The following is a 457,434-nucleotide window of genomic DNA, read 5'->3' on the forward strand; positions in this document are numbered from 1 at the left end:
CAGATCACCCAGGGCGCCGGCAACTCCGGCTGGTACGCCCCGACCCCGTACTGCGGCCCGTGGCCGGACCCGCAGTGGGGCGGCGGACCCACCTCGCCGCCACCCACCTCGCCGCCTCCGACCACCCCACCACCCACCACCCCGCCCCCGACCACTCCGCCACCCACCAGCGGAAACCTGGCATTGAACCGGTCGACGACGGCGACCAGCACCAACCAGAGCTACACGGCGGCGAACGCGGTGGACGGCAACGCGGCCAGCTACTGGGAGAGCGCCAACAACGCCTTCCCGCAGTCGGTCACCATCGACCTGGGCGCGGCCCGGTCGGTCGACCGGGTGGTGCTCAAGCTGCCCGCCGGCTGGGGGAGCCGTACCCAGACACTGTCGGTGCTCGGCTCCACCGACGGATCGTCGTACGCCACGTTGGCGGCGTCCGCCGGTCGGGTCTTCGACCCCGGCACGGGCAACGCCGTGTCGATCGGGCTGCCCTCCGGTGACCGCCGCTACATCCGGGTGACCGTGTCCGGCAACACCGGGTGGCCGGCCGCCCAACTGTCCGAGGTCGAGGTGTACGGCGGCACGCCCACCACGCCACCGCCCACCACGCCACCTCCGACCACCCCACCTCCGACCACCCCACCGCCGACCACGCCGCCCCCCAGCGGCAACCTGGCGGCCGGTCGGTCGGTCACCGAGAGCAGCCACTCCGACGTGTACGCCGCCGCCAACACGGTGGACGGCAACCCGAACACCTACTGGGAGAGCGCCAACAACGCGTTCCCGCAGTCGCTGACTGTGGACCTGGGTGCCAACCGGTCGGTGTCCCGGGTCGTCCTGAAACTCCCACCGTCATCGGCCTGGCAGACACGCACGCAGACGCTGTCGGTGCTCGGCTCCACCAACGGCTCGACGTTCGCCACCCTGAAGGCGTCCGCCGGCTACACCTTCAACCCGGCCAGCGGCAACACGGTCACCGTGACCTTCACGGAGACCAGCGAGCGGTACCTGCGGCTGACCATCACCGGCAACAGCGGCTGGCCAGCCGGTCAGCTCAGCGAGTTCGAGGTCTATTCCAGCTAGGCCGGGGTGCCCCCACCCGCCCAGGGCGGGGGCACCCTCCGGACGGTTCGGCGCAACGCAGCCCCGGTCGTCCGACCCGTCCCCAACCCGCACCGTCCCCCACCTGTCGCGGAACGACGGGCGTACCCCTGCACCCGTCGCCGGGCAACGCACCCACACCCACCCCCGAAAGAGGTGTAGCGACCCCATGTCCAGAAACGGCACCAGACGAGGCACGCCGCCGACCGGCGCGCCCAATTCCGTCCCCCGCACGGGCCACCGACGGCTGCTCGCCAGCGTGCTCGCCGGGGTGCTCCTCGTCACCGCCCCGGTCGTCACCCCCACGGCCAGCGCCGCACCGGCGGTCGACGCGTCCAAGGCCGCAGCCCGCGCGGCCCTGCTCGCCGGGCTCTCCGCCACCATGACCGCCAGCAGCTACAACCAGAACTACGTGGCGAGCAACGCCAACGACGGCAACGCCGACACCTACTGGGAGAGCGCCAACAACGCGTTCCCGCAGTGGATCCAGGCCGACCTGGGCGCCACGGTCAACGCCGACCGGGTGGTGCTCAAACTGCCGCCGGCATCGGCGTGGCAGACCCGTACCCAGACTCTGTCGGTGCTCGGCTCGACCAACGGCTCGTCCTTCACCACCCTGAGCGCGTCCGCCGGCTACACCTTCAACCCGGCCACCGGTAACACCGCGACCGTCAGCTTCACCGCCGCGAGCACCCGCTACGTACGGGTGCAGGTCACCGGCAACAGCGGCTGGCCGGCCGCGCAGTTCTCCGAGGTCGAGGTCTACGGCGCCGCCGGCAGCCCCGACACCCAGGCTCCCAGCGTCCCCGGCAACCTGGCGTACACCCAGCCGGCCAGTGGGCAGATCCGGCTCACCTGGTCGGCGTCCACGGACAACGTCGGGGTGACCGGGTACGACGTCTACGCGGGCGGCGCGTTGCGCGGCAGCGTCAACGGCTCGACGCTCACGTACACCGACAGCCAGCCCGACAGCGCCACGGTCTCCTACTACGTCCGGGCCAAGGACGCGGCCGGCAACCAGTCGGCCAACAGCAACACCGTGACCCGGACCGGCACCGGCAACCCGCCGGTGGGCACCAACCTGGCGATCGGCAAGCCGATCACCGCCTCCGGGTACGTGCACACGTTCGTGGCCACCAACGCCAACGACAACAACGTGGCCACCTACTGGGAGGGCAACGGGAACCCGAGCACGCTGACCGTTCAGCTCGGTGCGAACGCCAGCCTCAGCCAGATCGTGGTGAAGCTGAACCCGGACTCAGCCTGGGGTGCGCGTACGCAGAACATCACAGTGCTCGGCCGGGACCAGGGTTCCTCGACCTTCACGACCCTGGTTGGCGCCGCCAACTACAGCTTCAACCCGGGCAGCGGCAACACGGTGACCATTCCGGTCTCCGGTGCGGCGGCCGACGTGCGGCTCTCGATCGCCTCGAACACCGGCGCTCCGGCTGGGCAGGTGGCCGAGTTCCAGGTCATCGGCACCCCGGCGCCGAACCCGGACCTGACCGTCACCGGCATGTCGTTCAGCCCGTCCGCGCCGGTGGAGACCAGCACCATCACGCTCTCGGCCACCGTGCGCAACGCGGGCTCGGCGGCGTCCGGTGCCACAAACGTCAACTTCTACCTGGGCTCCACCCGGGTCGGCACCGCGTCGGTCGGCGGCCTCGCGGCCGGCGCCTCGACCACGGTCAGCGCCAGCATCGGCACGCGTGACTCGGGCAGCTACCCGCTCAGCGCGAAGGTCGACGAGTCGAACACCGTCGTCGAGCAGGACGACACCAACAACAGCTACACCAACCCCAGCCCGCTGGTGGTCAGTGCGGTCGCCAGCTCCGACCTGGTCGCCTCGGCGGTCGCCTGGTCACCGGGCAATCCGTCGGCCGGCAACACGGTCACCTTCTCGGTGTCGGTCCGCAACGCCGGCAACCAGGCGTCCGCGTCCGGCTCGCACGGCATCACCCTGACCGTGCTCAACGAGTCCGGCAGCGTGGTCCGTACGTTGACCGGCTCGTACTCCGGCGTGATCAACGCCGGCGCGACGGTCGGCCCGATCAGCCTGGGCACCTGGACCGCCGCGAACGGCAAGTACACCGTCCGGGTGGTGCTCGCCGTCGACGGCAACGAGTTGCCGGTCAAGCAGGCCAACAACACCAGTGACCGTCCGCTCTTCGTGGGGCGCGGCGCCAACCTCGGCTACGACATGTACGAGGCCGAGGACGGCACCACCGGCGGTGGCGCGGGGCAGGTCGGGCCGAACCGGGACATCGGTAACCTCGGTGGTGAGGCGTCCGGTCGTCGGGCGGTGACCCTGAACAGCACCGGCTCGTACGTCGAGTGGACCACCCGGGCGGCGACCAACACCCTGGTCACCCGCTTCTCCATCCCCGACGCGCCGGGCGGCGGAGGCATCGACTCGACGTTGAACATCTACGTCAACGGCACCCTGCACAAGCCGATCAACCTGACCTCCAAGCACATCTGGCTCTACGGTGCCGAGGCCGGCCCGAGTGACTCGCCGAGTGCCGGCCCGCCTCGCCACCTGTACGACGAGGCGAACGTGATGCTGAACTCGACCATCCCGGCGGGCAGCACGATCCGTCTGCAGAAGGACCCGGCCAACACCACCACGTACGCGATCGACTTCGTCAACCTGGAGTTGGTCGCACCACGGGCCAACCCGGACCCGGCCCGGTACCGGGTGCCGACCGGCTTCAGCCACCAGGACGTCCAGAACGCGCTGGACGCGGTTCGGATGGACACCACCGGCAACCTGATCGGTGTCTACCTGCCGGCCGGCACGTACGAGACCGCGCAGAAGCTCCAGGTGTACGGCAAGCCGATCACGGTCGTCGGCGCGGGCATGTGGTACACCCGCTTCCAGACGCCGACCAACCAGCAGAACACCGACGCGGGCTTCCGGGTGGAGTCCTCGGCCAGCGGGTCGACCTTCTCGCACCTCGCCTTCTTCGGCAACTACACCAACCGCATCGACGGGCCGGGCAAGGTCTGGGGTGAGCTGAAGGACGTCGACAACATGACCCTGGACAGCGTCTGGGTCGAGCACACCGTCTGCGCGTACTGGGGGGTGAGCGTCAGCGGGCTGACCATCCGCAACAGCCGCTTCCGGAACACCTTCGCTGATGGCGTGAACCTGACCAACGGCAGCACCAACAACCTGGTCACCAACACCGAGGGGCGGTCGAACGGCGATGACGCGTTCGCCCTCTTCTCGGCCACCGACCAGGGTGCGTCGACCGGCAACAACGGCAACGTGTTCGAGAACCTCTCGGCCACGCTGACCTGGCGGGCGGCAGGGCTGGCGGTTTACGGCGGTTACAACAACATCTTCCGCAACCTGTACATCGCGGACATGTTGACGTACTCGGGTATCACCATCAGCTCGCTGGACTTCGGCTATCCGTTCATCGGGTTCGGCGCCAGCCCACCGACCCAGTTCCAGAACATCTCGCTGATCCGGGCGGGTGGGCATTTCTGGGGCTCCCAGACATTCCCCGCGATCTGGGTCTTCTCCGCCTCGAAGGAGTTCCGCGGCATCCGGGTGTCCGACGTGGACATCGTCGACCCGACGTACACCGGAATCATGTTCCAGACCAAGTACAACGGGTCGCAGCCGGAGAACCCGATCACCGACACGGTCTTCACCAACGTCTCGATCAGCGGCGTCCGTAAGAGCGGTGACGCGTTCGACGCGAAGTCCGGGTACGCGGTCTGGGCCAACGAGATGCCGGAACCCGGTCAGGGCCCGGCGGTCGGCTCAGTAACTTTCAACAACCTGCAGCTGACCAACAACTACCAGGACATCCGCAACACCACGACGACCTTCACCATCAACCGCAACTGATCTAGCTGGCACCGGGTGCCGCCGGGAGGGTCCCCCCTCCCGGCGGCATCGTGCCGTGGCGGCCCTCGCCCGCCGCGAACCGGGCCGCGCCGGCCACCGCGTCCGTGGCCAACGAGTTCATCCCGTACGCCAACTCGGTCGCCAACGCCTCCGGCTCGGGCCGCCCGCCGCCGGCCAGCATCGCCGCCCGGTCGTTGCGAAGGCAGGTCTGCGGGTGCCGGGCGATCGCCGCCGCCAGCTCCTCGGCCGCGGCCCGCGCCTGACCGGGTGGGACCAACCGATTGACCAACCCCATCGCGTACGCCTCAGCCGCCGGCACCGGGCGACCGGTGAGGATCAGATCCATGGCCCGGCTCTCGCCGATCAACCGGGGCAGCCGGACCGTGCCGCCGTCGATCAGCGGCACTCCCCAGCGGCGGCAGAACACTCCGAGTGTCGCGTCGGACTCGGCGACCCGCAGGTCGCACCAGAGCGCCAACTCGAGCCCGCCGGCCACCGCGTACCCGGAGATCGCGGCGATCACCGGTTTGCTGAGCGCCATCCGGGTCGGACCCATCGGGCCGTCCCCCTCCGGCTCGACCCGGTTGCCGCTCGGAGTGCCGATCGCCTTGAGGTCGGCGCCGGAACAGAACGTGCCACCGGCGCCCCAGAGCACGGCTACCGCCGCGTCCCGGTCGGCCTCGAAGGCTCGGAAGGCGTCCGCCAGCGCCCGAGCCGTCGGCCCGTCAACGGCGTTCCGAGCCGCCCCCCGATCCAACACGACGGTGGTAACCGCCCCGGCACGCTCCACCCGCACACCCATCAACTCAGCATGCCCGCCCCGCACCACACCCACAATCCCCGTCGATCTTGCGCTTCTGGTCGCCGTTACGCCGGTCTTGCCCGAATCGTCAGGGCAGTAACTGCAAGATCGCGGTCGGTGAGAGTTTGTCGCTCCCGACCGGTTTGCGACCCCGATCACCGGGAAGTCGGTACTCGTGCGAGCGCTTCTGACGAAAATTGAGCAGGCATCCGGGCTGGACCGGGCAGGTGACCGGTTGCAGCGGGTCGTCCTTGGCACGCTGCGTCCGCGGCGGCTGCGAGACCTGCTGCACGGGGTGACCATCGGGCATCCTCTGCATCCGGCGATGGTGCAGGTGCCGGTCGGCGCGTGGATCAGCGCCGCGGTGCTGGACCTGATGCCCGGGCAACGCCGGCCCGCCACCATGCTGGTCGGCCTGGGCACCGTCAGCGCGCTGCCGGCGGCGGTCGCCGGGCTGAACGACTGGGCGGCACTCGCCCGGGACCAGCGCCGGGTCGGCCTGGTGCACGCCGCGGCCAACACCGTCGGCGTGACGCTCTACGCCGGCTCGTTGGCCGCGCGGCTGTCCGGCCGACACGGCGTCGGTCGCGCCCTCGGCTTTCTCGGGCTCTCCACCGTGAGCCTCGGGGCGTACATCGGGGGTCACCTCGCGTACAAGCAGGGGGCGCAGGTCAACCAGAGCATCTCCGAGTTGCATCGGATGACCGACGGCTGGCACTCGCTCATCGACATGGCGACGTTGCCGCAGCGCACCCTGATCACCCGAGAGGTGGACGACGACATCTCGGTGATCCTCTACCGGCACGGTGACGAGGTGACCGTGATGTTGGAGCGCTGCCCACACCAGAGCGGGCCGCTCGGCGAGGGCGAAGTGCAGGAGATCGACGGCCACGCCTGCGTGGTCTGCCCTTGGCACGGCAGCGCGTTCCGGCTCAACGGCGGCGAGGTCGTGCAGGGGCCGTCCGGCAACGACCAACAGATCCTGCCGACCCGGATCCAGAACGGCGTGCTCCAGACCCGCCTGCCCTGACCGCCTGCCCTGCGCGTCTGCCCGACGCCGATGCTCCGCGCCCCCGAGCCGTCGTCGACGGCGGCTTCCCGCTCGCCTGACCCCCGCTCGCGCCGGGCGTTCAGATCAGCTGCGTCGGTGGCGGCCGACCGGCGGTCCGTCCGGTACGGAGTCCAGGCCGTGCCCGCCGGCGAACAGCCCGCCGCCGGGAGGTGTCATCCCACTGCCGTTCGGTGCGGTACCGCCGTCGCGGGGTGTCATCCCACTGCCGTTCGGTGCCGCGCCGTCGTTGCGCGTTGCTGGCGCTTCGATGGCGGCGGCCGCCCGGCTGGCGGCCCACGCGGCACCGCTTCCAGCCGTCCCACCACTGGTCCGCCGTGTGGCACTGCTGGTTCGGCCCGTGCCGTCAGCACCCCGGCTCGTACTCCCGCCGGTGTTCCGGCCCGCGCCGCCCCGGGGCGCGCGGGAGGACGTGGCCAACCGGGGAGCCGCCCCGGCGGTGGCGGGACGGCGGCGCAGCCCCAGTACTGCACCGATCTGGGCGCCGACGATGCTCGCCACGGCCAGTACGGCGGAGACCGCCAGCGGTCGGTTCACCCGGTCGGTCGTGCCGGCTCGGGCTGCGCCGACGGTCATCGCGGGTGGTTGGCCTGCTGACTCCGTACCGCTGGTTGGTGCCGGAGCCACCCGCTCCGGTGCGATCCGCTCGGGCTCCGGCCGGGGCGCAGGCGGTTTTGGCGCTGCGGGCCGGTCGACCAGCCGGCCGGTGGCGTGCTGCCGGGAACCCTGGTCGGCGGCCTCCGTGGGCAGCCGGAGCAGTTGGCCGGGGCGGATCCGGTCCGGGTCGTCGAGCTTGTTCAGCTTGGCGAGCTCTCGGTAGTCGCCGAACTCGTCCAGGTAACGTTCGGCCACCTCACCGAGGTAGTCGCCCCGTGCTACCCGGTATACCGGCGCAGCTTCGCCGTCCGCTGCGGAGCCGCCGGGAGCGGCGAGCCCGGTCCCGGCCAGGCCGAGTAACCCGGTCCGGGTCAGCGGGGCCGCCGTGTCGGGTGTCGCGCCCGCGCGGGTCGACGCGGCCAGGGTGGCGACGGCCGGTGCGTCCGGACTCGCGTACGCCGGGGCGCCGTAGACCGCCGCGGCGCTGGCGGCGGCCGGGCTGGCGGCGAGGATCAGCGCGACCGAGCCGACCAACGCGGCGGCGGCCTTCTGCTGGCGGCCCATCCCGGGCAGCTTCGGCGCGGGTCGGCGCAGGGTCTGTGCCCCCAACTCGACGAGGACGGAGAAGGCGAACGTGGCCCAGCCGAACCAGCCGGCGACAGCCAGTGCCCGCAGGAAGAGCTGACCGTCGTCCCGGCTGGTCAGCGCGGTGCTCACCTCGCTGATCGTGGGCAGGTGATCAGGCAGGGGGTTGCCAGCGAAGGCGAGCAGCGCGATCGGTGCGCCGGCCAGCAGCGCACACAGCACGGCCAGCGCGCCAATGCCGGTGAAGATCCGTCCGGTCCGCCGTACGACGGACCCACCCGATGCGGGCATGGCTGCCTTCCTTCCTACGGTCCTGCGGTGATGGCTCGCGCGGTCGCCTCGCCGGTGACGGTGACCGTGTCCTTGAAGCCGAACAGCCCGAGCATCGAGCGGCGGTAGGTGATCGTGACGGTTACCCGGATCAGGGCCTCCCCGCCGACCTGCGGGAAGCTCACGGTGTGGCCGGCGGTGCCGGCCGCGGTCAGGTAGTTGGCCACCGCCACGATGGCTTCCGGCTGGTCGATCCGCTTCGGCCCGCCCTCGATCGCGGTGGCCCGGTCGATGGCCTGACCGCCGGCACGGGCTGCCTCGGCGGCCAGGTTCTCGGCACGTTGCAGGCTGCGTAGCTGCCCGGCGCCATCGAAGGAGAGGCCCACGATGGCGAGTACGCCGACCATCGTCACGGCCAGGAAGATGCTCACCCGGCCGTGCTCGCCGTGTGGGTCCGCCCGGCCCCACTTTCCTGACCCGCCGAGAAGCCCGGTCATCGGAGACCACGCATTAGTGTTCGACAATGGACTGTTTCACCTGCCGCAACAACGAGCGGATCGGCTCGCTGCCGCCACGTGAGCTCGTCGCAGCCGACGACCACTGGCGGATCGCCCACGCCTTCGACTCGGCCCTGCCCGGTTGGCTGATCCTCGTCCCGCGCCGGCATGTGACCGCGATCGCCGACCTGACCGACGCCGAAGCGGCGAGCCTCGGCACCTGGCAGGTCCGGCTCTCCCGGGCGCTGGGTGCCGTGACCGGATGTTCGAAGACCTACCTGGTGCAGTTCGCCGAGAAGGAGGGCTTCGCCCACGTGCACTTCCACGTGGTGCCACGAATGCCCGAGCTCCCCGAGGACCGCCGCGGCCCTCGCGTCTTCGCCTATCTGGGCGTTCCGCAGGACGAGCGTGTCGATGAGCAGCAGCGGGACGACATTGCGGTGGCGCTGCGCGGACAGCTTGACCACGTCGTCGGATAGGGCCGGGTTTTCGCCGTGATCACCGCGCCTGGTGCGGCACGAGAGCCTGGTCCGTACGCGCATCACGCGCCACCCGCGCTCGTGTCCGCCGCGGAACCGGTGCCCGCCGTCCCGGACCTGAGCGCTCTGCTCCGGTAGCGGTCCAGCGGCGACGTGAACTCCGCCGTGATCCGCTTGTCGGTCGGCATTCCGGGCAGGACGTCGAGCGAGATGTCCTTGAAGGACACCAGGCAACTGATCCCCACGGTCACCGTGGCATCCACGCCGACCGCGCTGTTGAAGGCGGCGTCGAAGCTGGTGGGCTTGCCGGCCACCGAGCCGGTGAACGTCGGGCTCAGGTCGTTGGTGCAGGCCAAGCCGTGCCAGTCCAGTTGCTTCTGGGCGGCCTGCAACGCCTCGGCGCGGGCGGTGCCGGAGTTCCGCGAAATCGAGGCGGCGCGGGCGGCGTCGTGCGCGGCCGCGTCGATCGCCTCCGCCGCGACCGCGCTGCGCCCGACCACGCCGGCCAGCACCATCAGCGCGATGAACGCGGGCGCGAGCACCGCCACCTCGATGGAGACCGAGCCCCGCTCGGCGGTGCGGGTCATGGCTGGGTCACCCTTTCCACCGTCCCGTGGGCGGTTTGTTGCACCGCGAAGTCCACGCCCGGCACCACCGACAGGGACCGGCCGCTCACCGTGCAGGTCACGTCGGTTGCGGTGGTCACGCAGGTCGGGCCGGTCTTCTCCCAGCCGACCAGCCAGCCGCCGGCGGCCCGGAGGAAGCGGGTGGCGCTGTCCACCCCGGCACCGCCTCCGGCCTGGTACGGCCGCTGGGCGTTGACGCCGCTCTGCGCGGCGTTCAACGCCGTGGAGCGGGCGAGGAAGACGGCCGCGACCTGGATCGACGCGAAGAGCAGCACCAGGATCAGCGGCATCATCACGGCCAGCTCCACCGGGTTGGCACCCCGCTCCCGGTTGCCGGCCGCGAGGTGGCGCCGGGCGGCGGTGACCGCCCGGTGCCACCTCGGGAACGCGGCTCGGCGCATGCCGGTTACTGCGGGTTCTTGTTGTTCGGGATGGCGTTCATCCAGTTGTTGGCCTTGGCCAGGGCCAGGCCGGTGACGACCGTCGCAATGAACACCAGACCGAAGATGATCACCGCAGTGGGTACCGGGCTGTCACCGCGCTCACCGTCGCGGCGCAGCTCGGCCAGGCGCGTCGTCAGCGCGACGTGCAGATAGCTGAGGATGGACATGGCGTTCTCCTTCAGGGGATGGGGTCAGACACGGGCGATGAACGGATAGACGACGAAGCCGAGCAGCACGAAGACGAGCAGTGCGCCCGGAATGTCGAGTTTGCTGGTCACTCCCTCGGCGCGAGCGAGGTTGTCGGTGCGGATCTGGTCGCGTAGCGAGTCGGCCCGGCTGCGCAGGGTCTCGTGCACCTGCGCCCCCTCGCTGCCGGAGGAACGCATGATCGCGCCGACGTCGCCCAGCTCCGGAATGCCGATCTTGTCCGCCAGGTCGCGCAGCTCGTCCCAGGGCGCGTGCATCTGCATCTGGGCGATCCGCAGCGACTCCTGGAGCCGGTCGAAAACCCAGCCGTCGCAGACCGCCGCGGCGCGCTCCAGCGACTGCACCGGCCCGTGCGCGGCGGAGAGCTGCAACGCCACCAGGTCGAGGTAGGTGCAGACGGCCTGGCGGAACTCGTCCCGGGCGGAGGCGGCCTTGGTCAGCACGGCCCGGTGTGCCAGCAACCCGCCCAGCAGTGCCAGGCCGAGGCTGCCGAGCACCGGTACGGCGAGCGGGAACGAGACGCCGAGCACCAACAGCGCCACCCCGAGCATGGTCGGAGTGGCGAGCCCGATCAGCGCCGAGAGAAGCACCGACAGCGCGTACTGCTCGGGGGTCTGGCCGATCAGGGCGAGCTGCCGGTGCGGCGGACGCAGCCAGCGGGACATCCCGGTCAGCCAGTCCAGCCGTCGGGAAGTCGGTGCGGCGACCCGGCCGGTGCCCGCCGGCTGGTGCAGCCGGCGCAGCGCCGGCCCGAGCGCGGGAGTCGCCGGCACCAGCTCCCGGATCACCAGGAACACGCCGAACCCGATCCCGGCACCACCACAGACCGCGATGGCCAACTGCCAGTTCACGATCAAGCTCACGCGATCACCTCGCTGGGGTCGGGCGCCGGCAGGAACCGGGCCGGCCTCTGCGGCTGGCTCATCGACCGCACCCAGGCCAACAGGCCGATGAAGGCGGCGCCGAGGGCGGCCATCACCGCCTGACCCACCGGCGTGCCGTACGGCTTGATGTACTCGGTGTTGATCAGCCCGTACGCCAGGGTCGCCAGGGTCATCCCGGTGAGGAAGCGGACCGCGAACCGGGGTTGGGTGCGCTTGGCCTCGATCTCCCGGCGGGTGGCCACCTCCGCGGACGCCGCGCCGGCGATCGAGCCGAGCACGTCACCCAGCCGTTCACCCCGGTCCGAGAGGTGCAGGATCAGCGCCGCGACCACCTGGTCGCAGACCGGGTCACCGATCTCGTCGGCGAAGGCCAACAGCGCCGAGCGGGCCATCCAGCCGGCCTGCAGACGGGCGGCGAGCAGCCGCACCTCGTCCTCGATGCCGGGTGGCACGCTGCCGAGCGTGCCAATGATCGACTGTTGGAGGCCCTGCCCGGTGCCAGAGACGTCCTTGAGCCGACGGGTCCACTCGCCGACCGCCTCGATCCGGGCGATCGCCCGCTGCTCGGCCTTGCCCACCCCGAACAACCACGGGGTGCCGGGCACCGCCACCGCCACCAGCAGGCCCACCACCGGCAGCCCCGTCAGCAGGAATGCCAACGCGCCAGCGACCAGCGCGGCGACCAGCAGCACCTGGTGGGCCCGCTGCTCGGCAGGGGTGCCGGATCCGCTCCACAGTCGACCAAGGCCCGGCCCGCCACCCGGGCGTGGCCCGGGCGGCCGGCGGGTGCCGACCAGAGCGACCACGGCCAGCAGCAGCCCGGCCACACAGGCTGCCCCGGAGACCACCGCGATCAACTCCAGGCTGCCCGGCATCAGGTCACCCGCCGAGCCAGTCGGGTTTGCCGGGGACGTCGCCAGGCACCGGCACCGGCCTCGATCCAGCGGGTCAGTAGCCGCGCGTCGTAACCCACCCGCAGCAGCTGGTCGCGGACCCGCTCCGGCAGGTGCCGGGGAACCGCACGACCGTCCGGGCCGGGCCCGAAGACCGTGGTGGTGGTGATCCGACCAGCTTCGCCGGCCCCGATCACCTCTTCCACATGCGAGACGAAACGGTGTTTACGCCCGCCGATCGCGGTCTCGTCCTCGACGGTGACGTAGACGATCAGGTCGAGGGCGTTGCCGGCCATCCGGCGGGCCTGGTCGACGGTCATCTCGCGGCCGTGTGCCAGCGCCAACTCGACGATCCGTTCACCCACCCCGGCAGATGTGCGGGCGTGGATGGTGCACATCGAGCCTCGGCTGGTGGTCATCGCCTGGAGCATCGGCACGATCTCCCGGGACCGCACCTCTCCCACGATGATCCGCAGTACGCCCATCCGCAGCGACAGCGGGATCAGGTCGGCGATGGTCACCTCGCCCGCCGGTCGGCCGTCGAAGCCGCGCTCGCCGTGCCCCTCCCGTGCCTCGAAGCTCATCACCGCCCGGTGCCGCTCCCGGCGGCGGGCCGGTAGCAGCTCCCGGCTCTCCTCCAGCAACACGTACGGCTCGTCCGGCGGGATCTCGTTCATCAGCGCGCGGATGATCGTGGTCTTTCCGGCACCGGCCAGCCCGGCGACCATGATGTTCAGGCCGGCGCGCATCGCCGCGCGAAGGAAGTCGCGCAGCAGTGGGTCGATCATCTCGTCCAGGTCGCCCCGGCTGCCCGCAACGTCGTCGAGGCTCACGTCCAGGGTGTTGTGCTTGCGGATCACCGCGTACGGGCGGTGGCTGACCAGGAACACCGCGGCCAGCCGGCTGCCGTCGGGCAGTTGCAGGTCGAGGGTGGGCTTCACGGTGGACAGGGACCGCTCGGTCGCCCCGGCCCGGCGGGCCGCCGCCTGGAGGATCTCCACCAACTCGGCGTCGCTGTCGGCGATCGGCTCGGCCCAGTCCACCCCACCGCCGTGCCGGGTGATGCGTACCTGGTCGCAGCCGAGGATGTGCACCTCCTCGATGGTGTCGTCGACCAGCAGGGTTTGTAGCCGGCCGAGCCCGACCAGCTCGGCGGTCACCTGGTCGAGCAGCAGGCGTTCGTCACCGGCGGCCATCGGCGTGCCGGCCCGGCGAACCGCGTCCGCGTACTCGGCGACCACCGTGACGGCGAGCCGGGCCCGCTCGGTGTCCTCCTCGTCGACGGTGAACTCCCGGCCGCGCTGCCACAGGGTGAGCCGCTCGGTGAGTTCCCGGCGTAGCTCCCGGACCACCTGGAAGTCCATCCGGGGCCGGGGTGCCGACTCCGGCGGCGGTGTGGCCGCGGGCAACGACTGTGGCATCGGCACCGACTGGTGGTGTCGGCCGTTCGGCACGGCCAGTGGCGGCGCGGTGGAGGTGACACCCGGCGGCTGTTGGCGCGGGTCGGCGGAGACCGGCTCAAACCGCATCGGGCACCCCCTGCTGCACGGGCCACGCCAGCCGGGCCTTCCGCCGCTCCAGGAGCGCGCCGACCGGCACCTCCAGCGAGGCCGCCGCGCGCATCAGCGGCCGTCCAGCCCGCACGGTCCCGCCCAGGGCGAGCACCCCGGCGGTACGCGGGTCGTGCGGCAGCCGCGCGATCACCGGCAGTTTCAGGGCCCGGCTGATCTCGGCTCGTCCGTGCCCGTCGCCGACCAGCAGCAGCCGCAGAGTGCCCGGGGGCACCCGGTGCTCGGCGAAGTCCCGTTCGATCGCGGTGACCACCGCACGGGTGCCGGAGAGGTCTGGCAGCTGCGCCCGGGTCACCAGCAGCACCACCGAAGCGGCCCGCAGCACCGGCCACGGTGGCCCGGTCACGTGCAACCGACCACAGTCGACCAGGACGTCGTAACCGGGGGTGCCCCGGTCCAGGGCGTTGAAGTAGTCGGCGAAGCGCTGCCAGAGCGGGGTGACGCTGCCACCCTGGGTCGGGTCGACGAGCCCGGGCAGCAACAGTCGTTCCCGGTGGGGTGCGTCCAGGTCGACCAGCTGCGACCAGAACGCGGTTTCCAGGTTGCCGTCGCGCAGCTCTCCGACGGCCAGTTCCCCGATGCCGCGCGGGCCGTCGAGTTGGCCGCCGAGGTAGCCGGCGAGGATCGAGCCGCCGGCCGGGTCGCACTCGGCGAGCACCAGCCGTCGGTGCCAGGCCAGCGCGCAGGCCAGCGCCGAGGTCGTGACGCCGGGCGAACCCTTCGCGGACACCAGCGCGATGATCGCCATACTCAGGCCGCCTCGGTCAGCACGACGGCGATCCGCTCCTGCGCGGCGAGCGCCACCACCGCGGGCACGTCCCGGGTGGGTAGCGCCAGGTACAGCACCTTGTCGTCGTTGGCCGGGCTGACCATGTCGATCACGATGGCCGAGAACCGGGTGCCGGCTGCGGCCGCTGCGTCGGGGGCGTTGTCGTCCGGGGTGCTGACCAGCAGGACCTTGTCCCCGGGGTGCAGTTCGCGGGCCGGCACCTGGGCGGTCTTCAGGCCGAGCGCGATCTGCTGCTGACCGGGGCCGAGCAGCGGATCGTCGGTGACCTGCCCCAGGGTGAGCAGGGTGCCCGGGACCAGCGCCACGGCGGCCCGCTTGCCGATCACCTCGTCCAGCCGGCCGGCGGGCACCGGGCGCAGCCCCTGGCCACCGGCGACCTGCACGGTGACAAGGTCGGCGGAGCTGATCTCCCGGCCCACCTCGACCGGCCGGGCCACCGCGAGGTAGCTGCCGGTGGCCCGGACCGAGGTGACCGCGAATGCCGCGCCCAGCCCACCCAGGGCGATCAGGAGTACGGCGAGACCGAGCAGCCCCGGGCGGACCCGGCGTTGTCGGACCACCTTGGGCGGGCTGACCGGCGCGTCCACCGACCCGGTCCCGTTGCGCGTAGCGAGGCTCATCGGGTCACCACCTGGAGTTCGTTGATCTGGATCTGCACCGTGCCGCTGTTCCGGGTCACCGGAATCACTCCGCTCTCGCCGCCGCCGCGCCAGCTCACCGTCCAGTGCGTGGTGGCGCTGACCCGGTAGGTGTCGGCCTTCGGGTAGCCGTTGTCGTAGCCACAGTCCGGCGACGCGCGGCCGGCAAGGTCCTTGTTCTTCGAGTCGTACGGGGTGCCGGGTCCGTCGCAGGTGACCTGGTCCTTGTTGCCCATGTCCCAGACGATCCGGTCGACCTTCGCCTCGATGGTGACGGTCACGCCCCGGTCGGAGGCGGACGCGGTCAGCGGGCCGAAGTAGCTCTTGCTCGGTGCTGCCCACATCCAGACGGGCAGGCCGACCAGGCCGGGACCGACGCTCTTACGGGGTGCGACCTTCAGCGGTGCCGGCAGCAACTTGATCGACGCCAGGGCGCGACGGGCCAACTCCTCCGGGTCGGGCGGCGCGCCGTAACCGGGCGGCGGCCCGTCCAGCAGCACCACGTCCTGATTGCCCACGTCGGCGCCGCCGTTGCAGGTCTTCACGTACCACTGCTGACCCTCGGGTGCCTCGCCCTGCGGCTCGGCCAACTTGTAGTAGCAGCCGTCGCTGCGGCTGAACCAGCCCAGCACGTCGTCGTAGCAGGGGATGGTCCGCCCGTTCCACTGGCAGACGCCGCCACCGCCACCGCCGCCGTTGTCCCCGCCGCCGTTGTCGCCACCGCCGCCGGGATCGCCTGGGTTGCCGGGTTCGTCGTCCCAGACGCTGCAGTCGGGCTGGTCGGGCGGGCAGCCGGCTCCCGGGTCGGCGCGTCGAGCGGCGGCGGCCGGCAGGGTCACGCCGACCACCAGCAGGAGCGTGAGGCCGATCCCGGCGAGCGCCCGCCGGGATGCTCCGGCCCGGGAGGTACGGGCGGGAGCGCCCCTGCCGCCCCAGGTCAGCACGGCTGGTCCCGGTGCGTCGCGCCGAAGTTGATCAGCCAGCGGCCGTCGGGATAGCGGGTCGCGGTGGCGGTGGAGAGGTGTCTGCCACCGCCGCTGCCCGGGACCACGCGCTTGTCCTTGGCGAAGACCAGCCGGTAGCCGGTCGTGTCCAGGCAGTCCTGGATGTCCACGGTGGCCGGCGTCGCGTCCAGGCTGACGGCGGTCACGGTCGGGTCGGACTTCAACGTCCCGGTACGCATAGCGCCGTGCTCCTTAGCGTCGCGAATGGACAATCGGACCCGAGTCAGAAGTGGATCAGCGATAAACCGGGACAGTTCCGGCGCGCGCGGATCACTGCGCCCGCTCGCCGTACGCGAGGCCGCGAGATAGCCGGAGTACGCGTCAAGCGCCGCCTTTTCGGCAGCTCGTCGTTCGGCGTCGGGATCGGTCCGTTGTCCGTCGTCACGGGCTCCCGTCGGCCGTTCGACCGCCTCCCGTCCGCTGGCGCAGGCGGTGACCGGCACTGCCGCCACGACCGCCAGCAGGCAGATTGCCGCTCGTCTGAGCTGCCGTCCGCGCACCGTCGAGCCTCCTCGTGGTCGCCCGACGCGGTGACGGGTCACCGCCGTCGGGCATGCGGAAGCGCGCCCGGATCAGCACATCCGGAGCCCTTTCATACGCTTCTGCATTCACCGTTACGAATCTTTTACAAATGCAAGGTCCTGTGTCGCTCGTTGTTGAGGTGAGGCTTGCGCCATACCCAAGGGGCGAGCATAGGCTGACGTTCGCCGATGCAACAGAGGCAATTCAAGTGAACACTCTGCGTGATGACAGGTGGTGGTGGCGGGTGTCCGCACTACGCCCCCGGCAATGGCCGAGCGAGGGGTCGTCAATGATTGGGCGTCGCCGGGGCGGCGGGGGACGCACCGGCCTCGTCGGCGGTCCCGAGAGTGGGACATCGCGGCCTCATCCCGGCATCCGAGCGGAGTTGTCAACCGATCGACGAAGTGCCTCCCCCGGCGGGGTGCGGGGCCTGGATGTGGCCGAGAAGGCCCTCCGGCGGCCGAGCGGGCAGGTCGCTTTCTGCGCCATCCGCTACACCGTAGCGATCGTTCAGTCACGATCCGTGTTCACCTTTGTGGGGAACCGCTGGGGCACGATGGAGGCGACATGGCGCTGACCGGGCCCCCGGCAGCCGTTCCGGGTCGGGAAGACCCACCCGATCGGGGCCCGGCGCCCCTGCCGCCAGGTGGCACGGCGGAACCCGCCCGCCAGGCCCCGCCTCCTGGGCGTCCCGCCCGAGGGGCGCTCCTCTCGGCTGTGGCTCGCACCCGGCTCTCGACCGTGTTCGCGATCCTCGCGGTCAGCCCGCTGATGCGGGTGGCTGCGCTGCGCTACGCCGTACCCCCGGGTATGCCGAGCCGGACCGGCTGCGACGCCTGCGGCGCGCCGGTCGGCCTGACCCGGCCCTGGCCGGCGCTGGGCCCGGCGGCCCGGTGCGGTCGCTGCCGGGCACGGGTCGGCCCACCGCCGGGCACGGTCGAGCTGGCCGTGTTCGCGACGGTGGTGCTGCTGGCGCTGGCCGGTCCGTCGGGCGGGGCGCTGCCGGCGCTGGCCTGGTGGCTCGGCTGGACGATCCCGGCGGTCTTCGTCGACCTGGCCGCGCACCGGTTGCCGGATCGGCTCACCCTGCCCGCGGCGGCCGGGACCTGGCTGCTGCTCGGCGTGGCCGCGCTCGATGCCGACCCGGGGCACTGGCTGCGGGCCGTCATCGGCGGCACGGGGCTGGCGCTCTTCTTCGCCAGCACCGCGGTGTTGCTCGGCCGCCGCGGCTTCGGGCTGGGCGACGCCAAGCTGGCGCTCAGCGTCGGGGCGCTGCTCGGCTGGTACGGCTGGTCGGTGCTGCTGTTCGGGCTCCTGCTCGCCTTCGGGCTCTCCGCCCTGGTCAGCCTGGGCCTACTGGCCGCGCGGCGAGCCAACTGGAGCACCCACCTGCCGTTCGGCCCGTTCCTGCTGCTCGGCACGGCGGGCGCGCTCCCCTGGACACTCTGACCTCCCGCCCCACACCCCTCCCGCCGCCTGCCACCCCTCAAGATCGCGCTCGACCATGGATTCAACGCCGTTGTTCGTCAACCCGTCAGCCTCGCCGATCATGGAGTTGTGGTGGGTGACAAAGGCCCTGTCGAACCCCAAACCAGGCACCTCAACTCCTTGATCGACGGGGCTGGCCTGCCCCTGCTCCGCGATCTTGCACTTGCTGTCCCGACACAAGGGGCATCCCACTCATGTCGACGACCACAAGTGCAAGATCGGCGCGGCGGGGCGCACGCTCCCAGTCCAGGGTTCGGCGTGACCTTGGCGGCGAGCAGCGCGGGGAGGCGCGCGCGGGGGCGGAGGTGCGTCGCTGGTCAGGGGCGGGAGCGGCTCGCCAGTTTGGGGACCGGGCTGTTGGCGCGGTCGGCCCGGCGGCGCAGCACCTCCGTCGCGGGGCGGGCCAGCAGGGGGGTTGCCACCACGGCGACCAGAGCGCCGAACAGCACACCCGCGATCACGTCGTGGGGGTAGTGCAACCCTACGAAGACTCGGGAGAAGGCGGCGAGCGCGGCCAGTGGCAGCGCGATCAGGCCGAGTCGGCGGGAGAGCAGCAGCGTGGTGACCGCCAGCGCGCCGGCCACGGTGGCGTGGTTGCTGGGGAACGACCAGTCACCCGGGGGTGGGCAGGCGCCCGCGATGATCGCCCGGCCGACTGTCCGGCAGGGGCGATCCTCGTCCACCACGGTCTTGAACCACTCGCTGCCCGCGTACGCCAGGAGGGCCGGCACCGGGGCGATCAGGGCGAGTGCCCGGTCGTGCGGGCCGCCGGACCGGCGGCTCAGCGCGGCCATCAGCAGCAGCGCGCCGAGCAGCAGGATCACCCCCTCGGTGGCGTGTCCGACGAACCACTGCACTGGCGCAGGGCTGCTGGCGGCGGCGTCGACGACGTCGCTGTACCACTCAGCGCTGATCTCCGGAACGTCCACGCTGCCGGTGTCGACCATGCATCACCTCACCTCACGTTCATACCCTGTTCACCTCGTGGCCACCCTAGGAACGCGGCAGAGGCACCGCAGCTGTCGAAGGTCGAGCAGCCTTCGTCCAGGGTCCGTACAGCCGACTCTGCTTGGCTGGTCGGGGACGTCGGCATCCACAGGAGGCTTCGTGCACACCAGTTCGACCACCGACCAACCGCCGCCCGCTGCCGGGACGGTGCAGGACGAAACCTGGCAAATTCGGCGTACGGCGGCGGACCTGGACCGGCTCGGCGAGACCGAGTCGATCTTCGCGCTGGGTAACGGGTGGGTCGGCTGGCGTGGTGTCCTCGACGAAGGCGCGCCGTGCGGGATGCCAGGCAGTTACGTCAACGGCCTCCACGAGCGGCGCGAGCTGAGCTACCCCGAGGAGGGGTACGCGTTTCCGCAGGCCAGCGACACCGTCATCAGCGCGCCGAACGCCGCGCTGATCCGACTCTGGGTCGACGACGAGCCGCTGGACCTCCGGACGGGGACGCTGCGCAGCCACGAACGGGTGCTCGACCTACGCGCTGGGGTGCTGCGTCGGGAGAGCGAATGGATCTCACCGGCCGGACGGGGAGTGCGCATCCGCAGCACCCGGTTGGTGTCCCTGCCGCGCCGCCCGGTGGCCGCCGTGCGGTACGAGGTCGAGCCGCTGGGAGCCCCCGTCGAGCTGCGGGTCTGTTCGGATCTGCTGGCCAACGAGAAGGTGCCGGAGCGCTCGGACGACCCGCGGGCCGCCTCGGTGCCCACCGACCCGCTGACCGCCGAGACGTACAGTGCGGCCGGCCTCGACGGGGTGCTGGTGCACCGTACCGAGCACAGCGGCCAGCGCGTCGCGGTCGCGGTGAGCCACCTGGTGGACGGGCCGAAAACGGTCGCCACCACCGCCGACTGCACCCCGGATCGCGTACGGCTGACCGTGACGGGCCGGCTGTACCCGGGGGAGCGGCTGCGGCTGACGAAGTTCGCCGCGTACGAGTGGTCGGCGGTCGACGAGACACCCGCCGACGAGTTGGCCGCCCTGGTCACGGCCGAGACGGACGCGGCCCGCGCGGACGGCTTCGACGCCCTCCTCACCGACCAGCGTGCCGCCCTCGACGCGGCCTGGCAGGTCGCCGACGTGCAGCTCGACGGCGACCGGGAGCTCCAACAGGCGGTCCGGTTCGCGATGTTCCACCTGATCCAGGCCGGCCGCCCCGACTCCGACCGGACCATCTCGGCCAAGGGGTTGACCGGCAACGGGTACGACGGGCACGTCCTCTGGGACACCGAGAGCTACGTCCTGCCGGTGCTCACCTACCTGGCCCCGGCGGTGGCCCGTTCGGCGCTGCGCTGGCGGCACGCCCACCTGCCCGAGGCCCGGGAGCGGGCCGCCGAGCTGCGGCTGACCGGCGCGACCTTCCCGTGGCGCACCATCGGTGGCCGGGAGTCCTCCGGCTACTGGCCGGCCGGCACCGCGGCGCTGCACGTCAACGCCGACATCGCCGACGCGGTGCTGCGCTACGTGGCGGCCACCGACGACGAGCCGTTCCTCGCCGAGGTGGGGCTGGAGTTGCTGGTGGAGACCGCCCGGCTCTGGCACGGCTTCGGCCACTGGTCGGACGGGGGCGACTTCCACCTGCACGGCGTCACCGGCCCGGACGAGTACGCGGCGCTTGTCGACGACAACGTCTTCACGAACCTCATGGCCAGGCGCAACCTGCGCGGCGCGGCGGACGCCGCCGAGCGTCACCCCGACCTGGCCGGCCGGCTCGGCGTGGACCGCGACGAGGTGGCCGGTTGGCGAGCTGCCGCCGACGCGGTGTTCATCCCGTACGACCGCGATCGCGGGGTGCACCAGCAGGCCGCCGGGTTCACCGAGCAGCCCGAGTGGGACTTCGCGAACACCGGCGAGGACGACTACCCGCTGCTGCTGCACTTCCCGTACCTGGAGCTGTACCGCAAGCAGGTCGTCAAGCAGGCCGATCTGGTGCTGGCCATGCAGCTGTGCCCGGGTGAGTTCACCGCCGACGAGAAGGCCCGCAACCTGGCCTACTACGAGGCCCGCACCGTCCGCGACTCGTCGCTGTCGGCCGCCCCGCAGGCGGTGCTGGCCGCCGAGGTCGGGCACCTGGATCTGGCGTACGACCTGTTCGCCGAGTCGGTCCTCCAGGACCTGGCGGACCTGGGGGACAAGACCGCCGACGGGCTGCACCTGGCCTCACTGGCCGGAGCGTGGCTGGCGCTGGTGCAGGGCTTCGGCGGGCTGCGCGACGACCGAGGAGTGCTCTCCTTCGAACCCCGGCTGCCGCGACGGATCGACCGGCTGGCGTTCAGCCTGCGCTGGCGCGACCATCGGCTACGGGTCACGTTGACTCCGGCCGAGGCCCGCTACGAGCTGCCCGACGCCGCCCCCGACGCCGGGATCGAGCTGTGGCATCACGGCGAGTCGCTGCGGGTCACCGGTGCCGAGCCGGTCACCCGGCCGATGCCGCCGGTGCCCGACCCCGGACCGGAGCCGCCCTCCCCGCCCGGTCGCCGCCCCACCCGCCGCGCGGCCGGCTGATCCACCGCAGTCGGCGCGGGACCTCCGGCCAGCTCAGGTCGGCGCGGGACCTCCGGCCATTCGTTCGCGGACGGCCTCCAGCGCCTCGAAGGCGTACGCCCAGTTGTGGCACTTGAAGCTGCGCAGGCCGTCGATCGCGGTGTGGCAGTCGGCGCAGCGCACGCCGGCGATGGCGTCCGGGATTTCGGTGTTGACGTACTTGCGCTCGCCGAGGATGACGGTGGCGATCATGGCCTTGTCATGCAGGCCGGAGAGCGCCGACGAGACGATGTCGTACCAGGTGACCCGGCGGCCGCACTTCGGGCAGTCCGGTTCGTCGCCGCTGACCCAGAGCGGAGCGCCGATGGTGCGCGCCGGCATGCCGAGCAGCTTCTCCAGCCGTCGGACGTCCGACTCCGGGGTCGTCCAGCGGTGTCGACCGGGCAGTGATGCGGGCGAGTCGTACACGGCGCGGAACAGGTCGTGATCGACCTGCACGGTTTCCCGCTGAGTGGTCATCGGCGTACCTCCTCGTTGAGTCGGTGCCCCCACCGTGGTCAGCGATGACCATGGGCGCAGCCGGATCAACGACACGAGGGGTCAGCGGGTCGTCGCCCCCGGGTGTTAGACATCGAGCCGGAGGCTGTGGATTCGCACGGCTACGCGGGTCGGCGTCCGCCGCTGACCCGCTTTCGCCTCCGACGGCCTCCCCGGGTGGTACGACGGACGCAGGGCGTGCGTGCCACCGGGAGGAGCGCTGATGGCGAGCAGGCCCCAACGGCTGCTGCGGGGAGACGACTCGTCGCTCAACGCCTCGTTCCTGGAGCTCTTCTTCGACCTGGCGTTCGTCCTCGCCCTCAGCCAGTTGGCCGGGCACCTGCTCCACGACCTCACGCTGGTCGGCGCGCTGCGTACCGCCCTGCTGTTGACCGGGGTCTGGTGGATCTGGGTGACCACCACCTGGTTCGCCGACTGGTACGACCCGGCGAGCCCGTCGGTCCGATGGCTGCTGATCGGCGCCGCGCTGGGCAGCCTGCTGGCCGGGGTGGCGATCCCGCACGCGCTGGATGGGCGGGGCCTGCTCTTCGCTGGCGCGTACGTCGCGGTCCACATCGCCCGGGGCGTGGTCACCGTTTTTGCGCTGCGCGGTCACCCCCGGCAGAGGCGGGCGCTGCGGATCCTCTGCTGGTTCAGCGTCTCCGCCGTACCGTGGCTGGCCGGCGGGTTTCTGCCGGCGTGGCGGGTGCCGCTCTGGCTGGCCGCTCTCGCCATCGACCTCACCGGCCCACGGCTCGGCTGGCCCACTCCGCGGATGGGCCGGACCGGGCGACAGGAGCTGCACCTCGCCGGCGAGCACTTCGCTGAGCGGTACCAACAAATCATGATCATTGCGCTCGGCGAACTCGTCCTGGTCGCCGGCCTCTCGTACGCCGGCACCCAGCTCGACCCCCCGCAGACCGCCGCGTTCCTGCTGGTCTTCGCCACCGCCGTGCTGATCGGTCTGCTCTACGTCACGCCCGCCGGCCAGCGCCTCGGCCCGGCCATCGAGCACGCCGACCCGACCCGGCTCGGCGTCATCACCGGATACCTGCACCTGGTGATGATCGCCGGGCTGGTGGTCACCGCCGTCGGTGCCGAACTGAGCATCGCCCACCCCACGAAGACCGGCGACACGACCGCGGTCGTCGTCGTCCTGGGCGGTCCGATGCTGTTCCTCGCCGGGCGGATCCTCTTCTCGCTGGCGATCCACCGACGGCTCTCCTGGGCGCGGGTCGTCGCCCTGCTCGTGCTGGCGGGCGCCGCGGCCGTCGTGCGGCTGCCACTGCTGGCGGTCACCGGGGTCGCCACCGGGGTGGTGCTCTTGGTGGTCGTCCTGGACCACGCCGGCGTCCTCTCCTACCGTCGCGGATCTGGCGCGTAGCCGGTAAGCCTGACTAAAGTCAGGTATATGGACTCGGCCCTCATTGCCGCCGTGCGGCGGTTCAACCGAACGGTCACCCAACGGGTGGGCGCGCTCGACGACGAGTACATGGCCCAGGGGCGCCCCCTGGGACAGGCCCGACTGCTCTGGGAGATCGGCCCCGCCGGTGCCGAGGTCGCCGCGCTACGGGCCCGGCTCGGCCTGGACTCCGGACACCTCAGCCGGCTCCTGCGCACCCTGGAAAACGACGGCCTGGTCACCGTGGGGCCGGCCGATCAGGCCGGCGGCGACGGCCGGGTACGCACCGCCACGCTCACCGACGCTGGTCGGACGGAGTGGGCCGACCTCGACGAACGGTCCGACGACCTCGCCACCTCGATACTCGAACCGCTCACCGAGCACCGCCGCGAACGACTCGTCGCCGCCATGGCCGAGGTCGAACGGCTCCTCATCGGGTCGATGGTGGTCATCGAGCCGTGCCCGCCGAGCGACCCGCGAGCCCGTGCGTGCATGCGGGCCTACGCCCGGGACATCGCACGACGATTCGACGACGGGTTCGACCCCGCGCTGAGCAACCCGGTCCACGACGAGGCACTCGTCCCGCCCGCCGGCGTGCTCCTGCTCGCCACCCTCAACACCGAACCGATCGGTTGCGGGGCGGTCAAACTCCACCCCGACGCGCCCGCCGAGATCAAACGCGTGTGGGTGGCGGACATCGTACGCGGGCTCGGCATCGGGCGACGCCTGCTGGGCGAGCTGGAACGGTACGCCGCCGAGCGGGGCGCGACCGCCATCCGATTGGACACCAACCGCAACCTCACCGAGGCGATCGCCCTGTACCGCGCGGCCGGTTACCGGGAGATCGAGCCGTACAACACCGAGCACTACGCCCACCACTGGTTCGAGAAGCGCGAGTTGCTCGCCACCCTGCCCCGCTGACCGCAGGCGGCGACCAGCTGGGTGCCTCCGGCTATCCGGGTGGTGCCGGCGACTCAGGTAAGCGTCCTCTCGTGCGGGCGGCGTCCGAGGCGGCGACCCCGGCGAGGACCGCGGCGGCGGCGAGGGCGGCCACGAGCGGCGGTACGAGGAGCATCAACGGCGTCAGGGCGGCCAGCGCGAGCAGCCCGATCGGTCGATCCCGGGATACCCGGCTGAAGACCACGTACTCGAAGCGTGCACGCCCGGCCAGGAACAGCGCGGGTCCGCCGAGGATGACCGCGATCCAGGCGATTTGGGCGTGCCCGGACGGGTGGGCGATGACGAGTTCCGCGCCGACCGCGCTGACGACGACGCCGGCCACCATGACCAGGTGGGCGTAGAACGCCGACAGGCCAAGGCGGGCCGGATCGGGGGAGCCCGCGATGGCTGCTGCCGACAACTCGCCAGCACGATAGATGTAGATACGCCAGAGCAGCACCGTGGTGGCGATCGACACCACGAACGCCGCGGTCCGGTCGGTCGCGAAACCGCTGCCACCGAGCGTCGAGGCGGAGACCAGGATCAATTCGCCCAGCGCGATGATGAAGAACTGCCGGTGGCGCTCCGCCAGGTGCTCGGCCGCGCTCGGCAACTCCGAGGGCGGCGAGCGGCCCAGACCCGGTGTCAGGTAGCGGAGTTTCCCCGCCAGATAGTCGATGGCCACCGCCAGCGCCCACAGTGCCTCCCGGGCGGTGCCGTGCACCAGTGCCCCCGCGATCCACGGCACAGCAGATACGCAGAACCAGATGACCACCCGTAGGGCGCCGCGCTGCAACTCGTGGCCCCGCAGGGCGATGAGAAGGCCGATGCTGCGACCGACCTGGACGGCGACGTACGCGCCCGCGAAGACGAGGCCCTGCGCGCCGAACGCCGCCGGTAGCGCGACAGCCATCACCAGACTGCCGACCAGGGTCGTGATGACCAGCAGCTGAATCGTCGGCCGCTGCGGGTCGAACCTGTCCGGGACCGTTGCCGTGCTGCACCAGACCCACCACACCGCCAGCAGCAACACCAGCGTGTGGAAGGTGCCACGCCACGTGAGGTCCAGGCTGAGCACCTGCGAGAGCTGGATGAGCACGTAGACGAACGCCAGGTCGAAGAAGAGCTCCAGGAAGGTGGCGCGCTGCGGATCCTCGGGCTTCCGCAGCAGCTTGCCCGCCCTGCTCGTCGTCATCTGCTTGCCCGTCCTGTGGCTTTCTGCTCGCGTTGAGGCATTCGTACCACGCGGCAGCGCTGATCAACCCGGTCTACGGCCGTGGTGGGCCTGTCGCTCAGGTCCCTGCTTGCATCTCAGGGCAGCCGGCAGGCTGTTCGACGGAGTTGAGGTGGTGCGCGGTGCCGGCGAACGATCGGATGAGTTCGGTCTCGTTGCCGGTGCGCCAGATCAGGCCCCACCGGGCCGGCGGCGCGTCGTGGATCGGCACGTAGGCGATGTCTGGCCGGGCGTAGTAACGGGCGGCTTGCGCGTGCACGGGCGAGACGGCTTCGCCCGTGGCGAGGATCGGGATCATCTCCTGGAAGTTGGAGACGGACGGGCCGATGCGGATCAGACGTCCGCTGGGCGTGCGTAGGGGAACCAGGATCTCGCGCCAGTAATCGGGCCGGGCCCCGCCCATGACGGTCTCGTCCGCCAGGTCCTCGTAGGAGACCGACTCACGACCGGCGAGCGGGTGGGTTGCCCCGACGGCCAGCACGATGGGTTCGGTGTAGATGACCGGGCCGACGGTGAGGTCCGGCTCCCTGACGGGGAGCCAGACGATCTGGATGTCGATGTCCCCGGCGCGCAGCCGCCCGAAGGGGTCGCCGAAGTCGACATGCCGCAGCTGCACCTCGCACTCGGGGTGACCTTGAGCGAACGCGTCGAACAGTTGGCGGAAGTCGGCGAGGTTGACGGCAATGGACCCGATCCTCAGCACGCCGGTCCTACCGCGGGCGGCGAGCCTGGCCCGATCCATACCCTCGGACAGGCCTCGGTACATGGGCTGAATGTCGTCGAAGAGTCGTTGGCCGATCGGCGTCAGCGCCACGTGCCGATTGTCACGCTCGAACAGGGCCGCACCGATCCTGCGTTCCTGCTTCTTGATCGCCTGACTGACCCGGGCCTGGGTCACGTGCAGCCGCTCAGCGGTGCGGGTGAAATGCAGTTCCTCCGCCAGGGTGAGGAAGATTTCGATGTCTCTCAGTTCCATCACTGTCCCAGTGCGTTCATTAGCGGAGGGTTATGGCACGTTATCAGACGTGATCTTGTAGCTCGGGACCTCGCAGGGCACGCTGATGAACGTCGGAGCGAGGAACAGCATCCGGCATCCGAGCAAGGAGATGTTCGTGCGCAAGCTCGTGTATTACATCGCCACCACCCTGGACGGCTTCATCGCCGGTCCCGACGGCGCCGATCCCACCGGCCCTGGCGGATTCTGGCCTCTTCCGGAGGACTACCTGCACCACCTCGTCGCCGAGTACCCGGAAACCCTGCCGGGGCCGGCCAGGCAGGCGTTCGGTATCACCGACCAGGGCAGCCGGTTCGACACCGTTCTGGAAGGGCGCCACTCCTACGAGGTGGGGCTCAAGGCCGGCGTGACCGACGCGTACCCGCACCTGCGCCACCTGGTGTTCTCGCGCACGCTGGATCGGAGTCCGGACCCAGCCGTCGAGGTCATGTCCGCGGACCCGATTGCCACGGTGCGTGAGCTCAAGCGGCACGACGGCAAGGACGTCTGGGTGATCGGCGGCGGTGCCCTGGCCGGGGCCCTCTACGCCGAGATCGATCAGCTGATCGTCAAGCTCGCGCCGTTGACCATCGGCACCGGCATTCCGCTGTTCGGCCGCGACGCCGTCTTCGCACCGCGCACCTGGCGCCTGACCGACCACACCGTCCTGGGCAGTGGCTCCCTCTTCCTGACCTACGCCCGCACACAGGCCGGAAACGAGTCCGCATGACCAGCAGCAGCACCTCCCTCGACAACGTCACGATCCGTCCCATCACCGGGCCGGACGAGATCGCCCTGTTCAACCGCCTGCCGTACACCATCAATCACGAACTCGCCGATGACCTCGCCGCGCAACGCCGCCGACCGGAGTGGATGTGGGTGGCCCTGCACGGCGACCGCCTGCTCGCCAGGGTCGCCTGGTGGGGCCGCGGCGGCGACAGCACCCCGCTCCTGCTGGACATCCTCGACGTCGACGACAGCGCCGAGGACCTGGCCGAGGTGGCGCAGGCGTTGTACGAGACGGCCGCGAAACAGGTCCTGCCATACGGCACCGTCCCTCCCGAGTACGGTCGCTTCCTCCCGGCAAACTGGCGCGAGGACCCGGACGCGTACCGGGCGGTGCGACTGAGGATGGGTGTCCTTGAGGACACCGGCGCGCAGTTGACGGTCGAGCGGCTGCGCCTGGAATGGCGCCCCGCAGCCGGCCTGCCCGCGCCCGACCAGCGACTGTCCTTCCGCCCGGCCCGCGACACCGACGAACTGATCACGCTGATGACGCGCGCACTGGACGGGACCCTGGACGCGCACAGCCGTGCCGACCTGGCGCAGATGTCCCCCCATGAGGCCGCACTCAAGCACTACGAGCAGGAACTCGCCACGTACTCCAGCCCTCGTCAGTGGTGGCGTATCGGCACCTTGGGCGAGGGCGGCGATCCGGTCGGCTTCGTCGTACCGGCGCGCAATGCCTACCACCCGGTGATCGCCTATCTTGGCGTCGTGCCGGAACACCGGGGCCACGGATATGTCGACGGTTTCCTCGCCGAAGGCACCCGAATCCTGGCCGCCGAGAACGTCCCACGCATCCGCGCCGCCACCGACCTGGGTAACGCCCCCATGGCAAACGCCTTCGTCCGCGCCGGCTACGTCAACTTCGAGCGCGCCATCAACATGTCCTGGCAGTGAGTGGCGGCCACCGCCCCCACGCTCGTTCGCCGAGGTCAGGACCGGCTCGCGGCGTGGTTACAGCCGTTCGAAGCTCTCCATGCCGGCGAGTTTCAGCACCTCGGTCCGGGTCGCCGGGCATTCCTGCCGGGTCTGGTCGTCGATCTGACGGCCGGTCGGTACGGGGCCCTGCTTCTCGTACCAGGAATAGAGGTTCACGGTGAGGTTGGCCATCACGCCCGTCTCGGACCCGATCCCCTTGAGCGTCGGCAACTGGCCGTCCAGGTAGGCACACACCTTCTTCGCGGATACCGGCGCGGAGCCGCCGGCCGGAGCGGTTCCGGCCGCGCTGGTCGCTGTCGGGGTGTCCGGCGCTGCGGCGCCGGTTGCCTCGGGCGCGTCGGTGTCGGCACAGGCCGTCAGGGCGAGGCCCAGGCAGAGGGCTGGCGCGAGCAGTCGGATGTTCCTCATCGGTTCTCGTCCTGACGTGGTTGTGGGTGGTGGTGGGTCGGGGCTGCGGCCGGTGCGTTGTCAGCCCCGGCGGCGTTCGCGGTGACGAGCCAGAGCCCGGCGGGCAGTCGGTAGCCGACGCCAGGTTCACGAAACCGGTCGAGTAGCCGGACCGCCCCCGCCCGAGCCGAAGCCTGCGCAGCCAGAGGGGCCGTCCGGTAAGCGGCGCCGGCGGGGCCGACCTCGATGAGCCATTCGGCCACCGCGTCGGCGTCCTCTGAAGCGTCCAGGGAGACGTCACACGGCGTGATCGTGACGGCGGTGAAGCCGGCGACGGTGAGGACCCGCATGAGCCTCGCCGGGTCGGCGAAGGAGAACGGACCGGGCTCGTCACCTACCGGTAGCGGTGGTAACGGCCCGAGGTGCGGTGCTGCCCCGAGCATCGCCGCGGACAGCCACGGGTTGACGCTGCCGTCGCGGAAGACGGTCGCGGCGAGGCGCCCTCCCGGACGCAGTGATCGCCGGATCGTGGTGCAGCCGGCAACGGGATCCGCCAACAGCATCAGGGTCATTCGCGAGAATGCCGCGTCGAATGGGGCCCCCGGCACGACATCGAGGGTCTCGATGTCGGCCAGGCGGAACTGGATGCCCGGGTACCGGTCCGTGGGGAACCGTTGCCGAGCAGCGGTCACCATCGCCTCGGCGATGTCGACACCGACCGCCGCGCCGGTCTCGCCAACTGCGGCCGCGAGTTCGGCCGTGGTGCCGCCGCAGCCGCAGCCCACATCAAGGATCCGTTCGGCCGGCCGCGCGGCCAATCGCTCCATGGCCGGTGCGCCCAGCGGGCGACCGACCTCGTCCTGCCGATCCGCGTGTCGAATCCAGCCAGCTGCTGCTCCCGCCCAGAAGGTGGCGTTGCGTTCCCGCAAGCTGGCGGTGTCGGCCATCAGAACGGCATCTCGGCGCCGTCGACGCTCATCGACCGGAAGTGAGCCGCCTTCGTCGGGTCGAAGCCGTCCTCCTGCGCCGCCAGGCCCGCAGCCCGGACCAGCCGTTCGGACTGGAACCGACGGAATGCCGCTTCGTCCTGCCAGATGTTGATGATCCGCCAGCCGTCCTCGGTCGGCCCGGCGACATGCGCCAGGAGGCCCGGCGGCCGGTCCGGTCCAAGGTGTTGCTCCACCTGCCGGTATTCCGCCTCACTGACTCCGGGCATCTCTTGCAACACACCGAACGGCATAGCCACCGCCTCTCGATCTCGATAGAGTGAGCCTCTATCCAATAGAGCACTACACTGGGCAGGTGGTTGTCAAGAGACGTTATGACTCTTCCCGCCGACAGGAGCAGGCCCGACAGACCCGGCGAGCAATCCTCGAAGCGGCTGGCCGGCTGTTCGTCGACCCTGGCTACGCGGCCACACCGCTGACCGCCGTCGCCGTTGAAGCCGGCGTCGCCGTCCAGACCCTGTACGCGGTGTTCGGCAGCAAGCGGCAACTGCTCTCCCAGTTGGTGGACGTCACCCTGGCTGGCGACGACGAACCGGTGGCCCTGCCGGACCGGCCCTTCGTCGCCGAGATCCGCGCACTCACCGACCCCCGCGCCAAGCTCGCCCGCTACGCTCGCCATCTGTTCGAGGTCAACGCCCGGCAGGCCCAGGTGATGCTCGCGCTGGCCGGCGCGGCCACAGCCGACCCGGACGCTGCCGAGATCTGGCGCAAGAACATCGATGACCGTCGCCGTGGCATGGCCATGTTCGCCGCGGAACTGGTCGGGACGGGAGCGCTGCGCCCTGACCTGGACGTCGAACAGGTGGCCGACATCCTCTGGTTGGCCCAGGACGTCCGCAACTTCGACTGGCTCGTCCAGCAACGCGGATGGCCGCCCGAGCAGTACCAGCGGTGGTATGTGGACACCGTCAGCGGCGCCATCATCGCCCGTACCGATTAGTCCTTCGCCGCAGGTGGTTGCACCGGGCTACTCCTTCGAGTAGCCGGTGACGGGGTCGATCTCGGCGAGGAAGGTGCGAATGGTCTCCCTCATCTCGGGCAACGTCGTGGCGGGGCCGTCGGCTCTGCTGATGCCGAAGCCGTAGTCGTGCGGCCCACTGAGCCAGTCGAAGTCGTACGTCCCGGGCTGTTCGTCACGCCGGCGGATGCGAAAGCGCTCCCCGTCGACGGTCAGCAGGATCGGATCGCTCCTGGTGTAACGGGGTCTCGTGTCCTGAGGCGCGGGGCCCGGCTCCGGCTCGGTTGACATGCCTCTCCTCACCTCGGCCGTGGCGGACGCGGCAGAATGACGGGTGACCAGGAGACGACAGATGCCATGAGGCCGCGAGCACAGGGAGTTCGCCCATGCCACCCACCCCTGCGTACGGCAAGATCTGCTACCTCGAGATCCCCGCGACCGACATCGCCGCCTCGGCCGCTTTCTACCAGCAGGTGTTCGACTGGAACATCCGCAAGCGCAGCGGTGACGAAACCCGGGTGTCCTTCGACGACGGGCTCGGCGAGGTCAGCGGCGCGTGGGTGCTGGACCGGCCACCGTCGCGCGAGCCGGGGCTGCTGGTCTACCTCCAGGTCGACGACGTGGACGCGGCCGTGCAGAAGGTGGAAGCGGCCGGCGGAGTGATCGTGCAGCCGGTCGGCGCAGACGAGGGCGAACTGACCGCACGGTTCAGCGACCCGGCGGGCAACGTGTTCGGCCTCTACCAGGAGCCGCCGGAGGAGAACTGATCCAGTCAGCGGCGGCCATCCCCCTCGACGTCTTCCGCTGGCGGACCCGGGCTCGACCTCCCATCGAGCCGCCCACGCGAGGCAACGAGGCGGTGCCCAGATCACGGGTTCGAACGGCGTCTCGTGACTCCGACCCGAGCAGCCGAACCGCTGGCGCAGGGAGCCAAGCAGGCTAGACTAAGCCCCTAGCTAACCGAGGAGGTTGCGCCATGTCGGCTGAGGCCGTGCACTACAACATGCACGATGCCAAGACCCATCTGTCGCGCATCATCGAACGGGTGGAACACGGCGAGGAGATCATTATCGACCGGGCCGGTACGCCGGTGGCGAAGGTCGTGCCGCTGGTCCGGCGGGCCAACCGCACCGCGGTCGGCTCCCTCGCCGGGCAACTGGACCTCTCCGGGGAGTGGGACTCACCAAAGACCAACGCCGAGATCGCCGCCGACTTCGGCATCGGCGCGTGACCCTACTGCTGGACACCCACGTCGCGCTCTGGGCCATCACTGGCGACGCGACCCTCGGCACTGAGTTCCTCGACCGGCTACGCCACGAGCCGGACATCTTCCTCTCCCCGGTCACCCTGTGGGAGATCACCATCAAACAGAGTGCGGGGAAACTCGCCGGACCCCCTGACCTCGCCGAACGGGTAAGAGACATGGGCTTCCGCGAACTCCCGGTGACCCACGCCCACACCATCGCCGCCGGCCGCCTGCCACCGCATCACCGCGATCCGTTCGATCGCATGCTGGTGGCCCAGGCGATCACCGAGAGTCTGACCCTGGCCTCCCGCGACGCGTCGATCGCGCTGTACGACGTGGACGTCCTCAAGGTGTGATCGGACGGGCCCATCAACGCCTGATGCCGACGAGAGGCCCAGCCCCACACCGCACACGCGCCGGCCGGCCGGTGCCATTCCGAACAACGCCGGTTGTTCGAGCTCCGACATGCCGGCCGTGGCCTGCAACTTCGCAGGTCTCGAACCCTCCGTTTGGGTATCCGTTTCGGTGGGCCGCCAGGGACTCGAACCCTGAACCTATGGATTGCGGGCGAGCCGGCCGGATCGGGAGCGATGCGAGGTCATCCGGCTTGCTGACGCGTTTCTCGGCCTGGTTCGGCTGGCACGGTTGCTGTACTTCGCTGCTGTACTGCTGGCATCAAACGAGGCGCTGGATGCGGACCTTCGGACGCTCGTTTCTCAGGTGGCCGTGCTTGTGCTGGCGGACCTGCTCGTCCCAAACCTCCTGGTCGTAGTCGGGATCCGGCGGGATCCACTTGTGGGAGCCGTCGCTGTAGTGGAACTTCTCGTCCCCGGGGCGCAGGATGCTCAACGGGTCCAGCCGAGGAACCGATAGTGCAGGTGGCCGGCGGGGACGTGGGTCAGGTCCTGGGCGGCGTCGACGAGTTGCGCCGCCAGGTAGAGGGCCAGCCACACGGGGGCGCGGTCGTACTCGGCTCGCAGCTCCCGACAGCGGGTCTGGCATGGCCAGTCGGCACCGCAGCCGCCGCAGGTCCAGGCCGGCGTGATCGGGAGGTGGGTCGTCACTTCGGCGTCCCCCGCTCGGCCGGCGGTTCGGATGACGGAGCGGATAGCCGGCCGTCCTCTGACGGCCAGTGGCCTCGGTTGATCGGGATTCGATGCCTCGTATGGCAGGGCAACTCGCCCCCGCACCGGCAGACCTTCCGCCATCGCTGCCATGACCAGACCGGCCGGTGCCGCCTGGCCAGGGTCAGCGCGACGGCCACCAAATACTCCTCGTACGACACGCGAGTCATGGGCCTCCCTTCGGATGTTTGCCGATGTCGCGGGCGGACCGGAGCCGATCGCGGCTGTTGTCCCAGCTCCTGTCACCGTAACGACGTAGGACTGTAGATACAATAAGATGTAGAACTGTTGGACACGTAGCGTCACATTTGTGATCGACCCCAGCGCGGATCGGGCCGTGTTCCGGCAGCTCGCAGACCTCCTGCGAGACCGGATCACGTCTGGCGACCTCGCGCCCGGCGCATCGCTACCGAGCGAGTTGCGACTGGCTCAGGAGTACGGGCTGAGTCGTACGAGCGTCCGACAAGCGGTAGCGCTACTCCGGTCGGAAGGGCTCGTGATCGTGGAACCACCGCGCGGCACGTTCGTCCGCGCCGACGAGCCGGCCGAAACGGTGACCCTCCTCAAGGGCGACACCGCGACCGCGCGTATGCCCACTCCCGTCGAGCGGCGCGAGCTGGAGATGGGTGAGGGCATCCCCGTCATCGTGATCTTCCGCGCTGACGGCTCACGCGAGGTGTACGCCGCCGACCGCATCCGCATCGGCCGCTGACCCTGTCGCAACCGTCGACGAACCCCGTCGGGGGAGCCGGCCACATCTCGTCGGCTCGTGCGGATCCTCGTCGAGCAGTGCGGTCAAACAGCTGACAATGGCCGTCCTCTGCTGTCTCGCACCTACCTGGATCAAACGGCTTGCTGCCTCATCGCTGCCTACGGCCGGCGCGGCCCTCGCTGACGGCCCGCTCGCCGGTACCAGCGAGGTCCAGCAGCAGCCCCCGCATCGATGAGACCCGGGTATGGGCAGGCGGTGTGAGGGCTATTTGCCTGGTGTCCGTTGTCTTTTGCGCTCAAGCGCGCGCGTAGCCTTGCGGTATGGCCGCCCCTAAGCAGCACATCGAGCGCGAAATCGTGCGTATCCTCCGTGCTGCGCGACAAACCACGGGTGAGCGCCGCACGATCCTGCTGCGTGACCTCGCCGAGCAGATGGTGGACCTGCGCGAGCACTACCCGACCCCGTCCGGCGACCCTGACTGGACCGGCCGCACCGGAATGTACCGGTACGCCGTACGCGAGCTGTATGCCCACGCCAGCTACAGCCCCGAGGAGCGGAAGCTCACCCAGACCTCCACCCGGTACCACGTCGGCAATCTAGTGCGCGCGCGTCTGCCCCAGGAGACCGCCGACGCTCTCGGCCTGGTACGCACCTCCCCGCAGGACCGCAGCCGCATGCGCACTCGACGCGACCGCGACGAGCTGCGCGAGCTGCTGGCCGAGGCCCGCGAGCTGCTGGCCGCGCAAAAGAAGATCACCGGAGGCTAACAGCGTAGCTGCACCTTGGGGCAATAGTTCGTGCTCTACTCGCTCGCGGCGGGCCCGGGACTCTCGCTGGTACAGCACCGAACCTGAGAACTCGCTTACAAGCTCTGTTCATCTCGTCCGGTGGTGTCCGTCTGCGTCTGTGACCTCGGGCGACTGCCCGCGCCCGGTCGCTGCCGGCTGTCCTCGTCCGGGCTGGTTGCTGTCGCCGTTGCTGTCGACAGCACCAGGACGACCACCCAGGAGCAGAGGAGTCAGGGAAGGCTCTTTTCCTGCCCGGCCTCCAATCGGTCTGCCCGACTGTGAAGCTCCGCAGCTATGGCATCCCAGTCGGGACCGAAGGCATGTAGGTCGCTGGCCGCCACACGCAACAGTTCGACATCCTCTGGCCGCTGGAGGCAGGCCAGCCGGAACGCGAGGTTTCGCGCCCAGACCGGAAGACTTAGCCAGTCCTCCTCCAGCATCACCTCCAGCATCGCCACGATCTCGTCAGCCGATGCGAAGGTCACCACCTCGACATACGCACTGGCAACTCGCTCGCTGTACCCCCGACCAGCGAGCAACCGGGCCAACTCAAGCAGCGACATGCACTCCGGTGCGAAGGGCTCGGCGTCAGAAAACTCCTCGGGACGATCCCTAGTACCCCTATCCAGCAACGCCCGCAGCCAACCCGTCCTATTCACGACCTAGAAGCCAACCGCTCCCCACCTGGCGAACCCAGCAGGCACAGACGCCCGGCGGCGGTTCGGCGCAGGTGAGTTGAAGCGGAACTAAGAGCCGCGATCCCGCAACCAGCGGCGACACCGTCCGGTATCTGCTCACCCGACGTCTCGGGCTCTCATGTTTGTTCGCTGGTTGACGACGTTTCACGGTGTCTTGTGCCCCCTGTGTGCCCCACAGGACGCTCCGCGCTACCACTTCCGACGCCATTCAAGGCGACCTCGATGCGCCACAGCCGGGACATCCCCTCGCTGGACGTACAGCACCTCGTCCTCAACCCACCAGACGTCGCCGCCACGAAGGAAGACTGGATCCTCCAACGCCAAGGCAAGAAGACGGCCGCCGGAACTGCCGGGCAGCCCTTCCAGGTCATCCACCAACTCCATCCGACCTGCGGTGACGGGCTCGGTCCTCACGCCACCATTCTCTGCCGGTGTCGGTGCGGCCCCGACGACTCCTTGACCCCCAGGCAACCAACACAGAGCCGTGACCTGCCGCTCCCTGGCTCGTGAGCTGCTATGACGATCCCCCAGAGTCCATGCTCGTCCACCCATGTGTGTGCCGGTCGTCACCCAGCTAGTCACTCATCCACGTCAGCACTCTTCACGGAGGCCTCGAAGTCATCGGGCCTCGTCCGCCGTAGAAGCTCGCACCGCTCGGCGAAGACGTCAAACGCTCGTTGAAGGCTGCATACCTCGGCCTGGCGGATCGCCTTTATCGCCAGGATGTGCCGCCCTTGCACGATGAGGTCGTCGATCGACTGCCAAGCGTCCACGCGGCCATCATGCAAGACGACTGTCAGCTTGGGAATCGGGTTGATCTGGACCGTCGGTTGACGTCCGGCCAGGGGAACAAGCACGCACCGTTCATCCGGCGGTTGTCGGAGTTGGGGCTCACCTGGGCGGACATCTACCTCGACGCGGCGGAACTGACCATCGACCGGCAGCTCCAGCGGGTCGGTGCCGAGTTGCTGCACCGGGAGACGAAGACGGCGGCCTCGGACGCCACCCGGCCGCTGCCGGACATCTGTGCCGTGGCGCTCGACCGCCGCCGCGCCGCGCAGACCGCCGGTCGGGACGCCGCCGGCCCCGCCTGGCAGCCCTCCGACCTGATCTTCACCACCCGCTACGGCCGGCCGGTCGAGCCGCGCAACTTCAACCGGTTCTGGGATCGGCGCTGCGACGCTGCCGGGGTTCGACGCATCACCGTCCGGGACGCCCGGCGGACCTGCGCCTCGCTCCTGGCCGACCTGGACGTCCACCCCCGGGTGGCGATGCAGATCCTTCGACACGCCCAGTTCGCCATCACCATGGAGATCTACACGGTGGTGTCCTCGGCGGCGACCCGCGACGCCCTCAAGCGGCTCGGCAGCACGCTCGACCGGTAAGTCGTGATTCGTTTACGTCATCAGGTCGGTAGGGGCCTACTGCTGTACTTCGCTGCTGTACCGGCCCCGATCGCGGCAACAGCCACCCCCCAGAGGGTCGCTGACCTGCGGTGGAGTGGGCCGCCAGGGACTCGAACCCTGAACCTATGGATTAAAAGTGCCCAGGATCGGACAAATTAGTGCTAAGCGTCGCGCGGTGTCGACGGTCCGGACTCCGCGTGTGTCGTCCGCCCGTATTCGCGCTAGTCCACGCCCAACCTGCGTGTCGTGATGTTGCGGTGGGGTGTCTGACGAGGGCTCGTATCCGTGGATGGCGCGGTGAATCCGCCTGGTGGGGCGTCGTCCGAGCGCCCGTAGAGCACCCACGAGCCGATGGGGTCCGGCATCGGTGGTCCCTGATGGCAGGCCGCAAGCGCCTGTGTCAGCTCCCTAGTCTGCCTGGTCTGGCTCATCATGCCCAGCACCCCGACGCCCTGGACGCGCAGCCGCGGGCGGGTGCGCGTTACATGACAGTCAGTTGTCGGCTTCGGCGCGGCGATGTCAGCGCCGCACCCCGCATGGACGGGAGGGAAGCGCGCATCGTCCTGTGCGGTCACCCTGCCGGGTTGACACCCTTTCATCCCGGCCGTTTGACCGAATATCCACGACCGCGTACCTAAGTCAGGTCGTGCCCTTACTTATCCCTGCTACGCAATTTCCGCCTTGATGCTGGATTGTGGTGTGGATGCATGTTCGAATCAGGTGGTTCTGCGTTGATGCTGAGGCCGGCGATCTTCGGCTGTACTCAATTTCGTAACACCTTCGACACATTGCAAGCATTAGTGGCGGGCCCGCGCAGTCGGGAGGTATCCGCAGGCTGTGTCATTCGGCGGTGATCGCCCGACGGAGTTGCCTGCGGCAGAGCGGATGGCTGGCCGGAGTTTTGAGCCTCCCCGAGCGCCTAGCACACGGCCACCCTTGATCGCCATTCTTCTAATCGAAGTCACTCGATGCTACCGTCGCCGGCAGCCGTATTCATCGGGGACGTGGCTGTCCAAAACGGGGGACACTACATGCAGCACTCAATGCGATTCCGCCTGTCCGCTTTCATCAGCGCGACCCTACTCGCAGCACAGATCGCCGCAGTTCCACCGGCCCAGGCGATGCCACATCGGGAGCGAGCAACACCAAGTGCGTCGGTTCGGCAGGTCTCGCCGCCGCCCAGTCCGATGACCTTGGCCGAGCGGCGGGCGCAGGTGAACGAACTGCGGGCAAAGGATCGCCAACTCAACGCTGACAGGGCGCAAGGGAACCCCTCCACCGGGAGCCGCTCCGCCAATCTACGCAAGGTGTCCGGACAGCGGCAGAAGGTGCGCGGTGGTTACATCACGTTCGACGCCCCGCCCGCCGACGCGCCACCACCAGGGCAGCGGCGCTCCACCCCGCCAGCCTCACTGGCCGCGACACCCACAGCACCCGCCAACTTCACCTGGCAGGGCACCTATCCAATAATCCCCTACGGAGTCTGGTGGGGCGTCGCGTGGGACAACGAGCCCGACATCGCCGCTGTCCACCTGACTCTGTATCGGGCTGCGGATGGCTTCGTCATGCACGAGAGTTGCATGAGCGGGCCGGACGTCTACGCCCATCGGAGTTGGCGGTTCGACGGCGAAGCCGGCGTCACCGATCCCGACTGGGCGCCTCAGGCCGGCGAGCGCTACTACGCGAAGATCGCAGTCTCCCGGAGCACGAGCCCAGAGAACGTCTGGACCGACGACTGGACCTGCGGCACCGGCTGGAGCGCCGAGGCCACGACGCCCACCTGGGCGGCTCGGGGCGAGGGCCCGCTGCTGGCCGGTGCCGAGACGAAGGGATGTTGGTGCGACGGCACCAGCGGTCGACCGGCCTTCCAGAATTTCCGCGGAGATCCGGTCAACACGGCCACCGGGGCCCTGACCGAGGTTTTCACCGATGCGGTGGTACCGGGGCCCGGGGTCGACCTTCGGATAACCCGAACGTACGCGTCGAGCAACACCATCCAGTACCTCATCGGGCCACGGTGGACTCTGTCGTATCCAGGTTGGTTGTCCTTCTCCACCGGCTGGGCGACCTACAAGTCCGAGGATGGCTCGGTCGTCTACTTCGAGGACGAGGGGAACGGAGTGTGGTCGACCTACTCGATGGGCGCCCGCGTCACCCTGTCCGGCACGCCCACGACCGGCTACACGATGACCACTGCCGACCAGCAGAAGCTGACCTTCGACGGAGCGGGCTGGCTCACGTCCTGGAAGGATCGGTCCGGTAAGGGGCTGACCTTCACGTATGTCAACAGCAAGCTGGTCACCATCACCGACGGGGCCGGTCGCAACACGTCCTTCACCCATGACACCACCACGAACCTGCTCACGAAGATCACGCTGCCGGACGGGCGGTGGATCGGCTACACCTACACTGCGGGCAAGCTGACCGGCGTCCGCGACGTGAATGGCGGCACCACGGCATACACCTACGACTCCTCCTCCCGGATGACCAGCATCACCGATCCCAGGGGCAAGTTGGTGATGCAGAGCAAGTACGACTCGTCCGGCCGGGTCATCGAGCAGACCGACGCCAGCGGCACCGCCATCAAACCGGTTTGGGACGCCTCGGAGTCACACTTCCCGGACGCCAACGGAGGCATCTGGACCGACGTCTATGCCGGCAGCGTTCGGATCAAGCAGATCGATCCGTACGGCAAGGTCACCAGCTACCGGTACGACTTCGACAGCCCGATCCTGCGGCCGCTGGCCATCACCGACCCCAACGGCAAAGTCACCACGATGACCTACGACGCACGGGGCAACATGTTGACCCGAGCCGCACCGGCGTCTGTCGGAATCACCGAGACGTGGACCTACGACTCCGCCAACAACGTCACCTCGTACACCGACGGCCGGGGCAAGCAGAGCAGCTTCACCTACGACGCTCAGCAGCGACTGGACACCGAAACCGATCCGCTCGCCGGTAAGACCAGCTACACCTACACGGCGGCCGGCGACGTGGCCACGGTCACCAGTCCGGCCGGCCGGATCACCCGCTACGGCTACGACACGGCAGGCAACCAGACGTCCGTGACCAGTCCCGGGAGCGGCAAGACCACCTACACCTACGACTCCACTGGTCGGATGCTCACCCGCACCGATCCGAGGGGCAACGTGCCGGGGGCGGACCCCGCCAAGTACACCACCCGGTACACCTACGACGCGGCCGGCAACGTGACGACCATCACCGACCCATCCGGTCGGGTGGTCATCTACGGCTACGACGCCAACGGCAACCGGACCAGCGTGACCGACCCGGCCACCGCCGTCACCCGTTACACCTATGACGCGGCCAACCGGTTGACCGCGGTAACCGACCCCGCAGGGCACACCAGGACCACCGGCTACGACCCGGCTGGAAACGTCACCTCGGTCACCAACGCCGTTGGCGGCAAGACCACCTACGGCTACGACGCCGCAGGTCGGCTGACCTCGACGGTCGGCCCGCGGGGCAACGCCTCCGGTGGTAATCCCGCGACGGACACCATCAGCTACGGCTACGACGCGGCCGGAAACCAGACCTCGGTCACCGACCAGACCGGAGCGCTGACGAAGACGGCCTTCGACGCGATCAACCGGCCGACCACGATAACCGATCCGTTGGGCCGCATCACGCGGTATAGCTACGACAAGGCCAGTAACCGGACTACGGTCACCGACCCGACCGGCGCTGTCACCACCCGGCAGTTCGACGCCCGCGGCTGGCTGACCGGCATCATTGACCCGCTGACCCACACCACCACCTACGGCTACGACGCCGACGGCCTGCGCACCCAGCTGACCACCCCATTCAGCGACAAGACGACCTGGGGGTACGACGCCGACGGCCGGCTTACCTCAACCGTTGAGCCCAGAGGGAACGCCAATGGCGCGACGCCCGCCGACTTCACCACGAAGATGGAGTACGACGCGGCGGGCAATCGCACCAAACTCACCGACCCGCTAGGCCGGTCGTTGGCCTCCGAGTACGACGCGAACAACCGGCTCACCAAAAGCGTCGACCCGAACGGCCGGGCCACCAGCTACGCCTACGACACGAGCGGCCGGATCACCTCGGTCGTGGCTCCCACCGGTGCCACGACCCAGTTCGCCTACGACACGGCCGGCAACCTGAAGACCGTCACCACGCCGCTCGGCAAGATCTACGGCTACAGCTACGACGCGGCCGATCGGATCGCCACCACCACCACCCCGACCGGCCGGGCCACTGGCTACACCTATCGGCCTGACAGCCGAGTCGCCACGGTCACGCTGCCCACCGGATCCATCGGCTATGCGTATGACGACGCGGGTCGCACCACCGGGGTGGACTACAGCGACAGCACACCTGACCTCGCCTACACGTATGACAAGGCCGGCCAGACCACGACGGCGAGCAACGGCACCAGCACCGCCTCCTACGGCTACGACACCGCTGGTCGGGTCACGACCGTCACCCGGGGCGGGCGGACGTTCGGCTATGCCTGGAACAAGGACGGGCAGCTCACTGGGCGGACTCTGCCCGACGGGCGCGTGCAGAATTTCGCTTGGCAGGCCGACTCCCGGCTCGCTAGCACCACGCTGACCAGCGGCTCCAGCAACTGGCAGGTCGGCTACGGCTACGACGCCGCCGGCAACCGCACCAGCGTCACCCGACAGGGTGGCCCGAGCAGCAGCTACACGTACGACCGGGCCGGATCGCTAACACGGGTGGCGCACACCAGCGGCAGCACCACCCTGGTCGCCCAGGACGTCATCCGTACCGCCACCGGCGCCCCGGGCTCGGTCACCACGACGCGGGGCACGACCACGACCCGGGCCGTCTATTCGTACGACGCCGCCGACCAGGTGACGGGGGTGTGTCGCCCGGCGAGCGGGACCAACTGCGCCGCCACCGACCCGAAGATCACCTACGGGTACGACCTGAACGGCAACCGGACCAGCAAGGTCACCGCCAACACCGGCGGCGCCGGCACCAGCACTTACACCTACGACGCCGACGACCGGCCGACCGGACGGACGGTGAACGGGGCCGCCACCACGGTGGCGTACACCGCCAACGGCACCCTAGGCAGCGAGACCGGACCAGCCGGCGCCACCAGCTACACCTATGGACTCGACGCGAACCTGCGTCAGGCCCGGCTTCCCAGCGGGGCCCTTGTCGATTACGAATACGACGAGGACGGCAACCGCATCCGACGCACGGTCAACTCCGCCACCGACGCCACCTGGACATGGGACACCCTCGGCCTGCCCACACGGGTGGAGGAGAAGAACGGCGCCGGCACGGTGACCCACCGGTGGTGGGATGAGCCGCAGGGCCAACTCGGCACCGCGCTGGCTGACACCGTGGGGGCCAACCCGAGCTGGCTGCTGGACGACTACCAGGGTTCGCTGACGGATCTCGCCAACGCCACCACGCTCACCGGCAGCGCCTCTTTCGACCCATTCGGTGAAATGGTGACCAGCACCGGCGGCTACGCGGCTAGCCCGTTGCGGTTCCACGGGCAGTACCTGGATGACAAGATCGGCCTGTACGACGTGCGGGCCCGCGACTACGACGCCGCGAGTGGCCGGTTCACCGCTCCGGATCCGGTGCCAGCGGCGGACGGGTCGCCGTTCGCCCAGACCTACCACTACGGCAACAACCGGCCGACGGTGCTGACCGATCCAACCGGGCAATGCGCCATCGTCTGCACCGCCATCATCGGCGCCGTCGTCGGCGGGGCGGCTGGCGGAGTGGACTGCTGGCTCAGCGGCGACGACCGAAACACCTGCATCAAGAAGGTCGTCGTCGGCGCGGCCGCCGGCGCGCTCACCGGCGCCACCATGGGTATGGCCGGCGGAGCAGGTGCTGGCCTATACGGCGGTGTGACCGCCGGCGAGGTCGGCACCACCGCCCTCGTCGGCGGCACCGGCAGTGCACTGTACGGCTCAGGCGTGGCGGCCTGGACCGGTCAGCCCTACGGGTACGGCGATGCCGCGCAGGACTTCATGTGGGGCGCGGCCTTCGCCGGGGCGGGCGGCACCGCCAGCGCCCTCGCCGGGCGGTCGGGCGCCCAGGCGTTCCCCTGCCCGCCACCGGGCGGGACTGCCGGCACGCCGAACTTGCCCTGGACTAGCTGGAACAACTACACCAAGATGACGGCCGCCAACGGGCAGGAGTACGCCCTGATCGGTGGTCGGCTGTACAGCCGGCACGCGGTGGACCGGATGCAACCGAGCTGGCTGCGGTTCAACGCCCGGCCGGGTCCGGACGAGGGTGGAAGCGTCGGAGGTATGCCGCAGCTGCGGCAGACAGGCGGAAGCTACGACTATGGCCGCGGTGTCTCGCCGAACTGGGTCGAGTACGTCATCCGTAACTCGCCGGGTGTGCCCCAGGACAACGGGAACCTGTCCCACGTGCTCGGTACGCTGCAAGTCATCGTCAGTCCGGAGGGTCGAGTGGTGACCGTGATTACGCATTGAAAGACGAGCGGACCGTGCGCCGGCTGGTTGAGCTGCGGGACTCGCTCCGCGGCGGAGAGTTGGACCTCGACGGGTTCTACCTGGCCTTCGAGATCGCCATACACGCAGCGCCGTACGAGGGCAGGCAGCTGCCACGCGAGTTCAACGAGTTGATTAACCAAGTGGAACTCGTCCGGTTCACAAAGCGGCCGGAGAACCAGGTCGATGCCGCGGCTCAGGTAGCGGACGCCGCCATCCGCCTATTGTCCGGGTAGCGGCATCAACGGTTTTTGCGGCCCGTCCACGCGAGGGTGGACGGGCCGCACGTCCTGCCTTCCTTACCGACCGCCCCACCCCTACTGGACCGCTGCCGGCGTTCCCGCTCGACTGCCTCACGCAGGCCAGGACTACACCCAGCTGGCGTCCCAGCTGCACCAATTGCTGCTGGAGCCGATTGCAACGCGAACCGGGGATTCCGCGATACCTGCCATTGCGAGCTGCGGTGCGGCTCTGGCCTACCCGCCGTTTTGCGGCTGCTGTTGCCTGCTCAGGTCGCTGAACAACTCTGCCGCCACCTGCTCCGACTCAGCCAGGCAGCGCCAAGCGGGCACCCGGTGGACAGGCGTTGCACCACCGATGATGTCGAGTTGGGCGAGCACCTTACGCAGCTCCCGGCCGGCCGGGTCACCCGCTGGATCGTCGACGGCGACAGCCAGCTCGACATCGTCGCGTCGCACCACCAGATCGACAGCGCGCCCGGCGACGGCGACGTCGCGCCGCACGGTACAGCCAGCACCGCGAAGGGCACAATGCAATCGGTCCGCTGCCCCGGTCGCGGAGTTCAGCGGAGCGTCGGTGACGTCACGGATCGACGCCAGGGCGGTCAGCAGTCCGCGTTGACCCGACCACCACGAGCGGTCACCGATCACGACGAGCTGGGACCGTGCCCTGGTGATGGCGACGTTCCACAGGTTGGTCTGGTGCACCAGCCAGCCGCGGGTTCGGTCCGGAATGCCATGCGCCCCCACCGGCGAGACGACCATGATGTCTCGTTCGCTGCCCTGAAACTTGTGGATCGTCGCGCAGAGCAGGTTGTCGATGAGGCCGGCGCCGCGAAGGGCTGACGCCAGACGACGTTGATGCGCCGCCAGCGGCGTGACCACCCCGATCGAGACATCGGGGTACGCCTTCGCAAGTCCGTCACCTCGGCGACGACTGCGCCGATCTCGATCTGGTTGAGCCCGGATCCGGTGACCCCGAGGCTGAACGCTCCTGGCACGTCGCGCCAGCGCACGGCAGGATCGACCGCAGCGGCTAGTTGGGCCGGATCGGTCAGTACGGTGAGCCGACCCTGGTAGACCTCCTGGTTGGGCACCTCGATGATGTCCGGGTGGCACCGGTAGTTGCTCATCAAGGAAAAGCGCGGTGCCCGACGCGGCGGCGAAAGCGTCGTACGCGGAATGGGCGGTGTAGGTCAGCCGGCGGCTGGTCAGCCAGCCGGTGCTCAGACCGGCGCGAGTCCCGCGGCGCCGTGTCAGCGCCTTTCACGCTCTGCGAGTCGATGATCCCCGCCGTCGGCTCCGGGTCACGGCCGTGAGCCACCCGGATCTGCTCACGTAGCTCGGTCAGGATCCGCTCGGTCACACCCCGCCTGTTCAGCCGGGTGAAGTGCGCGTACACGGTCTGCCACGGCGGGAAATCGACCGGCAGGTACCGCCACGCGCAACCGGTGCGCACCACGTACAAGATGGCGTCGATGATCGCCCTACGGGGATGCTTCTCCGGTCTGCCCATCCACTGCGGAGACGGCAGCATCGGCTCGATGATCTCCCACTCGCCGTCGGTCAAGTCAGAGGGGTACCGCCGCACTCGATCCATGCCTGTCTACCGACCGAGCTACACCCATCGACCGGACCCACTGTGCGACACACCCGACCGACCCACAAACCAAACGCGCTCTCAGGACATCCAGCTAACGAGAGTAAAATGAGCGACGAAGCTTCAAGCGGGGTTGCGCCGCGCGACTTACTCGCCTACCGCGTGTCGACAGCGAATAGCACGCCGCCCGCATCCGATATTCCGGTAAGGATCACCTTGTCGCTGGCATGCCGGATCGGCTCGCCGATCGCTGCATGATTTTCGAGATCCCAGAACCGCACGGTGCCGGTTTCATCAGCCGTCGCCACCATGGTTCGACCGTCAGGCGTCAAGCCAGCGGCGACCGCCTTGACGGCTCCTCGCTGTCCGGTGTCCAAAGTCGCCAAAAGGTGACCGCTCTCAAGGTCTCGCACGACGAGCCTGCCCGTTGAGTGGCCGATGATTACCGATGCTCGCTCCTTTGGCGTGAACACTACTGCCATCGAGCTAACGTGGTCGTCTAACTGCAGCCGGCCTGGACGCTGGCTCGCTCCTTCATCCATTGCCCAGCTAAGAATGGTCTTACTGTCGCTGATCGCGCAAAGGACGGCGCGTCTGTCCGGTAGCACGGCTGCGGCGATCGCTGTAACCGGCGAGGTGTTGGCTGAAGGCATCGCGGCAATCCGGTTGCCCGGACCCCATCTCCACCATTCGAGTGTGCCATCGCTGCCGGTTGTGAGCATCACAATTCGACCGTCGGCGACTGCAGCCAGCGTTAGGGCTTCTACACGGCGGGTCGGCACTCCCGCGGCGGCGCCTGAGTCAGACGTGGAGCTATCGTCGCGCTGGTTCCACAAACGGATGGTTCGGTAAGCACCTTCGCTGGCTACGAAAATCCCCTGGCCGGTTCGATTGACTACAGCTAGATCGTTAACCGATGCAGCAACCGGTGGAGCAGCCGTATGGGTCAACTTCAGCCGGTCATCGACATGCCAGACTGAATGCCGGGCCGGTCCTCGGTCGCGCAGCAGACCGTCCAGTCGAATCTGGTCGCCGTCGTTGAGGTGAGCCCTTCGTAGCGCGTGCCAATGCTGCGCCTCGGCTCGTGCCGCCAGCTGGGCATGGAGGAATGCCATGGTCTTGCCGCTGCCAGTTGCCGCCAAAACCTGTACCAGCCCCGACGAGAACGCGGAGAGATTCGGGCCCGCTTCGGCACTGTTCGCCAAGACAAAAGTCCTGCGCTGCGAAGAATCCGAGCGGACGTTGTAGGGCTCCTCCGGGAATGGCCGAGTCGGCAGCACAGTCGTCCGTCGTTCCGAACTGTTGTCGAAGCACACGTCGACGATCAAGACAAGTTGCTTAACTGGACTTAATGCCAGTAGGTACCGGAAATCTCGCACGCTGATGGCGTCGACCGTGAACCCGTCAGCGGTGGTGGTGGTGTCAGCGGCGGTCAGGTACACCTCGGACGTTCGGGCATCGCGTATCCCGTGACCGGTGTAGTAAATGACCAGTGTCTCCCGCGTCTGGGACGCCGCCTCGACGAACGATGACCAGAGGCGCGCCCGAGTGGGATTCAACAGAAGCTCGTTGGTTGCCGAGGAAGGTCCGTCCCCGGAATCGTGGAAGATGTCGGCGAGCTGCCTGGCTGGTGTCAAGTCGCGATGGACGACTTGTGTTGCGTCGGTCGTCAGATAGCTGTCGACGCCGACAAAAAGTGCTCGCCACTCGTCTTGAGGCGCGTCCGGAATAGAGTCGTGCACGGCACCGTCGTCGGAGAACGATGCTGCCGGCTCGCCGGCGGTGGGAGGTGTGCTCACTCCTCCGCCAGTTGGCCCGACTGGGCCGGGCGGGCTGGGCCGGGCACCAGCCGCAGGGGGTCCGAAGCCGTCGTCGTCATCACTGTCAGTGATCGATGGCGGGAAGAGGTCCGGCACCTGCTCCGCCATGGCAGCTTGCCACAGCGAGTCGAAATGGTCGCACTGCGCGTCCGGATCGGCCTTGCGGTCGAGCTTGGCAAGGAACTCGACGATTTTGAGCAGCCGCGGCAAGTTGGGGATCTGGGGCGCCGAGAAGACTTTCTTGACGAGGTTCGGACCGCAGTCGCAGGCGCGTGCCATGTCGCGGACCGATGGATATCCGGCGCGGGCATGGAGGCGGTGCAGCTCATGGTTGAGCTGCTTCAATCCTCCGGTCACGTCGGGAGCGCGACTCAGCGCCGCCATGCCACCCCTGAAGGTCAAGGCTCACCCGCCGGGTGGCAGGCGCGATCAAGCGTAGTGACCTTCGATGTGGTGGTCGAATTGAACGCTTCCTCAGGCTTTCGGTGTACCGGAATGTACCGGGACTCCCCGGGCCGTAACCCGCCGGTGGCCGAACGCACCCGTGCGGTCCGGGACAGTCCATGTTGTCGTCTCCCGTAACGCAGCGTGTCTGCGGGCCTGATCCGGCCGCGAGAATTTTCGTCAGGTCCGGAAGGGTAGAAGGAGGACACGCCGATGATCAACGAGCTTTTCGCTGCGGCGCTGGACGGCATCGTCGAGAACCTGCCGACAGCGCTGATCATGGCCGGGCTGGCGGCGGCAACCATGGTTGCTCGCCGTCGTAGCCGCAGGCGCAACGCGAAACATAGTGGCGAAGACGCCTGATCCCGGCGAGCGCTCAAGGTCGTCAGCGATCCACCGACGGCCTTGAGCGCTCCACCGGTGAAGTTGCCGTGTATGCCCACGCCGACCGAGTGCGGGGCGATGGTCGACAACACAGTGAAGCACAAGCGGTGGCATCCGAAGCCCGCCGAGAGGTGTGCTGAATCGGCAGCCAGGGCGGGGAGTGTTCTAAGCCTCGGGGTACCGAACGGCCCGCCAGGATCGATCCTGGCGGGCCGTTCGGTACCCTCGAAGCGCCAGCCCGATAAGCCCGAATTAGCCGATCCGCTGGCGGTTCTGGTGCTTGCACGGCTCGGCCGTGTAAACCAGCTCGTCAACGTCACGGTAGAGGTGGACCGGTCCACCGTAACGAGGCTTCACCGACTGGAGCTCTGGTCCGGAGACGTCGGTGACGATCTGCTTGCATCCGTCCTCCGGGCACTGCTGCCCCGGAACCGGCATTTCGTTCACGTGTATCCCTTCGGCCATGGGTGGGCCGCACCGAGCTTATCTCGGGGTCACCGCGGCGGCGGCCGGGTGCAAACGGCGTAGGGCGCTAGCTCGGCCGGGACGCTGGCGCGCAGACGACCGGCTACGGTCTGCACCCATGCAGTACGCATCGCTTGTCGTCGCGATCTGCGGCTTGGTGCTCGCCGGCCTGTCGCTCGGCTGGCAGGCCGCGAACTTCGTGCTCACCGGTGGGCGGGTGAAGGTCGAATTCCGGGTCGGGGCCCGGGCGGCCGGGCGATGCTCACCGCAGAGCCAAACCTCGGTGCGTACGAGGACAGACAACTAACGGGGCGTCGGCGGGCAGAAGCGTTTCTCAGTCCGCGAGGGTGGCTCGCCACGCGGTGACCAGGCGCGCTACCTCGGGGTGTCGATCTCCGGGTGCCGCGCGGGTGGCGTGGGTCGCAAGCCGAGCCTGGGACGGGGTGCCTCGCCAGCCGTGGGGGGAGTCGAGCAGGTGCCAAATGGTGCGGCCGAGGGTGTACACAGTGGTCCGCTGGTCGATGACGGCACCGCGGACGAACTCTTCCGGGGCCATGTAGCGGCGCGATCCGGGCAGGCGCTCGGCGTCGAGAACGAAGGGGCCGGGCCGATACTCGTCCAAGTCGATCAGCCACATCTGTCGAGCGTCGAAGTCGTAGAGGAAACAGCCGTCGTACAGGTCGACCGCGACGTAGCCAGCCGCTGCCACGGCCTCGTGCGCGTCGAGGATCGTGGTGATCGCCGCCTCGACGTCGTGGAGAGGCAGCTGTTGGAACCGGGTAAGTGCGGCTCGGTCCGAGCCGTGCGTGGTGGCGTGGTTGAGTACTGCGCCGTCGTGCCACGGGTAGACCAGCACTGGCCCGTCAGGGCTGTTGAGGATCTGCTCGGGGCGGACGATCGCTGGGTGCTGGACTGCGGCGTGGAATCGTGTGGCTCGGATCAGTGAGAGGCAGGCCGGCTCGGTGGTGGCCTTCTTGACAAACCAGCGGCGCCCGGCATTCTCGACGCCGTAGGACAGGCATCCCGAGTCTTGCTCGCTGAAGACCGTGAACGCGGACGCGAGCGGCAGTTCGGACATGTTGGCGAACCTACGCCCCCACGTGGCCGTCAGGTCCCTCGCTTGTGCCGGTCCGCCGGCAGACGCCCGTCTGCTCCGCGGACCAGGCGGGGTTCGCGGTGGTTGCCGGCGGCTTCGATGAGTGCTGCCGGTACACGTGCGGCGAGTTGTTCCGCCTGGTTGAGGGTGAGCGTCCCGGTCCGGCGGAATCCGTCGTAGTCGCACAGCAGATTCGTGAGCTGCTTGCCCGGCCAGTGACGTAGAGCTTCCGCCACCTCGGGGAGCCGCAGGGGTGCCTTCGGCTGCCGCTCAACGACTAGAAGCCGGGCTGCGCATGCGAGCACGGACAGAACGTGGCGGGCGGCGTCCTCGCGCTGGGTACTGCTGTCGTGTCTGCCGCTGAGGCCGCTCACGGCGATGTGGTGAAGCGCAGCGATGTCCTCAACAAGATTGGTTGCTGCTGTAGTTGTGGTGTGCGTCGGGCCCGCGCCTGCGATCACGGCGGTGTCGAGGCCGACGCGGTCCCGCACCACCCGCATCGTCATGTCGTGCAGAGCACCGAGGCTGCGGACGGTGCCAGCGTGTACGCCGGCGAGATGCAGCGAGGCTCGTATGCCGTGAGGCTTGGAGGCTTCGGCCACGATATCGTTAATCTTGGTTGCTGTTCGCGAGGTCGCGGGGAGATTCCAGGCGACGAAGTCGACGTCGCTCCAGCCGTCGATGAAATCGCCGCGGGCGGCCGATCCGCATAGGCCTACGCCCGCTTCAGGATGCTCGGCGATGGCGGCCTGAGCCTCCGTTGCCACCTGTGTAACGAGTTGGCTGAGGCTGCGACTGAATGGGAGTGGCCCTGCCGAACGCCAGGCGATGATGGCGAGGGCGCGGTCCAGGATCCGCTGAAATTCAACATGAGTGGCCGCTCGTCGGGCGGCGGGGGCGTCGAGCCAACGAGCTTCGACGAAGCCCTCGTCTCTGGCAGGCGTTGCGGCGGTGGTCGTGGTGGTGAAGAGGAACCAGTCAACGGTCTTCGCCGCAGGCGAGCCGTCATTGTCGGTGAAGACGTACTTCTCCTGTCCGAGGTACGCGCCGTACTGAGTACGGGTCAGGCCGGTCTCCTCGGCTACTTCCCGCACGGCTGCCTGCAACGGTGCCTCGTTCGGCTCAAGGCGACCCTTCGGGGCTACGGTCTGTCGTTCGCCGTTACCCCGGACCTGATCGAGAAGCAGGATCGAAGGAGCGCTCAGGTCGTTGGTCGTGACGACGGCGCCGGCGGAGGAGTATCGACGAATCACGGCTGGGTTCCTCCGGAGCGCTGCCTGGATGGATTCAAGCGTGTCGCGGAGACGAGCTATGCGGTCCTGCGGGGCAGGCACGTTCATCGGTGCGTGGCATCCCACTACGCCCTGGGGCGGGCATCCCAACTCGGGGGCTTCTACTCAGGCGGGACGATGGTCGAGGCCATAGTTGTTCCACCACGACGGTCGGTGCCTTCGAAGGGCTCCTGCGACTCGGGTCAGTAGCAGCCAGTTACCGTTCAGTGTCAGTGCCGCGTCCTCCGGCCTGCTGGCGAGCAGCCGGTCGACGGCCGCGACCATGTCGGGGACAGCCCTGCCGGACGTGTCGTCCTTGAGCATGTGGAAGACGATGTTGACGTACGTGTCGGGTTCCCATTCCCATTGGGAGCCGTCGTCGTCCTCGGCGTCGTAATAACCGTTCCTACCCGCATAGACGCTGACGGTGTAGCCGGACTCCTCACCGAGGTCAGCGCCGAGTAGTCGGGGGTATCCGGGCAGAGTTGACTCCTCGACGTTCCCAGGAGCCGCGATCTCGGCCACATGTTCCAGCGGGATGTCACCCGCCAGCGTCAGTCGGTACTCGATACCCACGTGCTGCCTGCCTTCTCAGTCTCGTCGGACGATCTGAATGATCTCACCGCTGCGGGTCAGCGCCGTGAGTTCTTTGAGGTGGTGGATGGGCCAATCGTCGAACTGCTTCTGCAGGGCGCCGAGGTCGCCACGCCAGTCCTGCAGGTTGAGCATGATCCGTTGGGTCTGCTGGCTGGCCACCTTCCCCGACACTTCCGTCCACACGCCGCGCGTGGCTTTCGCGGGAGTTGGCGAGTAGCAGTCGAAGACATGGCCTTCGATCAGGTAGTCCGGTTCCTTGTCCGGCTTCCCGCCGTCGCCCGTGTTCCGCCGCGCCTCGGCGATCTCCTGCCTGGTCGGGTTCTGGTGCAAGCGGTAACCCTTGCCAGCGACCGTGTCGGCACACGCGTTCTCCAACTCCAACGCACGCTGCACCCTGTGATCCGCCCGTGGCGGGATTTTGGTTCGGGGCCCGGTGGGCGATCCGCCGAGGACGCCGGTTGGGTGCCGGCTCCACGGCGTGGGGTTGCGGTCACCGGAGGCGTCGCCGCCGGAGGCGGGAGGCGGCGGGTTCGGATTGGTGGTGGCAAGAGGGGACGGGCTGGCCGGTCTGGGACTGCCAGCCCTGATCAGTTTCCCGAGGACCCGATCTGCCGTGCTTCGGTGATCGCGGCTTCGATGAGTTGCCGAGTGGTGCTGGTGCGCTGGACTACGAGTACCAGGACCTGCTTGATGCTTTCCAGCGCCTGTAGCAGGGGTCCGGGCTGCCCGCCCTGCAGGATCATGGTGACGAGCCGCTGTGCCTCACCAACCTGAGCGATAGTCGCTGCCGTCGCGTCTCGGGTGCTGTCTACCCCCGCGTGGACGGGTGTCAGTCCGGCGATCGTTTCTTGTGGGGTTGCCCGGTGGGGAACGGCCGCGGTTGCCTTCGTTGCCTCGCCGATCGAACCGCCGAGGCTGCCCAGGCCGCCTTGAATATCGGTGATCGCACTCCGCACTCGCGTTACGCCCACCGCCACCGCGGCGAAGCCAGCGCCTGCGGCTCGCAGGGCCACCTCCTGTGCCTGGCCGTCGGCCGCGGCTGCCAACCCATGCGCGCGCTCGACGCCTGCCGCCAGGGCCCGGAGTTCAGCGGTGACCTTCTCAACGTGCGACACGTAGCCGACTCCCCAATCGAAGACCGTGATGATGCCCGGCAGCCGAAACTACCGGGGTATCCGGGAGGCCCACCAGACATCGGCAGTCGAAGAACTCGGCCCCAGTCATGACGTGGATCGGCGGTGGAACCTCGACATAGCTGGCGGTGAAAGTGGATCTCGTTTCGAGGCTCTCGCGCAACAAGCGGTCGACCCTCGCTCCGTAGCCTCGGGCTACCCCTGGGTCCTGGTGCCGATGATGACCTCGGTGCGGACGAGTTCATCGAACAAGCCGGTGGGGCTGTACTTGATGAGGGCGTCTCGAAGGTCGGCTTCGAATGCCGCCTTATCTGGTCCTAGTTGGGCTGGGCTGCTGTAGGAGTAGGAGAACTGAAGCCCAATGACCTCGTCGAGGGTCCGCGTAACGGTGCGATCCCAGGTGTGGATCTCGAGATGCCGGAACGTTGACCGGGCGAGGACATCTTGGTGGCGTTCTGTGGGGTGCTGGTAAGTACCGCTACCGGCACGCCGGCCGGGACCGAGGTAGCGGGTCCGTACCTCGGTGATGACATCGGTCCAGGGGGCCGGTTCGATGTCGCCCGGTGCGCCACCGGAGGCGAGGACGACGGCGCCGGCGGGCTCGATGATCTTCTCGAGGTCGCGCAGGGTCTGGTGCCGGTCGGTCCAGTGAAATGACGCGCCCATGACGGAGAGCAGGACTGGGCCGATGTTCATCGCGGGCAGGGTTGTGGAGTCGCCGAGCAGCCAGGTGACGTTGTCAATGCGCTGCGCTTCGGCGAGTGCACGGCCCTCCTCCAGCATGCCGGCTTCCGGGTCGACGGCAATGACCTCGCCGACAAGCGCCGCGAGCGGCAGCGCGATCGTGCCCGTGCCGGTCCCCAGGTCCAAGACGCGCTGAGTGCCGTCAAGGCTGAAGCGCAGGCGAAGATGCTCGTACATCGCGGGGTCGTAGCCGGGCCGATATTTGGCGTAGTAAGGCGCAGTGGAGATGAACAGTTGGTCGGGCTGCTTCGGCATTGGTCACGTTCTCCTTTTTGGCCGCAGGTTGTGTGGACGTTCAGCGAATAGCGGGTCTGTTGCTTAGGTCTTGCCACCAGGCGCGAACTGCGGCAGCGCCGCTGCCTTTGGCGAGTGACCCGTCCGCAGCACGGTCGGGCTCGCCGAGGAGTTGCCGTTCGATGGCCGTGAGATCGGTGCGCTCCAAGAGGTCGGCGGGAGGGTCATCGACTGACGCGAGCCAGCGATATCCGTACTGCATCATGACGGCTAGGCGTGGCTTACCGGAGGTGTTGAGGCCGGCCGCGTGCCAGGTGCGGTTCTCGAAGAGAACAACGTCGTGTTGAGAGATCCGTGGCGTCGTCGCGCCGGGCGGATCGATGTGGCCGGCTGGGATGGTGACGGGCTGCGTGGCGAGGTGGCTGCCGGGCAGGAACATTGTGGTGCCGGTGTCGCTGGCGATGTCGGTCAGAAAATAGGCGCACTTGATCGCCATCAATGGTGTGTTGTTGTCACCGAGGTCGCCGGTGACACCGTACATGTCGCGGTGCCAACCCGGCCGCTCTGGCGTGCGGATGCTTCGTGGGCCGCTGGCCGGCATGGATGGTAGTGCGATGAGGTGGCTGGACAGCAGCCGGATGTTCGGGCTCAGGAGTGCTACGACTGTTGGCAGTACAACCGAGTTGGTGACCAGGGGAAGGAAGACTGGGGCTAGGTTGACGATGCCCCGAAAGCCGTCCTTGCCGTCGGCGCCACGGTCACGGCCTGTGGTGACCGGAGAGGCAAGCAGGTCTTTCGCTGCGCCGAGTAGCTGCAGCCTTTCGGCCTCGGTAAATGCGTCACGGATGATCGCATAGCCGCTCCGGTGGAAAGCCTGGATGGCGTCGGGATCAGGCGGAGCGCCGGCTCGGTTAGAAGTCATGGGTGGCCTCCCTTGACCAGGGCGAGAGCATGTCGGGTGAGGTCTTCGGCGGCCATGCCAGTGTGGCGAAGCAGGGCCGCGGGGGACGTCGGCCGTCCCGGGTCCCGGTAACCGACCACGTTGAATCGGTCGTTGTTGTTGTCGGTGCGCTCGCCCAGCAGCGCGTGAATGCTGCTTGCCAGGCCGGTGGTGGCGATGAGTACAGGCACGCCGGGGCTGAACAGTCCGGTGAAGGTGGCGCGGTCGAGGCCAGCACTCCGTACGACGGGCGATCCGAGCACGGTGAGGTCGTGAACGTGCAGATACCTGACCCGAAGTTGCTGGTGGGTACGGCGGAGACTTTTCACGGCCACGCTGAGCTGTTCGGCCGCGATGTCTCCGGCAGAGGCGAGGATTATGTGAGGGCGACCGGCGTGTGATAGGTGTGGCCATACGGCGAGGCCGTTCGCCAGTTCGGCGTTGATGGTAGAGGTGGGGTGTTCAATGCCCGAATGCTTGTCGGCAACAAGAACGTTGGTTTGGTTTTTACTCCTGAGCATCCCGGCTAGTGTGGTGCCGGCTCTTACCCGGTCTGCCGGGCAGTAGATGTGCACAGTGGGGTCGGACATATCTAGGAGTGCGCCGGTGAGACCGGGATACTGGTGGGTGTAGGTGTTGCGCCAGCCGAGCGATGTGACGAGGTAGTTGATGCTCGGCATGGGTGTTCTCAACGCGCGTTGTAGGCGACGATGCTTGAGCTGCTGGGCCAACAGACTGATGTTGATTGGCGCAAACGCCTCGTAGGTGGCGAGCAGGGCGTCTCGCCCGGATTCTGTGTAGCCCTGCGACCAGGCGTGACACAGTTCCTCGTTGAGAATTTCCACGACCCATGGCGGAATGAAGCCGTCTTGGGCGAGGATCAAGCGATTCGATGTCAATTCGTCTGGACTGAACAGTCTGAAACCGCCCGCTGCCGCCCGGCCTCGGATAGCCGCACTTACGTCGGTGGCTCGCGTGGCCCGTCGCACTGATGGGGAGCTAGCCGCAGCGGCCGAGGGTTCCGGATGTGTGGGCAACGCCTGGCAGACGAGAGTGGTTGGTGCACCCGCAGACGTGAAAAGTTCGAGCGGTCGGTAGCTGCCGAGCCAGCTCTTCAGTTCAGCGAATTCTTCCGAGTCGCGGTACGGGTCGGAGAGCGGAGTCTTGTGAACCCGCGGTGTTCCCATGATCATGCGTCCACCGATGGAAGTTGGACCCGTGGCGCCCTTAGGCATGGTGAGAACGATCATTGGCTGGGTGCCATCGGCGTCTAGCGGTTGCAGAGAGTGCAGTGCTGCCCTGGTTGTCTGGCGTAGTGCGGCAGGGTCTGACCCGTCGCTGATGAACGGCTGATAGCCGAGACCGACGAGGTATGCCTCTAGGTCTGATGGGTGCATTCCGGCGAGGAGAGACGGACCGCCCATCCGCAGCCCGTTGAGTAGGACGACTGGGAGGACGGCGCCGTGCTCGCCGGTTCCTACCAGGGCTCGCCGGGCGAGCCACGCGGCTGCCGTGGCACCGGTCTCACACTCGCCGTCGCCTATCAGCGGAACAACGAGACGGGTGGGCGCGTCGAGGGCCATGCCCTGGGCGACGGCCAGCGCTGGCCCAAGCTGACCACCGGTATAGCGGACTCCCGGGATCAATGGAGTGATTTCACTGCCGAACGTTTCAGGGTTAGGAAACTCGGTCACAAGTCTGGTCAGTGCCCGCCATGACCAAGCCCTGGCTGATCCGTCAATCCGGAGCGCGCCGGAGAGGTAGGCGTAAGCAAGCGCGGATGGGCCTGCATGCCCTGCTCCATGGAGGACCACCAGGTCGGTCCCGGGCAGCCGGTTTGCCACGAGGGGTGCGAGCTGGGCGAGCATCGCGTTGACAGGTGGGCAGACGCCCCAATGGCCTCGTGGCTGTTGCTTGACGTGGGCGAGCTGCAGGGGATGGTCCAGTCGTACATTGGCAGCAAGGTACAGCTGGCCTGCTGACAGATAGTTCAGGGCCCGCCACAGTGCTTCGACAGCACTATCCGGCACTGCAGCCTGTGCCCTGTCGGCCGTCTCACCCCAGAGCTTTGACAGTGCGGCTAGGCGGGTCATGGCGACGTCCGAGTGCGGACGGTGACAGCGGCCACGGCGGCGGTGATCCGTTGAGCCCGGACCGCGGGAGTGGCCGATTCACGGATGAGGTGCAGAAGCTGGCCCCGCTCATGCATGGGGAGTGCATGCCACGTGCCGCCTGCGGCGGTGAGCGCAGCGGCGAGATCATCCGGTACCTGGGCAGGAGTCGAGGGGTGGATCACTTGAAGGGTGACGGCTACTTCGTTGCTGTCGTCGTCGGGGCTTGCGGCGAGGGCTGCTTGACCATGCACAGAGAGGACCACCTGCGTGGTCGGCTTACCGCCGTTGATTGCAACCCGGTAGAGGCTTCCGCGCAGCCCCTGCGGACCGGCGTACGGCAAGAGCAACACCGCACGACCGGAAACCTCGGTAAGTCGTGCGACCGCACAGGCGGGAGAGCCTTGGGCTGCGGGCAACGCTGGCAGCGTACTCAGGTCCGCCGGGCGGCGGGCGTTATCTGGCTCGGGCGGTTGAGTGATGGCCACGATGGCACCGCCGGCGGATCTCGCTCGCCGCATCGCCTTGTGCGCGAACAAGCAGCGGTCGACGGTGGCGAGAAGGGTATCCGTGAACGGATGTGGCCATGTCTCTCCGGACTGTCCGGCCGGCAGGTGTCTGGCACCAACCATCATCAGGCCGAACGACACGGGTACCGGCAGCGTCGCGGCGAGCCGGTCACGAAGCTCAGTAATCGCCAGAACGAAGTCCTGTGGTGCGTCGATGGCTGCGGCGATGATGACCTCGTCGCCACCGAAGGTGGCCACGCAACCCTCGCTCCAGCTTAAGCGGTGGAACCAGGTACGGGCTTCAAGACCAAGCCTCGCCATGACACGGTTACCAGCGAGATGCCCGAATGACGCGGGGTCGCTGGTGTTGGCGGCCTCAACGTGCTGCTTCAGTCCGTCCACATCGCCAATTGCTAAGCCGACGATGCCACCGCGAGCCAGCGTTGACACGAGGCGGTGCGGTAGATAGTGATGGAAGTCGGGGAATGCGATAAGGCCAGTCAGCGGATCTTCCCTTGAGCCGGCGCACCACTCGCGCAGCGGCAGCTGCGTGGGGTCAAATAGTGGTACTGACGGGAGGAGCGCCTCGTGGGCCGCAGCGATTTGGTCCACCGGTTGTGCCTCCTATCAGCGAGTCAGGGGATAGCGGGCAGGAGGGGCAGCAGCATTGGGAGGCTGCGCAGTTGTGGCACCCCGAGGGGAAGCTCGGAGGCACTCCGAGGAGCACCGGGTCGTCTCAGCAGAGCCGCACGCCAGCCAGCGGCCAATGCGCCGTTCACGTCCGCGCGGAGTGAATCACCGACGTGCAGAAACTGGTGTGGTTCCAGATTCGTCCGGGATCTGACACTGTTGAAAGCTTCCAGCTCGGGTTTGCACCAACCCGTGTCGTAGGAGGTCACGACAGCGTCGAACAGTCTGTGGAAAACCGGCGGCTCGGGCGGAGCTGACGACCCCAAGGCGTTAGATAGGGCATATACCTGGTATCCGCGTCGCCGCAGGGCGTGAAGGGTCGTGACGACATCTGGGTATAAGGGGGGCCGCTGGCTACTTCGCTGTGCGGTAGTGAGCAGCTGCTCGATGACGCTGAACAGTTTGGGGCGTCCGAAGTCGTCCACTAGCGTGCGAGCTAAGTCGGCAGGATTGTGTCGCTGGCGTTTGGCCTTGCGCTCGACTCGGCAGCGCGCCTCGTCAAGGCTGATGCCGAGCCTCGCGGCGATCAGACCGGTGGTGGGGTTCGATCGAATCTTAACCAGCGTTCCGCCTAGGTCGAAGCAGACCGCGCGCACGTCTACGAGCAGGTCCCCGATAACCTGCGTCCTCTGCGAGTCAGGGACCGAGGGTCCGATGGCCGTCACTGCACTGCTCCGAGGGAAATCGGGAGTGCCCCGGCAGGCATTGCGTACTCGGCCAGACCCGGGATGCTTCGGACGAGCAACTCTCCATTGATTGGTCGTAGTGCGTCTACTACGACACACTGCCGCAAGGGCTCAATGGTCAGGTGGTACTCGACCGCCGGCACTGCTCGTGCAGTACAGACCCCTGCCAACGCCACCGCTGCCGCGAGACTGCCTCCGTGAGGGAAAGTCGCCACGCCGAGATCGGCCGCGACCTGAGCGGTGTGGAGAGCCCTGCTTATCCCTCCGCACCAAGCGACATCGGGCTGCCAAATATCCACGAGCCCATCCGTCAGCAGGCGGCTTTGCTCGCCCGGGTCATAGGCATGCTCTCCCGCTGCCATGGGGACGCCGCCCGCAGCTCGGCTGCGTAGCGACAACCATGCTGCGCTCCCCGCCTCGACCAGTTCCTCAGCCCAGGTAAGCCGAAGGGCGACCAGTACTGGGAGTACAGCCAACGCCTGATCCAGGCGACATTGTCCGAGCCCGTCCACCATGATCCTTGCATCGGGCACGGCGGCGCGGATGCGGCTCAGGCAGGTATCGACGGCCATCGGCCCAAGGTCGATCAAGGTCGCAGGCAAGGCCCACTTCTGACCCCAGAAACCAGCACCGTCGATCCATTCGGCCGCTTCCGGCGTCCCAGGATGGAGCACGTCCAGACCGAGCGCCGACGCGTAGACCGGCACTGCCATCCGGGCGGCACCACCCAAAAGTGCACCGACAGGAGTGCCAGTGGCCCGTGACGCGAGATCCCAGCAGGCAAGCTCCAGCACCGACTGGGCTTGCCGGGCGTGGGCGCCGGAACAATGCCTTCCGACTATTGACCTGCGCGGGAAATTTCTGTGTTCGAGGACGTCGTGCCCAATTAGTCCGGCGGCATGGTTGTCCCGGATGAGAGTGAGCACGACTTCGCTGACGGGTCCGAACCAACCGGAAACACCATTGGCCACCAACTCCAAGGCATAGCGCCGCTGGTGCTCTGGCCAGCCGGTACCCTTGGGCTCAACCATGACCGATGACAGCGGCTCCGCCAACTCGCGGAGCCTGCGTGTGTCCTGGCCTGCAAGTTGGTGAGCGCGAATTTCCCGCACGACGGTATTCACGTCAGATCCTCGGCCCGGCAAGCTCTTCCCCGGCAAAGGTGAAGCACCATGGGCTGCGGTAATTTTGCCACCACTGTGGCCGCATTGGCGTGTCCACGAAGAGCCGCTCGACGCGACGCCGCATGTCCAGATGCCATTCAATAGTGTCCGAGCCGGGGGCTCGGTATACATCCATAAATGGGTTGTGCGCCTGGAACGTCTGGAAGCGCGGGAAGGTGCTGGTTGCCGGAATGAACTTCGCCAGTTCCTCGGCGGCCTCGGCCGGGGTGTCCAACCCGACGATGTAGGTGAAGTCGGTTGTGATTCCTCGATTCATAGCTGCGGCGAGTATTGCAACCATTGCGTCCGGAGCAAGTCGGGCCTTGGATTCCTTCAACACGGATGGTCGGTTGGTGAAGCATTCCGCAGTCATCGTCAGGTGGAACGGTCCGAGTTCCGCAGCTTGGTCGAGGCCGCCGTCGGTGGTCAGCACACTAGAAAGGAAGTGCAGCGTTCCGGTGCAGCCGTAATCCGTCATCGCGGCGCGAACGTCAGCTAGGTGCTCAACCGCAAGGTGCTCATACAGAAAGCAGCCGGTGCAGACCGTGACGGTGTCGACGGCCGAGAGATCCTGCATCCCAAAATCTGTAGTGAGTGCGGCGAAGTAGGCGTTCAGGTCAGGTGTCCGCAGCCTTGGGTCCGACGCATCCTCTAGTGTGTTGGGACAGAATACGCAGCCGGTACATTGCGACCGAGCATTGGAGTTGAGGGTCAGCATCTTCCTCCCATTGCGCCAGTAGCCGAGCACCGCGTCGTCATCCTCGATGCCCTCTACCTGGCCGACCCGTTGGCCACCAAGTCGCAACTCGTGCTCGTCCAACTCAAACGGAGAATTATCGCGACCGAGGGATAGGATCAGAAAAAGCGGGTCGCTTGGCCGTGAGTCGAGGCGCAGTTTGAACCGCATTCGCGGTCTTGTCAACGACGACCTCGCCCCACTGCTGTTCAGTGCGATCAGCAGGACGTCTTCGGCATTAACTTTCCACGCCGATGCGACCTCCTCAAGATGCGATAAATCTCGCAGCATCCCCATCCCCTTTGCAGAGTGCGGTGGGCTTCGTGGGCAGCTTCAATCTGTATCCCGGGAAGCCGCTTGAGCAAGAAAACGCACGCCTCTCGTCAAGCCGCTCCTTGCTGCCTATCAACTGGAGCTTCGTAGGTTGCCAAGCTCTTGGCTTGGCGTCGACACCAGGGTGGGGGGTCATGGTGGGGTTGAAACGGCCGCCTCCCGTGAGGACACTGGCGGGCGATGAGTTCTTGTTGACGAAACCCCACGATCCACTATTCGCCGACGGCGTCGATCCGTATCATATTGTCCAAGCTCGTTGTCGTATGGCTGGAGGCGCTCGTGCGCGGGCAGGTCGATCCGTCATGGTGGGTGTCGGGAGTCTGGGAGGGGCGTCCGATCCGCGAGTTCCTGGAACGCCGGGACATCGCTGCCACTTTTCGGTTTCTTCATGCTCGTGGGATTTCCTACGGTGCCATCGCGGGTCTGGTCGGCGTATCCGCGAACCGTGCAGCCGAGATTGCCAAGGGCGTGCGCCAGGTGACGGCGTACGACGTGCTCGAGCGGATCGCTGTCGGACTGCGGATCCCCCGCGCGGTGATGGGTCTGGGTCAAGACCGGGAGACAAGTGCGCGGGCAAGCCGACTAGCCGACCGACGCACCGGAACGGTAGCCAGCTCTCCCCGGCGCAGAGAGTCACCCGGCGACGAGGCAAGTGCACCTATCAGTGCGCTCACCCGACTTCGCATCGAGTTGGATGATGCCCTCGCGTCGTCGAGCGTGGCGCCGCTGCAGCTGGATCTCATCGAGGAGTCGGCCAGCGAACACATGCGGGTCTATCCATCCGTGCCGCCTACCGTGATGCTTTCACGGCTAGTCGGCGAGTGCACCGAGATCCGAATCCTCTCCCGGCGCAGACAACCCGCCGCGGTTCAGGCGCGGCTCTCCGGCATCGCAGCCCTGCTGGCCACGATGTGCGCCGACGCGCTCATGCGACTCGGGGACGTTGTTGAAGCGCGCATGTGGTACCGGACAGCCATCCATGCGGCGGACGACAGCTCGGAGACGCGGTTACGGGTTCTGGTCCGCGCCCAGTCGGCCATGTTGCCCTACTACTTCGGCGACCCGCAGCAGACGGTCTCACTGACGGAGGCCGCACTGGCCGTATCCGCAGCGCCATCGTCCTCCAGTGCGCTCGCGGCGGCTGGACGAGCGCGAGCGCTGGCCCGTCTCGGTGCGGCCGATGAGGCGCGAGCAGCGATCGCAGAGGCATGCAAGCTGTTCGATCACGTCGGTGATGACGACAGTGACACGGCATTCCGCTTCCCGCGGAAGCGGCTGTTGTTCTATCTCTCTGGGGCGAGTACATGGCTCGGCGATACCAGCCAAGCCATCCAAGTCCAAGATGAGGCGCTGAGGTTGTACGGGGCTTCGCCCTCGGTGCCGATCGATCCCGCTCTCATCGCGCTGGACCGGTCGATGTGCCTGGTCCGAGACCACCGGTCAGCAGAGGCAGCGGTGTCGGCACTCGACGCTGTCGCGGCGTTGCCCGAGGCGCAGCGTGCCGAGATTGTCCTTACAAGGGTTACCGACGTGATCTCCGCCATCCCGGCAAGGCACCGCGGCAGCGAGGTTGCCGCGCTAACTGACTACGTGCGGGCTTGCCGCGAGCGCGGCCGTACGCTTGCTAGCGGAACCCCCGTGCTCGATCCGTAGGAGCCACATGTTCGTCGAAGCACGAACACGTCCGGTGCTCGCCGAGGTGTGTCGTCGCCTGGACATGTCTGACGCTGGTGCCAGCCTCCTGCGACACCACACAAACGCCGTGTACGCGGTTGGTGACGTGGTGGTCAAGATCGCCCCCGTGGACATCGGCCTGGAACGGACCCGAACCGTGGTGGCCGTCGTACGGTGGCTGGATGATCGCGGCTTCCCGACTGTTGGCTTGAGCCCCTGCCTGCCTCAGCCCTTGCTTGTTGGCGAGCATGCCGTGACCATTTGGCAACGGCTCAATCCGGCACACGACTCACCTGTGACCGCTGCTGAGCTCGGTGAACTGCTCAGCAAGTTGCATGCCCTTCCTCCTCCGCCGGTGAACCTGCCCAAGCTCCAGCCGATCGAAAGTATCCGCCGATCGCTGGAACGGTCGACGATCATCAGTGTCGAGGAACGCGACCTACTGCTGAACCGCCTGGAGTTACTGGCGGCCCGCTGGTCGGAGATGGACTTCCCCCGCGGCATGAGCCTGATTCAGTCCGACCCCCAGACTCGCAACGCCCTGCGCCGCTTCGATGGCACGCCGGTGCTCGCGGACTGGGACGGCGCCGCCATCGGCCCCCGGGAGTGGGACCTGGCCACCGTTGCCGTTCACTGTCGCCGGTTTGCCCAACCGGGCCCTGCGGCATTCGTCGACTTCACGGCGGCCTACGGCTGGGATGTCAGCTCGTGGCAGGGCTTCGAGCAGTTGTGTCAGCTCCGGGAGCTGCAGATGATCGCCACCAACGCTCGAAAGTCCCGGCCGGGCACCGAAGCGGCAGCCGAGGTGCACCGCCGCGTCGCTGGCCTCCGGAAGGGCCCTCAAGAGCTCGGTCATTGGCAGATCATTTAACCGAAGAGCTCGGCGATGATTCGAGCCGTTCCGCGGATACTTCCGTTCCTACCGCTCGCCGATGATCGTCGCTGGAGGCGCGCCACCCTTCTGACCGGCTCTTGCCGCTGTGGAATCAAGTCTAGCCAGTTTGCGCATTGCAACGGGCATCCGTCATTGGTTAAGTAGAAGCCTTGGGCCGCTACCTCCCAGCCTGTCCCTATTAGTTGGCAGCGTCGACCCTCCGTTGCGGGCGGCAGGAGTGCGTCTTGCGCCCTGCTTCTAAGTTGCCGGCAAGCTGCAGGTCTACGAGAACGCACCGTGGGTTCTCACGGTGACCCTCCAAGGTGGGCTGTGCTGGAGGACAACTCTGCGCGACTCTCGACACGCATTCGCCCATCGTCTGGCGTCATCCAGATAGGTCGGCTCGCCCCGACGAGGCCTCCACGGCATCAGTCGTGTGCAAGCTCGTCGGTGCGAGGGAAGAGTGCCCCGCTACATGCCCCTTCTCGGCGGCTAAGGGAGAGGACGTAACCGAACCGCCAATCTCTTGGCGGCACCGCGTGGCATATGGCGAGTCTTTCAATTCGATGTCGCGATCCGGGAGAACTCTCGTTCGCACCCTGCGGAGGTGTTGATGTACGGGCAAGATGAATTGGCGCGCTATGGCTACCGGCAGGAGTTGGCCCGGAGGCTGCGCTTCCGCGACTTGATCGCCTACGGGCTGGTGTACATGGTGCCGATCGCGCCGATGGCGATCTTCGGCAGTGTCTACGCCGGCTCCGGCGGGATGGTGGCCCTCGCGTACGCGGTCGGTGTGGTGGCGTTGGTGTTCACGGCGTTCTCGTACGCGCAGATGGTGAAGGCGTTCCCGATGTCGGGCAGCGTCTACAACTACGCAGGGCGCGGCATCAGCCCGCCGGTCGGGTTCCTCGCCGGCTGGGTGATCCTCCTCGACTACGTCCTCGTGCCGGGGCTGTTGTACCTGGTGGCGTCGGTGGCGATGCACGCCACGGTCCCGGCGGTGCCGGTGTGGCTGTGGCTGCTCGGGTTCGTCGCGGTCAACACGGTCGTCAACTCGGTAGGGATCCGGATGACCGCGTTGGTTACCCGGGTGATGCTGGTCGGCGAGTTGATCGTCTTGGCGGTCTTCCTGGCCGTCGCGGGCTGGGCTCTCGCGACCGGGAAGGGCCGGTTCAGTTGGGAGGCGTTCTACAACTCCGACACGTTCACCTGGTCTCTGGTGGCGGGGGCGGTGTCGCTCGCGGTCTTGTCCTTTCTTGGCTTCGACGGGATCAGCATGCTGGCCGAGGAGACCAAGGGTGGTTCCCGTCAGATCGGCCGCGCGATGGCGGCCGTCTTGATCCTGGCCGGGGTGCTGTTCATCGCGCAGACGTGGCTGGCCGCGATGCTCGTCCCCGCCCCCGGCAGCCTTCTTGCGGAGGGCGATCCAAACGGCACTGCCTTCTACGACGCCGCCGCGGTGGCCGGTGGGGGTTGGTTGGCGACGGTGTGCGCGGTGGCGACGGCGATTGCGTGGGGGTTGCCGAACTCGATGGTCGCGCAGGTCGCGACGTCTCGGTTGTTGTACGCGATGGCCCGTGACCGGCAGTTGCCGGCGTTCCTGGCGAAGGTGTCGATCCGGCGCAACGTGCCGATCAACGCGACGCTGCTCACCGGCGCGGTGTCCCTGGCGCTGGGCCTGTACATGGCGACCCGTTCGGATGGGATCACCCTGCTGTCGTCGCTGATCAACTTTGGGGCGATGGTGGCGTTCCTGGTCCTGCACGTCTCGGTCGTGGTGCATCACCTCATCCGGGAGCGCAGCGGGAACTGGTGGGCGCACCTGGTCATGCCCGCCGTCGGCTTCGCCATCTTGGTGTGGGTGGTGGTCAACGCCAACATCGCCGCCCAGCGTCTCGGCCTGGCGTGGCTCGCCATCGGGATGGTCGTTCTGGCTGGCTTGTACCTGTCTGGCCGCCGACCTGCCCTTTCGGGGTTGGCACCGGCGGAGCCGCAGGCGCGTCACGTGGAGCGGGTGTGACCGGCATGATCCCGTTCACCTACCGGCCCGCCCGAGACGAGCTGGCCTACACCTTCGGCGGTCGGATGCCGGTGGCGCATGTGCGCGGCGGTGACGTGTTCACTGTCGTGACGGAGGACTGCTTCGGTGGTCGCGTTCGGGGGCCGGCGGACCTGCCGTCGCAGGTGTGCCGCATGCCGTACCTCAATCCGGTGTCCGGGCCGTTCTTCGTCGAGGACGCCGAGCCCGGCGACACCCTCGCCGTCCACCTCGCCGCCATCATCCCGGCCCGGGACTGGGGTGTGTCCTCGACGTTCCCGCACTTCGGGGCACTGACGTCCACCTCCCACACCGCCACCCTGCAGCCTCCGCTGGAGGAGCGGGTGTGGGTGTACGGCATCGACCGGCAGGCCGGAACCGTACGGTTCGAGGCCGCGCGCAGCGACCACAGCGCTGACTTGCCGCTGGACCCGATGATCGGCACGATCGGTGTCGCCCCCGGCGGGTTCGAAGCCCGCTCCACACTCGTGCCCGACACACACGGCGGGAACCTCGACACCCCGCACCTGCGCGCCGGAACCACCCTCTACCTCGGGGTGAATGTCCACGGGGCGATGCTGGCCCTCGGCGACGGGCACGCCCGCCAGGGCGAGGGAGAGGCCTGCGGCGTCGGCGTGGAGATCGCCACGACCACCACCCTCGCCATCGACGTCATCAAAGGCGTGACCACACGGTGGCCGCGGTTGGAGACCGACCGGGACATCCTGTCCATCGGGTGCGCCCGCCCTTTGGAGGACGCCTACCGCATCGCCCAGCACGACCTCGTCGGATGGGCCAGCGCCCTGACCGGCCTGGAAACCCTGGACGCCTACCAACTCGTGTCCCAGGCGGGGCGGGCGCCGATCGGCAACGTGTGCGACCCCAACTACACCGTCCTCGCCGCCATCGACAAAACCCTGCTCCCCGCCCCCGGACCCGCATACGACGGGGCGCACGAGCGGCTGCGGCGGCTCACCGCCGGGCTGCGGTAGGAGCCCCGCCGATGACCGCGTCGATCCCGCGCCTGCCGCTGCGCGATGACCTGTTCCTCCTCGGCCACGACGACGACACCGGACACCCCCACGTGCACCGGCAGACCCTCGCCCTGGGACTCGCGGGCGCGGTCCTGATCGACCTGTACCTGGCCGGGCGGGTGACCCTCGACCCGAACGACGACATCCGCCCGGCCAGCCACCCACGGATACACCCGCACATCGACCGGCCAGTCGGGGATCTGATCGCCGACGCCGCGACCGCGACCATCCGCCACGCCCACCCACCGCTGCGGGGGTGGCTGCGGATGTTCTCCGACGACCTGTATGACCGCACCCGCGCCGGACTCGTCGCCGGCGGGATCCTGCGTCACCACACCCGACGGCGCCTCGGCGGCCTCGTGCGCGCCGACACCTACCTGCCCACCGACAGCAAATGGGCGGTCATCGCCCGCTCCCGCCTGCGCTACCTCGCCGCCGGCCGCGAAGAACCCGACAACCACACCGCTGCCCTCGGCGGCCTCGTCGCAGACCTCGGCCTCACCAGGCACCTCTACCTCGACGACGACATCACCACCCTGACGACTCGCTTGAAGGCCATCGCCGGGCAGCACTACCAGCCGGTACGCGACATCACCGCCGCCGTAGACGCCGCCGTGGGGGACCTCGCCACCGCCGCCTACCGCTAGCCCCAATCCACCTCACCTCGAGAAAGCTGACCGTGAACAACCTGCCCCACGTGCGACCCGCGACCGAGACGCCCCACCCTGTGGGCCGGCGAGCCGTAAAGGTCACTGCCGCCGCCTGCGCGCTCGGCCTCCTCGCCACCGCCACCGCTATCCCGAACTGGACGGGCGCCGCCGGGCCAGCCCAATCCCCACCCTCGCCTTCCACCACTGCTGCGTCCCGGCCGGCCGTGCCGCCGTGTCTCTCACCCGCCGCCCTGAGCGCGGCACAGCTCAAGGCACGCGCACAGCAGAAACTCGACCCGTCGCCGACGCATCTGCCGGAGTCGACCTCGGCGCGGCAGGCTCTGGAAGCGGTGACGGTTGGGCCGTCCGGCTGCGATGCCATCCCGGGCCGGTTCGCCTACGTCCACCTGCTGCAATGGGCCTCGGACACCACGGTCGCGGGCAACAACGCCACCACGCGGATCGTGCTGTTCGAAGAGCAGCGCTGGCATGCCGACGATGCCTCCGGACGCGTCATCCGCAGCCGCTACCCCAGGGGTCAGCAGCCCACCGACGACAGCACCTACAAGCCCGGCGAGCTGGACGGACCCATCGGACCGATCGCCACCGACCCGGTAGCGCTCAGCGCGCACATCGACGCCACCCAGCCCCGGTTCCTCGGACCCACCGCCGTCATTCGCGGCCTCGTCAGCCTGCTCGGCTGGCGTACTCCCAACCAAGCCGCCCGCACCGCGGTCCTCACCGTCCTGAGCGACACCCCCGGAATCGCGTACCACGGCTCGGTGACCGACCGCGCAGGCCGAACCGGCATCGGCGTCAGCGCCACCTCCAACGCCATCCGCTTCCTGCTGATCCTCAACCCCACCACCGGCGACTACTCGCCTACGAAAGAACCGCACTCACACCACCACCGGGCAGCGACCGAACCGGCCCCCTGGTTGACGACTACCACCTGTTCCTCGTCCACGCCCATGCCACCAGCAGCGGCAACTCCTGACCTGTGCGACCGGCAATCTCGAAGGGAAATCTCGCCATGGACGCTGTAACGCGCATCCGCGCCGCCCGTTGGGCGGACAAAGACCACGTCGCCGCGCTCATCGCCGACGCACTGCATCCCAGCCCTCTCGCAAAATGGCTGATTCCCGACGCAGGACCACGCCGCCAGATCCTCACCGACGTCCTCGGCATCTGGATCGAACACGCCATGTTCTACGGCGACATCCACCTCACTGACGACGCCGCCGCCACTGTCGGCTTCCACCGATACCGCAGCATCCCACCACCGGCGAACTATCAGATGCGGCTGGCTGACGGGGCGGGCGCGCACACCGACCGCTTCGACATCCTCGATCGGCTGCTCGCCAAGGCTCGGCCCACCGAGCCTCACTACGAGCTGGCGTTTCTCGCGGTACGGCCCAGCAACACAGGTGCCGGCTATGGCACCGCCATGCTCGCCCACCACCGCAGTCGCCTCGACCACGTAGGCCTGCCGTCCTGGACGAGCACCACCTCGGCCATTGGCCTCTACAGCCGGCACGGCTACACCGCCCGCCCACCGATCGTCCTGCCGGGCGGTCCAACCCTGCACCCGATGCGCCGCAACTCCGAGTCAGCCGGCGAGCGGCTGCCTGTCATCACCGCTCGGGAGTCGCGGCTGGCGTAGATCAGCATCGCTCGTCTGGACCGGGGGGCGGACATCAACCTGGGCGCAGGTGGTCGGGTAGCCTGAAGCGGAGAGGGCTGTTAGCTCAATGGTAGAGCTGAGGACTTTTAATCCTTAGGTTCTGGGTTCGAGTCCCAGGCGGCCCACAACCTGCTGACCTGTGAATCCGTGCAGGTCGGATGGAGCGATGCGCGAACCAACTGCTTGTTGTTCAGCACGAGCCCCGCGCTGCGGCGACGCCAGCGGGTACATGCTCAAGTAGGTCGCCCCGGCTGACCTGCTGCGCGCCGTCATTGTCGTCGTCCACGGCGAGGCGCTGCTGTCCCGGGTGGTCATCCATACGTTGATCAGCGAGTTCGTCACCGCGTGCCGCCCGACCTGGCGGTCGACGGGACCTTCTGAACGTCCGCGAGTAGGAGATCGTCGAGCTGATGGCCCGAGGGCTGAGCAACGACGCGATCGCCGCGAGCATGTGAGCGGCTCGCTCACCGCCATGACTCACGGCAAAACCGCGCGATGACCAAGCTGCACTGCCGCGACCGTGCCCAGCTGATGGTGTGGGCCTACGAGCCGGCCTGATCACGCCCCCGCCGACAGCTTTCAGATCCAGCCGTTTCCGCGTGCGTGGACGATTGCCTCGGTGCGGTTGGCGACATCCCATCGTCCATAGATGGCGCGCAGGACGCGAAACATCATTCTCTCGGAGTAACCCGCGTGCGCGGCCAGCCGCGCGACCGTGAAGCCCTGGGCGAGCAGGCGTATCCACGAGATCTCGATCTCCGTAGGGACATGTCCGGCTTGCGCTGATCGGGGGGGTGACGTCAGAGCCCGGACCACGTCGGCCGGAAGGAGGCTGTGGCCCGAGGCGGCTGCCGACAGGACGCTGCGCACCGTACCGGCGTCGGCCTCCCGCGCCATCACGCCGACGGCGCCGGAGGTCAGCGCTCGCACGCATAGGTCCACATCGCCGTTCTCGATGACAGCAACCACCGCGGTTCGCGGCCGGCTGTCCCGAAGCGTCGCAAGCAGTGTCCAATCTGACGGGCCGAGCAGGGTCAGCGAAATGAGATGTTGTCCTGCATACCCGCTCCAGGTAAATAGATCGCCGGGAAATTCGACATCGTGGTCGGTGTCGCCCATTACTTGGGCGATTCCCCGGCCGAACATGGGAAGCGGATCGGAAACGGCGATCCGAAGACGACTCGACAAGCTGCTCCTACCGTTATTCGTCGGTGCGCGAGCGGAGGCCGGAAGGCGGTGCCGACGCGGCATGGCCGCGACAGGATACCGCCATGGATGGCACTTCCCCGCCATCGAGGACGTCATAGACGCGCAGAGTGCTAGCACCGTAACTTCAGGTGTACGTATCTTGGCGACGCCATTCTTCTGACCGTGCCGGACATCCTACTCGCTGGCGGACAAGCAGTTCCGCGTAGCGGTCTTTCTGCGCCTTTGGATGCAACCGAGGAGCGACGACAGTGGTCAATGAAAATTACCGATCCATTGGCCCGGGCGACGCTCCCTCGAATCGTAAGGGATGGCGGCGCGGTGACTGGGTCCGGCGGCGACAGCCCCGGCCGGGTCAGGAGCCTACGGGCGAGGTCGTGCACGTCAACCGGGCCGGCCTGCGCCGACTCCAGGTCCACTGGGCCGACGGGACCGTAAGCAACGTGTCGGTACGGTCGGTGGTCAAGATCTAGTAAGAGAAGGGGGACGCGGACCCCGGGCCACCGCTGTCATTGCGGCGACCAAATCGTCATCGGCCCGCTCGCCGAAGGCGCCGAGCAGGACAGCGCTGCGATTGACGGCGCCCAGCGCCGAGGTGATCTGCCGGGCCTGCTCGAAGGCTTCCCCAGCCTCGGCGAGGCGCCCGCGCCGCTGTGACTCCTCCATCAAAGCGAGGCCGAAGGAGGCCAGTCCTTTGGCCTCCCACGCGAGATAGTCGCGGGGTTCCCGGCCGATGCGCTGGTTGGCCCCGTCCCGCGAGGTGAGGAATGCCAGCCGCGCCCGGTCTCGCATCCGCTGGCGGAACGCGGCAATCCCGAGCAGGCCGTTTGCCCCAACCGCACGATCCCCGCTGTCCAGCCTCGCGCTGACCTCGGCGGCGGCGAGCGACTCGTCGTCCCGGCCACCGAGACGCAGGTACGCCAGGCCCAGGTTGAGGTTGGCCTGTCGGATCAGACGCGGATCCCGGGTACGCACTCCCAGTTCGGCGGCACGCCGGGCCGGCTCGACGGCCTCGCCGGCCGCATCCGAGTCGATGTAGACGGCAGCCTCGCCGTTGAAGCACAGCCCTAGGGCGACCTCGTCCTCGGTAGCCGCTCCGGAGGCGACGGCGGCACCTTCCTGCAACAGGGCCAACGCCGATCGCGGCTCACCGATCTGCCCGAGGGCCCAGGCATAGTCGATGAGAAGCAACGGGAGGATCCGTTCGCGCTCCACGGTGTCCAGCAGCGCGCGAGCATTCGCGAGCGCCGTGCTGAAGGCGCGCAGCGCTTGGGCGTGGTGGCCAGCCCGAGCCAGGCAGAGTGCCAGGTCGGCGCGGACGATCACCAGCTCGCGTCTTCTATCGAGAATGCGGCATTGCCAAACCTGCCGGCGAAAGAGTCGCGCGGCGTGGCTGAACTCGCCGGCTTCGAAGCGCACGGTCGCCAGCTGGATGTCGAGCATGAGCCGGGCCTTGGGCGCGCCGAACCATGAGCATTTCCGGCGGGCCTCCGCAAGTTCGACAATTGCGTCTTCGATGCGTTCCTGCTGTTGCAGCGCCGCGACGATGCGGCGGTGGTTGTTCGCTTCCTCGGTGTCGTCCCCGATCCGGCCCCGGACCGCACGCCGCCATTCAAGCAGTGCGTTGCTCTGCCCCCAGCGGCGCAGGTGGTAGTCCTCGATGGTGTTCATGACCTCGTACGCGCGACGGCAGTCCCAGGCCCGGATGCGAAGGTCGATCTCGCTGAATGCGGGCCGCAGATCGAGCAGGCTTCGGACCGGAGCCACTCGGCGTTCCTCGAAGTACCTTGCGGCGTGATGCCACATCGCAAAGCGGGTGAAGGGCAGAGGTACCCGGCGGTGGTCGTCGAGATCGCCACGTTCCAAGCCGCGGACGACTCGGTCGCTCTCCGCAGGCGGCAGGAAGTAGTGCCCGTGGTCGTGGTGGGCAACGCGCCGTTCGTGCAGCCCCCGGAGGATAGGGGCGCTGTCGACCCCTGGCACCAGGGCTGCCAGCAGAAAGTCGACCGCCTCCGGTGGGACCGGCCGCCCGTAGACCGCGAGGGCCTGCACGACCCGCTGCTGCGTGCGGTCGAGGTTGCTGAAGGTTGCCTCGAGGAGCGTCGCCTCGACATCCGGCAGTGGCACCTGCTCCAGTTCGTCGAGAAGGCGGGGCACCGGTGTGCCCGGCTCCTGCCGCAGCACGCCGACCAGCAACTCGAGGATGCGCGGATTTCCCTGACTCAGCGTGTACGCACGCTGCCGGTCCACCGGCTCCATCCGGTACAGGGCCAGCGCCGCCCCGCGGTCGAGCGCGATCAGCAGGGCGATGGCGTCGTCGAACGGCAGCGGGTTCATCGGGACGAATCGAACATTGGCTGGTAGGTCGCGGCGGAGCTGCTGCGGCGGTCCGCCCGCGACCGTCAGGACCAGCGTCGTCGGGTGCCCAGGGCGACCGGCCAGCTCCATGACCAACGCGCCCAGCTCACGGTCTCGGAAGGCACCGTCATCGAGCAGGTGTTCCGCGGCATCGAGGATCACCACGACCGTGGTGTTCCGAAGTGCTGCCAGCACATCGGTCAGCTTCTGGCGCCACTCGACCGGGTCGTTCAGACGCTCCTCGAGCCGTGCCCGGCCCGAACTCTCCGGGAGTGCCCGGGCCAGGTCGGCGAGCACGACGGCCACGTTGATGGGACGGTATCCGTCGGCCGAGAGGTAGACGACGGCATCCGCCTCGGCCTCCGCCTCCCGCGCGGCGAGCCGGCGCCGGAGCTCCGCCGCGAACGCGGTCTTGCCCACGCCCGCGGCCCCGTGGACCACGACCACCCGGGTTGAGGCGTCGGCTATGGCCTCCTCTACCCGGTGCTTCTCGGACACCCGATCGTGGAACTCGGCCGCCGGGACGATGGGCGCCTGGTTGACCAGCCGGACGCGGCCGTCCGAGACGTTCTCCTCGGTGAGGTCTGCGGGCCCGGCCGCGTCACGACGGCGGCCGGCGGCGCTCCGGCGGCGAAGTTCGTCCTCCAGCCGCACCCGCTGCTCACGGTTGTGAATCGCGAGCCTTCGCCGCTGCGCGCCGTCCGCCCGTTGCTCCTCCGCCTCGGTCCGGGACAGCTTCTCCTCGAGCATCCGGCCCACTCGTCCCTGCATAGAGATCTCGGTGATCCGGCCAACGAGATCGGCAAAACCCTCGTCTCCGCAGTCGAGCACCGGCGCCCCGCGCAGGTCTTCGTGCGGCACCTCGATCCCACCGGTCCGGAAACCGATCAGATCGATGGCGCCGGTCAAGGCTGCCCTGATCTCGCGCTTGCAGCCGGGGTCTATGGCGCTGCGCTCGGAGAGCAGGACCACCACAACGTCCGGACGGCGCAGACTGCGGGGCGACTCGCCGGCCTCATCCCGGTGCCACAGGACGTGAATCGTCCAGTTCGGCGCCCCTTTGACGACGTCAACCAGCCGGCGCTGCAGGTCGTAGGCGGCGGTTCGATCAGCCGCAGCCGACACCAGGGACACGATCACCTGCTCCGGCTTCTCGTCCGTCTCCGGCTCTGCCGGGATCATGTCCCTTTCTTCCGCGAACCGTAGGAACTCCGCCCCGGCCCTGGTCGCGACATGGAAGAACCAGCGCTGCACGGCATCGCTGTGGTTCCGGTAGGTGGTTTGCGCCAAGGCGCCGGCGAGCAACGAAAGCAGATACTGCGCCCGCCATTCGACCCGGAAGGGCGCGGGTTGTTCGGCCGCCCGTAGGACGGCCCTGAGGATCTTGCCCGTCTTCTCCTGTCCAGATGGTTCGCCGGTGCCAGCCAGGAGCAGACGGACCAGATCCTCCGACGCCGACGCCTCAGGGGCGACGCCGAGCTCGGCCGCGGCAGCCGAGAGGCATAGCGCAACAAGATCGCGGGTCAGCGAAGCGGCCGGGTCGAACGCTGCCAGGTCGACGACCCTGATCCGCTTAGGCTCCAGCGGCAAGGCATCAGGGACGAGGATGTTCCCGCGGTGCAGGTCGCCGTGGCTCAGGCCATACATGTACTGGATCACGACATGCCGCACGGATAGGCCGGATCGGACCATCGCGACGGGATTGGGCAGCCGGTCAACGCCGACATGCTCGTCCCCGGGCCGCACCAGGCCGCGCTCGTCCGCCCAGCGCTCAATCCGCTCGATTGGCTCTCGTAGCTCGTGACGCAGATAGTTGTCGACGGCGTCCCGGTCGAGCGTCACTCGGTCCGGCCATCGGTCGCCGTTCCACTCGGTCAGGACTAGCCGCGCTACGGCCGCGCAGCCTGCCTCCTGTATCTCGGGAGACAGCTTGTCGATCGGGCGATAGTCCAACAGGTCGCCCGCGATGTCCTGGAACATGATGTGGCGCCCGTCGCCCACCTCGCAGGGGCGGCCCAACTGACGAACCAGATAACGCGTGGCGAACTCGGTGTTCTGCTTCCAGGCCAGCTCGTGCAGGCCCGTCTCCCACTCCTTGCCTGCCGGAATCACCTTGATGATCTGCTTACGCGAGCGCCACCTACCATCGGGGTGCCGATCCTTCAAGAGAATTGCGGTCACCACGGCACCGGTGAAACCCGACGCGCTCCACTTGTGGTCCGGCAGCTCCACGATGCCCCCACCGGCCCTAGCCCAGTGCCGCAAGGCCAACGCCACCTCCGCACCCAGGAACTCGGCGAGCGGATCGACCGTCGGCGTCATCCGGTGCCGCCTCCTTCCATGATGTCGGCCGCAGGGTCAGCGCAGAGCGGGCAGGTCTTCATGGATTCGGCGTGTGCTCAGGAGGAACGCCGACTGCGGACTGATCAGGAACTGCTCGCGGCGACCGTCCTCGATATCGGCGACCCGGGCGAGCACGATCTCGGTCTCCGCCGCGTCGTGCGCCAACTCCAGCATGCGGCGCCGCAGCTCGACGGCTTCGGGCGAGTCGAGGATCGGGTCGTACACCTCGAAGGACCGCATCGTGCGGTGCTGCTTGCCCGGCGTGGGCCGCGGCCCGTCGACGACCGACCTGATCAGCTCGAATCGAAGCTTGCCGGCCAGCGGCGCGAGTTCCGGGTGCCCGGCCTCGGACAGCTCCTCGCGCAGCTCCCGCCGCAGGCATTCGGGACCGGACTCGCGGCCGGCGCAGCGGTCGTACCAGCGCAGGAATCCGATGCCATGCCGGGCTGGGACAAATCCACGCAAGTCGCGTCTCATTGTCAGCTCGCGGCCGGCCGGGCGCTGCTCGACGAACCCCACTGCGTCCAGGGCTCCGCGCGCCTCGTCGGTGTACTTGACCACGCCGCCCGGTGGCCCGTACACGCCCGGCCGGAACGGATGGTGGATCAGGACATAACCGTCGTCGTCCTTGATGCGCAGCAGCGCCGCAACCGACACGCGCAGCCGCCCGGACGTCAGAGTGGTCCGCAGCAGTCCGAGGTGCGTGCGGTGGCGCAGGACCAAGCCGCCGGCTGCGAGCAAGGCGGCCGTGATCAGGCCGGCCATGATGTTGATGAGCATGAAGCCCTCCCGCTCGCGACTACACAGTGACGCGACCTTGATGCTGCGGGTGATGCCGGCTCCCGTCAACCTCCGCCACTTGCCCATTCGCGCTCGCTCAGCCACGCCGGCCGGCGGCGATCAGTACGGCTGGAGAAACCGCGGGGTCGATCGGCACCGGATCGATCCGGTGGTCGACGCGGTCGATGCCTTCCTTCCCCACCTTCAGTCAGGCGTTCGACGATGGAGCGGCGGGCTATCGCATAGCGGATCGCGGCGGATTTGGCGGACGTGGCGTTGATCTTCGACAAAAGAGGGCCTCGTTGAGGTAGTCCTCACTCTGTGCGCGGAGGTCTCTCAGGAGGAGGAGGTGTCCCGAGCCGGGCAAGACTCGTGCTCGACGACGTTCTCGACGGCCGATAGCCCCCTCATCCGGCTTCCCGAAACATACGAGGACTACACGAACGTGATGGCAACGGGTCACCGGAGATGGTCGCCGGTTGGTTCGCATGGTGGTACCTCCGGCCCACCAGCACTGGCACCCGATCGTCGATCTTCACGTGGTGGACCGCCTTGGGTGGCCTCATGACGACGGCGACGTGGAGACGTCGACACGGCAGGAGTACGTCAAGAAGCTGAACAAGCACGTGCGGCCGTTGCTCGGCAAGCTGCTGGCGGGCCGGCTGGACACCGAGACGCTCAGGTCGTTCTATGCGGCGTTGCGAAATTCCGGTACCACCCTTGAGGAGCGCTTGGAAGGCAGTCGAGGAGCTTGGAAGGCAATCGAAGCCAAAGTCGATCGCCCTGCCCTGTATGCCCGGCGCCACCCCGGCCTGCATGAAGATGCGCTGCGATCCAGCGGCAATCCGCAGCCACCGGCAAGAATCGCCGTCGATCTTCGCTCCTCTGGCGGACCCGATTGGGCGAACAGAGGGCGCAAATCGGGGGCAGCCGATGGCCAGACTGACCACTATGGTGTTTGGTTGGACTGGGCTGGATGCCCTGGACAATGCCGAGATGTGGGAAGGCCCCAGCGATGGAGGCGTCAGAGTTGGCGCGGGTAGACCTGACTCTCAGGCGACTGTGTGCCGATCATGGATTGACCTGGGTGGTGGAGGCGGTGGATGCCGCCGTTGCTGAGGGCGCCGCCGATTCGGTGACGGAAGGCAGCAGCAGCCACGGTCAGCGGCGCGGCGGCCGTCTTTTCGGGTATGGCATACGGCCGGACGAACGCAGCCGGATTGAGCCCGAAATTCGGTGGCGGCCGTACACGGATACAGAGCGGGTTCTGCTCTTGCTGGATGCAATGCTCGCGATCTACCGCGATCTGCCGAGCCTCCGCACGGAGACGGTGCGCGTGCTCACCGACGGCTTCCAGGGTCGAGTCGCGGTGCCTGAGCAGATCATCACGGCACTCGACGAGGACAACGAAGAAGCGGTCATCCTCTGGCAGCCCGACCTGGAAGCCGATACGCAGGGCCGGCAGCGTGTTGTCGGCACCCTGATCGCCCTCCGGGCGGCGGTGGTCCCGGGATGACGGATCCCATCGGCGACTTGCTCACTGAGCTGGCTGACGCGATGCAGGGTGTGACGACACCGTTCACCCGATCCGATGAGGCGGATCGCATCTACGAGGGTTACCTGTTCGCCCAGGTGATCGCTACGGCGGCCGAGTGCGGTGCCCGGGTCACCTACGAAGACTGCTACGAGAAGGAAGTGTCGGAGCTCGTCTTCCGAGGCGCCCCCGGCTTCATTCACGCCCGGCGACGACCGTTCACCCACGCGGTGCTGTACTTCGGAGACGCTCGCCCGATCGAGGTCCATCTCCGGGTGAGGGTGCAGGTGCAGGCCAAGAAATTCGACGCAGAATCGGACATTTTGCTCGTCGATACGAAAGCGGCGCGCGTATGCCGGGATAAGACGCAACTGCCAAAGGCGTCCGGCTGTGTGCTGACGATCGAGGGCAAGTACTACCCGCTCGGCGTTCCACGAGACGAGGCACTGAAGTATGTCGGTGTGCGGGCCTACTTCCCGCGGACGATGGCGAGCCTGTTCGCGACCAACTCGTTCTCCCCGTCCGCCAACAAGTGCCTGAGCCAGACGGCTGGCCATCTACCGTTCGAGTTCGGCGCGATGCCGGGAACCCGGTTCCAGACGTACGTCCGCACGCATATCCGTGATGCTCTCAAGAAGTGGGTGGCCGGCTTCGATTTCGAGCACCGCACCTGATCGCCGACCGCATGCTCACAGCAGCCGGTCGGCCTGTGCGGCCTCCTCCGGGGTTCTGCCTGAAAGGCCCCTCTCCGTGGGGCGGCGGCTATCCGCAGCGGACCATCTGGGCTAGGCCTGACGCGCCGTGGCCGCTGGAGTGGCGGACGGCTTGAGCTCCGTCCGCTACTCGCGGAGACGGCGGGCAGCGTCGCAGCGGACGGCGTCGGGCTCGGCTGCGGAGGCGGCAGCTTGGGCTGCCGTCCCCGCCTGGCGGGTGCCTTGTCTGTCTATGCGGCGCGCTTGCGTCGGCGGGGGAGCAGTTCGGCGGCGGCTTCGGCTTTGGCGCGTTCGACGTCGAGTTCGGCGATGACGGAGGTGTAGACGTCGGTCATGGCGGCGGAGGAGTGGCCAAGGAGTTCCTGGATGTCTTTGAGGTCGGCGCCGGCGGCTTTGAGGTAGGTGGCGGCGCAGTGCCGTAGGTCGTGTAGCCGGATCGGGGGTAGGTCGGCGTCGCGGACGAGGACCTCGAAGCGGTCGGTAACGGCGTAGGGGTGCCAGGGCTGCCCGTCGGGTTGGACGAAGAACAGCCCGGTGTCGGGCCAGGTGTGACCGGCCGCGAGTTTCCACTGGGCGCGGCGGGCGCGGTGGGCGCGCAGGACGACGCGGGTGATGCTGGCCATGGCCATGATCCGGTTGCCGGACTCGGACTTGACCTTCTTGATCACGGGCGTGTAGCCGTGAGTGGCGATCTGTTGGGTGACGCTGATCAGGGAGTTGTCGAGGTCGACGGCGGCGTCGGTGAGTCCGACGGCCTCGCCGCGGCGCAGTCCGCGGTGCAGGATGAGCGCGAACAGTGGGTAGAGGGCGATGTCGTGCTCTTCGGCGTGGTCGAGAAACGCGCCGGCCTGCTGCGGAGTCCAGACCATGACCGGGCTGGGCCGCTCACCGGTGTCGCGCCACCGCTGTACGGCTTTGGTGGTCCATACCCGGGCTTTGGGGCGTACCCCGGAGGGCAGTTCGATGTGGGCGGCGGGGTTGAAGTCGATGAGCCGGTTGTTGCCGCGGCGGATGGCGTCGTTGAGTGCCTTGCGCAGGGTGGCGCGGATGCGGTGCATGCTGGCCGGTTTGGTGGTGCGCAGGCCGCGGACGCTGGCGCGGATGGTGGGGTCGTCGCTCTGGCGGGCGATCTCGATGGCGGTGCTGCGGTCGGCGATGGCGGTGAACATGGCCTCGATGTGCTCCACCCGCAGTTTGACCAGGGGGATGGCACCGAGGTGGGGGACCAGGTGGGTGCGGATGTGCGACTCGTACGCGAGCATCGTGTTGGGTTGGACGCTGCGCAGGTTGTGGCGCGACGCCAGCCACGACTGCAGGTATTCGCCGACGGTGGTGGTGACGGTGGCCGGTAGTCCGGCGCGGACCCGGCGGGCGATGGTGTCGCGGTCCGGTAGCGGGGCACCGGAGGCGACGGTGAGGAGCAGGTCGGCGATCTCGGCGGCGACGGCGGGGTCGTCGCTGGCGAGGGCGAGCAGGGCCTTGGCGTGGTCGCGGTCGGCGGTGGCGGCGTCGCGGGTGTCGAAGGTGCTGCGGCGTAGTTGCCGGCGCGGCTTGCCGCGGTGGGTGGGTAGTTCGAGTTGGTAGGCCCACCGGCCGTGGGTGGGGCTCCACGCCCCGCTGGGCCGGCGCAGCTGCGGGCAGCGGTTGCCGAGTTTGCGGCCGTCGCTGTCGCGGCAGGAGCAGCGTTTGAAGACGGATCCTTCCGCCATGGTCAGGTGTTCCCTTCGATCGGGGTGTGCGGCAGCTGGGGGCTGCGGATTCGGTACGGGGTGATCGACGCGTGACTTCCGCCGGTGGTCAAGTCGTCGCCGGGCGGTCCGGTCGAGGACCCCGGGTCGTCGGCGGCGGGTAGGTGCAGGGCGGTGAGGATGCCCGCGACCGGTACGCGGTAGCGGGTGCCGAACCGCAGCACCGGAACGGGGAACCGGTCGCGTTTGGCCAGGTCGTAGGCGGCGGACCGGGACAACCCGAAGATTCGGGCGGCCGTGCTCAGGTCGGTGACCGCGCCCAGGGCGCGGATCCGCTGCGTGGTCCAGGTGTCGTGGGCGCCGTCGCCGGCTGGGCGGGTAGGAGCTGCGGGGGTGGGGCGGTGCTGGTCGGGGGTGCTCATCGTGCGGTGGTCCTTCCGGTGATCAAGACAGGAGCGTTAACGGTGTCTCCGGGCACGGGCGGCTGGTCGATCCGGCAGTAGCGATCGGCGCGGAGATGCCGGCGGCGTCCGCGCCGTGGCCCGGGCGTCGGTGGATCGTTGAGCAAGCCGAGTGGTCGCGACACGGACGAAGGTGGTACGGGTTAGCGGGCTGGACAGGTGGCGTGTGGTCCGAGGTGGTGCTCGTTCACGGTGATGTCGACTGCGCCGGGCGAGTCGGGCCTGACACTTGTAAACCCGCATTTGTGTGCTCTGGCGAACGCCTGCCTCACTCACAGCCGCTCACAGCGACTCACAGAGCCGCCGTTCAACCGCTGACTTCTGGTCCGCGCCACGCACCGTGCCTGGTGCCAACGCGCCCGCCCGAGGCGCACGGACAGCGATAGCTGCCGATTGTGTAGCGGGCGCCTCGCGGTTGGAAGTGACCCCTGATGTCCCGCCCGATGACGTGCCGTTGGCCGCGTGAACGTGTTACACGACTGTGGCCGCGGCGGGCGCACCCACTCATGTTTGTCGATATCAAGGGTTGCTGGCGGACACGTGGCACTGCGAGGTGCGCGCCACTGGCGGCGGGCCTTCGGTCGTTCTGCCCGCGCCGGCGCAGCGGCGTCACGCCGGTGCCGATGGCGCTGGCGCTGGTGCGCCCCGTGGCCAACCGGAAGTCAACGGAGACCCGTGTTGCGCGCACATCCCGACTGTCAATGCCCTGCTCAGCGACCGCGTCGGACACAATGTCAACGACTGGCGTCGATGACATATGCCACCGCTCGGACATCCTCTTGCGGCACGCGTTGACACGATCCACCAGTTTCGGACAACGCCTACGTACGCGATGTCAATCGCCGAGTGTGGATGGACGGCGCCTGCGGTCGGCGTGCGTGTCTGGACACGCGTCGCGGTGTCACTGTCGGCGGCTCTGCCATCTTGGCTGTGGCCGCGCCACGCCGCGGCGGACAACATGTCAATCGAAGGACGTCGTTGACATCGGACGGTGGCGCGGCACCCGGGTCGGGCGCGAGAGTTGGCCTCCCGCATCTCCCAAGGTGCGACTGCGCCTGGCGTGGGATGAGGCGCTGAGCGATGTCCCCGGGTGAACAGGCGGCGTCACCGTGGTCGAGACCCCGGGTCACTCCCACGCGGCTCATGCGCGCAAAGCTCCAGCGGGTACGTCCCACCTGTCCGTTGACAGCGAAGTTGAACCGTTGATTCCCGCGACCAGGGACGGCTCATCTTCGGCGGCACGGGAGGCGGTCGCTGTGAGCCGCTGTGAGTCTTTGTGAGTGGCTGTGAGTCGCTGTGGGTAGGGCTCCGGATAGCCCCTCGTCTCGTGCTCTCGCGCCGTGGCCGCACGCACTCACAGCCCTGGTCAGGGACCCCGTAGGAACGTGGGCCGGCTGTCGGTCGACGCGGAGCGGCACAGCGCTGTGAGTGGGTGTGAGTCGGACAGGCGTTCGCCAGCGCACACAAACGGCGGTTATATAAGTGCAAGCGCAGTGCGGCCCCCGATCGGGTATACGTCGTGCCGGCTGCCCCGGACCACGTGGGGCCGTCTATCCGGCCGCGCCGACCGGTGGCCATACCGCCCAAGCGGTCGTCCGGGCGCGGTATCGGCTCGTAGATCCGCTTTCCCACCGGGCCGCGACCGTCGACTGGCCGCCTCGCGGGCCGGGCAGGACGTGACCTGCGGACCTGGTGTCATCGCGTCATTCGCTGCCCCGTCGGGCGGCACCGGCTATCACCGGCCAGATGACGCATCGCCGGGGGATGGCGTGATTCGGGGTCCGCGGGTGGCGGGAGTTTGCCACCGACGGCGGGACTGTCCCGCTGTCGCCAGCCTGGCCGAGTCGCGGCCCTCGTTGACGGAACCCGGTACCCGCTGGACTCATGGGACCAAGCGGCATCTCGTCTCACACGCCTCCGGCGGTTGCCGTTTCTCGGCCGCCCTCGCAGTAATCAACGGGCCGGTGAACCGTGCCGAGGTCAGTTGCGGCGTCAGTGCCCGCCTCCGTTGCGGGGTCGTCCTTGAACCTGACCCGGCAACGGACCCCCGGTTCCGCTCACACCGCAGCACACACCGCCAGTGATCAGATCCGTCCCAGCTCAGAGAGACCTTCCGGTCTCTCCCTCACCCCCGCAGGAGCCACCAACCATGTCCGATCAGATTCTTCGTGCCCAGTCCATGCTGACCGCCCGCGACCACGTCCTGCTCGGCTGGCTGGCCGACCACGGCGTGCTGACCACGCCGCAGGTCGCCTACGCCCTGTTCCCGTCGCTGGACTTCGCCCAACGCCGGCTGCGCCGGCTCCACGATGTCGGCGTCATCGACCGGTTCCGGCCGCTGAAGACCGACGGCGGCTCCTACCCGTACCACTGGGTCCTGGACCAACTCGGCGCGGAACTCGTCGCCGTGGACCGTGACCAGCCACCGCCACGGCCCAGCCAGACCAAGGCCCGACGCCGCCGCTGGACCGTCGCCCGCATCCTGGACCACCGGCTCGGCGTCAACCAGTTCTTCACGGACCTCGCCGGTCACGCCCGCACTCACCCCGACCATCAACTGCGGCGGTGGTGGCCGGAGGCGCGGTGCGCCGACCTCGGTGTCTTCGCCAACGCCGACTCTCACGTCGCACTCCAGGTCAGTCCCGCCCCGGTCCATCCCGACGGCCACGGCATCTGGACGGCCGGCAACCGGCAGGTGCCGTTCTTCCTCGAGTACGACACCGGCACCGAACCTCTGACCGAGCTCGTCCGCAAACTCGACGACTACCACCAGATGGCCCGCTGGGGAGGGCCGCAGTGGCCGGTGCTGCTGTGGCTGCACTCCGCCGAGCGCGCCCACCACCTGCACCAGCGACTGGCAGAGCAGACGCTGTTCGCGCCCGTGGTCACCGCCAGCCGCGACCATGCCGCCCGGGCCGCCATCGGCCCCGCCGGACCGCTGTGGCAACTGCACGGCCATCACGGCCTGCTCACTCTGGCCGACCTCGCCGACGCGCTGCCCTTCCTGCAACACCCCGACCACGGGCCCGACGCGTTCGGCCATCCCTTCGCCCCGCGCCGAAAGGCCGGGCCGCCGCAAGGCTGAACAGCAGACCGCCGCGCCCGCACGTCGGTCGACGGCAGGACCTGCGACGTACGCCGCGTCGAGCCCTGTCTCCGACGTCGCCACACCTTGCGACTCCGCCGGTGTTCACGCCTGTGCCGCGATCCGCACACGGAGCGTTGACCCCTACCGCGACCACCTGCGCCGCCGTCGGCAGCAAGATCCCGCCGTCGGCGCTACCCAACTCCTCGCCGAGATCAGGGAACTGGGCTACACCGACAGCCTCAACCTGCTCTACCGCTACATCACCCAGGGCCGGGTCGAAGCTGACCCCCCCCGAGGTGATGATCCCGTACCGCAGACCCAATGACGGCAGCGAGCTACCCGATCGGAAGAAGGACCTGAACAAGCAACACCGCACGGTCCGCGCCCAGGTCGAACACGCTCTGGCTCGCATGAAGAGCTTCAGGATCCTGCGGGACTACCGGCGTGCTACCAGCACATTGACCGATACCGCTTCCGCCATCGCCCACCCGCACAACATCATCCTGCTCGGGTGACACCAGCGCCGGTGCCGGGCAACGCCTTCACCGAGTTACGAGACGTCCTTTAGCGAGACGACAACGTAGGACGTGCCGCATTTGCAGACGAAGGCGGGACCGTCGCGCGGCGGTGGGTTCGGGTGACTCGAGTCCGGGCGTTCTCCACATGCTGCACGATTGCTTCACCGACTGCTTGGGCGAGCTTCGGCGGCACGGCATTACCGATGAGCCGCCCAAGGGGAGCGAACTGCACCGGATCCTCGGGCGCGACGAACTCATAACCGCGCGGGAAACTCTGAAGGATCGCAGCTTCTCGCAGAGAGATTGCGCGGTCCTGTTCGGGGTGACCGAAACGGCCGGCGCCATAGTTGTAGGACAACGTCGTGATGGTCGGCGATGGTTCATCCCAGGTCATGCGGGCGTACACGTTGCGAAAGGTGGAGCCCGATGACTTACGGTGGCACGGGGCGCGAAGGTCCTCGCGCCAGTCCTCCCAGGTGCCGCCTGGCTTCGAGCTTCTGATCCTCTCCAGGTTGACCGGCGTCAGCGTGCGGCTCTTGTGGAGACGATCCGTTGGGTCTACTTTCCCGTGGGCGAGCGGGGGAAGTCCCCGAATGGCGCGTTCGACGGTGACATAGTCGGTCGACACGAGTGCGCCCTTGGGTACGCGAATATCACCAAGTAATGAAGCGACGAGAACCATTCGGCGGCGATGTTGGGGAACTCCGTATGCGGGGCAATAGCACGACTCGAAGTGGACCGAGTAGCCGAGCTCTCTCAGCTTGAGGACGAATTCCTTGAACACCGCGGTGCTTCCAATGCGGGGAACGTTCTCCATGGTGACGACTTCGGGCCTTGTGCCCTCCACCAGGCGGCGAACTTCGTTCACGAGCGGCCACTGGGCTTCTTGGGAGGTGTCGGCACCCCGCCGGTACGAAGAGAACGGCTGGCAAGGGGCGCAACCAGCCAATACACGGACGGATCCCTTCGGCCACATGGCGGCTAACTCGCTGGCCTTCAACTCCCGCACGTCCTTCTTGTGAAAAGGTGCGCGGACGTTGGCGCGGTAGGGATAGTCGCAGGTGGCGTCGATGTCGACTCCCGCGACGACGTCAATGCCCGCGTCCTGTAGGCCGTACGACAGGCCGCCCACCCCGCAGAATAGGTCAACTGCGGCGATCTTGAGGGGTCGTGGGGCCATGCTCGGATCTTAGTTGGTTGACGACCTTCAACGCTGGCTGGCGTCCTCGCCAGGCTCCAGGCCCGAGCGGAAGTTGCAGTGGGCTGCCTAACTGTCCACTGTGCGACACATGTGCCCGTCGCTCGACGGGTGTGGGAGCGCTAGCGTTTCCACATGACTCATGATCGACGCTGGAGCGGCGCTGGCTGCGACGTGAGGCGCCGCTGCCCACTGGGCGAATGGAACACTTGTTCCATTCGTCCGGTTCTGTCGTAGCCCAGCCCTACGCTCGGTTCACACGACGAGGAGGGCACATGACGGCGGCCATGAGGGCTTCAGCGCCACCTTCCGCGCGTGTGTCCGCAGCTCTCGCTGAAGAGCTGCGGGGGATTCTCGATCGACACGAGGGTCCTCGAGCGCAGTCGCTCGTGGCGGACTTCGCCGTCCGCCATCGCCTCACCCACAACGATGTCGACGCCTTGTTGGTGATGCTGACCCGGCAGCGAGCCGCGAGCCACACGGCGTCGCCATCCTGCCCGTCGGCAACTGGGCCGTCCTCGCCGGCCCACCTCGTCGGTCCGGCGAAGGCTGAGGACCCCAGCCTGCAGGGCTGCTCGCCCCTCGTCTCGGCCGTCGGCGAGCAAGACGAGGAGCAAGACGAGGACAGCCTTGCCTGGATGTTCGAAGACGTCCCTGAGCCGTCCGCATTTCCGGCGTCCGACGACGCGGTGGGCAAGGCGTTCGAGGACCTGTTCGGTGACTGGAGCCGTACGGGCGGCAAGCTGACGCGGGCCGAGATCGCTCTGCTCGCGACACGACGTGGCCTCTCCGCCGATCAACACGGTGAGCTGCTGGGCCTGTTGGAGGGCGCTGGCGTTGAACTGCCCGCGCCCGTAGAGGTGCGCCCGGTGAGATCCGCGGCCAAGGGCTACGAGCTGCAAGGGGACAGTGTCCGCCAATACCTGCGGGCCATTGGCCGATATCCCCTGATCAACGCCGTACGCGAGGTCGAGCTCTGGTCCCTGATTCGGCAGGGGGAGGCGGCGCGATGCACACTTGATGCCGGCTGGAGCGAACTCTCACGAAAAGACCGACGATCGCTGCGTGACCGTGTCGACGACGGGCGGGCGGCGCACGCCGAGTTGGTGTCTGCAAACTTGCGGCTCGTGGTGTCGATCGCCAAGGCCAACCAGTACCACCACAGCGGCGTCGAGTTCGCCGACCGGATTCAAGATGGCAACCTCGGCCTGATGCACGCGGCAGACCTCTTCGATGGCTCCAAGGGTTGCAAGTTCTCCACCTACGCGACCTGGTGGATCAAGCAGTCCATCGATCGAGGCATCGCCAATCACGGACGAACCATCCGCATTCCCGTCCATGTCCACCAGCAACTGCGGAAGGTCGCGAAGGCGGCCCGGAAGCTGACTGCCCGGCTGGATCGGGAGCCCAGCCTTGCCGAGCTCGCCGACGCGACCGAGATGGAAGCTGGGAAGGTGCAAGCGATGCTGGACTACCTGCGCCCGAATCTCAGTCTCGACATGCTCTACGGCGACGAAGGCGACCTTAGGCTGTCGGACATTCTCGTTCACGAGCAGGAACGCGACGGACGCACCGACCCGGCGGAGATTGTCGGTCACGCGATGCTTAATTCGGACATCGAACGCACCCTCCGGAAGTTGCTGTCCGAGAGGGAAGCGAGTGTGATCCGACGTCGGTTCGGCCTTGGCACCGGCGAGGAGGAGACTCTGGACGAGATCGGCGCCGACTACGGCGTCACCCGTGAACGAATCCGGCAAATTCAGATGAAGGCGATGAAGACGCTCCGAGAGCACAAAGGTGCCGCAGCCCTGCGTTCCTACGTGACCGACGGTCCCGCGGCCGACCTGTCCACTGGATCTGTCAAGGGAGAGCGTGATGAGTGACAGCAAGGGGCAGACGCTCGAAGAGGCGTGCGACAGGTTCGTCGCCTGGCTGGACCGTCGGGTGGTGGCGGCGGGTCGCGGCGATGGCCTGGACCGACTGGAAGTGGATCCGTCGGGGACCTTCTGGCTGGGGCGGCTCGCCTGCGAGGACGAGGTGCGAAAGGGCACCAGCGACGACCGAGCGGAGCGGCTCGACCCGTGCGCGATCGGCATCCGGTTCCGTCCGGCCGAGGCCCCGCCGTGGTCGATGACGGTGACGGTGCGGGCCCGCGCCTGGGTCAAGGACCCCAAGGATGGTCCGGACCCGGACCGGCGCTGGTGGCGTACCGGTCTCGTCGAGGAGGATATCTCCGTCGTGGTCGGCGCCGGTGGCGGGATCTTCGGCGCGAAGCAGCTACGAGATGCCTTCGCCGCGGTCGGTGCGCCGGGCCTGACCGCTGAAGTTCGGGTCGACGTGGAGGATTGGCACCGGGACACCGAGCTTGTCGTGCAGCTGGTAAACACCAGCCCGGAGAAGTCGCGCGGCGGCCTGACCGACTCGCACCTCTACGAGACGCAGCTGGAGGTTTCAGGGCTCGCCACCACCCCGTTCCAGTTGGAGGCCCTGCCCGACAGCTTCCGTTACGACCGCGACGTGCCGGCGTACGGCATCAACGTCGGTGTCGAGGTGCCAGCGCCTGGGGTGTTCCGCAGCTCCGACACCATCACGGTACAGACCGTCCGCCCCGGATATTGGAACAGCAGCCGGCCGGAGCCGACGCTGTCGTTCGAGCGGCTCGCTGCCGATCCGATTCCGGAACTCACCGCCCTGGTCGAGGCGCTCGAAGAGTACGACCACACCCACTGGTCGGAGCCGGCGTTGGCGGCCAGGGAGGTGGCCGAGGGCTGGACACCGGGAATGCGTGCCGAGGCGAACAAGGCGGCAGCCGAGGTGTTCGCCGAACTCGACCGGCTGCGGACCGGGCTGGAGCTTCTGCAGACCAATCGGGACATCCGCCTGTCGTTCCAGCTGATGAACAGGGCGATCGGGCTGAGCGCGAAGGGACGCGGCTACGACTCCTGGCGGCCGTTCCAGGTTGGGTTCCTGCTGTCCGCAATCCGCTTCCTCGCCGAACCCGCCAAGGACGCGAAGGTCGTCGACACCGTCTGGTTCGCCACCGGTGGCGGCAAGACCGAAACCTACCTAGGGCTGTTGTTGACGACGGCCTTCCTCGATCGGCTGACCGGCAAGCGTACCGGCGTGACGGCCTGGTCCCGGTTCCCTCTCCGGCTGCTGAGCTTGCAGCAGACGCAGCGTTTCGCCGATGCGCTCGCCGGCGCCGAGCTGGTCCGCCAGGAGGCGGTGTCACTCCAGGAGGCGAACGTCAAGGGTGCTCCGTTCAGCCTCGGGTTCCTCGTCGGCAAGGCTGGTACGCCCAACAAGATCGTGCCCAAGCCGGAGGAGAACGAGATCGACCCGGACAGCCCGGGCATGCCTGACAAGTACCGGGTGCTGCTGCACTGTCCGTTCTGCCGGAACGAGAACCTGCGGATGAGGTTCGACCGTCAGCGTTGGAAGCTGGAGCATCACTGCACCAACACGCAGTGTCCCTGGAAGCGGGGTGCCCTGCCGGTGTACATCGTCGACCAGGAGATTTTCCGCTTCCTCCCGACCGTGGTGGTGGGGACGCTCGACAAGGCCGCGTCGATCGGCCTGCAGCAGGCGATGCGCGGCCTCGTCGGGCCGCCGCAGAAGCTCTGCTCGGTCGACTGGCACGGCTTCACCTACGCGACCAGGTCGAAGACGCCCAACGGCTGTCTGGTACCCGACTGCCAGGGAACCCTCAACCCGCTGCCGATGCCGGCGGAGCGGTTCGCGCCGTCGCTACGGTTGCAGGACGAGTTGCACCTGCTCCGCGACAGTCTGGGTGCCGTTGACTCGCACTACGAAAGCCTGCTCGACTATCTGCAGAACGAGCTGACCGGTAGCCACGCCAAGATCGTCGCCAGCAGCGCGACCCTCACCGGCTACTCCCACCAGGTCAAGGTCCTCTACCAACGCGAAGGCCGGGTTTTCCCACAGCAAGGCCCCCGCTCCGGCGAGTCGTTCTGGACGGTGCGCAAGGAAGAGAAACTGCGACGCTTCGTCGCGGTCGCACCGCGCGGGGTGACGCTGGAGCACGTCAGCGACCGGACCCTGGATGCCTTGCAGCGCTGCGTCCGCAGGCTGATCGACGAGCCGTCGGCCGTCTGCGCGGAAGCCGGTATCGATCCGAAGCATGTCGACGAGCTGCTCAGCCTCTATGGCACGAACGTGGTGTACGGCTCCACCCTCTACGACGTCGAGGCCGCCGGTCGAAGCCTGGGCAGCAACAACACCGTCGACGGCATCAACGTCGAGCAGCTCACCGGACAGACCGACTTCGACGAGGTGCGCGACATCCTGGAGCGGTTGGAGAAGCCCGAGGAGAAGTTCGAGGATCGCATCCACGTGATCGCGGCCAGCTCGATGTTGTCGCACGGGGTGGACATCGACCGGCTCAACACGATGGTCATGCTGGGTCTGCCGTTGACGACGGCCGAGTTCATCCAGACCACCGCCCGCGTCGGCCGCCGGCACCCGGGACTGGTGTACGTCCTGCACAAGATTGGTCGGGAACGCGACGCCCAGACGTTTCGGCATTTCGACAAGTACGTGAGCCAGGGTGATCGGTTCGTCGACGCCATTCCGATCACGCGCCGCAGCCGGCGGGTGCTGGCTCTCACGCTTCCCGGGATGGTCGCGGCTCGCACCCTGATGGTGCACGAACCGGCCAGCAAGCAGCGATTGAGCACACCGGCGAAGCTGCGCCAGTACGTCCGCGACGCGAAACTGACGCCCGATGACGAGGCGGCGGCCGTGGCTGAGATTCTCGGCCTCGTCGGTCCGGAGGACATTCTGCACCGGCAGCAGATCGTCGAGTGGGTCCGCGACTGGTTCGCCGATCTTGAGGACCCAGCCACCAAGGCCCAGTTCATCAGCCAGATCGGCCACCCCTCCCCCATGAGAAGCCTCCGCGACGTCGAGGCCCAAGCTCCGATTCACGACTGAAGGCGGACGAGATGACGAAGTTGGGTTCTCGCAGCGGCAGCCAGATCCTGCGGACCTTCCTGCCGGAGCAGACGGTCGACCTGCGTGGTGACATCTACCGGGTCGACGAGTGGTCGGCCCCGAGCCCGATCGAGATCGACTCCGATGTGGTGCGGTGGAGTCTGTTGACCGAGATCGGCCCGTGGACCGCCAACGACAAGGACGGCGGCATGGCCGGGGATCTGCTGCGCAGGGTGCCGGTGGAGGTCGTCGAACTCGACGATCGTCGTGGCGTGACGGTGGAGCGATACCCCCGAGTCTGGTTGTGCCGGGTCTGCAAACGCATCGGTAAGTCCGAGGATGCCCGCTGCAAGTGTGGCAAGCGTGCCTGGGGTCAGCTTCATTTCGTCGGCGTACATGAATGCGGTGCGATCACCGAGCCCTGGATCCGGCGCTGCCCGCAGCACGACGACGTACGGGTGGTCGTGCCGAAGAGCGCCAAGGCCGCGGACATCCGTTTCGTGTGCCCCGTTTGTGACACGCCGACCATGCCGGCGGGGCTGGGTTTCAACAAGAAGTGCGTGTGCGGTGACGGCCTCGTGCGGTGGAACGTTCACAAGGCCCGCATGGTCTACGTGCCGCGCGGCATGGTGCTGATCAACCCACCGCGGCCGGAACACCGGGAGAACTTGAAACTTGCCGGCGGTTCGCGTAAGGCGTTGATCTGGGTGGTCGAGGGGTTGACGGTGGCCAGGCCCGCCGACGTGACGGCAAAGCAGACCCGTAAGGAACTGGTCGACCAACTGATCGGCAGCAAGATGCCGCCGGAAATCGCGGAGCAGATGGCAACGGTCGCCGAGCAGGCCGGCCAATTGGCCAAGGCCGGCGATCACCCGACCGACCGGCTCCCTCCGGCCCGGCGTGAGGTGGCCGAACGGGAGGCCGTCGACATCGCGATGGCGTTGGCGGAGAGCCGGACGCCGACGACGGCACTGCGCCTGCCGGATCCCGACGATCCGCTCGAGAAGCGCTACCGGGAGAAGTACCCGCCGGCCCTGCGTCGGGCCGGCATCGACGGGCTCGACCTGGTCGACAGATTTCCGATCCTCAACGCCATGTACGGCTACACACGGGGTGAAGACGATCCGTCGAAGTGCCGGCTGGTGCCGTTCCGGCGCAAGCGGGGCGGCTACCGGCTCTACGGCAACCTCGCCGAGACTGAGGCGTTCCTGATCCGGCTCGACCCAATCCGCGTCGCGACGTGGCTGGCCGGACGTGGACATCGGCTAGCGGGGTGGACGCCGGAGTGCGCCGACCCGGTCGTGGCCCGAGTCGCCATCCTGGAGGCGGCCCAGGTTCCCAACAAACGCGACGATCCGCAGATGGAGTCGGTTGGCGCCGACGTGCTCAAGCTGATTCACACCTACGCGCACCGGCTCATCCGGCAGACCGCCGTCTTCTCCGGCATCGAACGCGACGCGCTCAGCGAGTACCTCGTACCCCACCATCTCGGCTTCTTCCTGTACGCGGCCGCTCGGGGTGACTTCGTGCTCGGCGGCATGCAGGCGGTGTTCGAGTCTAACCTCGACGATCTGTTGACCGCGTTCGTCGATGCGGAACACCGCTGTCCGTTGGATCCCGGTTGTGGGATCGGCAGTGGGGCTTGTGCGGCCTGCGTTCACCTGGGTGAGCCGTCGTGTCGATTCTTCAATCGGTTCCTGGACCGCGGCGTGTTGTTCGGGCGGAACGGCTACCTGCGAATCTCGACATGATCCGCTCCCGCCAGATCGTTTCCACCCGATCGGCCGCCTCGGTCACCGTCTCGTGTTCCCACACATGGACCGCGATCCATCCCAGTTCGGCCAGCGCGGCGTCCTTGGCTCGGTCCCGGACGACGTTGCGGTCGAGCTTGGCGACCCACCAGTCTCGGTTGTTGCGGGGCGTCGTGCCGTGCTCAGGGCAGCGGTGCCAGAAGCAGCCATCTACGAACACCGCCACCTTCGCCCTGGTCAGCGCGATGTCCGGACGTCCGGGTAACCCGGGGTGGTTGATCCGATACCGTAGCCGGCGCCGATGCAACTCCCGGCGCAACGCCAGCTCCGGTTTGGTCGAGGCGCGGGCCTGCCGGCTCAGGCGGGCCGAGGTGGCGGTGTCCAGGGGTGTTGGCATGGTCGACTTTCGGCCCATCTCTCCAACCTATCTGGGGAGATCGGCGACGCGGTCCAGAGGTTAGGCTGCCCGGACAGAACAACCGACTTATGGGTTGGTGTTCCTTTTGTCAATATATTGGAGATCAGGTCTGTGACGGCATCCAAGCCTGACGTCCGGCGTTGGCTCGCCCCTGGTGCAATGGTGGTAGCCCGCGACGAGGAGTGGCTGGTCCGAGCGACCGAGGACACCGCCGATGGTGTCGCGGTGCATGTGCAAGGTCTCGGCGAGCTGGTACGTGACACGACAGCGACGTTCTACGACACCCTCGACGTCATCACTCCACTGGACCCGGCCGAGGCCCGGGTCGTCGCGGACGGCAGTCCCCGATATCGCACCGCCCGGCTCTGGCTGGAGTCCACCCTCCGCAAGACGGCCGTTCCGCTCGCCGATCAGTCGCTGTCGGTGGCCACTCGCGGCCTCGCCGATGCGCTCGGCTACCAGCAGTCGGCGGTCCGGAAGGCCCTGGATCCGGCGAGCCTGCGACCGCGCATTCTGCTCGCCGACGCGGTCGGTCTCGGCAAGACCCTGGAAATCGGCATGATTCTGTCCGAGCTGGTGCGCCGTGGGCGAGGCGACCGCATTCTCGTGGTAACCCCACGCCACGTACTGGAACAGACGCAGCAGGAGCTGTGGACGCGCTTCGCCCTGCCGTTCGTGCGCCTGGACACCTCCGGTATCCAACGGGTCCGGCAGAAACTGCCCGCCACCCGCAACCCGTTCACCTATTACCGCCGCGCAATCATCTCGATCGACACCCTGAAGTCGGATCGCTACGTGGCCAGCCTGCGCAAGCAACGCTGGGACGCGGTCGTCATCGACGAGTCGCACAACCTGTCGAACGCCGAGACGCTCAACAACCGGCTCGCCCGGCTGCTGGCCCGGACCACGGAAGCGCTGATCCTGGCCTCCGCCACCCCGCACAACGGCAAGGCCGACTCCTTCGCCGAGCTGATCCGCATGCTCGACCCGGTCGCCGTCCCGCCGAGCGGTGAACTGGACCGGGACGAAATCCGGCGGCTCGTCGTGCGGCGCCACCGGCACAGCCCGGAGGTCGCGAGCGAGGTCGGCGCCGACTGGGCCGAGCGACGCGAACCGAACAACATCCTGATACCGGCCACGTCAGCTGAGAACGCGGTCGCCAGCGAACTGGAACACACCTGGCTGTGGCCGGGCGCCGGCGGCAGCCCGTACTCGGGTGCACGCGGCACGTTCTTCCCGTGGACCCTGGCGAAGGCGTTTTTGTCGTCACCGGCGGCGTTGCAGGAGACGATCGACGGACGCATCGAGCGCGTCACCAAGGACACCAAGCTGCCCTCCGACCGGGCTGAGGTCGAGCTGCGGGCGCTTCGCCACCTCGCCGACCTCAACGAGCGCACTATGCGTACTGCGTCAGCCAAGTACACCCGACTGGTGACGTACCTGAAGGAGATCGGCGTCGGGGCGGGCTCCACCACCCGGGCGGTGGTCTTTGCCGAACGGCTGGAGACGCTGTACTGGCTGCACCGCAGTCTGCCGGGCGACCTCGGCCTGCCGGACGGGGCGGTCGAGTTGATGCACGGCGGTCTCACCGACTCCGAACAGCAGGAGCTCGTCGAGCGCTTCAAGCAGGAACAGTCGGCGGTACGCGTGCTGGTCACCGGTGACGTGGCCTCCGAGGGCGTCAACCTGCACGCCCAGTGCCACGAGCTGATCCACTACGACATCCCGTGGAGCCTGATCCGCATCGAACAACGCAACGGCCGCATCGACCGCTACGGCCAGAAACACCCGCCGCAGATCACCGCCCTGCTGCTCGACCCGGCCAGCGAGCGATTCGCCGGCGACGTCAGGGTGCTGGCCAAGCTGATCGAGAAAGAGGACGAGGCCCACGCCGCCCTCGGCGACGTCGCGTCGCTGATGGGCCGCTACGACATCAAGGGCGAAGAGGAGGAGATTCGGGCAGTGCTCGCCGGCACCAAACAGCTCGACGACGTCCTGCGGCCGGTCACCGAGGTCGCCGCCGGCAACGACGTCGCCGCGATCTTCGCCCAACTCTTCGACACGCCAGGGCAGGTCGACGAGCCGGCTGCGGCATCGGAGGTCGTACCGGACAACGGAGCCGGCCTTTACGACGACGAAGTCTCCTACCTCGAGGAGGCGCTGCGGGAAGCGTTCATCGACCCGACGGCGACACCGGCTCGCGGCGGAGTCGGGTGGCGCCGCGACGAGGCATTCGGCACCGTGGAGCTGACTCCACCGCCCGATCTGGTGCAACGGCTGGAGGTGCTGCCGCAGAGCTATCTCGTCGACCGCAAGGTGACCGAGCGTCTGGTGCTCGCCACCACCGCCGCCCGGGGCAAGGACAGGTTGGCCGCCGCGCTGCGCGACGACAAGGACACGAGCTGGCCGGACGCGCACTACCTGAGCCCGCTGCATCCGGTGCTCGACTGGGCCGCCGACCGAGCGTTGGCGGCGCTCGGCCGCAACGAGGTGTTCGCGGTCCGTGGCGAGGTGGACGCGCCGACGGTGCTGTTGCTCGGCACCTTGACCAACAAGCGCGGGCAAGTGGTCTCCACCGCGTGGCTGACCGCTCAGTTCCCCATTCCCGACGACCCGTCGTTCGCACTGGTGACCCCACACGACTCCATCCGCGACGCGCTGCAGGTGCTCGGCTGGACCAGTCCCCGGGCCAATCCGGGCGCCATCGCCACGATCGATCACCTTCAGCCCCTGATCCGGCCCGCGGTCTATGAGGCTGCCGCCTACCTGGAGAAGACCGTCTTCGAGGCGGCCAGCCGGGACGCCCAGCAACGCGTTGACGCGTGGCGCCGCAAGCTCGACGCATGGGACGGAGAGACGGCGGTCTTGATCCGGCGTAGCGATGCCGCGGCAAGCCGGGAACGCATCGCCGAGGAACGGAAACTGACCGAGTCGATGGCACCGGCTCGACAACTGGTACGCCCGCTGCTGGTGGTCGTGCCCGACACCGAGAGGGAACTCCAGTGAGCAGGTCGGACGCGATCCTCGTCGGCGAAGGCTGGATCTCCGAGCACTACTTCACTACCGACGCCACCAAGGAGTCGTTCCGGGCGAAGATCCTGGAACGCCGCGCCGGATGGGACACCGAGGAAAACGCCGGACGGTCAACACCGCGATCCCGATTCCTGGCGGCCCGCCGGAAGTTGGAGATCGATCTGGCCACCCTCTCCGAACTGTTCGACCCGGCAGCCGCCAGCGAGCAGTCCGGAAGCCGAACCGCAAACGAGGTGCCGGGACAGGTCTTCCGCGCGGTACGCGACATCCTCGGTCTCGACGCGCCGGGCCTGGTCGTCTCCGAATCCGGGCCGCTCAGCCGAGTTTCCTCGGCCGGCGCTCCGGGCCTGGCACCGCTGGTCGTGCTCGCCGCCCTTCCGGTGGCCGCGATCGAGGAACTGCTCGCCCGGGACGCGGTCACGCTTGGGGAGGCGGTTCAGCTCACCGAAGACGGCGAGGAAATCAAGAGCGCGGCCCGGCTGCTCTCCGCGCTCTTCGTCGCCGACGACGCACCCGAAGTGGCGCTGGTGCTGGCCGGCCGGTGGGCGCTGCTCGCCGAACGTGAACGCTGGGCCGAGGGCCGCTACCTCGCCGTCGATCTGCAATCGGTCTGCGAACGCAACGACACCACGAAGGGCGGCGAGATCGACCGGGCGCTGACCTGCCTCTGCGCCGAGTCGATCGCCCCAGACGCGGACGGCAAGCTGTGGTGGCACAGCGTCCTGGAGGCGTCGGTCAAGCACACCGTCGGCGTCTCCCAGGACCTGCGTGACGGCGTACGCCTCTCCATCGAGATCGTCGCCGACGAGGTCGTCGCGCGCCGCCGCGCCAAAGGCCTGCCGCCGCTGCCGAAACCCGAGGCGCAACCGTTGGCCCGGCAGTCGCTGCGCTTCCTCTACCGGATCCTGTTCCTGCTCTACGCCGAGGCGTCGCCGGAGTTGGGCGTCCTCCCGGTCGGCGCACCCGAGTACGACCAGGGATACAGCCTCGACCGGCTGCGTGAGCTGGTGCAGGTCGAGCTGGCCACACCCCGGGCCCGCGCCGGCACCCACCTTTACGAGTCGCTCGGCGTACTGTTCCGCCTGGTCGACAAGGGCCACACCCCGGCCGTCGCCGAGGAGAGCGACACGTCCGCCGCCGGGCTGATCTTCAACCCGCTGCGCGCCGACCTTTTCCGACCCGAGGCCACCGCCCACATCGACGAGGTGGGCCTAGGCAACGTCGCCGTTCAGCAGGTGCTGGCGCACCTGCTGCTTAGCAAGGAACAACGTGGAAGGGACCGGGGCTTCATCTCGTACGCCGAACTGGGCATCAACCAGCTCGGCGCGGTCTACGAGGGCCTGATGTCCTACACCGGCTTCTTCGCCGACACCGACCTCTATGAGGTCGCGAAGAACGGCGACGGGTCGAAGGGCTCCTGGGTGGTGCCGGTCGATCGCGCCGACGGCATCGCCGCCACCGACTTCGTGACGTCCATCGACCCGGCGACCAGCGAGCGGCGGCCGGTGCTGCACCGCCAGGGAACGTTCGTGTTCCGCCTGGCCGGCCGAGAGCGCCAACAGTCGGCCTCCTACTACACCCCCGAGGTGCTGACCCGCTTCACCGTCGGACAAGCCCTGGAGGAGCTGCTCACCGACGACACACCGGCCGAGCAGATTCTCACGATGACAATCTGCGAGCCGGCACTCGGCTCGGGAGCATTCGCCATCGAAGCGGTCCGACAACTCGCCGACGAATACCTCAAGCGCCGCCAGAAGGAGCTCGACCGGCGCATCGACCCAGACGAGTACCCGAAGCGGCTGCAGGAGGTCAAGGCATACCTGGCACTGCACAACGTCTACGGCGTCGACCTCAACGAAACCGCAGTCGAACTCGCCGAGATCTCCCTCTGGCTGGACACCATGGTCGAGGGCCTCTCCGCGCCGTGGTTCGGCCTGCACCTGCGCCGTGGCAACTCACTGATCGGCGCCCGCCGCGCCGTCTACAGCCGCAGCCAGGTCGCTGACAAGTCTTGGCTGGGCGAGGTGCCGCAGGAGGTGCCGCTGACCCGGCTGGTCGAGGACATCGACGCCGGCAAGGTCGCCGCCGACGGCGTCCACCACTTCCTGCTGCCAGCCGACGGCTGGGGTTCGGCCGCCGACGCGAGAGAGGCCGCCGCCCTGGCTCCGGACGCCGCGACCCGCCTCAAGAAATGGCGCGGCAGCACCAAGACCAAACCCACCAAAACCCAGGTCGATGCGTACGCAGAGCTGGCACACCGGGTCGAGACGCTGTGGCAGATCGCCTACCGCCGGCTGAGCATCGCCGAGCAGGAGATCCGCCGGTTGATCCCGGTCTGGGGCGTCAACGAGCTACCGGCCGGCGGGAGCGTCCAACGGGAACAGATTGAACGAGCCCTCGCCGACGAAGAAGGCGCCTACCCCCGGCTGCGCCGAGCGATGGACGCCTGGACCGCGCTCTGGTTCTGGCCCCTCACCGACACCCTCGCCACCGTGAACGGCGAAGTGATCAAACCGCCAACGGTCACCGAGTGGATCGCCGGTTTGCAGGCGCTGCTGGGACGCAACCCGGACGTGCACAAGCGCAAGCCGGTCGAGCTGCGATTCGGCGCCGGCATGAGCTGGGCCGAGCTAGGCGAGGCCGAACGCCTGGACCTGGGCTTCGCCAGCGCGGAATCCATTGACGAGGTGCTGCAGAAACACCCCTGGCTGGTGGTCTGCGAGCGAATCGCCCAACGACAGGGCTTCTTCCACTGGAACCTCGACTTCGCCACGGTCTTCGCCCGCGGCGGCTTCGACCTGCAAGTCGGTAACCCACCCTGGGTGCGGCCCCGCTCCGACATCGACGCCCTGCTCGCCGAGGGTGACCCGTGGTGGCAGCTTGCGCTCAAGCCGACTCAGGCTCAGGTCGCCGCGAAGCGGGCCGCAACGCTCGCCCTGCCCGGCATGACGGAATTCGTCGTTAATGGTACGGCGGACGTTTTGTCAACAGCTGCGTTCGTGAGCGCCTCCGCGCAGTACCCACACCTCGTGGGCCTGCAACCCGACCTCTATCGCTGTTTCATGGAGGTGATGTGGCGGCACGGGTCGACCCGCGGCACGATTGGCATGATCCACTCGAACTCGCACTTCACCGATGAGGGAGCAGGACCGCTCCGTTCCGAGCTATACCTGCGGCTCCGCCGCCATTGGCACTTCGTGAACGAACTGGCCCTCTTCGAGATTCTTAATAAAATTCACTTCGGGGTGACGGTGCACGGATCTCGTCAAGAGGAGCCCGCCTTTACTCAGGCAGGCTGGCTCTACCACCCGGACACGGTCATGCGCTCGCTCGCCCACGACGGCTCAGGGCCGGAGCCTGGGCTCAAGGACGACGACGGAAAGTGGGACGTCCGCCCGCATGCTTCACGGATCACTCGCGTCACCGATGAGACGCTACGTGCATGGCACGCCACGATGGAGACCGGCGACGTGCCGCTCTGGCAGACCCGGATGGTGTACGCCGTGAACCGATCCAGCGCGGCCGTACTAGAGAAGCTTGCCAAAGCGCCCCGCATCGCCGACCTAGGGCTACGGTTCTCCGCCGGATGGCACGAGAAGAACGATCGAACGAAAGGCTACTTCGAGTCGGAGTGGGCGGTGCCAGCCTCGTGGGACGACGTGATCCTGCAGGGGCCGCATCTGCACGTATCAACCCCGCTATACAAGTCACCGAATCCCACGTTGATCAGCAACAAGGACTGGTCGGCGACCGACTTCGAGCAGTTGCCGGCCGATGCCATCCCAGCCACCGCCTACCAGCCCATCGGTGACCGCTATGACTACGACTGCGCATACACCGATTGGGGCGACGAAGACCACCCCGATCCCGCCCGCGACCATTACCGAATCGCCTGGCGCGATATGGCGGCAAATCAGGGTGAGCGCACATTCATTCCGGCGCTTATCCCGCCGGGTCCGGCACACGTTCATACCGTTAGGTCAGCGGCTCTTTCTTCGACGCCGCAACGCTTGGCTCAGGTGCTTGGTTTCTTCTCATCGCTGAGTCACGACTTCTCCGTGCGTGTTGCCCCGAAGTCGACCATCTCGCCGGGAACCGTGAATCGCCTCGCCTTCACAGACTCACCTCTAAGTCCTGATCTCACTATTCGCACACTTCGCCTTAATTGCGTCACAACTGCCGACGCTGATTTTTGGCAGTTGTGTTACCTGGACGAGTTCGTCAGAGACACCTGGGCGGGCGGGTTTGAACATCGGCGGCGCGTGCCGCTCGGGAGCATCGGGCAGGAATGGACGCCGGAGACACCGTTGCGGATCGCGGCCGATCGGCGGCAGGCGCTGGTCGAGATTGACGCGCTGGTCGCGTTGATGCTCGGGTTGACCGCCGACGAGCTGTGCTCGATCTACCGCACACAGTTTGCGGTGCTGCGCGGTTACGACCGCAACGTCTACTATTACGACGCCAACGGTCGTTTTGTGCCGAACTTAGTGCTCACGGTATGGCGGAAGAAGGGTGATCGGATCACTGCGGAGGAGCGGACCGCGACGAACCAGGCCGGCCACACCTACACCTATGAGCTGCCGTTCGTCATCCTGAACCGGGAGGCGGACATGCGGCAGGCGTACGCGGTCTTCGAGCAGCGGCTGCGGGAGCGGTAGTGAGCGAGCTACTACCCACCTTCCAGACGGCCCGAATCCAGCATGCGCTGGTCGACTATCTGACGACGACGTTCGGGCTGACCGACGGGGATGCGCGGGACGGGCTGGACAGGTTCCTATCCGACCCGGACACCGGGATGTTCAAGGGCCCCTACGTGCGGTTGCGGTTGCCGTTCCGCCCGGCCGACGAGGGTTGGCGGAGCAGCCTGGAGTGGTACGAGGGGTTCCCGCCGTACGGCCATCAGGCGGCGGCATTCGCCCGGCTGGCGTCGGCGGTAGACGGTCAGCCGCGTCGGCCGTTGCCGACGCTGGTCACCACGGGCACCGGTTCCGGTAAAACCGAGGCGTTCCTACATCCGATCCTCGACCATGTGCTGCGGGCCCGGCGTGCCGGGGTGGCCGGCACCAAGGCGCTGATCCTGTACCCGATGAACGCGCTCGCCAACGACCAGGCGGCGCGGCTGACCAAGCTGCTCACCACCGAGCCGGCGTTGGCCGGGGTGACGGCGGCGCTCTACACCGGGCAGGCGACCGCCACCCGCATGGCGGTCACTCCCGACGGTCTGATCAACGATCGTGCGGTCATCCGGGAAACTGCTCCGGACCTGATGCTCACCAACTACAAGATGCTCGACCAGTTGCTGTTGCGGGCCGAGGATCAGGAGCTTTGGCGGCAGTCCGCGACCAGTCTGCGTTACCTGGTGCTGGACGAGTTCCACACCTACGACGGTGCACAGGGCACCGACGTGGCGATGCTGCTGCGCCGGCTCGGCCTGGCCCTGCAGAGTCACTGGCGCGACGACGACCCGTTGATCGACGAGGCGGCCCGTAGTCGTCCGCTGGGTCTGATGACGCCGGTCGCCACGTCCGCGACGCTCGGCGACAAAGGCGACCCGTCGGTGATGCGTGGGTTCGCCGCCACCGTCTTCGGGGAACGGTTCGACTCCACGTCGGTGGTCACCGAGACCCGACTCAGCCTGACGGAGTGGACCGAAGGCGCAGCCCAGGCGGTGGCGGCAGCCGGGTTCGCCCCGGTCGCCGTGGGTGAACTACGCGCGGCCGGACTCCGCCCGCTGCCGGAGGTGAGCCCGGACTCCTCCGGCGAGGAGGCCGCGTACGCCGTACTCGATCTGCTCTATGGGGTGACGGCCGACAAGCTGGCCGGTGCGACTCCAGAGCTGTTGTCGGCGATGTGTCGCGCGCATCCGCTCGTGGTCGAGCTGGCCCGTACGGCCGGTCAGGCTGTCGCCCTCAGCGACCTCGCCCTGCGGGTGCTCGGCCCGCAGGACGAGCCGGAGTCCGCCGAGGCGCTGCTGTCGCAGGTGTTGGCGATGCTGGGGCACGTACGCAAGGTTCTCGGCCGGGGTGCGCTCTCGGTCGAGGCGCACCTGTGGGTGCGGGAGCTGACCCGCATCGACCGTTCCGCGGCCGCGACGGCTACGTTCCGGTGGAGCGACGACGGTCCGCCTGTCGCTGCGGACGAGGCCGAGGAGGCCCGGCCGTCCTTCCCCGCGATCTACTGTCGGCATTGCGGGCGCTCCGGCTGGGGGGTCGGTCTCGCACCGGTGGGCGACAGCCTCGCTCCGGACGACGAGGGCATTCGCCGCCAGCACGCCACCCGGGAGGGACGGTTCCGGCCCCTGCTGTACGCGCCTGCTGAGGCGATCGTCCCGTCCGACGGCGAAGAACCGTCAGACGGACTGGTGTGGTTCGCGATCCGCACCCGGGAGCTGTTGCAGCGAGTCGCCGAGGACGACCCTGATCTTCGCGACGGCTGGATCCTGCCGGTGCTCACCAACGTGGGTGCCGCCGCCGACGAACTCAGCCGCAAGGACACCTGCCCGTCGTGCGGGCAGGAAGACGGCATCCGGTTCCTCGGCAGCGCCATCGCCACGCTGCTGTCGGTGTCGCTGTCGACCCTGTTCGGGGCGCCGAAGCTGGCGCCCGAGGAGAAGAAGGCCCTGGTCTTCACCGACTCGGTGCAGGACGCGGCGCATCGGGCTGGGTTCGTACAGGCCCGATCGCACATCTTGACGCTGCGTTCGGTGCTGCGCGAAGCGGTCGTGGACGGCGCGCTGACTCTCGACCGGCTGGTCGAGGAGGTGCTGGCGCAAGCCGGCGACGATCCGGTCCGACGGTACCGGCTGCTGGCCCCGGAGTGCGCCGACCGGGAATCCTTCACACCGTTCTGGCAGGAGCCTAGGCAGCGGGCGGTCAAGCCATCGGTGCAGTCGCGGGTGCGGAAACGGTTGGCCCTCGACGCGGCCCTCGAGTTCGGCTTGAACTCGCGTACCGGCCGCACCCTGGAACTGACCGGATCCGTCACCGTCGAGGTCGAGGCCGGGCTGCCGGCGCGCGTCGCCGGCCTGGCCCGAGCTGCGCTGAGCGGCACCTCGTGGCAGGAGCGTCTGGGCGAGGTGGGTGTCGGCGACCCCACCCTGGTGCAGTGGGTACGCGGTGTCCTGGACCGGATGCGGGTCCAGGGTGCGATCGACCATCCATGGTTCGACCGCTATCGGGCGGAGGACGGCCGCCGCTGGTCGATCTGGGGTGGTCGGCCCCGGAGCGACGGCATGCCTGCTTTCCCCCGCGACCGCCCCGCCCCCGCCTACCCGAAGGTCGGCGGCTCCGCCGATACCGGTGGCCTTGACCCGGTAACCTCGCCCCAGTCCTGGTATGCCCGCTGGACCTCGCGGGTGCTCGACGTCTCCCCGCTCGACGGTGGTCGGCTCGCCCGGATGTTGTTCGACCGGCTCGCCCGCGACGGCGTGCTCACCACGACGGCCAGCCAGTCCGGCGCGACCGTCTATGCCTTGCCCGTTTCCGGGGTTGTGGTGGCCCCCACCCAGGAGAGCGACCTCGCCGCCGGGTGGCACCTGCTGGTCTGCGACACCTGCCGGGCCGGCACCCCGGGCAGCCTCGTCACCGTCACCCAGATGACTGACGCGCCCTGCCTGAACGTGCGCTGTCGCGGACGGCTGCGCCAGCAACCGCTGTCGCCGAACAACTTCTACCGGCGTCTGTACGCTTCGCCGGACATGCGCCGTGTCGTCGCCCGGGAACACACCAGCCTGCTCGACGACGCGACCCGGCTGGCGTACGAGGACGGTTTCCGGGACGCGGCGACCAGCCCTCAGTCGCCGAACGTCCTGGTCGCTACGCCCACCCTGGAGATGGGCATCGACATCGGTGACCTGTCGGCGGTCATCCTCGCCTCGTTGCCCCGTACCGTCGCTTCCTACCTGCAACGGGTCGGGCGGGCGGGCCGGCTCACCGGCAACGCCTTCGATCTGGCCTTCGTCACCGGCCGTGGCGAACACCTGCCGAAGATCGGCGACCCGCTGTCGGTGATCGACGGGGATGTGCGACCGCCGGCTACGTACCTTGCCGCGGAGGAGATCCTGCGCCGGCAGTACACGGCGTACCTGATCGACGCGTTCGCGCGGGAACCCGGGCGCCGTCGTCCGCGCAAGGCCACCGGGGCCATCGGTTCGTACGCGCCGGGAACCTTCCTCGGCGACCTGGTGTTGCACGCCGAGCAGTCGTGGGAGACGGATCTGGACCGGTTCGCCGCGACGTTCGACGAGCTTCCCGGCGAAGTAGTGGAGCGGCTTCGCGATTGGCTGAAACCGGTCGCCGGTCCGCGCAGCAGCGGCTTCGCCCACCGCGTTCGCGACGCGAGTGACCGCTGGCGGCAGACCGTGACACTGCTCGAAGATCGGCAAGCGACGATTACCAAGCTGTTGCCCGAGCTGGAAGCCCGGGTGCAGTCGCCGGCGGCGACCGACGACGACAAGCAGGCGCTGCGTTCGGCACAGGCGACCGGACAGTTGACCAGAGGACAGCTCGCTCATCTGCGGAGCAGCTACTGGATCGGTGTCCTGGAAGAGTACGGGCTGCTGCCCAACTACACCCTGCTCGACGACAGCGTCACCTTGGACGTCGGCCTGTCCTGGATCGACCCCGACGACGGCAAGTACCGCTACGACAGCGCCCAGTTCCAACGAGGTTCGGCCCAGGCCCTGCGGGAGTTCGCACCCGGGGCCACCTTCTACGCCCGGGGTTGGGAAATCGAGATCGATGCGGTGGATCTCGGCCTGGATGGTGCGTCGATCCGTACCTGGGCGCTTTGCCCCGCCTGTGGTCACGCGTGCGACATCGCCGCGACCGGCCGCGAATATGTTCCCGCTGCCTGCCCGCGCTGTGGCAGCCGGGGCATTCACGACACCGGGCAGCGTCTCGACGTCGTCGAACTCACCCGGGTCTCGGCCGAAGTACGCCGGGACGAGGTCGCCATCTCGGACCGGCACGACGAACGCGGTCGCGTCGCGTTCCAGATCGTGACCGCCGCGGATGTCTCCCCGCAACACATGGACGACCGGCGGTTTGTCGAAGGAACCGGGCTGGGCTGGGTCCATCTACGTTCGGTCGATATCCGCTGGCTGAACCTCGGGCCGGCCGGACACGGCACGACCCGCACCATCGCCGGTGCCGACCGGCAGGGGACCTTGTTCCGGGTCTGCTCCGGCTGCGGAAAGCGCGACACCGAGACCGGCCGCAATCGCGCCCACGAACACCGTCCATGGTGTCCGCACCGGACCGCCTCGAACGAGGTGACCAGCACCGTCGCGTTGTCCCGGACCCTGCATACCCAAGGGTTGTTGATCCGGCTGCCGCACACGGTCAGCCTCGGCGACGATTTCGCGGTGCCGAGCCTGTCCGCGGCGCTGCTGCTCGGACTGCGGGAGCAGATGGGCGGTCATCCCGACCACATCCGGGTCGAGCAGGTCGTCGACCCGACACTGTCCGACGGCAACGACAACCACGACGCGATCCTGTTGCACGACACCGTGCCCGGTGGCACCGGTTACCTGGCTGGCATCGCCGAGCCGGACCACCTGCGCGAGTTGCTGGTCCTTGCCTGGGACCGGGTGCGGGACTGCCCCTGCCGCCACGAGGAGCGTCTCGCCTGCCATCGCTGCCTGCTACCGTTCACCGCACCGGGAGTGACCCGGCGAGTTTCGCGGGCATCGGCCGAGCGTCACCTCCGTACCCTGCTCGGGTTGCCTGCCGACGTTCAGACGGCCGAGGACACGACCTGGACGGTGACCAAGCTGGCTCCACGCGAAGAACCCGAGTCACATCTGGAACGCTCCTTCCACCGCGTGTTCCTCGGTCGGCTACGACGCATTGGCGCCGCCGTCACCGAGACCCCGTCGCCGGTCGGCAACACAGCCCGGTTCACCCTGCCCGGCACGCACCGCCAATGGACCCTCAGCCCGCAGGTCAACGTCGCGGACTCCCGGCCGGACTACCTGTTGAAGACCGGCGACATGAACGTGCCCGACATCGCGATCTTCACGGACGGGCGGGCCTACCACGCGACCGCCGCGGTCAACCGCCTCGCCGACGACGCCGTCAAGCGGGCCCATCTGCGCGAGCTGGGCATCCTGGTCATCGCACTGACCAGCGCCGACGTCGCCGCCGCCGAGACCGCCACGAACATCGCACCGCCATGGTGGAATCCGGCCCTGGCCGGCAGCCTGATGAACGTCCCCGGCTTCCAGGCCCCGCCGGAAACCTACAAGGCCCTGGGACAGGGCATGGTCGACTGGCTCGTCGGCTGGGTTCGCGATCCCAACCCGGCTGCGGTTCAGGCCGCCGCCCGAGCCGTGCCGATGTTCCTGTCGGCCGGAGCCCAGCCGATCCAGACCTCCACCACGGTCGCCCTTCCCCAGATTGGTCGAGCAGCGCTGCTCGGGGAGGACCTACCCGCCGGTGAACGCCGGGTCCACCTGCGCCGCTTCGGATCCCTCGCGGCGGTCATCGAGATGACGGACGGCGGTGTCGAGGTCGCCGTGGTGCTCGACGATCGCAGCGAGGTGCTCGGCGACAACCACGCCGATTCCTGGCGGGCCTGGCTGCGGCTCGCCAACGCGCTCGGTCTGCGCGACTGGCCGACGACTGTGACGACGACCAATCTGGTCGAGCCAGTGACCGCGAAGCCCGAACAGGCCGGACCAGGCCGACCGGTCGGAGCCTGGGCCGACGCCTACGACGCGGCGTTGACCGAGAACGAGAAGGAACTGATCAGCGCGCTGGCCGGCGAGAACGTCGCACCGCCCACAGTCGGCGCGGAAGGGCCCGACGGCATTCCGCTCGACGTCTGCTGGCCCGCTCTCCAGGTGGCTGTCGCCTTCGCCCACATGTCGCAACAGGACCGAAGCGACCTGGCCCAGCACGGATGGCACCTGGTGGAACCCGACCCCGCCAAGGTCGTCACCGCCCTGACTCGCGCCGCCACCGAGATGGACGAAGGAGACTGATGCCGACCATCATCATGGGAAAACTCGCCAGCAAGATCGATGGATCGGTCCGCGGCAAGGCGATGAGTTTCCTGCAGAAACTCGGGGCCGACGACACCACCCCCGGCCTGCACATCGAACCCATCCAGCACAGCGCCGACCCGCGGGTTCGCACCGGACGGGTCGACGAGTTCTGGCGGGCGGTCATGTTTCGCCTCGACGGCGGCGGCGAAACCCACTACGTCATCCACGGCATCTGGCCGCACGACGATGCCAATTCCATTGCGCAACGCGTACGCCTGAGGGTCAACCCGATCAATGGCCTGCCGCAGATCGAAGAAATTGATCCGGCGCCGACCCCGACGCGGGCTTCGCCCGCGGCCAAGACGATAGCGAGAACCGAGGAGCCGCTGTTCGCCCGGCTCGGCCACGAACGCATCGACCTCATCGAGCGCCTCGGTCTCCCCGACAGCATCGTCTCCCAAGCCGTGGTCGCCTCGAACGAGGATGAAGTTCTCGACCTTGCGCAACGTCATGACGGCTGGATCGGCACCATTCTGGTCGACTTGGCCGCCGGGGACGACATCGAGGCGATCGTCCAGCGCATGGAACTCGAAAAGACCCCCTCGTCAGGGAACGACGATGCCGACATGCTGCAGTCTCTCAAACGGCCGGCCGCCGCGCTGCAGTACGCATTCATCGACGACCAAGAGGAACTGCGTCGCGTCATCGAGGGCGGGGACTTTGGTGCCTGGCGCATCTTCCTGCATCCCGAACAGCGCCGCTACGTCGACCGTTCGTACAGCGGCCCGTTCCGGCTCGCCGGCGGAGCCGGCACCGGCAAGACTGTCGTCCTTGTCCATCGGGCCCGTGCACTCGTCCGGCGTCGCCCCGGCGCCCGGATCATCTTCACCACCTTCACCACCAACCTCGCCGACGCCTTGGGCGACAGCCTCACTCAGCTCGACCCGCGCGTGCCCCGGGCTCAGGCACTCGGTGAGTCCGGCGTCTATGTGACCGGCGTGGACGCGCTTGCCGCCGCAGTGTTGCGGACTGCCGGTCGCGGCCTCGCTCCTGCCATGCAAGAGGTCCTTGGTCAGGAGCGGGTAATGCCGCTGGCCCGCACCGCACCGACTCGCTGGCGGGAAGTCGTCGAATCGACAGGCACCCTGCTGCCACACGAAATCGCCAACGAGACGTTCCTTGCCTCGGAGTACGCGCATGTCGTCCTGCCGAACAAGGTGCATGACGAGGTCGGGTACCTCCGGGTACGCCGACCAGGCCGAGGCGTCGCCCTGGACCGTGCCAAGCGCCGAGCCGTCTGGGCACTCATCGAGGCGTACCGGGCAACCTCCCGCGCCGACGGCAGCCTCGACTTCGCCGAGGCCGCCGCAGTCGCCGCGGCGCATCTGAGAGCAAGCGACGCGCACCCCGCTGATCACGTGCTCGTCGACGAGGGTCAAGATCTTTCACCCACCCACTGGCTCCTGCTCCGAGCCATTGTCGGCGAGGGCTCCGACGATCTCTTCATCGCGGAAGATTCGCACCAGCGCATCTACGGCACCCGCGTGGTACTCGGGCGGTATGGCGTGGCCATCGTCGGCCGCTCCCAGCGGTTGACTCTGAACTACCGGACCACGGCGCAGAACCTGCACTACGCCATGACGATCCTCGCGGGCGGCGAATACATCGACCTGCAGAACGTGCCGGAAAGCACCGGCTACCGGTCGGCCCGCACCGGCCCGGTCCCGGTAATCGAGCTCGTCGACTCCCTCGCCGAAGAAACGGCGGTGATCGTCCGACATGTGCGCGCCTGGCTCGACGCCGGCGACTCGCTGGAGAACATCGCCGTTCTGGTGCCCGACCGATACCACCGGGACCGTGTCGTCACGGCACTCACCGACGCCGGCATCGACGCCCGCGCGGTGGACCGCGACCGCCCGCAGCCAGGCCGGGTGCCGGTGCTGACGATGCACCGCGCCAAGGGTACCGAGTTCCCCAAGGTCGTGCTCGCCGCAGGAAAACCGTCGCCAGCGGAGACGGAGCGCCTCGCCATACTCGACCCGTCCGAGCGAACGGACGCGGAACTCCGGAGCCGATCGTTGACCTACGTCGCGGCGACCCGGGCACGTGACCAACTGGTGGTGGTGCGCCGCAGCTGAAGCCTCGTACCGACTCGGCGGTCGCCTCTTGCCGAACGTCGGGAACGAGCGACGTGTGTACGGCGATCGCCCGTGGCCCCGGGGGATTGACAGGGGTTCGCGGGTGCTCCGGCGCGATGGACGAGTCAGCACTCAAAGGACTGGGCGGGACGTTATCTCCGTAAAGTCAAGGCTCGACCGCGGCCAGATGGACCCCACCCGACCGGACTGGATGCAATGACTAGGCCAAGATCAGGTTCTTGGTCCGCTGGTCCGCTGGTCCGCTGGTCCGCTGGTCCGCTGGTCCGCTGGTCCGCTGGTCCGCTTCAGGGACTGCTGGCGTCCAATTCCACCACGAACAGGCGAGCAGCCCACGAGGCGCCCGGGTCCACATAGGAACATGACCGTCATGTCAACGGGCGCAAGACCGCAGGTAAGCCCGGATCTTTGATCGACGACTGCCACTGCAGCCCGGCGACGCCTATGGATTAAAAGTCCACAGCTCTGCCATTGAGCTAGCGGCCCGCGCGCTCAGGTTACCTGACCATCTGCGCCCCGGCTGATGTCCGCCCCCGGTCTAGAGGAGCGATGTTGATCTACGTCCGCGACGAGGTGTAGGCGTTGGATGACCGCCGTTGACGTTGCAGGGTTGAATTGTCTGCCGAGACGACCAACTAACGAAGCGCAGGCCTTGCCGGGTGCCGCTGACGCCGATGCCGGTTCGGTGACCGACGGCCCACAGGTCGACAGCTAAGAGGCTCGGCTTGGGTCGCGTCTGCGGCTGCCTTCATCGACGTCTGCGGCAAACTCTCTCACCGCTTCGCAACCGGTATAGCTTTATCACCGATATATTGAGGCCATGGCCACACCCACGCCGCTTCGGGAACCCACGTTCCTGATCCTCACCGCGCTCGCGCGGGAGCCCATGCACGGCTACGGCATCATCAGCGACGTCGCGGCCCTCTCCGGTGGGCGGCTGGCGCTGCGGCCCGGGACCCTCTACGGCGCACTCGACCGCCTTACCGACGAGGGGCTGGTCGAGCGAGACCACGAGGAGATCGTCGAGGGACGGCTTCGCCGCTACTACCGGCTCACCGAAGCGGGCCGATCCGTGCTTACCGCCGAGACCGAACGGCTACGCCGCAACGTAGAGGCCGCCAGCCAGCGACTGCGGGCCTGGCCCGCCGGCATCCCTGCCGTCGGCGGCACCTCACGCGCCCCTGTCAACCTCCCGGGGGCGGTCGCCCGCCCCGCCCTTCGACCGACCGGAGGCCTGACGTGAACCAGCCCAACCCCGCGCGGGAGAAGGCCGGGTCACCGCTGGAGTCCCGCTACCGGCGACTTCTGCGGGCCTACCCGGGTGACTACCAGGCCGAGCGGGGCGACGAGATTGTCGGAACGTACCTCGACACGGTCGAACCGGGGCGACGCTGGCCCTCCCCACACGACGCCCTCGACCTGCTCGGTGCCGGAATCCGGGAGCGACTGCGCGGGTACGGCGCCCTCGGGCTGGCCGCGGCCTTCCCATTGTCCGCGACCGCCGCGCTGAACACCCTCGTTACGGTGGCCGTATTCCTGCTGTTGCAGATTGAGCTGAACGACCCAGGTGTAACCGGCCTGGACCCGGCGGGCCCGTTCCAGACGTTTGGTGCTGTCATTTGGCTGGGCTGGCTAGTCGTCGGCCTGACCGCCACGGCACTGCCCGGATCCTGGACCCGAACCGCCGCCGTCGGCGCTCTCCTGCTGACCATCGCCGTGCCACCCGTGGCCGTCCTCACCGGACAACCCCGACCACCGCTTTTCGTGCTGCTCCCCGCCGTCGTGCTCGGCCTGGCCACCCTCGCGCTGCCTTCCCATCCCGGCTGGATCGCACGTAGCCTGCCGGCGGTCGCGGCCGGTTTCGGAGCAGCCGTTTCCGCGGCTTTCAGCCTCGCGGAGAACGGCGGGAACTGGTTCACCTCGTACAGGTCAACTCCCGAGCTGCTGGCGATGGCCGGTGGGCTGATGTTTGCACTAGTCCTGCTCGTCGGGCTCGGCCTCGCTTTGCGGGCCGACGACGCAGGACTCTGGATGGCCCTGCTGCTTGCTGCTCCGGCCGGCTTGCTCGGAGCCGACCAACTCAGCCAGGCGATCTGGGGTACCAGCGGCGGCGAACCTACTCCGGCGGCTTTCGCCGTCACGACCGGGTCGATCCTGCTGGCTGGCGCGGCGCTGCTGGCCGCAGCCCTCGCCGGTCGAGCCTCCCGACACCGGACCATACGTCGACGAGTTCGCGGCGACGCCTGCCCGACCTGCGGACACCGGCCGGAGGCGACAGCAGAGGCGTGACCCTCCCGCAGACCTCAGCTACCTCTGGTGCCCAGGCGGCGGGCCCGGGCGTGGTTATTTGGTCGTCTCGCCGGTGCCGGGCCAGAGCTGGACGGCCCGCGCGGCGGCGTCGAGGATCACCTGGCCGTCGACCTCCAGCTGCGGCTCGGGGATGTAGGGCGAGCCCCTCACCGGCGTCTTCACGGAGCCCGCGACCTGCTTTCGGAGCCTGGGCGACGGCAACATCCATCGCCTGAACGTCGCGTGTGCGAGCACGTGTGCGCCCTCGCCGTCTTTTCGGCAGGTGGGGGCGCGCACTGCTGATCAGCCTTCGGTGACGGTGAAGACCAGCGGGCCGCCGGGCACCGGCTCGCTGGAGCTGTCGCCGAGCACGCCGTAGCTGGTGGTGCGCTCGGCCGCGTCGGTCAGGGTGAAGCCGATCGTGTATTCGCCGACCGCGAGGCCGTACCAGCCTAGGTAGAGGTGGTCGGTGAGGGTGCCGTCCTCGGCCTGGTCTCCGCTGCCCCACGACTGGTAGACGACATTGCCGTCGACGTCGTAGACGTAGGTGGTGGCGATACGGGCCGGTGCGATCTTCAGCGCGGCGGAGATGGTGAGCTCAACAGGTGGCAGGTTGCTCAGTTCGCTGGCTGGCGACGTCGTCGGGCTGAGGGCCGCTCCCAGGGCCGTTGGGGGTTCGGTGGTCACGACGCGGGTGATTCTGATCTGTGGGTCGGGAGCGCCGAACATCGATCCGTACAGCGCCGCCTTGCCGGCTCCGTCGACGATCGCGACACCAGTCAGTGAGCATGCCTCGGTGCCGGTGCTGACCCGCACCTCGACGGCGATGCGACCGTCCGGCTTGGTGACCGGCTGGGCCGACTGCCCGCAGCCGGCCTCGAACCACAAGCGGAGGGATGCCACGCCGCGAAGTGCGCCAGTGACCGCCATGGAGAGCTCGACGACCGCATCCTCGCGCCAGTTGTTGACCTGAGCGGGGGAGACGACGAATTCGCTTGCCTGCACCGTCGAGTTGGACGTCACCGTGACCGACGGCGTCGTCGGGTTCTGGTAGGTCGTGCGGACGCCGGCGTTGTTGAACAACACGAGTTGCGTGAGCCGCCAGTTGCCGGGGTTGGCACCGGCCGGAAGCGTCACCAGGACTGTGCACGCCACGTAGTTGGCTTCCTCGCCACCGCCGGCGTAGGACCCACCGCAGGTGATGGCCCCCGAGCTGGTGGGGTCCCGCTCCCAGGTGAACGGTGTCGTCACGCTCTGGCCGCCTGGACCGGCGACCTTGAGCGTGCCCTTCCAGAAACCGGCGCCATTGTCCTGGACGGTGAACTCGTAGGCGTAGGGGACCGGCTTGTCGCTGACGTAGAGGAAGGGCTCGCTGTTGGCCAAGCGGATCGGTTCGACCGTAGGGCCGGACGCGTCGACCAGGGTCTGGGCGGCGAACCGGGAGCCGGGGAGCGCTTGCAGCCTGTCGCCGGAGACGGTCGCCTCCCGCTCGCCGGCCTTGATCGTGACTCTGGTGACCTCCCAGGTCGTGGTCGCCGCGTCGGAGAAGCGCGGCACCCGGAAGTCGTAGGCGTAGGTCGACTGTTGAGGCGTGCCGGAGACGAAGTCGGCGTCCTCCCACGTCGAGCCGAAGACGTAGTTCGCGATGCGCTCGTGACCGACCAACTCGCCGGTTACCGTGCTGCGCGTGCGAAGCGTCACCGCACCCCGGACCGTCTCGGCGTCGGGATCGGTGTTGGTGACGGTGAACGTGAGCCGATTGACGGCTGTGGTCGTCGGCGTGGCGTCGACGGTGGATTGTGCGAAGGAGAGCGCGGATAGCGCCAGTCGTGGGGTGGCGGCGTGTGCCACCGTGCTGCCGAGGACCGTCGTTGAGGTGGCCAGGGCGAGCGTCAACGTCCCGTGGAGGAATCCGCGGGCGAGAGTTCGGGACATGGGGGATTGATATCACTCGTGGGCGCTTCTGGTTGGCCCGGGTGGGCAAGCTCGGACAGAGCGGAACAGGCGGGGCGAGCCGCGCGGAAACCGGCGACCCGCCCTACCCCGGGATCAGCCCTCGGTGATCGTGAGGACCACCGGACCGCCCGGCAGCGTCAAGCTGCTCGAGACGTCCGGCATGTTCCAGTAGCTGCGGAGGCCGGAGGCGTCGGACAGCATGAAACCGACCGTGTACCCGCCAGCTTCCAGACCCCAGTAGCTGAGCGAGATGTCGTACGTGAGCGAGCCGTCGGGCGCCTGGCCACCGTTTCCGGACGTCTGGAAGACGACGTCTCCGTCGGCGTCGTACACGTAGACGGGCATGCTGGTGACGGGCGCGACCTTCACCTCGGCCTGCACAGTGAGCCTGATGTTCTGGTTGGGAAGCTGGCTCAACGGGATCGACGCCGGGTCGAGCGCGGCGCTCAGCGCTGTCGGCGCCTCGGTGCTCGCCACCTGGTCGATCGAGATCTGCGGGTCCGGTGCCGACACGTTGGAACCATAGAGCGCGAGGTTGCCGGCACCGTCCCGGACGGACAGCTGGGTCACCTCGCAGCCACGTGCGCGGCTGGACACGTACACCCGGACGGCGAGCCTACCGTCGGCCTTGGTGTAGGGCTGCCCGGTCGTCGAGCACTGGTCCTCGAAGGTGACGTCGAGTTGGGAGATGCCGCGGGTGGCGCCGGTGACCGCCATCGAGAGCTCGGTGGTCACGTCGGCGCGCCAGTTGTCGACCGGGTTCGGCGACACGACGAAGTCGGTGGCCTGCAGGGTCGAGTTGGACGTCACCACCATCGACGGGCCGGCGGGGTTCTTGTAGGTGGCCCGCCCGCCCGCGTTGTTGATCAGGATGACCTGGGCGACCCGCCAGCTTCCCGGCGCCGTGCCCGGCGGGAATTTCATCTCCATCGAGCACGGTACATAATTGCCGTCGGCGTCGCCGCTGCCCGACAGGCCGCACCGGAAACCGGTGCTGTATTCGTCGCGCGCCCAGCTGATCTGCGTGCTGATGCTCTGACCGCCGGGGCCGACCAGTTTGATCGAACCCTTCCAGAGCCCGGACTGGTAGTCGTTGATCGTCAGGCTGAGCGCGAAGTAGGCCGGGTCGTCCTTGACATAGAAGTACGGGCCGCGCCCGTTGTAGAGCGCGAGAGAGTCGAACGTCGGCGCGGACGAGTCGATGAGCGTGTTCGCCGTGAAGCGGTAGCCCGGGAAGGTGCTCAGCTTGGCGGCACCCACCGTCGCAGAAATGTCGTCGCCGTGGAGGGTGACCTTGGTGACCTCCCAGGTCGCCGTGGCCGCGTCGGAGTAAGCCCGCACCGGCATGGCGTAGGCGAACGTTGCTTCCTGGGGTGTGCCCGACACGAGCTCCATGTCGCCATAGTGGTAGTTGTAGTCGAAGCGCGCGACACGGTCGTGACCCAGCAATTCGCCCGTCACCGAACTGCGCATGCGCAGCGTCACGGTGCCCGTGAGGTTCTGCGCGTCCGGTTCGGTGTTGGTGACGGAGAACGTGAGCTGGTTGGACACGAAGCCCTGGGTCGCGTCGACGGTGGATTGTGCGAAGGAGAGCGCGGATAGCGCCAGTCGTGGGGTGGCGGCGTGTGCCACCGTGCTGCCGAGGACCGTCGTTGAGGTGGCCAGGGCGAGCGTCAACGTCCCGTGGAGGAATCCGCGGGCGAGAGTTCGGGACATGGGGGATTGATATCACTCGTGGGCGCTTCTGGTTGGCCCGGGTGGGCAAGCTCGGACAGAGCGGAACAGGCGGGGCGAGCCGCGCGGAAACCGGCGCTGCCTCCGCACCCGGCGAGAATTCCCGTGCCCGGGATGTGGAGTGCATCAAGTGGCATCGCTTGACGGTGCATGGGTGCGGGCGGGTGGGGAACCGGGACGGGCATGAGATCGAACAGCACCCCGGCCGTGGCGGCGTCCGGGGAGGAAGTCGGGTCGGACGGCGTACGCCAGCCGGGTGGGGAGGTGCACGCCTGGCTGCCCGGTCAGAACCAGACGGTCTGCGGCCTGGCACTGAGCCGGACCCGTTTGCGGCGCTTTCCGCACGTGCGCTTCGACTACTCCGGCACCGACGTGCTCACGGAGGCTGACGCGGTGGGCTGGATCTGCCCTCGTTGCCTGGCCGCTACCACCGGTCGGCGGGGTAAGGAGAAGCACGGCTGGGTCCGGGACTCGCCGCGCCCTTGATCGACTCGCGATACCGGAAGTCGGGCTGTCCTGCCGGTCGGATACCCCGATTTTCAGGAAGTCGTGTGGATCAAGCACGCGCGGGCCGTGCCATAGCGCGCGGTTGAGCGGGCGCTGGGCGGGTACGGGGTCGGGCATGCGGATCGTGGTGGTGGGGGCGAGCGGCAACGTCGGTACGGCGGTGCTGCGGCGGCTGCGCCGGGAGCGGGGCGTGGAGCTGGCCGGGGTGGTCCGGAGGTTGCCTGGTCCCGACGCTGGCGAGCCGTACGACCAGGTGGAGTGGCACTCCTGCGACATCGGCGCGCCGGGCGCGGCGGGGCAGCTCGCCGAGGTGTTCGCGGGCGCGGACGCGGTGGTGCACCTGGCCTGGCAGATCCAGCCCAGCCACGACCAGCGGGTGCTCCGTCGGACCAACGTCGAGGGCAGTCGGGCGGTGATCGACGCGGTGGTCCGGGCCGGGGTGCCGGCACTGGTGTACGCCTCGTCGGTCGGCACCTACGCGCCCGGCCCGAAGGACCACCCGATCAGCGAGCGGTGGCCGGCCACCGGTGTGCCCGGCTCGTCGTACAGCGAGCACAAGGCCGAGGTGGAGGCGCTGCTGGACGGGGTCGAGCGGGATCACCCGACGCTACGGGTGGTGCGGATGCGACCCGGCTTGATCTTCCAGCGGGCCGCCGGTGTGGAGATCACCCGCTACTTTCTCGGCCCGCTGGCGCCGGTCCGGCTGCTGCGCTTCGGCCGGATCCCGCTGGTGCCGACGAACCGCCGGTTGCGGATGCAGGCGGTGCACGCCGATGACGTGGCCGACGCGTACGCCAGGGCGGTGCTGGGTGATGCGCGCGGCGCCTTCAACGTCGCCGCGGACCCGGTGCTCACCCCGGAGTTGGTGGCCCGGCACTTCCACGGTTGGACGGTGCCGGTCGCCGCGCCGGTGCTGCGGGTGGCGGCGGCGCTGACCTGGCGGGCGCGGCTGCAACCGGTCGACGCGGGTTGGGTGGAGTTGGGTCTGAACGCCCCGCTGATGTCCAGCGAGCGCGCGGAGACCGAGCTGGGCTGGCAGCCCAAGATCGACGCACTCACCGCGCTCAAGGAACTCTTCGTCGGAATGGCCGACGGCGACCACACGGCGAGCCCGCCGCTGTCCGGCGCACCCAACCTGCCCGGCCGTCCAGCAGCGCTCCTCCAAGCCCGCCCCCCAGGCCAAGGCAACCCCTACTGAGGTACGCCTGCATCAGCTCAGTTTGGAATTGGTTACCGTGGGGTTGCGGGCGCCCAGGAAGAAGATGCCGGGGAAGCCACGGGTCTCGAACTTGCCGCTGGGGTTGCGGCGCAGGGTCGAGTTCTCGATCTTCATGGTGCCGGTGCGGTTGTTGCTCACGAAGAAGACCGCGCCGCCACCCTCGTTGGCCTTGTTGTTCTCGATGATGGTGCCGGCGATCCGCACGGTGAACTCGTTGCCGTCGCAGTAGATCGCGCCGCCGCTGCCGCCGCCGGGCGTGCCGGACTTGGCCGGGTTGGCGCCGCTGCCGATCGCCTCGTTGTGGCTGAGCATGCTGTTCAGCACCACCCACGAGACGCCGATGCTGCTCAGCGCGCCCCCGTTGGAGCAGGAGCCGCCCTGGCCGGTGGCGCCACCGAAGGTGCTGCCCACCACGTACACCGGCTTGTTGTCGTACTGGCTCAGCACTCGGATGGCCGCGCCACCCAGGTCGGGGCCGGTGCGGTCGCAGCGGTTGCGGACGAAGCGCGAGTTGACCACCTTGAACCGCCCGCCGCGTACGAAGATCGCCCCACCGCCGCCGCCCTCGACCTTGTCGCCGGTGGAGTTGCCGTCGGCGAAGGTCAGGTTCTGCACGGTGAGCTGCGGGTGGTCCTGGTTCTGGCAGTGCGAGGTGGTGAAGCCCTGGGCCTCGTCGCAGGTGTTCATGTAGAGGATGCGGCGCCGCCCCTGGCCGCTCAGCGTGACCCTGCCGCCGCCGTCCAGCACGACCTTCGGCCCGTTGGCGTTGCGGACCTTCGCGGTGGCGGTCATCTTGATCGTCGTCGGGGCCGGTCCACAGTTGAACGTGATGACCCCGCCGGCCGCGACGGCCTTCACGACCGCCGCGGAGGTGCAACTCGCCGGGGTGCCCGTGCCGATGGTCCGGGTCGGCTTCGAGGTGTCCACCGCCCGTGCCTCGGCCGGCACGGTCGCCTTGCCGTTCGGGTTGCCGGCCGCGAGCACCTTGTCGGCGGGCTTCGGGCTCGCACTGGCCCCGGGGCCACCGAGACCGTCCCGGCCAGCCGGCGCGTCACCCTGGTCGCCGGTCGACAGCGCCTCCGGCTCGGCGGACGAGCCGGGCTGGAAGGTGGGAGCCGGGTCGTTGGGCGCGCAGGCGGGCAGGGTCGCGGTGGCGACACCGAGGACGAGCAGGGCAGCAAGCGACGTCATGCGCACCCCGTGATGCTAGGAGCCCCGACGGCGTCGCGACGAATCCGCCATGCCGGTTTAATGCGCTGCTAAGACGCGGTGACCGGTGGTCAGCTGTGGGAGAGGGCGAAGGCGGTCAGGAAGCCGGCGACCGTGATCAGACCAACCAGTAGGTGCGCGTTCTCGAACGCCTCGGGGACCATGGTGTCGGTGATCATCGCGAGGATCGCGCCGGCGGCCAGCGCCGTGATCCCGGCCATCACCTCCGGCGGGGCACCGCCCAGCAACGTGTTACCGAGCAGCGCCGCCGCCCCGCTGATCAGTGCGATCCCCGTCCAGAGCAGGAAGACGTACCGCCGGGTCCGGCCGGCCTGGCGCATGCCGGCCGCACTGGACAGGCCCTCCGGAACGTTGCTGAGAAAGACCGCCGCCACCGTGACCAGACTGACCGTGCCGCCGCCGAGCAGGCTCGCGCCGATCACCACCGATTCCGGTACGCCGTCGAGCAGCGCGCCGACCGCGAGCGCCGACCCGGAGCCGGGCTGCTCGTCCTCGGAGGGCTGCTGGTCGCCGGACCGCTTCCGGTGCCGCGCGCCGTGCCGGGCGAGAGCCAGGTTGGCCAGGGTGTAGACGGCCGCACCAACGGCAGCGCCGAGTGCGGTGGGCAGCAGCCCGCCCTGCGCGTGCGCCTCGGCGATCAACTCGAACGACACGGCGGAGAGCAGCACACCCGCCCCGAACGCCATGATCGACGCGATGACGCGCTGAGGCACCCGGGCGAACCAGCCGACCGCCGCCCCGACCAGCAGAGCCGACCCGGCCAGCAGCCCCCACCCACCCGCCTGTAACCACTCCGGCATTCGCGGGACCCTACCCACGGTTGCCGGGGCGACAAACCCGGTTGTGAGGAAGGCTCAGAAGTCGGCGAAGAGGTACGGCACCCGGCGGGGAAAGATGCCGCGCAGCTCGACGGCCGCATCCGCTGGCACGTCGCCCAACCCCCGCAACGGCAGTTCGGCGGGGTCCAGCACCCCGTACGCCAGGGCGGAGAGCCCGGCCGCAGTGAGCGTGGCGGTCGGCGCGCGGCCGGCGGTGTCGGCGACCAACTCCAGCGCGCCGGTCGTGCCATCCACCAGGTGGGTGCCGGCCAGCCAACGGTCACCGGTCAGTTCGAGCCGTACCCGGCCGGGGCCGGCGGGTAGTCCGCTCAACGCGTCCAGCGACAACAGGCGAGCCATCGGGGCGGACGAACCCGGTACGGCCGTTCGTGCCTCGATGTGTACGTCCAGGTCGGTCAGCCACAGCTCCGGAAACTCGTCGGGCGGGACCTGGACGGTGATCCGCTCGATCTGGTCGACGTGCCGGGCGAAGAACTGCAACAGCAACGCCCGCGCGAGCGGGTCGGCGACCAGCAGTTCGTTGCCGTGCAGCGTGCCGCCGTGCTCGTCGATCCGGTACGTAACCGCGCCGGTCACCTCTCCAGCCATCCGGGCGGTGAGCAGCCAGTACTCGTCCCGGTCGCGCATCCCGATCGCTCGATAGTCCGGGAAGATCGAGAAGCCGTGCCGTTCCTGGAGGCAGCGCTCGGTGAACGCGCGCCACGTCGGATAGCCGGCGGCGACACGTTCCCAGCCCACCTCGCCGGGGAGGTCCGCGCCGAGCAGCGACCCCAGGTTGGCCGGGGTGAAGGTGACCCTGCGCGGCTTGGGCAGCCCGACGTAGCCGAACCGGGCATAGAAGCTGGGCCGGAACGGGTAGAGCGCGCTGAGCGTATGCCCCTCGTCGCGCATCTCGTCGAGGAGTTGGTGCAGCAGCGCCCGGACGTGCCCCTGCCGACGGGCCAGCGGATGGGTGGCCACCCCGGCGACGCCCGCCATCGGCAGCACCACCCCGCGCAGGTTCTGCCGCATCGGGATGGCTGACACGGCGGCCAGCGTGGTGCCGTCCTCCTCGGCGATCAGCGTCCGGTTGCCCTGGTTGTAGGGCAGGTAGTCGCGGAACTCCTCGGCCCGGGCAGCACTGAGCGGCGACGACTCGAAGGCGTACGCGGCCAGCGGGAAGCTGGTGGTGAGACGGTCGTCGGCGGTCACCCGGCGGATGGTCATTCGCCCATCTCAACCTGCCCGGATGACCTGAGCAACCGGATTGGCCCGATCAGCGCGACGCCGAGCGGGCCGTGCGGGTCAGCGGGCGACGACGTCGGAGACCACGACCGTCACGTTGTCCGGTGCGCCGGCGTGGTGGGCGAGCTTCACCAACTGCTCCCCACACTGCTGGCGGTCGGCGTACATGCCCAGAGCCGCCGCGATGGCCTCGTTCTCGACGTAGTCGGAGAGGCCGTCGCTGCACAGCAGCAGCCGGTCGCCGGGGACAACGGTGAGCACACCGACCGCCGGTGGGGTGTCGGCGCCCTGCACAGCCCGGGTCACCAGGGACCGCTGCGGGTGGTGGCGGGCCTGCTCGGGGGTGAGCGTGCCCTGATCGACCAGCGCCTGCACGAACGTGTCGTCCCGGGTGAGCTGGGTCAGCTCCCCGTCGCGCAGCAGGTAGCAGCGGGAGTCGCCGACCTGGGCCAGCACCAGCGTCTCCCCGGCCAGCAGCGCCGCGGTGAGCGTGGTGCCCATCCCGTCACGGCTCGGGTCGACGGTGATGGCGGCGTGGATGCGCTGGTTGGCAGTGCTGACCACGGCACGCAGGGCGTCGGCGGCGCCATCGGGGTCGGTGGGCGGAGCCAGTTCGTCCAGGATTCGGATCACGATCTCGCTCGCCACCTCGCCCGCGGGCAGCCCGCCCATGCCGTCGGCGACGGCGATCAGGCGGTCACCGGCGAGGGCGGAGTCCTCGTTGTTGGTGCGTACCAGGCCGATGTCGTTGAGGATGACCGAGCGGAGGATCAGCGTCATGGGGTCAAGCTTGCCAAGAACACCCCGCATTCGTCTCTACGCCTACTGCGTAGGTCGAGAAAATGATTGCGATATGGGCCGTTCGGCGGGCCTCAGCGGCGTGGATACCGCAGCAGCAGGCTGGCGGCGACCTCCTCGTCACCCACCGCGGTGTAGCTGTGTGGCACGTCCGACACCCAGCGGAGGTGACTGCCGGCCGGGGCGGTCAGCGGCGCGTCGGCCGGGCCGGCGCGCAACACCCCGGCGAAGACGGTGACGTGCTCGGTGACCCCCGACTGGTGGGCGGGGGAGAGCTGCCCGGGGCCGGGCGCGACCCGCATCCGGTACAGCTCGTAGGTCGCGTCGGTGTCGGTGAACACCTCCAGCAGGGTGGCGCTGACCGCGGTGCCGTGCACGGTGGGCTCGGCGGCGGGCTCGGCCAGCACGGCGGTCAGCGGTACGCCGAGCCGCGCGGTGACCGCCCAGAGCGTCTCCAGGGTCGGGTTGCGGGTGCCGTTCTCCAGGCCGGAGATGGTGGCCTTTCCGACGCCGGCGAGCCGGGCCAGTGTGGACAGCGAGATCCCCCGCTCCTCGCGCAGGGCACGGACCCGGCGGCCGACGACGGCGGGATCCACGTCGAGGCCCGGACGGCGGGCTGGTGGTGGGTGCGGCACCCGACTATCGTGCTACACGCTGTTGTTCCGTAAACGGAACAGTCGGGAGGGTGGGATGACCGGACGCGTACAACCGGTGCTGGCGGGGGCGGTGACCGCGCTGGTCGGTTTCGCCAGCTCGTTCACCGTCGTGCTGGCCGGGCTCCGGGCGGTCGGCGCGTCGGACGCGCAGGCCGCCTCCGGCCTGCTTGCCCTCTGCGTGGCGTGCGGGCTCGCCGCCGCCTGGTTGGGCTGGCGGCACCGCATTCCGATGAGCGTGGCCTGGTCCACGCCGGGCGCGGCGCTGCTGGTGGCGACCGGGCCGCCGCCGGGCGGGTGGCCGGTCGCGGTGGGCGCGTTCCTCGTCTCCGGTGTGTTGATCGTCGCGGCTGGGCTGTTCCCGCCACTCGGCCGTGCGGTGGCCGCGATCCCCAAGCCGGTGGCCGGTGCGATGCTCGCCGGGGTGCTGCTGCCGCTGTGCACCGCCCCCGTCCGCGCGCTGGTCGAGCTGCCCCTGGTGGCCGGTCCGGTGGTGGTCGGCTGGCTGCTGCTGCACCGGTTCGCCCGCCGCTGGGCGGTGCCCGGCGCGCTGGTGGTGGCGGTGGCGGCGATCGCGTTGACCACGCCGTCAGCCGGTCTGGGCGGTGCCACGCTGACGCCGTCGATCACGCTGACCGCGCCGGCCTGGAACGCGTCCGCGCTGGTCGGCCTCGCCCTGCCGCTGTTCCTGGTCACCATGGCCGCGCAGAACGTACCCGGCATGGCGGTGCTGGTCGGCTACGGATACCGGCCGCCGTTCGGCGCCGCGCTGCGGGCCACCGGCCTGGCCAGCCTGCTCGCCGCCCCGGCCGGTGGGCACGCGGTGAACCTCGCGGCGATCACCGCCGCGTTGGCCGCCGGCCCCGACGCGCACCCGGACCCGGAGCGCCGGTGGGTCGCCTCTGTCACCGCCGGCGTCGGACTGGCCCTGCTCGGCCTGGGTGCCGGCGTAGCCACCGCACTGGTCGCCGTTGCCCCGCCGATCCTCATCGAGGCGGTCGCCGGGCTGGCCCTCCTGGGCGCTCTCGCCACCGCGCTCGCCTCGGCGGTGACCGACCCGACGACCCGCGAGGCCGCCGTGGTCACCTTCGTGGTGACCGCCTCCGGGGTGACGCTGATCGGCGTGGGCGGCGCGTTCTGGGGCCTGGTCGCGGGCTGCCTGATGCTGCTGCTCTTCCACCACCGCCGTCCACCCGCCGCGCCGGCAGACCCCGCGCGCACCGCCGACGCACTACCCGACGCGCCGCAAAGATCAACACCGGATCAAGGAAATCGCGCTGTCCACGACGACCGGACACCGCTACATCACTGATCCCGTGTCGATCTCCGCGGTTTGCTTCCGGCGATCCGGGCCAGCACCACGGCGTCCGCCCGGCGATCCGGGAAGGCGAGGAAGCTCCGCAACACACCCTCCTCGACGAACTCGGCCGCCGCGAGCACCCGTCGGGAGGCCAGGTTGTCCGGCTCGACCCACGCCTCGACCCGGGCCAGACCGGCGGTCTCCAGCGCCCACGCCGTGAGCAGCCGCGCCGCCCGGTGGGCCAAGCCCTGCCCCCGTCCGGCCGGGATCAGCCAGTAGCCAAGACCGGCCACGCCCGGCTGAGGCCGCAGCAGCAACGTGACCGAACCGACCGCGACGTCGGTGTCCGCGTCGGCGACCGCCAGCGAGAGGCCGGCGCCGTCGGTGGTCCGACTCCATTGCCGGCGTACGAAGGCACGGCCGGCATCCTCGGTGAACCGGACCGGGACGGTGGTGGCCTCGGTGATCCGCCGATCCGTCGCAGCCTGCCGAACGCAGTCCAGGTCATCCATCGTCCACGATCGGAGGCGAACGTGGCCGTCGGTCAGTTCGGGTTCCGGTGGTGCCAGCGACATCCGGCGACGGTACGCGCTCGTTGTCCGAGGTGCACCCACTCCTTGATCCACTCGGGATCAATGATGTCGGGGTATCCGGGTCGCCCGGACGCCCCGACATCATTGATTTGGTGGGGATCTCCGTGCTGAGGTCACTCCTCGGGCGGCAGGTCGGCCACGCCCACGGCCAGGAGGACCCGGCCGTCGGCCACCGACCCGATCCGGTCGGCCGGTACGTAGACCGCGCCGGTCCGGGTCAACTCGGTGGAGACCTTCAGGTAGCCGCTGTGCAGCAGCCGCGCCGCCAGATCGGCCGGAACATCCGGCTCCTCGACCGCGGTCGCCTCGATCAGCTCGTTCAGGCTGCTGCCCGGGTCGGCGGCCGGCGCCTGCACGGTCACCGCGTTCGGGTCGCCTCGCTGGACGAGGTCCACGGTCCCGACCTCGGTGCCGGCGGAGTCGATCACCGGCATCCCGGTGGTGATCCGCGAGATGGTCGACTGCTGCGCGTCCTGCTGGTCCATCCCACCGCGGTTCCCGGGGCGGCACGCCGCTAAACGCCGTCGCCGGCCTGCCCGACGCTCTGCCTGCCCGACAGCGGCACACCACACCGGCGGCCGCCCAGACCGTCCGGCAGCCCAGGCCGCTTGGCTATCTAGCTGGTCAGCTGTTTGGGAGGGTCCAGCTGCCTGGCGGGCGTGGGGACAACTCCCGCCAGGTGTCCGGGCCGTCGAGCAGCGCCCGGACGGTGTCCTCGGCCTCGTCCGCACTGCCGTACTCGTAGAACCGGGAGATGCCCTCGGCGCCGCCGGCTCGCTGCTCGACGTGCCACCGGTCGGCGTCCACCCGCAGGAAGACGTCCCGCCGGGCCAGCCGCCCCCACTTCCCGTTCCACCAGTGCTTTCGCTGCTCCATGGCGGGACTCTATCGAACACACGTACGAGAAGATGCGGCCCCTGCGGGAATCCCGCAGGGGCCGATGTGCATCCGCTGGGGTCAGCGCGGCGCCGGCGGTTCGGTGCGGCGGCCCAGCACGTCGTCCAGTGCCCCGCGCTGCTGGCCCGGGGTGGTGTGACCGGCAGAGACCAGGGCGTCCCGGATCTCGGTGAGCAGCTTGACCTCCTCGCTCGGCGCCGCCGGCGGCGGCTCCTCGCCCCGCTGCCGCCGCTCGGCCAGCTTGTTCATGGGGTAGACCACGAAGAAGTAGAGCACCGCCGCGGTGAGCACGAAGGTGATCAGGGCGTTGATGAACGCTGCCCAGTCGAAGACCTGGCCGCCGAGATTCCACGTCCCGGCCGAGAGGCCACTGCCCCCGCCGATTGCCTTGATCAGTGGTTCGAGGAACGACTTGGTGAGTTGGGTGACCACGCCCGTGAACGCAGCGCCGATGACGATGCCGACCGCCAGGTCGACGACGTTGCCGCGCATGATGAAGTCTTTGAAGCCCTTGAGCATTCGTACTCCTGAGGTGTCCGGTTTTCCGACCGGCACAACCTATGCCCGTTCGGCGGGTTCCAGAAAAGCGCCGGCTTCGATCGCCGCCCGGCCCGGGTCGCCGGCCCGGATCGCCTCGACCAGCCGGGTGTGGTCGACGTAGCGCTCGGGTGTGAGCGCCCCACCCATGGCCTGGGCGACGGTGCTGCGCAGGGCGGTGCCGACCGAGGCGTACAGCTCGGCGAGCATGGCGTTGTGCGCGGCGGCGACCACCACCGTGTGCAGCGCCGCGTCGGCCTCGACGAACGCGTCGACCCGGCCGCCGTGCCAGGCGGCCTCGCGTTCGGCGAGCGCGCCGTCGAGCGCCGCCAGGTCCTTCGGCGTACGCCGCAGCGCGGCGAGCCGGGCGGCCTCCACCTCGAAGGCGCGCCGCACCTCGATGACCTCGGCCATCCGGTCGTCGCCGAGTTGGCGGGCCACCACCGGCGCCAGTTCGTCGGTGGACACCACGTACGTGCCGGAGCCCTGCCGGCACTCGAGCACCCCGGCGTGCACCAGGGCTCGGACCGCCTCGCGGACGGTGTTGCGCCCCACGCCCAGCGCGGCGACCAGTTGCGGCTCGGTGGGGATGCGCCCGCCGACGGGCCATTCGCCGCCGAGGATCCGGGCGCGGAGCTGCTCGGTGGTCTGCCGGACCCGGTGGCGCGGGGCGGCACGGCGGGCTGGCCGCGGGGCGGCACCGGCGGCGCGGAGGGGAAATTAACCGACGGTGGCACTGGTTACATCACCGGTCCCAAATTCATCCCATGATTGTAGGTTAGAGGTCATGACCCCGCCACCAACCGCCGCTTCGGCGCCGCCCGCGCCCGTCGCCGTCGACCCTCGCCCGACGAGCGACCCCGGTACGGGCCGTCGCACCCACCCGGCGACCGGTGGCGCGCTCGTGCTGGTCGGGATGCTGCTGGTCGCGCTCAACCTGCGCGCCGTGGTGACGAGCCTCGGTGCCCTGCTCGACGAGGTCCGCGACGGGCTGGGTCTCTCCGGCACCATGGCCGGTCTGGTCACCACCCTGCCGACCATCGCGTTCGCCGGCCTCGGCGCGCTCACCCCGTGGCTGGTCCGCCGGGTGGCACCGGCCCGGGTGCTGGTGGTCGCCATGCTCGCCCTCGCCGTCGGCCAGGTGCTCCGGGTTGTCACCGACTCGGCCTTGATCTTCGTGCTGACCAGCGCGCTGGCGCTGTCCGGCATCGCGGTCGCCAACATCCTGCTGCCGATGCTCGTCAAGCAGCACTTCCCGCATCGCACCGGCCTGGTCACCGGGGCGTACACGATGGCGTTGACCGTGGGCACGACGGTGGCCGCCGCCTCCGCGGTGCCGATCGCGCACGCCTTCGGCTCGTGGCGGGCCGGGCTCGGCATCTGGGCCGCGATGGCCGCGGTGGCCGTACTCCCGTGGGTGCCGCTGGCGCTGCGGGCTCGCGCCGCCGCGCGGCGAGTGACCCCGACGGCGGTCGAGGTCGCACCGTCGCGGGTCCGGCCGGCGCGGACCCGGCTCGGCTGGGCGATGGCGGTCTACTTCGGGGCGCAGTCGCTCAGCGGGTACGCGATCATGGGCTGGCTGGCCCAGTTGTTCCGCGACGCCGGCTACCAGCCGGAGTCGGCCGGGCTGCTGCTCGCCGGGGTGACCGCGCTCGGTGTGCCGATCGCGCTGGTGATGCCCACAGTGGCGGGCCGGCTGGGCAGCCTGCGTCCGTTGGTGCTCGGGCTGACCACCGCGTCGACGCTGGCCTACCTGGGGCTGGCGCTCGCCCCGCACGGTGCCGCGCTGCTCTGGGTCGCCCTGATGGCGATCGGCCAGGGTGCGTTTCCGCTGATCCTCACCGCCATCGGTCTGCGCGCCCGCACCGCCGAGGGGACCGTCGCGCTCTCCGCGTTCGCGCAGAGCACCGGGTACGTGATCGCCGCCCTCGGCCCGCTGATGGTCGGCATCCTCTACGAGGCAACCGGCGGCTGGAAAGTGCCGATCGGTTTCCTGTTGGGCGCGCTCGCCGTGCAGACGGTGGCGGGCCTGGCGATCGCTCGTCCCCGCTACATCGAGGACGAGTGACGAACGACAGCGGTCAGGAGGATGCCGGCGTCGGTTCGCCGGCGACTGCCTCATCCACCGTCGGGTAGGTGTGCAGCACCTCGACCAGCCCGCTCACCTCGAGGATGCGCAACACACCCCGCTGCGGGGCGGCCAGCCGGACCACGCCGCCGGCCTCGTCGCAGCTGTTCTTGGCGCGGACGAAGACCGACAGACCGGTCGAGTCGCAGAACGAGACGTCCGCCAGGTTGAACACCAGCCGGTTGCGACCCTTGTCGAGCAGGTCGGTGATCTGGTCCTGCAGTTGCGGTGCGGTAGCCATGTCCAGCTCGCCCGCTACCGACACGACGACCACGTCGTCGCGTTGTTCCGTGTGCACCGTCAGCGACATTCGCCGGACCTCCTGCTGTTATCGGGGGAACGGTATCCCACGACCGGGCTTCCACACAGAACGGGAGCCGTGATCTGGTGGCCATCATCATTCCGTTGCTACGGGGCAAGTAGTTGGTCAGGCCCCGGTGATAGAGTCCGCCCGGTCCAGGTCAAGGGGGTTCGAAATGGCGTTGAGCACCGAAGAAAGTGGTCGGCTCGTCGCGCTGCTCAGCGGGCAGGCCGAACGGGTGATGTCTCGGTGGACCGAGATCGTCACCAGTTCGTTGCGGGGCCGGCTGAGCCAGGCTGAGCTGCGCCGGCAGGTCCAGGATCTGCACAGCGCCATCGTCACCACCGGCGAGCAGGGTGACATCGACCTGTCCGCCGACAACGCCGCCGAGCTGCGCGCCGCGCTCTCCGAGCTGTCCCGTGGTCGGGCCCGCCAGGGTTTCTCCGCCACCGAGACCACGATCAGCATCTTCGCGCTGAAGGACGTGCTGGCCGAGCTGGTGCAGGAGGCCGGCGGCGCCAACGCGCTGCACGACTACGTCGCCTTCTCCAAGCTGGTCGACGAAATGGGTCTGTTCACCTTCGAGAGCTTCGTACGCACCCGGGAGAGCCTGATCGCCGACCAGGCCGAGCAGCTGCTCGAGCTCTCCACGCCGGTGGTCAAGCTCTGGGAGGGCGTGGTCGCCGTTCCGCTGGTCGGCACCCTGGACTCGGCCCGCGCCCAGGTCGTGATGGAGCGGCTGCTGCAGACCCTGGTCGACACCGGCTCGCCGTACGCGATCATCGACATCACCGGCGTCCCGGCGGTGGACACCCAGGTCGCCCAGCACATCCTGAAGACCGTGGTGGCCGCCCGGCTGATGGGCGCCGACTGCATCATCTCCGGCATCCGCCCGCAGATCGCGCAGACCATCGTGGCGCTCGGCATCGAGTTCGGCGACATCGCCACCAAGGCGAGCCTCGCGGACGCGCTGCGCCACGTGCTGCGGCTCAACGGGGTGGAGACCGTGCGCCGGCAGCCGCGCCGGGGCGTCTGATGGAACGCGTACCGATCCTCAAGATCGGCGACATCCTGCTCGTCTCCATCCAGCTGGACATGTCCGATCAGACCGCGGTCCAGCTCCAGGATGATCTCGCGGAGCGGATCGTGGACACCGGCTGCCACGGCGTCATCATCGACATCACCGCGCTGGACATCGTCGACTCCTTCGTCGGGCGGATGCTCTCCACCATCGCGTCGATCTCCAAGGTGCTCGACGCGGAGACGGTGGTGGTCGGGATGCGCCCCGCCGTCGCCATCACCCTTGTCGAACTGGGGCTGTCGCTCAACGGCATCCGTACCGCGCTGAACGTCGAGCGCGGCATGGAGCTGATCGCGGCTGCCCACGCCGACGAGCTCGATTACCAGCTCGACGACGATCCGGACGCCGAGACGGCCACGCCGTGACCACGGGCCTCGGCCTGGGCCAGCCACAGGCACAGGCGATCCAGAGCGACGAGGACGTGGTGCGCGTCCGGCAGTTGGTCCGTGCCGTCGCGGTGGCCGTCAAGCTGTCCCTGGTCGATCAGACCAAGGTGGTCACCGCGGCGAGCGAGTTGGCCCGCAACACCCTGGTGTACGGCGGCGGCGGCTCGGCCGAGGTGGCGACCGTGGACAACGGCCGCCGAAAGGGCCTCCAGATCGTCTTCGCCGACTCCGGGCCGGGCATCGCCGACCTCAATCTGGCCCTGACCGACGGCTACACCACCGGCGGCGGCCTCGGCCTCGGACTCAGCGGGTCCCGCCGGCTGGTCGACGAATTCGAGATCGAGACCTCCCAGGAAACCGGCACGCGGATCACGGTCACCAAGTGGTCCCGGTGAACGGCGACGCGGTCACCGACAGTGGCATCTGGTTCCGGGTGGAGGCCAGTAGCGCGGCGAGCGCTGTCCGGCGTGCCGCCGAGCGCCTCGGTGCGCAGTTGGAGATGGGTGCGGCGCGTATCGCCGACCTGGCCATCGTCGCAGCCGAGCTGACCAGCAACCTGGTCAAGCACGCCGACGAGGGCGTCCTGCTGCTCCGGCCGGTGCGTCGCGCCGGGGAGGCCGGCGTGGAGCTGGTGGCCATCGACTCCGGACCCGGCATGGCCGACCTGACCGTCTCGTCCCAGGACGGGCACTCCACCACCGGCACGCTCGGCATCGGTCTGGGTGCCATCGTCCGGCAGGCCAGCTGGTTCGACGGCTACTCCCTGCCCGGCCGGGGCACGGTCTTCGCCGTTCAGGTCTGGCCGGCGGAGCCGGCGCGGCCGTCCTGGGCCGGCGCCCTCTCCCGGCCGCTCACCGGCGAGACGGTCAGCGGTGACGGGTATGCCGTCCGGGTCGCCGACGGGCGGCACCAGGTGCTGGTCAGCGACGGGCTGGGGCACGGCCCGCTGGCCGCCGCCGCGACTGAGGCGGCGCTGGCCGCATTCCGTGACGCCCCGGCCGGCCCACCGGCGGTGGTGGTCGGTCACCTGCACCGGAGCATGTCGCACACCCGTGGCAGCGCGCTCGCGGTCGCCGAGTTGGTGCCGGCGGCCGGTGTGCTGCACTACGCCGGCCTGGGCAACATCTCCGGCTCGGTCGTCGAGGGTGACGGACACCGCCGAGGGCTGGTGTCGCTGCCCGGCATCGCCGGTCACCAGCGGCCGACAATCCGGGAGTACGACTACCCGTTCGGTCCGGGGGCCCGACTGGTGATGCACAGCGACGGGGTGGTCGACCGTTGGCGGTCGACCGACTACCCGGGCCTGGCGGAGCGATCCCCGCTCGTCATGGCGGCGACCCTCCTGCGCGACGCAGGTGTGCGACGCGACGACGCCTGCGTACTGGTCGCGAGGTCCTGGGCATGACCCGCGAGCCGGCCGCGCTGCCGCTGCTGCAGATGGCGCTGCGGGTCGAGCAGGACATCTTCGTGATCCGCCAGCGGGGCCGCGAGGTGGCCGCGGTGGTCGGCCTGGAACACCAGGACCAGGTTCGGATCGCCACCGCGCTCAGCGAGGTCGCCCGGGACCTGCTGCAGACGACCGGCGGTGCGGACGTCTCCTTCCACATCGATGCGGGCGCCGACAGTCGGTTCCACCTGCGCGCAGACCTGGCCCCGGTGACCCCGCTCCCGGACGGCCGCTACCAGCCGCAGTCCGGCGCGGTGTCCCGACTGGTCGACACGTTGAGCGTGTCGACCGTCGAGGGGGTTACCGTCGTGAGGATGTCCCGACGAGTCCCGGCCAACGCGCCGACGCTGACCCCGGAGCGGCTCGCCGAGTTCCGTACCGAACTCGGCCGTACCGCTCCGTCCAGCGCGCTGGACGAGTTGACTGCGCAGAACGGGCAGCTCATCGCCGCACTCGACGAGGTGCGCAGTCAGCGCGACGAGCTGGCCGTGCTGAACGACGAGCTGGCCGAGACCAACCGCGGTGTGCTGGCGCTCTACAACGAGCTCACCGAGGAGTTGGAGGAGACCAACCGGGGCGTCGTCGCCCTCTACGCCGAGCTGGACGAGAAGTCGGCCCAGCTCCGCGCGGCGAGCGAGTCGAAGAGCCGGTTCCTGGCCAACGTGAGCCACGAGTTGCGCGCCCCGGTCACCGCGATCATCGGGTTGGGGCGGTTACTCACCGACTCCGCCTCCGACCCGCTCACCGACGAGCAGAGCCGCAATGTCGACCTGATCCGCTCCTCGGCGGCAGATCTGCTCGGTCTGGTCAACGAACTGCTGGACCTCGCCAAGGCGGAGTCCGGCCGGATCGAGCCGGAACTGACGGACGTCGACCTGCGCTCGGTCTTCGGCCAACTGCGCGGCACGATGCGCGCGCTGGCCACCCGCCCGGAGATGGAGCTGGTGGTGGAGGAGCCGAGTACGCCGGCCCTGCTACGCACCGACGAGGTGCTGCTCGGCCAGGTGCTGCGCAACCTGCTGCACAACGGGTTGAAGTTCACCGAGCGCGGCGAGGTGCGGCTGCGGGCCCGCCAGCACGGCGACCGGTGGAACTTCGAGGTCAGCGACACCGGGCCCGGCATCGCTCCCGAGCTGCACGACCGGATCTTCGAGGAGTTCTACCAGGTGCCGGGTGCCACCCGGGTCGGCGGCACCGGCCTCGGCCTGCCGTACGCCCGGCGGTTGGTGACGCTGCTCGGTGGGACGCTGGAGCTGAGCAGCGAGCCGGGCAGGGGCAGCACGTTCACAGTCTCCCTGCCCACCGGCGGGGCGTGACGGGATGGACGGCATGCCGGCGACCGTCCTGGTGGTCGATGACAGCCGTACCAAGCGTTACCTGCTGGTGAGTTGGCTGACTCGGGCCGGGTTCACCGTGCTCGAGGCCGAGAACGGCGCCGAGGCGTTGGACCGGGTCGAGGTGGACCGGATCGACCTGGTGGTCCTCGACGTCCGGTTGCCCGACCTGAGCGGCTACGAGGTCTGCGAACAGATCAAGGCGCGGCATCCGGCGATGCCGGTGATCCACGTGTCGGCGCACGCCGTGGACGTGGCCGACCGTGCCCAGGGGTTGACCCGGGGTGCTGACGCGTACCTGACCGAGCCGATCGAGCCGGAAGAGCTGATCGCCACCACACGGGCGGTGCTGCGCTACTACCAGGCCCGGCAGCGCGCCGAACTGCTCGCCGAGCGGCTGCTCGGGCTGGCCGACACGACCGTGGCGGTACACGCCGCGCCCACCTTCGTACGCCTGCTGGAGGCAGCCGCCGAGGGTGCGGCACAGATCTTCAAGAGCCCGGCGGCGGTGATCGCCGAGACGTTCGACGGTGACTGTCTCGCGGGGATCTGCGCCGGTCCGGGCGCGGTGGCCGCCGTGGTGCCGTGGGTCGTCGACGACACCGGTGTGCCGACCGGTGCCACGGTCCGGGTGGAGACCCCGGCGAACTGGGCGCTGGTGGACTGGCCGGCGGACGACTCGGTGACGGTCGCCGCCGCCAAGCTGCGGGAGGACCGGGCCCCGCTGTACGTGGTGGTCCCGACCGCCACCCAGACCGCTCGGACCCCGGTGCTCAAGCAGCTGGCTCAAGCGGTGGCGGCGGCGGTGGAGGCGCAGCGCTCGTTCGACGAGGAGCACCGGATCGCGGTCACCCTTCAACGCAGCCTGCTCCCGCGCGGTCTGCCCACGGTGGCCGGACTGGATCTCGCCGTACGCTACGAGCCGGCCAGCGCACAGACCGAGGTGGGCGGCGACTTCTACGAACTGGTGATGCTCGACGGGCACCTCCTGCTGGCGATCGGGGACGTGGCCGGCCACTCGCTGCACGCGGCGACCGTGATGGCCGAGCTGCGGCACGCGGTGCGGGCGTACGCGGTCGAGGGCCACCAGCCCGGCGAGATCCTGCACCGGGTCAACGAGTTGATGCGGACACTGCTGCCGAACGAGATCGCCACGCTCTGCGTACTGCTGCTGCACCCGCCGACCGGGCGGGTCCGGCTGGCCAGCGCCGGGCATCTTCCACCGGTGCTCAGCATGGACGGGAAGGTCGAGTTCGTGCAGCACTCCGCGCCGCTGCTCGGCGTCCGCGCGCCTCGCCCGGCCGACCTGGAGTTCGTCCTGCCGGCCGGGGCCACGCTGGTGTTCTACACCGACGGGCTGATCGAGCGACGGGACGCCCCCATCGACGAGGGGCTGGCCGCGCTCGCCGCGATCTCCGCCACGGTCGACGAGGACCTGGACCGCTTCTGCGCCCGACTGCTGGTGGAACTGGCGCCACCGGAGATCCAGGACGACGTCGCCGTGGTCGTCCTGCGCCGCCGCTGAGCCCGGTGCCGTTGGTAGTTCGGTGCGTTGCTGGCCCCTCGGTGCGTTGCTGGCCCCTCGGTGCGTTGCTGGCCCTCAGTGCGTTGCTGGCCTCAGTGCACCGAGCGGGCGTAGGCGGCGGGTGACACTCCCGCCACGGCGGTGAAGTCGCGGACCAGGTGGGCCTGATCGCTGTAACCGAGGTCCGCGGCAAGGTCTGCCCAGCTCAGCGGGCCACCGGCGGCCTGTTCGACGGCCTCCTGGAGCCGGTAGCGGCGGATCACCCACTTCGGCCCGACCCCCACGTACTCCGTGAAGAGCCGTTGCAACCGGCGGACCGGAAGATCATGCCGCGCGGCGAAGTCGTCGACCCGCAGCACCATCCGGTCGGTACGGATCGCCTCGGCCAGCCGGACAGCCTCTTCGGCCAACGGGTCCGGCTCGGGTTCCCAGGCGGTGAGCAGGGTGTCCAACGCGCGGCAGCGCTCGACGTCGGTGGCCGCGCAGACCGGGAAGTCGGGGCGTGTCAGTCGCCCGGCTGGCAGCGGCACCCGGCGGCCGGTCAGTTCGGTGACCGGCCGACGCCAGAAGGCGTGGAAGCCACCGGGGCGGAACTGCACCCCGCCCACCCGGCCGGTGCCGGTGAGCGTGATCCGGAACAGGTCGCGGCGCACCCCGGCCACCTCGCCGGACTCGGGCCCGTCGCCGTCACGCCGGAACACCACGTTCACCGCCGGGTGCGGCACGACCCGCTGCTCGAACGGTGTGCTCAACGCCCAGTCGATCAACCAGTAGTGCTCGACCCACGGGCGTAGCGACTCCACCGGCAGGTGCCGACGGAAGCGCACCTCGCGCAGCATGCGGCCGGGATCGAGGATCCCCCGACTGTCGCTACGCGGTTGCTGTCGCATTTATTCAAGACCACCCTCATACGCTGGCCCTATGACCACTCAGACTAGCGATCTGCTGGCGGCTGCCGCGCCACGAACTGTCGATGTGGTGCGTGGCATCGCCGACGACCAGCTCGACCTGCCCACGCCGTGCCACGACTACGTGGTCCGTGATCTGCTCAACCACCTGTTCGAGGTGGTGGTCAACTTCCAGGAGTTGGCCGCGAAGCAGCCGGTGGAGTGGGCCGAGAAGCCCGACCACCTGAGCGACGGCTGGCGGGACCGGTTCGAGGCGGAGACCGACCGTCTGGTCGCCGCCTGGTCGGACCCGTCCACCCTGGAGGGTGTGTCACCGGGCATGGGCATGCCGCAGACCGTCATCGGCGGTATGGCTCTGCTGGACCTGACCGTGCACGGCTGGGATCTCGCCGTCGCCACCGGCCAGCCGTACAGCCCGGCGCCGGAGGCGTTGGTCGAGCTGCACGAGCTGGTCGAGCAGTTGGGTCCCACCGCCCGCAAGATGGGCGTCTTCGCCGACCCGATCCCAACCCCCACCACGGCGGCTCCCGCCCCCGACCTGGCCCACCTCCTGTCCCAAACCGGCCGCACCCCCACCTGGCCCACCCCCTAACCCGTCCCCACCTCCCACCTCCCACCCCCACCCGCCGTCTTCGGTGATCAAGAGGTTTGCGTCAGATTTCGGCGCGCTGGTGACGCAAACCTCTTGATCAACCAGGTGGGGCCGGGGGTGGAGCTGGGTGGGGGTGGGTGGGGGTTGGGTGGGTTGTTGACTTGGGTAGTCGCTCGGTGAATAGTTCGGGGCGTGTCTACGCCGCATGTTCTGCTCGGGTTGCTTGCTGGGGGCAGCCGGCACGGGTATGAGCTGAAGCGTGCGCACGACGAGCGGCTGCCGCGGGCTCGGCCGCTGGCCTTCGGGCAGGTCTACGCCACTCTCGGCCGCCTCGAACGGGACGGGCTGGTGGCTGCCGCCGGGCAGGACAGGGTGGGCGGGCCAGATCGCACCGCGTACGCGCTGACTGACCAGGGGCGGGTCGCGCTGGACCAGTGGTTGTCCACAGTGGAAGCACCCATGCCGTACGTGGCCAGCACGCTCTTCGCCAAGGTCGTGGTGGCGCTGCTGGTCGCCGATGTTGATCGGGCCCAGTCCTACCTGATCTCCCAGCGCGTCGCGCACACCGCACGGCTGCGTGAGCTGACCGCGGTCAAGGCCGATCCGGCCGCCACCCTGAGCGACGTGGTCGCTGCCGATTTCGCTATCGCCCACCTCGACGCGGATCTGCGGTGGCTGCACGCCACTCTGAGCCGCGTCGCCGACTGGCACCGGGAGGTGCATCCGTGACGCAACTCCAGGCTCGCGGCGTGGTTCGGGCGTACGGCCCGACGCCCGCGCTGCGCGGCGTGACGCTCGAGGTGGCCGAGGGCGAGATCGTCGCCGTCACCGGTCCGAGTGGCTGCGGCAAGTCGACCCTGCTGCACTGCCTGGCCGGGATCCTTCGGCCGGACGCCGGCGAGGTCACCTGGCGCGGGCACCGCATCGACACCTGGTCGGAGGCGGCCCGGTCGCGGCTGCGGCGCACCGAGTTCGGGGTGCTGTTCCAGTTTGGTCAGCTGGTGGCCGAGTTGACAGCGGCCGAGAACGTCGCACTGCCCCTGCTCCTCGCCGGCACGGGGCGGCGAGAGGCACGGACGGCGGCGCTCACCTGGCTGGAGCGGTTCGGCGTGGCGGAGTTGGCCGACCTCCGGCCGGGTGAGATGTCCGGTGGTCAGCAGCAGCGATGCGCCACGGCGCGGGCGCTGGTGACCGAGCCCCGGGTGCTCTTCGCCGATGAGCCGACCGGCGCACTGGACACGCTCACCGGCGAGCAGGTGCTCACCCAACTGGTCCGGCTCGCCCGTGAGCAGCGCACCGCCGTCGTGCTGGTCACCCACGAGCCGCGGATCGCCGCGTACGCCGATCGGGAGATCGTGCTGCGCGACGGCCTGGTGGATCACACCGGCCTGGGGCTCGACGTGCCGTTGGTCGGCGGCACGCGGTGAGACCGGCGACGCTGGTCCGCCTCGCGCTCGCCGGCACCCGCACCGACACCGCCCGGGTGGTGCTCACCGCGCTCAGCGCGCTGCTGGCGACCCTGGCCGGGCTCGCGGCGCTCACCGTGCTGGCCATCGAGAAGCCCGCAGGCGACGCCTGGGCGCAGTCCGAGCAGTACCACAACGCGTTGCTGCGCGAGCCCGGGCTGCGCGGCGGTACGGCGTTCGCGCTGCTGATGCTGATGATCCCGGTGCTGGCGCTGGCCGGTCAGTGCGCCCGGCTCGGCGCGCCGGCACGGGACCGCAGGTTGGCCGCGCTCCGATTGGCCGGTGCCACTCCCGGGCAGGTCACCCGGCTGGTGGTGCTGGAGACCGGCGTGGCCGCTCTGCTCGGCACGCTCGTCGGGCTGGGTGTCTACCTGGTTGGCCGCGATCTGCTGCACCGCCCGGACGCGCGAGGTCAACTGATTCTGCCCACCGACGTGCTGCCGTCGCCCGGCGCGCTGGCCGGCGTGGTGCTCGGTCTGCCGGTCGTCGCGGCGCTGGCCACCGCTCTGATGCTGCGTACGGTCACCATGAGCCCGCTCGGGGTGAGCCGCAAGGCCGCCCGCGAGCGCGGTCCAGGCCCGTGGGCCGGGCTCCTGATCGGGTTCGGCGTGGCATCGTTCGCGCTGATCCGCCCGGCGGTATATCGGTTCGACGACAGCGAAGAGCTGGCCTGGCTGGTGCCGCTGTTGTTCGCGGTGGGTGCGTTCGCGGCGATGATCGGGGTGGTGATCGGCACCGGCTGGATCTCGTATAACTGTGGGCGGTTGTTGCGTCGGCACGCCCGCCGTCCAGCGGCTCTGCTCGCGGCGGGCCGGCTGATGGCCGACCCGTGGGCGGGCAGTCGCACGTTCGCGGCACTGCTCGCCGCACTGATCTTCGGTGGGGGTGCGGCAGCCCAGCGCGCCTACTTTGCCACCAAGGACCAGCTCGACCGGGAGCAGAGCCGACTCGCCGGGGTGGACGGTGGTGGCGCCAACCCCTTCTATCTGTCGACGATGGATCTTGTCGATGGTGCGATCGCCGTGGCCATCCTGATCGCGACGGGCGGGCTGATCGTCGCGCTGGTCGAGGGGATCGTTGCCCGTCGACGCGCCTACGCCGCGTTGGTCGCCACCGGGGTGCCCCGCGCCACGCTGAGCCGTTCGGTGGCCTGGCAGGCGTTGGTGCCGGCCGTGCCGGCGATCCTGCTCGCGCTCACCGTGGGCACGCTGCTCGGGCGAGGGCTCGTGACGGAGGTGTCAGCGGGCGGCGGGTCGACGTCGATCTGCGAGGCCACGGCGGCGCTCTGTGACGACCCTGCGACCCGAGAGCAGTACACCCGGATCGTGCACATACCCGAGGTGCAGCGAGTCGTTCCCGTACCCCTGGAGCACCTGGTGTGGCTCGGCGCTGGCGCGTTGGCGGCTGTGCTGGTGACGGTCGGTGTCGGCCTGCTCTTCCTGCGCGTCAGCACCGCCCTGGACGAGCTGCGGACGACCTGAACCGAGGTGTCCCCACCGGCCGGCATGATCTGCTCGGCCAGGTCAGGCGCTGAGCAGACCGGCGGAGAGTGCGATCAGCGCGCCGACCACGGCCGAGCAACAACAGACCAGGAGGCCGGCGACCACGGCGAGGATCAGCCAGACGCGACGATCCCGCGCCACCGCCGCCACGCTCGGTCGGCGGGCATCCTCGGCGGCCCTGTCGTCACCATCCGTAGCCCCGGTCACCCCGGAAGTCTAGGTCCCGACATCCGCCGCGACCCCGGAAAGGCCAGGCCGTGCGGCGCGGAACGCCCGCGCACACACGACCTGGCCCGACGGGTCAGGCGTGGCCGATGCGGTCCAGGATCCAGGCGTTGATGAACGCCTCCTCGCGCCAGGCGTCGTAACGACCGCTCGGACCGCCGTGCCCGGCACCCATCTCGGTCTTGAGCAGGTAGTCGCCGCCCGGGGCGACCGCCCGCAGCCGAGCGATCCACTTCGCCGGCTCCGAGTAGAGCACCCGCGTGTCGTTGAGGCTGGTCACCGCGAGGATCGCGGGGTATTCCACCGAGGCCACGTTCTCGTACGGCGTGTAGGACTTCATGTACGCGTACACCTCGGGGTCCTCCAGTGGGTTGCCCCACTCCTCCCACTCGGTGACGGTCAGCGGCAGCGACGGGTCGAGGATCGACGTGAGGGCGTCCACGAACGGCACCTGCGCCACGATCCCGGTGAACGCATCCGGGGCGAGGTTGGCGACCGCGCCCATCAGCAGGCCGCCGGCCGAGGCGCCCCGGGCGACAAGTCGGTCGCTGGCCGTCCAGCCGGCCTTGACCAGGTGCCGGGCGCAGGCGACGAAGTCGGTGAAGGTGTTCTTCTTGGCCAGCAGCTTGCCCTGGTCGTACCAACGTCGACCCAGCTCACCGCCGCCCCGGGTGTGCGCCACCGCGAAGACCACGCCCCGGTCCAGCAGGGACAGTCGGGCCACCGAGAACCACGGGTCCATGCTGGCCTCGTACGAGCCGTAGCCGTACAGCTCGCAGGGGGCCGAGCCGTCCCGGGGCGTGCCGACGCGGCAGACCAGTGAGATCGGCACCCGCGTGCCGTCGTCGGCGAGCGCCCAGTCACGGTGCTGCTCGTACTCGGCCGGGTCGTACGGCCGCCCGTCCGGCCCGGGCAGCACGGGCTTCTGCTTGCGCAGCACCATCTGCCGGGTGACCAGGTCGAAGTCGTACACCGAGTCGGGGGTGATCAGCGAGGAGTAGCGCAAGCGGACCTGTCCGGTGCGGTACTCCGGGTTGGCGTCCAGCCCGACGCTGTACAGCGGCTCGGGGAAGTCGATGTCGTACGCGTCGTCGCTGCCCACCGGCAGCACCCGCAGCCCGGTGAGCCCGTCGGTGCGCAACGACACCACCAGGTGGTTGGCGAAGGCGTCGACGGCCTCCAGCCGGGTGCCGGGGGTGTGCTCGATCAGCGGCACCCAATCGCCCGGCGCGTCCGCCGAGGTGAAGGCCAGCGCGAAGTCCTCCGCGCCGTCGTTGTGCAGGATCAGGAAACGGTGGCCGTGGTGCTCCACCGCGTATTCGATGCCCTGCCGGCGGGGCGCGATCACGGCGGGCTCGCCGGTCGGGTTGCCGGCGGGGATGACCAGCACCTCGCTGGTGACCTTGCTGTGGACGTCGATCAGGATGAACTTTTCCGACCGGGTCAGCTCCACGCCCACCCAGAACCGCTCGTCGTCCTCCTGGTGGACCACCACATCGTCGGCGGCGGCCGAGCCGACGGTGTGCCGCCAGACCCGGTTCGGCCGCCAGGCGTCGTCCACCGTCACGTAGAACAGCACCGATGCGTCGGTCGACCAGGCGGTGCCGTAGAACGTGTCCGGTACCTCGTCCGGCAGCAACTCGCCGGTGGTCAGGTCCTTCACGCGCAGGGTGAACCGCTCGTCGCCGGAGAAGTCGGTGGAGTAGGCCAGCCAGCGACCGTCCGGGCTGACGTCGAACGCGCCCAGCGAGAAGAAGTCGTGCCCCTCGGCCAGCAGGTTGCCGTCGAGCAGCACTTCCTCGCCGTCGAGCGGGGCGCCATCCGCGCTGACCGGCGGGTCGATCTCACCGTCGCGGACCGCGCGCCGGCACTGCACCCCGTACTGCTGCCCCTCGACCGTCCGGGTGTAATACCAGTGCCCGCCCTTGCGGGTCGGCACGGACAGGTCGGTCTCCCGGGTGCGCCGACGGGTCTCCTCGAACAGTTCGCCGCGCAGCTCGGCCAGGTGCGCCGTGCGCACGTCGGTGTACTCGTTCTCGGCGGTCAGGTAGGCGATCGTCTCCGGGTCGTCCTTGGCGGCGAGCCAGGCGTACTCGTCGATGACGGTGTCGCCGTGGTGGGTGCGCTCGCTGGGCACCCGTTTCGCCGCGGGCGGGGCAGTCTCGGTGGTCACGGCGGCCACGTTACCGGCCGGCGCCCGTGATCCGCCGGACCAGTGGCATCCCGATAGTCGTCACCACGCCATTCGAACACATGTACGATGAGCGCCATGGCGGCAGCAGCAAGTTCCCTCGGCCGGTCCGGAGCCCTCGAGATCACCCGGCGGTTGGCGGCGATCTGCGGTCCGCCGTTCTCCCGGATGGGCGGTCCGGCGGACGAGGTGGCGGGGCGGCCGGCGCGCTGGGTGGCGGTGCCGGGCGGCCCGCACGCCGCCGCCGAGGTGCTGCGGCTGGCCGCCGCGCACGACCTGGCGGTGGTGCCTCGGGGCGCCGGCACGAAGATCGACTGGGGCGCCACGCCGGTGCAGGTCGACATCATGCTCGACACCGGCCGGCTGGCCGGCATCGGCCACGAGCCGGTCGGCGCGCTGGTGGCCGAGGTGGGCGCCGGCACCCCGCTGCGGGCGGTGCAGGCCACGCTGGAGCGCACCGGGCAGCGGCTCGCGATGGACGCCCCGTCACCTGGCGCGACCCTGGGTGGTGTGCTCGCCGCCGGCGAGGCCGGCCCGCTGCAACACCGCCACGGCAGCCCCTGCGACCAACTGCTCGGTGTCCGCTATCTCGGTGCCGATGGTGAGCTGGTCAGCGCCGGGGGTGGCGCGCCCGGCCTCGACCTGGCCCGGCTGCTCTGTGGCTCCCAGGGCGCGCTCGGCGTGCTGGTCTCGGCGAGCCTGCGGGTGCAACCGGTGCCGGCGAGCCGGCTCTGGGTGTCCCGACCGGTGTGGACACCGCTGGAGGTGCACGACCTGGTCCGGATGATCCTCGCCGCCCGCCTCGACCCGGCAGCCATCGAGTTGGACCTCCCCGGAGGCACGCCCCGGCCACGTACGCCGTACCCGCCGGGCCACCCGGCGGCCACCGCCCGGGAACGCCACCCGTCGATGTCCGGCCGGTCCAGCGCCCCGACCCGGGCGGGCAGCCTCGTCGTGCTGTTGGAGGGCGGCCCTGCCGACGTGACCGAACGCGCCGAGCGTCTGGTCGGCCTGCTGCACGGGGAGGCGACGGTCGCCCACTCCGCGCCGACCTGGTGGCGCCGCTACCCGTTCGCGCCCGGCGACACCGCGCTGCGCCTGGAGGTGCCGATCGGCGACCTGCACGCCGCCGTCTACGCGCTACGCGACGCGGCCGGCGCCCCGGTGCCGGTGCGGGGGTCCGCCGGGCTGGGCGTGGTGCACGCGGCACTGCCCGGCGCGCTGGCACCCGACCGGGTGGCGTCCATCCTGGCCGCCGTCCGAGGGGTGTTGCTGGCTCGGCAGGGCCGCTGCGTGGTGGTCTCCGCTCCTGCGGCGGTCCGCCAGGCCGTCGACCTCTGGGGCGAGCTGGCCGGCCTGGCCCAGTTGCGGGCGGCCAAGGAGCACCTCGATCCGGAGCACCGGCTCGCCCCCGGGCGCCTCCCCGGCGGCCTCTGACACCGCCGCCGGCTGCCCGGGTCGATCAGTCCAGCCACCATCTGTGCATGTCCAGCAGCGGTGGGGTAAACCGGACCACCAGCACCAGCAGGGTGCCGGCAGCGCCGGCCAGCAGCAGCGCACGGGTCGCCCGGGGGAGAGCTGCACGCTCCCGGGCGGCCAGTGCCACCGCGACGAGCGCCAGCGGCGGCCCGAGCACCGCACCCACCAGGTAGAGCACCGACACCACGGCGTAGAGCCAGTAGAACGGGTTCGCCCCGTGCATCCCGAACGGGACCACGTCCTTGGGGTCGTACGCGCCGGTCAGCATCTCGGCCGGGCCAACGTCGGCGGCCGCCATCCGACCCAGGTAGAGCAGCAGCACGGCGAGGAACCCGCCGATGGTCGCCAGTTGGGCGGCGATCAGGGCGCGAACCGCTGGCCGAGAGTACGACGTGGCCTGCGCGACACTCGACATGACCGTCAATCTACCGAGCAGGCCCGAAATTCGAGGGCCGCCGACGACGGTCAGGTGGCGTCGTTGCGGAGCACCAGGATGGCGATGTCGTCCCGGGGCGGCTCGACCGAGAAGTTGATCGCGGCGGAGCGCAGCCTGGCGGCGACCACGTCGGCCGAATATCCGGCCAGGGGCGCGGCCGCGTCCCGCAGTCGGTCGGTGCCGAACAGCTCCCGGCCACGCCGCCGCTCGGTGACGCCATCGGTGTAGAAGATCAACGAATCGCCCGGTGCGAGCGCGATCTTCGCCGTCGGTGAGGTGATCTTGTCGAGCAGACCGAGTGCGGTGCCGCCGGTGCCGACGAACCCGGCGCCACCCGCACCGGCCAGCAGCACCGGCCGGTCGTGCCCGGCCAGATGCAGCGACACGTCCAGTTGGTCGCCCTCGCCCGGCCCGACCGCCGCCAGCGCCAACGTGCAGTAACGCCCGCCACCCCGCTCGACAAGCGTCTCGTTGAGCCGCGCCAACGCCTCCGGCAACGGTTTGCCGTCGCCGACCAGCACCCGGATCACGTCCCGGACCAGCCCGGTCACCGCGGCGGCCTGGACGCCCTTGCCCGAGACGTCACCGATCACCACCAGCCAACGACCGTCGGGCAGCGGCACCACGTCGTAGAAGTCGCCCCCCACCTCCGCGTCGTCACCGGTCGGGACGTACTCGGCGGCGAAGCCGATCCCCTCCACCAGTGGCAGCACCGGCGGTAGCAGGGACTGCTGGAGCGTCTGCGCCACACGGCGGCGCTCGGCGTGGATCCGGGCGTTCTCGATGGCCAGCGCGGCCCGCCGGGCCACGTCCTCCAACACGGCCATCTCGTCCGGGTCGTGTCGGTGCCGTTGGTGCCGCCCCACGGCCAGGGTGCCGAGCCGCTGCCCGCGCGCGATCAGCGGGACCGCGAAACCCTCCATCGGCCCGCCCAGGGGGATCTGCGCCGCGCTGCGGGACGCCTCGCGGAGGCGGGCCTGGATCGAATCCTGCCCGGTCTCCGCCAGCACCTTGTGCAGCTGCGGAAGCATCGACTCGTCGGCGTGGCTCGCCGCCGCCAGCCGGAGCCGGCCCCACTCGTCGGCGGTGTGCACCGCGCACCACTGGCCGAGTCTCGGCACCACCAACTGCGGCACCAGCGCCATGGTCAGGTCGACGTCCAACGACTGGGCGAGTAGTTCGCTCGCCTCGGCCAGGAACGTCAGCCACACCTGCCGCCGGAGGTCGGCCCTGCGCAACCGGTCGTTCTCCAGGTGCAGCGACAGCCGCTCGGCGGTGAGCACCGCCAACGGCCGGGCGTACGCCGACGGCGCGGCGTCCAACTCCAGCTCCCCGGCGTACGGGCGGTGCACCGTCAGCGGCACCCGCAGCAGCTCACTGCCGGGGCGGGGCGGCCGACCGAAGCGGGCCAACACCTGGTGGCCCTGCCCGTCGCCCCGGTCCAGGTGGATCGTGCCGCCAGCGGCGCCCACCATCTCGGCGACCCGGCTGAGCAGGTTGGTGGCGAAGTCGGGCAGCGGGTCGTCCGCGTACAGGTCGGGGGCGGTCTGCATGAGCTCGCTCATCGCGCTGGCGCTCGGCGTGGAGCTGTCGGTGCTCGCCCGCGGGTCGGCGCTGGCCGGCGTCGACTCGCCACCGGCGGTGCCCTCGGCCGGCAGGTCGGCGCCGGGGCGGTCAAGCCGGAACCAGACGCCCTTCCCGGTGGGCAGGTATGTCGTGCCCCAACGGCTGGCGAAGTGGTCGACGAGCAGCAGGCCCCGGCCCCGCTCGGACACCTCGTTGATCTCGGTGGAGTCGTTGCGGGTGCCGACGGTCAGCTCGTCGCCCGAGCCGGGCGCGAAATCGGAGACGGTGACCGTCAGCCCGATCTCGTCGGCGACGACCTCGATGTCCAACTCGGTGCGGGCGTGTTCGACGGCGTTGGTGGTCAGCTCGGTGGTGAGCAGCAGGGCCTCGTTGGCCAGCTCGTCCAGGTGTGCCTCGGTCAGCGCCGAGCGCACCACGGCGCGGGCGGCGGCCGGCGTACGGCGGTCTGCGGGCAGCCGGACACGCCGGTTCGCCCCGTCCCGGGCCCCGGCCGTCGCGGGCCCCGTCTCGGCTGACACCCCCGTATCCTCCACCGTCGCCCCACCGGGTGCCAAGCCGATCACCAATAGCGGGCTGACGTATCGGTCACGGGCACCCGTGGCGAATCGGCCTGGTGCGTCGCAACGACGGGTGCCGGATCCGGAGCGAGGTTTGCGACCGGCGTGCCAGCTCGGTGCCGATCGGGCGGATCGGACGGCGATCAGGGCCACCTGGCGGGTCGCACACCCTGGCACCACGGCGCGCGCGGGCACAATATGGGGTGTCGGTGTGTCCGCACGGACCGGCGCCCCCGAGTTGAGCGAGGAATGATGACCACGGCGAAGCAGTCGGTGGCGGACCCGTCCGCGCCCGACCACGAGGCGCTCCTCGGTGAGTTGACCGAGGCACTGCGACGGGTCCGTCGCGGCGACCTGAAGGTCCGGCTCCCCCGTCGCGCCGGCACGGCCGGTGAGGTGGCGGACGCCTTCAACGAGGTGGTCTCGCTCCAGGAGCGGCAGTACCTGGACCTGCGGCGGATCAGCCGGATCGTCGGTCGCGACGGCCGGCTCACCGAGCGACTGGACGACGAGGGGCTGGACGGCTCCTGGGCGGAGGGGCAGCGGGCGATCAACTCGCTGATCGACGACCTGGGCCGACCGACCACCGAGATCGCCCGGGTCATCGTGGCCGTCGCGGACGGCGACCTGTCCCAGCACATGGCGTTGGAGATCGACGGCCGGCCGCTGCGTGGTGAGTACCTGCGCATCGGGCGCACCGTGAACACGATGGTCGACCAGCTCTCGTCGTTCTCGAACGAGGTGACCCGGGTGGCCCGTGAGGTGGGCACCGAGGGCAAGCTGGGCGGCCAGGCCGATGTCCGGGGCGTCGCCGGCACCTGGAAGGACCTCACCGACTCGGTGAACACCATGGCGTCGAACCTGACCGGCCAGGTGCGGTCGATCTCGCAGGTGGCGACGGCGGTGGCGAAGGGCGACCTGTCGCAGAAGATCACGGTCGGCGCGCGCGGTGAGGTGGCCGAGTTGGCCGCCACGATGAACTACCTCACCGACACGCTGCGGCTCTTCGCCGAGCAGGTGACCCGGGTGGCGCGCGAGGTGGGCACCGAGGGCAAGCTGGGCGGCCAGGCCGAGGTGCCGAACGTGGCCGGGACCTGGAAGGACCTGACCGACAGCGTCAACTCGATGGCGTCGAACCTGACCGCCCAGGTGCGCAACATCGCCCAGGTCTCCACGGCGGTGGCGCGGGGTGACCTGTCGCAGAAGATCACGGTGGCGGCGCAGGGCGAGATCCTGGAGCTGAAGGACACCGTCAACACGATGGTGGACCAGCTGTCGTCGTTCGCCGACGAGGTGACGCGGGTGGCCCGTGAGGTGGGCATCGAGGGCAAGCTGGGCGGTCAGGCCCAGGTACGCGGCGTCTCCGGCACCTGGCGTGACCTCACGGAGAACGTCAACCAGTTGGCCGGCAACCTGACCAGCCAGGTCCGCAACATCTCCCAGGTCTCCACCGCGGTGGCGAAGGGTGACCTGTCGCAGAAGATCACGGTGGACGCCCAGGGCGAGATCCTGGAGCTGAAGAACACCGTCAACACGATGGTGGACCAGCTGTCGTCGTTCGCCGACGAGGTGACCCGGGTCGCGCGTGAGGTGGGCACCGAGGGCAACCTGGGCGGTCAGGCGCAGGTCAAGGGCGTCAGTGGCACGTGGCGGGACCTGACCGACAACGTGAACTCGATGGCGTCGAACCTGACCAGTCAGGTCCGCAACATCGCCTCGGTGACCACGGCGGTGGCGAAGGGTGACCTGTCGCAGAAGATCACTGTGGATGCGCGGGGCGAGATCCTGGAGCTGAAGTCGACGGTCAACACGATGGTGGACCAGCTGTCGTCGTTCGCCGACGAGGTGACGCGGGTGGCCCGTGAGGTGGGCACCGAGGGCAAGCTGGGCGGTCAGGCCCAGGTGCGCGGGGTTGCCGGCACCTGGCGGGACCTGACCGACAACGTGAACTCGATGGCCTCCAACCTGACTGCCCAGGTACGCAACATCGCCCAGGTCTCCACGGCGGTGGCGAAGGGTGACCTGTCGCAGAAGATCACTGTGGATGCGCGGGGCGAGATCCTGGAGCTGAAGTCGACGGTCAACACGATGGTGGACCAGCTGTCGTCGTTCGCCGACGAGGTGACGCGGGTGGCCCGTGAGGTGGGCACCGAGGGCAAGCTCGGCGGTCAGGCGCAGGTCAAGGGCGTCAGTGGCACGTGGCGGGACCTGACCGACAACGTGAACTCGATGGCGTCGAACCTGACCAGTCAGGTCCGCAACATCGCCTCGGTGACCACCGCCGTGGCGAAGGGTGACCTGTCGCAGAAGATCACGGTCGACGCCCAGGGCGAGATCCTGGAGCTGAAGTCCACGGTCAACACGATGGTCGACCAGCTGTCGTCGTTCGCCGACGAGGTGACCCGGGTGGCCCGCGAGGTCGGTATCGAGGGCAAGCTCGGAGGTCAGGCGCAGGTCAAGGGCGTCTCCGGCACCTGGCGAGACCTCACCGAGAACGTCAACCAGCTCGCCTCGACGCTGACCACGCAGCTGCGTGCCATCGCCCAGGTGTCCACCTCGGTGACCCGGGGCGACCTGACCCAGCGGATCGCGGTCAAGGCGCAGGGCGAGGTCGCCGAGCTGAAGGACAACATCAACCAGATGATCGTCACCCTGCGGGAGACGACAAAGAAGAACGCCGAGCAGGGCTGGCTGGACTCCAACCTGGCCCGGATCGGTGGCCTGTTGCAGGGCCAGCGCGACCTCGGCGAGGTCTGCCGCATGATCATGACGGAGGTGACCCCGCTGGTCGACGCCCAGCTCGGCGCCTTCTTCCTGGCCGACGACGCCGACGGCAGCATGCGGCTGCGGCTGACCTCCTCGTACGGGTACGTGGCGCGGGGGACCGACGTCACCTTCGGCCCGGGTGAGGGGCTGGTCGGGCAGACCGCGCTCTCCCGTCGCACGATCCGGGTCAGCGCCTCCCCGAACAGCCGGCTCACCCTGCGTTCGGGCCTGGCCGAGACACCCCCGTCCGACCTGGTGGTGCTTCCCGTCCTGTTCGAGGGTGAGTTGCTCGGGGTGATCGAGTTCGCCAGCGTGTCGGCCTTCTCCGAGCTGCACCTGTCGTTCCTGGAACGGCTGGTGCTCACCATCGGCATCGCGGTCAACACCATCCAGGCCAACCGGCGTACGGAGCAACTGCTGGCCCAGTCGCAGCGGCTGGCGCACGAGATGCAGGAGCAGTCGGCGGAGTTGCAGCGCACCAACGCCGAGTTGGAGGAGAAGGCCACTCTGCTCTCCGAGCAGAAGGGCAACATCGAGACGAAGAACCGGGAGATCGAGCTGGCTCGGCTGGGCCTGGAGGAGAAGGCGCAGCAGCTGACCCGGGCCTCGGCCTACAAGTCGGAGTTCCTGGCCAACATGAGCCACGAGCTGCGTACGCCGCTGAACTCGCTGCTGCTGCTGGCCCGCCTGCTGGCGGAGAACTCGGAGCAGAACCTCAGCCCGAAGCAGATCGAGTTCGCTCGGACCATCCACGGGTCCGGCTCCGACCTGCTGCGCCTGATCGACGACATCCTCGACCTGTCCAAGATCGAGGCGGGCCGGATGGACGTCGAGCCGACCGAGATCCGCTTCGCCGAGCTGCGCGGCTACGTCGAGCAGGCGTTCGCGCCGCAGGCCGAGGAGAAAAACCTGGACTTCCAGGTACGGGTGAGCAAGGATCTGCCGCCGGCGCTGGTGACCGACGCGCAGCGGTTGCAGCAGATCCTGCGCAACCTGCTCTCCAACGCGGTGAAGTTCACCGACAACGGTGCGGTGACGCTGCGGATCGCCCCGGCGGCGGAGAACGCGGTCTTCGACGTGCCGGCGCTGACCAACGCCCAGCAGGTCATCGCGTTCACCGTGATCGACACCGGCATCGGCATCTCCGACGACAAGTTGTCGATCATCTTCGAGGCGTTCCAGCAGGCGGACGGCACGACCAGTCGCCGCTACGGCGGCACCGGCCTGGGCCTGTCGATCAGCCGCGACCTGGCCCGGCTGATCGGGGGCACCATCACCGTGTCGTCCGCGCCGGGTCAGGGTTCGACCTTCACCCTGTTCGTGCCGCAGGTGCTGGCCCCGGACGCCGTGGTCGCGCCCCAGCTTCCGTCTCCGCAGCGCGCCGGCCTGCCGTCGTCGCTGCTGATGCCGCCGCTGGAGCTGATGTCGGAACGACCGGAGGCACCGGTAACCCGCCAACTGGACGGCGCCACCGTGTTGATCGTGGATGACGACGTCCGCAACGTCTTCGCCCTGACCAGCGCGTTGGAGCTGCACGGGATGACCGTGCTGTACTCGGACAACGGGGCGGACGGTGTCCGCCTGCTGGCCGAGCACCCGGAGGTGGACATCGTGCTGATGGACGCCATGATGCCCGACCAGGACGGTTACGAGACCACCCGCCAGATTCGCCGCAACCACCGGTTCGCCGACCTGCCGGTGGTCTTCCTGACCGCGAAGGCGATGCCGGGCGACCGCGAGTCGGCGCTCGCTGCCGGGGGCAGCGACTACATCACCAAGCCGGTCGACCTGGACGACCTGATCGAGTTGATGTCGTCCTGGATCAACGGCAGCCGGACCGAGGAGACTTCGTGACCCAGATTGCCAAGGCGCTGCTCGTGGACGACCGGCGGCAGAATCTGACGGCCCTGGAGGCGATTCTCCAGGGCCTGCCGGTCCAGTCCGTGGCGGTGGAGAGCGGCGAGGCGGCGCTCAAGCAGCTCCTGGTGGACGACTTCGCGGTGATCCTGCTGGACGCGCAGATGCCGGACATGGACGGCTTCGAGACGGCGAGCCACATCAAGCGCCGGGAGCGGACCCGGCACGTGCCGATCATCTTCCTCACCGCCGCTGACCGGGACGCACAGCTCGCCCTTCGGGGATACCAGGTGGGCGCGGTGGATTACCTGACCAAGCCGTTCGACCCGTGGGTGCTGCGGGCGAAGGTGTCGGTCTTCGTCGAGCTGTGGGTGAAGACCCGGCAGTTGGCAGCCCAGTCGGACCTGGTCCGGGAGCGTGACACGCAGTGGCGGCGGCTCACCGACGCGGTCGACGAGGCGACCACCCTGCTCCGCTCGGACGATCCGGAGGCCCGTGACCGGGCGGTACGCATCCTCGAACAGGCCCGCTGGGGCAACACCGCCTGAGGCTCAGACCTCGCCGGGCCGGACGTGGCCGGTGGCGGCCCGTCGGTCCCGCCAGCGCTGACCCAGCGAGTCGATCTCCTCTTGCACGAAGATGAAGAAGTCGCGCATCTCGGTTACCCGCTCGCCGGCCGGCGTGTCGGGGCCGTCGAGGGCGATCACGCCGCCTTCGGCCACGTCGATGAAGGTCTTGTAGAGCCCGGTCTTGGTGATGGTGGCCTCGTACCAGGGGTTGTCCGGCATTCGGTAGCGGTCCCGGCGGGACCGGGGGACCGGCTCACGGATGAGCATCCCGAACTGGGTGAGGTAGCGGACGGCGCCGCTGACCGCCGCCGCGCTCACCCCGAGCCGCTCGCCGATCTCGCCGGCGGTCAGTGGGTCGTCCGCGCTCATCACGGTGAACAGCACCCGGGCGGCCATTCGCGGGAAGCCGACCTCCGCGAAGGTCAACGCCATCCGTTCGACGAACAGATGCACCGGGTCATGGCCGTCAGCTGCTGGCATGGCGGTCCTTCCTGACGTGCTCACGTGGGCCCCGATGGTGCCCGGCTCGCACTGTCTTCACAACTTTGTGAAACGAGTGTAACTTCCGATACATGGAAACTCCCATTGAGGTGTCCGGACTGGTCAAGACCTTCGGCCGGACACGGGCACTCGACGGTCTGGACCTGACCGTCCGCACCGGCGAGGTGCACGGCTTCCTCGGCCCGAACGGCGCCGGCAAGTCGACTGCCATCCGGGCACTGCTCGGCCTGCTGCGGACGGACGCGGGGGTCGTCCGCCTGCTCGGTGGTGACCCGTGGCGCGACGCGGTGGCCCTGCACCGTCGGCTGGCATACGTGCCGGGCGACGTGACGCTCTGGCCCAACCTCTCCGGCGGCGAGGTCATCGATCTGCTCGGCCGGATGCGCGGCGGCCTCGACCCGGCCCGCCGAGCCGAGCTGCTCGACTCCTTCGAATTGGACCCGCGCAAGAAGGGACGGGCCTACTCCAAGGGCAACCGGCAGAAGGTCGGCCTGGTGGCCGCCCTCGCCTCCGACGCCGAACTGCTCATCCTGGACGAGCCGACCTCCGGCCTGGACCCGCTGATGGAGGAGGTCTTCCAGAGCTGGGTCCGCCGGGCCAAAGCCGACGGCCGCACCGTGCTGCTCTCCAGCCACATCCTGGCCGAGGTGGAGGCGCTCTGCGACCGAGTGACGATCATCCGCAACGGGCGGGACGTGGAGACCGGCACCCTGACCGACCTGCGCCACCTGCGCCGGACCTCGATCGAGGCGGAGCTGACCGGCCCGGTGGACGGTCTGGGCCAGCTCACCGGGGTGCACGACCTGCGGGTGGACGGCCACCGGGTGCGCTTCGACGTGGAGAACGCCGCGCTGGACGCCGCGCTGCGCAGGCTCACCGACATCGGCGTACGGAGTCTGGTCAGCCAGCCCCCGACGCTGGAGGAACTGTTCCTGCGGCACTACCAGGCCGAGCAGGTGCGGTCATGACCGCCTTCACCGGCACCGGGCATCTGGCGCGGCTGATCCTGCGCCGGGACCGGGTCGTGTTGCCGATCTGGGTTCTTCTCCTGGCGGTGCTGCCCGCCGGCTACGCCAGCACGTACGCCGAGCTGTACCCAACCGCCGCCGAACGGGCCGCGTACCTGGCCGGCACGGCGAGCAACCCGTCGATCGTCGCCCTGCTCGGCCCGGTGTACGGGGACAGCATCGGTGCCCTGACCGTCCAGCGAGCCGGTCTGCTGGCCCTGATCGCCGGGCTGGCCAGCGTGCTCACCGTGGTCCGGCACACCCGCACCGAGGAGGAGGCCGGTCGCCGGGAGTTGCTCGGCGCCACCGTGCTGGGCCGGTACGCCGGGCTGACCGCCGCGCTGCTGGTGACGTACGCCGCGAATGTGCTGCTCGGCCTGCTCAGTGCCGCCGGCCTGGTCGCCGCCGGCATGCCCGGCGCTGGTTCGGTGCTCTTCGGTGCCAGCGTGGCGCTCACCGGCATCGTCTTCGCCACGGTCGGCGGGCTGACCGCGCAGCTCACCGAGAGCGCAGCCGGGGCACGTGGGATCGGCCTGGGTGTGCTCGGGCTGGCCTTCGTGCTGCGGCTCGGCGGCGACGCCGGGGCCTCCGGCGGCACCGGTGGGAGCGCCGAGTGGCTGAGCTGGCTCTCGCCGCTGGGGTGGGCGGCCCGTGGCCGGGCCTACGCCGACGAGCGGTGGTGGGTGCTGCTGCTGCCGGTGCTGTTCAGCGTGGTGGTCGCGCTCGTCGCGTACCCCGTCTCGGTCCGCCGTGACCTCGGCGCGGGGGTGTTCCCGTCCCGGCTCGGTCCGGCCACCGCCGGTGCGGGCCTGGCCGGCCCGTTCGGCCTGGCCTGGCGGCTGCACCGTGGCCAACTGCTCGGTTGGACCGTCGGCTTCGGATTGCTCGGCCTGGTGCTCGGCGGCGCGGCGGACGCCGCTGGCGACGCCGTTGGGGGCAACCAACAGCTCGCCGAGATCCTGTCCCGACTCGGTGGCAGTTCCGCGCTCGCCGAGGCGTACCTCGGTGGGACGTTGAGCCTGACCGGCCTGGCCGCCGCCGGGTACGGCATCCAGGCCGCCCTGCGGGCGCGGGCGGAGGAGACCGCCGGACGGGCCGAACCGCTGCTCGCGACGGCGGTGAGCCGGACCCGCTGGCTGGCGTCGCATCTGATCTTCGCGCTGCTCGGCCCGGCGGTGGTGTTGGCGGTCGCCGGGCTTGCCACCGGGCTCGCCTACGGTCTCAGCGTCGGTGATGTCGGCGGCGAACTGCCGCGGCTGCTCGGTGCCGGGCTGGCCCAGGTGCCGGCGGCCTGGGTGCTGGCCGGGCTGGCGGCGCTGCTGGTCGGCTGGCTGCCCCGTTTCTCCGGGGGCGCCTGGGCGGTGCTCGCCGGCTGCCTGCTGCTCGGTCAGCTAGGCGCGGTGCTGGAGCTAAACCAGTGGGCGCTAGACCTCTCCCCGTTCACCCACACCCCACAGGTCCTAGGCCACAACTGGTCCGTCACCCCGCTAGCAACCCTGACAGCACTGACAGCAGCCCTGATCGCGACAGCCCTCCAAGCCTTCCAAACCCGAGACATCCCAACCCCTAACCCCCCACCCCTCCGCCCCCGCCGCCCCCTCCCCACCCCACCCCCCGTCGATCTAGGGCAAGTTGTTGCCCGAGGAGATCAACTCACGACGGTTTCCCCTAGATCGACGCGACCGAGGGGTGGGGGAGGGGGAGGGGAGCGGGAGGGCGGGGTTAGCCGGTGGGTTGGTCGTTGCGGATCATCAGGGCGCTGCGGAGGCCTGTGATGTCGAGGACGCGGATCAGGAACTCGCCCACGTGGGTCAGCATCAGCAGGCTCTGCGCGTGGCTGGCCTTGCGGCTGAGCACGACCAGGGTGCCCAGGCCCTGCGAGTCGCAGAAGGTGACGCCGCCGAGGTCGAGCACGATCCGCGGGGGCGGGTCGGCCAGCACCTCGTTGACGACGGTGGAGAGCTGAGCCGCCGTGAGCATGTCGATCTCACCGGCCAGGCGCAAAACTGCTTCGTCGCCCGTCCGGTGCAGCGTGATGGACAGTTCGGCACGATCCACCCGGTCAGCCTAGCGCGATCCGACCGGCCCGGCCTGTCGAGGCCGCGAGCCGTCACCCGTCGAGGCCGCGAGCCCACCACGTCACCGCTGCTGACGGGCACCGGCCATGGGTGAGCCCGGTAACCCCACTGCTGGTTGACCGTCCGGCGCTGACACAATGGCGGCATCGTGACCGACATTCTTTCAGCCGGTACCGGCCGCTACCCGGCCGAAGCGCCGGCCTCCGAGGCCCTGTTCGCCCGCGCCCGCGCCATCGTGCCGGGCGGGGTGAACTCCCCCGTGCGCGCCTTTCAGGCGGTCGGCGGCACCCCGCGTTTCATGGTCCGTGGCGAGGGCCCGTGGCTGTTCGACGCCGACGGCCGCCGCTACGTCGACCTGGTCTGCTCCTGGGGTCCGCTGATCCTCGGGCACGCGCACCCGGAGGTGGTGGACGCCGTTCAGGCCGCCGCCGCACTGGGCACCAGCTTCGGTACTCCCACGCCGGGTGAGGTGGAGTTGGCCGCCGAGCTTGTCGCCCGGACCCCGATGGAGCAGGTCCGCCTGGTCAACTCGGGCACCGAGGCGACCATGTCGGCGATCCGGCTGGCTCGCGGCTTCACCGGCCGCTCCAAGATCGTCAAGTTCGCCGGTTGCTACCACGGCCACGTCGACGCGCTGCTCGCCGCCGCCGGGTCCGGCGTGGCCACCCTGGGCCTACCCGACTCGCCCGGCGTGACCGGCGCGGCGGCCAGCGAGACGATCGTGCTGCCGTACAACGACATCAGGGCGGTGGAGGAGGTCTTCGCCGCCGAGGGCCCGCACATCGCGGCGGTGATCACCGAGGCGGCCGCCGGCAACATGGGCGTGGTCGCACCCCGCGACGGCTTCAACCAGCAACTCGCCCGGATCGCGCACGCGCACGGCGCCCTGTTCGTGGTGGACGAGGTGATGACCGGTTTCCGGGTCTCCCGCGCCGGTTGGCACGGCCTCGACGCCTCCGACGCCGACCTGTGGACGTACGGCAAGGTCATGGGTGGTGGCCTGCCCGCCGCCGCGTTCGGCGGGCGTGCGGACATCATGGCGCGGCTCGCCCCGGCCGGCCCGGTCTACCAGGCCGGCACGCTCTCCGGTAACCCGCTCGCCTGCGCCGCCGGTCTGGCCACGCTGCGGCTCGCCGACGACGCGCTGTACCACCGCCTCGACGAGACGGCCGCCGTCGTGGGCAAGCTGGCCTCCGACGCGTTGGCCGCCGCCGGGGTCCCGCACCGACTGTCGTACGCGGGCAGCATGTTCTCGATCTTCTTCACGGACGCCGACGTGGTCGACTACGACAGCGCCCGCACCCAGCAGGTGCCGGCGTTCAAGGCGTTCTTCCACGCGATGCTCGCCGCTGGCGTCTACCTGCCGCCGAGCGCGTTCGAGTCGTGGTTCGTGTCGGCGGCGATCGACGACGCCGCGCTGGAGCACATCGCCGACGCGCTGCCCACGGCGGCCAACGCGGCGGCAGCGGCTGGTCACGGGGGGTAACGAGCGGTGAGCAAGACGGTGGTCCACGTGCTCAGGCACGGCGAGGTGTACAACCCCGACCAGATTCTCTACGGTCGGCTGCCCGGTTTCCGCCTCTCCGAGCTGGGCGTGCAGATGGCCAAGGCCGCCGCGCAGGGCCTGGCCGAGCGGGAGATCGTGCACGTGGTGGCCAGTCCCCTGGAACGCGCGCAGCAGACCGCAGAGCCGATCGCCGCCCAGTTCGGGCTGCCGGTCGGGGCGGACGAGCGGCTGATCGAGAGCGCCAACTGGTTCGAGGGCAAGAAGGTGTCCCCGGGTGACGGGTCGTTCCGCGACCCGCGCAACTGGTGGGTGCTGCGCGACCCGGTGACCCCGTCCTGGGGCGAGGCGTACCGGGTCATCGCCGAGCGGATGTTCGCCGCTGTGCAGGCCGCCCGGGTCGCCGCCGAGGGGCGTGAGGCGGTTCTGGTGTCGCACCAGCTCCCGATCTGGACGCTGCGCCGCTTCGTCGAGCGCAAGCGGCTCTGGCACGACCCGCGTAAGCGGCAGTGCGGGCTGGCGAGCCTCACCTCGTTCCACTTCGACGGCTCGAAGGTGGAGGGCATCGGCTACAGCGAGCCCGCCGCGCACCTGATCGCTCTCTCCGCGACCGCTCGGACGGCCAAGGGGGCCTGATGAACGCCCGGAGGTGGACCGCCGGTCTGCTCGCCACCGTCGCCGCGGTGGCGCTGGCCGGCTGCACGTCGAAGGGGCAGGAGAAGACCTGCACGACCACCACCGACGGGATCTTCGAGTGCGCGCCGGACCAACGCTCGGCACCCCCGAAGCTCGCCGGTGAGCTGCTCACCGGCGGCACCTACGACGTCAGCCAGGCACGTGGGCAGGTAGTGGTGGTCAACTTCTGGGGCTCCTGGTGCGCGCCGTGCCGCGCCGAGGCGGACGACCTGGAAGCCACCTACCAGGCCACGAAGGCCTCCGGGGTGGCCTTCCTCGGCATCAACGTCCAGGATCAGCGGGACAAGGCCAAGGCGTTCGAGGAGGGCCGGGTCACCTTCCCGAGCCTGTTCGATCCGCCGAGCAAGCTGGCGCTCAACCTGGACATCCCGCCGAACACCGTTCCGGCGACGGTGGTGCTCGACCGGGAGGGCCGCATCGCGGCGGTGATCCGGGCCGCCGTCAAGCAGGAGGGCCTGCAACCGATCGTCGAGCGGATCGCGGCCGAGAAACCGGCGCCGAACTGATGGGCGAGGCCTTCAAGCAGTTGGCCGTGAGCGGGCCGCTGCTGCTCGCCATGGGCGCGGCGGTGCTCGCCGGCCTGGTCAGCTTCCTCTCCCCGTGCGTGCTCCCACTCGTGCCCGGCTACCTCTCGTACGTCACCGGCCTCGCCGGCGCCGACCTGGAGGGCCGCCGACCGGAGACCGACCCCGCGCCTGCCCAGGGCACCGGGGGTGTCGCCGTCCGGGAGCGGGCTGCGGCAGTGGCCGTCAAGGGCCGAGTGCTCGCGGGGACGCTGCTCTTCATCGCCGGCTTCACCGTCGTCTTCGTCGCCACCGCGATCCTGTTCGCCAGCATCGGCCGGGTCTTCTTCGACTACAAGCGAGAGCTGCAGATCGGCGTCGGCGTGCTGATCATCGTGGCCGGGCTGAGCTACCTCGGGATGATCCCCGCGCTGCAACGCGAGTTCCGGATCTCCCGGCTGCCGTCGGCCGGCCTGCTCGGCGCCCCGGTCTTCGGGGCGGTCTTCGCGCTCAGCTGGGTGCCCTGCACCGGCCCCACGCTCGGCGCGGTGATGGGCATGGCGGCCACGTCCGGTCAGAGTGACCGTGCCGTGGTGCTGGCCGTGGCGTACTGCCTCGGGCTGGGGATACCGTTCATCGTCTTCGGGCTGGGCTTCGAACGCCTGCTCGGGGTCTTCCGCGCCGTCCGGCGCAACAGCCGCTGGGTCACCCGGGTCGGCGGCGCCCTGCTCATCCTGATCGGCCTGGCGCTGGTCACCGGCGGATGGCAGAGCTTCGTGATCTGGTTGCAGACCACCGTCGGGGTGGGCGAGGTGAGTATCTGATGACGGTCGTCGACGACCGGCCCGAGACCGTGGCCCCGGCGCCCCGGCGCCGGCCGAACCGGGTGCTGGCGCTGCTGCGCAACTCGTGGCGGCAGCTCACCAGCATGCGTACCGCGCTGATCCTGCTCTTCCTGCTCGCGATCGCCGCCATCCCCGGCTCGGTGCTGCCGCAGCGTGGGATCAGCCCGGAGAAGGTCAACCAGTACTTCACCGACCACCCGGACTGGGCCCCTCGGCTGGACCGGATCGGCGCGTTCGAGGTCTTCGGCTCGGTCTGGTTCTCCGCGATCTACCTGCTGCTGTTCACGTCCCTGATCGGCTGCATCCTGCCCCGGCTGCGCGATCACCTCCGGGCGCTGCGGTCCCGGCCGCCGGTCGCGCCGAAGCGGATGGCACGGCTGCCCCAGCACACCGTGCTGCCCGCCCCGCCCGGTGGCGCGGCGGCCATCGCCGAGGTGCTGCGCAAGCGCCGCTGGCGGGTGGAGGTGCGCGGCGACGAGGTCTCCGCCGAGAAGGGCTACCTCAAGGAGACCGGCAACCTGCTGTTCCACACCTCGCTGATCGCCGTGCTGATCGGCGTCGCGCTCGGCTCGTGGTACGGCTGGAGCGGCAACCGCCTGCTGGTGGCCGGCGCGGACAACGCTTTCTGCAACACCCGCCAGCAGTACGCCGAGGCCAAGCTCGGCCCCCAGGTCGACAGCGCCGACCTGCCCCGCTTCTGCCTGCGGCTGGACGACTTCCAGGCCCGGTTCCTCGACAGCGGTCAGCCGGAGTTCTTCAACGCCACGGTCACCGTCGACGGCCCCGACGAGCCGACCCGCAGCGCGGACTTCTCGGTGAACTCGCCGCTGCGGTTGAACGACGCGAGCGTCTACCTGCTCGGCCACGGGTACGCCCCGGTGATCCGCTACACCGACCGGTTCGGTCGCAGCCAGACGAGCACCACGCCCTTCCTGACCACCGGCGACATGGGGCTGACCAGCGAGGGTCTGGCCGCCTTCCCGGACGCGAACGTCGACCCGGCCACCGGCAGGCGCGCGCCGGACGAGCAGATGGCGTTCACCGGCATCTACCTGCCCACGGCACCCGAGCAGGCACCGTTCGTCCGCTCGCAGTATCCGACCGAGCGCAACCCGGTGCTCAACCTGGTCGCCTATCAGGGCAACCTCGGCCTGGACGCCGGCATCCCCGGCTCGGTCTACCAACTGGACCAGCGGCAGGTGCGGACCGGCAAGGTCAAGGAGGTCGGCACCAAGCTGCTGCGCAAGGGTGAAACCTGGGCCCTGGACGACGGCACAACTGTCGAGTTCCTGGGCACCGAGCGGTACGTCACTCTCTCCATCCGGCACGACCCCGGCGCGACGCCGCTGCTGATCAGCTGCGGGGTCCTGCTGGTCGGGCTGATGGGCTCGCTGTTCGGACGGCGCCGCCGGGTGTGGTTCCGGGTGACCCCGGCCGACCCCGCGGAAGGATCTCCGACGGGCGGTAGTAGCTTGATGGAGGCCGGTGGGTTGCCGCGCACCGACTATCCAGGGTTCGCAGAAGAGTTCGCCCAGCTCGTCGCCGCGATCAGCGGGAACGAACGGGCGGCCGAGCGGGCTGGCGCGGGTACTGACTCCAGTGACCGGGCCGGCGTGCGAGAAGGAGCCGAGTGATGTCCGCACTCTCCGACAATCTGGTGACCTTCGCGATCCTGGTGTACCTGATCGCGATGATCGGCCACGCCGTCGAGTACGCGCTGGGTAATGCGCGTACCCGGGTTGCCGTGGCGGCTCCGGTGCGCGAGCTGGTCGGTGCCGGCGGCGGTGTTGTTCCGACGCCACCGCCCGCGCCCGTTCCGTCGTCGGCTGCGGCCGACCGCTCGGCGCGGCGTGCCCGACTCGCGGGCCTGATCGGGGTGGGCGCCACCGCGGTCGCCGCACTGCTCCACCTGGCGGCGCTGGTCACCCGTGGGCTCGCGGCCGACCGGATGCCCTGGGGCAACATGTACGAGTTCGTGCTCACGGTGACGTTCATCGGGGTCGCCGCCTGGCTGGTGGTGCTGTGGAAGCGACCGTCGCTGCGCAAGCTCGGGCTGTTTCTCACCCTGGTGATGGTGCTGCTGGTCGCCACCGCCGAGCTGGTGCTGTACGTGCCGATCGTGCCGCTGGTGCCAGCTCTGAACTCGTACTGGTTCATCATCCACGTCTCGACCATCGTCTTCGCATCCGGCATCTTCCTGCTCGGTGTGGTGCCGGCCGTGGGCTTCCTGATGCGCAACGGGTACGAGCAGGGCAAGCGGAGCTTCCCGTACACCCTGGCCAAGCGGCTGCCCGGCGCGGCCGGCCTGGAGCGGCTGACCTTCGCGCTGCACGCCTTCGCCTTCCCGATCTTCACCTTCGCGGTGATCGCCGGAGCCATCTGGGCCGAGGCGGCGTGGGGTCGGCCGTGGGGCTGGGACCCGAAGGAGACCTGGGCGTTCATCTCCTGGGTCGTGTACGCCGGCTACCTGCACGCCCGCGCCACGCCCAGCGTCAAGCGCAACGTGGCCACCTGGATCGCGGTGCTCGGCTTCCTCACCATGCTGATGAACCTGTTCGGCGTGAACATCTTCTTCACCGGCCTGCACTCGTACGGCGGGCTGGACTGACCCTGGCAACGCGATGCGGGCCGGTCACGGATTCGTCCGTGACCGGCCCGCGTCGTTCTGCCGGCCTCGGTCAGCTCACCGTGACCGGGGCGATGTCGTTGGCCGGGTTGTCATCCACCCGCGGGTAGCGGTTGGCTGGCTGGACCTCCCCCGCGGACCCGTCGAGGCTGTGAATCCGTAGATCGAAGGTCACCGTCTTGCTGGTCCCGGCGGGGAACACGCCTCCCGGGCCGTTGCAGCGCCAGGTCGTCGGGGCCGCTCCGCCGTCCTCCTCCTCGCCGCCGAGCGACGCGCAGCCCGGCGGGTTGGCCAGCACGGTCACCCCGGTGGGTGGGGTGAAGAGGAATGCGCCGACCGTGTCGCCGGAGTTCGTGCCATCCGGCACGCCCGGCCCCTCATTACGGATGCCCACGGTGGCCTGGACAGTGTCGCCGACGGCGCCGGTGACGGCCGCGCCCTGGGCGACGATGTCGAAGGCGCCAGGGACCTCCCACAGGTAGGTTTGACCGCCAGCGCCGTTCACCTCGACCGGGATCACGCTGAGCGGCGTACCGACCGCCCGCAGTCGCAGGGCCTGGTCGGCGTCGCGGCTCTTGAGCTTCACCCCGCTCGGGAGCGGCCCGGCACTGGCCAGCGGCTCCACGACCTGGGTGATCCGCTTGCTGCCGAGCGTCGCCGGGCCGACCGTGGTGGCGAACCCGCCCCGCAGCTCGTGCCGTTGGCCGGGCGCGAAGGTGCCCCGCACGGTGCAGACGACCACGGTGGCGAGCACCTGGTCGGTGCCGTACCGGCAGTTGCGGTAGTTGGCCGGCACGAGGCCCACCGAGAAGCGCATGGTGAGCCGCAGGTCCACGGCCGGTTGGTCACCGGCGTTGACCATGGCCACCGGAACGGGGAGCGTGTCGCCCACCTCGACACCGGTCACGTACTCGTTGACCATGTCGAGCAGGTCGGGCCCGGACCGCACGCTGACGGTCGCCTGCTGGGTGTACGCCTCGGTCTGCTCGCCGAGCGCCGTGTAGTCGAGGGTGCCGGTCGCGCCGTCGACCGCGCCGGGCGCGGGCCGGAACACCACCGGCACGGTGCCGGTGAGCGAGCCGCCCTCGTCGATGGCCGTCGGTGGCATCGGGCAGGTCACCGCGGTGCCCTGGGTGACACAGAAGTCAGGGAAGCTGGCGGTGGCCACGCCCGCCAGGCCGGTCAGGTCGATGGTCACCCGGGGCTGGCTGGCTCCGGTGCTGGTCAGGGTCAGCGGCACCGTGCGGCCGAGAGCGCCGGGGCCGCCAACCGTGACGTCACCCAGCGAGCCGTTGACCCAGCCGGGGTCGTCCTCGGCCGCAGCCGGGCCAGCCGCCACACCGATTCCGGCGGTGCCCACGACCAGCGCGGTCAGGCCGCGCAAGAGCCTGCCACGCGCAACGTGCACAGATCTCATCGATCTCCTTGCTGAGGGGTGGGCCGATCGGAAGAAGCCGGGCCTGCAGCACCCGACCCGACCGGCATCCATGATCTTAGAGATCGCCTGTGACATCTTTCGATCGGTTCACCGAGTTGCGATCTCCGTCGAAACAGGACTCGTCCGGTGACTGTCGCGCCGGTCGCCAGACCCGTAACGTCTGCTCGACCTGGATCGTGACCTGGTAGGACACCTCCGGCAGGTCGGCCAGCTCGATCCGCTCGCCGCGCAACGCCAGTTGGGCGTGCAGCTCCCGGGCGACGGCGTCACGAAGCTCGACCAGCAGGGGCGACAATCCGTCCGGGTCGCCGACGACGTACGCATCCGTCATGGATCCACCCTGCTCCCGCGGCCCGCTGTTCCACCACCCACGGTGAGATGTGCCCGCCGGGCTTGACCTGGTTCCGGTCGGCGATGTTGTGGCCGCCGGACCAGCCGGTAGGGCCGAGCCGTAGCTCGCGTTACCCCGATATGCCTGTCATGGGATGACACGCTGTCAGGTGCTCGCTACCGTGCGCAGATGGGGTCGGATGACCCGACGATCGCGGCGGAAGGTGGGGCGCAGTGACCACAGTGGTGTCGCCGGCGGCGCTGATCCGGGAGCAGCTCCGGCGGTCCCGGCTCGCGGCCGGGCTGACTCAGGAGGAGTACGGCAAACGGGCGCACTACTCGCCGTCGATGGTGTCGGCCGTCGAGCTGGGGCACACGGCGCCCAATGAGGCGTACCTGACCCGGGCCGACGAGGTGCTCGACACCGGCGGCCTGCTGGTCTCGCTGCGCGAGCTGGGCCGGCGCGACGGCGAGCCGGTCTGGTTCCGCCCCTGGCTGGAGGTCGAACGGGTCGCCACCCAGCTGCGCTGCTTCGGCGCGACGATGATTCCCGGGCTGTTGCAGACCGCCGACTACGCCCGGGCGGTGTTCCGGCTCGACCTGGGGCTCACCGCCGACCGGGTCGAGGAGTTGGTGGCGGCCCGGCTGGAGCGGCAGACGATCCTCGACCGAGAGCATCCGCCGCAGCTCACCGCCGTGATCGACGAGGCCGCGTTGCAGCGCTTCGCGGAGGGCTGTGCCGGGGTGCTGGCCGGTCAGCTGCGGCACCTGGTGGTGTGCGCCCGCCGCCCGTACATCCGCGTGCACGTGCTGCCGCAGGGCGTGGGCCTGCACGCCGGCCTCTTCGGGCCGTTCATCCTCGGCCGCACCGCCGACGGCAGCTGGCTCGGCTTCCTCGACAACCAGACCGGCGGCACCGCCGTGGACGACATCTTCGAGGTGGCGACCCTGCTCGGAAGGTGGGAGAGTCTGCGCAGTGACGCGCTGCCCCGGCAGCAGTCGATCGACCTGCTCGAGGAGATCGTGAAGCCATGGATCTGACCGGAGCCCGCTGGCACAAGTCCACCCGGAGCGGCAACGACGCTGGCGCGTGCGTCGAGGTCGCCGACAACCTGCCCGGCCGGGTGCACGTTCGCGATTCCAAGGACCGCGACGGCGGCCTGCTGACCTTCACCCCGGCCGCATGGCGGGCCTTCGTCGAGCTGACCCGCACCCGCTGACCGTCCACCGCATCAGTCGGCCGGCAGTCGCGATCAGCCGCCGAACCAGCCGGGCACGTCGAGCCGGAACCAGTTGGCCGAGGCCACCGTGCCGAGGTCGTCCTCCATCGCGGTGACCCGTTCGTGGCCGAGCGTGTCGGCCCACTGTGCCCGCAGCCGGTCGAAGATCTCGGCCGAGCGGTGTAGCCCGTCGGCACCGCGCGGGGTCACCCGGACCAGCCGCCGTCGGGCGTCGGAGGGGTCGTCGACCCGCTCCAGGTAGCCGACGGCCACCAATCGGTCGACGGTCTTGCCGGCGGCCTGCTTGGAGATGCCCAGCCGCTGACCCAGCTCGGTGGCGGTGGTGCCGTCCGCGCCGACGGCCTGGAGCACGAATCCGTGCAGCGGTCGCAGCTCCGGATGACCCTCCCGGGCCAGCTCGGCGTGCAGGTCGTCGATCAGCGTTCGGAAGCCGGCCAACAGCAGCAGCGGTAGCGCGAAGCCGGGGCGCGCGGGATCAGCGGTTGCCATGTTCGACAACCACGTTTACTATTTCGTCAACCACGTTGACTATCTTACGTCCCCCGATCCACGTTCTGGAAAGTAGGTAGCCATGCCCGTCTTCACCGCTCACACCGCCGAAACCGCGCCCGCCACTGCCCGACGAGCCATCGACGGCGTACGCGGCCGGTTCGGCTGGCTGCCCACCCCGGTCGCGCTGATGGCCGATTCGCCGCAGTTGCTCACCGGCTTCCTCACCGCCAGCACGGGCTTCGAGCAGACCGACCTCGCCCCGCTGGAGCGGGAGGTGGTCATCCTGACGGTCTCCACCACCAACGAGTGCCACGTCTGCGTCGCCCTGCACACCGGCAAGCTCACCCAACTCGGAGCGACCGCCGAGCTGATCACCGCGCTGCGTGCCGGCTCGGCGCTCCCCGATCCGCGACTGGAAGCGCTGCGCCGGTTCACCCTGGCCGTGCTCGACCACCGAGGCGCAGTGCCCGACGACGAGTTGGACGACTTCCTGACCGCCGGCTACCAGTCCCGGCACGCGCTGGACGTGGTGCTCGGCGTCGGCGCGTACACCATGTCCACCTTCGCCAACCGACTCACCCAGGCACCACTCGACCCGCCGCTGGCCGCCCACGCCTGGACGCCCGCGGCCTGACCGGGGACGCGTGCCGGCCGCTGCTCAGGACGCCCCGAGGAAGTCGCGCAGCAGGGCGAGCATCTCGTCCGGGCGCTCCTCGTACAACCAGTGCCCGCAGTCCTCGATCACCTCGCCGCGGACGGTGTCGGCGTACCGGCGAACCTGCTCTGCGACCTGCCCACCGAGGCTGGCCGCCGCGCCGACGGCCAGCACCGGCATCGTCAGCTTCGTGTCCCGGTACGCCACGTTGTCGGCGATGTCCTGCTCGAACGCCCGGAAGTAGGCGAAGCTGGCCCGCAGATGCGCCGGGTCACGCAGATGGTTTGCGAACTCCTCGATGTCGGGCGCGGCGATGCTGCCCTTGTGCACCATCAGGGCATCGGTGAACCGGTCCACCCAGAGCGACTCCCGCCCGTTGACCAGTTCCTCCGGAAGCCCGTTGCCGATGGAGAAGTAGCCGAAGTTCCACACCCCGGGCCCGGCCGAGGTGAGCGCGGGGAACGTGTAGATGCTCTCGTCGGGGATCGGCGCTTCGCTGAGCACCAGCCGACTCACCCGCTGCGGATGGGCGGCGGCGTACGCGTACGCCACCATCGTCCCCAGGTCGTGCCCGACCAGCCGAAGGTCACCGTCCAGGCCGAGCTGGTCGAGTAGTCCGTGCAGGTCGGCGGCGACCGTCTTCTTGTCGTACCCGCCGTCCGGGGCGTCGCTTCCCCCGAAGCCGCGCAGGTCGGGCGCGACCACGTCGAAGGAGCGCCCCAACTCGGGCAGCAGGTGCCGCCACATGTACCAACACTGCGGATACCCGTGTAGCAGCACCAGGGGCGGGCCGGCGCCACCACGGACGTAGTTCATGGTGATCTGGCCGACCCGTGCCCGTTGCTCGGTGAACCCCGCCGGGACCCGCTCCCCGCCCATCGCCGCCTCCGTCCTGCCGTGTGCCCGCGCGTGCCCGTCCTGCCGTGTGCCCGCGCGCGCCGTCTGCCCACCGCCTGGCCGCCTACCCGCTCAACCGCCCGCCATGCCCGCGAGATGCGGGCCCTGCCCGTTGATCCACTCGGCTTCCATGAAGTCGCGGTGTCCCAGGCCGCAGGACACCGCAGTTTCGTGAAACCCGAGTGGATCTAGGGCAATCGCGAGCGTCACAGCACCCGGCTTGGGTCGCGCGGCACCCGGTGCGGGAGACTGGCGGGTATGGCGGCTCGTGGCTTCCCGTACACCGATCTCAAGGACTTCCTCGCGGCGCTGGAGCGCGCGGGGGAGTTGCGCCGGGTCGACGTCCCGGTCGACCCCACCCTGGAGATCAGCGAGGTGGTCACCCGCACGGTGCGGGCCGGCGGCCCGGCGCTGCTCTTCGAGCGCCCGACCCGGGGCGAGATGCCGGTGGCGATCAACCTGTTCGGCACCGAGAAGCGCATGGCGATGGCCCTCGGGGTGGAGAATCTCGACGAGATCGGCGCGCGCATCGGCGAGCTGCTCAAGCCGGAGCTGCCGCAGGGCTTCTCGGGCATGATGGGCGGGCTCGGCAAGGTCATGCAGCTCAAGTCGATGCCGCCGAAGAAGGTCAAGACGGCCCCCTGCCAGCAGGTGGTCTACCGCGGCGACGACGTCGACCTCAACCGGTTGCCGGGGCTGCAGATCTGGCCGGGTGACGGCGGGATCTTCCACAACTTCGGGCTGACCCACACCAAGCACCCGGAGACCGGTAAGCGCAACCTTGGGCTCTACCGGCTCCAGCAGCACTCGCGCAACACCATCGGCATGCACTGGCAGATCCACAAGAACTCCACGGCGCACCACGCGGTCGCTGAGCGGCTCGGGCAGCGCCTGCCGGTGGCAATCGCCATCGGTGCCGACCCCGCCGTCGCCTACTCGGCCAGCGCGCCACTGCCGGCCGACATCGACGAATACCTGTTCGCCGGTTTCTTGAGCGGTGAGCGCGTCGAGATGGTCGACTGCCTGACCGTGCCGCTGCAGGTGCCGGCGCACGCACAGATCGTCCTCGAGGGTTACATCGAGCCGGGCGAGCGGCTGCCGGAGGGCCCGTTCGGCGACCACACCGGCTTCTACACCCCGGTGGAGCCGTTCCCGGTGATGCACATCGAGTGCATGACCATGCAGCGCGACCCGGTCTACCACTCGATCGTCACGTCGCAGCCGCCCCAGGAGGACCACGGTCTCGGCAAGGCCACCGAGCGGATCTTCGCGCCGCTGCTGCGCTTCCTGATCCCGGACATCGTCGACTACGACCTGCCCGCCGCCGGGGTGTTCCACAACTGCGCGATCGTGTCGATCCGCAAGCGGTACCCGAAGCACGCCCAGAAGGTCATGAACGCGATCTGGGGCGCGCACATGATGTCGCTGACCAAGCTGATCGTGATCGTCGACGAGGACTGCGACGTGCACGACTACAACGAGGTCGCCTTCCGCGCCTTCGGCAACGTCGACTACGGCCGCGACCTGCTGCTCACCGAAGGGCCCGTCGACCACCTCGACCACGCTTCGTACCAGCAGTTCTGGGGCGGCAAGGCCGGCGTCGACGCGACCCGCAAGCTGCCCACCGAGGGCTACACCCGCGGTTGGCCGGAGGAGATGCGCATGAGCCCGGAAGTCACCGCCCTGGTCGACAAGCGCTGGAAGGAATACGGGCTCTGATGGCCGTCCTCGACGCACCGGCCGAGAAGCCGGGCCGGGTCAAGTCCTTCCTCAAGCTCGTCGCGATCGAGCACTCGGTGTTCGCGCTGCCGTTCGCGTTCCTTTCGGCGCTGACGGCTATGCAGGTCAACGGCGGGCGGGTGCGGTGGTGGGACCTGCTGCTGATCACCGTGGCGATGGTTGGGGCACGGACGTTCGCGATGGCTGCCAACCGGATCCTCGACCGGCGGATCGACGCGCGGAACCCGCGTACCGCAGGCCGGGAACTGGTCACCGGGGCGGTGAGTGTGCGGACGGCCTGGACCGGCGCGGCCGTCGCACTGGTGGTCTTCCTCGCCGCCGCTGCCCTGCTCAACCCGCTCTGCCTGGTGCTCGCGCCGCTCGCCGTGGTGCCGCTGGTCGTCTACCCCTACGCCAAGCGGTTCACCAACTGGCCGCACGCCATCCTCGGGGTCGCCCAGGCGGTCGGCCCGGTCGGCGCCTGGCTGGCCGTCACCGGCACCCTGAACGGCTCCGGGCCGGCCTGGCTCCTCGGGGCGGCCGTCGGGCTGTGGATCGGCGGCTTCGACCTGATCTACGCCTGCCAGGACTCCGAGATCGACCAGGAGATCGGCGTGCACAGCGTGCCCGCCCGGTACGGTCGGCGCTTCGCGCTGCACGCCTCGACGGTCGCGCACGTGGTGACCTTCGGGCTCTTCGTCTGGTTCGGGGCGCTGATCGGGTTCGGCTGGCTCTGGTGGGTCGGCCTGGCGTTGACCGCGGTCGCGTTCGCCTACCAGCACCTGGTGGTCAGCCCGACCGACCTGAGCAAGGTCAACCGGGCGTTCTTCACGGCCAACGGGTTCGTCGGCATCGCGCTGTTCGTGTTCGCCCTGCTCGACCTGGTGATCCGGCTCGACCTACGGGCCTGAGGCTGGCTGCGCGGTGCCGGCGGGGTAGCGGGCGCTCTCCAGAGTCCAGTCGATGGTGCCGCGCACGGCGTGCGCGAGCCCGTCGAGATGGTCGGTGACCGCCTCGTCCAACGCTGGGCCGAACGACGGCACCGCGGCCCGCAGCGCGACGAAGCGCCGCATCGACGCCCGCCAGCGCTCGGCCACCCGCTCGATCGCCTCCGCCGACGGCACGGCCAGCTCGGCCTCCATGGCCAGGACCAGGTTGTGCCCGCCCGCGGTGGCCCGGTCCCGCTCCAGCGAGGCCAGGTCGTTGTACCAGGAGAGCAGGTCGTTGCCGAGGCTGCCGATCTGGCGCAGCAGCGGGTGATGGTAGACCGGGCCGGGCAACGGTCGGCCGCTGGTGAATTCCACCAGCGGGTACGACACCTCCGCCGCCGACGTCGCCCGACGCAGCTCGACGTACTCGTTGACGCTGGGTCGGCGGCCAGCCTCCTTGTTGACCGCCTCCTGCCAGGTGCCGTCGAGGTGCCGGGCCACCGCGTCGGCGAAGCGCAGCCGCCACACGGCCGGCATCCGGCGGCGTGGCTCCCGCCAGGCCAGCACCAGCAGCCGCCGGAGCGGGCCGGACAGCCCCGACTGACGCAGCCGGGGGCCGTCGTGCAGCAGCGCCAGCGTGCCGTTGCGCAGTGCCCGGATCTGCTCCGGGGTGAGCCGGTCCGGCCCGTCGCAGGCGTCGTCGACCAGGAAGAACCAGGTGAACAGCGCAGTCAGCACCCGCAGGTCGGCTTCGGACGCGCCCGGGTAGAGCCGCCCGGCGTACCGGGCGAACGCTCCCCGGGAGAGCCGGTGCAGCGCGGCGTCGTCTAGTGGGAGGCCAAGCTCGGGCAGCAGACCGAGCAGCCACTCCTGCGCGCGGTCGGCGTGCGGTGAGAGCCGGGACGGGATCGGACATTCGGCACGCAGCGCCCAGAGGATCTCGCCGGTCGTCACCGATGCCTCCTGTGCGAGATGGTTCCGGTGCGAATCGCCACCGGCAGCATGTCAGGTCGACGGGATGTGCAGGTACCCGCCGGACATGTCGGACGGACCAGCCCGGGGGTGCTCACCAACGGACCAGCCGGACCAGGCAGGCTGGGGGCATGCGGGAACCATGGGTGGTCGGGGTCTCCGGTGCCTCCGGCACGCCGTACGCGGCGGCTGTCATCGGAGGGCTGCTCGACGCGGGCGAAGCGGTGGACCTGATCGTGTCCCGGGCGGCACGACTCACCGTGCTCGACGAGACCGGCCGACCATTTCGCGACGGGCACTGGGCCGAGGACCTCGCCGCCTGGCTCGACCGGGACCTGACCGGGGCGGATCTACGGCACTGGCCGGCTGGCGACCTCGCCGCCGGGCCGAGCAGCGGCTCCTACCGGGTACGCGGGATGGCCGTGGTCCCCGCCAGCACGGCAGCCTGCGCGGGTATCGCGATCGGGCTCTCCAAGGACCTGTTGCAGCGCGCCGCCGAGGTCAACCTCAAGGAACGGCGGCCCGTGGTGGTGGTCCCCCGGGAGACACCGGTGACCCGCAGCCACCTGGAGCACCTGATCGCGCTGCACGACGCTGGCGCGGTGGTGCTGCCTGCCAGCCCCGGCTTCTACGGGGCTGGCGCGGCGGCCAGCGCCCAGCAGTTGGTCGACTTCGTGGCCGGCAAGGTGCTGGACGCGCTCGGCGTCCCCCACACGCTGTTCCGGCGCTGGTCCGGCCAGCTCGGGGCCGCGCGCAGCTGACCGTCCGGCCAGCTCAGCGCGCCGCGCTGCCGCCTGGCCATCGGCCGAAGCGGGACGCGGACCGGACTTCTGTCCGGTCCGCGTACGTTGTCCGCACCAGTTCAGTACATGCCGGCGTTGGCCGGACCCGGCCCCGTGGATGCGGCCGGACCCACATTGCGTGGCTTTCCGACCTCGTCCACCTCGTCCAGCATGCCCTCCCCCTCAAGCAGGGCTCGCACCTCGGATTCCCGAAACCGGCGATGCCCGCCTGGAGTCCGGATGCTTCCTATCCGGCCGGCCGCCGCCCATCTCGTCACAGTTTTCGGGTCCACCCGAAACAGCGCGGCGACCTCACCCGGTGTCAGCAGGCGATCTCCAGTGTCCACAGCCCCCTCCTCGCGTCGACGAAGCCCCTGGCTGAACACACTGCCCCCGGCTGGTGCGTAGCCCAGAGCCGTCATGAGGGACGTATGGCAATTACAGCACCAGGGACATGGCCTGTCCGCCCAAACGCGAAAAATGCACTGAGTGGGGAGTTAGTAATGGTACTGGTGCTACCTCTGCCATGACCGGCGGTTTGTGAACAGTGACTCGCCACTCAGCCCAACGGATGCCGAAGACGTCGCGTTACGCGTAAGCGGATAAGGTCACTCTCTGTGGACGCCATCGACCTGAGCCTCGTCGACCTGCTTCGCGGCAACGCCCGCCTCTCGTACGCCGAGCTGGCCCGACAGGTGGGCCTTTCGGCCCCGGCCGTACACGAGCGGGTCGGCAAGCTGGAGAGCAGTGGCGTGGTCCGCGGCTACCGCGCGGACGTGGCCCCGGAGGCGATCGGGCTGGGGGTCACCGCGCTGATCGGCATCGTCGAGGACTCCGGCGCCGACTCCGACGACATGCTCGAATCACTGCGGGTGCTGCCCGAGATCGAGTCCTGCTACTTCATGGCCGGCGTGGAGTCGTTCCTGCTCAAGGCGCGGGTTGGCACGATCGCCGAGTTGGAGCAGCTGATCGTGCGGCTGAACCGGACCCCCGGGGTCGCCTCCACCCGTACCGCCATCGCACTCTCCACGAAATGGGAGAACCGCCCCCAGCCGGTCGGCCCGCCCGTGGCCTGACCGCCGCGTACCCCTGGTGCCACCCGGTCGGCAGGCGGTAGCGTGCGCCGATGACGCCGCCGGGACGCCGAGTGGCCGTGGTGACCGGCGCCGCCGGAGGCCTGGGCCACGCCATCGCCACCGCGCTGCACGCCGACGGCTGGTCGGTGCTGCTCACCGACCTTGACCCGGCGGCGGTGCACACCGCCGCGGCACCGCTCGGCGGTTGGTCGGCCGCCTTGGACGTCCGGGACGAGGACGCCTGCGCCGACATCGCCGCGATTGCGGCAAGCCGGGGCGACCTCGCCCTCTGGGTCAACAACGCCGGCATCCTGATCACCGGGCCGTCGTGGGAGCACGACGGCCCGACCCGCCGCCGGGTGTTCGACGTGAATGCCCTCGGCGCCATGAACGGCACCCTCGCCGCGCTGGCCGTGATGCGCGGGCAAGGCCACGGCCACGTGCTCAACGTCGTTTCGCTGGCCGGGCTGATCGCCGCGCCCGGCGAGACGGTGTACGCGGCCAGCAAGCACGCCCTGCTGGCATTCAGCCTGGGTACTCTGTCCGACCTGCGGATGGCCGGGTACCGGCGGGTCCACGTCTCCTGCCTCTGCCCGGACGGAATCTGGACCCCGATGCTGCACGACCGGCTGGACGACCCGGGGGCACTGGCCTCGTTCACCGGGTCGCTGCTGACCCCGCAGCGGGTGGCGGCCCGGGCAGTTCGGCTGGCCCGCCGGCCACGCCCGGTGGTCAGCCTGCCCCGCTGGCGGGGAGCACAGGTACGCCTGCTGGACGCCCTGCCCCGGCTGGCCGTCGCACTGACTCCGCTCGTCCAGGCCGCCGGCCGGGCCGGTCAGCGCCGACAACGCCGCCGGACCGCGTCATCGGACCGGCGCTGACCGCCTCCGACCTGCTTGCTACGTTTCCGGCGTGACTCATCACGACCGGTTCGACAACGCCAGCCGCACCTGGGTGACGGAGGCGATCGCCGCCGTCGAGGCGGACGCGAACCGCTCGGCCGACACTCACCTGCTGCCGTTCCCGCTGCCCCGGGCCTGGGGGGTCGACCTCTACCTCAAGGACGAGTCGTCACACCCCACCGGCTCGCTGAAGCACCGGCTGGCCCGCTCGCTGTTCCTCTACGGGCTCTGCAACGGCTGGATCGGGCCTCGCACCACGATCGTCGAAGCGTCGTCGGGCTCCACGGCGGTCTCCGAGGCGTACTTCGCCCGGATGCTCGGCCTGCCGTTCATCGCGGTGATGCCCTCCTCCACCTCGCCCGAGAAGATCACGCAGATCGAGTTCCAGGGCGGCCGCTGCCACCTGGTGGACGACCCCGCGACCGTGGTGGTCGAGGCCCGCTGGCTCGCCGAGGACTCCGGCGGGCACTTCATGGACCAGTTCACCTACGCCGAGCGGGCGACCGACTGGCGGGGCAACAACAACATCGCCGAGTCGATCTACGCCCAGCTGGAGCTGGAGCGGCACCCGATCCCGGCCTGGGTCGTGGTGGGCGCCGGCACCGGAGGGACCAGCGCGACGATCGGCCGGTACGCCCGGTACCGCAGGCTCGCCACCAGGCTCTGCGTGGTCGACCCGGAGAACTCGGCGTTCTACCCGGCCTGGCTGGCCGCCGACTGGTCTCTGCGTACCGGGAGGGGCTCCCGGATCGAAGGGATCGGCCGTCCCACCGTGGAGGCCTCGTTCCTGCCCTCCGTGGTGGACCGGATGGTCCAGGTGCCGGACGCGGCGTCACTGGCCGCCATGCGCGCCGGATCGGCGCTGCTCGGCCGCCGGGTGGGCGGCTCCACCGGCACCAACCTGTGGGGTGCGTTCGGCCTGATCGCCGCGATGCTCGCCGAGGGCCGGACCGGCTCGGTGGTCACTCTGATCTGCGACCCGGGCGACCGGTACGCCGACACGTACTACGCCGACGACTGGGTGGCCGCCCAGGGCCTCGACCTGACGCCGCACCTGGCCACGATCGAACGCTTTCTGACCAGCGGCGCGTGGCCCGCCTGAGCCCTGGCCGCGCCGTTCAGCGCGGGTCGATCCGTTCGGCCAGCCCGGGGTAGCGCACCACGTAGCCGCTGTCGTCCAGATCGATGTCGGCCGTGAAGGTGCCGCTGGCGAACCGCACCCGGCCCGGCCCGAGCCCGGTGTAGATCTGCTCGGCCGACACCACCTCCAGACCGGGCAGCAGCACCCAGGCGACGGTGATCCGGTGTGCCAGGTCGGCCGGCTCAGCCGCCAGCCCGAGCCGGTGGACCGGCAGGGTGTTGAACAGCGGCGAACCGCTCAGGTCGACGTCGAGCGCGTCGGCCAGCCGGTCCGGGTCGTCGGTGCCCGGCAGACCGGCCCGGGGGTGACCGGCCGCGACCAGCGCCGCGTCCAGGTCGCCCTGCTCGGCGGTGGTCACCCGCCACCGGTTCGCGGCCCGCTCCAGCGTCACTCTGCGCAACCAGCCCAGCCCTTCGGCCTCGACCTCGACGCGGGCGGTGGTCCAGTCCGGCGTGGTGGTCAGCTGGTAGCGGGCGGTCCAGGGGATCGGGTCCACGGCGAGCAGGGTGCCCCGCGCCGCCAACCCGTTGCCGTCGTCGAGCAGGACCTGCTCGCTGCCGGCGGTGTCCGTCCGGGACCAGAAGATTGACTTCGGCATGGTCGGCATGAGCCGGACGTTACGCGACCGGGCCGGCATCGGCAGGGCATGCGCGAACGCCGCCGCGAAGCCTGGGCTTCGCGGCGGCGCTCGGTGGATCAGTGGATCGACAGATCAGTGGGTACGCGCCGGCGGTCGCCCGCCGAAACCGCGCCGGTCGTCGCGCGGCCGGTCATCACGGGGCCGGTCGTCACGCGGCCGGTCATCGCGAGGCCGTTCATCACGGGGCCGGTCGTCGCGGGGCCGGTCATCGCGAGGCCGGTCGTCCCGAACACGGCTGTCCGGGCGGAAGCCACCCCGAGTGTCGCGGTCGCCGAAGCGCCCCTCGCCGGCCGGTCGGTCGGCCCGACCATCGCGGTCGCCGAAGCGACGCTCGCCCTGCGGCCGGTCACTGAAGCGCCGCTCGCCGGTGGGGCGGTCGGCCCGGCCGTCCCGGTCGCCGAACTGCGGCCGGTCGCCGAACCGGCGCTCGCCCTGCGGCCGGTCGCCGTAACCCCGGGTGTCCCGATCGGCGTAACGCCGCTCACCGGCCGGCCGGTCGCCGTAGCCCCGTTCCCCGGTGGGGCGGTCGCCGTAACGCCGCTCGCCCTGCGGGCGGTCGCCGTACTGGCGGTCGCCCTGCGGTCGGTCACCGTACTGGCGGTCACCCTGCGGTCGGTCACCGTACTGGCGGTCACCCTGCGGTCGGTCACCGTACTGGCGGTCACCCTGCGGTCGGTCGCCGAAGCGCCGCTCGCCGGTCGGGCGGTCGCCGTAGCGCCGGTCGCCGGTCGGCCGGTCGCCGTAGCGGCGCTCGCCGCCCGTGCGGTCGCCGAACCGACGCGGACCGCCGGAGCGGTCGTCGAATCGACGCGAGCCGCCGGAGCGGTCGCCGTAGCCCGCGGCTCCGCCTCGACGCGAACCGCGACCCCGCTGGGCTCGCGGGCGCCGACCAGCTCGGCCAACGCCGGGTCGCCGACCCGGACCCGGGCCTCGGCCGGCGCGACGCCGGCCTTCTCCATCATCGCCAGGGTGGTGCGGCGCTGCTTGGGCAGCACCAGGGTGGCGACCGCGCCCGACTCGCCCGCCCGGGCGGTGCGCCCTGCGCGGTGCAGGTAGTCCTTGGGGTCCTTCGGCGGGTCGACGTGGAGCACCAGGGTGACCCCGTCGACGTGGATGCCCCGAGCCGCCACGTCCGTGGCGACCAGCACGTTCATCCGACCCTCGCGGAACTCGGCCAACGTCTTGGTCCGCATCCGCTGGGTCTTGCCGCCGTGCAGTCCACCGGCGCGTACGCCGACCGCCGCGAGCTGCTCGACCAGCCGATCCACCCCGAGCTGGGTACGGGCGAAGACCATGGTCCGGCCGTCACGGGCGGCGATGGACGCCGTGACCGGGAACTTCTCGTGCGGCGGGATCAACAGCACGTGGTGGTCCATGGTGGACACCGAGGCGGTCGACGGCGCAGTGGAGTGGGTCACCGGGTCGGTCATGAACCGCCTGACCAAAGCGTCGACGTCACCGTCCAGGGTGGCCGAGAAGAGCAGCCGCTGGCCGCCTGCGGGCGTCTTCGCCAGCAGGTCGGTCACCTCGGGCAGGAAGCCCATGTCGGCCATCTGGTCGGCCTCGTCGAGCACCGTGACCTCGACGTCGTCGAGCTGGCAGATGCCCCGCTCGATCAGGTCGCCGAGCCGGCCAGGGGTGGCCACGATGATCTCCACGCCGCGTCGCAGCGCGTCGATCTGACGGTCGTACGGAACACCGCCGACGGCGGTCTTGAGGAAGATGCCGACGGACTTGCCCAGCGGCACCAGGGCGTCGTTGACCTGCATGGCCAGCTCGCGGGTGGGAACCAGGACCAGGGCGCGTGGACGCATCGGCCGGGCCCGGTTGCGGGTGGCCAGCCGGGCGATCATCGGCAGACCGAAGGCGAGCGTCTTACCCGAACCGGTCTGCCCACGGCCCAGCACGTCGCGGCCGGCGAGCGCGTCCGGAACGGTGGCCCGCTGAATCTCGAACGGGCTGGTGATGCCCTGCTGTGCCAGCGCGCGGACCAGCGGCTCGGGCAGGCCCAGAGAGGCGAAGCTGATCGGATCGGCGGTCTCCGTCGGGGCGGGCTCGGCCGGCTGGCCGGCGGTCCCTACCGGCGCGGTGCCGGCCCCGCTCGGAGAGGAGTCGAGCGGTCCCCGGGCGGTGTCGGCCGCCGGGGCTGGGTTGATTACGGACGTAACGGTGCTGTGGTCAGCAGAGGTGGTCAACAAAAGCCTTTCGAGCGGGGCGCATCTTCGCGATGGCCGCCGCGGCTGTGCCGCCGGATCGCCCGCAAGATCGCCCAGGGGCGCGCACCACGCGCGCCGGGTCAGTGATCTCAGCCAGTGTACGGCGGTCCGCCAAAGTCGCCAGCCGGTTGACCGACGGTAGTGGGCGGACTCACCATCGTTGCCACTCGACCGCTCACCCGTTCAGCACGCTACCCACCAGACCGTCCAGAGCGTCACCGGCGAGCACGACGACCAGGACACTGATCGCCACCAGCACCGCCAGAGCGGCGGCCAGGACGATCATCACCCGGGCGTTCCCGGACCGCTCGGCCGGCGTGTCCGCCCAGCCCTGAGCCAGGATGTGCCCGGTCAGCGAGCCGGAATTCTCCACCGCGTTCGCAGACATCGCGATCGTGGTGAAACCCGGCCCCTCACCGCTGCCGTAGACGGTGCCGGCCAGGTCCGAACCGCCGTCGTGCCGCCCGGCACGGGCGCTCGCGCCCCGTCCGGCGGAGTTGCCCGAAGGGCTGCCCGTCGGCGCGGACATTCGGGTGTTGACGGTGCCATTCCCGGCCGATTGGGGAGCGCTGACGGTGGACGGCGGCCAACTCGGCAGCGCTGGCGCGGGCACCACCGGCGGCGCGGAGACGGGTGTCTCGGCCCATCCGCCGCTGGACGTCGGGCGTGCCGCCCCGGCGGTGGACGGCCACCCGGCCGGCGCTGCGGAGACCGACGCGGTGGCCCGTACGCCGGGCGTGTCGATCATCGCGGGCGGCGGCGGAAACGGCGGTGCCGGCATCGGGCCGGGCGGGCCTGGCGGCGCGGGCACCGGTGGACCGGGTGGCGGTAGCGGTGGGCTCGGGATGGGCGGTGCCGGCGGACCCGGAATGGGCGGAACCGGCGAAGGGGGCGGAATGGGTGGACCCGGGACGGGCGGGACCGGACCGGGCGGCGGCGTGGGTCGCGGCCCCGGCGTCGGCATCGGGCCGGGAGGATACGGACCAGGGGCCGGCGCGGGCTCCGGCTCGGGTGGCGACGGCTGGGTCGGCCCGGGGCCGGGTGGCGCGGGCTCCGGAGTCGATGGCTGGGCTGGCTCCGGCTCGGGACCCACCGGCCCGGATCGGTAGACGGCGGGCGTGCTCCCGCGAGGCTCCGGGGTGCCCATGGCGCCGGACGCGACCCGGCTGCTGCCGGGAACCGTGGCACTGGCCCGGGCCGGCGCGGTCGAGTCGTTCCGCTGCCCGGGCAACGAAACATCGGCCGGGCTGGCTGAGCCGGTCGCACGGTACGTGGTCGCGGTGACCGGAGCGCTGGCCGGCAGGTCACTGCGAAGAGCCCCGGCGGTGGCGACGCTGGCGCGGGCCCGTACCGGCACGGCGGCTTGATCCGGACGAGCGTCGGCGGGCTGCCCAGCGCCCGCCTCGGGAACGTCCGAAGCGGCGCCGGTGCCGGCGGGAGCGGCGCTGGGCAAGACGTCCTCGGCTCCGGCGGGAGCGTCCTCGGCTCCGACGGAGGAGTCGTCGGCCCGGGCGGGACCATCGTCGGCCCCAGCGGAGGCGTCGTCGGCCCCAGCGGAGGCGTCGTCGGCCCCGGCGGGGACGTCGTCGGCCCCGGCGGGAGCGTCATCGGCGCTCGCGGAGACGTCCTCGGCGCTGGTGACCGCGGAGGGGTCGCTGCCGTCAGTGGTGGCCGTGGCTGCGCTGCTGGTGGCCGGGGCGGCGTCAGAGGTAGCCGGGCCAGCCTGGGTGGTACCTGGGACGGCGTCGGAGGGGGGCGCCGGCTCGGCGATGGCCGGCCCTGGCGGGGCGGCTCGGTCGATTCCGGGGTCGACAATCTCCGCCGGAACTCTCTGCTCGGCCATCTCCGCCCTCCGCGCCATGCTCGCACCCGGACCCGTGACGTCGAGTCGGATGTGCCTGGTTGTCACCGTGCCACAGATCTCCCCGAGCGGACAGCCGGAGCGGATCGTGGCGGGTCAGTTCGCGGTGCTGGGGCTGCCCGTCGGGATGCCGCTGCCCGTCGCGCTCGTGCTGGCCTTCGGCGTGGTCGACGGGGACGTGCTGCCCGGCGCGCTGGTCGGTGCCGAGGGCAGGGTCGTCGGCGTGTTGCTCGGGCTGGTCGACGAACTCGGCGCGGTGCTGCCAGTTGGCGTGGGCGTCGGCGTGGGCTTCGTCGGCGTCGGCGTCGGCGTTGTGGTCGGCGTTGGCTTGGTGGTGGGCGTCGGCGTCGTGGTGGGCGTCGGCTTGGTGGTCGGCGTCGGCTTGGTGGTCGGCTTGGTGGTTTGCGTCGGCTTCGGGGTGGGCGTCGTGCTGGGCGTCGGAACCGGCGGGGTCGGGATGGTCACGATCGGTGCCGGCACCGCGCCGATCACCCGGGTGGCGGCGTACAGCCCGGACCAGCGGACGACCGAGATCTTGACGACGTCGCCGGTGGTGGGCGCCTGCACCATCTTGCCGTTGCCGATGTACATGCCGACGTGGTGGATCGTCGTCCAACTGCTGCCGGAGGCGAAGAAGAGCAGGTCGCCGGGGAGCAGCGCGGTCTGCGGGACGGTGCGGCTCCGGGTGGCGGCGTACTGGTCGCGGGAGACCCGGGGCAGGTCGAAGTAGTCGGCGCCCTGGGACCGGTACGCGGCCCACATCAGACCGGAGCAGTCGAACTGGTCCGGCCCCTCCTCGGACCACTTGTACGGGTCGCCGAGCTGGGCGAGCGCGTACCGGACCGCGGCCAGTGCCCGCGGGTGCGCGGCCATGCCGCTGATGTTCTGACCAGCGACGTAGCCGGCGCCGATCTGCTGCTCGGCGGCTTCCTGCTGCCGTTCGATCTCGATCAGCAGGGCGGCGTTGTCCCGGCGCAGCTTGAGCAGGCTCGCCTCGGCCGTGCGGAGCGCCGTCTCGCCCGCGGTGAACTCCGCCTCGGCGGCGGCGAGCAGATCCTTGGCCTGGGAGTGCTTCTGGTAGGCGTCCTGCTCCCCGGCGCGGGCACGGGACAGCTCACCGGCCACTCCGGTGGTGCCGCCGTCGACCTTTTCGCCCCGGGTGATCTGCTGTAGGCGGTTCAGCCCTCGGATGTCCCGGGCGAGGTCACCAGGCGGCAGCGCGGCGGCGGCCTTGACGGCGTCCGAGGCGGCGACGTCGGCCGCCTGTTGGGCCCGGAGCAGGGCGTCCTGCGTGGTCGCGAGCACCTTGCCGGCCGCTTCGAGCTGCGCCTGCGCGTCGGTGCGTTTCTGCTGGGTCACCAGCAACGCTTCGCCGAGCGCGCCGACCTGGATCTCGCCAGCGGAGATGGCGGCGGCCAGCGGGCCGGTGCCGACGTTGACGACCGGCGGGACGGGCACGCCGGCGGTGGGAGCGCCACCGGGCAGTTGGAGTGTGCCGATGGCCGGTGGGCGCGCACCGGTGTCCGGCACGGTGGTCGGCACTCCGGGCTCGGCGTACACGGGGGTGGCCAGCACGGCGGCGGCGATCGCGCCGAGCAGGGCGGCCCAGAGCTTCGGGCGCAGCACCGGCGAGATCACCGGGCTCCGTCGTCGCTGCCGTCGCCCGCGCCCGCTGTCGACCATGCTGCTCCCCGTCTCACCGCTCGTCGCCGCGCTCGGTGGGCGCGGCCGGCGGGACGGTACCAGTGTGTGTGTTCCGCCCCACCTTGTTACTACCGCACACCGCCAGCGATGTCGATGCGTTGCCGGGTTACGGGAGGCTGAGAGTCTGGTGAGTGGGTCGCTGTCGGCGACCGTGCTGCCGGGGGTGTCGGCCCTCCGACGTACGCTCGACCGGGACCGCAGGTGGAAGGGACGTGCCATGGACGCCGGACTCAAGCGTGAGCTCGAAGCGAAGGTGTACGCCGGTGAGCGGCTGACCCGGGAGGACGGGGTCGCGCTCTACGAGAGCGATGACCTGACCTGGTTGGGGCGGTTGGCTCATCACAAGCGCACCGAGCTGAACGGCGAGCGGGTGATGTTCAACGTCAACCGGCACCTCAACCTGACAAACGTCTGCTCGGCGTCCTGTGCGTACTGCTCGTTCCAGCGCAAGCCGGGCGAGAAGGACGCGTACACGATGCGCATCGACGAGGCGGTCCGCAAGGCCAAGGAGATGGAGGATGAGCAGCTCACCGAGCTGCACATCGTCAACGGTCTGCACCCCACGCTGCCCTGGCGTTACTACCCGAAGGTGCTGCGCGAGCTGAAGGCGGCGCTGCCGAACGTCAAGCTCAAGTGCTTCACCGCGACCGAGGTGCAGTGGTTCGAGAAGATCAGCGGTCTGAGCGCCGACGAGATCCTCGACGAGCTGATGGATGCCGGCCTGGAGTCGCTGACCGGCGGTGGCGCGGAGATCTTCGACTGGGAGGTCCGGCAGCACATCGTCGACCACGCCTGCCACTGGGAGGACTGGTCGCGGATCCACGCCCTGGCGCACAGCAAGGGCATGAAGACCCCGGCAACCATGCTGTACGGCCACATCGAGGAGCCCCGGCACCGGGTCGACCACGTGCTGCGGCTGCGTGAGTTGCAGGACGAGACCGGTGGCTTCGCGGTCTTCATCCCACTGCGCTACCAGCACGACTTCGTGGACTCGGCGGACGGCAAGGTCCGTAACCGGATCCAGGCGCGCACCACGATGGCCTCGCCGGCCGAGTCGCTGAAGACGTTCGCCGTGTCCCGGCTGCTCTTCGACAACGTGCCGCACGTGAAGAACTTCTGGGTGATGCACGGGCTGTCGGTGGCCCAGCTCTCGCTGAACTTCGGCGTGGACGACCTGGACGGCTCGGTCGTCGAATACAAGATCACGCATGACGCCGACTCGTACGGCACCCCGAACACCATGCACCGCGACGACCTGCTGCACCTGATCTGGGACGCCGGCTTCCAGCCGGTCGAGCGGGACACCCGCTACAACGTGGTCCGGGAGTACGACAAGGCCCCGTCGCTGGCCGAGCGGCGCGCCGAGCCGCAGCAGGTCTGGGCCTGAGCCACCACGTACCCTCGCAGTCGATGACCGAGCAACGCGATTCTGAGCAGCAGGGCGGGTTTCCCCGCCGGGACGCCGAGGGGCGCATCCGTACCCTGGGCGATCTGCTCGGGGTGTGCCTGGCCGGCCTGGTCATCGGTGCGCTGGCGTTGGTGTTGTTCGACTGGGCGTTCGCCTCGATCGGCGCCGGCGATTTCGGGCACACCAACGGCTGGTTGGCGGTGATCCTGCCGGCCTGGCTGTTCTGGGACGATTTCCGCGCCTGGGAGTTCGGCGCGGCCCGGGTGCTGGCGGCGGTGGTCGCCGCTGCGGTCGGGGTGTTCGTCGGGCTGCTGATCGCCGGTCTGGGTTCCGGGTTGCCGCCGCTGCTGTCCGGCGCGTTGGCGGCCGGGGCGTTCACGGTGGCGTACGCGACGGTCTGGTTCCCGGGCGTCCGCTGGCTGGCCCGCCGGACCGGCTGACCGCGACCGCCCGCCGGGCGGATCGACCCTCCCGCCGGCACCGGCGGGCGACGGAGAGAACGGAGTGGTGCAGGTGAGCGCCGCGCTCAAGTACACGCTGGGCCGGATCGGGCTGTTCGTCGCCGTGTTGGCGGCCCTCTGGCTGGTCGACATGAACGTGTTCCTGAAGCTGATGTTGGCACTGGCCTTCTCCGCCGCGCTCTCCTTCTTCCTGCTGCGTGGCTGGCGGGACGAGATGGCCGAGGAGATGGCCAGCGCCGCCGAGCGCCGCCGCACCGAGAAGGAGCGCCTCCGCTCCGCCCTGGCCGGCGAAGACGACCAGCCCCCCACCACCCCCGACCAACCCTCGCGGTGATCATGAAGTTATTGCTCCGACACGCCGGGTGATCGGGCAATAACTTCATGATCGACCACGCTCTACCAGTTGGTGGAACCCGGGACCTTGGGCCAGGGCTTTGCGGTTGGCTTGATCAGGTACGCGATGCCGCCGGGGCCGCCGGAGACGCCGCCGCTGGCGTTGGTCCGCTTGGTCCGCAGCCAGATCTGCTCGAACTGCGCGCGCTTGTAGACGTTGCGCACGACGTCATTGCTGGACGAGGCGGGGTCGTTGACGATCACGTCGCCGTCGGCGGTGAAGCCGACCACCACGAAGAGGTGCCCCGAGGTGCCGTAGTTCGCCCCGTCCAGCTCACTGGCGAGGAAGGACTGGCTGGTCACGACGGGGATGCCGGCGGCGATGAACCGTTCCAGCTCGTCCAGGGAGTGCAGTCGGGTCACCCGCCCCTCCAGGCCGGGGAAGCTGGCCGCGTACGCGGTGTTGAACGGCCAGTTGCCGGCACCGTCGTACGCGTAGTCGTAGGTCATCCGGGCCGCGTGGTTGACGGTCGGGTCGGGGTAGGTCGGGTCCACCCAGGAGGTGTCGGCCGGGGAAGGCTTGCGACCCCAGTACTCGACCACCATCTCGGTGGAGGTGGGCGAGCACCACGCCTCGCCGCCGCCGTCGTACTCGGGGTAGTGACCGGAGTGCACGTTCTGCGAGTAGCGCGGCACCGGCAGCTCGACGCCCCAGGCGATGTGCCCGGCGCTCGGCGTGACGGTGAACCGGTCCGGCACGGTGGAGCTCATCGCGCCGAGCATCCGGACCACCGGGGCGGCGGTCTGCCCGGGTGCCCGGTAGAGGGTCAGCCGCAGCTGGTACGACCGCAGCAGTACCCCGGCGGCGGCGTCGTCGATGCTGAAGGTGTCGGTCCAGATCGTCGACCAGGGATCGCCCTGCCGGTTGACGGTGGTCCGCTTGATGTCGCTGTCGCCGGACGCCCAGCGACCCATGACGTACCACGGGGTTTCATCACCGCTGGTGTAGCTGCCCTGCATCTCCACCTGGATCCAGGTGCCGGCCGGTGTCTCCGCGTTCCACGAGGCGATCAGCTCGGTGGCGTCGAACCCGATCCGGGTCACCGGTGAGGTCCAGGTGCCGTACTCCCAGGTGCGGGTGGCACCGGTGTGCGGGTCGGCGTACTCGGTGGTGCCGGCCGGTCGGGCCAGGGTGAGGCCCGCTCGGGCGCCGGGCACCACGCGGGTGCCGGCGCGGCTGCCCCGGTGCCAGTCGGCGGGCCCGGACCAGTCCTGGAAGGTGATCTGCTCGTCGTGAGTGACGGCGGGTGGGCGGGCCGCCGTCGCGGGTGCGGTGGTGGCGAGCAGGGTGAGCGCGGTGACGCCGGCGAGGGCGGCCGCGTGCAGGCGGGATCTGGCCATGAGTGCTCCGCGGTGTCGAGAGGGGCATCGTCGCTGGTCAGTTTTCCGCTTGGCGGGAAGTTTCGCCATAGGTTGTCGCGTGGAAAAAACTTGCCGCCGGGATGATCAGCTCGGGATGCATTGGGCAACGATCAATATTGATATGACCATGTGACAGGTGGTGAAGTGTCCTTCACCGAGCGGGATCTCCCGCCCATCGAGGAGGTAGTCCATGGCCCTCCGCACGCCCATCCCTCTCCGCCGCGTCCTGGTGCTCGCCGTTGTCACCGGGCTGGGAATCGTCACCGTCGCCGCCGGTCCGGTCGCCGCCCGACCGGCACCGGACCGCACCGCAGAGCCGGCCGCCGCCAGCTACCGGGTGCTCGGGCCCCGGACCCTCGCCGACCGCAACGCGGTGGCCCGCACCGGAGCCGCCATCGACTACTCCGAACACGGAGTCCTGCACATCTCGGCCACCGCGGGTGAGGCCGCCGCGATCGGCAAGCTCGGCTTCCGACTCGAACCGCTCGCCCCACCGCCCAACGCCGAGCGCGGCGCCGGCGAGATGGGCACGTTGGCCTTCCCGCCCGCCGACTCCAACTACCACGACTACGCGGAACTGACCGCCGTCGTGAACCAGGTCGTCGCCGACCATCCGGCGATCGCCCGCAAGATCAGCATCGGTTCGTCGTACGAGGGCCGCGACCTGATGGCGGTGAAGATCTCCGACAACGTCGGCACCGACGAGAACGAGCCGGAGATCCTGTTCAACTCCCAACAGCACGCCCGTGAGCACCTGACCGTCGAGATGGCGATCTACCTGCTCAACCTGTTCACCGACAGCTACGGCTCCGACTCCCGGATCACCAACATCGTCAACGGCCGGGAGATCTGGATCGTGCCGACGGTCAACCCGGACGGCAGCGAGTACGACATCGCCACCGGGTCGTACCGGTCGTGGCGCAAGAACCGGCAGCCCAACAGCGGCTCGTCCAACGTCGGCACCGACCTGAACCGCAACTGGTCCTACAACTGGGGTTGCTGCGGCGGCTCGTCGGGCACCACCTCGTCGGAGACCTACCGTGGCCCGTCGGCGTTCTCCGCACCCGAGACGCAGGCACTGCGCAACTTCGTCAACGGCCGGGTGGTCGGTGGCGTCCAGCAGATCAAGGCCAACATCGACTTCCACACGTACTCGCAGCTGGTGCTCTGGCCGTACGGCTACACCACCGCGAACACCGCGACGGGGATGAACGCGGACCAGTACAACACCTTCGCCACCATCGGTCAGCAGATGGCGGCCACCAACAGCTACACACCGGAACAGTCCAGCGACCTCTACATCACCGACGGGGACAGCCTCGACTGGATGTGGGCCACCCACAACATCTGGGCGTACACCTTCGAGATGTATCCCGGCTCGTCCGGCGGTGGCGGCTTCTACCCGCCCGACGAGGTGATCCCCGCGCAGACCTCCCGCAACCGGGAGGCGGTGCTGCTGCTCAGCGAGTACGCCGACTGCCCGTACCGGGCCATCGGCAAGCAGGCGCAGTACTGCGGCGGCGGTGGTGGCGGCACCACGGTCTGGTCGGACACCTTCGAGACCGCCACCGGCTGGACCATCAACCCGTCCGGCACCGACACCGCCACGGCCGGGGCGTTCGAGCGGGGTGCCGCCCAGGCGACCACGTCCTCCGGCGCCAAGCAGCTCACCCCGTACGCCGGCGCCAACGACCTGGTCACCGGCCGGCTCGCCGGTTCGGCGGCGGGTGACTACGACGTCGATGGCGGCGTGACCAGCGCCCGGTCCCCGGCGGTGACCCTGCCGTCGTCCGGCACGCTGAGCCTCTCGCTGGCCTGGTACCTGGCGCACGGCTCGAACGCCTCGTCGGCGGACTACCTGCGGGTGAGCGTGGTGCACAACGGCGGCACCACGGCGCTGCTCACCCAGGCCGGTGCGGCCACCAACCGCAACGGAAGCTGGGCGGTGGCGAACCTCAACCTCACCCCGTACGCCGGCCAGTCGGTACGCATCCTCGTCGAGTCGGCCGACGCCTCCGGCGCGAGCCTGGTCGAGGCGGCTGTGGACAACGTCACCATCACCTCCTCCTGATCGGGTGGGGCCCCGTCCGCCCCCCAACGGGGCCCCACCACCCCCCTTTCGACGTTGATCTAGGGCATATCGTCGTGATCTGAGATCAACTCACGACGATATGCCCTAGATCAACAGGGGTGGTCTCGGCGGTGCGCTACCGTCTTAGCGACCAGTCCGCAGCGAAGCCGGTGCGAAACCCGGCGCTGTCCCGCAACTGTGATGCCCCACCAGACGGTGGGGACGAGCCAGGTCGCCTGCGGATCGGTCGCGATTCGCGCTCTCGAGGAAGGGCGCCTCGTGGGCGGGCGTACGAAAGTCCCTGTCGGCGAAGCACCACACTCCTCGACCGACAGGAGGCCCCGCATGTTCAGACGTACACCTCGGCTCTTCGCCGCGACCCTCGCGGTCGCCGCGCTCGCCCTCGGCGCCTGCGCCGAGAAGGCCGACGACCAGCCGAGCGCGGGCACCGCAGCCGCCGCCTACCCGGTGACGGTCGGTGCGCTCACCCTCGACAAGCGTCCCGAGAAGATCGTCGTGCTGTCGCCCACCGCCACCGAGATGCTCTTCGCGATCGGTGCTGGCCCGCAGGTGACCGCCGTCGACGACCAGTCGAACTACCCGGCCGACGTGCCCAAGTCCGACCTCTCCGCCTTCCAGCCGAACGCCGAGGCGATCGCCGGTAAGAACCCCGATCTCGTGGTGCTCTCCGACGACCGCAACAAGATCGTCGAACAGCTCGGCAAGCTGAAGATTCCGGTGTACCAGACCCCGGCGGCGACCACGCTGGAGGACTCGTACCGGCAGATCACCGAGCTGGGCACGCTGACCGGGCACGCGGACCAGGGCACCGACGTCGCCACCCGGATGAAGGACGACATCGCCAAGCTGGTCAAGGACCTGCCGCAGCGCACCGAGAAGCTCACGTACTTCCACGAGCTGGGCCCGGAGCTGTACAGCGCCACCAGCAAGACCTTCATCGGCTCGCTCTACGGCCAGATCGGCCTGACCAACATCGCCGACCCGGCCGACGCGGACGGCAAGAGCGCCGGCTACCCGCAGCTCTCCCAGGAGTTCATCGTCAAGGCCAACCCGGACTTCGTCTTCCTGGCCGACTCCAAGTGCTGCCAGCAGAACGGCGACTCGGTCAAGGCGCGCAGCGGCTGGGCCGGGCTCACCGCGGTGAAGAACAACCAGGTCGTCGCGCTGGACGACGACGTCGCCTCCCGCTGGGGTCCGCGGGTCGTGGACCTGCTCCGGGTCATCATCGACGCGGTCGCCAAGGTGCCCGCGTGACCGTCGTCCGTCGGTGACCGGGCCGCTGTCCGTGGCCCGGTCCGCCGGGCCACAGTCGGTGGCCCGGCCTGCCGGGGTACGCCTGCGCTGGCTGGTCGCCGGGCTGTTCGCGGTGCTCGTCGCGCTCGTCGCCGGGGTGTCGCTCGGCCCGGTGAGCCTGCCCCCGGGCAGCGTCGCCGCCGAGCTGCTCAACCTGATTCCGTGGGTGCACCTCGACAGCGGGCTGTCCGAGCGGGAAATCGCGATCGTCACCGAGCTGCGCCTGCCCCGGGTGGTGCTGGGCCTGCTCGTCGGCGGCCTGCTCGCCCTCGCCGGCGGCTGCTACCAGGGTGTGTTCCGCAACCCGCTGGCCGACCCGTACCTGCTCGGTGTGGCCGCCGGCGCCGGCCTCGCGGTCACCGCGGTGATCGCCCTCGGCGGCGCCGGCCGGCAGGGCTCGATCTCCGGGCTGCCGATGACCATCCCGCTGGCCGCGTTCGCCGGTTCGCTGCTCGCCGTGACGATGACCTATGTGCTCGGCGCGGCTGGCGGGCGGAACGGCTCACCGGCGATGCTGATCCTGGCCGGGGTGGCAGTCTCCGCGTTCCTCTCCGCCGGGCAGACGTACCTGCTGCAACGACACTCCGACAGCATCCAGCCGGTCTACTCCTGGCTGCTCGGCCGGCTGGCCACCGCCGGCTGGCACGACGTGCTGCTGGTGCTGCCGTACGCCGCGCTGACCACCGTGGTGGTGCTGCTGCACCGCCGCGAGCTGGACGTCCTCGCGGTCGGCGACGACGAGGCCAGGAGCCTGGGCCTGCACCCGCAGCGCACCCGGTACCTGCTGATCGCCGCCGCCTCCCTGGGCACCGCGGCGGCGGTCTCCGCGACCGGCCTGATCGGCTTCGTCGGCATCATCGTGCCGCACACCGTCCGCCTGCTCGCGGGGTCGAGTTACCGGGTGATCCTGCCGTTGTCGCTGCTGTTCGGTGGTGCGTTCCTGGCGCTGACCGACGTGGTGGCCCGCACCGCCGCCGCCCCGGCCGAGGTGCCGATCGGAGTGGTGACCGCCCTGCTGGGCGGCCCGTTCTTCGTCCTCGTGCTGCGGACCGCCCGGCGGGTGCTCACGTGAGCCCCGAGCCCGCCGCTGGTCCGTCCGATGCCGGCCGGTCAGCCGACGGCGGCGTGCCGGCGGTCGAGGTGCGGGGGCTGCACGTCAGCCTGGACGGCACACCGATCCTCACCGGCGTCGACCTCACCGTCGCGGCCGGCGAATGGGTCACCGTGATCGGCCCGAACGGCGCCGGCAAGTCGACCCTGTTGCGCGCCGTCGGCGGCCTGCTGCCCGCGCCGGGGGCGATCACCCTGTTCGGTACGCCGAGCGCCGCGCTGCGCCGCCGGGACCGCGCCCGGGTGGTGGCCACGGTGACACAGTCCCCGGTGGTGCCGCCCGGCATGTCGGTGCTGGACTACGTGCTGCTCGGCCGCACCCCGTACATCCCGACGTTGGGCCGGGAGTCGACCGCCGACGTCGACGCCGTGCACGAGGTGCTCGACCTGTTGGACCTGAGCGGCTTCCACCGCCGCGAGCTGGCCACCCTCTCCGGCGGCGAACGGCAGCGGGTGTTCCTCGCCCGGGCACTCGCCCAGGGGGCGACGCTGCTGCTGCTCGACGAGCCCACCAGCGCACTCGACATCGGTCACCAGCAGGAGGTGCTGGAGCTCGTCGACCAGTTGCGCCGCGAGCACGGCCTGACCGTCCTCGCCACGATGCACGACCTCTCCCTGGCCGGCGAGTACGCCGACCGGATGGTGATGCTCGCCGACGGTCAGGTGGTGGCCGCCGGAACTCCACACGAGGTGCTGACCGAACACCTGCTCGCCACCCACTACCGGGCCAGTGTCCGGGTCGTCCCCGGCACCCACGGCCCCCTGGTGGTCCCCGTCCGCCCCCACCCCCGTCGCTGACGTCCGAGGTGCCGGGCAGGTCAGGGGCCCAGGTCGATGACGGAGAAGAGGGCGCCCTGGGGGTCGCGTAGGGCGGCGAACCGGCCCGCCGGAATGTCACGGGGCGGGACCAGGATCGTCCCGCCCAGCTCTGCGGCGCGGGCCGCTGCGGCGTCCGCGTCGGCCACCGCGAAGTACACCGTCCAGTACGCGGGCAGGTCGGCCGGGAAGTCGTCGGCCAGCGGCGGCATCATTCCGGCGACGATCTGCGTCCCGAGCCGCCAACCGGTGTACGTCATCCCGCCGACCGGCTGGTCGTCCGGCTGCCAGCCGAACACCAGCTCGTAGAAGACCTTGGCGCCCTCGGGGTCGGGGGTGACCAGCTCGTTCCAGCTCATCGCGCCCGGCACGTTGAACACTTCGGCGCCGGTCATCGTCAGCGGCTGCCAGACGCTGAACGTGGCGCCGGCCGGGTCGGCGAAGACCGCCATCCAGCCTCGGTCGAACACCTCGAACGGCGGCACGACGACCTGCCCGCCGGCCCGTTCGACCCGGCCTGCGACAAGTTGCGCGTCGTCGGTGGCGAGGTAGGTCGACCAGATCGGCACCTGGTCGGGGATGGCTGGCGGCCCGGCCCCGGCCACCGGCTTGCCGTCGAGCAGGAAGACCGTGTAACCGCCCGCCTCGGGCTCGGGTGTCACCCGGCCGGTCCAACCGAACAGCTCCGGGTAGAAGCGCCGCGCGTCGGTCAGGTCCGGGGTGGCCAGGTCGGCCCAGCAGGGCGTACCCGGCGGGACGGTGCTCACGTCAAGACCCCTCTCGGACCGGGTGGCCACGGCGGCCCCCCTGCCGGAATCCTGGCACCGTCCCGCTGCGGCTCGGGGCGGAAACGGACGAATCGTCAGCTGAACCGGCGACCCTCGTCCCGTCGGTACGCCCAGCCGGCGAGCGTGGCGAGCAGCACCACCCAGACGCCGAGCATGATCACCGCCAGCGGCTGGACGGCGTAGTCGCCGGCCGCTGACCACATCAGCTCCGCCGCGCCCCGGGTGGGCAGGAATGGCGCGATCGTCTCGATGAACCCGGGTGCCTCACCGGGCGCGGAGAGCAGGCCGCCGCCGAACGCGAGCGGCAGGAAGACCACCTGTGCGATCACGATCGCCGCCTTGCTCGGCAGGGAGTAGCCGATGGCGAGCCCCATCAGTGTGAACGGCACCGAGATGACGGCCACGGTGCCGGCGGTCAGCAGAAAAGCCGCCGGGGTGATCCGGGCCGCGGTCAGGGTCGCGCCGATCACCACGACCGGGATCAGCGAGAGGTACGTCAGCGCCAGGCCGGCCAGCACGCGGCCCGCGAACCGGGGTGCCGGCCCGGCCGGCAAGGTCCGGGTGTACGGGTTCCACGGCTGGTCGCGGTCCTCGGCGACCCCGATGCCGTACTGGAAGATGTTGGCGCTCATCACCGAGAAGGTGACCATCGACGCGGTGGCCAAGGTGGCACCGGCCGGATCGTCACCGGCGAACGGCACCACGAAGAAGATCATTGCGGCGGCCGGGAAGAAGGCGCTGCCGAAGACGGCCACGGGGATCCGGATGATCTCCAGGAGTTGATAGCGGGCGTGGACCAGGGTGAGCTGCACGGTGGCCTCCTCAGACGGTGGTGGGTCGGCCGCCGGTGCCGGCGGTGGCGGGCTGGTCCTCGGTGGCGGGCTGGCCCCCGACGGGGTGGTCCCCGCTGGTGATGGCGAGGAACGCCTCCTCCAGCGAGGTCGGCCGTACCTCCAGGTCGGTGAAGGCGGTCCCGGCAATGACCAGCGCCCGGACCAGTTCGTCGGCGTCGGCGGTGAGCAGGTGCAGCCGGCCGTCGACCCGTTCGCTGCGAACGACCCCGGGCAGGTCGGGAAGTTGGTCGGCGACGAGGCTGACCCGGCGTACGCCGACGATGCCGCGCACCGCGTCCACCGTGTCGTCGGCGAGCACCCGGCCCTGCCCGATCACCACCACCCGGTGGGCCAGCGCCTCCACCTCCTCCAGGTAGTGGCTGCTCAACAGCACGGTGCCGCCGTCGTTGTGGAACGCGCGGATCGCCTCCCACAGGGTGTGCCGGGCGGCCACGTCCAGGCCGGTGGTCGGCTCGTCGAGCAGCACCAACCGGGGTCGGCCGACGAACGCCAGCGCCACCGCCAGCCGTCGGCGCTGCCCACCGGAGAGGCCGCCGGTCTGCCGTCGGGCGAGGTCGCCCAGGCCGAACTGGTCGAGTAGTTCACCGCGGGGCACCGGGTCCGGGTAGTGCGCGGAGACGAAGTCGACGACCTCCCCGACGCGCAGCGTCCCCGGTAGGCCGGTCTCCTGCGGGGTGACCCCGATCTGCCGTCGGGTCGCCGGGTCGCGGGGGTCGCCGCCGAACAGCTCGACCCGCCCCGAGCTGGGCCGGCGCAGGCCGACCAGCAGATTCATCAGCGTGCTCTTGCCGGCGCCGTTCGGCCCGAGCAGGCCGACCAGCTCACCAGCCCGGACTTCGAGGTCGACGCGGTCGAGGGCGAGAACGTCGCCGTACCGGCGGCTGGCCTGGTCGGCGCGGGCGAGGGTCATGGCTGCTCCTTCGACGGGGTGGGGTCGAGCAGGGTGCGGATCGCTTCGGTGTATTCCTCGAACGCCAGCCGGCCCCGCCGGCTGAGCCGGACCAGGGTTGCCGGGGTGCGTCCACGGTGGGTCTTGCTGATCTCCACGTAACCGGCGTCCTCGAGCTTGCGCAGGTGCACGGAGAGGTTGCCGGCGGTCATCGCGAGCAGTTCCTGCAACCGGGGGAACGCGATCTTGTCGCCGTCACCGAGCGCGGAGAGGCTGGCGACCACCCGCAGCCGTGCCTGCGCGTGGATGACCGGGTCCAGCTCGGTCACGACCGGAGTCGCTGTCGCCGTCGGGCGAGGGCGCCGGCGACCAGGATCCCGCCGCCGCCGGCCACCGACACGACCAGCGCGTGCCAGCCCGGCCCGGCGAGCGCGCCGGCCAGGTTGATCACGCTGATCCAGACGCCGAGCCGGAACAGGTCCCGATCCAGCCAGATCGCTCCGCCGGCCATGTGCAGCGCGCCGGTCAGCCCGACGGCGGTCGCCGACCAGAGCAGCCCGGCCAGGTTGGGCGGCAGGTGCTCGGTGATCTGGCCGAGCCCCGCGTAGACGCTCACGGAACCCAGGCCCCAGGCGCACCCGTACCAGCGCCCACGCCGGGCGGAGTCACCGGTCACCTGGCCGTAGGCCCGCGCGCTGGCCACCGCCTGGACCGCTGCGGCGGCCAGCAGCAGCGCGAAGAGAACGGTCAGCGGCAGCCAGTCCGGCAGTGGGAGCAGCTCCCCTCCACCGGGAGGGAACCGTAGGAAGAATAGCCCGAAGCCGACCAGCCAGGCGACTCCCCATGGCCAGTAGAGCAGGCGGGAATCAGGATCGAGCCGGCGTGCCGTCGCCGATCGCTGGTCCTGGATGAGGCGGAGCGCCGCTGCGGCGTCGGTGGGTGGGAGATCGTCGTCGGGGTCCACGCAAACTACTTTACGGCACAAAGTCGAGGCTGGGTGACCCCGACGTCGCTGGCGGGGTCACCGATTGCGGCGGGCTGTGCCTATGGTGTGGAGTCGTAGCGGCTGATCCGTCGCACAGGACACAGGGGAGGGTCCGTGTCGAGCCCGAGCGGTGAGCTGGAGGTCCAACCGGAGGCCCTGACGGTGTTCGCCAAGGCGTCCACCGACCGGGGGGCTCGCTTTCGCGAGCTGCACCGTTCATTCGGTGACGGGCACGTGCCCCGGCACGCGTTCGGCGTGATGCCGGCGTCGTTCGGCCTCGCGGCGGCGTACGCCGAACAGTTCGAGGCGTGCCTGCAGGGGCTCGCCGACGGCGCCGAGGTGATGGCGGACATCGCCGAGGGGCTCAACGACACCGCCGGCGCCTACACCGGCACCGACGTGGCCAACACCGACCTGTTCGTGCCAGGCCGCCCGGCCGCTCCCGACGTCATCGCACCCGGCCCCTGGTCGTCGGGCGGCGCCAGCCCGAGTGGGCAGGTGCAGGCGTGAGCACCGAGGCGTTGCAGCGCAACAAGACCTACTTCGAGCAGATCGTGTCGGGCACTCCCGAACCCTTCAAGCCGCTCTCCAACGCGGTGCTGTGGCCATTCGAGCAACTGCTGGAGCTGGTCGCTGGAGAACCGGACGACCTGATGCGGGCGGCGCAGCTCTGCCTGGACACCGGCGCGGCGGTCCGGGAGATCGCCGGCGACCAGATCGCCGACCGGGCCCGGTTGCGCGGCGCCTGGACGGGCGACGCCGCAGAGAGCTTCCATGCCTCGATGGAGTCGATGGAGGAGGCGATCGAGGAGCTGGCCCAGGGGCTCGACGGCACCAAGGACGTGCTGGTCGAGGCGGCGAACGCCGCGGTAGACGCGTTCAACCTGCTGGTCGAGCTGATCCTCGAGTTCCTGCTCTGGTTCCTCACCGAGGTGATCATCGCGGCGGTGGCGGCGGCGCTGAGCGCTGGCGTCTCGCTGGCCGCAACGGTGGTCCGGGTGCTGGCCCGGCTGGCCACCACCGTGGGCCGGATGGTCAAGATCGTCGCACGGTTCGCCGAGGTGCTCACCCGCCTCGCCGCCCGGTTGGGCAAGGTCGCCGGGCAGCTCCGCAAGTACGCGGACACCGTCATGGAGCTCAAGAAGCGAAAGAAGCAGTACAAGGTGCTCAGCAAGGGTGGCTGGACGGCCGAGGGGCGTGCCTTCCAGGTCGAGAAGTTCAAGACCCTCTTTCCCGGCAGGTTCGTCATCAACCAGGTCTCGCCGGTCAATATCCCCGGTTTCGGCGGCGCACTACTGGACACCGGCGTGGGTCTGCACGACATCTCCGACGGGCAGAAGGACCGCAACTACCTGGTGGACGGCACGTACCGCGAGGACCTGGGCCCGTACACCGTGGGTGTGCAGAATGTCTTCGACTCCATCGTGAACTGAGAGGCAGCCATGACCTTCCCCGCCCTGGACCGAATCGAGGCGCTGGCCCGCAACCTGGACGGGTGGCAGCGGCAGCTCGCCGACCGGATGGCGGAGCTGGAGCAGACCAGCGCCGAGGGGATGAGCGACTCCGGCCTGGTGCGGGTCACCGCCGCCGCAGACGGGAAAATCGTTTCTACGGAGCTGAACGCGCGGGCGATGCGACTGGACTCCTACAGCCTGGCCGAGGAGTTCACCACAGCCGCCAACCGGGCGCAGGAGGCCGCCGCGGCCCTGGTCCGCGAACTGGTCGGTGAGGTCATTGGTGAGCAGGGTGACAGCCCGCGCCGGCCCGGGGGCCACGAGGGGCACCGGTGACGCTCGACGAGAGTCAGGCGCGGTACGTCGAGGGGATCACCCGGCTGCTATCGGCCGGAGAGCGGGTGCGTGCGGTGGCCCGGGTCCGAGCGGGCGGAGGTCTGACCCCGGCGGCGCCCCCGCAGCCGGCGGCGCCACCTGCCCCGGGTGGGCCGGGCTTACTGGGTGCCCTGCTCAACGTGCTGTCGCCGAACATCACCTTTGGTCGGGCGGACGGGGCCGTCGACTGGCTCTTCTTCGGTGTCGGAGGTCGAGGCGAACCAGGTTCACAGGCGTCCCTGCTGCACCACGCCCTGACCGTTGCGGCGAAGGGTTCCGGCGTCCGGGACCTCGTGCTGGGGGTCACCGATCAGCGGTTGCTGCTCGGCGCGACAGCACCGGTCGGGCTGCTCTCCAGCTCAGCGGCGGATGAACGGGCGCAGACCGACGTCGAACTGCTCGGGTCGGTGCCGCGCACGACCGTAGCCGCCCGGGTCGGACGGTACCGGTTGAACTGGAAGCGGCTGCGGATCGACTTCGCCGACGGTTCGTGGCTGTCGTTCCACGTGCCGCTGGCTGACTCCGGCCGCCCCCTGCGGGAGGTCGCGGCGGCCCTGTCAGCCGGCTGAGCCGCCGACGAGCGGGGCGGGCAGCGGCTCGTGGTGCAGCACCGCCAGCCGGGACACCGCGCGAGTGAGCACCACGTACAGCCGGTGCAGCCCGCGCGGCTCGGCCGCGACGATCGCGGCCGGCTCGACCACCACCACATGGTCGTACTCCAAGCCCTTGACCAGCGTCGCGGGCACCACGGTGACCCGCTCCGCGGTCGCCACGTCGTCGGCGGTCGCGGTCGCGACACCGGCGGCGGCCAGCGCCGCACGCAGCCCGTCGACCGCGTCGTCCGCGGCGATCACACCGACCGAGCCGTCGTGCGCGAGCGCCGCGCGCACCTCGGCGACCGTCGCCGAGGTCAGGTCGGTCACCGTACGCACGTCCAGGCCGCCGTCGTGACGCAGCGACTCGGCCGGCGGTACGTCCACCGCCAGCGCCGGCAGCAGCAGGTTCGCGAACGCGACCACCGCGGCGGGCACCCGGAAACCGATCGTCAACGGGACCACCACGGCGTCCGGCTTGCCCAGATGAGCAAGGGACTCGCGCCAGTCCGTCGCCGCCCACGGCGCGGTGCCCTGGGCGAGGTCACCGAGGAGGGTGACCGAGCCGTGCTCGCTGCGCCGGGCGATGGCCCGACACTGCATCGGGGAGAGGTCCTGCGCCTCGTCCACCACCACGTGCCCGAACCCGGAAGGCCGTTCCAGCAGCCCGGTCGCCTCGTCGATCAGCACGGCGTCAGCGGTGGTCCAGCGGGCCGCCTTCGGGGTGCGAGCAGGCTTCGCCCAGGTCAGCAGCGCCTGCTCGGTGTCGCTGAGCAGCCCGTCCGCCGCGGCGGCGAGCCGGCCCGGATCGGAGAGCAGGCCGTGTACCAGCCCTTCGGGGGTGAGCGCCGGCCATACCGCGTCCAGGAAGTCCATCACCGGCTGGCAGCGGCCCATCCGACGCAGCCAGGCATCGCTGGGCGACTCCGCCCGCCGCGCCTCGGCCTGCCGTTGCAGCAGGCTCACCACCCGTGCCCGAACCCGTTCCCGGCCTGTGCCGTACGGCAACCCTTCCCGGCGGGTCTCATCGACGATCCGATGCAACGGCTCCAACCCGATCCGCCACCGGAACGACCCGTCCGACACCGTGATCGAGTCGGTCGGCGTACCGATCTGTGCCTGCACCGCGCGCCGCAGCACGCTCGCCATCCGTACGTCGTGCTTGAGCGCGGCGACCGCCGACGCCTCGACCGCCCGGACCGACACCCGAGAGATCAACTCCTCCACCGTGGCCTGCTCGACCTCAACCTCACCGAGCGCCGGCAGCACCGCCGCGATGTACGACAGGAACGCCCTGTTCGGCCCCACGATCAGCACGCCCGCCCGCCGCAATCGCTCCCGGTGCAGATAGAGCAGGTACGCGGCCCGGTGCAGGCCGACCGCCGTCTTCCCGGTACCCGGAGCTCCCTGCACACAGATCGAGTCGGCGAGATCAGCCCGGACCAGTTCGTCCTGCTCCGGCTGGATGGTGGCCACGATGTCCCGCATCGGCCCGACGCGCGGTCGTTCGATCTCGGCGGTGAGAATTCGACTGGTCGTGCCCAGTTCCTCGCCCCGATCCAGACGCTCATCCTCGAAGCTGGTCAGCACCCCGTTGCTGAACCCGAACCGGCGCCGGACCGCCACGCCCTGCGGATCCCGCGCGCTGGCCCGGTAGAACGATCGGGAGACCGGCGCCCGCCAGTCCAACACCAGCGGCTCGCCGCGCTCGTCGGAGACGTGCCGCCGCCCCACGTGATACCGCCGACCGTCATGATCCGTGCTGCTCGCGCCCGGGCCCTCGCCGCTGGTCGCGCCCGCCGTGGCGTCGCGCTCCGGGGTGTCGCGGTCTCGGGTGTTGCGCTCCGGGGTGTCGCGGTCTTTGCTGGCGTGGTCCGTGGTGGTGCGGTCAGTGGTGGTGCGGTCTGTGGTGGTGCGGTCAGTGGTGGTGCGGTCAGTGGTGGTGCGGTCCGTGGTGGTGCGGGCCGGGGTGTTTTGGTCCGTGCTGTCGTGTTCTGCAGTCTCGGCGAAGTCGAGGCGGCCGAAGAAGAGCGGCGTGGTCGGATCGTCAGCCAGCTCAGCCACCCGACGGGCCAGGGTGCGGCCCAGCGTCTCCGCGGCGTAAGCGTCGCCGGCCACCTGGTCACCAGTGGAGAAGAGGGCTTCGGCTCGCTCCCGCATCCGCCGTAGCGCCGCCCGGGAGGTGGCCAGGTGCGCGCGCTCGGCGGCCAGATCCGTGTCGAGGTGGGTGTCGAGGTCAAGTGCGGGCATGCTGACGTCCCATCGTTCACATCTGCTGCGCGCTCGCGTGTCCGGGGGCGGATGGCCGGCACCGGCGCGAAGACGTCCGTTCCGGTGCAGCTCACCTCGGCCGTCAAGCGGGCTACAACCTTACGCTCCCAGGCCCACGCCTTCCACCGAATTACCCATGCAACCACCCGTCCGAGATGGCGTGTTGCCGGGTGGGGCGGCGCCGAGATGGCGTGTTGCCAGTGGGACGGCACCGAGAGCGGCGCCTGTGCCGGGTAGGGCGGCGCCGAGGTCGGTGTCGGGTGGGACGGCGTCGGGTGGGACGGCGTCGGGTGGGACGGCGTCGAGGTCCGCGTGGTGCGCCGAGGTGGGCGTGGCGCGGGGTGGGACGGGGTCGAGATGAGGGCCGTGCACCGAGGTGGGCGTGTTGTCGCGTGGTGCGTCGCCGAGGTGGGCGTGGCGCCGGGTGGGGTGCCCCGGATGGGGGCGGCCCCGGGTGGTGCGGTGGGCCCAGGGTGGTGCGGTGGCTCCTGGTGGGGGGTGGGGGTGTCGGATGGTGGTGGCTCCTGGTGGGGCGGTGTCGGGGTGATGCGGTAGTCGTGGTGGGCGTGGTTCGCGTAGTGCGTCGCCGAGTTCGGCGCGGTGTCAGGTGAGGCAGCGCCGAGGTGGGCGCCGTGCCGAGTGGAACCGCACCGATGGGACGTGCCGAGGTGGCACGGTGCCGGCGGGTCGGACCGTCTCATTGGGCGGCCGCTGGGCACGGCCCGGGGGGCTGGTGCGCGTCAGGTGCGGCCCTGTGTGTCTGGTCCCGGTCTTGGGTGGCGAAGGTGCTTGCCAGTCATCAGCAGCGCCGGTGGTAGAGGTTGCGTTGTGCCGTGCGCAGCGGATCGAGCCAGCGGGGCGGGAGGAAGTCGGGCCGGCCATCCGGAGCGATGCGGACCGTCCAGTCACCGCGGTGGACGAGCCGGTGGTGGTAGCCGCAGAGCAGCACGGCGTTGCCCAGCGCCGTCGCTCCACCCTCGGCCCAGTGTCGGATGTGGTGACCGTCGCACCACCGGGACGGCCGATCACAGCCAGGAAAGGCGCAGCCACCGTCACGCAGCACCAGCGCGCGGCGCAGCGGGCCCGTGAAGAGCCGGCGCTGGCGCCCGACGTCCAAGACCTGACTGTTGCCGCCCAGCACGGCAGGCAGCACGCCCGCGTCGCAGGCGAGACGGCGGATCGCGCCCGGTGTGAGGGGCGCTCCGGTCTCCAGAGTGCCGGCACGTGCGCCGCTGACCAGGTCATCCAGCGAGACGGTCACCACGAGCTGCGGCCGGTCCCCGCCATTGTCGGGCAACTGACCGGTGCGCAGCGCCAATCGACAGACCTCGCCCAGCGCGTCGGCGCGGCGCTGACCGGGGCTGCGGTCGTCGTGCTCACCGGCCGGTGCGCAGAGCGGATCGATTGCCTCGCGCAGCAGACTCGCGGTCTCGGTGTCGAGGTTTCCGCTGAGGCGTACCTGCCCGTTCTGCTGATCGGAGAGCGTGACGTGCCGACGAGCCTTGGCTCGCTCGGTGGCCCGTTCGAGGGCCGCCAGCTCGGCTTGATCGGCCAAGTCCGGTGCGACGTGCGTGAGGATGCGCTCCCCGAGCCGGCCCAGGATGGTCGGATCGAAACGGTCGGCCCAGGCGATCAGCAGTGCGGTGGCCTTGTCTGCCACCTCCGGACCAGCCTCGGCCGGAAGGGCCGCGATTGTCTCTGCCACCACCCGACTCTGCTCGATGGTGATGGCGCCGCTGAGCAGCGCGTCGCGCACTGCCGGTGGAGCGGCATCGACGGTGGCGGCGAGCTGGACCAGTTGGCGCGCGGAGCGACCGGAGACCCGGAGCCGCTCCCGCAGCCAGACGGCCGTGGACGAGGCACCCTGGGCGACCGCCGGGCCGCGGGCATCCAACTCGCGCACCAGACCGAGCTGGACGGCGGCCAGCCGCTGCGCCACCACGTGCGTCGCATCGAGGGACGCGAGTAACTCGTCGTCAGAGAGTGCCCACAGCGAGGCCTGAGCGCAGTCGCCGACGGCACCACCCGCCTGCGCCAACGCTCTCAACATGGAGACAGAATAGAACGTACGTACGACACTTTCTGTCCATGTTGATCAATGCCTCAGTTGCGCATTGGCCGATCGTCCTAATCCGCCGACGCCCGCTCGCGCTGCTGCCCGGCAACCGGCACCCAGCTCGCTGAGCCCCCCGCGCCCCTCGCCGGTCGCGCCCGTCGCCCGCTGGTCGCGCCCGAGCCTGCCGCCCGTCCGTCTCGCCCGTCGCCCGTATCGCCCGTCGCCCGCCAGCCGTCGCCCGCCAGCCGTCGCCCGTCGCCCGCCAGCCGTCGCCCGTCGCCCGCCAGCCGTCGCCCGTCGCCCGCCAGCCGTCGCCCGTCGCCCGCCAGCCGTCGCCCGTCGCCCGCTGGTCGCGCCCGAGCCTGCCGCCCGTTCGTCGCGCCCGTTCGTCGCGCCTGCCCAGGTCTCTGTCGGAAATTGAGTCGGTTGCCGAAGCGGCAAGGTTGCCTGGAACGCGGGGGTGATGGCGGGTCGGGGGACCGGCCGGGATCATGGACTCATGACCGAGGCCCGCCCCGATTCGCGTCGGATGACGATCAGCGACCCGCAGGTGATGCGGGCGATGGCCCATCCGGCCCGGATCGCGATCATGGAGTACCTGAGTAGCCGCGAGAGCGGTGGGACCGCCACCGAGTGCGCCGAGATCGTCGGGCTGTCGCCGAGCGCGACCAGTTATCACCTGCGTGCGCTGGCGAAGTTCGGCCTGGTCGAGCATGCGCCGAGCCGGGGGGACGCGCGCGAGCGGCTGTGGCGCGTGCCGAGTGCGAGTGTGATGGTCGAGGCGGGTCGCGATGCCGGGCCTGAGGCGCGCGCGGCCGAGCAGGCGCTGGTGGAGGCGCATGCGGTTCGGGCCATGGAGCGGACCCGGGACTGGCTGCGGCGCGCTGGGGACGAGCCTGCCGAGTGGTACGACACGGCGCTGTTCCACGACACGCTGCTGCTGCTGACCGCCGAGGAATTGGCCGAGGTGAACGAGGCGGTCGTGGCGTTACTCGGGCGGTACCGCTTGCGCCGGCGCCAGGCCGATCCGCCGCCGGGGGCGCGCACTGTCGCCGTGCAGTACCGGACGGTGCCGCTGGCATAGCTGGGGGTTGCGTCGATCAGTTGTGAAGGATTATTTTCGAAGTATGTCCTTCACAACTGTCGAGTCGCGCTGGCCGGACGTCTGGCTCGCCGCCACTGCGCGTGGCACCACGATCTGCGGCGACTTTCTTGCTGCCACCGCGCTCGCGCTGGCACTGCAGGGTGCCGGTGCCGGAGGGCTCGCCGTCTCGGGGCTGCTGCTCGCGGCCACCCTGCCTCTGGTGGTGCTCGCCCCGCTCACCGGCCGCCTCGCCGACCGGGTGGACAGCCGCACCCTGCTGGTGACCGTCGGGCTGGCGCAGGCGTTGATCTGTACGCTGCTCGCCGTCGCCGACCACCCCGCCCTGGTAGTGGGCCTCGTCGCGCTGCTCGCCTGCGGACTCGCGGTGACCCAGCCCTGTCTGGCGGCGCTGTTGCCGGCGATGGTCCGCCCGGCCGATCTGCCACGGGCCAGTGCGATCAGTCAGAACGCGGTGTCCCTCGGTGCGCTCGGCGGCCCGGTGCTGGCCGGCCTGCTGGTGGGGCAGTTCGGCACCCGCGTACCCCTGCTTCTGGATGCCGCGACCTACCTGGCGCTGGTGGTCGCGGGCCTGCTGCTGCGGACCCGGCGTGGCGGCCGGCAGCCCGCCACCGTCTCGGCAGGACAGGCAGGACAGGCAGGACCGGCGGGACCGGCCGGACCAGAGGGCCCCAACAGCCAGGCCAACCCGAGCGGTACGGACGCCGGCTGGCGGTTGCGCCGTGACCCGCTGATGCTGGTCATGGTGGCGAGCACCGCGGTGGTGATCGCGGCGGTCGGCGGCATCAACGTGATCGAGGTCTTCTTCATCAGGGAGACGCTGCATGCTTCGGCGACCACGTACGGCCTGGTGGGCGCCGCATGGATGGCCGGCATGCTGCCCGGTAGTTGGCTCGCCGCACGGCTTGCCCGCCGGCTCGACGACGACGCGGCGTTCATCCGTGGGGTGCTGGCCACACTGGCTGTGTGCAGCCTGCTGGTGATGTTCGCCGCGGCGGTGCCGACGGCGGCTCTGCTGGTGCCGCTCTGGTTGGTGGCCGGCGCGGCGAACGGCGGCGAGAACGTCTTCGCCAACCTGCTCACTGCTCGCCGGGTGCCGGATGCGATGCGCGGCCGGGCGTACGCCAGCTACGGAGCGGCGGTGCAGGGTGGCTCGATGGCCGGTTATCTGATGGGCGGCGCGCTGCTCACGGCCGTTCCGCCCCGGCCACTGATCGCCGGAGCGGGCGCGGCCGGGCTCCTGGTGGTGCTGGCCTTCGTGCCGGTGGTGGCCCGGGTGGTGAGGCGGCCGTCGTCGGGCGACGCCGACGGACGACAGCGCCGGGCGGCAGGGCCGGATGCGGGGTTGGCCACTCCGGGCCGGCCCGCCGAGCCGGAGCCGGAGGCCGGGGATACGGTCGGGTCATGGCTGAGCGCATCGCACGCCCGCGGGTCGGGCACATCCAGTTCCTGAACTGCCTGCCGATCTACTGGGGTCTGATGCGCTCTGGCGCCCTGCTCGACGTCGACCTGCACAAGGATTCGCCCGACCAACTGAACGCCGCGCTGGTCGCCGGTGACCTGGACATCGGGCCGATCTCGCTGCTGGAGTACCTGCGGCACGCCGACGAGCTGCTGCTCCTGCCGGACCTGGCCGTGGGCAGCGACGGGCCGGTGCTCTCGGTCAACATGGTCTCCACGCGACCGCTCACCGAGCTGGACGGCGCCCGGGTGGCGCTCGGTTCGACCTCGCGGACCGGGGTGATGCTGGCCCAACTGCTGCTCGCCGAGCGTTACAACGTGCGGCCGGACTACTACCGCTGCCCGCCGGACCTGACCCAGATGCTGCTGGAGGCCGACGCCGGGGTGCTGATCGGGGACGTGGCGCTGCGGGCGCTCCACGAGGCGCCGCAGCGGGGCCTCACGGTCACCGACCTCGGGCAGGCGTGGCGGGAGTGGACCGGTCTGCCGATGGTCTTCGCCGTCTGGGCGGTTCGTCGTGACTTCGCCGCCGCCCATCCGGGCCTGGTCAAGGAGGTGCACGAGGCATTCCTGCGCTCTCGGGACCTCTGCCTTGCCGAGCTGGACCAGGTGGCCGAGGCGGCCGCCCGCTGGGAGACGTTCGACGCGGCGACGCTGGCCACGTACTTCCGAACCCTGGACTTCTCCCTGGGGGACCGGCAGGTCGCGGGTCTGCGCGAGTGGGCCCGGCGGGCCGCCGCGATGGGCGAGGCCCCGGAGCTGCCGGACGGCGGCCCGGAGTTCTTCGCCGGCTGACCAGCGAGAGCCGGCCGACCGAGCAGCCGGCCGACCGAGCAGCCGGCCGACCGAGCAGCCGGAGCGGGTCAGGTGCCGGGGCGCAGGAGCGCCTCGGTGATCTTCTCGCAGTTCTTCATGCCGTAGTCGTAGCCCATGTTGATCGGGTACTTGACCATCACGCCCATCGTCCAGGTGTCACCGATGGCCAGGCAGTTGATGTGCATCTCCTGCTCTCTGGTCCGGTCGATCCACCCGTTCTTGATGGCGATCTGCTTCTGCTCGGCAGCCGGGAAGGCCTTGCGGATGCCGAAGTCGCCCGCGCCGCGAACGAGCTTCATCTCGTTGAGCAGCCACTTGGTCCATTTCGGCCCGGCGGCGGTGCCGGTGGCGATGCAGTTGCCCAGGCGGGCGGTGTCCCGGGGGGAGAGAGCCGTGCGGCTCCAACCGCGGTCGGGAGCAACGCTGCTGTCGGTCAGCTTGCACATGGAGATCAGCCGCTTGATCGAGGCGTCCCGGCCGACCAGGTTGTAGAACTGTTCGGCTCGGGTGTTGTCGCTGTCCCGGATGATCCGCGTGGCGTCGGCGAGCTTCGCGTCGCTCGGCGTCTGGCCGGCGTCGGCCGAGCGACGCAGGTAGTCGGCGACGATCCAGGACTTGATCATTGAGGCGGTCGTGCTGGTCTCGCCCATGTTCTTGGAGCCGATGATCTTCCCGGTTCGACGGTCCAGCACGCTCCAGGAGTACCAGCCCTCAATGTCCAGGGTGAGGTCCTTGGCCACGAACGGCAGTGGCTCCAGCGACGGGCTGGGGCTCGGCGACGGCGAGGACGGCTGGCGGGCGCTGCGATCGGTGCCCGCGCCGGTGGGGCGGTCGCTCGTGGTGGTGCCGGCGTTGCCCCACTTGGCGGCGGCGGTCGACTCGAACGGCGACCCGGGCAGCAGTCGCAGTGACACCAGCACCATGCCGATCAGGATGACCGCGATGGCGATCAGCCGAAGCGGGGATGCCTCACCGCCGCCGCGCCGGTCGGCCCGACGATTGCCGGCCATCAGAGCTTCCCGACCGGTTGCTGCGGCACCTTGAGCGCGGCACCCGGCTGCGGGGTGACCAACTGGGTGGCGACGCTGGCGCAGACCTGCGCGCCGTAGTCCAGCCCGTTCTTGATCGAGTAACGCAGCATGACCGCGAGGCTCCACTTGTCGGTGACGGCAAGGCAGTTCACGTGCCAGTTGCCGTCGTAGTAGAGCGGCGTCCAGCCGTTTTTGATGCTGACCGGGCCCTGGGTGGTGATCGACTTCGGCAGGCCGTTGATGATCCCCCATCGGCCACCACCGGACTTGAGCTTCTGGTCCTTGGCCGCGGTGGTGCCCTGCACCTTGCTCATCTCGCTGAGCACCCACTTTGTCCACTTCGGGCCGGCGGCCTTGCCGTCGGCGATGCACTCGCCGAGCCGGACGGCGTCCCGGGGGGACATGCGGGTGAAGCTCCAGTAGCCCTCGTACTTCGGCACGTTGCCGCGCTTGGTGTCGGTCAGCCCGCAGATCTTGATCGCCCGCTGGATCACCGGCCCCGGCTGGCCGCCCGCCGGCACCTTGTACGAGCCACCCGCGGCGGCGTAGACAAGGTTGGCCGCGTCGTCGTTGCTCTCCCGGATGGCGAGGCTGGCGGCCTTCTTCAGCGCCGCCGTCGGCTCCTTGTCCTTGAGCTGCCGCAGATAGTCCGAGACGATCCACGCCTTGATCATCGACTCGGTGGAGCTGGTCGCGGCCATGTTCGGCGACCCGGAGATCTTGCCGGTCTGCCGATCCAGCAGCGCCCACGAGAAGAAGTCGCCCTTGAAGCTCACCGACACCGGGCCGGCCGCCAGCGTGGGCGGTGGCGGTGGAGTGGGCGAGGGCGCGGCGACGGTCGAGGCGGCACCGCCGCCTCCGCCTCCGCTGCTGTCGCCGTCGGAGAGCCGGGCGTACGCGGTGGGGACCAGTAGGACGCCGCCGAGGAGGACTGCTGTGATGGCGAGCACCATGGTCACGCGGGATCGCATGAGTGGGCGAACTCCAGGTGTGTCAGGGCCGGGGGACCGTCGTGTTGTCCGGAACAGATCGGCTGATCGCCGAGGCCGGGGGAAGTGGCCTCTGTCTGGCGGCGATCGTCTCCAACCGATCGGTGTGACGGCGGAAAGTCTACGTCCGGTTGCGTGACTCGCCAGGGCTCGACACTAGGCAACCTGCGATAAAGGCGGGATATGGACCTGGTATGCGGCTCTTGCGGTGATTCACCTTTGTTTCGTGGCCTAAGTCACGGAGGAATTGGGGTGCCCAGGTAACGCAAAGCACCCATTCCATCACGGATGGGATCCTCGGAATCCTGTTACACGCTCTGGTTTCTTGGGTCGCAAGCTGTAACACTTGTCCCCATGTATGGCAACGACTTCTCCACCCCGGCCGACGCCGCGGGTGACGCCGCGGCCAACGCCGCCGGTGACGGGCCGGGCGGCGGTTTGCTGGGCGAGGTCGAGGCCGCCGAGGCCGAACTGCGGGCGGCGGCAGCGCGCGGGCGGCGAGGCGGACCCGCGCCGGACGAGGACCTGGCGGCGTACTTCGCCGAGGTGGTCGACGCCGAGCAGAAGATCGAGCCACGGGACTGGATGCCCGACGCGTACCGCCGGACGCTGATCCGGCAGATCGCCCAGCACGCCCACTCCGAGATCATCGGCATGCAGCCGGAGGGCAACTGGATCAGCCGTGCGCCGTCACTCAAGCGCAAGGCGATCCTGCTGGCCAAGGTGCAGGACGAGGCCGGCCACGGCCTCTACCTCTACGCCGCCGCCGAGACTCTCGGCATCAGCCGAGACGAGCTGGTCCGGCTGCTGCTCGACGGGCGGCAGAAGTACAGCTCGATCTTCAACTATCCGACGCTGAGCTGGGCCGACATGGGCGCGATCGGGTGGCTGGTGGACGGCGCGGCGATCGTCAACCAGGTGCCGCTGTGCCGCTGCTCGTACGGCCCGTACGCCCGCGCGATGATCCGGGTCTGCAAGGAGGAGTCGTTCCACCAGCGTCAGGGCTACGAGATCCTGCACACACTGGCGCACGGCACCCCGGCGCAGCAGGCGATGGCCCAGGACGCGGTGGACCGCTGGTGGTACCCGTCACTGGCCATGTTCGGCCCTCCGGACGGCGACTCCACGCACTCGGCACAGTCGATGGCGTGGAAGATCAAGCGCTTCTCCAATGACGATCTGCGGCAGCGTTTCGTCGACATGTGCGTCCAGCAGGCCGAGATCCTCGGGCTGCGCATCCCCGACGCGGACCTGCGCTGGAACGAGGAGCGGCAGGCGTACGACTACACCCAGCCGGACTACGACGAGCTGATGCGGGTGATCTCCGGCGACGGACCCTGCAACCGGGAGCGGATGACCCACCGCCGGGCCGCGCACACCGACGGCGCATGGGTACGCGAGGCCGCTGCGGCATACGCCGCGAAGCGGGCCGAGAACAGGGAAAAGGTGGCAGCCGCGTGAGTACCGAACATTCGCCTCTGTGGGAGGTCTTCGTGCGGGCCCGGCGCGGGTTGTCGCACACCCACGTCGGTAGCCTGCACGCCCCCGACGCCGAGCTGGCCCTGCGTAACGCCCGGGACCTCTACACCCGCCGCCAGGAGGGCGTGTCGATCTGGGTGGTGCCGGCCGGCGCGATCACCGCGTCCAGCCCGGACGAGAAGGATGCCTTCTTCGACCCGGCCGCCGACAAGGTCTACCGCCACCCCACCTTCTACGAGGTGCCGGACGGGGTGGCCCACCTGTGAACGGGCCCTTCGACTTCACTCTCGCCCTCGGCGACGACGCGCTGATCGCCGCTCAGCGACTGGCCGAGTGGACAACCCGCGCACCGGAGATGGAAGAGGACATCGCGCTGGCCAACATAGCCCTCGACCAGCTCGGCGCGGCTCGCCTGCTGCTGTCGTACGCGGGTGAGCTGGAGAGCGCCGGCCGTGACGAGGACGCGTTGGCGTACCTGCGCGACGACCGCGAGTTCCGCAACGCCCTCCTGGTCGAGCTGCCCAACGGCGACTTCGCGGTGACGATGGCGAAGCTGTTCTTCCTTGCGGCGTACCAGCTGCCGCTGTACACGGCGCTGGCCGATTGCTCGGACGAGCGGCTGGCCGCGATCGGCGCGAAGGCACGCAAGGAATCGGCGTACCACCTGGACCATGGCGCGTTGTGGGTCAAGCGGCTCGGTGACGGCACCGAGGAGTCGCACCGTCGGATGCAGGCGGCCGTCGATCAGGTGTGGCCGTACACCCACGAGCTGTTCGCCGCGGACCCGGCGGCGCCGGTCGACCCGGCCACCCTGCGGCCGGCGTTCGACGAGACCGTCGGCCCGGTGCTGGCCGAGGCGACGCTCACCCGGCCGGAGAGCCGCTGGTCCCCGGCCGGCGGGCGGGCCGGCGTGCACACCGAGCACCTGGCCTACCTGCTCGCCGAGATGCAGGTGCTGCACCGCGCCCACCCGGGAGCGCACTGGTGACTGACGCGAGGACGGCTGCGGCCAGCGTGGTGGACCCGGAGATCCGGGTCATCACCATCGACGAGTTGGGCATCCTGCGGGCGGTCGAGGAAGATTCGACAAGTGGGCGGGTCACCGTCACCATCACCCCGACCTACACCGGCTGCCCGGCGATGGACGTGATCCGGGCCGACATCCGCCGCGCGCTCGCGGTCGCGGGTCACCCCGATGCCGAGGTCCGCACGGTCTTCAGCCCACCGTGGAGCACCGACTGGATCTCCGCGGGTGGGCGGGCCAAGCTTGCCGCCGCCGGGATCGCCCCGCCGGCCCCGGTGCCCGCCGCCGGTGTCGTGTCGTTGACCCTCGCGGTCCGTTGCCCGCAGTGCGGCTCGCCGGAGACCGAGCAGGTCAGCCGGTTCGGCTCCACCGCGTGCAAGGCGTTGTGGCGTTGCCGCTCCTGCTCCGAACCCTTCGACCACCTGAAGGCGCTGTGACTGTCACCATCACCCGCCCGGTCCGCCGCCGGCCGGTCTTCCACCCGTTGTCGGTCGCGGCCGTCGACCGGCTCACCGACGACGCCGTCGCGGTGACCTTCGCCGTGCCGGAGGACCTGCGGGAGACCTTCGCGTTCCAGGCGGGCCAACACCTGACGGTACGGCGAGTGGCCGAGGACGGTACGGACGTGCGCCGGTCGTACTCGATCTGCTCCACCCCCGACGACCTGACCCGGCACGGCCGGTTGCGGATCGGGGTGCGGGAGATCCCGGGCGGCGCGTTCTCGGCGTTCGCGTGCGGGGCGCTGCGCGGTGGCGACACGGTCGAGGTGCTGCCGCCGCTGGGCACCTTCACCACGGCGTTCGCGCCGGACCGGGTGCGGCACTACGGCGCGGTCGTCGCCGGCTCCGGCATCACCCCGGTGCTCGGGCTTGTCGCGACCGCCCTGGCCGTCGAGCCGGCCAGCACCTTCACCCTGGTGTACGGCAACCGCACGGCTAACACGGTGATGTTCGCCGAGGAGTTGGCCGACCTGAAGGACCGCTATCCCACCCGGCTGCACCTGGTGCACGTGCTCTCCCGGGAGCAGGGCGAGTCGCCGCTGCTCTCCGGACGGATCGACGCCGAGAGGCTGGGCCGGTTGCTGGGCACCATTGTGCCGGGCGACCTCATCGAGGAGTGGTTCCTCTGCGGCCCGTACGCCATGGTGGTCGACGTCCGGGAGGTGTTGACCGCGCGTGGGCTGCCCGAGTCGGCGGTTCGCACCGAGCTGTTCCACGTCGACGCGCCGCCGGAGCCGGTGCGTCGCCCCGTCGACCAGGCGGGTGCCGGTGCCGAGGTCACCATCGTGCTGGACGGCCGATCGTCGAGCTTCACGATGGGTCGCGAGGAGCGGGTGCTGGACGCCGCGCTGAAGGTGCGGGGCGAGCTGCCGTACGCGTGCAAGGGCGGTGTCTGCTCGACCTGTAAGGCGAAGGTCGTCGATGGGGCGGTCACGATGGCCCGCAACTACGCCCTGGAGCCCGACGAGTTGGCCGCCGGCTATGTCCTGACCTGCCAGTCCAGCCCGACGACCGACAAGCTCACGGTGGACTACGACGCGTGAACCGCCGCCGACGCGCCCCTGTGCCCGCCGCATGTGATTCGAATTACCCGCCCGCCCGGTGCGGGGACTTCGACGCCAAGGTCATGCTCGATCCACGTTCCAGTGGCCTCGTCAACCCGGCGATCCCACTCGATCCTGGTTGCAGCGCGATCAGCGAGCACCCCTCAGGGAGGGGGCGCGTGGCGGGCGTAGGCTCGGTGGCGTGACGGTGAGCCGGGAGATCGACGACATCCTGCAGCGTGGCGCGGACGGCGGGCGGATCACGCCCGAGGAGGCGCTGCTGCTCTACACCGAGGCGCCCTTCCACGCGTTGGGCGAGGCGGCGGACGCGGTGCGCCGGCGGCGCTACCCGGACAACGTCGTCACCTACCTGATCGATCGCAACATCAACTACACGAACGTCTGCGTGACGGCGTGCAAGTTCTGCGCGTTCTATCGGGCACCCAAGCACAAGGAAGGGTGGACCCACCCGACCGAGGAGATCCTGCGGCGGTGCGCCGAGGCGATCGAGCTGGGCGCCACCCAGGTGATGCTCCAGGGCGGGCACCACCCCGACTACGGCGTCGAGTACTACGAGGAGCTGTTCTCCTCGGTCAAGCAGGCGTACCCGCAACTGGTCATCCACTCGATCGGCCCCAGCGAGATCCTGCACATGGCCAAGGTCTCCGGTGTGAGCCTGGACGAGGCCATCGCCCGGATCAAGACCGCCGGCCTGGACTCGATCGCCGGCGCCGGCGCCGAGATGCTGCCGGAGCGACCGCGTAAGGCCATCGCGCCCCTCAAGGAGTCGGGCGAGCGCTGGCTGGAGGTCATGGAGCTGGCCCACCGGCAGGGCATCGAGTCGACCGCCACCATGATGATGGGCACCGGCGAGACGCACGCCGAGCGGATCGAGCACCTGCGCATGATCCGTGACGTGCAGGACCGCACCCGCGGCTTCCGGTCCTTCATCCCGTGGACGTACCAGCCGGAGAACAACCACCTCAAGGGCCGCACCCAGGCGACCACGCTCGAATACCTGCGGTTGGTCGCGGTGGCCCGCCTCTTCTTCGAGACCGTGCCGCACCTGCAGGCCTCCTGGCTGACCACCGGCAAGGACGTCGGGCAGCTCGCGCTGCACATGGGCGTGGACGACCTCGGCTCGATCATGCTGGAGGAGAACGTGATCTCCTCCGCCGGTGCGCGGCACCGCTCCAACCTGCACGAGCTGATCGGCATGATCCGCTCGGCAGACCGGATCCCCGCGCAGCGGGACACCCTCTACAACCGGCTCGCCGTGCACCACACGCCGGCCGACGACCCGACCGACGAGCGGGTGGTCTCGCACTTCTCCTCGATCGCGCTGCCCGGCGGTGGCGCGGGCCGATCCCTGCCACTGGTCGACGTCAACTGACGCGGGTCGCCGTTCGGCCGTTCGGCTGATCGAGGCTCATGCACCCGCCCGGTCGCCCCGGCGGTACGGGTGGTCCCCGCCGCCGCAGCGTCAGGCTGCCCGCTGCGGGGGTGGTGGAGATGATCGTCGGCGGCTAGCGTCCCGGCTCACATCCGTCGCCATCGTCGATCGCCGGAATCGGCGCGACCGTGCTGGTGGCGGGTGGTCTGATGGTCCTGGTCGTGGGCTGTCCTCCATCGGCCCGCTGAGGGTCGTTCATATAACGCACGGCGGTACGGGCGGGATGGGTGACCATCCCGCCCGTACCGTTTCCCACCTCGGGCCGGACGGATGAAAACGGGTCTGCCCGCTGGCGTGGAAGATCGGCCTCCGATAGCGTCCGCTCGTTCCGCAACCATTCTTTCTTCCCTACCCCCGGGGGACTGATGACAGCGTTCCACCGCTCGACCGTGATCCGCGCCAGCGTCGTGGCGCTGCTCGCGGCCGGTGGCCTGGCCGCCGTGGCGGCCCCGGTACTGGCGGCCGAACAGGCCGATCTGGCCCTGGTGCCGCTCAGCTACAACCTGGCCAAGGGTGTGACCGAGGCCAAGAGCAAGCCGTTCAAGTTCCTGGTCGACAACACCCGGAGCGAGGAAGACGCCAAGGGTGTCAGCTACACCGTGGACACCAGCAAGCTGAAGGCGGGCAAGGTACGGGTCGTGGTGCCCGACGGCTGCCGGGTGAACGGCACGAAGTTCACCTGCCGCCTGGGCGACCTGCCCGCCGGCACCAGCGAGGACTTCGGCATCCCCATCTTCTCCACGGGCGGTCGGGGCGCGGCTGGCACGCTGGTGGTCACGATCCGCTCGTCCACCGACGACCCCAACAAGGAAGACAACAAGGTCCAGCACGACATCACCGTCACCGAGCCCGGCTATGACCTGACCAGCTGGGTGCAGGACGTCAACGCGAACGTCGTGTTGAACGGCGTCACCGGCGACGACCCCGACCTTCGGCCGGTGCGTCCGGGCGAGACGGTGCCGGTCGACTGGGCGGTCTACAACGACGGCAGCCGCAAGGCCACCGGCCTCTCCTACGTGCTCACGCTCCCGGCCGGCGTCACCTTCGACACCCTGCCCGACACCTGCACCTCGCAGACCTTCGGCGTTGCTCAAGCGCTCTGCCAGGACGACGGCGCGGTGATCCGGCCCGGTGAGTACTACACGGCGGACATCAAGGTGACGGTCGGCAAGGACGTCACCGAGCCGGTGCTGCGGGTCGGTGAGCTGGTGGCACATGGTCTGGACGCCGCCACCGGCCAGCCCGAGGAAAAGGCTGAGCGGGCCACCAAGGCGCAGCAGAAGATTTTCACCGAGGTTGACGAGGGTGACAACCAGGCGATCTTCGACGTCTTCGTCGACCTGACCGTGCAGCCGACGCCCACGGCCACACCGACCTCGACGCCCACGGCCACCCCGACGCCGACGGTCTCTCCGACGCCCACGGCCACCCCGACGCCGACCGAAACGCCGACGCCCACGGCCACCCCGACGCCGACCGAGACGCCCACGCCGACGGCCACCCCGACGCCGACCGAGACGCCCACGCCGACGGCCACCCCGACGCCGACGCCGACGGAGACGCCCACGCCGACGGAGACGCCCACGCCGACGGAGACGCCCACGCCGACGCCGACGCCGACCGCGACGCCCACGCCGACGGAGACGCCGACCCCGACGCCGACCGGCACGCCGACGCCGACCGCGACGGCCACCCCGACGGCGACTGCAACGCCGACGGTGACTGCAACGCCGACGGCGACGGCCACCCCGACCGCGACTGCCACGCCGACGGTCACCGCAACGCCGTCGGTCACCCCGACCGCGACGGCTACTCCGACGCCGGGTGGCACGCCGAGCCCGAGCGGTACGCCGGTGCCGGGCGTGACCACGTCGCCGGCTGCCGGTGGCGGCGGCTCCATCGGTGGCGGTCTGCCGGTGACCGGTGTGCAGGTCGGCCTGATCGGCGGCATTGGCGCGATCATCCTGCTCGTGGGTGGGGCGCTGCTGGTGCTCTCTCGCCGGCGCAAGGTCGTCCTGGTCGCCCCGAGCGACGAGAAGTCGACCGACTGACAAGTCCCACCTCGTAGATCCACTCGACATCCCTGATAGCGCGGTATCAACCGCGACTCGATAGCGCGCTATCAGGGATCGGGAGTGGATCAACCCCCGGACTGGACCGCCTTTCGCGTACCGCTCGGGTGCCGCACCACCCACCGAGGGTCGGCTGGAGGGCGGCTGGCAGAGTGGAGGGGTGAGCCGTACCCCGCAGGGCCAGCGCGCCAGCCTGGACAAGCAGCCGCACGAGGTCGCCGCGATGTTCGACGGCGTGGCGGAGCGCTACGACCTGACCAACACGGTGCTCTCCTTCGGCCAGGACCGCTCCTGGCGACGCGCCACTCGCGCGGCGCTCGGGCTGCGGCCGGGTGAGCGGGTGCTCGACGTGGGCGCGGGCACCGGCGTCTCGACGCGGGAGTTGGCGCAGTCCGGGGCGTACGCGGTCGGGGCCGACCTGTCGCTGGGCATGCTGTACGCCGGCAAGCGGGTCCGTCCCGAGGTGCCGCTGTTGGCGGGAGACGCGCTGCGCCTGCCGTTCGCCGACGCGAGCTTCGACGCGGTGACCATCTCCTTCGCGTTGCGCAACGTCAACGACACCGACGCGGCCCTGCGGGAGTTGGCCCGGGTGACCCGGCCAGGAGGGCGGCTGGTGGTCTGCGAGTTCAGCACCCCGGTCAACCCGGCGTTCCGGACGGTCTACCTGTCGTACCTGATGCGGTCGCTGCCGGCGGTCGCCCGCACGGTGTCGAGCAACCCCGATGCGTACGTCTATCTCGCCGAGTCGATCCGGGCGTGGCCGGCGCAGGCCGCGCTGGCCGGCCGGGTCGCCGCAGCCGGGTGGGGACGAGTGGCGTGGCGGAACCTGACCGGTGGTGTGGTCGCGCTGCACCGGGGAATCCGCGAGTAGCAGCGGACGGCGTTGCGCGGGGACGGCACGGACATTATTCAGGTTTCGTGAATATCGGTCTTTAGTCTACTCTGCCCCGTACGCTCGTTCGCATGACCGGACCAGACCCGGCGGACCCGGTGGCCGCCACCGACGACGACGCGGCCGAACTCGTCGCGCAGTTGCGCGCGTTGGCCGGAGCTGATCCGGTGGAGGTCCGGCAGGTGGTCGCCGAGGTGTTGGCGGCGCTGGATCGGGCGGCGGGTGGTGCGCTCCGCGAGCATCTGCCGGAGGCCATCCGGGTCGATGCGGGTCTGGACGCCCCCAGCCCGGCCTGACACCTGACTGCTGTAGACGGTCCCTCGCTGTCACATCGGCGAGTTAGGCACCCCTGATCCTGCGCAGGTATGACACCGGTCATACACTCGTCCCGTCTGGCTTGTGAAGCATTTCACGAGCGTGCGGGAGGAGGCGCGAATGACCGCGGTTGAACATGACGCCGACGTCATTGTCGTGGGCGCCGGCCCCGGTGGATCAGCGACTGCGTACCACCTGGCCCGGCACGGCGTACGGGTGCTGATGTTGGAGAAGACCGAGTTCCCACGGGAGAAGGTCTGCGGCGACGGGTTGACCCCGCGCGCTGTTCGCCAGCTCATCCGGATGGGTGTGGACACCTCGCCCGAGGCGGGCTGGCTGCACAACCGCGGCCTGCGGGTCATCGGCGGCGGCGTACGCCTCGAACTGGACTGGCCGGAGCTCGCCAGCTTCCCCAACTACGGCCTGGTGCGAACGCGACTGGACTTCGACGACCTGCTCGCCCAGCGAGCGGTGGCCGCCGGTGCCAAGCTTCGGACCAGCGTCAACGTGCTGGGTCCGGTGCTCGACGGTGACGGCCGGGTCACCGGTGTCGAGGCGGAGGTCGGCCCGGGTAAGGAGCCCACCACCTTCCACGCCCCGCTGGTCGTTGCGGCGGACGGGGTTTCCGGCCGGTTCCCGCTCGCGCTGGGGCTGGCCAAGCGGGAGGACCGGCCGATCGGTGTGGCCGTCCGCCGCTACTACCGCTCGCCAGCCAAGCACGAGGACAACTACCTGGAGTCCTGGCTGGAGCTGCGCAGCAAGGACAGAGGCGACAACCTGCTGCCCGGGTACGGCTGGATCTTCGGCCTCGGTGACGGGCGGGTCAACGTCGGCCTCGGCGTGCTCAACTCGTCGTCCGCGTTCGGTAAGACCAACTACCGCCGGCTGCTCACCGACTGGCTCGCCAACACTCCCGAGGACTGGGGGATGACCGACGAGACCAACGCCGACGGTCCGATCCTGGGTGCCGCGCTGCCGATGGGCTTCAACCGGGTGCCCCACTACACCCGTGGCGTCATGCTGGTCGGTGACTCGGGCGGCATGGTCAACCCGTTCAACGGCGAGGGCATCGCGTACGCGATGGAGTCCGGCGAACTGGCCGCGGAGGTCGCGCTCCAGGCTCTCGCCCGGCCGGCCGGTCCGGAGCGCGAGCGGGCGCTGATGGCGTACCCGAACGAGCTGAAGGCGCGGCTCGGCGGCTACTACCGGCTGGGTGGCATCTTCGTGAAGCTGATCGGCCGTCCGGAGATCATGCGGATTGCCACCAAGCACGGCATGCCGCACCCGACGCTGATGCGTTTCGTGCTCAAGCTGTTGGCAAACCTGACTGATCCGCGCGGCGGAGACGCGATGGACCGGGTCATCAATGCGATGACGAAGGCAGCACCAGCGGTATAGACAAACGGCGTCATGGCTGGTCACAGCCCTGCGCCGACAAAGATCGACCCCCGCCGGCTGCCACTGCGAGGGACGTGAATAGTGTGATTTTCGTCAAGCACCGAGGGCAGGGAAGGACGAGCAGGAGAAAACGATGTCGCTCTCGCCTTACGTACCGATCATCGGGCTGTTCGCCCTCGCCGCGGCGTTCTCGCTGTTTTCCGTTGGCGCCGCCCGCTTCGCCGGTCCCCGTCGCTACAACAGGGCCAAACTCGAGGCTTACGAGTGCGGCATCGAGCCCAGCCCGCAGCCGGTCGGCGGCGGCCGGTTCCCGATCAAGTTCTACCTGACGGCGATGCTCTTCATCGTCTTCGACATCGAGATCATCTTCCTCTACCCCTGGGCGGTCTCGTTCGACGCCCTGCCGATCTTCGGCTTCGTGGAGATGGTCCTGTTCATCGTCGCGGTCTTCGTTGCGTACGCCTACGTCTGGCGGCGCGGCGGCCTGGACTGGGACTGAGGAAGGAACGTCAGATGGGCATCGAGGAGAAGCTTCCCGCCGGCGTCCTGCTCACCTCGGTGGAGAAGCTGGTCAACTGGTCTCGGAAGTCGTCCGTGTGGGGCGCTACCTTCGGCCTGGCCTGCTGCGCCATCGAGATGATGGCCGCCGGTGGTCCGCACTACGACATGGGCCGCTGGGGCATGGAGGTCTTCCGGGCGTCTCCCCGGCAGGCTGACCTGATGATCGTGGCCGGCCGGGTGAGTCAGAAGATGGCGCCGGTGCTACGCCAGATCTACGACCAGATGGCCGAGCCCCGCTGGGTGCTCTCGATGGGCGTCTGCGCCAGCAGCGGCGGCATGTTCAACAACTACGCGATCGTGCAGGGCGTCGACCACGTGGTGCCGGTCGACATGTACCTGCCCGGCTGCCCGCCCCGGCCGGAGATGCTCATCGACGCGATCCTCAAGCTCCGCGAGAAGATCATGTACGAGCCGCTGGGCCCGAACGGCCGCAAGATGCTGGCGGCCCGCCAGGAGCGCGGCGAGGTGCCGATCGTGCCCTACGGCTCCATGCCCTCCTCGTACCGCAGCGACAAGGCCCGTCGTGCCGAGTGGACCCAGGCGGTCCGCGACGGCCGCGAGGAGCAGCTGCGGATCGAGAACTGGATGAACGCTCAGAACCACCTCCACCCGCAGGCAGGCCCCAAATGAGCGACAAGCCCAACGACGGCGGCGTACCGGTGCCGGTGGTGCCGGCCGGCGCCTCCAGTGGTGCCCCCGCCGAGTTGCCACCGGCCAGCCCGGCTGGGCGCGGGATGTTCGGCAACCACGGCACCGGCGACGTGTCCGGCTACGGCGGCCTGGTCCGCCAGCGCCAGCCCATCGAGGAGGCGCCCCGGCCGTACGGGGGCTACTTCGACGAGGTCCGCGACGCGTTGGAGGAGGCGTACCCGGCCTTCGGTGACGCGATCGAGAAGGTCGTGGTCGACCGGGGTGAGCTGACCCTGCACGTCCGCCCGGAGCGGATCGCCGAGGTCTGCCAGGTGATGCGGGACGACCTGGCGCTGCGGTTCGAGCTGTGCTCCTCGGTGTCCGGTGCGGACTACCTGGGCGCCGACGAGCGCCGGCTGCACGTGATCTACCTGCTCACCTCGATGACGTACCGGCGGCGGGTCCGGCTGGAGGCCGCGGTCTCCGTCGAGGCCCCGCACCTGCCCAGCGTGACCGCGATCTACCCGACCGCGGACTGGCAGGAGCGCGAGGCGTACGACATGTTCGGCATCGTCTTCGACGGCCACCCCAACCTGACCCGGATCCTCATGCCGGACGACTGGGAGGGCCACCCGCAGCGCAAGGACTACCCGCTCGGCGGCGTCCCCGTCGAGTACAAGGGCGCGGAGATCCAGCCGCCGGACCGTAGGAGGTCCTACCAGTGACGACGTCGAACTACGCCAGCGAGCGCGAGACCACCGAGGGTCGGGTCTTCACCGTCACCGGTGGGGACTGGGACACGATCGTCTCGGGCACCGACCCGATCAACGACGAGCGGATCGTGGTCAACATGGGTCCGCAGCACCCGTCCACGCACGGGGTGCTGCGGCTGATCCTGGAGCTGGAGGGCGAGACGGTCCGCGAGGCCCGCGCCGTCGTCGGCTACCTGCACACCGGCATCGAGAAGAGCCTCGAATACCGCAACTGGGTCCAGGGCTCGACGTTCGTGACCCGGATGGACTACCTCGCCCCGATCTTCAACGAGACGGCGTACGCGCTGGCGGTCGAGAAGCTGCTCGGCATCACCGACGACATCACCGAGCGGGCCACCACCATCCGCGTGCTGATGATGGAACTCAACCGGATCTCGTCGCACCTGGTCTGGCTGGCCACCACCGGCATGGAGCTGGGCGCGATCTCGATCATGCTGTACGGCTTCCGCGAGCGGGAGTACATCCTCGACATCTTCGAGACCATCACCGGTCTGCGGATGAACCACGCGTACGTCCGGCCGGGCGGTGTGGCGCAGGACGTGCCCGACGACGCGGTCCGCAAGATCCGCGAGTTCCTCAAGATGATGCCGAAGAAGCTCAAGGAGTACGAGGACCTCCTCTCCGGCCAGCCGATCTGGACCGAGCGGACGAAGAACGTCGCGGTGCTGGACGTCACCGGCTGCGTGGCGCTCGGCATCACCGGCCCGGTGCTGCGCTCCGCCGGCCTGGCCTGGGACCTGCGCAAGACCATGCCGTACTGCGGCTACGAGACGTACGAGTTCGACGTGCCGACCCACCCCGACGGTGACGTGTGGGGTCGCTACCAGGTCCGGCTCGCCGAGATCCGGGAGTCGATGAAGCTGGTCGAGCAGGCCCTGGACCGGCTCCGTCCGGGCCCGGTGATGGTCGCCGACCGCAAGATCGCCTGGCCGGCGCAGCTGGCCATCGGCGTGGACGGCATGGGCAACTCGCTGGAGCACGTCGCGAAGATCATGGGTCAGTCGATGGAGTCGCTGATCCACCACTTCAAGCTGGTGACCGAGGGCTTCCGGGTTCCGCCCGGCCAGGTGTACGTCGGCATCGAGGCGCCCCGCGGCGAGTTGGGCGTGCACGCGGTCTCCGACGGTGGCACCCGGCCGTACCGGGTGCACTACCGGGAGCCGAGCTTCGTCAACCTCCAGGCTCTCCCGGCGATGGCCGAGGGTGGCCTGATCGCCGACGTGATCGCCGGCGGTGCCTCGTTGGACCCCGTGATGGGTGGTTGTGACCGATGACGACTTTCACTGAAGAGACCCGGGAGCGGGCGCGCGAGATCATCGCCCGTTACCCGGCGGACCGGTCCCGCTCGGCGTTGCTGCCGCTGCTGCACCTGGTGCAGGCCGAAGAGGGGTACGTCTCCCCGGCCGGGGTCACGTTCTGCGCCGAGGTGCTGGGGCTGAACAAGGCCCAGGTCGGTGCGGTGGCCACCTTCTACACGATGTACAAGCGCAAGCCGACCGGTGACTTCCTGGTCAGCGTCTGCACCAACACGATGTGCAATGTGCTCGGTGGCCAGGAGGTCTACGACACCCTCTCCGAGCACCTGGGCGTCGGACACGACGAGACGACCGCCGACGGCACGATCACGCTGGAGCACGCCGAGTGCCTGGCGGCGTGCGACTACGGCCCGGTGATGACGGTCAACTACGACTTCTTCGACGGCGTGGACCCGTCCACCGCGGTCGGCGTGGTCGACGAGCTGCGGGCGGGCTCGCGGCCGATGCCGACCCGGGGCGCTCGGCTCTGCACCCTCAAGGAAATGGCCGTGCAGCTCGCCGGTTTCGCCGACGAACGCGACGGCGCGGTCGCCGACGGTGGGCCGGGTGAGCCCACCCTGCGCGGGCTGAGGCTGGCGCAGCAGCACGGCGTCTCGGTGCCGGGCTTCGACCCGAACACCCCGATCCGCAGCAAGGCGGAGGCGGACAAGGCAGCCGCGAAGGCGAAGGCCGCCGAGGCCCCCGCGAAGCCTGCCGCCGAGCCCGCGAAGCCGGCCAGCCCGGTGAAGGGTGGCGACGGCGCCTCCGCCGAGGTTCCGGCGGAGACCTCGCCGCCGGCCCCGCGTGACGCGCAGAAGGCCGAGGCCGCCGGCGTGGCGGCCAACGAGCCAGCCAGCGACGGCAAGCCCGCCGGTGACTCCACCGGCCCGCAGGAGCGCAACCTCAACGAAGCGTCGGCGAGCGCCAGTGGCGCTAACTCCGCCGCCGCGAGCGAAACGGGGGCCCAGAAGTGACCACTCCCCGCCCGGAGACGCTGGCCAAGCTGACGCCGGTGCTGACCAAGCGCTGGCTGTCGCCGGACGCCTGGCAGATCGGCACGTACGAGCAGTTGGACGGCTACGCCGCGCTGCGCAAGGCGCTCAAGGCCCACCCGGACGACCTGATCCAGCTGATCAAGGACTCTGGGCTGCGTGGCCGGGGCGGCGCCGGCTTCCCCACCGGCCTCAAGTGGGGCTTCATCCCGCAGGGCGATGGGAAGCCGCACTACCTGGTGGTCAACGCCGACGAGGGCGAGCCGGGCACCTGCAAGGACCTGCCGCTGATGACCCACGACCCGCACGCGTTGGTCGAGGGCGTGATCATCGCGTCGTACGCGATCCGCGCCAACCGCGCCTACATCTACATCCGGGGCGAGGCGGTGCACGCCGCGCGCCGGCTGCGCAACGCCGTCCAGGAGGCGTACGACAAGGGTTACCTCGGCCGGAACATCCTGCGCAGCGGCTACGACCTGGAGTTGGTGGTGCACTCCGGCGCCGGGGCGTACATCTGCGGCGAGGAGACGGCGCTGCTGGACTCGCTGGAGGGGTTCCGAGGTCAGCCCCGGCTGCGCCCGCCGTTCCCGGCCACCCACGGCCTGTACGCGAGCCCGACCGTGGTGAACAACGTCGGCACCATCGCCAGCGTGCCGCCGATCGTGCTCGGTGGGGCCGACTGGTGGAAGACCATGGGCACCGAGAAGTCCTCCGGGCCGATGATCTACTCGCTGTCCGGCCGGATCGTCAACCCGGGCCAGTTCGAGTGCTCGATGGGCGTCACGCTGCGCGAGCTGCTCGAGCTGGCCGGTGGGATGCAGCCCGGGCACAACCTGCGGTTCTGGACCCCGGGCGGCTCGTCCACGCCGTTGCTCGCCGCCGAGCACCTCGACGTGCCACTGGACTTCGAGGGGGTGGCGGCGGCCGGCTCGATCCTCGGCACCACGGCCACGCAGATCTTCTCGGACCAGGACTGCCCGGTCTACGCGACGTACCGGTGGCTGGAGTTCTACCACCACGAGTCGTGCGGCAAGTGCACCCCGTGCCGCGAGGGCAACTACTGGATGGTCCGGGTCTACCGGCGGATCCTCGCCGGTCAGGGCACCCACGAGGACCTGGACACCCTGCTGGACACCTGCGACAACATCCTCGGCCGCTCGTTCTGTGGCCTGGGTGACGGCGCGACCAGCTCGGTGACCTCGTCGCTGAAGTACTTCAAGCAGGACTACCTCGACTACATCGAGGGACGTACCGCGCCGAAGCTGTCGGACAAGCAGCTAGTTGGAGCTCACTGATGCGAGCGCGAGGAGTGAGCGAAGCGAGCACCGCAGTCGCGAGCGAAAGGCAAGCACTGTGACGGACGTAGCCAAGCAGACCGAGACTGTCACGCTCACCATCGACGGTGTCGAGGTCACCGCCCCCAAGGGGACGCTGCTGATCCGGGCCGCCGAGCAGATGGGCACCGAGATCCCCCGGTTCTGCGACCACCCGCTACTGGCCCCGGCCGGAGCGTGCCGGCAGTGCCTGGTCGAGGTGGAGGGCCAGCGTAAGCCGGTCGCCTCCTGCACCCAGACCGTCGCCGACGGCATGGTCGTGCGTACCCAGATCACCTCCCCGGTGGCCAAGAAGGCGCAGGAGGGGGTGATGGAGCTGCTGCTGCTCAACCACCCGCTGGACTGCCCGATGTGTGACAAGGGCGGTGAGTGCCCGCTCCAGAACCAGGCGATGTCCACCGGCCGCACCGACTCGCGCTTCCACGAGCACAAGCGGGAGTACGAGAAGCCGATGGCGATCAGCAGCCAGGTGCTGCTGGACCGCGAGCGCTGCGTGCTCTGCCAGCGGTGCACCCGGTTCTCCGATGAGATCGCCGGCGACAAGTTCATCGACCTGATGGGCCGGTCGTCCGCCGAGGAAATCAACATCTACCGGGACGACGCGTACGGCGAAGAGGGCGACGCCGGGGACGTCCCGTTCAACTCCTACTTCTCCGGCAACACCGTGCAGATCTGCCCGGTGGGTGCGCTGACCGGTGCGCAGTACCGCTTCCGGGCCCGCCCGTTCGACCTGGTCTCCAGCCCGAGTGTCTGCGAGCACTGCTCGGCCGGCTGCAGCCAGCGGACCGACTGGCGGCGCGGCAAGGTGCTGCGCCGGCTGGCCGGCGACGAGCCGGCGGTGAACGAGGAGTGGAACTGCGACAAGGGCCGGTGGGGCTTCCAGTACACCCGGGCCACCGACCGGCTGACCACCCCGCTGGTCCGCGACGAGCACACCGGTGAGCTGCGGGAGGCGTCCTGGAGCGAGGCGCTCACCGTGGCCGCCGAGGGGCTGCACGCGGCTCGGGAGAGCGGGCAGGGCACGGCGGTGCTCACCGGCGGTCGGCTGACCGTCGAGGACGCGTACGCGTACGCCAAGTTCGCCCGGGTCGCGTTGAACACCAACGACATCGACTTCCGGGCCCGGCCGGTCTCCCGCGAGGAGGCCGACTTCCTGGCCAGCTCGGTCGCCGGGGTCACCGACGTCACCTACACCGACGTGGAGAACGCGCCGGCGGTCGTGCTGGTCGGCCTGGAGCCGGAGGAAGAGTGCCCGATCCTCTTCCTGCGGCTGCGCAAGGCGTACCTGAAGAAGACCCTGACGGTGTACGCGCTGGCACCGTTCGCCACCCGTGGCCTGGAGAAGCTCGGGGCCAAGCTGGCCCGGGTGGTGCCGGGCGAGGAGGCCAGCGTGCTCGCCGAGCACGCCACGGTCACCGAGGCGCTGAGCGCACCGGGCGCGATCCTGATCGTCGGCGAGCGGCTGGCCAGCGTGCCGGGCGGGCTCTCCGCCGCGGCGGACGTGGCTCGGCGTACCGGCGCGAAGCTGGCCTGGGTGCCGCGGCGCGCGGGTGACCGCGGTGCGGTCGACGCGGGCTGCCTGCCCAACCTGCTCCCCGGTGGACGGCTGGTCACCGAGCCGGCCGCACGGGCCGAGCTGGGTGAGGCGTGGGACATTCCGGCCGGGGTGATCCCGAGCCAGGCCGGTCGGGACACCGACGGCATCCTCGCCGCCGCGGCCAACGGCCAGCTGGGCGCGCTGGTCGTCGGCGGTGTCGACCCGTCCGACCTGGCCGACCCGCGACTGGCCGAGTCCGCCCTGGACGCGGTGCCGTTCCTGGTCAGCCTGGAGCTGCGCAGCAGCGCGGTGACCCGGCGGGCGAACGTGGTGCTGCCGATCGCCCCGGTGGCCGAGAAGGCCGGCAGCTTCCTGGACTGGGAGGGCCGGCTGCGCCCGTTCGAGGCGGTGCTGAACACCGCCGCGATGACCGACGGTCGGGTGCTCGACGCGCTGGCCGCGCTGCTCGACGTGCGGCTCGGCACCGCGGACGTGCCGAGCGTGCGTCGCGAGCTGGGCACGCTGCCGGCGACGCGTCTGTCTCGCCCGGCCGCGCCGTCGGTGGCGCCGGGCCGGGTGCCGCACCCGGGTGACGGGGAGGCCGTGCTGGCCACCTGGCACCAGCTGGTCGACCTCGGCACCCTGACCGACGGCGACGAGGATCTCGCCGGCACCGCCCGTCCGCCGGTGGTCCGGCTGGGCAAGGGCACCGCCGAGGCACTCGGTGTCGCCGATGGCGACGCGGTCACGGTCGGCACCGACCGGGGGGCACTGACCCTGCCGGCGGAGCTCACCGAGATGCCGGACGGTGTGGTCTGGCTGCCGACCAACTCACCCGGTTCGACCGTGCGACGCAGCCTCGGGGCGACGTCCGGCACGGTCGTCCGGATCTCCGTCCCCGCAGCGAGTACGGCCATCCCGGCCGGGCGCGTGGCGGCCGACGAGACCGGTCTCCCGGGTCCGCTCCTCAACACCGGGGGTAACCAGTGAGTCCGATCTACCTGGCGCAGGATCCGACGCTGGCCGACTTCGGCCGGGATCCGTGGTGGCTGGTTCTCGGCAAGATTGTCTTCGCGTTCGCCTTCGGTCTGCTGGCCACCCTGCTGGGTGTCTGGTTCGAGCGGCGGGTGGTCGGCTACATGCAGGTGCGGCCCGGCCCCAACCAGGTCGGCCCGTTCGGCCTGCTGCAGACCCTCGCCGACGGTCTGAAGATGGCCTTCAAGGAGGACATCCTGCCGAAGGCGGCCGACAAGGTCGTCTACTTCTTCGCGCCGACCATCTCGGTGATCTGCGCGGTCACCGCCCTGTCGGTGGTGCCGTTCGGCCCGATGGTGAGCATCTTCGGCCACCACACGCCGTTGCAGGTCACCGACGTGCCGGTGGCGGTGCTGCTGCTGCTCGCCTGCTCCTCGATGGGCGTCTACGGCATCGTGCTGGGCGGCTGGGCCTCCGGCTCGACGTACCCGCTGCTCGGTGGTCTGCGGTCGAGTGCCCAGATGATCTCCTACGAGGTCGCGATGGGGCTCTCCATCGTGGCGGTCTTCATGACCGCCGGCACGATGAGCACCAGCGGGATCGTCGCCGCGCAGGGTGACGCCACCCAGCTGACCATCTTCGGCCAGTCGATCCCGGCGCCGGGCTGGTACGCGATCCTGCTGCTGCCGAGCTTCATCATCTTCTTCATCGCCACCGTGGGCGAGACCAACCGGGCGCCGTTCGACCTGCCCGAGGCCGAGTCCGAGCTGGTCGCCGGCTTCATGACCGAGTACAGCTCGCTCAAGTTCGCGCTCTTCATGCTCAGCGAGTACGTCGCGATGGTGACCATGTCCGCGGTCACCACCACGCTGTTCCTCGGTGGCTGGCGGGCGCCGTGGCCGATCACGATCTGGGAGGGCGCCAACTCCGGTTGGTGGCCGATGCTCTGGTTCTTCGGCAAGGTGATCGCGCTGGTCTTCGTCTTCGTGTGGCTGCGCGGCACGCTGCCCCGGCTGCGCTACGACCAGTTCATGCGACTCGGTTGGAAGGTGCTGCTGCCGATCAACCTGGTCTGGATCCTGGTCCTGTCGGGCCTGCGTTCCATCGAGGACTGGGACACGACCGGCAAGGTGGTCGCGGTCGGTATCCCGGCCGGCATCCTGCTGCTCGTCACGCTGTTCTGGCCCAGCCGCCGCCCGCAGCCCAAGCCGACGGCGCAGGAACAGGTCGACAGCCGGCCGTACGGGAGCTTCCCGCTGCCGCCGATGGATCTACAGGTACCACCGAGCCCGCGCATCACGCGCGTGGTCGCCGAGCGGGAGCCGGCCAACATCGTCGCCGGCTCGGACTCCAGGGAGGTGTGACGTGGGCGCGATCACCGGAACGTTCAAGGGATTCGGTGTCACCTTCTCGCACATGTTCAGGAAGGTCGTCACCACCGACTACCCGTTCAAGCCGCCGGTGTCGGCGCCGCGCTACCACGGGCGGCACATCCTCAACCGGCACCCGGACGGCCTGGAGAAGTGCATCGGTTGTGAGCTGTGCGCCTGGGCCTGCCCGGCGGACGCGATCTACGTCGAGGGTGGCGACAACACCGACGAGCAACGCTTCTCGCCGGGTGAGCGGTACGCCAGCATCTACCAGATCAACTACGCCCGGTGCATCTTCTGCGGGTTGTGCATCGAGGCCTGCCCGACCCGATCGCTCACCATGAGCAACGAGTACGAGTTGGCCCGGGACAACCGGCAGGACCTGATCTTCACCAAGGAGCAGTTGCTCGCGCCGTTGCTCGAGGGCATGGAGCAGCCGCCGCACCCGATGCGGCTTGGCGACAGCGAGAAGGACTACTACGTCGGCGCGCTGGACAACCCGGGCACGTCCGCCGGTGCGGAGAAGTCCCCGATGGGTCCCGGCCGCTATCAGGTCGAGGAGCACCCCGGCGTGACGTTCCCGGGCGCCGAGCAGGCCGCCCAGCGCGTGGCGGCCGGCAAGGGAGAGGGAGCATGACCACGTCTACGGTGCTCGCCGCGGCGGGTTCGGTATCCGGCGGCGAGGCGGTCACCTTCTGGATCCTCGCCCCGCTCGCGCTGGTCGGCGGGATCGGGATGGTGGCCGCGCGCAACGCCGTGCACTCGGCGCTGTGGCTGGTGCTGACCATGCTCTGTCTGGGCGTGTTCTACGTGCTCCAGGCCGGTCCGTTCATCGGCATGGTGCAGATCATCGTCTACACCGGCGCGATCATGATGCTCTTCCTCTTCGTGCTGATGCTGGTCGGTCGGGACTCCACGGACTCGCTGATCGAGACGCTGCGCGGCCAGCGGGTCGCCGCGATCGTGCTCGGCCTGGGCTTCGCCGGTCTGGTCGGCAGTGGCGTCTACCGGGCACTCGACAACAGCGTCACGGTCGGCCTGGAGCAGGCCAACGCGGAGGGGAACGTGCAGGGCATCGCCCGGTTGCTGTTCACCAAGTACGTCTTCGCGTTCGAGCTGACCTCGGCGCTGCTGATCACCGCGGCGGTCGGTGCCATGGTGCTGGCCCACGTCGAGCGGCGTAAGCAGGACAAGGTCGACCAGCCGTCGACCATGCGGGCTCGCTTCGCCCCGGGCAACTACCCCGGCCCGAAGCCGGGTCCGGGCGTCTTCGCGACGTCCTCCTCGGTGGCCACCCCGGCACGGTTGCCCGACGGGCGCCTGACCGACCGCAGCACCCCGGCGATCCTTCCGCAGCGCGAGCTGACCGCCGAGGAGACCTCGCTGAAGGGGACGGACCGGTGAGCGCGAGGAGTGCAGCGAAGCGGAGCCCCGCAGTCGCGAACGGAAGGCGAACCAAGTAATGGAAACGTTCTTCTCGGTCGAGCCGAACTACTACCTGGTCCTCGCGGCGGTGCTGTTCACCATCGGCGCCACCGGGGTGTTGGTCCGGCGCAACGCGCTCGTCCTGTTCATGTGCGTGGAGCTGATGCTCAACGCGGCCAACCTGACGCTGGTCACCTTCAGCCGGATCAACGGTGACCTCAACGGTCAGATCATGGCGTTCTTCGTGATGGTGGTGGCGGCGGCCGAGGTCGTGGTCGGGCTCGCGATCATCATGTCCATCTTCCGCACGCGACGCTCGGCGAGTGTCGACGACGCCAACCTGCTCAAGTACTAGAGGGGTCCACCGGTGGAAGAGACTGTGGAATACGCCCAGGCCACGGGGCTGCTCGGGGGCGTCTGGCTGCTGGTGGCGATCCCGCTGCTCAGCGCGGCCATCCTGCTGCTACTCGGCCGGCGAGCCGACCGGTGGGGGCACTGGTTGGGCGTCGCCGCCATCGGTGCTGCGTTCGTGCTCGGCCTGACCTACTTCTTCCAGCTGCGTGGCCTGGAGAACAAGTCGGTCGAGCTGAGCCTCTGGGACTTCATCGCGGTCGGTGACCTGCGCGTCGACTTCGGCCTGCTGTTCGATCCGCTGGCCGCGGTCTTCGTGCTGCTGATCACCGGGGTGGGTTTCCTCATCCACCTGTACGCGGTGGAGTACATGGCACATGACGCGGGCCGTCGCCGGTTCTTCGCGTACTTCAACCTGTTCGTCGCGGCCATGCTGCTGCTGGTGCTCGGCAACAACTACGTGATGCTCTACGTCGGCTGGGAGGGCGTCGGTCTGGCGTCGTACCTGCTGATCTCCTTCTGGTACGAGCGGCCGAGCGCCGCCACGGCCGGCAAGAAGGCGTTCCTGATGAACCGGGTCGGCGACGCCGGCCTGGCCATCGCGATCTTCATCATGTTCGCGACCCTGGGCACCACCCAGTACGACGAGGTGTTCAACGGTGTCGGTGCGCTGACCGGCGCCACCGTGCTGGTCCTCGGCCTGTTGCTGCTGCTCGGCGCTGCCGGTAAGTCCGGCCAGTTCCCGCTGCAGGCCTGGCTGCCGGACGCGATGGAGGGCCCCACTCCGGTGTCGGCGCTCATCCACGCGGCCACCATGGTCACCGCGGGCGTCTACCTGATCGCCCGCTCCAACCCGATCTTCTCCGCCAACTCGACGCTCCAGCTCGTGGTGGTCAGTGTCGGCGCGCTCACCCTGCTGATGGGCTGCATCATCGGTGCGGCCAAGGACGACATCAAGCGGGTGCTCGCCTGGTCGACGGTGAGCCAGATCGGTTACATGTTCCTCGGCGTCGGCCTCGGTGGTGGGGCGTACGCGCTGGCCATCGTGCACCTGCTGGCGCACGGCTTCTTCAAGGCCAACATGTTCCTGGGCGCCGGCTCGGTGATGCACGGGATGAAGGACCAGGTCGACATCCGCCGCTTCGGTGGCCTCTCGAAGTACATGAAGATCACTTGGCTGACCTTCATGATGGGTTGGCTGGCCATCATCGGCATGTTCCCGTTCTCCGGCTTCTTCTCCAAGGAGCCCATCATCGTGGCCGCCTTCGAGCGGGAGGACTGGACCGCCTGGCTCTTCGGCGGGGCGGCGCTGCTCGGCGCCGGGCTGACCGCGTTCTACATGACCCGGCTCTTCGTGCTCACGTTCCATGGCGCGAAGCGGTGGACCGAGGACATCGAGCACCCGCACGAGTCGCCGAAGCTGATGACCATTCCGCTGATCCTGCTGGCGGTCGGCTCGGTCGGTGCCGGCTTCCTGCTGGCCACGTCTGTGCCGGACTGGCTGACGGCGACCGCTGGGCTGGGCGGCGAGCACGCGGAGCACGAGGCGGTCCTCTCGCACACCGTGATCACCACGCTGTCGCTGTTGGTCACCGTGCTCGGGGCCGGGCTGGCCTGGTTCCTGTTCCGGGCCGGCACGGCCACCGCGCCGCAGCCCGCCGGGGTGCTGGTCACCGCCGCCCGACGCAACCTCTACGCCGACGCGGTCAACGAGGCGGTCTTCGAGAAGCCGGGCATCTTCCTCACCCGGGCGCTGGTGTACCTCGACAACCGGGGCATCGACGGGCTGGTCAACGGGCTCGCCGCCGCTGTCGGCGGTGGCTCGGGTCGGCTCCGGCGGATGCAGACCGGTTTCGTCCGCTCGTACGCCACCTCGATCCTGGCCGGTGCGCTGCTGGTGATGGCGGCGTTCCTGGCGGTGCAGGCGGGGTGGTTGGCGTGATCGACCTCTTTCCGGCCGCCCCCGCCGGCGGACCACGCAGTGACGACGGAGGTAAGGCCGCATAATGTCCAACTTCCCGTTCCTCTCGGTGCTCACCGTGGCGCCACTGGTGGGCGCCCTGGTGGTGGCCTTCCTGCCGCGCCACCGGCCGGAGCTGGCCAAGCAGGTGGCGTTCGCCTGGTCGCTGCTCGTGCTGGTGCTCTCGGTGGTGATGTGGGTCAGCTTCAACGCTGGCGGTGACCGGTTCCAGTTCCGCGAGTCGTACTCGTGGATCCCGAACTGGGGTGTGAGCTTCACCTTCGCCGCCGACGGCATCGCGCTGGTGATGCTGATGCTGATCGCGGTGCTGGTGCCGCTGGTGATCCTGGCGTCCTGGCACGACGCCGAGTCGTCGAAGCGGTCGGTGCCCGTCTACTTCGCGCTGCTGCTGGTCCTCGAATGCACGATGATCGGCGTCTTCGCGGCCGCCGACGTCTTCCTGTTCTACGTGTTCTTCGAGGTCATGCTGGTCCCGATGTACTTCCTCATCGGCAGCTACGGCGGCCACCAGCGGCAGTACGCGGCGGTGAAGTTCTTCCTCTACTCGCTCGTCGGTGGTCTGTTCATGCTGGCCGCGGTGATCGGCCTGTGGGTGGTCGGCGGAAAGACCTTCGACTGGCAGGCGCTGTCGCAGGTCGACATCAGCACCGGCACCGAGCGATGGCTGTTCCTCGGCTTCTTCCTCGCGTTCGCCATCAAGGCGCCGTTCTTCCCGTTCCACACCTGGCTGCCCGACGCTGGTGGTGCGGCCCCGGCAGGCGCCGCGGCGCTGCTCGTCGGTGTGTTGGACAAGGTCGGCACGTTCGGCATCCTGCGCTACTGCCTGCCGCTGTTCCCCGAGGCGTCGAAGTGGTTCGCGCCGTGGGCGCTGGCGCTGGGCGTGATCGGCATCGTCTACGCCGCGCTGCTCGCGGTCGGCCAGAACGACCTCAAGCGGCTGGTGTCGTACACCTCGATCGCGCACTTCGGTTTCATCGGGGTGGGTATCTTCGCCTTCACCACCCAGGCCGGCACCGGCGCGGTCCTCTACATGCTCAACCACGGGCTGGCCACCGGTCTGCTCTTCCTGGTGGTGGGCATGCTGATCTCCCGGCGCGGTTCGTCGCTGATCAGTGACTTCGGTGGTGCCGGCAAGCTGGTCCCGGTCCTCGCCGGGGTGCTCTTCTTCGCCGGTCTCGCCTCGCTCGCGCTGCCCGGTACGGCACCCTTCATCTCCGAGTTCCTGGTGCTGATCGGCACCTTCACGGTGAACAAGCCGGTCGCGATCATCGCCACGCTCGGCATCATCCTGGCCGCCGCGTACGTGCTGTGGATGGTGCAGCGCACCACCCAGGGCACGCTCAACCCGGCGCTCACCGAGGTCGACGGCATGCGCCGGGACCTCAACCTGCGCGAGAAGTTCGTGGTCGCCCCACTGATCGCGCTGATCGTGCTGCTCGGCTTCTATCCCAAGCCGGTCACTGACGTGATCAACCCGGCCGTGCAGGCGACCATGGACGACATCGGCAGGACCGACCCGGCCCCCTCGGTGGGCACCGTCCAGGAGGCAGCAAAGTGACCGAGTTGAAACTGCCGTCGATCGACTACGCGGCGCTCTCTCCGATCCTGATCATGCTGAGCACCGCCTTGCTCGGTGTGCTGGTCGAGGCCCTCGTGCCCCGGCGCTCGCGCCATCTGGTGCAGCTGACGCTGGCGCTGCTGGCGGTGCTCGCTGCGCTGACCATGGTGGTCCTCCACTCCGACGAGCGGCTCATCACCGCCGGCGGGGCACTCGCGGTGGACGGACCGACGCTGTTCCTCCAGGGCGCGATCCTGGTGCTGGCGGCGATGGCGCTGCTGCTGATCGGTGACCGCTCGGTCGAACGGGGTGGGGCGTTCGTCGCCCAGGCCGCCGTGACCCCCGAGTCGGCCGACGACCGGCGGCAGGCCGAGGGGCGCAACGGCCTCACCGAGGTCTACCCGCTCACCACGTTCGCGATCGGCGGCATGCTGATCTTCGTGGCGGCGAACGACCTGCTGACCATGTTCATCGCCCTGGAAGTCTTCTCCCTGCCGCTCTACCTGCTCTGCGCGCTGGCCCGTCGCCGCCGTCTGCTGAGCCAGGAGGCGGCGATGAAGTACTTCCTGCTCGGCGCGTACGCCTCGGCGTTCTTCCTGTTCGGCGTGGCCCTGATCTACGGCTTCACCGCCGGCATCCCGGGCCGTCCGGCCGGCGTCGACTTCGCCACCATCAACGCGGCGGTGAGCGAGTCTCCGGCCAGCCAGGTGCTGCTCTTCGCCGGCATGGCGCTGCTCTCCATCGGGCTGCTCTTCAAGGCCGCGGCGGCACCGTTCCACGTCTGGACCCCGGACGTCTACCAGGGAGCGCCGACCCCGGTCACCGGCTTCATGGCCGCCTGCACCAAGGTCGCCGCGTTCGGTGCTCTGCTGCGCGTCTTCCACGTCGCGTTCGCCGACGCCAGCTGGGACTTCACTCCGATCCTCGGCGTGGTGGCGGTGCTGACCATGCTGGTCGGTGCGGTGCTCGCGGTCACCCAGACCGACATCAAGCGGCTGCTCGCGTACTCCTCGATCGCCAACGCCGGCTACCTGCTGGTCGGTGTGCTGGCGCCGAGCCGCGAAGGGCTCTCCGGCACGATGTTCTACCTGGTCGCGTACGGCTTCTCGGTGCTGGCCGCGTTCGCGGTGGTGACCCTGGTGCGGGACGCCGACGGGGAAGCCACCCACCTGTCCCGCTGGGCCGGGCTGGGCCGGCGGTCGCCGTTCTTCGCCGCGCTGTTCACCTTCATCCTGCTGGCCTTCGCCGGTATCCCGCTGACCAGCGGCTTCACCAGCAAGTTCGCCATCTTCGGGCCGGCGCTGGAGGGTGGTCAGGCCTGGTTGGTGATCGCCGGTGTGCTGACCAGCATGGTGCTGGCGTTCCCGTACCTGCGGGTCGTGGTGATGATGTGGCTCTCCGAGCCGGGCGAGTCCACCCCGACGGTCACCGTGCCCGGTGGGCTCACCTCCGCCGCGCTGATGATCGGTGTGCTGGCCACCCTGGTGCTGGGCATCGCCCCGGCGCCGCTGCTCGATCTGGCTACCGGAGCTGCTGAATTCGTTCGATGACCGAAGGATCGATCACTGGGGGCCGGCGCGTGTTCACGTGCCGGCCCTCGGTGCGTATCCCCGGCCCGGAGCAGGTCGAACGGGTGTGGCATGGTTGATAGCGTGGTGAATCCGGCGGGCGAGCGTTCAGGTTCCTCCGGCTCCGGCGGTCGGCGGGGTCGGGCGAGCACGAGTCAGTTCGGCGCGCTTGGCCTCAACCTCGCCGATCCCCGCGTCGAGGCGTCCGTGCTGGGTCTGCTGGACACGGTCGAGGTCGAGTTGCGGGCCAGTGTGTCCAGCGCCGACCCGTTCGTCACCGAGGCTGCCCGACACCTCGTCGAGGCCGGGGGGAAGCGTTTCCGGCCGCTGCTGGTGGCGCTCGGCGCCCAGTTCGGTGACCCCACCTGCGCGCAGGTGGTCCCGGCCGCCGTGGTGATGGAGCTCACTCACCTCGCCACGCTCTACCACGATGACGTGATGGACGAGGCCGCCGTCCGCCGGGGTGCCCCGAGCGCGAACTCCCGCTGGACCAACTCGGTCGCGATCCTGGTGGGCGACTACCTCTTCGCCCGCGCGGCGGACATCGCCGCCGACCTGGGCCCCGAGGCGGTCCGGTTGCAGGCGCGTACCTTCGCCCGGCTGGTGCACGGCCAGATCGCGGAGACCGTCGGGCCGCGTGCCGGCGACGACCCGGTGGCCCACTACCTGCACGTGATCGCCGAGAAGACCGGCTCCCTGATCGCCACGTCGGCCCGGTTCGGCGGCATGTTCGGTGGCGCCTCCGCGGAGCACGTGGAGGCCCTCGCCGGGTACGGCGAGACGATCGGCGTCGCGTTCCAACTCTCCGACGATCTGCTGGACATCGCCTCCGAGTCGGTGCAGTCGGGCAAGACCCCCGGCACGGACCTGCGCGAGGGCGTCCCGACGCTGCCGGTCCTCTACGCCCGCGCGGCCGACGACTCCGACGCGGCCTCGGTGCGTCTGCGGGAGATCCTGGCGATCGGCCCGCTGACCGACGACGCGCTGCACGCCGAGGCGTTGGTGCTGCTCCGGGAGAGCCCGGCGCTCAAGCGGGCCCGGGAGACCGTCCGCAGCTACGCCGAGGATGCCCGCGCGCAGCTGGCCCCGCTTCCGCAGGGCCCGTCCCGCCACGCTCTCGAATCGCTCTGCGACTACATCGCCGACCGCACCAGCTGATCCACGTGCCGGCTCGCCCCGGCGGCGGCGCGGGTCAACAGGCGGCTACCGACGAGCATGAGGGCGGCGGCGAGCAGCATGGCCACCGCCGCGGTGGTCCACATGGCCGGGTAACCGAGGTGGGCGGCGAGTGGGCCGAGGCTCAGCGGGCCGAGACAGCCGCCCGCGTACACCCCGGTCTGGGTGATCGAGGTGGCGGCGGCCGGTGACTGTGGGTGGAGCCGGACCACCGCGAAGTTCATCAGGCCGGGCCAGGCCCAACCCAGGCCGAAGCCGAGCACCACGCCGGCCACCAGCGGCACCGGGCCGGTCAACGCGAGCATCCCCAGCCCGGCCGCGCCGACGACGAGCATCGCTGCGATGAGAGCGACGTGACCGGTGTCGCGACGATCGGCCAGCCAGCCGGCGCCCACCCGGGCCGTCACGCACACCGCGCTGCCCAGGGTCAGGGTGAGGCCGGCGAGGCCCGGCGACAGGCCCCGGGCCGCGGCCGAGTCCACCAGGAAGGTGCCCAGCGCGTTGGCTGCGGCTGCGGCCAACGTCGCCGCCGCGCCGATCACCACAAGCGCCGCCGTCGCCCGGCCAGCGCGGGTGGCGCCGGCCCGCCGCGCCAGGCCGGGCAATGGCCGGGGTACGGCGGGCAGTGTGGTCAACGCGGCCACGGCGGCGGCCACGAACGCCCAGCGCCAGCCGACGGTGAGCGCGATGGTGGGCACCGCCGCCCCGGCCAGCAGGGTGGAGATCGGGATGGCGGCCTGCTTGACGCCGAACGACAGCCCCTGCCGTCGGGCCGGCACGTGCTGGGCCAGCGCGGCGTTGCTCGCCAACTGGCCGAGGGCGTTCGCCGCGGCGCTGAGCGCCAGCAAGCCGACCAGCACCGGGTACGACCGGGCGAGAGCGGCCACGGCCAGCATCGACCCGGCGGCCAGCACGATGCCGCAGCGGGCCACCAGGGCCGGTCCGTACCGCTCGACCAGACGGCCGGAGGGCACCGAGGCGAGCGCGCTGACCCCGAAGTAGACGGCCACGGCCACGCCCAGGCCGGCCGGGGAGAAGCCGAGGTCCCTGCCCATCTGCACGGCGAGACCACCGAGCAGGAAGACGGGGAGTACGCAGGCCACGGTGGTGGCGACTGCGCCGGCACTCGCCCTGACCGGTTGGGGTCGGGCGATGGTCGGGTCGGGGGTGGTGGCGGTGTTGGTCATCGTCCGGCAAACCTACGCGAGACCCCCTCAGACCACTCCTGGTGACCGGCGGGGCACAAGCTGTGGATGGTGATCTGGCATCCTCGACCCGAACAGGCATTTCGCACCGGGCCTGTTTTTCATATGGTGTAAGTCCCCGGCGGCGGAGGTGGTTGTGCGCGACCCCTTGGCAGAACCTTCGGACCTGATCCGCAGCGTGTCCCGAGCGCTGCGGGTGCTGGAGTCGGTCGGTCGCGCCCCGAAAGGCCTGACCGTCAAGCAGATCGCCCGGCGGTGTGAGCTGACCGTGGCCACCACCTACCATCTGGTCCGCACGCTCGCCTACGAGGGCTACGTGATCCGTCGCGAGGACGGCACGTACATCGTGGGCCTTGAGGTGGCCGACCGGTACCGGGAGCTGGTGACCGCGTTCCGCGGGCCGCCAGCGGTCGGTGAGACGCTGCGGCGGGCCGCCCTGGACACCGGCTACAGCCACTACCTGGGTCGCTTCGTCGGCGGTCAGGTGGCCCTCACGGCGGTCGCCGAGGGGCACCGATCGCCCTACCTGGAAGACCTGGTTCCCGGCTTCGACGAGGGCGCCCACGCGACGGCCCTCGGCAAGTCCCTGCTCGCCACCCTCACCGCAGACCAGCGCTACCGCTATCTGCGGGAGTACGGCATGCGCCCGTTCACCACCGCCACGCTGACCACGACCGAGACGTTCGAGGCCGACCTGGCCGCCGGCGACCGGCGCGGCATGCAGTTGGAGATGGGGCAGTTCCGCCAGGGGGTGGCCTGCGCTGCGATGCTGGTCGCGCCGGACAAGGACATGGAACGCCGCGTCGTGCTGGCCTGCGCGTTGCCGGCCAGCGAGATGATGACCTCCGCCCGGATGGTACGAGCCAAGCTGCTCACCGTGGCCCGCAGCGTCGCTGACGGCATCGCCTCCGACAACTGACCGCAACGACGCCGAGAGGCCCTCTCCCAGGCTGGGAGAGGGCCTCTCGTGGCGGTCCAGCGCCGAACCGCCTGAGCAATGTCAGCGGCCCACCGGCCGAGGGGCAACGTCAGCGGCCCACCGGCCGCGGGGGCAACGTCAGCTGCCCACCGGGCCGCCGTCGAGGCGCCAGGTGACCACCACGCCCGGCTTGGCGTAGTCACCGTCGGGCCAGTTCGAGGCCGGGTTCTCCACCGAGGCGCCGGTGATCTCACCCGGGTGCTGCACCGCCACGAAGACCGAGCGGTTGTCGCCGGTGATGAACGGGCCGCAGGTCTCCGCGCCGAGCGGCACGGTCAGGAACTGCTTGAGGTGACCCCGCTCCGGACCCTCCACGGCGGTGGCGAACAGGCCGTCGTTGCTGCCCAGCGCGTTGCCGTCGGTGGAGATCCACAGGTTGCCGGTGGCGTCGAAGGCGACGTTGTCCGGGCAGGAGATCGGGGAGACCTTGGTCTTGTCGTACCCGGCGAAGAAGGTCGACGCGTCGGTCGGGTCGCCGCAGACGATCGGCAGCGACCAGGCGAAGGTCTCCGAGGCGTTGTCGTTGCGGTCCTCGACCAGCTCCAGGATCTGCCCGTGCTTGTTGGCGTTGCGCGGGTTCGCCTCGTCCGGCTTTGGGTTGCTGCCGACGCCTCGGTTGGTGTTGTTGGTCAGCGCCACGTACACCTTGCCGGTGAGCAGGCTCGGCTCGACGTCCTCCGGGCGGTCCATCTTGGTTGCGCCGACCTTGTCACCGGCGAGCCGGGTGAAGGTGAGCACGTCCGCGGCGGTCATCCCGTCGACGAACGAGCGGTTGCCGCTGACCAGCTTGATCCAGCGACCCCGGCCGTTGAACGCGCCGTCGGTGGGGAGCTTGCCCGACCCGTCGATCTCGGCGGCGCTGGTCTGGTCGAGCTTCGCCACGTAGAGCGTGCCGGACTCCAACAGGGTCAGGTTGTGCTTGCGGGCAGCCCAGGAGTTGCCCTTCATGAACTTCTTGTCCGAGACGAACTTGTAGAGGTAGTCGAACCGCTCGTCGTCGCCCATGTACGCGACCACGTGGCCGTCCTTGGCCACGATCACGTTCGCGCCCTCGTGCTTGAACCGGCCCATCGCGGTGTGCTTGCGCGGGCGGCTCTCCGGGTCGAACGGGTCGATCTCGACGACCCAACCGAACCGGTGCGCCTCGTTGGGGTGCTTGGCCAGATCGAAGCGCTCGTCCGCGCGCTCCCACTTGCGGCTGCCGCTGGGGTAGCGGCTGGCGGTGCTGATGCCGTAGCGGTCCAGCTTCGGCTTCAGGTCGGCCGGGGCGGCGTCGGCGCCCACGAAGTACTGGTTGAAGTTCTCCTCGCCGGAGAGCACCGTGCCCCACGGGGTCACGCCACCGGCGCAGTTGTTCAGCGTGCCGACGACCGTACGGCCCTTGGGGTCCGCGGCGGTCTTCAGCCAGGCCGAGCCGGCGGCCGGACCGGTCAGGTCGAACTTGGTGCTGAGCGCGGTGACCCGCCGGTTGTACGCCCGAGGGCCCTTCTCGACCGGCTTCCACTGCCCGGTGCCCGCGACCCGCTCCAGCTCCACCACGGACATGCCGTGCGCGGCCATGGCGGTGCGGAGCTGCTCCACCGAGAGCCCGTCCAGGCCGGGGAAGCCCGGGAACATGAGGTCCTCGTTGGTGTACTCGTGGTTGACCACGAGCAGCGCCCGCTTGCCCTGCTTGTCCAGCGGCAGCACGCCCACGAAGTCGTTGTTGTAACCGAACTGCTTGGACTGCGCGGCGGCGGTCTGGTGGTGCAGGTTGAACTCCGGTGCGCCCGGCAGGACCGGGTCACCCCACTTGATCACCACAGCGTGGTCGTAGCCATTCGGCACGACCAGGGTGTCCAGCTTGTTCGGTGGGATCGGCTTGAAGGTCAGCGCGCCGCTGCCGACGCCGGTGCTCGGACGGCCGAAACCGAAGGCCTCCGGGACATCCGGGGTCGTGGGGGCCGCCATGGCCGGGGCCGCACCGGCGAGCGCACCGGCGGCCGCGCCGCCGAAACCGAGGACCAGCGCGCCGACCGCGCCGGCCCGGACCACGCCACGCCGCGAGACCTCCGCGTTCACCACGTCTCCGAAGTACGCGTTGTCGGAGGTGTTCGGTACCGGGTGGTCACAGGCGTTTCCGCAGCGGTACAGGCAGGTCATGGCGTCTCGGGTGCCATGGCGGGTGCCGTTCAACAGTGGGAGCAGCCGGGGACGGTCGCTCATGGGAGAAGCCTCCAGGGAGTCGGTGGCACGACAGGCGGCGTACCAGCCGGACGCTAGGAGGACGTGGTGAGCGCTCGTCGGCCACGGTGTGAACCGGGCATGAACACATTTGTGGGCGGCAACCGGCACGCAGCCGGTCTGACCTCGGGCTGAACCGATCGGCGTGACCGCACGTATTCACGAGCGGACGCACCGCCGGACGCGCGCCGGAAGCGAGGAGACCGCCATCAGCGACCATGACGCCCAACTGCTGCGCGCGCTGCACGACGAGCACGCGGAGGCGCTGTACGCCCATGCCCTGCGGCTGGTCAACGGGGACCGGCAGCGGGCCGAGGACCTGGTGCAGGAGACGCTGCTGCGGGCCTGGCGACATCCGGAGTCACTGGACCCGCGGCGCGGTTCGGTGCGGTCCTGGCTGTTCACCACCGCCCGCAATCTGGCCATCGACGCGTGGCGGCGGCGGTCCACCCGGGTTGGCGAGGTGTTCACCGACGACCTGCCCGAACCGGCCGAGGCTATCGACGAGGCCGAGCGGGCGGTCGAGGCGTGGACCGTCGCCGAGGCACTGAACAGGCTCAGCCCGACCCACCGGGAAGTGCTGGTCGAGTGCTTCTACCAGGGGCGGTCGGTGGCCGAGGCGGCATCCCGCCTGGGCGTACCGCCGGGGACCGTGAAGTCCCGCACCCACTACGCGCTGCGGTCTCTACGGTTGGTCCTGGCTGAGATGGGGGTGACGGGATGACCCGGTGCGAGTTCGCGTACGACGACGGCGCGTACGTGCTGGGTGCCCTGGCCCCCGCCGAACGGGCGGCCTACGAGCGGCACCTCGGCGGCTGCGCCTCCTGCCGGGAGGCGGTCGCCGAGATCGCCGTCCTGCCCGGGTTGCTCGGGCGGCTCGACCCGGCGGGGTTGGAGCAGATCCTGCCGCCGCCGGCCCCGCCCCGGGTGCCCGCACTGCTGGAGGAGGCCCGCCGTCGGCGGCGTCAGGAACGCTCCGCGGACCGGCGACGGTACGCGCTGACCACACTGGCCGCCGCCGGGCTGGCCCTGCTGGTCGGTGTGGGCACAGCCGTGGTGCTGCCCCGCCAGGCCGGCCCGACCGGCCCACCCGGGGCGCAGGGCACCGCACCTGCCCCGCAGATGTCGATGGTCGCCATGCGGCCGGTGGCTGCCGCCGGGCCGGTGCACGCCGACCTCGGGCTCACCGGCACCGAGTGGGGTACCGAGGTGACCATGCGCTGCGGGTACGACGCGCGGACGAGCTATGGCAAGGCGTACCCGTTTCGGCTGGTGGCGCGCGGCCCCAACGGCGCCACCGAGCAGATCGGCTCCTGGCTGGCGGCCCCCGGCGACGACCTCAGGTTCACCGGTGCCACGAGATTCACCGACGCCGAGTTGGTCAGCGTAGAACTCCAAAAAGCCGACGGCACCCCCATCCTCACCTACGCCGTCCCCTGACCCGCCGCGATCTTGCACTTTCTGTCCCACCACAAGGGACATAGCGCCCATAGTGGCGACCGGAACTGCAAGATCGCGGCGGGTCAGGGGGTGGGGGTGGAGCGGGTTAGGGGGTGGGGACTGGGACTGCGGGGGTGTGGGTGCGGGTTCGGCGGGTCTGGCGGGAGGTGCGGACGGCGTCGGCGGTGAAGACGACGAGGGCGAGCCAGACCAGCGCGAAGCCGGCCAGGCGGGCCGGAGGCATCGGCTCGTGGAAGATCAGCACACCGCAGCCGAGCTGAATGATCGGCGCCAGATACTGGACCATGCCGAGGCTGCTCAGCGGCAGCCGGTTGGCCGCCCCGGCGAACAGGAGCAGCGGGATCGCCGTGGCCACACCGGCCAGCACCAGCAGCGCGGTGTGCCCGGCCGAGACGTGCCCGAAGGTCGAGTCGGCTCTCCTCATCAGCCAGGCGAGATAACCCAGCGCCGGCAGCGCCAGCACCGCCGACTCGACGAAGAGCCCCTCCGCCGGGGGCAGCCCCAACCGCTTCTTGACCAGGCCGTAGCCAGCGAAGCTGAACGCCAGGGTCAACGCCAGCCAGGGCAGCCGGCCGTAGTCCACCGTGAGCACCGCGACCGCCGACGCGCCGATCCCCAGCGCCACCCACTGCGCCGGACGTAGCCGCTCCCGCAGCACCGTCACCCCGAGCAGCACCACGACCAGCGGGTTGATGAAGTAGCCGAGCGCGGTCTCCACCACCCGGTCAGAGTTGACCCCGTAGATGTAGGTGCCCCAGTTGACCGCGATCAGCGCGGCGGCGGCGACGATCCCGGCCACCGCCCAGGGGCGACGCAGCAGCGCCCGTAGGAAGCCGACGTTGCGCAGCGCCGCCAGCAGCAGGGCTACGAAGATCACCGACCAGACGATCCGGTGGGCCAGGATCTCCAGCGGGCCAGCCGGTCGCAACAGCTTGAGATAGAGCGGAAAGAAGCCCCAGAGCAGGTACGCGCCGAGGCCGTAGAGGTATCCCTGGCGGAGTGACGTCACGCCTCCACCGTAAGGGGCGTACCGCCGCTTTGTTCCTTTCCGGTGACCCGGGTCACCGGCGGACGCCGGTCGAGCTGCATCCACCGCTCCGGCACGTCCAGCGGAGTGAAGCCCACACCCGCGTAGACCTGGTGTGCGTCGTTCGTGGCCAGCAGGATTCTGCGTACGCCGAGCTCGGCCAGGTGGTCGCTGACCGCGCCGGCCAGCCACCCGCCCAGACCGCGACCCCGGGCGGCGCGGTCGACGTACACGTCGCACAGCCAGGCGAAGGTGGCGCCGTCGGTGACCGCCCGTGCCACCGCCACCTGGCTGCCGTCCTCGGGCCGGTAGACGCCGAACGGCAGTGAGCCGGCGAACGCGCGGGCGGTGGTCTCCCAATCCCGTCCGAGCGCCCAGTACGCGTCGGTGGACAACCAGTGGTGCACCAGGTCCAGATCGAGCCGGGCGGGGTCGGTGCTGAGCAGGTGGCCGTCGGTGCGGGTCAGCGAGAACACGCTGCGACGCTAACTGCCGAGGTGGGCACCCACGCCGGCCAATTCCCGAACTCTGGTCAGTGGCCCGCCCGGACCCCGACCGTGGTCGGAGCCCCGGGCGGGCCGGGTCGGGGTGCTGGCCGGTGACCGGTCAGTCGCGGTCGAGGACGGCGCCGAGGATCCAGGTCACGATGCTCACGAAGAGAGCACCGAGCACGGCGGCCGGCCAGAAACCGTCCACGGAGAACGGCAGGTCGACCTGGTCGGCGATCCAGCTGGTGAGCAGGAACAGCAGCCCGTTCACCACCAGCGCGATGAGACCCAGGGTCAGCAGGTAGAAGCCACAGCCGACGGTCTTGATGACCGGCTGGAGAACCGCGTTGACCACACCGAAGATCACCGCCACCAGGAGCAGCGTGGTCACCGTCTCGACGGCGGAGTTCGACTCCAGAGAGATGCCCGGAATGAGGAGTGTGGCCAGCCAGAAAGCCAGCGCTGTGCTGGCCAGCCGAATCAGCAGACCTTTCAGAAAACCCATGGCGGGGATCGTGCCACGGACGACGCACCGGCGTAACCCGGCAGTTGACCACCCGGGTGGATCAGCCGCGCGCCGGCCGCCCGATCAGTTGCGACTCGATCGGAGTGGGGGAGAGCAGTGCCCAGCGCAGCGCCCGCCGGTTGACCACCGCCACCATGTCGTCCCGGATCCGGGTCAGCCACTCGGCCGAGCCGCCCAGCCCCAACGCGGCGCCGGCCAGCGCGGCCTCGGCGGCGTTCAGCGGCTGCAGCAACGCCAGGTCGGCCCGGCTCAACGCGTCCACGTCCGCTGGAGTCAGCTCGTCCCGTACGACCAGGGTGGCCCGCCACGGCGGGCCCGGCTCGGCCTCGGCCGCCACCGGCCCGGCGTCGACGACCAGCAGCAACGGATGCAGCGCCGTGCCCACCCCGTCGGCGACCGGCCGACCGGGTGGGATCAACGGGATCGTGCCGCCCGGCGCGCCCACCCCTCGGACGAACGGCTCCCAGGCGCGTGGCCGTGCGGTCTGCACCACCACCAGGGCGCCGAGTGCCAAGGCGCGCAGGGCCACCAACTGGGCGGCGCGCACCCCGCCGACCAACAGCACCCGGGTGCTCTCCGGCCGGAACAGCCGCACGGTGATGGCTCCGCCGTGCCGGTTCGTGCCGACCATCATCCCCGCGTCGCCCAGGGTCAGCTCCCAGTCGTCCATCGCGGGCTGGGGCTGCGCCCCGGGTGCGGTCAGCGCCAACGGCAGCGTGGCGGCCAGCCCGGTCAGGTGTGCGCCGTCGAGCCGTCGCAACTCCCCACCCAGGTCGGTCACCAGCCGGTTCAGCGCCTCGCTGGCCGTTGCCAACTCGGTCGCCGTCCCGGCGGCCAGGCGTACGGTCAGCTCGGTTGGCACGCCGACCGCGCCGGTGCTCGGCGACGGACCCGCGGAGATCGACACCGTCGTCGCGGTCGCCGGCAGCGCGAGCAGCCGGGGCACCAGCCGCCGACCACCCGGACCGTCCGCGTCCGGCCACTGGGCCAGCCGGAAGGTGGCCTGGACCAGGTTGCCGGACCGGAGCGCCGGCCAGGACTCCCGCACCCCATGGCCGTCGTGGTGGGCCAGCTCGCCCAGGACGCGCAGCGCCGCCGGTACGCCGAGCGGTCGCGCGGTCAGCGGCCCGAGCCGGCGGACGATCCGGCGTACCGTGCCGGCGAGTACGCGGCGCAGGTCTTCCTCAGACCAACCGTCCACCCGCAGCACCCGGACCGCCACCACGGCCCGCTCCCGCCCGGCGAGCCGTCCGTCGGTGAGCTGCCGGTACGACGTGCCGACCGTGCCACCCGCGGCCGGCACCGGCGCCGGTGCCCCGGCGAGCAGCAGTTGGATCCGCAGCGGGGGCACGGTCGGCACGGCCGGGGGCAGCAACGCGGACGGCGCGGGGATCGCCCGGGACACGTCGCCGAGCAGGTCGCCGGGGTCGCCGAGCTCCAGCAGTGCCACCATGCCGGCGGTGTCCTCCAGCACCGCCGCCGGCCCGCCGGTCAGCTCCGTCGACCGGACGACGGTGCCGGGAGCGACCAGATCGAGCAGTTCGGCCGATCCGGCCGGCCCGGTCAAGGCCCGACGGCGGGTCAGGTGCCCGACGGTGGTGCCCAACCACTCGAAGAGCCACCGGCCCCGGACCCGGACCCAGGCGGCCCCCACCAGCAGCACCGCCACCAGCACGGCCGCCACGATGACCGGTGCGCCCCGGCCGAGGGCGGTGAGGACGAGCGCCGCCGCGACCTGTGCGGTGACAAGTTGGCCGGCCCGTACTCCTGCGCCCGCGCGCCGCGCCACCGAGGCCCAGCGGTCGACGGGCGACCGACGACGAGGTGTGCGTTGATCGACTGAGCCAGGTCTGCGGTCGGCGGGCGTGCCCGGACCGATTGCCCGCGAGACGGCGCTTGGCCCGGGCCCGACCGGGGGCGCCGGGTGCGGTCCTCCGGTGGTGATCGCCGGCACCGTGCCTCCTCGACCAGTGCGGACCATGTCAGGCGGCCGGCCGCCCTCCGACGGCCCGTCACGCGCCGCGACGTGGCTGCGGCACATCGTAAGCGACCGATGGCCGACGTGGTTGTCCACAGGGGAGGTGCGCGGGGTAGCAGAACCGCTACGAGGCCGCTACCGTCAGCCACGAAGCTCATCGCTGACCCGTGTCTCAGTGCTCGACGGCCGGGCCAAGCGAACGACGCGTTCCCCAGAGCGGGCGCGTTGACGGCCAGGTGCGATCAGAGAGACGAGGTGACGTCGGGGTGTCCCAGACCCAGGCAGAAGCCGCGGTGATGCAGCAGACCGCCGCGAAGTTCGAGCAGGTCGACCAGTCGTTGCAGTCCATGCTGACCGGCCTGCTGGCCGAGCTGGAGGTGTTGCAGCAGGCCTGGCGTGGCGCCGGTGGCCGGTCGTTCGAGCAGGTCAAGCGCCAGTGGTCACAGGACCAGGCGGCGCTGCACCGGGTCCTGCGGGAGACCGCCGGGGCGATCCGCACCGCCGGCCGGCACTACGACGCCTCCGACGACGACGTCGCCAGCCGCGTGGCCGGCACCAACCGCGGCGGCATCCAGCTGCCGCTCTGATCCCGCTCGGGAGGGAAATCCGATGGACCATGGTGTGCTGGTCGTCAACTTCGCCGCGCTTCAGCAGGCCGGCGCGGACATCCAGAAGGCGTTGAACACCCTCGACTCGCAGCTCGGCCAACTCGAACGCGATGCGGCCCCGCTGGTGTCGAGCTGGACGGGCGAGGCCCGACAGGCGTACGAGCAGCGGCAGGCGCGGTGGCGGTCCGCTTCACAGGACCTCCAGGCGATGCTGCGTGACATCAAGTTCGCGGTGGACGACTCCGCCACCGACTACCTGGACACCGAAAAGAAGAACACCGGGCTGTTCCAGTGACCGCGGTGGGCCGGGAGCGCTGACCGTGTCCGGGTCGGCGCCCTGGCCGCTGCGGGTCAGAGGTCAGGGCGGTGCGCCGGCGGGGTCAGGCCTGGCCGGCGGGGCGCCAGCGTCGGCGTGCGCCACGGGGCAACACCAGGGCGAGCAGTGCCACGGTGGCCGCCGTCGTGCCGACCACCGCACCGACCAGCAGGGCCCGATCCCGGGCGGTCGCCCGGCGGGCCTGGCGGGCGAGCAGTGCCGGGTCGACACGGTCGTCGGCGAGCACGGCCACCGGCCGAGGGTCGGCCGCGCGGCCGCCGCTGGTCTCGGTGACCGCACGGTACGGGTTCAGCACGCCGGCGCCGTACCCGCCGCCGTGGCCGGCGCCAGGAGCTGGATCGGCGGTGGCGACGATCCGCTCCGCGACCTGGGCGGCGGTCAGATCCGGCCGGTATTCGCGCAGCAACGCAGCGGTGGCGGCCACGAAGGGCGCCGCGTAACTGGTGCCCTCGACCCGATGGTGGCCCGCGCCGGGTGCGGCGGTCAGCACCGCACTGCCCGGTGCGACCAGGTCGACGTACGACCCGGTCTGGGAGAAGGTCGCCCGCTCGCCGTCCGCCCCGATCGCCCCCACGCCGAGCACCCCGTCGTAACCGGCGGGGAACGGCCGGGGGTCCCCGCCGTCGTGCAGGTTGCCGGCGGCGGCCACCAGCACCACGTCCCGGTCGACCGCGTACCGCACGGCAGAGCGGACTTCCGGGTCATCCGCGTACAGCACCACGGACAGGTTCACCACGTCGGCGTCGTGGTCGACGGCCCAGCGGATGGCCTGGGCGAACTCGTCGGCGCTGACCGTGCGCCCCGACTCCCGCCCCTGCACCACCTGCTGCTCACTCACCCGTACCGGCAGGATCCGGGCACCCGGCGCCAGGCCGCGAAACGCGACTCCGTCGCGGGGTGCCGCCGCGATGATGCTCGCCACGCCGGTGCCGTGCCCGGCGCAGTCCCGACTGCCGTCGCCGCCGGGGTCGAGCAGGTCGGTGCCGGCCAGCACCCGTCCGGCCAGTTGAGGGTGTACCCGGTCCACGCCGGAGTCGACCACCGCGACGGTCACCCCGGCGCCAGTGGCCAGCGGCGCGAGCCGGGCGGGGTCGTACCGTTGCTGTGGCCAGGGTGTGGCCGTGACCGGCCGGACGGGGGCGAGTGGGGTCGCGCAGGCCGGTGCCGCCCGGAGGCTGGCGGCGGTGGCGGCGACGATCGGGAGGGCCGGTACGGTCAGCAGGCTGGCGGCCAGACCTGCGAGGACCGGCCGCGTGATCGATCGGGACATCGACAGCCTCCGTATCGTGTCGGCTCCGGGACGGGATGTTATCGCCTTGTCCGCGCCCTGGCAGACCGCCGACGGCCAGCAATTGTGATCTTGATGCCACCTTGTAGGTTGTACGCGATACCTGTGGCCTGTTCTCGGAAGGAGAGGTGGCCGTGACCGAATGGGAGCCGGCCACGGAGGCCGAGGTGGCGATGCGCGACGCGCTGCGCGCCAACGATCAGGAGCTCTACTTCCGGCTCCTGTCCCGCACCGATCTGTTGTTGCCGGTCGCCGCGCCAGCGCAGCCCGGCCAGGCACCCGCTGGCTGGGGCACCTGGACCACCGGCGGCCGGACCCACGTGCTGGCCTTCACCTCCGCCGCCGCACTGCGGACCTGCCTCGGCGAGCACTCCGGCAGCAACCGGCGCATCCCCTTCGCCGACCTCGCGGTCAGCTGGCCCAACCAGGAGTGGTGGCTCGCCGTCAACCCGGGGCTGCCGGTCGAGGGCTACCTGCCGGCCTGGTTCGTGTCCCAACTCTCCCGGGGCGACGTGCGACTGCCCGGCCGTGCCATGGGCGCCCGCGCTCGGCTGGAGCGGGCGGAGACCCTGGCCCGCACCCGGACCGGCGTGCCCGGCCGGGACGGCGCGCCAGCCGCTGGATCGCCTCCCGCGATGGGTGCGGCGTCGTCCGGGCCCGCCCCGATTCCGCCCGCCCCGACCTCGCTTGCCCCGATCCCGTCCGCCCCGATTCCGCCCTCCCCGATCCAACCGCGGAGGCCCGCTCGGGGCGCGGTGCCCCGTGTGGGCGCCCCGTCGGTGCCGGGTCCGGCGCTCCGGACACCCGGCCCCGCTGAGCCGTCGCGCCGATCCGGCGAGGAGGACATGCCCGCTGCCGGTCAGCGGCATCCGACCGACCCGCCTCGAACCGACCCGCCTCGAACCGACCCGCCTCGAACCGACCCGCCTCGAACCGGCCCGTCGGGCACCGGCGCCCTGCCCCGCACGGGCCGGCCGTCCCGGTTCGCACCGTTGACGCCCCCGAGCGCCCCGGTGTCGGTCCGGCCGATGGCCCGGCCCCGGGCTGGCCGGCGGCGAATCGGCCGGGCGACGTCGACGGCCTGGCGGCGGGTAACGGCAACGGCGGTCCCCAGGCCCCTCGGCGCTCCTTCTTCGAACCCACTTCCGCCCGGGATCGGGTGCCCGACCCGACCCCGAGCGGCGGCCGGTCCGGTGACCGTGCGGCCCCACCGACCCGCTTCGGCCGAGGCAGCCAGCCCTTCCCACGCCGCCGTCCGCCCGAAGCGCTGGCCGACGAGACCGCGACACGGGCCTTCCCCATGACGGATCCGGACGCCACCCGGCCGCTGCGGCAGCCGGCGGGCGACCTCGGCGCGTCCCGAGGGGTACGCGCACCGGCATCCGGCGAGGAGATCACCCAGCCCCTGCCTCCGCGCTGGCCCGATCCGGTGGCCGAGGAGCCCACCCGCGCGTTCCGGATGACCGGTGAGCCTCCGCTGACCAGGGCGTCGGAGCGGCCCAGCCCTTCGGCGGACGAGACCCAGGCGATCCCGCGTGACCGGCCGAGCCGGTTCGGGCCGGTGGACGGGTTGTCGGCGTCCGTCGCAGAACCGGTCTCCGGCCCGCCCGCGCCGCGCCGCGGCTTCACGCCCATCGTCATCGAGGGCACCATCATCGAGTCCCGCGACCTCACCGACCCGGTCGAGAGCAGCGGCCCGGTCGATGCGACCCGCCGGCCCGCCCCCGCCGAGGCCGCCCCGCCGCCGTTCGGCTCGGTGCCCCCCGGTCCGGGCCTGTTCGGTCCGTCGTCGTTCAGCCCCAGCCCTCCCGGTCCCGCGTCGTTCAGTCCCAGCCCTCCCGGTCCGTCGTCGTTCAGTCCCAGCCAGTCCGGTCCGGGCCCGTACGCCCCACGCCCCACGGCTCCGGCGCAGGCCGACCTTGCTGGCGCCGAGGTGGGCAGTGTGCGCACCGATGACCGCCCCGGCGTCCCGGCCAGCGGCGATCGCGCCGACCTCGGCGGTTCGTCGGTCGGCGTGACCGGCTCGGATCGGGTCGGCAGCGACGAGAGCACGATCACGGACGGCGACGGGCAGCGCCCGCCGGCCGACGAACCGGCGCCGGTCGAGTTCGAGCCGGCCAACACGGTCGAGGAGGACCTGCTCGGCGCCGCCGGTGTCGGCAGCACGGACACGTTCCTGTCCACCCTGCTGCTGGCCCGGGTGCTGCTGCCGGCGGCACCCGAGTCGGTGCGGGGGAGCCGCCCCGGGGATCCGGGCTTCGTCTGGCGTACCGGGCAGCTCGACGGCGAGACGTACGTGGTGGTCTACACCTCGCCCGAGCGCCTCGCCGACCACACCGAGGGTGACGTCGACACGGTCCGGGTGAAGTTCGCCCAACTGATCCGGCGCTGGCCCGAGGAGGACTGGTCGTTCGCCGTCAACCCGGGCACCCCGGTCGGTGCGAAGTTGCCCGGAGAGCAGATCGTCGCGTTGGCCAACTGGGCCGCCGAGGTGGGGCTCGGTGACGACCTGGAGGTGGACCCGGAGGAAGCGCCGGCCGTGGCCGAGCCCACCGCCCGCCCCCGGTACGCCCCGGCGGCGGTCGACCCGACCCGACCGACGGTCATGCAGAAGGCGATCGCGCCCAGTCAGCTCGCGTACTACCTGGATCGGGGGTATGACCGGGTCTCCGGCTTCGTGCACCGGGCCGGTGAGCTGGCCCACCTGACCACGCCGGCTCAGGTGCACGACGCGCTCGGCCTCAGCTACCCCGGGTCGCCGTTCACCCGGGAAGCCGAGGAGATCTACGTGCTGCGGTGGCCGGCGCACCGGCCGAGCCTCTACCGGATCCCGTACGGCGGTCAGAACGAGCCGGCGATGCGCGCCATGGAGGGCTGGGTCATCGAGCGTCCACCGTTCCGGGGCAACGGGTTCGCCCCGGGCGAGAGCAGCGACGTGGTGGCGGAGTTCAAGGTGGACAGCGCGCGCCTCCCGCACGGCACACAGCTGTGGCGGATCGGCGCGGACGGCACCGAGCGGGTGGTCGCGGAGCTCGACACCGACACGGTGGTCTGGCGACGGGTCGGTGAGGCGTGATGCGCGACGGATACGTGGCCCGTTGGCAGGGCCGGGAATACCAGGCCAGCCCGGACGGCGACGACATCCGCCTCTACCAGCCCGAGCCGGGCGAGGGCTTCAAGGAGGTCCGCGCGGGCAGGTACGTCCGGGTGCTGCCGGCCAGCGACATCGAGGACCTGGCGTACGTGCGGACCACCTGCACCTGGCAGGGGCAGCCGTTCATCGTGCTCGGGGAGCACGACGCCTGGCTGCGGGTGGAATACACCGGTGGCCGCTGGCCGGTGGCTGAGGCGATGCGGCTGGAGGTCTTCGACTTCGGCGTCTACCAGGGTTGGGCACCGGCCGCCGAGGTCACCGACCTGCGGGAGCAGCGGGTCTGACCGGTCAGGTCTTGGCCCAGCGCAGGATTTCGCCGAGCACCAGTTCTGGTGCCTCCAGGTGCGGAAAGTGCCCGACCCCGTCGAGCAGTCGCCACTCGTACGGGGCGACGACGTAGCGGCCGGAGCCCAGGGCGGTCCGGGGCAGGGAGGCGACGTCCAGAGCGCCGTGCAGTTGCAGGGTCGGAGTGATCAGCGGCTTCTGCATCAGGCGGACGAACCGGTAGCCGTGCAGCCGTAGCAGCGAGCGGAACGCCCAGCGGTAACCCTCCATGGCGCAGAACGCTGCCTGCGGGATGCACATCGCCTCTCGGCACCGCGCGGCGTACGCCTCGAAGCCCGACCCGGCCACCCAGCGCGGCCCGCCCCAGCGGTGCAGGATCTCCGCGACAGCCGCCGCGCCGTCCCGGGTCAGCACGTGCTCGTAGCGGGGTAGCTGGAACTTCAGCGCCAGGGTGGAGGCGGCGAACTGCCCGCGCGGATCGGCGAAGGTGGCGGTGCGCAGCCGCAGCGGGTGCGGCGCCCCCAGCACCACGAGCCGGCGGACCAGGGACGGGTGGAACGAGGCCACCGTCCAGCCCACCATGCCACCGATGCCGCTGCCGACGATCGTCGCCGACCGCTCGCCGAGTGCGCGGATCAACCCGGCGATGTCGGCGGCGAGGGTGTACCCGTCGTACCCCCGGGGTGGTTTGTCGCTGGCGCCGTAGCCGCGCAGGTCGACGGCGACCGCCCGGAAGCCGGCGTCGGCGACCGCCGGCAGCATCTGGTGCCATGCCCACCAGTGCTCGGGGAAGCCGTGCAGGAAGAGCACCATCGGCCCGGTGCCGGCCTCGACCACATGGAATTGGGTGCCATTGGCGCCGACGAAGCGGTGCGTCCACGGCCCCTCGGTGAGGACACAGGACTCATCGACGACTTCGCCGCGCTGGTCGGTCATGCGCCCAGCCTAGGGCCCCTGCGCAGGGCGCGGTCCGGGCCGGTCCGCAGTGGCGCTGCTCGGCCGGGCATCGTACGGCGGCTCACTGCGACACGATGCTCCTCGCAAGGCCCGGGCCGCAACTGATGCGGGCCCGCGCCGGGGCGATCCGCAGCGTTACAAAGCTCCCGGTCCGCAGTTCGCCGGTGTCCGGACCGTGCAGCGCGTACTCGGTTCCGTCCTCGCTGACCAGCCCGTAGCAGGGGCCCGCGCCGCCCCGGGTGATGGTGCCGCTGACCAGGTCGGTCTGCCGCAGGTCGCTGGGTGGGCTCGGTTTGGCGACGGGTGGGCGCATTGTCGGTGGCTCGGTGGCGGACAGCGGAGGCCGGGCTGACGATGCGGTGGCGGCCGGTGCTGGCGGGCTGGTCGGGTCGAGGAACGGCGTCGGGGTTGCGTTCGGCGTGGGCGGGGCGCTGGACGGGACGGGTCGGTCCTCGGATGGTGTACCGACGTCCCCGGGGCTGGCACACGCGACCGTGGTTAGCAGCGGGATGAGCAGGAGCAGGGCGCGGGGGATGGTGGGCACGCCCTTTCGACGCTGCTCGGGGTGCCCCGGTTCCGACGCAAGCGGAGCTCAGGTCTGGTCGGCCCGCTGTGAGGGCCGCCCGTCACGACGGCACCGGAAACGAACAGCGGCGCCCGGGGAGTCCCGAGCGCCGCTGCCGTGTATTGCTGAAGAAACTAGGAGATACGGATCTTCATCTGGGTGCCGTCCTGCTCCAGAACCTTGATCTTGACACCGGTTGCGGGGAGCTTGACGCCGTGGTTCGGCAGCTCCTCGTAGAAGTACTTCTTGGTGTCGTCGAACAGCGGCGCAGCATCCTGACCGCGGATGTACTGCGGCTGGCTGTTGAGGTGCAGGGTGAACGAGTCGGCCTTCTTCAGGCTGAACGGTGCGTCGTACACCTGGATACGGGCACGCCACGGAGCTCCGGTCAGGTTGTAGATCGGGCGCGGGTGCGCGTCGATGTACAGGTTCCGACCCTCACCCGGGTGGGCGACCGTGTTGTTGTCCGTCCAGCGGGTGTTCCAGTACGAGATGAGCAGACCCTCCTGGTACGCGTAGTGGTCCACCCAGTCCGGGCGGGTGTTCGCGTAGCCGAAGAAGTACGGGCCGGTCTTCAGGTACTTGTCGTACGAGACGTACGACCGGTTGCCAGCGATGTAGTAGTTGTCGAACAGCCGGGTGTAGGTCGCCCCAACCACCTGGAAGTTCTCCAGTGCCCAGCCAGCGGCGGTCTCGGCGCCGTCGCTGAACACGGTCTGACCGTCGGCGGTCACGGTGATCGCGTCACCGAAGAAGCCACCCTCGGAGACACCGCCGTCGGTGACGTAGTGCAGACGGATCTGCGCCACCTTGCCGGCGAGCGAGGTCAGCGGGATGTTGATGTCGGCCCATGCACCGTTGCTGGTGCCGTCGAGGGCCGGGCGGCCAGCGCCGTCCACGCCGATCGGCGCGCCGTTGACCGTGCCGTCCAGGTCGGCCCAGGTCTGACCGCCGTCCGTCGACGCCTCGAAGTAGAGGAAGTCGTAGTTCTCCTCGATGCTGTACTTGCCCTTGAGCGACAGTGCCGCCGCGGACTTACCGGTGAGGTCGAACGTCCTCGTCATCTTGCTGTCGAGGTCGTCGTCGTTACCGGAGAAGTACTGCTTGGCGCCCTCGAACGGCGCGCCGTAGTTGAACGTGTATTCCTTCTGGGGAAGCACGACCACGGCGGCCTGTGCTTCCTTCGAGTTGTATTCCTGCGGGCCGAGCTTCAGCGTGCGCTTGTCCCCGGCAACGATGACCTCGTAGTCGAGCCAGCCGAGCTGGAGCTTGTTCCACGCGCCGAGGTCGCCGCCACGGTCGCCGATGCCCACGTCGTTCTTAGCACCGAGCCGGCTCTGGGCCATCAGGGTCCAGTGCTCGTTGTTGTTGTCGGCCGGTCCGTAGTCGTCCGGCAGGCCCAGGTCGTGGCCGTACTCGTGGTAGAAGACGCTGCGGCCGCCGTTTTCCGGCTGGATCGTGTAGTCGCGGATCCAGACGCCAGTGTTGCCGATCTGGGTGCCACCGATCGGGAAGTTCGGCGGGCCAACGGGCGAGCTGTTGAAGGCCGACCAACGGTGGCTCCAGATGGCGTCCTCACCCTGCTGCGGGTCACCGTCGGCCTGGTCGCCGCCGGAGTGGACGATCTGGAAGTGGTCGATGTAGCCGTCCGACTCGTTGAAGTCGCCGTCACCGTCGAAGTCGAACCGGTCCCACTGGTCGAAGGACTTCATCTCCGTGGCGATCTGTGCGTCCGTCCGGCCCTTGGCCTTCTGGTCGACGACCCACTGGTTCGCGGCGTCGCGGATCAGAGCCCAGGTGTTCGAGCAGACGTTGTCGCCGCAGACAGCGGGGTCGCCGGTCGGGTCGTCGTCGGCCTTCGGGTCGTCGGAGCGACCGTAGCGGGCCTCGTTGTAACGAACCTTGACCCAGTCGGTCACCTCACCCTCGACGGTGTAGCGACCCGAGGACTGTGCCTCGTAGTACTGCTTGAGCGACTCGTCGCCCGGGTTGGTGCCGAAGTAGACCTGGCGGAAGTGCTCCGGGCTGAAGTCCGGCTGCCAGATCGTGGAGTTGTCCACGGCCCGGTTGGGCTGCGGGATCTTGTTGTGCAGCGGCCCCTCGAAGGTGGCCGGGCCCGCGATGTTCGGGTCCGTGTCCTTGTCCGGGTAGGACGGGTGCCGCTCGTCGCCGAACTCGGCCAGGATCACGAAGATCTTGTCGGTCCGCTCACGCTCGAGCTCGACGTACTGGTCCTTGCTCTGCTGAGCGCCAGCGGCGGAGCGGGCGTTGGCGCCTGGCGCGCCCGTCTTGCCGACCTCGCCGACCTTGACGACCGTGCTTCCGTTGCGCTCGATCGGCTTGCTGCGACCGCTCAGCACGTCGCTGAGACCCTGCTGCCGCAGCGCGCGGCGCTTTTCCTCGAGCTTGTCGGGGAGTTCGTCCTTCAGCGCCTGCGGTTCGGCAGTGGCAGGTGCTGCTGCCGGCAGTTTGGGCTGAGGCGCCGCCGAGGCGGACGGGCCGTAAACCAGCCCCGTCGCCGTCAGCGAGAGCCCGAGCAGACCCACTGCGACTTTGCGCACGTGGTACCTCCGGTGTGAGGGAACCGGCCCAACGGGGGTACGGGCCGGTGGGAGAACGATCCCACTAGTGGGACCAATGGTGAACTTAGACACTGGCGGGACGGGTGGGAAGATGCACGCGTCGATTTGTTGCAAGATTTTGTTGGGAATGCTTTTCACCGTCACATACCCGCGCTTCATCAGCCACGCTGACCAGCGGGGACCGAGCGTCGAGGTATACAACGACTATTATCGATTGATTTGATCGACCTAAGACAGTGGGGCCGGTGGCGTCTCCGCCACCGGCCCCACCGACACTGCTGTTGTCAGTTACTGCTGAGCAGAAACTGTCACTTCTTCGCCGGGGTCACGTAGATCGTGGCCGACGAGTTGTCCCCTGCCGCCTTCTTGACGGTGAGCGAGACGCCGTAGTTCACGCCCTGGTCGCCGGGGTTACCGGTGCCCAGCACGATCGCGCCGCCGCCCAGGGTGACGCCGTAGAACTCCGGCGCCGGGCTGCCGTCCGGGTGGGTGACCCGGGTGGTGTACGGCGCGTTGTTGCGCGACGGCAGGACCACCGACGCGTCGTTGTCCCGGGCGTACGCAGCACCATCGCGCATCTCGATGCCCGGGTACCAGCCCTTCGCGTCGGTGAACGACTTGACCGGCGGTAGCCCCTTGAACTTGGTGCAGTACGCGCTGTACGGCTCGTCCGCGGCCTCCAGGCACTCCGTGAAGGGGTACGTCCGCTGCAACGTGAAGGCCGCGTTCGACGACTGCGGGCGGCTGGGCAGGTTGTCCGTCACTGACGGGTCCTTCTCGGCCGCCGTGCCCGTGCGGCGGTACGGGTCGAAGTGCGAGTCGACGATGAGCAACCCGCCCTTCGCGCCGTAGCTGGGCAGGGCGGTCATCTGCCCGGTGACGTGGTTGACGTCGCCGAGGGCGGTGTCCCGGTACCAGACCAGCATGCCGGGCGCGTTGTAGGAGATCCGGTCGACCTTCCACGCCTCGTGCGAGTAGATCGTGTCGTAGGCGTACTTCAGGCCCTTGTCGAAGCCGTCGAAGTTGCGCCACTCCGCCAGGTAGTACTGGGCGTGGATCTCGGTGCCGCTGGAGACCTTCCAGCCCGCGCCGGTGGTGTCGACGAAGGTGCCGCCGGTGGCGGTCCAGCCGTTGGCGCCGCCCTCGACGTCGTCACTCCAGGTGGTGGTGCCGCCGCCGGTGACCGAGAAGTCGTCGGCGAACCAGTTGCGCTCCTCGAACGCCTCGTCGGTGGCGAGACGCAGCCGCACCTGCACGGTCGTCCCGGCGTACGCCGACAGGTCGACGTAGTCGTGACGCCAGCCGTTGGTGCTGCCGGTCAGGCCGTACTTCTTGCCGCCGAAGTCGTTCATCCGGCCGTTCGGGTCCGGGTAGCCGTCCGGCGTGGTGACCACGGTGCCGGCCTCGTTGTACACCTTCTGCTCGGTCCAGGACGTGCCGCCGTCGGTCGAGAGCTCGACGAAGCCGTAGTCCCAGTCCGCCTCGATGATGTAGTTGTTCCACATCCAGAACTTCGAGTCCGCTGCCGCCGGCACGTCGACCGAGCGGCTCAGCTTGACGTCGGCCCACTCCTGGTCATTGTTGCTGTGCCACATCTTCGTGCCGCTGTGCGGGGTGGCCAGCGTCGTCACCTTGTCCGGCAGGTCGACCTTGATGCCGTCCTCGGAGTCGATCGGGGTACGCGACGTCTGGCCGAGCTTCACCTCGCGGGGGTTCGACCCGGGGCGGATCGTCAGCGGGTCGGCCCAGCCGAGCACCCACTTGTCCCAGATGCCCATGTGCGTCGGCAGCGCCTGGAAGATCTCACCCGAGTGTGAGCCCGAGGCCATCAGGTCCCAGAAGTCGATGTCGGAGTCGGCGTTGCCGGACGTGTCGTAGAGGTCCGGCAGGCCCAGGTCGTGGCCGAACTCGTGGGCGAAGACGCCGACACCGGCGTCCTCCGGCTGCACGATGTAGTTCGACGCCTTGAGGTTGGTGCCGGGGATGGTGTAGCCACCGGCGACCGTGGAGGAGTGCGCCCAGACGGCGTACACACCCTCGGCGCCGCCACCGCGGGACTTGCCCTGACCGGCGTGCACCAGCACGAGGTGGTCGATCACGCCGTCCGGCTCGTAGACGTTGCCGTCACCGTCCCGGTCGGCCTGGTCCTCGATGTCGTAGTCGGCCCAGGGGAAGGTCGGGTCCTTTGCGACGAGCGCGTCGATCGCGTCGGTCGCCAGTCGGCCCGCGCCGGCCGGGTTGTCCGGGTGGCCGTTCATCGACTGCTCACGGCCGGCGACCCAGGCGCCCGTCTCGTCCTGGAAGCAGCGGTTGGCGGCGTACCAGCCCTCCGAGTGCGGCACGGTGATCCATGGGCTGGCCTGCCCGTCCACCGTGTACGCGTTCTTGGACATCTCCAGGTACATGTTGTGCATGGTGCGGCCGGACAGGTCGATGCCCTTCTTGCCGTCCGGGCCCTTCAGGTCCGTGCGGACCCGCTCGGTGATGCCCTTCTTGGTGTAGAGCATCTTGTTGTAGTGCGTCGGCGAGAAGTTCGGCACCCACATCGAGTTGTTGTCCTCGTTGGGCAGGGTCGCCGGGTTCGGGATCTTGTTGTGCTTCGGGCCGTTCTGGACGGTGCCGGGGACACAGGTCCGGTCCTCGAAGACCGTCTTGGGGACCATCACGCCGGTGAAGTCGTCGTTCGCCTTGTCGTTGAACTCGACCAGCAGCGTGAGCAGCTTCGCCGTCTGCGTGGTCGGCGCCTTCTTGAACTTCCGGGGGTTCTGGCCCGTCTTCAGCGACTTGGCCTCGTCCTTGGCCAGCTGCCGCGCGGTCACCGGGTTGCCCCGGGCGTGCTTCTGGTCGAACTCGCGCGCGGACTCCGCGGCCGGGGTGTAGACGCCGCCCTTGCCCTTGACCTCACGGCCGGTGGTGTCCGGCTGCACCTCGGGCTCGGCGTAGTTGATGTAGTACTCGTCGGCCCCGATCACCGCCCGGGGGGTGCCGGACGACTGAGCGGCCGCGCTGCCAGTCACGGTCAGTGACGTGGCCGCGAGGGCGATGACGGGCAACGCGACGAGTAGTCGTCGGCGCGACCCCGGATGGGATTTTCTGTTCATGCCACTCCGTTTCTCGGCAGAGGACGTCGGCCGGTCGCGGTGTGCGGTGAGGCGCATCGAGACCGCCCGGCCAGCGTGAAACTAAATGACAAACATCCCGTGCGGCGGGATCGTGATCGATGCGTTATCCGTCGATTACCGCGCTGCGGACGTACCTCCACCAAAGACAACGGTGGGTGACGGTCCGTCCGGACCGCCACCCACCGCTGGGGTACGCCTACCGTCAGTCCTCGTCGGACTTGGCGCCGCTCATCCCCGAGGAGATCAGGTCCATCACCGACGAGTCCTGCAACGTGGTCACGTCGCCCAGTGACCGGTTCTCCGCGACGTCCCGCAGCAGCCGGCGCATGATCTTGCCGGAGCGGGTCTTCGGCAGCTCCGCCACCAGCATGATCTGCCGCGGCTTGGCGATCGGGCCGAGCGTCTTCGACACGTGGTTGCGCAGGTCGGCGATGAGCTGCTCACCCGCCTCGCCGACGATGTCCGTGCTGCCGCGCGGAATGGCGAACGCGACGATCGCCTGACCGGTGGTCGGGTCGGTCGCACCGACGACCGCCGCCTCGGCGACCGACGGGTGCGACACCAACGCCGACTCCACCTCGGTCGTCGAGATGTTGTGCCCGGACACCAACATCACGTCGTCCACCCGGCCGAGCAGCCAGATGTGCCCGTCGTCGTCCTTCTTGGCCCCGTCACCAGCAAAGTACATGCCCTGGAACCGCGACCAGTACGTGTCGATGAACCGGTCGTCGTCACCCCAGATGGTGCGCAGCATCGACGGCCACGGCTCGCGCAACACCAGGTAACCGCCACCACCGTTCGGCACCGACTGGCCCTGGTCGTCCACCACGTCGGCCACGATGCCCGGCAGCGGAGTCATCGCCGAACCCGGCTTCGCCGCGGTCACCCCCGGCAGCGGGGAGATCATGATGGCGCCCGTCTCGGTCTGCCACCAGGTGTCCACGACGGGCAGCTCGCCCCGGCCGATGTGCTGCCTGTACCAGATCCACGCCTCCGGGTTGATCGGCTCACCGACGCTGCCCAGCAGGCGCAGCGAGGACAGGTCGAAGCCGGCCGGAATGTCGTCGCCCCACTTCATCATCGTCCGGATCAGGGTCGGGGCCGTGTACAGGATGCTCACCCCGTACCTGTCGACGATCTCCCAGAACCGGCCCTTGTTCGGGGTGTCCGGGGTGCCCTCGTACATCACCTGGGTGGCACCGTTGGAGAGCGGGCCGTACACGATGTAGGAGTGCCCGGTGACCCAGCCGATGTCGGCGGTGCACCAGTAGACGTCCGTCTCCGGCTTCAGGTCGAAGACCGCATGCGTCGTGTACGACGCCTGGGTGAGGTAACCGCCGGTGGTGTGCAGGATGCCCTTCGGCCGGGCCGTGGTGCCGCTCGTGTAGAGAATGAACAGCGGGTGCTCGGCGTCGAACGGCTGCGCGGTGTGCTCCGCCGACGCGGTCTCCACCGTCTCGTGCCACCAGTGATCCTTCTCCGACCACGCCACGTCCTCGCCGGTGCGGCGGACCACCAGCACGTGTTCCACCGACGGGCAGCTCGCCACCGCCTCGTCCACGGTGGGCTTCAGCGCCGACGGCTTGCCCCGCCGGTAACCACCATCCGCGGTGATCACCACCTTGGCGCTGGCGTCCTGGATGCGATTGCTCAGCGAGTCGGCCGAGAAGCCGCCGAAGACCACACTGTGCGCGGCGCCGACCCGGGCGCACGCCAACATCGCCACCGCCGCCTCCGGGATCATCGGCATGTAGATGGCCACCCGGTCACCGGCGGTCACCCCCAGGTCGGTGAGCGCGTTCGCCGCCCGGCAGGTCAGCTCGTGCAGGTCGGCGTACGTGAGGGTGCGGGTGTCGCCCGGCTCGCCCTCCCAGTGGATCGCCACCTTGTCACCCCGGCCCGCCTCGACGTGCCGGTCCAGGCAGTTGTACGCCACGTTGAGCTGCCCGCCCACGAACCACTTCGCGAACGGCGGGTTCGACCAGTCGAGCACCTCGTCCCACTTCTTCGACCAGGCCAGACGATCAGCCTGCTTCGCCCAGAAGGCGAGCCGGTCGGCCTCGGCCTCGGCGTACGCGTCGACGGTGACGTTGGCGTGCGCCGCGAGTTCGGCCGGCGGGGGGAACTGGCGCGTCTCGTTCAGCAGATTTGCCAATGCCTCGCTCATGCCGTGACTCCTCGTCCTCGGGGTGACCTGCGTCTCGCTGGGCACGAGGGTAGTCGCGGGGCTCTCGACCGGCCACGGCTGCCCACTCCGTCGCGCCCAGCGGCCCCCGCCGCGCGCCCGACGGCCGGCGTGGCCCGCGTCCACCCGCGCGCCGCGCCCGCGCGCTTGGCCGTGCGCGGCTGGCTCGTGCGCGGCTGGCACGTGCGCTTGCTCCCCGCCCGCTTGATCGACACGGGTTCGGTGACACCGGGGTATCCGGGCGGGTGGGATACCCCGACATCCTTGAACCCGTGTTGACCTTGCCGTGGTCGGGGTCGTCGGGTGGCCCGGGTCGCGTTGCGGGCGGGTGCGACCCGGGAGATCGGGCTGGGTCGCTAGCGTGGCGGGGTGACCACCGACCCGCTCGCGCCCCTGCTCGCGCTCGCCGATATCGCCGCCGCTGTGGAACAGGCCCGCGAGCGGTTCGACCGGGCGCTCGGGCACCGTGCGCTGCGCCGGCACGGTGGCCAGGTCGCGGCCGAGGTCAGCCTCCGCTCCGCGGTGGCCAGCGCCGCCCTGGAGGGGTCCGCGCACGAACGCGAGGCGGTCCGCGCCGGCACTGTCACCGACCCCGTGCTCCAGGGGGCGCTGCGGGTCGCCGGGGCGCTGCCCGGCCTGAGCGAGCTGTGGCCGAAGGCCCCCCGGCAGGCTCTCGCGAAGCTGCACGTGCTCGCCGCCCGGGACATGGTGTCGGAAGCCGAGCTGGGCCGCCCGGTGGCCGACCCGGTGGTCGCCGCCCGGCTGGACGGGCTGGCTGGGCTGGTTGCTGGCGGTTCGAAGGTCTCCCCGTTGGTGCTCGCCGCCGTCGTACACGGGGAGTTGCTGAACCTGCGCCCGTTCGCCGGGCCGTCCGGCGTGGTGGCACGGGGTGCCGCCCGGCTGGTGCTGCTCGCCAGCGGCCTCGACCCGCGCGGCCTGCTCGCCGTCGACGTCGGGCACCGCGAGCGGGAGCCCGAGTACGTCGGCTCGGCCGGTGCCTTCGCCACCGGCACCCCGGACGGGCTGCGCTCCTGGCTACGCCACTACATGGCAGCCGTCGAGGTCGGCGCCGACCAGCTCCCCACCATCGGCGACGAGATCCTAGCCGCCGCCTGAACGAGGCCAGCCCGACCAAAGCCCCCGACCCTGCCCGCCCTGCCGCCTCGGGGCGTCGATCATGGAGTTGTGGTGCCTCACAAAAGGCGCGAGAGGGACGAATACGCCCACCACGAGTCCATGATCGACCCGGGAGTGGGGGATGCGGGGGGTTAGGCGGTGGTGGCGGCGCGGGTGCGACGGTGGCGGCCGTACCACGCGATGCCGATGGCCACGCCCACGCCCACGCCCAGGGCTGCCGCGGCGACCGGGACCGCCGGCCGCTCCCGTAGGCGTCGGCCCAGCGGGATCGGGTGCCGGAACTCCAGCACCGGCCACGCGTTCTCCGAAGCCAGTTTGCGCAGCTGCCGGTCCGGGTTGACCACACTCGGGTGGCCAACACACTCCAAGAGCGGGCGATCGCTGTACGAGTCGGAGTAGGCGTACGAGTCGGCCAGGTCGTAACCCCGGGCGGCGGCCAACTCGCCGACCGCCTCGACCTTGCGCGGACCGGCCGCGTAGAACTCGACCTCGCCGCTGTACCGGCCGTCCCGAACCGTCATCCGGGTGGCGATCACGTCGGTCACCCCGAGCAGCTCGCCGATCGGCCGGACCATCTCCTCGCCGGACGCCGACACCAGCACCACGTCCCGCCCTGCAGCCTGGTGCTCCTCGATCAGGGCGGCGGCTTCGGCGTACACGTAGGGGTTGATCAGCTCGTGCAGTGTCTCCGCGACGATCTGGCGGACCTGTTCCACCTGCCAGCCCTTGCAGAGCGCAGCCAGGTAGTCCCGTGTTCGGGCCATGGTCTGCTCGTCGGTGCCGCCCAGCCGGAACATCAGCTGCGCGTACGCCGACTTGACCACGTCACGCCGGGTGATCAGCCCGTCCCGGTAGAACGGCCGACCGAACGCCAGGGCGCTCGACTTGGCGATGACGGTCTTGTCCAGATCGAAGAAAGCGGCACTTCGGCCCACGGCGCGAAAGTCTAGCCGGATGGTCTATCGTCGGCGGGTGCCCGGGGTCAGGCCACCCCCCAGACCTGCGGGCTGGCACCAATATCTCCGCTCCGCGTGATCACGCTCACACTCTGCGAGGAGATTTTCGCAGTGAGTGGAGACAGCAACACTCGACGTGACGGGCCCGCTCAGGCAGACTTGTCCGCACGACGAGTTTTCACATCCTCGAAAACAGACAAGACCCTCAGCGGTTGCACCCCCCGTGACCGCTGAGTGGTTCGGCTCGACCCCCCCGGAGCCGAACCTTCGACGACCCCCGTCTCCCCCCGACGGGGGTCGTCCCTTTCTGGGGAGCGCGCCACCGCAGCTCACAGGTCGTCCTCCTGCCCGTCCGGAGCTGGTCTGCGACATCGTCCGCGTGGTCCCGTGCGACCACGTCGTAGTTCCCGAGAGTCTGCTCCGGCCGCCGTGCACGTCTCCGCCATCGGTTGATCGGTCGGTCGACCAACGCGCGTCGGGCGTAGGCATCCGGACTGATCCCTACCCGACGCCAGCGCACGTACAGCTGCTCCAAAACCTCCTGAAGCAGATCCTCGGTTGCATGCCGATCGCCCGTCAGTAGGTAGGCGACACGCAACAGCGCCACCGACCGTGTGCGGACGAACTCGTCGAACTCCGCACCCCGCGAATCTCGCATCTGACCTCCGGTCTCGTCAGTTAGCAAGACACCGCAGCATGCCCGCAGGTTTGCCGGCCTGCCATCGAGGGCGGCTCAGCTCCGCCGCGGCATGGCCCAGAGCATCGTGCCGACAGTAGGTGCTCCAGTTGGGGAGTGACCCCGCCGCCGGGTGACCGCGTCGCGTCCGCTGGTTGCCGGTGCCGGGCCGCTCCTTCTGGGGGCGTCCGTCGTGCTCCGTCCAGCTGCGGCGGCTCCGGAGGACAGGCCGCGCGCGTAGCAGATCAACTGCCTCGGCGGGCGTTGTCCACAGCCCGCGAGGTTGTCCACAGGCGGCGCGGTCGGGACGGTTTGTGCGGTGGTTTCCGAGCAGGGTCGGCGGCATACCAGAGCCCGACCGCTGGAGGCCGCGATGCCATCCCGTACCTCGGTTCCGCCGATCCGCCGGCTTCCGCTGGTCGTCACCGGCGACGACGATCTGCTCGATGATGTGCTGCGGCTCGCCGCCGCCGGCGGGACCGAGGTGGAGCTCGCCGGCGACCCTGCGGCCGCCCGCACCCGGTGGCTTCCCGCGCCGCTCGTGCTGCTCGGCGCCGATCAGGCGCAGTCGTGTCTGCGTGCCCGTTTGCCGCAGCGGCCCCGGCTGGTGCTGGTTGGCCGGGCCGGCCAGCTCGACCCCGGCTGGCAGATCGCTGAGCTGATCGGGGCCGAGCACGTCGCCATGCTCCCCGCCGCGGAGCCGTGGCTGGTGGACCGGTTCGCCGAGCATGGTCCGGACCGTCCGTCCGGCGTCGGCGCCCGGGTTGTCGCGGTGCTCGGTGGCCGGGGCGGTGCAGGGGCGAGTGTGCTCGCCGGCGGTCTTGCCGTGACCGCAGCCCGAGCCCGGTTGCGCACGCTGCTGGTCGACGCCGACCCGCTCGGTGGTGGCCTCGACCTCGTGCTCGGCTGGGAGCAGTTGGAAGGGTTGCGCTGGCCGTCGCTCACCGGCGCTGACGGGCGGGTGGATGCCCCGGCGCTGGTGCAGGCCCTGCCCAGCCGAGGTGACCTGGTGGTGCTCTCCTGGGACCGCGGCGAGATGCTGCCACTCCCGGTGGCGGCGATGGCGGCAACCATCGACGCCGCCCGACGTGGTCGGGACTTCGTGGTTGTCGACCTGCCCCGTCAGTTGGACGAAGCGGCCGTGGTGGCGTTGCAGGCAGCCGACCAGGCGTTCGTCGTCGTTCCGGCCGAGCTGCGTGCCACCGCTGCGGCCGCCCGGGTGGTGGCCGCAGCCGCCCCGCACTGCGCCGCGTTCTCGGTGGTGGTGCGCGGGCCGGCCCCGGGCCGGCTGCGCGCGACCGAGGTGGCACGGGCGCTCGGGCTTCCCCTGGCCGGCACCCTGCGCCCCGAGCCAGGCCTCTGCCGCGGGCTGGAACGAGGCGAGGCGCCGGCCGCCGCCGGCAAGGGCCCACTGGCAGCCCTCTGCCAACGAATCGTCACCGACCTCACCGGTGTGCCCGCGACGGGTGCGGCATGACCGGCCGGCCGGAGGACGCCACCCTCGCCGCGCGGGTGCGTCAGCGGATCGCTGCCGCCACCACCCCGGTGACACCGGCGGCGATCGTCTCCGCGGTACGGGCCGAACCCACCGCCGCAGTGCTCGGCGACACCGCCGTGCTGCGGATCGCCGACCGGGTGCACGACGACCTCGTCGGTGCCGGGCCCCTGGCCCCACTGCTCGCTGACCCGGAGGTCACTGACGTCCTGGTCAACGGGACTCGGGTCTGGGTCGACCGTGGTTCGGGGTTGCAACAGGTCGCGATCCCGGTGGGCTCGGCGGAGGACGTTCGCCGGCTGGCGCAGCGACTGATCGCCAGCGCCGGGCGGCGGCTCGACGACGGCTCCCCGTACGCGGACGCCCGGCTCCCCGACGGCACCCGGTTGCACGCCGTGCTGCCGCCGGTGGCGACCGAGGGTCCCTACCTGTCCCTGCGGACCTTCCGACACCGGCCCTTCACCCTCGACGAGTTGGTGCGCCACGGGACGGTGCCCCGGCCGGTGGCGCCACTGCTCGCCGCCGTCGTCGCGGCCCGGCTGGCGTACCTGGTGACCGGGGGCACGGGGTCGGGCAAGACGACCCTGCTCAACACGCTCCTGGGGTTGGTGCCAACCACCGAGCGGATCGTGCTGGTGGAGGACGCGGCCGAGCTGCATCCGGGGCACCCACACGTGGTGGGGCTTCAGGCGCGTACCGCCAATGTGGAGGGGACGGGCGTCGTCAGTCTCGGCGACCTGGTCCGGCAGGCGTTGCGGATGCGACCGGACCGCCTGGTGGTCGGGGAGTGCCGGGGCGGTGAGGTGGTCGACCTGCTGGCGGCGCTCAACACCGGCCACGACGGGGGCGCCGGCACGCTGCACGCCAACACCCCGTCGGACGTGCCGGCCCGGCTGGAGGCGCTGGGCATGCTGGGTGGGCTGCCCCGCGCCGCGCTGCACGCTCAGGTAGCCGCCGCTCTGCAGGTGCTGTTCCAGGTGCGCCGTGGCGACCGGGGACGCGTCCTGGAGTCGGTCTGCCTGCTGCTGCCCGAGGGCCCCGAACGGTTGGTGACCGTGGTGCCCGCCTGGGTACGCGGCCGAGGGCTCGGGCTGGCCGCCCGTGCGCTCGGGGCGCTACTGCGGGACCGTGGAGTGGCGGTGCCTCCGATCCTCAGCGAGCCGTGGCCTGGATCGGCAGGCCCGGCATGACCGGCATGACCGGCGGGACGATGCTGGTCGCGGCGCTGCTCCTGGTCACCGCCGCCCTGGTGGCCTGGCCCGTGCACAGCATCCGGGCCCGCCGACGTCGCGTGTTCGCGACGGGACGCGGAAGCGGCGGCACAGATCCGGATGACGCGCTGGTGGAGTGGATCCGAGAACTCGGTCGCGCGCCGGACGAGCCGGTCGGCGGGTCTGGCGACGCTCCGACCCCAGGTCAATTGGTCGGCGTTCCAGTGGAGGCGGTAACCACTGCGGGTTCCAACGGGAGGCGGACGGCGCTCGGCTGGCCCAGCCGGGACGCCACCGTTAGCCCGAGCTGGCCCGGGGCGACGGGCGGGTCGGTGGGGCCCACGCGTCCGGCCGGCCCGACGCGCCCGCCGATCCGCCGGGATCCCCGGCGACCCGCCGGCACCGCCCGGCCGGAGGCCACGATCCTGGACGCGCAACGACGGGGAGGCACATCCCCGGCTGCGATCACCCTCGACTGCGAAGGCGTGGAGGCGGACCGTTGGGGCGATGCCTCAGGCACGGCGACGGCCGATGGACGCGGAGGCGTCGCGGCGGACCGTCGAGGCGACACATTCGGCGCGGCAACGGTCGAGGGGCGCAGGGATGTCGATCTCCGTGGCCACCGTTCCGTCGCCCCGGCCGGTCGGCCGAGCGCGGGTTTCGTGCGTGGCTCGCGGTCGACGGCGCGTGTGCTGCCGTTGGTTGGCCTGCTGGGAGGCGGTGTCGGTGCCGTGGTCGGCGGCCCGGTGGCTGCGGTCGCGGTGGCCGGGTACGGCACGCTGGCCGTGCGCGCCGTGCTGCGCTGGCGAGTGCACCGGAGCGCCGAGCGATTCCGACGACGTGGGCTGGACCAGCTCTGCGGCCTAGCGGCGGACCTTCGGGCCGGCCTGCCCGTCCCGCACGCGCTCGAAGCCGCCGCCGCTGAGCGGGACGGGTCGGACCGGCTGCGCCAGCTGACCGCTGCGGCGGTGCGACTGGCTGACCGGACCGGCGCGCCGCTGGCGGAACTCGTCGAGCGGATCGAGGCCGACGCTCGGGCGACAGACCGGGGTCTGGCCGCCGCAGCGGCCCAGGCCGCCGGCGCCCGGGCCACGGCCTGGTTGCTGGCGGCGTTGCCGATCGGCGGGATCGGGCTCGGGTACGGGATAGGCGTCGACCCCGTGGCGGTACTTCTGCACAGCACGGTCGGCGGAGCCTGTGCGATTCTCGCGGTCGCCCTGCAGGTCGTGGGTCTCCTCTGGGCTGAACGGCTGGGCGCGGCACCGGGGCGGGCCGGATGATGTCCCAGCGCCCGGGGAGCCAACGCAGCTCAGCGAGCCAACGCAGCTCAGCAATCCAACGCAGCTCAGCGAGCCGACGCAGCTCAGCCATTCGGCGGCCGGACGCGATCCGGATCGCCGCGGCGTTGGGCGGTCTCGCCGTGGCCGTGGTCGTCGAGGGCTGGCTTGGGCTGCTCGGTGCGGTCCCGACCGCCTTCCTGCTGGATCTCCTGCTGCGGCGGATCGAGTCGCCGAGCGTGCGTAAGCGGCGGCTCCAGGAAGCCGCCGACCTTCCGCTCGCTGTCGACCTTCTGGCTGCGGCGATGCGGGCGGGCGCTCCGGTGGATCGTTCGGTGCTGGCCGTCGCCGAAGCGTTGGACGGGCCGCTCACCGGCCGGTTGGCCCGAGTCGGCCGCACGCTGCTCCTCGGCGGTGGCCCGGCGGAGGCGTGGTCCGCGCTGGACGGGGTGCCCGGCGCGGATCGCCTGACCGCAGCGGCGTTGCGTTCGGCCAACAGTGGTGCCGCCCTGGCCGGTGCACTGACCCGGCTCGCCGATGACCTACGTGCCGACCGGGCCACCGCTGCCGAGGCGTCGGCTCGTCGGGCCGGCGTGCTCATCGTCCTGCCGTTGGGGCTCTGCTTCCTGCCGGCGTTCATTCTCGCCGGCCTGGTGCCGGTGATCGTCGCCGTTCTCGGCGACGTGCTCTGACCCATCGAGAAGGGAAACAGCCATGCGCAAACTCTTCGCACGTCTGCGCGGTGACGCCGGAATGAACACGGCCGAGTACGCCGTCGGCACGCTCGCCGCAGTCGCCTTCGCCGGAATCCTGTTGAAGGTGCTGACCTCCGGCAACGTCCAGTCGGCACTGACCGCCGTCATCGACCGGGCGCTGAAGTGATCGGGCGCCGGCAGGCCGGCCCCGATCCGAGGTCTGGCGCTCCTGGTCGGCCGGCTGGCGACGGGTGGAGATTCCGCGCTGCCGAACGCGCCGCCGGCGGGGACCGAGGGTCGTTCACCGCCGAACTGGCGGCCGGCCTGCCGGCGCTTCTCCTGCTCCTGCTGGCCGGCCTGACCGCGGTCAACGCTGTCAGCGCACAGGCGAGCTGCCTGCACGCGGCCCGGGAGGCAGCGTTGGCCGCCGCCCGGGGTGCGGACGGCAGCGCGGAAGGCGGGCGCGCGGCGCCGCCGGGGGCGGAGGTGTCGGTGTCCGTCGACGGCGACCGGGTGCAGACGACGGTACGCGCGCCCGTCCGCACGCTGGGCGGCCGACTACCGCGGATCACCGTGGTCGCCACCGCCGTCGCAGCCGTGGAACCGGGCTCTGCCGAGGGGAGTTGGTAGTGCGACGAACTGATGGTCGGTCACTCCGCTTCGGCGACAGACCGAACGCCGAGCGACTCGATGATGGTCGGCCGGACGCGGAGCGGGGTGGTGCGACGGTCCTGCTGTTGGCGATAGGGCTGGTCTTCGTGCTGTTCGGGACGTACGCCGCCGCCATCGTCGCAGTCGGGATGGCAGGTCAGCGGGCGGCGGTGGCAGCAGATCTCGGCGCGCTGGCCGGGGCCACCCGGGCACTCGACGGCGACGCGACGGCCTGCGCCTCCGCTGCCGACATCACCCGCCGCAACGGTGGTCGGCTGATCGGCTGTCGCCTCGACGGACTGGACGTGCTGGTGACCGTCGAGGTGGCGTTCACGCCACTTCCCGGGCTGACCCGGGTCGTCACGTCGACGGCCCGCGCCGGCCCAGTGCGCGGCTGAACGAGACAGGGGCCGGACCAGGCCCAGCTACCGACGGCCGGCCTGCCGGGGCCAGGCCCAGCTGCCGACGGCATGCCGGGACCAGGCCCAGCTGCCGACGGCCTGCCGGGACCAGGCCCAGCTGCCGACGGCCTGCCGGCCGGGACCAGGCCGAGGGCCGTGTCCCGGCCGGCGGCCGAGGAGCGGGCGGCCGGTGAGGCCGGGTGTGTCAGCGGGCCTGGAGCGCGTCGAGGGCGACGGCCATCGCGATGACCAGGCGGCGATCGATCTGCGGGTTCTGCACCTCGACGATGTACTTGTCGCGCAGGCCCCACTTCTTGACCACGGTGAAGACCGGTTGGCCGCCAGCGGTGAAGTCGAAGTGGTACGGCAGCCAGGACAGCGAGTCGACGAACCGGCGCAGCAGCGCCACCGGCATGCTGCGCTCCTGGCCCGTCACCTGCGGCAGGCCGGCCTGCTCGACGTGCCAGGTGGAGCGGAGCAGCGACTGGGCGAAGTCCTTGCGGAACAAGCCGATCGGGTTGCCGGCCGCGTCGGTGACGTCGTACGTGGCACCGAGGTCGATGCGCTGGCGGGCCTTGAACCCGAGCAGGGGCTGCTGCTTGGAGTCGTCCGTGTAGATCGTCACCTGCTCCTTGAAGGCGAGCCGCTTCTGCTGCGCGAACGCCAGCAGCTCACCCTCGGTGCCGTCCGGGGAAACCGCCCGAACCTCGTACTGGTTGACCATCATGCGCAGTCGCTGGCGAATGTAGAACTGCTGCTGGTTCTGCAGATTGTCGAGCTGCATTCAAACTCCTCAGGGATTGGTCCGCCGGAGTCTCGCACAGCCCGCCAACCTCTGCGTTCCTGTCTGCTCTCCACGCTCACTTGAATGCTGAGTAGTCGTCCGATGGTCCTGGAAGCTACCCAGCATCAAGTGATCCCTGGTGCCTGTGCCGGATCGGGGAGAAGACGTCAGCGACCGTCGGCTGTCGCGGCCCGCAGCGCCCAGCCGTTGAGGACCTGATGGATGCCCCGCAGCCGTTCGTTGATCTGCTCCAGGCGTTCCGCCTGGGCCAGGGCAGCCAGCGCGGATCCGAGCGCGATCTGCTGGTCAAGAGTGAGTTGTTCCTGGTCGATGGTATAGAGCAGGTCGACGGTCTCGGCGATGGTGTCGGCCACGGCTCCTCCTCGGGGCGCGGGGGTGAACGGCAGGACAGGCATCGATGGAAGCGCTCCCACACATTGTGCCCCGCGTCGGGCGTATTCATGCAAGCCTGACTCAGGCGGGCAGGTTCGCCAGCACCACGTCGAGCACCCGGATCGCGTCCGGCTTGGAGAGCGGGCTGTTGCCGTTGCCGCACTTCGGGGACTGCACGCAGGATGGGCAGCCGGCCTCGCAGCCGCACTCGGCAATCGCGTCCCGGGTGGCCCGCAGCCACGCCGACGCCGTCCCGTACGCCCGCTCGGCGAACCCGGCGCCGCCCGGGTGCCCGTCGTAGACGAAGACGGTCGGCGCCTCGGTGTCCGGGTGAACCGCGGTGGAGAGCCCGCCGATGTCCCACCGGTCGCAGGTGGCCATCAGCGGCAGCAGACCGATCGCGGCGTGTTCGGCGGCGTGCAACGCGCCCGGCACGTCGGCCGACTGGACTCCGGCGAGAGCCAACGACTGCGGGGACAGGGTGAACCAGACCGCCACCGTGCGCAGTTCCCGGGTGGGCAGGTCGAGCGGTCGGGTGTCGATCACCTCGCCGGTGGCGATCCGCCGCCGTTGGTACGACACCACCTGACTGGTCACGTCCACCTCGCCGAGGAACATGCCGACCGGCCCGGCGTCCACGTAGGAGCGCACCGACACCACGGACAGGTCGGTGACGTCGCGGGCGTGGGTGGACCAGTCCGGTTCCTCTGCGTGCACCAACGCGCAACCGTCGGCGAGGTCGAGCTCGTCGACCACGTACGAGACTCCCTGGTGCAGATGGACCGCGCCGGAGTGGAGCAGGAAGTGCGAGGAGCCACCGTCGACCGTGCCGAGCAGCCGGCCGGTCGACGACTCCACCACGCAGACCGGGGCGCCGCCCTGGCCGCGCAGGTCCACCTCGGGCCGCTCCCGGTGCCGCCAGTACCAGCCGGTGGGCCGCTGCCGCAGCGCCCCGGCCGCCACCAGCTGGTCGACCGCCTCCTTCGCCCCGTCGCCGAAGAGTGTCAGGTCGGCCGGGGTGAGTGGGGCCTCGACCGCGGCGCAGGCGAGTTGCGGTGCCAGCACGTACGGGTTGGCCGGGTCGAGCACCGTCGCCTCCACCGGCGCGCCGAAGATCGCCTCCGGGTGGTGCACCAGGTAGGTGTCCAGTGGGTCGTCCCGGGCGACCAGCACCGCGAGGGCCTCCTGCCCGGAGCGTCCGGCGCGGCCCGCCTGCTGCCACAGTGACGCCCGGGTGCCCGGGTAGCCGCAGATCAGCACCGCGTCCAGCCCGACCAGGTCCACGCCCAGCTCCAGCGCGTTGGTGGAGGCCAGGCCGAGCAGGTCGCCGTGCAGCAGCGCCCGTTCCAGTTCGCGCCGCTCCTCGCGCAGGTAGCCGCCCCGGTAGGCGGCCACCCGGTCGCCGAGCCCGGGCACCGCGTCGTCCAGCGCCCGGCGCGCACTGGCCGCCACGACCTCGGCGCCCTTGCGGGAGCGGACGAACGCGAGTGTGCGTACCCCCTCGGCGACCGTGTCGGCGAGCAGGTCCGCGGTCTCGCGCAGCGCCGACCGGCGGACCTGGACGAGGTCCGTCACGCCGTCGTGCCCGCCCGTCGCCTGTGCGGGCACCGCCGAGGACGCCGACGAGTCGGGTGGCAGCAGCGGCGGCTCCCAGAGTGCGAAGGTCACCCCGCCGCGCGGTGACGCGTCCTCGGTGACCGCCGTCACCGGCAGGCCGGTCAGCCGCCCGGCCGCGGTCGCCGGGTCACCGGAGGTCGCCGAGGCGAGTACGAACACCGGGGTGGCCCCGAACCGGGCGCACTGCCGGCGCAGCCGACGCAGGACGTGGGCCACGTGCGAGCCGAACACCCCTCGGTAGGTGTGGCACTCGTCGATCACCACGTACGCGAGTCGGCGCAGGAAACCGGACCATTGGGCATGCCCGGGCAGGATGCCGTGGTGCAGCATGTCGGGGTTGGTCAGCACGAACCGGGAGTGCCGGCGGATCCACTCCCGCTCGGCGCGCGGAGTGTCCCCGTCGTAGCAGGCTGGGCGGACTCCCTCCAGCTCCAGCGCGGCGACGGACCGCAACTGGTCGGCGGCGAGCGCCTTGGTCGGCGCCAGGTAGAGCACGGTGGCCCGGGGGTCGGCGAGCAGGGTGGCCAGCGCCGGGAGCTGGTACGCCAATGACTTGCCGGACGCGGTGCCGGTGGCGACCACCACGTGCTCGCCCTCGTACGCCAGGTTGGCGGCCTCGGCCTGGTGCTGCCAGGGCGCGACCACGCCGCGCCGGGTGAACGCCGTGCGCAACTCCACCGGTGCCCACGACGGCCACGGCGCGGGCACCCCGGCGCGGGCCGGCACCCGTTCGACGTGGGTGACCGGGTCGCCGGCGCCCCGGGTACGCAGCCGGCGCAGCAGGTCGACCGGCGATGGCCCGGTGCCGGGACCAGCGGATACGGTGGCCGCGGACGACGACTCCAGGTCGTGGCGCGGCGTAGGACGCGCCGAGCTGGAGTCGTTGGAGGTCACGCCCTGCACTCTCGCACTGGTGTTCGGAGATGAAAAGTCGGGCCGGGGGGTAAGGGGAAGCCTCCGCTGGCGTCCGCAGGCCGCACCGGCGGTAGTGGTTAGATGCCCACGAGAGTTTACGGCTCTGGCGAGGAGGACCGATGGAGCTGTCACTGGCGACCCGCACCGTGGGCGAGCACACGGTGCTCGAGGTCGGTGGTGAGGTGGACGTCTACACCGCGCCCCGGCTTCGCGAACGACTCCTCGAACTGATCGACGGTGGCGCCCGTCACGTGGTGGTTGACCTCGGTCGGGTGGACTTCCTCGACTCCACCGGGTTGGGCGTGCTGGTCGGCGCCCTCAAGCGGCTCCGCGCGGCCAGCGGTTCGTTCGCCCTGGTCTGCGACAAGGAGCCCCTGCTCAAGATCTTCCGGATCACCGCACTGGACCAGGTGTTTCCGTTGCACCCGACGGTCGACGCGGCGATCAGCGCCGACTCGGCGGGCGCCGGCGCGTGATGGCGACCGTCAAGCTCTCGTTCTCGCCCGCCCCGGTGCATGTACGCACCGCCCGGCTCGTCGGCGTTGCCGTCGCCCGGCGTGCCGGCGTGCGGGAGGATCTGTTGGACGAGGTGCGCCTGGCCATCGGCGAGGCGTGTACCCGCGCGGTGGCCCTGCATCGGCAGTACGGCCTGCCCGACCCGGTGCTGGTGGAGATGTCCGACGGCGGTTCGTACTCGGTGCGGGTGGTGGACCGGGCGCCGATCGAGGCTGGCATCGGTCTGACCGCGTTGCCGCCGGACGAGCTGGCCAACGAGTCGCTCACCGATGAGGCGTTGACCACCGGCGTCGGCTTCGCGCTGCTCGCCGGCTTCGTCGAGGACCTGCAGGTGCGCCCTGTCGACGAGGGCATCGGCACCGAGGTGCGGATGGTGTGGCCGGTCGGCCGCTGACCCTTTCCGATTCGTAGGCCGCATCCCCAGCTGGGGATGCGGCCTTGTTTTCATGGACCGTTCCCTATATCAGATTTCGTTTCATAACACAGCGACGAAGATCATCGCGACACGGTGGCACCTGCGTGTGACCTCCAACACTGCGGAGGGCTACAGTACCCGGGTTGTCAGCAAGTGATCCATCCCGCAGCCAGCGGGTATGGGTGGTCATCGCTGGTCCGCTGGTGGGTTGGCGCGCGCTTGCGAGTCCGCATCCAGGCGTCGGTCAGTGCGTCTCCACTCACCGGCGCGATTGTTCGGTAACAGGAGGACACAGATGTCCGGGACCTTGGCCGCCGACGGCGGCGGGCTTTCCCTTACCGGAAGCAATGTCACCTACGTCGTCATCGCCGCGGTAGTCGCGCTGGTGGCGCTCGGTTTCGCTGCCGCCCTGACAAAAACGGTGCTGGCCGCTGGTAAGGGCACCAACAAAATGCAGGAGATCTCGGAGGCGGTCCAGGAGGGCGCCTCGGCCTACCTGCTCCGCCAATTCCGCACCCTGGCGATCTTCGTCGTCGTTGCCGTGGTGCTGCTCTTCATGCTCCCGGTGCACGACACCGCTGGCAGCGAACTCGCGGTGAAGATCGGCCGTTCGCTCTTCTTCGTCGTGGGCGCCCTGTTCAGCGCGTTCATCGGCGGCGCCGGCATGTGGCTGGCCACCCGCGCCAACCTGCGCGTGGCCGCCGCCGCGAGGGAGCGGGTAGGCGGCCGTGAGGCGGCCATGAAGATCGCGTTCCGGACCGGTGGCGTCGTCGGCTTCCTCACCGTCGGCCTCGGCCTCGTCGGTGCCGCGCTGGTCGTCCTGGTCTACCGGGGTGACGCGCCGACCGTGCTGGAGGGCTTCGGCTTCGGCGCCGCGCTGCTCGCGATGTTCATGCGGGTCGGCGGCGGCATCTTCACCAAGGCCGCCGACGTCGGCGCCGACCTGGTCGGCAAGGTCGAGCAGGGCATCCCCGAGGACGACCCGCGCAACGCCGCCACCATCGCCGACAACGTGGGCGACAACGTCGGCGACTGCGCCGGTATGGCCGCCGACCTGTTTGAGTCGTACGCGGTCACGCTGGTCGCCGCGCTGATCCTGGGTCGCGCCGCGTTCGGCGAGGACGGCCTGGTCTTCCCGCTGATCATCTCCACCATCGGCGTGCTGGTCGCGATCTTCGGAGTCTTCGTCACCCGGCTTCGCGCGTCCGACCGCAACGCCCTGACCGCGATCAACCGGGCCTTCTACATCTCGGCGGTGCTCTCCGCGGTGCTGGTGGCGATCGCCGCCTACGCCTACCTGCCGGCGACCTTCGGCGAGTTCGATGGCGGCCTCACCGACGCCTCCGGCAACCCGCGGCTGGTGGCCATCGGCGCGGTGGTGATCGGCATCGTGCTGGCCGCCGCGATCCAGGCACTGACCGGCTACTTCACCGAGACCAACCGGCGACCGGTGCAGGACATCGGCAAGAGTTCACAGACCGGCGCGGCCACCGTGATCCTGGCCGGCATCAGCATCGGTCTGGAGTCGGCCGTCTACTCGGCGCTGCTGATCGGCGCGGGCGTCTTCGGCGCGTTCCTCCTCGGTGGCAGCTCCATCACGCTGTCGCTGTTCGCGGTGGCGCTGGCCGGCACCGGCCTGCTCACCACGGTCGGCGTGATCGTCGCCATGGACACCTTCGGGCCGATCTCCGACAACGCTCAGGGCATCGCCGAGATGTCCGGTGACATCGACGAGCACGGCGCTCGCACGCTCACCGAACTGGACGCGGTGGGCAACACCACCAAGGCGATCACCAAGGGCATCGCGATCGCCACCGCGGTTCTCGCCGCGACCGCGCTGTTCGGCTCCTACACCGACTCGCTGCGCACCGCGTACGCGGACGCCGGCGTGGGCGACGTCGGGACCGAGATCCTCAACTCGCTGAACGTGGCGAACCCGCGCAACCTGGTCGGTCTGATCATCGGTGCCGCGGTGGTCTTCCTCTTCTCCGGGCTGGCCATCAACGCGGTGTCCCGCTCGGCCGGCGCCGTGGTGATGGAGGTCCGCCGGCAGTTCCGTGAGCTGCCCGGCATCATGGACGGCACCCAGCGCCCGGAGTACGGCAAGGTCGTCGACATCTGCACCCGGGACGCGCAGCGCGAGCTGATGACCCCCGGCCTGCTCGCCATCCTGGCGCCGATCGCGGTCGGCTTCGGCCTCGGGCCCGGCGCGCTCGCGGCGTACCTGGCCGGTGCGATCGGTGCCGGCACCCTGATGGCGGTCTTCCTGTCCAACTCCGGTGGGGCCTGGGACAACGCCAAGAAGTTGGTCGAGGACGGCGCGTACGGCGGCAAGGGCTCCGAGGCGCACGCCGCCACGGTCATCGGCGACACCGTCGGCGACCCGTTCAAGGACACCGCCGGCCCGGCGATCAACCCGCTGCTCAAGGTGATGAACCTGGTCTCGCTGCTGATCGCGCCCGCCGTGGTGGCGTACAGCGTCGGCGACGACCGGAACGTCGGCCTGCGGGTCGGCATCGCGCTGGTCGCGACGCTGATCATCGTGGCGTCGGTGGTGTTCAGCAAGCGCAAGGGCATCGCGATGGACTCCGACGCCGATGGCAACACCGGCGCGGGGAGCACCGATCACCGACCGGAGACGGTCAACGCCTGATCCAGCACCGGCCCGGTGCCACACCTGGCCAAAGGCCGTACGCTGCAACGCATGCGTACGTGCCGGGCGTCTGCCGCCGGAAAATTCACGGTGGTCCTGGCCACGATCGTCGTCGTGCTCGCCGGCTGTGGTGGGGGGCCCAGCCCACGGGCCTGGGCGGCTTCGGTCTGCGGCGCGCTCACCCCGTGGCGCTCCGAGATCAGCAAGTTGACCAGCAGCACGGACGAGCAGATGACCGCACGGACCACGCCGGCGCAGGCCAAGGAGAACCTGGTGCGGCTCTTCGGTGGGGCGGAGCAGGCCAGTGAGGCCGCGCGCCGCAAGGTGGAGCAGGCGGGCGTCCCGGAGACCGACAACGGCGAGGCCATCTCCGCCGGTTTCCGCAGTTCACTGGGGAAGATGCGGGACGCCTACGGCCGTGCCCGGGACACCATCGACGGGTTGGGCATCGGCGAGCCGACGGTCTTCTACGACGGCGTGCGGTCCGCGGTGGAGACCCTCAACAAGGAGTACGACGCCAGCGCGCTGGACACCAGCAAGCTCAACTCCGAGGAGCTGAAACAGGCCTTCGACGAGGTGCCGGAGTGTCGCTGAGCGGGCTCGGCGATTCCCCGGCGGCGCAGCCGCCGGCGCTGTTTCCCGTCCCCGAGCCCGGTGAGCCGACACCCGGTGAGCCAACACCCGGTGAGCCGACACCCGGTGAGCCGACACCAGGCACGCCGCGCCGCCGCAGTGGGCCAGCTCAGCCCGGCCCCCCGCCGACCGAGGACGCGGGCCGGCAACTTGTCTTCTTCGGCGCGGAGGCGGCCGAACCGACGGTCGCCGACCTGGCCGGGCTGCTCGCCGGGCCGGGCGAGGTGGTACGGATGGGCGGCACGGCCCGGCTGTCGGTGCAGGTGGACGCCGCGTGGCGGGTGCACGTGCTCGTCGCCGAACTGGCGTCGCGGGGGCTGGCGGCGAGCTGGGAGCCGACCGAGGGCGAGCGACACGCCGTCCGTACGTCGTACACCCGGGTCTTGAAGCCGCTCGCGGCCGCCTGGCTGCACGGTCCGGCGAAACGCCCACCGGCCACCTTTCATCTGACCGGCCGGCGGCTGCGGTTGTGGCTCGCCGCCGCCGGGACGCCGGAGCAACCCGGCGGCTTCCTGCTGCGGCTCGGTGCGGACGACCAGGAGTGCTGGGAGCCGATCGGGGTGGCGCTCGCCGCGGCAGGGCTCGCTGGCACGCTGGTCGGCCCGGCTGAGGGCGGCCCGGCGTACCGGATCACTGGTCGGCGCAGGTTGGGCCGGCTCGCCGAGCTGGTCGGTGGGCCGCCGCGCGCGGCGCCTGCCGACGCGTGGCCGACCCGACCCTGAACCGGTCATTTCGCCCAGGTTGTCGACGGTGTGGGAGCGGCGGCCGGGTGTCCGGTGCCGGACAGCGGGCGGGCCGATCCAGGCGGAAAACGGGCGGGTCGGACCCCGGCCGTGGGCCCGCCATCCTCACAGTGGCCCGCTTCGAGCCCTACTCACGGTGTACGGTGGCGCCGTCCGGCAGTGCTGAGCGCGGCGGGGCGGGCGTCGACCGCCGCGCCATAGCGGTTTGCGGCCCGCGAAACCCGAAGCGCGGGCGGCGCGTTACGTTGGACATCCGGACCGCCGGTGCGACGGCGGGGTCGAAAGCGGTCGCTGTCCGGGCGCCGGCAGACCACGAGCAGGAGTGAGGTCGGGGAGAGACGTGCCAAGTAACGCTGGAACCACCCGTCTGGTCATCGTCGAGTCACCGGCGAAGGCCAAGACGATCTCGGGCTACCTCGGCCCGGGGTACGTCGTGGAGGCCAGCTTCGGTCACGTCCGCGACCTGCCGCGCAACGCCGCCGATGTGCCGGCCAAATACAAGAAGGAACCCTGGGCCCGGCTCGGGGTGGACGTGGACAACGGCTTCCACGCGCTCTACGTCGTCTCCGCCGACCGTAAGCAGCAGATCAGCAAGCTGATAAAGCTGGCCAAGGAAGTCGACGAGATCTTCCTGGCGACGGATGAGGACCGCGAGGGCGAGGCGATCGCCTGGCACCTGGTCGAGACGCTCAAGCCCAAGGTCCCGGTCAAGCGGATGGTCTTCCACGAGATCACCAAGCCGGCGATCCAGGCGGCGGTGGCCAACCCCCGGGAGATCGACCGCGACCTGGTCGACGCCCAGGAGGCCCGGCGGATCCTCGATCGGCTGTACGGCTACGAGGTCTCCCCGGTGTTGTGGAAGAAGGTCATGCCGAGGCTCTCGGCCGGCCGGGTGCAGTCGGTGGCGACCCGCATCGTGGTCGAGCGGGAGCGGCAGCGGATGGCCTTCCGCACCGCCGAGTACTGGGACATCCTGGCCACCCTCGCCGTGGCCAACGCCGGTGAGGGTCCGCGTGCGTTCACCGCCACCCTGATCGCGTTGAACGGCGACCGGATCGCCTCCGGCAAGGACTTCGAGCCGACCACCGGCCGGGTGAAGCCCGGTGCCGGTGTCGTGCACCTCGACGAGAGCGGCGCCCGTGGGCTGGCGGCCCGGCTCGCGGGGCGGCCGTTCACCGTCACCCGGGTCGAGGAGAAGCCCTATCGTCGCCGCCCGTACGCGCCGTTCATCACCTCGACCCTTCAGCAGGAGGCGGCCCGCAAGCTGCGCCTGTCGTCGCAGCAGACGATGCGCACCGCGCAGCGCCTGTACGAGAACGGCTACATCACCTATATGCGTACCGACTCGGTGAACCTGTCGGAGACCGCCATCTCGGCGGCCCGACGGCAGATCGTCGAGCTGTACGGCGAGCGCAGTGTGCCGCCGGAGCCGCGCCGCTACACCGGCAAGGTGAAGAACGCGCAGGAGGCGCACGAGGCGATCCGCCCGGCAGGGGACAACTTCCGCACCCCGGGTGAGGTCGCCAAGGAACTGTCCGCCGAGGAGTTCAAGCTCTACGAGCTGATCTGGCGGCGCACCATCGCCTCGCAGATGACCGACGCGGTCGGCTCCAGCGTGTCGGTGCGCATCCGCGCGGTCTCCACCTCGCAGGAGGAAGCCGACTTCGGCGCGACCGGCAAGACCATCACGGACCCGGGCTTCCTGCGCGCGTACGTCGAGTCCAGCGACGACGAGACCGCCGAGGCCGAGGACGCCGAGCGCCGGCTGCCCACCCTGGTCAAGGACCAGCCGCTGACCGCCGACGAGCTGGCCGCGCAGGGCCACCACACCCAGCCGCCGTCGCGCTACACCGAAGCGTCGCTGGTCAAGGCCCTAGAAGAGCTGGGCATCGGCCGCCCGTCCACCTACGCGTCGATCATGCAGACGATCCAGGACCGGGGGTACGTCACCAAGCGCGGCCAGGCGATGATCCCTACCTTCCTGGCCTTCGCGGTGATCGGGCTGATGGAGCAGCACTACCCCCGCCTCATCGACTACGACTTCACGGCCACGATGGAGAACGAGCTGGACGAGATCGCCGGCGGTGACCACGCCGCGGTCGACTTCCTCACCGCGTTCTACTTCGGCAGCTCCAACGGCGCCGGTGACCAGGGCATCGCTCGCTCCGGTGGGCTCAAGAAGCTGGTCACCGAGAACCTCAGCGACATCGACGCCCGCAGCGTCAACTCCATCCCGCTCTTTACCGACGACGACGGCCGCGAGGTCGTCGTGCGGGTCGGCCGGTACGGGCCGTACCTGCAGCGGGAGCTGCCCGGCGGCGAGCAGCCGACACCGGCTGCCTCCGGCGAGGGCGAGGAAGGCAGCGCCCAGGGCGACCGGGCGCCGATCCCGGAGGGCCTGGCCCCGGACGAGCTGACCCCGGAGAAGGTGCACGAGCTGTTCCTCGGCGGCAGCGGCGAGCGCAAGCTCGGCGACGACCCCGCGACCGGCGAGCCGATCGTGCTCAAGTCCGGCCGGTTCGGCCCGTACGTGTCCAGCGGTGAGCGGAAGTCCTCGCTGCTGCGTACGCAGACACCGGACTCGCTGACCCTGGAGGAGGCGCTCAAGCTGCTCAGCCTCCCCCGGCTGATCGGTGTCGCGCCCGACGGCGTCGAGGTCTTCGCCAACAACGGCCGCTACGGCCCGTACGTCAAGCGGGGCGAGGAGTTCCGTTCGCTCGAGTCCGAGGACCAGATGTTCACGGTCGGCCTGGACGCGGCGCTGGCCCTGCTGGCCGCCCCGAAGGCCCGTGGACGGCGCGCTGCGGCACCGCCACTGCGCGAGATGGGCGTCGACCCGGCGACCGAGAAGCCGCTGGTGATCAAGGACGGCCGGTTCGGCCCGTACGTCACCGACGGCGAGTTCAACGCGTCGCTGCGGCGCGGGCAGACTCCGGAGGAGCTGAGCCTCGCGGAAGCATCCGAGATGCTGGCCGAGAAGCGGGCGAAGGGTCCGGCGCCGCGTAAGAAGGCGGCGGCGAAGAAGGCCCCGGCGAAGAAGGCCACGGCCACCAAGAAGACGGCCGCCGCCAGCAAGTCCACCGCCGCGAAGAAGACCACGACGGCCAAGGCCACCACTGCGGCCAAGAAGACCCCGGCCAAGAAGGCCGCACCCCGCAAGGCCGCCACCAGCACGGAGTGACCCGCCGAGGACCCTCCTAGCGTGATCGTCACGGTTTCGGTGAAGTCGCGGTATCCCGCGGTCGGGGATAGCCCGGTTTCAGCGATCCGGAGTCGATCACGCTCGGTGCGCTCGGTCTGACGCTGCTCGGTCGGTGGCGAGGCATTGGACGAGCTCGCGCTCTTGCGCCGGCGGCCCCGTCGTCGTCAGGCGCCGAGGACGTGGTTCAGGTGGGGGCTGGTGAAGACGCGGTTGGGGTCCAGCCGGTCGCGGATCGCCTGGAAGTCGGCGAAGCGCGGGTACGCGTCAGCCAGTGAGGCGGCATCGCGGTAGTGCAGCTTGCCCCAGTGCGGGCGGCCCCCCAGCCCGGCGGCAACCTCCTCGAAGGCCCGGAAGTACGGCTCGTACGGCATGCCGACGTACTGGTGCACGGCGATGTAGGCGTTGTCCCGGCCGTAGCCGTGCGACAGCCAGATGTCGTCGGCGGCGGTGAATCGCACCTCCACCGGGAAGAGCACCTTGAACGGCAGCCCGTCGACGATCCGCTGGAGCGCGGCTAGTGCCTCGGGCAGCGCCTCGCGGGGCAGGCCGTACTCCATCTCCACGAACCGGACCCGGCGCGGGGTGCAGAACACCCGGTCGGAGCGGCCGGTGTACTGGCGTTCGGTGAGGGCGCGGGCGGAGACCGCGCTGATCCCCGGGGCCAGCGCGGGCACGGCCCGGCCGAGTCGGCAGGCGCCGGCGAAGACGGTGTTGGCCAGGAAGTCGTCGTCCAACCAGCCACGCCAGCGGGGCAGTGGCCGGTCGTTGGCGGGTACCCGGTCGTTGGTCTTGATTTGGACCCGCTGGGTGTAGGGGAACCAGTAGAACTCGACGTGGTCGTGCCGGCCGATCAGCGCGGGCAGGTCGCCAAGCACCTCGGACATTTCGGCCGGGCGTTCGTGGGCGCGCAGCACGAAGGCGTCCACGCAGCGCAGGGTCACCTCGACCAGGACGCCGAGCGCACCGATCGACACCCGGGCGGCGGCGAAGACGTCGGGATTGTCGTCGGCGGAGCAGCGCAGCACCTCGCCGGTGCCGGTGACCAGGGTGATCGCCTCGACGAAGGTGGACAGGCACCCCCACCCGGCGCCGGTGCCGTGGGTGCCCGTGGAGATCGCCCCGGCGACGGTCTGCGCGTCGATGTCGCCAAGGTTGGGCAGCGCGAGGCCGTGCCGGGCGAGCAGGCCGTTGAGGGCGTGCAGGGTCATTCCCGCCGGTACGGTGACCAGCCGGTGTGCGACGTCGACGCTGACCGTGGTGTTCAATTCGGACAGTTCCATCCGGCGGTCGTCGGCGAGCGCGACGGCGGTGAACGAGTGGCCGCTGCCCGTCACGCGGATCCGACCGCCGTCAGCCGCAGCCAATCGGACGGCTTCTGCGACGTCGCTCGGCGAGCCGGGGCGCAGGATCGCGGTGGCGCTGCCACGCTGGTTGCCGGCCCAGTTGGACCACGGTGCGGTGAGCGATGCGGTGCCGGCCATGCGCGCTCCTCATTCATGAATATGAACTGACTTCATATCAGGAACGTTCTAGCTGGTAAATACCGCAATTGCGATCCGCTCGTTGTACCGGTAGTCACGGACTCGTGACGTGGAGATATGTTCATCCGTCGAAGGGGGGTGGCACCGAGTGTCCACACCAGCCGCCACGACCGGGCCGCTGCGCCGCGTACCGGTGCAGGGTCGAAGTGTCGCGCGCGTACAGCGCATGTTGGATGCCTGCGCCGAACTCGTCGACGAGGTGGGGTACGAGGGGCTGACCACGACCCTGCTCGCCGAGCGTGCCGAAGTGGCGATCGGGTCGGTTTACCAGTTCTTCCCGGACAAACGGGCGATCGTGCAGGCGTTGACCCTGCGCACGATGGAGTCCTACCTTCAGCGCCTCGACGAGCGGTTCGCCTCCGACGAGATGACCCACTGGTGGGACGGCGTCGACGCGGGGATCGACGAATACATCACGATGCACCGCACCGTCCCCGGCTTCCGTACTCTGCACTTCGGCGACGTGGTCGACCTGCACCTGCTCGACGAGCAGCGGGACAACAACGGCGTGATCGCCGACCAGTTGGCCCGGGTGCTCACCGAGCGTTTTGGGCTCACTAACGTACCGAAGCTGCGCTTCGTCCTGGAGATCGCGGTCGAGGCGGCCGACGCGCTGATCAAGCTCGCGTTCCGGCGGAGGTCCGACGGCGACGAGCGGGTGCTGCTAGAGGCGAAGGCGCTCATCCGGGAATACCTGCACCGCCAGGTCGACGGCCACGACAGCGGCCAGCCCGCCGAGCAGCAGGCCCAGCCCGCCTGAGCCGCGCCCCAGCCCGCCTGAGTCGCGCCCCAGCCCCGAGCCGCGCCCCGCCGATCTAGGGCGGATCGTCGTGAGTTGATCTCCTGGAACAGCCACCTGCCCTAGATCGACGGGGGCGGGTGGCGCTGGCAGGGCCGGGACGGGGCGACGGGTCAGAGGAAGGCGTGTCCCTCGCCTCGGTAGGTGGGGACGGTTGCCACGATTTCATTCCCCTTGATCAGGTGTAGCTCGTTGACCCGTTCACACAGCTCACCGGCCTTGGCGTGCCGGAACCACACCCGGTCGCCGACGCGCAGGGTGGCCGCCGCCGCACCGGACAACGGGGTCTGCACCTCGCCGGCACCCTCGGTGCCGACCAGCTTGAGCCCGGCCGGTAGCCACGGTCGGGGCAGTCGGCTGTCGGCGGCCGGGCCGGAGGCGATCCAGCCGCCGCCGAGCACGGTCGCCAACTCCGGCGTCGGCCGGCGGACCACCGCGCAGGCGAAGAACGCCGCAGGGGTGGGCCGCCAGGCGCGGTACGCGTCGAACAGCGTCGGCCCGTACAGGCCCGATCCCGCGGTGATCTCGGTGACCGCGGGGTCGGCGCTGGTCGCGGCCATGCTGCCGGTGCCGCCGCCGTTGACGAACTCCAGGTCGGCGTGCTCGCGTACCGCGGCGACCGCCGCGCCCCGGCGGGCCAGCAGTTCGCGGTACGACCTGCGCTGGGCCAGCCGGATCGCGCCGGCCAGCAGCGCCTGCCCCGGCGGCGCGTCGCCCAGACCGGCGATCTGCGCCTCGTACGACATGAGGCCGACCAGCCGGTAGCCGGCACGGCGGGTGACGGCGGCGGCAAGCAAGCCGGCCGCCCGAGCGCTGTGCACCGGTGAACGGCGGACGCCGACGTGCACCCCGCGTACCGGCCGCCAGGATGCGTCCAGTTCCAGGCAGACCCGCAGCTCGGCGCGCTGCCCGGGGGCGCGGACGTCGTCGATGAGGTCGAGCTGCCCGGTGCTGTCGATCATCAGCGTGACCGCGTCGGCCAGCGTCGGATCGGCGGCCAGCTCAGCGAGTGCCGCGCGGTCCACGCTCGGGTACGCGACCAGCACGTCGTCGGTCACGCCGGCCCGGACCAGCCAGATCGCCTCGGGCAGGGTGAACGCCATCACGCCGTGCCAGCCGGGTCGGGTGAGCGCTCGGCTGATCAACTCCCGGGCACGGACCGACTTGCTGGCCAGTCGGACCGGTTTGCCGGCGGCGCGCTCGGCCAGCGCGGCCGAGTTGGCGTCGAAGGCGTTGAGGTCGACCACCGCGTACGGCGGGTCGAGGTGAGCGGTCGCCCGATCCAGGCGCTCGCGAAGTTTGTCGCTTTCGATGGCCACGTGAGCACGCTAACTGTCCGACGATGAATGCGAAATACCCTCGCGTACGTCCGGGCTGCGGTCGGTGCCTCCGGCGGCCTAGGCTCAGCGAGCAGGAGAATGTCGCCGGTGGGGCGGCCCCCCACCGGGTCTAGAGTGTTCCACCGAGGATGCCCAGGGATGGGCCGGCACGTGGAGGTACGGCCATCGAAAGCCAGAACAGCGGCGAGTCGCCCGGCGTGTCGCGCTCGGGTGACCAGTCGGGCAACGCCGCCAACCAGTCCAGCACCGGCCAGGTCGATCCGTCCGGCTACGCGGCGATCCGCTCGGTCCTGCGGATCCGGCCGTTCCGGCGGCTCTGGATCGTGCTCGGCGCGGCCTCCTTCGGCGACTGGCTCGGCCTGCTGGCGACCGCTCTCTTCGCCGCCTCGCAGGTGCAGGGCAGCACCGCCCAGGGCGCCGCGTTCGGCGGGGTGACCGCGATCCGGCTGCTGCCCGCGCTGGTTCTCGGCCCGGTGGCGGGCGTCTTCGCCGACCGGTTCGACCGGCGCTGGACGATGGTCATCTGTGACCTGCTGCGCTTCGTGCTCTTCGCGTCCATCCCGCTCTACGCCCTCACCGGCGCCTCGGGCGGCCTGGTCGTCGGCTGGGCGCTGATCGCCACCTTCCTGATCGAGTCGCTCACCCTGCTGTGGATCCCGGCCAAGGAGGCGGCGGTCCCCAACCTGATCCCACGCGCCCGGCTGGAGGCGGCCAACCAGCTCACCCTGATCACCACCTACGGCCTCACCCCGATCGCTGCCGCCATCGGCCTTGCCGTGCTCGACCGTGGTGTCAGAGGTGCTGTCGGCGGCGACCTACCCTCCTGGGCCGAGCCGGCTCAGCTCGCACTCTGGATCAACTCCTTCTCTCGGCTCGCCACCGCGCTGGTGGTGGCGTTCGGGATCAAGGAGATCAGCGAGGCGCAGCGCGGTGAGGCGGAGCGTGCCGAGCAGAGCATGTTCCGGCAGTTCTCCGAGGGCTGGAAGTACATCGGCCAGACCCCGCTTGTCCGCGGCCTGGTGCTGGGCATCTTCGGCGCGTTCGCCGGCGGCGGCATCGTGGTCGGCACGGCCAAGTTCTTCGCCAACTCGCTGGGCGCCGGTGACGCCGCGTTCTCGCTGCTCTTCGGTGCGATCTTCGTCGGCCTGGCGCTCGGCATCGGCCTCGGCCCGATGGTGGTCAAGGAGATGTCCCGGCGCCGCTGGTTCGGCATGAGCATCGTGCTGGCCAGCGCCGCCGTGATGACCCTCGCCTTCGCCATCCACCTTTCCATGGCGATCGTCGGCGCGGTGCTGGTCGGCGCCGGCGCCGGAATGGCCTTCCTGGCGGGCACCACCCTGCTCGGTGGGGAGGTGGCCGACGAGGTGCGCGGCCGGGTCTTCGCCGTGGTGCAGATCGGCACCCGACTGGTGCTGATCCTGGCCATCGGGCTGAGCAGCCTGCTGGTCGGTGTCGGTGGCTCGCGCAAGCTGGAGATCGCCGACCTGGGCATTTCCATCTCGTCGACCCGACTGCTGCTGCTCGCCGCCGGTGCCGCCGGCATCTTCGCCGGGATCAGCGCGTTCGGCCAGATGGACGACAAGAAGGGTGTCCCCGTCCTCGCCGACCTCTGGGGCTCCATCCGGGGCCGTCCGCTGATGCCCTCCGAGCCGTTCGTCTCCGCCGGGCTCTTCGTGGTCTTCGAGGGCGGCGAGGGTGCCGGCAAGTCGACCCAGCTGGCCGCGCTCGCCGAGCGCCTGCGCGGCCAGGGGTGCGACGTCGTGGTCACCCGCGAGCCGGGGGCGACCGCGGTCGGTCAGCGGATCCGGTCGCTGGTGTTGGACACCTCCGGCGACGAGGCGCCGTCCCCACGGGCCGAGGCGTTGCTCTACGCCGCCGACCGGGCGCACCACGTGGCCGCCGTGGTCCGGCCCGCGCTGGTCCGGGGTGGTGTCGTGATCAGCGACCGGTACGTCGACTCGTCCCTGGCATACCAGGGCGCCGGCCGGACGCTGCCCGTCGACGAGGTTTCCTGGCTCTCCTCCTGGGCCACCGGTGGGCTCAAGCCCGACCTGGTGGTGCTGCTGGACGTCGAGCCGCACACCGGCCTGTCCCGGGTGGCCTCGCGCAACGCCGGCACCGACCGGCTGGAGGCCGAGTCGATCGCCTTCCACGAGCGCGTCCGGTACGCGTTCCTCGACCTCGCCGCCGCCGACCCGAAGCGGTACCTGGTCCTCGACGCGTCCCGATCGACCGACGAGATCACCCGGCAGGTGGTCCGGCGGGTCGACGAGATGCTCGGCAAGCCGGGAGGCATCGTGCACCCTCGGCCGGCGCAGGGCCCGGACACCTCGGTGCAGCCTGAGTTATCCGACGCGGAGCTTGTGACGATGGAGCACAAAACCTGATGACGGACGTCTTCGCCGACCTGGTCGGTCAGGACGAGGCGGTGACCGAGCTGCGCCGGGCCGCCGCCGCTGCGGCTGCCGTGCTGCGCGCTGGCGCGGCCGACCGGGCACCCGCGCTGATCGCCGCCGGCCCGGCCGGCGACGCCGAGTCCGCGTCCACGGCCGGCGCCGCCGCGCCCGGCGGGGTGGATCCGTCCGCCGGAATGACGCACGCCTGGATCTTCACGGGGCCGCCCGGCTCCGGCCGTTCGGTCGCCGCACGGGCGTTCGCCGCCGCCCTGCAGTGCGTGCACGGCACCGGCTGTGGTGAGTGCCCCGGCTGCCGTACCACGCTGGGCGGCACCCACGCCGACGTCCGACTGGTGGTGCCGGAAGGGCTCTCCATCGGCGTCGGCGAGATGCGCGCGCTGGTGCTCCGTGCGGCCAGCACCCCGTCCGGCGGGCGCTGGCAGGTGGTGGTCATCGAGGACGCCGACCGGCTCACCGAGGCGGCCGGCAACGCGCTGCTCAAGGCGATCGAGGAGCCTCCACCGCGTACCGTCTTCCTGCTCTGCGCCCCGTCCACCCACCCGGACGACATCTCGGTGACCATCCGGTCGCGTTGTCGGGTCGTACCCCTGCGGCAGCCGCCGGCCGCCGCGGTGGCCGAGGTGCTGGTTCGTCGCGACGGCATCGCGCCCGACGTGGCGCAGTGGGCGGCGGCGGCCGCGCAGGGGCACGTGGGTCGGGCCCGCAGGCTGGCCCGCGACCCGGAGGCCCGCAAGCGGCGTGAGGCGGTGCTCGCGGTGCCACGCCGGTTGACCGGTGTCGGGGCGGCGTTCGACGCGGCGTCCGCGCTGATCGAGGCAGCCGAGGCGGAGGCCGAGGCGTCAGTTACCGACGCCGACACGGCTGAGCGGACGGCACTGGAGACCGCGCTCGGCGCGGGCGGCACCGGTCGGGGCGCGGCTGGCGCGATACGGGGTGCTGCCGGGCAGCTCAAGGAGCTGGAGAAGCGGCAGAAGTCCCGGGCCACCCGGGCCCAGCGGGACGCGCTGGACCGGGCGCTGGTCGACCTGGCGGGCTTCTACCGGGATGCGCTCACCATGGCGCTGCGCGCGCCCGTCGCCCCGGTGCACACCGACACCGCCGCACTGGCCGGCGCTGGTGCCCAGAAGTGGGACGCCGAGGGGTCACTGCGTCGGCTGGAGTCCGTGCTCGCCTGCCGTGCGGCGATCGAGGCGAACGTCAAGCCGCGGATCGCGGTCGAGGCGATGATGCTCGCCCTCTGGAAGGGCTGACCCGCTCTCCTCGGCCGTGGTCCCGCTAGCCGGACCGGTCATCCACAGGCATCGACACGCGCATTTACTGTGCGGTACGGTCCGGTGTGCCGTGGTGACGGTGACAGCACGCTGAGTGAGGGATCACCCGGGAGGAGTCGGCCGATGCCGCGGGGGGAGATCGACGAAGCCTGGATCGAGGAGGCGGTGCGGCGCTACCGCCGGATCGAGTCGCTCCAGGCCGAGTTCGACCAGGCGGTGTCGACCGTCGAGGTGACCGTCCGGTCGCCGGACGGTCTGGTCGAGGTGGTGGTCACCGCCGGTGGGCGGATCACCGACGTCCGGTTCCTCGGGCCGCTGCACACCCGCAGCCCACGGGACGTGGCTGGCTCCGTGCAGGCCGCGGTCACCGCGGCGGCCGACGCCGCCGAGTGGGCTCGGGAGAAGCTGCACAACGAGACGTTCGCCGCCTACCGACCGCTCGCGGGGGCCTGAGATGGACACACTGCGCGCGCTCTCCGCTCGGCTGGACGAAGCGGGCGCCACGCTCATCGCCGTTTCCCGCACCGTCACTGCCAGCGATCCGGCCCAGGCCGCGTTCGGTGTCGACACCCCCGGCCGTCCCGGCGAGATCGGTCGCGCGCTGCACCGACAGTGGACGACCGCCACCGACGACCGGGCCCGGGAGGCCCGCGCCGCCGCCGGTCGGCTGGCCGCCGCAGCCTCGGCGGTGCGGGAAGCCGCCGACCGCTATGCCGAGGTCGACCAGGCGGCCCGCCGCAGGCTCGCCGGAGAGCCGTGATGGACGCGCTGGACCGGCTCGCCGAGCCCGGCCTCAATCTGCTGCGCCGGGTGGACGCACTGATCGCCGCTGGCGTCCCGGAGGGGCACCGGGTCTGGCCGCTGCTGCGCCGGATGCAGGTGCTGCCGGGCGACGCGGTCCGCGGCTTCCTCGACCTTCACCCCGCGCCGCTCGCCGGCGCCGGGCACGCGGTGCGCCGGCTGGTCCGCGGGTACGACGACGTCTCCGCCACGCTCACCGACTCGGTGCTCTGGTCCGGCCCGGCCGCCACGGCGTACGGGCAGCAGCGGGCGGCGCTGCTTCGCCACCTCGACGAGGGGCCGGACAGCCTGGTCGGGCGGCTGGAATCCACCGCGGGTTACGCGGACGCGCTCGCCGACTGGGTGGAGGGCAGCCGTCTCGCTCTGGCCCGGACGTTGGCCGACGTGCTCCGCTCGGCCGAGGCGGTCGCCGTGGTCGCCGCCACCGCCACAGGGGTGTCGACCCGCCCCGGGCCGGTCGGGCCGGGTGTGGCCGACGCGGCTGAGATCGCCGCGCGGGTGCTGGCGGTGCTCTGCGTCGCGTACGACGGTGCGGAGACGCTGCTGCGTCAGTGGGCGCCGAGCCTCGCCGAGATGGCGTGGCGGCCGCCGACGGACGGGCGGCCCCGCTACGACCAGCCCACCCGGGTCGGCTGGTAGCCGGTCCAAGCGTCTTTTCGGTCGCGGCGGCCGAGCCGCGGACAGGCCACGGCGTCGCTCGCGGGCACCCGACCGTGGCCGGCACCCACGGCGACGCCGTGGTCTTCCCCCTGCACCCCCGCAGGTCTGCCTCCACTCAACGCCGCCCGAACGCGTTTTGTCTCCTCCCCGGGGCCGGATTCAACCGTCCGGGCGAGGAGCAATGGCACGACGGGCCGCCCGGCAATCGGTCAAGTCGACGGTCATGAATGGCAGCGGGGCGTAATCGTCTGACGACCGCCGCCGCACCCCTTGGCGGTCGACCGTCGTAGGGTGGGGGGATGGGCATGCTCTGCGCGGTCAGCTTCAACCGGTACGGGCGCCTCTACTACCTCGACCCCGGTGAATTGCGTCCGCAGGTGGGCGACAAGGTGTTGGTGCCCACCGACGACGGGCCCGAGGTGGCGGAGTGCGTGTGGGCCGCGCAGTGGGTGACCGAGGAGACCGACGGCTTCCCCCGGGTTGTGGGGCTGGCCGGCGACGACGACCTACGCCGGGACGAGGCGCTGCGTCGCCGCAAGGCCGAGGCCAAGGTGGCCGCGAAACGGCTGATCCGCTCGCATGGCCTGCCGATGAAGGTGGTGGCCGTCGACCATGTGCTCGGCTCCGCCGAGGGCGGCGGTGAGCGCAGCACCGTGTACTTCACCGCCCCGCACCGGGTGGACTTCCGTTCCCTGGTCCGTGACCTGGGTGCCACCCTGCACTGTCGGGTCGAGCTGCGCCAGCTCTCCGCACGTGACTCGGCGCGGGTGCAGGGCGGCATCGGCTCCTGCGGCCGGGACCTGTGCTGCGCGACGTTCCTCAACGACTTCGAACCGGTGACCATCCGGATGGCGAAGGACCAGGACCTTCCGCTGAACCCGCTGCGCATCTCCGGCGCGTGCGGCCGGTTGATGTGCTGCCTGAAGTACGAGCACCCGCTGTATCAGCGCTTCCAGGAGACCGCCCCGGCGGTCGGCAGCCGGGTCACCACGCCGGAGGGCGACGGCCGGGTCGTCGGCCACAGCGTCCCCCGCGACGCGGTGACGGTAAGGCTCGACGCCGACGGCTCCCGCTGCTCCTGCTCCCGCGCCTCCGTCTGCGCCCCCCGCCAAGCCCACGACCAGCACTACACCCCCTAAACCCGCCCACCCCTCCCCTCCCGCCCCCGGACCCGACCCCGCCCCGTTGATCATGAAGTTATTGCCATCCCGGCCGGCGTGTCGGGACAATAACTTCATGATCAACGGGGAGAGGCGGGGCTTGGGGATTGAGGGTTGGGGTTGGGGGGGTTAGTGCAGGACTGTGGGGGGTTCGGCTAGGTGGGGGGTCAGGGGGGTTTTGGGGAGTAGCCAGCTTGTGGTGGGGGACTGGTTCTGGCTCACCTGCCAGTCGCGGGACACCCGGTCTACCGCGATCGGGTAGATGGTCAGCGTTCCGTCCGGGTCGATGCGCAGCCGCAGGAACGACTTGGAGTCCTCAATGCCCTGGCCGGCGAAGAGCTCGTTGACGTTCACCCCGAACGAACCCGCCACCAGCAGGTACGCCGCCACCAGCTGGCTGGCGACCAGACCGATCACCGGGCCGTAGAGCACCGCTGCGGCGACCGCAGGCAGTGGCCACGGCCAGTGGTAGAACGGCAGCGCCAACCACGCCCAGGTGCCGGCCGCAGCCAGGGCCACATGGGCCACGCCGTGGCCGACGCCGAGGATCCAGTGCCGTGCGTGACGCTTGCCGCTCGCGCTGGGTGGCTTGGCGAACAGGGCCGCTGCCAGCACCGTCACGAGCACCATCAGCACCAGCGGGACGCTGAACAGCCGCTGGTTGGTGCTGTCGGACCAGTTCGCCGTCGCACCCGCCATGGCCAGCATCAGCAGGGTGTGCAGAGTGCCGAGCAGGGTCGTGAAGCCGGGATTGCGGAACGGCAGCCGGGCGAAGATGCCCCAGCCGTAGCGACGGGAGCGGGCCGCGTCCGGATAGCGGGCCACCAGGTCGTACGGCTGGGCGGAGCTGGCCCGCCGGGTCAGCGTGTCCCGCGGCGGCACCTCGATGCGCTCCGGCAGCTTGTGGGTGGGGTAGAGGTACGCGCCGCCGCCGCCGCAGGTGATCAGTTGCCGGTCCGGCCCGGAGTAACGGGCGTAGTGGTGCAGGTCGCCGGAGAGCAACAGCCGCACCTGCGCGCCGGTCGGGTCGATGATCGTCCGGATGAAGTAGTCGATCGAGTCGTACGCCGCGGGGTTGTCGGCAGCCTTGACCCAGGTCGGCGCTGGCGCCGCGATGACCACCTTCGACTCCGGGCCGAGCCGCCGGGCCACCTCGTCGAAGTAGGCCAGCTGCGGGTCGTCCAGGTACGAGCCGGACTGGTCGTCCACGCCGAGCAGCCACCACCCGGCCGGCAGTTCCACCGCGAAGTACGACCGTGACTGCCCGGTGCCCCACCCGGCGAAGTTGCGGTCCCGGGAGCGGACGAACAACCGCAGGAAGGCGGTCAGGCCGTCGTACCAGTCGTGGTTGCCCGGCACCGCGAAGAGCGTGGGTTTCTCGGGCGGCGCCACCGGCAGTGCGGCCTGGTAGGGGCCCTTGCACCGGTCTTCGTACGAGGCGTAGGCCGCCGACGGGTAGACCTGGTCGCCGCCCATCACCAGGGTCTGCGCCCGGGGCAGCCGGTGCCCGTCCACCGTCAGCTCCGGCTGCGCCAGCAGGTACGCCACCGAGTACGTGGCGTTGAAGCCGTCACCCAGGTCGGCCACGTAGTCGAGCCACAGCCCGCCGTCCGGCCCGACCTGGCGGAAGACGCCGTCGCCGAACGCGTTCTGCAACTCGCGCTTGTCCAGGTACGCCCCGAAGAGCATCGCCAGCAGCGTCCGGATGCCGGTGCTGATCAGCAGGAACGGCGCCAGCCACGGCACCGGCTTGCGCGGCGTGAAGCCCAACTCCAGGGGGTCGGTGCTGCGCGGCCGGCGGGCGGCGCGTTCGCTGGACGGTGCACGGTCAGGACGTTCGTTCGCCTCGTCCTGGCGGTCGGGGTCGTCGCGTTCGTCGCTCACCCGCCGCAGCGTAGTCCCGCACCCGATCATCCGCTGTCCGGTAAACGTCCAGATGGCGGCCGATGTCCGGTTGGGGGTAAGAGGGCCGGGAGGGGGTATCCCGTTCGGTCGGGGGACCGTGGGTGCCGTACACTTGCTGATCGTTGCCGCCTTAGCTCAGTCGGCTAGAGCGACGCACTCGTAATGCGTAGGTCGACGGTTCGATTCCGTCAGGCGGCTCGGTACAGAAGCCCAGGTCATTGGCCTGGGCTTCGCCGTTTCCCAAGGTCCACGACAGCGCCGCCGGACGTGCCAGTCCGCAAATAGTCCGCATCCCGTGCCGCGACCGCCTCGTCCAGCCGCCGCCCAGGCGCCCACGGTCACCCTCGCCCGAGCGGGGTCGATCCAGTCGCCCCGGGTGATGGAAGCCTTGGCCGACGCCTCCCACCGCTCCGCATCCGACTTCCGATCGAAGTGCCGAGCGATCTCCTTACCAGAGGCATCCCGGACCCGTGCCCGCCACTTCCGATTCGCCGCTTCTCGATGCTCACGACTACCCCGCCTGCTTGGCGAGCCACGCCCGCACGTCGGCCGGGTCGTAGCGCAGGTGTCGGCCCACCCGGGACGCCTTGGGTCCGATCCTGCGGTACCGCCACTGATAGAGGGTGCTCACCGGGATGCCGAGGAAGGTCGACACGTCCTCAACCGTCCACAGCGGTTCGATGGTCCGAGTCTTCATGCTGCTCCCCCCTGCGTCGTGACGGTTACCGAAACATCGGGTGGTGCCTGGTTGCGTCTCGCGGCGTCGAGCTGGGCGCGCCATTGGATGCGTTCGGAGATGGCGCGCAGGACCCGGTGCCCGAGCGGAGCGACGTCGGCGTCGGTGGGTTTGGCGAGTTCCCAGGCGTGGCGTTGTTCGCCGCCGGGTGGGGCGGTGTCGGCGTCGGTGGTGACGCCCAGGAGCGCCTTGACCCATTCGCGGCGGTCGGCGCGGTGGTCGGTGAGCGAGGTCGAGGCGGCTGAGGCTTGGCTGAACGCCAACCGAGACGCTCTGACCTACGCCGAAGAGGAAGGTGGCTGCGGCTGCTGCGTCCGGATGTGGAAGTTGGAGGGGCCTACCGAGGTTTTGGTGACGATCCCCTACGAGGTCTCGGCCTCCTCAGACTGGGATACGGCCTAGCCGCTCGGTGGGGTCGGACGGGCGGGTACGCGGCGGGTCGGAGGTCCGGAGCGGGCTGTGCCGCGCCGACACGGGTTCCCGGCGCTTTGTCGGGGTGCCTTGACCGCTCACGACGCATCGCCGGCCGCTAGTCCCGCTTCGAAGGCGGCCAGGAAGTCCAGCAACTGACGCCGGGCGGCGTAGTCGTGCGTGCGGTGGTTCAGGAATGTCGACGTGACGCGGTGCGAGCGGTCCTCGACCACCTCGATCAGCTCGGCGAGTTGAAGCCGAGCCTCGACCACCGCGATTGACCCCACCTGACGGCACCACGCCTCGATAAGGGCGGGATCGGTAGAGACGGCGTCGATCCCGCAGCACTCGCGGATACACTCGACCTCGCAAAAGATGATGCACTTGCTCAGGGGCGATGGTATTTCGACCGACACGTCCGCCATCTCGTCACTCTCACTTGTTCTCGGCCGGTGTACGGACACGATCACGCGATGTGGTCAACGTGGCATGGCCGCGGCGTGCTTGCTGACAAGCTCGTACAGGCGCTCGGGGTCACCCAGAGGGCGGATGCCTCCTGAGCCTACGGAGACGTCCCTCGGGTCCAGCGTGACAGTGGCCCGGAGCGAGGGCACGTTTCGGCCGGCGCGGTCAACCATAACGAGCGCGGTGGCGATGAACCCTTCCAGCATGGACCTGAGGATCGTGTGGCTTGAGGACAGGTACTGCGCGACCAGCGCATCCAGGAAGCCGACGAACACGTCGAGGTCAATCTCATAGTCGTCGGCGCGCATGGGGCCGATCCCGGTCGGTACGTCAACCAGTTCAGCGACCGCCTTGCTGGTACGGACGAACAACTCGGCCACTCGATTGGAAGGGTTCCACAGGACGAGGTCGCCCGCCTGAAAGTACTGACTCATATCCCGATGATCGCGGATCGGTACTCAGACCGTTCGATCCGCCCGTCGGCGCCGCACTGGCATCAGTCCTCATTTAGTCCTCAAGAGGCCGGACCCCGACCACCGGCATTGAGAGATGCCGAGAGAGCGCGCCGAACAGGTGTCAGGGGGCACTCACAGCCGATCTTGTGAGATTCCCAATCTGGCAGTCAGCCCCATCCCCGTCGGTGGGGCACAGGGGCTCCTCGCCTGGCCGTCGGGATGGGGACCGACGCTCCGAGGTCTGCGAGAGCTCCGACCGGCGCTCCTGATCTTGACGTCTGCCGTCCGGGTGTCTGATGGTGACGAGATGACGTCGAGCGTGTGGCTTTACAAGGATGAGGACTTCCGCCCGGGCGCCGAACTCTTCCGCAGCGAGCGGCACTTCGCATTGTGGTCGTACTCGGCGACCCACGGCCAGCTGCTGTTGCGGGCAGACGCAACGCCTGGCGCTGCCCACCGCCTTCGGACGACGACGGAGGTGCTGTTCAAGCCGGTCCACGCGGTGCAGATGCAGGGGGCGTACCGCGGCCTTGTGATCCGGTGCGCGACCGAGGAGGAGGCCGCGCGGATCGACCGGGACATCTCGGACTGGTGCCGCTCGGAGGAAGCCCGCGTGCTCATGCTGGAGAGCGAGGAGGTGACCGGTTACGTCATCACCGGTGCCGTGGGGTGGTGCGAAGGCGTGTTGTCGGACCTGCAGCCGTCGTTCTTCAACAGGTTCAGCGCGTACTACCCGGTGTGGCCGGTCAAGCCGCTCGCCGGAGTCGGCGGTGAGTTCGACATTGCCTCACCGCAGGAGGTGGCGGAGGCGTTCCTCGCCGGTCTGCCGGAGGGTGTACGCCGGGAGCGGCACCGCTACGTGCACCTGCTCACGGCGGTGACCGAGCAGGACGACCGCCGGAGACGGCACAACCTGGGCGTCTTCCTCACCGAGACGGACGCCGAGGAGGCGAAGCGACTGGTCGAGCCGCACGTGGCGAGCTGCTGGATCGAACCCCTCGCGGTGGTGCTGTAGCGCCCACCAGCGGTCCGGGGAAGGTGACGAAACGATTGGCCGCCCGCGCGTGGTCACCCTCGCTCCGGTGACCGTCCTGCACCGTGCGCTTCGACGGTGCGTCTATGTCCGCTTCCCTGCACACTCGCCTGCCTCAGTCCTCATCCAGTCCTCAAGAGGTCGACCTTCGACCGCTGGCGCTGAGAGATGACGAGAGGGGTTTGCGCAGGCCAGCCGGGGTCCAAGCAGGTAGACCGGGGTGGGCAATTTGATCTCGTAATGCGTAGGTCGACGGTCCGATTCCGTCAGGCGGCTCCACTGAACGGCCCAGGTCACCGGCTTGATCGCCGATCATGACCTGGGCCTTTTGCTCGCCGTCGCGAGGCTGAGCAGCCAAGCGAGTAGGTGCAGCACCTCACAGGGGGGCGGTTGGGCGTGTGTCGACGCGTCGTCATCTCCTACGTTGGCTCTCAAAATCGGGCACCATCGCCGTCGGGTCGACCGCGATGTCACCTAGGACACAGGCAACACCGTCGGACGGCAATGCACTGCTCAGCTCGTTTCCCTGCGTTGGGGGCGGCACCTGCCGAGCAGGAACCGAGGAAACTCCCAGGCGATTGGATACGCACCTTCGACGCCCTGGTCGGGGTACGGCTCAATCAACTCCTCGACCACCAGACCGGCGAGGGTAAAGGCTTCGAAGTAGCTCTGCAGGGGCCGATGCGTGTGGGAGGTGGTCACAACAGTGTCAGGGGCCAAAGAAGTACGGAACGGTGCCTCGATCCAGGTCTCCTTGTTGTAGCGGAACCATGGTGCCTTTTCGTACTTCCAGTAACGCGGCCAGAAACATGGATGGGGCACTGCAAAGACAAATGCACCAGTGGGTGACAGGACGCGTGCGCAGGCATCCAACACCGACGACAGGGAGCTGACATTCTGCAGCAGCATGTTGGCGATGATGAGATCAAACGGCTGAAGCTCCTTGGCTGCGACGTATGCCTCGACGCTCATGCAGTGGAATTCCACGTTATCGACCACCGGCCGGTTCGCCTGAGCGATCTCGATGCTTGAGGCACTGGGGTCGACGCCGGTGATCTGACTCTTTGGGTGGTCGCGTGCCAGCTCAGAAGCGAACTTGCCGGTGCCGCATCCGGCATCGAGGATGCGGTGGTTCGGCTTGAGCCACTCCGTGCTGAGTTGAAGCAGGGCGGGAAGGAGGATGTAGTGGTAGCTCAGGTCCCGACCCTCGGCGATCAGTTGGTCGCGGCCTGCGGCGACCTGATCCCACTCGGCCGCGAGTTGCTCGTCCGTCCGGGCCTGCACCGGCCGGGGAGACCGTCGCCTATTCATCGTCTCTAACCCCAGCACCGGCCCCTCGGCGGACGGATACGAGGTGGCGCGCGGCATCCCAGTCTCCTTCGTAGACGTGCGCCGACATGATGTGCAGGGTCAAAGGCCCCGGTGGAACGCCGAGCGCGTGGGCAACCTCGGCTTGGATGCGACGCAGCGCTGCTGCGTTCCCCGGCTGGCTCGCAAAGACGTTCTGACTGCGGAAGATCGCAGTGAGGTACAGGCGGCCGGATCGCAGCTTGCAGTCGACCAGAGAGATACAACTGAGCATCTCATCTCCAGGGCTGTGGAAGCCGATTGTTGCGGACTTCGCCTCGGGACGGAGTTTAAGTCGCCGGGTCAACCACGCGAGCTGGTTGATCCCGGCGTGGTCTCGGAACAGCTTTCCGTAGCTCACCTTGTACATCGGAAGCACGGACAGGGAAGCGTATTTGTCGATCATGAGCTTCAGGCGAGCCGGGTCCGCGCCTACCTCGAGCAGGTGTTCGTCCGCGCAGCTCTCCGCAGACAGCGACACGTTAAGCAGTTCTTTCAACGCGACCTCGTTGTCGTGCGTCTCGTGACCTTGCCGGAGAACGAGCTCCACGCAGGCCAGCCAGGCGTCAGCGAGCCGACCAAACGTACCGAGATTGGTAGATGGGACCGGTGGTTGGTCCGAGGCAGTCACGAGGCTTCTTCCCAGTAGCGGCGTACCACGGTACGTACTCCTTCGAACTCCGGTATCCGTCTTGACCAGGTGTAGGCGTCGCTCGCGCCACCGGCTGGTGGCTCATCGCGAGCCTGGTGGATCAAATGGCTCACCAGCCGTACGTGGTGAGCGGCGAAGAACCGCCAGATCGGCAGCGACCGCAACTCCATTACGAGCTCCGTCCCAAAGTAACCGGGGTGTGGCACCTCCGATATGGCGCTGAGATGGTTCAGGAGGTGCTCGAAGTAATAGACGCTCAACCGGTCGCGTCGGTTGGTGACCTCCATGTGTGGCAGCCCGCCCGTGGTTCCCGCGAGATGAAGGAGACTCACCCGCTCCTCGAAAGCCTCGCAAACGGCATCGTCCTCGATCCCGGTGCTGCGCCTGATAGCAGCCATGAGGATCTGCCGGGAAAACGAGTTGTGGTTAGCCAGACGGTTGATGTCGGCTTGGACGCGGCCAACTGTTGCGGAATCAGCGACCACCCGGCTGAACGCGCCATCGCTCGACTGATGCGTCAGATCGAGTAGTTGCCGCAGTGTGAGGCTGAGCCGGCTGACTATGCTTGCCGCGAAGTGCTCGCAGATGGTCACGGGCTCCGTGGGTTGCAGGTCGCGGCGCACCGCGCGGTTGAACCCGTCTGCACCGGAGAATCCCCGGATCAGGCCGAAGGGACTGGTGCCGAGCAGCGCCTCGGCGCGCTCGACGGCGTCGTTCTCGACGTTCTCCAGCGATGCAACGTCGCGTTGCCCGAGCTCGGATTTTCCGTACTGCTGAATCTTCTGATCGATGTAGCCCCGGAAGTGGGTGCGAGGGTTCTGTGTGTTCTCGCCCAGCAGGAAGAGCATGTCTCCGGAGCTGACACAGGGCAGCAACTGCTCAAGAGTTGCCGCCACTTGGCTCGACCGGTAGGGATCCGCGCAGTGGATGACGACCTTGTCGGCTAGCAGCAGTGCCGCCTCTAGGTGCTGCTGAACAGGAGCCTCTGGAAAGCGCCGCCGGTAGAGGGCCGTGTTGTGCACGTCGGTGATCGCCACGTAGAGCGTGGAAGGTGGTAGGTCACGGAGGGTCAAGACCTGTTGGTGTGCATTCTGGACCGCGCTGGAACGGCTGCCCGACGCCCCTATCGGGGCCGTCGCGGGCACCTCGATTGCCGGCTTGACCCAGACGACGGTGTTGGTCTCTTTGACCTTGATGATGACTGGGGCGTAGTCATCAGGGTCCAAGGCGCCGTAACCGGGCTGGACGATTTTCTGGAAGAAATCGTGGGAAATGGCGAGGATGACATCCCCGCTCATTGTCCTCAAGGCATCCCGAATGACATCGTTGTCGATGATGCGGAAAGCGTGGTTGAGTTGCTCGCCGGAGTACCCGCCACGCTCGTCGACGGTCACCTCGCCGTGGTGTACGCCAACCCGCAGTCGGAGCACTGCAGCCGTGCTCGCGCTGCGATTGTGGTGGCGGATGCCCATCTCAATTCCTGGCACGAGGTGGTGCAGGATCGAGGTCTTCGGCAGGTCGGGACGAAATAGCAGCCATTTGCCGTCACCGGTGTCGCCCTCGGCAGAGACGACGTCCCGCTGCGGCATGCCTTTCAACGCACTTCGGAGCAGCGCATCGAGGTCGCGGCGAAGACCGGCTCGGATGGGGTCGGTGCGTGTGGGTGAACCAAATCCTTCAATGTCGATCGTCAGGATCGCATGGTGTTTTGGCTCATATAGTGCATTGGTCACGGGAGGGTCCTCCCCTGTAGAGGGGCCGCTAGACTCAGGACGATCGTATCGACGGTACGTGACCAGCCCACTGCGCAACATGCCCGACCGGGTGGCTTCACAAGATTACGGACAGGCCCGCGATCGCATAGCCGGCTACCGAAAGGACCAGCCCCGCCTGCAAGAGACGGTGCTTGATCCAGTTGACTCGTGCCATCGCGACCAGTTGCCTGGACAGTTGATCAATTTGATTAATGAGCGTGGCGCCGAGGAGTTGCTGTGCCACGTCCTCGGGGTCGCGCCTGCGCAGGTGACCGAAGTAGATTGTCCCCGGGGTGGCGGCAGACGTACGCGTGCCGAGCAGTGGGAAGATGACGGCGATCGTGGTGATAACTGCAAAACCCACGAGTGCGATTGCTGCGCCGTCCGTGATCCGGTGCCAACTGGGCGAATCGGACATCGGGTTGGATAGTCGAGCCAGCAGGGCAGCGACTCCAATCAGGTCGGCCGTCAGCAAGATGGAAGCCTTCGTGTCGACCTTTGCGGTCCAGCTTTCCTGTGCACTGTGGCATCGCCAGGCAAAGTCGACCCGTGCCAGCATGATCGGATCCCCATCTGACATGCTTGCTTTCCCCCTCGCTCACGGCGTCTCCAGTGTGCTGCGGTTCGCATGTAGATCCACGTATTGGTCAGCTGGCCGACAGTCGGATTAACAACGTGATGATCGACAATCTCTGGTAGACCTGAACCGCTGGCCGAGGACCGGGCAATGCTGTGACCGCGCCCCCCGAAATGCTGGAGAGTCTGTTCATGCCGTTCGCGCCTGTGATCATCAGTCTGCCCATCGCCGACCGGCCGACCTCGTACCGCTTCTATCGCGACGGCCTCGGCCTGGAGACGGTAGGGGAGTTGGCCGACGACGGGATTCCGGAGCCGTTGCAGTTTGTGGTCAACGTCGGGCTTCGGCTGATGCTCATCCCGACCGGCGGCTTCGGCTGGGTGATCGGCCCGCACGAGGTCGCCGCGCGCGGCCAGAGCGAGTGCCTGCTCAGCCTCGGCGTCGCCTCTCCGGCCGAGGCGGACGCGATAGTCGAGCGCGCCCGCGCCGCCGGTGCCGAGGTGGTCACCGAGCCGACAGCACAACCCTGGGGGTACGCGGGCACCTTCGCCGACCCCGACGGTCACCTGTGGATGGTGTCCGCCGAGTAGCGGCCCGATCTCGGTGGGATCAGACGTAGATCTTCTTCGCGTACTCCGGGCCGTAGTGCCGTCACGCGCCTGATCGCCGATCATGACCTGGGTGTTCTGCGTGTCGTTGAGCGGCCGGGAGCCTATGAATCGCTGCTCGTCGAAAGTGCGGCGGCCACGCGTGATGCCTCGCGCCGACCCTGGTCCCGGGCGGCGGCCACGAGTGCGGGCACTACGGATCTGTCCATCACGCTCGTCCCCTGTGCTCGCTTCGAGGCCGGGTCCCGCAGCAGGATTTCCACCCGGCGACCCTCGCCCAGTGCGGCTCGCTGCTTCCCGATGCGTGCCCACGGTCCGATGGCGGCGGTGCTCGGTGCGAGGGCGATCACCGGGCCGTTTCCGGGGGCGAGATCGAGATTGAGGGTCGACCGCATGCCCCCATCCATGTAACGGCGACCTTCGATGGTGACCGGAGCGGCGGAGATCGGCATGGCGCAACTCGCGGCGACGGCATCCGGGAGGGGTACGCCGTCGTGTCTGGTGATGATGCGGCTGACGCCCGACTCGGTGTCGACGACGACGATGCGGAGGTCGGCGTCTTTCCAGGTGTGGTCCGGCAGTCGGGCCTCAGCTATCCGGCGCTGCCGCGACGGGTCGTCGATGCGCGAGGCGAGAGCGAGTTGACCGAGGCGGCGGGCGGCTTGCTCCGGGCCGCGAGTGAACAGTTGCGCCCGCGCGAGCCGGAGGAGGTCGAGGAAGCCCAGCGCGGCCGAGGTCTCGTGGGCGACGCCTCGGCGCTGGCGTTCGAAGAGCTCCGCCAGTGGCGTCCCGCTGGCGATCTGGGCACCCACGACGGCACCGGAACTTGTGCCGATGAGGACCGCCGCCGGAGCCACGGTCACTCCCTCGTCCGCGAGCCCGGCGAGGATGCCCACCTCCCAGGCGATGCCAGCCACTCCTCCGCCGCCGAGTACCCAGACGGGACGTGCGTCCTCCGCCATCAGTACCTCATTCGGGTCGAATACTGCTAACAGCGTTCGCGGTTTAGGTTATCAGGGGTGGCAGAGGGCCGACAACGGTTGACCTGCCGGTCCGGCGAGCGGTCGGAGAGTGTCGGTGGTGCTGGATACGGTCTGGCGGTGATCGTGACCATCGATGCCCCTGGGACGTTGCCCACCCCCGCCGACGAGGCCCGGCTGTGGGCGCTCATCGAGTCGGCGTGGGCCGAGTTGGGCGCCGAGCCCTTGGCGCTGCGGCAGGCCCTCGTCGAGCGCGACCCCGCCGACGACGACGGCCACGACGAAGACGGCCCGTCCTATGCGATCGACGCCTGGCTGGACGCCTTCCTGGATCGCCTCGGGCACCTGACCGCCGAGCTGACCGGGCAGGAGTTGACCGACCTCGACCGGGTGGTGGAGCGCAAGCTGCACGACATCGATCGGGAGGACATCCACGAGGTGACCGACGGGTCGGACGACGGCTTCCTCTATTGCCGAGGTTTCATCGTCGCCCTCGGCCGGGCTTACTACGAGGCGGTCCGCGCCGATCCCGCCATGGCTCTGCCGGACGCCGACTGCGAGAGCATGTGTTACTTCTTCGCGCACCTGCACAACGACCGGTTCGGCTCCTGGCCGGAGACCGGCTCCGGCATCTCCCGGGAATCGTTCGGCAACCCGGCCGGTTGGTTGTCGGCCTGACCGACGTCATCGTGGAAGGAATCCAGCGACCCCGAACCGGCCCGCCTAGGCACGGGGACCGCCGGAGTCAGACGTAGATCTTCTTGGCGTACTCCGGGCCGTAGTGCCGTTCCAGGTCGTCGAGGCTCTCCACCGGCGCCTCGACCTCCTTGATCAGGCGTGCTCGGGACGGCAGCGCGTCGGGCTGCCAGGTCTCCGGTTGCCACAGCGCGGACCGGAGGAACGCCTTCGCACAGTGGTAGAAGATCTGCTCGATCTCCACCACCACGGCGAGCACCGGTCGGTGACCCTTCACCACCATGTCGTCGAACCAGGGCGCGTCGCTCACCAGTCGGGCTCGCCCGTTGATCCGCAGGGTGTCGGTCCGGCCGGGGATCATGAAGAGCAACCCGATGTGCGGGTTGTCGAGGATGTTGCGGTAGCCGTCGGCCCGCTTGTTGCCTGGCCGCTCGGGCAGCGCGATGGTCGTGTCGTCCAGCACCAGGGTGAAGCCGGCCGGGTCGCCCTTGGGTGAGACGTCGCAGCTGCCGTCCGCGCCGGCCGTGGCCATCAGGCAGAACGGCGATGCGCCGAGCCAGTCGCGGTCCCGCTCGTGCAGGCGGGGGCGTTCCTTGTTGGCGGCCCGCGCGTTCGGCACGCCGAGCAACTCGCGCAACTCCTCGTGCGAGGTGATCTCCACCGTCACGTTGGTCCTCCCTCAGCCGTTGACCCGTTGCGGGCGCCACCATTCGTCAGCCTAGGCCGCCGTGACCAGCGCGAGGTTTGTGCCGGGTCGCCGGGGGTACGGCCTCACCGATCGCGCCCGCCGCACGTGACCGTTCCGCAGGACGCCGACCAGTGGAGGCCGGGAGATGGAGAGCCGACTCAAGATACTGGGCCACCCAGTCCATCCGATGCTGGTCATGTTCCCGGTCGCACTGCTGTTCACCGCGGTGCTGTTCGACGTGGTGGACACCGTCGGCGGCCCCGACCTCCTCGGCGAGGTCGCGTACTGGAACATCACGGTCGGCCTGATCGGCGGCCTGCTGGCCGCGGTGGCCGGCTCGTTCGACCTGCTGGCGATCCCGACGGGCACCCGCGCCAAGCGGGTGGGCCTGCTGCACGCCGGGGCCAACCTCGCGGTGATCCTGCTCTTCGCCGCGATCTGGGTCGTCCGGCTCAACGCCGACTCCCGCGCCGCTGGCGGCGCGTTGCTCGTCGTCGAGGTGGTCGCGGTGGCGATCCTCGGCATCAGCGCCTGGCTCGGCGGCGAGTTGGTCGACCGGCTCGGTGTGGGCGTCGACCGCGACGCCGGCCTGGACGCGCCCAGCTCACTGCGGCCGCAGGCGGCCACCAACCGGACCGGAGAGGCGCGATGAGCGAGCAGCAGACCGGCGGTCTCGGCCGGGGATGGCGGGGAGGCCGGCAGCAGGGCTGGGACCCGATGGGGGAGTTGCAGTCGCTGCGCTCCGAGCTGAGCCGCCTGGTCGGTGGTCGGGCCGGGGCGTCGGACGTCGAGTTGACCGAGACTTCGGACGGCTGGGAGGTCGTCGTCCGGCTGCCCGGGGTGGCACCGGAGGAGGTGGCGGTCGAGTTGGACGACCGCGAGCTGTGCGTGCGGGCCCGCTCCGAGGCGGAGGTCAACGCCGACCAGGGCATCCCCGGCGGTTTCGAGACCCGCGGCTTCGAGTACCGCGTCAACCTGCCGTCGCGGGTCGACCCGGAGGGCATCGACGCGGTCATGGACCATGGCCTGCTCCGGGTCCGGTTGCCCCGGGCGACCCGGCCCGCGCCGCGCACCATCACCGTGGGCCGCACCGGGCCGCGTTCCGGCGACCTCTCCACTGGTACGCCGATGCCGGCCGATCCCGCCGCGGACCGGGAGTTGCACCGCCCGGACACCGTCGGCGATACCGACCGCCGCTAGCGGGCTGGGTGGCCACCCCGTCCGTGCTCGGCCCGGCCGCTGAGCGCCTTCCCGACGTGCAGCGGATCGCGGTGCTGCGCGCCAACGCGCTTGGCGATTTCATCTTCGCGCTGCCGGCGCTGGACGCGTTGCGGGCCGCGTACCCCTCGGCGGAGATCGTGCTGCTCGGCGCGCCGTGGCACGCGAAGCTCTGGCGCGACCGGCCCGGCCCGGTGGACCGGGTGCTGGTGATCCCGCCGGCGCCCGGCATCCGTACGCCCGACCCGGGCGAGGCGGAGTCGTCGATGGACGACTTCCTGGCCGTTGCCAGCGGTGCGGGGTTCGACCTGGCGGTGCAGATCCACGGCGGTGGCGCCAACTCCAACCCGCTGATCAGTCGCCTCGGCGCCCGGGTGACCGTCGGCCTGCGCGCCGAGGACGCGCCGCCGCTGGACCGGTGGCTCCGGTACGTCTACTACCAGCACGAGGTGATCCGCTACCTGGAGGTGGTGGCGCTGGTGGGAGCGCCGGCGACCACCATCGTGCCGACGCTGGCGGTGACCGACGCCGACCGGGCCGAGGCGGCCCAGGTGCTCGGTCCGGCGGGCCGCCCCGGGTGGCGCTGCATCCGGGGGCCAGCGACACACGCCGCCGCTGGCCCGCCGAGCGCTTCGCCGAGGTGGCCCGTGAGCTGCACGGCGACGGCTACGAGGTGCTGGTCACCGGCACGCCCTCCGAGCAGGAGGTGGTGGACCGGGTGGTCGCCGCGGCGGGGGTGCCGGTCCGGCCGCAGGTGGGCACGCTCAGCCTCGGTGGGCTGGTGGGCTGCTACGCCGACTGCGCGCTTGTCGTCTCCAACGACACCGGCCCGCTGCATCTGGCCGCGGCGGTCGGTGCGCCGACGGTGGGCATCTTCTGGGTCGGCAACCTGATCAACACGGCGAATCCGTTGCGTGGTCGGCACCGGCCGATCTGCTCCTGGACGGTGCACTGCCCGGTCTGCGGGGTGGATTGCACACCGGGCATCTATCCGCACCGGCCCGGCGACGGCGAGTGCCCCCACCGGGATTCGTTCGTCACCGACGTACCGGTGATCGAGGTGCTGGAAGCCGCCCAGGAGTTGCTCAGCCCGTAGTGACGGCGCTCAGGCCGGCTGCGGGGTGTCCTCGTCGGCGAGGACGACCTCCCACGCCTCCACGTCCCGGTCGGTGACCGTGGTGGGGGACTCCAGGTGGTACGCGCCGCTGGGCACGATTCCCGCCCCGCCGTACCGGGCCAACATCGCGAGCTGCGCGGCCACGTCCTCGCCCTGGTGCTTCTCCTGCACCCGACGCCAGAAGTCGAAGCCACCGGCGTCGACGAGCTTGGCCCGGTCGTAGAGCACACACCCGCCGATCCAGGAGACCTTGTACGCCCGCCACGCACCGGGCGGCAGCGCCAGGTGCTCGGTGATGTGCAGCAGGTTGGCCGCCGAGTGGATCCGAGCGCGGTTCCACTCCGGGGTGCCGGGCCGGATCCGCTCCGGTGTGGGCGGGCCGATCCACTCCTCGTAGTGCCCGTGCGATTCCGGCCGCACGTCGTCGGCGTACGACAGCCCGTGCACGCCGTTGCCGACGAACCCGCAGCCCAGCTCACCGATCGCCGTGACCAGCCGGTGCAACGCCCCCGGCTCCAGCCAGATGTCGTCGTCGAGGCTGAGGACGTACCGGGCGGCCGAGGCCGCGAGCAGGTACGCCCGGTGTTCCGCCAACCCTCGTCGGGGTAGCCGGCGGGTCAGCAGCACCGGGTGACCCCGGTGGCGCAGTGCCCGGACCATGGTGGCCGCGGCGGGATGCGCGTACGCCGGATCCCCGTCGGACTGGTCGCTGACGACCACCCCGAAGCCGGGCACCCCGTCCTGAGCCGCGAGCCCGCCCAGGGTGACCGCCAGCTCGGCGGGCCGGTTCCGGGTCGGAATCAGCACGTCGACCAGCCGGTCGGTGCGGAAGCCTTCCGGGGTGCCGAGGTCGAGGGGGCGGTTCACGACGCCTGGGTGCGGGTGCGCAGCGACGGGTCGGGCTCCCGATCCTTGGCGTACGCCGACGGGTCGGGCTCCCGGTCCTGGCTGTGTGACCGGATCCGCTCGATGATCGCCGAGGTGGACCGGTCCGGCACGTACCCCAGGGTGCGCACCTGGCCGCCCAGCCGGCGCACCAGCGGCGCCTCCGGCACCAGCTCCGGCGGATAGTCCCCGCCCTTCACGTAGGTGTCCGGCCGGACCGCCTCGATCAGCGCGGTGGGCGAGTCCTCCTCGAAGACCACCACATGGTCCACACAGGCGAGCGCGGCGAGCAGGGCACCCCGGTCCTCGACCGGGTTGACCGGCCGGTCCGGACCCTTGAGCCTTCGGACGCTGTCGTCCGAGTTGACGGCCACGATGAGCAGGTCGCCCAAGGCGCGGGCCTGCTCCAGGTAACGCACGTGCCCCCGGTGCAGCACGTCGAAGCAGCCGTTGGTGAAGACCACCGACCGCCCCGCCTCGCGGTACTCGGCGACGATCGCGTCCAACTCGTCGCCGCCGACCAGGGCGGGATGGCTCGTGGTCTCGTTCGGCTGGTTGAGAGCGGTGAGCAGATCCTCCCGTCGGCACACACAGGTGCCGGTGTCGGAGACGGTGATGGTCGCCGCCAACTGGGCGAGCTGGGCGGCGGTGGGTAGGGGTGCGTCGGCGGCCAGGGCCAACGTCATCGCCGCCAGGTACGCGTCGCCGGCGCCCACGGCGTGGCTCGCCGGGACCGGGATGCTGTGGCTGCGTCGCGGCTCCCCGTCGGCGCCGCCGACCACCGCGCCGTCGGTGTCCAGGGTCACCGCGACCACGTCCGCGCCGGTGTGCGCGCGCAACTCGGCCAGGCGCGACTCGGCCAGGACGGCCCGGTCGACGCCCTCCCCGGCCTGGGTGTTCACGGTGACGCCGGTGCCGGTGACGCTGAGCCCGTCGCCGGTGAGGGCCACCCGACTCTCACCCGGAGTGGGCTCACCGACCGGCCCGGGGCGACCGGCCCGTGGCGGCTCCAGGGTCGGCTCGGCGGCGCTGTCGTCGGCGCGTACCCCGCCTGGCGCGGCACCGACGGTCAGTTCGGACGGCCCGTCGGCCGGGTCACCGTCGAGGTGCTCCAGGTGCAGTTCGGTTCCAGCCGTCGGTCGGGTGGTCGTGCCGCCAGCCCGGGCCAGCAGGCGGGTCGCCTCGGCGAAGCTCGGGGTGACCACGGTCGGCGCGAGGCCCCGCCAGTCGGCCAGGTCGTGGGCGTCCAGCGCGACCGTGGCGTACCGCTCGCGTTGCTCGACCAGCCACGCGCGAACCGGCGCGGGCAGCGCGCCCAGGCCGTAGTCGCAGACCACCAGGGTCGGCGCCTCACCACCGGCGGCGGCGCGCAGCTCCTCGGTGGCGCAGTCCAGGGCGGTGAGCAGCCGGGTCACGCCCTCCGGGTCGAGTGCGTCGTCCGGGTCGCCGGAGTCTTCGCGCAGCAGGATCTGGTTGCCGGCCAACATTCGCCGCTTCACGGGGGTGGGCCGTCCGGGCTGGTTGACCGTACGGTCCCAGACGCCGGCGCGGTCCAGACAGTCGTGCAGTTCGTCGCCGGCCACGTCCGCGCCGACCGGTGCCACCAGCACCGCCCGGCCGCCGAGGGTGGCGACGTTGACCGCGGTGTTCGCGGCCCCACCGGCGGCGGAGATCCGTCGGCGCAGGGTGAGGACCGGGGCGGGCGCCTCCCGGCAGAGCCGGTCGGAGTCGGCGAACCGCCATTCGTCCAGCATGGCGTCTCCGACGATCAGGACTGGGCGTCCGAGCCAGCTCTCCACGACGGTGGCGAGCCGGCGCTGTTCCGCTGCTGCTCCTGCCATGCCTCCCCGGGTCCCCAGCGCCCCCCAGGCCAAACCTGCCCGCCGACCGCGACCCCACCCCGCCTCAGCCCCGTTGATCATGAAGTTGTTGCCATCCCGCCCGGCGTGTCGTGGCAATAACTTCATGATCAACGCCGGAGAGGGGGCGGTTGGGCGCATGTTCTGCGGCCTGCGGGATAGAAGGGCACATGACCACGGAAGCCTCTGACGCGCCGGTGCTGAATCGTCAGCAGATCCGGCTGCTCATGATCGGCCTGATGACCGGCATGCTGTTGGCCGCACTCGACCAGACCATCGTCGGTACGGCGCTGCCGACCATCGTTGGCGAGCTGGGCGGGATCAACCACTACTCGTGGGTGGTCACCGCGTACCTGCTCGCCTCGACCGCGTCGACGCCGCTCTACGGCAAGATGGCCGACCTGTACGGGCGCCGACCCGTCTTCCTCTTCTCGATCGGCACGTTCCTGGTCGGGTCGTTGCTGGCCGGGCTGTCGCAGAACATGACCCAGCTGATCATCACCCGGGGCATCCAGGGCCTCGGGGCCGGTGGTCTGCTGACGCTCGCGTTCACCATCATCTCGGACGTGGTGTCACCTCGGGAGCGTGGTCGCTACCAGGGTCTGTTCGGCGCGGTCTTCGGGATCTCTTCGGTGGCCGGGCCGCTGGTCGGTGGTTACTTCGCGGAGACCGACTGGCGGTGGATCTTCTACATCAACGTGCCGCTGGCGATCCTGGCCATCGTGGTCTGCTACCACGTGATGCGGCTGATCCCGTTCGAGCGCCGGGACCACTCGATCGACTGGCTCGGTGCCGGCCTGCTGGTCGCCGGGGTCAGCTCCCTGCTGCTCGCGCTGAGCTGGGGCGGCAACGAGTACGCCTGGGGCTCCGGCGTGATCATCGGGCTGTTCGTCGCCGGTGTGGTGCTGGGGGTGCTCTTCGTGCTTCAGGAGGCCCGGGTCGCCGAGCCGATCCTGCCGCTGCGGCTGTTCCGTAGCGCCACCTTCGCGCTGGCCAACTCGGCACTTCTCATCATCGGTCTGGTGATGTTCGGTTCGATCATCTTCATCCCGCTCTACCTGCAGATCGTCAAGGGTGCCTCGCCGACCCGCAGTGGTCTGCTGATGTTGCCGATGATGGCTGGCATCATCATCACCTCGATCCTGACCGGCCGCGCGATGACCCGCATCGGCCGGTACAAGTGGTTCCCGGTGGCCGGCTCGGTGACCCTCTTGATCGGCATGTTCCTGTTCACCCAGCTGGAGGTGGGCACCTCGCTCTGGGTGGCGTTCGGGTACATGGTGGTGATCGGCGTGGGGCTGGGCCTGTGTATGCAGTCGCTGATCCTGGCGGTGCAGAACGCGGTCTCCGTACGCGACCTGGGGGCCGGCACCTCCTCGGCGACCTTCTTCCGGTCGCTGGGCGGTTCGTTCGGGGTGGCGATTCTCGGCACGGTGCTCTCGTCCCGGCTGAGCAGCGGATTGGGGGACCGGCTGCCCGGCGCGATCGCACAGCTTCCGCCGCAGGAGCAGGCCGCGGTGGCGGCGAGCGGCGGCACGAACATCTCGATCAACGATCCGGCCACCATCCTGGCCCTGCCGGGGCCGGTACGCGCGGCCATCCAGGGCGCCTTCGTCGACGCGCTGGACATGGTCTTCCTGACCGCCGGCCTGATCGCGATCGTGGCGGTGGTGGTCACCCTGACGCTGCCGAACGCGAAGCTGCGGGGTGCCGGCCCGCAGGGCGCCACCGGCGGTGCGGACCCGCTCGGCGGGGAGGCCCCGGCACCGGGCGGCAAGCCGCTGACCCGCGAATCCAAGGAGGAAGCGGCCGCCGACATGGAGGCCAAGTCCCAGACGATGATCTGAGTGGGCCGTTGGTCAGACGGGGCGGCGGTAGGCGCCGTACCACCAGGTCGCGGCCAACTCCCGGGCGGCTGCCGCGTCGGTGTCGGGGTCGGCCGAGGTCGCACTGACGTGGTCGGCGAGGAAGCGTTCGCCGCCGGACACGATCAGCCGGCTCGCGGTCTCCGCGTCGAGGCTCGCCGGGGTACGTCCGGCCTTCTGTTCGACGCGGAGCACCTCGACCGTGCGCGCCACGAACTGCTCCAGCCCTGCCGCCCAGTACTCCCGGACCGTCTCGTCGTACGCGGCGACCTCGCTGATCGCTGCCAGCACCGGGGCGTACGTCCGGTAGATCCGGATCACGTCGGCGAAGACCTCGGTGAGCGCCGCGAGCGGGTTGCCGGGGCCGCCCGGGTCCCAGTCGCCGGTGCGGCCGAAGGAGCTCTCCCGCATGGTGCCGGCGAGGCGCATGAGCAGCTCGCTCTTGTCCCGGAAGTGGGTGTAGAAGGTCGACCGGGCCACCCCGGCCTCGGCGGCGATCCGCTGCACGCCGAGGTCGGTGAAGCGGACCCCCTCCTGCAGGAGCCGCTCGGTGGCCGCCAGCACCCGCGCTTCGACGGCGGCTCGCCCATCGGGGTTGCGGGGACGGCGGCGGGTGATCGAGGGCATAGCCGGAATCCTAGGTGGCCGGGGGTCGGGTGGGCGACGTACGCTCGTTGCCGGACACAGTGTCCGACATAGTGACCACGGAGTGCCTGACCTCGGCCTCCGACCCACCACGAGGAGCAACACACGTGAAGTACCGACTGCTGGGCACCACCGGGGTGTACGTCTCGGAGATCTCGCTCGGCGCGATGACCTTCGGTGGCAGCGGCCACCCGCTCTGGGGCACCCTCGGCGGGCTGGCGCTGCCCGACGTGCAGCGAATGGTGGACACCGCGCTGGACGCGGGGGTCAACTTCATCGACACCGCCGACGGCTACAGCGACGGCGAGAGCGAGGAACTGCTCGGCCAGGCGCTCGGCAAGCGGCGTCGCGACGTCGTGCTGGCCACCAAGGTGCACTCGCGGACCGGCCCCGGCCCGAACGACGTGGGCACCTCCCGGCTGCACATCATGCAGAACCTGGAGGACAGCCTGCGCCGGCTGGGCACCGATCACATCGACCTGTACCAGATCCACAACTTCGACCAGATCACCCCGATGGAGGAGATGCTGCGGGCGCTGGACGACGCGGTCCGGCAGGGCAAGGTCCGCTACATCGGCGCCGCCAACTTCGCCGCCTGGCAGATGTCCAAGGCGCTGGGCATCTCTGCCCGCGAGAAGCTGGCCGGCTTCGTCTCGGTGCAGGAGTACTACTCCCTGCTGGGCCGCGACGTGGAGCGCGACGTGGTGCCGATGGCGCTCGACGAGGGCGTCGGGCTGACCGTGTGGAGCCCTCTCGCCGGTGGCTTCCTCTCCGGCAAGGTGGGCCGGGGCGGCGCCGTCGCCGACAGTGGCGCGCGCAGCGCCCAGCCCGGTTACGCCAGCTTCACGCCAATGGACCCGGAGCACGCCTTCGCGGTGGTCGACGTGCTCAAGGGTGTCGCCGAGCGGCACGAGGTGAGCCCGGCCCGGGTGGCGGTCGCCTGGTTGCTGTCCCGACCGGCCGTGACCAGCGTGATCGTCGGTGCCCGCAAGCACGAGCAGTTGGTCGACAACATCGCCGCCTCGGACCTCACCCTGACCGCGCAGGATCTCACCGAGCTGGACGAGGCCACCAAGCTGCCGGTCGCGTACCCGAACTGGATCCAGGACGGCTTCTTCGCCGGGCTCCGCCTGCCGCAGTGACCCGGTCGCCCGGTCCGCCGCTCAGCCGTCGGACCGGGCCCGGTCCTACTTCAGGATGAGCCGGTTGGTCTGCTCGAAGACGTCCAGGTCGGCCAAGGTCTCATTGACCGAGGCGGAGAGCGGGGCGGGGAACCGGTCGCGAGGGAAGAAGCCGGCGTCGGTGGTCTCGTCGGTGACCCGGGTCAGCTGCCCGTCCCACTCCTCCACCTTGAACGCCGTCGTGAAGACCTGGTAGGTGTGCCCGTACATGTTGGTGCTGGTCCGGTCCGGGCCGGTGTAGAGGGCGAACGCGCAGACCCGCAGCGCGCGCAGGCCGGTCTCCTCGCGGACCTCGCGTACCGCGCAGTCGGCGATCGACTCGCCCAACTCCATCGCCCCGGCCGGCATGGCCCACTGGCCGTTGTCCGAGCGTTGAATCAGCAGGATGCGTCCGGCGTTGTCGCTGACCACGGCACGGGCCCCCACGAACATCAGCGTCCGGTTCCCGGCGAGCGCGCGTAACTGCCCCACGTACGAGTCGGCCCAGGAGATGCTCACCTGCGACAACTTACGGGGGTTCCCAACGTGTGACCGGCGACACTAGCTTGTTACCCATGCGTAGCACGATGATGGACGCCCCTCTGCAGATCTCCCGGATCCTCGACCACGGCGCAGGAGTGCACGGGACGGCCGAGGTGGTCACCTGGACCGGCGCCGAACCCCGCCGAATGACGTACGCCGAGGTGGGCCGCGCCGCCGCCCGGCTGGCACACGCGCTGCGCGACGAGTGTGGGGTGACCGGCGACGAGCGGGTCGCCACCTTCATGTGGAACAACAACGAGCACCTGGTCGCCTACTTCGCGGTGCCGAGCATGGGCGCGGTGCTGCACACGCTCAACATCCGGCTCTTTCCCGACCAGGTCGTCTACATTGCCAACCACGCCGAGGACCGGGTGGTGCTGGTCGACAGCACGCTCATCCCGCTGCTGGCCCGGGTGATCGGCGAGCTGACCACCGTGCGGCACGTGGTGGTGGTCGGTGGCGGCGACCCGGCACCTCTGGTGGCGGCGGCCGGGGACCGGATCACCGTGCACCATTGGGACGCGCTGCTCGCCGACCGGCCCGACACGTACGACTGGCCCGAGGTGGACGAGCGCGACGCCGCGGCGCTCTGCTACACGTCGGGCACCACCGGCAACCCGAAGGGCGTGGCCTACTCGCACCGGTCGATCTACCTGCACTCGTTGCAGGTCTGCATGCCCGAGGGTTTCGGTCTCGCGCCGACCGACCGGGAGCTGGCGATCGTGCCGATGTTCCACGCCATGTCGTGGGGTCTGCCGTACGCGGCCTTCCTCTCTGGCGCGTCGCTGATCATGCCGGACCGGTTCCTCCAGGCCGCGCCGATCGCCGAGATGATCGCCGCCGAGCGGCCCACCCTGGCCGGCGCGGTGCCGACCATCTGGACCGACCTGCTGGCCTACCTGGACAGCCACGACGTCGACACCTCCTCGCTCACCGAGGTGATCGTCGGCGGCTCGGCCTGCCCACCGGCGCTGATGCACGCGTTCGACGAGCGGCGCGGGATCGACGTCATCCACGCCTGGGGGATGACCGAGATGTCCCCACTGGGGTCGGTCTCGCGGCCGCCCGCAGGTGCGACCGGCGAGCAGGCGTGGCGCTACCGCTACACCCAGGGGCGGGTGCCGGCGGGCGTGCAGGCGCGGATCGTCGGGCCGTCGGGCGAGCCATTGCCCGCCGACGGCAAGGCCGTGGGCGAGTTGGAGGTCCGTGGGCCGTGGGTGACCGCCCGGTACGTCGGTGACGACACCCCGGAGGAGGAGAAGTTCCGCGACGGCTGGCTGCGCACCGGCGACGTGGGCACCCTCTCGCCGGACGGATACATCGTGCTGACCGACCGCGCCAAGGACGTGATCAAGTCCGGGGGTGAGTGGATTTCGTCGGTGGAGCTGGAGAACGCGCTGATGGCCCACCCGGCGGTGCTGGAGGCGTGCGTGGTGGGTGTGCCGGACGAGCGGTGGGACGAGCGACCGCTGGCCACCGTGGTGGTCCGGGAGGGCGCCTCGGTGACCGCCGAGGAGCTGCGGGACTTCCTGGCCGGCTCGGTGGCTCGCTGGCAGTTGCCCGAGCGCTGGGCGTTCATCGATACGGTGCCGAAGACCAGCGTGGGCAAGTTCGACAAGAAGGTCGTCCGTTCGCAGTACGCCGGGGGCGAGCTGACTGTCCGAGAGCTGACAGCCCCGTAACGTTTTCCCCGGCACTCTCGCCTGTTGGGGCGGGGGTACTCCTGAACATTCCTCCCCAGGGGCGGCCCCGGCGTTCGCACCGCGCCGGGGCCGCCCGTTCCACGCGGGGTGACCCGCACCGTCATTGTTGCGAAATTTGTTCGCCTCTGTCCTGATGACGGGAAAATAGGGTGGTCAGCGACCCGATCAGGCGTCGCTGGTGGTGATGAGCACCTTGCCCACTGTCGAGTCCTCCACCGCCTGGTGCGCCGCAGCCGTCTCGGCCAGGGGGTAGTAGTGCAGCGGCAGGCCGGCATCCGCGCCGACGCGGATGCCACCCTGGTTGGCCGCCGCCGCCACGTCGATCACGCCCTGCGCCTTGGCCGCCTTCGGCTCCGTGTAGACCAGCACGAACTGCCAACGCGCGTTCGGCACCATCATCGGCCGGATCGGGATGGTCACCTCGCCCCCGCCGTCGTCGGCGTACATGCAGACCGCGCCGCCGTGCCGCAGCACCTGTGCGTCGATCGCGGCGTTGCGGGCGGGGGAGACCTCCACGATCGTGTGCACGCCGTCGGGAGCGATCTTGCGGACCTCCTCGACCACGTCCTGCTCCCGGTAGTTGATGACGAAGGATGCGCCGGCCGCCGCCGCGAGCTGCGCCTTCTCCGGGCTGCTCACCGTGGCGATCACCGTGGCGTCAGCCCATCGGGCGAGCTGGATCGCCGCGTTGCCGACCGCGCCCGCCCCGCCCTGCACCAGCACGGTGTGGTCCGCCAGCGCACCGGCGCGCAGCGCGTCCGGCATGAACTCGCCAGCCGTCAGACAGCGGTGCGCGGTGAGGAACGGAATGCCCAGGGCGGCCCCCAGCTCGAACGAGGCGTCGCCGAGGCGTACCGCCTGCCGGACCGGCACCAGCGTGTACTCCGCTGCGGTGCCCCACGGCCGCTGCCAGGCGGCCTCCCAGATCCAGACGCGCTCGCCGATCAGCTCACGGCCGACCCCCTCGCCGACCGCCTCCACCACCCCCGCGCCGTCCTGCCCGGGGATCTGCCAGCTTTTCGGTGGCGAGCTGCGGCGGGACTTCCAGTCGGTCGGGTTCACCCCCGCGACCGCCATCCGGACCAGGACCTCGCCCGCCCCCGGCTCCGGCACCGTCCGGTCGACCAGATCCAGCACCGAAGGGTCGCCGGTGCGCTCGTACACGATGGCTTTCATGCGTGGTCTCCTCACCCGTCCGGCGCGCGGCACCCGGGTCGAGCACCGCTGGCTGCCGTACCCCGCTCAGCCTCCGTCAACCCAGGTCGTCCACCAGCTCGGGGGTCAGCTCACCGATCGCGTCCAGCGTCACCACGGCCAGCCGGGCGGCGTCCGGGTCGAGAGGGTACGACCCGTGCGGCACCGCCACCACCCGCATCCCCGCCGCGGCGGCGGAGCGCACCCCGTTGGACGAGTCCTCCACGGCCACGCACCGGACCGGGTCGACGCCGAGGCGCTGCGCGACGCTCAGGTACACGTCCGGCGCGGGCTTGCCCCGCTCGGTCTGCTCGGTGGAGAGAGTCGCGCCGAACGCGTCGGTCAGGCCGGTGGCGGCCAGCGCCGCCTCGATGAGCCGGGTCGGCGACGAACTGGCCAACCCCAACGGCCACCGCGCGGCCAGCCGGCGGACGACCCGGTCGGCGCCGTCGATCAGCGGTACGTGGTCCCGGTAGCGCCGGGTCATCTCCTCGACGACCTCACCGGCGACCTGCTCAGCGGTGCGGCCGACGCCCAGCTCGCCGCTGAGGTAGTCGGCCCACTCGCCGGTGCTCATCCCCATCAGCCGCCGTTGCGTGTCCGGTTGCCACGTCCCGCCGTGCGCCGCCACGTACGCCCGGCGGACCTCCTCCCACACCGGCTCGGAATCCACGATCACGCCGTCCAGGTCGAAGACCACCGCATCCGCCACGGGCCCATCCTGCCCGACCGGTGGGTGCCCGGTCAGCCGGGCAGCGCGGGCAGCCCGATCGGGCTGCCCGCCGGGATCAACGTGTGGCAGGACCGGGCGATGGGTTCCAGCAGCTCCCGAACCCGGCCCGCGCCGTCCTGGCCGAGCGCCTGCCACGGGTGCGCGGCGGCCCGGTCGGTGGCGTCCTCGACGGCCTGGAACTCGGCCCGGCCGTGCTCGGTGGCCGAGCCGTCCCCGGTCAGCCAGCCCCGCTGCGCCAGCCGCTCGCGGGCGGCGTACCACTGCTCCTCGGACCAGCCCCGGCCCAGCAGGTTCACCGGCGACATGTCCACCGCGACCCGCCAGGCCAGCGTCTCCACCGGGTCCAGGCCGGCGGCCACCAGCGCCGCCACGTGCCCGTCGCCCCGGTGCTCGCGCAGCGTGGTGGTGGCCTGCCAGATCCGGGCCAGCGGGTACTCCCCGATCGGCAGCGCCGCGTTGGCCCCGCCGAGCACCCGGCCCGCCGTCTGCGCCGCCTTGGCGGCCTCCTCCAGCAGGTCTGCGGCCTCCGAGAGGTGCGTCTCCGGCAGCTCGTAGGTCAGCTCGGCGAGGGCCTGCACCGCGCCGGTCAGCCGGGCACGCAGTGCCTCCTGCGGGGTGGCCAACCGCCACACCGCGGGCAGCGCCCGGGCAACCATCGGTGGCGCGAAGCTGAAGAAGGCGGCGATCACCGGGGCCGCCTCGGTCGCGCCCAGCGGAGCGGACCGGCCGGCGAAGTATCCCCGCCAGTAGCCGCGCAGCCCGACCGCCTCGTACGCGGCTCGGGCCCGGGGGTGGAAGTAGGTGACGGCGTGCACCGGCTCGAAGTACGCCCACATCAACCGGGCGGTCCGCCCAGGTTCGTCCAGCGCCGTCACATGTACCTCCGCGTCCCGGTCCCGGATGCTCACCCCGGGCGGTGAACCGCCCGGGGTGACGCCGAACCTACTGCCGCAGGGTGACGGGCCGGAAGCCCCATGTGAACAACTCCATCGCAGCCCGGCGACAACCGGGGCGATCCGGACAGATCACTGGGCGGCGAGCACGTCCACCACGAAGCGCAGCGGACCGGTCGGGCGTCCACCGGCGGCGGCCTCGTCGTTGCCGTACGCCAGCTCGCCCGGGATGTCGAGCTGCACCCGGCTGCCCACGGTCACGCCGACCAGGCCCTGGTCCCAGCCGGGGATGACCTGACCAACGCCGATCGGGAAGGTGGCCGGCTGCCCGGCCTTCCAGGAGGAGTCGAACTCCTTGCCGTCCTTGAAGAACACCCCCACGTAGTTGGTGGTGATGGTCTGACCCTTCTGCACGGCCGGGCCCGTCCCCTTGATCAGCGGGGTGACCGCGAGCTTCTTGAGCTCACCCGTGCCCGCGGCGACCGTCGGCTTGGTGCCCAGCGCCGGGTCGGCGCCCTCGGGCAGCTGCGGGGCGGGCGGTGCGCCGGCCGCGTCGGGAGCCGGGGCGGAGGCGGACGGCGTCGCGTCGGCCTGGTTGGCGGGCTTGTCCTTGCCCCCGCCGATCGTCACGAAGACGGCGATCAACACCCCGGCCACGGCGAGGGCGGCGAGGCTGCTGATCACCGCGTTGCGCTTCCGCTTCGCGTCGGCCGCCTGCTTCTCCGCCAGCTGGGCGGCCAGCCGGCGCCCCGACTTGGTCGCCGTGCTCTGGTCCTGGCCTGCCGACCGGTTCTGCTGCGTCCGCTCGCTCACGTCGTCGACTCCCTGCTGAGGTGTGGCCGGCACCTGGTGCCGGGGGGAAAGCCGACGCACACGGTACCCGCACCGCGGCCTACCGTGCCCGCCGCGGACTCCTCGGATCGCTCAGTGGGGCAGTTCCGGTGCGTTCCCGGGCGGTTATTCCGGGACCACCATGAAGTCCGTCACGAACGAGGTGACCCGGCCGTCGGCGGCGCGCCCGATCCAGGTTCCGTAGCAGCCGTCGCCCCAGCCGGTGGCCACGGTGACGACGTTGGCGCCGGTGGCCTCGTCCAGGACAGCGGTGATCAGCCCCGGGACCGGCGACGAGGGCGGCTCGGTCGGGATGAAGACCTCCTCGACCTGGTCCTCGTCCCAGCCTTCGAGGACGGCGAGCGCCGTCGGGTCGGCGAGGGTGCCGGCGCCCGCGTCCACCCCGTACCCGAAGTAGTCGTCCGCGCCGAGCTTGCTGACGTCCTGGTCGCCCGCGACGGCCGGTTCCCAGCGGGTCGTCGGCTCGTCGGAGACCACCAGCTCCAGCGCGGCCACCCGCCGGTCCACCTCGGCATCCTCGCGGAGCACCACGGCCACCCAGGCGCGGGCGGGATGCCGCCCCGGGGGCACGGTCACCGTGAACGGCTCGGCCTCCGGGCAGACCAGCGGGTCACAGCCAACCACCTGGCCGGTCGGCAGCACGATGTCTCCCACCGGGTGGGCCTCGATCAGGTACGCGCCGTGCTCGTCGGTGAAGCGGGAGCCGGGCGTCAGCAACCGGTCCAGATCAGGGGTGTACGGCATGAGGGCTCCTCCGGTGGCCAGCGGCCGGCGGAGCGTACCCGGCTCGGCGGACACCGCCGTCGCGGCCGTACGGTCAGGCGCTCTTGCGGGGTGCGGTCTTGCGCGCGGCCGTCTTCTTCGCCGGCTCCGCCTTCTTCGCGGCCGTCTTCTTGGCGGCGGTCTTCTTCGCCGGCTCCGCTGTCTTCTTCTCGGCGGTCTTCTTCGCCGCTGGTTTCTTCGCCGGTGCCTTGGCGGCCTTCTTCTCGGCCGCCTTCTGTGCCGACCGGGCCGACGAGATGGGTGTCGGCACACCGCCGCCACCACCGCCTGCGGGTTGCTCGCCGCGGGCCGCCTTGGCGCGTTCCACCGACGCCTTCAACGCGGCCATCAGGTCCACCGCAGCCGCTGGCGCCTCCTCGACCTCCTCCGGTTGGACGACCTCCCGACCCTCCACCTTGGCGTCGATGACCTCCTGCAACGCGGCCCGGTAGTCGTCGGTGAAGACGTCCGGCTCGAACTCACCGGTCATGGAGTCGATCAGGGAGCTGGCCATCGCCAGCTCCGGCGGGCGCACCTTGAGGTCCTCGTCGAGGAAACCAAAGTCCGGGGTACGGATCTCGTCCGGCCAGAGCATGGTGTTGAGCAGCAGCACACCCTCACGGACCCGCAGCGTGGCGAGCTGCTCCCGCTGGCGAAGCGCCACCTTGACGATGGCCACCCGCTCCGAGTCGATCAGCGCGTCGCGCAGCAGCACGTACGGCTTGGTCGCCGCGCCCTCCGGCTCGAGAAAATAGGCCTTGTTGTAGAGGATCGGGTCGACCTGCTCGGCCGGAACGAACTCCAGCACATCGATCGCGCGCGAGCTGGTCAGCGGCAGTTCGGCGAAGTCTTCGTCGGTGAGGATCACCATCTCGCCGCCGCCGATGTCGTAGCCCTTGGCGATGTCGTCGTAGGTGACTTCCTCGCCGCAGACCGAGCAGGTGCGCTTGTAGCGGATCCGGCCACCGTCCTCACGGTGCACCTGGTGGAACCGAATGTCCTTCTCCTCGGTGGCCGAGTAGAGCTTCACCCCGATCGAGACGAGCCCGAACGACACGGCTCCCTTCCAGATGGCACGCATCCTGCGCTCCCTTCCCCGGTATCGACCATGCTCGCATCCGAAAGAACCGGACGCGAGGTGTTCGGCCTGCTACTACAGTCGGGTCGTGCCCGGCGCGCCGCTCAAGCCGATGCTCGCGATGACCGGGCCGCTCCCGGCGGGTGACGGCTGGGCATACGAGTTCAAGTGGGATGGGGTCCGCGCGCTCGCCGACATCTCCGACGGTGGACAGCACCTGTACGCCCGCTCCGGCGTGGAGATCACCGCTGCCTACCCCGAACTGGCGACCCTGCCCGAGCAGGTCGGCGACGCGTTGCTCGACGGCGAGGTGGTGCTGCTCGGCGAGGGCGGCCAACCGTCGTTCACCGCGTTGGCCGAGCGGATGCACGTGCGGGACCGGAACAAGGCGGCCCGGTTGGCCGCCGTCATGCCGGTGACGTACATGATCTTCGACCTGCTCCGCCTGAACGGCGATGACCTGACCGGCTGGTCGTACGAGCGCCGCCGGGAGGCCCTGGAAGCGCTCGCGCTCGGCGGCGCCCGGTGGGCGGTGCCTCCGATGTTCGCGGACGGGCCGGCCACCTACGAGGCGGCCGGCGAGCACGGCCTGGAGGGCGTGATGGCCAAGCGGGTCGGGGCCGTCTACCGCCCGGGGGTGCGCTCGCCGGACTGGGTGAAGGTCAAGCTGGAGGTGACCGGTGACTTCGTCATCGGCGGTTGGCGACCGGGCGCGCGTCGGATCGGTGGGCTGCTGGTCGGGGTGCCCGGCCCGGACGGTCGGTTGATCTACCGGGGGCGGGTCGGTGGAGGGATCGGCGCCGCTATCGAACGCCAGCTCCTCGCTGAGCTGGAGCCGCTGCGCTCCGGTGTGTCCCCGTTCGCGCCGGGCGTGCCGCGCGAGGATGCCCGAGGTGCCATCTGGGTAACACCCAACGTGGTGGTGGAGGTGAAGTACGGCCAGCGCACCCCCGACGGCCGGCTGCGCTTCCCCCGGGTGCTGCGGTTGCGCCCGGACAAGCCGCCGGAGGAGGTCGACGATGCCGGCTGAGCGGCTACGGGTGGACGTCGAGGGCCGCCCACTGGAGCTGTCCAACCTGGACAAGGTGCTCTATCCGGCGGCCGGCTTCACCAAGGGCGAGGTGATCGACTACTACACCCGGATCTCCCCGGTGCTGCTGCCGCACCTGCGGGACCGACCGGTCACCCGGATCCGCTTCCCCAACGGGGTGGACGACAAGTCGTTCTTCGAGAAGAACACGCCGGCCGCGACCCCGGACTGGGTGCGCGTGGAAAATCTGCCCGCGCCCGGGTCGACCAAGGGCCGGGAGACCATCGACTACGTGGTCGCCGACGACCTGCCCACCCTGGTCTGGCTGGCCAACCTGGCCGCCCTGGAGCTGCACACGCCGCAGTGGAAGGTCGGCGAGCACCCGGACATGATGGTGGTCGACCTGGACCCGGGGCCGCCGGCCGGGCTCGCCGAGTGTTGCCCGGTGGCGGTGCTGATGCGCGACCGCCTCGCTGCCGACGGCATCGACTCGTACCCGAAGACCTCCGGCAAGAAGGGCATGCAGCTCTGCTGCCCGATCGCGGGCACCCAGTCGTCCGACGTCGTCTCCGAATACGCCCGACGCATCGCCCAGGAGCTGGAGAAGGCCCACCCGAAGCTGATCGTGTCGAAGATGGCGAAGAACCTGCGCCCGGGCAAGGTCTTCATCGACTGGAGTCAGAACAACGCGGCGAAGACCACCGTGGCGCCGTACTCCCTGCGCGCCCAGTCGGTGCCATCGGTGTCGACGCCGCTGACCTGGGACGAGGTGGAGGCCGGCGCACGCGGCCGGAAGCCGGCCGTCCGCCAGTTCACCGCCGCCGAGGTCCTGGCCCGGGTCGAGGAGTACGACGACCTGCTCGCCCCACTGCTCGACGGAGGCCCGGAACTTCCGAGCTGACGCTAGGCCCCGTTCTGGCATCCGCGTGCGGTCGTGGTGACGGTGGGTTTCTGGACGGCGGCCGGCAGCGGTACCGCAGCCGCCACCAGGCACCCCCGACCAGGGCGACCGTGATGATGGTGACCGCGACGTCGCCGGCCAGGGCCGCCGCCGGGGAGGCCGGGGAGTACGGCGGCACCAGGTACGCGAACGCGGCGGCGCTGACCAGGCTCGCCGTGCCGGCGGCGAGCACGTGTCGCTGCCCCCAACCGCCGCGCGACGACCAGTACGCGATCAGCCCTCCGACGGCAGCGGCGAGCGCCAGCGCGATGGCCACCCCCGCCCAGCCGGGCGTCAGGTCGGCGCCGATTCGGACCAGGACCACCACCGCACCTATCCAGAGCGGGTGCGGCACCCGGTCTCTGCGTCTCGCCGTGCCCGTCTCCGCCGGTCGCGGGCGGGGGTGGCGCCAGCGGGGCAGCAGGGCGGCCGCGATGAGGGCGAGGACCACCACGGCGGCGAAGGCCAGCTGGAGCGGGCTGGCCAGGAAGCCCTTCCGGCCGCTGCTGTCGGAGAAGATCAGCAGACTGCCGAGCAGGTAGATCACGCCGATCACGGTGAGCCCGGGCCGGGCCAGCCATGGCCGGAGCCGACGGTCCGACCCGAGGAACGACTCGATGAGCACGATCGGCGCGCAGATGGTCAGCACGATGTGGTTGCCCACGTAGTCGAAGGCCTGCCGGAGGCTGAAATCGAGCCCCGGCACCAACGTGGCCTCGGCGGCGGAACGGGTGTCGGCGTACTGCGTGTCGTCCAGGTAGTCGGGATTGAACAGCGACTGGTCGACAAGACCCGCCTGGAGTACGCCGAACGCGGCGGCGAGCAGCACGATCGTCGGCCAACCCGCGCCGAGGTGCCGGGCGGTCTCCCTGATCAGGATCGCCGCACCGCCGTACATCGGACCGAGGAAGATCAGCACCGGCAGGAAGTCGTCGAGGGCGAAGCCACCCCACGAGCACTCGGCCGCCCAGGGCGCGAGCAGCAGTAACGCGATCACCGGCAGGAGCCGGCGGCGCAGCGGAAGACGGTCGGTGGTGGCGGCGCGGTCGGTGGCGGGATGGGGCTTGGCCGGCATGGGCGCTCCTCGGCGGCTGGCGGGTCACCTCGTACCGTGCCGGGGCCACCCGGGCAGCCGCTACGGCCATCGGCAGACGACGGGTGCGACGAAAGTCGTTGGGTAGGGTGGGCCGACGTCGCACTCGGGGAGCGTGGAGATGCAGCCAACTATCACGGCCGACCTGGCGGCTCAGCCCGCCGACGCCGAGCGCCCGCTGCTCAGCTACCGCGACGAGGCGACCGGCGAGCGTGTCGACCTGACGGCGTACCAGGTCGGTTCCTGGGCGGCGCGGAGCGCGAGTCTGCTGCGGGACGGCTGCGGGCTCGGCCCGGGCAGCCGCGTAGCGGTGCTGTTGCCTCCGCACTGGCGTACCGCCGCCGTGTTGTTGGGCGCCTGGGCGTCCGGCCTGGCGGTGTCGTTCCGGCCCCGCGCCACCGCGGGCCTGCCGGTGCTGGAACCGGGCGGCGACCGGCCGTTCGACGCGGTCTTCGTGACGCCGGAGCGGCAGGACGATTGGCTGGAGGAGGTGCCGGACGCGCCGCACCGCTATCTCGTCGGCACCGGGCCGGGGCGGCTGGACGACGTGCCCCTGGGCTGGTTGGACTGGTCCGCCGAGGTGCTTCGGCACGGCGACGGCGCGCCCGACCACACGGCCATCCACCCGTCGGACCCGGCCAGCGCGGACGGCACCACCTACGGTCAGTGGGGTGCGCTCGCCCAGGAGTTCGCCACGATGCTGGACCTGCGTGCCGGCGATCGGCTGCTGGTCGACGCCGCCGAGCACGAGCAGCCGCTGAAGTGGTTGCTCGCCCCGCTCTCCGCCGGTGCGTCCGTGGTGATCAGCGCCAACCTCGACCCGGCGCGACGCGACGCCCTGGTCGCCGCCGAGCAGATCACCCGGGTCCTCTGAGCCGTCCGGCCGGTCAAAGCGTGCAGCGATGGTACCGCAGGTAGTACTATCGCGATGTGCCCTCGATAGCCAAGCTCGTTGAAGCGATGCGTCAGCGCCAGCAGAACATCGCCTACAACGATCTTTATCGGGTGTGCGAACACTATTTTGGGAAGCCGCGGCAGGTAGGCACCTCGCATGCCGTGTTCAGGATGCCGTGGGCCGGTGATCCACGCGTCAACATCCAGGACGACAAGGGCAAGGCCAAGGCGTACCAGGTCCGACAGGTCCTCAAGGCGATCGACAAGAAGGAGGCCATGTGATGCACCCCGATTCCCGTCCCGAAATCACGCACTACACATACCGCGTCACCTGGTCGGTCGATGATCAGGAGTTCGTCGCCACCTGCGTCGAGTTTCCGTCGCTCTCCTGGCTGGCCCCCGCACAGGTGGAGGCGCTGCAAGGCCTCCAGAGTCTCTTGCAGGACGCGATCGCGGACATGGAGGAGCAGGGCGAGGCGGTGCCGCAGCCCTTCGCGGAGCGCAGCTACTCAGGCAAGTTCAACCTCCGCGTCGGGGAGAGCCTGCATCGTGAGCTCGCCATCGAGGCCGCCGAGGACGGGATGAGTCTCAACCAGTACGTCCTACGTAAGCTCCGCGCCGCCTGAGCAGTCGAACAGAGTGTTGTTGATCAACTAACTGTTCATCCCTACAGCGTCCGCCTCTCATCAGGCTTGGCTGGCGAGTTTGCACAGAGCCGGCAGGGTCATCGAACGGCACATGACGCACGAAACACGTGCGCGTAGGAAGCGAACACGCGGACTCCTCTCCGCGATGGCGCTCGTCCTCATCGCCGGACCGGCAACGGCCTTCGGCCCCACACTGGCGGAAGCACAGACGGCCCCGACCAGCGGCAACGCGCCGCTGATCAGCCTGAACGACGGGCAGAACCTTGAGGGCAAGGTCCCCGTCGTCGTCGCACCCGTCACCGAGAACGACTCCGTGACGACCCTCGCGGTCGACGGCGACAAGATCGGCGCCGACAAGACCGCCGGCACCGCCCACTTCGCCTTCGAGATGGGTGGCAACGGCACCGAGGCCCGCTATCGCAACTACCTCACCCGTCCGGTGGAGTCGACGCGTTCCACCGTTTCTCACGTTTCGCCTGCTCTTACGCTTCGCCGCAGGCACGTGCGCGGTCGGAGCGCACTCTCCACACGGCGGAGGGGCAATGGCGTCGAGGCGTACACGTCGGACTGTGGTTTCGGCGGTGGCCGGCGCACTCTTCGCCCTCGGTGTGGTCGCGCCCGGCCCGGCCGCCGCCCCACTGCCCCTTGCGGCCCAGGCCGACGGCGTTGATGCCCCCGGTTCGCGGGAGCCGCGTCCCCCGCAGTTGCCGGCAGACTTCCAGGGCACCGGCCGGTACATCGTGCGCGACCTCGGCATCGACGTGCCGTTCACCTGGCAGGGCAGGGACGGCAACAGCCAGATGATCGCCGGAGGTGCCGAGTATCCGATCTGGTTCACCAACCTGATCTACGAGAACACGCTCTACACGCTCACCTACAAGTGGCCGAACATCCCGCTGTTCCCGCCGCGCGCGTGCAGCAAGGTCCCGGGGTTCTTCAACCGCCAGATCTTCAACGACAAGCTGAAGACCGCGCGTTTCGTGGGGCCGGAGATCCTGCAAGGCGAGAAGGACCGGCAGGTCGACCACTGGCGGGTCGGGGTCGTCGGGGGTTCCACCGTGCCGGGCGAGTTCTTCCGGTTCCCGCTCGCGCTCGGTGACATCTACGTGGACCAGCGGGACCCGAGCCGGTGGTGGCAGGTGCTGCAGTTCGGCCTACAGAACCTCTTCGACCCGGAGCTGGACGAGTGGTTCACGATGGACACGTTCGACCACCGCCCCGGCGCAGTCACCCTCCCCGACCGCTGCCCACCACCCACGTCGTGACGCTTTCAGTTGATCAAGAGGTTTGCGTCATCTTGCGAGCGATCGGTGACCCAAACCTCTTGATCAACGCGGCTAGGTGTTGCCCGGCGGGGTGGTTCCGGTCTTTACAGGGCGAACAGCAGGGCGGCGTCGAGGAGGACGACGACGGCGGTGGCGAAGTGGATGCCGAATGCGACGACCTTCGTACCGCCGTTCCGTAGTACGACGACGGTGTCGCCCAGCGGGTTGAGCGCGACGATCAGCATGAACCACGCGACCGCGTCGGCGGTGGTGAAGGCGATCAGGGCGAGGCCGAGCAGCCCGTAGCTGAGATCGCGTAGGCCCTTGACCGTGAGGTAGGCGGGGTCTCCGTCCGGCCGGGCCGGCACCCCGTACCCGGCCGCCGCGGCCCCGGGCGCCAGCAGGAACCGCGCACCGATCAGGACGACGAAGAGGCTGAGCACAATGGCGAGCCCGTAGGCGAGAGGGGTCAGCATGGTTCGCTCCAATTCCTAGCGCTGCTAGATGCAGAAGCGACGCTAGCAGAGCACTGGCAGCAACGCTAGCAATGCTAGAATTGCGCCATGTCTACTCAGGCGCGCCGGGAGCGCGAGCGTGCGGAGCGGGAACGGACCATCGTCACCGCAGCGCGCGACCTGGCCTTGGCGGAAGGCTGGGACGCGGTGACCACCCGGCGGCTCGCCGCCGAGATCGAATACAGCCAGCCTGTCCTCTACAGCCACTTCAAGGGCAAGGACGCCATCATGGCGGCGGTCGCCGTCGACGGCTTCGCCGAATTGGCTACCGCACTAGCCTCGGCCCGCGCTTCGGCCACCGGTCCCCGGCAGGCGGTCGCCGACGTCGCGGCGGCGTACACCAGGTTCGCCGAGCAGCGGCCCGCCCTCTACGACGCGATGTTCACCCTCGCCGTGGACCTGCCGTTCGCCAGCCAGGACGCCCCGAGCGATCTGGCCCGGGGCTTCGCCGAACTGGCCGAGACGGTCCGCCCGATGGCCGGGGACGACGACCTGGAGACGTTCGCCGAGACGTTCTGGAGCGGTCTGCACGGGCTGGTCACGCTGATGCGCAGCGGCCGGCTCCGCCGCGCCGCGCACGACCGGCGGCTGGCGGTGCTGGTGCAACGCTTCTCCCGTTGAGCGGTCACCGACGGTTGAGCCAGGGCGCGCGTCGCGCGCAGTGTGCGGTGTGGTCGGTGGGCAGCGCACACCGCGCGCCGCCGGGCAGTGGTCGGTCGCAGAAGACCCAATGACGTACGTCCTGCGCGTCCTCGGCCGAGACGGTGACGCCGCCCGGCTCGACCCGTGCGCTGAGCCGGATCAGCACCCGTGCCGCGGTGCGCGCGAAGATCCGGGCGCGCAGCAGGTCCGGCGCGGTGATCGGCAGGTGGATCACCCAACGGTCGTTCATCGGTATCGGCGCCGTTCGCGGATCTGCCAGGGCCTCAGCGGTCTCCCACGCTGGAATGCGCTTGCCGGACGTGGTTCGTCGCGTCGCCTCGCCAGCCGACGGATCAGGTTGCGCACGGTGACTGCCCTTCGTCGGTTGGATCGACGTGAGGGGCGGCCGCCGCCGGTTGCGGTCGGCGGCGACCGCCCGCCCCGCGGCCGTTCCGGAGGTACGGCAGCAGGTCCGCGCCGGGGGAGCGCGGCGGGTGAGGTCTCGGCGGCGATGCGAGACCAGTACGAGAGGCGCCAACCGACCGCAGCAGCACCGCATCACCGAGAGCGACGCTACCGATACCTCTCACCTCTGTCAACGCTCTCTTGCCTGCCAGATCTCGCTGATGCGCTGACTGCATCTTCGCTGCCAGTTATTGCCGCTCTTTCACCTGGTGCTCGATACTGGTCGGGCCAACCGACTGCAAGGGGCCACCGCGTGCCGATTCCGCCAACCATGGACGAGTTGATCAACGATCTGCTGAGGCGGATCAAGGTCGGCGAGTTCCAACCCGGGTTGCAGATTCCGTCCACCCAGGAACTGTCCGATCACTACGACGTGTCCGTGTCGACCATCCACCGCGCGGTGGCGAGACTGCGAGGCGAGGGCGTGCTTGTCGGCCGGCCAGGTCGCGGCGTCTTCGTCGCGGAGTCCAAGTCCGGCCGGCGCTGACCCGACTCGCCGGCGAAGCCCCCGCTCGGTGCCGCCTCGGGACATGATCGACTCCGTATCGGCGATATCGGTGCTTCCAAGTGCCTCGGATACCGCGACATCAAGGAAACGGAGTCGATCAAGGCCGCGCGCGCGATCAGTCGACGGTGGGGAGCTTCGGGCCTAGGACGTCGTCGGCGTCGACGATCGTGTACGCGTAACCCTGCTCGGCGAGGAAGCGTTGCCGGTGTGCCGCGTACTCCGTGTCGATCGTGTCCCGGGAGACGACCGTGTAGAAGTGCGCCTGTCGACCGTCGGCCTTCGGTCGGAGCACCCGACCCAGCCGTTGCGCCTCCTCCTGGCGCGACCCGAACGTCCCCGACACCTGGATCGCCACCGCCGCCTCGGGCAGGTCGATCGAGAAGTTGCCGACCTTGGAGATCACCAGCGTGCGGATCTCACCGGTGCGGAACGCGTCGAACAGCCGCTCCCGCTCCTTGTTGGTCGTCGAGCCCTGGATGATCGGCGCGTCGAGGTATTCGCCGAGCTGGTGCAGCTGATCGATGTACGCGCCGATCACCAGCACCTGGTCGTTCGGGTGCCGGTCGACCAGCGCCTTGACCACCGGCAGCTTCGTGCGCGCGGTCGCCGCCATCCGGTAGCGCTCCTCGGCCTCCGCCGTCGCGTACGACATGCGCTCCGCGTCGGTCAGGGTCACCCTGACCTCGGTGCACTCGGCCGGCGCGATCCAGCCCTGCGACTCGATGTCCTTCCACGGCGCGTCGTACCGCTTGGGGCCGATCAGGCTGAACACGTCACCCTCGCGGCCGTCCTCGCGTACCAGAGTCGCGGTGAGGCCCAGCCGGCGGCGGGCCTGGAGGTCCGCGGTGAACCGGAAGATCGGCGCGGGCAGCAGGTGTACCTCGTCGTAGACGACCAGACCCCAGTCGCGGGCCCCGAACAGGTCGAGGTGGGTGAACGCGCCGCCGCGCCGTGCGGTGAGCACCTGGTACGTGGCGATGGTGACCGGGCGGATCTCCTTGCGCTCGCCGGAGTATTCCCCGATCTCCTCCTCGGTCAGCGAGGTGCGGGCGATCAGCTCCCGCTTCCACTGCCTCCCGGCGACCGTGTTGGTGACCAGGATCAGGGTGGTCGCCTTCGCCTCGGCCATCGCTGCCGCGCCGACCAGGGTCTTGCCTGCGCCGCACGGCAGCACCACCACACCCGACCCGCCGGCCCAGAACGCCTCGACGGCTTCCCGCTGGTACGACCGCAGCGTCCACGGCTTGCGCCCGTCCTTGCCGGCCTCGGCCAGCTCGATCGGGTGCGCCTCACCGTCGACGTAGCCGGCCAGGTCCTCCGCCGGCCAGCCCAGCTTGAGCAGCGCCTGCTTGAGCCGGCCACGCTCGGACGGGTGCACCCGGATCGTGTCGTCGTCGATCTTGTCGCCGAGCATGCCGGCGAGCTTCTTGCTCTTGGCCACCTCGATCAGCACCAGCCGGTCCAGCGCGCGCAGCACCAGGCCTTCAGCCGGGTCGTTGGCGAGCTGGAGCCGGCCGTACCGGTCCATCGTGTCGGCGACGTCCACCAGCAGCGCGTGCGGCACGGGGTAGCGGGAGTACTTGATCAGCGAGTCGACCACACCCTCGGCGTCGTGCCCCGCCGCCCGGGCGTTCCACAGACCCAGCGGGGTCAGCCGGTAGGTGTGCACGTGCTCGGGTGAGCGCTCCAACTCGGCGAACGGTGCGATCGCCATCCGGCACGCCTGCGCGTCAGGGTGGTCGATCTCCAGCAGCAGGGTCTTGTCCGACTGCACGATCAGTGGTCCACCGCTCACGCCAGCGTCCTCTCCTCGGTTGGCCGTCCGGCCGGAACGGGTCGCATACCCGCCGTCGGCCGACCATCCAGTGTTGCACGATGCGGGATGTTGGAAGAAAGATGCTCACCGGCCGCAACCGTGATGGCACTCACGAACGTCTAGTAAAGGGACGACTGTCAGGGGAGGCCACATGAGGCGTGTTCGGATCACTTCCCGGCTGGTCGCCCTGGCGGTGGTTGTGCTGGTCGGCGCCGGTGCGTGCGCGTTCGATCCGCAGTCCGGTGGGAGTGGTGGTGGGGGAGCCGCCCAAGCCGGTCCGGCGGAACAGGCAACGGGGGCGAGCGACACGCCCGGCCCGGACCAGCGCGGCCGGCCCACGCCGGCCGCGCCCACCCCGACAGCGAAGGTGACCCGGCCACCGACGCCGAAGCCCACCCGCAGTACACCGCCGAAGCCGACCCCCAGCACCGGTACGCCGACAGTCGCCGGCTGCCCCCAGGGCCAGCACCAGCGCGAGGTGGAGACCTACCTGGCCCGGTTGGGCGGGTTCGGGGCCGTGACCGTGGACGGCCGGCAGTCCGCCGCCGACTGCGCCGCGATCAAGAAGTTCCAGAAGAGGTACGGCATTCGCCCCGTCGAGGGTCGCGCCGGACCGACCACCTTCGACGTGGCCCAGCGCCTCGCCACCACCGACCCGGCCCGCTGCAAGGCCGGCACGGGCACCACGTTCTGCGTCGACCTGACCCGGCAGACCGTCTGGGCGATCCGGGGCGGCAAGGTGATCATGGCGCCGACGGTGACCCGCACCGGCATGTCCGGCTACCGCACCCCCGCCGGCACGTTCACCGTCAACTACCGCAACCCGAAGGAGTGGTCCGACCCGTACGAGGTGTGGCTGCCGTACTGGCAGCACTTCACCCAGGGGATGGGCTTCCACGAGACCACCACCTACCTGCACGAAAAGTCGATCGGTTCGCACGGCTGCGTCAACCTGCTGCACGCCGACGCCGTCCGAATGTGGGAGTTGGGCAAGGTCGGCACCCGGGTGGTGCTGATCGGCCGCCGCCCCGGCACCTGACCGACACGGAGCGAATCGGGGGCATAACCCCCTGTCCGACCGGTCTTTCGAGTGTCACCCTGGGAGTCCAGGGCCGGACCGGGCGGGGAGGCTGGCATGACGGTCGACCGTGACGTGATCGCAGAACATGAGCACGCACCATCCGACGAGGTGTCCCGCGCGACCGTGATCGCCTACGCCGTCGCGGCGACACTCCTCGTCGGGTGGTTCCTCTTCGGCTGGCTGGTGCTCCAGCAGGGCTTCATCGACTCGGTCGGAGAGTCGGCCGGCGCCGGCTTCGCACTGCTTCTGATCGTCTCGGTGGTCGGCACCGTACGCCGCAGCCGCCGCTGACCGGCACCGCCCCGCGGCGGTGCCGGTCAGTCCAGTGCGAGCCGGTCAGTCCGCCAGCACCGCCGCAGTGATCCGGTGCAGCGCGAACGTGTGCAGCATCTCGGTCCGTTCGTCCTCGGCACGTAGGTAGCCGGCACCGATCGAGACCGGTTTGACCAGTCGGGACGCGGTCGCCCCGTGCGCGTCGACGTAACCGACCCAGACCAGCGCCTTGTCACGAACCGCCTGCTGGAGCACGGCGAGGGCCTCGCTGTGCGTGTGCGCCGGCACCGGGCCGCCGCCCAGCCCCGCCGCACCGCCGCGTACCACCGCCGGTGCCCGTCGGGCCGCCCGCGCCGCCGCGTCACCCCGCCGGATGTGCTCCACCACCCCGAGCAGCCGTGGCATGGGCAGCTTCGGGGCCAACGGATCGAGTGTCCGAGTGGTCACCGACACCCGGGCCGGGGCCCGCCGGATCCGTGGCCGGGCCAGCACGGTGCTGCCGGTGCCGTCCTCCTGCACCGGGGCGTACCCGGCGTCACGCAGCGCGCCCAGCAACCGGCCGACCTGGTACTGCGTGCACAGCACCGTCGGTGCGAGCCGGCGCAGTGCCAACGACTCCAGTCGCCGGTCGGCCAGCACCTCGCTGATCAGCGTCTCGTCGTCGCTGCGCAGGTACGCCCCGGCCAGACCAACCCGCAGCCCGCCGTGCTTACGGGCCACGTCGTCCACCAGGTAGGTGAGCCCCTGCGGCACCGGGGTACGCGACCGTCGCCGGAACACGTCGTGCAGGTCGTCGGCCGTGTAGCCGGAATCCAGTGCTCGGCGCACGCTCGCCGTGCTGACCCGGTGCACGCTGGCCCCGCCGGCCGACTCGAGGTCGGTCATCGACTCCAACTCGGCGGCGAGCGCCGGCTCGGGCGGGCCCGGCACCACCACGGTCAGGTCGGCCTGCACCAGGAAGTGGTCGACCGGGGCGGGCAGCAGGGCGTCCAGCGCCCGGGCGGCACTGGACGGGTCGCCGCTCTCGACGTCCGCGTGCACACCCAGCGGGTCGCCGCCGCCCCGCTCGTCGGTCGACGTCAGGTCACCCAGGAGCAGCCGACCGTACGAGGTGAGCGCCCCCAGGCCGGTGACGCCCAGCTGTGCGGCCTCGGCCAGTACCTCCCGGTGGGCGGCGTCCCGACCCCGACTGCGTCGCGGCGCCCGCCAGTCCAACAGGTCCTGCACTTCCTCGGCGGTGGGCGCGGTCGCCGGCTCCAGGTCGGCGAGTACGCCGAGCACCGCCCGCCGGGTGGCCGGCACGCTGGCCCGCTCGGCCTCGGCGGAGAGCGCGGTGATCGGCCGGTCCCGGTCGTCGCGGCGGCCGACCAGCCCCACCTGCCGGGTCATGGTCAGCCAGGCCCTCGCGAGCTGCTCCCACCGCTGGGCCAGCGAGGCGGCCCGCCACACCTCGTACCCGCCGGTCGGTACCACCTGCTGATCCACCCCGTACCGGCTCGTGGTCGCGCCGGGCAACTCCAGCTCGCCGGCGAGCCCGGCCGCGTACGCGACCTCCAGCAACAGTGCGGTGGTCGGTTCGTCCAGCCCGGCGGTACGGGCCAACCGACGCAGGTCACGGACACCGATGCCGCCCGAGCGCAGCACCGGAGCGGGCTCGTCAGCGAGTTGCTCCAGCAGCCCTTCGGTGTGCCGGACCACCTCCATGGTCTGTCCGGCTCCGGCCGAGTCGACCGCCTTCGGCTCACGCGGCGAGGCGGCCACCGGCGGTGGGCTGGTGCGCAGTGGCCCGAGCGGGCCGCTGTCGCGACGCAGTAGCAGGCCGACCTCGCGGGGCAGCTCCACCGTGCCGCTGGCCGTCGACGAACCGGTCGTCACGGGGACCAGCAGCCGGTTGTCGACGAGCCAACGCACCGGGGAGCCGGTCGGGGCACCGCCGTTGGTCGGGTCGGAGAGGACCGGGTCCTCCGCGCCGAGCGGTGGCGCCTGCAACGCGCCCGGGGGCACGCTGCCCACCGGCGGGCCGGCCGTCAACCGGTCCAGGATCGCCCGGGCCGAGGGCGGGGCGGCGAGCAGCGTCCGTCGTAGCTTCGCCGGGTCCGCGCAGAGCGCGGCCGTGCGCGGGTCCAGCTCCGCGGCCGGTCGGCCGAGCCCGGCGGGGTACGGGGCGACTTCGTCGACGGCGGGCACCACCTGCAGTGCGTGCTCCGGGCCGTACAGCAGGAAGAGCGCGCGCAGCCGGCCCACGGCGGCCCGGATGGCCGTCGGCGCCGGCGGGTGCGGCCCGACGGTCGCCATGGCGAGCACGGACTCGGTGGTCGTGGTGCCGTCGTCCGGGTTCCGGGTCAGGCGGGCGGCGTCGAGGATCTGGAGGGTGAACTGGTCCAGTCCGTCCAGCGCGCGGGCCACCGAGACCCGGGACTGGGCCCGGATGGCCAGGGCGGAGACGTCGGCCGGCACGGGCACGACGAGGTCGGGCCGCAGCTGGAGGAGCGCAGCCAGGGACTCGTCGGGCAGCGACCGCAGGTGGTCGGCGAGTGAGGTGGTCATCGTCTTTCCACGCTAGCCCGGCACCGGGCTTCCGCGCCCCTCGGACGTCCGGCCAACCGAGAGTCCCCGGGTACGTTTCTCGACATGCCCGCACTGACCGTCGGATTCGACCTCGACATGACCCTGGTGGACTCCCGCCCCGGCATCGCCGCGACCTTTCGGGCACTGACCGCGCGGACCGGCGTGCCGGTGGACGCCGACCTGGCGGTGTCCCGGCTCGGGCCGCCGCTGCGTACCGAGATCGCGTACTGGTTCCCGCCGGAGCAGGTCGAGTCGGCCGTGCGGGTGTACCGCGAGCTGTACCCGGCGTACGCGATCACCCCGACGGTCCCGCTGCCCGGCGCGCGGGAGGCCATCAACGCGATCCACGCACAGGGCGGCCGTGTGCTGGTCGTCACTGCCAAGATGGGCCGGCTGGCCCGGCTGCACCTGGACCACCTCGGTCTCACGGTCGACGAGCTGGCCGGTGACCTGTTCGCCGAGCAGAAGGCGGTCGCCCTGCGGGAGCACGACGCCACCCACTACGTCGGTGACCACGTCGCGGACATGGTGGCTGCGGGGGCCGCCGGGGTGCCCGGCATCGGCGTCGCGACCGGCCCGTGCTCCGCCGATGAGCTGCGCGCGGCCGGGGCGGAAGTGGTGCTGGACGAGCTCACCGAATTCCCAGCGGCGCTCGACCGGATGATCCAGCTAGCCTTGAAGCAGTAGCGGCTCAAGTGAAGCAGGGGTTTTCAGGTGCCTACGGGTCGAGTGAAGTGGTACGACACGGCCAAGGGATACGGCTTCGTCACCAGTGACGAGGGCGGCGACGTGTTCCTACCCAAGGGGGCGCTGCCGGCGGGTGTCACCGACCTCAAGGGTGGCCAGCGGGTCGACTTCAGCGTGGTGGACAGCCGCCGGGGCTCGCAGGCCATGGGAGTCAAGCTGCTGGACGCGCCGCCGTCGATGGCGGAGCTGCGCCGTCGGCCGGCCGAGGAGCTGCACGGCCTGGTCGAAGACATGATCAAGCTGCTGGAGGCGAAGGTGCAGCCGGACCTGCGCCGGGGTCGGTACCCGGACAGGAAGGCCGCGCAGAAGATCGCTCAGCTGGTCCACGCGGTTGCGAACGAGCTGGAGGTCTGAGGCACCAGCCCGGCGGTGGCGGCCCGGTCGAGCAGTGCCGCCACCGCGGCGAAACCGGCCACGCCCAGGTCTGCGGTGAACTCGTTGACGTAGAGGCCGATGTGCCGGTCCACCACGTCGAGTTCCATCTCCTGGGCGTGCGCCAGCACGTACTCCCGACTGGCCGCCGGGTCCGCCCAGGCCTGCCGGACCGACTCGCGGACCCAGCCGGCCGCGGCCTCCGGGTCCACCGTGCCGCGTCGGGCCAGGATCGCGCCGAGGGGGATGGGTAGGCCAGTGTCGGCCTCCCACCACTCGCCGAGGTCGACCAGGGCGCTCAGGCCGTGCCGGTGGTAGGTGAACCGGGCCTCGTGGATGACCAGCCCAGCGTCGTAGCGGCCGGCCGCGACGCCCGGCATGATCTCGTGGAACGGAACGACCTCGATCCGGGCCGGCGGTCGCCCGGCCGACCAGAGCCGGAACAGCAGGTACGCGGTGGTCCGATCGCCCGGCACCGCCACCGTGGCGCCGGTCAGGTCGGTGCGCTCCGGCCCGCCGTCGTGGTCGCCCCGGGTGAGCACCAGCGGGCCACAGCCGCGACCGAGCGCGCCACCGCAGGGCAGCAGGTGGTAGTCGTCGAGCAGCCAGGGCAGCGCCGCGAAGCTCACCTTCACCAGGTCGAACGCGCCCCGCTCGGCCGCCGTGTTGGTCACGTCCACGTCGGCATACGTCACCTCGACCGGTGGCGCGCCGGGCACCCGCCCGTGCACCAGGGCGTGGAAGACGAACGTGTCGTTGGGGCAGGGCGAGATCGCCAGGGAGAGCGCCACGCCCCTCACGTTAGCCCCGACCCCGTCTTCCCGCCCGCGCCCACCCCGCCCACTGTGATCCGCGACGAACAATGGCGCAGCCGCGAGGGCGCTACAGCTGAGCCGTGGTCAGCGCAGCGCTGGGGCCGCCGTGGTCAGCGCGGTGAGGGCTTCGCGCAGTCGCCAGGCGTTTCGGTCGCGGGGGCCGATCGGGTTGGAGATGGTGCGCAGCTCGGCGAAGGGCACCCCGGCCTGCGCGGCGGCGACCGCCACGCCGTACCCCTCCATGGCCTCGGCGACCGCCTCCGGATGCCTCCGGCGCAGCTCCTCGGTGCTGGCGGAGGTGCCGGTGACCGTGCTGACCGTGAGCACCGGGCCGGTCGTGGCCGCCGGCAGTGCGGCGCGCAGTGCCTCCAGCAGGTCCGGGTCGGTCGGCACGACGCTGCCGCCACCGAGCAGCGCGGGCGGCATGCCCAGCTCGTCGACGGGGATGAAACCCTCCGGTGACTCGGCGCCCAGGTCGGCGGCGATGCTGGCGGTGCCGAGCACCGTGTCGCCGACCTCGGCCCGCCCGGTGAAGCCGCCGGCCACGCCGACGCTGACCACCGCGCGGTACGGGCGTCCGGCGGCCTCGGCCAGCGCCAACAGTCGCGCGGTGGCGGCCCCGGCGACGGCCGGGCCCACGCCGACCGGGGTGACGGTCACGGTGGCGTCGGTCAGCCCGGCGCGGACCGCGTCCGCCTCGGCTGGTACCGCAGTCACCACCAGCAGGCCGGTCACGAGAGTGAGCCGGGGGACTCGCGGCGGGTCTCGTCGTCGGCTCCGCCACCCGGGCCGCCGACCGCCGAGGACGGGCGGTAGATGTGGTAGCCCGGCGGGGTCAGGCCAGGGCCGTCGTGCTGCGGAGAGCTGGCCTGGGCCGGTGCCGGCGAGGTGGGTGCGACGTCCCCGGGTTCGTCGGCTGGCTCGTCCTCGGTCAGTTCGTCGTCGCCGAGCGGCCGGCCGGCCAGCTTCTCGCCGCGCAGCCGGGCGGCGACCAGCACACCCCGGATCGCGGCCAGTATGCCCACCCCGGCGGCGACGGCGATGCCCATCCGGCCTTCGAACGGGACCAGCCCGAGCCCGCCGCCGACGACGAAGGCGAGCATCAGCACCGTCTCGGAGTGGGCAAAGGAACTGGCTCGCAGCCGTTCCGGGATGCGCTCCTGGATCGAGGCGTCCACGGCCAGCTTTGCTATCCCGCTGACCAGCGCGGCGACCAGGCAGAGCAGAGCGACCATCACCAGTGAGAACTGGATGACGGCGAGCACCGCCACCCCAGCCACGATGATCATGCTGCTGGACTGGATGGCGGTCGGCCGGTGGATGCGCAGCCGGGTGCCGATGGCGGTGGCCAGGAAACTGCCCACCGCGAGCGCGCCCCCGACCACTCCCAACGCCCACTCGGCGCCCAGATCCCGGCCGAACACCACAGTGGTCAGGTCGCCCTTCTTGATCGCGAAGGCGAGGAAGAGCAGCAGGAAGCCGTACACCGCGCGGAGCGTCGCGGCGCCGATCAGGGTGGCGATCACCACCCGGCCGGCGGGCCGACCCCGACCCAGCGGCCGGTCGCCACGGCGGCGGCCCAGCGCCCGCAGTGGCCGGGGAACCCGCTCCGGTGGCTCCGAGTCGGCCTTCGGCGGCAGCCGCAGGGAGATCACCATGCCGACCAGGAAGATCACCGACGCGACGCGCAGCGGCCACTGCGGCCCGAACCAGAACGCGGCCAACCCGATCGGCGCCACGAGCGCACCCGCGACCGTGCCGTAGACGCTGGCCCGAGCCCCGACCTGGGAGAGGCCGAGCCCTTCCGGCAGCAACCGGGGCACGGCCGCGGACCGGGCCACGCCGTACGCCCGGGAGAGCGCGAGCACCCCGAACGCGGCCGGGTAGAGCCCGAAGCCGTGGATGTAGTCGGAGATCAACCAGGCCAGGAACGCGCGGCCGAGCATCGTGGCCGCCAGCGCGTACCGCCGGCCGTGTCGGAAGTGGTCCAGCAGTGGGCCCACCACGGGGGCGAGCATCGCGAACGGCACCATGGTCACCAGCAGGTAGAGCGCGACCTTGCTGCGGGCCTCGCCCAGCGGCACGTTGAAGAAGATCGTCCCGGCCAGGCCGATGGCGATCAGCGTGTCCCCGGCGCAGGAGACCGCGTGCAGGTCGAACAGGCGAACCATGCCGGTCTCGCCGCCCGCACCCCGGGCCCGGGCCCGACCGGCCCGGCGGGTCACCCAGCGGCCGCTGCCCACCGAACCACGCAGCAGCAGACGAATGGCGCGGATGCCGGTGCCGACGGTCCGCCCGAGGACGGATCGCCCGGAGCTGGAGTACGACGGCATGTGCACCATCCTCGCCCATTCGATCCAGGTACGCCGCACCACTGCGGGGAAAGGTTCCTCGGGAGTCCCTGTCACCCCTGCGAGGCGCATAGGGAACAATGGTTTGGTGACCAGGCCTGTCTCCACCCGTGCCGCCCGTCTCGACCAGGTCTGCGCCGCTGCCGTCGAGGTGGCCCGCGCTGGCATCACCGAGGTGGACGCCGACGACGTCGGTGACCACCTGCAGGTCGTGGCTGAGGGTGAACGGCTGGTCACCCACTATTTCGAGTGCCGCCTCGCCGGCTACCAGGGCTGGCGGTGGGCGGTCACCGTCACCCGGGTGTCGCGCAGCAAGACGGTGACCATCTGCGAGACGGTGCTGCTACCCGGCCCGGACGCGCTGCTCGCGCCCGGCTGGCTGCCCTGGCAGGAGCGGCTCAAGCCCGGCGACCTGGGCCCCGGCGATCTGCTGCCGAGTTCGCCGGATGACGATCGGCTGGTCCCCGGCTACCTGCTCTCCGACGACCCGGCGGTCGAGGAGACGGCGTGGGAGCTGGGCCTCGGGCGAGCGCGGGTGCTCTCCCGGGAAGGCCGCATCGAGGCGGCGCAGCGCTGGTACGACGGCGACCACGGCCCCGCCGCGCCCATCTCGACCGCCGCGCCGGCCGCTGCCCGTTGCGGCACCTGCGGCTTCTACCTGCCGCTGGCCGGTGCGATGCGGCAGGCGTTCGGGGCGTGCGGCAACTTCTACGCCCCCGATGACGGCCGGGTGGTGAGCGCCGACCACGGTTGCGGCGCCCACTCCGAGACGCTGATCGAGGCGGCCGAGACCGCGGTCGACGAGCTGCCCACGGTGTACGACGACAGCGCGGTGGAGGCCATGTCGGTCAGCCGCGCACCGGGATCGGTAGAGGCCGCCGAGCCGGCGGAGCCGTACGGGCACTCCTGATCGTTCGCGCCGGGGTGCTCCGGCGCAGTGGCCAGGTCAGCTGGCGCGGCGGCGGCGTCGGTTGGCGTCGTGCCGCATCATCGTGGCGAGCCCTGGGAAGCCCCAGAGGAAGCCGGCGAGGCAGGTCCAGAGCCAGTTCTGGTGACCGTGGTCGGTCAGCCAGCCCCGGAAGAAGATCAGCAGGACCAGCCCGGCCACCGCCCACGCGACCAACCCGGCGAGGGCGAACGGCACCATCGGCGGGTCCAGTGGTGCGGGCCGCGGTGGCTGCTCGTTCGGCATCCGGCAAGCGTACGCGATCGACTTCCCCTGCCCCTCAGTGATCTGGGACGATGCGCGCGACAACCGGAAGATCACCTGCGAGGACCTGATGGCAGTAGCGCCGCCCGAGAACGGCACCCCTCCCAACCCCGCCCACCCGCGTAACGGCTTCGACCGGTTCTTCGAGATCTCCGCCCGTGGCTCGACGTTGAGCCGCGAGGTACGCGGTGGCCTGGCGACCTTCTTCACGATGGCGTACATCGTGGTGCTCAACCCGCTGATCCTGGGTGGTGCCGTCGACGGTGACGGCAAGACCCTTCCGATTCCCGCCCTGGCTGCCGCGACCGCGCTGGTAGCCGGCCTGATGACCATTCTGATGGGTGTGGTCGGCCGGTTCCCGCTGGCGCTCGCCGCCGGTCTGGGCGTCAACGCGCTGGTGGCGTACGAGATCGCCCCCGAGATGACCTGGGCCGACGCGATGGGCCTGGTGGTGATCGAGGGTGTGATCATCGCGGTGCTGGTGCTGACCGGTCTGCGGACCGCGGTGTTCCGCTCGGTGCCGACCCAGATGAAGACCGCGATCGGGGTCGGTATCGGTCTGTTCCTGACCATCATCGGTCTGGTGGACGCCGGCTTCGTCCGGCGGATCCCGGACGCCGCCAACACCACCGTCCCGGTCGGCCTGGGCATCGGCGGCAAGCTGGTGAGCTGGCCGATGCTGGTCTTCGTGGTGGGTCTGCTGATCACCCTGGTGCTGGTGGTCCGGCGGGTACGGGGCGCGATCCTGATCGGCATCCTCGCCTCGACCGTGCTGGCGGTGGTCGTGGAGGCGATCGGCAACATCGGCCCGTCGTTCGTCAACGGTCAGCCCAACCCGAAGGGCTGGTCGCTGAACGTGCCGGAGCTGCCGAAGACGGTGGTCGACCTGCCGGACCTGTCGCTGCTCGGCAAGTTCAACGTGCTGGACTCGTGGGGCCGGGCCGGCTGGCTGGTCGTGCTGATGTTCGTGTTCACGCTGCTGATCACGGACTTCTTCGACACCATGGGCACGATGGTGGCGGTCGGCCAGGAGGGCGGCCTGCTCGACGAGGAGGGCACCCCGCCGCGGGCCAAGGAGATCCTGTTGGTCGACTCGATCGCCGCGGCGGCCGGCGGTGCGGCCAGCACCTCCAGCAACACGTCGTACATCGAGAGCGCCGCCGGTGTCGCGGAGGGTGCCCGGACCGGCGTGGCCAACCTGGTCACCGGCGTGCTCTTCCTGCTGGCGATGTTCCTGGCGCCGCTGGTGGTGATCGTGCCGTTCGAGGCCGCGTCGACGGCCCTGGTGGTGGTCGGTTTCCTGATGATGACCGCGGTGCGGACGATCGACTGGTCCGACTACGAGATCGCCATTCCGGCGTTCCTCACCATCGTGCTGATGCCGTTCACCTACTCGATCTCCAACGGCATCGGCGCTGGTCTGATCACCTTCGTGGTGGTCAAGCTGGCCCGGGGTAAGGCCCGCGAGGTCCATTCGCTGCTGTACGGGGTGGCCGCGTTGTTCGTGCTGTACTTCCTGCGCGGGCCCATCGAGTCTCTGGTGCTCTGACGTGCGTCCGGGCGGGGAATCGAGCAGGATTCCCCGCCCGTAACATCATGAATCCCCTCGTGAGCCTGGTCATAACGGATGTCGTTAGCCATGCTCATTAGTTAAGCTAACTACTGTGACGGAGCGGACGGTGACGGCGGAACGCGTGCCACCGGCGCAGCTGGCTCCCCAGCTGCGTGATGCGATCACCCGACTCAACCGGCGGGTCCGCCAGGCCCGACCGGTCGGCGACCTCACGGTCACCCAGCTCTCCGCGCTCACCAGCCTGCGGCTGGCGGGCGCGTTGACGCCCCGGGAACTGGCCGATGTCGAGCGGGTGCAGCCACCGACGATGACCAAGATCGTCGCGAAGTTGGAGGACCGTGGCCTTGTGCAGCGGACACCCCATCCGACCGACGGCCGGCAGGTCATCCTCGCGGCGACCGAAGGGGGGCGGACCGTGATCGAGCAGTTCGAGCGGGTCCGCGACGAATGGCTGGCCCGCCGGCTGGTCGAGCTCACCGAGGACGAACGGGAGACCCTGCACAGGGCCGCCGAGATTCTTCAAAAGCTCGCCCGCGCCTGAGCCACACCCGCGCCACCGGGTTCGTGCCGTCACCTGTCGATGACGCGTACGTCCGGAGGAGGCGCACCAAGAGTGCAGGCCAAGTTGAGCACGATGTTCCAGTCCCTACAGGTCCGCAACTACCGCCTCTTCGCATCCGGGCAGCTGATCAAACTGATCGGCGTCTGGATGATGTTCATCGCCCAGGACTGGCTCGTCCTCGAGCTCTCCGACAACTCGGCCACCGCCCTTGGCGTGGTCACCGCCTGCCAGTTCACCCCGGTGCTGCTGCTCACCCTGCTCTCCGGCCGGCTCGCCGACCGGTACGACAAGCGGGTGCTGCTCTTCGCCGCCAACGCCTTCTGGACGGTGCTGGCGCTCGGCATGGCCGTGCTGGTCCTCACCGACATGGTGCAGCTCTGGCACGTCTTCGCCTTCGCCGCGTTGCTCGGCACCGCCAACGCCGTGGAAACCCCGGTCCGCCAGGCGTTCGTCTCCGAACTCGTCGGTACGTCACTGCTGCCCAACGCGCTGTCGCTGAACGCGGCCGTCTTCAACTCCGCCCGCATCGTCGGCCCGGCCGTCGCCGGGCTGGCCATCGCCGCCTTCGACGTGGGCCCGGTCTTCCTCTTCACCGCCCTCAGCTCCATCGCGCCGCTGGTCAACGTGGTCCGGATGCGAACGACCGATCTGCACCGTGACGCCCTGCTGCCGCGCGACGAGCGGGCGTCCGCCCGGGTCGTCGACGGGCTGCGGTACGTGTGGCGCCGGCCGGATCTGCTGATGCCGATGGCGATGATGTCGGTGATCGGCATGTCGCTGTTCAATTTCCAGCTCACCCTTGCCGCGCTGGCCAAGACGGTCTTCCACACGGGCGCTGCCTCCTTCGGCCTGTTCAGCACGGCGCTGGCGGTCGGCGCGCTGGGCGGCGCGCTCAGCGGCACCGGCCGGCGTAGTCGTCCGTCGGTCTGGCTGGTGCTCGGTGCCGCGATCGCCTGCGCCAGCTTCGGCACCCTGGTCGGCTTCGCGTCGACGTACTGGCTGGTCGTGGCGCTGCTGGTGCCGACCGGCTTCTGCATGGTCTTCTTCGCCCAGGCCGCCAACCAGCGGATCCAGATGGGCGTCGACGCGGCCTTCCGGGGTCGGGTGATGGCCCTGTGGGTGCTGGTGTTCCTGGGTACCAACCCGGTCGGCGCGCCGCTGATCGGCTGGATCGCGGAGCGCTACGGTGCCGGCGCCAGCATCTGGATGGGTGGTCTGCTCTCGCTGGCCACCGCGCTGGTCGCGCTCACCTGGCAGCTGCGCCACTCCGGTGCCCGGCTGCGTTTCCGGGTGCTGCCGATGCCCCGCTTCTACGTCACCTCCACCGACTGCTGAGGTTCACCGAAGGCGAGCCGGGCCGCGTCCGCTCGGGGTGGATTGTGCGGATGCGGCCAAATCGCTGGCGGGGTGGCACGGTGGGGCTTAGCGTCGATACGTGGGAGTCGAACGCGCGCTGATGCTGGCCCTGGCGTTCCTCGCCGTGGCCAGTCTGCCGGCGGCACTCGCCCTGCTCTTCTGCTATGACGAGATCCTCGACCGGGTGGTGTGCGGCTGGTCCGAGTGGCGTGAGCGCCGGCGGGAGGAACGCACGATCGCCCGACTCGACCGGGCCGTCGAGGCCGACGCGCTGACCCGGGACATCGACTTCAGCGATTTCGACCGTGTCGACCGTCGGCCCCTGGAACAGGTCGCCGCCGACCTGCGCCGCCTCGGCGGTCAGCGGCTCGGCGGCACCGGCCGGTCGATGATCTGGCACGGCGAGCTGCTCCAGGTGTACGACGACAGGCTCCGGCTGGCCTGCCGCGCTCTCGGCCTCACCGAGCACCTCGCCGAACTGGAGGGCGTCGACCAGGAGATCGAGCGGGTCCGGGTGGAGGGTGTGCTGCACGCGGCCGGCCTGTCCCTGCCGGCAGCCCGGGCCGGGCACCGGCAACGGCACCGCTGAGCAACCCGACGGTCGCGGCTCGTTGAGGCCGCCCTGATCGACCCGGCTTCCCGGAAGGCGGGGTGTCGCTGAGGCGCGGACACCGCGACCTCAAGGAAACCGAGTCGATCGTGTGCGTGAGGCAGTGACGGGCCGCCCGACGACGCGGAAGCGTCAGGAGGACTCGCGCGCGGCCGGCCCACTGCCGAAGAGCACGTCGTCCCAGCTCGGCAGTCGCTTACGCGGCTTGCCGTTGGCGTCGGTCGACTCGCCGGCGGCCGCCGCGGTGGCCGTCCGGCGGGGCCGGAGCACCGCCAGCGACGGCACGGCCGGCACCTCCTTGGGCGCGTCCGAGTCGTCGTCGAAGGCCGACCCCTGGCCGCCGCCGAGTAGCGCGGCGGCACCCCCACCGACCGGCCGCTGCCGAGGCGCGTCCGACCCGGCAAGAGCAGCCGGGGTACGCGGCTCAAGACCGCGACCCGACGAGCCGCCCAGCGGGCGGTCCAGTGAGGCGAGCAGCGCGTCCCGGCCAGCCCGGATCGGATCCCGACCGGAGCGCGGGTGCTCGGACGCCGCCGGCAACCCGTGCCCACCACGGCTCGGCTCGCCGCGCGACGGACCGGGCAGGGCGTGCCCGCCCCGCTCCGGTGCCGGCTCCTGACCGAGGATCGGCGTGGGCCGCTCGGCGCACAGGTACTGCGCCATGTCGTCGTGCGGCGCGACCACCTGCCGGGCCTTGTCCATGTCCCAGATGGCCTGCGCGGTGGCCTTGCCGGACGGCCACGTGGCGATGATCCGCCAGGTGCCGTCGTCACGCCGGTATGCGTCCCAGGAGATCTTCTCGGTGTCGATGCCGTGCTGGCTCAGCCGGCCGTTGACCACCTCGGCCAGTGGGGTGGGCTTCTCCGCACCCTTGAGTCGGGTCCGTCGGGCGTGCTGGGCGAGCATCGCCCGCTCCTGAAGCACCGGGCCGGCGTAGCGCAGCACCCGGTCGACCGGCACCCCGGCGATCCGGGCGACGTCCTCGGCGGACTCACCGGAGCGGATGCGGGCCTGGATGTCCCGGGGGGACAGTGAGGGAATCGGGTCGACGGTGCTCGGTGCCACCGCGAGCGGCGGGGCACCCGGCTCGGGGTGCATCACGCCGGCGATGCGTTCGTCGATCGGCAGGGCGAGGAGTCGCCCGACCTCGTCGGCGAGCACCAGCGCCTGACCGTCCTCGGAGAGGGCGACGAAGCGTACTGGGCGCATAGCGTTGCCTCCGTCCCGCTTCGCTGGCCGTACGCCACGAGTCGGCCACCCAGGCGTCTCGCACCACCGTACGCGCATCTGTCTCGGGGTGGGGGAAGCGACACCCCGCATGTCGTGACTGAGCTGCGGCAATGATCACGGTCGGTGTCCGTGGAGGCCCCAACGGACACCGACCGTGACGAAGCTCAGAGTCGCTCGACCACGTAGTCGATGGACGCGGTCAGCGCCTCGACATCGGCCGGCTCGACGGCCGGGAACAGTGCAATGCGGAGCTGGTTTCGACCGAGCTTGCGGTACGGCTCGGTGTCCACGATGCCGTTGGCGCGCAGCGCCTTCGCGATCGCGGTGGCATCCACCCCGTCGGCGAAGTCGATGGTGGCGACAACGTTGGAGCGCAGCGTCGGGTCGCTGACGAACGGAGTGGCCACAGTGGAGCGCTCTGCCCAGCCGTACAGCGTGGCGGCGCTCTCGGCGGTGCGCTTGGCCGCCCAGGACAGTCCACCCTGCGCGTTCATCCAGTCGGTCTGCTCGGCGGCCAGGAAGATGGTGGCCAGCGCCGGGGTGTTGTAGGTCTGCTCCAGCCGCGAGTTGTCGATCGCGGTGACCAGGTCGAGGAAGGCGGGGATGTAGCGCCCGGACGCCTTGATCTCGGCGGCCCGCTCCAGCGCGGCCGGCGACATGAGGGCCAACCAGAGACCACCGTCGGAGCCGAAGCACTTCTGCGGAGCGAAGTAGTAGACGTCGGTCTCGCCGACGTTGACCTCCAGGCCACCCGCACCGGAAGTGGCATCGACCAGCAGCAGCGCGCCCTCGTCCGCACCGGCCACCCGGTTGATCGGGACGGCCACACCGGTCGAGGTCTCGTTCTGCGGCGTCGCGTACGCGTCCACGCCGGACTCGGCGACCAGGGTCGGCGCGCTGCCCGCCTCGGACCTGCGGACGGTCGGCTCGCCCAGGAACGGCGCGTCCTTGACCGATTTGGCGAACTTGGCGCCGAACTCGCCGAAACTGGCGAACTGGGCCCGGTCGCGGATCAGGCCGAAGGTGGCGACCTCCCAGAACGCGGTGGTGCCACCGTTGCCGATCACGACCTCGTAGCCCTCGGGCAGCGAGAAGAACTCGGCGATGCCGGAGCGCAGCCGGGCCACCTGGTCGCGGACCGTCTTCTGCCGGTGCGAGGTGCCCAGGTAGCTGGTGGCTACCTCGGCAAGAGCGGACACGGCCGCCGGGCGGACCTTGGACGGGCCGCAGCCGAAGCGTCCGTCGGCGGGCTTGATGTCATCGGGAATCCGGATGGTCGGTGCGTCAGCCACGGTCTTGAAGATCCTTCCGCAAAGCGCGAGGGCGGGCCCGGCGACACTGCCGGCCCCCATCCTCGCACCCGGACCCATCGGTGCAAGCCGAGCCCCCGACGGCCGGTCTGAGTCCTTCGCCACACCGGCGCGATCAGCTCGGTCGAAATGAGGAAGGGGCTCCTCCTCAACGGCAGCCGTTGAGGAGGAGCCCCTTCCCGCAGCTCAGGCGCCGTGCGGGATGGCGGCCCAGCCCTCGACGTCGGACGGCTTACGGGTCTCCGGACCGACGTAGAGGGCGGACGGGCGTACCAGCCGCTGCAGGCGCTTCTGCTCCAGGATGTGCGCGCTCCAGCCGCCCATCCGCGCGCAGGTGAACATCGAGGTGAACATGTGTGCCGGCACCTCGGCGAAGTCCAGCACCACGGCCGACCAGAACTCGACGTTGGTGGCCAGCACCCGGTCCGGGCGGCGGGCCTGCAACTCGGCGAGGGCGGCCTTCTCCAGCGCCTCGGCGATCTCGAAGCGCGGCGCGCCCAACTCCTTGGCGGTGCGTCGGAGCACTCGGGCACGCGGGTCCTCGGCCCGGTAGACCCGGTGGCCGAAGCCCATCAGCCGCTCGCCGCGATCGAGCACACCCTTGACGTAGCCCTCCGCGTCACCGCTGCGCTCCACCGCCTCCAGCATGCTGAGCACCCGGGACGGGGCACCGCCGTGCAGCGGGCCGGAGAGGGCGCCGATGCCCGACGAGATGCAGGCAGCCGCGTCCGCCCCGGTGGAGGCGACGATGCGAGCGGTGAAGGTGGACGCGTTCAGGCCGTGCTCGGCGGCCGAGATGAAGTACGCGTCGACGGCCTTGACGTGCCGCGGGTCGGGCTCTCCGCGCCAGCGCTTCATGAACCGCTCGACGATGGTCTGCGCCTTGTCGATCTCCTTCTGCGGCACCGCCGGCAGGCCGAGGCCCCGGGCGGACTGGGCGACGAAGGAGAGCGCGGTCACCGATACCCGGGCGAGGTCCTCGCGGGCCTGCTCGTCGGAGATGTCCAGCAGTTGGTTGAGCCCCCAGTACGGGGCCAGCATCGCGACCGCGGACTGCACGTCGACGCGGATGTCACCGGAGTGCACCGGCACCGGGAACGGCTCCGCCGGCGGCAGGCCCGGCCCGAACCGGCCGTCGACCAGCAGCGCCCACACGTTTCCGAACGAGACCTGCCCGATCAGATCCTCGATGTCGACCCCGCGATAGCGCAGCGCGCCGCCCTCACGGTCAGGTTCGGCGATCTCGGTCTCGAAGGCGACGACGCCCTCCAGCCCGGGTTTGAAATCAGCCATGTCGCTCTCCTGGATCTGGTCGGTGCGCCCGATCGGCTCATCCGGCCCGATTGGCCGAGCGCCTTAGGCGACCCTCAGGGATGTGTTCGGAACATACTGCCTGCTGAGTAAGGGATACGCGACCCGCTGCGACTGTGCTGCACGCGACATCCCCGGATGCGCAATCTCCGCGCCCCTCGGTGAGACTGGGCGGTGCGGGCTGGTCAGCGCGGGAGGGCGCTGGCAGGGTCGCCGAGAAGGAGTGGGGACGTGACGGGTGACACACCCGCCCCGGCCGCGATGCGTAACGAGTACGCCGCGGACCGGGGCCTGACCGAGGTTGACCTGGCCGCCGACTGGCACACCCAGTTCGACCGCTGGTTCGCCGACGCGGTGGCCTTCGGGCTACCCGAACCGAACGCGATGGTGGTGGGCACCGCCGACCCGGCCGGCCGGCCGAGCGGACGGACCGTGCTGCTGAAGGGGTACGACCCCGAGGGCTTCGTCTTCTTCACCAACCACCTGTCGCGCAAGGGCGTGGAGGCGTCCGCCAACCCGTACGCCAGCCTGGTCTTCCCGTGGTTTCCCATGCAGCGTCAGGTGGTGGTCGGCGGGCGGATCGCGCACGTCGACCGCGCGACGAGCGAGGCGTACTTCGCCAGCCGGCCGCGCGGCTCCCAACTGGGAGCCTGGGCGAGCCCGCAGTCGCAGGTGGTGCCGGGCCGAACCGAGCTGGAGGAGCGCTACCGGGCGGTGGCCGAGCGGTTCGCCGACGAGGCCGTGATCCCCGCCCCGCCGCACTGGGGTGGGTTGCGGGTCCAACCTGATTCGGTGGAGTTCTGGCAGGGCCGGGCCGGCCGGTTGCACGACCGACTCCGCTTCCGCCGCCTCGATGAGGGCGGCTGGATCGTCGAGCGGTTGGCGCCGTGACGGGTGTGCAGGAGGCTCGGCCGCGCGGAGCGCGCCGCTGGGCGCTCGACGTACGTCCGCTGCGCGTGCCGGCGTACCGACGGCTCTGGCTCGGCAACACCGTGGCGATGTTCGGCTTCCAGTTCACCGCCGTCGCGGTACCGGTGGAGATGTACGCCCTGACCCGGGACTCGTTCTGGGTCGGCCTGCTGGGCGTCGCGGCCTTCGTACCGTTGCTGATCTTCGGGCTCTGGGGCGGCGCAATCGCCGACGCCCGCGACCGCCGTGCGGTGCTGCTCGGCGGGTCGGTGCTGCTCTGGGCGTCCACCCTCGGGCTGCTGGTCCAGGCACTGCTGGACGTGGGCAGCCCGGTGCTGCTGTTGGCGCTGATGGCGTTGCAGTCGGTGGCGTTCGCGATCAGCTCGCCGGCCCGCAGTGCCATGTTGCCCCGGCTGGTGCCGGACGATCTGGTGCCGGCCGCCACCACGCTGAACTACACGACCTTCACCGCGGCCTCGGTCGCTGGACCGCTCGCCGCCGGTCTGATCCTCGCCGCCTCGCCGGACACCGCAGTGGTCCTGCCGATCGCGTACGGGGTGGACGCTCTGCTGTTCACCGCGATGCTCTGGGCAGCGTTGCGCCTGCCCGCGCTGCCGCCCGAGCCGACCTCCGACGGCGAGCCCCGTCGCGCTGGCCTGGCCAGCGTGATCGACGGGTTCCGCTACCTGGCCACCACGCCGGTGCTGCTGCTGTCCTTCGGGGTGGACCTGATCGCGATGATCCTGGCCATGCCGCGGGCGCTCTTCCCGGAGATCGCCCACGAACGGTTCGGCGGCGGTGGTGCGGTCGGTCTGCTCTACAGCGCCATCGCGATCGGCTCGATGATCGGCGGGCTGACCTCCGGCTGGATCGGTCGGCTCCGCCGGCAAGGGCTCGGCCTGGTGGTTGCGGTGGTCGCCTGGGGACTGGCGATCGCCGCCGCCGGGTTGGCCCACCAGCTCTGGCTGATGGTCCTGCTGCTCGCCGTGGCCGGTGCCGCCGACCTGGTCAGCGCGGTGCTGCGCCAGTCGATGCTGCTGGTCTACGCACCGGACCGGATGCGCGGCCGGCTGCAGGGCGTCAACACCGTCGTGGTGGCGGGTGGCCCGCGCCTGGGCGATCTGCGGGCCGGCACCATGGCCGCCGGGTTCGGCGGCGGGGTGGCCTGGGTGGCCGGCGGGCTCGCGTCGGCGGTGCTCGTGGTGGTGCTCGCGGTCGCTTTCCCGGCACTGCTGCGCTACCGGGCCGCGGCGGCGTCGAGCGGCGACCGGACGTGACCGGTTAGGGTCGCCGACATGGAAAGCCCCGATCAGCGCCCGTTCTCCGGCGCCCAGTGGACCATCTCCGCCGCTGGCCACGAGGCCGTCATCGTGGAGGTGGGCGGTGGGCTTCGGACGTACCGGCACGACGGTGTCGACCTGGTCGACGGGTACCAGACCGACGAGGTCTGCCCCGGCTGCGCCGGGCAGGTGCTGGCACCCTGGCCGAACCGGATCCGCGATGGCCGCTACCCGTTCGGCGAGCGGACGCACCAGCTCCCGCTGACCGAGCCGGAGCGGCACGTGGCCATCCACGGGCTGGTCAACTGGGTGCCGTGGCGTCTGGTGGAGCAGTCCGAGGACGCGGTGACGGTCGGGTACGACCTTCCGCCGCAGCCTGGCTACCCGTGGCCGTTGCGGCTGCTCAGCCGGTGGAGCGTCGGCGCGGACGGCCTGCGCGCCGAGCACGAGGTGACCAACATCGGTGGCGAGGCCGCGCCGTTCGGCTTCTCCGTGCACCCGTACCTGCAACTGCCGGGCGTCGCGGTCGACGACCTGGTCATGCGGCTGCCGAGCCGTACCCGGCTGTTGGTGGACGGCCGGTTGCTGCCGGTCGGCGCGACCCCGGTGGCCAGCACCGAGTACGACTGGACCAGCCCGCGCCGGATCGGCGCCGCCGAGCTGGACCTCTGCTTCGGTCAGGTGATCCGCGACGCCGACGGCGGCTCGGCGGTGAGCCTCTCCGCGCCGGACGGTTCGGCGGGGGTGAGCATCTGGGCGGATGCGGAGTTCGGCTGGTGGCAGGTGTTCACCGGGGACGCGCTCACGGGTGAGCGGCATCGCCGCTCGGTGGCGATCGAGCCGATGACCTGCCCGCCGGACGCGTTCCGCTCGGGCAAGGACGTGCTCACGCTCAAGCCTGGTACGACCTGGCGGGGTGCCTGGGGCATCCGGCCCGGGGCCTGATGGAGTTCGCCGAGGTCGTCCGGCGCCGACGGATGGTGCGCAACTACGACCCGGACCGCCCGGTCCCGCCCGACGTGGTGGACCGGCTGCTCGACCACGCGATCCGGGCCCCGTCGGCCGGGTTCGCCCAGGGCTGGGGCTTCCTGGTGCTGGAGGAGCCGGCCGACCGGGAGCGGTTTTGGGCCGCCACCACACCGGATGGCGGCGGGCGGGAGCGTTGGCTCGCGGGGATGCGTCGGGCGCCGCTGATCGTGGTGCCGCACGCCAACGAGTCGGCCTACCTGCAGCGTTACGCCGAGCCGGACAAGGGCTGGACGGACCGGTCCACCGACCGCTGGCCGGTGCCGTACTGGCACGTGGACACCGGTTTCGCGGCGCTGCTGATGCTGCTCACCGCGGTGGACGAGGGGCTGGGGGCGTGTTTCTTCGGCATTCCGCCGCAGCGGCTGGCCACCTACCGGGACGCGTTCGGCGTGCCGGCGGAGTACCAACCCATCGGTGCCGTCACGATCGGTTACCGAGCGGCCGACCATAGGTCACCATCGTTGCGCCGTGGGCGCCGTCCGGTGGACGAGGTGGTGCGGCGCGGCCGGTGGACCTGAGTGGGACGTCCCGTTCGTCCGGTTAGAGAACGGACGACCGGTAGCGAAACTGACATCAGGGAGCAGAACGCAGCGTGCGGTGGGCGGCTAGGCTGGCACGGTCATCGGTGCCGCGCCGCGCGGTGCCCGCCGCGGCCCGGCTCGGCGCCGTCAATCGGCCCAGCCACGGGAGGGGAGCGTGCCGTCGTGATCTTCAGAGCGGTTCGGGACGGGCGTCCCTATCCGGAGCACAATCTGACGCTCAAGCAGTGGGCGGAGATCCCTCCGCGGCCACTGCGCCTGGACCAGATGATCACCACCAAGCGTGAGCTGGCGCTCGACAAGCTCCTCGCCGAGGATTCCACCTTCTACGGTGACCTCTTCCCGCACGTCGTGCAGTGGAACGGCGGGCTGTACCTGGAGGACGGGCTGCACCGGGCGTTGCGCGCCGCCCTGCAGCAGCGCAACCAGATCCACGCGCGGGTGCTGGTGCTCTCCGAGCCGATCGAGTGACGAGCCCTTCTGTCGCTCGCTGAACCTTCGTTAGTGTGGCGTCCATGACCGCTCCGCTGGACCTGCTCGATCTGGACCCGTCGCTCAGCGAGGAAGAGCGACAGATCCGCGACGTCGTCCGCCAACTCGTCGACGACCGGGTGCGCCCGCACGTCGCCGACTGGTACGAACAGGGCCAGGTGCCGGCCCGCGAGCTGGCCCGGGAGTTCGGCAAACTCGGACTACTCGGCATGCACCTCACCGGCTACGGCTGTGCCGGTGCCTCCGCGGTCGCGTACGGGCTGGCCTGCCAGGAGCTGGAAGCCGGTGACTCCGGCGTCCGTTCCCTCGTCTCGGTGCAGGGCTCGCTCGCCATGTACGCCATCTGGCGCTTCGGCAGCGAGGAGCAGAAGCAACGCTGGCTGCCGCCGATGGCCACCGGTGAGGCGATCGGCTGCTTCGGCCTGACCGAACCGGACCACGGCTCCGACCCCGCCTCGATGGCCACCCGGGGTCGCCGCGACGGCGACGACTGGGTGCTCACCGGCGGGAAGATGTGGATCACCAACGCGCCGATCGCCGACGTCGCGGTGATCTGGGCGCGCACCGACGGGGGCGTACGCGGATTTCTCGTCCCCATGGACACGCCCGGTGTCACGGCCCGGGAGATCCGCCGCAAGATGTCGCTGCGCGCGTCGGTGACCGGCGAGATCGTGCTCGACGACGTCCGGCTCCCGGCGGACGCCCAACTACCCGAGGCGGTCGGGCTCAAGGCGCCACTGAGCTGCCTCACCGAGGCCCGGTACGGCATCGTCTGGGGCGCGGTCGGCGCCGCCCGTGACTGCCTGGAAACCACCCTGACGTACGCCACCACCCGCACCCAGTTCGGTCGCCCGCTGGCCGGCTTCCAACTCACCCAGGCGAAGCTCGCCGACATGGCCGTCGAGCTGGTGAAGGGGCAACTACTCGCGCTGCACCTGGGTCGACTCGCGGACGCCCACCGGCTGCGGCCCGAGCAGGTCAGCGTGGGCAAGCTGAACAACGTGCGGGAGGCCCTGGCCATCGCCCGGCAGTGCCGCACCATCCTCGGCGCCAACGGCGTCTCCGGCGAATACCCGGTGATGCGGCACGCCAACAACCTGGAGAGCGTGCTGACGTACGAGGGCACCTCCGAGATCCACCAGCTGGTCGTCGGGCAGCGGCTCACCGGGCTTTCCGCGTTCGCCTGACCTGCCCGTTTACGCTTTCCGGCCGCTCGACGCGCGGCTGTCGTACGGGGGCCGTACCGTCATTGACAGACGACGTGTCTGACGAGGACGGTGAGCGTGATGGCCCGCGACGCTGGCATCAACGAGCCCACGAGGGAGTTCCCCGGTTACCCGACCGGCGACGATCTCAAGGAGCGGTCGGCCGCGACACCCGAGCCGACCACAGACCCACCGGGCGGCCCCGGCGACCCGGCGACCGGTGGCGGTGGTGGTGGGGCGGCCCGTGGCCTGCTCCTGCTGCTCGGCGCCGCCGCGCTGGCCGTGGTTGTGCTGCTCGGCATTCAGGCGACCGGCCTCCTGCCGGAGTTCCGCAACCCGTTCGCCAAGGAGCAGACCGACCGCAGCCAGCCACCGCTGCTGAAGTCGATCCAGGACCTCAGCCGCTACGTGGCCGCCGAGGGCAACTTCCAGGTGGTGGTCGACACCCAGAACGACCGGCGCAACGTTCCGGATTTCCTGCTCAACGAGCGCACCCTGTTCGTCGGGGCCGGCAGTGTCGAGGCGTACGTCGACTTCACCAAGATCGGTGAGGGTGCCATCGTCCAGTCCGCCGACGGCAAGTCCGTCGAGATCAAGCTGCCCGCGCCGCAGCTCGGCGAGACCAACCTCGACATGGAAAAGAGCTACGTCTTCGCGGAGCAGCGTGGTCTGCTCAACCGGCTCGGTGACGTGGTCGGCAACGACCCCAACCGGCAGCAGCAGGTCTACCAGCTCGCGGAGGACCGGATCACCGCCGCCGCCCGGGACAGCGGGCTCTCCGCCCGAGCCGAGGAAAACACCCGCAAGATGCTGGAGGGGCTGCTGCGCTCCCTCGGCTTCCAGCAGATCACGGTCACCTACGTAGCTCCCTGACCTGCCGCACCCCGTACGCCGAAGCGCCCGCACCGACTGTCGTCGGTGCGGGCGCTTTCGTCAGGTGCCGCCTCCCCTTGCCCAAGATCCGCGGCCCAGGGTGGGGCGCAGTGCGGCAGGGACGTCGGTCAGTGTTGGGTGGAGGCCAGGTAGCGGTCCTCGTTGGGCATGAGAAGCCAGAGGACCAGGTACACGATCACCTGGGTGCCGGGCAGCAGCAGTGACAGCAGAAACAGCAGCCGGACCATCCCGGCGGACATGCCGAACCGCCGACCGAGGCCGGCGCAGACACCGGCGATCATGCGCCCCTCGCGGGGCCGGACCAGTTTGCGACTCATCGTCGTACTCCCACTCTGCGGCGGTGCGCCGCGTCTGCAATCCACGGTAGAAGGGGTTGGCCAGCTCGCCCTCGGTCCCGAGGAGGAGCGGCAACCCGTGGACCCGTAGGTGCATTACCCGGGCAGCCCCTCACTGACGCCTCCCCGAGACCTGCGGTGGCGGGGAGAGCTCACGTCCCGGTGCCGGGTGGGCGCTGAGCTGGGCGGGTAGGCTGGTTGATCGGGCACCCACACCCCGGGTGTCCGGCACCCACACCCCCGGGCGGCCAAGAGCGGGGCCGCCAGACCGGTGGCCACGACCCGGCCGGGGTTCCGTACGCCGGGACGACGGCGAGGAAGCGCAGCCATGATCAGTGTTTTCGACCTCTTCAGCGTCGGTATCGGGCCGTCCAGCTCGCACACGGTAGGGCCGATGCGGGCCGCGCGCACGTTCGTTGCCGGGCTCAAGGCCGACGGGCTGCTCACCGACACCGCGCGGGTGCAGGCTGAGCTGTTCGGCTCGTTGGGCGCCACCGGGCATGGTCACGGCAGTGACCGCGCGGTGCTGCTCGGGTTGTCCGGCGAGTCCCCGGAGACGGTCGACACAGACACCGTCGGTGCTCGGGTCGAGCGGATCCGGGCCGAGCGACGGATCAACATCCTGGACGCGCACGAGATCGACTTTGACCCGGATCGGGACCTGACGCTGCACCGCCGCCGTTCGCTGCCGTACCACCCGAACGGGATGACCTTCGTGGCGTACGACCGGACCGGTGCCGAGGTGCGCAGCCGCACCTACTACTCCGTCGGTGGCGGTTTCGTGGTGGACGAGGCGGCGGCGGGCGCGGACCGGATCAAGCCGGACAGCACGGCGGTGCGGTATCCCTTCCTGACCGGGGCGCAACTGCTGGAGCAGACCACCGCCACCGGCCTGTCGATCAGCGAGGTGATGCTGGCCAACGAGCGTTCCTGGCGCAGTGAGGCGGACATTCGGGCCGGCCTGCTGGAGATCTGGCGGGTCATGCAGGAGTGCGTGCAGGCCGGTTGCGAGCGGGATGGCGTACTCCCTGGGGGGTTGAAGGTCCGGCGGCGCGCGGCGGAGCTGCGGCGCGGCCTGGAGGCGGACGCCGGGACGCCCGACCCGCTGCACGCGATGGACTGGGTGACGCTGTTCGCCCTCGCGGTCAACGAGGAGAACGCCGCTGGCGGCCGGGTGGTCACCGCGCCGACCAACGGCGCGGCCGGGATCATTCCGGCGGTGCTGCACTACTACACCCGGTTCGTGCCGGGTGCCTCCGACGACGGGGTGGTGCGGTTCCTGCTGGCGGCCGGTGCGATCGGCGTGTTGTTCAAGGAGAACGCGTCGATCTCCGGTGCGGAGGTCGGCTGCCAGGGCGAGGTTGGGTCGGCGTGCTCGATGGCGGCCGGAGGGCTGGCCGAGGCGCTCGGTGGCACCCCGGAGCAGGTGGAGAACGCAGCCGAGATCGGGATGGAGCACAACCTCGGGTTGACCTGTGACCCGGTGGGTGGCCTGGTGCAGATCCCCTGCATCGAGCGGAACGCGGTGGCTAGCATCAAGGCGATCACGGCCACGCGGCTGGCGCTGCGCGGCGACGGTGTGCACAAGGTGTCGCTGGACAAGGTCATCAAGACCATGCGGGAGACGGGCGCCGACATGAAGGTCAAGTACAAGGAGACGGCGCGTGGCGGTCTGGCCGTCAACGTGATCGAGTGCTGAGTCCGATGGATTCGGGGCATTCGTTCACCGACTGCTAACCTGTCGTCCGTTTCAGGAGGCGGGAGGCTGCGGTGACCTCTGGCGTCGCGGCGTTGTGGTCGCACCGCAATTCACTGCGCATCCTGGTCAGGCGGGATCTGGCGGTCAAGTACCAGCAGTCGGTGCTGGGCTACTTCTGGTCGTTGATCGAACCGCTCGGTATGGGCGCCATCTACTGGTTCGTCTTCGGGGTGCTCTACTCCCGGGACACCGGTCGGCATCTCGGCGAGGCAGCCGAGTCGTACCCGCTGTTCCTGATCACCGGGATCTTCGCCTGGATGTGGACCAGCTCGGCGCTGAGCGAGGCGACGAACGCCCTGACCGGCCAGTCCCGGCTGATCACCACGATGAACGTGCCGCGTCAGGTCTTTCCGATCGGCCGGGTCACCGGCCGGTTCGCCGAGTACGCGGCCGGCCTGCCGATCCTCATCGCCATCGCGGTGATCTACGCGGCGCATGGTCGGATCCACCCCGGCTGGTCGCTGCTCTCCCTGCCGCTCGCGGTGGCCGTCCAGGCCGTCCTGCTGACCGGGCTCGCCCTGCTGCTGTCCGCGTGGAACGTGCTGATGCGCGACGTGGAACGGCTCATGCGGCTGATCATCCGGGTGCTGTTCTACGCCACGCCGATCATCTATCCGCTCAGCCTGGTCCGGGAGTCCGGCCTGCCCGGCTGGCTGAAGGTGGTGTACGAGCTGAACCCGCTGGTCGGGATCTTCCAGCTGCACCACGCGATCTGGTATCCGGACGAGTTCCCGGACGCCCGGCTGCTCGCCACCACGGTCGTCGGCAGCCTGCTGGTGCTGGCCGCCGGCTGGTGGTCGTTCCGCCGGTTGGAACCCGCCGTGCTCAAGGAACTCTGAGTGGCCGCGCCGATCATCGAAGCCGATGGCCTGGGCATCCGGTTCGTCCGCAACCGTCGCCGCCAACTGCGACTGCGGGAGCTGTTCATCCACCGGGGCGCGCGGGGCGCCCTGCCGGGCCAGTTCTGGCCGCTGCGCGACGTGTCCTTCACCGTCGAGCCCGGCGAGACCATTGGAGTGATCGGCCGCAACGGCACCGGCAAGAGCACGCTGCTGCGGCTGATCGCCGGGGTACTCATCCCGGACGAGGGCAGCATCCGGGTGCACGGCGCGGTGGCCCCGCTGCTGGAGTTGTCCGCCGGTTTCTCCAACGACCTGACCGGGCGGGAGAACCTGCACCTGGTCGGTGGGCTGCACGGGTTGTCGACGAGCTATCTGAAGCGGCACTTCGACGAGATCGTCGAGTTCGCCGGTGAGCAGGTGGAACGGGCCATCGACACGTCGGTGCGGCACTACTCGTCGGGAATGAAGGTGCGGCTCGGCTTCGCGATCATCTCGCATCTGCCGCACCCGATCCTGCTGATGGACGAGGTGACCGCGGTCGGAGACGCGGAGTTTCGCAAGAAGTGTTACGCGACGATTGATCGTCTGCTCGGGGAGGGGCGCACGCTGGTGCTGGTGTCACACAACGAAAAGGACCTGACCCGGTTCTGCCGTCGGGGGTTGTACCTCGACGCGGGCCGGTTGACGCTCGACGGAACCATCACCGAGGCGCTCGACGCGTACCACGCCGCGGTTCCGCGGTGACGCTCGCGATCGTGCTCGCCGCCGGGACACCCGCGGCGAGCCTGACCACCGCGACCGGCGAGCCGCTGGCCGACCGCCTGGCCGCCCAGTTGCGCCAAGCCGGGGCGGACGAGGTGCGCTTCGCCGCGAACCTCGACGAGTTGACCGCCCTGGTCGCCACCGCCACCGCCCCCGTGCTGATCACCGGCACCGACCTGGTCGCGCACGCCGCCGTGCTGCGCCACCTGGCCACCAGCCCGGTGGGACCCACGGTGGCGCTGGTGCTCGGCGACCCTCCGGTGCCCGGGCGCACCGTCGTGCGGGAGGAGCGCGGCCAGGTGGTCGACGCCGGCGCGCTGGACGCCCTCGACGGGAACGCCACAGGCGTGTTCGGCGGGGCGCTGCGGGTCGGCGTCGACGACCTGCCGACCCTCGCCGCCGCCGCCCGCGCCGCCGATGGCCCGGGGTCCGCCGTGGACCGGCTCTTCGCGGGTCTCGCGGCGCTCGGCACCCTGATCTTCGCCCAGCGGGTACGCCTGCTCGTCGCGCACCGGGTCGAGGACGCGGCCGGGTTGGCCGCTGCGGAGGCGGCGGTGACCGCGGTCGACGAGGACCGGGCCGAGTTGCGGCTGTCGGTCAAGGAGAAGGACGACTTCTTCTCCACCTTCTTCGTCAGCACCTGGTCTCCGTACCTGGTCCGGCTGTCGGCCCGGCTCCGGCTCACCCCGACCGGGGTGACGGTGATCTCGGTGCTCTTCGCGCTGGCCGCGGCGGTGCTGTTCGGGATCGGCGGGCGACCCGCGCTGGTCAGCGGCGCGGTGCTGCTCTACCTCGGCTTCGTGCTGGACTGCGTGGACGGCCAGTTGGCCCGCTACACCCGGCACTTCAGCGCCTGGGGTGGCTGGCTGGACACGATGGCCGATCGGGCCAAGGAGTACCTGGTCTACGCCGGGCTGGGCTTCGGGGTGAGCCACGCCGGGCTGGGCAACGGCTGGGCGCTCGCGATCGCCGCGATGACGTTGCAGACCGTCCGGCACATGACCGACACCTGGTACGGGGTGCTGCACGACGAGGCGGCCCGCCGACCGCGAACGGCGACGGGTGCCAGCGGCGGGATCGGCGACCGGCTCAACGCGGCGTCCACCCGGGTGCAGGCGGACACCGGCTCGGTGTCGTACTGGCTGAAGCGGACCGTCGTCTTCCCGATCGGTGAGCGGTGGGCTCTGATCGCGGTGACCGTTGCGCTGTTCAACCCGCTGGTCAGCCTGATCGCGGTACTGGTCTGGGGTGTGCTGGCGTTCGCGTACACCGGGGCTCTGCGGACGCTGCGGGCCCGCTGGATGTGGGTGCCGGTGCTGGACACGGTCGATGCCACCCTGCACCGCGACGACGGGCCGTTGGCCCGTGGGCTGCCGGTGGTCCGCCCGGTGGGGCCGCTCACCCTGGCGGTGATCGCCGCGCTCGGCCCGGCGGTGCTGCTGGTCGCGGCGCTGCTGGGCGACGCGCCCGACGATCTGCGCTGGGCGGTGCCAGTGGCGCTGCTGGTGCTGCTGGTCGGCGGCCTGGGTGCCGGGGCGGCGCACAACGGCCCGCTGGACTGGCTGGTACCCGCGGCGTTGCGGGCCGCCGAGTTCCTGTTCGCCATCGCGGTCGGGGTGGTCGGCGGAGCGCCAGGTTGGTTGATCTTCGGGTACGTCTTCGTGCTCACCGTGCATCACTACGACCTGACCGCCCGGCTGGAGAAACGGCAGGTGGCACCGCCGCTGCACGCGGCCACGCTGGGCTGGGAGGGACGTTCGGTACTGCTGGCCCTCGCGGCGATTGCCGGTATCGCGGGTGTTGGGCTGGCTACACTCGGTGGGTACCTTCTCGTGGTTTTCGTGGTGAGCGTCGTCCTGGCCTGGTTCGTCCGACCGGCCCGTAGCGCGCGGGCGTCGGTCGCGCCGGTGGGCGCTGGAGGTGCCGCGCCGCGCTGACGGAGGGACGGCCGGATGACCCTGATCAGTTTCGTGGTGCCGGCCTTCCGGGTGCAGGGCTACCTGCGCGAATGCCTGGACTCCATCCTCGGTCAGCCGGAGACCGACATCGAGGTGCTCGCCGTCGACGACTGCTCGCCGGACGCCAGCGGCGACATCATCGACGAGTACGCGGCCCGCGACCAGCGGGTCCGCTCGGTCCGGCTGCCGGAGAACGTCGGCCTCGGTCCAGCCCGCAACATCGGGCTGGACCGGGCCGTCGGCGAGTACGTGTGGTTCCTCGACGGCGACGACTGGCTGGCGCCCGAGTGCCTGACGGAGGTCGCCGAGCGGTTGCGCGTCGCCCGCCCCGACGTGCTGCTGGTCGATCACGTCCGCACCCACTGGAACGACACCGCCACCCGCAGCGCGATGGCCGAGGTGTTCCCGGAGTCGCCCGGCGCGGGCAACTTCCGACTGCGGGACCGGCCGGAGGCGATGCGTCTGCTGCACACCGCGTGGAACCGGCTGGTCCGCCGGGAGTTCCTGGTCGACCTGGGGTTGCGCTTCGCGCCCGGCTGGTACGAGGACGTTTCGTTCAGCTACCCGGTGCTGATGGCGGCGCAGCGGATCGGCGTACTCGATCGGGTCTGCGTCAACTATCGGCAACGCCGGGCCGGCGCGATCACCCGGACCCGGGGTGACCGGCACTTCGAGGTCTTCCCACAGTGGCACCGGGTCTTCCACCTGATGGATTCGTGGGGGTCGGCGACGGACGCGCTCCGGCCGGCGGTCTTCGAGCGGATGATCTGGCACTACCTGACCGTGCTCGGCAACGGCCAGCGGATCGCCACGGAGCTGCGGCCGGCGTTCTTCGCGCAGATCACCGCCGACTACGAACGCTGGCTGCCACCCGGCGGTTATCCGGTGCCGGACGGGGTGGAGGGGATCAAGCACCGGCTCGTCGCTTCCGGGCGTTGGCGTACCTTCAGCGCGTTGCGGGCTGCCAGCCGGGCCCGCGACGCCACCCGCCGGCAGGCCCGCACCGCCCGGCGCCGGGTCGGCCCGGTCGCTCGGCGCGGTGCCCGGCTGACCCGCGACGGGCTGCTGCGCGAGTACTACCGGGCGGAGTTGCGTCGGCCGGTCGATCCGACGCTCGCGGTGTACGCCGCCTACTGGTACCGGGGGTACTCCTGCAATCCGGCGGCGATCTACGAGGTCGCCCGCCGGTTGGCGCCGGAGGTGCGCGGGGTGTGGATCGTGCGCCGGGACCGGGTGGACAGCGTGCCGGCCGGGGTCGAGTACGTGGTCGCCGGCACCCCGGCGTACTACCGGGCGCTCGCCCGCGCCCGATGGCTGGTCAACAACGTCAACTTTCCGGACTTCGTCCGCAAGCGACCGGACCAGGTGCACCTGCAGACCCACCACGGCACGCCGGTCAAGGTGATGGGGCTGGATCAGCAGCGCTACCCGATCGGTGCGGGCCGGATGGACTTCGGCGGGCTGCTGCGCCGGGTGGACCGGTGGGACTACAGCGTCAGCGCGAACAGCTTCTCCACCCAGATGTGGGACCGGGCGTACCCGGCCAACTACACGACCCTGGAGGTCGGCTACCCGCGCAACGACCGCCTGGTCACGGCGGGCCCGGACGAGGTGCGCCGGCTCCGCGCGGAGTTCGGCCTCAGCCCCGACGAGCAGGTCGTGCTGTACGCCCCGACGCACCGGGAGCACCTCCCCGGCTACCGGCCGCCGTTCGACCCGGACCGGTTCGTGAGGGCGCTGGGTGACTCGGGCCGGCTGCTGATGCGCAGCCACTACTTCCACGATCGTGATCGACGTCCCGGCCGCCCGAAGGACTGGGAGCGGGTTCGCGACGTCAGCGGCTACCAGCGGGTGGAAGATCTTTACCTGGTGGCCGACGTATTGGTCACCGACTACTCGTCGGCGATGTTCGACTATGCGGTGCTGGACCGTCCGATCGTGCTGTATACCCCGGACTGGGAGGCGTACCGGCTGGCCCGGGGGGTCTACTTCGACGTCACGGCCGAGCCGCCCGGCGCGGTGGCCACCACCTTCACCGACCTGCTCGACCTGTTCCGTACCGACGCGGTGCGCTCGGACGCGGCGGGCAAGGCCCGCGAGCATTTCCGGGCCCGGTTCTGCACATTGGACGACGGGCGGGCGGCGGAGCGGGTGGTGCGCCGGGTGTTCCTGGGGGAGCCGAGCGAGCGCTCGTCGCGCTGTTGATCGCCCCGCGCGCCGCCGTCTGTCGTGTAATAGCAGCGTCATAAGCCGAACATGAGACGTTTACCCGATGTGCTTATCTAATGATCCTGGTCACAGTCTTCAGGGGTCGGCCCACAAGCTGGGGGGGAGACGGTGAGCACCGTATCGCTCAAGGATGTGACCAAGGTCTTCAGGGACGGCACGCTGGCCGTCGACAGCATCAATCTCGATGTGAACGACGGCGAGTTCATGGTGCTGCTTGGGCCGTCCGGCTGCGGCAAGTCCACGGTGCTGCGGATGATCGCCGGGTTGGAGGATCCGACCCAGGGCGCGGTCCTGCTCGACGGGGAGTTGGCGAACGACCTGCCTCCACGGGACCGCAAGATCGCCATGGTCTTCCAGGACTTCGCGCTCTATCCGCACATGACCGTCGGCGACAACATCGCCTTTCCGCTGCGGCTGGCCGGGATCGAGCCGGCGCCGAGGGGTGAGCGGGTCAGTGATGTGGCCAGCGCGCTGGGCATCGGTGACGTGTTGGCCCGCAAGCCGGGTCAGCTCTCCGGTGGGCAACGGCAGCGGGTGGCGATGGGCCGGGCGATCGTCCGCCGGCCCGGCCTGTTCCTCATGGACGAGCCTTTGTCCAACCTGGACAGCGGCCTGCGCGCCGAGCTGCGCGCGGAGATCTCGGGCCTGACGCGGGAGCTGGGTGTCACCACCGTCTACGTCACGCACGACCAGGCCGAGGCACTCACCATGGCTGACCGGGTGGCCATCATGCGCCGCGGCGTGCTCCAGGACGTGGGCACACCCACCCAGGTGTACGGCCGGCCGGCGACGCTCTACGTGGCCGCCTTCCTGGGCAGCCCGCGAATGAACCTGCTGGAGGCGTCGGTCTACGTCCACCTCGACCGGTACGTCACGCTCAACCTCGGTGACCAGTCGCTCTACCTGCCCTGGAACGACATCCGCAGTCGGGCGGTGGCGCACTACCACGGTGAGCGGATCGTGGTCGGCATGCGTGCCGAGGCGCTCACCCCGGTCGCCCCGGACAGCCCTGGTGACGTGTTGCGCGGACGGATCCGCTACCTGGAGCACCACGGGCACGAGTCGTTGGCGTTCCTCGACATCGGCGCGACCGCGATCGTGGTCGACGAGATGGGCGCGCCGCTCGAGCCGCCGCCGGTGGGCCAGCGCGGCCTACGTCGGTTCGGTTCGGTGATGCAGCGACTCACCGGCAAACCGGTGGAGGCGCAGGAGGTGCCCAGTGGTGGTGGGGGCACCCAGACCAGTGTGCTTCCCGATCCCGGCCGGCACCACCGCCGACCGGCGGAGCTGGCGGTGCGGCTGGCACCGTACCCGGCGGTCACCGCGGGTCACCCGCTCGCCGTCTCGGTGCGGATGGACGCGCTGCACTTCTTCGACGAGCGTGGCGCCCGGATCGACGTGGGTTGGCGCTGACGACTCGCCGGAGCGGGGTGGCGGGCCTGCCACCCGGTGTCCTACGGTCTGCGCACCCAGTCCACAGTGAAAGTCCACCGAGAGGGGTGCACCCGTGTCGGGTGACCGTCCCAGCCCGCTCGTCATCGAGCGCATCCTCCGGGATCGCGAGGGCATCTGGCAGCAGATCGTGGCCGAGCGTGACCTCAACGCGCTGACCGGGCGGATGCTGGCCAGCTCCGCCATCGCGCTGGCCTGTTACGGGGCGGTGCTGGGCTTCTTCCACAGCCCTCTGATGGCGTTGACCTCCGCGTTCAAGCTGCCGCTGCTGTTCCTGGTCACGCTGACCATCTGCCTGCCCACGCTCTACCTGTTCAACCTGGTCTTCGGTGCCCGGCTCTCGGTGCGTCAGTCGTTGGCGCTGGTGATGGTGGCGATCACGGTCACCTCGATGCTCGCGGTGGCGTTCGCGCCGATCAGCCTCTTCTTCCTGATCACCGCCAACGACTACGGCTTCTTCAAGCTGCTCAACGTGGCGATCCTGACCCTGTCGGCGCTGGTCGGGTTGCGCTTCCTGACCGGCGGGATGCAGGTGCTCAACGACAACGGCCTGCTCGCCCCGGAGGCCGCCAACGCTCAGGCGCTCGCCCAAGCCCAGGCTCCGGCCCAGCCTGTGCCGGTTGCCGTGGCAGCCGGTTCGGTGCCGGCTGCGGCGCCCGTCGCCGTGCAGAGTGCCGAGCCGGTCGCCGTGCCGGGCGGAGCGGCGGTGGCCGGGTCGGCCTCGAACGGCGCGGCCACCGCCGCGCCAGCTCCGGTTCCAGCTCCAGCTCCGGTTCCGGCGCAGTGGACCGGCCAGCCGGCCGGCACCGCGTTCCCGCCTGGCATGCTGCCGCCCGGCTACCCGGCACCGCAGCGCCCGTGGGAGGGCCGCCCGGTCCGACGCGGGGAGGCGCCGCAGCGGCCGGCCAGCATGACCCTGCTCTACGTCTGGATCCTGCTCTTCGGCTTCGTCGGCACCCAACTGGCGTGGACGCTGCGCCCGTTCTTCGGCGACCCGGGGCAGGATTTCTCCTTCTTCCGCAGCATCGACGGCAACTTCTACGCGGAGATCCTGCGGACCATCGGCAACCTCTGAGCACCTGTCGATATCGGGAAAGCCCCTGGTTGCCGGCGTGGTTACTGGCTAGTAACGTCAGGCCATGACCATCGACTCTCGTCAGGTGGCGGCCGGCATGCTCGAAGCGGTGCCCTTCGCCCGTACGCTCGGCTTCGAATTCGTCGAGGTGGCACCCGAGGCGGAGGGCGGGGTGCGGGCAGTCGTCCGGATGCCCGACTCGCCGGCCACTCACAACCACATCGGCGGCCCGCACGCCGGTGCCATGTTCACCCTCGGTGAGACGGCCTCCGGCGCGGTCGTGCTGGCCGCCTTCGGGCAGCTGTTCGACCGCGCCGTGCCGCTCGCCGTCCGGGCCGAGATCGCCTACCGCAAGCTCGCCATGGGCCCGGTGCTGGCCACCGCGCGGCTCGGCCGGCCGGCTCTCGAGGTGATCGACGAGCTGGACTCCGGCCGGCGGCCGGAGTTCCCCGTCGAGGTGGAGATCACGACCGAGGACGGCAAACCCACCTCGGCCATGACCGTGGTCTGGACACTGCGACCGAACTGAGCCGTGCCGGCGCGGCGGAAACGGGTTTGCGGGCCCAGTGGGATGGATAGATTCGTACCGTGCTGGGCCTACCTGCTCACGTGACCGCCTGTCTCTTCGATCTGGACGGTGTGCTGACGCAGACCGCCAGCGTGCACAACGCCGCCTGGACGCAGACGTTCGACGAGTTCCTCCGGCAGCGAGCCACGACCTCCGGGGAACCGTTCCAACCGTTCGATCCCGGCCCGGACTACAACCGCTACGTCGACGGCCGGCCCCGCGCTGACGGCGTCCGGTCGTTCCTCGCCTCCCGTGGCATCGTGCTGCCCGACGGCAGCCCGGACGACCCACCGGACGCCGACACCGTCAACGGCGTGGGCAACCGCAAGAACGCCCTGCTGCTACAGCGTCTGCGCACCTCCGGCGTCGAGGTCTACCCAGGCTCGGTGCGTTACCTGAAGGCGGCGACGTCCGCCGGGCTGCGCCGGGCCGTGGTGACCGCGAGCGCCAACGGAGGCGAGGTGGTCGCCGCAGCAGGGCTGGAACCACTGCTGGAAGCCCGGGTCGACGGGCTGGTCGCCCGGGCTCAGGGGCTGCGCGGCAAACCGCACCCGGACAGCTTCCTCGCCGGGGCCAGGCTGCTCGGCGTCGACCCGACCCAAGCCGCCGTCTTCGAGGACGCGCTCTCCGGGGTGGCCGCCGGCCGCGCCGGCGGCTTCGGTTACGTGGTCGGCGTCGACCGGGTCGGGCAGGCCGACGAGTTGCTCGCGCACGGCGCCGACATCGTGGTGAAGGACCTCGCCGACCTGCTCGATGCCGCCGATCCGTCGGCACCGACCCGCAGCGCTGCCGCCGAAGGGAGCCCCGCGTGATCCGGGAGCGGGCCTATCCGGTCGAACCGTGGCACGTCCGGGAAACCCGGCTGGACATGGACGTGCTCGCCCAGTCGGAGTCGGTCTTCGCGCTCTCCAACGGGCACGTCGGGCTGCGGGGCAATCTCGACGAGGGTGAGCCGCACGGCCTGCCCGGCACCTACCTCAACTCGTTCTACGAGTTGCGTCCGCTGCCGTACGCGGAGGCGGGCTACGGGTTCCCCGAGTCCGGGCAGACCATCGTCAACGTCACCAACGGCAAACTGATCCGCCTGCTCGTCGATGACGAACCGCTCGACGTGCGCTACGGGGAGCTGTTGGCCCACGAGCGGATCCTCGACCTGCGGGCCGGCACCCTGCACCGGGAGCTGCACTGGCGCTCGCCCGCCGGTCGCGAGGTCAAGGTCCGCAGCACCCGCCTCGTCTCGTTCACCCAGCGATCGGTGGCCGCCATCAGCTACGAGGTGGAGGCCGTCGACGGCCCGCTGCGGCTGATCGTGCAGTCCGAGTTGGTGGCCAACGAGTCGCTGCCCGCGCAGAGCAAGGACCCCCGGGTCGCGGCGGTGCTGGAATCGCCCTTGCAGTCCGAGGAGGAGCTCACCACCCCGGACGGGGGGCAGCTGATCCACCGCACCAAGGTCTCTGGCCTGCGGGTCGCCGCCGCGATGGAGCACGAGGTGCACGGCCCGGACCGCACCACCATCGAGTCCGAGGGATACCAGGACTGGGTACGCACCACCATCGCCTGCGTGCTCAAGCCCGGCGAGAAGCTGCGGGTGATCAAGTATCTGACGTACAGCTGGTCGAGCCGGCGGTCGCTGCCCGCGTTGCGGGACCAGGTCGGCGCGGCACTGGCCGGTGCCCGGCTGGACGGCTGGGACGGGCTGCACCGGGAACAGCGCAACTACCTCGACGCGTTCTGGGACGCGGCCGACGTGCTGGTCGAGGGTGACCCGGAGGTGCAGCAGGCGGTCCGGTTCGGTCTCTTCCACGTGCTCCAGGCCGGCGCCCGCGCCGAGCAGCGGCCGATCTCGGCGAAGGGGCTGACCGGTCCCGGGTACGACGGGCACGCATTCTGGGACACCGAGATGTTCGTCCTGCCCGTGCTCACGTACACGCAGCCGAGCGCGGTGCGCAGCGCGTTGCAGTGGCGGCACAGCACGCTGGACTCGGCGAGGGAGCGTGCCGAGACGCTCAACCTCAGGGGTGCCGCCTTCCCCTGGCGGACCATCGAGGGGCCGGAATCCTCCGGATACTGGCCGGCTGGCACGGCAGCCTTCCACATCGGCGCCGACATCGCCGACGCCATGCGCCGCTACGTGATGGTCACCGGAGACACCGACCTGGAGCGGGAGATCGGGCTGGAGCTGCTGGTGGAGACCGCCCGGCTGTGGCGCTCGATCGGCCACCACGACCGGCACGGGCAGTTCCACATCGACGGTGTCACCGGCCCGGACGAGTACACGGCCGTGAAGAACGACAACATCTACACCAACCTGATGGCGCAGCGGAACCTGCTGACCGCCGCCGACGCGGTGATGCGCCACCGGGACGAGGCGTTCCACCTCGGCGTCACCGACGAGGAGGCCGCGAGCTGGCGGGACGCCGCAACCTCGATGCACGTCCCGTACGACGAGGAGCTCGACGTCCACCAGCAGGTGGAGGGCTTCACCCGTCTCCAGGAGTGGGACTTCACGCACACACCGGTGGAGAAGTACCCGCTGCTGCTGCACTACCCGTACTTCGAGCTGTACCGCAAGCAGGTGGTCAAGCAGGCTGACCTGGTCCTGGCCATGCACTGGCGAGGGGACGCGTTCACCCCCGAGCAGAAGGTGCGCAACTTCCTCTACTACGAGCGCCGTACCGTACGCGACTCGTCGTTGTCGGCCTGCACCCAGGCGGTGCTCGCCGCCGAGGTGGGCGACCCGGAGCTGGCGCACACCTACCTGCGCGAGGCCGCACTGATGGACCTGCACGACCTCAACGAGAACACCCGGGACGGCGTGCACATGGCCTCATTGGCTGGTGCGTGGCTGGCCCTGGTCAGTGGGTTCGGCGGTCTGCGGGACCATGAAGGCGAGCTGTCCTTCGCGCCCCGGCTCTCCAGCCGGCTCAACCGGCTGGAGTTTTCCCTGCAATGGCGGGGGCTGTCGCTGCGGGTGGATGTCCGGCCGCACCAGACGACATACTCGCTCCGCCACGGTGGCCCGGATGACGTGGTGGAACTGCGCCACCACGACCAGATGCTACGGGTCACCTGCGACGAGCCGGTGACGGTGCCGGTGCCGCCGGCCGATCCGTCCGGGCCTCGGCCCGAGCAGCCACCGGGCAGGTCGCCGCTGCTGCGGTTGCCCGAGCACGAGCAGTGACGGTCGGGGCGGGAGTGCTCCCGCCCCGACCGCCTCGCGCCTGTGTCAGATCGGCTCTCCGGTCGACGGGCGTCCGATCGCGTCGCGGGGCGCCATCGCCCGGGGATCATCGGGCAGGCGGGCCTCGACGGCCCGGTCTCCGAAGTCCTTGTTGCGCTCGGCGTCCTGTTCCCGCCGGTTCCGTTCGTCCATCTGCTGCTGCCGGGACGTCTGCTGCTTGGCCATGGCGATCCTCGCGATCCGTCGGGGCGCGGTTGCGCCGACACGGTCTGCGGTCGTTCGTCGCGTACCCGACGGCCCTTTCCGCAAACGCGGCCTGCGGCGGGGTCCACCCGGTGCGTGCGGCGCGGCGGGCGGGGTAACCGGGCCGCAGCCGAGCATTCGGAGGTGGGGCATGGACGAGCAGCGCAACACGGTGACCATCCCGGTCGGGGACGCTCAACTCCCCGCCGACGTGATGCTGCCCGCTCAACCGGTCGCTGTCGTGCTCTTCGCGCATGGCAGCGGCAGCTCCCGGCACAGCCCGCGCAACGTGGCGGTGGCCCGCGCGCTGAACGGTCGAGGGCTCGGCACGGTGCTGGTGGATCTACTCACCCCGATCGAGGACGAGGTGGACGCCCGCACCGCGGAACTGCGGTTCGACATCGGGCTGCTGGCCAGTCGGCTCGCCGGGATCGTCGACTGGCTGGCGGTCGAGCGCCCCGCCGGTGACGTGCCGATCGGCCTGTTCGGGGCCAGTACGGGTGCCGCCGCCGCCCTGGTCGCGGCGGCGTCCCGCGCGGATCGGGTGAGTGCTGTGGTCAGCCGGGGCGGTCGGCCGGACCTGGCAGAGGGCGCGCTGGCCCAGGTGCGTACCCCGACGTTGCTGCTGGTCGGCGGCTTGGACGAGGAAGTGATCACGCTCAACGAGCAGGCCTTGGCCGAGTTGGGGGAGGTCGGTGAGCTACGTGTGGTCCCCGGCGCGACCCATCTCTTCGAGGAGCCCGGCACCCTTGAACAGGTCGCCGACCAGGCTGGCAGCTGGTTCGCCACCCACCTCAGCCGATGATCAATCCGCCGGCAGGAGGGTCGAGGTGGAGCGACGCTGTTGGACGGTGTCGATGACGCGCCAGAGGACGGCGGTGATCGGGACGCTGACGAAGGCGCCAGCGATGCCCGCGATCAGCGTGCCCGCGGTGACCGCCACCAGGATCACCGCCGGATGCAGTCGGACCTGCCGCTTCATGACCAGCGGCTCCAGCAGGTTGCCCTCGATCTGCTGCACGGCGATCACCGCGGCGAGGGTGAGCAGTGCGGTGGTGGGGCCGTTCGCGGCAAGCGCGACCAGCACCGCGACCGCGCCGGCCACCGTCGCCCCGATGATCGGCACGAAACCGCCGAGGAAGGTGATCAGGGCCAACGGCAGGGCCAGCGGCACCCCCAGCACCACCAGAGCCAGGCCGATGCCGATCGCGTCGATCGCGGCGATCAACATGGTGCCCCGGCTGTACGCACCCAACGTCTGCCAACCGGCCCGGCCGGCCTCGGCCATCACGGGCTGGTTCGGGCCGGAGACCCGCGACAGCACCCAGTGCCACATCGACCGGCCGTCCTTGAGCAGGAAGAAGAGCAGCACCAGGGCGAGCAGTGCGGAGCCGAACACCTCGGTCGCGGTCCGGGCACCCGCCACCGGGTCCGGCGAGCTGCCGCCCAGCCCTTCTCGGGCCTGGTCGACCAGCCGGTCCAGCTGTGCGTCGGTGACCGGCAGCGTGGAGGTCACGAAGTCCCGGGTGCGTTCAACCCCCTGCGTCAGCTCCTGGCTGAGCTGGTCGAACTGGCTGGCAGTCAGGTTCCATACCAACGCGCCGACGCCGACCAGGATGCCGAGCAGCAGGAGGACGGTGCACAGGGCGGCCAGTGCCGCCGGCAGGCGCAGCCGGCGCAGCAGTCGCAGCACCGGGTCGAGCAGCGCGGTGAGGAAGATGGTGGCGGCCAGCGCGATGGCCAGCGGCGCCAGCAGGACGGCGATCCGGCCCAGCAGGTAGAGCCCGGCGACGATCACCACCAGGCAGGCGCTCCACGACACCGCGGTCCGGACCAGCCAGGGCAGCGCCGCCCACGTCTGGCGCGGCCCGGGGCCGCCCGTCGTCACTTCGGGTTCCTCTGCCGCCATGTCGGTCCTCCTCGATCTCGACGAGGTCGGTACCCGGCCGGACGTGCGCCGACACCCGTATCGCTCCACCGCTGCGCGGGCCGCTACCCGCGCGGATCGTACGCCGGCCGCGACGTCCTGGGTGGCTGTTCGCGGACCACATCCGGAACGACCGCGTTTGCACTGTCTGTCCAAGGGAACGCATCTGAGAGATACCGACTGGAGGAGGAGCGCCGTGGGTGACTTCATGGACAAGGCCAAGGACTTCGCCGACAAGCACGACAAGCAGGTCGACCAGGGTGCGGAGAAGGCTGGCGACATGGCCGACAAGCGCACCGGCGGCAAGTACGACGACCAGATCGACAAGGGCGTCGACCAGGCCCAGGCGCGCACCGGTGAGGGCGACCAGGTCCGCTGACGCGCCAGACGTCTCCCGGGCCGCCGAGCTGTCGGCGACCCGGGAGCGTCCTGTCCGGACACTGCGCCGGTCAGCGCCGCTTGTCGCGTAGCTCGTCCATCGAGGTGGGTCTGCCGCTCAGCGCGTCGCGCAGCCGGTCGACCAGACCGATGCCGGGGGCGAGCAGCCTGTTCGCCGGCGGGTGGTCAGGTGCTCCCGGGTGTGGCCGGGTCGGGCCGATCTTCTTGACCGCCGTCACCTTGTCGGCCACATCGATCAGCTCCTCCCGGGCTGTCGCCGCGCGCAGCCGAGGAAAGAGTTCGTTCTCCTCCTCCCGCACGTGCTGTCGGATGGTGCTGGTCAGGTGGGTCAGCAGCTCGTCGAAGCGAGGGTCGGACGAGTCAATCGACTCCAACTCCTTCATGGTCCGCTCGGCGTCGGCGTGCTCCGCGATCTCACGGTCGGCGATCTCGTTGCCGTCGGGCAGCGCCTTGCGGGCGATCGGATAGACGTACGCCTCCTCCGCCACCGAGTGGCGGACGAGTTCGGCGATCACCACGTCGAGGAGTTGGCGGCGGTGCTCGGGGGTGCCGCGCCGAGTCTCCAATTCGACGAAGAGTGTCTCGACCTCACGGTGGTCGGCGATCAGGATGTCGACGACGTCGTGGTCGTCGGCGGTCTGCGGGTTGCTCATCTCACGGCCCCTTACCGGTTGCGGATCGGTGGGAGGGTGAGGCCCTGGTACCCCCACGGGGCTGCACAAACCCAAGCTCGACGATGTGTTCGGTGGTGCCTGTGGTGTCGGTGGAGCCGGATCGGCACGACTGCCCCGCTGCTGCCGGGGTAACCGCCGCCATGGCCGACGACCGCTCACCCGCCGGCCGCGACCAGTCGCGGCTCAACGAGGCCGCCGAGCGGAGCGGCGACGCGGTCCAGCGGGTGCGGCATCGCAGCGGGCAGGCCGGCCGGATCCGGGCCCGGCAGTGGGAGGTCACCCTGGTGATCTCGATCCAGGCCGGGCTGGCCGCGGCGATCGCCGCGCTGCTCGCCAAGAACCTACTCGGCCCCGGATCGCACGTCTTCGCTCCCGCAGCCGCCGTCGGTACGATCGCCACCGCCATCGGGCAGCGCGCCCGACGCACGTTCGAGCTGCTGGGCGGTGTCTCCCTGGGCATCGTCATCGGTGACACGCTGCGTTTCATCCTGGGCTCGGGTCCGTGGCAGACCGGCGTGGTGGTCGCTCTGGCCATCGCCGCCGCACTGCTGGTCGCCGGTAAGGGAGGTCCGTTGGTCGGTCAGGCCGGCGGTACCGCCGTGCTGATCGCCACGCTGGCCCCGATGGACCGCGGCCTGGAGGTGCCCCGGATCTTCGACGCCCTCGTCGGCGGGGCGGTTGGCCTGGTGGTGGTCGCGCTGTTGTTGCCGATCAATCCGATGCGAGTGCTCGACCGGGCCGCGGCGCCGATCTACGCGATCCTCAGCGAGCAACTCGCCGAGCTGGCGCAGGCGATGCGGGAGCGCGACGTCGACCGGATGATGCGCGTCCTGGAACGGCTCCGTGGCACCGAGGATGATCTGGGTCGGCTGCACGATGCGCTGAGCGGGGCGGAGGAGGTGGTGACGATCGCTCCGGCCCGCTGGCATCGCCGGCAGCAGTACCACCGGTACGCCCGCAGCGCGGATCACCTGGAACGGCTGCTGCTGGACAGCCGCGCCATGGCTCGCTGGTCGGTGACCGCGTTGCAGTACAACGAGCCGATCCCACCTGAACTGCCGGACGCGATGGGCCGGTTGGGTCAGGCGGTGACGGAGATGCGTACGGAGCGCAAGGTCGGTGACGACCCCCAGCGCACCCGCCGGTTGGTCGAGCAGTGCGCCGAGTTGGCCGGACGCGCCGCCGCGAAGGGGCTCGAGTCGTTCGGCGATTCGCTCGTCACCGGCCTGCGTACCGCCGCCAGCGACCTGCTCCGGGCATCGGGCTGTGAACCTGACGACGCCAATCGGATCGTGCGCCGGGCGGCCAACGCGGGCGGGGCGGCCGTCCACCCGCTGGTCCGGCTGCAGCTGCATCGAGCCCGTCCGACGCGGGCCGCCCGAGTTCGTCGACGTGCGCACCTTGCTGCCCGGATGCATCCGCAGGACGGGCCGGCCTCCCAGGAAGGGAGACCGGCCCGGTGAACCGCCAGGATCAGGAGGAGTAGCCGCGCTCCGCGATCCAGTTGGCGACCTTCGGCAGGCTCATCCAGTACTCGCCCAGCGCCGGGTCCGCCGGGTCGGCGACCCGAATGGTGTCGCCACCATCGCGGTAGCCGACGAGGGTCAGGTAGTGGCCGCCCTCGTACGAGTGCGGGTTGCCGTCGGTGTCCACGGTCGTGCCCTTGATGTTGGCGACCACCGGTCGGCCGGCGTCCACCGCGGCCAGCACGTCCCGGCGTAGCTGTTCGACCTGATCCGGGCGGGCCACCGAGTCACGGATCTCGGTGGTGCGGTACTTGCCGCCGGTCAGTTCGTTCAGCACCCGGGTGGTGTCCAGGGCCGAAGGGGTGCCCGCCTCGGTGGTGCCGAGCAGTTGGGCCACCTTGTCCTGGGAGAGCGCCTTGCCCTGGGCGGACAACGCGATCCGGGTCGCGGCCGGGCCGCAGTAGTAGAAGTTCGGCTGGGCCTGGTAGTCGATGCCGAGGATCCGCTCCGCGGACCGGTCGGTCTGGCTCGACGAGGTCGGGGCGACCTGCACCGGGGCGGCCTGTGCGGCTACCGCCGGACCGAGGGCGCAGCCGCCGGCGACCAGCAGGCCGACAACGGACAGACCACTCTTCTGGACGATCGGGTTCATGGTCGAGTCTCCGTTCGGGGGTTGGCGCCTTCCGACTTGAGGAGGGCGGCAGCACCGGGAATGGCGCTCGGCACAGCGCGGCGACGACCAGGGGTGATCTCGGACCTGGGCGTACCAGGTACGTAACGGCCCCGCTCCGGCGGGCATTCCGCTGGCGGGCGGGGGTACGGGCGTCGCGATCAGGTGTAACGGCTGCCGGCGGGGAGGGATTCCTGCATCTCCTCGCAGGCACCGTCGGCAAAGTGGCTCATAAGGTACAAATCCGATACTTGGTACGGCCTGTGGCCACGCGGCAGGTCAGAGACTCCCCAGCAGCCCGGTCACGGTGATCTCGATGACGACCCGCTCCGGATTCGGGCGCGGGGGCCGGTAGCGCTCGGCGTAGCGGCGCTCCGCCTCCGCCACCGCGCCCCGATCCGACCGGACCACCGCGCGGCCCTCGATGGTCAGCCAGCGGCGGCCATCCACGTGGCAGACGGCCACCGGCGCACCAGCCGCGCCGGCAGCCGCCACGTGAAGGGCCTTGCGGGAGGTGCCGGAGGTGATGACCCGGGCCAGTCCGGCCGCCGGGTCGAGGGTCACCCCGACCGGTACGACGTGCGGGGTGCCGTCGGCACGCAGGGTGGTCAGCGTCGCGAGGTGCCGTTCCGCGCAGAAGGCGACAACGCGCTCATCGCGCACATCCAACCGATGATCGCCCGCCATGCCCGTCCCCTGTCCGCCGAACCGACCTCGATCATGGCACGCGGCGGCGTACCCGGTCCCGCTCCGGCGGGGCGTCCGGCTGACCGGGCAGTTGGCGATCCGCCGCCCGGCGTTGGTGCACCAGCCGGGTGAGGTAGATCAGCGCGGCGGCCAGGACACCCATGTCATCCAGGTAGATCGGATCCGGGAGCACGTCGATCGGGAAGATCGTGTAGATCAGCGCCCCGTAGAAGGCGATCTTGCCGCCCGCGCCGAGCCCGGTCAGCAGCCGTCGCGTACGCACCACCCGCACCGCCAGCACCACGGCACCGACCAGTGTGGCGATCGCCAGGATGCCGGCGATCACCACGAGGACCCACGCCTGTCGGGACATGCCGTCACGCTAACCCACCCGACACCGCTCGGCTCAGAACGCGGGCACCGTCGCGCGGCCGTGGGCGATCACCTTGTTGTCCCGGGTCTGCTCGACCGACGGCCGGGCAACCTCGCTGAGCGGAAGCACCGACGCCGACTCCGCGACCCGTCGCCCGGCGGCGGCGTGGGCCTCCTCGCGCAGACTGCGGGCCGCCGCCACGGCCAGCTCCGCCGCCCGCCAGGCAATCTGCTCCTGCTCGCGGGCCGCGGCGTGCTTGGCCGCCAGGTTGTCCCGGATCGCTCGCTGCAGCACCAGTTCCTGCTCGACCGGGTGCAGCCGAGGGTCCCAGCCGTCGCGGTGCGCGAAGACGTCGCTGAGCTGCTCCACCGACAGCTCCCGCCGCCAGTACGCGTCCAGGGCGGCGCGGTGCAGGTAGCGCTCGCGGTCCACGTACTCGGAGGGAGTCCGGGCGGTGTGCGGGAGCGGCATCGCGGCCGCGCCGCCGAGCCGCCGCACGGCCACCTCGGCCGCCTCGTACGTCTGCCAGGCCGCCTCGACCGCCTCCTGCGCGGCCACCCACTCCGCCCGGCGGCGCTTGGCGGTGCTCGTCGCCCCCTCCGCGGCCACCGCGACCTCCTGCGCGTAGCGGCTCTGCTCCCGTTCCTCCTGGGCCTGTTCGAATTGGCTCGGCATGGCCGCGCGGCGGATCCGAGCGCCCGGGTCGAAGCGGAGCCGGCCGGGCCGCAGCAGGAGGAGAGCGGAGACAGCGACCCCGACCACCCCGAGCAGGCTCAGCCAGATGACGGCGGCGCGGGACAGGTCGGGCAGGGCGGCGGAGAGGAGGGATTGCATGATCAGCACCTCGCGGTCGAAGGCGGGTATCGACGGGCGGCAGGAGGGGCCCGACAGCACCGGTCGGCCAAGTGGCGGGGTCTCCCGTCGGCGGCAACTCAGGTGCGCGCGACGGATTACCCGGGACCGGGCCCCGGAGATCGCCGGGCCTGGATCAGCGGGCGGGTGGGCCCCGTCGCGTCGGAGTGCCACGGCCGGGATCGATGGCCGGCGTGTGCCCCGGGCCCTCCGTCAACGGAGCGGCCACCGCGGCGGTATCGACCGTGCCAGCCGGCGGGGCGGCAACGGGCTGGCCCGCCCGCTCGGTGGCCGGGCCGGCATCGGGGCGGACAGTCGCCACCCGGCTGCTCACGGCACTGGGCCGCAGCTGCGTCGGGGCCGGCGGTGGGGTCGCGGCGAGAGCGCCACCGAGGCCGACCGCGAGCACCAGCGCGGTGACCGCCAGCCGGGTCAGGTCCCGCAGTGACCGCAGCACAGCCCATCGGGCTGGGCGGACACACGCTGCGGACGACACCAGACCAACCTATCGCCCACCTCGGCATGTCGCAGCACGGCGACGCTCCGGTCTGGCGTGACCGCCACCACCATGCGCACTGTGGACGGCATCGATCGACACCCGGAAACAGCGGTGCCCCCGGGCCGGATCAGGTCCGGTCGGGGGCACCGCGCATCGTTCGTACGGCACCGCCGGTGGTCAACGTTGCCGGCGGCGGATCGTGGTCAGTCCCCGGTGCCGAGCACCGGAGGCGCGGCGTTCCCGCCGTCCCGCCACACCATCTCGTCCTCGGTCAACCAGGTCAGCCGCTCATCGGAGTCGTCGTCCTGAGGTCCGCCGCGCCCGCCGAGCACCCCGGGCCGCCCGGCGCCGCTGCCGGAGCCCGGTCGGGCGTTGCCGCCGGTCGTGGCCGCCCGCCCGCCGCTGGTGCCGCGCTGGCCGTCCATGCTGCGCCCGACCCCGCTGGCGGAGCGACTCTCTGCCGGGGCCGCACCACCGGTCGGACGAGCCGAGGTGGGGGCGTGCTGCCCGAACCGGCGAGCGCGGCCGTGCGCAGCACTCCGCCGGCCGGTGCCCCGCCCTGTGCTCCGTAGAGCAGACCCGGACCGGTGCCGGCACCAGGGGTCACCGTGGTCGGCCCGGACAGGCCGGCCAGCCCGACGGCACCCCCGCCGAGCAGCGCGCCGCCGATCAGCGGGTCCGCACCGGCGAGTGAGGTGCCGGGGGACTCGGAGTCGGTGCCTGCACCATCCGGGCCGGTGACGACAGCAGGCGTGCCACCGGTGCCCGAACCGTTGTCAACAGGGACCGAGCCCTCGCCGACGACCGGCGTCGGGGCCGCGCGAACGGGCGTCGCAATGGTCTTGCCACCGGTGTGTGCGCTGCCGTCGGTGGTGTTGGGCCCTGAGGTCACCCTGGCGATGGCCGAAACGCTCTGGGGCGTCGTCGGATCCTTGCTGACCGTGCTCGGAGTGTCCGGGTCAGGTTGGGGCGGATCGACCACCCGGTCATAGGCGGACAGCTCGTAACCGGAGGCCAACTCGGCCACCAGGTTCACCATCCGCTGGTGGGCCTTGTCCTGCTCTTCCTTGTCCTGCTGGTGACCCAGGACGCCCATGACGACAGCGCCGGGCAGACCGAAAGTGGCGGCACCCTTGAGCGCACCGGAGACCGCCTTGTCGTTGTCGTCGGTCTCCTCCGGGCTCTCGGCCTGCTTCTGGCCGGCGCGCAGGTGGTCGGCCATCATGGTCAGCCCCTGCTTGATGCCGGCCATCCCCTCGCCCAACGCATCGGAGTGGGCGACGATCAGGCTGAGTCGCCGATGGAACTCCCGACCTGCCGAACCTGTCCAGGTGTTGCCGAGCTTCTCGAGGTCGCCACTCAACTCCCGGCCGACACCGTCCAGAATTCCCTTGAGCTCTGCCCACTGGGCGGCTACGCCCTCGATCTGCTCCGGCTTGCCCGCCATCACGCCGTCGTACAGCTGTTGGTGGCTGCTGCCCTGGTAACGCTGGGTGTATTCAGACACGCCCGTCCTCCTTCGGCTGCAACGCCCGGTCGACCCCGTTCAACGCGGCGGTGACATCGGTGGCGTTGGCTGCGTTACGCGCCTCGGCGGTGCGGTAGTTGGTCAGGATCGTGCTGGTCGCCTGCTGTGCCGCCAGCACCGCCTGCCGGATCCGTTGGGCCTGATCGACATAGGACTGGTGGACCTCGCTGTAGCGGCGGGCCTTGTCGGTGGCGTCGAAGAACGAGCCCAACGCCGGAGGGCTGCACTGCATCTCGGTGTTGAGTTTGCGCAGCACCGAATCGACCTGGGTCAGGCGCGACGCCAGGTGCCGGTGGAAGTCCTCAAGGGACAGCAGGTCGACTTCCGTACGCCCGGTCATGGCAACATCCCCGTCGTTCTGGTTGACAACCGTCAGCACCATCCAGGTTAGTCCACCGCTACGACTCTGGGCGACCCGTCGAAGCTGCTCAGCCGTCGGCCCCGGTCGATCCCATCGGCATCCCACCCCCCGCCCCACCGGTCGGCGGAGCGCTGCTGACCGGAGCGGACGGCGTCGAGCCGGACGGCCGAACGGACGGCGTCGACCCCGAGGGCGTCGCGGACCCCGAAGGCGGCGCGGGGGACGTCGACCCCGACGGCAGTGCCGGAGACGGCGGCGCGGCCGACGGCCGTACGGTCGGGGCTGGCCCTTCGGGTGAGAAGACGGCCAGCGCGTCCTCGTAATTCAGCGTGGGCCCGGTCGGGATCAGCGAGAGCAGCGAGCCGGGCACCGCCAGCGGGGTGATCCCGTCGTAGCCGAGTACGCCCAGCGTCGCCGCCGAGCCGAGCGGATACCGGATGCCCTGCGGGGTGATCAGGTAGATCGTCGACCCGGCGGCACCGGATCCGCTGGTCCCGGCACCGGGCGAGGCCTGCACGATGACACCCTTCCCGCCGGGCAGCAGCACTGCTTCGGCGGTGCGTACGGCGTCGCGCCTGGTCTGTCGCACCGGCACCAGCCCCGGATCGCTCGCGGTCAGCTCGGCCGGCGCCCGGTCGAAGACCTCCAGGGTGGTGGTCGGCGGGCCGCCCGCGCTGCCCGCCCGGTACGTCGCGCACAGCACGGTCTGACCGGAAACCGTCTGGTGGAAGGTGGGCATCGTCGGCGGCAGCCCTTCCTCCTCCACCCGTTGCTCGACATACGAATCGGCGGCCTGGTTCGGCGTGATGTCGGTGATCCGACCGCCGTCGCTGACCATCAGTAGCGCGGTGATCTCACTGATTGAGACGAGGCCTTCCCGGGCCAGTACGTAGTGCCGCCCGGCGGCCCTGAACACCTGACCGATGGTGGACGACCGCCCGGCCACGTCCCGGCTGCTGGATTGACCTTCGCCGGGCAGCGACGGCTTGCGCAGCGGCGGCCCGGCCGGTACGGCGTTGATCAGCTGCTGCCCGACCCACAGCTTCGCGGCGTCGGGCAGATTCAACGCAGTGCTGGTCCGTGGCCCACCGAGCACCTGGAGCCGGGTGTTGTTGGTGAGCACGTACTGCTGGTCGTCCACCGCGACCAGCGCCGCGCCGTCGCCCAGCGGCGTGCCGCCGGGCAGCGCACGGTCGATCACCACCCGGGTGCTGGAACGCTTCGTGTCGACCGGGTCGGGCACGTCGCAGACCGACCAGGGCAGCCCGGTCAACGACTTGCGGTCCGGCAGGGCGTCCGGCGCCCCGACGATGCCGAGGGTGACGCCGCGTGGTCGGTCCCGCAGCGACGCCTGGGACATCGTCCGCGGCACCGCATCCGACTTGTTCAGGATCAGGCGGGCCGAGGTGTAGTTGAGCGTCGGATGCAGCTGCCCGTTCATGAACACGTACGTCGCGCCGGTCTCCCGTTCGATGACCAGGGTCTGGTCTTGCAGCGGCGCGGCGTTTCCGGTCAACTGGCCGTAGGCGCCCACCCCACCGAGCACGACGGCGGCGGCGACGACACTGCCGAAGACGGCCATGCCGAGCCGTCGCATCGGCAGGTTGGTGGTCTCCGGATCGCCCGACAGCAACGCGGAGACGATCCGACGGGTGACGAAGCGGTACGCCTGCACCTGATCGCGGCGGGTCCGCATGACTTACCTCCGGCGGGGTGGATCCGCGACGATCAGGTCGGGGTGCCGTCGCGGGCTTCCCTACGATAAGGGGCCGACGGCGGTTCCTCGGGACCACCGCTCGTGGCCGGCGCCGGACCGACCCGGCGCAGAGCCGTACCGTGCAGGAGGGACAGTCAGCGATGACACAGGTTCAGGTGCGACCCGCCCGAGCGACCGCGGACCCGTCCGACGTTCCGACGCGGTCGGCGCCCCCGGCCGACCGGCCCGGCCGTGGACGGGTCGGCCCCGTCCTGGTTGGGCAGCTCGTCGTGCTGGAGCTGTGCGCGCTCGGTGTCTGGGCGGCGGCGGCCGGGCCCAGCTGGGTGTTCGCCGCGGTGGGCGCCCTGGCGGTGCTGATCGTTGTTGCCGCCTTCGCCCGGCGAGGTGGCCGATGGTGGTTCGAGGACCTGCTGTTGCGCCGGCGGCTGCGGCGACGCGGCGAGCGCGCGTCGGCCGCGCTGGCTGGTGGCTCGGCGACGGACCCACGGTTGGCCGCGCTCGCCCCCGAGTTGAGCGTCATCGAGTTGACCGACCGGGGCACCCGGCTCGGCATCGGGCAGGACGACCAGGGCTGGTTCGCCGCGGTCGCGCTGCAGTCCGTCAGTGGCGCGACGGTCGGTTCGGTGGACGCCTCCACCGTGGACACCGTGCTGCGGGTGCTCGCGGACTTCAGCGCCCCGGTGTCCCGGGCCCAGGTTGTCGCACACACCCTGGTCTGGTATCCGGCGCCCGGCGCCCCGCCGGCGGCGCACCGGACCGTGTGGGTGGCGCTGCGGCTCACCGTCCGCGACGCCCGGGTGGAGGCGGTGAGCCGGGGCGGCGGGCTGCCCGGCGTGCACCGGACCGTGGCTGCGGGGATCGGCCGGCTCGGCAAGGCGCTCACCTCCGCGGGCCTGGCCCATCGGCCGCTGGGCCGTGAGGAACTGCGGGCGGCGATCGTCTCGGCCGCCGGCCTGGACCTGGTGCCGGAGGCGCCGGCGGAAACCTGGCGAGGGCTGCGCGGCGGCGGTTGGACCCACCGCTGCATGTCCCTGCGGGGCCGTTCGGACGCGCCGCTCGGCCCGCTCGTGGACGCGATCACCGCGACCTCTGCGCCGTCGCACACGGTGGCCGCGACGGTATCGGTGGACGGCCGGGTGGCGGCGCCGCTGTTGCGGGTCGCAGCGATGGACAATCACGTCGAGGCGCTGGTCAAGGTGGTGAGTGAGGTCGCGCAGCGGGCAGGCACGTCCACCCGGCCCATGGACGGTCAACACGGTCCGGGCGTCTACGCCACCGCTCCGGTCGCGTCGGCGCTGGGTGCCTCCACCCGTCCGTGACCGCGCCGACCGGGGAGGCGGCACGCGCGGTCAGGGCCGGAGGTTGACGATCCAGCCGTAGAGGCCGCAGACCCAGAAGGCGAGCGGGACCAGCGAGATGATCAGCAGGATCTCGGCGATGTCGAGCAGCCGGCCCCAGACCGGCGAGATGCGCTTGCCGGCGACGGTCAGACCGTAGATCAGGCTGACCACGGCGGCCAGCACCAGCCCGCCGAGGATCAGGCCGAGCCGGACCGGCAGCGACCCACCGGCGAAGGTGGCCGCGGCGGCCAGACCCAGCCCCACGGTGCCGGCCAGCAGCACCGGGGTGCGCTGGGCGCGGCCCAGGAGCGGTCGGGCCCGGAGCAGCGAGAGGAGGGCCAGCACCAGGCACAGCAGCACCGCCGACAGGCGCCCGTCCAGCGCCAGCACCAGTTGCGCGCCCAGCACCAGCAGGGACACCGTCCACAGCAGACCCGTCAGGAACTGGTCGGCGCGTTCACTCTGCTGGAGCACCTGCCGGCCATCCACCGACTCGCTGTCGGTCTTCAGGTCGTCCGGACCGGTCGGGATCGACGGCACCGGCAGTCGGGCCAGCCGGTAGGCCGCCATCGGCAACGCCGGCATCACGCCGAACGCGACCGCCGCCACCACCGCGGCGGAGGCTGGCGCGTCGAGGCCGAAAACCAGACACAGCATCGCGCCCAGGCCGGTCGCGGCCCCCACCCCGATCGCGGCGAAGAAGAGTGGGTACCGGTCGCCGACCGCCAGTACGGCTACCGCACCGGCGACCACCGCAGCGGTCGCCGCGAGCAGGACGTGCGGACTGGCCAGCTCGGTCAGCGGTCGATCGCCGGCGAGCAGCAGCAGGCCGCCGGTGGCGGCATACGCCAGGCCGACCATGGCCAGCACCGCGCCGGTGCGGCTGTCACCGGCGGCCCTGGACAGCACCGCCGCGCCTACCAGCAGCGCCACCGCGACAAGCAGGGCCGCCACCGCGCCGGGCAGGTGCGGCGGGCCGGCGAAGAGCGCGGCCAGCGCGCCCGCGCCGAGCGCCGCCGCGGCGAAGAGCACCGCGAAGGACCGGGTCGCGCCGACCTGCCAGGCGCCGGGGCGTTGATTTGTCGCAGTCGCGACCGCGTCCACCACGTCGTCGAAGACGATTTCCGGGGCCGCCGCGGACCGGGGATTGAAGTAGAGCACCTCACCGTCACGGACGCTGAGCTGCGCAGCGGTGCGCCCGCCGTCCAGGGGTGCACCGCCCAACCGGGACAGAGCCCAGCCGCCGTGCCGCGCACCCTCGTCGGCCATGTCCTCACCGGCGTAGCGCAGCAGGGTGGGCAGCAGATCGGCCATCGGCACGTCCGATGGCAGCGCCAGGTCCATCCGGGTACGGGGAGCCACGATGGTGATCCGGCTCAGACCACCGGTCGCCGTCTTCGTCGCCACAGTGGCCTCCAGGTGTGCGTCTGTGATCGGCTGGCTGCGATGCTGCGGTCCGGGTCCACCGCGTCCACGGCAGATTACCTACGATGACGGGCACGTACGAGGCCCACCCGCGGGCTGTGCTCCGTGGGCGCACGTCATCAGGGCCGCTTCTGGGGAGGAGACAGCCGTGAGCACGGTGGTTTTCCGCCGGCTCCCGCGTCAGCCGGGGCCGGCCTTACCGCGCGGCGAGGTGCTGCTGGAGTCTCCTCCTGAGCTGCCCGAGCCGACGCCCCGCGGGATGGGGCAACTGCTCATGATCCTGCCGATGTTCTGCGGGGTCGGCGCGATGGCGTTCCTCTACGCCGGCAAGGGCGGCGGCATGATGACGTACGTCGCCGGTGGTCTGTTCGGTGTCTCGATGCTCGGCATGGCGATCGGTTCGCTGGCCAACAGCGGTGGCAAGGACAAGGCCGAGTTGAACGCGGACCGCCGCGACTACATGCGCTACCTGGCGCAGATGCGTAAGCGCACCCGCCGTGCCGCCGAGCAGCAGAGGGCCGCGATGGCCTGGCGACACCCGGAGCCCGACGCGCTCTGGTCGATCGCCGCATCCCGGCGGCTCTGGGAGCGACGGATCACCGAGGACGACTTCGGCGAGACCCGGATCGCGCTCGGCCCGCAGCGCCTGGCAGTGGAGATCGTCCCGCCGGAGACGAAGCCGGTGGAGGACCTGGAGCCGATGAGCGCCATCGCGCTGCGCCGCTTCGTACGCGCGCACTCCACCGTGCCCGACCTGCCGACGGCGTTGTCGGTGCGCGCGTTCAGCCGGGTGGTGCTGCGCGGCGACCGCGACGCCGTGCTCGACCTGACCCGGGCGGCGCTCGGGCAGTTGGCCACCTTCCACGCCCCGGACGACCTGGTGATCGCGGTGGTCGCCGCGCCCGACCGCCAGTCGTCCTGGGACTGGGTGAAGTGGCTGCCACACGCACACCACAGTGGCCGGACCGACGCGGCCGGCGCACGCCGGCTGGTCTTCGCCAGCCTGACCGAGGCTGAGGCGTCGCTCGCCGGTGAGCTGGCCGGGCGGCCTCGGTTCGCACCGGAGGCCAAGCCGCTGACGACCGCCCCGCACCTGGTCGTGGTGATCGACGGTGGCGAGATCTCGCCGACCTGCCAGCTGGTGGGCCCGGGGCTGCTCGGCGCCACCGTGATCGACCTCTCCGGGACGGTGCCGCGCGACGCCGGCCGCTGGCTGCTCTGCCTCGACGTGGCTGACGGAAGCTCGCTCGACCTGGTCCGGGGCAGCTCGTCGTCGCCGCTGGGTCGGCCCGACCAGCTCAGCGCCGAGGCCGCCGAGGGGTTGGCCCGCCAGATCGCCCCCTACCGGCTCTCCCAGCAGCAGGCCAGCAGCGACGAGCCGCTGGCCCGCAGCACGGAGCTGCCGGACCTGCTCGGCGTGGGTGACGCCGCGACGGTGGACATTCAGAACACCTGGCGTCCGCGTGGTCACCGGGACCGGCTGCGTATCCCGCTCGGCGTCGGCCCGGATGGCAACGTGGTCGAGCTCGACTTCAAGGAGTCGGCGCACGAAGGCATGGGCCCGCACGGTCTGGTGATCGGTGCTACCGGGTCCGGCAAGAGTGAGCTGCTCCGTACGGTGGTGGCCGCGTTGGCGGTGACCCACTCGTCGGAGGAACTGAACTTCGTCCTGGTGGACTTCAAGGGCGGCGCGACGTTCGCCTCGCTGGAGGCGCTGCCGCACACCAGCGCGGTGATCACCAACCTGGCCGACGAGCTGCCGCTGGTCGACCGGATGCGCGACGCCCTCGCTGGTGAGATGGTGCGCCGGCAGGAGCTGCTGCGGGCGGCCGGCAACTACGTCTCGCGCTTCGAGTACGAGAAGGCCCGTGCGGCCGGTGAGCCACTGGCCCCGATGCCCAGTCTGTTGATCATCTGCGACGAGTTCAGCGAATTGCTCGCCGCCAAGCCGGACTTCATCGACCTGTTCGTGATGATCGGCCGGTTGGGTCGATCGCTCGGCGTGCACCTGCTGCTGGCCAGCCAGCGGCTCGAAGAGGGCAAGCTGCGTGGCCTGGACACCCACCTGTCGTACCGGATCGGTCTGCGTACCTTCTCCGCCGTGGAGAGCCGGATCGTGCTCGGCGTGCCGGACGCGTACGAGCTGCCGAACGCGCCGGGCCACGGCTACCTGAAGACGGACACCAGTACGATGCTGCGGTTCCGGGCCGCGTACGTGTCCGGGGCGTATCGGGCGCCGGGGCAGCAGGCTTCCGCCTCGCAGGCGCTGGTGCAACGTCGGATCGTGCCGTATGGCCTCGATTTCATTCCGGCGCAGGTCCCGCAGACGCCGGTGGACACCGCTCCGGAGCCGGACCAGCCGGCCGATGGCAAGGCCGTGGCGATGCTCGACGTGCTGATCGACCAGCTCAGAGGTCGGGGCCGCCCTGCCCACCAGGTGTGGCTGCCACCACTGGCGGACCCGCCGGGTCTGGGCGAGCTGCTCGGCCCGCTGGCGGTCGACCCGACCTACGGGCTGTGCACGGCGTCCTGGTCCGGGCGCGGGCGGCTGACCGTGCCGGTCGGCGTGGTCGACCGCCCGTACGAGCAGAGCCGCGACCCGATGATGGTCGAGCTGGCCGGGGCCGGTGGCAACGTGGTCATCGTCGGTCGGTCACTGGGCGGCAAGAGCACGATGCTGCGTACGCTGCTCGCCTCGCTCGCGCTCACCCACACGCCACGTGAGGTGCAGTTCTTCTGCCTGGACTTCGGCGGGGGCGCGCTGCGCAGCCTGGAGCGCCTGCCGCACATGGCCGGGGTGGCCGGTCGCCGGGACGTCGAGGCGGTACGCCGGACGGTGGCTGAGGTGGTCGCCGTCCTGGACGACCGGGAGAACCGCTTCGCCCAGCACGGCATCGACTCGGTGGCCAGCTACCGTCGTCGCCGCGCCGCCGGCGAGTTCGCCGATGACCCGTTCGGTGACGTGTTCCTGGTGGTGGATGGCTGGAACACGCTGCGCCAGGAGTACGAGGAGCTGGAGCAGACCATCACCACGCTGGCCAACCGGGGCCTCGGCTTCGGCGTGCACGTGGTGCTCACCGCGATGCGGTGGGCGGAGATCCGGATCAACATGCGGGATCTGCTCGGCACCAAGCTGGAGCTGCGCCTCGGTGACGCGTCCGAGTCCGAGATCGACCGCCGCGCGGCGATGAACGTGCCGGAGAAGTCGCCCGGTCGCGGCCTGACCCGGGACAAGCTGCACTTCCTCACCGCGATCTCGCGGGTCGACGGCCGTCGGGACATCGAGGACCTGAGCGAGGCGTCGCTGTCCCTGGCCGGGCACGTGGCGGCGAACTGGCCTGGCCGTCCGGCGCCGAAGGTGCGGCTGCTGCCGCGCCGGCTGCCGGTGGCCGAGCTGGCCCGGATCATCGACCGGTCGGCGCCCGGTCTGCCGATCGGTGTCAACGAGTCCGCGCTCGCGCCGGTCTACCTGGATCTGGTCAACGAGCCGCACCTGACGGTCTTCGGCGACGCCGAGTGCGGCAAGACCAACCTGCTGCGGTTGATTGCCCGGGGCATCACTGAGCGGTACACGCCCGCTCAGGCCCGGCTGGTGATCGCCGACTACCGGCGTGGCCTGCTGGGGGCGGTGGAGGGCGATCACCTGCTCGACTACGCGCCGTCCAACCAGGCATTCGCCCAGGGCCTCGGCTCGATCCGCAGCGCGCTGTCCAACCGGCTGCCCGGCCCGGACGTGACCACCGCCCAGCTGCGCGATCGCAGCTGGTGGAAGGGCCCGGACCTGTACATCCTGGTGGACGACTACGACCTGGTGGCCTCCGGTGGCAGCAACCCGCTCAGCGCCCTGCACGAGTTGTTGCCGCAGGCGCGTGACATCGGTCTGCACCTGATCGTCACGCGTCGGGTCGGCGGGGTGTCCCGGGCGCTCTACGAGCCGGTGCTGCAGCGGCTGCGCGAGTTGGACTCGCCGGGCCTGCTGATGTCCGGCAACCGGGAGGAGGGCGCGGTCTTCGGTACGTTGCGGCCGAGCCCGCAACCGCCGGGCCGGGGCACCCTCGTCCGCCGCCGCGATGGCCAGCAGCTGATCCAGACCGCCTGGTCTGAGCCGTCCTGAGCGGATCGGTCGTTTGGTGGGGCGTGGTGAGCCATCCCGGTCCGATTCACCACCATCCATTGAACGGCACCGCTCAGGGCTGCGGTGGCTGGACAGGTTCCGCTACGGTCTTCACAGGAGTGTCCGTCGGTGGGGTGTTGGTGCCTTGCCGCGGGGGAGGGGTGCGGCGAAGCCGCCACCACAACAGACGGAAGGGTGTGAAGCATGGCGTTCGAGGTCGAAGCTGCGACTCTGCATACCGCCGCGAGTGACGTGCGGTCCACGCGCAGCGAGGTCGACGGCGAGCTGAAGAAGCTGTGGAACGTTGTCGACGACCTGGCCATGGCGTGGAAGGGTCAGGCGTCCACGGGCTTCCAGTCGCTGATGACGCGCTGGAGCGAAGACACGAGCAAGCTGCTGACAGCGATGGACAGCATCGCTGACCTGCTCGACAAGTCGGGTACGACGCACCAGGTCAACGACGAAGAGCAGCAGCAGATGCTGGACAAGTTCCACTCTGCTCTCAACCCGTGATCCGCAACCAGCAGAGGAGGAAATCGTGACGATCAAAGTTGACTACGCAGTCCTCGAGAGCAGCAACCAGCAGATGCAGGCCATCTCGAAGACGCTCGAGGAGAAGCTCGACACGCTGCGGTCGATGCTGACCAAGCTCCACTGGGACGGCGAGGACCGGGTTGCCTACGAGCAGCACCAGGCGAAGTGGGATGCGGCGGTCCAGGACATCAACCGGATCCTGAACGAGATCGGCGGTGCCGTCGGCATCGCCCGCGAAAACTACCTCAGCACCGAGATGAGCAACTCCAAGGTGTGGGGCTGAGGCATTCGCCCGATGCGGCTCCGGTCCGGTTCACCCGGGTCGGAGCCGCATTGCGTTGCGTCGGCAGCGCGGCGTTCTGCCGGTCAGCCGGCAGCCGGTGAGTCCGTGCGTCGGCCCGGACGCCAGCCGCGCTGGCGGCCGCGGGCCACGATCGGTCGGGCGATCAGCAGCAGCAGGGTGAGCAGCCCGCCGATCACCGCCGCCCAGATCGCGACGGGGCGTTGCCAGCTCAGCGGGTCGTCGCGCACGGCGGGTGCCGGCAGCGCACCAGCGGGCGGATTCGCCCGGGTGCCGAGCAGGCTCGACACCGCCCGGTACGGGTTGACCACCCCGTAGCCGATGTCGGCGTTGTGACCCTCGGGTGGGTTGTCCGCGGTGCGTTTCAGCCGATCGGCGACCTCCTGTGGGTTGAGACTGGGGTAGGCGGCCCGGACCAGCGCGACCACTCCCGTGACGTACGCGGCGGCGTAGCTGGTGCCGCCCTCCGCCACGAGGCGGTAGCCGGGCCCGTTGGGTGCCGGCCCGATGATCTGCAACCCCGGTGCGGCGATGTCGACGTAGTCGCCGCTGATCGAGGTGCCCACGTGACCACCCTGCTCGTCCACCCCACCGACAGCGATCACACCGGGGTACGCGGCCGGGTATCCCGGCCGGTCCGTCTGCTGCCCGGTCCCGTTGCCGGCGGCAGCGACCAGCACGACCTTCTGGGCCAGCGCGCGCTCGACGGCCGCCGTCAGTTCGGTGCTGGGAATTGTCGTCAGGGACAGGTTGATCACGTCGGCACCCTGCGCGACCGCCCAGTCGATGGCCGCGGCGATCTCGCCGGGAAGCTTCGGGTCGCTGGTGTCCCCGAGCTTCGGCAGGACCCGGATCGGCAGGATGCGGGCGGCCGGGGCGATGCCGCTGAACGGAACACCCAGGCCCTCCCGGCCCGCGATGATGCCGGCGATCAGCGTGCCGTGCCCGGCCTCGTCGCACTGGCCCTTGTTGGCCGCCAGGTTGTTGAAGTCGCGCCCCTCGAGCACTCGGCCCTCAAGGAGCGGGTGAGTGGCGGAGACCCCGGAGTCGATCACCGCTACCGTCACTCCGGCGCCCCGGGACAGCTGCCACGCCGAGGACGGCTCCAGCCGGCGCAGCGCCCACGGCATCTCGGTCAGGCGCTCATCACCGCGTGGGCCACAGATGGGCGGTGCCGCGGTCGCTGGGGAGGGTGCCACCAGGCCGGTGCCGAGCAGGGCCGCCAGCGTTCCACTGAGGACGCCCCGAACGGCACGTCCGGTACGGCGGGACGTGTTGGTCGCGCTCAACGGCGGGCATTCGCGCACCCGCAAAGATTACCGCTGTGCCCAGTCGGTCCGCGGCCCGGCGAGGGGGTCAGGCCCGAGGGCTGGACTTCGCGGTGGGTGTTTCGGCGAACAGCGCGAGCAGGTCGCCGACCCGGCGGTCGGCCTCGGCGGGGTGCCGGAACCGGCCGGCCGGGTTGAGGGTGTATTCGTTGCGCCGCCCGACGCGGGTGCGGTGCAGGTAGCCTTCCGCCTCCAGGTCGGCGACGATCGCCTGTGCGGCCCGTTCGGTCACGCCGACCTCGGCCGCGACATCGCGCAGCCGGGCGGTGGGGTCGCGGCCGATGGCCAGCAGGACGTGCCCGTGGTTGGTGAGGAATGTCCAGTTCCGCCCGCCGCCGGTGTCGCCCATCGCGGTGCCCGCCATCGTGTGACCGCCTCTCCGGATGTCCGTCCTGCCCACGACGGGAGTCTCGTCCGCCCTGCCCTCGAGAACTTACCCAGGGTCGGCCCGGGGTCAACGTATGAAATCTGTATCACGTATCTCTTGACGTATCTTACGGTGCGTGTGACGGTGATGATCGGGCCAGCGCCCGCCGCCGGCCGGGCGAAGAGCCCGTTGACCAGGTCAAATGCGTCGAGACGAGGTGCGGGGATGAGCCAGACCGGAACGCCCGGCGGGCAGCCGGGTCCGCAGCGGACCACCGACCGGGCGTACGCGCTCGGCGAACCGGCCCGGGCGTACGCCGAGCTGGCCGCCGGCAACCGACGCTTCGTGAGCGGTGCCCCACGCCACCCCAACCAGGACGCCGGGCACCGGGCCGCCGTGGCCGACGGGCAGCACCCGTTCGCGGTGATCGTCGGCTGCTCCGACTCCCGCCTGGCTGCCGAGATCATCTTCGACCGCGGGCTGGGCGATCTGTTCGTGGTCCGCACGGCCGGGCACACCGCCGGCCCGGAGGTGCTCGGCAGCGTGGAGTACGCGGTGACCGTGCTCGGCACCCCGCTGGTGGTGGTGCTCGGCCACGACTCGTGTGGCGCGGTGCAGGCGGCCCGGGATGCCGCAGCGACCGGCACCCCGCCTCGCGGGCACCTACAGGCGGTGGTCGACGCCGTGCTGCCCAGCCTGCGCCGGGCCGAGGCCGAGGGCGTGGAGGACATCGACGGCATCGTCGACATCCACATCGCACAGACCGTCGAGACGCTGTTGGGGCAGTCGCCCGTGCTGGCCGAGGAGGTGGCGCAGGGGCGGTGCGCGGTGGTGGGCGTGTCGTACCGACTCGCCGCCGGAGCGGTGCGCCCGGTGGCCGCCGTGCCGGCTGGTTTCGGGACGCTCGACGTGCCGACCGGATCCCCCGATCCGGCCACGCCTTCCGCCGCCTGACGCGTCGAGGGCCGCCCCGCGCGACGCGGAACGGCCCTCGACGGGGAATTGTGCGGGTCAGAGCAGCGACATGTGGACGTGGTCGGTGTGGTTCGACGGCCCGCTGTACGAACTCCAGCCGGTCGCCGGGAACCAGATCTGCCGGTTCCAGATCACGTAGTAGATGCCGAGGCGATCGGCGTTACGGATGAGGAACGCGGCGACGTTGTTGCCGTACGTCCGGGTGTCCTCGTTGTGCCACGGGGCGAAGCCGCTCTTCTGCAGCGACCAGTCGCAGGCGCGGCCCTTCGGGTGCTCCCACGGCCCGCCGGAGCGGTAGCAGCCGACGAACCGGTTGAAGCCGGCCCGCTTGACCTCCTTGTACGCGTGCAGCGTGCGGGCGGTGATGCAGCCGGACGTGGTCGGGTCGTTCTCGCTGCACGACTGGGGCTTCCAGTCACCGTCGGCGCTGCGACCCGGGCCGATCTTCGCGACCATCGAGGTGGCGTCCACCAGGCCGCCGGTAAAGCCCTTCCCGCCGACCAGGGAAAGCGCCTTGTCCGCCTCGCTCTTCCGCTTCGCCATCACGGCGGTCTGCTTCTGCTGCTCGCGGACCTCCGCGTCGAGGGCCAGCTTGGCTTGCTCGGCGCGGGCCTTCACCGTGTTGACCTCAGCGAGCTTCTTCTCGTTGACCATGTTCATCTCGTCGAGCGCTGCGGCGCGCTCGACGAACGAGTCGGGAGCGTCGCTCTCCAGCAGCATCGCGATCGCCCCGATCCGGCCGGTCCGATACGACTGGGCGGCGATCTGCCCGACCTGTGGGGCCAGCGCGTCCAGGTCGGCCTTGGCCCGGTCGACCTCCAGGGCCAACTCCTGCTGCCGCTTCTTGGATTTGTCCAACTGGGACTTCGCGGCGGAGTAGTCGCGGTTGGCCTTTTCGATGACGTCGTTGAGCAGCTTGGGCTCGTTGTCCTCCTCGTGCCCGGACGGTGTGGGGGTCGTCGGGGCGGCGTTGGCCGGGAGGGGGCCGGCGAGCACAGTCAGTGCGGCGATCACGGCCACCACGGGTGTCAACCAGCGGCGTAGGGGTGCCGTCACAATGTTCCCTTCCGTCGACCGCCGACCGGGTTAGCTGACGGGTTCGGGGCGGAAGTGGCCCCTACCGCTGACGCGGATTCACCCCAGGTACCTGGGTCCCCGGCTCGCCGCTTGGCGATTGGGCGGTGGCACCGCAGGCGCCGCGTCGCGCCTTCATCGGTAACCGGCAGCGAGGTTACCCGAGAGTCGACCGGGTGAGCTACGCCTGGATGCCGACCAAAAGTGTCATTTCGCCATAGCGTTGAGTGACCAGTGACGTGGTTCTCAGGGCGGCTACCTGATCTGGTCACGCTGAGGAGTGTCACCATGCCGTTTCCGTGCTCCTGTTCGACTCCGGCCACCGGTCGGTGGCGGTGAATGGGGGCGGGGTCCGCGGTTGATCCGGCTCGTCTGCGCGCCCTGCGGCGGTCACCACCGCGGCCAGCCCGGTGGTCAGCGGCACGGCCGCGATCAGACCGAGTGTGGCGACGGCGCTGCGGACGATTTCCTGCGCGAGGAACTCGCTGGTGAGGATCTGCCCGATCGGCCGCGAGTCGGCGGTGAGCAGGAGCAGCAGCGGTAGCGACGCGCCCGCGTACGCCAGCACGATGGTGTTGACAGTGGAGGCGATGTGCGCGCGGCCGACCCGGGTGGCCGCACGGTACAACTGCAACCGGGTCAGCCCGGGGTTCGCGTTCGCCAGTTCGGTGACGGTGGCCGCCTGGGTGACCGTCACGTCGTCGAGCACCCCGAGCGAGCCGATGATGATTCCCGCGAGCAGCAGGCCGTGCAGGTCCACGTCTCCCTGGAACATCGACAGGGTGGTGGCATCCTCGCTGCCGAAGCCGGTGAGGTGGGTTGCGGCCGTGGCGATGGTGGCGAGCACGCCGGTCAGCACCAGGCTGCCGAGGGTGCCGAGGACCGCGACCGAGGTCTGCGCGGTGACCCCGTGCGTCAGATAGAGCACGACGAACATGATGAGGGCCGCGCCGACCACCGCCATCAGCAGGGGCGATCTGCCGGCGCCGATGCCCGGCAGCACGAAGGTGAGCAGGATGGCGAAGCTGGCGGCCAGCCCGGCGAGCGCGGCCAGGCCCCGCCACCGACCGAACGCGACGATCGCCGCGGCGAAGACCACCGCCAGCCACACCATCGGGGTGCCGCGCTGGTGTTCGGCGATGTTCCAGTTGCTGAGGGCGGGATCGGTCGGATCGGTCAGCTCGACCAGGATGACCTCGTCGCCGACGTCGACCCTGGGGGCACCGGGCCCGTCGGGCACCGGTGTCTGCACCTTCTGGCCGGCGGTCGGCCCGTCGTCGACCCGGACGTCGACCGTGCCGCACGGCCCGGCGCCGCCCCTCGGCGCGCCCTCAGGAGTCGACGGCACCGGCGGGCACGGCTCGGTGACCACCCGGGTCACCGTGCCGGGATAGCGCGGTACGTCCGCCCCACCGTCGGTCTGCGGTGGACCACCGCGCGGCCAGAGCAGCACTGCGGCGAGCACGGTAGCGACGAACAGGGGCACCACGGTCACGACGAGGATCCGTCGCACCCGGGGCGGGGCGGACGGAGCGGGGCGGGTGTGGTCGGAACCCAAGGCGAGACTCCCAACGATCCGGTGCGGGGTACGTGTCAGCGGGCCGGTCGGTTCACCGTCACCGCGCAAACGGACCGAGAGGCGCGCCGGATCGCTGGCTGACGAGCACTTGATCACGGACGGTCAGTGCCGGGCCCGGCTGGCCGGGGACCGGGCCACAAAATGGAGGCACCGGTGGTCGACTGTGCGACGGCGGACGGGGGGTCATCGTGGGGAATGCTAACCAGCCCGATCCGGGGCTGCAGGGCGCGGCGGAGTGTCGGCGGCTGAACCGCCCACGGGGCGGCCCCCGGCGCGGCATGTTGGAGACATGCCCGCTCCGTCACCGCCCGACCCCCAGCAGCACGCTGCCCCCGCCGCGCCCATGCAACACGACGAGCACGCCGGGCACGACAAGCACGCCGGGCACGATCCCGCGATGTTTCGTCGCCGCTTCTGGGTCTGCCTGGTGCTCACCGTGCCGGTGGTCCTGACCAGCCACCTCGTGTCGGATCAGCTGGGCCTGAGCGGGGAGGTCCCCGGCCGTTCCTGGGTGGGCCCGGTGCTCGGCTCGGTGGTGTTCTGGTGGGGCGGTTGGCCGTTCCTGGTCGGCGCGGTCCGGGAGGTGCGGGACCGGGCGCCCGGCATGATGCTGCTCGTCGCGATGGCGATCACCGTCGCCTACACCGCGTCACTGGCCACCAGCGTCGGCGCCTTCGACCTGGATTTCTGGTGGGAGTTGGCCGCGCTGGTCACCATCATGCTGCTCGGGCACTGGCAGGAGATGAAGGCCATCGGGCAGGCGCGGGGAGCGCTCGCGGCGCTGGCCGCGCTGCTACCGGACGAGGCCGAGCGGGTGGCGGCGGACGGACGGGTCGAGGCGGTGCCGGTGACCGGTCTGCGGGTCGGAGACGTGGTGCTGGTCCGTCCGGGGGGTCGGGTGCCGGCGGACGGCCGGATCGTCGACGGTGGCGCCGAACTGGACGAGTCGATGATCACCGGCGAGTCGCGACCGGTCGCCCGATCGACGGGCGATCGGGTGGTGGCCGGCACCGTCGCCACCGACTCGGCGATCCGGGTGCGTGTCGAGGCGCTGGGTGACCAGACCGCGCTCGCCGGCATCCAACGGATGGTCGCGCAGGCCCAGGGCTCTGGCGGGCGGGCCCAACTGCTGGCTGACCGGTTCGCCGCCGCGCTGTTCTACCTGGCTACCGGCACTGCCGTGTTGACCGTGCTGGTCTGGACCGCACTCGGCCAGCCCGGCGAGGCGGTGGTCCGCGCGGTGACCGTCCTGGTGATCGCCTGTCCGCACGCGCTGGGTCTCGCCATCCCCCTGGTCGTCGCGCTCTCCACCGCGTTGGCCGCGCGGTCCGGGATCCTGGTCAAGGATCGGTTGGCGTTGGAGCGGATGCGGACGGTCGGCGCGGTGCTCTTCGACAAGACCGGCACGCTGACCCGGGGCGAGCACGCGGTCACCGACCTGGTGACGGTGCCTGGCGTCGAGCGGGACGAGGTGCTGCGGATCGCGGCGGGCGTCGAGTCGGACAGTGAACATCCGTTGGCTCGGGCGATCGTGGCGGCGGCCGGGCGCTCCGGCCCGGCCCCGGCCGCCGGGTTCCGGTCGCTGCCGGGCCGTGGGGTGCGGGCAATCATCGACGGTACGGAGTACGCGGTGGGCGGGCCGGCGCTGCTGCGGGAACTGGGCCTGTCGCTCCCGGCGGAGCTGGAGGCGGCGACCGGGCGGTGGTCAGCGCGGGGGGCTGCGGTGCTGCACCTGGTGCGGTTGCCGGAGACCGTGCTCGGCGCGTTCGCGTTGACCGACGAGGTGCGTCCGGAGGCCCGGCGGGCCGTCGACGAGTTGCGTGCCGAGGGCGTCCGGACGATCGCCATGATCACGGGTGACGCTCGGCCGGTGGCCGAAGCGGTCGCGGCCGAACTCGGCTTCCGGCCCGGCGTCGACGAGGTCTTCGCCGAGGTGCTGCCGGCGGAGAAGGAGGACCGGGTGGCCGACCTCCAGCGGCGAGGGCTGGTCGTGGCGATGGTCGGCGACGGGGTGAACGACGCGCCGGCGTTGGCCCGAGCGGACGTCGGCATCGCGATCGGCGCGGGCACCGATGTGGCGATCGAGTCCGCCGGGGTGGTGCTGGCGTCCTCGGACCCACGCGGGGTGGCTGCCGTGGTCCGGCTGTCCCGGTCGTCGTACCGGAAGATGCGACAGAACCTGGCCTGGGCGGCGGGCTACAACGTGGTGGCGCTGCCGCTGGCGGCAGGGGTGCTGGCCTGGGCCGGTGTGGCGTTGAGCCCGGCGGTGGCCGCGGTGCTGATGTCCGCGTCCACCATCGTGGTGGCGCTCAACGCCCAGTTGCTGCGCCGGGTCCGTCTCGACCCGGTGCCGGACTGAGGGCCGTCAGCCGCGCTTCATCAACCGGCCGACTGCCGCCATCATCTCGGTGGCCATCTCGTCGGCCCGGCCCTCGGCCGCGCCCTCGTGCATGCAGTGCCGGGCGTGCCCGTCGAGCAGCCCGAGCGCCACCTTGTCGAGAGCGGCCTGGATCGCGGAGATCTGGGTGAGCACGTCGATGCAGTAGCGGTCGTCGTCGACCATCTTCTCGATGCCGCGGACCTGCCCCTCGACACGGCGGAGCCGCGCGAGCAGTTGGTCCTTGCTGGCGGTGTACCCGCGGATCGGGGTGGGTGCGGTCATAGCAACCAGGATAGCGTACCCCTGGGGGGTATGGTAGGGTCGCTTCTGGTGGGATACCCCCACCGGGTACCGGTACCGCGAGGGAGACGATCCAATGGTCAACACGACGTACCAGGTGCAGGGCATGACCTGTGGGCACTGCGTCAGCGCGGTCAGCGCCGAGGTGGGCGCCATCGCGGGGGTGAGCGATGTCCAGGTCGACCTGGCCACCGGTCGGGTCACCGTCAACAGTGACCAACCACTGGACGTGGAGACCGTCCGGGCTGCCGTCGACGAGGCCGGCTACAACCTCGTCGACGCCTGATCATGGGAGTCGGCATGAACACGGTGACCAAATTGGGCGGGTTCGCCCTCGGCCTCGTAGCGGTCTTCGGCGCGACGTACGGGGTCGGCCGGCTGGTCGACGACCCCGCCCCGGTCGCCGAGAGCCGGCGGGACGGCGGCGTCGCCCCCGTGACGGGCGAACACGGCGAGTCGGTCGACCGGCTCCCCGGCGGCCTGCTCGTCTCCGACCGCGGCTACACCCTCGAACCGGTCGACGCCCCGGCCGGCGAGTTCGCCTTCCGGATCGTCGGGCCGGGCGGCCCGGTGACCCGGTACGACGTGGCGCACGACAAGCGGATGCACCTGATCGTCGCCCGACGGGACCTCTCCGGTTTCCGCCACGTGCACCCCGACCTGGCCCCGGACGGCACCTGGCGGGTCGACACCCCGCTGGCCGGCCCCGGTCAGTGGCGGGCGTTCGCCGACTTCACCCCGACCGGGGGCGAGCCGCTGACCCTCGGCGTGGACGTGACGATTCCCGGTGAGCTGACCGAACGGCCGTTGCCCGCCCCGGCGACGAGCACCACCGTCGACGGCTACACGGTCACCCTGACCGGTGCGCCGCAACCCGGCAGCACATCGCCGCTGACCTTCACCGTGAGCCGGAGCGGGCAGCCGGTCACCGACCTGGAGCCCTACCTGGGCGCGTACGGGCACCTGGTGGCTCTGCGCCGGGGCGACCTGGCGTACCTGCATGTGCACCCGGACGGGACGCCCGGCGACGGGCGGACCCAGCCCGGCCCGGCGGTCACCTTCCTCGCGGACGTGCCCTCGGCTGGCAGCTACCGGCTCTACCTCGACTTCCGGCACGGCGGGGCGGTGCACACCGCCGAATTCACCGTCGTCACCGGCACCCCACCGGCCGACGCTCCGCCGGCCAGTGGCGACCCGAGCGGACCCGCACCGACCGGCGGCGCCGACCACGGCACCCCCGGACACGGGCACAACTGACGGGACCAGACGATGACCACCACCAGCAGACCGCTGCCCGAGGCACCGAACCGGATCGAGTTGTCGATCGGCGGGATGACCTGCGCCGCCTGCGCCGCCCGGATCGAGAAGAAACTCAACCGGATGGACGGGGTGAGCGCCACCGTCAACTACGCCACCGAGAAGGCGACCGTCCGGTACGCCGACGGCGTCACGCCGGACGACCTGATCGAGACCGTGCAGAAGACCGGGTACAAGGCCGCGCTGCCGGCCCCGCCGACCGCCGAGCCGCCGGCGGATCCGCTGAGCGCCCCGCGTACCCGGCTCTGGGTTTCGGTGGCGTTGAGCGTGCCGGTGGTCCTGCTGGCCATGGTCCCGGCCTGGCAGTTCGACTACTGGCAGTGGCTGTCGCTGACCCTGGCCGCCCCGGTGGTGGTCTGGGGTGGGCTTCCCTTCCACCGGGCCGCCTGGACCAACCTGCGGCACGGCGCGGCAACGATGGACACGCTGGTCTCGCTCGGCACCCTCGCCGCGTTCGGCTGGTCGCTCTGGGCGCTCTTCCTCGGAGACGCCGGGATGCCCGGGATGACGCACCCGTTCCGCTTCGACATCACCCGCACCGACGGTGCCGGCAACATCTACCTGGAGGCGGCCGCCGGGGTCACCGTCTTCATCCTGGCCGGCCGCTACTTCGAGGCACGATCCAAGCGGACCGCCGGTGCCGCCCTGCGCGCTCTGCTCGAACTCGGGGCCAAGGAGGTGGCGGTGCTGCGCGACGGGGTGGAGACGCTGATCCCCGTGGACCGGCTCGCCGTCGGTGACCGTTTCGTGGTCCGCCCCGGGGAAAAGATCGCCACCGATGGTGTGGTCGACGAGGGCACCTCTGCCGTCGACGCCAGCATGCTCACCGGCGAGTCGGTGCCGGTCGAGGTCGGCCCGGGCGACGGCGTGGTCGGTGCCACGATCAACGCGGGCGGGCGGCTGGTCGTCACCGCGACCCGGGTTGGCGCGGACACCCAACTCGCCCGGATGGCCGACCTGGTCGAGCAGGCGCAGAGCGGCAAGGCGGCCGTGCAGCGGCTGGCGGACCGGATCTCCGGCGTCTTCGTGCCCATCGTCATCACGCTGGCCGTGGGCACCCTCGGTTGGTGGCTCGGGACCGGCGCCGGCCCGACTGCCGCGTTCACCGCCGCCGTGGCCGTGCTGATCATCGCCTGCCCCTGCGCGCTAGGGCTGGCCACGCCGACCGCGTTGCTGGTCGGCACCGGCCGGGGCGCCCAGCTCGGTGTGCTGATCAAGGGGCCGGAGGTGCTGGAGTCGACCCGCCGGGTGGACACCGTGGTGCTGGACAAGACCGGCACCGTGACGACCGGCCGGATGACCCTGGTGGACGTGGTGCCGGCCAGCGGGGAGGACCGGGCCGAGCTGCTCCGGCTGGCCGGCGCGGTGGAGGCTGCCTCCGAGCACCCGATCGCCCGTGCGGTCGCGGCGGGTGCCGCCGAGGCGGGCGCGCTGCCCCCGGTGACCGGCTTCCGCAATCTCGAAGGGCTGGGCGTGACCGCCACGGTCGACGGGCGGGTCGTGCTGGTCGGCCGGGTCCGGCTGCTGCGCGAGCGCGAGATCGACGTACCGCCGGAGGTCGAGTGGGCCGTGCGCGACGCGGAGGCCGCCGGCCGTACGGCGATCGTCGCCGGCTGGGACGGGCGAGCGCGGGGCGTGCTCGCGGTCGCCGACGTGGTTCGGCCAACCAGTCGGGCGGCGGTGGCCCGGCTGCGCGCGCTGGGGCTCACCCCGGTCCTGCTGACCGGGGACAACACCATCGTGGCCCGCGCGGTCGCCGCCGAGGTGGGCATCGACGAGGTGATCGCCGAGGTACTGCCGGCCGGCAAGGTCGACGTGGTCAAGCGGCTCCAGGCCGAGGGGCGGTCGGTGGCGATGGTCGGCGACGGGGTCAACGACGCCCCGGCGCTGGCCCAGGCCGACCTCGGGCTGGCCATGGGCACCGGCACCGACGTGGCGATCGAGGCGTCCGACCTCACCCTCGTCCGGGGCGACCTGGACGCCGCGGTGGACGCCATCCGGCTGTCCCGCCGCACGCTCGGCATCATCCGGGGCAACCTGTTCTGGGCGTTCGGCTACAACGTGGCGGCCCTGCCGTTGGCCGCCGCCGGGCTGCTCAACCCGATGATCGCCGGTGCGACGATGGCGTTGTCCTCGGTCTTCGTGGTGGCCAACAGTCTGCGACTGCGCCGGTTCCGTCCGGCCGCCGGTGATCTGTGACGGCGGCAATGGTTGAACCGGCGACGGCGGGGGTACTGCTGAGGGCGTAGCGACGCTCGCAATGGAGGTTGGCAATGGGTATCGACGACAAGATCAACAACGCCAGCGAGGACGCGGCCGGCAAGCTGAAGGAAGGCGCCGGTCGGGCCACCGATAACGAGCAGCTCGAGGCTGAGGGTCGTACCGACCAGTCCGCCGCCAAGCTCAAGCAGGCCGGCGAGAAGATCAAGGACGCCTTCAAGAGCTGACGTACGACGTAACCCGCACGCCGGGCCGGTGATCATTCACCGGCCCGGCGTGCTGTGTGTCCGGCCTTTTCCGCGACCCTGAGATCCCCCTGATTCCGCTTCCGACCGGCACTGCCGCGCGGCGATACCTGCTAACTTCTGTTGGCATGTGCAAGGGCTGGTTATGAGCGCCGCTCCACCGCCGACCGGCGACGACCTGGTCCGGGTGCTGGCCACCCTGGCCAACCCGCACCGGCTGCGGGTCGTCGCCGCGCTGGCCCGCGAGCGTGCCTACGTCAGCGGGCTGGCCCGGCAACTGGGCATCAGCCGGGCGCTGTTGCAGGTCCACCTACGGAAGCTGGCGGCGGCCGGTCTGGTCACCGCCAGCCTGGAGTTGTCGGAGGACGGGAAGGCCATGAACTACTACGAGGTGAAGCCGTTCGTGCTCACACTCACCCCCGAGGTCATCGCGGCGGCGGTCAAGACGCTCACCGTGCCCGACTCGGGCGAGCAGCCGGGAGCGGAGCGATGAGCGAGCACGACTGGACCGAGGTGGTCGGAGCGATCGGCATCTTCGCTCTGCTCATCAGCGTGTTCACGGTGACCGTCGTCCAGCTCGCCAAGACCCGGCGGGCCCGGCTCGAATCGGCCCGCGCGGACGACTACCGCCGGCTCGCCGAGACGGCCGCTCAGGCCCAGGCGGAGAACGCCCGACTGCTCGCGGCGATGGATGGCCGGCTGGGCGGGATGGAGACCCGGATGACCACGCTCGAACGCGTCCTGCGCGAGGTCGACTGACCTGTCCCCCGGGAAGCCCCGGGCCGTCGAGCGGCTACTCGACGGCCCGGGTGGAAGCAGCATCACCTCGCCCAGTGGGCGAGTTTCACCGGTAACGCTCCTTCGAGGAGAGGACAGCACCTCATGCTGCGCGTACGCAAATCCGCTGTTGGCTGGGCGATCGCCCTGGCCCTCACGGCCGCCGGCCTGACTCCGGCCAGCCCGGCCGCCGCCCGGCTCACCATCGACTGGCGGCCCTGCGCCGAGGACGCCCTCGCCGATGACGCTCCCGCCGAATGCGGCACCCTGTCGCTGCCGGTCGACTGGAACCGACCACGGGGGGAGCGCTTCGACCTGGCGTTGGCCCGCCGGGTCGCCACCGACCCGGCCGCCCGGAAGGGTTCGCTGGTCTTCGGCCCCGGCGGTCCGGGCGACAGCGGGGTCGACCGGGTGGTGAACGGCAGTTCCCGGTTCAGCGCCGACCTGCGCCGCCGGTTCGACATCGTCAGCTTCGACCCGCGCGGCACCGGTGGCAGCCACCCGGTGATCTGCGCACGGGACCTGCTCGCCCGGCAACCGCAACTGATCGCCAATCAGGCCCAGTTCGACGCCACACTGGCCGGAAACGCGCTGCTGCGCGACGACTGCCGAGCCCGCACCGGGGCGCTCTACGACCACGTGGACACGACCAGCGCCGCTCGCGACCTGGACGCGGTCCGCGCCGCGCTCGGCGAACGGCAGCTCACGTTCCACGGCAGCTCGTACGGCACCCTGCTCGGAGAGCGGTACGCCGAGCTGTACCCCGACCGGGTCCGGGCCGTGGTGCTGGAGGCCACGATGGACCACAGCGTCGGCACTCGCGCCTTCCTGGACACCCAGGCCGTCACCGCGGAGGGCGCGTTCGACGAGTTCGTGGCCTGGTGTGCCCGCTCCACCGACTGCGCCCTGCACGACCGCGATGTCCGTGCCATCTGGGCCGGGCTGCACGCCAGAGCCGAGCGCGGCACGCTGACCGACCCGGACCGAGTCGGGGTACTGCTCCCCCCGTTCGAGCTGAGCCGGCTCGCGCACAAGAAGCTCTATGACACCTGGCGGTGGCCGGGGCTGGCCGAGTGGCTCGGCGAGATGGATGCTTCCGCCTCGCCGACCACCGCGCTCCCGGCCGACGCCAGGGCGACGGGTGACGCCGTGGCGCCGTACCCGTTCGCGGTCTTCTGCCAGGACTGGAGCCTGCCCGTCCGCGACTACCGGGAGTACGCCGGACACCTGCGCCGGGTGGCCCGGCTCGCGCCGGACCTGCGCTACCCGCCGGCACTGTTCGCCCTGGTCACCTGCCTCGGCACCCCGACGCCGGTCGCCAATCCGCAGCACCGGCTGCGGGTCCGCACCGACGTGCCGCTGCTGCTCGCCGCCACCGTGCACGACCCGGCGAGCGGGTACAACTGGGCCACCAACGTGGCGCGGCAACTGGGCCGGCACGGCGTGCTGCTCACGTACCAGGGGTGGGGGCACGGCAGCTACACCACCAGCGCGTGCATGGGGCGAGCCATCGACTCGTACCTGATCGACGGTGTGGTGCCGGCCCCGGGGACCACCTGCCCGGCCATCGAACCCGAGGTGTGACCGCGCCCTGCCGGCCGTCCGGCGTTCAGCTCCGCCGGACGGCCGGCAGCGGTGTGCTCAGGGGCGTCGGGTGGCGCGTACGACGACGTCGTGCAGCGTGTTCCCCTGGCCACCGGGGCCGGTCACCGTGCGGTGGTGCTCCTCGGCGGTGGTGATCTCCCACCTGGTGCTGTCCAGTCCGGCGGTGATGTCGGCGAGGGTGACCGACGCCTCGTCCGGTGGGTGGTGCCCGTGCCCGGTGGCTCCGGAGGTGTGCAGGTGCCCGACGATCAGCAGGGTGCCGCCGGGCGCCACCCACGCGGAGATGCGGTCGTAGAAGGCCAGTTGTGGCATCGCGGGGTGCGCGTAGTGCGTCGTGACCAGATCGAACTGCGCGCGCGGGTCCCAGGTCGTCAGGTCCGCTTCCACCCACCGCACGCGCTCGGACACCCCGCTGTCGCCCGCGCGCTCCGCGGCTCGGGTGAGAGGTTCGGAAGCGATGTCGACCGCGGTGACCTGCCAGCCGTGCGAGGCGAGCCAGATCGCCTCGGCTCCGGCGCCGCACCCGGCATCCAACGCGGAGCCCGGCACCAGGCCGCTGGTCTCACGGGCCAGGTACGGGTGCGCGGGACTCCCGCTCATGGCTCCGGGACGGTCGTGGTGCCCCTGGTGCCAGTGCCGCTCCCAGTAGTCCTTGTCGAATTCGTGTTGCTCGGTCATCTGCCTGTGCTCCTTCGCGGGTCACCACCGACTGTGACCGGCACGGGAGCGAGACGCAAAGCTTCTTGCCGAATGGCAAAATGGGGGCATGGACGAGAACTCGGACCGTACGCTCGATGCTGTCGGGCCGAGGCTGAAGCACCTTCGGCTCCGCCGTGACATCACGCTCACCGACCTCGCCGCGGAGACCGGCATCTCCGCCAGCACGCTGTCCAGGCTCGAAGCCGGCCTGCGACGCCCCACGCTCGAGCAACTCCTCCCGCTCGCTCGGGTCCACGGCGTGACGCTCGACGAACTCGTCGGCGCGCCACCAACCGGCGACCCGCGTATCAACCTGCGCCCCATCGCCACCAGCGACGGATCAACCATCCTGCCCCTGACCCGCAGACCCGGGGGGATCCAGGCCTACAAGTTCGTCCTCCCGACCGGGTCCGACGACCGCGTACCCGACCTGCGCACCCACGAGGGCTACGACTGGGTCTTCGTCCTCAACGGCACGTTGCGTCTCGTCCTCGGCGAGCACAATCTCATCCTCCAAGCCGGGGAAGCCGCCGAGTTCGACACCCGCACCCCGCACTGGTTCGGGGCCACCAGCTCTGGTCCCGTCGAGTTCCTCAGCCTGATCGGGAAGCAGGGCGAACGCGCACACGTCCGCGCCGCGCCGAAACTCGATTAGCGCACGACGCGGTAGCTCAGGTGCGTCACTGTCGGCCCGGCCACCACCGCCACCTGCTCCAGGTGCGGCGCGATGCCGTCGAAGAGCCGCTCGCCGCCCCCGAGCACGATCGGCACCAGGTGCAGGTGCAGAGTGTCGATCAGCCCGGCGGCCAGATACTGCCGGACCGTGCTCGCCCCGCCGGCGATCGACACCTGCCGGTCGCCCGCCGCCTCTCGCGCCTGCCGCAGCGCCGAGTCGATCCCGTCGGTGACGAATCGGAACTCGGTGCCGCCCCGCATCACCAGCGGCGCCCGGGGGTGGTGGCTGAGCACGAACACCGGGGTACGGAACGGCGGGTCGTCGCCCCACCAGCCCTGCCAGCTCTCGTCCCAGTCGCCGTCCCCGCCGCCGAACATCCGACGACCCATCACATACGCGCCGACGTCGCGGGTCATCTCCTCGACGATGTCCGCGTCGACACCCCGGTCACCGCCGGTCAGCCCGTGCTGCGCCCGCCAGGTGTCCAGGCCGAAGACCCACTCGTGCAACCGCAGGCCTCCCCGGCCCAGCGGATCCTGCCGACTCTGTTCCGGCCCCGCCACGTACCCGTCCAGCGAGATCGACAACTGACTGCTCACCATGTTCATGTCCCTTCGACTCCGGCGATCGCCGGAACTCATCGCGGCGTGGCCAATCGGGCGGCCCGCAGCTCCAGATACCGCTGCTCGGGAAGGCTCGTGGTGCCGCGCGCCGCGGCCAGGTAGGCCGCCCGCGCCGCCTCGGCGTCCCCGGCCAATTCGAGCAGGTGGGCCCGGACGGCGGCGAGCCGGTGATGCCCGGCGGTGCGCTCGTCTGCGTCGAGCGGTGTGAGCAGGGCGAGCCCGGCCCTGGGCCCGTCCACCATGGCTACCGCCACCGACTGGTTGAGGGTGACCATCGGGTTCGGCGCGATCCGGGCCAGCAGTCGGTAGAGCGCGACGATCTGCCGCCAGTCCGTCTCGGCCGCCGTCGACGCCTCGGCGTGCACCGCGGCGATCGCCGCCTGGAGCTGGTACGGGCCGGGCGGCGACCAGGTCAACGCCTCGGTGATCAGCGCGATCCCCTGCGCGATGGCGGCTGCGTCCCACCGGGTGCGGTCCTGCTCGGCCAGCGGCACCAGCTCCCCGTCCGGGCCGAGCCGGGCCGCCCGGTGCGCGTCGGTGAGCAGCATGAGTGCCAGCAGCCCGGCCACCTCGCCGTCGTCGGGCAGCAGCCCGTGCAGGATGCGGGCCAGCCGGATCGCCTCACCGGTCAGCTCGGCCCGGTGCAGGTCCGGGCCACTGGACGCGGTATACCCCTCGTTGAAGATCAGGTAGAGCACGCGGAGCACCGTCCGCAGCCGCTCGTTCCGCTCACCCGGTTCGGGCATGACGAACCGGGCCCCAGCGGCCTCGATCCGCTGCTTGGCCCGGCGGATCCGTTGGCTCATCGTCGCCTCCGGCACCAGGTGCGCCCGGGCGATCTGGGCGGTGCTGAGGCCGCCGACCGCACGCAGGGTGAGCGTCACCTGCGCCGATCCGGTCAGCGCCGGGTGGCAGCAGAGGAACAGCAGCGTGAGTGTGTCGTCGGCGTCCGGGACGGTCGGCTCCGCGTCGGCCGCCGGCGCCACCCCGGCGTACGCCGGCTCACGCAGTGCCACCGCCACCTCGCGGTCCCGGCGGGCGCTCTCGCTGCGCCACTCGTCGGTGAGCCGGCGGGTTGCCACGGTGAGCAGCCAGGCGCGGGGGTTGTCCGGTAGGCCCTGACCGGGCCACTGTGTCGCGGCGGCGAGCAGTGCCTCCTGGACCGCGTCCTCGCAGCGGTCGAACTGGCCGTGCCGGCGGACCAGCAGGCCGAGGACCTGCGGCGCCAGCATGCGCAGCAGATCCTCGACCGTCCGGTCGTCGGTCACATCTCCGTCCCGGCCTGCTCCATGACCGGGCGGACCTCCATGGCGCCGCCGTGCCGTACGTCCGGCCAGCGGGCGGCGATCTCGGCGGCCCTCTGCGGGCTGTCGCAGTCCACGGTCAGGTAGCCGGCGAACTGTTCCTTGCTCTCCATGAACGGCCCGTCGACGACCTCGGGGTTGCCGTCCACGAGCCGGACCGTGAACGTCTGCGACGGGTTGGCCAGCGCCTGGCCGTCGACCAGCTCACCGGTCTCGGTCAGCTCCTTCATGATCTCGTCGACCTCGCCGAAGAGGGCGGTACGGTCCTGCTCGGTCAGCTCCTCGGTGAAGCCGGGCCGGTTCCAGATCAGCAGCATGTACTTCACGGCGATGCTCCTCAGGCATTGATCGCACCCCGGTCGGGGGGCGGTTCACCGGAGGGTCGGAGCCGAGACCCCGTTCCCTACGGCGTACCGAAGAAAATCGCAGAAAAGTCCGCCGGTGGCGGTCCCACGCCGGTCGGGTCAGCGCGGGTCTGGCCGACCGGGCACCTGTCGGGGCTTGCGGCCCCCGCCCACGTCCAACGACGCCCGGTCGGCGGCCGAGGTGCCGGACGACCAGCCCTCAGCGTCCCGGACGCTGAGCCGGTGCCGGGTGACACCCGGGAACAGCGTGTCCAGCCGTTCCCGGACCGCCTCGCCCCGCGCGGCGAGCACCGGCAGCAGCCGCTCCGACCCGGCCGTCTCGGCTGCCGCCCGGTCCGCCGCGTCCGTTGCCGCCTCGGTGGCCGCGCGCAGCCGCTCGCCGATCCGCAGCGCGAACGCGTTGAGGAAGGACTCGTCCCAGACCTTCGTCCGCCGCCCCGACCCCGCCCGCCGCTCGGCGCGCCCCCGCAGCATCGCCCCGGTGGCCTGGACGAGCAGCGAGGTGTAGAGCAACTCCACCGCCACCAGATCGGCCGGCCAGCCCAGCACGGTGGCGAAGCCGAGATCGTCGGACCAGACCGCCTCGCACCTGTTCGCCGCCGCCACCTCCTGCACCAGCAGTGCCTTCGCGCCCGCGTACGGGGTGTCGGTGCTGAGCCGCACCCCGCCGGGCAGGTCGCCGCGCTCCGACCCGGCGGCCAGCAGCGCCTCGTCGATGCTGTGCCGGGCGATCAGCTCCTGCGCCTTACCGGTCAGCGCCTCCGCCTCGGCCGGGAAGGTCGTCGACTCGGCCTTGGCCAGCAGGGCCCGTACCCGGTTCAGCATCGGCGACCCGCTGCGGGTGCTACCGGCTGTCCGGGCGGTCGCCGCGCCGGTCGTGCCCGGCGGTGGGCGCAGCACCGCGATCGGCGGCAGGCCCTCCAGCAGCGCGAGTACGTCCACGGCTGCGCGGAGCGCGTCGGGCCGGTCCAGCCCGGCGTGTGCCGACCAGTAGGTCAGCACGGCCCGGTCGTCGTCCCACCGCACCTCGGCGGCCAGCTCTCGCAACTGCTCGTCCCACCAGGCCGGGACCGGCTCTGCCTGCTCGCGGCGTTGGACGGCCATCGCGTCGCGGACCAACCGGGCCGAGCGGGCGTCGAGCCGCCGGCTGATGATCCGGTCCACGTCGACCGGCTGCCAACCGCGCGGCCAGAGCCAGCTCAGGCCGCGGACCAGGCGACGCAGCAACGCGGCGTCCACCGCCGTGGTGCCGTCCGCCGCGCCGGTGCCGACCATCAGTTGGTCCAGCTGCCGTTCGGCCTGCCGTACGTCGGTACCGCGCACCGCCGCGAGTGCGTTGGCGACGAGTTCGTCCGCGTCCGGCACGGGCACCTCCTTCTCGCGCTTCGCTGCCTTCTCGGGATCCGCTGCCCCTCCAGGTTCAATGATCATGCCGTGAGTCGTGCGGGAGTCGCGAAACGGGGATGTCACCGGACACCTCGGTATCACCGAACTCATATCGATCGTCCGCAGTAACGCCGGAGGACATGATCCGTCCGGTTCGGGGTAGTTCCGTCCTTAACCGGCATGGATGCGAGGTGTGTGATGGCCGATCGGAGCCTGCCAGGCGCACGGACCGTCGACGTTCGTTCCTCCACGCTCGTCGGCGTCCTGATCGGCATCGCGATCATGGCCGCGGTGGACGAGATCGTCTTTCACCAGCTGCTGGCCTGGCACCACTTCTACGACCGGTCCACCCCGTCAGTGGCGCTGCTCTCGGACGGGCTGCTGCACGCCGCCGAGGTGATCGCCCTGGTCGGCGGGTTCTTCTGGTTCGCCGACCTGCGCCGGCGACGTGCCCTGTCGGCCCGGCTGGCCTGGGGTGGCTTCCTGCTCGGCGCCGGAGGCTTCCAACTCTTCGACGGGCTGGTCGACCACAAGGTGCTCCGGCTGCACCAGATCCGCTACGGCGTACACCTGGTGCCGTACGACGTGGTGTGGAACGTGGCCGGCGCGGTGCTGCTGCTGGCCGGCGCCGCCGTGGTCTGGTGGGCTCGGTCCCGCCGGCCGGACGACGGCCCCCGGTGACGGCGGTCCTCGCCGGCCTGCCGGGCTGGTCCGCGCCGCCCACGCTCGCGCACGGCGGACACGGGGCGGATGCGCCGAGCTGGTTTCCGTTGCTCCCGGTCGCGTTGCTGGCGGGCGGCTACCTGCTGGCCGCCGTACGCGACCCACGGGGGTGGGACCACCGCCGTACCGCCGCCTGGCTGGTCGGCTGCGCCCTACTGGCGGTTGCTGTCGGGCCGCTGGCCCAACTCCCCGAGGACCCACGCGGGCACATGGCGCAGCACCTGCTGCTCGGCATGCTGGCCCCGCTCGGGCTGGTCCTCGGCGCCCCGGTGACGCTGCTGCTGCGGGTCGCCCCGACGCCGGTACGCCGGGCGGTGGGCCGGCTGCTGCGCGCCCGCCCGCTGCACCTGATCGCCCACCCGGTCACCGCCGCGCTGCTGAGCACGGGCGGGCTCGCGCTGGTCCTACTCACCCCGCTGTACGCGGCGGCGGAGCGTCAGCCTGCTCTGCACCACGCCCTGCACCTGCACTACCTGGCCGCCGGATACCTCTTCGCCTGGTCGTTGGCGGGCCCGGACCCGGCGCCGCGTCGCCCGGGACTGGCGGTCCGGGTCGGCGCGCTACTCGGTGCGGCGGCCGGCCACGCCGTGCTGGCCAAGTACCTGTACGCGCAAGCCGGAAGCCTCCCGCCCGGCCTCACCAGCCGTGACCCGGCGGCATTCCAGTCGGCCGCCCAGCTCATGTACTACGGCGGTGACCTGGCAGAGCTGTTGCTGGCGACAGCCCTCTTCGCCGCCTGGTACAACCGCCCGACCCGGGCGCGGCACCCCCGGCCCTCCCCGTTGATCAAGAGGTTTGCGTCACCAGAGGACGGATCCTTGACGCAAACTTCTTGATCAACCCCGGGAGAGGTCCGGGGGTCAGGTGCGCTGCGGCCAGGCGGTGAGGATTTTTTCGACCGGTAGGGCGTCCTGCTCCGGGTCTGGGGCTGGGGTCGGGCGGGCGGTTGGCGTTCGGTCGAAGCGGGGTGCTGGGGCGGGCTGGATCTCGCCGCCCACCTCGACGAAGGTGTCCCGCGTGGCGTTGTGCGGGTGGTGGTGCGCCTCGCCCGGGGCGAGCACCGGCGCGACGCAGGCGTCCAGGTCGGCGAAGACCGCCGTCCACTCGGCCCGGGTCCGTTCGGCGAACCGCTCGGTGAACCGCTGGCGCAACTCGTCCCAGCCGCTCGGGTCGTACTGGTCGGGCAGGTCCGGGTCGTCGGCGAGGCCGAGGCCGCTGAGGAGTACGGCGTAGAAGGCTGGTTCCATCGCGCCGACGGCCATGAATCCACCGTCGGCGGTGCGGTACGTGTCGTAGAACGGCGCCCCGCCGTCGAACATGTTGCGCCCGCGCGGCGCGGCCCACAGGCCGGTGCCGAGCAGCCCGTGCAGGAACGAGGTGAGCAGCGCCGAGCCGTCCACCATCGCCGCGTCGACCACCTGGCCGAGACCGGAGCGTTCCCGTTCCAGCAGTGCGGCCAGCACGCCGACGGCGAGCAGCATGCCGCCCCCACCGAAGTCACCGAGCAGGTTCATCGGCGCGTACGGGCGCTCACCGGCGCGGCCCAGCGGCTCCAACGCCCCGGCGACCGCGATGTAGTCGATGTCGTGCCCGGCTCGGGCTGCCAGCGGGCCGTCCTGACCCCAGCCGGTCATCCGCGCGTACACCAGACGGGGGTTGCGGGCCTGGCAGACCTCCGGCCCGAAGCCGAGCCGCTCGGCAACCCCCGGCCGGTACGCCTCGACCAGCACGTCCGCCCGCTCCACCAGACGCAGCAAGTCCGTCACTCCGGTCGGGGATTTCAGGTCCAGCGTGGTGACCCGCCGGCCGCGCTGCAACGGCCCGCCGGTTGGCGCGGCGAGCCGTCCCGCACCCGGCCCACCCGGCCGGTCCACCCGCACCACGTCCGCGCCCAGGTCAGCGAGCACCATGCAACCGAACGGCGCCGGGGCGAGGCTCGCGAGTTCGACCACCCGCACCCCGGCGAGCGGCCCACCGCGCGCCGTCGCACCCGAGTCGTCGGCCGTCTCTGGCCCGCCGGGGGCCGACCAGGGCGCTGTCACGCGACGCCCGCCGGCTCGGTGGTGCGGTCGGCCGAGGCGGCGAGCCGGTCGACCAGGTCGGTGGGGGGCGTGAACCGGTCGCCGTAGAGGTCGGCCAGCTCGGTGGCGCGGGCCGCGAAGCCGGCCGGGCCGCCCGCGTACTGCCGGACGTAGCGGATCACCCCTCCCGTCCAGGCGGGAAAACCGATGCCGAAGATCGAGCCGATGTTGGCGTCGGGCTCGGTACGCAGCACACCCTCGTCGAGGCAGCGCAGCGCGTCGAGCGCCTCGGCGAAGAGCATCCGCTCCTGCAGGTCGGTGAACGGCACCGCCCGGCCCGCGTCGGTGGTCAGGTCGGCCAGACCGGGCCACAACCGGCCCCGGGTGCCATCGTCGTACGCGTAGAAGCCACGTCCGGCCGCGCGCCCCGGCCGGTCGTACGCGTCGACCAGCTCGTCGACGAGCCGGTGCGCCGGAAGCGGCAGGAACTCTTCACTGGCGGCCTCGAACTGGCGGCGGATCCGCTGGATCAGGGTGAGACTGACCTCGTCGGCCAACGCCAGCGGCCCGGTCGGGTAGCCGGCCTGGAGGGCGGCCTGCTCCACCGACGCGGCGGGAACACCCTCGGCCACCATGCCGACCGCCTCATCGAGGAACCGACCGATCACCCGGCTGGTGAAGAAGCCCCGACCGTCGTTGACCACGATCGGGGTCTTGCCGATCCGCCGGCCCAGGTCGAACGCCCGCGCCAGCGCCGCGTCGCCGGTCCGCTCGCCCACCACGATCTCCAGCAGCGGCATCCGGTCCACCGGGGAGAAGAAGTGCATGCCGATGAAGTCGGCCGGCCGGTCCACCCCGGCGGCCAGCGCGGTGATCGGCAGGGTGGAGGTGTTGGAGGCGAGCAGGGCGCCCGGTGCCAGCACCGGCAGCACCTCGGCGAAGACGGTCCGCTTCAACGCCGGGTCCTCGAAGACCGCCTCGATCACCGCGTCGCAGCCGGCCAGCGCGTCCACCTGGTCGGTGGTGGTGATCCGGTCCAGCACCGCGCGGGCGTCCGCCTCCGTTGCGCGGCCCTTGCGTACCTTGCGGGCCAGCAGCCGTTCCGCGTGCTCCCGGGCACGGCCAGCGGCCTCGGGGGTCACGTCCTTCACGACCACGTCCACGCCGGCGCTGGCGCAGGCGTACGCGATGCCCGCGCCCATCATGCCGGCGCCGAGCACCGCCACCCGGCGCACCGGGGCGACGTCCACCCCGGTCGGTCGGGCCGCGCCGCCGTTGACCGCCTTCAGGTCGAAGAAGAACGCACCGATCATGTTCTTGGCGACCTGCCCGGTGAGTAGACCGACCAGGTGGCGGGTCTCCACGGTCAGGGCGGTCTCCAGGTCGACCTGTGCGCCCTCGACGGCGGCGGCCAGAATCGCCTCGGGTGCGGGCAGCCGGGCACCCTTGAGCTGCTTACGCAGGGTGGCCGGAAAGGCGGGCAGCTGCGCGGCCAGCGAACGACTGGCCGGGGTGCCGCCAGGCATCCGGTAGTCCGGCCGGTCCCACGGCTGCGCCGGGTGGGGGTTGGCCGCGATCCAGGCCCGCGCACTGTCCAGCAGCTCTGCCTCGGTGGCGACCACCTCGTCGACCAGCCCGGCGGCCAGGGCGTCTGCCGGACGCATCCGTCGACCGGTGAGCAGCACCGTGGTCAACGCCCCGGCCAGGCCGAGCATCCGTACCGTCCGGGTGACACCGCCCGCCCCGGGCAGCAGGCCCAGGGTCACCTCGGGCAGCCCGAGCCGGCTGCCGGGCGCGTCCAGCGCAATCCGGTGGTGGCAGGCGAGCGCGATCTCCAGGCCACCGCCGAGTGCGGAGCCGTTGACCGCGGCGACCACCGGCCGGCCCAGCGTCTCCAGTCGGCGCAGGTCCCGTTTGATGGTGCTGAGCAGTTCGGTCAGCGCCGGCGCGTCAGCACGGGTGGCCCGGATCATCTCCGGCAGGTCACCGCCGGCGAAGAAGGTCGACTTCGCGCTGGTCACGATGACCCCGGTCAGCTCGTCGCGCTCAGCCTCCAGCCGGTCGAGCACCCCGCTCATGGACGCGGCGTACGCCCGGTTCATGGTGTTGGCGGACTGGTCGGGGTCGTCCAGGGTGAGCGTGACGATGCCGTCGGCGCCGCGGTCGTACCGGATGGTGTTGGTCATGGTCGTCCTCCGGGTCAGCAGCGCTCAAGAACGGTGGCGACGCCCATACCGCCGCCGATGCAGAGGGTCACCACGGCGCGGCGCAGGTCGCGGCGCTCCAACTCGTCCAACGCGGTGCCGAGCAGCATCGCTCCGGTCGCGCCGAGCGGGTGGCCGAGAGCGATCGCGCCGCCGTTGACGTTCACCCGGTCCGGGTCGAGGCCCAGGTCGCGGACGTACTTCAACACCACCGCGGCGAACGCCTCGTTGATCTCGAAGAGGTCGATGTCGTCGAGGGTCAGCCCGGCGACGGCGAGCGCCTTGTGGGTGGCCGGGATCGGGCCGGTCAACATCAGCGTCGGGTCGGCACCGGTGACCGCCGCGCCGACGATCCGGGCGCGTGGGGTGAGGCCGAGGTCCCGGCCGACCTCGCCCGAGCCGATCAGCACCAGCGCCGCGCCGTCCACGATGCCCGACGAGTTGCCAGCGTGGTGGACGTGCTCGATGGACTCCAACCAGTGGAACTTCTGCAGCGCGACCGCGTCGAAGCCGGCCGCCTCGCCCATCGTGGCGAAGGACGGCGTGAGCCGGGCCAGCGCCTCCCGGGTGGTCTCCGGGCGCGGGTGCTCGTCCACGGCGAGGATGTCCAGACCGTTGCCGTCGCGTACCGGCACCACCGAGCGGGCGAAGTGCCCGCCGGCCCACGCCTTGGCGGCCCGCTCCTGCGATCGAAGCGCGTAGCCGTCCACGTCGTCGCGGGTGAAGCCCTCCAGGGTGGCGATCAGATCGGCGCTGACGCCCTGCGGCACGAACGACGTGGCCAGCGCGGTCTGCGGGTCGGTGGCCCAGGCCGCTCCGTCGGAGCCCATCGGCACCCGGGACATCGACTCCACCCCGCCGGCGAGCAGCAGGTGCTCCCAGCCGGAGCGAATCCGCGCGGCGGCGGAGTTGACCGCCTCCAGCCCGGAGGCGCAGAACCGGTTGAGCTGCACCCCACCCACCTGGTCCGGAAGACCGGCCAACAGGGCCGCAGCCCGTGCCAGGTCGCCGCCCTGATCGCCGACCGGGGTGACGATGCCGAGCAACAGGTCTTCCAACCGGCCGACGTCCAGGCCGGGGTTGCGCTCCCGCAGCGCGTCGATCAAACCGACGACCAGGGAGATCGGCTTGACCCCGTGCAGCGCGCCGGTGTCCCGGCCGCGTCCGCGCGGGGTGCGGACCGCGTCATAGACGTACGCCTCAGAGGGCACGGGCGATCAGCTCCTTCATGATCTCGTTGGTGCCGCCGTAGATCTTCTGGACGCGGGCGTCCGCGTACATCCGGGCGATCGGGTATTCCGTCGTGTAGCCGTAGCCGCCGAAGATCTGTAGGCACCGGTCGATGACCTCGCACTGCCCGTCGGTGAGCCATGACTTCGCCATCGCCGCGGTGGCCACGTCCAGGTCGTCGCGGGTGTGCCGGACGATGCAGTCGTCCAGGAAGACCCGGCTGACCCGAGTACGGGTGGCGCACTCGGCGAGCACCATCCGGGTGTTCTGATGCCCCATCAGCGTCTTGCCGAAGGCGGTGCGCTCCTTGGCGTACGCGACGGTCAGCGCGACCGCGCGTTCCATGGCGGCGACCGCGCCGACGCCGATGACCAGCCGTTCCTGCGGAAGCTGCTGCATGAGCTGGATGAAGCCCAGCCCCTCGGCGCCGCCGAGCAGGTTGGCCACCGGCACCCGGAACTCGTCGAAGAACAGCTCGGCCGTGTCGTTGGCGTGCAGCCCGATCTTGGACAGCAGTCGGCCCCGGCGGAAGCCCTCCGGGTCCCCACCGACCTCGCAGATCAGCAGGGAGACACCGGCCGCCCGCTGCTCGGGGTCGGTCTTCACCGCCACGATGATCAGATCGGCCAGGCCGCCGTTGGTGATGAACGTCTTCGCGCCGGTGACCAGGTAGTCGTCGCCGTCGCGGACCGCCCGGGTACGCATCGCCTGAAGATCGGAGCCGCCGTCCGGCTCGGTCATCGCGATGGCGCCGACCAGCTCCCCGCTGCACAGGCCGGGCAGCCAGCGCCGCTTCTGCTCCTCGCTGCCGTACGCCACCAGGTAGCCGGTGACGATGCCACTGTGGACCGCCAGCCCGAGGCTGCTCTCCCCGGTGTACGCCTGTTCGTGCAGCAGCACCGCCTCGTGGGTGAAGCCGCCGCCCCCACCGCCGTACTCCTCCGGGACGGACAGGCCGAGCAACCCCAGCTCACCGGCGCGCCGGTAGTGCTCGCGGTCCGGATGGCCCTGCGCCAGCAGGCGGTCGGTGTGCGGCAACACCTCCTTGGTGAAGAAGGTGCGGGCCAGGTCTGCCAGGTCGTCGTGCTCCGGCTCGCGCCAGGGCGAGGGGGGACCGTCGGGCGGGGGCGTCGGCATGTGCACCACCCTCGCGCGCTGTTGGCGGCATGTCAATAAGTCGCGATCAGCAGCCGGCCGCAGGTCGTCGGGCGGTCGCAGAGGGCAGGCGGCCTCGGCCTCGGCCTCGCCACGACGCACGCGGCTGGCCGCCCGCTTGGTCCGCTTGGTCCGCTTGGTCTCGGCCGTTCCGCGTCAAAGGAGGCGGGGCCTGCGTTGATCGACTCCGGTTCCTTGAAGTCGGGCTGTCCGCAGGGCTGGGATACCCCGACTTCAATGAGACGGAGTCGATCAAGGCTCCTGGCACCAACTTTCCATCACTTGATCAAGGTGGCGCGGCGGTTGAGGCCGAGGCCGGCGGCGTGAGCTGCCGATAGGGTCGGGCAGATGAGTGTCGAGACGGCTCCGCGCCGCCGCCGTTTGGAGCCGGACGCCCGGCGTGGGCAGATCCTGGCCTGTGCGGTCCGGCTGTTCGGCGAACGCCCGTACGCGGACGTGTCGACCACCGACATCGCCCGCGAGGCAGGTGTCGCTCGTGGCCTGGTCAACCACTACTTCGGTGCCAAGAAGGATCTCTACCTGGAGGTCGTCCGGGTCATGGTGACCATCCCGGAGGTCGCCGTGGAGCGGTTGCCCAAGGGAGACCTGCGGACTCGCGTCGACGCCAGCGTCACCTGGTTCCTCGACGTGGTGTCCCGGCACAGCACCTCCTGGCTGGCGGCGGTCACCGCGCGGGGGATGGGCGGCGACGCCGACGTGGAGCGGGTCCTCGCCGAGGCCGAGGAGGTCGCCGCGGACCGGATGCTCGTCGCCGTCGGGCTGGCCGGCCAGGCGGAGCACCACGAGGAGTTGCGCGGAATGGTCCGGGCGTACTGCGGGCTGGCCACGTCGACCGCCCGGGAGTGGCTCCAGCGTGGCGCGCTGACCCGCGCCCAGGTGCACCTGCTGCTCACCACCACGCTGCTGACCATCGTCGAACAGGTCATCCCGCAGGTCATCGCCGGCGGCGAACCGGCTCGGCCAGAGGACTGAGCGCTGAGGGCTGAGCGCTGAGGGCTGAGCGCTGAGGGCTGAGCGCTGAGGGCTGAGGGCTGAGCGCTGAGGGCTGAGCGCTGAGGGCGCCCGCTCAGGCGGCGCGCCGGTCGCCGGCCTGGCCCGTACCCGCCGCCGGGGCGGCATGCCCGGTACGCGCGGCCGGGGCGGCATGGCGGTCGGCGGCCTGCGCCGGGTACGACTCGGGACGTACCACCCGCAGCGGCCGGTCCACCTCATCGGCGCCGAACCGCCAGCGTGACGGTGCCGGCTGCCGCTGCGGAGCGGGCCCACCGGGGCGCAGACCGGGCCGGGACAGCAGCACGGTGATCAGGTAGCCGACCACCAGGAACCCGTGGCTGACCAGCCGCTCCCCGCCCACCGATCCGGTGGCCAGGTCGTTGACCGAGAGCAGCAGCAACGTGCCGACGAACGCGCTGAGCATCGGCAGCAGCCCGGCGGGAGGGCTGCGGCGCACCGCCACGAAGAGGAACCCGGCGCCCACCGCCACGTTCCACGCGGCCGACTCGTGCCACAGGTGCTGGCCGGTGGGGTGCAGGTGATCGGCGGTCGCACCCCGGCCCACCTGGGCCAGGCCGAGCACCAACTGCACCGCGCCGAGCAGCCCGAGCGCCGCGCGTAGCCCCGCGACCAGCCGACCGCGCCCGAGCACCGCGCGCAGCCCGGCGACCAGCGGGCCGCGCCCGGCCACGCGCTGCCACCACGACCGGCGGGCCGGAGCCGCAGCGATGGCGGCCAGGATCGCCTCGGTCCGGTCGGGCACCTCGGTGACCAACCGGGTACGGACCCGACGGGTCACCGCAGCCGCCGCCGTGAACCAGGCCCGGCAATCGGCGCACCCGTCGAGGTGCCCCTGCACCGCCGTCAGTTCGGCGGCGGTCTCCTCCCCGTCCAACTGCGCGGACAGGACCTCCCGCCACTGCTCACACCCCATGTATCGGTAGTCGCTCCGAAGGCCGCTCCGGTTCCCGGCGACCGGGGGGCGTTGTGGAATACTCGCCGGATCATGACGCGTTACGGCCTGCTGATCCTGCCCGCCACCAACCGGGTGTACGCCCGCTCCGCTGTCGACCTCACCCGGGCCGAGCTGGAGATCTTCGGCCTTTCGGCGCTCGACGGCCGGATCGGCGAGCTGGACACCGAGGTCGTCGGCGGGGCCTCCTACGTCACCTTCACCGGTGACGGGTTGACCGAGCGGGACCTGACCGTGCTCGGCAACCTCTCCGCGGGCTACGCGCTGTTCGAGATCGTCGGCGAGCTGCTGCGGCCGATCGAGTGGAGCCGGCTGGACCGCTACGACGACGACCTGCTCACCATCCAGAAGTACCCGGGCAAGACCAACGAGCAGTTCACCAAGTTGCTGCTCAACGTCACTCTGCTCGCCTCGGACTGGGCCACTGAGCTGACCAGCCGTCGGTTCCGGGTGCTCGACCCGCTGTGCGGTCGGGGCACCACCCTCAACCAGGCGCTGATGTACGGCTTCGACGCCGCCGGGATCGAGCGCGACCAGAAGGACGTCGAGGCGTACCGGGCGTTCATCACCACCTGGCTGAAGCAGAAGCGCGTCAAGCACCGGGTGCTGGAGTCGGGGCCGGTGCGGCGGGAGCGCAAGGTCGTCGGCCGGCGGGTCCGGATCGAGTTGGCGCCGAGCCGCGAGGAGCACAAGGCCGGCCAGACGCAGTTGCTGGACGTGGTCAACGCCGACACCACCCGCGCGGCGGAGTTCTTCCGCCCGGAGACCGTCGACCTGGTCGTCGCCGACGCGCCGTACGGCGTCCAGCACGGCAGTCGTACCGCCCAGCAGGGGTTGACCCGCGATCCGCTGGCGTTGCTCGCGGACGCCGCACCGGTCTGGGCGCGGCTGCTGCGCCCCGGCGGTGCGCTCGGTATCTCCTGGAACACCCACGTCGCCAGCCGCGAAGACGCGGCTGCGGCGCTGGCCGACGCCGGCCTGACCGTGGTCGACGCCGAGCCCTACCGTGCGCTGCGGCACCGGGTCGACCAGTCGATCATGCGTGACGTCCTGGTAGCCCGCCGCCCAGCCTGACCGCCCCCGCCCCGCCCCGCCCCCCCGCCCCCCGCGCGCCCCCGCGCGCCCCCGCGCCCCCGCGCGCCCGCGCGCCCCCGCGCCGCCCCACCCCCGCGTCGATCTAGGGCAGATCGTCGTGAGTTGATCTCCTCGAACAACGATTCGCCCTAGATCGACGCGGGGGGTGGGGGCTTCGCCCCCGGGGGTTTGTGGCGGCGTTTCACCTGTTTGGCGGGCAGGTGTGAAAACCACGTCAAGAAAAGGTTCGCCACCGTCATGGTCGCGTTATGACCCCTGTCGTCCGGCAGGTGGTGGGGCTTTGATTGCCCGGCGCGACCGGAAGGCGGTCGCGACGAACCTTTCCGGTATGAGGAGTCAGCGTGTCTGACGTGGTGTTCGTGGTCCTGACGGTGGCGCTGTTCGCAGCGCTCGCCCTGGTGGTCCGGGCGGTGGAGAAGCTGTGAACGCGGTCAATGCCGTCGGCCTGGTGCTCGCGATCGTCCTGGGCGCGTTCCTGGTGTTCGCCCTGCTGTTTCCGGAGCGCTTCTGATGACCATGACAACAGCGGGCGTCATCTTCGTGTTGACGCTGGTGGCGGCCATCGTGGTCGTCTACAAGCCGTTCGGCGACTACATGTTCCGGGCGGTCTCCGGCACCAAGCAGTCGCGGGTCGAGCGGGGAATCTTCCGACTGGTCGGGGTCAACCCGGCCGCGGAGCAGACCTGGGGCGTGTACGCCCGCAGCGTGCTGGCGTTCTCCGCGATCTCGCTCCTGTTCCTGTATCTGTTCCAGCGGGTGCAGAACCACCTGTGGCTGTCGCTGGGCTTCGACCCGGTGGTGCCGCACGGCGCGTGGAACACCGCCGTGTCGTTCGTGGCCAACACCAACTGGCAGTCGTACTCCGGTGAGTCGACGATGGGCCACCTGGTGCAGATGGCCGGGCTGGCGGTGCAGAACTTCGTCTCGTCGGCGGTCGGCATCGCGGTGGCGGTGGCGTTGCTGCGTGGGTTCGCCCGCAGCCGCACCGGGCAGCTCGGCAACTTCTGGGTCGACCTGACCCGGATCACGCTGCGGATCCTGCTGCCGGTCGCGGTGCTCGGCGCCATCGCGCTGATGCTCGGCGGGGCGGTGCAGAACCTGTCCGGCGGCACCGACGTGACCACGCTGACCGGTGGCACCCAGACCGTCACAGGCGGCCCGGTCGCCAGCCAGGAAGTAATCAAGCTGCTGGGCACCAACGGTGGCGGCTTCTACAACGTCAACAGCGCCCACCCGTTCGAGAACCCCACCAGTTGGACGAACTGGTTGGAGATCTTCCTGATTCTCCTGATCCCGTTCAGCCTGCCCCGGGTCTTCGGCCGGATGGTCGGGCAGAACCGGCAGGGCTACGCCATCGCCGCGGTGATGGGCATCCTCGCGTTCGCCAGCGTCGCTCTCACCAACATCTTCGAGTTGGCCGGCCACGGCACGGTGCCGCAGGCGGTCGGTGCCGCGATGGAGGGCAAGGAGGTGCGGTTCGACGTGTCGAACTCGGCCACCTTCGCCGCCGCCACGACGCTGACCTCAACCGGTGCGGTGAACTCGTTCCACGACTCGTTCACCTCGCTCGGCGGCATGATGACCATGGTCAACATGATGCTCGGTGAGGTCGCGCCGGGTGGTACCGGTTCGGGTCTCTACGGCCTGCTCATCCTTGCGGTGATCACGGTCTTCGTGGCTGGCCTGATGGTGGGCCGCACCCCGGAGTACCTGGGCAAGAAGATCGGCTCGCGGGAGATCAAGTTCGCGTCGCTCTACTTCCTGGTCACGCCGATCCTGGTGCTTGTCGGTACGGCGGCCGCGTTCGCCACCGGCAACAACTCCACCGCGCTCAACGTCGGCCCGCACGGCCTCTCCGAGGTGCTGTACGCGTTCACCTCGGCCAGCAACAACAACGGCTCCGCCTTCGGCGGCATCACGGTCAACACCACCTGGTGGGACACCGCGCTCGGGTTGTGCATGCTGCTGGGCCGGTTCCTGCCGATCATCTTCGTGCTCGCGTTGGCCGGTTCGCTGGCCCGCCAGGCACCCACCCCCGCGTCCGAGGGCACCCTGCCGACCCACCGACCGCTGTTCATCGGCATGGTCGTCGGCGTCACGGTGGTCCTCGTCGCGCTGACCTTCCTGCCTGCGCTCGCGCTCGGCCCGCTGGCAGAGGGGCTCTGACCATCATGAGGAACGAGGACATGTCCGTCACGTCCGCGCCAACAGAGCAGCTCCCGGGCACCCCTGCCACCCAGGGCAACCGGGTCGGCGGGGGCCTGCTCGACCCCAAGCAGCTGATCCGGTCCCTGCCGGACGCCGCACGAAAGCTCAACCCGGGAACGCTGTGGCGCAACCCGGTGATGCTGATCGTGGAAGTCGGCGCGGCCTTCACCACCATCCTGGCGGTGACCGACCCGTCGGTGTTCGCCTGGGCGATCACCATCTGGCTCTGGCTGACCGTGCTCTTCGCCAACCTGGCCGAGGCGGTCGCCGAGGGCCGGGGCAAGGCCCAGGCCGCCGCGCTGCGGCAGGCGAAGAAGGACACCATCGCCACCCGGCTGGTCGACTGGAAGCCCGGCGCACGGGCCAACACCTACCGCGACGAGGCGGTCCCTGCGCCGGAGCTTCGTCAGGGCGACTTCGTGCTCGTCGAGGCCGGCGGCATCATTCCCGGTGACGGCGACATCGTCGAGGGCATCGCCAGCGTCGACGAGTCGGCCATCACCGGCGAGTCGGCCCCGGTCATCCGGGAGTCCGGTGGTGACCGCAGCGCGGTCACCGGCGGCACCAAGGTGCTCTCCGACCGGATCGTCGTGCAGATCACCCAGAAGCCGGGGGAGAGCTTCATCGACCGGATGATCGCCCTGGTCGAGGGTGCCAATCGGCAGAAGACGCCGAACGAGATCGCGTTGAACATCCTGCTCGCCGCGCTCACGATCATCTTCCTGCTGGCCGTGGTCACCCTGCAGCCGCTCGCCATCTTCTCCAAGGCGTACCAGGCGGCCGCCCCGGACAGCGGCGCGATCACCGACTCCGGTGTCACCGGGGTGGTGCTGATCTCGCTGCTCGTCTGCCTGATCCCGACCACCATCGGCGCGCTGCTCTCCGCCATCGGCATCGCCGGCATGGACCGGCTGGTGCAGCGCAACGTCCTCGCCATGAGCGGCCGAGCCGTCGAGGCGGCCGGCGACGTCAACACCCTGCTGTTGGACAAGACCGGCACCATCACGCTGGGCAACCGGCAGGCTGCCGAGTTCGTACCCGTCGAAGGGGTGACCGCCGAGGCCTTGGCCGACGCCGCGCAGCTGTCCAGCCTGGCCGACGAGACCCCCGAGGGGCGCTCGGTGGTCGTGCTGGCGAAGAACGAGTTCGGGCTGCGCGAGCGCGAGCCCGGCGTGATGCCGCACGCCACCTTCGTACCGTTCACCGCGCAGACCCGGATGAGCGGCGTCGACATGACCCCGGACGCCAGCGTGGACGGCGGCGCGGTCGGCACGGCCCGCCGGGTTCGCAAGGGCGCCGCAGCCGCGGTGATGAAGTGGGTACGGGAGAACGGCGGGCACCCGACCGAGCAGGTCGGCGAGATCGTGGACGGGATCAGCAGCACCGGCGGCACCCCGCTGGTCGTCGCCGAGCACATCGACGGTGAGCCCGCCCGCGCGCTGGGTGTCATCCACCTCAAGGACGTCGTCAAGTCCGGCATGCGGGAACGGTTCGACGAGATGCGCCGGATGGGCATCCGGACCGTGATGATCACCGGTGACAACCCGCGTACCGCGAAGGCGATCGCCGACGAGGCCGGGGTGGACGACTTCCTGGCCGAGGCGACGCCGGAGGACAAGCTCGCGCTGATCAAGCGGGAGCAGGAGGGCGGCCGCCTGGTCGCGATGACCGGCGACGGCACCAACGACGCGCCGGCACTCGCTCAGGCTGACGTCGGGGTGGCGATGAACACCGGTACGTCGGCCGCCAAGGAGGCCGGCAACATGGTCGACCTCGACTCCGACCCGACCAAGCTGATCGAGATCGTGGAGATCGGCAAGCAGTTGCTGATCACCCGTGGCGCGCTGACGACGTTCAGCATCGCCAACGACATCGCGAAGTACTTCGCGATCATCCCGGCCATGTTCGCCGGCCTCTACCCGAGCCTGGATGCGCTGAACATCATGCGGCTGTCCAGCCCGGAGTCGGCGATCCTGTCCGCGGTCATCTTCAACGCCCTGGTGATCATCGCGCTGATCCCGCTCGCCCTGCGGGGCGTGCGGTACCGGCCGGCCGCCGCGTCGAAGCTGCTCAGCCGCAACCTGCTGGTGTACGGACTGGGCGGCATCATCGTGCCGTTCATCGGGATCAAGCTCATCGACCTGCTCATCCAGTTCATCCCGGGGATTTCGTGATGCGCCTACCCAACTGGCTCGCCCAACACCTCGCCGCCCTGCGCGCCGTGCTCGTCTTCACGGTCCTGCTCGGCCTGGTCTATCCGCTGGCCCTGGTAGCGGTTGGTCAGCTGCCCGGCCTCAACCACAAGGCCGACGGCTCGCTGATCGAATCGGGTGGGACGACGGTCGGCAGCGCGCTGATCGGCCAGTCCTTCACCGACGCGGACGGCAACCCCATCCCGCGCTACTTCCAGTCCCGCCCGTCGGCCGCCGGCGACGGCTACGACCCGACCTCCACCTCGGCCAGCAACCTGGGCCCGGAGAGCGTGGTCGACACCCTCGCCACCGACCCGGAGGAGTCCAGCGAGAGCCTGCTCACCCAGGTGTGCGGGCGCAGCAAGGAGGTCGGCGAACTCAATGGAGTCGACGGCCGACGCCCCTTCTGCACCGACGAAGGGGTGGGTGCCGTGCTCGCGGTCTTCCGCGCCGACGGTCTGACCGGTCCGGTCACCCGGGTGGTCAGCGTCAACCAGGCCGCCCCGGCCACCCCGTTCGTGTCGTCGTACCAGGGGGTGCCGGTTGAGCTCGCCCAGCCGGGCGAGGACTACGTGGCCGCCGGCGGGGTGGTCACCCCGATCCGCGGCAACGCGCCCGCCGACCCGGCTGTGCCCGCCGACGCGGTCACCGCCAGCGCCAGCGGCCTCGACCCGCAGATCAGCCCGGCGTACGCCGAACTGCAGGTGAACCGGGTCGCGCGGGAGCGCGGCGCGGACCCGGCAGCGGTCCGCAAGCTGGTGGACGAGCACACCGGCGGACGAGGGCTCGGCTTCATGGGCGAGCCGGGGGTCAACGTGCTGGAACTCAACATCGCGTTGGACAAGCAGTTCCCCGCGCGCTGAGCACGCATTGAGCACGACACCGGGCGAGGCCGTTCCACGGAGCGGCCTCGTCCGGTTCTCGCATCGGCGATCCTGACCAGGAAGGATGGTTCGCGTGCCACGCGGAGAACTGCGCATCTACCTCGGGGCCGCCCCCGGCGTCGGAAAGACGTACGCCATGTTGGAGGAGGCCCAGCGGCGTGCCGCGCGCGGCACCGACGTGGTGATCGGCTTCGTGGAGACCCACGGCCGCCAGCACACGGCCGCGATGCTCGGCGACCTGGAGCAGGTGCCTCGCCGCACGATGACCTACCGGGGCGCCGAGTTCACCGAGATGGACCTGGACGCGGTGCTGGCCCGCCGGCCGGAGATCGCGGTGGTCGACGAGTTGGCGCACAGCAACGTGCCGGGTTCCCGGCACGACAAGCGCTGGCAGGACATCCAGGAGTTGCTCGACGCGGGAATCGACGTGCTGTCCACGGTCAACGTGCAGCACCTGGAGTCGGTCAACGACGTCGTCGCGCAGATCACCGGCACCACCCAGCGGGAGACCGTGCCGGACGAGATCGTCCGCGCCGCCGAGCAGGTCGAGTTGGTCGACATGACCCCCGAGGCGCTGCGCCGGCGGATGGCGCACGGCAACATCTACCGACCCGACAAGATCGACGCCGCGCTGGGCAACTACTTCCGGGTCGGCAACCTCACCGCGCTGCGCGAGGTGGCGCTGCTCTGGCTGGCCGACAAGGTCGACGAGCAGCTCGACCGCTACCGCAGCCAGCAGGGCATCGCGGCAACCTGGGAGGCCCGGGAACGGGTCGTGGTCGCGTTGACCGGTGGCCCCGAGGGCGAGACGCTGATCCGCCGGGCGGCACGGGTCGCGGCCCGGAGCAAGGGCGCCGACCTGCTCGCCGTACACGTGGGCCGCAGCGACGGCCTGGCCGGCGCCGACCCTGCCCAACTGGCCCGCCAGCGAGTGCTGGTGGAGAGCCTGGGTGGCACGTACCACCAGGTGCTCGGCACCGACGTGCCGGCCGCGCTGCTGGACTTCGCCCAGGGCGTGAACGCCACCCAGCTGGTGCTCGGCGCCAGCCGGCGGGGCCGCTTGGCGCAGATCTTCGCCCGGGGTGTCGGCGTGACCACCACCGCGCTCTCCGGGTCGATCGACGTGCACCTGGTCACCCACAAGCAGGCCGGCAAGGGCCGCTGGGCGGCAGCCGTGCCGGCGGCGCTGTCCCGGCGTCGGCGGCTGCTCGGCTTCGCCCTGGCCGTGCTGGGCGTGCCGCTGCTCACCCTGCTGTTGCAGACCCTGCCCGACCTGACGCTGACCAACGACATCCTGCTGTTCCTGGCCGGGGTCGTCGGTGTCGCCCTGGTCGGCGGGGTGTGGCCGGCTCTGGTCGCCGCGCTCGGCGGCTCGCTGCTGCTCAACTGGTTCTTCACCCCGCCCTACCGCACGCTGACCATCGCCGAGGCGGACAACCTGCTCGCCCTGGCCGTCTTCGTCGGCGTGGGGTTGGCGGTGAGCTGGATCGTCGACGTGGCCGCACGGCGGACCCGGGAGGCCGCGCGCGCCGCCGCCGACGCGCAGACCCTCGCCGCCGTCGCCGGTGGCGTACTGCGCGGCGAACGCCCGCTGCCCGCGCTGCTGGAACAGCTTCGGGAAACCTTTGGGCTGCGCGCGGTGAGCGTGCTGGAGTTGGCCGAGGAGGCCAGTGGTCGCCCGGAGCGAGCCCACGAGGAGCACGCCTGGTGTGTCGTGGCCAGCGTTGGCGAGCAGCCCGCCTGCACGCCCGACGGCGGTGAGACCGCGGTCCCGGTCGACGACCGGATCACCGTCGTGCTCAGCGGCCGGCGGCTGGAGGCCGCCGACCGACGGATCGTCGAGGCGTTCGCCGCCCAGGCCGCCGTCGCGCTGCGTCAGGAGCGGCTCGCCGAGGAGGCCGCCGCGGCCAAACCGTTGGCGGCGGCGGACCGGATGCGCACCGCGCTGCTCGCCGCGGTCAGCCACGATCTGCGTACGCCGCTAGCCTCGGCGAAGGCGGCCGTGACGAGCCTGCGCAGTCAGGACGTCGAGTTCGACGAACAGGACCGCGAGGAGCTGTTGGAGACCGCCGAGGAGTCACTGGACCGCCTCGCCCGGCTGGTCGCCAACCTCCTGGACATGAGCCGACTACAGGCCGGCGTCCTCGGCATCACGGCGACGGCGATCGGCCTGGAGGACGCCGTACCCCTGGCATTGGACGAACTTGGCCCGGCGGCCGCGACCGTCGGCACGGACATCCCGGCCGACCTGCCGGCCGCTACCGCCGACCCGGGCCTGCTGGAACGGGTGCTGGTCAACATCGTCGCCAACGCGCTGCGCTACAGCCCGCCCGACCAGCCCCCCATGATCACCGCCAGCGCACACGCCGGCCAGGTCGAGCTGCGGGTGATCGACCGGGGTCCGGGCATTCCGGAGGACCAGTGGGAGCACGTCTTCCTGCCGTTCCAACGCCTCGGCGACCGGGACAACCAGACCGGTGTCGGTCTCGGTCTTGCCCTGTCCCGGGGGTTGGCCGAGGCGATGGGTGGCAGCATCACCCCCGAGACCACCCCCGGCGGTGGGCTCACCTTGGTGCTGCGGCTGCCAGCCGCGCAGACCAGCTCGGAGGGGCCGCAGGAATGACTCGCATCCTGGTCGTCGACGACGAACCGCAGATCCTGCGTGCCCTGCGGATCAACCTGCGCGCCCGCCGGTACGAGGTGGACATCGCCGCAACCGGTGCCGCCGCGTTGAAGGCCGCCGCCAGCCACCCGCCCGACCTCGTGGTGCTGGATCTCGGCCTGCCCGACATCGACGGGGTCGAGGTGATCCGAGGTCTACGCGGGTGGACCGCCGTGCCGATCATCGTGCTCTCCGGCCGGGCCGGCAGCGAGGACAAGGTCGCGGCGCTCGACGCCGGGGCGGACGACTACGTCACCAAGCCGTTCGGGGTGGAGGAGCTGCTGGCCCGCATCCGCGCGGTGACCCGCCGCCTCGGCGCGTCCAGCGAGGCGGTGCCGGCGCTGCGGATCGGTCAGCACACCGTCGACCTGGCCGACCACAGCGTGCTGCGGGACGACGGCACCGAGGTCAAGCTGACGCCCACCCAGTGGAGCGTGCTGGAGAAGCTCCTGCGCCACCCCGGCAAGCTGGTCAGCCAGCGCCAACTCCTCCAGGATGTGTGGGGGCCGGAATACCAGAACGAGACCAACTACCTGCGGCAGTACCTGGCCCAACTGCGGCGCAAACTGGAGGACGACCCGGCCCGGCCCCGGCACCTCATCACCGAGCCCGGGATGGGCTACCGCTACCGCCCCTGACCGGCGCCCGATCCGGTGCTGACCGGGACCGCGCTGACCTCGGACCGAGGGCCGGCGAGTGCGGCCGGGCTCTGGGCCGGCACGGTCGGCGCGGCCCGGTCTCCGTTGCGCGGGTCGAGTGGCGGCGCCACCAGCAGCGGGTCGACCTGGATCACGTCGATGCCGAGCGGGCGCAGCATGCCGCGTAGCGCGGACTCGCACAACTCTTCCCACTGCTGGTCGGCGCCCATCGCGGCGGCCAGCAGCTCCGGCCGGGTGAAGGCGATACCCAGCCGCTGGCCCTGCGGCGAACGGCCGGTTCGCACCGTCCGCACCAGCCGTCCCGGGAGGTCGCGCACCGGAACGGCGTAAATTATCGGGGCCTCGTCCATGGTGGGGCTGATCCTTTCCATTCCTGCCGCCGCAGCGGCGGTCATCGGCTGTGCCGCCGCAGCGGCGGTCATCGGCTGTGCGCGCCGCGGCGGTGATCGGCTGTGCGCCGCGGCGGTCATCGGCTGAATCGTTCGAGGTCGCGGGCGAAGCGGCGGATCGTCGCGGCCCGCGCCCAGGACGGCGCGGGCACCGTGACGACCGGCACGTCCGCCCTGGTCACGCAGTACCGGGTGACGTGGCCGCGCGACCGGCCGAACCGGCCGCGATCGGGGCTGCCGACGACGAGTAGGTCGGACTCCCGGTGCGCGTGGTCGACCAGCACCTGACCGGCGTACCCCTGGGTCGCCACCAGCCGCACGGCCACGTCCCGGGGTATGCCACCGAGTGCCGCGTCGAAGACACCGCGCAGGTAGACCAGGGCCGCCCGGTCGCATTCGTCCTGCCAGCGCCAGGTCAGGGTGCCGGGCCGCCACGTCGGCGCGAAGACCCACGCGCGTACGGCGTCCAGTTGCGCGCCTTCGCGCCGGGCCAGCTGCATCGCGCGGCGCAGTGCCTGCATTCCGGCGAACGAGCGGTCGACGCCCACCACGATCCGTCGGGCGACTGCTGGGTTGCTCATGCGGCGGGCACCACCCAGGCCGGCGCGTCCTTCGCGGTACGCGGGTCCGCCGGCGTGGTCAGGTCGAGCGCGCGGAGGATGTAGTTGGCCACCGCCACTTCCACTCCGGCGCGGCGGCGCAGGTCGGCCACGGCGCGGTGCAGCACGGTCATGCTGTCGGCGGAGAGCCGCACCACGGCATCGACGTCAGCGGCGATCCACCAGGCGGCGACGGCGCACGGCTCGTGCCGCAGGTACTCCACGAGGTGACTACCGGGCGCGGACGGGCCGAGCCGGACGCTGACCAGCGCCTCGTGCCGCCGCTCCGGCTCGCCTGCCCTGGTCACGGGCTCGCCGGGGCTGTCGTCTGTTTCGGTGCCGGGTGGCAGGTCTCCGCGTTCCCAGCGTGTCATCCGCCAAGGACTCATGGACCCATCGTCACCACCGGGCGACGGTGGTGCGCCCGTCGATACGCCGTTTCGACGGGCCACCGCCAATTCTTGACGCGGTGTTCACGCGCCGCGCGCCCCGGTCAGTTGCCGGGGAACTCGACGCCCACCAGTTGCTCGGAAACGGTCCAGAGTTGGGCGGCGTCACCGGTGCTGCGGGCCGGGCGGTAGACGGCCAACTCGGTCGGTGCGCCGGTGAACTGCCCCAGACCGTCCGGGCCGTAGAACCGACCGCCCTGCGCCTGTGGGCTGGTGGCCGCGTAGAGGGCGGGGAGCAGCCCGGCATCCACCGAGTGCACCAGGATGCCCCAGCGGGCCAGCCGAGTCATCACCGAGTGGTGCAGCGAGGGCCGGCTGCGGCCCAGGTTGGGACCGGACGCGTAGAGGTTCGTCATGGTGGTGCCCGGGTGGGCGACGTTGCTGACGATTCCCCAGTCGCCGGCTCGACTGCGCCGGTCCAGTTCCAGCCCGAAGTGCAGGGTGGCCAGCTTGGAGGCGTTGTACGCGCGGATCGCCGCGTACCGGCGGGTGCTCTGCAGGTCGTCCCAGTCCAGCCGGCCGGAACGGGCGGCGCTGCTCGACATGGTGGTGACCCGCGCCCGCCCGGCCCGGAGCAGCGGCAGCAGCCGTGCGTTCAGCGCGAAGTGGCCGAGGTGGTTGGTGCCGAGCTGGAGCTCGAAGCCCTGGGCGGTGGCATGCCGGGTGGGGGGTGTCATCACGCCCGCGTTATTGATCATGAGGTGGATCGGTCGACCCTCGCCGAGCAGCGAGTCGGCCAGCCTGGCCACCGAGTCCAGCGAGGCGAGATCCAGCTCCCGCGTCGATACGACGGCCCCCGGCGCGGCGGCCCGGACGGCATCCAGCGCGGCGGCGCCCTTGGCCGGATTGCGGACCGGCAGCACCACCTCGGCACCGGCACGCGCCAGCCGCGTGGCCAGGCCGAGGCCCAGGCCGTCACTGCCGCCGGTCACGACGGCGAGCTTTCCAGTCAGGTCCGGAACGGTCAGGTCGAGCACAACAACCCCCAGGTCGACGGTGTCCCTCATCGGTCGTGGACAAGCCTGGGTCGGTCGCCGGCCATCACCCAGGGCGGTCTTGTCCAGGGATCGGCGGTCCCCGGCTCGGGCCGGGTAACGAATCGGGCCGGCTGCGTGGCGAGTAGCGTTCTTGACGATCAACATCTCTCGTACGAGGAGGCTCCGGTGCAGACGACGACGGTGGACATTCCGACCGGCGACGGGGTCGCGGACGCGTCCCTCACCCGGCCGGACGGCAACGGCCCGTTCCCGGCGGTGCTGCTCTTCATGGACGCCATCGGGCCGCGCCCGCGCCTGGTGGAGATGGCCGAGCGGATCGCGGCCCGGGGCTACCTCGTGCTGACGCCCCACCTGCTCTACCGGGGCGGCCGGGCACCGCTGTTCGACCTGTCCCGCCTCGGCGAGGCCGACCAGCGTGCCGCCATCTTCGCGAAGGCCATGCCTCTGATCGGCGCGTTGACCGCCGACGTGATCAGCCGGGACACCGCCGCGTACCTCGACTTCCTGGCGGCCCGGGACGACGTCCGGCCCGGTCCGGTCGTGATCACCGGTTACTGCATGGGCGGCACGAACGCGCTGCGGGCCATCGAGGCGTACCCGGACCGGATCGCCGCGATCGCCAGCTTCCACGGCGGGCGCATCGTCACCGACGCGCCGGACAGCCCGCACCTGGGCGTCGACTCGATCACCGGCGAGGTGTATTTCGGGCACGCCGACGAGGACCAGTCGATGACGCGTGAGCAGATCGCCACGCTGGAGAAGGCCCTCGACGCCGCCGGCGTGCGATACCGCTCCGAGGTGTACGAGGGCGCACACCACGGCTTCACCATGGCCGACACCCCGGCGTACGACGAGCAGGCCACCGAGCGCCACTGGGTCGCCCTGTTCGACCTGCTGGACCGCACCCTGCCGACCACCTGACAGCCAGCGCGGGCCGTCCGGAGGAAGCTAGCGAGCCTGGGCCCAGCCGACGAAACGCGAGGCCGGGCCAGCCGGCGGGGTGCTTGGGTTGAGCGCGGTGAGGTCGGCCGTGGCGTCCGCCTGGAGCGACGCCAGGTGGACGAGTAGGGCCGGGCGGTCCGGCGCTGACCTTCGTGAAGTGTGGTGATCAAAGGTTGAAAAGTAGGTCGGAGGCGGTCTGGGGACCTACTTTTCAACCTTTGATCACTGCGTACTACGCCGGTGCCGCACTCAGCGGCGCAGGAGCACCGGGCCGGCGTCGATGCGGGTGCGGAACAGCGCGTACGGCCGGCGACGCAGGTCCTGGCCACGCTGGTACTGCGGCTGCCGGTGCAGTTGGTTGGCGGTGACGTAGAGGTACCCGTCGGTGGCCACGGACATGGTGTCCGGCCAGAGCAGCCGTGGGTCGTGGACCAGGGTCTCGTACTCGCCGTCCGGCAGCCGACGCAGCACCGCGTTGTGTTCGTACGAGGTGAGGTAGAGCCGGCCCGCGTCGTCGCTCTCCAACCCGTCCGAGGCGGTGCCCTTGTCGCCTTCGTCGAGAACGGTCGCGGCGACCGCCTCCTGGGTGACGCCCGGGTCGGCCAGCGCCTCGGTGGAAACGCTGTACCAGCGTCGGGACGCCAGCGGGCAGTAGTGCAGCCGGTTGCCGTCGGCCGAGATGGCAATGCCGTCGGAGCCCATCATCACTGGCTTCGGCGGCCCGTCCGCCGGCCGTTCGAGGAACGGCCGGCCCTCGACCACCGGGCGGAACGCCGCCAGCGGCTCGGCCTTCGTGGACGGGTGGTCGTGCAGCCGCCGCCAGGAGGCCCCGCTGGCCAGGTCCACGACGATGATGCCGTTCGGCCCGGAGGCCGCCGAGTCGGTGATGTAGGCAACCCCCGCCTCGCCCCGCCGCAGATCGAAGCGGACATCGTTGAGGTACGTCGTCGGCAGCGCCACGTCCGCCGGGAAGGTGATCACCTGGGCGACGGTGTCGGTGTCCAGGTCGACGCGGACCAGCTTCGGGCCGCCGGGCTTCGTGGGCTGGAACATCGGGCTGCCGGTGTCCAGCACCCAGAGCCGGTCGGCCGGGTCCACCACGATGCTCTGCACCGACACGAAGGCACCCGCGTCGTCAACGCCGGACGGGTCGTTCCACGGCTGGTCGGGGTAGGGCACCTCCCGGCCGTCGCGCAGCTCGACGACGGTGGCCGGCACCTCGTCGCCCCACTTCGGGAAGTTGACGAAGATCCGGCCCCGGTGCGAGACGCTCACCCCGGTCGGCATCGGGCCGGTGAAGGTGTGCACCAGTTCCAACTCGCCGATCGGCTCGTCGCCCACCGGCCCGTTCATGACGCCCGTCCCACACTGCTCATCGTCTCGCCCCCTGCCGGTGGGCCCGACCCACGCTGGCCGGGTGACCCGCATGCCGCTATTCCCGCCCGGGCGTCCGGTATGCCTCGCCGTGGTCAGGCTCGTCGGCGGTCAGCCGGGAAGGCGGTCAGCCCGGGCAGCGGTCAGTCCGGAAGCTGGCCAGCGTGGAAGGCGGTCAGCGCACCGGTGCGGTGGCGTGCGCGGTGGGCAGGCCGGGGACCGGGACGTCCACCGCGAGCAGCGCGCCATCCGCCGGGCCTGCCGCAGCCAGCCCCACGCGGGCGGTGCCGATGAAGAGTCGGCGCAGGTCGGGTCCGCCGAGGCAGATACCGGCAGGTTGCTTCGCCGGCAGCCGGATCTCCCGCTCCAACGTGCCGTCGGGCCGGTAGCGACGTACCGCCGCGCCGCCCCACAGCGCGATCCAGAGGTGGCCCGCCGCGTCGACCGTTATCCCGTCCGGGCCGCCGTCAGCGGGGGAGAGCCGCAGGAACGGCTCCCGCCCGTGCAGTGCCCCGGTGCCCGGGTCGACGGTGAACCGGTCGACCTCGCCGCGCGGCGTGTCGGCCAGGTACATGGTGGTGCCGGCGGCGTCGAACGCTGGCCCGTTCGGGATGGTCAGCCCGGTCACCGCAGGCACCGGGGCCGCGCCCGGGGCCAGCCGGTACAGCGTGCCCCCGCCGGCCGCCCCGGCGTACGTCATGCTGCCGGCCCAGAAGCGGCCGTGCGGGTCGGCGACCGCGTCGTTCATCCGGGTCGGCTCGGGCGCGTCGGCGACCAGCTCGACGACCGGTCGGGGGTCGCCGGTGGCGGGCAGCAGGGTGACGCCGGTCCCGGCGGCTGCCAGCCAGTCGCCGGGCCGGTCGGCCACGGGGGCGACCGCGCCGAGCGGAACGTCGAGGCGGCGCAGCTCCCGCAGCGGGGCCGGGCCGTCGCCGTCGGTCTCCAGCAGTCGTCCGGCCAGCAGGTCGACGAGGACCAGCCGGTCGTCGACCCAGCGCAGCCCTTCGCCCAGCTCCAACCGGTCGGTGCTCCAGATGGTCGGCTCGGTCAGCTCCACGTTCGCTCCTCAAAGATCGTCGGCGGCACCGGGTCAGCGGACGGTACCGCCGGGGCCGTGGTCGAGCAGGCCCAGCTCGGCCCGGTCGGGCAGACCCTCCCAGTCGCCCCGGGTGGCCACCGCGAATGCGCCGGTGGTGACCGCCCGGTCCAGCCGGGCTGGCGCGTCGGCGCCGTCGAGCCAGGCGGAGAGCAGCCCGGCCACGAAGGCGTCACCGGCGCCGACGGTGTCGACCACGGGCACCGTCCGGGCTGGACAGTGCACCGTACCGGTCGCGCTGTGGCTGGTCGCCCCACCGGCGCCGTGCTTGACCACGACCTCGGTCACGCCGGCCGATAGCAGCGCCGTGACCGGGTCGGTCGCGTCGGTCAACACGGCCAACTCGTCGTCGGAGGCGACCACCAGTTCGATCGAGGGCAGCAGCGGCCGCAGCGCGGCGGCGGCCTCGGCGACCGACCAGAGTCGCTGCCGGTGGTTGACGTCCAGGCAGATCGTGCTGCCCGCCGCGCGGGCGCGCCGCACGGCCTCCACCACAGCCTGGTACGGCTCGACGCCCAGCGCGCAGGTGATGCCGGTGACGTGCAGCAGCCGAGGCGGCGACCCGGGCGCGTCGAAGGCACCGGTCACGTCGGCCGGGCGCAGCCGGGAGCCGGCGGACCCGGTGCGGTGGTAGGTGACCCGGTTGATGTCGGCGACCCGGTTCTCGAAGAGGATCAGCCCGGTGGGGGCGGTCGGGTCGACCCGGGACCAGGTCAGGTCGACACCTTCGGCGCGCAGCGTACGGCGGACCAGCTCGCCGGGCTCGTCGCCGCCGGTGACCCCGACCCAGGCGGCCCGGTGGCCGAGCCGGGCCAGCCCGATCGCCACCGTCGACTCGGAGCCGGCGACGGAGATCCCGGCGGTGCCGCCCAGCCGTAGCGGGCCGGTGGTGCGGAAAGCCGCCATCGTCTCGCCGAGCGTGAGCAGGTCGGTCACTGCCGGACCGCCGTGCGGAAGGCGGCGGCGCGTTCCCGCAGCGCCGCCGGGTCGCCGCCGTGAACGGCGTCACCGAGCAGCGGGGAACCGACGCCGACCGCTACCGCTCCCCGGTCGAGGTAGCGCCGCGCGCCGTCCGCGTCGACTCCACCGACCGGCACGAACGCAGTGCCGGGGAACGGGTCGCGCAGTGCACCGAGGTAGTCGGGCCCGCCGAGGGAGGCCGGGAAGAGCTTGATCGCGGTGGCCCCGTCACCGTTGGCCTGCACCACCTCGGTGGGGGTGAGCGCCCCGGCGAGCACCGGCAGCCCGAGCTGGCCGGCCTCGGCGAGGCTCGGCGCGAGCGCCGGAGTGACCAGGAAGCCGGCGCCCGCGTCGGCTGCGGCGCGCGCGTCCTCCGCGCTGAGCACGGTGCCCGCCCCCAGGGCGAAGTCAGGCCCGAGGGCGGCCCGGGCGCGTCGGATGACGCCGAGCGCGTCGGCACTGGTCAGCGAGACCTCGACCAGGGCGACGCCGCTCTCGGCCAGTGTGAGCACGGCGGTCAGCGCGGCGGCCGGGTCCGGGCCGCGCACGATGGCCAGCAGCCGGTGGGTACGCAGCTCGTCGAGCAGGTTCATCACGGGTGTCCTCAGTGGATGCGGTGGGCGGAGATGGTGAGTCGCCAGGTGACCTCACCGGAGGGCGGAACGACAGCCGCGTCGGCCGGGCCGGCGTCGGTCAGGTCGAAGGCGGCGCCGAGCATCGGTTCGACGCCGACACTGCGGTAGGGGCCGTTGGCCGGCCACCCGCCCAGGTTGCGCCAGAGCGCGGTGCTGCGGGGCTGGTCCGTGCACTCCAGCTCCAGGGTCAGCCGGTCGACGCCGTCGGTTACCTGGACGCGGGGGCAGTCGAGCAGCACCGCGCCGAGCGCGGTCCCGTCGTCCGGGCCGAGGGTGTCCAGGGTCAGCCCGGCGGGGGCCGGCCACGGGCCGGTCAGCCAGGGGTCGCCGGCGGGCCAGGTGCCCGGTGGCAGGAGCGCGGCGGCCTCCGGGTGCAGTCGGGTCGGGGTGCCGGCGGGTGCGTCGAGGCGGGCTGAGGGGGAGAGGTCGAGCAGGGCGTGCGCGGCCCAGACGAACCGTTGACCGGGGTCGGCGGCAAGTCCGTAGTCGGCCACCACCACGCCGTCCGAGTCGGTGATCCGGCGGGTCAGGGTGAACGTTGGCCGCTCGATGACCAGGGTGTCGGGGCTTGCGGTTGCCCACGGGCGCGACCACACCTCGCCGTGGTCGGGCCGACCGCGCACGGTGGGCAGGCACTCCTCCAACCCGCCGGCGTCGACGAACGCGTCGTCGGGGCGCACCTCGTGCCGGCCGGGCTCCGGGCCACGCCAGAGCCACTCCCGGCCGCCGCCGCGCAGGCCGGTCCACCGTCCGCCGTGCGCCGCGTCATACGCCACGCGCAGCGGCACCGGCTTCCCGCCGATCACCATTCGGCGAACGACCCGTCGGCGTGCTGCCAGACCGGGTTCCGCCAGGAATGCGGGGTACGGGCGGCCTTCCGGACCGCCGCCTCGTCGACCGTGATGCCCAGGCCGGGCCGGTCGAAGCGGGCGATGTGCCCGTCCACGAACCGGAACGGCTCCGGGTCGACCACGTAGTCCAGCAGCTCGGAACCAACGTTGTAGTGGATGCCGATGCTCTGCTCCTGGATCAGGAAGTTCGGCGTCGCGAAGGCCACCTGGAGGCTGGCCGCCAGGGAGATCGGGCCGAGCGGGCAGTGCGGGGCGAGCAGCGCGCCGTACGTCTCGGCCAGCGCGGCGATCCGACGGACCTCGGAGATCCCCCCGGCGTGCGACAGGTCCGGCTGGACCACGGCGACCCCGGCCTGCAACGGGCCGAGGAACTCGGAGCGGCCGTAGAGCCGCTCGCCGGTGGCCACCGGGATCGGTGTGCTGGCGACGATGTCGCGCAGGTGGTGGGCCTGGTCGGGCAGGACCGGCTCCTCCACGAAGAACGGGCGTAGGGGGGCCAGCTCGGGCAGGATCCGGCGTACCGCGGCCAGCCCGGCCCGGCCGTGGAAGTCGAGCGCGATGTCCCGGTCGGGGCCGAGCACCCCCCGGGCGGCGGCGACCCGGCCGACCACCGCGTCCACCTCGGCGGAGGTGGGGATGGGAGAGAGTCGCCCGCAGGCGTTCATCTTGACGCCGGTGAGACCAGCGGCGACCTGCGCGGCGGCGGCGTCGGCCACCTCATCGGGCTCGTCCCCGCCGATCCAGGAGTAGATCCGCACCCGGTCGCGCACGGGCCCGCCGAGCAGTGCGTGCACCGGCGCACCGTACGCCTGCCCGGCGATGTCCCAGAGTGCCTGGTCGAGGCCGGCGACCGCGCTGGAGAGGATCGGGCCGCCCCGGTAGAAGCCACCCTTGGTGAGCACCTGCCAGTGCTGCTCGATGCGGAGTGGATCCGCACCGATCAGGTATTCGGAGAGCACCTCGACGGCACTGCGCACCACTTCGGCGCGCCCCTCCACCACCGGTTCGCCCCATCCGACCAGCCCGTCGTCGGTCTCCACCCGGCAGAACAACCACCGTGGCGCGACGAGGAAGGTCTCGATCCGCTCGATCTTCACTGACTGCCCCTCTGTCCCCGTGCCTTCTCGACGTCGCGGACGGCCTTGTCCAGCAACTCACGCATGGCGGTCTCGGCCGCGGTCTCGTCCCGCTCGCGCAGCGCGTCGACGACGGCACGGTGGCTGGGCACCGGGTCGTCGTGCGCGGCACCGCCGTGCACCAGCCGGTCCCGTTCGGCGAGCCCGGTCTCCATCACCACCTCCATCCGCTCCAGCAACTCGTTGTGGGTGGCGGTGAGCAGCGCGCGGTGGAAGGCGAGGTCGGCGGCGACGGCAGCGGCCGGGTCACCGTTGGCCTCGGCCATCTCGGCCAGTGCCCGATCGAGGGCGGCCATGTCGTCCTCGGTCGCACGGGTGGCGGCCAGCCGCGCGGCGGCCGGCTCGATGATGGCGCGTACCTCGTGCAGCTTTTCGAGCAGGCGCTCGTCGGGGCCCTCGGCGAACTGCCAACGGATCACGTCACCGTCGAGCAGGTTCCAGTCCGCGCGGGGTCGGACGAAGGTGCCGCGTTTCTGCCGGGCGTCGACGATGCCCTTGGCCGAGAGGACCTTCAGCGCCTCACGTAGCGCCGTCAGGCTGACGTCGAACTCCTCCTGCAACGCGACGATGTTGAGGGTCGCGCCGGCGGGGATCTCACCGGTGAGGATGCGACGGGCGATCGCTTCGACGGTCTGCCCATGGACGCCGCGGCGTGCGTACTGTGCCAATGCTCCTGGCCTTTTCGCTGGTCGGTATCGATCTCTCAGGCCGAGGCTTTCACCGCTGTCCAGCCACCGTCCACCACGAGGCTCGCGCCGGTGATGTAGGCGGCGTCCGGTGAGGCGAGGAAGGCGACCGTCGAGGCCACCTCGTCCGGGGTGCCGAAGCGTTTCGCCACGGTCTCCGCGACGCTGCGTCGCCGGTCCTCTTCGGACACGTCGGCCCAGGCGCCGGTGAGGATGGGCCCGGGCAGCACGGTGTTGACGCGTACCTGTGGGCCGTATTCCACGGCGAGTTGCCGGCCGAGCGCGACCAGGCCGCCCTTGGCCGCGGCGTACGCGGGCCGGCCGGGCAGCCCGACCAGCGCGTGCACCGAGGAGATCAGCACCACCGCGCCCGAGCGCGCCAGCAGGTCGTCCAGGCAGGCGCGGACGCCGAGGAAGGAGCCGGTGAGGCTGACGCCGAGCTGGTGGTCCCAGGACTGCCGGCTGGTCTCGTGCGCCGGGGCGACCTGCACGGCGTATGCGGTGCTGACCAGGATGTCGATCGGGCCGAGGCTGGCTCGTACGGCCGACACCGCGGCCGCCCAGTCGCTCTCCTCGCTGACATCGCCCATTACGGACAGTGCTCGGTGGCCGCGGGCGGTCAGCTCGTCGGCCAGCGGCGTCGGGTCGTGTACGTCGAGCAGCGCGACTGCTGCCCCCTCGGCGGCGAGCCGCCGGGCGGTGGCGGCGCCGATCCCGCCCATCGCGCCGGTGACCAGCGCGTTCTTGCCTTCAAGCCGGCGCATAGGCTGATCCACCTGACCTCCGCCTTGGTCTCGTCTAATCATTAATTACGAAGATATCTTGACAGCCGACGGCGGCCGATGCAACCTTCTCGTCACAGCATTCACATGGACGACACACTGCGCAGTGACGCTGCGTGTCGTAGAGGAAGGGATACCTCCGTGAGCGACTTCGACCCCGGTCGCCGGCGATTCCTTGGCCACCTCGGGCTCGCCGGCCTGGGCGCGCTCGGCGCCAGCTCGTTCCTCAGCGCGTGCGCCAGCTCCGCCGGCGGACCGACGACGGGCAACGGCTCGGGCGCGATCACCATCCAGTCCAACCTCTCCTCGCCGCAGGCCAAGGCGGCGATGGAGAAGCTGATCGCGAACTTCAACACGCAGGGCAAGGGCACGGCGAGCCTCAACACGATCGCCTCGGAGACCTTCCGGACCCAGCTGCCGACGTACCTCACCTCGGCGAACCCGCCGGACCTCTACACCTGGTACGCGGGCTCGGTCGCCAACGACTACGCCAGCAAGGACCTGCTGCTGGACGTCTCCGACGTCTGGAAGTCGCTCGGCGACTACCCCCAGTCGCTGCGCACCCTCTCCACCGACGCCAGCGGCAAGCAGATCTTCGTGCCGATGAACAACTACTGGTGGGGCTTCTTCTACCGCAAGTCCAACTTCGCCAAGTGGGGCGTGCAGGAGCCGAAGACCTGGACCGAGTTCCTGGCGCTGTGCGAGACGCTGAAGAGCAAGGGCGTCCCGCCGATCGGCATCGGTCTCGGCGACACCCCGTGGGTGGCCTCGGCCTGGTTCGACTACCTCAACATCCGGATCAACGGCGCGCCGTTCCACCGCGAGCTGCTAGCCGGCAAGCAGCGCTTCGACGACCCCAAGGTCAAGGCGGTGTTCACCCGCTGGCGCGAGGCCCTGCCCTACTTCGACCCCAAGGGCAAGGCGTACCCGTTCCAGGAGGCGACCACCGCGCTGCTGGCCGGCAAGACCGGCATGTTCCTGATCGGCACGTTCTTCGCCGACGCGGCACCCAAGGACGCCCTCGGTGACCTGGACTTCTTCCGGTTCCCGATCATCGACCCGGCGGTGCCGCTGGCCGAGGAGGCCCCGACGGACGGCTTCTTCGCCAGTGCGAAGACGGCCAACCCGACCGGCACCAGGGCCCTGCTCACCTACCTCTCCGGGGTCGAGGCCCAGGAGGCGTACGTCAAGGCCAGCTCCGGCATCGTGCTGCCGGCCAACCCCAAGGCCAAGGCGTCCGACTCGCCGCTGGTGGTCAAGGGCAAGGCGATGCTCGACGAGGCCAAGGAGCTGACCCAGTTCTTCAACCGCGATTCGAGCGACGCACTCCAGCCGACCGCGGACACCGCACTGACCAAGTTCATCGACAAGCCGGACCAGATCGACGCGATCCTGCGGGAGTGGCAGGCGGGCGCCGAGAAGGTCTTCAAGGGCTGACGTGACCGCAACGATTTCCACGACTTCGGTCACCCCCACTCGGCGGCGGCGACGGTCGGCTCGACTGTCGCCGCTGCTGGTGGCGTTCGTCCTCGTGCCGTTCGCGGTCGAGAGCGTCTGGGTGTTCTGGCCGGCGATCCAGGGCTTCTGGTTCTCCCTCACCCGCTGGGACGGGATGTCGCCGCCGACGTTCGTCGGCACGGACAACTACGTCGAGCTGGCCGGCGACGCCACCTTCCGAGGGGCGCTGGTCAACACGGTGATCTGGCTGGTGCTCTTCGGCGGCCTCTCCGTGCTGGGCGGCTTCGGCATGGCGCTGGTCCTGCAGAAGGAACGACGCGGGGTCGGCTTCTACCGGGCCGCGCTGTTCACCCCGGTGGTGTTCTCGCTGGTGGTGACCGCGCTGGTCTGGCGGGTCTTCTACCAGCCCGACGGCATCGCCGACACGCTGCTGCGGGCCGTCGGCCTGGAGCAGCTGATCCGGCCCTGGCTCGCCGACCCGCAGACCGCGCTGTACGCGGTGATCCTGCCCGCGCTGTGGCGGCAGATCGGGTACGTGATGGTGCTGTTCCTGGCCGGGCTGAAGGCGATCGACCCGGCGCTGCACGAGGCGGCCCGGATGGACGGCGCCAACTCCTGGCAGCGGCTGAGGCACGTCACCATCCCCCAGCTCAAGGGGGTCAACGCCGTGGTGCTGTCGGTCATCGTGATCGACTCGCTGCGCTCGTTCGACATCGTCTGGTCGCTGACCAAGGGCGGGCCGTACCACTCGTCGGAGCTGCTCAGCACCTACATGTACTCGACCGCGTTCCAGAGCCTGCGGCTGGGCTACGCCTCCGCGATCGCCGTCGTGATCTTCGTGCTCGCGCTGGCCGTCATCCTCGGCTACCTGGTTCGCGCGTTCCGGGAGGAAGCGTGATGAACAAGCTCCGCACCGGGGCCTTCCACACCGGCATGATCCTGCTCTCGCTGCTCTGGCTGGGTCCGGTGCTCTGGGTCGTGGTGATGTCCACCCGATCGTTCGACGACATCGCCGCGCACGGCGTGGGCAGCCTGCCCCAGTCGTTCACCCTGGACACCTACCGGCAGGCGTGGACCGACGGCGGCGAGCTGCGCGCGTTGATCAACAGCATGTTGGTCACCGTCCCGTCCGTGGCGTTGAGCCTGGGGCTGGCGGCGATGGCCGCGTTCGCGCTGAGTCGCTTCCGTATCCCCGGGCGGCGGACCATCCTGCTGCTGATGCTCGCCGGCAACCTGCTGCCACCGCAGATCCTGCTCATTCCGGTGGCCAAGTTCAGCGAGCTGACCGGCCTGTACGACACCCTCTGGGCGTTGATCGCGGTGCAGGTCGGCTTCGGGCTCGGCTTCTACACCTTCGTGTTGCACGGCTTCATGCGGGACCTGCCGGGCGAGATCCAGGAGGCGGCCACGATCGACGGCGCGGGAACGGCGCAGATCTTCACGAAGGTGATGCTGCCGCTGACCCGCCCCGCGCTGGCCGCTCTCGGGGCGCTGTCCTTCACCTGGATCTTCAACGACCTGCTCTGGGCGATCACCGTGCTGCGTACCGACGACAACATGCCGGTCACCCCGGCGCTGCTCGCCCTACAGGGGCAGTTCGTCTCGTCCTGGAACGTCATCGCCGCCGGTACGGTCATCGCGGCCGTCCCCACCGTCGCGGTCTTCCTGCGCTTCCAGAGGCACTTCGTCTCCGGTCTGGCGCTCGGAGCGGTCAAGTGACCGCCGCGCCTGGGCAGCGCTGGACGCTGCGCGGTGTGCACACCGAGTACACCGTGACGGTGCCCGAGCACGGCCGCTGGCTGGAGCTTGTGGCGTGGGGGCCGCACGGCGTCTCCGACGGGCCGTCGCCGGTCGCCTATGACGGCCCGGTGCCGTTCCTCACCGCCGGGGACGCCGCCCCCATCGAGTACGCGACCGACGCCGACCGCCCGTTCACGGGCGCCGACCTGGTGGTGGAGACCGCAGCCGGGGCGCGCCGGGTCGGCTTCGGCCACACCGGGGTACGGGCCGACCCCGACCAGCGGGAGCTGGCGGTCGACTTCGCCGACCCGGTGACCGGGCTGCGCGCCACCGTGCACTACCGGGTGCCCGCCGGTACCGACGTGGTGCAGCGCTGGGTCGAGCTGACCAACGACGGCAGCGGCCCACTGCGGGTGGTCCGGGCCTCCTCGGGCGGGTTCTGCGTACCGACGCCGCACGGCGCGTTGCTCAGCCACCAGTGGGGGCAGTGGGCGCAGGAGTTCCAGCTCTCCCACGTCGAGTTGGGCCACGGGACGTTCAGCATCGGCAGTTCCCAGGGCGTACCGGGGCATTTGCACGTGCCCTGGCTGGCCGTGCGCGACACCGCCGAGCCGGCCGGCCCGGCCTGGGGGATGGCGTTGGCCTGGACCGGCTCGTGGGAGATCAGCGCCGAGCGGGACACCGGCGGCCTGACCCGGGTCCGGGCCGGCCGTCAACTGGTCGACGGTCCGCTGGAGCTTGCCGCGGGCGAGCGGCTGACCCTGCCGGTGGCCACCGGCGCGTACAGCCCGGACGGCCTGGACGGGCTGGCCCGGGTCTGGCACACCCACCAGCGGTTGCTCGCCGGGGAGCGGCTCACCCCGCGCCCGGTGCTCTACAACTCCTGGGAGGCCACCTACTTCGCCGTCGAGGCGGAGAGCCAGCTCGCGCTCGCCGGGATCGCCGCCGAGCTGGGTGTGGAGACGTTTGTCGTGGACGACGGCTGGTTCGTCGGCCGCAACGACGACACCGCCGGGTTGGGGGACTGGACGCCCGACCCGGCGAAGTTCCCGGCCGGTTTCGACGCGTTCATCGCCGACGTCCGGGCGCTCGGGCTGAACTTCGGGCTCTGGGTCGAGCCGGAGTGCGTCAACCCGAAGTCGACCCTCTACGCCGAGCACCCGGAGTGGGTCTACTCCGTCGACGGTCGGCCGCTCACCCCCGTGCGCAACCAGTACCTGCTCGACCTGGGCCGACCCGAGGTCGCCGAGTTCGTCCACTCCACGGTGGACGGTCTGCTGCGCCGGTACGACATCGACTACCTGAAGTGGGACTTCAACCGGCCGCGTACCGAGCCGGGGCGCCCGGGCGGGATCGGCCCGCTCGACCTGGACGGCGCGCACGTGGCCAACCTGCACCGGATCTACGAGCGGCTACGCCGGGACCACCCCGGGGTGTTGATCGAGGCGTGTGCCGGCGGGGGCGCGCGGACGGACCTGGCCATGGCTGCCCGCGCCGACGTCTTCTGGCCCAGTGACAACACCGGCCCGCTGGACCGGCTGGCCATCCAGTACGGCTTCCTGCACGCCAACGCCCCTCACCTGCTCAGCTCCTGGGTCACCGACGCGCCCGGCCTGTTCGACCCCCGGCCGCGAACGCTGGCGTTCCGATTCGTCCTGGCGATGGCCGGGGTGCTCGGCATCGGCGCGGACATCCGGGCCTGGACCCCCGCCGAGCAGGCCGAGGCGGCCGGCTGGATCGCCCGTTACAAGGAGATCCGGGACGTCGTCACGCACGGCGAGGTGCACCTCATCGGCGGCCCCGACCAGGCCCGTTGCGCGATGCAGTACACCGCGCCGGACGAGAGCCGGGTGGTCGTCCTGGCCTGGCACACCGGCCGGCTCGACGGTGCCGGCCTGCTCCCGTCCCGCCCGGTCCGCCTGCCACTGCGTGGCCTGGACCCGGCGGCCCGTTACCGACACGGCGATCGGCACTACTCCGGCAGCCACCTCACTGCCGTCGGCCTGCCCGTGCAGTGGAGCCCGACCCACGACGCCGACCTCATCGTGCTGACCCGCGACTGAGGCCGGAGCACCACCACACCCCCACCCCTCCAAGGGACAGGAGTACCCCCATGCGCCTGATCCGACCGCTGACCGCTGCCCTGGCCGTGCTCGGCCTGGGCCTGGCCAGCCCGATGCCGGCGATGGCCGGCCCACCGCATCCCGATCCGACCTCGGCCGGCGGCCATGGCCACGGCGGGCCGGGTAAGCCCGGCCACGCCCCGGCCGCCACCGGCGCGGAGGACCAGGGCGCGCCGACCTTCTACAACAGCGGGCTCGCCCCCACGCCCTACCAGGGCTGGAACACCTACTTTGGCCTCGGTGGCGATCCCACCGAGGCCGAAGTCAGGTCGGTCACCGACCACCTGGTCCAGAGTGGACTGCGTGACGCCGGCTACACCTACGTCTGGATCGACGGCAACTGGGCCGCCCCCACCCCGCGTGACCAGGCCGGCCGCCTGGTCGCCGACCCGGCCCGGTTCCCCGGTGGGATGGCCGCGCTGGCCGCGTACATCCACAGCAAGGGAATGAAGGCCGGCATCTACACCGACGCCGGACCATACCTGCCAGGGCAGTGCGGGCTCGGCAGCAACGGCCACTACCAGGCCGACGTCGCCCAGTTCGCCGGCTGGGGCTTCGACGCGCTCAAGGCCGACTGGCTCTGCGGCCGAGCCGCCGGCCTCGACCCGGAGACCACCTTCCGTGAGCTCGCCGAGGCGGTACGCCAGTCGCCCCGACCGATGCTGCTCAACATCTGCAACCCGGTCAGCTCCGACTGGGGTGGCGGCCCGTACACCCCGGAACAGCTCTCGACCTGGAGCTACACGTACGCGCCCACCGTCGCCGACTCCTGGCGTACCTACACCGACGTGGGGCTCACCGACCCGACCCCGCAGTGGGCCTACCCGTGGGTGCTGCGCAACATGGACGTCAACGCGTACCACCCGGCGGCCACCGGGCCGGGGCACTACAACGACCCGGACTACCTGCTGCCGATGCGCCCGCTGCCCGACGGCGGGTACGAGTTGAGCCTGGAGGAGTCGAAGACGCAGCTCGGCATGTGGGCCATCATGGCCGCGCCGCTGGTGATCGGCTCCGACCCGCGTGGCCTGCCGAACGAGATGATCTCCGCGTTGACCAACCCGGAGATCATCGCGGTGGACCAGGACCCGCTGGTCCGACAGGGCGTCAAGGTCGCCGACACCGGCGTCGACGCGCAGGTCTGGAGCAAGGTGCTCACCGGCTCCGGCAAGCGGGCCGTCGCCCTGCTCAACCGGCACGCCACCGCCCAGCAGATCACGGTGAACTTCGCCGACGTCGCGCTCGGCGGGTCGGTCCACGTCCGTGACCTGTGGTCCCGCACCACTGTGGACGCCCAACTCGGCACCGCGGGCGTCCAGCCGTTCACCGGTTCGTACACCGTCGAGGTGCCGGCGCACGGGGTGGCCATGCTCGGCCTGACCGGCACCGACCAGGTCGCCGGCGCCAACCTCGGCGGCACCGCCAGCGCCAGCCCCGCGCTGGTTCGGGTGGACGACACGCACGCCGCGGCCTTCGTCCGGAACGCGTCCGGTGCGCTGGCGATGAACACCCGCTCCGGCGCGACCTGGGGCACCGGCTGGACCTCGCTCGGCGGTCCGGTCGGCGGTCGGATCCTCGGCCAGCCGGCCGCGTACGGCTCCGCCGATGGGCGGCTCGACGTCTTCGTGCGGGGCACCGACAACGCGGCCTGGCAGCGCAGTTACACCGCCGGGAAGTGGGGGCCGTGGCGCAGCCTCGGCGGCACGCTGACCGACGCGCCCACGGCGGCCTGGACCAGCCCGACCCAGTGGACGCTGGTCGCCCGCGGTGCCGATGGCAAGCTCTGGTCGCGTACCCCGAGCACCGGCTGGACCGGCGTCGGCGCGCCCGAGGATCGGCCGTTCTACGGTCGGCCGAGCGCGGTCGTCGACGACGCGGGCGTGCTGCACGTGGCGGTCCGCAGCCGGACCGACGAGGTGTGGTGGAGCAGCCGAACCGGCACCACGTGGTCGGCCTGGACGAACCTTGGCGGCACCACCAGCGGCAGCCCGACGTTGCTCGCCACGTCCGGTCGGGTCTACCTGTTCGCGCTGGCCGCCGACAATCGGCTCTGGCAGCGCAACCTGACCGATGGCGCCTGGGGCGGCTGGTTCCGCCGTGGCGAGTTCGCCACCGATGCGTTCCGGGGTGCACCGGGGGCCGCCGCCGGCGCCAACGGCAGCGCCTGGCTGGCGGTACGCGGCGTGGACGACCGGGTGCACCAGATCGTCCTCTGATCCGGATGGCGGGCTGCCGAACAGGTTGCGGCGGCCCGCCACCTCGGTTTCCCCTGCCCCGCAGCCGGGAGGGCTGGTGGGCCCGCGACCGGAAGGTCGAGGTCAGGACCGGCGGCCCGCCACCCGCACCATCCGTCCGGCCGGTTCAGGCCGGGGCGAGGTCGCGGCATCGGCGCAGGGCGGCCCGGGCGAGGGCGTGTCACGGCCGGCGATTCCGGCTTCCAGTTCGGCGACGGCCGCCGCGGCCCGCGCCGGTTCACCCTGCGCGGCTGCGGCCTCGGCCAGCACCAGCACCGCGTCGGCTGCCCACGCCAGGATGCCCTTTCCGCGTACCACTGACAGCGCCTCCGCCGCGTGCCGGACCGCCTCGTCCGGTCGCCCGGCCACCGTCAGTCGGGCCAGCGCCGAGAGTGCCTGCACCAGCGGCCAGATCGCGCCCACCCGCCGGGCGTCGGCGACCACCTCGCGCAGCGCCCGCTCGGCCGACTCCACCTCGTCGCGGCCTCTGTTACTGTCGCCAAGCCCGGCGCATCCCTCGGTGCGGCTGACGGGGCTGTCGTGTTCCCGGGTGCTGCCAGCTCGTTCGGCGGTGGCGGTGAGCGCCAGCACGGTGGCCAGTTCGGCCCGCGCGTCCAGCAGGGTGACCGGCATCCGCTCGGCGCTGGCGACCAGCCGACTGAGCCGATCGGCGAGCCCGTCCAGCCGGCCGGCGGCCCGGTCCAGTGACAGTTCGGTCGCCTCCACCAGGGACGTCAGCCGCTCGTACCCGGTCTCGTCGACCAGCGCCCGACCGGCCGCCAGCAGCGCTTCGGCCTGCTCGGGGTGACCGGCGTGCAGCGCCCCCTGCGCCCAGTTCAGGCAGGCCCGCGCATGCTCGCGGGGCCGGTCGGCCAACTCGGCGGACGCGCGTAGCTCCTTGATGATCGCCCACGCCGCCGGGTCGCCCAGCTCCAGCAGCAGCGAGGCTCGGGCGATGCGGACCGCGAGGTGCGCCGCCGGATCCCCGCTGGCCGCCGCGGCGCTCTCCGCCTCCGCGCACCGGGCCAGGTGGTCGTCGACGTGCCGGCCGACGACGGTGTCGGGGGCCGCCAGCACGGCGAGCGCCGGGGCCTTGCGGCGCGGCGCTCGCAGGTACGGCACGGCACGCTCGATCTCGGCGTACCCGCGTAGTGCCTCGCCCTGCTGGCGCAGCATCCGCCCGAGAACCAGACCCAGCTCACCGCGGGCGCCCGGCGGGAGTCGTCGATCGGCGAGCAGTCGTTCCAGCACCGGGATCGCCTCGGCCTGGCTGAGCCCGTCGATGGCCGACCGTCCCAGTTTGGCGGCGAGCCGAACCCGGACCGGTCGGGGCAGCTCGGCGATGTCCATCGTCTGGAGCAGGAAGCTCGCGGCGGTGGCGTCGTCGCCGCGCTCGGTGGCCAGGTCGGCGGCGGCCTCGGCGTTGCGGACGAAGTCAGCTCCGCTGCCGGCCCGGCGGTAGTGGTGCGCCAGTTGGGCCACCGGTCTCGGGAGTTCCTGCTCCAGCACCCGTGCGACACGCAGGTGCAGCCACTCCCGGCTCTCCCGGGGCACCAGGTCATACACGACCTGCCGGGCCAGGTCGTGGCGGAACCGCAAGCCGTCCCCGGCGTCGTGCAGCAGGCCCGCCCGGTGGGCCGAGGTCATCGCCGCGCCGACCGCCACCCGGTTCAGACTGAGTACCGAGGCGAGAATGCGCTGGTCCGGTGTCAGCCCCAGCACGGCGGCGGCACCAAGCACCTCCCGGGTGGCCTCGTCGAGCGGGCGCAGCCGCCAGAGCAGCACGTCACGCAGGACGAACGGGACGCTGTCGTCAGCCAGCGGGTCGCCGCCCCGCTCGGCGAGCGTACGCAGCACCTCCTCGACCACGAACGGGATGCCGGCGGTGCGGTCGAGCAGGGTGGCGGTCAACTGCTCCGGCGGATCAGCGAGCCGCAGGGTCCGGGCGGCCAACCGGCGTACGTCATCGGCGTCCAGCGGGCTGAGCGGCACACGGGTGACGCTCCACGGTGGAGTACGTGCCAACGCGTCGTGGATCGGGGTACTGCCGCCCGGTGCCGCCGTGCGGGCGGTCAGCACCACCGCCAACCCGTCCACCGGGTGAGTGCTCAGGTAGCCGATGAACTCGCAGGTCGCCGGGTCGGCCCAGTGTAGGTCCTCGAGCAGCAGCGTGGCAGGGCTCAGCGCGGCCAGGACCGCGGCGACGGCGCGGAGCAGGCGGTGCCGCTCGGCCGCCGGGTCGGTCAGCGGGGGTGGCGCGTCTGGCAGCGCGTCGGCGAGTTCGGGCAGCAGCGGCGCGAGGGCGCCGGCCACCGGGCTGAGTGCGCCGAGCCGGTCAGCACTGCCCCGGATCGCGTCCAGCAGTACGCCGAGCGGGAAGGGCTCCGGCACGTCGTCGCACTCACCGACCAGGTGGCGCCCGGGAAGTTCGGCGAGCAGTTCGGCGACCAGCCGGCTCTTGCCGATTCCGGGCTCGCCCTCGAGCAGGATCAGGCACGGAGGGGCTTCGACGAGTCGGCGTAACTGGGCCAACTCCGCCGCTCGTCCGACGAACTCGACGGGTCCGCGCAGACGTTCGGGGCGGACGGGAGATGGGCCCCCGCCGCCCCGCGTCTTGTCCTCGTCGCCGTCGCTCACCGTGGGCCGAGCAGATCACCTCTGCCCGGACGGACGGTCGGCCGGCGGACCGACGGTGACCTGGGTCACACGTCGAGCCGCCGGCCCGTCGGCACCGTCAGGACTGGACGGTGACCGGCACGGTCTTCAGCGAGCCGTCACCGTTGCGGAACTCCAGCACCCCGAGGTAGCGCTGACCCGGGGCGAGGCCGAACCAGCGCAGGGTCAGGTTCGCCGTCGCGCCCGGCTGCACGCTGCGTTGCTTCGGGTCGATCGTGAACCGGCCGGTGGAGGTGCCCGGCGCGCCCGGCAGGTAGCTGGTGATGGTGTACGCGTTGGCCCCCTCCGGCATGTTCTCGGTGAACTCCTGCTCGACGACCACGATGTAGTCCCCGGCGCCGTCCGGCAGCGTCACCTTGGCGCCGTCACGACCACTGACCGTGGCGGTGACGAACTTTCCGAACTTGTCGTAGACGTTGAGGCTGAACTCGGTGCACTCCATCACCCCCTCCTCGTCATCCCAGTCGATGTGGGAGCAGGTGGGCCGCTCCGACGTCACCTGGACGAGCGGGCTGCGGGTGCCGGCCGGTACGTGCAGCGTGGTCCTGCTGATCGACGCGGGCAGCGGCACCGGGAGGTTGTTCGACGTGCTCCAGTCCCAGCTCGGCCCGTCACCCCGCAGGGTGACCACGCTGCTGGTGCCCGAGGTCAGGCCGGAGAGCTGGGAGATCAGCTGACCCTTGTAGCCGACCTCGGCGGCGATCCGGACGCTGCCGAAGGTGCCCTTGCCGGTGATGGCGTCGGGGGCGATCAGCCCGGAGTTGTGCACGACCAGCGGGCTGCGTACCTCGTGCTTGAACTGGTCACGCCAGGTCAACGAGCCGTCGGCCCAGGTGTCGAACGGGCCGCCGGTGTTGGTGACCTCCACGGTGAAGCGGGCGGACTTGCCCGGACGGATCTGCATCTTGGTCGGGGTGACCTTGACCTTGTAGCCCGCCGGGGCCTGCACCGACGAGGTGTAGGTGCTGGTCTTGTCGCTGACGTTGGTGACGGTCCGGGTGACCGTCTGCTTGCCCACCATCCGACCCAGCGAGATCGACGGGTAGTTGAGCTGCGCCGTCTCGATCGCGCCGATCGTGTCGCAGCCCTCCAGGTCGGCGAGCCCGAAGTCGCTGCCACGGTCGGCGGACACCCCACACAGGTACTGGATCCAGTCCTGCTGGTTCGAGTCGTAGACCAGACCCGGGTCGAAGGCGCTGCCCGGCTCGACCTGGCCGGCACCGTAGTTGAGCGGGGTCGCGTCGTACGTGCCGATCTTGATCGGGTTGCCCTTGTCGGTCTTGTCCACCGCGCTGGTCATCAGCGCCGAGCGGACCGCCGCCGGCGACCAGCCGGGGTGCTTGGCCAGCAGCAGGGCGGCGATACCGGCGATGTGCGGCGCCGCCATCGAGGTGCCCGACTCCAGAGCGAAGTCATTCCCGCCGATGGAGGGGGAGAATGCCGCGACGATGTCCTGACCGGGCGCGCTGATGTCAGGCTTGAGCAGCTCACCGGCGTTGAGGTTCGACGGGCCCGCCGAGGAGAACGCGGCGACCGCGGGCGCCTCGACGGTCTCCAGCTTGCTCGGCGAGATGGTGGCCGTGGCGTTGCCCTTCGCGACGTACGCGGTGACGGTGGCCAGGTCGACCTCGTTGATGTGCACGGTCGGCACGGTCTGCACGTCGGCGTTCAGGGAGTTCAGCTCTTCGTTGTAGAGCACCATGCCGACCCCGCCGGCCCGCGCCACCTCGATGCTCTTGTCGGTACGAGGGATCTCGCCGCGTACGCAGAGCACGATCGCACCCTTGACCTTGGCCGGATCCAACGTGTCGTCGGCGCAGAGGCCGGCGCCGTAGGCGCCGTCCGGGTCGAGCGCGCTGTCCTTCGCGAAGACCAGTCGGGCCGGCCCGACGCCGGTCGCGCCCATGCCCACACCGGCGATGGTGGTGCCGTTGCCGAGGGTGAGCTTCCGGGTGTTCTGCCGGTCGGTGGTGCTGGCGGCCACCGTGGTCAGCCACGGCGTCGTGTTGTCGACGGTGTTGGCGAACGGGCCGGAGTTCCCGGCGGCAGCGGCCACGAACACCCCGGCGGCAGCGGCGTTGAAGAACGTCGCGTCGATCGCCCCGAACCGCTCGCTGTCGTCGCCGATCGAATAGTTGATCACGTCGACGCCGTCAGCGACCGCGTCGTCGATGGCGTGCACGATGTCGACGTCGGTACCGGTCGCTCCGCCCGCACCGTTGTCGTACAGCGCCTTGTAGATCGCCAGCCGCGCGGCCGGCGCCATGCCGGAGATCATGCCCAGGTCCTGGGTGCCCGACGTCGCCCGTACGCCGTGGATGCCGGCCGCGGTGCTGGCCGTGTGGGTGCCGTGGCCGTTGCGGTCGCGAGGCGAGGAGTAGTCGTCCGGGAACGCGTCGGCGATCCCGCTGTCGTTGTACCAGCGTGCGCCGATCACCTTGTTGTTGCAGGTGACCGGTGCCTCGACGCCAACGTCGCAGGTGCCCTTCCACTTGGCGTCGATGACGGCCTGGTCCGGGCGTGGGCTGGGCAGCGGCGCGAAGCTCGCGCTCTCCGGCCAGTACCCGCTGTCGATGACCCCGACGATGACGCCCTCGCCCGCGCGGGAGTCCCCGCCGAACTCCTTCTTCCACACCCCGCCCTTGCCGGTGAGGCCCAGATAGTCCGGGGTGTGCGAGGTGGCTGCGTGCACCTTCTGGCTCTCGTACACCGCCCGCACACCGCGGCTGGCGCGCAGCCGGGCGGCCTGCGGACCGGTCAGCTCGGCGGCGAAGCCGTTGAACGCGGTCTCCATGGTGACGCGGGTGCGGTCGGCTGGCACGCCGACGCGGTCCAGCACGGACTTGCGTTCCCGGCGCAGGTGATCGCGGTACGCGTTGGCGTTGCCCGAGGTGCGGTTCAGCTTGGCGCCGTCGGCCGGCTTCGTCCCCGCGATCCCGGGAACACCGCCGGTGTAGGTGGCCAGCGGCTCCTCGTCGAGCTGAACAAGGTAGCGGGCGGTCGGTCCACTGCTGGTCGGCGCGGCGGTGGCGCTGCCGGGCAGGCTGGTCAGGCCGGCCGCGGTCAGCGCCACGGCAGCCAGCATGCTGACCCCGCGCCTGGCCCGTCCGGTCCGATGTGCGTTCGGTTGTGGCACGTCGTTGCCTCCACGTTCGGTGCCGGCCGCCACGACTGGTGACGGTGGCCGAAACCTAGGATCCGTATCGATCACCGAGAAGAACTCGTAACCTGGCCGTCATCTTGGAAACAAGCTCGTAACACAACGGGTACTTTGCGCGTCATTTGGAGCCGCAGGCTCGGAGGGACCCATGCCATTTCGCCGGTTGCCCGTGCCATCGGTCGAGTCGGCCTTCGTGGTCTTCGATACCCAGGACTTTGGATGCCTGTCCTACGGGAGTCGAGGAGGCGGGCCGACGCTGGCTCGTCAAGACGGCCACCACGGCAGAGGGGCGAGCCTCCCTCGACCGGGCCTGCGCGGTGCACGCCGCAGTCCGCCACCCGGTGATCGTCCGTCCAACCCGGACCGTCCACCGCCCGGCTGGCCCAAGCTCGTCTACCCCTGGTACGACGGCAGCGTGCTGAACCACGCCACCGTGCACGGCACGGACCGCAGCGCGCTGACCCGGTTCCAGCACCTGCCGGTGCCGCAGGTCGAGGTGGCGCTCGACGCGATCCTCGACGCCCATCTCGCCGTCAGCGTCGCCGGCCTGGTCGCGGTCGACCTCTACGACGGCTGCTTCCTGTACGACTTCTCCGCCGACCAGATGCGGTTGATCGACCTGGACGAGTACCGGCCGGGTCCGTTCGTGCTCGACGCGGATTGACTGCCCGGCTCGCGTCGCTACATGGCGCCGGAGGAGTTCGTCCGTGGCGCGGTGATCGACGAGCGGACCACCGTGTACGTGCTCGGTCGCACGCTGCACCACCTACTGGATTCGCCGGAGGGCTGGCGTGGCAACGGCGACCAGAGCCGCGTCGTGGACCAGGCGACCAAGGACGAGCCTGCCGTCCGGTACGCCAACGTGCCAGCGCTGGCCCGCGCCTGGCGGCTGGCGACACCCTGACCCGTGGATCTGGCGGTCGCCATTGACCTGGTCACCGACCCACGACAACGTCGGATGCGATGATCGATCGATGACCTCGACAGCCCCAGGCGTCAGCCGCGCCGGATCAGGCCTGGTCCGGCGGTGATGTCGATGTCGCCGTTCTCCACGTCGTGGCCGGCGGCGCAGCGGAGCACCGCGCGGACCGGCTCGCCACAGTTGCGGTGGGTGGCGGCGACGGACGGGCCGGCGTCGTCGGCGGCCCAGGTGTCGCCCCAGTTGCGCAGTGCGGTGATGACGGGCAGCAGTTCGCGGCCCTTGCGGGTGAGCTGGTACTCGTGGCGGGTGCGCTGTCCCGGCTCCCGGTAGGGGATCCGTTCGAGCAGGTCGGCGGCGACCATTTCCTTGAGTCGGGCGGCCATGGCGGGCTCGCCGACGCCGACTCGGCGGACGAAGTCGTCGAAACGGCGCGTACCGAGCAGGGCCTCGCGCATGATCAGGACCGTCGACCTGCTGCCGACGATGTCCATCGCTCGGGCCACCGAGCAGTTCGCATTCGACCAGGAGTCGCGGTCGTCCCGTAGGTCCTCCATGTGGTCAAGCATACCTGGCTTGCGTCAAGGCTAGTCAGGTGCTTCACTGGGACGTTGCTGACTTCAGCAAACGCAAGTCAGCCCGACCAGCCCCAAGGACGTCCAGTGACCACCAGCACCACGGCCCCGGCCGCACCCGGACCACCCGCCACCGCCCGCTCGTCAGTCCGCGGCTCCCGCCCGGTGACCCTGATCGCCATGTGCCTCGGCGCGATGATCACGTTTTTGCAGATCACCGCGACGGTCTCCGCCCTGACCACCATCCAGCGGGACCTACGGGTCGACCCGACCACCCTGATCTGGATCCCCAGCGCCTACACCCTGATGGTGGCGAGCGTGGTGCTGTCCGCCGCCACCCTGGGCACCCGCTACGGGCGCAGGCGCATGTTCGGTGCAGGAGTCATCGCGATGATCGTTGGCGCCGCTGTCGTGGCCGGTGCCCCGACCGTGGCCTGGGTGATCGCGGGGCAGTTGGTCGCGGGCCTCGGCGGGGCACTGATCCTGCCGAACAGCCTGGCGATCCTCGGCGCGACCTTCACCGACCCGCACCGACGTACCGAGGTCATCACCGCCTGGGCGGCGGCCTCGGGCATCGGGCTCGCCATCGGCCCACTCATCGCCGGCACGCTGCTGCGGCACTACCAGTGGCACAGCGTCTACCTGTCGACGATCGCGCTGGGCGTGGCCACCCTCGTCATCGCGGCGATCGGGGTGGCCGAATCCCAGCCGAGCGCCGCCCGACTCGACGTGCCCGGCCTGTTGCTCGGCACCGTCGCCATCGCTGCCGCCGTCTACGCGATGATCCAGGGCGGCAGGGATGGCTACACCAGCCCGGTGGTGACAGCGGCCTGGATCATCGCGGCCGTCGCGCTGGTCGGGTTCGTGCTGGTCGAGCTGCGGGCCAGCGCGCCAATGCTCGACGTACGGCTGTTCCGGTCCGCGTCGTTCAGCGCCGTCATGGTCGTCGCTGCGGTGTCGCTGTTCGGCTTCACCGGCGTGGCGATCCTGCTGGTTCTCTTCCACGAACGCGCCCAGGCGCTCAGTCCACTGGACACCGGCTGGCGGATGCTGGTGCTCTTCGGCGCCTACGTGCTCGTCGCCTTCGGGGCCGGGCGGGCCATTCGTCGTACCGGCTTCAAAGCGCCGCTCACCCTCGGCCTGGTCCTCGGCGCGGTGGCGAGCTTCGCTCTGGCGGCCCAGGGCCCGACCGCGTCGTTCGGTCACCGCTGGGCGTTGTTCGCGTTGTTCGGCGCCGCCGGCGGTCTGGTGGTGGCCCCGGCGACGGCGGCGGCGCTGGCCAGCGTCGCGCCCGCGCAGGCCGGCATGGCCTCCGGGGCGGTCAACGCCGCCCGCCAGGTCGGTTCGGTGCTCGGCTCGTCCCTGCTGGGCACGCTCCTCACCACCACGATGTTGGCCGACCTGCCCGACCGGCTCGCCGCCCACCAGGTCGGCGAACCCATCCGGGCCGCCGTGCAGGCGGCGGCGGCCACCGGCGCCACCGGCGACCAGCCGCTGCCTGATCCGGTACGGGCGGCGCTCGCCGAAGCACTGACCTCCGGCGTTCAGGCCGGGTTGCGGGTCAACGGCATCGTCTTCCTCGTCACCGCCGTGCTCGCGCTCACTCTCGTCCGCAACCGACCCCACCAGCACTGACGTGAGCGGTCGCCGATGGCGGTCAGCCTCTGGTCACGGCTGCGGTGACCTCGACCTCCAGCACCGCGCCGTCGAGGAAGAGTCGGTTCACCTCGACAGTGGTGCTGGCGGGCCTGGTCTCCACGAAGTAGCGGTTGCGGACGGCCGCGTAGCCGGCCAGGTCGCCGAGGTCGGTCAGGAACGTCCGGACGTGCAGCACGTCGGCGAAGGTGGCGCCGTGCGCCGCGAGTAGCGCACCGATCAACTCGAAGATCCGCTCGGACTGCGCCCCCACGTCGCCGGGAGCGACCACCGCGCCAACGTCGTCCACCCCGACCTGACCGGAGAGCATCAGCAACGCACCACCGGGCAGGTCGAGGCGGGCGACGTGCGCGAACCGGTCGCCGAACGGGGCGGCGACGGTCGTCGGATTGTCCAGGGTCACGTTCATTTTTGCTCCTTGTGCGCGGCAGGGTCAGTAAGGCGAGCGATGTCGTCGTGCGGACGGGGCGCCGCCGCCAACGCCGACGCGGCGGCGCGCAGCACGGGCGCCGGCGCGTCGCCCAGCACGTCGAGGGCGAGCCGGGCGTCCTTGGCGGCCAGGGCGGCGGCGAACGCGGCGTCCGTGGCGGTCGCCCGGGCGACGGCACCGCCGAGCGGCCCGGTGCCGAGCGCCTCGACCGCCGTACGCCGGTCTACGCCGACGGCGTCCGCGACGGCGAGCGCGTCGGCGACCGCCGTGACCGCAGTGACCAGTGCGGTGTTGAGTACCAGCTTCAGCGCGGCGCCCCGGCCGGAGCCGCCGCAGCGGCGGACCGTGCCCAACGTCTCCAGCAGTGGGGTGACCCGCTCGACGGCCGATTCCTCCCCGCCGGCCAACACCACGAGCCGGCCCGTCTCGGCAGCGCCGGCACTGCCGGCGACCGGAGCGTCCACCAGCGGCACTCCCGCCGGCAGCAGCGCGGCCAATTCCGCCACGGCCCGGGGACCGATGGTGGACATCTCGATCACGGGGGTGCCCGGCCGCAGCGCCAATGCCGCACCGGAGCCGATCAGCGTGTGCCGGACAGCGGCCGCGTCGGTGAGCATGGTGATCACCACGTCGGCGTTTCGGACCGCCTCGGCCGGGCTGCCGGCGGCTCGCGCCCCGGCGTCGACGAGCGGTGCCGTCCGGACGGAAGTGCGGTTCCAGACGGTGAGCCGCTGCCCGGTCGACAGCAGCCGACGGCCGATCGCGGTGCCCATCGTGCCCGTGCCCAGCAGGGCGATCTCGTTCATGTCGCTAACGCTAGGTGTCGGGAACCCATGCCACCAACGACTGTTACGCATCGCTGCCATGCTGCGAGAACATGGCACCATGCAGCTGAACGCGCTTCAGGTCTTCCGTGCCGTCGCCGAGCACGGCTCCATCACGGCTGCGGCCCGCAGCCTGCGCTACACGCAGTCGGCGGTGTCCCGACAGATCGCCGCGCTGGAAGCCGAGACCGGGTCGCCGTTGCTGGACCGCCTGCCGCGCGGTGTCGCCCTGACCGAGCAGGGTCGTTGCCTGCTCGGTCACGCCGAGGCTGTGCTCGACCGGCTGGACACCGCCCGACGGGACCTGGCGGCGCTGCGTGACCTGTCCACCGGCCGGTTGCGGGTCGGCGCGTTCCCCACAGCGGTCGCCGCGCTCGTGCCACGCGCTCTGGCCAGCTTCAAGTCCGACCATCCCGAGGTGGCCCTGTCACTGGTCGAAGGGCTCACGCCGAGGCTGCTGGAACGCCTGGTCGACGGCGACGCCGACGTCGCCGTGGTGAGCGCCGCGTCCGATCAGCCGCTCGACGGCGACCACTTCGACCTGCACCACCTTGTCGACGAGGCGCTGCTGGTGGCCGTTCCCCGGACGCATCGGCTCGCCCACCGGCGGACGATCCGCCTGCGCGACCTGGCCGACGAGTCGTTCATCGCCGGCTCGGCGACCGCCGAGGAGACCCTGCTGCGAGCGACCCTACCGGCGGGTTTCCGGCCGCGGATCGACATCGTCGCGGCGGAATGGACCGGCAAGCTGGGCTGTGTCGCGGCCGGCCTGGGTGTCGCGCTGGTGCCGGCGCTGGCCGTACGCGCCGCTCCGCCCGACCTGACCCTGCTCCGCCTGCATCCCGACGACGCCTCCGTCCGGCGGATCTTCGCGGTCACCGTCGCCGGTCGGAGCCAACCTCCGGCGGTGCGGCGGTTCCTCGCCCACCTGGACCGGGCGGCGGAGCTGGTCTGAGCCTGGCGATGACGCGAACGCCGTGCGGCGGTCTGCCCGCCGGCCTCAACCCTGGGGATGTGCTCGTAGCGCCTGCGCATGGTCTCGGTGGCGGCCGGGCCGGCGGCGAAGACGAAGTCGGCGTCGTCGAGCGGGCGTCCGGTGCTGCGATCCACGATCACCGGGTCGGCCTCCACGCCGGTGGTCCGGTCGACCAGCGCTGGTGTTCGCCGAGACCCGCAGCCGAGCGGGCAAGGTGGTGCTGGCGCCCTGACCTCCGAGCACGCTTCCGACAGGCCCGGCTGACGGTGCACGTGCAGCCGCACACCGCGAGGGCGTACGGTGGACATGTCGCCCGGGACCCCGGTGGCCGCCAGACGCCGTCGCCAACCACCCCATCCGGGGCGTAACCGATCGTCATCCCCATCGCTGCGACGTGCTGGTCGTGCTGTTTGATCGCCGACCACGTCCCGGCTGTCGGATTCGCCGTTTCAGCGCGGCCGGGATGGCTGATGGTCCGGATGTGACCTGCGCGTTCACGCCGCTGTTCGTGCGAATGATCGTTCTGAACGCCTTAACCAGGGGAGCACCAGATGAGGATCGCCAGGCACAGGATCGTCTCCGCACTTCGCGATCGGGGCCAGCAGGCCCGGGCCGACTGGGTCGAGCGCGAGCTGCCGGAGCGGGTGGACCCGGCGAAGCACACCGGGCTGCTCGCCACCCTGCACCTCGACCCAGCTGACCTCGCCGACCCAGCTGACCTCGCCGACGCGCCATCTCCGTGAGGGTGGCGCTGCTCGGACCGGTCGCCTGGCGTACGCCCCCGCACCACTACGGCCCGTGGGAGCAGGTGACCGGCCTGCTCGCGGAGGGGCTGGCCAGCCGTGGCGTCGACGTGACGCTCTTCGCGACACTGGATTCCGTGACCTCCGCCCAGCTCGACGGAGTCTGCCCACGGGGGTACGCGGACGATCCGGACATGGACGGTCGGGTGTGGGAGGCGATGCACGTCTCCCACGCGATGGCCCGCTCGGCGCAGTTCGACCTGGTGCACAGCCACCTCGACTGGCTGCCACTGGCGTTCGCGGAGCACTGTGACGCTCCGCTGCTGACCACAGTGCACGGCTTTTCCGGCGCGGGGATCCTGCCCGCCTACGCCCGAGCCCGCTCGTCGTACGTGTCGATCTCCGACGCCGACCGGGCACCTGAGCTCGACTACGTCGCCACGGTTTACCACGGCGTCGATCTCAACGGGTTGCCGTTCAGCAGTGACGCCGGCCCTGGGCTGGCCGCCTTCGGCCGGATCCACCCCGACAAGGGCACCCACACCGCGATCGAGATCGCCCGCCGCGCCGGCCGACCCCTGACCATCTGCGGGATCGTGCAGGACGAGCGGTACTTCGCCGAACAGGTGGCCCCCCACATCGACGGCGACCAGGTCGTCTTCCTCGGGTCGGTGGGTCCCCGACGGCGCGCGGAGGTGCTGGGCGGCAGCACCGCGCTGCTGCACCCGATCGCCTTCGACGAGCCGTTCGGACTGTCGGTGGTGGAATCGATGGTCTGCGGCACTCCGGTCGTCGCCTACAAGCGGGGGTCCATGCCGGAGGTCGTCGACGACGGGGTGACGGGCTTCCTGGTCAACACCGTCGATCAGGCCGTCGACGCGGTCACCCGGGTAGCCGGCCTCGATCGGGCCGGGTGTCGGGCGCGGGCTCGGCAGCGCTTCAGCGCGGACCGGATGGTCACCGACTATCTCGCCGTCTACGAGCAGCTCGTCCGCAACTGACTCAACCACCCCGAACTCCGTTCCGCCGGTCACACACGCTGACCGGCGTGCGCCGTCCCCGCGTGAGGCTTCGCCCCGTACCCAGGTGGTGGCCGACAACCGGAAGGCCCGACGTTCATGCTCAGCTACGGATTCCTCAGCACCCACCCACCGACCCGGTGTGGGCTGGCCACGTTCAACGCCGCCCTCGCCGCCCAGATGACCGCCGACGGCGCCCGCGGTGGCATCGTCCGGGTCACCGACCACGGCGACGACCAGCGACCCGGACCCGGGGTCGTGCACACGTGGTCGGCGCGTAACCCATCCGGCTGGCGGGACGCGGCCGCTGCCCTGAACGCCTTCGACGTGGCGATCGTCCAGCACGAGTACGGCATCTACCCCGGCACCGACGGCGAGGAGGTCCTGCCGTTGCTGCGGCGGCTCAGCGTGCCGAGCATCGTGGTTCTGCACACCGTGCTCAGCCAGCCCTCGGCCCGGCAGAAATCCCTGTTGGAGCAGATCGTGGCCACTGCCGGGGCGGTCGTCACGATGACCGACACGGCCCGCGACCGGCTGCTCGTCGGGTACGCCGTGCCAGCGGGCAAGGTGACGGTCATCCCGCACGGCGCCGCCGAGCTCGCCGGTGTGCCCGTCGACCGGCGTACCCGCCCGCACCTGCTGACCTGGGGGCTGCTCGGGCCGGGCAAGGGCATCGAGTGGTCGTTGCGGGCCCTCGCGCGGTTGCAGGATCTCGAACCGACTCCGACCTACACGGTGGCGGGGCGCACCCACCCGAAGGTGATCGAGCACCACGGTGAGGCGTACCGGGCGGGGCTGCACCAGCTCGGCGCCCAGTTGGGCGTCGCGCACGCCGTCGACTACCAGGATGTCTACCACGACCAGGAGGCACTGGGCCGGTTGATCCGCTCCGCCGACGTGGTCGTCCTGCCCTACGACTCCCGCGAACAGGTCACCTCCGGCGTACTCATCGAAGCGGTGGCCGCCGGGGTGCCCGTCGTGGCGACGGCGTTCCCGCATGCCGTCGAGTTGCTGACCGGTGGGCCGGGTCTTGTCGTACCCCACCAGAATCCGGTGGCACTGGCCAAGGCGATCCGGCGGGTCCTGACCGAACCGGGCCTGGCCGCCCGGTTGGCCGGCCGGGTTCGCCCGCTGGCCCCGCACCTGCGCTGGCCTGCGGTGGCAGCCCGCTACGGTGCCCTCGCCGTAGAGCTCACTGACGCCCGCTCGCCCGCCGTCAGTGCCGTGCCGGCGTGACGGCGACCACCGATCGCCCCTGGACATCGACGGGTGGGCGCTGGGTGACCGCACCTGCGCCGAGCTTCGCGCATCTGGCTCGGCTGAGCGACGACACCGGTCTGTTCGAGCACGCCCGGCACGCGATCGTCCGCCGCGAGCACGGCTACTGCACCGACGACGTGGCCCGTGGCCTGGTGGTCGTCAGCCGTGAGCCGGAGCCGAGCGAGGAGTTGCTCCGGCTCGCGGAGTGCTACCTGGCGTTCCTGACCCACGCGCAGGACTCCAGCGGCGCCTTTCACAACCGACTCGGGCACGACCGGCGCTGGGCCGACGAACCAGGGCTCGGCGACTGGTGGGGCCGGGCGCTGTGGGGCCTGGGCACGGCCGTCGCCCGCAGCCCCGCATCCTGGGTACGCGAGGAGGCGCTGGTCGCGTTCAGCCGGGGTGCCACCCGACGCGCCAAGGCGCCGCACACGATGGCCTTCGCCGGTCTGGGTGCGGCCGAGGTGCTCCGCCGGCACCCGGGCCACGTCGCCGCCGCGTCCCTGCTGGCGGACGCGGCCAGCACGGTCGGCCGAGCCGGGTCCGACCCGCGGTGGCCGTGGCCACGGCAGGAGCTGACCTACGCGAACGCGGCCCTCGCCGAGGTGGTCATCGCGGCCAGCCAGCTTCGCGAGGGTGGCCCACCTCTCGACGACGGTCTGCGAATGTTGGCCTGGCTGCGCACTGTCCAGCTCCGCGACGGGCGGCTGTCGGTCGTACCCGCCGGTGGGTGGCGGCACGGCGCCGTACGACTGCACCACGACCAGCAGCCGATCGAGGTCGCCGCCCTCGCCGATGCCTGCGCCACGGCGTCCATGGTCACCGGGGACCCCCAGTGGGACACCGGGGTGCGGCAGGCGGTCGGGTGGTTCCTCGGCGACAACGACCTTGGCATGGTGATGTGGGATCCGGCGACCGGCGGCGGCTACGACGGGCTGACCGCGCACGGGCCCAACCTCAACCAGGGTGCCGAATCCACCATCGCGCTCATCTCCACCCTGCAGCACGCCCGGCGGTGGTCGTGACCCCGAGTCTGGCCGTCCGGCAGGACGTCACCCTCACACCGGATCCACGTCGGGTCATCATCAAGCTCTTCGTTCCGGGTGAGGACGCCGCGGTGGTACGCACCCGCGCGCAGGCCCTCATCGACCGGGTCGCGCACCTCGACGACGAGGAGACCGGCCGGCTGCTGCGGGACACCTTCGACCGCTTCGGCGCCCGGCACCGCGACCTGGCCGGCACGTTCCACCACCACTACGACCTCGTCCGGCACCGGGCCGCCCGCGCCCGGGATCTCTCGCCGACCAGCCGACTGCTGGTCGGCGCCTACTTCAGCCACGAGTACGCCGTCGAGGCCGCCGCCCTCTGCAACCCGTCGATGGTGGCCCACCCGGACCAGACCGATCTGGGTGCCGGGCAACTGCGCGTCGCGGTCAGCCTGCGCCAGGTCGGCGAGGGCCACGTGTCGTCCATCGGGTTCGCCACCGCGGTCCTCGGACCCGGCAGGCAACTCACTCTCGCCGACCGGCCCGGCCCGTTGGCCGTCGGGCAGCGGACGGGCGTACGGCACCGCCGGGACCTGCTCGTTGCCGGCCTGGCCGAGGAGGACTGCGACAACGAGGTCGCCGCCACCGTGCTGGACGCCCTGCCCGAGTGGTACGACGAGGCCACCTTCGAGCGGGTGCTCGGCAACCTGCCGCCCGATCTGCTCTCCCGCAGCACCGGGTTGGGCACCCTCGAACAACTGCGTCGCACCAACGCCGGTAGCTACGCCACGGCCTTTCCCGCCGACACGGCTCTGCACCAACGGGTGCTCTGGCCGGCCACCCCGGCGGAGAGCAACGGCATGGAGGACGCGCGCTTCGTCCGGTTCGTCGATGAGTCCGGGCCGGTGTACCGGGCCACCTACACCGCCTACGACGGTCGGAGCATCGCCACCCGTGCGCTGGTCAGCACCGACCTGCGCCGCTTCGAGATGACCCCGATGCGCGGGCCGGGTGCTCGCAACAAGGGGATCGCGCTGTTTCCGCGTACCGTCGGCGGCCGGCACCTGGCGCTGTGCCGCGCCGACGGCGAGACAATTGGCCTGACCGCCCTGGACGGCGAGAACCGCTGGCAGGCCCCGACCCCGTTGCACGCCCCGCGGGACAGCTGGGAGTTGATCCAGGTCGGCAACTGCGGATCTCCCATCGAAACCGACGTCGGCTGGCTGGTACTCACCCACGGCGTCGGGCCGATGCGCCGTTACGCGATCGGCGCGCTCCTGCTCGACCTGTACAGACCGGAGCGGGTCGTCGCGCACCTGCCCGGTGTGCTCCTGGCACCCGATGAGAACGACCGGGACGGGTACGTACCCAACGTCGTCTACTCCTGCGGGGCGCTCATCCACGACGGTGAGCTGTGGTTGCCGTACGGGGCGAGTGACGCCCGGGTGGGTTTCGCGACCGTGCCGGTGCCCGCTCTCCTCAACGCGATGGTGGAAGGCCCCACCGCCGGGTGACCGGGGTGGGTGAGCGCGTGTCCGACAGTGGTGCCGGGTGGGAGGGCGTACTCGGCACGTGAGGATCGCGGCGGGGCACGGTAGCCTCGGGCTCGCCCTACCGTGCTCCTACGATCGGGGAGGACAGGGGGAGGTGCAGCGTGGTCGACGTCGGTGAGGTGGTGCGTTGGCTGCAGCTCAACGCGCCCCGTGGCGGGCCGGACGAGCTGTCTCAGCTGGTCGCCCGTGCGGCCCCCGCCATCAACGCCAGCGAGATCGTGATCTATCTGGCCGACTACACGCAGTCCCTTCTCGTGCCACTGCTCGGCGCGGGTCTCGTCCGGGACGAGCTGTCGATCGAGACGACCCTCGCGGGCCGGGCCTTCACCAACCTCGACATCCAGCGCGCGCCCGACAACCCGGATCGGGTCTGGGTGCCCCTGCTGCTCGGGTGTGAACGGATGGGCGTAATGGAGGTCGTCTCGCCGGCAGCCGCCGACGAGGCCATGGACGGGCCAGCCTGGGAGGTGGCGGTCAACGTCGCCCAGATCCTGGTCAACCGCCGGCTCTACGGTGACGTGGTCGAGCGGATGCGGCGCCGTCTCCCGATGCAGGTCGCGGCCGAGATCGTGTGGGGCCTGCTGCCGCCGCTGACCTTCGCCACCGACGACCTGGTGATCACCGCCATCCTCGAACCGTGCTACGACGTCGGCGGCGACATCTTCGACTACGCGTTGAACGACGACGTGCTCAGCGTCGGGCTCTTCGACACCTGCGGGCACGGCATCAAGGCGAGCACCCTGGCCTCGCTGGTGGTCAGCGCGTACCGCAACGCCCGCCGGTGTGGCCTCGACCTGGTCGACACGGCGATCAGCATCGACCGGTGGGTGCGTTCCGAGCACCCGAACTTCTTCGCGACCGGGCTGCTCATCGAGTTGGACCGCCGGACCGGTCGACTGAGCATGATCAACGCGGGTCATCCCGGTGCCATGTTGCTGCGCGACGGCAAGGCCATTCGGGAGTTGCCGGGGCCGACCGCGTTGCCGCTCGGCCTGGGCCACCTGACCCCTCGGCGCCCGCGGGTGCACGTCGAGGATCTGCACCCGGGCGACCGCATCCTCGGCTATACCGACGGCATCACCGATGCGCGGAGCGCGGACGGGGAGCAGTTCGGGCTGGACCGGCTCGTCGACTTCGTCAACCGTGCTCTCAACGACCGGCTGCCCAGCCCGGAGACGATGCGTCGCCTGGTACGCGCAGTCGTCGGCTACCAGGACGACAGACTTGAGGACGACGCGACCGCCCTCTTCGTGGAGTGGCGGCCGCCGCACCTGCCGCTCGCGCATCTCCGCAACCTCGCCGCGGCCCGCGCCTGACCGCACCAGTGGGATTTTGCACTCGCAGTGCACTTGTCTCCGTTTGCGGTGCTGTCTAGCGTCACCTCATGGCTGACTCATGGACCTTCGCCGTCGCGCGTGACGACCTCGGGCAGACCACGCTCGTCGATGGCGCCACGCCCGCTGTGGCTGATGGCGAGGCGCTGCTGCGCGTGGACCGCGTCGGCCTCACCGCGAACAACGTGACCTATGCGGTGCTGGGCGAGTCGATGCGCTACTGGCAGTTCTTTCCGCCGGCGAGCCGTGGGCTCGGGCCGCAGTGGGGGCTCCCGCCGCTCTGGGGCTTCGCCGAGGTGGTCGCGTCGACGGTTGCGGGGGTCGAGGTGGGGCAGCGGGTCTACGGTTACCTTCCGCCCGCGGGTCACCTGCTGGTGCGGCCGGACCGGGTGGACACGTCCGGCTTCCGCGACGCGAGCCCGCACCGGGCGGAGCTGCCATCGCCGTACAACGCGTACCGGTCGACCACCGGCGACCCGGCGTACCAGCCCGACCAGGAGGATCTGCTGATCCTGTTCCGGCCGTTGTTCTTCACCTCGTTCATGCTGGCCGACCAGGTCGTCGACAACGACTTCTACGGTGCCGAGGCGCTGCTGGTGTCGTCGGCGTCGAGCAAGACCGCGTACGCCGCCGCCTTCGAGCTGCGCGGGCGCGGACCGCGCCTGGTCGGGCTCACCTCACCCGGCAACCTGGCCTTCACCCGGTCGCTCGGCTGCTACGACGAGGTCGTCTCGTACGACGACATCAGCACCCTCGACGCGGTCCCGACCGTCTACCTCGACCTGTCCGGCGCGCCCACGACCCGTGCCGCCCTGCGTCGGCACCTCGGCGATCGGCTCGTCCGGGACATCGCGGTCGGGCTCACCAACCAGACGCCGAATGCCGACGCCGCCGAGGAGGTGTTCTTCGCGCCGGTCCAGATGCGCAAGCGCAGCCACGACTGGGGCCGCGATGGGCTCGACCAACGGTTCACCGAGGCCTGGCAACGCTTCACGGCCGTTGTGAGCGGGTGGCTCGACGTCCAGGTCGGTGCCGGGCCGGAGGCTCTCCAGCACGCGTGGCTCGACGTGCTCGCGGGTCGTACGCCGCCGCGGGTGGGTCACGTCGTCCAACTGTGAGCGGTCGACGGCGCCGAGGTCAGGAGATGCTGGCGTCGGCGAGGTGGTGACGCAGCGTGGCCAACGATCGGGTGATCAGCCGGGAGACGTGCATCTGCGAGACACCGATCCGTTCGGCGATCTGGGCCTGGGTCAGGTTGCCATGGAAGCGCAGGCTCAGGATCTGGCGTTCGCGCTCCGGCAGCGTGGCGAGGGCCGGGCCGAGGGCGACGCGGATTTCGACGAGGTCGAACTCGTGGTCGTCGCCGCCGATGGTGTCCGCGAGTTCCCGGTTGCCGTCGACCCCGATCGGGGTGGACAGCGAGGTGGCCCGGTAGGCGCGTGCACCCTCCAGCCCTTCCAGGACGGTCTCCTCGGACACGTCGAGGTAGGACGCGATGTCGGCAACGGTCGGCGAGCGACCGATGGTCTGGGTCAGGGCGCTGTTCGCCGCGCTGATCGACAGTCGCAGCTCCTGGAGGCGGCGAGGCACGCGAACCGCCCAGGTGCGGTCCCGGAAGTACCGCTTGATCTCGCCGATGATGGTGGGAATGGCGTACCCGCTGAAGTCGACACCCCGGCTGTGGTCGAAGTTGTCCACGGCCTTGATGAGCCCGACCGAGGCGGTCTGGGCCAGGTCGTCGTCGGGTGCGCCGCGTCCGGAGTAGCGGCGTGCCAGATGCCGCGCGAGCGGCAACCATGCCTCGATGGCGCGGTCCCGCAGAGCTGGGCGGCGGGGGTCGTCAGCCGGGGTCGCCGCCATGGCGGCCAGAAGGTCGTCCGGGGTCTGGTCGCTGCTCCGCTGGCCGAGGTGGGTGCTGGTCGCTGTTCCGACGATGGTGGCCATGAGTGGGTCCTTCCCGGACATGCCCGTCGATCGAGTCGACCGGAAGATCTCCGAACCGGCTGCCGCCGGGGCGCATGTACGGGCAAAGATGCGCTGTCGCAAGGCCACGATCACGGGCCTCGCCACCGCGTCATGTCGTTCATTTGATGACCCGGACACTACCCGAAAGATTGATTAATTACTAGCCAAAAGTATGATCCCATACAGGTGGTTGACGCTCAACCAAGATCGGATCAGTCGCGCTGATCGGAGTCGTCGCCAGCGGTCGGGGCCTGCTGGGCAGGCTTCACCGCGAACGGGTGACGCAGCCGCCGCATGGCCTCCTCGCTGCCGTCGAAGGTCACCGCCGACCCGTCGAGCCCATCGGCGTTCGACGTGGCGAGAAACAAGGCGGGTCGACCGTTGTCGTTCGAAGTCATGCAGGATTCCTGTCTTCTGCTAAGGAGTGCGTCTGGGCGCCGGCAACTCGCGCCGTGCGACCCGGTGACGTTTCGGCGCTCACGCTGGCGCCCGATCAGGGTGTCTCGTTCACGGGCGAGCGCCCGGCGACACCGACACCTCGCACCATACCCGGCGTCGCCGCCCATCATGCGCCGCTGACAGCCCCCGGGTCGCATCCGGCCGACTGACGGCCCGAGAATTCTGTAATCCAACCCGCTGCCATCAGTCTCCGATCTTGAGGGCGGTCAGCGCGGGCGCCGCGCGGATGAGCACACAAGGAGTGACACCCATGTCGTCAGCCGGTCGAGCACTACCCGATACCGGGT

General features: G+C 70.5%; 409 protein-coding genes, 3 tRNA genes, 10 pseudogenes and 2 riboswitches (2 of these 424 only partly in view). Of the genes and pseudogenes, 236 read left to right on the plus strand and 186 right to left on the minus strand.

All coding sequences use genetic code 11. The annotated features are described in order from the left end of the window. Positions 1-1,080, plus strand: partial view of a galactose-binding domain-containing protein gene (locus PCA76_RS01090; RefSeq protein WP_272614643.1) — the final stretch only. Its footprint begins 1,818 nt before the window's first position; only the last 1,080 of its 2,898 coding nucleotides appear in the window; its start codon lies off the left edge, out of view; its stop codon occupies positions 1,078-1,080. A gap of 187 nt (positions 1,081-1,267) precedes the next feature. Continuing rightward, positions 1,268-4,960: a discoidin domain-containing protein gene (locus PCA76_RS01095; protein ID WP_272614645.1), complete on the plus strand. Its 3,693-nt coding sequence runs from the start codon at positions 1,268-1,270 to the stop codon at positions 4,958-4,960. 1 nt (position 4,961) lies between these two features. On the opposite strand, the gene PCA76_RS01100 is transcribed toward PCA76_RS01095, so the two are convergent. Continuing rightward, positions 4,962-5,762 (minus strand): crotonase/enoyl-CoA hydratase family protein, encoded by an 801-nt coding sequence (locus PCA76_RS01100; protein WP_272614647.1) that lies wholly within the window; start codon positions 5,760-5,762, stop codon positions 4,962-4,964. 175 nt (positions 5,763-5,937) lie between these two features. Here PCA76_RS01100 and PCA76_RS01105 point away from each other — a divergent pair, with 175 nt between their 5' ends. Then, positions 5,938-6,792: a DUF2231 domain-containing protein gene (locus PCA76_RS01105; protein ID WP_272614649.1), complete on the plus strand. Its 855-nt coding sequence runs from the start codon at positions 5,938-5,940 to the stop codon at positions 6,790-6,792. A gap of 426 nt (positions 6,793-7,218) precedes the next feature. On the opposite strand, the pseudogene PCA76_RS01110 reads toward PCA76_RS01105, so the two are convergent. After that, positions 7,219-8,304, minus strand: a pseudogene (locus tag PCA76_RS01110) (LysM peptidoglycan-binding domain-containing protein); the annotation flags it as partial. Between the two features lie 14 nt (positions 8,305-8,318). Beyond that, positions 8,319-8,780: a pilus assembly protein TadG-related protein gene (locus tag PCA76_RS01115; protein WP_272614651.1), complete on the minus strand. Its 462-nt coding sequence runs from the start codon at positions 8,778-8,780 to the stop codon at positions 8,319-8,321. 26 nt (positions 8,781-8,806) lie between these two features. Between PCA76_RS01115 and PCA76_RS01120 the strand changes: the two genes are divergently transcribed. Further along, the gene (locus PCA76_RS01120; RefSeq protein WP_272614652.1) at positions 8,807-9,259 is read left to right on the plus strand and encodes an HIT family protein; all 453 of its coding nucleotides are present in this window, start codon (positions 8,807-8,809) and stop codon (positions 9,257-9,259) included. A 62-nt stretch (positions 9,260-9,321) separates the two neighbouring features. Here the strand turns inward: PCA76_RS01120 and PCA76_RS01125 are convergent, their stop codons facing one another. The 10 genes from PCA76_RS01125 to PCA76_RS01170 are packed head-to-tail and all read right to left on the minus strand — an operon-like array spanning position 9,322 to position 16,815. After that, entirely contained in the window at positions 9,322-9,846 is a 525-nt protein-coding gene (locus PCA76_RS01125) for a TadE/TadG family type IV pilus assembly protein (protein ID WP_272614653.1), read from the minus strand. After that, entirely contained in the window at positions 9,843-10,286 is a 444-nt protein-coding gene (locus PCA76_RS01130; protein ID WP_272614654.1) for a TadE family protein, read from the minus strand. The genes PCA76_RS01125 and PCA76_RS01130 overlap by 4 nt, the downstream gene beginning before the upstream one ends. A gap of 5 nt (positions 10,287-10,291) precedes the next feature. Then, the gene (locus tag PCA76_RS01135; protein WP_088950980.1) at positions 10,292-10,495 is read right to left on the minus strand and encodes a hypothetical protein; all 204 of its coding nucleotides are present in this window, start codon (positions 10,493-10,495) and stop codon (positions 10,292-10,294) included. 24 nt (positions 10,496-10,519) lie between these two features. Continuing rightward, the gene (locus tag PCA76_RS01140) at positions 10,520-11,389 is read right to left on the minus strand and encodes a type II secretion system F family protein (protein WP_272619109.1); all 870 of its coding nucleotides are present in this window, start codon (positions 11,387-11,389) and stop codon (positions 10,520-10,522) included. Positions 11,390-11,394: 5 nt separating this feature from the next. After that, positions 11,395-12,294: a type II secretion system F family protein gene (locus PCA76_RS01145; protein WP_272614656.1), complete on the minus strand. Its 900-nt coding sequence runs from the start codon at positions 12,292-12,294 to the stop codon at positions 11,395-11,397. Next, positions 12,294-13,841, minus strand: a complete 1,548-nt coding sequence (locus tag PCA76_RS01150; protein ID WP_272614658.1) for a CpaF family protein — start codon at positions 13,839-13,841, stop codon at positions 12,294-12,296. The genes PCA76_RS01145 and PCA76_RS01150 overlap by 1 nt, the downstream gene beginning before the upstream one ends. After that, a complete protein-coding gene (locus PCA76_RS01155; RefSeq protein ID WP_272614659.1) occupies positions 13,831-14,631 on the minus strand; it encodes a ParA family protein in 801 nt (266 codons plus the stop codon). The genes PCA76_RS01150 and PCA76_RS01155 overlap by 11 nt, the downstream gene beginning before the upstream one ends. Before the next feature lie 2 nt (positions 14,632-14,633). Then, positions 14,634-15,293, minus strand: coding sequence for an SAF domain-containing protein (locus PCA76_RS01160; protein WP_272614661.1), 660 nt, complete (start codon positions 15,291-15,293; stop codon positions 14,634-14,636). Continuing rightward, positions 15,290-16,255: a hypothetical protein gene (locus PCA76_RS01165; protein ID WP_442930189.1), complete on the minus strand. Its 966-nt coding sequence runs from the start codon at positions 16,253-16,255 to the stop codon at positions 15,290-15,292. The genes PCA76_RS01160 and PCA76_RS01165 overlap by 4 nt, the downstream gene beginning before the upstream one ends. Further along, positions 16,249-16,815: a hypothetical protein gene (locus tag PCA76_RS01170; RefSeq protein WP_272614662.1), complete on the minus strand. Its 567-nt coding sequence runs from the start codon at positions 16,813-16,815 to the stop codon at positions 16,249-16,251. The genes PCA76_RS01165 and PCA76_RS01170 overlap by 7 nt, the downstream gene beginning before the upstream one ends. Before the next feature lie 793 nt (positions 16,816-17,608). Here PCA76_RS01170 and PCA76_RS01175 point away from each other — a divergent pair. Then, positions 17,609-18,286 (plus strand): prepilin peptidase, encoded by a 678-nt coding sequence (locus PCA76_RS01175; RefSeq protein WP_272619113.1) that lies wholly within the window; start codon positions 17,609-17,611, stop codon positions 18,284-18,286. Between the two features lie 356 nt (positions 18,287-18,642). On the opposite strand, the gene PCA76_RS01180 is transcribed toward PCA76_RS01175, so the two are convergent. Beyond that, a complete protein-coding gene (locus PCA76_RS01180; RefSeq protein ID WP_272614663.1) occupies positions 18,643-19,272 on the minus strand; it encodes a phosphatase PAP2 family protein in 630 nt (209 codons plus the stop codon). Positions 19,273-19,432: 160 nt separating this feature from the next. On the opposite strand from PCA76_RS01180, the gene PCA76_RS01185 reads away from it, so the two are divergent. After that, the gene (locus PCA76_RS01185) at positions 19,433-21,832 is read left to right on the plus strand and encodes a glycoside hydrolase family 65 protein (RefSeq protein WP_272614664.1); all 2,400 of its coding nucleotides are present in this window, start codon (positions 19,433-19,435) and stop codon (positions 21,830-21,832) included. 33 nt (positions 21,833-21,865) lie between these two features. Here PCA76_RS01185 and PCA76_RS01190 read toward each other — a convergent pair whose 3' ends face one another. Further along, the gene (locus PCA76_RS01190; RefSeq protein ID WP_272614665.1) at positions 21,866-22,330 is read right to left on the minus strand and encodes a hypothetical protein; all 465 of its coding nucleotides are present in this window, start codon (positions 22,328-22,330) and stop codon (positions 21,866-21,868) included. A 241-nt stretch (positions 22,331-22,571) separates the two neighbouring features. On the opposite strand from PCA76_RS01190, the gene PCA76_RS01195 reads away from it, so the two are divergent. Next, positions 22,572-23,732 carry a low temperature requirement protein A gene (locus PCA76_RS01195; protein ID WP_272614666.1) on the plus strand — a complete coding sequence of 387 codons (1,161 nt, stop codon included), beginning with the start codon at positions 22,572-22,574 and terminating at the stop codon, positions 23,730-23,732. A gap of 27 nt (positions 23,733-23,759) precedes the next feature. Continuing rightward, on the plus strand, positions 23,760-24,671 hold the full coding sequence (locus PCA76_RS01200) for a bifunctional helix-turn-helix transcriptional regulator/GNAT family N-acetyltransferase (protein WP_272614667.1): 912 nt from the start codon (positions 23,760-23,762) through the stop codon (positions 24,669-24,671). A 31-nt stretch (positions 24,672-24,702) separates the two neighbouring features. On the opposite strand, the gene PCA76_RS01205 is transcribed toward PCA76_RS01200, so the two are convergent. Together PCA76_RS01205 and PCA76_RS01210 are read right to left on the minus strand one after the other, a co-directional pair. Then, positions 24,703-25,884, minus strand: coding sequence for a low temperature requirement protein A (locus tag PCA76_RS01205; protein WP_272614668.1), 1,182 nt, complete (start codon positions 25,882-25,884; stop codon positions 24,703-24,705). A 97-nt stretch (positions 25,885-25,981) separates the two neighbouring features. Next, positions 25,982-26,899: a LysR family transcriptional regulator gene (locus PCA76_RS01210; protein WP_272614669.1), complete on the minus strand. Its 918-nt coding sequence runs from the start codon at positions 26,897-26,899 to the stop codon at positions 25,982-25,984. A 136-nt stretch (positions 26,900-27,035) separates the two neighbouring features. Between PCA76_RS01210 and PCA76_RS01215 the strand changes: the two genes are divergently transcribed. Then, positions 27,036-27,647, plus strand: a complete 612-nt coding sequence (locus PCA76_RS01215; protein WP_272614671.1) for a dihydrofolate reductase family protein — start codon at positions 27,036-27,038, stop codon at positions 27,645-27,647. Further along, positions 27,644-28,600, plus strand: coding sequence for a GNAT family N-acetyltransferase (locus PCA76_RS01220; RefSeq protein ID WP_272614673.1), 957 nt, complete (start codon positions 27,644-27,646; stop codon positions 28,598-28,600). Before PCA76_RS01215 ends, PCA76_RS01220 begins: the two co-directional genes overlap by 4 nt. A gap of 57 nt (positions 28,601-28,657) precedes the next feature. Here the strand turns inward: PCA76_RS01220 and PCA76_RS01225 are convergent, their stop codons facing one another. The 3 genes from PCA76_RS01225 to PCA76_RS01235 are packed head-to-tail and all read right to left on the minus strand — an operon-like array spanning position 28,658 to position 30,275. Next, entirely contained in the window at positions 28,658-29,050 is a 393-nt protein-coding gene (locus PCA76_RS01225) for a hypothetical protein (RefSeq protein ID WP_272614674.1), read from the minus strand. Next, complete coding sequence (locus PCA76_RS01230) at positions 29,047-29,976, minus strand: class I SAM-dependent methyltransferase (RefSeq protein ID WP_272614675.1); 930 nt, start codon at positions 29,974-29,976, stop codon at positions 29,047-29,049. Before PCA76_RS01230 ends, PCA76_RS01225 begins: the two co-directional genes overlap by 4 nt. Next, a complete protein-coding gene (locus PCA76_RS01235) occupies positions 29,976-30,275 on the minus strand; it encodes a hypothetical protein (RefSeq protein WP_272614676.1) in 300 nt (99 codons plus the stop codon). The genes PCA76_RS01230 and PCA76_RS01235 overlap by 1 nt, the downstream gene beginning before the upstream one ends. Positions 30,276-30,331: 56 nt before the next feature. On the opposite strand from PCA76_RS01235, the gene PCA76_RS01240 reads away from it, so the two are divergent. Beyond that, a complete protein-coding gene (locus tag PCA76_RS01240) occupies positions 30,332-30,976 on the plus strand; it encodes a TetR/AcrR family transcriptional regulator (protein WP_272614677.1) in 645 nt (214 codons plus the stop codon). A 27-nt stretch (positions 30,977-31,003) separates the two neighbouring features. On the opposite strand, the gene PCA76_RS01245 is transcribed toward PCA76_RS01240, so the two are convergent. Continuing rightward, entirely contained in the window at positions 31,004-31,285 is a 282-nt protein-coding gene (locus PCA76_RS01245; protein WP_272614678.1) for a hypothetical protein, read from the minus strand. A gap of 95 nt (positions 31,286-31,380) precedes the next feature. Between PCA76_RS01245 and PCA76_RS01250 the strand changes: the two genes are divergently transcribed. The 3 genes from PCA76_RS01250 (at position 31,381) to PCA76_RS01260 (ending at position 32,596) form a co-directional block, all read left to right on the plus strand. Further along, positions 31,381-31,761, plus strand: a complete 381-nt coding sequence (locus PCA76_RS01250) for a VOC family protein (RefSeq protein ID WP_272614679.1) — start codon at positions 31,381-31,383, stop codon at positions 31,759-31,761. 209 nt (positions 31,762-31,970) lie between these two features. Then, positions 31,971-32,225 (plus strand): type II toxin-antitoxin system Phd/YefM family antitoxin, encoded by a 255-nt coding sequence (locus PCA76_RS01255; RefSeq protein ID WP_272614680.1) that lies wholly within the window; start codon positions 31,971-31,973, stop codon positions 32,223-32,225. Next, a complete protein-coding gene (locus PCA76_RS01260; RefSeq protein WP_272614681.1) occupies positions 32,222-32,596 on the plus strand; it encodes a type II toxin-antitoxin system VapC family toxin in 375 nt (124 codons plus the stop codon). The genes PCA76_RS01255 and PCA76_RS01260 overlap by 4 nt, the downstream gene beginning before the upstream one ends. Before the next feature lie 319 nt (positions 32,597-32,915). Here PCA76_RS01260 and PCA76_RS01265 read toward each other — a convergent pair whose 3' ends face one another. Beyond that, positions 32,916-33,089 carry a hypothetical protein gene (locus tag PCA76_RS01265; RefSeq protein ID WP_167362340.1) on the minus strand — a complete coding sequence of 58 codons (174 nt, stop codon included), beginning with the start codon at positions 33,087-33,089 and terminating at the stop codon, positions 32,916-32,918. Next, on the minus strand, positions 33,086-33,304 hold the full coding sequence (locus PCA76_RS01270; RefSeq protein ID WP_272614683.1) for a flavin reductase: 219 nt from the start codon (positions 33,302-33,304) through the stop codon (positions 33,086-33,088). Before PCA76_RS01270 ends, PCA76_RS01265 begins: the two co-directional genes overlap by 4 nt. A 370-nt stretch (positions 33,305-33,674) precedes the next feature. Between PCA76_RS01270 and PCA76_RS01275 the strand changes: the two genes are divergently transcribed. Together PCA76_RS01275 and PCA76_RS01280 are read left to right on the plus strand one after the other, a co-directional pair. Continuing rightward, positions 33,675-34,076: a GntR family transcriptional regulator gene (locus PCA76_RS01275; RefSeq protein ID WP_272614684.1), complete on the plus strand. Its 402-nt coding sequence runs from the start codon at positions 33,675-33,677 to the stop codon at positions 34,074-34,076. 320 nt (positions 34,077-34,396) lie between these two features. Continuing rightward, positions 34,397-34,843 carry a hypothetical protein gene (locus PCA76_RS01280; protein ID WP_272614686.1) on the plus strand — a complete coding sequence of 149 codons (447 nt, stop codon included), beginning with the start codon at positions 34,397-34,399 and terminating at the stop codon, positions 34,841-34,843. 251 nt (positions 34,844-35,094) lie between these two features. Here the strand turns inward: PCA76_RS01280 and PCA76_RS01285 are convergent, their stop codons facing one another. Further along, positions 35,095-35,427, minus strand: coding sequence for a hypothetical protein (locus tag PCA76_RS01285; protein ID WP_272614688.1), 333 nt, complete (start codon positions 35,425-35,427; stop codon positions 35,095-35,097). Between the two features lie 713 nt (positions 35,428-36,140). Then, the gene (locus PCA76_RS01290; RefSeq protein WP_272614689.1) at positions 36,141-36,335 is read right to left on the minus strand and encodes a hypothetical protein; all 195 of its coding nucleotides are present in this window, start codon (positions 36,333-36,335) and stop codon (positions 36,141-36,143) included. A 105-nt stretch (positions 36,336-36,440) separates the two neighbouring features. On the opposite strand from PCA76_RS01290, the pseudogene PCA76_RS01295 reads away from it, so the two are divergent. The 3 genes and pseudogenes from PCA76_RS01295 to PCA76_RS01305 all read left to right on the plus strand — a co-directional run. Then, positions 36,441-36,947, plus strand: a pseudogene (locus PCA76_RS01295) (tyrosine-type recombinase/integrase); the annotation flags it as partial. Positions 36,948-38,275: 1,328 nt separating this feature from the next. Continuing rightward, positions 38,276-43,453, plus strand: a complete 5,178-nt coding sequence (locus PCA76_RS01300; RefSeq protein ID WP_272614690.1) for an RHS repeat-associated core domain-containing protein — start codon at positions 38,276-38,278, stop codon at positions 43,451-43,453. Positions 43,454-43,467: 14 nt separating this feature from the next. Next, on the plus strand, positions 43,468-43,707 hold the full coding sequence (locus PCA76_RS01305) for a hypothetical protein (protein ID WP_272614691.1): 240 nt from the start codon (positions 43,468-43,470) through the stop codon (positions 43,705-43,707). A gap of 240 nt (positions 43,708-43,947) precedes the next feature. On the opposite strand, the pseudogene PCA76_RS01310 reads toward PCA76_RS01305, so the two are convergent. The 3 genes and pseudogenes from PCA76_RS01310 to PCA76_RS01320 all read right to left on the minus strand — a co-directional run. Further along, positions 43,948-44,949, minus strand: a pseudogene (locus tag PCA76_RS01310) (DEAD/DEAH box helicase); the annotation flags it as partial. Further along, positions 44,843-45,310: a transposase gene (locus tag PCA76_RS01315; RefSeq protein WP_272614693.1), complete on the minus strand. Its 468-nt coding sequence runs from the start codon at positions 45,308-45,310 to the stop codon at positions 44,843-44,845. The gene PCA76_RS01315 and the pseudogene PCA76_RS01310, both read right to left, overlap by 107 nt. A gap of 155 nt (positions 45,311-45,465) precedes the next feature. After that, positions 45,466-47,514, minus strand: coding sequence for a WD40 repeat domain-containing protein (locus PCA76_RS01320; RefSeq protein ID WP_272614695.1), 2,049 nt, complete (start codon positions 47,512-47,514; stop codon positions 45,466-45,468). A 273-nt stretch (positions 47,515-47,787) separates the two neighbouring features. Between PCA76_RS01320 and PCA76_RS01325 the strand changes: the two genes are divergently transcribed. Together PCA76_RS01325 and PCA76_RS01330 are read left to right on the plus strand one after the other, a co-directional pair. After that, complete coding sequence (locus PCA76_RS01325; protein WP_272614696.1) at positions 47,788-47,937, plus strand: hypothetical protein; 150 nt, start codon at positions 47,788-47,790, stop codon at positions 47,935-47,937. A 604-nt stretch (positions 47,938-48,541) separates the two neighbouring features. Then, the gene (locus PCA76_RS01330; protein ID WP_272614697.1) at positions 48,542-48,730 is read left to right on the plus strand and encodes a hypothetical protein; all 189 of its coding nucleotides are present in this window, start codon (positions 48,542-48,544) and stop codon (positions 48,728-48,730) included. Positions 48,731-48,757: 27 nt separating this feature from the next. Here the strand turns inward: PCA76_RS01330 and PCA76_RS01335 are convergent, their stop codons facing one another. From PCA76_RS01335 to PCA76_RS01385, 12 genes are all read right to left on the minus strand, one after another. After that, entirely contained in the window at positions 48,758-49,501 is a 744-nt protein-coding gene (locus PCA76_RS01335; RefSeq protein WP_272614699.1) for a serine/threonine protein kinase, read from the minus strand. Positions 49,502-49,530: 29 nt separating this feature from the next. Next, positions 49,531-50,772, minus strand: coding sequence for an NUDIX domain-containing protein (locus PCA76_RS01340; RefSeq protein WP_272614700.1), 1,242 nt, complete (start codon positions 50,770-50,772; stop codon positions 49,531-49,533). 144 nt (positions 50,773-50,916) lie between these two features. Then, the gene (locus tag PCA76_RS01345; protein ID WP_272614701.1) at positions 50,917-51,366 is read right to left on the minus strand and encodes a SitI3 family protein; all 450 of its coding nucleotides are present in this window, start codon (positions 51,364-51,366) and stop codon (positions 50,917-50,919) included. Positions 51,367-51,381: 15 nt separating this feature from the next. Then, positions 51,382-51,768: a hypothetical protein gene (locus PCA76_RS01350; RefSeq protein WP_272614702.1), complete on the minus strand. Its 387-nt coding sequence runs from the start codon at positions 51,766-51,768 to the stop codon at positions 51,382-51,384. 206 nt (positions 51,769-51,974) lie between these two features. Further along, entirely contained in the window at positions 51,975-52,502 is a 528-nt protein-coding gene (locus PCA76_RS01355; RefSeq protein ID WP_272614703.1) for a DUF6244 family protein, read from the minus strand. Positions 52,503-52,715: 213 nt separating this feature from the next. Beyond that, positions 52,716-53,519: a class I SAM-dependent methyltransferase gene (locus PCA76_RS01360; RefSeq protein WP_272614704.1), complete on the minus strand. Its 804-nt coding sequence runs from the start codon at positions 53,517-53,519 to the stop codon at positions 52,716-52,718. A gap of 40 nt (positions 53,520-53,559) precedes the next feature. Next, entirely contained in the window at positions 53,560-54,420 is an 861-nt protein-coding gene (locus PCA76_RS01365; protein WP_272614705.1) for a phytanoyl-CoA dioxygenase family protein, read from the minus strand. After that, positions 54,417-56,531 (minus strand): hypothetical protein, encoded by a 2,115-nt coding sequence (locus PCA76_RS01370; RefSeq protein WP_272614706.1) that lies wholly within the window; start codon positions 56,529-56,531, stop codon positions 54,417-54,419. Before PCA76_RS01370 ends, PCA76_RS01365 begins: the two co-directional genes overlap by 4 nt. Continuing rightward, a complete protein-coding gene (locus tag PCA76_RS01375) occupies positions 56,528-57,670 on the minus strand; it encodes a hypothetical protein (protein ID WP_272614707.1) in 1,143 nt (380 codons plus the stop codon). Before PCA76_RS01375 ends, PCA76_RS01370 begins: the two co-directional genes overlap by 4 nt. A gap of 23 nt (positions 57,671-57,693) precedes the next feature. Further along, positions 57,694-58,413 carry an HAD family hydrolase gene (locus PCA76_RS32715; protein WP_442930190.1) on the minus strand — a complete coding sequence of 240 codons (720 nt, stop codon included), beginning with the start codon at positions 58,411-58,413 and terminating at the stop codon, positions 57,694-57,696. Then, complete coding sequence (locus tag PCA76_RS01380; protein WP_272614708.1) at positions 58,410-59,558, minus strand: enolase C-terminal domain-like protein; 1,149 nt, start codon at positions 59,556-59,558, stop codon at positions 58,410-58,412. The genes PCA76_RS32715 and PCA76_RS01380 overlap by 4 nt, the downstream gene beginning before the upstream one ends. Position 59,559: 1 nt before the next feature. Next, complete coding sequence (locus PCA76_RS01385; protein WP_272614709.1) at positions 59,560-60,630, minus strand: hypothetical protein; 1,071 nt, start codon at positions 60,628-60,630, stop codon at positions 59,560-59,562. 279 nt (positions 60,631-60,909) lie between these two features. Here PCA76_RS01385 and PCA76_RS01390 point away from each other — a divergent pair, with 279 nt between their 5' ends. The 8 genes from PCA76_RS01390 (at position 60,910) to PCA76_RS01425 (ending at position 68,745) form a co-directional block, all read left to right on the plus strand. Then, entirely contained in the window at positions 60,910-62,319 is a 1,410-nt protein-coding gene (locus tag PCA76_RS01390; RefSeq protein WP_272614710.1) for a hypothetical protein, read from the plus strand. 7 nt (positions 62,320-62,326) lie between these two features. Further along, positions 62,327-63,211 (plus strand): phosphotransferase, encoded by an 885-nt coding sequence (locus PCA76_RS01395; protein WP_272614711.1) that lies wholly within the window; start codon positions 62,327-62,329, stop codon positions 63,209-63,211. 616 nt (positions 63,212-63,827) lie between these two features. Further along, positions 63,828-65,234, plus strand: coding sequence for an APC family permease (locus PCA76_RS01400; protein WP_272619115.1), 1,407 nt, complete (start codon positions 63,828-63,830; stop codon positions 65,232-65,234). A gap of 5 nt (positions 65,235-65,239) precedes the next feature. Next, positions 65,240-66,244 (plus strand): acetamidase/formamidase family protein, encoded by a 1,005-nt coding sequence (locus tag PCA76_RS01405; RefSeq protein WP_272619117.1) that lies wholly within the window; start codon positions 65,240-65,242, stop codon positions 66,242-66,244. A gap of 11 nt (positions 66,245-66,255) precedes the next feature. Continuing rightward, the gene (locus PCA76_RS01410) at positions 66,256-66,933 is read left to right on the plus strand and encodes a GOLPH3/VPS74 family protein (protein ID WP_272614712.1); all 678 of its coding nucleotides are present in this window, start codon (positions 66,256-66,258) and stop codon (positions 66,931-66,933) included. A 50-nt stretch (positions 66,934-66,983) separates the two neighbouring features. Then, positions 66,984-67,982 (plus strand): hypothetical protein, encoded by a 999-nt coding sequence (locus PCA76_RS01415; protein ID WP_272614714.1) that lies wholly within the window; start codon positions 66,984-66,986, stop codon positions 67,980-67,982. Further along, a complete protein-coding gene (locus PCA76_RS01420) occupies positions 67,970-68,599 on the plus strand; it encodes a GNAT family N-acetyltransferase (RefSeq protein ID WP_272614715.1) in 630 nt (209 codons plus the stop codon). Before PCA76_RS01415 ends, PCA76_RS01420 begins: the two co-directional genes overlap by 13 nt. 74 nt (positions 68,600-68,673) lie before the next feature. Next, positions 68,674-68,745 (plus strand) — tRNA-Lys (locus PCA76_RS01425). Between the two features lie 454 nt (positions 68,746-69,199). Here the strand turns inward: PCA76_RS01425 and PCA76_RS01430 are convergent. From PCA76_RS01430 to PCA76_RS01440, 3 genes are all read right to left on the minus strand, one after another. Then, positions 69,200-69,808, minus strand: coding sequence for a helix-turn-helix transcriptional regulator (locus PCA76_RS01430; protein WP_272614716.1), 609 nt, complete (start codon positions 69,806-69,808; stop codon positions 69,200-69,202). 480 nt (positions 69,809-70,288) lie between these two features. Beyond that, positions 70,289-74,506 (minus strand): AAA family ATPase, encoded by a 4,218-nt coding sequence (locus tag PCA76_RS01435; protein ID WP_272614718.1) that lies wholly within the window; start codon positions 74,504-74,506, stop codon positions 70,289-70,291. A gap of 36 nt (positions 74,507-74,542) precedes the next feature. Beyond that, entirely contained in the window at positions 74,543-75,307 is a 765-nt protein-coding gene (locus PCA76_RS01440) for an SMODS-associated NUDIX domain-containing protein (protein ID WP_272614719.1), read from the minus strand. A gap of 1,015 nt (positions 75,308-76,322) precedes the next feature. Here PCA76_RS01440 and PCA76_RS01445 point away from each other — a divergent pair. Both PCA76_RS01445 and PCA76_RS01450 read left to right on the plus strand, forming a co-directional pair. Beyond that, a complete protein-coding gene (locus tag PCA76_RS01445; RefSeq protein WP_272614721.1) occupies positions 76,323-76,823 on the plus strand; it encodes a hypothetical protein in 501 nt (166 codons plus the stop codon). Next, positions 76,820-77,515, plus strand: a complete 696-nt coding sequence (locus tag PCA76_RS01450; RefSeq protein WP_272614723.1) for a hypothetical protein — start codon at positions 76,820-76,822, stop codon at positions 77,513-77,515. The genes PCA76_RS01445 and PCA76_RS01450 overlap by 4 nt, the downstream gene beginning before the upstream one ends. 269 nt (positions 77,516-77,784) lie before the next feature. Here the strand turns inward: PCA76_RS01450 and PCA76_RS01455 are convergent, their stop codons facing one another. After that, complete coding sequence (locus PCA76_RS01455) at positions 77,785-79,263, minus strand: tyrosine-type recombinase/integrase (protein ID WP_272614724.1); 1,479 nt, start codon at positions 79,261-79,263, stop codon at positions 77,785-77,787. Between the two features lie 2 nt (positions 79,264-79,265). Beyond that, positions 79,266-79,664: a helix-turn-helix transcriptional regulator gene (locus PCA76_RS01460; RefSeq protein ID WP_272614725.1), complete on the minus strand. Its 399-nt coding sequence runs from the start codon at positions 79,662-79,664 to the stop codon at positions 79,266-79,268. Positions 79,665-81,852: 2,188 nt separating this feature from the next. Between PCA76_RS01460 and PCA76_RS01465 the strand changes: the two genes are divergently transcribed. From PCA76_RS01465 to PCA76_RS01475, 3 genes and pseudogenes are all read left to right on the plus strand, one after another. Beyond that, the gene (locus PCA76_RS01465; RefSeq protein WP_272614726.1) at positions 81,853-82,788 is read left to right on the plus strand and encodes a replication-relaxation family protein; all 936 of its coding nucleotides are present in this window, start codon (positions 81,853-81,855) and stop codon (positions 82,786-82,788) included. Between the two features lie 124 nt (positions 82,789-82,912). Then, positions 82,913-83,083: pseudogene (locus tag PCA76_RS01470) on the plus strand (ISL3 family transposase); the annotation flags it as partial. 4 nt (positions 83,084-83,087) lie between these two features. Then, positions 83,088-83,306: pseudogene (locus PCA76_RS01475) on the plus strand (transposase family protein); the annotation flags it as partial. Positions 83,307-83,355: 49 nt separating this feature from the next. Here PCA76_RS01475 and PCA76_RS01480 read toward each other — a convergent pair. After that, entirely contained in the window at positions 83,356-84,489 is a 1,134-nt protein-coding gene (locus PCA76_RS01480) for a DNA cytosine methyltransferase (RefSeq protein WP_272614727.1), read from the minus strand. A 305-nt stretch (positions 84,490-84,794) separates the two neighbouring features. Between PCA76_RS01480 and PCA76_RS01485 the strand changes: the two genes are divergently transcribed. Genes PCA76_RS01485 through PCA76_RS01495 form a run of 3 tightly spaced genes read left to right on the plus strand, consistent with a single transcriptional unit; the run spans position 84,795 to position 91,211 of the window. Continuing rightward, a complete protein-coding gene (locus tag PCA76_RS01485) occupies positions 84,795-86,390 on the plus strand; it encodes a sigma-70 family RNA polymerase sigma factor (RefSeq protein WP_272619119.1) in 1,596 nt (531 codons plus the stop codon). Then, positions 86,383-89,460, plus strand: coding sequence for a helicase-related protein (locus PCA76_RS01490; RefSeq protein ID WP_272614728.1), 3,078 nt, complete (start codon positions 86,383-86,385; stop codon positions 89,458-89,460). Before PCA76_RS01485 ends, PCA76_RS01490 begins: the two co-directional genes overlap by 8 nt. An 11-nt stretch (positions 89,461-89,471) precedes the next feature. After that, positions 89,472-91,211: a hypothetical protein gene (locus PCA76_RS01495; RefSeq protein ID WP_272614730.1), complete on the plus strand. Its 1,740-nt coding sequence runs from the start codon at positions 89,472-89,474 to the stop codon at positions 91,209-91,211. Here the strand turns inward: PCA76_RS01495 and vsr are convergent. Then, a complete protein-coding gene (vsr, locus tag PCA76_RS01500) occupies positions 91,147-91,626 on the minus strand; it encodes a DNA mismatch endonuclease Vsr (protein ID WP_336298040.1) in 480 nt (159 codons plus the stop codon). The two genes, PCA76_RS01495 and vsr, sit on opposite strands and share 65 nt — an antisense overlap. A 162-nt stretch (positions 91,627-91,788) precedes the next feature. Here vsr and PCA76_RS01505 point away from each other — a divergent pair, with 162 nt between their 5' ends. From PCA76_RS01505 to PCA76_RS01520, 4 genes are read left to right on the plus strand one after another with little or no spacing between them, the layout of a single operon-like run. Then, positions 91,789-94,635 (plus strand): helicase-related protein, encoded by a 2,847-nt coding sequence (locus PCA76_RS01505; RefSeq protein ID WP_272614731.1) that lies wholly within the window; start codon positions 91,789-91,791, stop codon positions 94,633-94,635. Next, positions 94,632-99,320, plus strand: coding sequence for an Eco57I restriction-modification methylase domain-containing protein (locus PCA76_RS01510; RefSeq protein WP_272614733.1), 4,689 nt, complete (start codon positions 94,632-94,634; stop codon positions 99,318-99,320). The genes PCA76_RS01505 and PCA76_RS01510 overlap by 4 nt, the downstream gene beginning before the upstream one ends. Then, a complete protein-coding gene (locus PCA76_RS01515) occupies positions 99,320-105,646 on the plus strand; it encodes a DEAD/DEAH box helicase (RefSeq protein WP_272614735.1) in 6,327 nt (2,108 codons plus the stop codon). The genes PCA76_RS01510 and PCA76_RS01515 overlap by 1 nt, the downstream gene beginning before the upstream one ends. Continuing rightward, positions 105,646-107,787, plus strand: a complete 2,142-nt coding sequence (locus tag PCA76_RS01520) for a UvrD-helicase domain-containing protein (RefSeq protein ID WP_272614736.1) — start codon at positions 105,646-105,648, stop codon at positions 107,785-107,787. Before PCA76_RS01515 ends, PCA76_RS01520 begins: the two co-directional genes overlap by 1 nt. Positions 107,788-108,189: 402 nt before the next feature. Here PCA76_RS01520 and PCA76_RS01525 read toward each other — a convergent pair. After that, a tRNA-Lys gene (locus PCA76_RS01525) sits at positions 108,190-108,291 on the minus strand. 334 nt (positions 108,292-108,625) lie between these two features. On the opposite strand from PCA76_RS01525, the gene PCA76_RS01530 reads away from it, so the two are divergent. Together PCA76_RS01530 and PCA76_RS01535 are read left to right on the plus strand one after the other, a co-directional pair. Then, the gene (locus PCA76_RS01530) at positions 108,626-109,048 is read left to right on the plus strand and encodes a PadR family transcriptional regulator (protein ID WP_272614737.1); all 423 of its coding nucleotides are present in this window, start codon (positions 108,626-108,628) and stop codon (positions 109,046-109,048) included. Continuing rightward, a complete protein-coding gene (locus PCA76_RS01535; protein WP_272614738.1) occupies positions 109,045-110,094 on the plus strand; it encodes a GlsB/YeaQ/YmgE family stress response membrane protein in 1,050 nt (349 codons plus the stop codon). Before PCA76_RS01530 ends, PCA76_RS01535 begins: the two co-directional genes overlap by 4 nt. Positions 110,095-110,397: 303 nt before the next feature. On the opposite strand, the gene PCA76_RS01540 is transcribed toward PCA76_RS01535, so the two are convergent. Together PCA76_RS01540 and PCA76_RS01545 are read right to left on the minus strand one after the other, a co-directional pair. Further along, positions 110,398-112,029, minus strand: a complete 1,632-nt coding sequence (locus tag PCA76_RS01540; RefSeq protein WP_272614739.1) for a hypothetical protein — start codon at positions 112,027-112,029, stop codon at positions 110,398-110,400. Between the two features lie 114 nt (positions 112,030-112,143). After that, the gene (locus tag PCA76_RS01545) at positions 112,144-113,766 is read right to left on the minus strand and encodes a hypothetical protein (protein ID WP_272614740.1); all 1,623 of its coding nucleotides are present in this window, start codon (positions 113,764-113,766) and stop codon (positions 112,144-112,146) included. 201 nt (positions 113,767-113,967) lie between these two features. Here PCA76_RS01545 and PCA76_RS01550 point away from each other — a divergent pair, with 201 nt between their 5' ends. Together PCA76_RS01550 and PCA76_RS01555 are read left to right on the plus strand one after the other, a co-directional pair. Continuing rightward, positions 113,968-114,270 carry a hypothetical protein gene (locus PCA76_RS01550; RefSeq protein ID WP_272614741.1) on the plus strand — a complete coding sequence of 101 codons (303 nt, stop codon included), beginning with the start codon at positions 113,968-113,970 and terminating at the stop codon, positions 114,268-114,270. A gap of 136 nt (positions 114,271-114,406) precedes the next feature. Beyond that, complete coding sequence (locus PCA76_RS01555; protein ID WP_272614742.1) at positions 114,407-115,489, plus strand: NAD-dependent epimerase/dehydratase family protein; 1,083 nt, start codon at positions 114,407-114,409, stop codon at positions 115,487-115,489. A gap of 12 nt (positions 115,490-115,501) precedes the next feature. Here the strand turns inward: PCA76_RS01555 and PCA76_RS01560 are convergent, their stop codons facing one another. The 5 genes from PCA76_RS01560 to PCA76_RS01580 all read right to left on the minus strand — a co-directional run bounded on the left by PCA76_RS01560 (position 115,502) and on the right by PCA76_RS01580 (position 120,236). Then, positions 115,502-116,701 (minus strand): hypothetical protein, encoded by a 1,200-nt coding sequence (locus PCA76_RS01560; protein WP_272619123.1) that lies wholly within the window; start codon positions 116,699-116,701, stop codon positions 115,502-115,504. A gap of 89 nt (positions 116,702-116,790) precedes the next feature. Next, positions 116,791-117,540 (minus strand): ZIP family metal transporter, encoded by a 750-nt coding sequence (locus PCA76_RS01565; protein ID WP_272614744.1) that lies wholly within the window; start codon positions 117,538-117,540, stop codon positions 116,791-116,793. Between the two features lie 54 nt (positions 117,541-117,594). Continuing rightward, entirely contained in the window at positions 117,595-118,785 is a 1,191-nt protein-coding gene (locus PCA76_RS01570) for a GNAT family N-acetyltransferase (protein ID WP_272614745.1), read from the minus strand. A 78-nt stretch (positions 118,786-118,863) separates the two neighbouring features. After that, positions 118,864-119,583: a PP2C family protein-serine/threonine phosphatase gene (locus PCA76_RS01575; RefSeq protein ID WP_272614747.1), complete on the minus strand. Its 720-nt coding sequence runs from the start codon at positions 119,581-119,583 to the stop codon at positions 118,864-118,866. A 92-nt stretch (positions 119,584-119,675) separates the two neighbouring features. After that, the gene (locus tag PCA76_RS01580; RefSeq protein ID WP_272614749.1) at positions 119,676-120,236 is read right to left on the minus strand and encodes a helix-turn-helix domain-containing protein; all 561 of its coding nucleotides are present in this window, start codon (positions 120,234-120,236) and stop codon (positions 119,676-119,678) included. Positions 120,237-120,291: 55 nt separating this feature from the next. Between PCA76_RS01580 and PCA76_RS01585 the strand changes: the two genes are divergently transcribed. After that, entirely contained in the window at positions 120,292-121,566 is a 1,275-nt protein-coding gene (locus PCA76_RS01585) for a benzoate/H(+) symporter BenE family transporter (RefSeq protein WP_272614751.1), read from the plus strand. On the opposite strand, the gene PCA76_RS01590 is transcribed toward PCA76_RS01585, so the two are convergent. The 5 genes and pseudogenes from PCA76_RS01590 to PCA76_RS01610 all read right to left on the minus strand — a co-directional run bounded on the left by PCA76_RS01590 (position 121,560) and on the right by PCA76_RS01610 (position 124,282). After that, positions 121,560-122,129 carry a GNAT family N-acetyltransferase gene (locus PCA76_RS01590; RefSeq protein ID WP_272614752.1) on the minus strand — a complete coding sequence of 190 codons (570 nt, stop codon included), beginning with the start codon at positions 122,127-122,129 and terminating at the stop codon, positions 121,560-121,562. The two genes, PCA76_RS01585 and PCA76_RS01590, sit on opposite strands and share 7 nt — an antisense overlap. Before the next feature lie 131 nt (positions 122,130-122,260). Next, a complete protein-coding gene (locus tag PCA76_RS01595; RefSeq protein WP_272614753.1) occupies positions 122,261-122,632 on the minus strand; it encodes a hypothetical protein in 372 nt (123 codons plus the stop codon). Between the two features lie 139 nt (positions 122,633-122,771). Next, a complete protein-coding gene (locus tag PCA76_RS01600) occupies positions 122,772-123,023 on the minus strand; it encodes a hypothetical protein (protein WP_088951051.1) in 252 nt (83 codons plus the stop codon). Positions 123,024-123,104: 81 nt separating this feature from the next. Continuing rightward, positions 123,105-123,563, minus strand: a complete 459-nt coding sequence (mscL, locus tag PCA76_RS01605; RefSeq protein ID WP_272614754.1) for a large conductance mechanosensitive channel protein MscL — start codon at positions 123,561-123,563, stop codon at positions 123,105-123,107. 39 nt (positions 123,564-123,602) lie between these two features. Further along, positions 123,603-124,282, minus strand: a pseudogene (locus PCA76_RS01610) (FadR/GntR family transcriptional regulator). A gap of 215 nt (positions 124,283-124,497) precedes the next feature. On the opposite strand from PCA76_RS01610, the gene PCA76_RS01615 reads away from it, so the two are divergent. Continuing rightward, positions 124,498-125,649, plus strand: coding sequence for an MFS transporter (locus PCA76_RS01615; RefSeq protein ID WP_272619125.1), 1,152 nt, complete (start codon positions 124,498-124,500; stop codon positions 125,647-125,649). Between the two features lie 13 nt (positions 125,650-125,662). Here PCA76_RS01615 and PCA76_RS01620 read toward each other — a convergent pair whose 3' ends face one another. Beyond that, complete coding sequence (locus PCA76_RS01620; RefSeq protein ID WP_272614756.1) at positions 125,663-126,019, minus strand: STAS domain-containing protein; 357 nt, start codon at positions 126,017-126,019, stop codon at positions 125,663-125,665. 166 nt (positions 126,020-126,185) lie between these two features. On the opposite strand from PCA76_RS01620, the gene PCA76_RS01625 reads away from it, so the two are divergent. From PCA76_RS01625 to PCA76_RS01650, 6 genes are read left to right on the plus strand one after another with little or no spacing between them, the layout of a single operon-like run. Next, positions 126,186-127,046, plus strand: a complete 861-nt coding sequence (locus PCA76_RS01625; RefSeq protein WP_272614758.1) for an STAS domain-containing protein — start codon at positions 126,186-126,188, stop codon at positions 127,044-127,046. After that, complete coding sequence (locus tag PCA76_RS01630; RefSeq protein WP_272614759.1) at positions 127,046-127,456, plus strand: STAS domain-containing protein; 411 nt, start codon at positions 127,046-127,048, stop codon at positions 127,454-127,456. The genes PCA76_RS01625 and PCA76_RS01630 overlap by 1 nt, the downstream gene beginning before the upstream one ends. After that, the gene (locus PCA76_RS01635; RefSeq protein ID WP_272614760.1) at positions 127,453-127,872 is read left to right on the plus strand and encodes an ATP-binding protein; all 420 of its coding nucleotides are present in this window, start codon (positions 127,453-127,455) and stop codon (positions 127,870-127,872) included. Before PCA76_RS01630 ends, PCA76_RS01635 begins: the two co-directional genes overlap by 4 nt. Further along, the gene (locus PCA76_RS01640; protein ID WP_272619127.1) at positions 127,869-128,882 is read left to right on the plus strand and encodes a SpoIIE family protein phosphatase; all 1,014 of its coding nucleotides are present in this window, start codon (positions 127,869-127,871) and stop codon (positions 128,880-128,882) included. Before PCA76_RS01635 ends, PCA76_RS01640 begins: the two co-directional genes overlap by 4 nt. Further along, positions 128,879-130,240 (plus strand): sensor histidine kinase, encoded by a 1,362-nt coding sequence (locus PCA76_RS01645; protein WP_272614761.1) that lies wholly within the window; start codon positions 128,879-128,881, stop codon positions 130,238-130,240. The genes PCA76_RS01640 and PCA76_RS01645 overlap by 4 nt, the downstream gene beginning before the upstream one ends. Positions 130,241-130,244: 4 nt before the next feature. Next, the gene (locus PCA76_RS01650; RefSeq protein ID WP_272614762.1) at positions 130,245-131,783 is read left to right on the plus strand and encodes a SpoIIE family protein phosphatase; all 1,539 of its coding nucleotides are present in this window, start codon (positions 130,245-130,247) and stop codon (positions 131,781-131,783) included. Positions 131,784-131,875: 92 nt separating this feature from the next. Here PCA76_RS01650 and PCA76_RS01655 read toward each other — a convergent pair whose 3' ends face one another. Beyond that, on the minus strand, positions 131,876-132,673 hold the full coding sequence (locus PCA76_RS01655; RefSeq protein WP_272614764.1) for a helix-turn-helix domain-containing protein: 798 nt from the start codon (positions 132,671-132,673) through the stop codon (positions 131,876-131,878). A gap of 31 nt (positions 132,674-132,704) precedes the next feature. Here PCA76_RS01655 and PCA76_RS01660 point away from each other — a divergent pair, with 31 nt between their 5' ends. From PCA76_RS01660 to PCA76_RS01675, 4 genes are all read left to right on the plus strand, one after another. Continuing rightward, positions 132,705-133,283: a TIGR03086 family metal-binding protein gene (locus PCA76_RS01660; RefSeq protein WP_272614765.1), complete on the plus strand. Its 579-nt coding sequence runs from the start codon at positions 132,705-132,707 to the stop codon at positions 133,281-133,283. Positions 133,284-133,475: 192 nt separating this feature from the next. Beyond that, entirely contained in the window at positions 133,476-134,012 is a 537-nt protein-coding gene (locus tag PCA76_RS01665; RefSeq protein WP_272614767.1) for a PadR family transcriptional regulator, read from the plus strand. Continuing rightward, positions 134,009-134,710 carry an ABC transporter ATP-binding protein gene (locus PCA76_RS01670; RefSeq protein ID WP_272614768.1) on the plus strand — a complete coding sequence of 234 codons (702 nt, stop codon included), beginning with the start codon at positions 134,009-134,011 and terminating at the stop codon, positions 134,708-134,710. The genes PCA76_RS01665 and PCA76_RS01670 overlap by 4 nt, the downstream gene beginning before the upstream one ends. Continuing rightward, positions 134,707-136,230: an ABC transporter permease gene (locus tag PCA76_RS01675; protein WP_272614770.1), complete on the plus strand. Its 1,524-nt coding sequence runs from the start codon at positions 134,707-134,709 to the stop codon at positions 136,228-136,230. Before PCA76_RS01670 ends, PCA76_RS01675 begins: the two co-directional genes overlap by 4 nt. Positions 136,231-136,272: 42 nt before the next feature. On the opposite strand, the gene PCA76_RS01680 is transcribed toward PCA76_RS01675, so the two are convergent. Beyond that, on the minus strand, positions 136,273-136,458 hold the full coding sequence (locus PCA76_RS01680; RefSeq protein ID WP_272614771.1) for a hypothetical protein: 186 nt from the start codon (positions 136,456-136,458) through the stop codon (positions 136,273-136,275). A gap of 94 nt (positions 136,459-136,552) precedes the next feature. After that, entirely contained in the window at positions 136,553-138,649 is a 2,097-nt protein-coding gene (locus tag PCA76_RS01685; protein WP_272614773.1) for a S9 family peptidase, read from the minus strand. A gap of 96 nt (positions 138,650-138,745) precedes the next feature. Between PCA76_RS01685 and PCA76_RS01690 the strand changes: the two genes are divergently transcribed. After that, positions 138,746-140,104: an FAD-binding oxidoreductase gene (locus tag PCA76_RS01690; RefSeq protein ID WP_272614775.1), complete on the plus strand. Its 1,359-nt coding sequence runs from the start codon at positions 138,746-138,748 to the stop codon at positions 140,102-140,104. A gap of 25 nt (positions 140,105-140,129) precedes the next feature. Here the strand turns inward: PCA76_RS01690 and PCA76_RS01695 are convergent, their stop codons facing one another. Together PCA76_RS01695 and PCA76_RS01700 are read right to left on the minus strand one after the other, a co-directional pair. Next, entirely contained in the window at positions 140,130-140,561 is a 432-nt protein-coding gene (locus PCA76_RS01695; RefSeq protein WP_272614776.1) for a hypothetical protein, read from the minus strand. A 50-nt stretch (positions 140,562-140,611) separates the two neighbouring features. Then, positions 140,612-142,687, minus strand: coding sequence for a SpoIIE family protein phosphatase (locus tag PCA76_RS01700; RefSeq protein ID WP_272614777.1), 2,076 nt, complete (start codon positions 142,685-142,687; stop codon positions 140,612-140,614). A 291-nt stretch (positions 142,688-142,978) separates the two neighbouring features. Between PCA76_RS01700 and PCA76_RS01705 the strand changes: the two genes are divergently transcribed. Next, positions 142,979-147,346, plus strand: a complete 4,368-nt coding sequence (locus PCA76_RS01705; RefSeq protein WP_272614778.1) for a HAMP domain-containing protein — start codon at positions 142,979-142,981, stop codon at positions 147,344-147,346. Further along, positions 147,343-147,897, plus strand: coding sequence for a response regulator (locus PCA76_RS01710; RefSeq protein ID WP_272614780.1), 555 nt, complete (start codon positions 147,343-147,345; stop codon positions 147,895-147,897). Before PCA76_RS01705 ends, PCA76_RS01710 begins: the two co-directional genes overlap by 4 nt. A gap of 3 nt (positions 147,898-147,900) precedes the next feature. Here PCA76_RS01710 and PCA76_RS01715 read toward each other — a convergent pair whose 3' ends face one another. Then, positions 147,901-148,398, minus strand: a complete 498-nt coding sequence (locus tag PCA76_RS01715) for a GbsR/MarR family transcriptional regulator (RefSeq protein ID WP_272614781.1) — start codon at positions 148,396-148,398, stop codon at positions 147,901-147,903. A gap of 92 nt (positions 148,399-148,490) precedes the next feature. Here PCA76_RS01715 and PCA76_RS01720 point away from each other — a divergent pair, with 92 nt between their 5' ends. Then, a complete protein-coding gene (locus tag PCA76_RS01720) occupies positions 148,491-149,387 on the plus strand; it encodes an ABC transporter ATP-binding protein (protein ID WP_272614782.1) in 897 nt (298 codons plus the stop codon). Continuing rightward, complete coding sequence (locus PCA76_RS01725) at positions 149,384-151,201, plus strand: ABC transporter permease (RefSeq protein ID WP_272614783.1); 1,818 nt, start codon at positions 149,384-149,386, stop codon at positions 151,199-151,201. The genes PCA76_RS01720 and PCA76_RS01725 overlap by 4 nt, the downstream gene beginning before the upstream one ends. Here the strand turns inward: PCA76_RS01725 and PCA76_RS01730 are convergent. After that, positions 151,149-151,484: an STAS domain-containing protein gene (locus PCA76_RS01730; RefSeq protein WP_272614785.1), complete on the minus strand. Its 336-nt coding sequence runs from the start codon at positions 151,482-151,484 to the stop codon at positions 151,149-151,151. The two genes, PCA76_RS01725 and PCA76_RS01730, sit on opposite strands and share 53 nt — an antisense overlap. A gap of 168 nt (positions 151,485-151,652) precedes the next feature. Between PCA76_RS01730 and hemL the strand changes: the two genes are divergently transcribed. The 6 genes from hemL to ccsB are packed head-to-tail and all read left to right on the plus strand — an operon-like array spanning position 151,653 to position 157,660. Continuing rightward, positions 151,653-152,990, plus strand: a complete 1,338-nt coding sequence (gene hemL, locus PCA76_RS01735) for a glutamate-1-semialdehyde 2,1-aminomutase (protein ID WP_272614786.1) — start codon at positions 151,653-151,655, stop codon at positions 152,988-152,990. A gap of 6 nt (positions 152,991-152,996) precedes the next feature. After that, positions 152,997-153,644 carry a histidine phosphatase family protein gene (locus PCA76_RS01740; protein WP_272614788.1) on the plus strand — a complete coding sequence of 216 codons (648 nt, stop codon included), beginning with the start codon at positions 152,997-152,999 and terminating at the stop codon, positions 153,642-153,644. Beyond that, positions 153,644-154,210: a TlpA family protein disulfide reductase gene (locus PCA76_RS01745; protein WP_272614789.1), complete on the plus strand. Its 567-nt coding sequence runs from the start codon at positions 153,644-153,646 to the stop codon at positions 154,208-154,210. Before PCA76_RS01740 ends, PCA76_RS01745 begins: the two co-directional genes overlap by 1 nt. Further along, positions 154,210-155,031, plus strand: coding sequence for a cytochrome c biogenesis CcdA family protein (locus tag PCA76_RS01750; protein ID WP_272614791.1), 822 nt, complete (start codon positions 154,210-154,212; stop codon positions 155,029-155,031). The genes PCA76_RS01745 and PCA76_RS01750 overlap by 1 nt, the downstream gene beginning before the upstream one ends. After that, positions 155,031-156,686 (plus strand): cytochrome c biogenesis protein ResB, encoded by a 1,656-nt coding sequence (gene resB / locus PCA76_RS01755; RefSeq protein ID WP_272614793.1) that lies wholly within the window; start codon positions 155,031-155,033, stop codon positions 156,684-156,686. Before PCA76_RS01750 ends, resB begins: the two co-directional genes overlap by 1 nt. Continuing rightward, positions 156,686-157,660, plus strand: coding sequence for a c-type cytochrome biogenesis protein CcsB (gene ccsB / locus PCA76_RS01760; RefSeq protein WP_272614794.1), 975 nt, complete (start codon positions 156,686-156,688; stop codon positions 157,658-157,660). Before resB ends, ccsB begins: the two co-directional genes overlap by 1 nt. Before the next feature lie 70 nt (positions 157,661-157,730). Here ccsB and PCA76_RS01765 read toward each other — a convergent pair whose 3' ends face one another. Beyond that, complete coding sequence (locus tag PCA76_RS01765) at positions 157,731-159,095, minus strand: hypothetical protein (protein ID WP_272614795.1); 1,365 nt, start codon at positions 159,093-159,095, stop codon at positions 157,731-157,733. Positions 159,096-159,171: 76 nt separating this feature from the next. Beyond that, on the minus strand, positions 159,172-159,447 hold the full coding sequence (locus PCA76_RS01770; RefSeq protein WP_272614797.1) for a hypothetical protein: 276 nt from the start codon (positions 159,445-159,447) through the stop codon (positions 159,172-159,174). A gap of 233 nt (positions 159,448-159,680) precedes the next feature. On the opposite strand from PCA76_RS01770, the gene PCA76_RS01775 reads away from it, so the two are divergent. Further along, positions 159,681-160,487 (plus strand): helix-turn-helix domain-containing protein, encoded by an 807-nt coding sequence (locus PCA76_RS01775; protein WP_272614798.1) that lies wholly within the window; start codon positions 159,681-159,683, stop codon positions 160,485-160,487. After that, a complete protein-coding gene (locus tag PCA76_RS01780) occupies positions 160,478-160,666 on the plus strand; it encodes a DUF397 domain-containing protein (protein ID WP_272614800.1) in 189 nt (62 codons plus the stop codon). Before PCA76_RS01775 ends, PCA76_RS01780 begins: the two co-directional genes overlap by 10 nt. Positions 160,667-160,699: 33 nt before the next feature. Here the strand turns inward: PCA76_RS01780 and PCA76_RS01785 are convergent, their stop codons facing one another. Further along, complete coding sequence (locus tag PCA76_RS01785) at positions 160,700-161,176, minus strand: MarR family winged helix-turn-helix transcriptional regulator (RefSeq protein WP_272614801.1); 477 nt, start codon at positions 161,174-161,176, stop codon at positions 160,700-160,702. An 82-nt stretch (positions 161,177-161,258) separates the two neighbouring features. On the opposite strand from PCA76_RS01785, the gene PCA76_RS01790 reads away from it, so the two are divergent. After that, positions 161,259-161,813 carry a carboxymuconolactone decarboxylase family protein gene (locus PCA76_RS01790; protein WP_272614802.1) on the plus strand — a complete coding sequence of 185 codons (555 nt, stop codon included), beginning with the start codon at positions 161,259-161,261 and terminating at the stop codon, positions 161,811-161,813. A 24-nt stretch (positions 161,814-161,837) separates the two neighbouring features. Here PCA76_RS01790 and PCA76_RS01795 read toward each other — a convergent pair whose 3' ends face one another. Continuing rightward, positions 161,838-162,713, minus strand: coding sequence for an alpha/beta fold hydrolase (locus PCA76_RS01795; protein ID WP_272614803.1), 876 nt, complete (start codon positions 162,711-162,713; stop codon positions 161,838-161,840). 276 nt (positions 162,714-162,989) lie between these two features. On the opposite strand from PCA76_RS01795, the gene PCA76_RS01800 reads away from it, so the two are divergent. Together PCA76_RS01800 and mqnP are read left to right on the plus strand one after the other, a co-directional pair. After that, the gene (locus PCA76_RS01800; protein WP_272614804.1) at positions 162,990-164,450 is read left to right on the plus strand and encodes a menaquinone biosynthesis decarboxylase; all 1,461 of its coding nucleotides are present in this window, start codon (positions 162,990-162,992) and stop codon (positions 164,448-164,450) included. Further along, positions 164,450-165,361, plus strand: a complete 912-nt coding sequence (gene mqnP, locus PCA76_RS01805) for a menaquinone biosynthesis prenyltransferase MqnP (protein ID WP_272614806.1) — start codon at positions 164,450-164,452, stop codon at positions 165,359-165,361. The genes PCA76_RS01800 and mqnP overlap by 1 nt, the downstream gene beginning before the upstream one ends. Here the strand turns inward: mqnP and PCA76_RS01810 are convergent. Beyond that, positions 165,350-166,333, minus strand: a complete 984-nt coding sequence (locus tag PCA76_RS01810) for a terpene synthase family protein (RefSeq protein WP_272614808.1) — start codon at positions 166,331-166,333, stop codon at positions 165,350-165,352. The genes mqnP and PCA76_RS01810 overlap by 12 nt on opposite strands. Before the next feature lie 149 nt (positions 166,334-166,482). Here PCA76_RS01810 and PCA76_RS01815 point away from each other — a divergent pair, with 149 nt between their 5' ends. After that, a complete protein-coding gene (locus tag PCA76_RS01815; protein WP_272614809.1) occupies positions 166,483-167,112 on the plus strand; it encodes a UbiX family flavin prenyltransferase in 630 nt (209 codons plus the stop codon). A 101-nt stretch (positions 167,113-167,213) separates the two neighbouring features. Here the strand turns inward: PCA76_RS01815 and PCA76_RS01820 are convergent, their stop codons facing one another. Continuing rightward, complete coding sequence (locus PCA76_RS01820) at positions 167,214-167,480, minus strand: BldC family transcriptional regulator (RefSeq protein ID WP_007454516.1); 267 nt, start codon at positions 167,478-167,480, stop codon at positions 167,214-167,216. Between the two features lie 270 nt (positions 167,481-167,750). On the opposite strand from PCA76_RS01820, the gene PCA76_RS01825 reads away from it, so the two are divergent. From PCA76_RS01825 to PCA76_RS01835, 3 genes are read left to right on the plus strand one after another with little or no spacing between them, the layout of a single operon-like run. Further along, positions 167,751-168,209, plus strand: a complete 459-nt coding sequence (locus PCA76_RS01825; RefSeq protein WP_272614813.1) for an Lrp/AsnC family transcriptional regulator — start codon at positions 167,751-167,753, stop codon at positions 168,207-168,209. A gap of 50 nt (positions 168,210-168,259) precedes the next feature. Beyond that, a complete protein-coding gene (locus PCA76_RS01830) occupies positions 168,260-169,090 on the plus strand; it encodes an SDR family NAD(P)-dependent oxidoreductase (protein WP_272614814.1) in 831 nt (276 codons plus the stop codon). 31 nt (positions 169,091-169,121) lie between these two features. Further along, the gene (locus tag PCA76_RS01835; RefSeq protein ID WP_272614815.1) at positions 169,122-170,213 is read left to right on the plus strand and encodes a PLP-dependent cysteine synthase family protein; all 1,092 of its coding nucleotides are present in this window, start codon (positions 169,122-169,124) and stop codon (positions 170,211-170,213) included. A 16-nt stretch (positions 170,214-170,229) separates the two neighbouring features. On the opposite strand, the gene PCA76_RS01840 is transcribed toward PCA76_RS01835, so the two are convergent. The 3 genes and pseudogenes from PCA76_RS01840 to PCA76_RS01850 form a co-directional block, all read right to left on the minus strand. Continuing rightward, complete coding sequence (locus PCA76_RS01840; RefSeq protein WP_272619128.1) at positions 170,230-170,850, minus strand: putative glycolipid-binding domain-containing protein; 621 nt, start codon at positions 170,848-170,850, stop codon at positions 170,230-170,232. A 711-nt stretch (positions 170,851-171,561) separates the two neighbouring features. Next, a pseudogene (locus PCA76_RS01845) lies at positions 171,562-172,919 on the minus strand (DEAD/DEAH box helicase); the annotation flags it as partial. Positions 172,920-173,283: 364 nt separating this feature from the next. Next, positions 173,284-173,637 (minus strand): hypothetical protein, encoded by a 354-nt coding sequence (locus PCA76_RS01850; protein WP_272614817.1) that lies wholly within the window; start codon positions 173,635-173,637, stop codon positions 173,284-173,286. Positions 173,638-173,641: 4 nt separating this feature from the next. Between PCA76_RS01850 and PCA76_RS01855 the strand changes: the two genes are divergently transcribed. Then, positions 173,642-174,217, plus strand: coding sequence for a hypothetical protein (locus tag PCA76_RS01855; protein WP_272614818.1), 576 nt, complete (start codon positions 173,642-173,644; stop codon positions 174,215-174,217). A gap of 9 nt (positions 174,218-174,226) precedes the next feature. Next, positions 174,227-174,475 carry a hypothetical protein gene (locus PCA76_RS01860; RefSeq protein ID WP_272614819.1) on the plus strand — a complete coding sequence of 83 codons (249 nt, stop codon included), beginning with the start codon at positions 174,227-174,229 and terminating at the stop codon, positions 174,473-174,475. 590 nt (positions 174,476-175,065) lie between these two features. Here PCA76_RS01860 and PCA76_RS01865 read toward each other — a convergent pair. After that, complete coding sequence (locus PCA76_RS01865) at positions 175,066-176,652, minus strand: C40 family peptidase (protein ID WP_272614820.1); 1,587 nt, start codon at positions 176,650-176,652, stop codon at positions 175,066-175,068. Between the two features lie 238 nt (positions 176,653-176,890). Between PCA76_RS01865 and mqnE the strand changes: the two genes are divergently transcribed. The 3 genes from mqnE (at position 176,891) to PCA76_RS01880 (ending at position 178,876) form a co-directional block, all read left to right on the plus strand. Then, positions 176,891-178,060 carry an aminofutalosine synthase MqnE gene (mqnE, locus tag PCA76_RS01870; protein ID WP_272614821.1) on the plus strand — a complete coding sequence of 390 codons (1,170 nt, stop codon included), beginning with the start codon at positions 176,891-176,893 and terminating at the stop codon, positions 178,058-178,060. 23 nt (positions 178,061-178,083) lie between these two features. Continuing rightward, a complete protein-coding gene (locus PCA76_RS01875) occupies positions 178,084-178,521 on the plus strand; it encodes a hypothetical protein (protein ID WP_272614823.1) in 438 nt (145 codons plus the stop codon). Between the two features lie 73 nt (positions 178,522-178,594). After that, positions 178,595-178,876, plus strand: coding sequence for a DUF4229 domain-containing protein (locus tag PCA76_RS01880; protein ID WP_272614824.1), 282 nt, complete (start codon positions 178,595-178,597; stop codon positions 178,874-178,876). Between the two features lie 62 nt (positions 178,877-178,938). Here the strand turns inward: PCA76_RS01880 and PCA76_RS01885 are convergent, their stop codons facing one another. Continuing rightward, the gene (locus PCA76_RS01885) at positions 178,939-180,276 is read right to left on the minus strand and encodes a C39 family peptidase (protein ID WP_272614826.1); all 1,338 of its coding nucleotides are present in this window, start codon (positions 180,274-180,276) and stop codon (positions 178,939-178,941) included. 211 nt (positions 180,277-180,487) lie between these two features. Between PCA76_RS01885 and PCA76_RS01890 the strand changes: the two genes are divergently transcribed. From PCA76_RS01890 to PCA76_RS01905, 4 genes are all read left to right on the plus strand, one after another. Continuing rightward, on the plus strand, positions 180,488-182,368 hold the full coding sequence (locus PCA76_RS01890; RefSeq protein ID WP_272614828.1) for a M14 family zinc carboxypeptidase: 1,881 nt from the start codon (positions 180,488-180,490) through the stop codon (positions 182,366-182,368). Between the two features lie 135 nt (positions 182,369-182,503). Beyond that, positions 182,504-182,626: riboswitch (cobalamin riboswitch) on the plus strand. A gap of 87 nt (positions 182,627-182,713) precedes the next feature. Further along, positions 182,714-183,643: an ABC transporter substrate-binding protein gene (locus tag PCA76_RS01895; RefSeq protein ID WP_272614829.1), complete on the plus strand. Its 930-nt coding sequence runs from the start codon at positions 182,714-182,716 to the stop codon at positions 183,641-183,643. 13 nt (positions 183,644-183,656) lie between these two features. Further along, positions 183,657-184,754, plus strand: a complete 1,098-nt coding sequence (locus PCA76_RS01900) for a FecCD family ABC transporter permease (protein ID WP_272614830.1) — start codon at positions 183,657-183,659, stop codon at positions 184,752-184,754. A gap of 53 nt (positions 184,755-184,807) precedes the next feature. Continuing rightward, complete coding sequence (locus tag PCA76_RS01905) at positions 184,808-185,590, plus strand: ABC transporter ATP-binding protein (protein ID WP_272619129.1); 783 nt, start codon at positions 184,808-184,810, stop codon at positions 185,588-185,590. A 20-nt stretch (positions 185,591-185,610) separates the two neighbouring features. Here PCA76_RS01905 and PCA76_RS01910 read toward each other — a convergent pair whose 3' ends face one another. The 5 genes from PCA76_RS01910 to PCA76_RS01930 form a co-directional block, all read right to left on the minus strand. Continuing rightward, a complete protein-coding gene (locus PCA76_RS01910; RefSeq protein ID WP_272614832.1) occupies positions 185,611-186,375 on the minus strand; it encodes a VOC family protein in 765 nt (254 codons plus the stop codon). Positions 186,376-186,470: 95 nt separating this feature from the next. Then, positions 186,471-187,208 (minus strand): ABC transporter permease, encoded by a 738-nt coding sequence (locus PCA76_RS01915; protein ID WP_272614833.1) that lies wholly within the window; start codon positions 187,206-187,208, stop codon positions 186,471-186,473. A gap of 10 nt (positions 187,209-187,218) precedes the next feature. Continuing rightward, positions 187,219-188,160 (minus strand): ABC transporter ATP-binding protein, encoded by a 942-nt coding sequence (locus PCA76_RS01920; protein ID WP_272614834.1) that lies wholly within the window; start codon positions 188,158-188,160, stop codon positions 187,219-187,221. After that, positions 188,157-188,468, minus strand: a complete 312-nt coding sequence (locus tag PCA76_RS01925; RefSeq protein ID WP_272614835.1) for a transcriptional regulator — start codon at positions 188,466-188,468, stop codon at positions 188,157-188,159. Before PCA76_RS01925 ends, PCA76_RS01920 begins: the two co-directional genes overlap by 4 nt. Further along, positions 188,465-189,103, minus strand: coding sequence for a transporter (locus PCA76_RS01930; RefSeq protein ID WP_272614836.1), 639 nt, complete (start codon positions 189,101-189,103; stop codon positions 188,465-188,467). The genes PCA76_RS01925 and PCA76_RS01930 overlap by 4 nt, the downstream gene beginning before the upstream one ends. Positions 189,104-189,238: 135 nt before the next feature. On the opposite strand from PCA76_RS01930, the gene PCA76_RS01935 reads away from it, so the two are divergent. The 4 genes from PCA76_RS01935 to PCA76_RS01950 are packed head-to-tail and all read left to right on the plus strand — an operon-like array spanning position 189,239 to position 191,522. Further along, positions 189,239-189,634 (plus strand): type VII secretion target, encoded by a 396-nt coding sequence (locus PCA76_RS01935; RefSeq protein ID WP_272614837.1) that lies wholly within the window; start codon positions 189,239-189,241, stop codon positions 189,632-189,634. Then, on the plus strand, positions 189,631-190,557 hold the full coding sequence (locus tag PCA76_RS01940) for a WXG100 family type VII secretion target (RefSeq protein WP_272614838.1): 927 nt from the start codon (positions 189,631-189,633) through the stop codon (positions 190,555-190,557). The genes PCA76_RS01935 and PCA76_RS01940 overlap by 4 nt, the downstream gene beginning before the upstream one ends. Positions 190,558-190,566: 9 nt before the next feature. Further along, a complete protein-coding gene (locus PCA76_RS01945; RefSeq protein WP_272614839.1) occupies positions 190,567-190,914 on the plus strand; it encodes a YbaB/EbfC family nucleoid-associated protein in 348 nt (115 codons plus the stop codon). Next, positions 190,911-191,522: a hypothetical protein gene (locus PCA76_RS01950; protein ID WP_272614841.1), complete on the plus strand. Its 612-nt coding sequence runs from the start codon at positions 190,911-190,913 to the stop codon at positions 191,520-191,522. Before PCA76_RS01945 ends, PCA76_RS01950 begins: the two co-directional genes overlap by 4 nt. Here the strand turns inward: PCA76_RS01950 and PCA76_RS01955 are convergent. Further along, a complete protein-coding gene (locus tag PCA76_RS01955) occupies positions 191,511-193,796 on the minus strand; it encodes a HelD family protein (protein WP_272614842.1) in 2,286 nt (761 codons plus the stop codon). The two genes, PCA76_RS01950 and PCA76_RS01955, sit on opposite strands and share 12 nt — an antisense overlap. A gap of 820 nt (positions 193,797-194,616) precedes the next feature. Continuing rightward, on the minus strand, positions 194,617-195,867 hold the full coding sequence (locus tag PCA76_RS01960; RefSeq protein WP_272614843.1) for an HNH endonuclease signature motif containing protein: 1,251 nt from the start codon (positions 195,865-195,867) through the stop codon (positions 194,617-194,619). A 505-nt stretch (positions 195,868-196,372) separates the two neighbouring features. Here PCA76_RS01960 and PCA76_RS01965 point away from each other — a divergent pair. From PCA76_RS01965 to PCA76_RS01975, 3 genes are read left to right on the plus strand one after another with little or no spacing between them, the layout of a single operon-like run. Further along, positions 196,373-196,957 carry an ArsR/SmtB family transcription factor gene (locus tag PCA76_RS01965; RefSeq protein WP_272614845.1) on the plus strand — a complete coding sequence of 195 codons (585 nt, stop codon included), beginning with the start codon at positions 196,373-196,375 and terminating at the stop codon, positions 196,955-196,957. Positions 196,958-197,000: 43 nt separating this feature from the next. Then, complete coding sequence (locus PCA76_RS01970) at positions 197,001-198,428, plus strand: MFS transporter (protein WP_272614847.1); 1,428 nt, start codon at positions 197,001-197,003, stop codon at positions 198,426-198,428. Further along, positions 198,380-199,231, plus strand: coding sequence for a menaquinone biosynthetic enzyme MqnA/MqnD family protein (locus PCA76_RS01975; RefSeq protein ID WP_272614848.1), 852 nt, complete (start codon positions 198,380-198,382; stop codon positions 199,229-199,231). Before PCA76_RS01970 ends, PCA76_RS01975 begins: the two co-directional genes overlap by 49 nt. A 68-nt stretch (positions 199,232-199,299) precedes the next feature. Here the strand turns inward: PCA76_RS01975 and PCA76_RS01980 are convergent, their stop codons facing one another. Next, positions 199,300-200,262: a hypothetical protein gene (locus PCA76_RS01980; RefSeq protein WP_272614850.1), complete on the minus strand. Its 963-nt coding sequence runs from the start codon at positions 200,260-200,262 to the stop codon at positions 199,300-199,302. Continuing rightward, positions 200,262-201,254: a hypothetical protein gene (locus PCA76_RS01985; protein ID WP_272614852.1), complete on the minus strand. Its 993-nt coding sequence runs from the start codon at positions 201,252-201,254 to the stop codon at positions 200,262-200,264. Before PCA76_RS01985 ends, PCA76_RS01980 begins: the two co-directional genes overlap by 1 nt. Before the next feature lie 372 nt (positions 201,255-201,626). Here PCA76_RS01985 and paaA point away from each other — a divergent pair, with 372 nt between their 5' ends. The 25 genes from paaA to PCA76_RS02110 all read left to right on the plus strand — a co-directional run bounded on the left by paaA (position 201,627) and on the right by PCA76_RS02110 (position 228,956). Beyond that, positions 201,627-202,733, plus strand: coding sequence for a 1,2-phenylacetyl-CoA epoxidase subunit PaaA (paaA, locus tag PCA76_RS01990; protein ID WP_272614854.1), 1,107 nt, complete (start codon positions 201,627-201,629; stop codon positions 202,731-202,733). Next, complete coding sequence (gene paaB / locus PCA76_RS01995; RefSeq protein WP_139585175.1) at positions 202,730-203,017, plus strand: 1,2-phenylacetyl-CoA epoxidase subunit PaaB; 288 nt, start codon at positions 202,730-202,732, stop codon at positions 203,015-203,017. Before paaA ends, paaB begins: the two co-directional genes overlap by 4 nt. Beyond that, a complete protein-coding gene (gene paaC, locus PCA76_RS02000; protein ID WP_272614856.1) occupies positions 203,014-203,739 on the plus strand; it encodes a 1,2-phenylacetyl-CoA epoxidase subunit PaaC in 726 nt (241 codons plus the stop codon). Before paaB ends, paaC begins: the two co-directional genes overlap by 4 nt. Beyond that, on the plus strand, positions 203,736-204,212 hold the full coding sequence (gene paaD / locus PCA76_RS02005) for a 1,2-phenylacetyl-CoA epoxidase subunit PaaD (RefSeq protein WP_272614857.1): 477 nt from the start codon (positions 203,736-203,738) through the stop codon (positions 204,210-204,212). The genes paaC and paaD overlap by 4 nt, the downstream gene beginning before the upstream one ends. Beyond that, a complete protein-coding gene (gene paaE, locus PCA76_RS02010; protein WP_272614858.1) occupies positions 204,209-205,318 on the plus strand; it encodes a 1,2-phenylacetyl-CoA epoxidase subunit PaaE in 1,110 nt (369 codons plus the stop codon). The genes paaD and paaE overlap by 4 nt, the downstream gene beginning before the upstream one ends. A 202-nt stretch (positions 205,319-205,520) precedes the next feature. Next, a complete protein-coding gene (mqnC, locus tag PCA76_RS02015; protein WP_272614859.1) occupies positions 205,521-206,711 on the plus strand; it encodes a cyclic dehypoxanthinyl futalosine synthase in 1,191 nt (396 codons plus the stop codon). A gap of 425 nt (positions 206,712-207,136) precedes the next feature. Then, positions 207,137-208,822, plus strand: coding sequence for a hypothetical protein (locus tag PCA76_RS32720; RefSeq protein ID WP_272614860.1), 1,686 nt, complete (start codon positions 207,137-207,139; stop codon positions 208,820-208,822). A 181-nt stretch (positions 208,823-209,003) separates the two neighbouring features. Then, the gene (locus PCA76_RS02025; protein ID WP_272614861.1) at positions 209,004-209,714 is read left to right on the plus strand and encodes a demethylmenaquinone methyltransferase; all 711 of its coding nucleotides are present in this window, start codon (positions 209,004-209,006) and stop codon (positions 209,712-209,714) included. Between the two features lie 92 nt (positions 209,715-209,806). Beyond that, positions 209,807-210,031, plus strand: a complete 225-nt coding sequence (locus PCA76_RS02030) for a hypothetical protein (RefSeq protein ID WP_272614862.1) — start codon at positions 209,807-209,809, stop codon at positions 210,029-210,031. Between the two features lie 139 nt (positions 210,032-210,170). Next, entirely contained in the window at positions 210,171-211,448 is a 1,278-nt protein-coding gene (locus tag PCA76_RS02035) for a geranylgeranyl reductase family protein (protein ID WP_272614864.1), read from the plus strand. A 133-nt stretch (positions 211,449-211,581) separates the two neighbouring features. Continuing rightward, positions 211,582-211,947, plus strand: a complete 366-nt coding sequence (locus PCA76_RS02040) for an NADH-quinone oxidoreductase subunit A (protein WP_272614865.1) — start codon at positions 211,582-211,584, stop codon at positions 211,945-211,947. Positions 211,948-211,961: 14 nt separating this feature from the next. Beyond that, positions 211,962-212,639 (plus strand): NuoB/complex I 20 kDa subunit family protein, encoded by a 678-nt coding sequence (locus tag PCA76_RS02045; RefSeq protein WP_272614866.1) that lies wholly within the window; start codon positions 211,962-211,964, stop codon positions 212,637-212,639. Beyond that, positions 212,636-213,364 (plus strand): NADH-quinone oxidoreductase subunit C, encoded by a 729-nt coding sequence (locus tag PCA76_RS02050; RefSeq protein WP_272614868.1) that lies wholly within the window; start codon positions 212,636-212,638, stop codon positions 213,362-213,364. The genes PCA76_RS02045 and PCA76_RS02050 overlap by 4 nt, the downstream gene beginning before the upstream one ends. Next, complete coding sequence (locus PCA76_RS02055) at positions 213,361-214,686, plus strand: NADH-quinone oxidoreductase subunit D (protein WP_272614869.1); 1,326 nt, start codon at positions 213,361-213,363, stop codon at positions 214,684-214,686. The genes PCA76_RS02050 and PCA76_RS02055 overlap by 4 nt, the downstream gene beginning before the upstream one ends. After that, entirely contained in the window at positions 214,683-215,681 is a 999-nt protein-coding gene (gene nuoE / locus PCA76_RS02060; protein ID WP_272614871.1) for an NADH-quinone oxidoreductase subunit NuoE, read from the plus strand. The genes PCA76_RS02055 and nuoE overlap by 4 nt, the downstream gene beginning before the upstream one ends. Beyond that, positions 215,678-216,994 (plus strand): NADH-quinone oxidoreductase subunit NuoF, encoded by a 1,317-nt coding sequence (gene nuoF, locus PCA76_RS02065; RefSeq protein ID WP_272614873.1) that lies wholly within the window; start codon positions 215,678-215,680, stop codon positions 216,992-216,994. Before nuoE ends, nuoF begins: the two co-directional genes overlap by 4 nt. Positions 216,995-217,052: 58 nt before the next feature. Then, positions 217,053-219,560 (plus strand): NADH-quinone oxidoreductase subunit G, encoded by a 2,508-nt coding sequence (locus PCA76_RS02070; protein WP_272614875.1) that lies wholly within the window; start codon positions 217,053-217,055, stop codon positions 219,558-219,560. Beyond that, entirely contained in the window at positions 219,557-220,909 is a 1,353-nt protein-coding gene (nuoH, locus tag PCA76_RS02075; protein ID WP_272614877.1) for an NADH-quinone oxidoreductase subunit NuoH, read from the plus strand. Before PCA76_RS02070 ends, nuoH begins: the two co-directional genes overlap by 4 nt. Position 220,910: 1 nt before the next feature. After that, positions 220,911-221,552, plus strand: a complete 642-nt coding sequence (gene nuoI, locus PCA76_RS02080; RefSeq protein WP_272614878.1) for an NADH-quinone oxidoreductase subunit NuoI — start codon at positions 220,911-220,913, stop codon at positions 221,550-221,552. Further along, positions 221,549-222,319: an NADH-quinone oxidoreductase subunit J gene (locus PCA76_RS02085; protein ID WP_272614880.1), complete on the plus strand. Its 771-nt coding sequence runs from the start codon at positions 221,549-221,551 to the stop codon at positions 222,317-222,319. Before nuoI ends, PCA76_RS02085 begins: the two co-directional genes overlap by 4 nt. Before the next feature lie 58 nt (positions 222,320-222,377). Beyond that, complete coding sequence (nuoK, locus tag PCA76_RS02090) at positions 222,378-222,695, plus strand: NADH-quinone oxidoreductase subunit NuoK (RefSeq protein ID WP_272614882.1); 318 nt, start codon at positions 222,378-222,380, stop codon at positions 222,693-222,695. Positions 222,696-222,707: 12 nt separating this feature from the next. Then, a complete protein-coding gene (gene nuoL / locus PCA76_RS02095) occupies positions 222,708-224,633 on the plus strand; it encodes an NADH-quinone oxidoreductase subunit L (RefSeq protein WP_272614883.1) in 1,926 nt (641 codons plus the stop codon). 64 nt (positions 224,634-224,697) lie between these two features. Next, entirely contained in the window at positions 224,698-226,230 is a 1,533-nt protein-coding gene (locus PCA76_RS02100; RefSeq protein WP_272614884.1) for an NADH-quinone oxidoreductase subunit M, read from the plus strand. After that, entirely contained in the window at positions 226,227-227,780 is a 1,554-nt protein-coding gene (gene nuoN, locus PCA76_RS02105; protein ID WP_272614886.1) for an NADH-quinone oxidoreductase subunit NuoN, read from the plus strand. Before PCA76_RS02100 ends, nuoN begins: the two co-directional genes overlap by 4 nt. A 90-nt stretch (positions 227,781-227,870) precedes the next feature. After that, entirely contained in the window at positions 227,871-228,956 is a 1,086-nt protein-coding gene (locus PCA76_RS02110; RefSeq protein ID WP_272614887.1) for a polyprenyl synthetase family protein, read from the plus strand. On the opposite strand, the gene PCA76_RS02115 is transcribed toward PCA76_RS02110, so the two are convergent. Further along, positions 228,932-230,161 (minus strand): MFS transporter, encoded by a 1,230-nt coding sequence (locus tag PCA76_RS02115; protein WP_272614888.1) that lies wholly within the window; start codon positions 230,159-230,161, stop codon positions 228,932-228,934. The genes PCA76_RS02110 and PCA76_RS02115 overlap by 25 nt on opposite strands. A gap of 154 nt (positions 230,162-230,315) precedes the next feature. Here PCA76_RS02115 and PCA76_RS02120 point away from each other — a divergent pair, with 154 nt between their 5' ends. After that, positions 230,316-231,098 (plus strand): IclR family transcriptional regulator, encoded by a 783-nt coding sequence (locus PCA76_RS02120; RefSeq protein WP_272614889.1) that lies wholly within the window; start codon positions 230,316-230,318, stop codon positions 231,096-231,098. Between the two features lie 138 nt (positions 231,099-231,236). Here the strand turns inward: PCA76_RS02120 and PCA76_RS02125 are convergent, their stop codons facing one another. After that, positions 231,237-233,363: a PhoX family protein gene (locus tag PCA76_RS02125; protein ID WP_272614891.1), complete on the minus strand. Its 2,127-nt coding sequence runs from the start codon at positions 233,361-233,363 to the stop codon at positions 231,237-231,239. Positions 233,364-233,589: 226 nt separating this feature from the next. On the opposite strand from PCA76_RS02125, the gene PCA76_RS02130 reads away from it, so the two are divergent. Continuing rightward, a complete protein-coding gene (locus tag PCA76_RS02130) occupies positions 233,590-234,105 on the plus strand; it encodes a sigma-70 family RNA polymerase sigma factor (protein WP_272619130.1) in 516 nt (171 codons plus the stop codon). Next, on the plus strand, positions 234,102-234,821 hold the full coding sequence (locus PCA76_RS02135; protein ID WP_272614892.1) for an anti-sigma factor family protein: 720 nt from the start codon (positions 234,102-234,104) through the stop codon (positions 234,819-234,821). Before PCA76_RS02130 ends, PCA76_RS02135 begins: the two co-directional genes overlap by 4 nt. A 106-nt stretch (positions 234,822-234,927) precedes the next feature. Here PCA76_RS02135 and rarD read toward each other — a convergent pair whose 3' ends face one another. From rarD to eccE, 4 genes are all read right to left on the minus strand, one after another. Beyond that, positions 234,928-235,851, minus strand: coding sequence for an EamA family transporter RarD (gene rarD / locus PCA76_RS02140; protein ID WP_272614893.1), 924 nt, complete (start codon positions 235,849-235,851; stop codon positions 234,928-234,930). Continuing rightward, the gene (locus tag PCA76_RS02145; RefSeq protein ID WP_272614894.1) at positions 235,848-236,345 is read right to left on the minus strand and encodes a GNAT family N-acetyltransferase; all 498 of its coding nucleotides are present in this window, start codon (positions 236,343-236,345) and stop codon (positions 235,848-235,850) included. The genes rarD and PCA76_RS02145 overlap by 4 nt, the downstream gene beginning before the upstream one ends. A 130-nt stretch (positions 236,346-236,475) precedes the next feature. Next, positions 236,476-236,862, minus strand: coding sequence for a phage holin family protein (locus PCA76_RS02150; protein WP_272614895.1), 387 nt, complete (start codon positions 236,860-236,862; stop codon positions 236,476-236,478). A 61-nt stretch (positions 236,863-236,923) separates the two neighbouring features. Continuing rightward, on the minus strand, positions 236,924-238,864 hold the full coding sequence (gene eccE, locus PCA76_RS02155; protein ID WP_272614896.1) for a type VII secretion protein EccE: 1,941 nt from the start codon (positions 238,862-238,864) through the stop codon (positions 236,924-236,926). Positions 238,865-239,127: 263 nt separating this feature from the next. Here eccE and PCA76_RS02160 point away from each other — a divergent pair, with 263 nt between their 5' ends. Further along, complete coding sequence (locus tag PCA76_RS02160; RefSeq protein WP_272614898.1) at positions 239,128-239,448, plus strand: WXG100 family type VII secretion target; 321 nt, start codon at positions 239,128-239,130, stop codon at positions 239,446-239,448. Between the two features lie 22 nt (positions 239,449-239,470). Continuing rightward, positions 239,471-239,764: a WXG100 family type VII secretion target gene (locus PCA76_RS02165; RefSeq protein WP_272614900.1), complete on the plus strand. Its 294-nt coding sequence runs from the start codon at positions 239,471-239,473 to the stop codon at positions 239,762-239,764. Between the two features lie 85 nt (positions 239,765-239,849). Here the strand turns inward: PCA76_RS02165 and mycP (PCA76_RS02170) are convergent, their stop codons facing one another. After that, a complete protein-coding gene (gene mycP / locus PCA76_RS02170) occupies positions 239,850-241,076 on the minus strand; it encodes a type VII secretion-associated serine protease mycosin (protein WP_272614902.1) in 1,227 nt (408 codons plus the stop codon). A 152-nt stretch (positions 241,077-241,228) separates the two neighbouring features. Here mycP (PCA76_RS02170) and PCA76_RS32725 point away from each other — a divergent pair. From PCA76_RS32725 to PCA76_RS02180, 3 genes and pseudogenes are all read left to right on the plus strand, one after another. Continuing rightward, positions 241,229-241,858: pseudogene (locus PCA76_RS32725) on the plus strand (SseB family protein); the annotation flags it as partial. A gap of 536 nt (positions 241,859-242,394) precedes the next feature. Further along, positions 242,395-244,170, plus strand: a complete 1,776-nt coding sequence (locus PCA76_RS32730; protein WP_442930191.1) for an SseB family protein — start codon at positions 242,395-242,397, stop codon at positions 244,168-244,170. Further along, the gene (locus PCA76_RS02180) at positions 244,167-244,532 is read left to right on the plus strand and encodes a hypothetical protein (RefSeq protein ID WP_272614904.1); all 366 of its coding nucleotides are present in this window, start codon (positions 244,167-244,169) and stop codon (positions 244,530-244,532) included. Before PCA76_RS32730 ends, PCA76_RS02180 begins: the two co-directional genes overlap by 4 nt. Positions 244,533-244,536: 4 nt before the next feature. Here PCA76_RS02180 and PCA76_RS02185 read toward each other — a convergent pair whose 3' ends face one another. The 4 genes from PCA76_RS02185 to acs all read right to left on the minus strand — a co-directional run bounded on the left by PCA76_RS02185 (position 244,537) and on the right by acs (position 253,926). Then, entirely contained in the window at positions 244,537-245,469 is a 933-nt protein-coding gene (locus tag PCA76_RS02185) for an alpha/beta fold hydrolase (protein WP_272614906.1), read from the minus strand. Between the two features lie 720 nt (positions 245,470-246,189). Further along, positions 246,190-248,601 carry an immune inhibitor A domain-containing protein gene (locus PCA76_RS02190; protein ID WP_272619133.1) on the minus strand — a complete coding sequence of 804 codons (2,412 nt, stop codon included), beginning with the start codon at positions 248,599-248,601 and terminating at the stop codon, positions 246,190-246,192. Positions 248,602-248,945: 344 nt separating this feature from the next. Further along, the gene (locus PCA76_RS02195) at positions 248,946-251,738 is read right to left on the minus strand and encodes an immune inhibitor A domain-containing protein (RefSeq protein ID WP_272614908.1); all 2,793 of its coding nucleotides are present in this window, start codon (positions 251,736-251,738) and stop codon (positions 248,946-248,948) included. Between the two features lie 223 nt (positions 251,739-251,961). Further along, a complete protein-coding gene (gene acs / locus PCA76_RS02200) occupies positions 251,962-253,926 on the minus strand; it encodes an acetate--CoA ligase (RefSeq protein WP_272614909.1) in 1,965 nt (654 codons plus the stop codon). Between the two features lie 387 nt (positions 253,927-254,313). Here acs and PCA76_RS02205 point away from each other — a divergent pair, with 387 nt between their 5' ends. Continuing rightward, positions 254,314-255,060: an oxidoreductase gene (locus PCA76_RS02205; RefSeq protein ID WP_272614910.1), complete on the plus strand. Its 747-nt coding sequence runs from the start codon at positions 254,314-254,316 to the stop codon at positions 255,058-255,060. Between the two features lie 152 nt (positions 255,061-255,212). Here the strand turns inward: PCA76_RS02205 and PCA76_RS02210 are convergent, their stop codons facing one another. Continuing rightward, positions 255,213-256,016, minus strand: coding sequence for an HAD family hydrolase (locus PCA76_RS02210; RefSeq protein ID WP_272614912.1), 804 nt, complete (start codon positions 256,014-256,016; stop codon positions 255,213-255,215). A 226-nt stretch (positions 256,017-256,242) separates the two neighbouring features. After that, complete coding sequence (locus tag PCA76_RS02215) at positions 256,243-256,695, minus strand: sigma factor (RefSeq protein WP_272614914.1); 453 nt, start codon at positions 256,693-256,695, stop codon at positions 256,243-256,245. Between the two features lie 391 nt (positions 256,696-257,086). Between PCA76_RS02215 and ssd the strand changes: the two genes are divergently transcribed. From ssd to PCA76_RS02250, 7 genes and pseudogenes are all read left to right on the plus strand, one after another. Then, positions 257,087-258,190, plus strand: coding sequence for a septum site-determining protein Ssd (gene ssd, locus PCA76_RS02220; RefSeq protein ID WP_272614916.1), 1,104 nt, complete (start codon positions 257,087-257,089; stop codon positions 258,188-258,190). Further along, positions 258,187-259,398, plus strand: coding sequence for a TadA family conjugal transfer-associated ATPase (locus PCA76_RS02225; protein WP_272614918.1), 1,212 nt, complete (start codon positions 258,187-258,189; stop codon positions 259,396-259,398). Before ssd ends, PCA76_RS02225 begins: the two co-directional genes overlap by 4 nt. A gap of 566 nt (positions 259,399-259,964) precedes the next feature. Beyond that, positions 259,965-260,699 (plus strand): annotated as a pseudogene (locus tag PCA76_RS02230) (type II secretion system F family protein); the annotation flags it as partial. Beyond that, positions 260,699-261,388 carry a type II secretion system F family protein gene (locus PCA76_RS02235; protein ID WP_442930231.1) on the plus strand — a complete coding sequence of 230 codons (690 nt, stop codon included), beginning with the start codon at positions 260,699-260,701 and terminating at the stop codon, positions 261,386-261,388. The pseudogene PCA76_RS02230 and the gene PCA76_RS02235, both read left to right, overlap by 1 nt. A gap of 22 nt (positions 261,389-261,410) precedes the next feature. Next, on the plus strand, positions 261,411-261,578 hold the full coding sequence (locus PCA76_RS02240) for a DUF4244 domain-containing protein (RefSeq protein WP_088997060.1): 168 nt from the start codon (positions 261,411-261,413) through the stop codon (positions 261,576-261,578). Next, on the plus strand, positions 261,575-262,021 hold the full coding sequence (locus tag PCA76_RS02245) for a TadE family type IV pilus minor pilin (RefSeq protein ID WP_272614920.1): 447 nt from the start codon (positions 261,575-261,577) through the stop codon (positions 262,019-262,021). The genes PCA76_RS02240 and PCA76_RS02245 overlap by 4 nt, the downstream gene beginning before the upstream one ends. Next, a complete protein-coding gene (locus tag PCA76_RS02250) occupies positions 262,021-262,440 on the plus strand; it encodes an Rv3654c family TadE-like protein (RefSeq protein WP_272614921.1) in 420 nt (139 codons plus the stop codon). The genes PCA76_RS02245 and PCA76_RS02250 overlap by 1 nt, the downstream gene beginning before the upstream one ends. A gap of 208 nt (positions 262,441-262,648) precedes the next feature. On the opposite strand, the gene PCA76_RS02255 is transcribed toward PCA76_RS02250, so the two are convergent. From PCA76_RS02255 to PCA76_RS02265, 3 genes are all read right to left on the minus strand, one after another. Then, on the minus strand, positions 262,649-263,227 hold the full coding sequence (locus tag PCA76_RS02255) for a hypothetical protein (protein WP_272614922.1): 579 nt from the start codon (positions 263,225-263,227) through the stop codon (positions 262,649-262,651). Positions 263,228-263,394: 167 nt separating this feature from the next. After that, on the minus strand, positions 263,395-263,601 hold the full coding sequence (locus PCA76_RS02260) for a hypothetical protein (protein WP_272614923.1): 207 nt from the start codon (positions 263,599-263,601) through the stop codon (positions 263,395-263,397). Between the two features lie 100 nt (positions 263,602-263,701). Continuing rightward, the gene (locus tag PCA76_RS02265; RefSeq protein WP_272614925.1) at positions 263,702-266,131 is read right to left on the minus strand and encodes a DEAD/DEAH box helicase; all 2,430 of its coding nucleotides are present in this window, start codon (positions 266,129-266,131) and stop codon (positions 263,702-263,704) included. 140 nt (positions 266,132-266,271) lie between these two features. Between PCA76_RS02265 and PCA76_RS02270 the strand changes: the two genes are divergently transcribed. The 6 genes from PCA76_RS02270 to topA all read left to right on the plus strand — a co-directional run bounded on the left by PCA76_RS02270 (position 266,272) and on the right by topA (position 274,293). Then, on the plus strand, positions 266,272-266,628 hold the full coding sequence (locus PCA76_RS02270; RefSeq protein WP_272614926.1) for an STAS domain-containing protein: 357 nt from the start codon (positions 266,272-266,274) through the stop codon (positions 266,626-266,628). Next, entirely contained in the window at positions 266,625-267,062 is a 438-nt protein-coding gene (locus tag PCA76_RS02275; RefSeq protein ID WP_272614928.1) for an ATP-binding protein, read from the plus strand. The genes PCA76_RS02270 and PCA76_RS02275 overlap by 4 nt, the downstream gene beginning before the upstream one ends. Before the next feature lie 316 nt (positions 267,063-267,378). Further along, entirely contained in the window at positions 267,379-269,736 is a 2,358-nt protein-coding gene (locus tag PCA76_RS02280) for a sodium-translocating pyrophosphatase (protein ID WP_272614929.1), read from the plus strand. Between the two features lie 51 nt (positions 269,737-269,787). After that, a complete protein-coding gene (locus tag PCA76_RS02285) occupies positions 269,788-270,330 on the plus strand; it encodes a hypothetical protein (protein ID WP_272614930.1) in 543 nt (180 codons plus the stop codon). Between the two features lie 38 nt (positions 270,331-270,368). Continuing rightward, entirely contained in the window at positions 270,369-271,091 is a 723-nt protein-coding gene (locus PCA76_RS02290) for a hypothetical protein (protein WP_442930232.1), read from the plus strand. Positions 271,092-271,452: 361 nt separating this feature from the next. Continuing rightward, positions 271,453-274,293 (plus strand): type I DNA topoisomerase, encoded by a 2,841-nt coding sequence (topA, locus tag PCA76_RS02295; protein ID WP_272614934.1) that lies wholly within the window; start codon positions 271,453-271,455, stop codon positions 274,291-274,293. Between the two features lie 185 nt (positions 274,294-274,478). On the opposite strand, the gene PCA76_RS02300 is transcribed toward topA, so the two are convergent. After that, positions 274,479-275,795 (minus strand): D-arabinono-1,4-lactone oxidase, encoded by a 1,317-nt coding sequence (locus PCA76_RS02300; RefSeq protein WP_272614936.1) that lies wholly within the window; start codon positions 275,793-275,795, stop codon positions 274,479-274,481. 226 nt (positions 275,796-276,021) lie between these two features. Between PCA76_RS02300 and PCA76_RS02305 the strand changes: the two genes are divergently transcribed. Further along, positions 276,022-276,615 (plus strand): TetR/AcrR family transcriptional regulator, encoded by a 594-nt coding sequence (locus tag PCA76_RS02305; protein ID WP_272619136.1) that lies wholly within the window; start codon positions 276,022-276,024, stop codon positions 276,613-276,615. 152 nt (positions 276,616-276,767) lie between these two features. Here the strand turns inward: PCA76_RS02305 and PCA76_RS02310 are convergent, their stop codons facing one another. Beyond that, positions 276,768-277,973 carry an amino acid deaminase/aldolase gene (locus PCA76_RS02310; protein ID WP_272614938.1) on the minus strand — a complete coding sequence of 402 codons (1,206 nt, stop codon included), beginning with the start codon at positions 277,971-277,973 and terminating at the stop codon, positions 276,768-276,770. 344 nt (positions 277,974-278,317) lie between these two features. Between PCA76_RS02310 and tmk the strand changes: the two genes are divergently transcribed. The 6 genes from tmk to PCA76_RS02340 all read left to right on the plus strand — a co-directional run bounded on the left by tmk (position 278,318) and on the right by PCA76_RS02340 (position 284,282). Next, positions 278,318-280,381 carry a dTMP kinase gene (tmk, locus tag PCA76_RS02315; protein WP_442930233.1) on the plus strand — a complete coding sequence of 688 codons (2,064 nt, stop codon included), beginning with the start codon at positions 278,318-278,320 and terminating at the stop codon, positions 280,379-280,381. Beyond that, positions 280,381-281,661 carry a DNA polymerase III subunit delta' gene (locus PCA76_RS02320; RefSeq protein WP_272614940.1) on the plus strand — a complete coding sequence of 427 codons (1,281 nt, stop codon included), beginning with the start codon at positions 280,381-280,383 and terminating at the stop codon, positions 281,659-281,661. The genes tmk and PCA76_RS02320 overlap by 1 nt, the downstream gene beginning before the upstream one ends. 144 nt (positions 281,662-281,805) lie before the next feature. After that, positions 281,806-282,135 carry a YbaB/EbfC family nucleoid-associated protein gene (locus tag PCA76_RS02325; RefSeq protein WP_007454690.1) on the plus strand — a complete coding sequence of 110 codons (330 nt, stop codon included), beginning with the start codon at positions 281,806-281,808 and terminating at the stop codon, positions 282,133-282,135. A gap of 1 nt (position 282,136) precedes the next feature. Beyond that, a complete protein-coding gene (locus PCA76_RS02330; protein WP_272614942.1) occupies positions 282,137-282,442 on the plus strand; it encodes a hypothetical protein in 306 nt (101 codons plus the stop codon). Then, positions 282,442-283,122 carry a hypothetical protein gene (locus PCA76_RS02335; protein WP_272614943.1) on the plus strand — a complete coding sequence of 227 codons (681 nt, stop codon included), beginning with the start codon at positions 282,442-282,444 and terminating at the stop codon, positions 283,120-283,122. Before PCA76_RS02330 ends, PCA76_RS02335 begins: the two co-directional genes overlap by 1 nt. Before the next feature lie 320 nt (positions 283,123-283,442). Beyond that, a complete protein-coding gene (locus PCA76_RS02340) occupies positions 283,443-284,282 on the plus strand; it encodes a PSP1 domain-containing protein (protein ID WP_272614944.1) in 840 nt (279 codons plus the stop codon). 150 nt (positions 284,283-284,432) lie between these two features. Here the strand turns inward: PCA76_RS02340 and PCA76_RS02345 are convergent, their stop codons facing one another. Continuing rightward, entirely contained in the window at positions 284,433-286,187 is a 1,755-nt protein-coding gene (locus PCA76_RS02345; protein ID WP_272614945.1) for a metallophosphoesterase family protein, read from the minus strand. 145 nt (positions 286,188-286,332) lie between these two features. Between PCA76_RS02345 and PCA76_RS02350 the strand changes: the two genes are divergently transcribed. After that, positions 286,333-286,406: transfer RNA gene (locus tag PCA76_RS02350), tRNA-Thr, on the plus strand. Between the two features lie 313 nt (positions 286,407-286,719). On the opposite strand, the gene PCA76_RS02355 is transcribed toward PCA76_RS02350, so the two are convergent. The 4 genes from PCA76_RS02355 to PCA76_RS02370 form a co-directional block, all read right to left on the minus strand. Then, entirely contained in the window at positions 286,720-286,905 is a 186-nt protein-coding gene (locus PCA76_RS02355) for a helix-turn-helix transcriptional regulator (RefSeq protein WP_272614946.1), read from the minus strand. Further along, a complete protein-coding gene (locus PCA76_RS02360; protein ID WP_272614948.1) occupies positions 286,902-287,207 on the minus strand; it encodes a hypothetical protein in 306 nt (101 codons plus the stop codon). Before PCA76_RS02360 ends, PCA76_RS02355 begins: the two co-directional genes overlap by 4 nt. Before the next feature lie 246 nt (positions 287,208-287,453). Continuing rightward, entirely contained in the window at positions 287,454-287,780 is a 327-nt protein-coding gene (locus PCA76_RS02365; RefSeq protein WP_272614949.1) for a DUF6331 family protein, read from the minus strand. A gap of 54 nt (positions 287,781-287,834) precedes the next feature. Beyond that, a complete protein-coding gene (locus tag PCA76_RS02370) occupies positions 287,835-288,254 on the minus strand; it encodes a DUF6086 family protein (RefSeq protein WP_272614951.1) in 420 nt (139 codons plus the stop codon). A 328-nt stretch (positions 288,255-288,582) separates the two neighbouring features. On the opposite strand from PCA76_RS02370, the gene PCA76_RS02375 reads away from it, so the two are divergent. After that, complete coding sequence (locus tag PCA76_RS02375) at positions 288,583-289,290, plus strand: hypothetical protein (protein ID WP_272614952.1); 708 nt, start codon at positions 288,583-288,585, stop codon at positions 289,288-289,290. 531 nt (positions 289,291-289,821) lie between these two features. On the opposite strand, the gene PCA76_RS02380 is transcribed toward PCA76_RS02375, so the two are convergent. From PCA76_RS02380 to PCA76_RS02395, 4 genes are all read right to left on the minus strand, one after another. After that, positions 289,822-290,676, minus strand: coding sequence for a class I SAM-dependent methyltransferase (locus PCA76_RS02380; protein WP_272614953.1), 855 nt, complete (start codon positions 290,674-290,676; stop codon positions 289,822-289,824). Beyond that, a complete protein-coding gene (locus PCA76_RS02385; protein ID WP_272614954.1) occupies positions 290,612-291,205 on the minus strand; it encodes a thymidylate synthase in 594 nt (197 codons plus the stop codon). Before PCA76_RS02385 ends, PCA76_RS02380 begins: the two co-directional genes overlap by 65 nt. A 77-nt stretch (positions 291,206-291,282) precedes the next feature. Further along, complete coding sequence (locus PCA76_RS02390) at positions 291,283-293,040, minus strand: hypothetical protein (protein WP_272614956.1); 1,758 nt, start codon at positions 293,038-293,040, stop codon at positions 291,283-291,285. 97 nt (positions 293,041-293,137) lie between these two features. Next, positions 293,138-293,620 (minus strand): Pycsar system effector family protein, encoded by a 483-nt coding sequence (locus PCA76_RS02395; protein WP_272614957.1) that lies wholly within the window; start codon positions 293,618-293,620, stop codon positions 293,138-293,140. Positions 293,621-293,829: 209 nt separating this feature from the next. On the opposite strand from PCA76_RS02395, the gene PCA76_RS02400 reads away from it, so the two are divergent. Then, on the plus strand, positions 293,830-294,228 hold the full coding sequence (locus tag PCA76_RS02400; RefSeq protein WP_272614958.1) for a VOC family protein: 399 nt from the start codon (positions 293,830-293,832) through the stop codon (positions 294,226-294,228). Positions 294,229-294,350: 122 nt separating this feature from the next. Here PCA76_RS02400 and PCA76_RS02405 read toward each other — a convergent pair whose 3' ends face one another. Further along, entirely contained in the window at positions 294,351-295,208 is an 858-nt protein-coding gene (locus PCA76_RS02405) for a patatin-like phospholipase family protein (RefSeq protein WP_272614961.1), read from the minus strand. 138 nt (positions 295,209-295,346) lie between these two features. Here PCA76_RS02405 and PCA76_RS02410 point away from each other — a divergent pair, with 138 nt between their 5' ends. After that, on the plus strand, positions 295,347-295,904 hold the full coding sequence (locus PCA76_RS02410) for a DUF4240 domain-containing protein (protein ID WP_272614962.1): 558 nt from the start codon (positions 295,347-295,349) through the stop codon (positions 295,902-295,904). 67 nt (positions 295,905-295,971) lie between these two features. Here the strand turns inward: PCA76_RS02410 and PCA76_RS02415 are convergent, their stop codons facing one another. Then, complete coding sequence (locus PCA76_RS02415; protein WP_272614963.1) at positions 295,972-296,589, minus strand: pyridoxamine 5'-phosphate oxidase family protein; 618 nt, start codon at positions 296,587-296,589, stop codon at positions 295,972-295,974. A gap of 166 nt (positions 296,590-296,755) precedes the next feature. Between PCA76_RS02415 and PCA76_RS02420 the strand changes: the two genes are divergently transcribed. The 3 genes and pseudogenes from PCA76_RS02420 (at position 296,756) to PCA76_RS02430 (ending at position 298,924) form a co-directional block, all read left to right on the plus strand. Further along, positions 296,756-297,262 (plus strand): DUF2231 domain-containing protein, encoded by a 507-nt coding sequence (locus PCA76_RS02420; protein ID WP_272614964.1) that lies wholly within the window; start codon positions 296,756-296,758, stop codon positions 297,260-297,262. Beyond that, the gene (locus tag PCA76_RS02425; RefSeq protein ID WP_272614966.1) at positions 297,259-297,810 is read left to right on the plus strand and encodes an Hsp20/alpha crystallin family protein; all 552 of its coding nucleotides are present in this window, start codon (positions 297,259-297,261) and stop codon (positions 297,808-297,810) included. The genes PCA76_RS02420 and PCA76_RS02425 overlap by 4 nt, the downstream gene beginning before the upstream one ends. 8 nt (positions 297,811-297,818) lie before the next feature. After that, a pseudogene (locus tag PCA76_RS02430) lies at positions 297,819-298,924 on the plus strand (glycosyltransferase family 9 protein). A gap of 9 nt (positions 298,925-298,933) precedes the next feature. Here the strand turns inward: PCA76_RS02430 and PCA76_RS02435 are convergent. Together PCA76_RS02435 and rfaE2 are read right to left on the minus strand one after the other, a co-directional pair. Further along, positions 298,934-299,812 carry a glycosyltransferase family 2 protein gene (locus PCA76_RS02435; protein ID WP_272614967.1) on the minus strand — a complete coding sequence of 293 codons (879 nt, stop codon included), beginning with the start codon at positions 299,810-299,812 and terminating at the stop codon, positions 298,934-298,936. Continuing rightward, entirely contained in the window at positions 299,809-301,671 is a 1,863-nt protein-coding gene (rfaE2, locus tag PCA76_RS02440; RefSeq protein ID WP_272614968.1) for a D-glycero-beta-D-manno-heptose 1-phosphate adenylyltransferase, read from the minus strand. Before rfaE2 ends, PCA76_RS02435 begins: the two co-directional genes overlap by 4 nt. Positions 301,672-301,859: 188 nt before the next feature. On the opposite strand from rfaE2, the gene PCA76_RS02445 reads away from it, so the two are divergent. Then, complete coding sequence (locus tag PCA76_RS02445; protein WP_272614970.1) at positions 301,860-303,536, plus strand: MDR family MFS transporter; 1,677 nt, start codon at positions 301,860-301,862, stop codon at positions 303,534-303,536. Positions 303,537-303,548: 12 nt separating this feature from the next. On the opposite strand, the gene PCA76_RS02450 is transcribed toward PCA76_RS02445, so the two are convergent. Next, on the minus strand, positions 303,549-304,181 hold the full coding sequence (locus tag PCA76_RS02450; RefSeq protein ID WP_272614971.1) for a TetR/AcrR family transcriptional regulator: 633 nt from the start codon (positions 304,179-304,181) through the stop codon (positions 303,549-303,551). Between the two features lie 125 nt (positions 304,182-304,306). Here PCA76_RS02450 and PCA76_RS02455 point away from each other — a divergent pair, with 125 nt between their 5' ends. Beyond that, a complete protein-coding gene (locus PCA76_RS02455; protein ID WP_272614972.1) occupies positions 304,307-305,341 on the plus strand; it encodes an aldo/keto reductase in 1,035 nt (344 codons plus the stop codon). Positions 305,342-305,386: 45 nt separating this feature from the next. Here the strand turns inward: PCA76_RS02455 and PCA76_RS02460 are convergent, their stop codons facing one another. After that, positions 305,387-305,878, minus strand: coding sequence for an NUDIX domain-containing protein (locus PCA76_RS02460; protein WP_272614973.1), 492 nt, complete (start codon positions 305,876-305,878; stop codon positions 305,387-305,389). 71 nt (positions 305,879-305,949) lie between these two features. Between PCA76_RS02460 and PCA76_RS02465 the strand changes: the two genes are divergently transcribed. Continuing rightward, positions 305,950-307,584: a fatty acid--CoA ligase gene (locus PCA76_RS02465; protein WP_272619138.1), complete on the plus strand. Its 1,635-nt coding sequence runs from the start codon at positions 305,950-305,952 to the stop codon at positions 307,582-307,584. A gap of 186 nt (positions 307,585-307,770) precedes the next feature. Here the strand turns inward: PCA76_RS02465 and PCA76_RS02470 are convergent, their stop codons facing one another. The 6 genes from PCA76_RS02470 to ku all read right to left on the minus strand — a co-directional run bounded on the left by PCA76_RS02470 (position 307,771) and on the right by ku (position 313,120). After that, a complete protein-coding gene (locus tag PCA76_RS02470; protein ID WP_272614975.1) occupies positions 307,771-308,781 on the minus strand; it encodes an NADPH:quinone reductase in 1,011 nt (336 codons plus the stop codon). 76 nt (positions 308,782-308,857) lie between these two features. After that, the gene (locus tag PCA76_RS02475; RefSeq protein WP_272614976.1) at positions 308,858-309,511 is read right to left on the minus strand and encodes an HAD family hydrolase; all 654 of its coding nucleotides are present in this window, start codon (positions 309,509-309,511) and stop codon (positions 308,858-308,860) included. A gap of 32 nt (positions 309,512-309,543) precedes the next feature. Further along, on the minus strand, positions 309,544-310,368 hold the full coding sequence (locus tag PCA76_RS02480; RefSeq protein WP_272619139.1) for an SCO6745 family protein: 825 nt from the start codon (positions 310,366-310,368) through the stop codon (positions 309,544-309,546). A gap of 189 nt (positions 310,369-310,557) precedes the next feature. Further along, positions 310,558-311,271, minus strand: a complete 714-nt coding sequence (locus PCA76_RS02485; RefSeq protein WP_272619140.1) for an FKBP-type peptidyl-prolyl cis-trans isomerase — start codon at positions 311,269-311,271, stop codon at positions 310,558-310,560. Between the two features lie 111 nt (positions 311,272-311,382). Further along, on the minus strand, positions 311,383-312,021 hold the full coding sequence (locus PCA76_RS02490) for a DUF4241 domain-containing protein (RefSeq protein ID WP_272614978.1): 639 nt from the start codon (positions 312,019-312,021) through the stop codon (positions 311,383-311,385). Between the two features lie 73 nt (positions 312,022-312,094). Continuing rightward, on the minus strand, positions 312,095-313,120 hold the full coding sequence (gene ku / locus PCA76_RS02495) for a non-homologous end joining protein Ku (protein WP_272614979.1): 1,026 nt from the start codon (positions 313,118-313,120) through the stop codon (positions 312,095-312,097). 85 nt (positions 313,121-313,205) lie between these two features. Between ku and ligD (PCA76_RS02500) the strand changes: the two genes are divergently transcribed. Both ligD (PCA76_RS02500) and ligD (PCA76_RS02505) read left to right on the plus strand, forming a co-directional pair. Beyond that, entirely contained in the window at positions 313,206-314,147 is a 942-nt protein-coding gene (gene ligD, locus PCA76_RS02500) for a non-homologous end-joining DNA ligase (RefSeq protein WP_272614980.1), read from the plus strand. Next, positions 314,137-315,048 carry a non-homologous end-joining DNA ligase gene (gene ligD, locus PCA76_RS02505; protein ID WP_272614981.1) on the plus strand — a complete coding sequence of 304 codons (912 nt, stop codon included), beginning with the start codon at positions 314,137-314,139 and terminating at the stop codon, positions 315,046-315,048. Before ligD (PCA76_RS02500) ends, ligD (PCA76_RS02505) begins: the two co-directional genes overlap by 11 nt. Here ligD (PCA76_RS02505) and PCA76_RS02510 read toward each other — a convergent pair. After that, positions 314,960-316,162, minus strand: a complete 1,203-nt coding sequence (locus PCA76_RS02510) for a hypothetical protein (RefSeq protein WP_272614982.1) — start codon at positions 316,160-316,162, stop codon at positions 314,960-314,962. The genes ligD (PCA76_RS02505) and PCA76_RS02510 overlap by 89 nt on opposite strands. A 139-nt stretch (positions 316,163-316,301) precedes the next feature. Between PCA76_RS02510 and PCA76_RS02515 the strand changes: the two genes are divergently transcribed. From PCA76_RS02515 to PCA76_RS02530, 4 genes are all read left to right on the plus strand, one after another. Then, entirely contained in the window at positions 316,302-317,054 is a 753-nt protein-coding gene (locus tag PCA76_RS02515) for a TIGR03089 family protein (RefSeq protein ID WP_272614983.1), read from the plus strand. A gap of 56 nt (positions 317,055-317,110) precedes the next feature. Next, positions 317,111-317,356 (plus strand): toxin HicA, encoded by a 246-nt coding sequence (locus tag PCA76_RS02520; protein WP_272614984.1) that lies wholly within the window; start codon positions 317,111-317,113, stop codon positions 317,354-317,356. Further along, on the plus strand, positions 317,356-317,700 hold the full coding sequence (locus PCA76_RS02525; protein WP_272614986.1) for a type II toxin-antitoxin system HicB family antitoxin: 345 nt from the start codon (positions 317,356-317,358) through the stop codon (positions 317,698-317,700). The genes PCA76_RS02520 and PCA76_RS02525 overlap by 1 nt, the downstream gene beginning before the upstream one ends. A 602-nt stretch (positions 317,701-318,302) precedes the next feature. Beyond that, positions 318,303-318,986 carry a hypothetical protein gene (locus tag PCA76_RS02530; RefSeq protein WP_272614987.1) on the plus strand — a complete coding sequence of 228 codons (684 nt, stop codon included), beginning with the start codon at positions 318,303-318,305 and terminating at the stop codon, positions 318,984-318,986. A 104-nt stretch (positions 318,987-319,090) separates the two neighbouring features. Here the strand turns inward: PCA76_RS02530 and PCA76_RS02535 are convergent, their stop codons facing one another. After that, positions 319,091-319,462 carry a DUF4267 domain-containing protein gene (locus PCA76_RS02535; RefSeq protein WP_272614988.1) on the minus strand — a complete coding sequence of 124 codons (372 nt, stop codon included), beginning with the start codon at positions 319,460-319,462 and terminating at the stop codon, positions 319,091-319,093. An 87-nt stretch (positions 319,463-319,549) separates the two neighbouring features. On the opposite strand from PCA76_RS02535, the gene PCA76_RS02540 reads away from it, so the two are divergent. After that, the gene (locus tag PCA76_RS02540; protein ID WP_272614990.1) at positions 319,550-320,122 is read left to right on the plus strand and encodes a TetR/AcrR family transcriptional regulator; all 573 of its coding nucleotides are present in this window, start codon (positions 319,550-319,552) and stop codon (positions 320,120-320,122) included. Between the two features lie 4 nt (positions 320,123-320,126). On the opposite strand, the gene PCA76_RS02545 is transcribed toward PCA76_RS02540, so the two are convergent. Next, positions 320,127-320,393, minus strand: coding sequence for a hypothetical protein (locus tag PCA76_RS02545; protein WP_272614991.1), 267 nt, complete (start codon positions 320,391-320,393; stop codon positions 320,127-320,129). Positions 320,394-320,861: 468 nt separating this feature from the next. Here PCA76_RS02545 and PCA76_RS02550 point away from each other — a divergent pair, with 468 nt between their 5' ends. Then, positions 320,862-321,095 (plus strand): winged helix-turn-helix domain-containing protein, encoded by a 234-nt coding sequence (locus PCA76_RS02550; RefSeq protein ID WP_272614992.1) that lies wholly within the window; start codon positions 320,862-320,864, stop codon positions 321,093-321,095. Between the two features lie 136 nt (positions 321,096-321,231). On the opposite strand, the gene PCA76_RS02555 is transcribed toward PCA76_RS02550, so the two are convergent. Then, a complete protein-coding gene (locus PCA76_RS02555) occupies positions 321,232-322,911 on the minus strand; it encodes a DNA repair helicase XPB (RefSeq protein WP_272614993.1) in 1,680 nt (559 codons plus the stop codon). A gap of 172 nt (positions 322,912-323,083) precedes the next feature. On the opposite strand from PCA76_RS02555, the gene PCA76_RS02560 reads away from it, so the two are divergent. Next, positions 323,084-323,971: a L,D-transpeptidase family protein gene (locus tag PCA76_RS02560; protein ID WP_272614994.1), complete on the plus strand. Its 888-nt coding sequence runs from the start codon at positions 323,084-323,086 to the stop codon at positions 323,969-323,971. Between the two features lie 96 nt (positions 323,972-324,067). After that, the gene (locus PCA76_RS02565; protein ID WP_272614995.1) at positions 324,068-324,304 is read left to right on the plus strand and encodes a hypothetical protein; all 237 of its coding nucleotides are present in this window, start codon (positions 324,068-324,070) and stop codon (positions 324,302-324,304) included. Between the two features lie 45 nt (positions 324,305-324,349). Here PCA76_RS02565 and PCA76_RS02570 read toward each other — a convergent pair whose 3' ends face one another. Continuing rightward, entirely contained in the window at positions 324,350-326,833 is a 2,484-nt protein-coding gene (locus PCA76_RS02570; protein WP_272614997.1) for a helicase-associated domain-containing protein, read from the minus strand. Between the two features lie 84 nt (positions 326,834-326,917). On the opposite strand from PCA76_RS02570, the gene PCA76_RS02575 reads away from it, so the two are divergent. Beyond that, complete coding sequence (locus PCA76_RS02575) at positions 326,918-327,541, plus strand: HAD family hydrolase (RefSeq protein WP_272614999.1); 624 nt, start codon at positions 326,918-326,920, stop codon at positions 327,539-327,541. A 27-nt stretch (positions 327,542-327,568) separates the two neighbouring features. Continuing rightward, positions 327,569-327,955, plus strand: coding sequence for a cold-shock protein (locus PCA76_RS02580; protein WP_272615000.1), 387 nt, complete (start codon positions 327,569-327,571; stop codon positions 327,953-327,955). On the opposite strand, the gene PCA76_RS02585 is transcribed toward PCA76_RS02580, so the two are convergent. From PCA76_RS02585 to PCA76_RS02595, 3 genes are all read right to left on the minus strand, one after another. Continuing rightward, positions 327,916-328,764 carry a 1,4-dihydroxy-6-naphthoate synthase gene (locus PCA76_RS02585; protein ID WP_272615001.1) on the minus strand — a complete coding sequence of 283 codons (849 nt, stop codon included), beginning with the start codon at positions 328,762-328,764 and terminating at the stop codon, positions 327,916-327,918. The genes PCA76_RS02580 and PCA76_RS02585 overlap by 40 nt on opposite strands. A gap of 108 nt (positions 328,765-328,872) precedes the next feature. After that, positions 328,873-329,523 carry a futalosine hydrolase gene (locus tag PCA76_RS02590; protein WP_272615002.1) on the minus strand — a complete coding sequence of 217 codons (651 nt, stop codon included), beginning with the start codon at positions 329,521-329,523 and terminating at the stop codon, positions 328,873-328,875. Further along, positions 329,520-331,121 carry an MFS transporter gene (locus PCA76_RS02595; RefSeq protein ID WP_272615003.1) on the minus strand — a complete coding sequence of 534 codons (1,602 nt, stop codon included), beginning with the start codon at positions 331,119-331,121 and terminating at the stop codon, positions 329,520-329,522. The genes PCA76_RS02590 and PCA76_RS02595 overlap by 4 nt, the downstream gene beginning before the upstream one ends. On the opposite strand from PCA76_RS02595, the gene PCA76_RS02600 reads away from it, so the two are divergent. Further along, a complete protein-coding gene (locus PCA76_RS02600; RefSeq protein ID WP_272615004.1) occupies positions 331,120-332,049 on the plus strand; it encodes a DUF3027 domain-containing protein in 930 nt (309 codons plus the stop codon). The two genes, PCA76_RS02595 and PCA76_RS02600, sit on opposite strands and share 2 nt — an antisense overlap. A 36-nt stretch (positions 332,050-332,085) precedes the next feature. On the opposite strand, the gene PCA76_RS02605 is transcribed toward PCA76_RS02600, so the two are convergent. Beyond that, positions 332,086-332,331 (minus strand): DUF2530 domain-containing protein, encoded by a 246-nt coding sequence (locus PCA76_RS02605; protein ID WP_272615005.1) that lies wholly within the window; start codon positions 332,329-332,331, stop codon positions 332,086-332,088. Positions 332,332-332,419: 88 nt separating this feature from the next. Here PCA76_RS02605 and PCA76_RS02610 point away from each other — a divergent pair, with 88 nt between their 5' ends. From PCA76_RS02610 to PCA76_RS02625, 4 genes are all read left to right on the plus strand, one after another. Next, entirely contained in the window at positions 332,420-333,898 is a 1,479-nt protein-coding gene (locus tag PCA76_RS02610) for an NCS2 family permease (RefSeq protein WP_272619141.1), read from the plus strand. A gap of 115 nt (positions 333,899-334,013) precedes the next feature. Continuing rightward, complete coding sequence (locus PCA76_RS02615; protein WP_272615006.1) at positions 334,014-334,463, plus strand: MarR family winged helix-turn-helix transcriptional regulator; 450 nt, start codon at positions 334,014-334,016, stop codon at positions 334,461-334,463. A gap of 72 nt (positions 334,464-334,535) precedes the next feature. Then, on the plus strand, positions 334,536-335,819 hold the full coding sequence (locus PCA76_RS02620; protein WP_272615007.1) for an MFS transporter: 1,284 nt from the start codon (positions 334,536-334,538) through the stop codon (positions 335,817-335,819). Positions 335,820-335,919: 100 nt separating this feature from the next. Further along, complete coding sequence (locus tag PCA76_RS02625) at positions 335,920-336,429, plus strand: hypothetical protein (RefSeq protein ID WP_272615009.1); 510 nt, start codon at positions 335,920-335,922, stop codon at positions 336,427-336,429. A gap of 153 nt (positions 336,430-336,582) precedes the next feature. On the opposite strand, the gene sepH is transcribed toward PCA76_RS02625, so the two are convergent. The 3 genes from sepH to PCA76_RS02640 all read right to left on the minus strand — a co-directional run bounded on the left by sepH (position 336,583) and on the right by PCA76_RS02640 (position 340,283). After that, positions 336,583-337,659, minus strand: a complete 1,077-nt coding sequence (gene sepH, locus PCA76_RS02630; RefSeq protein ID WP_272615011.1) for a septation protein SepH — start codon at positions 337,657-337,659, stop codon at positions 336,583-336,585. A 185-nt stretch (positions 337,660-337,844) separates the two neighbouring features. Then, on the minus strand, positions 337,845-338,972 hold the full coding sequence (serC, locus tag PCA76_RS02635; RefSeq protein ID WP_272615013.1) for a phosphoserine transaminase: 1,128 nt from the start codon (positions 338,970-338,972) through the stop codon (positions 337,845-337,847). Positions 338,973-339,176: 204 nt separating this feature from the next. After that, a complete protein-coding gene (locus tag PCA76_RS02640; RefSeq protein ID WP_272615015.1) occupies positions 339,177-340,283 on the minus strand; it encodes a citrate synthase 2 in 1,107 nt (368 codons plus the stop codon). 279 nt (positions 340,284-340,562) lie between these two features. Between PCA76_RS02640 and pdxH the strand changes: the two genes are divergently transcribed. The 7 genes from pdxH to PCA76_RS02675 all read left to right on the plus strand — a co-directional run bounded on the left by pdxH (position 340,563) and on the right by PCA76_RS02675 (position 346,628). Further along, on the plus strand, positions 340,563-341,192 hold the full coding sequence (gene pdxH / locus PCA76_RS02645; RefSeq protein WP_272619142.1) for a pyridoxamine 5'-phosphate oxidase: 630 nt from the start codon (positions 340,563-340,565) through the stop codon (positions 341,190-341,192). Continuing rightward, the gene (locus tag PCA76_RS02650; protein WP_272615016.1) at positions 341,189-342,487 is read left to right on the plus strand and encodes an MFS transporter; all 1,299 of its coding nucleotides are present in this window, start codon (positions 341,189-341,191) and stop codon (positions 342,485-342,487) included. The genes pdxH and PCA76_RS02650 overlap by 4 nt, the downstream gene beginning before the upstream one ends. Before the next feature lie 18 nt (positions 342,488-342,505). After that, positions 342,506-343,435, plus strand: a complete 930-nt coding sequence (locus PCA76_RS02655) for an aldose 1-epimerase family protein (RefSeq protein WP_272615018.1) — start codon at positions 342,506-342,508, stop codon at positions 343,433-343,435. After that, positions 343,435-344,037 (plus strand): nitroreductase family protein, encoded by a 603-nt coding sequence (locus tag PCA76_RS02660; protein WP_272615019.1) that lies wholly within the window; start codon positions 343,435-343,437, stop codon positions 344,035-344,037. Before PCA76_RS02655 ends, PCA76_RS02660 begins: the two co-directional genes overlap by 1 nt. 186 nt (positions 344,038-344,223) lie before the next feature. Further along, complete coding sequence (locus PCA76_RS02665) at positions 344,224-344,529, plus strand: type II toxin-antitoxin system VapB family antitoxin (RefSeq protein ID WP_030329612.1); 306 nt, start codon at positions 344,224-344,226, stop codon at positions 344,527-344,529. 44 nt (positions 344,530-344,573) lie between these two features. After that, positions 344,574-345,737 (plus strand): acyl-CoA dehydrogenase family protein, encoded by a 1,164-nt coding sequence (locus tag PCA76_RS02670; protein ID WP_272615020.1) that lies wholly within the window; start codon positions 344,574-344,576, stop codon positions 345,735-345,737. A gap of 99 nt (positions 345,738-345,836) precedes the next feature. Further along, a complete protein-coding gene (locus PCA76_RS02675) occupies positions 345,837-346,628 on the plus strand; it encodes a DUF4230 domain-containing protein (protein WP_272615021.1) in 792 nt (263 codons plus the stop codon). Positions 346,629-346,756: 128 nt separating this feature from the next. On the opposite strand, the gene PCA76_RS02680 is transcribed toward PCA76_RS02675, so the two are convergent. Further along, a complete protein-coding gene (locus tag PCA76_RS02680; protein ID WP_272615022.1) occupies positions 346,757-346,966 on the minus strand; it encodes a PspC domain-containing protein in 210 nt (69 codons plus the stop codon). Positions 346,967-347,312: 346 nt separating this feature from the next. On the opposite strand from PCA76_RS02680, the gene PCA76_RS02685 reads away from it, so the two are divergent. From PCA76_RS02685 to PCA76_RS02730, 10 genes are all read left to right on the plus strand, one after another. Next, positions 347,313-348,683 (plus strand): L-serine ammonia-lyase, encoded by a 1,371-nt coding sequence (locus tag PCA76_RS02685; RefSeq protein ID WP_272615023.1) that lies wholly within the window; start codon positions 347,313-347,315, stop codon positions 348,681-348,683. 71 nt (positions 348,684-348,754) lie between these two features. After that, positions 348,755-349,582, plus strand: coding sequence for an ABC transporter permease (locus tag PCA76_RS02690; RefSeq protein WP_272615024.1), 828 nt, complete (start codon positions 348,755-348,757; stop codon positions 349,580-349,582). Next, on the plus strand, positions 349,583-350,329 hold the full coding sequence (locus tag PCA76_RS02695; protein WP_272615025.1) for an ABC transporter ATP-binding protein: 747 nt from the start codon (positions 349,583-349,585) through the stop codon (positions 350,327-350,329). Continuing rightward, entirely contained in the window at positions 350,326-352,284 is a 1,959-nt protein-coding gene (locus PCA76_RS02700) for a DUF5941 domain-containing protein (protein ID WP_442930192.1), read from the plus strand. The genes PCA76_RS02695 and PCA76_RS02700 overlap by 4 nt, the downstream gene beginning before the upstream one ends. 15 nt (positions 352,285-352,299) lie before the next feature. Then, the gene (locus PCA76_RS02705; RefSeq protein WP_272615026.1) at positions 352,300-354,510 is read left to right on the plus strand and encodes a bifunctional glycosyltransferase/CDP-glycerol:glycerophosphate glycerophosphotransferase; all 2,211 of its coding nucleotides are present in this window, start codon (positions 352,300-352,302) and stop codon (positions 354,508-354,510) included. A gap of 132 nt (positions 354,511-354,642) precedes the next feature. Continuing rightward, complete coding sequence (locus PCA76_RS02710; RefSeq protein ID WP_272615028.1) at positions 354,643-355,947, plus strand: ABC transporter ATP-binding protein; 1,305 nt, start codon at positions 354,643-354,645, stop codon at positions 355,945-355,947. Positions 355,948-356,041: 94 nt separating this feature from the next. Next, positions 356,042-357,061, plus strand: coding sequence for a hypothetical protein (locus PCA76_RS02715; protein WP_272615029.1), 1,020 nt, complete (start codon positions 356,042-356,044; stop codon positions 357,059-357,061). Between the two features lie 64 nt (positions 357,062-357,125). Next, positions 357,126-357,590 (plus strand): DUF4442 domain-containing protein, encoded by a 465-nt coding sequence (locus tag PCA76_RS02720; protein WP_272615031.1) that lies wholly within the window; start codon positions 357,126-357,128, stop codon positions 357,588-357,590. Between the two features lie 59 nt (positions 357,591-357,649). Beyond that, positions 357,650-358,441: an HAD family hydrolase gene (locus PCA76_RS02725; RefSeq protein ID WP_272615033.1), complete on the plus strand. Its 792-nt coding sequence runs from the start codon at positions 357,650-357,652 to the stop codon at positions 358,439-358,441. Continuing rightward, complete coding sequence (locus PCA76_RS02730) at positions 358,438-360,810, plus strand: glycoside hydrolase family 65 protein (protein WP_272615035.1); 2,373 nt, start codon at positions 358,438-358,440, stop codon at positions 360,808-360,810. The genes PCA76_RS02725 and PCA76_RS02730 overlap by 4 nt, the downstream gene beginning before the upstream one ends. 45 nt (positions 360,811-360,855) lie before the next feature. On the opposite strand, the gene PCA76_RS02735 is transcribed toward PCA76_RS02730, so the two are convergent. Beyond that, positions 360,856-361,035, minus strand: coding sequence for a hypothetical protein (locus PCA76_RS02735; protein WP_272615037.1), 180 nt, complete (start codon positions 361,033-361,035; stop codon positions 360,856-360,858). 169 nt (positions 361,036-361,204) lie between these two features. Between PCA76_RS02735 and PCA76_RS02740 the strand changes: the two genes are divergently transcribed. Beyond that, entirely contained in the window at positions 361,205-361,858 is a 654-nt protein-coding gene (locus tag PCA76_RS02740; RefSeq protein WP_272615039.1) for a dienelactone hydrolase family protein, read from the plus strand. On the opposite strand, the gene PCA76_RS02745 is transcribed toward PCA76_RS02740, so the two are convergent. Further along, complete coding sequence (locus PCA76_RS02745; RefSeq protein WP_272615040.1) at positions 361,859-362,962, minus strand: AI-2E family transporter; 1,104 nt, start codon at positions 362,960-362,962, stop codon at positions 361,859-361,861. 226 nt (positions 362,963-363,188) lie between these two features. Here PCA76_RS02745 and PCA76_RS02750 point away from each other — a divergent pair, with 226 nt between their 5' ends. Next, entirely contained in the window at positions 363,189-363,359 is a 171-nt protein-coding gene (locus tag PCA76_RS02750) for an antitoxin (RefSeq protein WP_274527910.1), read from the plus strand. Positions 363,360-363,429: 70 nt separating this feature from the next. Here PCA76_RS02750 and PCA76_RS02755 read toward each other — a convergent pair whose 3' ends face one another. Further along, positions 363,430-364,032 carry a hemerythrin domain-containing protein gene (locus tag PCA76_RS02755; RefSeq protein WP_272615042.1) on the minus strand — a complete coding sequence of 201 codons (603 nt, stop codon included), beginning with the start codon at positions 364,030-364,032 and terminating at the stop codon, positions 363,430-363,432. Positions 364,033-364,124: 92 nt separating this feature from the next. On the opposite strand from PCA76_RS02755, the gene PCA76_RS02760 reads away from it, so the two are divergent. Then, positions 364,125-365,516: an FUSC family protein gene (locus PCA76_RS02760; RefSeq protein WP_272615044.1), complete on the plus strand. Its 1,392-nt coding sequence runs from the start codon at positions 364,125-364,127 to the stop codon at positions 365,514-365,516. Between the two features lie 10 nt (positions 365,517-365,526). Here the strand turns inward: PCA76_RS02760 and PCA76_RS02765 are convergent, their stop codons facing one another. The 8 genes from PCA76_RS02765 to eccB all read right to left on the minus strand — a co-directional run bounded on the left by PCA76_RS02765 (position 365,527) and on the right by eccB (position 372,185). Continuing rightward, positions 365,527-366,171 (minus strand): C39 family peptidase, encoded by a 645-nt coding sequence (locus PCA76_RS02765; protein ID WP_272615046.1) that lies wholly within the window; start codon positions 366,169-366,171, stop codon positions 365,527-365,529. A 297-nt stretch (positions 366,172-366,468) separates the two neighbouring features. Beyond that, complete coding sequence (locus tag PCA76_RS02770) at positions 366,469-366,876, minus strand: pyridoxamine 5'-phosphate oxidase family protein (protein ID WP_272615048.1); 408 nt, start codon at positions 366,874-366,876, stop codon at positions 366,469-366,471. 31 nt (positions 366,877-366,907) lie between these two features. Continuing rightward, the gene (locus PCA76_RS02775) at positions 366,908-367,249 is read right to left on the minus strand and encodes a YkvA family protein (RefSeq protein ID WP_272615050.1); all 342 of its coding nucleotides are present in this window, start codon (positions 367,247-367,249) and stop codon (positions 366,908-366,910) included. A gap of 33 nt (positions 367,250-367,282) precedes the next feature. Next, complete coding sequence (locus PCA76_RS02780) at positions 367,283-368,083, minus strand: hypothetical protein (RefSeq protein WP_272615051.1); 801 nt, start codon at positions 368,081-368,083, stop codon at positions 367,283-367,285. A gap of 154 nt (positions 368,084-368,237) precedes the next feature. Then, entirely contained in the window at positions 368,238-368,597 is a 360-nt protein-coding gene (locus PCA76_RS02785) for a hypothetical protein (protein WP_272615052.1), read from the minus strand. 283 nt (positions 368,598-368,880) lie between these two features. Next, positions 368,881-370,107 carry a WXG100 family type VII secretion target gene (locus tag PCA76_RS02790; protein ID WP_272615053.1) on the minus strand — a complete coding sequence of 409 codons (1,227 nt, stop codon included), beginning with the start codon at positions 370,105-370,107 and terminating at the stop codon, positions 368,881-368,883. Next, complete coding sequence (locus PCA76_RS02795) at positions 370,100-370,510, minus strand: hypothetical protein (RefSeq protein ID WP_272615055.1); 411 nt, start codon at positions 370,508-370,510, stop codon at positions 370,100-370,102. Before PCA76_RS02795 ends, PCA76_RS02790 begins: the two co-directional genes overlap by 8 nt. A 46-nt stretch (positions 370,511-370,556) precedes the next feature. Then, positions 370,557-372,185, minus strand: coding sequence for a type VII secretion protein EccB (gene eccB, locus PCA76_RS02800; protein ID WP_272615057.1), 1,629 nt, complete (start codon positions 372,183-372,185; stop codon positions 370,557-370,559). A gap of 161 nt (positions 372,186-372,346) precedes the next feature. On the opposite strand from eccB, the gene PCA76_RS02805 reads away from it, so the two are divergent. Next, entirely contained in the window at positions 372,347-373,525 is a 1,179-nt protein-coding gene (locus PCA76_RS02805; RefSeq protein ID WP_272615059.1) for a type VII secretion protein EccE, read from the plus strand. 30 nt (positions 373,526-373,555) lie between these two features. Here the strand turns inward: PCA76_RS02805 and eccD are convergent, their stop codons facing one another. Further along, on the minus strand, positions 373,556-374,953 hold the full coding sequence (gene eccD, locus PCA76_RS02810) for a type VII secretion integral membrane protein EccD (RefSeq protein ID WP_272615060.1): 1,398 nt from the start codon (positions 374,951-374,953) through the stop codon (positions 373,556-373,558). A gap of 166 nt (positions 374,954-375,119) precedes the next feature. Between eccD and eccCa the strand changes: the two genes are divergently transcribed. The 3 genes from eccCa (at position 375,120) to PCA76_RS02825 (ending at position 379,902) form a co-directional block, all read left to right on the plus strand. Next, the gene (gene eccCa, locus PCA76_RS02815; RefSeq protein WP_272615062.1) at positions 375,120-379,085 is read left to right on the plus strand and encodes a type VII secretion protein EccCa; all 3,966 of its coding nucleotides are present in this window, start codon (positions 375,120-375,122) and stop codon (positions 379,083-379,085) included. A gap of 204 nt (positions 379,086-379,289) precedes the next feature. Further along, positions 379,290-379,598, plus strand: coding sequence for a WXG100 family type VII secretion target (locus tag PCA76_RS02820; RefSeq protein ID WP_272615063.1), 309 nt, complete (start codon positions 379,290-379,292; stop codon positions 379,596-379,598). A 25-nt stretch (positions 379,599-379,623) separates the two neighbouring features. Further along, positions 379,624-379,902: a WXG100 family type VII secretion target gene (locus PCA76_RS02825; RefSeq protein ID WP_272615064.1), complete on the plus strand. Its 279-nt coding sequence runs from the start codon at positions 379,624-379,626 to the stop codon at positions 379,900-379,902. 83 nt (positions 379,903-379,985) lie between these two features. Here the strand turns inward: PCA76_RS02825 and mycP (PCA76_RS02830) are convergent, their stop codons facing one another. Beyond that, positions 379,986-381,227, minus strand: a complete 1,242-nt coding sequence (gene mycP, locus PCA76_RS02830; protein WP_272615066.1) for a type VII secretion-associated serine protease mycosin — start codon at positions 381,225-381,227, stop codon at positions 379,986-379,988. A 49-nt stretch (positions 381,228-381,276) separates the two neighbouring features. Then, positions 381,277-381,612 carry a helix-turn-helix transcriptional regulator gene (locus PCA76_RS02835; protein WP_272615068.1) on the minus strand — a complete coding sequence of 112 codons (336 nt, stop codon included), beginning with the start codon at positions 381,610-381,612 and terminating at the stop codon, positions 381,277-381,279. Between the two features lie 228 nt (positions 381,613-381,840). On the opposite strand from PCA76_RS02835, the gene PCA76_RS02840 reads away from it, so the two are divergent. Continuing rightward, a complete protein-coding gene (locus tag PCA76_RS02840; protein WP_272615070.1) occupies positions 381,841-382,569 on the plus strand; it encodes a carbonic anhydrase in 729 nt (242 codons plus the stop codon). Between the two features lie 57 nt (positions 382,570-382,626). Here the strand turns inward: PCA76_RS02840 and PCA76_RS02845 are convergent, their stop codons facing one another. Both PCA76_RS02845 and PCA76_RS02850 read right to left on the minus strand, forming a co-directional pair. Beyond that, complete coding sequence (locus tag PCA76_RS02845) at positions 382,627-383,646, minus strand: coiled-coil domain-containing protein (protein ID WP_272615072.1); 1,020 nt, start codon at positions 383,644-383,646, stop codon at positions 382,627-382,629. A gap of 4 nt (positions 383,647-383,650) precedes the next feature. Next, positions 383,651-383,781, minus strand: a riboswitch (cyclic di-AMP (ydaO/yuaA leader). Positions 383,782-383,947: 166 nt separating this feature from the next. Then, on the minus strand, positions 383,948-385,222 hold the full coding sequence (locus PCA76_RS02850; RefSeq protein ID WP_272615074.1) for a YibE/F family protein: 1,275 nt from the start codon (positions 385,220-385,222) through the stop codon (positions 383,948-383,950). A 364-nt stretch (positions 385,223-385,586) separates the two neighbouring features. Here PCA76_RS02850 and PCA76_RS02855 point away from each other — a divergent pair, with 364 nt between their 5' ends. Then, on the plus strand, positions 385,587-387,602 hold the full coding sequence (locus PCA76_RS02855; protein ID WP_272619144.1) for a copper-translocating P-type ATPase: 2,016 nt from the start codon (positions 385,587-385,589) through the stop codon (positions 387,600-387,602). 6 nt (positions 387,603-387,608) lie between these two features. Here the strand turns inward: PCA76_RS02855 and PCA76_RS02860 are convergent, their stop codons facing one another. Next, the gene (locus PCA76_RS02860) at positions 387,609-387,905 is read right to left on the minus strand and encodes a metal-sensitive transcriptional regulator (protein WP_030329541.1); all 297 of its coding nucleotides are present in this window, start codon (positions 387,903-387,905) and stop codon (positions 387,609-387,611) included. Positions 387,906-387,999: 94 nt separating this feature from the next. On the opposite strand from PCA76_RS02860, the gene PCA76_RS02865 reads away from it, so the two are divergent. The 7 genes from PCA76_RS02865 to PCA76_RS02895 all read left to right on the plus strand — a co-directional run bounded on the left by PCA76_RS02865 (position 388,000) and on the right by PCA76_RS02895 (position 394,066). Next, a complete protein-coding gene (locus PCA76_RS02865) occupies positions 388,000-388,209 on the plus strand; it encodes a heavy-metal-associated domain-containing protein (protein WP_272615077.1) in 210 nt (69 codons plus the stop codon). A gap of 14 nt (positions 388,210-388,223) precedes the next feature. Further along, positions 388,224-389,180: a hypothetical protein gene (locus tag PCA76_RS02870; RefSeq protein WP_272615079.1), complete on the plus strand. Its 957-nt coding sequence runs from the start codon at positions 388,224-388,226 to the stop codon at positions 389,178-389,180. Between the two features lie 12 nt (positions 389,181-389,192). Beyond that, positions 389,193-391,439, plus strand: coding sequence for a heavy metal translocating P-type ATPase (locus tag PCA76_RS02875; protein WP_272615081.1), 2,247 nt, complete (start codon positions 389,193-389,195; stop codon positions 391,437-391,439). A 74-nt stretch (positions 391,440-391,513) separates the two neighbouring features. After that, the gene (locus tag PCA76_RS02880; RefSeq protein WP_272615083.1) at positions 391,514-391,687 is read left to right on the plus strand and encodes a CsbD family protein; all 174 of its coding nucleotides are present in this window, start codon (positions 391,514-391,516) and stop codon (positions 391,685-391,687) included. A gap of 163 nt (positions 391,688-391,850) precedes the next feature. Next, positions 391,851-392,198, plus strand: a complete 348-nt coding sequence (locus tag PCA76_RS02885; protein ID WP_272615085.1) for an ArsR/SmtB family transcription factor — start codon at positions 391,851-391,853, stop codon at positions 392,196-392,198. Beyond that, positions 392,195-392,464: a hypothetical protein gene (locus PCA76_RS02890; protein ID WP_272615087.1), complete on the plus strand. Its 270-nt coding sequence runs from the start codon at positions 392,195-392,197 to the stop codon at positions 392,462-392,464. The genes PCA76_RS02885 and PCA76_RS02890 overlap by 4 nt, the downstream gene beginning before the upstream one ends. 123 nt (positions 392,465-392,587) lie before the next feature. Next, entirely contained in the window at positions 392,588-394,066 is a 1,479-nt protein-coding gene (locus PCA76_RS02895; RefSeq protein WP_272615090.1) for an alpha/beta hydrolase, read from the plus strand. A 57-nt stretch (positions 394,067-394,123) separates the two neighbouring features. On the opposite strand, the gene PCA76_RS02900 is transcribed toward PCA76_RS02895, so the two are convergent. Further along, a complete protein-coding gene (locus PCA76_RS02900) occupies positions 394,124-394,765 on the minus strand; it encodes a class I SAM-dependent methyltransferase (protein WP_272615091.1) in 642 nt (213 codons plus the stop codon). A gap of 88 nt (positions 394,766-394,853) precedes the next feature. On the opposite strand from PCA76_RS02900, the gene PCA76_RS02905 reads away from it, so the two are divergent. Continuing rightward, complete coding sequence (locus PCA76_RS02905; RefSeq protein ID WP_272615092.1) at positions 394,854-395,441, plus strand: helix-turn-helix domain-containing protein; 588 nt, start codon at positions 394,854-394,856, stop codon at positions 395,439-395,441. Here the strand turns inward: PCA76_RS02905 and PCA76_RS02910 are convergent. The 4 genes from PCA76_RS02910 to PCA76_RS02925 form a co-directional block, all read right to left on the minus strand. After that, entirely contained in the window at positions 395,438-396,064 is a 627-nt protein-coding gene (locus PCA76_RS02910) for a dihydrofolate reductase family protein (protein WP_272615094.1), read from the minus strand. The genes PCA76_RS02905 and PCA76_RS02910 overlap by 4 nt on opposite strands. A 35-nt stretch (positions 396,065-396,099) precedes the next feature. Further along, on the minus strand, positions 396,100-397,317 hold the full coding sequence (locus tag PCA76_RS02915; RefSeq protein WP_272619145.1) for an RNA polymerase sigma factor: 1,218 nt from the start codon (positions 397,315-397,317) through the stop codon (positions 396,100-396,102). A gap of 32 nt (positions 397,318-397,349) precedes the next feature. Further along, entirely contained in the window at positions 397,350-397,706 is a 357-nt protein-coding gene (locus PCA76_RS02920) for a YciI family protein (protein ID WP_272619146.1), read from the minus strand. A 147-nt stretch (positions 397,707-397,853) separates the two neighbouring features. Then, complete coding sequence (locus PCA76_RS02925) at positions 397,854-399,119, minus strand: DUF2786 domain-containing protein (protein ID WP_272615096.1); 1,266 nt, start codon at positions 399,117-399,119, stop codon at positions 397,854-397,856. A gap of 219 nt (positions 399,120-399,338) precedes the next feature. Here PCA76_RS02925 and PCA76_RS02930 point away from each other — a divergent pair, with 219 nt between their 5' ends. Together PCA76_RS02930 and PCA76_RS02935 are read left to right on the plus strand one after the other, a co-directional pair. After that, positions 399,339-399,821, plus strand: coding sequence for a DUF2243 domain-containing protein (locus PCA76_RS02930; RefSeq protein ID WP_272615097.1), 483 nt, complete (start codon positions 399,339-399,341; stop codon positions 399,819-399,821). Continuing rightward, entirely contained in the window at positions 399,818-400,699 is an 882-nt protein-coding gene (locus PCA76_RS02935) for a cytochrome c oxidase assembly protein (protein WP_272615099.1), read from the plus strand. Before PCA76_RS02930 ends, PCA76_RS02935 begins: the two co-directional genes overlap by 4 nt. A 24-nt stretch (positions 400,700-400,723) precedes the next feature. Here PCA76_RS02935 and PCA76_RS02940 read toward each other — a convergent pair whose 3' ends face one another. The 4 genes from PCA76_RS02940 to PCA76_RS02955 form a co-directional block, all read right to left on the minus strand. Continuing rightward, positions 400,724-401,821, minus strand: a complete 1,098-nt coding sequence (locus tag PCA76_RS02940) for a CaiB/BaiF CoA transferase family protein (protein ID WP_272619147.1) — start codon at positions 401,819-401,821, stop codon at positions 400,724-400,726. Between the two features lie 80 nt (positions 401,822-401,901). Then, positions 401,902-404,070: a 3-hydroxyacyl-CoA dehydrogenase NAD-binding domain-containing protein gene (locus PCA76_RS02945; protein ID WP_272615101.1), complete on the minus strand. Its 2,169-nt coding sequence runs from the start codon at positions 404,068-404,070 to the stop codon at positions 401,902-401,904. Positions 404,071-404,084: 14 nt separating this feature from the next. Then, the gene (locus PCA76_RS02950; RefSeq protein WP_272615102.1) at positions 404,085-405,299 is read right to left on the minus strand and encodes an acetyl-CoA C-acetyltransferase; all 1,215 of its coding nucleotides are present in this window, start codon (positions 405,297-405,299) and stop codon (positions 404,085-404,087) included. Next, on the minus strand, positions 405,289-406,455 hold the full coding sequence (locus tag PCA76_RS02955; protein WP_272615103.1) for an acyl-CoA dehydrogenase family protein: 1,167 nt from the start codon (positions 406,453-406,455) through the stop codon (positions 405,289-405,291). The genes PCA76_RS02950 and PCA76_RS02955 overlap by 11 nt, the downstream gene beginning before the upstream one ends. A 366-nt stretch (positions 406,456-406,821) precedes the next feature. Between PCA76_RS02955 and PCA76_RS02960 the strand changes: the two genes are divergently transcribed. Continuing rightward, complete coding sequence (locus tag PCA76_RS02960) at positions 406,822-407,466, plus strand: TetR/AcrR family transcriptional regulator (RefSeq protein ID WP_272615105.1); 645 nt, start codon at positions 406,822-406,824, stop codon at positions 407,464-407,466. A gap of 94 nt (positions 407,467-407,560) precedes the next feature. Here PCA76_RS02960 and PCA76_RS02965 read toward each other — a convergent pair whose 3' ends face one another. Further along, entirely contained in the window at positions 407,561-408,421 is an 861-nt protein-coding gene (locus tag PCA76_RS02965; protein ID WP_272615107.1) for a zf-HC2 domain-containing protein, read from the minus strand. A gap of 72 nt (positions 408,422-408,493) precedes the next feature. Between PCA76_RS02965 and PCA76_RS02970 the strand changes: the two genes are divergently transcribed. The 7 genes from PCA76_RS02970 to PCA76_RS03000 all read left to right on the plus strand — a co-directional run bounded on the left by PCA76_RS02970 (position 408,494) and on the right by PCA76_RS03000 (position 418,139). Continuing rightward, the gene (locus PCA76_RS02970) at positions 408,494-409,534 is read left to right on the plus strand and encodes a TRM11 family SAM-dependent methyltransferase (protein ID WP_272615109.1); all 1,041 of its coding nucleotides are present in this window, start codon (positions 408,494-408,496) and stop codon (positions 409,532-409,534) included. A 442-nt stretch (positions 409,535-409,976) separates the two neighbouring features. Continuing rightward, complete coding sequence (gene kdpF / locus PCA76_RS02975; protein WP_036390805.1) at positions 409,977-410,066, plus strand: K(+)-transporting ATPase subunit F; 90 nt, start codon at positions 409,977-409,979, stop codon at positions 410,064-410,066. Then, positions 410,066-411,721: a potassium-transporting ATPase subunit KdpA gene (gene kdpA / locus PCA76_RS02980; RefSeq protein WP_272615112.1), complete on the plus strand. Its 1,656-nt coding sequence runs from the start codon at positions 410,066-410,068 to the stop codon at positions 411,719-411,721. The genes kdpF and kdpA overlap by 1 nt, the downstream gene beginning before the upstream one ends. Before the next feature lie 20 nt (positions 411,722-411,741). Further along, positions 411,742-413,937 (plus strand): potassium-transporting ATPase subunit KdpB, encoded by a 2,196-nt coding sequence (gene kdpB / locus PCA76_RS02985; protein ID WP_272615113.1) that lies wholly within the window; start codon positions 411,742-411,744, stop codon positions 413,935-413,937. Beyond that, on the plus strand, positions 413,937-414,818 hold the full coding sequence (locus PCA76_RS02990) for a potassium-transporting ATPase subunit C (protein ID WP_272615114.1): 882 nt from the start codon (positions 413,937-413,939) through the stop codon (positions 414,816-414,818). Before kdpB ends, PCA76_RS02990 begins: the two co-directional genes overlap by 1 nt. A gap of 94 nt (positions 414,819-414,912) precedes the next feature. Continuing rightward, positions 414,913-417,462 carry a sensor histidine kinase gene (locus PCA76_RS02995; protein WP_272615116.1) on the plus strand — a complete coding sequence of 850 codons (2,550 nt, stop codon included), beginning with the start codon at positions 414,913-414,915 and terminating at the stop codon, positions 417,460-417,462. Continuing rightward, positions 417,459-418,139, plus strand: a complete 681-nt coding sequence (locus PCA76_RS03000; protein WP_272615117.1) for a response regulator — start codon at positions 417,459-417,461, stop codon at positions 418,137-418,139. The genes PCA76_RS02995 and PCA76_RS03000 overlap by 4 nt, the downstream gene beginning before the upstream one ends. Here PCA76_RS03000 and PCA76_RS03005 read toward each other — a convergent pair. The 4 genes from PCA76_RS03005 to PCA76_RS03020 form a co-directional block, all read right to left on the minus strand. Continuing rightward, positions 418,127-418,510 carry an SAV_915 family protein gene (locus tag PCA76_RS03005; RefSeq protein WP_272615118.1) on the minus strand — a complete coding sequence of 128 codons (384 nt, stop codon included), beginning with the start codon at positions 418,508-418,510 and terminating at the stop codon, positions 418,127-418,129. The genes PCA76_RS03000 and PCA76_RS03005 overlap by 13 nt on opposite strands. A 116-nt stretch (positions 418,511-418,626) precedes the next feature. After that, complete coding sequence (locus PCA76_RS03010; protein ID WP_272615119.1) at positions 418,627-419,130, minus strand: universal stress protein; 504 nt, start codon at positions 419,128-419,130, stop codon at positions 418,627-418,629. Next, positions 419,127-419,537 carry a hypothetical protein gene (locus tag PCA76_RS03015; RefSeq protein WP_272615121.1) on the minus strand — a complete coding sequence of 137 codons (411 nt, stop codon included), beginning with the start codon at positions 419,535-419,537 and terminating at the stop codon, positions 419,127-419,129. The genes PCA76_RS03010 and PCA76_RS03015 overlap by 4 nt, the downstream gene beginning before the upstream one ends. A gap of 104 nt (positions 419,538-419,641) precedes the next feature. Then, positions 419,642-420,604 (minus strand): SDR family oxidoreductase, encoded by a 963-nt coding sequence (locus PCA76_RS03020; RefSeq protein WP_272615122.1) that lies wholly within the window; start codon positions 420,602-420,604, stop codon positions 419,642-419,644. A gap of 156 nt (positions 420,605-420,760) precedes the next feature. Here PCA76_RS03020 and PCA76_RS03025 point away from each other — a divergent pair, with 156 nt between their 5' ends. Continuing rightward, positions 420,761-421,516: a dienelactone hydrolase family protein gene (locus PCA76_RS03025; protein WP_272615123.1), complete on the plus strand. Its 756-nt coding sequence runs from the start codon at positions 420,761-420,763 to the stop codon at positions 421,514-421,516. A gap of 270 nt (positions 421,517-421,786) precedes the next feature. On the opposite strand, the gene PCA76_RS03030 is transcribed toward PCA76_RS03025, so the two are convergent. The 8 genes from PCA76_RS03030 to PCA76_RS03065 form a co-directional block, all read right to left on the minus strand. Beyond that, positions 421,787-422,890 carry an L-dopachrome tautomerase-related protein gene (locus PCA76_RS03030; protein WP_272615125.1) on the minus strand — a complete coding sequence of 368 codons (1,104 nt, stop codon included), beginning with the start codon at positions 422,888-422,890 and terminating at the stop codon, positions 421,787-421,789. A 196-nt stretch (positions 422,891-423,086) separates the two neighbouring features. Beyond that, the gene (locus tag PCA76_RS03035) at positions 423,087-423,968 is read right to left on the minus strand and encodes an SMP-30/gluconolactonase/LRE family protein (RefSeq protein ID WP_272615126.1); all 882 of its coding nucleotides are present in this window, start codon (positions 423,966-423,968) and stop codon (positions 423,087-423,089) included. 33 nt (positions 423,969-424,001) lie between these two features. Next, positions 424,002-424,943, minus strand: coding sequence for a sugar kinase (locus PCA76_RS03040; RefSeq protein WP_272615127.1), 942 nt, complete (start codon positions 424,941-424,943; stop codon positions 424,002-424,004). Continuing rightward, the gene (locus PCA76_RS03045) at positions 424,940-425,560 is read right to left on the minus strand and encodes a bifunctional 4-hydroxy-2-oxoglutarate aldolase/2-dehydro-3-deoxy-phosphogluconate aldolase (RefSeq protein ID WP_272615128.1); all 621 of its coding nucleotides are present in this window, start codon (positions 425,558-425,560) and stop codon (positions 424,940-424,942) included. Before PCA76_RS03045 ends, PCA76_RS03040 begins: the two co-directional genes overlap by 4 nt. An 11-nt stretch (positions 425,561-425,571) precedes the next feature. Further along, positions 425,572-426,411: a hypothetical protein gene (locus tag PCA76_RS03050; protein ID WP_272615129.1), complete on the minus strand. Its 840-nt coding sequence runs from the start codon at positions 426,409-426,411 to the stop codon at positions 425,572-425,574. Then, positions 426,405-427,550, minus strand: coding sequence for a galactonate dehydratase (gene dgoD / locus PCA76_RS03055; protein ID WP_272615130.1), 1,146 nt, complete (start codon positions 427,548-427,550; stop codon positions 426,405-426,407). The genes PCA76_RS03050 and dgoD overlap by 7 nt, the downstream gene beginning before the upstream one ends. Then, positions 427,547-428,257: a FadR/GntR family transcriptional regulator gene (locus PCA76_RS03060; RefSeq protein ID WP_272615131.1), complete on the minus strand. Its 711-nt coding sequence runs from the start codon at positions 428,255-428,257 to the stop codon at positions 427,547-427,549. The genes dgoD and PCA76_RS03060 overlap by 4 nt, the downstream gene beginning before the upstream one ends. A gap of 35 nt (positions 428,258-428,292) precedes the next feature. After that, positions 428,293-429,039 carry an SDR family NAD(P)-dependent oxidoreductase gene (locus PCA76_RS03065; protein WP_272615132.1) on the minus strand — a complete coding sequence of 249 codons (747 nt, stop codon included), beginning with the start codon at positions 429,037-429,039 and terminating at the stop codon, positions 428,293-428,295. 159 nt (positions 429,040-429,198) lie between these two features. On the opposite strand from PCA76_RS03065, the gene PCA76_RS03070 reads away from it, so the two are divergent. Genes PCA76_RS03070 through PCA76_RS03090 form a run of 5 tightly spaced genes read left to right on the plus strand, consistent with a single transcriptional unit; the run spans position 429,199 to position 436,594 of the window. Next, on the plus strand, positions 429,199-430,494 hold the full coding sequence (locus PCA76_RS03070; protein WP_272615133.1) for an ABC transporter substrate-binding protein: 1,296 nt from the start codon (positions 429,199-429,201) through the stop codon (positions 430,492-430,494). Position 430,495: 1 nt separating this feature from the next. Next, a complete protein-coding gene (locus PCA76_RS03075) occupies positions 430,496-431,413 on the plus strand; it encodes a carbohydrate ABC transporter permease (protein WP_272615135.1) in 918 nt (305 codons plus the stop codon). After that, positions 431,413-432,234 (plus strand): carbohydrate ABC transporter permease, encoded by an 822-nt coding sequence (locus PCA76_RS03080; RefSeq protein WP_272615136.1) that lies wholly within the window; start codon positions 431,413-431,415, stop codon positions 432,232-432,234. Before PCA76_RS03075 ends, PCA76_RS03080 begins: the two co-directional genes overlap by 1 nt. Then, positions 432,231-434,318, plus strand: coding sequence for an alpha-galactosidase (locus PCA76_RS03085; protein WP_272615138.1), 2,088 nt, complete (start codon positions 432,231-432,233; stop codon positions 434,316-434,318). The genes PCA76_RS03080 and PCA76_RS03085 overlap by 4 nt, the downstream gene beginning before the upstream one ends. Positions 434,319-434,368: 50 nt before the next feature. Further along, complete coding sequence (locus tag PCA76_RS03090) at positions 434,369-436,594, plus strand: glycoside hydrolase family 27 protein (RefSeq protein WP_272615139.1); 2,226 nt, start codon at positions 434,369-434,371, stop codon at positions 436,592-436,594. Positions 436,595-436,696: 102 nt separating this feature from the next. On the opposite strand, the gene PCA76_RS03095 is transcribed toward PCA76_RS03090, so the two are convergent. Next, a complete protein-coding gene (locus PCA76_RS03095; protein WP_272615140.1) occupies positions 436,697-439,249 on the minus strand; it encodes an ATP-binding protein in 2,553 nt (850 codons plus the stop codon). A 97-nt stretch (positions 439,250-439,346) separates the two neighbouring features. Then, on the minus strand, positions 439,347-442,361 hold the full coding sequence (locus PCA76_RS03100; RefSeq protein ID WP_272615141.1) for a S8 family serine peptidase: 3,015 nt from the start codon (positions 442,359-442,361) through the stop codon (positions 439,347-439,349). A gap of 502 nt (positions 442,362-442,863) precedes the next feature. On the opposite strand from PCA76_RS03100, the gene PCA76_RS03105 reads away from it, so the two are divergent. Together PCA76_RS03105 and PCA76_RS03110 are read left to right on the plus strand one after the other, a co-directional pair. Beyond that, a complete protein-coding gene (locus PCA76_RS03105) occupies positions 442,864-443,112 on the plus strand; it encodes a hypothetical protein (RefSeq protein ID WP_272615143.1) in 249 nt (82 codons plus the stop codon). A gap of 21 nt (positions 443,113-443,133) precedes the next feature. Continuing rightward, positions 443,134-443,352: a hypothetical protein gene (locus PCA76_RS03110; RefSeq protein ID WP_272615145.1), complete on the plus strand. Its 219-nt coding sequence runs from the start codon at positions 443,134-443,136 to the stop codon at positions 443,350-443,352. 92 nt (positions 443,353-443,444) lie between these two features. Here the strand turns inward: PCA76_RS03110 and PCA76_RS03115 are convergent, their stop codons facing one another. Next, on the minus strand, positions 443,445-443,924 hold the full coding sequence (locus PCA76_RS03115; RefSeq protein WP_272615146.1) for a winged helix-turn-helix transcriptional regulator: 480 nt from the start codon (positions 443,922-443,924) through the stop codon (positions 443,445-443,447). Between the two features lie 105 nt (positions 443,925-444,029). Here PCA76_RS03115 and PCA76_RS03120 point away from each other — a divergent pair, with 105 nt between their 5' ends. Then, positions 444,030-445,577 carry an MFS transporter gene (locus PCA76_RS03120; RefSeq protein ID WP_272615148.1) on the plus strand — a complete coding sequence of 516 codons (1,548 nt, stop codon included), beginning with the start codon at positions 444,030-444,032 and terminating at the stop codon, positions 445,575-445,577. Positions 445,578-445,599: 22 nt separating this feature from the next. Here PCA76_RS03120 and PCA76_RS03125 read toward each other — a convergent pair whose 3' ends face one another. Together PCA76_RS03125 and PCA76_RS03130 are read right to left on the minus strand one after the other, a co-directional pair. Next, entirely contained in the window at positions 445,600-446,007 is a 408-nt protein-coding gene (locus tag PCA76_RS03125) for a RidA family protein (RefSeq protein ID WP_272615149.1), read from the minus strand. Then, on the minus strand, positions 446,004-446,915 hold the full coding sequence (locus PCA76_RS03130; RefSeq protein WP_336298044.1) for an NAD(P)-dependent oxidoreductase: 912 nt from the start codon (positions 446,913-446,915) through the stop codon (positions 446,004-446,006). Before PCA76_RS03130 ends, PCA76_RS03125 begins: the two co-directional genes overlap by 4 nt. On the opposite strand from PCA76_RS03130, the gene PCA76_RS03135 reads away from it, so the two are divergent. The 8 genes from PCA76_RS03135 to PCA76_RS03170 all read left to right on the plus strand — a co-directional run bounded on the left by PCA76_RS03135 (position 446,914) and on the right by PCA76_RS03170 (position 455,841). Beyond that, on the plus strand, positions 446,914-447,807 hold the full coding sequence (locus PCA76_RS03135) for a LysR family transcriptional regulator (protein WP_272615152.1): 894 nt from the start codon (positions 446,914-446,916) through the stop codon (positions 447,805-447,807). The two genes, PCA76_RS03130 and PCA76_RS03135, sit on opposite strands and share 2 nt — an antisense overlap. Positions 447,808-448,379: 572 nt before the next feature. Then, a complete protein-coding gene (locus tag PCA76_RS03140) occupies positions 448,380-448,571 on the plus strand; it encodes a hypothetical protein (protein ID WP_272615153.1) in 192 nt (63 codons plus the stop codon). Then, positions 448,568-449,572 carry a glycosyltransferase family 4 protein gene (locus tag PCA76_RS03145; RefSeq protein ID WP_272615155.1) on the plus strand — a complete coding sequence of 335 codons (1,005 nt, stop codon included), beginning with the start codon at positions 448,568-448,570 and terminating at the stop codon, positions 449,570-449,572. Before PCA76_RS03140 ends, PCA76_RS03145 begins: the two co-directional genes overlap by 4 nt. 117 nt (positions 449,573-449,689) lie before the next feature. Further along, positions 449,690-450,826: a glycosyltransferase gene (locus tag PCA76_RS03150; protein WP_272615156.1), complete on the plus strand. Its 1,137-nt coding sequence runs from the start codon at positions 449,690-449,692 to the stop codon at positions 450,824-450,826. Between the two features lie 44 nt (positions 450,827-450,870). Beyond that, complete coding sequence (locus tag PCA76_RS03155; protein ID WP_272615157.1) at positions 450,871-451,875, plus strand: glycosyltransferase; 1,005 nt, start codon at positions 450,871-450,873, stop codon at positions 451,873-451,875. Next, the gene (locus PCA76_RS03160) at positions 451,872-453,350 is read left to right on the plus strand and encodes a glycoside hydrolase family 130 protein (protein WP_272615159.1); all 1,479 of its coding nucleotides are present in this window, start codon (positions 451,872-451,874) and stop codon (positions 453,348-453,350) included. The genes PCA76_RS03155 and PCA76_RS03160 overlap by 4 nt, the downstream gene beginning before the upstream one ends. 140 nt (positions 453,351-453,490) lie before the next feature. After that, positions 453,491-454,705, plus strand: a complete 1,215-nt coding sequence (locus PCA76_RS03165; RefSeq protein WP_272615160.1) for a PP2C family protein-serine/threonine phosphatase — start codon at positions 453,491-453,493, stop codon at positions 454,703-454,705. Between the two features lie 68 nt (positions 454,706-454,773). Then, the gene (locus PCA76_RS03170; RefSeq protein WP_272615162.1) at positions 454,774-455,841 is read left to right on the plus strand and encodes a DUF2855 family protein; all 1,068 of its coding nucleotides are present in this window, start codon (positions 454,774-454,776) and stop codon (positions 455,839-455,841) included. Positions 455,842-455,860: 19 nt separating this feature from the next. On the opposite strand, the gene PCA76_RS03175 is transcribed toward PCA76_RS03170, so the two are convergent. Beyond that, complete coding sequence (locus PCA76_RS03175) at positions 455,861-456,667, minus strand: RNA polymerase sigma factor SigF (protein ID WP_442930194.1); 807 nt, start codon at positions 456,665-456,667, stop codon at positions 455,861-455,863. Positions 456,668-456,900: 233 nt separating this feature from the next. Beyond that, positions 456,901-457,086: a hypothetical protein gene (locus PCA76_RS03180; protein ID WP_272615163.1), complete on the minus strand. Its 186-nt coding sequence runs from the start codon at positions 457,084-457,086 to the stop codon at positions 456,901-456,903. A gap of 311 nt (positions 457,087-457,397) precedes the next feature. Between PCA76_RS03180 and PCA76_RS03185 the strand changes: the two genes are divergently transcribed. Further along, positions 457,398-457,434, plus strand: the beginning of a protein-coding gene (locus tag PCA76_RS03185) for a sigma-70 family RNA polymerase sigma factor (protein ID WP_272615164.1). 1,820 nt of this gene lie beyond the right edge of the window; only the first 37 of its 1,857 coding nucleotides appear in the window; it begins with the start codon at positions 457,398-457,400; its stop codon lies beyond the right edge, outside the window.

It is taken from the genome of Micromonospora sp. LH3U1 (assembly GCF_028475105.1).
In the GTDB taxonomy this organism is placed as follows: domain Bacteria; phylum Actinomycetota; class Actinomycetes; order Mycobacteriales; family Micromonosporaceae; genus Micromonospora.

What these genes read in the sequence shown, in the direction of transcription:
- PCA76_RS01195 (WP_272614666.1), top strand. Translation starts at nt 22,572, where the DNA reads ATGGCGAGCAGGCCCCAACGGCTGCTGCGGGGAGACGACTCGTCGCTC.
- PCA76_RS02165 (WP_272614900.1), top strand. Translation starts at nt 239,471, where the DNA reads ATGGACCATGGTGTGCTGGTCGTCAACTTCGCCGCGCTTCAGCAGGCC.
- PCA76_RS01555 (WP_272614742.1), top strand. Translation starts at nt 114,407, where the DNA reads ATGCGGATCGTGGTGGTGGGGGCGAGCGGCAACGTCGGTACGGCGGTG.
- PCA76_RS02375 (WP_272614952.1), top strand. Translation starts at nt 288,583, where the DNA reads ATGACGTCGAGCGTGTGGCTTTACAAGGATGAGGACTTCCGCCCGGGC.
- kdpA (WP_272615112.1), top strand. Translation starts at nt 410,066, where the DNA reads ATGACCATGACAACAGCGGGCGTCATCTTCGTGTTGACGCTGGTGGCG.
- PCA76_RS01145 (WP_272614656.1), bottom strand. Translation starts at nt 12,294, where the DNA reads ATGCCGGGCAGCCTGGAGTTGATCGCGGTGGTCTCCGGGGCAGCCTGT.
- PCA76_RS03045 (WP_272615128.1), bottom strand. Translation starts at nt 425,560, where the DNA reads ATGAACCTGCTCGACGAGCTGCGTACCCACCGGCTGCTGGCCATCGTG.
- mqnP (WP_272614806.1), top strand. Translation starts at nt 164,450, where the DNA reads ATGGCCGTCCTCGACGCACCGGCCGAGAAGCCGGGCCGGGTCAAGTCC.
- PCA76_RS02365 (WP_272614949.1), bottom strand. Translation starts at nt 287,780, where the DNA reads ATGGCGGACGTGTCGGTCGAAATACCATCGCCCCTGAGCAAGTGCATC.
- pdxH (WP_272619142.1), top strand. Translation starts at nt 340,563, where the DNA reads ATGCGTAACGAGTACGCCGCGGACCGGGGCCTGACCGAGGTTGACCTG.
- PCA76_RS02085 (WP_272614880.1), top strand. Translation starts at nt 221,549, where the DNA reads ATGACCACGTCTACGGTGCTCGCCGCGGCGGGTTCGGTATCCGGCGGC.
- PCA76_RS02355 (WP_272614946.1), bottom strand. Translation starts at nt 286,905, where the DNA reads ATGAAGACTCGGACCATCGAACCGCTGTGGACGGTTGAGGACGTGTCG.
- PCA76_RS01330 (WP_272614697.1), top strand. Translation starts at nt 48,542, where the DNA reads ATGCAGTACGCATCGCTTGTCGTCGCGATCTGCGGCTTGGTGCTCGCC.
- PCA76_RS02240 (WP_088997060.1), top strand. Translation starts at nt 261,411, where the DNA reads ATGCGCAAACTCTTCGCACGTCTGCGCGGTGACGCCGGAATGAACACG.
- PCA76_RS02270 (WP_272614926.1), top strand. Translation starts at nt 266,272, where the DNA reads ATGGAGCTGTCACTGGCGACCCGCACCGTGGGCGAGCACACGGTGCTC.
- PCA76_RS01360 (WP_272614704.1), bottom strand. Translation starts at nt 53,519, where the DNA reads ATGCCGAAGCAGCCCGACCAACTGTTCATCTCCACTGCGCCTTACTAC.
- PCA76_RS01400 (WP_272619115.1), top strand. Translation starts at nt 63,828, where the DNA reads ATGTACGGGCAAGATGAATTGGCGCGCTATGGCTACCGGCAGGAGTTG.
- PCA76_RS01745 (WP_272614789.1), top strand. Translation starts at nt 153,644, where the DNA reads ATGAACGCCCGGAGGTGGACCGCCGGTCTGCTCGCCACCGTCGCCGCG.
- PCA76_RS01770 (WP_272614797.1), bottom strand. Translation starts at nt 159,447, where the DNA reads ATGACGGATGCGTACGTCGTCGGCGACCCGGACGGATTGTCGCCCCTG.
- PCA76_RS02335 (WP_272614943.1), top strand. Translation starts at nt 282,442, where the DNA reads ATGGACGCGCTGGACCGGCTCGCCGAGCCCGGCCTCAATCTGCTGCGC.
- PCA76_RS01410 (WP_272614712.1), top strand. Translation starts at nt 66,256, where the DNA reads ATGACCGCGTCGATCCCGCGCCTGCCGCTGCGCGATGACCTGTTCCTC.
- PCA76_RS02215 (WP_272614914.1), bottom strand. Translation starts at nt 256,695, where the DNA reads ATGCGAGATTCGCGGGGTGCGGAGTTCGACGAGTTCGTCCGCACACGG.
- PCA76_RS02595 (WP_272615003.1), bottom strand. Translation starts at nt 331,121, where the DNA reads ATGCCGTCGTACTCCAGCTCCGGGCGATCCGTCCTCGGGCGGACCGTC.
- PCA76_RS02765 (WP_272615046.1), bottom strand. Translation starts at nt 366,171, where the DNA reads ATGAACCCGATCGTCCAGAAGAGTGGTCTGTCCGTTGTCGGCCTGCTG.
- PCA76_RS01455 (WP_272614724.1), bottom strand. Translation starts at nt 79,263, where the DNA reads ATGGCGGAAGGATCCGTCTTCAAACGCTGCTCCTGCCGCGACAGCGAC.
- PCA76_RS01180 (WP_272614663.1), bottom strand. Translation starts at nt 19,272, where the DNA reads ATGGTCGACACCGGCAGCGTGGACGTTCCGGAGATCAGCGCTGAGTGG.
- PCA76_RS02185 (WP_272614906.1), bottom strand. Translation starts at nt 245,469, where the DNA reads ATGACCGACCAGCGCGGCGAAGTCGTCGATGAGTCCTGTGTCCTCACC.
- PCA76_RS02400 (WP_272614958.1), top strand. Translation starts at nt 293,830, where the DNA reads ATGCCGTTCGCGCCTGTGATCATCAGTCTGCCCATCGCCGACCGGCCG.
- PCA76_RS03020 (WP_272615122.1), bottom strand. Translation starts at nt 420,604, where the DNA reads ATGAGGGACACCGTCGACCTGGGGGTTGTTGTGCTCGACCTGACCGTT.
- ccsB (WP_272614794.1), top strand. Translation starts at nt 156,686, where the DNA reads ATGTCCGCACTCTCCGACAATCTGGTGACCTTCGCGATCCTGGTGTAC.
- PCA76_RS02280 (WP_272614929.1), top strand. Translation starts at nt 267,379, where the DNA reads ATGTCCGGGACCTTGGCCGCCGACGGCGGCGGGCTTTCCCTTACCGGA.
- PCA76_RS01840 (WP_272619128.1), bottom strand. Translation starts at nt 170,850, where the DNA reads ATGCCGAAGTCAATCTTCTGGTCCCGGACGGACACCGCCGGCAGCGAG.
- PCA76_RS01565 (WP_272614744.1), bottom strand. Translation starts at nt 117,540, where the DNA reads ATGCCGGAGTGGTTACAGGCGGGTGGGTGGGGGCTGCTGGCCGGGTCG.
- PCA76_RS02480 (WP_272619139.1), bottom strand. Translation starts at nt 310,368, where the DNA reads ATGTGGGCGTACTTCGAGCCGGTGCACGCCGTCACCTACTTCCACCCC.
- PCA76_RS01920 (WP_272614834.1), bottom strand. Translation starts at nt 188,160, where the DNA reads ATGACCCTCGCCCGCGCCGACCAGGCCAGCCGCCGGTACGGCGACGTT.
- PCA76_RS01790 (WP_272614802.1), top strand. Translation starts at nt 161,259, where the DNA reads ATGCCCGTCTTCACCGCTCACACCGCCGAAACCGCGCCCGCCACTGCC.
- PCA76_RS02965 (WP_272615107.1), bottom strand. Translation starts at nt 408,421, where the DNA reads ATGGGGTGTGAGCAGTGGCGGGAGGTCCTGTCCGCGCAGTTGGACGGG.
- PCA76_RS03090 (WP_272615139.1), top strand. Translation starts at nt 434,369, where the DNA reads ATGCGCCTGATCCGACCGCTGACCGCTGCCCTGGCCGTGCTCGGCCTG.
- PCA76_RS01600 (WP_088951051.1), bottom strand. Translation starts at nt 123,023, where the DNA reads ATGGAGCAGCGAAAGCACTGGTGGAACGGGAAGTGGGGGCGGCTGGCC.
- PCA76_RS02755 (WP_272615042.1), bottom strand. Translation starts at nt 364,032, where the DNA reads ATGAGCAACCCGCAGACCGCCGACGACCACGACGTCGTCGACATCCTG.
- PCA76_RS01975 (WP_272614848.1), top strand. Translation starts at nt 198,380, where the DNA reads ATGGCTGAGCGCATCGCACGCCCGCGGGTCGGGCACATCCAGTTCCTG.
- PCA76_RS01530 (WP_272614737.1), top strand. Translation starts at nt 108,626, where the DNA reads ATGGCCACACCCACGCCGCTTCGGGAACCCACGTTCCTGATCCTCACC.
- PCA76_RS03140 (WP_272615153.1), top strand. Translation starts at nt 448,380, where the DNA reads ATGAGGATCGCCAGGCACAGGATCGTCTCCGCACTTCGCGATCGGGGC.
- PCA76_RS02860 (WP_030329541.1), bottom strand. Translation starts at nt 387,905, where the DNA reads ATGACCGCACCCACCCCGATCCGCGGGTACACCGCCAGCAAGGACCAA.
- PCA76_RS02960 (WP_272615105.1), top strand. Translation starts at nt 406,822, where the DNA reads ATGAGTGTCGAGACGGCTCCGCGCCGCCGCCGTTTGGAGCCGGACGCC.
- PCA76_RS01325 (WP_272614696.1), top strand. Translation starts at nt 47,788, where the DNA reads ATGATCAACGAGCTTTTCGCTGCGGCGCTGGACGGCATCGTCGAGAAC.
- PCA76_RS02600 (WP_272615004.1), top strand. Translation starts at nt 331,120, where the DNA reads ATGTGCACCATCCTCGCCCATTCGATCCAGGTACGCCGCACCACTGCG.
- PCA76_RS02895 (WP_272615090.1), top strand. Translation starts at nt 392,588, where the DNA reads ATGCTGCGCGTACGCAAATCCGCTGTTGGCTGGGCGATCGCCCTGGCC.
- rfaE2 (WP_272614968.1), bottom strand. Translation starts at nt 301,671, where the DNA reads ATGGCAGGAGCAGCAGCGGAACAGCGCCGGCTCGCCACCGTCGTGGAG.
- PCA76_RS01385 (WP_272614709.1), bottom strand. Translation starts at nt 60,630, where the DNA reads ATGGGGATGCTGCGAGATTTATCGCATCTTGAGGAGGTCGCATCGGCG.
- PCA76_RS01520 (WP_272614736.1), top strand. Translation starts at nt 105,646, where the DNA reads ATGCCGACCATCATCATGGGAAAACTCGCCAGCAAGATCGATGGATCG.
- resB (WP_272614793.1), top strand. Translation starts at nt 155,031, where the DNA reads ATGACGGTCGTCGACGACCGGCCCGAGACCGTGGCCCCGGCGCCCCGG.
- PCA76_RS01460 (WP_272614725.1), bottom strand. Translation starts at nt 79,664, where the DNA reads ATGAGCACCCCCGACCAGCACCGCCCCACCCCCGCAGCTCCTACCCGC.
- PCA76_RS02745 (WP_272615040.1), bottom strand. Translation starts at nt 362,962, where the DNA reads ATGGCGGCAGAGGAACCCGAAGTGACGACGGGCGGCCCCGGGCCGCGC.
- PCA76_RS02605 (WP_272615005.1), bottom strand. Translation starts at nt 332,331, where the DNA reads ATGCCGAACGAGCAGCCACCGCGGCCCGCACCACTGGACCCGCCGATG.
- PCA76_RS01890 (WP_272614828.1), top strand. Translation starts at nt 180,488, where the DNA reads ATGGCCCTCCGCACGCCCATCCCTCTCCGCCGCGTCCTGGTGCTCGCC.
- PCA76_RS02040 (WP_272614865.1), top strand. Translation starts at nt 211,582, where the DNA reads ATGTCGCTCTCGCCTTACGTACCGATCATCGGGCTGTTCGCCCTCGCC.
- PCA76_RS02720 (WP_272615031.1), top strand. Translation starts at nt 357,126, where the DNA reads ATGACCATCGACTCTCGTCAGGTGGCGGCCGGCATGCTCGAAGCGGTG.
- PCA76_RS01750 (WP_272614791.1), top strand. Translation starts at nt 154,210, where the DNA reads ATGGGCGAGGCCTTCAAGCAGTTGGCCGTGAGCGGGCCGCTGCTGCTC.
- PCA76_RS01440 (WP_272614719.1), bottom strand. Translation starts at nt 75,307, where the DNA reads ATGCTCATCAACATCATGGCCGGCCTGATCACGGCCGCCTTGCTCGCA.
- PCA76_RS01435 (WP_272614718.1), bottom strand. Translation starts at nt 74,506, where the DNA reads ATGACGCCGACGGTCGATCCGCTCGCCGAGTTCCTGGGTGCGGAGGTG.
- PCA76_RS02670 (WP_272615020.1), top strand. Translation starts at nt 344,574, where the DNA reads ATGACCGCTCCGCTGGACCTGCTCGATCTGGACCCGTCGCTCAGCGAG.
- PCA76_RS01560 (WP_272619123.1), bottom strand. Translation starts at nt 116,701, where the DNA reads ATGACGTCGCTTGCTGCCCTGCTCGTCCTCGGTGTCGCCACCGCGACC.
- PCA76_RS02305 (WP_272619136.1), top strand. Translation starts at nt 276,022, where the DNA reads ATGTTGGATGCCTGCGCCGAACTCGTCGACGAGGTGGGGTACGAGGGG.
- PCA76_RS02970 (WP_272615109.1), top strand. Translation starts at nt 408,494, where the DNA reads ATGACGCGTTACGGCCTGCTGATCCTGCCCGCCACCAACCGGGTGTAC.
- PCA76_RS02775 (WP_272615050.1), bottom strand. Translation starts at nt 367,249, where the DNA reads ATGTCCCGACAGGCGTGGGTCCTCGTGGTGATCGCCGGCATCCTGGCG.
- PCA76_RS02510 (WP_272614982.1), bottom strand. Translation starts at nt 316,162, where the DNA reads ATGCCGGCCAAGCCCCATCCCGCCACCGACCGCGCCGCCACCACCGAC.
- PCA76_RS02885 (WP_272615085.1), top strand. Translation starts at nt 391,851, where the DNA reads ATGAGCGCCGCTCCACCGCCGACCGGCGACGACCTGGTCCGGGTGCTG.
- PCA76_RS01120 (WP_272614652.1), top strand. Translation starts at nt 8,807, where the DNA reads ATGGACTGTTTCACCTGCCGCAACAACGAGCGGATCGGCTCGCTGCCG.
- PCA76_RS01545 (WP_272614740.1), bottom strand. Translation starts at nt 113,766, where the DNA reads ATGTCCCGAACTCTCGCCCGCGGATTCCTCCACGGGACGTTGACGCTC.
- PCA76_RS01115 (WP_272614651.1), bottom strand. Translation starts at nt 8,780, where the DNA reads ATGACCGGGCTTCTCGGCGGGTCAGGAAAGTGGGGCCGGGCGGACCCA.
- PCA76_RS03125 (WP_272615149.1), bottom strand. Translation starts at nt 446,007, where the DNA reads ATGAACGTGACCCTGGACAATCCGACGACCGTCGCCGCCCCGTTCGGC.
- PCA76_RS02740 (WP_272615039.1), top strand. Translation starts at nt 361,205, where the DNA reads ATGGACGAGCAGCGCAACACGGTGACCATCCCGGTCGGGGACGCTCAA.
- PCA76_RS02820 (WP_272615063.1), top strand. Translation starts at nt 379,290, where the DNA reads ATGGCGTTCGAGGTCGAAGCTGCGACTCTGCATACCGCCGCGAGTGAC.
- PCA76_RS01210 (WP_272614669.1), bottom strand. Translation starts at nt 26,899, where the DNA reads ATGGAACTGAGAGACATCGAAATCTTCCTCACCCTGGCGGAGGAACTG.
- PCA76_RS02465 (WP_272619138.1), top strand. Translation starts at nt 305,950, where the DNA reads ATGGACGCCCCTCTGCAGATCTCCCGGATCCTCGACCACGGCGCAGGA.
- PCA76_RS02655 (WP_272615018.1), top strand. Translation starts at nt 342,506, where the DNA reads ATGGAAAGCCCCGATCAGCGCCCGTTCTCCGGCGCCCAGTGGACCATC.
- PCA76_RS01795 (WP_272614803.1), bottom strand. Translation starts at nt 162,713, where the DNA reads ATGGGCGGGGAGCGGGTCCCGGCGGGGTTCACCGAGCAACGGGCACGG.
- PCA76_RS01765 (WP_272614795.1), bottom strand. Translation starts at nt 159,095, where the DNA reads ATGAGATCTGTGCACGTTGCGCGTGGCAGGCTCTTGCGCGGCCTGACC.
- PCA76_RS03005 (WP_272615118.1), bottom strand. Translation starts at nt 418,510, where the DNA reads ATGGACGAGGCCCCGATAATTTACGCCGTTCCGGTGCGCGACCTCCCG.
- PCA76_RS01875 (WP_272614823.1), top strand. Translation starts at nt 178,084, where the DNA reads ATGACCGAGCAACGCGATTCTGAGCAGCAGGGCGGGTTTCCCCGCCGG.
- PCA76_RS02905 (WP_272615092.1), top strand. Translation starts at nt 394,854, where the DNA reads ATGGACGAGAACTCGGACCGTACGCTCGATGCTGTCGGGCCGAGGCTG.
- PCA76_RS02990 (WP_272615114.1), top strand. Translation starts at nt 413,937, where the DNA reads ATGCGCCTACCCAACTGGCTCGCCCAACACCTCGCCGCCCTGCGCGCC.
- PCA76_RS02735 (WP_272615037.1), bottom strand. Translation starts at nt 361,035, where the DNA reads ATGGCCAAGCAGCAGACGTCCCGGCAGCAGCAGATGGACGAACGGAAC.
- PCA76_RS02770 (WP_272615048.1), bottom strand. Translation starts at nt 366,876, where the DNA reads ATGGCGGGCGATCATCGGTTGGATGTGCGCGATGAGCGCGTTGTCGCC.
- PCA76_RS32730 (WP_442930191.1), top strand. Translation starts at nt 242,395, where the DNA reads ATGACGGATCCGGACGCCACCCGGCCGCTGCGGCAGCCGGCGGGCGAC.
- PCA76_RS02420 (WP_272614964.1), top strand. Translation starts at nt 296,756, where the DNA reads ATGGAGAGCCGACTCAAGATACTGGGCCACCCAGTCCATCCGATGCTG.
- PCA76_RS02395 (WP_272614957.1), bottom strand. Translation starts at nt 293,620, where the DNA reads ATGCTGGCACGGGTCGACTTTGCCTGGCGATGCCACAGTGCACAGGAA.
- PCA76_RS02115 (WP_272614888.1), bottom strand. Translation starts at nt 230,161, where the DNA reads ATGACCAACACCGCCACCACCCCCGACCCGACCATCGCCCGACCCCAA.
- PCA76_RS01815 (WP_272614809.1), top strand. Translation starts at nt 166,483, where the DNA reads ATGCGGGAACCATGGGTGGTCGGGGTCTCCGGTGCCTCCGGCACGCCG.
- PCA76_RS01245 (WP_272614678.1), bottom strand. Translation starts at nt 31,285, where the DNA reads ATGTCAACCGAGCCGGAGCCGGGCCCCGCGCCTCAGGACACGAGACCC.
- PCA76_RS01830 (WP_272614814.1), top strand. Translation starts at nt 168,260, where the DNA reads ATGACGCCGCCGGGACGCCGAGTGGCCGTGGTGACCGGCGCCGCCGGA.
- PCA76_RS03080 (WP_272615136.1), top strand. Translation starts at nt 431,413, where the DNA reads ATGAACAAGCTCCGCACCGGGGCCTTCCACACCGGCATGATCCTGCTC.
- PCA76_RS02525 (WP_272614986.1), top strand. Translation starts at nt 317,356, where the DNA reads ATGCACCCCGATTCCCGTCCCGAAATCACGCACTACACATACCGCGTC.
- PCA76_RS01490 (WP_272614728.1), top strand. Translation starts at nt 86,383, where the DNA reads ATGAGTGACAGCAAGGGGCAGACGCTCGAAGAGGCGTGCGACAGGTTC.
- PCA76_RS01365 (WP_272614705.1), bottom strand. Translation starts at nt 54,420, where the DNA reads ATGACTTCTAACCGAGCCGGCGCTCCGCCTGATCCCGACGCCATCCAG.
- PCA76_RS03030 (WP_272615125.1), bottom strand. Translation starts at nt 422,890, where the DNA reads ATGAACGGGCCGGTGGGCGACGAGCCGATCGGCGAGTTGGAACTGGTG.
- PCA76_RS01485 (WP_272619119.1), top strand. Translation starts at nt 84,795, where the DNA reads ATGAGGGCTTCAGCGCCACCTTCCGCGCGTGTGTCCGCAGCTCTCGCT.
- PCA76_RS02100 (WP_272614884.1), top strand. Translation starts at nt 224,698, where the DNA reads ATGTCCAACTTCCCGTTCCTCTCGGTGCTCACCGTGGCGCCACTGGTG.
- PCA76_RS32720 (WP_272614860.1), top strand. Translation starts at nt 207,137, where the DNA reads ATGACAGCGTTCCACCGCTCGACCGTGATCCGCGCCAGCGTCGTGGCG.
- PCA76_RS01395 (WP_272614711.1), top strand. Translation starts at nt 62,327, where the DNA reads ATGTTCGTCGAAGCACGAACACGTCCGGTGCTCGCCGAGGTGTGTCGT.
- PCA76_RS01190 (WP_272614665.1), bottom strand. Translation starts at nt 22,330, where the DNA reads ATGACCACTCAGCGGGAAACCGTGCAGGTCGATCACGACCTGTTCCGC.
- PCA76_RS01315 (WP_272614693.1), bottom strand. Translation starts at nt 45,310, where the DNA reads ATGGATCGAGTGCGGCGGTACCCCTCTGACTTGACCGACGGCGAGTGG.
- PCA76_RS02560 (WP_272614994.1), top strand. Translation starts at nt 323,084, where the DNA reads ATGAGGCGTGTTCGGATCACTTCCCGGCTGGTCGCCCTGGCGGTGGTT.
- PCA76_RS01590 (WP_272614752.1), bottom strand. Translation starts at nt 122,129, where the DNA reads ATGTCGCTGGCACCACCGGAACCCGAACTGACCGACGGCCACGTTCGC.
- PCA76_RS02610 (WP_272619141.1), top strand. Translation starts at nt 332,420, where the DNA reads ATGGCAGTAGCGCCGCCCGAGAACGGCACCCCTCCCAACCCCGCCCAC.
- PCA76_RS02955 (WP_272615103.1), bottom strand. Translation starts at nt 406,455, where the DNA reads ATGCCGACGCCCCCGCCCGACGGTCCCCCCTCGCCCTGGCGCGAGCCG.
- PCA76_RS02855 (WP_272619144.1), top strand. Translation starts at nt 385,587, where the DNA reads ATGCAACACGACGAGCACGCCGGGCACGACAAGCACGCCGGGCACGAT.
- PCA76_RS02110 (WP_272614887.1), top strand. Translation starts at nt 227,871, where the DNA reads ATGGTTGATAGCGTGGTGAATCCGGCGGGCGAGCGTTCAGGTTCCTCC.
- PCA76_RS02235 (WP_442930231.1), top strand. Translation starts at nt 260,699, where the DNA reads ATGTCCCAGCGCCCGGGGAGCCAACGCAGCTCAGCGAGCCAACGCAGC.
- PCA76_RS02750 (WP_274527910.1), top strand. Translation starts at nt 363,189, where the DNA reads ATGGACAAGGCCAAGGACTTCGCCGACAAGCACGACAAGCAGGTCGAC.
- PCA76_RS02565 (WP_272614995.1), top strand. Translation starts at nt 324,068, where the DNA reads ATGACGGTCGACCGTGACGTGATCGCAGAACATGAGCACGCACCATCC.
- PCA76_RS03110 (WP_272615145.1), top strand. Translation starts at nt 443,134, where the DNA reads ATGGCGCCGGAGGAGTTCGTCCGTGGCGCGGTGATCGACGAGCGGACC.
- PCA76_RS01450 (WP_272614723.1), top strand. Translation starts at nt 76,820, where the DNA reads ATGACGGATCCCATCGGCGACTTGCTCACTGAGCTGGCTGACGCGATG.
- PCA76_RS01965 (WP_272614845.1), top strand. Translation starts at nt 196,373, where the DNA reads ATGACCGAGGCCCGCCCCGATTCGCGTCGGATGACGATCAGCGACCCG.
- mscL (WP_272614754.1), bottom strand. Translation starts at nt 123,563, where the DNA reads ATGCTCAAGGGCTTCAAAGACTTCATCATGCGCGGCAACGTCGTCGAC.
- PCA76_RS02685 (WP_272615023.1), top strand. Translation starts at nt 347,313, where the DNA reads ATGATCAGTGTTTTCGACCTCTTCAGCGTCGGTATCGGGCCGTCCAGC.
- PCA76_RS01550 (WP_272614741.1), top strand. Translation starts at nt 113,968, where the DNA reads ATGAGATCGAACAGCACCCCGGCCGTGGCGGCGTCCGGGGAGGAAGTC.
- PCA76_RS01255 (WP_272614680.1), top strand. Translation starts at nt 31,971, where the DNA reads ATGTCGGCTGAGGCCGTGCACTACAACATGCACGATGCCAAGACCCAT.
- PCA76_RS01695 (WP_272614776.1), bottom strand. Translation starts at nt 140,561, where the DNA reads ATGTCGAGTGTCGCGCAGGCCACGTCGTACTCTCGGCCAGCGGTTCGC.
- PCA76_RS01540 (WP_272614739.1), bottom strand. Translation starts at nt 112,029, where the DNA reads ATGTCCCGAACTCTCGCCCGCGGATTCCTCCACGGGACGTTGACGCTC.
- PCA76_RS01715 (WP_272614781.1), bottom strand. Translation starts at nt 148,398, where the DNA reads ATGCCAGCAGCTGACGGCCATGACCCGGTGCATCTGTTCGTCGAACGG.
- PCA76_RS01335 (WP_272614699.1), bottom strand. Translation starts at nt 49,501, where the DNA reads ATGTCCGAACTGCCGCTCGCGTCCGCGTTCACGGTCTTCAGCGAGCAA.
- kdpB (WP_272615113.1), top strand. Translation starts at nt 411,742, where the DNA reads ATGTCCGTCACGTCCGCGCCAACAGAGCAGCTCCCGGGCACCCCTGCC.
- PCA76_RS01800 (WP_272614804.1), top strand. Translation starts at nt 162,990, where the DNA reads ATGGCGGCTCGTGGCTTCCCGTACACCGATCTCAAGGACTTCCTCGCG.
- PCA76_RS01655 (WP_272614764.1), bottom strand. Translation starts at nt 132,673, where the DNA reads ATGCGACAGCAACCGCGTAGCGACAGTCGGGGGATCCTCGATCCCGGC.
- PCA76_RS01690 (WP_272614775.1), top strand. Translation starts at nt 138,746, where the DNA reads ATGGCGGCAGCAGCAAGTTCCCTCGGCCGGTCCGGAGCCCTCGAGATC.
- PCA76_RS02660 (WP_272615019.1), top strand. Translation starts at nt 343,435, where the DNA reads ATGGAGTTCGCCGAGGTCGTCCGGCGCCGACGGATGGTGCGCAACTAC.
- PCA76_RS02515 (WP_272614983.1), top strand. Translation starts at nt 316,302, where the DNA reads ATGCAGCCAACTATCACGGCCGACCTGGCGGCTCAGCCCGCCGACGCC.
- PCA76_RS02255 (WP_272614922.1), bottom strand. Translation starts at nt 263,227, where the DNA reads ATGCAGCTCGACAATCTGCAGAACCAGCAGCAGTTCTACATTCGCCAG.
- PCA76_RS02780 (WP_272615051.1), bottom strand. Translation starts at nt 368,083, where the DNA reads ATGCAATCCCTCCTCTCCGCCGCCCTGCCCGACCTGTCCCGCGCCGCC.
- PCA76_RS02050 (WP_272614868.1), top strand. Translation starts at nt 212,636, where the DNA reads ATGAGCGACAAGCCCAACGACGGCGGCGTACCGGTGCCGGTGGTGCCG.
- PCA76_RS03130 (WP_336298044.1), bottom strand. Translation starts at nt 446,915, where the DNA reads ATGGTGCCATGTTCTCGCAGCATGGCAGCGATGCGTAACAGTCGTTGG.
- PCA76_RS02300 (WP_272614936.1), bottom strand. Translation starts at nt 275,795, where the DNA reads ATGGCCGGCACCGCATCGCTCACCGCACCGTGGTCCAACTGGGCCGGC.
- PCA76_RS01955 (WP_272614842.1), bottom strand. Translation starts at nt 193,796, where the DNA reads ATGCCCGCACTTGACCTCGACACCCACCTCGACACGGATCTGGCCGCC.
- PCA76_RS02680 (WP_272615022.1), bottom strand. Translation starts at nt 346,966, where the DNA reads ATGAGTCGCAAACTGGTCCGGCCCCGCGAGGGGCGCATGATCGCCGGT.
- PCA76_RS02865 (WP_272615077.1), top strand. Translation starts at nt 388,000, where the DNA reads ATGGTCAACACGACGTACCAGGTGCAGGGCATGACCTGTGGGCACTGC.
- PCA76_RS01280 (WP_272614686.1), top strand. Translation starts at nt 34,397, where the DNA reads ATGGCCGCCCCTAAGCAGCACATCGAGCGCGAAATCGTGCGTATCCTC.
- PCA76_RS01970 (WP_272614847.1), top strand. Translation starts at nt 197,001, where the DNA reads ATGTCCTTCACAACTGTCGAGTCGCGCTGGCCGGACGTCTGGCTCGCC.
- PCA76_RS02535 (WP_272614988.1), bottom strand. Translation starts at nt 319,462, where the DNA reads ATGCTGACCCCTCTCGCCTACGGGCTCGCCATTGTGCTCAGCCTCTTC.
- PCA76_RS01225 (WP_272614674.1), bottom strand. Translation starts at nt 29,050, where the DNA reads ATGAGGAACATCCGACTGCTCGCGCCAGCCCTCTGCCTGGGCCTCGCC.
- PCA76_RS02325 (WP_007454690.1), top strand. Translation starts at nt 281,806, where the DNA reads ATGCCGCGGGGGGAGATCGACGAAGCCTGGATCGAGGAGGCGGTGCGG.
- PCA76_RS01980 (WP_272614850.1), bottom strand. Translation starts at nt 200,262, where the DNA reads ATGGCCGGCAATCGTCGGGCCGACCGGCGCGGCGGCGGTGAGGCATCC.
- PCA76_RS02805 (WP_272615059.1), top strand. Translation starts at nt 372,347, where the DNA reads ATGACACAGGTTCAGGTGCGACCCGCCCGAGCGACCGCGGACCCGTCC.
- PCA76_RS03115 (WP_272615146.1), bottom strand. Translation starts at nt 443,924, where the DNA reads ATGGAGGACCTACGGGACGACCGCGACTCCTGGTCGAATGCGAACTGC.
- ku (WP_272614979.1), bottom strand. Translation starts at nt 313,120, where the DNA reads ATGCGTGCCATCTGGAAGGGAGCCGTGTCGTTCGGGCTCGTCTCGATC.
- PCA76_RS02490 (WP_272614978.1), bottom strand. Translation starts at nt 312,021, where the DNA reads ATGCCGTACACCCCTGATCTGGACCGGTTGCTGACGCCCGGCTCCCGC.
- PCA76_RS01865 (WP_272614820.1), bottom strand. Translation starts at nt 176,652, where the DNA reads ATGGTCGACAGCGGGCGCGGGCGACGGCAGCGACGACGGAGCCCGGTG.
- PCA76_RS02705 (WP_272615026.1), top strand. Translation starts at nt 352,300, where the DNA reads ATGACCCTGATCAGTTTCGTGGTGCCGGCCTTCCGGGTGCAGGGCTAC.
- PCA76_RS02125 (WP_272614891.1), bottom strand. Translation starts at nt 233,363, where the DNA reads ATGAGCGACCGTCCCCGGCTGCTCCCACTGTTGAACGGCACCCGCCAT.
- PCA76_RS02575 (WP_272614999.1), top strand. Translation starts at nt 326,918, where the DNA reads ATGCCCGCACTGACCGTCGGATTCGACCTCGACATGACCCTGGTGGAC.
- PCA76_RS01625 (WP_272614758.1), top strand. Translation starts at nt 126,186, where the DNA reads ATGGCGTTGAGCACCGAAGAAAGTGGTCGGCTCGTCGCGCTGCTCAGC.
- mqnE (WP_272614821.1), top strand. Translation starts at nt 176,891, where the DNA reads ATGGACGCCGGACTCAAGCGTGAGCTCGAAGCGAAGGTGTACGCCGGT.
- PCA76_RS01220 (WP_272614673.1), top strand. Translation starts at nt 27,644, where the DNA reads ATGACCAGCAGCAGCACCTCCCTCGACAACGTCACGATCCGTCCCATC.
- PCA76_RS01785 (WP_272614801.1), bottom strand. Translation starts at nt 161,176, where the DNA reads ATGGCAACCGCTGATCCCGCGCGCCCCGGCTTCGCGCTACCGCTGCTG.
- mycP (WP_272614902.1), bottom strand. Translation starts at nt 241,076, where the DNA reads ATGTCCCGATCGATCACGCGGCCGGTCCTCGCAGGTCTGGCCGCCAGC.
- PCA76_RS01125 (WP_272614653.1), bottom strand. Translation starts at nt 9,846, where the DNA reads ATGACCCGCACCGCCGAGCGGGGCTCGGTCTCCATCGAGGTGGCGGTG.
- PCA76_RS02135 (WP_272614892.1), top strand. Translation starts at nt 234,102, where the DNA reads ATGACCCGGTGCGAGTTCGCGTACGACGACGGCGCGTACGTGCTGGGT.
- PCA76_RS01705 (WP_272614778.1), top strand. Translation starts at nt 142,979, where the DNA reads ATGACCACGGCGAAGCAGTCGGTGGCGGACCCGTCCGCGCCCGACCAC.
- PCA76_RS01370 (WP_272614706.1), bottom strand. Translation starts at nt 56,531, where the DNA reads ATGACCCGCCTAGCCGCACTGTCAAAGCTCTGGGGTGAGACGGCCGAC.
- PCA76_RS01620 (WP_272614756.1), bottom strand. Translation starts at nt 126,019, where the DNA reads ATGTCGCTGACGGTGCACACGGAACAACGCGACGACGTGGTCGTCGTG.
- PCA76_RS02870 (WP_272615079.1), top strand. Translation starts at nt 388,224, where the DNA reads ATGAACACGGTGACCAAATTGGGCGGGTTCGCCCTCGGCCTCGTAGCG.
- PCA76_RS01230 (WP_272614675.1), bottom strand. Translation starts at nt 29,976, where the DNA reads ATGGCCGACACCGCCAGCTTGCGGGAACGCAACGCCACCTTCTGGGCG.
- PCA76_RS01945 (WP_272614839.1), top strand. Translation starts at nt 190,567, where the DNA reads ATGACCTTCCCCGCCCTGGACCGAATCGAGGCGCTGGCCCGCAACCTG.
- PCA76_RS03180 (WP_272615163.1), bottom strand. Translation starts at nt 457,086, where the DNA reads ATGACTTCGAACGACAACGGTCGACCCGCCTTGTTTCTCGCCACGTCG.
- eccE (WP_272614896.1), bottom strand. Translation starts at nt 238,864, where the DNA reads ATGGTCCGCACTGGTCGAGGAGGCACGGTGCCGGCGATCACCACCGGA.
- acs (WP_272614909.1), bottom strand. Translation starts at nt 253,926, where the DNA reads ATGAGCGAGGCATTGGCAAATCTGCTGAACGAGACGCGCCAGTTCCCC.
- PCA76_RS02150 (WP_272614895.1), bottom strand. Translation starts at nt 236,862, where the DNA reads ATGGGTTTTCTGAAAGGTCTGCTGATTCGGCTGGCCAGCACAGCGCTG.
- PCA76_RS02890 (WP_272615087.1), top strand. Translation starts at nt 392,195, where the DNA reads ATGAGCGAGCACGACTGGACCGAGGTGGTCGGAGCGATCGGCATCTTC.
- PCA76_RS01630 (WP_272614759.1), top strand. Translation starts at nt 127,046, where the DNA reads ATGGAACGCGTACCGATCCTCAAGATCGGCGACATCCTGCTCGTCTCC.
- PCA76_RS01895 (WP_272614829.1), top strand. Translation starts at nt 182,714, where the DNA reads ATGTTCAGACGTACACCTCGGCTCTTCGCCGCGACCCTCGCGGTCGCC.
- PCA76_RS01960 (WP_272614843.1), bottom strand. Translation starts at nt 195,867, where the DNA reads ATGTTGAGAGCGTTGGCGCAGGCGGGTGGTGCCGTCGGCGACTGCGCT.
- PCA76_RS02470 (WP_272614975.1), bottom strand. Translation starts at nt 308,781, where the DNA reads ATGAAAGCCATCGTGTACGAGCGCACCGGCGACCCTTCGGTGCTGGAT.
- ssd (WP_272614916.1), top strand. Translation starts at nt 257,087, where the DNA reads ATGCCATCCCGTACCTCGGTTCCGCCGATCCGCCGGCTTCCGCTGGTC.
- PCA76_RS01175 (WP_272619113.1), top strand. Translation starts at nt 17,609, where the DNA reads ATGCGGGTGGCTGCGCTGCGCTACGCCGTACCCCCGGGTATGCCGAGC.
- PCA76_RS02545 (WP_272614991.1), bottom strand. Translation starts at nt 320,393, where the DNA reads ATGAACGACCGTTGGGTGATCCACCTGCCGATCACCGCGCCGGACCTG.
- PCA76_RS02640 (WP_272615015.1), bottom strand. Translation starts at nt 340,283, where the DNA reads ATGGCTGATTTCAAACCCGGGCTGGAGGGCGTCGTCGCCTTCGAGACC.
- PCA76_RS02570 (WP_272614997.1), bottom strand. Translation starts at nt 326,833, where the DNA reads ATGACCACCTCACTCGCCGACCACCTGCGGTCGCTGCCCGACGAGTCC.
- PCA76_RS01160 (WP_272614661.1), bottom strand. Translation starts at nt 15,293, where the DNA reads ATGAGCCTCGCTACGCGCAACGGGACCGGGTCGGTGGACGCGCCGGTC.
- PCA76_RS02450 (WP_272614971.1), bottom strand. Translation starts at nt 304,181, where the DNA reads ATGCCCTCGATCACCCGCCGCCGTCCCCGCAACCCCGATGGGCGAGCC.
- PCA76_RS01575 (WP_272614747.1), bottom strand. Translation starts at nt 119,583, where the DNA reads ATGACGCTGATCCTCCGCTCGGTCATCCTCAACGACATCGGCCTGGTA.
- PCA76_RS02910 (WP_272615094.1), bottom strand. Translation starts at nt 396,064, where the DNA reads ATGGTGAGCAGTCAGTTGTCGATCTCGCTGGACGGGTACGTGGCGGGG.
- PCA76_RS02875 (WP_272615081.1), top strand. Translation starts at nt 389,193, where the DNA reads ATGACCACCACCAGCAGACCGCTGCCCGAGGCACCGAACCGGATCGAG.
- PCA76_RS02195 (WP_272614908.1), bottom strand. Translation starts at nt 251,738, where the DNA reads ATGAACAGAAAATCCCATCCGGGGTCGCGCCGACGACTACTCGTCGCG.
- PCA76_RS02945 (WP_272615101.1), bottom strand. Translation starts at nt 404,070, where the DNA reads ATGACCAACACCATCCGGTACGACCGCGGCGCCGACGGCATCGTCACG.
- PCA76_RS01320 (WP_272614695.1), bottom strand. Translation starts at nt 47,514, where the DNA reads ATGGCGGCGCTGAGTCGCGCTCCCGACGTGACCGGAGGATTGAAGCAG.
- PCA76_RS02405 (WP_272614961.1), bottom strand. Translation starts at nt 295,208, where the DNA reads ATGGCGGAGGACGCACGTCCCGTCTGGGTACTCGGCGGCGGAGGAGTG.
- PCA76_RS01100 (WP_272614647.1), bottom strand. Translation starts at nt 5,762, where the DNA reads ATGGGTGTGCGGGTGGAGCGTGCCGGGGCGGTTACCACCGTCGTGTTG.
- PCA76_RS03150 (WP_272615156.1), top strand. Translation starts at nt 449,690, where the DNA reads ATGCTCAGCTACGGATTCCTCAGCACCCACCCACCGACCCGGTGTGGG.
- PCA76_RS02285 (WP_272614930.1), top strand. Translation starts at nt 269,788, where the DNA reads ATGCGTACGTGCCGGGCGTCTGCCGCCGGAAAATTCACGGTGGTCCTG.
- PCA76_RS01850 (WP_272614817.1), bottom strand. Translation starts at nt 173,637, where the DNA reads ATGTCCGCGCCGACGGGCAGCCCTTCGGGCAACTCCGCCGGACGGGGC.
- PCA76_RS01155 (WP_272614659.1), bottom strand. Translation starts at nt 14,631, where the DNA reads ATGGCGATCATCGCGCTGGTGTCCGCGAAGGGTTCGCCCGGCGTCACG.
- PCA76_RS02930 (WP_272615097.1), top strand. Translation starts at nt 399,339, where the DNA reads ATGGCCGATCGGAGCCTGCCAGGCGCACGGACCGTCGACGTTCGTTCC.
- sepH (WP_272615011.1), bottom strand. Translation starts at nt 337,659, where the DNA reads ATGCGCCCAGTACGCTTCGTCGCCCTCTCCGAGGACGGTCAGGCGCTG.
- PCA76_RS01595 (WP_272614753.1), bottom strand. Translation starts at nt 122,632, where the DNA reads ATGGACCAGCAGGACGCGCAGCAGTCGACCATCTCGCGGATCACCACC.
- vsr (WP_336298040.1), bottom strand. Translation starts at nt 91,626, where the DNA reads ATGGGCCGAAAGTCGACCATGCCAACACCCCTGGACACCGCCACCTCG.
- nuoE (WP_272614871.1), top strand. Translation starts at nt 214,683, where the DNA reads ATGACGACTTTCACTGAAGAGACCCGGGAGCGGGCGCGCGAGATCATC.
- PCA76_RS03175 (WP_442930194.1), bottom strand. Translation starts at nt 456,667, where the DNA reads ATGGCCACCATCGTCGGAACAGCGACCAGCACCCACCTCGGCCAGCGG.
- PCA76_RS02795 (WP_272615055.1), bottom strand. Translation starts at nt 370,510, where the DNA reads ATGGTGCTGACGGTTGTCAACCAGAACGACGGGGATGTTGCCATGACC.
- nuoK (WP_272614882.1), top strand. Translation starts at nt 222,378, where the DNA reads ATGGAAACGTTCTTCTCGGTCGAGCCGAACTACTACCTGGTCCTCGCG.
- PCA76_RS02445 (WP_272614970.1), top strand. Translation starts at nt 301,860, where the DNA reads ATGACCACGGAAGCCTCTGACGCGCCGGTGCTGAATCGTCAGCAGATC.
- PCA76_RS02340 (WP_272614944.1), top strand. Translation starts at nt 283,443, where the DNA reads ATGGGCATGCTCTGCGCGGTCAGCTTCAACCGGTACGGGCGCCTCTAC.
- PCA76_RS01780 (WP_272614800.1), top strand. Translation starts at nt 160,478, where the DNA reads ATGGATCTGACCGGAGCCCGCTGGCACAAGTCCACCCGGAGCGGCAAC.
- PCA76_RS02835 (WP_272615068.1), bottom strand. Translation starts at nt 381,612, where the DNA reads ATGGCGGGCACCGCGATGGGCGACACCGGCGGCGGGCGGAACTGGACA.
- PCA76_RS01250 (WP_272614679.1), top strand. Translation starts at nt 31,381, where the DNA reads ATGCCACCCACCCCTGCGTACGGCAAGATCTGCTACCTCGAGATCCCC.
- PCA76_RS01420 (WP_272614715.1), top strand. Translation starts at nt 67,970, where the DNA reads ATGGACGCTGTAACGCGCATCCGCGCCGCCCGTTGGGCGGACAAAGAC.
- PCA76_RS02425 (WP_272614966.1), top strand. Translation starts at nt 297,259, where the DNA reads ATGAGCGAGCAGCAGACCGGCGGTCTCGGCCGGGGATGGCGGGGAGGC.
- PCA76_RS02330 (WP_272614942.1), top strand. Translation starts at nt 282,137, where the DNA reads ATGGACACACTGCGCGCGCTCTCCGCTCGGCTGGACGAAGCGGGCGCC.
- PCA76_RS02900 (WP_272615091.1), bottom strand. Translation starts at nt 394,765, where the DNA reads ATGACCGAGCAACACGAATTCGACAAGGACTACTGGGAGCGGCACTGG.
- PCA76_RS01570 (WP_272614745.1), bottom strand. Translation starts at nt 118,785, where the DNA reads ATGACCATCCGCCGGGTGACCGCCGACGACCGTCTCACCACCAGCTTC.
- PCA76_RS03000 (WP_272615117.1), top strand. Translation starts at nt 417,459, where the DNA reads ATGACTCGCATCCTGGTCGTCGACGACGAACCGCAGATCCTGCGTGCC.
- PCA76_RS01650 (WP_272614762.1), top strand. Translation starts at nt 130,245, where the DNA reads ATGGACGGCATGCCGGCGACCGTCCTGGTGGTCGATGACAGCCGTACC.
- PCA76_RS01720 (WP_272614782.1), top strand. Translation starts at nt 148,491, where the DNA reads ATGGAAACTCCCATTGAGGTGTCCGGACTGGTCAAGACCTTCGGCCGG.
- PCA76_RS01885 (WP_272614826.1), bottom strand. Translation starts at nt 180,276, where the DNA reads ATGGCCAGATCCCGCCTGCACGCGGCCGCCCTCGCCGGCGTCACCGCG.
- PCA76_RS02225 (WP_272614918.1), top strand. Translation starts at nt 258,187, where the DNA reads ATGACCGGCCGGCCGGAGGACGCCACCCTCGCCGCGCGGGTGCGTCAG.
- ligD (WP_272614981.1), top strand. Translation starts at nt 314,137, where the DNA reads ATGCCGGCTGAGCGGCTACGGGTGGACGTCGAGGGCCGCCCACTGGAG.
- PCA76_RS03065 (WP_272615132.1), bottom strand. Translation starts at nt 429,039, where the DNA reads ATGCGCCGGCTTGAAGGCAAGAACGCGCTGGTCACCGGCGCGATGGGC.
- PCA76_RS01465 (WP_272614726.1), top strand. Translation starts at nt 81,853, where the DNA reads ATGTCCGATCAGATTCTTCGTGCCCAGTCCATGCTGACCGCCCGCGAC.
- PCA76_RS01985 (WP_272614852.1), bottom strand. Translation starts at nt 201,254, where the DNA reads ATGCGATCCCGCGTGACCATGGTGCTCGCCATCACAGCAGTCCTCCTC.
- PCA76_RS01505 (WP_272614731.1), top strand. Translation starts at nt 91,789, where the DNA reads ATGGTGGTAGCCCGCGACGAGGAGTGGCTGGTCCGAGCGACCGAGGAC.
- PCA76_RS01645 (WP_272614761.1), top strand. Translation starts at nt 128,879, where the DNA reads ATGACCCGCGAGCCGGCCGCGCTGCCGCTGCTGCAGATGGCGCTGCGG.
- eccB (WP_272615057.1), bottom strand. Translation starts at nt 372,185, where the DNA reads ATGCGGACCCGCCGCGATCAGGTGCAGGCGTACCGCTTCGTCACCCGT.
- PCA76_RS01285 (WP_272614688.1), bottom strand. Translation starts at nt 35,427, where the DNA reads ATGTCGCTGCTTGAGTTGGCCCGGTTGCTCGCTGGTCGGGGGTACAGC.
- PCA76_RS01725 (WP_272614783.1), top strand. Translation starts at nt 149,384, where the DNA reads ATGACCGCCTTCACCGGCACCGGGCATCTGGCGCGGCTGATCCTGCGC.
- PCA76_RS02320 (WP_272614940.1), top strand. Translation starts at nt 280,381, where the DNA reads ATGACGGACGTCTTCGCCGACCTGGTCGGTCAGGACGAGGCGGTGACC.
- PCA76_RS02920 (WP_272619146.1), bottom strand. Translation starts at nt 397,706, where the DNA reads ATGCTGCTGATCTGGAACCGGCCCGGCTTCACCGAGGAGCTGACCGAG.
- PCA76_RS03015 (WP_272615121.1), bottom strand. Translation starts at nt 419,537, where the DNA reads ATGAGTCCTTGGCGGATGACACGCTGGGAACGCGGAGACCTGCCACCC.
- PCA76_RS02380 (WP_272614953.1), bottom strand. Translation starts at nt 290,676, where the DNA reads ATGCCGCGCGCCACCTCGTATCCGTCCGCCGAGGGGCCGGTGCTGGGG.
- PCA76_RS03050 (WP_272615129.1), bottom strand. Translation starts at nt 426,411, where the DNA reads ATGGTGATCGGCGGGAAGCCGGTGCCGCTGCGCGTGGCGTATGACGCG.
- PCA76_RS03135 (WP_272615152.1), top strand. Translation starts at nt 446,914, where the DNA reads ATGCAGCTGAACGCGCTTCAGGTCTTCCGTGCCGTCGCCGAGCACGGC.
- PCA76_RS01585 (WP_272614751.1), top strand. Translation starts at nt 120,292, where the DNA reads ATGACCGGACGCGTACAACCGGTGCTGGCGGGGGCGGTGACCGCGCTG.
- PCA76_RS01445 (WP_272614721.1), top strand. Translation starts at nt 76,323, where the DNA reads ATGGAGGCGTCAGAGTTGGCGCGGGTAGACCTGACTCTCAGGCGACTG.
- PCA76_RS03170 (WP_272615162.1), top strand. Translation starts at nt 454,774, where the DNA reads ATGGCTGACTCATGGACCTTCGCCGTCGCGCGTGACGACCTCGGGCAG.
- PCA76_RS01495 (WP_272614730.1), top strand. Translation starts at nt 89,472, where the DNA reads ATGACGAAGTTGGGTTCTCGCAGCGGCAGCCAGATCCTGCGGACCTTC.
- PCA76_RS02840 (WP_272615070.1), top strand. Translation starts at nt 381,841, where the DNA reads ATGAGCCAGACCGGAACGCCCGGCGGGCAGCCGGGTCCGCAGCGGACC.
- PCA76_RS01200 (WP_272614667.1), top strand. Translation starts at nt 23,760, where the DNA reads ATGGACTCGGCCCTCATTGCCGCCGTGCGGCGGTTCAACCGAACGGTC.
- PCA76_RS02045 (WP_272614866.1), top strand. Translation starts at nt 211,962, where the DNA reads ATGGGCATCGAGGAGAAGCTTCCCGCCGGCGTCCTGCTCACCTCGGTG.
- paaA (WP_272614854.1), top strand. Translation starts at nt 201,627, where the DNA reads ATGTATGGCAACGACTTCTCCACCCCGGCCGACGCCGCGGGTGACGCC.
- PCA76_RS01205 (WP_272614668.1), bottom strand. Translation starts at nt 25,884, where the DNA reads ATGACGACGAGCAGGGCGGGCAAGCTGCTGCGGAAGCCCGAGGATCCG.
- PCA76_RS01660 (WP_272614765.1), top strand. Translation starts at nt 132,705, where the DNA reads ATGACCACTCAGACTAGCGATCTGCTGGCGGCTGCCGCGCCACGAACT.
- PCA76_RS01615 (WP_272619125.1), top strand. Translation starts at nt 124,498, where the DNA reads ATGCTGCTGGTCGCGCTCAACCTGCGCGCCGTGGTGACGAGCCTCGGT.
- PCA76_RS01130 (WP_272614654.1), bottom strand. Translation starts at nt 10,286, where the DNA reads ATGCGCCGAGCCGCGTTCCCGAGGTGGCACCGGGCGGTCACCGCCGCC.
- PCA76_RS02370 (WP_272614951.1), bottom strand. Translation starts at nt 288,254, where the DNA reads ATGAGTCAGTACTTTCAGGCGGGCGACCTCGTCCTGTGGAACCCTTCC.
- PCA76_RS01480 (WP_272614727.1), bottom strand. Translation starts at nt 84,489, where the DNA reads ATGGCCCCACGACCCCTCAAGATCGCCGCAGTTGACCTATTCTGCGGG.
- PCA76_RS02035 (WP_272614864.1), top strand. Translation starts at nt 210,171, where the DNA reads ATGACCGCGGTTGAACATGACGCCGACGTCATTGTCGTGGGCGCCGGC.
- PCA76_RS02915 (WP_272619145.1), bottom strand. Translation starts at nt 397,317, where the DNA reads ATGCTGGCGCCGCAGGTCCTCGGCCTGCTGGTCCGCCGGCACGGCCAG.
- PCA76_RS01150 (WP_272614658.1), bottom strand. Translation starts at nt 13,841, where the DNA reads ATGCGGTTTGAGCCGGTCTCCGCCGACCCGCGCCAACAGCCGCCGGGT.
- PCA76_RS02675 (WP_272615021.1), top strand. Translation starts at nt 345,837, where the DNA reads ATGGCCCGCGACGCTGGCATCAACGAGCCCACGAGGGAGTTCCCCGGT.
- PCA76_RS01135 (WP_088950980.1), bottom strand. Translation starts at nt 10,495, where the DNA reads ATGTCCATCCTCAGCTATCTGCACGTCGCGCTGACGACGCGCCTGGCC.
- PCA76_RS03010 (WP_272615119.1), bottom strand. Translation starts at nt 419,130, where the DNA reads ATGAGCAACCCAGCAGTCGCCCGACGGATCGTGGTGGGCGTCGACCGC.
- PCA76_RS01405 (WP_272619117.1), top strand. Translation starts at nt 65,240, where the DNA reads ATGATCCCGTTCACCTACCGGCCCGCCCGAGACGAGCTGGCCTACACC.
- PCA76_RS02880 (WP_272615083.1), top strand. Translation starts at nt 391,514, where the DNA reads ATGGGTATCGACGACAAGATCAACAACGCCAGCGAGGACGCGGCCGGC.
- PCA76_RS02540 (WP_272614990.1), top strand. Translation starts at nt 319,550, where the DNA reads ATGTCTACTCAGGCGCGCCGGGAGCGCGAGCGTGCGGAGCGGGAACGG.
- PCA76_RS01095 (WP_272614645.1), top strand. Translation starts at nt 1,268, where the DNA reads ATGTCCAGAAACGGCACCAGACGAGGCACGCCGCCGACCGGCGCGCCC.
- PCA76_RS02030 (WP_272614862.1), top strand. Translation starts at nt 209,807, where the DNA reads ATGACCGGACCAGACCCGGCGGACCCGGTGGCCGCCACCGACGACGAC.